Source organism: Psychrosphaera sp. F3M07 (assembly GCF_018860345.1).
Classification (GTDB): domain Bacteria; phylum Pseudomonadota; class Gammaproteobacteria; order Enterobacterales; family Alteromonadaceae; genus Psychrosphaera; species Psychrosphaera aquimarina.
This window is the reverse complement of sequence record NZ_JAHKPJ010000025.1, coordinates 57,672-464,686: the sequence shown is the minus strand read 5'-3', so window position 1 is coordinate 464,686 and position 407,015 is coordinate 57,672. Positions and strand designations below refer to the sequence as shown.

At 37.8% G+C, this 407,015-nt stretch carries 370 protein-coding genes and 2 pseudogenes (1 of these 372 only partly in view); 236 read left to right on the top strand and 136 right to left on the bottom strand.

Going from position 1 to position 407,015, the window contains the following annotated elements:
• Positions 1–290 precede the first annotated feature (290 nt).
• The 5 genes from KO505_RS16130 to KO505_RS16110 all read left to right on the top strand — a co-directional run bounded on the left by KO505_RS16130 (position 291) and on the right by KO505_RS16110 (position 3,149).
• Complete coding sequence (locus KO505_RS16130) at positions 291–1,085, top strand: haloacid dehalogenase type II (protein ID WP_216056481.1); 795 nt, start codon at positions 291–293, stop codon at positions 1,083–1,085.
• Positions 1,086–1,139: 54 nt separating this feature from the next.
• The gene (locus KO505_RS16125) at positions 1,140–1,385 is read left to right on the top strand and encodes a Rho-binding antiterminator (protein WP_216056480.1); all 246 of its coding nucleotides are present in this window, start codon (positions 1,140–1,142) and stop codon (positions 1,383–1,385) included.
• Between the two features lie 73 nt (positions 1,386–1,458).
• Positions 1,459–1,707 carry a DUF6868 family protein gene (locus KO505_RS16120; RefSeq protein WP_216056479.1) on the top strand — a complete coding sequence of 83 codons (249 nt, stop codon included), beginning with the start codon at positions 1,459–1,461 and terminating at the stop codon, positions 1,705–1,707.
• Positions 1,708–1,745: 38 nt separating this feature from the next.
• Positions 1,746–2,777 (top strand): alpha/beta fold hydrolase, encoded by a 1,032-nt coding sequence (locus KO505_RS16115; protein WP_216056478.1) that lies wholly within the window; start codon positions 1,746–1,748, stop codon positions 2,775–2,777.
• Positions 2,778–2,786: 9 nt separating this feature from the next.
• Complete coding sequence (locus KO505_RS16110) at positions 2,787–3,149, top strand: DUF2200 domain-containing protein (protein ID WP_216056477.1); 363 nt, start codon at positions 2,787–2,789, stop codon at positions 3,147–3,149.
• Positions 3,150–3,189: 40 nt separating this feature from the next.
• Here KO505_RS16110 and speB read toward each other — a convergent pair whose 3' ends face one another.
• Positions 3,190–4,131, bottom strand: coding sequence for an agmatinase (gene speB, locus KO505_RS16105; RefSeq protein WP_216056476.1), 942 nt, complete (start codon positions 4,129–4,131; stop codon positions 3,190–3,192).
• A gap of 2 nt (positions 4,132–4,133) precedes the next feature.
• Complete coding sequence (gene speA, locus KO505_RS16100) at positions 4,134–6,044, bottom strand: biosynthetic arginine decarboxylase (RefSeq protein WP_216056475.1); 1,911 nt, start codon at positions 6,042–6,044, stop codon at positions 4,134–4,136.
• 266 nt (positions 6,045–6,310) lie between these two features.
• On the opposite strand from speA, the gene KO505_RS16095 reads away from it, so the two are divergent.
• Entirely contained in the window at positions 6,311–7,432 is a 1,122-nt protein-coding gene (locus KO505_RS16095) for a hypothetical protein (RefSeq protein ID WP_216056474.1), read from the top strand.
• A gap of 141 nt (positions 7,433–7,573) precedes the next feature.
• Here KO505_RS16095 and KO505_RS16090 read toward each other — a convergent pair whose 3' ends face one another.
• From KO505_RS16090 to KO505_RS16080, 3 genes are read right to left on the bottom strand one after another with little or no spacing between them, the layout of a single operon-like run.
• Positions 7,574–8,893, bottom strand: a complete 1,320-nt coding sequence (locus KO505_RS16090) for an alkaline phosphatase (RefSeq protein ID WP_216056473.1) — start codon at positions 8,891–8,893, stop codon at positions 7,574–7,576.
• Positions 8,894–8,924: 31 nt separating this feature from the next.
• Entirely contained in the window at positions 8,925–10,127 is a 1,203-nt protein-coding gene (locus KO505_RS16085) for an endonuclease/exonuclease/phosphatase family protein (RefSeq protein ID WP_216056472.1), read from the bottom strand.
• A 2-nt stretch (positions 10,128–10,129) separates the two neighbouring features.
• On the bottom strand, positions 10,130–10,762 hold the full coding sequence (locus KO505_RS16080; RefSeq protein ID WP_216056471.1) for a TetR/AcrR family transcriptional regulator: 633 nt from the start codon (positions 10,760–10,762) through the stop codon (positions 10,130–10,132).
• 663 nt (positions 10,763–11,425) lie between these two features.
• Between KO505_RS16080 and KO505_RS16075 the strand changes: the two genes are divergently transcribed.
• The 3 genes from KO505_RS16075 (at position 11,426) to deoA (ending at position 16,416) form a co-directional block, all read left to right on the top strand.
• On the top strand, positions 11,426–14,533 hold the full coding sequence (locus tag KO505_RS16075; RefSeq protein ID WP_216056470.1) for a TonB-dependent receptor: 3,108 nt from the start codon (positions 11,426–11,428) through the stop codon (positions 14,531–14,533).
• A gap of 149 nt (positions 14,534–14,682) precedes the next feature.
• Positions 14,683–15,102 (top strand): cytidine deaminase, encoded by a 420-nt coding sequence (locus tag KO505_RS16070; protein ID WP_216056469.1) that lies wholly within the window; start codon positions 14,683–14,685, stop codon positions 15,100–15,102.
• Between the two features lie 9 nt (positions 15,103–15,111).
• Positions 15,112–16,416: a thymidine phosphorylase gene (deoA, locus tag KO505_RS16065; protein ID WP_216056468.1), complete on the top strand. Its 1,305-nt coding sequence runs from the start codon at positions 15,112–15,114 to the stop codon at positions 16,414–16,416.
• A gap of 100 nt (positions 16,417–16,516) precedes the next feature.
• On the opposite strand, the gene upp is transcribed toward deoA, so the two are convergent.
• The 5 genes from upp to udk all read right to left on the bottom strand — a co-directional run bounded on the left by upp (position 16,517) and on the right by udk (position 20,540).
• Positions 16,517–17,143: a uracil phosphoribosyltransferase gene (gene upp, locus KO505_RS16060; RefSeq protein WP_216056467.1), complete on the bottom strand. Its 627-nt coding sequence runs from the start codon at positions 17,141–17,143 to the stop codon at positions 16,517–16,519.
• Positions 17,144–17,192: 49 nt separating this feature from the next.
• Positions 17,193–17,768, bottom strand: a complete 576-nt coding sequence (locus tag KO505_RS16055) for a thymidine kinase (protein ID WP_216056466.1) — start codon at positions 17,766–17,768, stop codon at positions 17,193–17,195.
• Between the two features lie 76 nt (positions 17,769–17,844).
• Entirely contained in the window at positions 17,845–18,630 is a 786-nt protein-coding gene (deoC, locus tag KO505_RS16050; RefSeq protein WP_216056465.1) for a deoxyribose-phosphate aldolase, read from the bottom strand.
• A 9-nt stretch (positions 18,631–18,639) separates the two neighbouring features.
• Entirely contained in the window at positions 18,640–19,884 is a 1,245-nt protein-coding gene (locus KO505_RS16045; RefSeq protein ID WP_216056464.1) for a NupC/NupG family nucleoside CNT transporter, read from the bottom strand.
• 14 nt (positions 19,885–19,898) lie between these two features.
• Complete coding sequence (udk, locus tag KO505_RS16040; RefSeq protein ID WP_216056463.1) at positions 19,899–20,540, bottom strand: uridine kinase; 642 nt, start codon at positions 20,538–20,540, stop codon at positions 19,899–19,901.
• Positions 20,541–20,885: 345 nt separating this feature from the next.
• Between udk and KO505_RS16035 the strand changes: the two genes are divergently transcribed.
• The 5 genes from KO505_RS16035 (at position 20,886) to KO505_RS16015 (ending at position 28,286) form a co-directional block, all read left to right on the top strand.
• Positions 20,886–23,423 (top strand): CotH kinase family protein, encoded by a 2,538-nt coding sequence (locus KO505_RS16035; RefSeq protein WP_216056462.1) that lies wholly within the window; start codon positions 20,886–20,888, stop codon positions 23,421–23,423.
• Between the two features lie 81 nt (positions 23,424–23,504).
• Positions 23,505–24,443: a polyphosphate polymerase domain-containing protein gene (locus tag KO505_RS16030; RefSeq protein ID WP_252731831.1), complete on the top strand. Its 939-nt coding sequence runs from the start codon at positions 23,505–23,507 to the stop codon at positions 24,441–24,443.
• A 1-nt stretch (position 24,444) separates the two neighbouring features.
• Positions 24,445–25,017 (top strand): DUF4956 domain-containing protein, encoded by a 573-nt coding sequence (locus KO505_RS16025; RefSeq protein ID WP_216056461.1) that lies wholly within the window; start codon positions 24,445–24,447, stop codon positions 25,015–25,017.
• 38 nt (positions 25,018–25,055) lie between these two features.
• A complete protein-coding gene (locus KO505_RS16020) occupies positions 25,056–26,147 on the top strand; it encodes an OprO/OprP family phosphate-selective porin (protein ID WP_216056460.1) in 1,092 nt (363 codons plus the stop codon).
• A gap of 243 nt (positions 26,148–26,390) precedes the next feature.
• Entirely contained in the window at positions 26,391–28,286 is a 1,896-nt protein-coding gene (locus KO505_RS16015) for an EAL domain-containing protein (protein ID WP_216056459.1), read from the top strand.
• Here the strand turns inward: KO505_RS16015 and KO505_RS16010 are convergent.
• Positions 28,213–29,160, bottom strand: a complete 948-nt coding sequence (locus tag KO505_RS16010) for a 1-aminocyclopropane-1-carboxylate deaminase/D-cysteine desulfhydrase (protein ID WP_216056458.1) — start codon at positions 29,158–29,160, stop codon at positions 28,213–28,215. The two genes, KO505_RS16015 and KO505_RS16010, sit on opposite strands and share 74 nt — an antisense overlap.
• Before the next feature lie 95 nt (positions 29,161–29,255).
• Between KO505_RS16010 and KO505_RS16005 the strand changes: the two genes are divergently transcribed.
• From KO505_RS16005 to KO505_RS15830, 36 genes are all read left to right on the top strand, one after another.
• Positions 29,256–30,191 (top strand): hypothetical protein, encoded by a 936-nt coding sequence (locus tag KO505_RS16005; protein ID WP_216056457.1) that lies wholly within the window; start codon positions 29,256–29,258, stop codon positions 30,189–30,191.
• Complete coding sequence (locus tag KO505_RS16000; protein WP_216056456.1) at positions 30,191–30,802, top strand: PilN domain-containing protein; 612 nt, start codon at positions 30,191–30,193, stop codon at positions 30,800–30,802. Before KO505_RS16005 ends, KO505_RS16000 begins: the two co-directional genes overlap by 1 nt.
• Complete coding sequence (locus KO505_RS15995; RefSeq protein WP_216056455.1) at positions 30,799–31,455, top strand: hypothetical protein; 657 nt, start codon at positions 30,799–30,801, stop codon at positions 31,453–31,455. The genes KO505_RS16000 and KO505_RS15995 overlap by 4 nt, the downstream gene beginning before the upstream one ends.
• Positions 31,439–31,786: a hypothetical protein gene (locus KO505_RS15990; RefSeq protein ID WP_216056454.1), complete on the top strand. Its 348-nt coding sequence runs from the start codon at positions 31,439–31,441 to the stop codon at positions 31,784–31,786. The genes KO505_RS15995 and KO505_RS15990 overlap by 17 nt, the downstream gene beginning before the upstream one ends.
• Positions 31,779–33,482 (top strand): pilus (MSHA type) biogenesis protein MshL, encoded by a 1,704-nt coding sequence (gene mshL / locus KO505_RS15985; RefSeq protein WP_216056453.1) that lies wholly within the window; start codon positions 31,779–31,781, stop codon positions 33,480–33,482. Before KO505_RS15990 ends, mshL begins: the two co-directional genes overlap by 8 nt.
• Positions 33,483–33,487: 5 nt before the next feature.
• A complete protein-coding gene (locus KO505_RS15980) occupies positions 33,488–34,408 on the top strand; it encodes an ExeA family protein (protein ID WP_216056452.1) in 921 nt (306 codons plus the stop codon).
• Positions 34,405–35,520 (top strand): tetratricopeptide repeat protein, encoded by a 1,116-nt coding sequence (locus KO505_RS15975; RefSeq protein WP_216056451.1) that lies wholly within the window; start codon positions 34,405–34,407, stop codon positions 35,518–35,520. Before KO505_RS15980 ends, KO505_RS15975 begins: the two co-directional genes overlap by 4 nt.
• Complete coding sequence (locus KO505_RS15970) at positions 35,520–37,247, top strand: GspE/PulE family protein (protein WP_216056450.1); 1,728 nt, start codon at positions 35,520–35,522, stop codon at positions 37,245–37,247. Before KO505_RS15975 ends, KO505_RS15970 begins: the two co-directional genes overlap by 1 nt.
• A gap of 9 nt (positions 37,248–37,256) precedes the next feature.
• Complete coding sequence (locus KO505_RS15965) at positions 37,257–38,468, top strand: type II secretion system F family protein (RefSeq protein WP_216056449.1); 1,212 nt, start codon at positions 37,257–37,259, stop codon at positions 38,466–38,468.
• 12 nt (positions 38,469–38,480) lie between these two features.
• Positions 38,481–39,029: a hypothetical protein gene (locus KO505_RS15960; RefSeq protein WP_216056448.1), complete on the top strand. Its 549-nt coding sequence runs from the start codon at positions 38,481–38,483 to the stop codon at positions 39,027–39,029.
• Between the two features lie 147 nt (positions 39,030–39,176).
• Positions 39,177–39,737: a type II secretion system protein gene (locus KO505_RS15955; RefSeq protein WP_216056447.1), complete on the top strand. Its 561-nt coding sequence runs from the start codon at positions 39,177–39,179 to the stop codon at positions 39,735–39,737.
• Between the two features lie 25 nt (positions 39,738–39,762).
• Positions 39,763–40,206, top strand: coding sequence for a type II secretion system protein (locus KO505_RS17530; protein ID WP_216056446.1), 444 nt, complete (start codon positions 39,763–39,765; stop codon positions 40,204–40,206).
• 48 nt (positions 40,207–40,254) lie between these two features.
• Positions 40,255–40,749, top strand: coding sequence for a prepilin-type N-terminal cleavage/methylation domain-containing protein (locus tag KO505_RS15945; protein WP_216056445.1), 495 nt, complete (start codon positions 40,255–40,257; stop codon positions 40,747–40,749).
• On the top strand, positions 40,736–41,350 hold the full coding sequence (locus KO505_RS15940) for a prepilin-type N-terminal cleavage/methylation domain-containing protein (RefSeq protein WP_216056444.1): 615 nt from the start codon (positions 40,736–40,738) through the stop codon (positions 41,348–41,350). The genes KO505_RS15945 and KO505_RS15940 overlap by 14 nt, the downstream gene beginning before the upstream one ends.
• Positions 41,350–42,222, top strand: a complete 873-nt coding sequence (locus KO505_RS15935; RefSeq protein ID WP_216056443.1) for a PilW family protein — start codon at positions 41,350–41,352, stop codon at positions 42,220–42,222. Before KO505_RS15940 ends, KO505_RS15935 begins: the two co-directional genes overlap by 1 nt.
• A gap of 47 nt (positions 42,223–42,269) precedes the next feature.
• The gene (locus KO505_RS15930) at positions 42,270–42,725 is read left to right on the top strand and encodes a type II secretory pathway component (protein WP_216056442.1); all 456 of its coding nucleotides are present in this window, start codon (positions 42,270–42,272) and stop codon (positions 42,723–42,725) included.
• The gene (locus KO505_RS17605; RefSeq protein WP_216056441.1) at positions 42,722–48,466 is read left to right on the top strand and encodes a LamG domain-containing protein; all 5,745 of its coding nucleotides are present in this window, start codon (positions 42,722–42,724) and stop codon (positions 48,464–48,466) included. The genes KO505_RS15930 and KO505_RS17605 overlap by 4 nt, the downstream gene beginning before the upstream one ends.
• A 117-nt stretch (positions 48,467–48,583) precedes the next feature.
• Positions 48,584–50,449: a formylglycine-generating enzyme family protein gene (locus tag KO505_RS15920; RefSeq protein WP_216056440.1), complete on the top strand. Its 1,866-nt coding sequence runs from the start codon at positions 48,584–48,586 to the stop codon at positions 50,447–50,449.
• Positions 50,450–50,608: 159 nt separating this feature from the next.
• Positions 50,609–51,652: a rod shape-determining protein gene (locus KO505_RS15915; RefSeq protein ID WP_216056439.1), complete on the top strand. Its 1,044-nt coding sequence runs from the start codon at positions 50,609–50,611 to the stop codon at positions 51,650–51,652.
• Positions 51,653–51,740: 88 nt separating this feature from the next.
• Entirely contained in the window at positions 51,741–52,619 is an 879-nt protein-coding gene (gene mreC, locus KO505_RS15910; RefSeq protein ID WP_216056438.1) for a rod shape-determining protein MreC, read from the top strand.
• On the top strand, positions 52,606–53,094 hold the full coding sequence (mreD, locus tag KO505_RS15905) for a rod shape-determining protein MreD (protein ID WP_216056437.1): 489 nt from the start codon (positions 52,606–52,608) through the stop codon (positions 53,092–53,094). The genes mreC and mreD overlap by 14 nt, the downstream gene beginning before the upstream one ends.
• Entirely contained in the window at positions 53,091–53,657 is a 567-nt protein-coding gene (locus tag KO505_RS15900; RefSeq protein WP_216056436.1) for a nucleoside triphosphate pyrophosphatase, read from the top strand. Before mreD ends, KO505_RS15900 begins: the two co-directional genes overlap by 4 nt.
• On the top strand, positions 53,657–55,129 hold the full coding sequence (gene rng / locus KO505_RS15895; protein ID WP_216056435.1) for a ribonuclease G: 1,473 nt from the start codon (positions 53,657–53,659) through the stop codon (positions 55,127–55,129). The genes KO505_RS15900 and rng overlap by 1 nt, the downstream gene beginning before the upstream one ends.
• 20 nt (positions 55,130–55,149) lie before the next feature.
• Entirely contained in the window at positions 55,150–55,614 is a 465-nt protein-coding gene (tsaE, locus tag KO505_RS15890; RefSeq protein WP_216056434.1) for a tRNA (adenosine(37)-N6)-threonylcarbamoyltransferase complex ATPase subunit type 1 TsaE, read from the top strand.
• 41 nt (positions 55,615–55,655) lie between these two features.
• Complete coding sequence (locus KO505_RS15885; RefSeq protein WP_216056433.1) at positions 55,656–56,978, top strand: N-acetylmuramoyl-L-alanine amidase; 1,323 nt, start codon at positions 55,656–55,658, stop codon at positions 56,976–56,978.
• A 9-nt stretch (positions 56,979–56,987) separates the two neighbouring features.
• Complete coding sequence (gene mutL, locus KO505_RS15880; protein ID WP_216056432.1) at positions 56,988–58,880, top strand: DNA mismatch repair endonuclease MutL; 1,893 nt, start codon at positions 56,988–56,990, stop codon at positions 58,878–58,880.
• Positions 58,881–58,915: 35 nt separating this feature from the next.
• Complete coding sequence (gene miaA / locus KO505_RS15875) at positions 58,916–59,851, top strand: tRNA (adenosine(37)-N6)-dimethylallyltransferase MiaA (RefSeq protein ID WP_216056431.1); 936 nt, start codon at positions 58,916–58,918, stop codon at positions 59,849–59,851.
• A 70-nt stretch (positions 59,852–59,921) separates the two neighbouring features.
• The gene (gene hfq, locus KO505_RS15870; RefSeq protein ID WP_216056430.1) at positions 59,922–60,170 is read left to right on the top strand and encodes an RNA chaperone Hfq; all 249 of its coding nucleotides are present in this window, start codon (positions 59,922–59,924) and stop codon (positions 60,168–60,170) included.
• 100 nt (positions 60,171–60,270) lie between these two features.
• Entirely contained in the window at positions 60,271–61,560 is a 1,290-nt protein-coding gene (hflX, locus tag KO505_RS15865) for a ribosome rescue GTPase HflX (protein ID WP_216056429.1), read from the top strand.
• Between the two features lie 100 nt (positions 61,561–61,660).
• The gene (gene hflK / locus KO505_RS15860) at positions 61,661–62,818 is read left to right on the top strand and encodes an FtsH protease activity modulator HflK (RefSeq protein ID WP_216056428.1); all 1,158 of its coding nucleotides are present in this window, start codon (positions 61,661–61,663) and stop codon (positions 62,816–62,818) included.
• A 2-nt stretch (positions 62,819–62,820) separates the two neighbouring features.
• On the top strand, positions 62,821–63,696 hold the full coding sequence (hflC, locus tag KO505_RS15855; RefSeq protein ID WP_216056427.1) for a protease modulator HflC: 876 nt from the start codon (positions 62,821–62,823) through the stop codon (positions 63,694–63,696).
• 141 nt (positions 63,697–63,837) lie between these two features.
• Positions 63,838–64,974: an aminotransferase class V-fold PLP-dependent enzyme gene (locus tag KO505_RS15850; RefSeq protein WP_371820013.1), complete on the top strand. Its 1,137-nt coding sequence runs from the start codon at positions 63,838–63,840 to the stop codon at positions 64,972–64,974.
• The gene (locus tag KO505_RS15845; RefSeq protein ID WP_252731830.1) at positions 64,974–65,153 is read left to right on the top strand and encodes a DUF2065 domain-containing protein; all 180 of its coding nucleotides are present in this window, start codon (positions 64,974–64,976) and stop codon (positions 65,151–65,153) included. The genes KO505_RS15850 and KO505_RS15845 overlap by 1 nt, the downstream gene beginning before the upstream one ends.
• A 204-nt stretch (positions 65,154–65,357) precedes the next feature.
• Positions 65,358–66,656 carry an adenylosuccinate synthase gene (locus KO505_RS15840; protein WP_216056425.1) on the top strand — a complete coding sequence of 433 codons (1,299 nt, stop codon included), beginning with the start codon at positions 65,358–65,360 and terminating at the stop codon, positions 66,654–66,656.
• A gap of 128 nt (positions 66,657–66,784) precedes the next feature.
• Complete coding sequence (locus tag KO505_RS15835; RefSeq protein WP_216056424.1) at positions 66,785–68,110, top strand: S41 family peptidase; 1,326 nt, start codon at positions 66,785–66,787, stop codon at positions 68,108–68,110.
• Positions 68,111–68,205: 95 nt separating this feature from the next.
• Complete coding sequence (locus KO505_RS15830) at positions 68,206–68,871, top strand: tetratricopeptide repeat protein (RefSeq protein ID WP_216056423.1); 666 nt, start codon at positions 68,206–68,208, stop codon at positions 68,869–68,871.
• A gap of 36 nt (positions 68,872–68,907) precedes the next feature.
• On the opposite strand, the gene KO505_RS15825 is transcribed toward KO505_RS15830, so the two are convergent.
• On the bottom strand, positions 68,908–69,222 hold the full coding sequence (locus KO505_RS15825; RefSeq protein ID WP_216056422.1) for a prephenate dehydrogenase: 315 nt from the start codon (positions 69,220–69,222) through the stop codon (positions 68,908–68,910).
• A gap of 135 nt (positions 69,223–69,357) precedes the next feature.
• On the opposite strand from KO505_RS15825, the gene KO505_RS15820 reads away from it, so the two are divergent.
• Entirely contained in the window at positions 69,358–69,564 is a 207-nt protein-coding gene (locus tag KO505_RS15820; protein ID WP_216056421.1) for a hypothetical protein, read from the top strand.
• A 301-nt stretch (positions 69,565–69,865) separates the two neighbouring features.
• On the opposite strand, the gene epmB is transcribed toward KO505_RS15820, so the two are convergent.
• Positions 69,866–70,870, bottom strand: coding sequence for an EF-P beta-lysylation protein EpmB (gene epmB / locus KO505_RS15815; RefSeq protein WP_216056420.1), 1,005 nt, complete (start codon positions 70,868–70,870; stop codon positions 69,866–69,868).
• Positions 70,871–70,910: 40 nt separating this feature from the next.
• Between epmB and efp the strand changes: the two genes are divergently transcribed.
• Together efp and epmA are read left to right on the top strand one after the other, a co-directional pair.
• On the top strand, positions 70,911–71,480 hold the full coding sequence (efp, locus tag KO505_RS15810; protein WP_216056419.1) for an elongation factor P: 570 nt from the start codon (positions 70,911–70,913) through the stop codon (positions 71,478–71,480).
• A gap of 89 nt (positions 71,481–71,569) precedes the next feature.
• Complete coding sequence (gene epmA / locus KO505_RS15805) at positions 71,570–72,565, top strand: elongation factor P--(R)-beta-lysine ligase (RefSeq protein ID WP_216056418.1); 996 nt, start codon at positions 71,570–71,572, stop codon at positions 72,563–72,565.
• A gap of 16 nt (positions 72,566–72,581) precedes the next feature.
• On the opposite strand, the gene KO505_RS15800 is transcribed toward epmA, so the two are convergent.
• The 4 genes from KO505_RS15800 to rsgA all read right to left on the bottom strand — a co-directional run bounded on the left by KO505_RS15800 (position 72,582) and on the right by rsgA (position 76,298).
• Positions 72,582–73,292, bottom strand: a complete 711-nt coding sequence (locus KO505_RS15800) for a glycerophosphodiester phosphodiesterase family protein (protein ID WP_216056417.1) — start codon at positions 73,290–73,292, stop codon at positions 72,582–72,584.
• 8 nt (positions 73,293–73,300) lie between these two features.
• On the bottom strand, positions 73,301–74,179 hold the full coding sequence (locus KO505_RS15795) for a DMT family transporter (protein WP_216056416.1): 879 nt from the start codon (positions 74,177–74,179) through the stop codon (positions 73,301–73,303).
• Between the two features lie 94 nt (positions 74,180–74,273).
• Positions 74,274–75,137, bottom strand: a complete 864-nt coding sequence (asd, locus tag KO505_RS15790; RefSeq protein WP_216056415.1) for an archaetidylserine decarboxylase — start codon at positions 75,135–75,137, stop codon at positions 74,274–74,276.
• Between the two features lie 105 nt (positions 75,138–75,242).
• A complete protein-coding gene (gene rsgA, locus KO505_RS15785) occupies positions 75,243–76,298 on the bottom strand; it encodes a small ribosomal subunit biogenesis GTPase RsgA (protein WP_216056414.1) in 1,056 nt (351 codons plus the stop codon).
• Positions 76,299–76,409: 111 nt separating this feature from the next.
• Between rsgA and orn the strand changes: the two genes are divergently transcribed.
• Both orn and KO505_RS15775 read left to right on the top strand, forming a co-directional pair.
• Positions 76,410–76,955 carry an oligoribonuclease gene (gene orn / locus KO505_RS15780; protein WP_216056413.1) on the top strand — a complete coding sequence of 182 codons (546 nt, stop codon included), beginning with the start codon at positions 76,410–76,412 and terminating at the stop codon, positions 76,953–76,955.
• A gap of 159 nt (positions 76,956–77,114) precedes the next feature.
• Entirely contained in the window at positions 77,115–77,987 is an 873-nt protein-coding gene (locus tag KO505_RS15775; protein ID WP_216056412.1) for a sulfite exporter TauE/SafE family protein, read from the top strand.
• Between the two features lie 84 nt (positions 77,988–78,071).
• Here KO505_RS15775 and KO505_RS15770 read toward each other — a convergent pair whose 3' ends face one another.
• A complete protein-coding gene (locus KO505_RS15770; protein WP_216056411.1) occupies positions 78,072–78,461 on the bottom strand; it encodes a DUF2721 domain-containing protein in 390 nt (129 codons plus the stop codon).
• Between the two features lie 124 nt (positions 78,462–78,585).
• Here KO505_RS15770 and KO505_RS15765 point away from each other — a divergent pair, with 124 nt between their 5' ends.
• Positions 78,586–79,215, top strand: a complete 630-nt coding sequence (locus tag KO505_RS15765; protein ID WP_216056410.1) for a YjaG family protein — start codon at positions 78,586–78,588, stop codon at positions 79,213–79,215.
• 58 nt (positions 79,216–79,273) lie between these two features.
• Here the strand turns inward: KO505_RS15765 and KO505_RS15760 are convergent, their stop codons facing one another.
• The 7 genes from KO505_RS15760 to prmA form a co-directional block, all read right to left on the bottom strand.
• A complete protein-coding gene (locus KO505_RS15760) occupies positions 79,274–80,338 on the bottom strand; it encodes a formimidoylglutamase (RefSeq protein WP_216056409.1) in 1,065 nt (354 codons plus the stop codon).
• 13 nt (positions 80,339–80,351) lie between these two features.
• The gene (rraA, locus tag KO505_RS15755; RefSeq protein WP_216056408.1) at positions 80,352–80,837 is read right to left on the bottom strand and encodes a ribonuclease E activity regulator RraA; all 486 of its coding nucleotides are present in this window, start codon (positions 80,835–80,837) and stop codon (positions 80,352–80,354) included.
• A 57-nt stretch (positions 80,838–80,894) separates the two neighbouring features.
• Positions 80,895–81,698 (bottom strand): transporter substrate-binding domain-containing protein, encoded by an 804-nt coding sequence (locus KO505_RS15750; protein WP_216056407.1) that lies wholly within the window; start codon positions 81,696–81,698, stop codon positions 80,895–80,897.
• 112 nt (positions 81,699–81,810) lie between these two features.
• Positions 81,811–83,403 (bottom strand): bifunctional phosphoribosylaminoimidazolecarboxamide formyltransferase/IMP cyclohydrolase, encoded by a 1,593-nt coding sequence (gene purH / locus KO505_RS15745; RefSeq protein ID WP_216056406.1) that lies wholly within the window; start codon positions 83,401–83,403, stop codon positions 81,811–81,813.
• Between the two features lie 111 nt (positions 83,404–83,514).
• Positions 83,515–83,805, bottom strand: coding sequence for a DNA-binding transcriptional regulator Fis (gene fis / locus KO505_RS15740; RefSeq protein WP_105051584.1), 291 nt, complete (start codon positions 83,803–83,805; stop codon positions 83,515–83,517).
• Positions 83,806–83,876: 71 nt separating this feature from the next.
• A complete protein-coding gene (dusB, locus tag KO505_RS15735; protein WP_216056405.1) occupies positions 83,877–84,839 on the bottom strand; it encodes a tRNA dihydrouridine synthase DusB in 963 nt (320 codons plus the stop codon).
• A 440-nt stretch (positions 84,840–85,279) separates the two neighbouring features.
• On the bottom strand, positions 85,280–86,161 hold the full coding sequence (prmA, locus tag KO505_RS15730; RefSeq protein WP_216056404.1) for a 50S ribosomal protein L11 methyltransferase: 882 nt from the start codon (positions 86,159–86,161) through the stop codon (positions 85,280–85,282).
• Positions 86,162–86,335: 174 nt separating this feature from the next.
• Between prmA and KO505_RS15725 the strand changes: the two genes are divergently transcribed.
• Positions 86,336–87,190 (top strand): 23S rRNA (adenine(2030)-N(6))-methyltransferase RlmJ, encoded by an 855-nt coding sequence (locus KO505_RS15725; RefSeq protein ID WP_216056403.1) that lies wholly within the window; start codon positions 86,336–86,338, stop codon positions 87,188–87,190.
• Between the two features lies 1 nt (position 87,191).
• Here the strand turns inward: KO505_RS15725 and KO505_RS15720 are convergent, their stop codons facing one another.
• A complete protein-coding gene (locus tag KO505_RS15720; RefSeq protein ID WP_216056402.1) occupies positions 87,192–87,884 on the bottom strand; it encodes an ABC transporter substrate-binding protein in 693 nt (230 codons plus the stop codon).
• 168 nt (positions 87,885–88,052) lie between these two features.
• Between KO505_RS15720 and KO505_RS15715 the strand changes: the two genes are divergently transcribed.
• The 4 genes from KO505_RS15715 to KO505_RS15700 all read left to right on the top strand — a co-directional run bounded on the left by KO505_RS15715 (position 88,053) and on the right by KO505_RS15700 (position 93,501).
• Positions 88,053–88,898 (top strand): class I SAM-dependent methyltransferase, encoded by an 846-nt coding sequence (locus KO505_RS15715; RefSeq protein WP_216056401.1) that lies wholly within the window; start codon positions 88,053–88,055, stop codon positions 88,896–88,898.
• A gap of 461 nt (positions 88,899–89,359) precedes the next feature.
• The gene (gene uxuA / locus KO505_RS15710; RefSeq protein WP_216056400.1) at positions 89,360–90,547 is read left to right on the top strand and encodes a mannonate dehydratase; all 1,188 of its coding nucleotides are present in this window, start codon (positions 89,360–89,362) and stop codon (positions 90,545–90,547) included.
• A gap of 54 nt (positions 90,548–90,601) precedes the next feature.
• Positions 90,602–92,014 carry a glucuronate isomerase gene (uxaC, locus tag KO505_RS15705; RefSeq protein WP_216056399.1) on the top strand — a complete coding sequence of 471 codons (1,413 nt, stop codon included), beginning with the start codon at positions 90,602–90,604 and terminating at the stop codon, positions 92,012–92,014.
• On the top strand, positions 92,014–93,501 hold the full coding sequence (locus KO505_RS15700; RefSeq protein WP_216056398.1) for a mannitol dehydrogenase family protein: 1,488 nt from the start codon (positions 92,014–92,016) through the stop codon (positions 93,499–93,501). Before uxaC ends, KO505_RS15700 begins: the two co-directional genes overlap by 1 nt.
• 60 nt (positions 93,502–93,561) lie before the next feature.
• On the opposite strand, the gene KO505_RS15695 is transcribed toward KO505_RS15700, so the two are convergent.
• Positions 93,562–94,275 (bottom strand): FadR/GntR family transcriptional regulator, encoded by a 714-nt coding sequence (locus KO505_RS15695; RefSeq protein WP_216056397.1) that lies wholly within the window; start codon positions 94,273–94,275, stop codon positions 93,562–93,564.
• A 218-nt stretch (positions 94,276–94,493) separates the two neighbouring features.
• Between KO505_RS15695 and KO505_RS15690 the strand changes: the two genes are divergently transcribed.
• The 14 genes from KO505_RS15690 to KO505_RS15625 all read left to right on the top strand — a co-directional run bounded on the left by KO505_RS15690 (position 94,494) and on the right by KO505_RS15625 (position 112,004).
• Positions 94,494–95,408, top strand: coding sequence for a sugar kinase (locus tag KO505_RS15690; RefSeq protein ID WP_216056396.1), 915 nt, complete (start codon positions 94,494–94,496; stop codon positions 95,406–95,408).
• Positions 95,401–96,408 carry a TRAP transporter substrate-binding protein gene (locus KO505_RS15685; protein ID WP_252731827.1) on the top strand — a complete coding sequence of 336 codons (1,008 nt, stop codon included), beginning with the start codon at positions 95,401–95,403 and terminating at the stop codon, positions 96,406–96,408. The genes KO505_RS15690 and KO505_RS15685 overlap by 8 nt, the downstream gene beginning before the upstream one ends.
• Positions 96,405–96,911, top strand: a complete 507-nt coding sequence (locus KO505_RS15680) for a TRAP transporter small permease (RefSeq protein ID WP_216056395.1) — start codon at positions 96,405–96,407, stop codon at positions 96,909–96,911. Before KO505_RS15685 ends, KO505_RS15680 begins: the two co-directional genes overlap by 4 nt.
• Complete coding sequence (locus KO505_RS15675; protein ID WP_216056394.1) at positions 96,904–98,196, top strand: TRAP transporter large permease; 1,293 nt, start codon at positions 96,904–96,906, stop codon at positions 98,194–98,196. Before KO505_RS15680 ends, KO505_RS15675 begins: the two co-directional genes overlap by 8 nt.
• Positions 98,197–98,215: 19 nt before the next feature.
• Positions 98,216–99,466 carry a glycoside hydrolase family 105 protein gene (locus tag KO505_RS15670; protein WP_216056393.1) on the top strand — a complete coding sequence of 417 codons (1,251 nt, stop codon included), beginning with the start codon at positions 98,216–98,218 and terminating at the stop codon, positions 99,464–99,466.
• On the top strand, positions 99,466–100,239 hold the full coding sequence (locus KO505_RS15665; RefSeq protein WP_216056392.1) for a glucose 1-dehydrogenase: 774 nt from the start codon (positions 99,466–99,468) through the stop codon (positions 100,237–100,239). The genes KO505_RS15670 and KO505_RS15665 overlap by 1 nt, the downstream gene beginning before the upstream one ends.
• 67 nt (positions 100,240–100,306) lie before the next feature.
• Positions 100,307–102,745, top strand: a complete 2,439-nt coding sequence (locus KO505_RS15660) for a glycoside hydrolase family 2 TIM barrel-domain containing protein (RefSeq protein WP_216056391.1) — start codon at positions 100,307–100,309, stop codon at positions 102,743–102,745.
• 133 nt (positions 102,746–102,878) lie between these two features.
• The gene (locus KO505_RS15655; RefSeq protein ID WP_216056390.1) at positions 102,879–104,132 is read left to right on the top strand and encodes a DUF4861 family protein; all 1,254 of its coding nucleotides are present in this window, start codon (positions 102,879–102,881) and stop codon (positions 104,130–104,132) included.
• Positions 104,133–104,167: 35 nt separating this feature from the next.
• Positions 104,168–104,998, top strand: a complete 831-nt coding sequence (kduI, locus tag KO505_RS15650; protein ID WP_216056389.1) for a 5-dehydro-4-deoxy-D-glucuronate isomerase — start codon at positions 104,168–104,170, stop codon at positions 104,996–104,998.
• 167 nt (positions 104,999–105,165) lie between these two features.
• The gene (locus KO505_RS15645) at positions 105,166–106,317 is read left to right on the top strand and encodes an NAD(P) transhydrogenase subunit alpha (RefSeq protein ID WP_216056388.1); all 1,152 of its coding nucleotides are present in this window, start codon (positions 105,166–105,168) and stop codon (positions 106,315–106,317) included.
• Entirely contained in the window at positions 106,317–106,592 is a 276-nt protein-coding gene (locus tag KO505_RS15640; protein WP_216056387.1) for an NAD(P) transhydrogenase subunit alpha, read from the top strand. Before KO505_RS15645 ends, KO505_RS15640 begins: the two co-directional genes overlap by 1 nt.
• An 8-nt stretch (positions 106,593–106,600) precedes the next feature.
• The gene (locus tag KO505_RS15635; RefSeq protein ID WP_216056386.1) at positions 106,601–107,971 is read left to right on the top strand and encodes an NAD(P)(+) transhydrogenase (Re/Si-specific) subunit beta; all 1,371 of its coding nucleotides are present in this window, start codon (positions 106,601–106,603) and stop codon (positions 107,969–107,971) included.
• Between the two features lie 91 nt (positions 107,972–108,062).
• Positions 108,063–108,680 (top strand): bifunctional 4-hydroxy-2-oxoglutarate aldolase/2-dehydro-3-deoxy-phosphogluconate aldolase, encoded by a 618-nt coding sequence (gene eda, locus KO505_RS15630; protein WP_216056385.1) that lies wholly within the window; start codon positions 108,063–108,065, stop codon positions 108,678–108,680.
• A 339-nt stretch (positions 108,681–109,019) separates the two neighbouring features.
• A complete protein-coding gene (locus KO505_RS15625; protein ID WP_216056384.1) occupies positions 109,020–112,004 on the top strand; it encodes a TonB-dependent receptor in 2,985 nt (994 codons plus the stop codon).
• A 115-nt stretch (positions 112,005–112,119) separates the two neighbouring features.
• On the opposite strand, the pseudogene KO505_RS15620 reads toward KO505_RS15625, so the two are convergent.
• Positions 112,120–112,266 (bottom strand): annotated as a pseudogene (locus KO505_RS15620) (alanine--glyoxylate aminotransferase family protein); the annotation flags it as partial.
• A gap of 65 nt (positions 112,267–112,331) precedes the next feature.
• On the opposite strand from KO505_RS15620, the gene KO505_RS15615 reads away from it, so the two are divergent.
• The 3 genes from KO505_RS15615 to KO505_RS15605 all read left to right on the top strand — a co-directional run bounded on the left by KO505_RS15615 (position 112,332) and on the right by KO505_RS15605 (position 115,489).
• Positions 112,332–112,559: a hypothetical protein gene (locus KO505_RS15615; protein WP_216056383.1), complete on the top strand. Its 228-nt coding sequence runs from the start codon at positions 112,332–112,334 to the stop codon at positions 112,557–112,559.
• 13 nt (positions 112,560–112,572) lie between these two features.
• Positions 112,573–112,956: a class I SAM-dependent methyltransferase gene (locus tag KO505_RS15610; RefSeq protein WP_216056382.1), complete on the top strand. Its 384-nt coding sequence runs from the start codon at positions 112,573–112,575 to the stop codon at positions 112,954–112,956.
• Between the two features lie 286 nt (positions 112,957–113,242).
• Entirely contained in the window at positions 113,243–115,489 is a 2,247-nt protein-coding gene (locus tag KO505_RS15605; protein ID WP_216056381.1) for a response regulator, read from the top strand.
• 92 nt (positions 115,490–115,581) lie between these two features.
• Here KO505_RS15605 and KO505_RS15600 read toward each other — a convergent pair whose 3' ends face one another.
• The 5 genes from KO505_RS15600 to KO505_RS15580 form a co-directional block, all read right to left on the bottom strand.
• Positions 115,582–116,709, bottom strand: coding sequence for an alanine--glyoxylate aminotransferase family protein (locus KO505_RS15600; RefSeq protein WP_216056380.1), 1,128 nt, complete (start codon positions 116,707–116,709; stop codon positions 115,582–115,584).
• A 264-nt stretch (positions 116,710–116,973) separates the two neighbouring features.
• Positions 116,974–119,064 (bottom strand): VCBS domain-containing protein, encoded by a 2,091-nt coding sequence (locus KO505_RS15595; protein ID WP_216056379.1) that lies wholly within the window; start codon positions 119,062–119,064, stop codon positions 116,974–116,976.
• A gap of 193 nt (positions 119,065–119,257) precedes the next feature.
• A complete protein-coding gene (locus tag KO505_RS15590; protein ID WP_216056378.1) occupies positions 119,258–119,788 on the bottom strand; it encodes a hypothetical protein in 531 nt (176 codons plus the stop codon).
• Between the two features lie 26 nt (positions 119,789–119,814).
• Positions 119,815–121,266 (bottom strand): polysaccharide lyase family 7 protein, encoded by a 1,452-nt coding sequence (locus KO505_RS15585; RefSeq protein WP_252731826.1) that lies wholly within the window; start codon positions 121,264–121,266, stop codon positions 119,815–119,817.
• 139 nt (positions 121,267–121,405) lie between these two features.
• Positions 121,406–122,146 (bottom strand): FadR/GntR family transcriptional regulator, encoded by a 741-nt coding sequence (locus tag KO505_RS15580; protein ID WP_216056377.1) that lies wholly within the window; start codon positions 122,144–122,146, stop codon positions 121,406–121,408.
• 224 nt (positions 122,147–122,370) lie between these two features.
• On the opposite strand from KO505_RS15580, the gene KO505_RS15575 reads away from it, so the two are divergent.
• From KO505_RS15575 to KO505_RS15530, 10 genes are all read left to right on the top strand, one after another.
• A complete protein-coding gene (locus KO505_RS15575) occupies positions 122,371–125,529 on the top strand; it encodes a TonB-dependent receptor (RefSeq protein ID WP_216056376.1) in 3,159 nt (1,052 codons plus the stop codon).
• Positions 125,530–125,808: 279 nt separating this feature from the next.
• Positions 125,809–126,690, top strand: a complete 882-nt coding sequence (locus KO505_RS15570) for an NAD(P)-dependent oxidoreductase (protein WP_216056375.1) — start codon at positions 125,809–125,811, stop codon at positions 126,688–126,690.
• A gap of 196 nt (positions 126,691–126,886) precedes the next feature.
• Positions 126,887–129,139 (top strand): polysaccharide lyase 6 family protein, encoded by a 2,253-nt coding sequence (locus KO505_RS15565; RefSeq protein WP_216056374.1) that lies wholly within the window; start codon positions 126,887–126,889, stop codon positions 129,137–129,139.
• A gap of 4 nt (positions 129,140–129,143) precedes the next feature.
• The gene (locus KO505_RS15560) at positions 129,144–131,366 is read left to right on the top strand and encodes a heparinase II/III family protein (RefSeq protein ID WP_216056373.1); all 2,223 of its coding nucleotides are present in this window, start codon (positions 129,144–129,146) and stop codon (positions 131,364–131,366) included.
• Between the two features lie 17 nt (positions 131,367–131,383).
• Positions 131,384–131,731 (top strand): cupin domain-containing protein, encoded by a 348-nt coding sequence (locus KO505_RS15555; protein ID WP_216056500.1) that lies wholly within the window; start codon positions 131,384–131,386, stop codon positions 131,729–131,731.
• Between the two features lies 1 nt (position 131,732).
• The gene (locus tag KO505_RS15550; protein ID WP_216056372.1) at positions 131,733–133,034 is read left to right on the top strand and encodes an MFS transporter; all 1,302 of its coding nucleotides are present in this window, start codon (positions 131,733–131,735) and stop codon (positions 133,032–133,034) included.
• 91 nt (positions 133,035–133,125) lie between these two features.
• A complete protein-coding gene (locus KO505_RS15545) occupies positions 133,126–134,046 on the top strand; it encodes a sugar kinase (protein WP_216056371.1) in 921 nt (306 codons plus the stop codon).
• Between the two features lie 114 nt (positions 134,047–134,160).
• The gene (eda, locus tag KO505_RS15540; protein ID WP_216056370.1) at positions 134,161–134,778 is read left to right on the top strand and encodes a bifunctional 4-hydroxy-2-oxoglutarate aldolase/2-dehydro-3-deoxy-phosphogluconate aldolase; all 618 of its coding nucleotides are present in this window, start codon (positions 134,161–134,163) and stop codon (positions 134,776–134,778) included.
• Between the two features lie 13 nt (positions 134,779–134,791).
• A complete protein-coding gene (gene fbaA, locus KO505_RS15535) occupies positions 134,792–135,868 on the top strand; it encodes a class II fructose-bisphosphate aldolase (RefSeq protein ID WP_216056369.1) in 1,077 nt (358 codons plus the stop codon).
• 60 nt (positions 135,869–135,928) lie between these two features.
• Positions 135,929–136,888, top strand: coding sequence for a class 1 fructose-bisphosphatase (locus KO505_RS15530; protein WP_216056368.1), 960 nt, complete (start codon positions 135,929–135,931; stop codon positions 136,886–136,888).
• Between the two features lie 102 nt (positions 136,889–136,990).
• Here the strand turns inward: KO505_RS15530 and KO505_RS15525 are convergent, their stop codons facing one another.
• On the bottom strand, positions 136,991–138,040 hold the full coding sequence (locus KO505_RS15525) for a polysaccharide lyase family 7 protein (protein WP_216056367.1): 1,050 nt from the start codon (positions 138,038–138,040) through the stop codon (positions 136,991–136,993).
• A gap of 367 nt (positions 138,041–138,407) precedes the next feature.
• Entirely contained in the window at positions 138,408–139,409 is a 1,002-nt protein-coding gene (locus KO505_RS15520; protein ID WP_216056366.1) for a phosphotransferase, read from the bottom strand.
• 189 nt (positions 139,410–139,598) lie between these two features.
• Between KO505_RS15520 and KO505_RS15515 the strand changes: the two genes are divergently transcribed.
• Both KO505_RS15515 and KO505_RS15510 read left to right on the top strand, forming a co-directional pair.
• Positions 139,599–140,942, top strand: coding sequence for a DEAD/DEAH box helicase (locus KO505_RS15515; protein WP_216056365.1), 1,344 nt, complete (start codon positions 139,599–139,601; stop codon positions 140,940–140,942).
• Between the two features lie 368 nt (positions 140,943–141,310).
• Positions 141,311–141,649, top strand: a complete 339-nt coding sequence (locus KO505_RS15510) for a hypothetical protein (protein WP_216056364.1) — start codon at positions 141,311–141,313, stop codon at positions 141,647–141,649.
• A gap of 105 nt (positions 141,650–141,754) precedes the next feature.
• Here the strand turns inward: KO505_RS15510 and KO505_RS15505 are convergent, their stop codons facing one another.
• Entirely contained in the window at positions 141,755–142,162 is a 408-nt protein-coding gene (locus tag KO505_RS15505; RefSeq protein WP_216056363.1) for an MAPEG family protein, read from the bottom strand.
• A gap of 185 nt (positions 142,163–142,347) precedes the next feature.
• On the opposite strand from KO505_RS15505, the gene KO505_RS15500 reads away from it, so the two are divergent.
• The 3 genes from KO505_RS15500 (at position 142,348) to KO505_RS15490 (ending at position 144,894) form a co-directional block, all read left to right on the top strand.
• Positions 142,348–142,989, top strand: a complete 642-nt coding sequence (locus tag KO505_RS15500) for an START domain-containing protein (RefSeq protein ID WP_216056362.1) — start codon at positions 142,348–142,350, stop codon at positions 142,987–142,989.
• A 110-nt stretch (positions 142,990–143,099) separates the two neighbouring features.
• A complete protein-coding gene (locus tag KO505_RS15495) occupies positions 143,100–143,750 on the top strand; it encodes a bifunctional 2-polyprenyl-6-hydroxyphenol methylase/3-demethylubiquinol 3-O-methyltransferase UbiG (protein WP_216056361.1) in 651 nt (216 codons plus the stop codon).
• Position 143,751: 1 nt separating this feature from the next.
• Entirely contained in the window at positions 143,752–144,894 is a 1,143-nt protein-coding gene (locus KO505_RS15490) for an HNH endonuclease (RefSeq protein ID WP_216056360.1), read from the top strand.
• 67 nt (positions 144,895–144,961) lie between these two features.
• Here KO505_RS15490 and KO505_RS15485 read toward each other — a convergent pair whose 3' ends face one another.
• The 7 genes from KO505_RS15485 to KO505_RS15455 form a co-directional block, all read right to left on the bottom strand.
• Positions 144,962–145,831, bottom strand: coding sequence for a nuclease-related domain-containing protein (locus tag KO505_RS15485; protein ID WP_216056359.1), 870 nt, complete (start codon positions 145,829–145,831; stop codon positions 144,962–144,964).
• Between the two features lie 159 nt (positions 145,832–145,990).
• Positions 145,991–147,982, bottom strand: coding sequence for a right-handed parallel beta-helix repeat-containing protein (locus KO505_RS15480; RefSeq protein ID WP_216056358.1), 1,992 nt, complete (start codon positions 147,980–147,982; stop codon positions 145,991–145,993).
• Between the two features lie 328 nt (positions 147,983–148,310).
• Positions 148,311–149,339 (bottom strand): hypothetical protein, encoded by a 1,029-nt coding sequence (locus KO505_RS15475; protein WP_216056357.1) that lies wholly within the window; start codon positions 149,337–149,339, stop codon positions 148,311–148,313.
• A gap of 4 nt (positions 149,340–149,343) precedes the next feature.
• Complete coding sequence (locus tag KO505_RS15470; RefSeq protein ID WP_216056356.1) at positions 149,344–151,659, bottom strand: pre-peptidase C-terminal domain-containing protein; 2,316 nt, start codon at positions 151,657–151,659, stop codon at positions 149,344–149,346.
• 391 nt (positions 151,660–152,050) lie between these two features.
• Positions 152,051–153,394, bottom strand: coding sequence for a HipA domain-containing protein (locus tag KO505_RS15465; protein WP_216056355.1), 1,344 nt, complete (start codon positions 153,392–153,394; stop codon positions 152,051–152,053).
• Positions 153,395–153,397: 3 nt separating this feature from the next.
• Entirely contained in the window at positions 153,398–153,688 is a 291-nt protein-coding gene (locus tag KO505_RS15460; protein ID WP_216056354.1) for a helix-turn-helix domain-containing protein, read from the bottom strand.
• Between the two features lie 888 nt (positions 153,689–154,576).
• Positions 154,577–155,440, bottom strand: a complete 864-nt coding sequence (locus KO505_RS15455; protein ID WP_216056353.1) for a YicC/YloC family endoribonuclease — start codon at positions 155,438–155,440, stop codon at positions 154,577–154,579.
• Between the two features lie 316 nt (positions 155,441–155,756).
• Here KO505_RS15455 and KO505_RS15450 point away from each other — a divergent pair, with 316 nt between their 5' ends.
• The 7 genes from KO505_RS15450 to KO505_RS15420 all read left to right on the top strand — a co-directional run bounded on the left by KO505_RS15450 (position 155,757) and on the right by KO505_RS15420 (position 162,343).
• Positions 155,757–157,631, top strand: coding sequence for a DEAD/DEAH box helicase (locus tag KO505_RS15450; protein ID WP_216056499.1), 1,875 nt, complete (start codon positions 155,757–155,759; stop codon positions 157,629–157,631).
• A gap of 251 nt (positions 157,632–157,882) precedes the next feature.
• Positions 157,883–158,596: a ribonuclease PH gene (gene rph / locus KO505_RS15445; protein ID WP_216056352.1), complete on the top strand. Its 714-nt coding sequence runs from the start codon at positions 157,883–157,885 to the stop codon at positions 158,594–158,596.
• A gap of 93 nt (positions 158,597–158,689) precedes the next feature.
• On the top strand, positions 158,690–159,331 hold the full coding sequence (gene pyrE, locus KO505_RS15440; protein WP_216056351.1) for an orotate phosphoribosyltransferase: 642 nt from the start codon (positions 158,690–158,692) through the stop codon (positions 159,329–159,331).
• Between the two features lie 111 nt (positions 159,332–159,442).
• Complete coding sequence (locus tag KO505_RS15435; RefSeq protein WP_216056350.1) at positions 159,443–160,414, top strand: M28 family peptidase; 972 nt, start codon at positions 159,443–159,445, stop codon at positions 160,412–160,414.
• Positions 160,415–160,480: 66 nt separating this feature from the next.
• The gene (gene pip, locus KO505_RS15430) at positions 160,481–161,473 is read left to right on the top strand and encodes a prolyl aminopeptidase (RefSeq protein WP_252731825.1); all 993 of its coding nucleotides are present in this window, start codon (positions 160,481–160,483) and stop codon (positions 161,471–161,473) included.
• Positions 161,474–161,911 carry a D-aminoacyl-tRNA deacylase gene (dtd, locus tag KO505_RS15425; RefSeq protein WP_216056349.1) on the top strand — a complete coding sequence of 146 codons (438 nt, stop codon included), beginning with the start codon at positions 161,474–161,476 and terminating at the stop codon, positions 161,909–161,911.
• A gap of 66 nt (positions 161,912–161,977) precedes the next feature.
• The gene (locus KO505_RS15420; RefSeq protein WP_216056348.1) at positions 161,978–162,343 is read left to right on the top strand and encodes a hypothetical protein; all 366 of its coding nucleotides are present in this window, start codon (positions 161,978–161,980) and stop codon (positions 162,341–162,343) included.
• A gap of 72 nt (positions 162,344–162,415) precedes the next feature.
• Here the strand turns inward: KO505_RS15420 and KO505_RS15415 are convergent, their stop codons facing one another.
• The 8 genes from KO505_RS15415 to KO505_RS15380 all read right to left on the bottom strand — a co-directional run bounded on the left by KO505_RS15415 (position 162,416) and on the right by KO505_RS15380 (position 170,649).
• The gene (locus tag KO505_RS15415) at positions 162,416–163,663 is read right to left on the bottom strand and encodes a diguanylate cyclase (RefSeq protein WP_216056347.1); all 1,248 of its coding nucleotides are present in this window, start codon (positions 163,661–163,663) and stop codon (positions 162,416–162,418) included.
• Between the two features lie 82 nt (positions 163,664–163,745).
• Entirely contained in the window at positions 163,746–165,839 is a 2,094-nt protein-coding gene (gene recG, locus KO505_RS15410) for an ATP-dependent DNA helicase RecG (RefSeq protein WP_216056346.1), read from the bottom strand.
• An 18-nt stretch (positions 165,840–165,857) separates the two neighbouring features.
• On the bottom strand, positions 165,858–166,631 hold the full coding sequence (trmH, locus tag KO505_RS15405; protein ID WP_216056345.1) for a tRNA (guanosine(18)-2'-O)-methyltransferase TrmH: 774 nt from the start codon (positions 166,629–166,631) through the stop codon (positions 165,858–165,860).
• Positions 166,632–166,638: 7 nt separating this feature from the next.
• Positions 166,639–167,028 (bottom strand): RidA family protein, encoded by a 390-nt coding sequence (locus KO505_RS15400; RefSeq protein WP_216056344.1) that lies wholly within the window; start codon positions 167,026–167,028, stop codon positions 166,639–166,641.
• A 15-nt stretch (positions 167,029–167,043) separates the two neighbouring features.
• Complete coding sequence (gene spoT, locus KO505_RS15395) at positions 167,044–169,134, bottom strand: bifunctional GTP diphosphokinase/guanosine-3',5'-bis pyrophosphate 3'-pyrophosphohydrolase (RefSeq protein WP_216056343.1); 2,091 nt, start codon at positions 169,132–169,134, stop codon at positions 167,044–167,046.
• 107 nt (positions 169,135–169,241) lie between these two features.
• Complete coding sequence (rpoZ, locus tag KO505_RS15390; protein WP_216056342.1) at positions 169,242–169,514, bottom strand: DNA-directed RNA polymerase subunit omega; 273 nt, start codon at positions 169,512–169,514, stop codon at positions 169,242–169,244.
• A gap of 116 nt (positions 169,515–169,630) precedes the next feature.
• Positions 169,631–170,245: a guanylate kinase gene (gene gmk, locus KO505_RS15385; protein ID WP_216056341.1), complete on the bottom strand. Its 615-nt coding sequence runs from the start codon at positions 170,243–170,245 to the stop codon at positions 169,631–169,633.
• 62 nt (positions 170,246–170,307) lie between these two features.
• Positions 170,308–170,649, bottom strand: a complete 342-nt coding sequence (locus KO505_RS15380) for a hypothetical protein (RefSeq protein ID WP_216056340.1) — start codon at positions 170,647–170,649, stop codon at positions 170,308–170,310.
• Between the two features lie 140 nt (positions 170,650–170,789).
• On the opposite strand from KO505_RS15380, the gene KO505_RS15375 reads away from it, so the two are divergent.
• Positions 170,790–172,316 carry a hypothetical protein gene (locus KO505_RS15375; protein WP_216056339.1) on the top strand — a complete coding sequence of 509 codons (1,527 nt, stop codon included), beginning with the start codon at positions 170,790–170,792 and terminating at the stop codon, positions 172,314–172,316.
• Between the two features lie 127 nt (positions 172,317–172,443).
• The gene (gene purD, locus KO505_RS15370; protein WP_216056338.1) at positions 172,444–173,730 is read left to right on the top strand and encodes a phosphoribosylamine--glycine ligase; all 1,287 of its coding nucleotides are present in this window, start codon (positions 172,444–172,446) and stop codon (positions 173,728–173,730) included.
• An 84-nt stretch (positions 173,731–173,814) separates the two neighbouring features.
• Here purD and KO505_RS15365 read toward each other — a convergent pair whose 3' ends face one another.
• Genes KO505_RS15365 through KO505_RS15355 form a run of 3 tightly spaced genes read right to left on the bottom strand, consistent with a single transcriptional unit; the run spans position 173,815 to position 175,880 of the window.
• Positions 173,815–174,702: a DMT family transporter gene (locus KO505_RS15365; protein WP_216056337.1), complete on the bottom strand. Its 888-nt coding sequence runs from the start codon at positions 174,700–174,702 to the stop codon at positions 173,815–173,817.
• A gap of 1 nt (position 174,703) precedes the next feature.
• Positions 174,704–175,450 (bottom strand): DUF481 domain-containing protein, encoded by a 747-nt coding sequence (locus KO505_RS15360; RefSeq protein ID WP_216056336.1) that lies wholly within the window; start codon positions 175,448–175,450, stop codon positions 174,704–174,706.
• Positions 175,451–175,469: 19 nt separating this feature from the next.
• Entirely contained in the window at positions 175,470–175,880 is a 411-nt protein-coding gene (locus KO505_RS15355; protein WP_216056335.1) for an MAPEG family protein, read from the bottom strand.
• Between the two features lie 248 nt (positions 175,881–176,128).
• Here KO505_RS15355 and KO505_RS15350 point away from each other — a divergent pair, with 248 nt between their 5' ends.
• From KO505_RS15350 to glnG, 4 genes are all read left to right on the top strand, one after another.
• Entirely contained in the window at positions 176,129–177,031 is a 903-nt protein-coding gene (locus KO505_RS15350; protein WP_216056334.1) for a phosphoribulokinase, read from the top strand.
• 249 nt (positions 177,032–177,280) lie between these two features.
• Complete coding sequence (glnA, locus tag KO505_RS15345) at positions 177,281–178,687, top strand: glutamate--ammonia ligase (protein WP_216056333.1); 1,407 nt, start codon at positions 177,281–177,283, stop codon at positions 178,685–178,687.
• 222 nt (positions 178,688–178,909) lie between these two features.
• A complete protein-coding gene (gene glnL, locus KO505_RS15340) occupies positions 178,910–180,019 on the top strand; it encodes a nitrogen regulation protein NR(II) (RefSeq protein WP_216056332.1) in 1,110 nt (369 codons plus the stop codon).
• Positions 180,016–181,425, top strand: coding sequence for a nitrogen regulation protein NR(I) (glnG, locus tag KO505_RS15335; RefSeq protein WP_216056331.1), 1,410 nt, complete (start codon positions 180,016–180,018; stop codon positions 181,423–181,425). The genes glnL and glnG overlap by 4 nt, the downstream gene beginning before the upstream one ends.
• Before the next feature lie 136 nt (positions 181,426–181,561).
• Here the strand turns inward: glnG and KO505_RS15330 are convergent, their stop codons facing one another.
• The 9 genes from KO505_RS15330 to KO505_RS15290 form a co-directional block, all read right to left on the bottom strand.
• Positions 181,562–183,793, bottom strand: coding sequence for a carbohydrate binding family 9 domain-containing protein (locus KO505_RS15330; protein ID WP_216056330.1), 2,232 nt, complete (start codon positions 183,791–183,793; stop codon positions 181,562–181,564).
• Between the two features lie 157 nt (positions 183,794–183,950).
• Positions 183,951–184,883, bottom strand: a complete 933-nt coding sequence (locus KO505_RS15325) for a DMT family transporter (RefSeq protein WP_216056329.1) — start codon at positions 184,881–184,883, stop codon at positions 183,951–183,953.
• Between the two features lie 63 nt (positions 184,884–184,946).
• The gene (locus tag KO505_RS15320) at positions 184,947–185,660 is read right to left on the bottom strand and encodes a hypothetical protein (protein ID WP_216056328.1); all 714 of its coding nucleotides are present in this window, start codon (positions 185,658–185,660) and stop codon (positions 184,947–184,949) included.
• 29 nt (positions 185,661–185,689) lie between these two features.
• Positions 185,690–186,886, bottom strand: a complete 1,197-nt coding sequence (locus tag KO505_RS15315) for a glutathionylspermidine synthase family protein (RefSeq protein WP_216056327.1) — start codon at positions 186,884–186,886, stop codon at positions 185,690–185,692.
• A 3-nt stretch (positions 186,887–186,889) separates the two neighbouring features.
• Positions 186,890–187,507 (bottom strand): DUF1190 domain-containing protein, encoded by a 618-nt coding sequence (locus tag KO505_RS15310; protein WP_216056326.1) that lies wholly within the window; start codon positions 187,505–187,507, stop codon positions 186,890–186,892.
• Between the two features lie 10 nt (positions 187,508–187,517).
• Positions 187,518–187,931 carry a DUF350 domain-containing protein gene (locus KO505_RS15305; RefSeq protein ID WP_216056325.1) on the bottom strand — a complete coding sequence of 138 codons (414 nt, stop codon included), beginning with the start codon at positions 187,929–187,931 and terminating at the stop codon, positions 187,518–187,520.
• Between the two features lie 59 nt (positions 187,932–187,990).
• Entirely contained in the window at positions 187,991–188,641 is a 651-nt protein-coding gene (locus tag KO505_RS15300; RefSeq protein ID WP_216056324.1) for a YjfK family protein, read from the bottom strand.
• A 77-nt stretch (positions 188,642–188,718) separates the two neighbouring features.
• Entirely contained in the window at positions 188,719–189,411 is a 693-nt protein-coding gene (locus KO505_RS15295) for a PspA/IM30 family protein (protein WP_216056323.1), read from the bottom strand.
• Between the two features lies 1 nt (position 189,412).
• Positions 189,413–189,811, bottom strand: coding sequence for a DUF2170 family protein (locus KO505_RS15290; protein WP_216056322.1), 399 nt, complete (start codon positions 189,809–189,811; stop codon positions 189,413–189,415).
• A 234-nt stretch (positions 189,812–190,045) separates the two neighbouring features.
• Here KO505_RS15290 and KO505_RS15285 point away from each other — a divergent pair, with 234 nt between their 5' ends.
• Together KO505_RS15285 and KO505_RS15280 are read left to right on the top strand one after the other, a co-directional pair.
• Positions 190,046–190,324, top strand: coding sequence for a DUF6471 domain-containing protein (locus tag KO505_RS15285; protein ID WP_216056321.1), 279 nt, complete (start codon positions 190,046–190,048; stop codon positions 190,322–190,324).
• Between the two features lie 10 nt (positions 190,325–190,334).
• On the top strand, positions 190,335–190,910 hold the full coding sequence (locus KO505_RS15280) for a rhomboid family intramembrane serine protease (protein WP_216056320.1): 576 nt from the start codon (positions 190,335–190,337) through the stop codon (positions 190,908–190,910).
• A 30-nt stretch (positions 190,911–190,940) separates the two neighbouring features.
• Here KO505_RS15280 and KO505_RS15275 read toward each other — a convergent pair whose 3' ends face one another.
• Positions 190,941–191,324, bottom strand: coding sequence for an iron chaperone (locus KO505_RS15275; protein ID WP_216056319.1), 384 nt, complete (start codon positions 191,322–191,324; stop codon positions 190,941–190,943).
• A 176-nt stretch (positions 191,325–191,500) separates the two neighbouring features.
• Between KO505_RS15275 and KO505_RS15270 the strand changes: the two genes are divergently transcribed.
• Entirely contained in the window at positions 191,501–192,004 is a 504-nt protein-coding gene (locus KO505_RS15270) for a hypothetical protein (protein WP_216056318.1), read from the top strand.
• 6 nt (positions 192,005–192,010) lie between these two features.
• Here KO505_RS15270 and KO505_RS15265 read toward each other — a convergent pair whose 3' ends face one another.
• The 4 genes from KO505_RS15265 to hutC form a co-directional block, all read right to left on the bottom strand.
• A complete protein-coding gene (locus KO505_RS15265; RefSeq protein WP_216056317.1) occupies positions 192,011–193,354 on the bottom strand; it encodes an MATE family efflux transporter in 1,344 nt (447 codons plus the stop codon).
• Between the two features lie 233 nt (positions 193,355–193,587).
• Positions 193,588–195,105: a histidine ammonia-lyase gene (hutH, locus tag KO505_RS15260; RefSeq protein WP_216056316.1), complete on the bottom strand. Its 1,518-nt coding sequence runs from the start codon at positions 195,103–195,105 to the stop codon at positions 193,588–193,590.
• Positions 195,106–195,173: 68 nt separating this feature from the next.
• A complete protein-coding gene (gene hutU / locus KO505_RS15255; RefSeq protein WP_216056315.1) occupies positions 195,174–196,847 on the bottom strand; it encodes a urocanate hydratase in 1,674 nt (557 codons plus the stop codon).
• 73 nt (positions 196,848–196,920) lie between these two features.
• Positions 196,921–197,628, bottom strand: coding sequence for a histidine utilization repressor (gene hutC, locus KO505_RS15250; protein WP_216056314.1), 708 nt, complete (start codon positions 197,626–197,628; stop codon positions 196,921–196,923).
• A 171-nt stretch (positions 197,629–197,799) separates the two neighbouring features.
• Between hutC and hutI the strand changes: the two genes are divergently transcribed.
• The 5 genes from hutI to pckA all read left to right on the top strand — a co-directional run bounded on the left by hutI (position 197,800) and on the right by pckA (position 203,110).
• Positions 197,800–199,038, top strand: coding sequence for an imidazolonepropionase (hutI, locus tag KO505_RS15245; RefSeq protein WP_252731824.1), 1,239 nt, complete (start codon positions 197,800–197,802; stop codon positions 199,036–199,038).
• Between the two features lie 70 nt (positions 199,039–199,108).
• Positions 199,109–199,870 carry a YHYH protein gene (locus KO505_RS15240; protein WP_216056313.1) on the top strand — a complete coding sequence of 254 codons (762 nt, stop codon included), beginning with the start codon at positions 199,109–199,111 and terminating at the stop codon, positions 199,868–199,870.
• Positions 199,857–200,423: a toxin-antitoxin system YwqK family antitoxin gene (locus KO505_RS15235; protein WP_371820012.1), complete on the top strand. Its 567-nt coding sequence runs from the start codon at positions 199,857–199,859 to the stop codon at positions 200,421–200,423. The genes KO505_RS15240 and KO505_RS15235 overlap by 14 nt, the downstream gene beginning before the upstream one ends.
• Positions 200,398–201,066 carry an SCO family protein gene (locus KO505_RS15230; protein ID WP_216056312.1) on the top strand — a complete coding sequence of 223 codons (669 nt, stop codon included), beginning with the start codon at positions 200,398–200,400 and terminating at the stop codon, positions 201,064–201,066. The genes KO505_RS15235 and KO505_RS15230 overlap by 26 nt, the downstream gene beginning before the upstream one ends.
• A 436-nt stretch (positions 201,067–201,502) precedes the next feature.
• Positions 201,503–203,110: a phosphoenolpyruvate carboxykinase (ATP) gene (gene pckA / locus KO505_RS15225; protein WP_216056311.1), complete on the top strand. Its 1,608-nt coding sequence runs from the start codon at positions 201,503–201,505 to the stop codon at positions 203,108–203,110.
• A gap of 105 nt (positions 203,111–203,215) precedes the next feature.
• Here pckA and KO505_RS15220 read toward each other — a convergent pair whose 3' ends face one another.
• Positions 203,216–204,517: an inosine/guanosine kinase gene (locus tag KO505_RS15220; protein WP_216056310.1), complete on the bottom strand. Its 1,302-nt coding sequence runs from the start codon at positions 204,515–204,517 to the stop codon at positions 203,216–203,218.
• A gap of 181 nt (positions 204,518–204,698) precedes the next feature.
• The gene (locus KO505_RS15215) at positions 204,699–204,959 is read right to left on the bottom strand and encodes a GrxA family glutaredoxin (protein ID WP_216056309.1); all 261 of its coding nucleotides are present in this window, start codon (positions 204,957–204,959) and stop codon (positions 204,699–204,701) included.
• Between the two features lie 99 nt (positions 204,960–205,058).
• Between KO505_RS15215 and KO505_RS15210 the strand changes: the two genes are divergently transcribed.
• From KO505_RS15210 to KO505_RS15170, 9 genes are all read left to right on the top strand, one after another.
• Complete coding sequence (locus KO505_RS15210) at positions 205,059–205,241, top strand: DUF1289 domain-containing protein (protein WP_216056308.1); 183 nt, start codon at positions 205,059–205,061, stop codon at positions 205,239–205,241.
• A gap of 28 nt (positions 205,242–205,269) precedes the next feature.
• Complete coding sequence (locus tag KO505_RS15205; protein ID WP_216056307.1) at positions 205,270–207,120, top strand: ATP-binding protein; 1,851 nt, start codon at positions 205,270–205,272, stop codon at positions 207,118–207,120.
• 259 nt (positions 207,121–207,379) lie between these two features.
• Positions 207,380–207,589 (top strand): cold-shock protein, encoded by a 210-nt coding sequence (locus KO505_RS15200; RefSeq protein WP_216056306.1) that lies wholly within the window; start codon positions 207,380–207,382, stop codon positions 207,587–207,589.
• 246 nt (positions 207,590–207,835) lie between these two features.
• Positions 207,836–208,426: an RNA polymerase sigma factor gene (locus KO505_RS15195; RefSeq protein ID WP_216056495.1), complete on the top strand. Its 591-nt coding sequence runs from the start codon at positions 207,836–207,838 to the stop codon at positions 208,424–208,426.
• Between the two features lie 4 nt (positions 208,427–208,430).
• Entirely contained in the window at positions 208,431–208,940 is a 510-nt protein-coding gene (locus KO505_RS15190) for a hypothetical protein (RefSeq protein WP_216056305.1), read from the top strand.
• Positions 208,941–208,962: 22 nt separating this feature from the next.
• The gene (locus KO505_RS15185; protein ID WP_216056304.1) at positions 208,963–209,931 is read left to right on the top strand and encodes a DUF4097 family beta strand repeat-containing protein; all 969 of its coding nucleotides are present in this window, start codon (positions 208,963–208,965) and stop codon (positions 209,929–209,931) included.
• Positions 209,932–210,100: 169 nt separating this feature from the next.
• Positions 210,101–211,501 (top strand): replicative DNA helicase, encoded by a 1,401-nt coding sequence (gene dnaB / locus KO505_RS15180; RefSeq protein WP_216056303.1) that lies wholly within the window; start codon positions 210,101–210,103, stop codon positions 211,499–211,501.
• A gap of 3 nt (positions 211,502–211,504) precedes the next feature.
• Positions 211,505–212,581 carry an alanine racemase gene (gene alr / locus KO505_RS15175; RefSeq protein ID WP_216056302.1) on the top strand — a complete coding sequence of 359 codons (1,077 nt, stop codon included), beginning with the start codon at positions 211,505–211,507 and terminating at the stop codon, positions 212,579–212,581.
• A 193-nt stretch (positions 212,582–212,774) separates the two neighbouring features.
• Positions 212,775–213,638: a hypothetical protein gene (locus KO505_RS15170; protein WP_216056301.1), complete on the top strand. Its 864-nt coding sequence runs from the start codon at positions 212,775–212,777 to the stop codon at positions 213,636–213,638.
• 55 nt (positions 213,639–213,693) lie between these two features.
• Here the strand turns inward: KO505_RS15170 and KO505_RS15165 are convergent, their stop codons facing one another.
• A complete protein-coding gene (locus tag KO505_RS15165) occupies positions 213,694–214,143 on the bottom strand; it encodes an Lrp/AsnC family transcriptional regulator (RefSeq protein ID WP_216056300.1) in 450 nt (149 codons plus the stop codon).
• 103 nt (positions 214,144–214,246) lie between these two features.
• Between KO505_RS15165 and KO505_RS15160 the strand changes: the two genes are divergently transcribed.
• The gene (locus KO505_RS15160; protein ID WP_216056299.1) at positions 214,247–214,843 is read left to right on the top strand and encodes a LysE family translocator; all 597 of its coding nucleotides are present in this window, start codon (positions 214,247–214,249) and stop codon (positions 214,841–214,843) included.
• 68 nt (positions 214,844–214,911) lie between these two features.
• Here the strand turns inward: KO505_RS15160 and KO505_RS15155 are convergent, their stop codons facing one another.
• On the bottom strand, positions 214,912–215,928 hold the full coding sequence (locus KO505_RS15155) for a LacI family DNA-binding transcriptional regulator (RefSeq protein ID WP_216056298.1): 1,017 nt from the start codon (positions 215,926–215,928) through the stop codon (positions 214,912–214,914).
• Positions 215,929–216,213: 285 nt separating this feature from the next.
• Between KO505_RS15155 and KO505_RS15150 the strand changes: the two genes are divergently transcribed.
• Positions 216,214–218,946, top strand: coding sequence for a TonB-dependent receptor (locus KO505_RS15150; RefSeq protein WP_252731823.1), 2,733 nt, complete (start codon positions 216,214–216,216; stop codon positions 218,944–218,946).
• Between the two features lie 145 nt (positions 218,947–219,091).
• On the top strand, positions 219,092–220,618 hold the full coding sequence (locus tag KO505_RS15145) for a tryptophan halogenase family protein (RefSeq protein WP_216056296.1): 1,527 nt from the start codon (positions 219,092–219,094) through the stop codon (positions 220,616–220,618).
• 52 nt (positions 220,619–220,670) lie between these two features.
• Here KO505_RS15145 and KO505_RS15140 read toward each other — a convergent pair whose 3' ends face one another.
• Together KO505_RS15140 and KO505_RS15135 are read right to left on the bottom strand one after the other, a co-directional pair.
• Positions 220,671–222,332, bottom strand: a complete 1,662-nt coding sequence (locus KO505_RS15140) for a CRTAC1 family protein (RefSeq protein WP_216056295.1) — start codon at positions 222,330–222,332, stop codon at positions 220,671–220,673.
• An 18-nt stretch (positions 222,333–222,350) separates the two neighbouring features.
• A complete protein-coding gene (locus tag KO505_RS15135; RefSeq protein ID WP_252731822.1) occupies positions 222,351–224,327 on the bottom strand; it encodes a vanadium-dependent haloperoxidase in 1,977 nt (658 codons plus the stop codon).
• A 258-nt stretch (positions 224,328–224,585) separates the two neighbouring features.
• Between KO505_RS15135 and KO505_RS15130 the strand changes: the two genes are divergently transcribed.
• The 6 genes from KO505_RS15130 to acs all read left to right on the top strand — a co-directional run bounded on the left by KO505_RS15130 (position 224,586) and on the right by acs (position 234,216).
• Positions 224,586–227,225, top strand: coding sequence for a family 20 glycosylhydrolase (locus tag KO505_RS15130; protein ID WP_216056294.1), 2,640 nt, complete (start codon positions 224,586–224,588; stop codon positions 227,223–227,225).
• Positions 227,226–227,503: 278 nt separating this feature from the next.
• On the top strand, positions 227,504–228,412 hold the full coding sequence (locus KO505_RS15125) for a BadF/BadG/BcrA/BcrD ATPase family protein (protein WP_216056293.1): 909 nt from the start codon (positions 227,504–227,506) through the stop codon (positions 228,410–228,412).
• Positions 228,413–228,450: 38 nt separating this feature from the next.
• A complete protein-coding gene (gene nagB-II, locus KO505_RS15120) occupies positions 228,451–229,452 on the top strand; it encodes a glucosamine-6-phosphate deaminase NagB-II (RefSeq protein ID WP_216056292.1) in 1,002 nt (333 codons plus the stop codon).
• A 120-nt stretch (positions 229,453–229,572) separates the two neighbouring features.
• Positions 229,573–230,700 carry an N-acetylglucosamine-6-phosphate deacetylase gene (nagA, locus tag KO505_RS15115; protein ID WP_216056291.1) on the top strand — a complete coding sequence of 376 codons (1,128 nt, stop codon included), beginning with the start codon at positions 229,573–229,575 and terminating at the stop codon, positions 230,698–230,700.
• Between the two features lie 94 nt (positions 230,701–230,794).
• Positions 230,795–232,114, top strand: coding sequence for a sugar MFS transporter (locus tag KO505_RS15110; protein WP_252731821.1), 1,320 nt, complete (start codon positions 230,795–230,797; stop codon positions 232,112–232,114).
• 140 nt (positions 232,115–232,254) lie between these two features.
• Positions 232,255–234,216, top strand: a complete 1,962-nt coding sequence (acs, locus tag KO505_RS15105; RefSeq protein ID WP_216056290.1) for an acetate--CoA ligase — start codon at positions 232,255–232,257, stop codon at positions 234,214–234,216.
• 351 nt (positions 234,217–234,567) lie between these two features.
• Here acs and KO505_RS15100 read toward each other — a convergent pair whose 3' ends face one another.
• Both KO505_RS15100 and queG read right to left on the bottom strand, forming a co-directional pair.
• A complete protein-coding gene (locus tag KO505_RS15100; RefSeq protein WP_216056289.1) occupies positions 234,568–234,954 on the bottom strand; it encodes a hypothetical protein in 387 nt (128 codons plus the stop codon).
• A gap of 96 nt (positions 234,955–235,050) precedes the next feature.
• On the bottom strand, positions 235,051–236,208 hold the full coding sequence (queG, locus tag KO505_RS15095; RefSeq protein ID WP_216056288.1) for a tRNA epoxyqueuosine(34) reductase QueG: 1,158 nt from the start codon (positions 236,206–236,208) through the stop codon (positions 235,051–235,053).
• Positions 236,209–236,581: 373 nt separating this feature from the next.
• On the opposite strand from queG, the gene KO505_RS15090 reads away from it, so the two are divergent.
• Genes KO505_RS15090 through tldD form a run of 3 tightly spaced genes read left to right on the top strand, consistent with a single transcriptional unit; the run spans position 236,582 to position 242,880 of the window.
• Positions 236,582–240,538: a YhdP family protein gene (locus tag KO505_RS15090; protein ID WP_216056287.1), complete on the top strand. Its 3,957-nt coding sequence runs from the start codon at positions 236,582–236,584 to the stop codon at positions 240,536–240,538.
• Positions 240,539–241,402 (top strand): carbon-nitrogen hydrolase family protein, encoded by an 864-nt coding sequence (locus tag KO505_RS15085; RefSeq protein WP_216056286.1) that lies wholly within the window; start codon positions 240,539–240,541, stop codon positions 241,400–241,402.
• Positions 241,403–241,440: 38 nt separating this feature from the next.
• Positions 241,441–242,880: a metalloprotease TldD gene (tldD, locus tag KO505_RS15080; RefSeq protein ID WP_216056285.1), complete on the top strand. Its 1,440-nt coding sequence runs from the start codon at positions 241,441–241,443 to the stop codon at positions 242,878–242,880.
• A gap of 68 nt (positions 242,881–242,948) precedes the next feature.
• Here tldD and KO505_RS15075 read toward each other — a convergent pair whose 3' ends face one another.
• Both KO505_RS15075 and yjgA read right to left on the bottom strand, forming a co-directional pair.
• On the bottom strand, positions 242,949–245,174 hold the full coding sequence (locus KO505_RS15075; RefSeq protein ID WP_216056284.1) for an Ig-like domain-containing protein: 2,226 nt from the start codon (positions 245,172–245,174) through the stop codon (positions 242,949–242,951).
• Between the two features lie 12 nt (positions 245,175–245,186).
• On the bottom strand, positions 245,187–245,702 hold the full coding sequence (gene yjgA / locus KO505_RS15070) for a ribosome biogenesis factor YjgA (RefSeq protein WP_216056283.1): 516 nt from the start codon (positions 245,700–245,702) through the stop codon (positions 245,187–245,189).
• A gap of 89 nt (positions 245,703–245,791) precedes the next feature.
• On the opposite strand from yjgA, the gene pmbA reads away from it, so the two are divergent.
• Positions 245,792–247,135, top strand: a complete 1,344-nt coding sequence (pmbA, locus tag KO505_RS15065; RefSeq protein WP_216056282.1) for a metalloprotease PmbA — start codon at positions 245,792–245,794, stop codon at positions 247,133–247,135.
• 92 nt (positions 247,136–247,227) lie between these two features.
• Here the strand turns inward: pmbA and KO505_RS15060 are convergent, their stop codons facing one another.
• Positions 247,228–249,795, bottom strand: a complete 2,568-nt coding sequence (locus KO505_RS15060; protein WP_216056281.1) for a penicillin-binding protein 1A — start codon at positions 249,793–249,795, stop codon at positions 247,228–247,230.
• A gap of 143 nt (positions 249,796–249,938) precedes the next feature.
• On the opposite strand from KO505_RS15060, the gene pilM reads away from it, so the two are divergent.
• The 9 genes from pilM (at position 249,939) to KO505_RS15015 (ending at position 258,354) form a co-directional block, all read left to right on the top strand.
• The gene (gene pilM / locus KO505_RS15055) at positions 249,939–250,946 is read left to right on the top strand and encodes a type IV pilus biogenesis protein PilM (RefSeq protein ID WP_216056280.1); all 1,008 of its coding nucleotides are present in this window, start codon (positions 249,939–249,941) and stop codon (positions 250,944–250,946) included.
• A gap of 65 nt (positions 250,947–251,011) precedes the next feature.
• Positions 251,012–251,521 carry a PilN domain-containing protein gene (locus KO505_RS15050; RefSeq protein WP_216056279.1) on the top strand — a complete coding sequence of 170 codons (510 nt, stop codon included), beginning with the start codon at positions 251,012–251,014 and terminating at the stop codon, positions 251,519–251,521.
• 74 nt (positions 251,522–251,595) lie between these two features.
• Positions 251,596–252,147, top strand: a complete 552-nt coding sequence (gene pilO, locus KO505_RS15045) for a type 4a pilus biogenesis protein PilO (RefSeq protein ID WP_216056278.1) — start codon at positions 251,596–251,598, stop codon at positions 252,145–252,147.
• Positions 252,140–252,619 carry a hypothetical protein gene (locus tag KO505_RS15040; RefSeq protein ID WP_216056277.1) on the top strand — a complete coding sequence of 160 codons (480 nt, stop codon included), beginning with the start codon at positions 252,140–252,142 and terminating at the stop codon, positions 252,617–252,619. Before pilO ends, KO505_RS15040 begins: the two co-directional genes overlap by 8 nt.
• 45 nt (positions 252,620–252,664) lie before the next feature.
• Entirely contained in the window at positions 252,665–254,023 is a 1,359-nt protein-coding gene (locus tag KO505_RS15035) for a type IV pilus secretin PilQ (protein WP_216056276.1), read from the top strand.
• Positions 254,024–254,160: 137 nt separating this feature from the next.
• Positions 254,161–254,679 (top strand): shikimate kinase AroK, encoded by a 519-nt coding sequence (gene aroK / locus KO505_RS15030; RefSeq protein ID WP_105051876.1) that lies wholly within the window; start codon positions 254,161–254,163, stop codon positions 254,677–254,679.
• Between the two features lie 20 nt (positions 254,680–254,699).
• Complete coding sequence (gene aroB, locus KO505_RS15025; protein WP_216056275.1) at positions 254,700–255,764, top strand: 3-dehydroquinate synthase; 1,065 nt, start codon at positions 254,700–254,702, stop codon at positions 255,762–255,764.
• Positions 255,764–257,527, top strand: a complete 1,764-nt coding sequence (locus KO505_RS15020) for an AAA family ATPase (protein WP_216056274.1) — start codon at positions 255,764–255,766, stop codon at positions 257,525–257,527. Before aroB ends, KO505_RS15020 begins: the two co-directional genes overlap by 1 nt.
• Positions 257,528–257,535: 8 nt before the next feature.
• Complete coding sequence (locus tag KO505_RS15015) at positions 257,536–258,354, top strand: Dam family site-specific DNA-(adenine-N6)-methyltransferase (protein WP_216056273.1); 819 nt, start codon at positions 257,536–257,538, stop codon at positions 258,352–258,354.
• A 13-nt stretch (positions 258,355–258,367) separates the two neighbouring features.
• On the opposite strand, the gene KO505_RS15010 is transcribed toward KO505_RS15015, so the two are convergent.
• Both KO505_RS15010 and KO505_RS15005 read right to left on the bottom strand, forming a co-directional pair.
• A complete protein-coding gene (locus tag KO505_RS15010; protein ID WP_216056272.1) occupies positions 258,368–258,559 on the bottom strand; it encodes a DUF2970 domain-containing protein in 192 nt (63 codons plus the stop codon).
• Entirely contained in the window at positions 258,559–258,843 is a 285-nt protein-coding gene (locus tag KO505_RS15005; RefSeq protein ID WP_216056271.1) for a hypothetical protein, read from the bottom strand. The genes KO505_RS15010 and KO505_RS15005 overlap by 1 nt, the downstream gene beginning before the upstream one ends.
• Before the next feature lie 192 nt (positions 258,844–259,035).
• Here KO505_RS15005 and KO505_RS15000 point away from each other — a divergent pair, with 192 nt between their 5' ends.
• Positions 259,036–259,908, top strand: coding sequence for a hydrogen peroxide-inducible genes activator (locus KO505_RS15000; protein WP_216056270.1), 873 nt, complete (start codon positions 259,036–259,038; stop codon positions 259,906–259,908).
• Between the two features lie 73 nt (positions 259,909–259,981).
• Positions 259,982–260,293, top strand: coding sequence for a helix-hairpin-helix domain-containing protein (locus KO505_RS14995; protein WP_252731820.1), 312 nt, complete (start codon positions 259,982–259,984; stop codon positions 260,291–260,293).
• Positions 260,294–260,355: 62 nt separating this feature from the next.
• Here KO505_RS14995 and KO505_RS14990 read toward each other — a convergent pair whose 3' ends face one another.
• Positions 260,356–261,576 carry an EAL and HDOD domain-containing protein gene (locus tag KO505_RS14990; RefSeq protein ID WP_216056269.1) on the bottom strand — a complete coding sequence of 407 codons (1,221 nt, stop codon included), beginning with the start codon at positions 261,574–261,576 and terminating at the stop codon, positions 260,356–260,358.
• Between the two features lie 352 nt (positions 261,577–261,928).
• Between KO505_RS14990 and KO505_RS14985 the strand changes: the two genes are divergently transcribed.
• The 7 genes from KO505_RS14985 to KO505_RS17600 all read left to right on the top strand — a co-directional run bounded on the left by KO505_RS14985 (position 261,929) and on the right by KO505_RS17600 (position 268,818).
• Complete coding sequence (locus tag KO505_RS14985) at positions 261,929–262,108, top strand: hypothetical protein (RefSeq protein ID WP_216056268.1); 180 nt, start codon at positions 261,929–261,931, stop codon at positions 262,106–262,108.
• 143 nt (positions 262,109–262,251) lie between these two features.
• Positions 262,252–263,196 carry a homoserine O-succinyltransferase gene (gene metA / locus KO505_RS14980; RefSeq protein WP_216056267.1) on the top strand — a complete coding sequence of 315 codons (945 nt, stop codon included), beginning with the start codon at positions 262,252–262,254 and terminating at the stop codon, positions 263,194–263,196.
• Positions 263,197–263,220: 24 nt separating this feature from the next.
• A complete protein-coding gene (locus tag KO505_RS14975; protein ID WP_216056266.1) occupies positions 263,221–264,288 on the top strand; it encodes a homocysteine S-methyltransferase family protein in 1,068 nt (355 codons plus the stop codon).
• Between the two features lie 53 nt (positions 264,289–264,341).
• Positions 264,342–266,969, top strand: a complete 2,628-nt coding sequence (gene metH, locus KO505_RS14970; RefSeq protein WP_216056265.1) for a methionine synthase — start codon at positions 264,342–264,344, stop codon at positions 266,967–266,969.
• Positions 266,970–267,076: 107 nt separating this feature from the next.
• Positions 267,077–267,688, top strand: a complete 612-nt coding sequence (locus tag KO505_RS14965; RefSeq protein WP_216056264.1) for a DUF938 domain-containing protein — start codon at positions 267,077–267,079, stop codon at positions 267,686–267,688.
• Between the two features lie 62 nt (positions 267,689–267,750).
• Positions 267,751–268,338 carry an LURP-one-related/scramblase family protein gene (locus KO505_RS14960; protein ID WP_216056263.1) on the top strand — a complete coding sequence of 196 codons (588 nt, stop codon included), beginning with the start codon at positions 267,751–267,753 and terminating at the stop codon, positions 268,336–268,338.
• A gap of 42 nt (positions 268,339–268,380) precedes the next feature.
• Positions 268,381–268,818 carry a protein YgfX gene (locus KO505_RS17600; RefSeq protein ID WP_371820011.1) on the top strand — a complete coding sequence of 146 codons (438 nt, stop codon included), beginning with the start codon at positions 268,381–268,383 and terminating at the stop codon, positions 268,816–268,818.
• A 30-nt stretch (positions 268,819–268,848) separates the two neighbouring features.
• Here KO505_RS17600 and nadB read toward each other — a convergent pair whose 3' ends face one another.
• Positions 268,849–270,447 (bottom strand): L-aspartate oxidase, encoded by a 1,599-nt coding sequence (nadB, locus tag KO505_RS14955; protein WP_216056262.1) that lies wholly within the window; start codon positions 270,445–270,447, stop codon positions 268,849–268,851.
• A 325-nt stretch (positions 270,448–270,772) separates the two neighbouring features.
• On the opposite strand from nadB, the gene rpoE reads away from it, so the two are divergent.
• The 11 genes from rpoE to acpS all read left to right on the top strand — a co-directional run bounded on the left by rpoE (position 270,773) and on the right by acpS (position 280,307).
• On the top strand, positions 270,773–271,354 hold the full coding sequence (gene rpoE / locus KO505_RS14950) for an RNA polymerase sigma factor RpoE (protein WP_216056261.1): 582 nt from the start codon (positions 270,773–270,775) through the stop codon (positions 271,352–271,354).
• Between the two features lie 97 nt (positions 271,355–271,451).
• The gene (locus KO505_RS14945; protein ID WP_216056260.1) at positions 271,452–272,081 is read left to right on the top strand and encodes a sigma-E factor negative regulatory protein; all 630 of its coding nucleotides are present in this window, start codon (positions 271,452–271,454) and stop codon (positions 272,079–272,081) included.
• A 195-nt stretch (positions 272,082–272,276) separates the two neighbouring features.
• A complete protein-coding gene (locus KO505_RS14940) occupies positions 272,277–273,236 on the top strand; it encodes a MucB/RseB C-terminal domain-containing protein (RefSeq protein ID WP_216056259.1) in 960 nt (319 codons plus the stop codon).
• A gap of 2 nt (positions 273,237–273,238) precedes the next feature.
• Positions 273,239–273,715 (top strand): SoxR reducing system RseC family protein, encoded by a 477-nt coding sequence (locus tag KO505_RS14935; RefSeq protein ID WP_216056258.1) that lies wholly within the window; start codon positions 273,239–273,241, stop codon positions 273,713–273,715.
• 209 nt (positions 273,716–273,924) lie between these two features.
• Positions 273,925–275,715: a translation elongation factor 4 gene (gene lepA, locus KO505_RS14930; protein ID WP_216056257.1), complete on the top strand. Its 1,791-nt coding sequence runs from the start codon at positions 273,925–273,927 to the stop codon at positions 275,713–275,715.
• A 17-nt stretch (positions 275,716–275,732) separates the two neighbouring features.
• Positions 275,733–276,647, top strand: coding sequence for a signal peptidase I (gene lepB / locus KO505_RS14925; protein WP_216056256.1), 915 nt, complete (start codon positions 275,733–275,735; stop codon positions 276,645–276,647).
• Positions 276,648–276,691: 44 nt separating this feature from the next.
• Positions 276,692–277,366, top strand: a complete 675-nt coding sequence (gene rnc, locus KO505_RS14920; RefSeq protein WP_371820014.1) for a ribonuclease III — start codon at positions 276,692–276,694, stop codon at positions 277,364–277,366.
• A gap of 31 nt (positions 277,367–277,397) precedes the next feature.
• Positions 277,398–278,324, top strand: a complete 927-nt coding sequence (gene era, locus KO505_RS14915) for a GTPase Era (protein ID WP_252731850.1) — start codon at positions 277,398–277,400, stop codon at positions 278,322–278,324.
• Between the two features lie 106 nt (positions 278,325–278,430).
• Positions 278,431–279,183 carry a DNA repair protein RecO gene (gene recO / locus KO505_RS14910; protein WP_216056254.1) on the top strand — a complete coding sequence of 251 codons (753 nt, stop codon included), beginning with the start codon at positions 278,431–278,433 and terminating at the stop codon, positions 279,181–279,183.
• Positions 279,184–279,195: 12 nt separating this feature from the next.
• A complete protein-coding gene (gene pdxJ, locus KO505_RS14905) occupies positions 279,196–279,933 on the top strand; it encodes a pyridoxine 5'-phosphate synthase (RefSeq protein WP_216056253.1) in 738 nt (245 codons plus the stop codon).
• A complete protein-coding gene (gene acpS / locus KO505_RS14900; protein WP_216056252.1) occupies positions 279,933–280,307 on the top strand; it encodes a holo-ACP synthase in 375 nt (124 codons plus the stop codon). The genes pdxJ and acpS overlap by 1 nt, the downstream gene beginning before the upstream one ends.
• Here the strand turns inward: acpS and KO505_RS14895 are convergent.
• From KO505_RS14895 to KO505_RS14880, 4 genes are all read right to left on the bottom strand, one after another.
• Positions 280,304–280,561, bottom strand: coding sequence for a hypothetical protein (locus KO505_RS14895; RefSeq protein WP_216056251.1), 258 nt, complete (start codon positions 280,559–280,561; stop codon positions 280,304–280,306). The two genes, acpS and KO505_RS14895, sit on opposite strands and share 4 nt — an antisense overlap.
• A gap of 8 nt (positions 280,562–280,569) precedes the next feature.
• A complete protein-coding gene (locus KO505_RS14890; protein WP_216056250.1) occupies positions 280,570–280,968 on the bottom strand; it encodes a hypothetical protein in 399 nt (132 codons plus the stop codon).
• A gap of 262 nt (positions 280,969–281,230) precedes the next feature.
• The gene (locus tag KO505_RS14885; protein WP_216056249.1) at positions 281,231–283,006 is read right to left on the bottom strand and encodes a diguanylate cyclase; all 1,776 of its coding nucleotides are present in this window, start codon (positions 283,004–283,006) and stop codon (positions 281,231–281,233) included.
• 106 nt (positions 283,007–283,112) lie between these two features.
• Entirely contained in the window at positions 283,113–284,633 is a 1,521-nt protein-coding gene (locus tag KO505_RS14880) for a DUF3612 domain-containing protein (protein WP_216056248.1), read from the bottom strand.
• A gap of 118 nt (positions 284,634–284,751) precedes the next feature.
• Between KO505_RS14880 and KO505_RS14875 the strand changes: the two genes are divergently transcribed.
• The 3 genes from KO505_RS14875 (at position 284,752) to KO505_RS14865 (ending at position 287,597) form a co-directional block, all read left to right on the top strand.
• Positions 284,752–285,363: a malate synthase gene (locus KO505_RS14875; RefSeq protein ID WP_252731818.1), complete on the top strand. Its 612-nt coding sequence runs from the start codon at positions 284,752–284,754 to the stop codon at positions 285,361–285,363.
• A gap of 236 nt (positions 285,364–285,599) precedes the next feature.
• Positions 285,600–286,370 carry a class II aldolase/adducin family protein gene (locus KO505_RS14870; protein WP_216056247.1) on the top strand — a complete coding sequence of 257 codons (771 nt, stop codon included), beginning with the start codon at positions 285,600–285,602 and terminating at the stop codon, positions 286,368–286,370.
• Between the two features lie 51 nt (positions 286,371–286,421).
• Positions 286,422–287,597: a mandelate racemase/muconate lactonizing enzyme family protein gene (locus KO505_RS14865; RefSeq protein ID WP_216056246.1), complete on the top strand. Its 1,176-nt coding sequence runs from the start codon at positions 286,422–286,424 to the stop codon at positions 287,595–287,597.
• 34 nt (positions 287,598–287,631) lie between these two features.
• Here the strand turns inward: KO505_RS14865 and KO505_RS14860 are convergent, their stop codons facing one another.
• Positions 287,632–288,534, bottom strand: a complete 903-nt coding sequence (locus KO505_RS14860) for an amidohydrolase (RefSeq protein ID WP_216056245.1) — start codon at positions 288,532–288,534, stop codon at positions 287,632–287,634.
• 246 nt (positions 288,535–288,780) lie between these two features.
• Here KO505_RS14860 and KO505_RS14855 point away from each other — a divergent pair, with 246 nt between their 5' ends.
• Complete coding sequence (locus KO505_RS14855; RefSeq protein ID WP_216056244.1) at positions 288,781–290,955, top strand: S46 family peptidase; 2,175 nt, start codon at positions 288,781–288,783, stop codon at positions 290,953–290,955.
• 99 nt (positions 290,956–291,054) lie between these two features.
• Here KO505_RS14855 and KO505_RS14850 read toward each other — a convergent pair whose 3' ends face one another.
• The 3 genes from KO505_RS14850 to KO505_RS14840 all read right to left on the bottom strand — a co-directional run bounded on the left by KO505_RS14850 (position 291,055) and on the right by KO505_RS14840 (position 293,310).
• Positions 291,055–291,780: an SDR family NAD(P)-dependent oxidoreductase gene (locus KO505_RS14850; RefSeq protein WP_216056243.1), complete on the bottom strand. Its 726-nt coding sequence runs from the start codon at positions 291,778–291,780 to the stop codon at positions 291,055–291,057.
• Between the two features lie 63 nt (positions 291,781–291,843).
• Positions 291,844–292,227 (bottom strand): YkgJ family cysteine cluster protein, encoded by a 384-nt coding sequence (locus tag KO505_RS14845; RefSeq protein WP_216056242.1) that lies wholly within the window; start codon positions 292,225–292,227, stop codon positions 291,844–291,846.
• Positions 292,228–292,260: 33 nt separating this feature from the next.
• The gene (locus tag KO505_RS14840) at positions 292,261–293,310 is read right to left on the bottom strand and encodes a patatin-like phospholipase family protein (RefSeq protein WP_216056241.1); all 1,050 of its coding nucleotides are present in this window, start codon (positions 293,308–293,310) and stop codon (positions 292,261–292,263) included.
• Positions 293,311–293,494: 184 nt separating this feature from the next.
• Here KO505_RS14840 and KO505_RS14835 point away from each other — a divergent pair, with 184 nt between their 5' ends.
• The 3 genes from KO505_RS14835 to KO505_RS17445 are packed head-to-tail and all read left to right on the top strand — an operon-like array spanning position 293,495 to position 296,591.
• Positions 293,495–294,220: an ABC transporter ATP-binding protein gene (locus KO505_RS14835; protein WP_216056240.1), complete on the top strand. Its 726-nt coding sequence runs from the start codon at positions 293,495–293,497 to the stop codon at positions 294,218–294,220.
• A complete protein-coding gene (locus KO505_RS14830; RefSeq protein WP_216056239.1) occupies positions 294,210–295,466 on the top strand; it encodes an FtsX-like permease family protein in 1,257 nt (418 codons plus the stop codon). Before KO505_RS14835 ends, KO505_RS14830 begins: the two co-directional genes overlap by 11 nt.
• A 54-nt stretch (positions 295,467–295,520) precedes the next feature.
• A complete protein-coding gene (locus KO505_RS17445) occupies positions 295,521–296,591 on the top strand; it encodes a site-2 protease family protein (protein WP_216056238.1) in 1,071 nt (356 codons plus the stop codon).
• 39 nt (positions 296,592–296,630) lie between these two features.
• Here the strand turns inward: KO505_RS17445 and recJ are convergent, their stop codons facing one another.
• The 3 genes from recJ to xerD all read right to left on the bottom strand — a co-directional run bounded on the left by recJ (position 296,631) and on the right by xerD (position 300,284).
• Complete coding sequence (gene recJ, locus KO505_RS14820) at positions 296,631–298,367, bottom strand: single-stranded-DNA-specific exonuclease RecJ (protein ID WP_216056237.1); 1,737 nt, start codon at positions 298,365–298,367, stop codon at positions 296,631–296,633.
• Between the two features lie 151 nt (positions 298,368–298,518).
• Positions 298,519–299,229, bottom strand: coding sequence for a bifunctional protein-disulfide isomerase/oxidoreductase DsbC (gene dsbC / locus KO505_RS14815; protein WP_216056236.1), 711 nt, complete (start codon positions 299,227–299,229; stop codon positions 298,519–298,521).
• 152 nt (positions 299,230–299,381) lie between these two features.
• A complete protein-coding gene (gene xerD / locus KO505_RS14810; protein WP_216056235.1) occupies positions 299,382–300,284 on the bottom strand; it encodes a site-specific tyrosine recombinase XerD in 903 nt (300 codons plus the stop codon).
• 118 nt (positions 300,285–300,402) lie between these two features.
• Here xerD and fldB point away from each other — a divergent pair, with 118 nt between their 5' ends.
• From fldB to KO505_RS14775, 7 genes are all read left to right on the top strand, one after another.
• Positions 300,403–300,939, top strand: coding sequence for a flavodoxin FldB (gene fldB, locus KO505_RS14805; protein ID WP_216056234.1), 537 nt, complete (start codon positions 300,403–300,405; stop codon positions 300,937–300,939).
• A gap of 52 nt (positions 300,940–300,991) precedes the next feature.
• Positions 300,992–301,378: a tautomerase family protein gene (locus KO505_RS14800; RefSeq protein WP_216056233.1), complete on the top strand. Its 387-nt coding sequence runs from the start codon at positions 300,992–300,994 to the stop codon at positions 301,376–301,378.
• 162 nt (positions 301,379–301,540) lie between these two features.
• Positions 301,541–302,053 carry a TIGR03546 family protein gene (locus tag KO505_RS14795; protein ID WP_216056232.1) on the top strand — a complete coding sequence of 171 codons (513 nt, stop codon included), beginning with the start codon at positions 301,541–301,543 and terminating at the stop codon, positions 302,051–302,053.
• Positions 302,050–304,071, top strand: a complete 2,022-nt coding sequence (locus KO505_RS14790; protein ID WP_216056231.1) for a TIGR03545 family protein — start codon at positions 302,050–302,052, stop codon at positions 304,069–304,071. Before KO505_RS14795 ends, KO505_RS14790 begins: the two co-directional genes overlap by 4 nt.
• Positions 304,072–304,387: 316 nt before the next feature.
• Positions 304,388–305,092 (top strand): hypothetical protein, encoded by a 705-nt coding sequence (locus KO505_RS14785; protein ID WP_216056230.1) that lies wholly within the window; start codon positions 304,388–304,390, stop codon positions 305,090–305,092.
• Between the two features lie 239 nt (positions 305,093–305,331).
• Positions 305,332–306,624, top strand: a complete 1,293-nt coding sequence (locus KO505_RS14780) for an NAD(P)/FAD-dependent oxidoreductase (protein WP_216056229.1) — start codon at positions 305,332–305,334, stop codon at positions 306,622–306,624.
• A gap of 233 nt (positions 306,625–306,857) precedes the next feature.
• Positions 306,858–308,735, top strand: a complete 1,878-nt coding sequence (locus KO505_RS14775; RefSeq protein WP_216056228.1) for a DUF885 domain-containing protein — start codon at positions 306,858–306,860, stop codon at positions 308,733–308,735.
• A gap of 284 nt (positions 308,736–309,019) precedes the next feature.
• Here the strand turns inward: KO505_RS14775 and KO505_RS14770 are convergent, their stop codons facing one another.
• Both KO505_RS14770 and KO505_RS14765 read right to left on the bottom strand, forming a co-directional pair.
• On the bottom strand, positions 309,020–309,286 hold the full coding sequence (locus tag KO505_RS14770) for a hypothetical protein (protein WP_216056227.1): 267 nt from the start codon (positions 309,284–309,286) through the stop codon (positions 309,020–309,022).
• A gap of 125 nt (positions 309,287–309,411) precedes the next feature.
• A complete protein-coding gene (locus tag KO505_RS14765) occupies positions 309,412–311,496 on the bottom strand; it encodes a transcriptional regulator (RefSeq protein WP_216056226.1) in 2,085 nt (694 codons plus the stop codon).
• Between the two features lie 230 nt (positions 311,497–311,726).
• Here KO505_RS14765 and KO505_RS14760 point away from each other — a divergent pair, with 230 nt between their 5' ends.
• Positions 311,727–312,011 (top strand): peptidylprolyl isomerase, encoded by a 285-nt coding sequence (locus KO505_RS14760; RefSeq protein WP_216056225.1) that lies wholly within the window; start codon positions 311,727–311,729, stop codon positions 312,009–312,011.
• A 93-nt stretch (positions 312,012–312,104) separates the two neighbouring features.
• On the opposite strand, the gene KO505_RS14755 is transcribed toward KO505_RS14760, so the two are convergent.
• The gene (locus KO505_RS14755) at positions 312,105–312,962 is read right to left on the bottom strand and encodes a LytTR family DNA-binding domain-containing protein (RefSeq protein WP_216056224.1); all 858 of its coding nucleotides are present in this window, start codon (positions 312,960–312,962) and stop codon (positions 312,105–312,107) included.
• Between the two features lie 181 nt (positions 312,963–313,143).
• On the opposite strand from KO505_RS14755, the gene KO505_RS14750 reads away from it, so the two are divergent.
• Positions 313,144–314,403: an acyltransferase family protein gene (locus tag KO505_RS14750; protein ID WP_216056223.1), complete on the top strand. Its 1,260-nt coding sequence runs from the start codon at positions 313,144–313,146 to the stop codon at positions 314,401–314,403.
• 53 nt (positions 314,404–314,456) lie between these two features.
• On the opposite strand, the gene KO505_RS14745 is transcribed toward KO505_RS14750, so the two are convergent.
• The 13 genes from KO505_RS14745 to KO505_RS14685 form a co-directional block, all read right to left on the bottom strand.
• Positions 314,457–315,302 carry a S1 RNA-binding domain-containing protein gene (locus KO505_RS14745; protein ID WP_216056222.1) on the bottom strand — a complete coding sequence of 282 codons (846 nt, stop codon included), beginning with the start codon at positions 315,300–315,302 and terminating at the stop codon, positions 314,457–314,459.
• A gap of 142 nt (positions 315,303–315,444) precedes the next feature.
• Positions 315,445–316,800: a magnesium transporter gene (mgtE, locus tag KO505_RS14740; RefSeq protein WP_216056221.1), complete on the bottom strand. Its 1,356-nt coding sequence runs from the start codon at positions 316,798–316,800 to the stop codon at positions 315,445–315,447.
• Positions 316,801–316,941: 141 nt separating this feature from the next.
• Positions 316,942–317,214, bottom strand: coding sequence for an HPr family phosphocarrier protein (locus tag KO505_RS14735; protein WP_216056220.1), 273 nt, complete (start codon positions 317,212–317,214; stop codon positions 316,942–316,944).
• Positions 317,204–318,073, bottom strand: a complete 870-nt coding sequence (rapZ, locus tag KO505_RS14730) for an RNase adapter RapZ (RefSeq protein ID WP_216056219.1) — start codon at positions 318,071–318,073, stop codon at positions 317,204–317,206. The genes KO505_RS14735 and rapZ overlap by 11 nt, the downstream gene beginning before the upstream one ends.
• The gene (gene ptsN, locus KO505_RS14725; RefSeq protein WP_216056218.1) at positions 318,074–318,523 is read right to left on the bottom strand and encodes a PTS IIA-like nitrogen regulatory protein PtsN; all 450 of its coding nucleotides are present in this window, start codon (positions 318,521–318,523) and stop codon (positions 318,074–318,076) included.
• Between the two features lie 91 nt (positions 318,524–318,614).
• Positions 318,615–318,902 carry a ribosome hibernation promoting factor gene (gene hpf, locus KO505_RS14720; RefSeq protein WP_216056217.1) on the bottom strand — a complete coding sequence of 96 codons (288 nt, stop codon included), beginning with the start codon at positions 318,900–318,902 and terminating at the stop codon, positions 318,615–318,617.
• A gap of 33 nt (positions 318,903–318,935) precedes the next feature.
• Complete coding sequence (locus KO505_RS14715) at positions 318,936–320,429, bottom strand: RNA polymerase factor sigma-54 (protein WP_216056216.1); 1,494 nt, start codon at positions 320,427–320,429, stop codon at positions 318,936–318,938.
• A 51-nt stretch (positions 320,430–320,480) separates the two neighbouring features.
• Positions 320,481–321,206 (bottom strand): LPS export ABC transporter ATP-binding protein, encoded by a 726-nt coding sequence (lptB, locus tag KO505_RS14710; protein ID WP_216056215.1) that lies wholly within the window; start codon positions 321,204–321,206, stop codon positions 320,481–320,483.
• A 30-nt stretch (positions 321,207–321,236) separates the two neighbouring features.
• Entirely contained in the window at positions 321,237–321,719 is a 483-nt protein-coding gene (gene lptA, locus KO505_RS14705) for a lipopolysaccharide transport periplasmic protein LptA (RefSeq protein WP_216056214.1), read from the bottom strand.
• A gap of 2 nt (positions 321,720–321,721) precedes the next feature.
• Positions 321,722–322,270: an LPS export ABC transporter periplasmic protein LptC gene (gene lptC, locus KO505_RS14700; RefSeq protein WP_216056213.1), complete on the bottom strand. Its 549-nt coding sequence runs from the start codon at positions 322,268–322,270 to the stop codon at positions 321,722–321,724.
• Positions 322,270–322,836 carry a 3-deoxy-manno-octulosonate-8-phosphatase KdsC gene (gene kdsC, locus KO505_RS14695; protein WP_216056212.1) on the bottom strand — a complete coding sequence of 189 codons (567 nt, stop codon included), beginning with the start codon at positions 322,834–322,836 and terminating at the stop codon, positions 322,270–322,272. Before kdsC ends, lptC begins: the two co-directional genes overlap by 1 nt.
• Positions 322,836–323,807: a KpsF/GutQ family sugar-phosphate isomerase gene (locus KO505_RS14690; RefSeq protein WP_216056211.1), complete on the bottom strand. Its 972-nt coding sequence runs from the start codon at positions 323,805–323,807 to the stop codon at positions 322,836–322,838. The genes kdsC and KO505_RS14690 overlap by 1 nt, the downstream gene beginning before the upstream one ends.
• 25 nt (positions 323,808–323,832) lie before the next feature.
• The gene (locus KO505_RS14685; protein WP_216056210.1) at positions 323,833–324,792 is read right to left on the bottom strand and encodes a calcium/sodium antiporter; all 960 of its coding nucleotides are present in this window, start codon (positions 324,790–324,792) and stop codon (positions 323,833–323,835) included.
• Between the two features lie 248 nt (positions 324,793–325,040).
• On the opposite strand from KO505_RS14685, the gene mlaF reads away from it, so the two are divergent.
• The 7 genes from mlaF to murA are packed head-to-tail and all read left to right on the top strand — an operon-like array spanning position 325,041 to position 329,602.
• Complete coding sequence (mlaF, locus tag KO505_RS14680; protein WP_216056209.1) at positions 325,041–325,859, top strand: phospholipid ABC transporter ATP-binding protein MlaF; 819 nt, start codon at positions 325,041–325,043, stop codon at positions 325,857–325,859.
• A gap of 1 nt (position 325,860) precedes the next feature.
• The gene (gene mlaE, locus KO505_RS14675; protein WP_216056208.1) at positions 325,861–326,637 is read left to right on the top strand and encodes a lipid asymmetry maintenance ABC transporter permease subunit MlaE; all 777 of its coding nucleotides are present in this window, start codon (positions 325,861–325,863) and stop codon (positions 326,635–326,637) included.
• Between the two features lie 13 nt (positions 326,638–326,650).
• On the top strand, positions 326,651–327,118 hold the full coding sequence (gene mlaD / locus KO505_RS14670; RefSeq protein WP_216056207.1) for an outer membrane lipid asymmetry maintenance protein MlaD: 468 nt from the start codon (positions 326,651–326,653) through the stop codon (positions 327,116–327,118).
• Complete coding sequence (locus tag KO505_RS14665; protein WP_216056206.1) at positions 327,115–327,753, top strand: phospholipid-binding protein MlaC; 639 nt, start codon at positions 327,115–327,117, stop codon at positions 327,751–327,753. Before mlaD ends, KO505_RS14665 begins: the two co-directional genes overlap by 4 nt.
• A gap of 6 nt (positions 327,754–327,759) precedes the next feature.
• Positions 327,760–328,044, top strand: a complete 285-nt coding sequence (locus KO505_RS14660) for a lipid asymmetry maintenance protein MlaB (protein ID WP_216056205.1) — start codon at positions 327,760–327,762, stop codon at positions 328,042–328,044.
• A gap of 24 nt (positions 328,045–328,068) precedes the next feature.
• Positions 328,069–328,326 carry a BolA family protein gene (locus KO505_RS14655; protein WP_216056204.1) on the top strand — a complete coding sequence of 86 codons (258 nt, stop codon included), beginning with the start codon at positions 328,069–328,071 and terminating at the stop codon, positions 328,324–328,326.
• A 16-nt stretch (positions 328,327–328,342) separates the two neighbouring features.
• On the top strand, positions 328,343–329,602 hold the full coding sequence (gene murA, locus KO505_RS14650; RefSeq protein ID WP_216056203.1) for a UDP-N-acetylglucosamine 1-carboxyvinyltransferase: 1,260 nt from the start codon (positions 328,343–328,345) through the stop codon (positions 329,600–329,602).
• Positions 329,603–329,645: 43 nt separating this feature from the next.
• Here murA and KO505_RS14645 read toward each other — a convergent pair whose 3' ends face one another.
• The 3 genes from KO505_RS14645 to KO505_RS14635 all read right to left on the bottom strand — a co-directional run bounded on the left by KO505_RS14645 (position 329,646) and on the right by KO505_RS14635 (position 332,778).
• The gene (locus KO505_RS14645; protein ID WP_315947559.1) at positions 329,646–330,716 is read right to left on the bottom strand and encodes a trypsin-like peptidase domain-containing protein; all 1,071 of its coding nucleotides are present in this window, start codon (positions 330,714–330,716) and stop codon (positions 329,646–329,648) included.
• Between the two features lie 112 nt (positions 330,717–330,828).
• Entirely contained in the window at positions 330,829–332,211 is a 1,383-nt protein-coding gene (locus KO505_RS14640; RefSeq protein ID WP_216056202.1) for a DegQ family serine endoprotease, read from the bottom strand.
• 129 nt (positions 332,212–332,340) lie between these two features.
• The gene (locus KO505_RS14635) at positions 332,341–332,778 is read right to left on the bottom strand and encodes a ZapG family protein (protein ID WP_216056201.1); all 438 of its coding nucleotides are present in this window, start codon (positions 332,776–332,778) and stop codon (positions 332,341–332,343) included.
• A 218-nt stretch (positions 332,779–332,996) separates the two neighbouring features.
• Here KO505_RS14635 and zapE point away from each other — a divergent pair, with 218 nt between their 5' ends.
• The 9 genes from zapE (at position 332,997) to KO505_RS14590 (ending at position 340,148) form a co-directional block, all read left to right on the top strand.
• The gene (gene zapE, locus KO505_RS14630; RefSeq protein ID WP_216056200.1) at positions 332,997–334,112 is read left to right on the top strand and encodes a cell division protein ZapE; all 1,116 of its coding nucleotides are present in this window, start codon (positions 332,997–332,999) and stop codon (positions 334,110–334,112) included.
• Between the two features lie 298 nt (positions 334,113–334,410).
• Positions 334,411–334,839: a 50S ribosomal protein L13 gene (gene rplM, locus KO505_RS14625; protein ID WP_216056199.1), complete on the top strand. Its 429-nt coding sequence runs from the start codon at positions 334,411–334,413 to the stop codon at positions 334,837–334,839.
• A gap of 11 nt (positions 334,840–334,850) precedes the next feature.
• Positions 334,851–335,243 carry a 30S ribosomal protein S9 gene (gene rpsI / locus KO505_RS14620; protein ID WP_216056198.1) on the top strand — a complete coding sequence of 131 codons (393 nt, stop codon included), beginning with the start codon at positions 334,851–334,853 and terminating at the stop codon, positions 335,241–335,243.
• A 263-nt stretch (positions 335,244–335,506) separates the two neighbouring features.
• The gene (gene petA / locus KO505_RS14615) at positions 335,507–336,103 is read left to right on the top strand and encodes a ubiquinol-cytochrome c reductase iron-sulfur subunit (protein WP_216056197.1); all 597 of its coding nucleotides are present in this window, start codon (positions 335,507–335,509) and stop codon (positions 336,101–336,103) included.
• A complete protein-coding gene (locus tag KO505_RS14610; RefSeq protein WP_216056196.1) occupies positions 336,103–337,371 on the top strand; it encodes a cytochrome bc complex cytochrome b subunit in 1,269 nt (422 codons plus the stop codon). The genes petA and KO505_RS14610 overlap by 1 nt, the downstream gene beginning before the upstream one ends.
• The gene (locus tag KO505_RS14605) at positions 337,371–338,129 is read left to right on the top strand and encodes a cytochrome c1 (protein WP_216056195.1); all 759 of its coding nucleotides are present in this window, start codon (positions 337,371–337,373) and stop codon (positions 338,127–338,129) included. The genes KO505_RS14610 and KO505_RS14605 overlap by 1 nt, the downstream gene beginning before the upstream one ends.
• 122 nt (positions 338,130–338,251) lie before the next feature.
• The gene (sspA, locus tag KO505_RS14600) at positions 338,252–338,875 is read left to right on the top strand and encodes a stringent starvation protein SspA (RefSeq protein WP_216056194.1); all 624 of its coding nucleotides are present in this window, start codon (positions 338,252–338,254) and stop codon (positions 338,873–338,875) included.
• Between the two features lie 25 nt (positions 338,876–338,900).
• Positions 338,901–339,353, top strand: a complete 453-nt coding sequence (locus KO505_RS14595) for a ClpXP protease specificity-enhancing factor (RefSeq protein WP_216056193.1) — start codon at positions 338,901–338,903, stop codon at positions 339,351–339,353.
• Between the two features lie 558 nt (positions 339,354–339,911).
• Positions 339,912–340,148, top strand: a complete 237-nt coding sequence (locus KO505_RS14590) for a helix-turn-helix domain-containing protein (protein ID WP_216056192.1) — start codon at positions 339,912–339,914, stop codon at positions 340,146–340,148.
• A 32-nt stretch (positions 340,149–340,180) separates the two neighbouring features.
• On the opposite strand, the gene KO505_RS14585 is transcribed toward KO505_RS14590, so the two are convergent.
• From KO505_RS14585 to KO505_RS14565, 5 genes are all read right to left on the bottom strand, one after another.
• Positions 340,181–341,512, bottom strand: coding sequence for an MFS transporter (locus KO505_RS14585; protein WP_252731817.1), 1,332 nt, complete (start codon positions 341,510–341,512; stop codon positions 340,181–340,183).
• Positions 341,513–341,575: 63 nt separating this feature from the next.
• Positions 341,576–341,899 (bottom strand): hypothetical protein, encoded by a 324-nt coding sequence (locus KO505_RS14580; protein WP_216056191.1) that lies wholly within the window; start codon positions 341,897–341,899, stop codon positions 341,576–341,578.
• Positions 341,900–341,995: 96 nt separating this feature from the next.
• Positions 341,996–342,592 (bottom strand): peptidylprolyl isomerase, encoded by a 597-nt coding sequence (locus KO505_RS14575; protein ID WP_216056190.1) that lies wholly within the window; start codon positions 342,590–342,592, stop codon positions 341,996–341,998.
• A gap of 48 nt (positions 342,593–342,640) precedes the next feature.
• A complete protein-coding gene (locus tag KO505_RS14570; protein WP_216056189.1) occupies positions 342,641–343,168 on the bottom strand; it encodes a YajG family lipoprotein in 528 nt (175 codons plus the stop codon).
• Between the two features lie 2 nt (positions 343,169–343,170).
• A complete protein-coding gene (locus tag KO505_RS14565) occupies positions 343,171–344,334 on the bottom strand; it encodes a methyltransferase (RefSeq protein WP_216056188.1) in 1,164 nt (387 codons plus the stop codon).
• 73 nt (positions 344,335–344,407) lie between these two features.
• Here KO505_RS14565 and KO505_RS14560 point away from each other — a divergent pair, with 73 nt between their 5' ends.
• The gene (locus KO505_RS14560; RefSeq protein WP_216056187.1) at positions 344,408–345,022 is read left to right on the top strand and encodes an alpha-ketoglutarate-dependent dioxygenase AlkB; all 615 of its coding nucleotides are present in this window, start codon (positions 344,408–344,410) and stop codon (positions 345,020–345,022) included.
• Between the two features lie 79 nt (positions 345,023–345,101).
• The gene (locus tag KO505_RS14555) at positions 345,102–345,419 is read left to right on the top strand and encodes a BolA family transcriptional regulator (RefSeq protein ID WP_216056186.1); all 318 of its coding nucleotides are present in this window, start codon (positions 345,102–345,104) and stop codon (positions 345,417–345,419) included.
• An 86-nt stretch (positions 345,420–345,505) separates the two neighbouring features.
• Here the strand turns inward: KO505_RS14555 and KO505_RS14550 are convergent, their stop codons facing one another.
• Entirely contained in the window at positions 345,506–345,958 is a 453-nt protein-coding gene (locus KO505_RS14550; RefSeq protein ID WP_216056185.1) for a hypothetical protein, read from the bottom strand.
• 262 nt (positions 345,959–346,220) lie between these two features.
• On the opposite strand from KO505_RS14550, the gene KO505_RS14545 reads away from it, so the two are divergent.
• The 14 genes from KO505_RS14545 (at position 346,221) to KO505_RS14480 (ending at position 361,338) form a co-directional block, all read left to right on the top strand.
• Positions 346,221–346,751: a TRAP transporter small permease subunit gene (locus KO505_RS14545; protein ID WP_371820008.1), complete on the top strand. Its 531-nt coding sequence runs from the start codon at positions 346,221–346,223 to the stop codon at positions 346,749–346,751.
• Complete coding sequence (locus KO505_RS14540; RefSeq protein WP_216056184.1) at positions 346,751–348,115, top strand: TRAP transporter large permease subunit; 1,365 nt, start codon at positions 346,751–346,753, stop codon at positions 348,113–348,115. The genes KO505_RS14545 and KO505_RS14540 overlap by 1 nt, the downstream gene beginning before the upstream one ends.
• 10 nt (positions 348,116–348,125) lie before the next feature.
• A complete protein-coding gene (locus KO505_RS14535) occupies positions 348,126–349,217 on the top strand; it encodes a TRAP transporter substrate-binding protein (RefSeq protein ID WP_216056183.1) in 1,092 nt (363 codons plus the stop codon).
• A 120-nt stretch (positions 349,218–349,337) separates the two neighbouring features.
• Positions 349,338–350,528, top strand: a complete 1,191-nt coding sequence (fabV, locus tag KO505_RS14530) for an enoyl-ACP reductase FabV (protein WP_216056182.1) — start codon at positions 349,338–349,340, stop codon at positions 350,526–350,528.
• A 291-nt stretch (positions 350,529–350,819) separates the two neighbouring features.
• Positions 350,820–352,160, top strand: coding sequence for a Na(+)-translocating NADH-quinone reductase subunit A (locus KO505_RS14525; protein ID WP_216056181.1), 1,341 nt, complete (start codon positions 350,820–350,822; stop codon positions 352,158–352,160).
• A 2-nt stretch (positions 352,161–352,162) separates the two neighbouring features.
• Entirely contained in the window at positions 352,163–353,365 is a 1,203-nt protein-coding gene (locus tag KO505_RS14520; RefSeq protein ID WP_216056180.1) for an NADH:ubiquinone reductase (Na(+)-transporting) subunit B, read from the top strand.
• Positions 353,358–354,149, top strand: coding sequence for a Na(+)-translocating NADH-quinone reductase subunit C (locus tag KO505_RS14515; RefSeq protein WP_216056179.1), 792 nt, complete (start codon positions 353,358–353,360; stop codon positions 354,147–354,149). Before KO505_RS14520 ends, KO505_RS14515 begins: the two co-directional genes overlap by 8 nt.
• Positions 354,149–354,772 carry an NADH:ubiquinone reductase (Na(+)-transporting) subunit D gene (locus KO505_RS14510; protein ID WP_216056178.1) on the top strand — a complete coding sequence of 208 codons (624 nt, stop codon included), beginning with the start codon at positions 354,149–354,151 and terminating at the stop codon, positions 354,770–354,772. Before KO505_RS14515 ends, KO505_RS14510 begins: the two co-directional genes overlap by 1 nt.
• 5 nt (positions 354,773–354,777) lie before the next feature.
• Positions 354,778–355,401 (top strand): NADH:ubiquinone reductase (Na(+)-transporting) subunit E, encoded by a 624-nt coding sequence (nqrE, locus tag KO505_RS14505; protein WP_216056177.1) that lies wholly within the window; start codon positions 354,778–354,780, stop codon positions 355,399–355,401.
• Between the two features lie 69 nt (positions 355,402–355,470).
• Entirely contained in the window at positions 355,471–356,694 is a 1,224-nt protein-coding gene (gene nqrF, locus KO505_RS14500) for an NADH:ubiquinone reductase (Na(+)-transporting) subunit F (RefSeq protein WP_216056176.1), read from the top strand.
• Between the two features lie 8 nt (positions 356,695–356,702).
• Positions 356,703–357,728: an FAD:protein FMN transferase gene (locus tag KO505_RS14495; RefSeq protein WP_216056175.1), complete on the top strand. Its 1,026-nt coding sequence runs from the start codon at positions 356,703–356,705 to the stop codon at positions 357,726–357,728.
• Positions 357,729–357,751: 23 nt separating this feature from the next.
• Positions 357,752–357,979, top strand: coding sequence for a (Na+)-NQR maturation NqrM (gene nqrM, locus KO505_RS14490; protein ID WP_216056174.1), 228 nt, complete (start codon positions 357,752–357,754; stop codon positions 357,977–357,979).
• A gap of 172 nt (positions 357,980–358,151) precedes the next feature.
• Entirely contained in the window at positions 358,152–359,396 is a 1,245-nt protein-coding gene (nhaD, locus tag KO505_RS14485) for a sodium:proton antiporter NhaD (RefSeq protein WP_216056173.1), read from the top strand.
• 247 nt (positions 359,397–359,643) lie between these two features.
• Positions 359,644–361,338 carry an amidohydrolase gene (locus KO505_RS14480; RefSeq protein ID WP_371820007.1) on the top strand — a complete coding sequence of 565 codons (1,695 nt, stop codon included), beginning with the start codon at positions 359,644–359,646 and terminating at the stop codon, positions 361,336–361,338.
• 61 nt (positions 361,339–361,399) lie between these two features.
• On the opposite strand, the gene KO505_RS14475 is transcribed toward KO505_RS14480, so the two are convergent.
• The gene (locus KO505_RS14475; RefSeq protein WP_216056172.1) at positions 361,400–362,062 is read right to left on the bottom strand and encodes a hypothetical protein; all 663 of its coding nucleotides are present in this window, start codon (positions 362,060–362,062) and stop codon (positions 361,400–361,402) included.
• A gap of 129 nt (positions 362,063–362,191) precedes the next feature.
• Complete coding sequence (locus KO505_RS14470) at positions 362,192–364,159, bottom strand: hypothetical protein (RefSeq protein WP_216056171.1); 1,968 nt, start codon at positions 364,157–364,159, stop codon at positions 362,192–362,194.
• A gap of 251 nt (positions 364,160–364,410) precedes the next feature.
• On the opposite strand from KO505_RS14470, the gene KO505_RS14465 reads away from it, so the two are divergent.
• From KO505_RS14465 to KO505_RS14450, 4 genes are read left to right on the top strand one after another with little or no spacing between them, the layout of a single operon-like run.
• On the top strand, positions 364,411–365,637 hold the full coding sequence (locus KO505_RS14465) for a site-specific integrase (RefSeq protein ID WP_216056170.1): 1,227 nt from the start codon (positions 364,411–364,413) through the stop codon (positions 365,635–365,637).
• Complete coding sequence (locus tag KO505_RS14460; RefSeq protein ID WP_216056169.1) at positions 365,624–367,921, top strand: hypothetical protein; 2,298 nt, start codon at positions 365,624–365,626, stop codon at positions 367,919–367,921. The genes KO505_RS14465 and KO505_RS14460 overlap by 14 nt, the downstream gene beginning before the upstream one ends.
• Before the next feature lie 21 nt (positions 367,922–367,942).
• Complete coding sequence (locus KO505_RS14455) at positions 367,943–370,711, top strand: hypothetical protein (RefSeq protein ID WP_216056168.1); 2,769 nt, start codon at positions 367,943–367,945, stop codon at positions 370,709–370,711.
• Positions 370,704–371,264: a hypothetical protein gene (locus KO505_RS14450; RefSeq protein WP_216056167.1), complete on the top strand. Its 561-nt coding sequence runs from the start codon at positions 370,704–370,706 to the stop codon at positions 371,262–371,264. Before KO505_RS14455 ends, KO505_RS14450 begins: the two co-directional genes overlap by 8 nt.
• Positions 371,265–371,407: 143 nt before the next feature.
• Here the strand turns inward: KO505_RS14450 and dinB (KO505_RS14445) are convergent, their stop codons facing one another.
• From dinB (KO505_RS14445) to KO505_RS14435, 3 genes are all read right to left on the bottom strand, one after another.
• The gene (gene dinB, locus KO505_RS14445) at positions 371,408–372,466 is read right to left on the bottom strand and encodes a DNA polymerase IV (protein WP_216056166.1); all 1,059 of its coding nucleotides are present in this window, start codon (positions 372,464–372,466) and stop codon (positions 371,408–371,410) included.
• A 173-nt stretch (positions 372,467–372,639) separates the two neighbouring features.
• Entirely contained in the window at positions 372,640–373,368 is a 729-nt protein-coding gene (locus tag KO505_RS14440) for a hypothetical protein (RefSeq protein WP_216056165.1), read from the bottom strand.
• A gap of 30 nt (positions 373,369–373,398) precedes the next feature.
• Positions 373,399–374,490 carry a hypothetical protein gene (locus KO505_RS14435; protein WP_216056164.1) on the bottom strand — a complete coding sequence of 364 codons (1,092 nt, stop codon included), beginning with the start codon at positions 374,488–374,490 and terminating at the stop codon, positions 373,399–373,401.
• 568 nt (positions 374,491–375,058) lie between these two features.
• On the opposite strand from KO505_RS14435, the gene KO505_RS14430 reads away from it, so the two are divergent.
• Together KO505_RS14430 and KO505_RS14425 are read left to right on the top strand one after the other, a co-directional pair.
• Positions 375,059–375,355, top strand: coding sequence for a hypothetical protein (locus KO505_RS14430; protein ID WP_200910106.1), 297 nt, complete (start codon positions 375,059–375,061; stop codon positions 375,353–375,355).
• Positions 375,356–375,427: 72 nt separating this feature from the next.
• Positions 375,428–376,608 (top strand): annotated as a pseudogene (locus KO505_RS14425) (IS3 family transposase).
• Here the strand turns inward: KO505_RS14425 and KO505_RS14420 are convergent.
• The 5 genes from KO505_RS14420 to KO505_RS14400 form a co-directional block, all read right to left on the bottom strand.
• Positions 376,601–377,257 carry a DsbA family oxidoreductase gene (locus KO505_RS14420; protein ID WP_055016940.1) on the bottom strand — a complete coding sequence of 219 codons (657 nt, stop codon included), beginning with the start codon at positions 377,255–377,257 and terminating at the stop codon, positions 376,601–376,603. The pseudogene KO505_RS14425 and the gene KO505_RS14420 sit on opposite strands and share 8 nt — an antisense overlap.
• 73 nt (positions 377,258–377,330) lie before the next feature.
• Complete coding sequence (locus tag KO505_RS14415; RefSeq protein ID WP_055016936.1) at positions 377,331–377,690, bottom strand: EthD family reductase; 360 nt, start codon at positions 377,688–377,690, stop codon at positions 377,331–377,333.
• Positions 377,691–377,732: 42 nt separating this feature from the next.
• Positions 377,733–378,533 carry an SDR family oxidoreductase gene (locus tag KO505_RS14410; RefSeq protein WP_055016937.1) on the bottom strand — a complete coding sequence of 267 codons (801 nt, stop codon included), beginning with the start codon at positions 378,531–378,533 and terminating at the stop codon, positions 377,733–377,735.
• A 144-nt stretch (positions 378,534–378,677) separates the two neighbouring features.
• Positions 378,678–379,499: an AraC family transcriptional regulator gene (locus tag KO505_RS14405; protein ID WP_235576507.1), complete on the bottom strand. Its 822-nt coding sequence runs from the start codon at positions 379,497–379,499 to the stop codon at positions 378,678–378,680.
• A gap of 114 nt (positions 379,500–379,613) precedes the next feature.
• Positions 379,614–380,123: a hypothetical protein gene (locus KO505_RS14400; protein WP_055016939.1), complete on the bottom strand. Its 510-nt coding sequence runs from the start codon at positions 380,121–380,123 to the stop codon at positions 379,614–379,616.
• An 835-nt stretch (positions 380,124–380,958) separates the two neighbouring features.
• Here KO505_RS14400 and KO505_RS14395 point away from each other — a divergent pair.
• The 4 genes from KO505_RS14395 (at position 380,959) to KO505_RS14380 (ending at position 384,017) form a co-directional block, all read left to right on the top strand.
• Entirely contained in the window at positions 380,959–381,243 is a 285-nt protein-coding gene (locus tag KO505_RS14395; RefSeq protein ID WP_216056163.1) for a hypothetical protein, read from the top strand.
• A gap of 10 nt (positions 381,244–381,253) precedes the next feature.
• Positions 381,254–381,727 (top strand): hypothetical protein, encoded by a 474-nt coding sequence (locus KO505_RS14390; RefSeq protein ID WP_055255585.1) that lies wholly within the window; start codon positions 381,254–381,256, stop codon positions 381,725–381,727.
• A gap of 69 nt (positions 381,728–381,796) precedes the next feature.
• Positions 381,797–382,393 carry a tyrosine-type recombinase/integrase gene (locus KO505_RS14385; RefSeq protein ID WP_055255584.1) on the top strand — a complete coding sequence of 199 codons (597 nt, stop codon included), beginning with the start codon at positions 381,797–381,799 and terminating at the stop codon, positions 382,391–382,393.
• A gap of 238 nt (positions 382,394–382,631) precedes the next feature.
• Positions 382,632–384,017 (top strand): HEPN domain-containing protein, encoded by a 1,386-nt coding sequence (locus KO505_RS14380; protein WP_216056162.1) that lies wholly within the window; start codon positions 382,632–382,634, stop codon positions 384,015–384,017.
• A 418-nt stretch (positions 384,018–384,435) separates the two neighbouring features.
• Here KO505_RS14380 and KO505_RS14375 read toward each other — a convergent pair whose 3' ends face one another.
• Positions 384,436–385,692 (bottom strand): Y-family DNA polymerase, encoded by a 1,257-nt coding sequence (locus KO505_RS14375; protein WP_216056161.1) that lies wholly within the window; start codon positions 385,690–385,692, stop codon positions 384,436–384,438.
• The gene (locus KO505_RS14370; RefSeq protein ID WP_216056160.1) at positions 385,680–386,093 is read right to left on the bottom strand and encodes a LexA family transcriptional regulator; all 414 of its coding nucleotides are present in this window, start codon (positions 386,091–386,093) and stop codon (positions 385,680–385,682) included. The genes KO505_RS14375 and KO505_RS14370 overlap by 13 nt, the downstream gene beginning before the upstream one ends.
• 142 nt (positions 386,094–386,235) lie before the next feature.
• Between KO505_RS14370 and KO505_RS14365 the strand changes: the two genes are divergently transcribed.
• Entirely contained in the window at positions 386,236–386,481 is a 246-nt protein-coding gene (locus KO505_RS14365; protein ID WP_216056159.1) for a helix-turn-helix domain-containing protein, read from the top strand.
• Positions 386,482–386,532: 51 nt separating this feature from the next.
• Here the strand turns inward: KO505_RS14365 and KO505_RS14360 are convergent, their stop codons facing one another.
• The 4 genes from KO505_RS14360 to KO505_RS14345 all read right to left on the bottom strand — a co-directional run bounded on the left by KO505_RS14360 (position 386,533) and on the right by KO505_RS14345 (position 389,363).
• Positions 386,533–386,949, bottom strand: a complete 417-nt coding sequence (locus tag KO505_RS14360; RefSeq protein ID WP_216056158.1) for a hypothetical protein — start codon at positions 386,947–386,949, stop codon at positions 386,533–386,535.
• 108 nt (positions 386,950–387,057) lie between these two features.
• A complete protein-coding gene (locus KO505_RS14355) occupies positions 387,058–388,497 on the bottom strand; it encodes a DEAD/DEAH box helicase (protein WP_216056157.1) in 1,440 nt (479 codons plus the stop codon).
• Between the two features lie 86 nt (positions 388,498–388,583).
• Positions 388,584–388,781, bottom strand: coding sequence for a hypothetical protein (locus KO505_RS14350; RefSeq protein WP_216056156.1), 198 nt, complete (start codon positions 388,779–388,781; stop codon positions 388,584–388,586).
• Positions 388,782–388,853: 72 nt separating this feature from the next.
• Positions 388,854–389,363 (bottom strand): hypothetical protein, encoded by a 510-nt coding sequence (locus tag KO505_RS14345; RefSeq protein WP_216056155.1) that lies wholly within the window; start codon positions 389,361–389,363, stop codon positions 388,854–388,856.
• Between the two features lie 103 nt (positions 389,364–389,466).
• Between KO505_RS14345 and KO505_RS14340 the strand changes: the two genes are divergently transcribed.
• From KO505_RS14340 to lpdA, 12 genes are all read left to right on the top strand, one after another.
• The gene (locus KO505_RS14340) at positions 389,467–389,703 is read left to right on the top strand and encodes a helix-turn-helix transcriptional regulator (RefSeq protein WP_216056154.1); all 237 of its coding nucleotides are present in this window, start codon (positions 389,467–389,469) and stop codon (positions 389,701–389,703) included.
• A 409-nt stretch (positions 389,704–390,112) separates the two neighbouring features.
• Positions 390,113–390,355: a hypothetical protein gene (locus KO505_RS17440; RefSeq protein ID WP_252731816.1), complete on the top strand. Its 243-nt coding sequence runs from the start codon at positions 390,113–390,115 to the stop codon at positions 390,353–390,355.
• Positions 390,356–390,549: 194 nt separating this feature from the next.
• Positions 390,550–391,620 carry a DNA polymerase IV gene (gene dinB, locus KO505_RS14330; RefSeq protein ID WP_371820006.1) on the top strand — a complete coding sequence of 357 codons (1,071 nt, stop codon included), beginning with the start codon at positions 390,550–390,552 and terminating at the stop codon, positions 391,618–391,620.
• A gap of 128 nt (positions 391,621–391,748) precedes the next feature.
• Positions 391,749–393,290: a leucyl aminopeptidase family protein gene (locus KO505_RS14325; protein ID WP_216056153.1), complete on the top strand. Its 1,542-nt coding sequence runs from the start codon at positions 391,749–391,751 to the stop codon at positions 393,288–393,290.
• Positions 393,291–393,465: 175 nt separating this feature from the next.
• Positions 393,466–394,317 (top strand): MBL fold metallo-hydrolase, encoded by an 852-nt coding sequence (locus KO505_RS14320; protein ID WP_216056152.1) that lies wholly within the window; start codon positions 393,466–393,468, stop codon positions 394,315–394,317.
• Between the two features lie 103 nt (positions 394,318–394,420).
• The gene (locus KO505_RS14315; RefSeq protein ID WP_216056151.1) at positions 394,421–397,117 is read left to right on the top strand and encodes an ATP-binding protein; all 2,697 of its coding nucleotides are present in this window, start codon (positions 394,421–394,423) and stop codon (positions 397,115–397,117) included.
• Entirely contained in the window at positions 397,101–397,688 is a 588-nt protein-coding gene (ampD, locus tag KO505_RS14310) for a 1,6-anhydro-N-acetylmuramyl-L-alanine amidase AmpD (RefSeq protein WP_216056150.1), read from the top strand. The genes KO505_RS14315 and ampD overlap by 17 nt, the downstream gene beginning before the upstream one ends.
• A gap of 58 nt (positions 397,689–397,746) precedes the next feature.
• Entirely contained in the window at positions 397,747–398,661 is a 915-nt protein-coding gene (gene ampE / locus KO505_RS14305) for a regulatory signaling modulator protein AmpE (protein WP_216056149.1), read from the top strand.
• 188 nt (positions 398,662–398,849) lie between these two features.
• On the top strand, positions 398,850–399,608 hold the full coding sequence (locus KO505_RS14300; RefSeq protein ID WP_341205711.1) for a GntR family transcriptional regulator: 759 nt from the start codon (positions 398,850–398,852) through the stop codon (positions 399,606–399,608).
• Between the two features lie 89 nt (positions 399,609–399,697).
• The gene (aceE, locus tag KO505_RS14295; RefSeq protein WP_216056147.1) at positions 399,698–402,376 is read left to right on the top strand and encodes a pyruvate dehydrogenase (acetyl-transferring), homodimeric type; all 2,679 of its coding nucleotides are present in this window, start codon (positions 399,698–399,700) and stop codon (positions 402,374–402,376) included.
• Between the two features lie 24 nt (positions 402,377–402,400).
• Positions 402,401–404,347: a pyruvate dehydrogenase complex dihydrolipoyllysine-residue acetyltransferase gene (gene aceF / locus KO505_RS14290; protein ID WP_216056146.1), complete on the top strand. Its 1,947-nt coding sequence runs from the start codon at positions 402,401–402,403 to the stop codon at positions 404,345–404,347.
• Between the two features lie 164 nt (positions 404,348–404,511).
• Positions 404,512–405,936, top strand: coding sequence for a dihydrolipoyl dehydrogenase (gene lpdA, locus KO505_RS14285; protein ID WP_216056145.1), 1,425 nt, complete (start codon positions 404,512–404,514; stop codon positions 405,934–405,936).
• Positions 405,937–406,112: 176 nt separating this feature from the next.
• Here lpdA and KO505_RS14280 read toward each other — a convergent pair whose 3' ends face one another.
• Positions 406,113–407,015, bottom strand: the 3' portion of a protein-coding gene (locus KO505_RS14280) for an NCS2 family permease (protein WP_216056144.1). 390 nt of this gene lie beyond the right edge of the window; 903 of the gene's 1,293 nt are visible here — the last part of the coding sequence; its start codon lies beyond the right edge, outside the window; the stop codon is at positions 406,113–406,115.

Below are 407,015 nucleotides of genomic sequence, written 5' to 3'. Positions count from 1 at the left end.
CTTTTTTGGGGGCAGATCAAACTCGAAACTCGAAACTCGAAACTCGAAACTCGAAACTCGAAACTCGAAACTCGAAACTCGAAAGGTAACCGCTTTTATAACGATCAGTTCTTAACACCTATGAAATTAATGTTATAAATAACATTCATCTTGAAATTTATTGCTGTCTTTAATGGTCTGTACTGTTCGGGCTGATCTCTTTACGAATATAAGAGATTGGTCGTTTTGGTTTATTTCAGGCTATAGCCCATTTATATGCCTCAATACTTAATGTCATAGGAATTTTTATAATGCCCCGTCGTAACTCCTTAATACCTCGTTGTAACACTTTTATCGTAGGTTTATTGATATCAATAAGTTTAATGTCAGGCCTAGCGTTTTCTCAAGATTCAGATTTAAACAAGAAAATAAAACCTAAGGTGATCTTCTTTGATGTGAATGAAACTTTGCTTGATTTAGGTAATGTTGGGAAGTCGGTGTCTAAAGCTTTGGGTGGGCGTGATGAGCTTGTGCCTTATTGGTTTACGACTATGTTGCATTACTCTTTGGTCGGCAATGTGATGGGTGAATATAATAGTTTTGGTGAAATTGGTATTGCCTCGTTAGAGATGATTGCCAATCAACAAAATATTAAATTAACACCAGAACAAGCACGTATTGCTGTGTTAACGCCGTTTAGAGATTTGGAACCGCATAAAGATGTGGTTGAAGGGTTAAAGAAAATTCGTGCTATGGGTTATACCATGATCACTTTAACCAACTCGTCTGATGCGGGTATTGCGGCGCAACTTAAAAATGCTAATTTAGCGCAATACTTTGATGGTTCATTAACGGTACAAAATTTACAAATTTTCAAACCTGATTTAAAGGTGTATCAGTGGGCACAGAAAGAGATGAATGTTGCTCCTGAAGATGCAATGCTTATCGCTGCACACGCATGGGATATTGCTGGTGCGGATAAAGCAGGTTGGAAAACGGCTTTTATTTTACGTCCTGGAAAAGCGTTGTATCCGTTATCTGACAAACCAGATTTAACGGGTAAAGATCTTATTGAAATTGCTAACCAGTTAGAAAGCCAACATTAATATAATATTAATAAAGAGTTAAACATCAGCAGGGTATATGACAGGTGAACATTGATGATAAGTTGTAACGAATACGACTATGTTGAAATAGTTTGTATGTATAGATATCCGGTTAACATAACATTGAAGACGGGACTGATTATTGAAGGCATTGCCCTTGATACTCAATATAATGCTGAGCGTAAAGAATGTATCAAGGTGGATATTGATGATAAGGAAACTTTAATAACTTTGGCCAGTATTGCCATGTTAGAAGTTGGAATTGAGAACCCGCATTTTAAACAGATATTTTTTACTTAACGACTGGTTTAAATAGACTAGTATCAATGGGCAGTGACATGAATTTAAATATGACTCAAAAGGATACTTTACTATGATGACGATGGCACAATTAACTGAGTTTTTAGGCTGGGCTTCTGTGATTAATATAGCCTATTTATCGATAGCCACATTAGCGCTGGTGTTTATGCGAGGTTATATTTTTTCCATTCACAGCAAGTTGTTCGGTTTAGATGAAACTGACTTAAGTATGAAGTATTTTAACTTCTTAAGTAATTATAAGATCGTAACTTTAGTCTTTATGGTCGCGCCGTATTTAGCGTTAAAAGTAATGGGTAATTAATCGCTTTAAAATCTTCCAATTCAAAAGATGAGATGTAGATGAAAAACCTGTTATTGAAGCTAGCGTGTACGTTTATTTCTGTTGTTTTACTTAATACGCCAAGTTATGCCAGTGTTGATTTAAAAGGAACAGCTCTTAAAGAAAAAGCTGTTAAATACAATAAAGAGTTAGACGGGTTTGAATATCCGTTTGACGTTAAGACGTTTAATTTTAATTCGCAAAACCAAGATCTTAAAATGCGTTATATGGATATTGGCAATAAAGATGCGGCTAAAGTTATCGTGTTATTACACGGTAAAAACTTTTCTGGTTATTACTGGGAGCATGTCGCGCAAGACCTGTTAAGTAAAAAATACCGCGTTATCGTGCCGGATCAAATTGGTTTTGGTAAATCATCTAAACCGGATCTGTATCAGTATAACTTTGCGCAGTTAGCGTTAAATACTAAGTCTTTATTGGATAGTTTAGGTATTCAAAAATTTGACCTTGTTGGGCACTCAATGGGGGGTATGTTAGCCATTACCTTTGCGGTTAATTATAACCAAGCAGTTAATAAACTGATTTTGATAAATCCGATTGGTTTAGAAGATTACAGCCAATATGTAGAATATAAAGACATTAACTTTTTCTACCAGTCTCAGCTTAATACTACATTAGATAAAGCGGTGAATTATCAAAAGAAAAACTATTATGACGGCCAGTGGTCAAGTGAATACGAGCAACTTTTAATACCGTTAAAAGGTTGGTTAGCGGGAGATGATTGGAAAACGGTGGCTTGGAATAATGCGTTAACCTACGGACCAATCTTTTCTGAAAACATGGTGGCTAAGTTTTCTCAAATCACTAATGAGACTTTTTTGATTATAGGCACAAGAGACAAAACTGGGCCTGGTCGAGGTTGGTTAAAACCTGGGGTAACCAGAACCTTGGGCGACTATAAAATGTTAGGTAAACACGCTCAAAGCTTGATCAAAAACTCAACGCTTATAGAGTTGGACGGGTTAGGTCACATGCCAATGTACGAAGATTATAATGCGTTTCATAAAGCATTTAATCAGGCACTTAATTAGAGGCTGAATATGACTACTAAAACCCATGATGAAAAAATAGCTAAGTTGACCTTTACGTCGGTTTATCCACATTATGTGACTAAGGTGGAGAAAAAAGGAAGAACCAAAGCTGAATTACACCAAATAATAAGTTGGTTAACGGGTTATACAAACAAACAGTTACAACAATTTATTGAACATGAAATTACCTTTGAGCAGTTTTTTTTAAACGCTCAATTAAATGTGAATGCCCATTTAATCAAAGGCGTTATTTGTGGTTATCGTGTTGAAGAACTTGAAAATCCGTTAACTCAGCAAGTGAGATATTTGGATAAGCTGGTGGATGAGTTAGCTAAAGGAAAAAAGATGGAAAAGATTTTACGCCATGAGTAATCGATTTAATATATAAGAGTCAAAATAACAAAACCCACTTTTAAAGTGGGTTTTTATGTTTAACGGTCCATAAATGTAATAACTCTACACCTATGGTTGCAGCTGCAAGTGAGGTTATTTCTGCGCTGTCGTAAGCCGGGGCTACTTCCACCACATCCATTCCCACTAAGTTTATTCCAGCTAATGCTCGTAGTATCTTGAATACTTTATCGCTTGATAAACCACCACAAACTGGCGTGCCCGTACCCGGAGCAAAAGCCGGATCCAAACAGTCAATGTCGAAGGTTAGGTACACGGGTAAATTTCCAATCGTTTGTTTGATGGTTTGTACTATTTGTTCAACACTGTCGTCATTGGCTTGCATCGCATCAATCACTTTAAAGCCATGGTTTTGGCTTTTGTAATTGGTTCTTATGCCGATTTGAATAGAGTGTTCTTTATCTATTAAACCTTCGTTTGGTGCATGGAAAAACATAGTGCCGTGATCATATCGACTGCCATTATTGTATGTGTCGGTATGAGCGTCAAAATGAATTAATGCCATTTTGCCAAACTTTTTAGCGTATGAACGTAACAAAGGCAAAGTCACAAAGTGATCGCCCCCTAAGGCCAAAATTGTTTTATTGGCATTAAGCAGTTGGGTCGTGGCAACTTCTACTTTTTGGGTAAATTCGTCAGCATCACCGGTTGAGTAAACCAGATCCCCAGCATCAACCACATTCAATTTTTCAAATAGAGAAAACTGCCATGGATATTTTCTTCCCTCCCATGCCAGATTGACCGATGCTTGTCGAATGGCCGTTGGGCCCATACGAGCACCAGAACGACCAGACGTGGCCATGTCAAAAGGCAAACCTAATACCACTATATCCGCATCCGTATTTAGCGGATCAAAACATAAAGGCTGACGCATAAATGTCATGGCATTTGAGTAGATAGAATTATCTACCTGATTAAATAGGTTGTTTTGAACTGAGTTCATTATTAAAAATCTTCCAAATAAGTATAACCACGTAACCCTGCCACTAACTCTTCTAAAATTGGCTCACGTTGATCTTCTGGTAACTTAGTATTCACTAACTCTTCATAAGCGTCGGTAAATACATCAACGTCTAAGTGCACATAACTCAACATGTCAGCCACGCTGTCACCTTCGTTAATTTCTTTAATTTCAACTTCACCGTCGTCATCTAATAAAATGACGGCGCTGTGTGTATCACCAAATAAGTTATGCATATCCCCTAAAATCTCTTGGTATGCACCCACTAAGAAGAAACCTAATAAGTATTCTTCACCTTCTTTCCAAGCTGGAACGGGTAAGGTTGTTTCAATACCTTGCCCATCAACGTAACTGCCAATCGTGCCGTCAGAGTCACAAGTAATGTCTAACAATACTGCCCGTTTTTCATGAGAGCGTTCCAAGTTAGTCAGTGGTAATACTGGGAATACTTGGTCAATGCCCCATGAGTCTGGCAAAGATTGAAATAATGAAAAGTTTACAAAAAACTTATCCGCTAATTTTTCAGTTAAACCATCAATAATTGGACGGTGAAAACGATTTTTAGTATCCATTAATTGATGTAATTCATAACAAACACGTAAGTTAACTTGTTCAGCCCAAGCTCGTTGAGTTAGGTTTAACAGACCCATACCAAACTGTGTGTGTACTTCAGCAATGTCACTTTGAGTATCGTGATAAATTTCGATTAATGCTCTGTCATCATTGCGTTGGCTTAACTGTAACCAAGAGTTCCACATGTTTTTTAACAACAAAGGTGCATCCGTTTCGGCTTCTGGTATCACTTCTGGCTGATATGACTCAGCACCAATTACGTTAGAAATTAATACCGCATGATGTGCGGTTAATGCACGGCCTGATTCTGAAATAATCATAGGCATAGGCTCGTCATACATTTTACAAGTATCGCCAATGGTATAGACGATGTTGTTTGCGTATTCAGCCAAGCTGTAGTTCATTGAGTTATGAGACTGGCTACGTGTGCCGTCATAATCAATAGCTAAACCACCACCTACGTCCATACAGATAATACCTGCACCTAACTTACGTAATTCACAATAAAAACGCGCAGCCTCACTAACACCTAACCTAACATCACGGATGTTGGCCATTTGTGATCCCAAATGGAAATGCACCAGTTTTAATGCATCCAACATGTTGGCATTGGTTAATACTTTGATAACTTGTAAAACTTGTGAGGCAGATAAACCAAATTTAGATTTTTCACCACCACTTGCTTGCCATTTACCTTTACCTTGAGATGCTAAACGCACACGTAAACCTAAACGCGGTTTAACCCCTAACTTTTTGGCTTCGGTTAAAATCATGTCTAATTCAGACATCTTTTCTAAAACGATATGCACTTGGTGGCCTAATTTCTCGCCGATAAGTGCCAAACGTACGTATTCTTTGTCTTTATAACCATTACACACAATCACCGATGACGCTTTGTGCGCCATGGCTAATACCGCAAGCAATTCTGCTTTGCTGCCCGCTTCTAAACCTAGTTGTTTAGTTTCTTGGTTATGTTGGCTAGCAAGAATTTCATCCACAACTTCACGTTGTTGATTTACTTTAATTGGATAAACCAATAAGTATTTTTCTTGATAGTTATATTCTTTAATCGCGTTATTAAACGCGTCGCATAAACTATGCACACGGTGATGAATAATCTGCGGAAAACGAACCAACGCAGGCAAGGTTAAGCCTTTATCTTGGATCATTTTAGCTATAGTACTTAAGTCAACGGTATGTTCTTGGTTATCCACTTTAGGGGCTACATACACGTTACCAGAGTCGTTAATACCAAAGTATCCTTGGCTCCAGTGACGTACGTTATAACAAGCGCGTACATTCTCAAGTGTGTTTTTATTCAATGCTTTTCCTTGATAATTTAGATGTATCAATAGGTTTTAAAAATAGGTCGCGATTAGAATGGACTGGGCATTTAAAGTACAACAAAAAAAAATAGGCTTATTGACTAAAATTTTTTATTGCCCATTAAGTTAGATGCCTGAATTTAATGCGGGACGTGAAAAGAGCGTCTGATATAACATTTCGCGCTGGCTATATAGGTAATAAAACGACAATATAGTCGTGGTTAAATGTATGGATAAACTTCAAAGTCTGGAAAGTAAATATTATGAAATTGAAAATGTTGCTGTTAGTGATACTTGTGGTGTTAGTGAGTATGTATGGCATCTATCAAAACCCCGATACGGTAACTGATACTAAAGTGACACTAAAAGGGCAGTGGATCACCGAAACAAATGGTCAAGTGATGTTAGACCCACAAACATCAGGGCTGAAACATTGGCGCGGTAAGTTATTATCTATTTCAGATGGCAGCGCACATCAATCTCAAAGTAGTCAGTTGCATGTTATCGACCCTAAGTCTGCGGTTTTAGACGAACAAGTCATGTCCATGACAATGTCTGAAAATGTGACTAGCAGCTGCTTTGCACAATACCTTGCATATAAACCAGACTTTGAGGCGTTAGCAGTTGATCCAAATGACGATAACGTTGTGATTATTGTTACCGAAGACGCTCGCAGTATTGAAGGTTTATCTGCTGAATGTGCCAAACGTTATCAAAACTCAGGCTCAACCGATTTCCCGAGTTTATTAGTACGCTTATATATTCACGATAATAAATCAGTGGAAATGACACATGTACGTCCTTTGCAATTTGCTGCTGAATTTGAAGTCGGTAACTTCCCAAACGACGGTATTGAAGGATTAGCATTTGGTCAAGACAATCAATTATATTTAGCCCTTGAAAAAGACATACATACCCAGCCTAGAATCTTCTCCGTTCAGATCACAAAAGACTTTTGGAATACCGATGAATTTGCCAAGGTGCTAGATCCAGAATTACGATTACCTCAATTTACTGCGGGTAACCATCCTCTTAATGGTATGGACTATTTGGCAATAGATGATCATCCAGGTTATTTAATTGCCGCGGCAAGAAATGATAATCAGTTGTGGTTTATTGACCTATCTAAACAAAATCCAACCAAGATCATCACGTTGGATTTTATGGCTGAAACCAATGACAACAGTTGTGAGCCATGGGAGTTAATGGATAATTCTTCTTTGGAAGGTCTTGGTGTTATTGGTAGTACGATTTGGGTGGTTAATGACCCTTGGAAACGTAATTATCTGAAAAATATAAATTGTCCATCGAACCAAGCTAACTATGAAAAAATGGCCCCTTTGTTATTTTCACTGCCTGTTGCAGAAGAATGGATAAACCATTAACAAATTGAGTAACTATCGATTAAGTATGAAACCCTAGGAATAAAAAAAGGACGTTGATATTAGTATCAGCGTCCTTTTATGTTTTGTCACTGCCAGTATTTAAAAGCTTATGAAACTGGGGTGAGCGATTTAACTTTGTGGTTATCGACCAAGTAAAGTGAATATATTTTTGGCTATATCGGTATTATCAATGATGCCTTTAAACATGTCTGTATTTGCACCCATTGCAAAAACCTGAACATCTACACCTGTGTGTCCACTAGTTGTCCAGCCAGTATTGGTACGTTTATCAATAATGGCTTTAACGGCGTTATAAACCGGTGGGTTATATTCAAATGTCGACGTTTGTTGTTCTATTTTAGCTTGTTGTAATCTGTTCACCTCTTCATCCGAAACGCTAAAATGAAGCAATTCTTCAACGAATGACTTGGTGATATCAGTGGCTATTAATTTATTGGCAATAGACGTTGCTGACTCTGTCATGGTACGGAGAAATTCTGGATTCCATTCATATTTACCATCTGCCGCAATCGTTAAGCCACCAGTGCTGTGATCTGCCGTTAATATCACTAAAGTATCAGGATGTAATTTAACGTATTCTTCTAAGTATTCCATTGTGATAGCAAGATCGTTTATTTCTGTCATCGCAGAGGCAATATCGTTACCGTGTCCAGCCCAGTCTACTTGGCTCGCTTCAATTAACATGAAGTAACCATTGTCATTTTCTAGTTGTTTAATGGCGGCTTTCGTCATTATAGATAAACGATTAGGGTGTTTATCATCTAAAGCCCAAGGTAATCCAACTTTATCAAATAAACCAAGCACTGGCGTATTCGCTTTAAGGCTACCTAATTGGTCATAATTATCTACGTATTGGAATCCTGCAGTTTTAAACTCTTCTACAAGGTTACGGTCATCTCGGATAAAGTATTCCCAGCCGCCACCCAAATAGACATCTGCCTTTATACCATCATCGATATAGCTATTAGCGATCGCGTCATAGTTTTTACGACTTTCGTTATGGGCTAAATAAGACGCGGGTGTTGCGTGGTTAATTTGTGACGTCACCACGACCCCTGTTTTTTTACCCGTTAGTTTTGCGTATTCCAAAACGGTTTGAATTGGCTGTTTATTAACATCAACACCAATAGCGCCGTTATAACTTTTTATGCCAGTTGATAAGGCTGTTGCCGCCGCTGCTGAATCGGTAACATAACCTGATACACGAGCAGGGTAAGTACTTGCCATGCCCACTAAATGACGGTCAAAAACAGTTTCTTCAATCGTTTCTGTGGTTGGATCGTCATTATAATAACGGTAAGCCGTGGTATAAGCCGGGCCGGTTCCGTCAGAGACAACCATAATAATGTTTTTAACCGGTTGTGTTTTACTGACTTGGTTTTCATTACCACAAGCTGCAAGCAATAACGTCATACATGTGATCAGGAGCGTTTTTTTCATCTTAGATTCCAATATTTATGCACTGAATAATTTATGGCTTATTTAGGTCTAGGTCTAACCAAACTAATCGATGATCTGACGATGCACTTCGATCTTTAATTAACCTAAATAAACTATCGTCTTTTGTTGGCCAAAATACACCACTGTCTTTTACCGAGATCCCCGTAGTTGAAGGCAGCACGTAATCTACTCTCATGCCCCAAAAAGCAGTGTGATATTTGGCAAATTCATTATTAGGTTTGTGTTTTAATGCGCCGTTACTTTGCGGCATTACATCTTGAATACGAGAGTGAGCCAATAAATCGGCAATGCCTGTTTTAATGGCATTACCTTCATGGATAGTTGCATTTTGGTCGCCCATTAATACAAAGGACTTATTTACAGCAAGACCCCCTTTGTTACCTTGGTCATCGTAGATGTAAGAGGCATTGTTTGGCGTTATATAATCTGTCCAAAAACGAATTTCATCATGGTTGCGTTTGCCATTACGATCTTCTTTACCATCAAACACTGGTGGGGTGGGGTGACTGGCTAAAATATGCAGTTCTGAACCATTAACATTTACCGGGATATCCCAATGTGATTTTGATGATAAGCGGAAATTACTCCATGTTGTTTCGTTATGCCAAGGTTGTTTGGTGTCTGGGTGAAAAGGACGAAGTGCCCCCGGCATGTCTTTCCATTTAAAATGCTGGAAAGTTCTAATTTTACTTTCATCAATTGGGTATTTGGATAATAACGCCATCGCAAAATGACCAGGGAAGTGTCCATATCCGTAACCGTCAGCCGGTAATTGTCCAGCAATGCCATTGTTGTCTAGGTCATCACCAGAATTAACACCTGTGTTGACGGGGCCTTGATAATAATAGGGGTAATCAACAGCGCTTTGACCATTTTGACTTTGATTTAAATAGTTTTTAATAAAACTTAATAATGCCGCGTGGTCATTTGTATTAGTGTTTACGCCATTATCAAACTCATTAAGTAAGATAATATCGGGATTAACTCTTTGTATAATCTCAGCAATGTTTTTAATTTGTTGGTGATCAGACGCAAGGGCATCGACAAGGGTTTGGCCTGAGACCTCTGGGGTTTTACCTTTTTGATATGGCACATAATTTAGTGCTTCCATACTGACATTAAAGGTAGCGACTCTTATTTGGTTTGTTGTTTTTGCATTAACATTAAACATAAATAATATTGCCAGTAAGGTTAAAATATAAGTTTTGTTCATGACTATTTTAATCCGCAGCCGCGTAAAATGAGATCGGTTAAAAAGTTAATGACGGTTTCCACATCATCTTCTTCATAATCGGCCCGATTCATAATGGTTAATATTTGAGTTTCAAAGTCGGCATAATGCTGGGTTGACGACCAAATAAGGAAAATTAAGTGAACAGGATCAACATTCGCCATTTCACCATTGTCAATCCATTGCTGGAATAACTTGGCTTTTTCTCTTACCCACTTTCGTTGATAGGTTCTGGCAAATTCTTTTAAATGTTGAGCGCCTTGAATGATCTCCATCGCGTAAATCTTTGACGCTTCTGGATAATTAAAGGACATGCGGACTTTGGCATCAATAAACTTTTCAATTGCGGCTTTAGGGCCCTCTGAAGGATCAATATCACCTATGCCTTCATCCCACATTTCCAATGTGTGCTCTAACACGGCTTGGTATATGTTTTCTTTATTTTTAAAATAATAAAGGATATTAGCCTTAGGTAATTCAGCTCTATCAGCAATAGATTGAACGGTAGCGCCTTTATATCCTTGTAAAACAAATTCGGTACTAGCAGCAATTAAAATTTTATGCTGACTTTGTGCGCGAATATTACCGGTTTTTTTAGTCTGTGCTAATGTTGTCATGTGATTACTCAAACGCTAAATATTTCTAATTCAATGATACATATACTGAAAATAGAAATTGAATTTATGTTTTATAAATGTTGACCAAATAGTAAGTTTTTAGCGTTAAGGGGATCCTCCACCTTGGAACGCGGTTAACTGACATTTGAAATTAGGCGGCTACTATAAATGTTAATAGTATTATTTTAAAGCAGGTGGGGTTAACAAAATCAGGTTTTTACTCATGTTAACCATATTTTCCTCCCAAAAGTTGCCAGTCTATTTTATAACTTATTGTTTATATTGCTAAATATTTATTGTCCAAATGGTCAGAAGAATTGAAAACATTAATGAATACAAATATCTAAGTTAATTGACCTATAAATAATGTGCGATTGTGCTTTTAAGGAAAAAATAATTCACCTATAACCTTGATAAAGTGTAATTGTGTTAAGTTGTTGTATTTAAATAATAAATTTAAATTTATTTACAGTGTTAACTGGTCGTGCTTTATATTTAATTGAACTTTTCTAAAAAGAGTCGTTTTTTGTAATGAAACTTACATAAAAATCTGGTCTAATTTCGAACGAAATGAAAAACAGAGCAAGTGGTTAAGTTTTTTTAGCCATTTGACTCGATAATAATAATCATTACCAAATTAATAACTTAAACCAAGGAAATCAGATGAAAACTCATCGTCTTTCACTCATAACTGGCGCGGTAGTCTTAGCTCTAGGACTATCTACCTCTGTAATGGCAAATACAACTACCTCTGCAATAAAAGGTGTTGTAAACGGCCCACAAGGTAACGCTGCGATTGGAACAAAAGTAACCATCACTCACGTACCTTCAGGTACGACTAAAAATGCAATCGTAAATGCTTCTGGTATTTTCACTGCAAAAGGCTTACGTGTTGGTGGTCCATATAAAGTGACCTTAGACTCTGATACATTTTTAGATAAAGAAATTTCAGACGTATTCTTAACGCTTGGCGAAACAATGCCATTGTACGTTGATTTAGACGCTGCATCTGACTTGGAAACTATCGTAGTTACTGGCCGTCCGGTTAGTTCTTTTTCGAGTAACTCAAGCCCTTCTTCTCATTTTACATCTGACGATTTAGCATCAGCTCCAGCTATTAATCGTGATTTAAAAGACATCGTTCGTGTTGACCCACGTGTTTATGTTGATGATAGCCGTGACGGCGCTATTCAATGTGGCGGTGGTAGCCCAAGATTCAACAGCTTAACGCTAGATGGCGTAAGAATGAATGATGGTTTTGGTCTTAATGACAATGGTTACCCGACAACTCGTGTACCTTTCTCTTATGACTCAATTGACCAAGTATCAGTTGAACTTGCACCGTTTGACGTTACATACGGTAGCTTTACTGCTTGTAACATCAATGCAGTAACTAAGTCTGGTACTAACGAAATTCATGGTGGCGTATTCATGGATTACTCTAATGATTCACTTAAAGGTGATTCAATAGAGGGCGAAGACTTTATTCAAGGTGATTTCACTGAAAAACGTTATGGTTTCCATATTGGTCTTCCATTAATTAATGATGAATTATTCTTATTTACGTCTTATGAAAAATTAGACGGTAATGAAATCTTTGTTTATAACGGCGACGTATCTGATGCAGATATCGCACGTGTTCAAAAAGCAAGCCAAGACTTATACGGATATGATGCTGGTGGCATGCCGGCTAATATGCCTGTTGAAGATGAAAAGTTATTAGTTAAATTAGACTGGAATATCAGCGACGATCACCGTGCTAGTTTCATCTATAACTACAATGATGGTTTCAAATTAGATCAGTCTGACTCTTGGGGCAGAACGTTCGACAGCCACTTTTATGAAAAAGGTGCAGAATTAACCTCTATCGTTGCTTCACTTCACTCAGATTGGTCTGATGAATTAACAACTGAAGTACGCATTGGTTCAATGGAATTAGATAATCGTCAGAAGTCTTTAGACGCAGCAAGCGGCATGGGTGAAGTACAGATTTATCATGGTTCTACTACTATTTTCCTAGGTCCAGATGATTCTCGTCAATCAAATGAACTTTACTGGGACAACTTTACTGCTAAGTTCTTAGCTAACTACTACTTAGAATCTCACACTATTACTGCAGGTTATGAGTTTGAGTCATTAACAGCTTACAACTTATTCATGCAACACACTCAAGGTGAATTCCGTTTTAATAACATTGAAGACTTTGAAAATGGATTAGTAAATCGTATTTACTATAACAACTCTGCTGGTACGAGTAATCCTGAAGATGCGAGCCAAGAGTTCACATACAATGTACATACAATGTATTTACAAGATGAATATACATTTGATGACATCGATGCAACTGTGACATTTGGTTTCCGTCACGACTATTACACAAGTGATGACAAACCTCGTTACAACGCTGGTTTTGAAGCAGATTACGGTTTTGCTAATAACACGAACTTAGACGGTATTAGCTTATTCCAACCACGTATTGGCTTTAAATGGTCAGTGGACGATAACTTAGATGTTCGTGCTGGTATGGGTCTATATTCTGGTGGTAATCCTAACGTTTGGGTTTCAAACTCGTATTCAAACGATGGTCTAGTACAAGTAGCTTCTCGTGAATACAATGTAAACTTAAATACGGTTGACGGTAAAGTTGATTTATTTAACAACCCAATGGTTAATAACGGCAAACCTTTATTCGAAGTGCCACAAGCTATGTATGACTACATTGATGATTTACCTGTTGAAGGCGGTAGTGGTCCAGTTAATGCCATCGACCCTGATTTAGAACTACCTGCTGAGTGGAAATACTCGTTAGGTGCTACTTATATCACTGATGACAACTATATCTTCACTGCAGACTTATTAATTAACAAAAAAGTTAATTCTGCAATCATCACTGACGCTGGTATAGCTAAAACGACTGAAACTGCACCTGATGGTCGTCCAATGTATGAAGAAGTACTTGGTGGAAGCGGTACTTATGTATTGGCTAACAGTAATAAAGACGGTCAATCAACAGTATTGTCTTTAGGTATGCAAAAAGAGTTCGATTTCGGTCTTAAAGCAACATTTGGTTACTCTTACACAGATTCAGAAGATGCTAATCCTATGACTAGTTCAACTGCTGGTTCTAACTACGGTAACTTAGCAGTGTCTGATGCAACTGACCCACTAATGACTACGTCAAACTATGAGATTCCTAACCGTTTCACTATGTCTTTGTCGTATAAACTTGAAGAAACCGGTACGCGCTTCAGCCTATTCGGTTCAGCAAGTGAAGGTCAACCATACTCTTACACATACAGCAATTCTGATGACATGTATGGCGACGATAGCTGGAATGGTAGCCGTCAGCTAATTTATGTACCAGAAGTTGATGATTCAAAAGTTGTTTACACTTCAAACTTTGATAAAGCTGCATTTGATGCCTTTATTGCTGATAGAGGTTTAGAGCGCGGCGCAATCTCTGGTCGTAACTCTCAAAATGCTGAATGGCAATACAAGTTAGACTTGAAAATCAGCCAAAGCTTTAGCGGTTTCTCTGAAGGTCATACATTTGATGCTTTCGTAATTGTAAAAAACTTAGGTAACTTAATAAACGACGAATGGGGTATTACACGCCAAGGCGCGTTTGTTGGTAACCGTATGATCGAAGCTTCTATCAATGAAAGTGGTCAATATGTTTATGACAAATTCTATGAAGATAACGCTGAAGAAGACATCTATGTAGATGGTTCTTTATGGGAAGTTGTTATGGGTGTTAACTACAGATTCTAATATCGACTAGTTAATAACTCGATGAAAACCGCACTCTTTAGTGCGGTTTTTTTATGACCTAAAAATGTAACAAATATACAACAGTTATTACTTGACCATATGGTCAACAATGCTATTGTGTGGATGTAGAAATTAACCATTTAAGTATTATGACTGACTCAAAAATCACACTTCCCCAAGAGCTTGTTGATGCCGCTAAAGACGCATATAACAAGGCTTATGCGCCATATAGTCACTTTCATGTTGGCGCGGCAGCTCTGACTACAAAGGGAACGATTGTAAAAGGCTGTAATGTAGAGAATGCATCATATGGTCTAACCGTTTGTGCAGAAAGAAACTGCATTAGTAATGCGGTAATTATTGGTGAAACCCAATTTTCACTTATCGTTATTTATACCGAACAGGAGCAACTTACTCCACCTTGTGGAGCATGTAGACAAGTGATCTCGGAATTTTTTAAAGGTGACGCGCCTGTTGTTGCTTTGAATCATAAAAATCAACAAAAAGTATGGACGGTATCTGAGTTATTGCCAGATGCGTTTACACCACAACAGCTATTGGATGCTTAAGGATTAAACATGTTATTACCTCAAGAAATTATAAGAATAAAACGTGATGGTGGTGTATTAAAACAGCAAGAAATACAGCGTTTTGTAGATGGCTTGGTTGATGGTTCATTTTCAGATGCTCAAGTTGGCGCTATGGCTATGGCTATTTTTCAGCAAGGACTAAATACTGAAGAAAAAGTCATCTTAACCACTTCAATGATGCATTCAGGTGATGTACTGAGCTGGGAAGGGTTTGACCGTCCAATCGTAGACAAACATTCTACCGGTGGTGTGGGCGACAAAGTAAGCTTTATGCTTGCGGCTATTGTTGCAGCATGTGGCGGTTATGTTCCTATGATCTCGGGTCGCGGATTGGGTCATACCGGGGGTACCTCAGATAAATTAGAGAGTATTGCTGGATTTAATATACAACCGACAATACCTGAGTTTAAAAAAGTAGTGAAAGAGTTAGGGGTCGCTATTATCTCGCAAACCGATAACTTGGCCCCAGCGGATAAACGTTTATATTCAATCAGAGATGTAACAGCAACGGTGGAATCGATTCCATTAATCACGGCCTCTATCTTATCTAAGAAACTAGCAGCTGGCCTAGACACGTTAGTGATGGATGTGAAAGTAGGTAACGGTGCCATGATGACATCGTTAGCCGATGCACAAGCCTTAGCTGACAGCATTAGCAGTGTAGCTAATAATGCGGGGGTTAAAACCCAAGCTATTATCACAGATATGAATCAAGTATTAGGGGTGACTGCTGGTAATGCACTTGAGATGTATGAGACGGTTCAGTATTTAACTGGGGAATATTTAGATCCGCGTTTGCACGCTGTAGTGAAATCACTGGCAACAGCTATGTTAGTTAACTCTGGTTTAGCATTAGATACGGCGTCCGCTGAAAAACAAATAATTAGAGCTTTGGACTCTGGTAGCGCAGCAGAGATATTTGAAAAAATGGTTGCTGCACTTGGTGGGCCAACGGATTATTTAGCTAACCCTTGGTCATCGATGCAAAAGGCTAATGTGGTTGTTGATATTAAAGCGACTCAAGCGGGTTATTTATCACAAATGAACACACGTGATATTGGCATGTCGGTTGTTGGATTAGGCGGTGGGCGTACTGCGCCTGGACAATTGGTTGATCATACCGTTGGTTTTGATGCCATTTTACCTTTAGGTGAGCAGGTGTCGGTAGGTGATGTGATTGCACGTGTTCATGCTAAAGATGCTGATGCTGCAAAAGTCGCGGCTGAACAATATCTCGGAGCACTAAGCTTCTCAGACATTAAACCAGGGCTAACGCCAGTGATTTATAGTTAAATATTAGTCTCGAGCTGCGAGAGCCGAGATACGAGTTAAGATTCGTAACTCGGCTCTCTCCACTGATAATTAAAACTTAAAACCTTCCAGCCTTATAGCCCTAAAGCGTCCCGAAGATCTTATCCCCAGCGTCACCCAAGCCAGGCAATATATACCCATTTTCATTAAGTTGTTGATCAATAACCCCGACAAATAAATCTACATCAGGGTGGGACTTCTGTAAAACCTCAATACCTTCCGGTGCAGCTACTAAAAACAAAGCAATAATGTGTTTACAGCTTGATTGTTTAAGTAGGTCTATGGTTGCTACTGCTGTGCCGCCGGTAGCTAACATAGGATCAATAATGATGGCGGTTCTGTCCTCAATATCATTAATGATATTTTCATAATAAGTTTCTGGGTCTAATGTTTTTTCATCTCGTCGTAAGCCAACAACACTGATTTTAGCGCAAGGCAATATGGTCAACGCGCCGTCTAACATTCCTAAACCGGCTCTTAGAATCGGTACTAAAGTAGGTTGTTGTTTTGACAACATAGGCGCTTGAATATCACCTGACCAACAAGTCATGTCAACATTGGCCACGTCAAATTGTTGTGTGGCTTCTACCGTCAGTAATACCGCCACTTCTTTGGTCAGTTCTCGAAATGATTTTACGGAAATATTAACATCTCTTAACAGGCTAACTTTATGTTTTACTAAGGGGTGTTTGCTTTCGAAAACGGCCATGGGGAGTCCTTTTTAAGATAAATTAAAGAGTAAAGTGTTGGTTTATCGATCACCAAACCAATTGTTTAAAGTGGGCTCTGCATAGTGGCTCATATCGTTCATTGCCACCTACTTCGACTTGTTCGCCATCTTTGACTGCAACACCATTGGCATCTTGGCGAATAACAAAGTTTGCTTTACGGCCACAATGGCAAATGGTTTTTAGCTCAACTAATTTATCAGCCCAGGCCAGCAACGCAGCACTTCCAGAGAAGGTTTGCCCTAAGAAATCAGTACGTATACCGTAGGCCAAAACAGGAATATTTAATAGGTCGACCACGTCGGTTAATTGTTTAACCTGTTCTGTAGATAAAAACTGAGCTTCATCAATCAGGACACAATCTAGTTTTTGCTCTGTATGCATTTGTCCAATTTCAACAAACAAGTCTTTACTGTCATCAAATAAGAAAGCATCGGCATCAATTCCTAATCTGGAAGCAACTTTACCTTTAGCAAAACGATCATCGATTTGAGCAGTATAAATTGCGGTACGTAATCCACGCTCATGATAATTGTACGATGATTGCAATAAATGGGTGGATTTACCGGCATTCATCGACGAATAGTAAAAGTATAGTTGTGCCATGATTAGTATCTTTTTTTAGTTATTTTAAGCAGAAACATAAAGGTAGTATGAGTACCTGAGTGCACAGCGTCACATCTTAATAAGATTGAGTGGACTGCGTTTCGTTATTCACTTCACTTTTATGACCTAAGGTTTCTAATAGACTGGATAACAAACTACTTGCTCCAAATCTAAAATGTTCCGCTTGCGCCCATTCTTCACCAAGGATCTGATCAGCTAAAGTTAAATATACGTCTGCGTCTTGTGCATTTCTAACACCACCTGCTGGTTTAAAGCCGACATCAATGTTTTTATTTTTAATCACTTCTAACATGATCTTTGCCGCTTCTGGAGTGGCATTTACTGCAACTTTACCCGTTGATGTTTTTATAAAGTCAGCGCCTGCGTTTATGGCTATTTCACTGGCCCTTTTTATCAATTCTGGTGTTTTTAGTTCACCCGTTTCGATAATGACCTTAAGTTTTGCCTGGTCAACACAAGCTTGTTTACATACTTTAACCATATCAAAACCAATGTTTTCATTGCCATTGATCAACGCTTTATATGGAAAGACTAAATCTACTTCGTCGGCACCGTAGGCAACCGCAGCGTTTGTTTCTGCTAATGCGATATCGATATCGTCATTACCATGTGGGAAATTGGTCACTGTTGCAATTTTCACATGGGGAGTTTGTTGTGCTTTTAATATTTTTTTAGCCAAAGGGATAAACCGAGGGAAAATACAAATAGCGGCCGTTTCACCTGCCGGTGATTTAGCTTGCTGACATAATTTTATAATGTCAGCATCGGTCTCAACATTGGTTAAACTGGTTAAATCCATCAAAGATAATGCACGTTGTGCAACTGCTTTTAAATCAGACATTGTTATTTCCTACAGTGCGACAAAGAAGCCCGCAATAGCGGCGCTCATCAAATTAGCTAATGTTGCGGCTAACATAGCACGCATACCTAATCTTGCGATGTCAGGACGACGGCTAGGAGCCATAGAACCAATACCACCAAGTAAAATGGCGATTGAAGACAAGTTTGCAAAACCACATAAAGCAAACGTGATGATCACTTGAGTAACAGGTGACAAGGCGTCTTTAACTTCTACAAAGTTTACATAAGCAAAAAACTCATTAACCACGACTTTTTGACCAATGAAGCTGCCGGCCTGTAACATTTCATCTAAAGGTACACCAACAATAAAAGCAAAAGGTGCGAACAAGTAACCTAGAATAAATTCAATGGTAATACCGTCATAACCAAACATGCCTGAAATGCCACCAACGATGCTGTTTAACAGTGCGATTAATGCAATAAAGGCCAGTAACATAGCACCAACGTTTACCGCTAATTTTAAACCAGATGCGGCACCAGATGCAGCAGCATCAATGACGTTGGCTGGTTTATTATCATCTTCATCAAACGCTATGGTGGTTTGAACTATTTTTTCAGGTTCTTTTTCAGGGCAAATTATTTTTGCCATTAATAAACCACCAGGCGCCGCCATAAAAGACGCCGCAATAAGGTATTTTAATTCAATGCCAAGACCTGCATATCCAGCCATGATAGAACCAGCAACAGACGCTAAACCACCTACCATAACGGCAAATAATTCAGATTGAGTCATTTTGGCGATATAAGGGCGGACAACTAATGGTGCTTCTGTTTGTCCTACAAATATATTAGCAGTAGCAGAAAGGGATTCAGGTTTACTGGTCTTTAATAATTTTTGTAATGAACCGCCAATGATTTTTATCACCCACTGCATGACGCCTAGGTAATAAAGTACGGCTATTAAAGATGAGAAAAAGATAATGTTTGGTAAGACGCGAATTGCGAAGACAAAGCCAACACCGTTTGCAAACATGGCGTCGGTGCCTAATCCTCCAAATAAGAAGTCGATCCCTTCTTTGCCGCTGTCAATCACGCTTTGTACGCCAAAGGTCATAGACGATAAAACATCTTTACCAAAGGGTACATACAAGACAAACGCGCCAAGTAATATTTGAAGTGCAAAAGCGAGGCCTACGGTTCGGTAGTTGATTTGCTTTTTGCCGCTTGATAACGCATAGGCTATCGCTAATAACACGATTATGCCCAGTATTCCCCTAAGTGCTGCTAATTCCATGATTACCCTTTATTTTATTTTTGTGGTGGGAGTTGTGAAATTTGACGGATTTTGGCTTTTATAACTTCAATCGCCATTCTGTTTTTTCCGCCTCTTGTGACTACAATATCAGCCCAAGCTTTGGAAGGTTCTATGTATTGATAATACATAGGTCTTACGGTTTCTAAATATTGATTAGTGACCGATTCAACACTGCGTTGACGTTCAACTATGTCGCGTTTAATACGACGTATTAAACAGATATCTAACGGTGTATCCATATACACTTTAATATCAAACTGTTCTCTTAACTTTTTATTAGAAAGTAACAAAATACCTTCTACTAGTATTATTTTTGTTGGCGCGAACGTTCTGGTGATATTTGTTCTCGTATGAGTTTTGTAACAATACTCAGGACTTTCAATGGGTTCGTTATTGGTTAATTTTTCTAAATGTTTAGTTAATAAATCATGTTCAAAGGCATCAGGATGATCGTAATTAGTTTGGATGCGCTCTTCCATTGTAAGGTGCGATTGGTCACGATAATAAGCATCTTCGTATATGATCGATATCCCACCTTCGCCTAACTCTTCAATTAACTCATCATGAATAGTTTGAGCAAACAGTGTTTTACCAGATGCAGATGGACCTGCAATTGTAATAATAGTTGGTTTCAATTTCTTGCCTGTTGGTTACGCAGGTTCATAAAAATTCGATATTTAGGTTAGCAAATTAACCCAAAAACCGAAAAGAAATAAGTGCAATTTAGGGAATGATTTATCACTTAACGACGATTGTTATTAGTGCAATGACAATATCGACGCTGAGCCTAATTCAAATGATGATAAATTAACACAAGTTGACCATGTGGTCATGTTTTTTATAGGTAAATTATTTCGATTTATACAAACAATTAATACTCGATATTGTCGTTAATTTTCAAGTTACATTTTTCTTACACATTGTTTGCACCTTATGTTTTTAGTGTTAAAGCAACTTCAATTAAATTGCATTAATTTCCTATGACAAATAAACGTTTTGTATTTTACTCACTTACATTAATTACAAGTTTACTAAGTGGTTGCTCAGGCTTAACGGAAGACTCAGATACTTCGACTGAGGTCACTAACAGTGGCGCACTGGTTATAAATGAAATCGTGGCCAGTGCAAGTGACGGTGGTAGCGACTGGATAGAGCTATATGCCACAGAAGATATAAATGATTTATCCATCTACTCTATAGTTGATGACAGTAGCGCTCATGAACCACAGACATTACCCGCAGTATCTTTACTTGAAGGACAATTTATAGTTCTGCAAGCCATTGATGAAACTGATACGCCACCTGAAAATGGCTATTACGTTACCTTCAAATTAGGCAGCGATGATGCTGTCACCTTATATAAAAATGATGTTCAAGTTTCTCAATTAGATTGGGAGGAAGGTGAAGCACAGCAAGGCTTTAGTTTTGGTTTATATGAAGACGGTACGGGTGAAGCTCAAACATTGTCGCCTACTCAAGGCATGACCAATCAACCTGCCGATGCCACAACCGTGGTCACAAAATTAATAGACGAAGACGTAGCACTGCGTATTAACGAAGTCGTGGCTAAAAGCAGTGATGGCGGCGAGGATTGGATTGAGCTTTATGTAACGAGCAGCAGTTCAGTCTATTTAGGTGATTATCAAATTAGCGATGACAGTAATGAACCAATGTCATTACCTGATGTTACGTTAGCCTCTGGCGAATTTTATCGAATTTATGCCAGCACAGATGATTTAGGTGATGCACCAACAGTTGGATTTAAGTTAGGTTCTAGCGATACCGTTAGTTTGTATTCAAACAATGTCATCGTAGAGCAGTTTGCTTGGAAAAAAGGACAAGCTTTAATTGGCCACAGTTATGGCCGTTTTCCTGATGGCAGTGACGCTACTCATATATTAACCCCGACCGAGACGGCACAAAATGTTATTGCGACCCATGGTCCATTGGTGATCAATGAAGTGGTGGCAAGTGCTGAAAATGACGGTTATGACTGGTTTGAGTTATACAATAATGGTTCTACCAATATTCATTTATCTGATTATCAAGTGATTGATGAAAGTGACGATATTGCCCCTGTTACGTTGCCAGACGTTGAATTAATGCCAGGTGAATTCATAACTATTTATGCGGTTGATGAAGACCCAAATGATTATTACGTGCCATTTAAGTTGGGTAAAACTGACGAGTTAAACTTAATTCTAAATGATGACGTTGTGGATTACATTGATTGGGATGAAAGTGATGTGGTAACCGGTTTTAGTTATGGTTTAACGAACGACTCAGACTTTACCCAAGCATTTTTAACGCCAACCAAAGGCCGAGCAAACCAAGTTGCCAGTGCCTTTTCTCCCGATGTGGTTAATACACTTTCAATCACCATTAACGATGATAATTGGCAAGACATTTTAGACAATCCCCTTGATGAGGAGTATCACGAAACGAGCATAACCTTTAATGGTGTAACGTTAGACAGTGTGGCTATTCGTACTAAAGGTGGTTCAAGTTTAACCAGTGTGGCTCGTTCTTCTAGTGACCGTTATAGCTTTAAAGTTGATGTGAATGAATATGTATCAGGACAACGATTATTCGGTCTTAAAAAATTCACTTTGCAAAACTCGTTTAACGACCCGTCCTACATGCGTGAAGTTCTTGCTTATGACTTGATGGAGGAAGTGGGGGTGCCGTCACCGGAACATGCTTATGTAAACTTTTATGTTAACGGTGAGTTGTTTGGTTTGTACTTGATGGTTGAAGCGATAGACAGTGAATTTTTAGAAAGACACTTTGCCAACAGTAATGGCGACCTATACAAACCAGACGGCGTTGGCAGTGATTTGTTATGGATAGATTCAGATATTTCAAGTTACACCGACATTAATTTACAAACCAATGAAGACATAACAGATAACGGTGCATTCCTTAACTTTGTTGAACAACTTGATGAAGGCGCTACCGATGTTGTCAATGTTGATATGTTATTAAGGTATATGTCTGTAAGCACTGCGTTATCGAACTTAGACAGTTACCACGGAACATTAGCACATAACTATTACCTTTATGATCAAGATGGCGTGTTTACACTTTTACCTTGGGATTTTAATGAATCGTTTGGCACATTTACTCGTGATTGTAACGGGGTTGATATCAGAGAACTTTATATTGATGAGCCAGTAAGTGGGGCGTTGAGTGATCGTCCTTTGCTTGCAAATGTCTTTGCCGATCAAGATAACTTAGAGGTTTATCATCAATATTTAACCCAGCTCATTGAGGGATCATTAGCCAGTGACACATTTACAACCCGTGTGAACGAGATAGCGGATTTGATTCGTGAACATGTCGAAAACGACCCAACTAGCTTTTATGGCTCTGCCGCTTTTGAACAAAACTTAACGTCTAGTGTTAGCCAATTCTTCGGACTAACCGAATTTATGAATTACCGTATTAACAATATGACTGCGCAATTAAATGGAACCTTACCTTCAGCTGGAAATGGCAGTGGTTTTTGTTCTAGGTAATGTGGAATTTATATTTTCCTTCAGCAGCATCTCTTGGATAGGTGCTGCATATCTTTTCCATTACGATTAAGAGCAAATAACATGATAACAAGTCAATTACGTTTTAAGGATGATGATTATAGTGTGGAGACGGACGGTTCACTTTTAACCTTTGCGACTGAGCTGCAAGGACTCAAATTAAAACCGCAAGCGGTAGACATCTCAGAAGGGGAGCAAAAGCTACCTGAGCAAATTAGTGAGTTATTAACCAGCTTTGATGGTTATAAATTAAATGATCTGAACAATGCAAACTTGATGAATCGTGTAGATAGTAAGTTCATGTTGCCGTTGTCTTTTTTACCTCAATTGCTACAACAATTGAATGGCCACTATCGGGTGTTGGATATTAATGGGAAACGTTATTTTTCATATTCAAATCAATATCTAGATACTCCGGAATTAGATTTATATCAGGCACATCACAATGGTAAGTTGAATCGGTACAAAGTTCGCCGTCGCCGTTACGTAGACACAGCAACAGAGTACTTAGAGGTTAAACTTAAAAATAACCAAAAAAGAACCATCAAAACGCGTATTAAATTAACCAAGGACAACAATACTAATTTGGAAGGTAAATTAGACAGCACAGCGTTTATTGAACAACAAACCAAAGGTCAATTTTCCGATTTAAGAGTTACTCAACACAGTGGTTATCAGCGTATAGCGTTAGCTAATGAGGTAAAAGCAGAACGTTTAACCCTAGACTTTAATCTTTGGTACAACACGCCAGAAGGCGGTAATAAAGTGACGTTACCTGGCTTTTTCATAGCGGAGTTAAAACAGAGTAAGAAGTCAAAAAACTCTCCTTTTTATCAATTAATGAGTAAACACCACGTATTCCCCACTTCATTTAGTAAATATTGTATTGGCTGTGCTTTGCTTTACTCAAAAAGCGTCAAAGCCAACCAATTTAAACCCGTATTATCCCGTTTAACACAACTCAATCACCTAGATTCGCTATTGCCTGTAGAGAGTAAATAACATGACAAAATTAGACCTTATTTTCATTACCCGTTTTTTGGTTAACTTATTTTCGCTAGCCATTCTGTGTTACGGCTGTTATTTCCGCGTAAGTAAAAACGCGGTAGTGGCAGGTTCGTTTATTCTGTTTGGTGTGGGTGTGTTTATCATCACATTTTTGTTGCATGGCGCGGACATGTCAATGGAATTTGCCTTTGGTTTATTTGCTGTTTTTACCATGCTTCGCTACCGCACTGAGTCTATTTCAATTAAAGAAATGACCTATTTATTCCTTGTCACAGCCATTGCGTTGCTCACTTCGGTGGGGCAAATGAGCTTGGTTGATTTGGCTATTTTAAACGGCGTAATTTGTTTAATAGCTTTTATCATCGACTCCAGTCTATTTGTAAAACGTTATGAAATTCAAAGTGTTTGTTATGAACGTATTGAAAATATCACACCAGAAAATAAAGACACATTAATTGCCGATTTAAAATTAAGAACGGGTTTGAACGTTGTTGCGGTGGATATTGAACACATAGATTTTTTAAGAGACGTTGCTCAGCTCAAAGTCAGCTATTTAGCTGAAAGATAATAACGATACATAGACATAATTGAATGAGGTACTTAGATATGAAACTAAATCGGCCAATAACAATTTTACTATCGGTATTATGTGGCTTAGTCAGCGGGGCGAGTGTCGCTAAAAAAAACGATGATACAGACATTAGTGGTTATGTAATGTTCGGTTTTGACAAATTTGATGCTTCGTTTTTGGAAGGTTCTGAAGATGACGCTGTGTCTCAAACCTTATCTGGTATACGACGGGCGCGGTTAAGTTTTAAGACGGATATTGATGACAATTGGAAAAGTAAGTTCCAGCTTGGTTTTGCTGATGGCGAAACAGAAATAAAAGACGCGTATTTAGAATACGGAGGCTGGTCATTTGCTGACTTAACCATAGGTGTACAAAAAGAAGGGTTTGGTTTAGAAAAAGTCACGAGTTCACGTAACTTGTTAATGATTGAACGGAGTATGATCAGTGAAGCTTTTGCTCCTGGACGTAGTCTTGGCGTTAGTCTGGCTGGCGAGTTACCCTCATTATTCTGGCAGCTTGGTTATTATCAACCTGATGTTGAAGAGGCAACATCTGCACTAACCGGACGTGTTGCTTGGATACCATGGCAACAAGATGAGAACTTATTACACCTAGGCTTTGCATTTAGTGAACGTGAATATGAAGGTAATGAATTTAGAATAAATGAAACCTTAGAAGTGTACACCGCAGATTCTTTAATTGAAGGTGAAAGAATAAACGCAGACAACGTTTCGTTAAAAGGGGTAGAGCTGTTATGGATACAAGATAAATTTACCTTTATGGCAGAGTGGCAAAAGGCGGCTGTGACCAGCATTAGCCAAGTAAATAATGATTATGAAGGTAAGTACCTGCAATTTAGTTATCAATTAACAGATGGGTATCGTAAATATAAAAATGGAACGTTATCGAGTCCTTCTGAGTCTGGTTGGGAGTTAACTGGTCGTTATAGTGAGTTACTTCTAAATCAAGAAAACAAAGAAGCACAGACCTATGGGATTGGGATCAACTACAGCGTAAATAAAAATATCAAATGGATGGCTGATTATATTCAGGCAGATTATTTAGATATTGGAAATGATCTGGTATCAGGTGACGCCATCTCTTTACGTTTACAATATTCGTTTTAATAAATACAACAAAATTGACTGTTTTGAAATCAACAAAAGTAAACAGTATACGCTTGGTAATTACATTTGTGATTACCAATTTGTCTACCAAAATTACAATACGTAGCATTTCAGGTTATTGGCTTATCTTAGGATTAAGCTAAATAATCAAGGTATTTACTAAGATTAAAGTGCCAATGCACTTGCATGGTGTATGAGCAGGGAGTAAATTAGCGACATAATAATTATAAAAAGTATACGGACATGCAGTTTTCTCGCATTTTATTTAATTTAGTTACAAGACATGTCGCTGTGTTGATTTGTTTTGTCTTTATTTTAATAAATGTGATGTTTTACACTGCCGCGAAAGATGATCATTTAAGACAAATTAATGCTCAATTTCAATATACTAATCAAATGATTAACCTTTCTTTACCACTCGAAATTGTCAAGCCACTATCCCCCGTTATTTTAGAATGGCAATTTATTACACCAACTGGATACACCCAAATACGAAAAATTTTCGGTAAAAGTTGGAACGTCTCTTCCACCAAATTTGAAGTTGAGGATGGGTATGTTCTTTTAGTGCATCAGTCACTGGTTTCCGCGTATTTCTTTCAATTTTTCATCACAAACACTGTGTTATTTTTTATCGTACTCATCTTGTTAACTACGGCTCATTTTAATTTGCAAAAACATTGGAAGGTACTTATTCAGCTTGAATCGTGGGCTGCAAGGTACGACAAAAATGATAAGTTTAGGTTTTATTTACCAAGTAGATCATACAGTTTGGTAAATACTATTCGTAATTTAAATCAGGCAAGAATCGAAGCTCAAAAAAGTGGACATAAAGCGGATCACTTTATTAGAAGTCAAACTTTTTTGGATAACCATACAGGGTTAGGTAATCGCTTGTATTTTGAACACAGATTGGATTCCGTGTTGCAAGAAGAAGATAAAGTGTATGGTGCTGTACTGATCATTCAATTTGGTATGTTAGATATGATCCGTGATCGACAGGGCAAATCCTCCGTAGCGCAAATCTTGCAACAATACTCAGAAATATTAAAAGAATATGTGGATGACACAGCACAATCTGTCGTTTCTAGGATCAGTGCCAATGATTTTGCTATTTTATTACCTTATGTTGATGGTAATGAAGTAGAACGCATAGCACTCAGTATTCTTAGAATGAGCCAAAAGGTAAAATTACCTGATTATGTAGACACCAATATGGTTTGTCATATTGGTGCTGACATGTACGACAGGGAAGATACCAGCTTTAAAATATTAGCAGAAGCCGACATGGCATTAAGGGCTGCTCAGCTACATGGGCCGTCTGGTTGGTTTATGTATGATTCAGGCCAATTACCCGCCTCTGAAATTAAAGGCTCAGTTCGTTGGCGTACGGCAATACAAAATGCCATAGACACAGGCAGTTTTGTACTGTTCTATCAACCCGTTATCGATTTGGACATGCGAGTACACCATTATGAAGTCTTAGCTCGTATGGAAGGGACTAATGATGAATTAATTAATGCCAAAGTCTTTTTACCTATGGCTAAAAAGTGCGGATTGATCCCGGCCATAGATAAACAAATTTTACTTAGTATTATCGATGTAATGGAGCAAGGATGTTTAGTGCCCATCTCGGTGAATGTACATATTGATAGTTGGTTAAATAGAGATTTTTGTAATTGGTTAATACAGTTTCTGAAGGCAAATGCCGAATTGACTAAATATCTGATATTTGAAGTATCTGAGTTTGATTTAGCCCAGAATGCGAAAAAACTGTCATCCATGTTTGCTGCGGTACGTCGGTTTCAAGTTCAGCTAATGATCGACCAAGTCGGTTTATATGTTTTAGATACTGGTTATTTGGATTATTTAGATGTTAATTATTTAAAATTGCATCAAAGCCTAGTTAATCAGATTCAAGTTCGCGCTGAAAATCAGATGTTTATAAGAAGTTTACAAACTGTAGTAGCAAACCGAAATATTCTTTTGTTTGCCACTGGCGTGGAGTCAGAGCAAGAAATAAACGCCCTAGAAAGACTTGGCCTACATGGTGTTCAAGGGCACTTTATTAAACGTCCGTCAGAGACAATAGATCATTCCATAGAGGTGATTGATATTGATGGCGATAATTTAAGCCTTTAAGACCTTGCAGACCGCCGGTATGAATAACCACTAACGATTTACCCTTGTTTACTAGGTCGTCATAATTATGCATTAGGGTATGTAATAATTTACCAGTATAAATTGGTTCTATAGGGATCTGAGTTTGGTGATAAAAATCCAAGCAAAACTGATTAAGTTCCGTAGTCGTTTTACCATAACCACCAAATAAATTGTCACTGACAATGGTTAACCTATCTCCATATGTAACGGTTAACTTCTCTAAAAGCGGAGTGTCCTTCACTGCTGCAACCCCGATGAATTTCATGTTGGGAAATGCATCCAACATGCCAGAAATAGTGCCGCCAGAGCCGATAGCACATGCGATAACATGATGTTTGGAATGAATGGACTGCTGCTTTAATTCTTCCACTAACTCAGCTAAACCTAAAGCCGCTAGGTCATTACTTCCACCTTCAGGGACAAATAGATAATCAGGGTATGCTTGTTTAAGAGAATTTATGAATTCAGAGTTATGCCTATTTCTATACGCTTCACGTGATAAGGCTATCAGTTGCATCCCATTGGTTTTAGCTAAGGATAAGGTAGGGTTATTTAAATCAATTTCATGGGTTCTAATAAAACCAATAGTGGGTATATCTGCCCGCTTACCTGCTGCAGATAAAGCGGCTATGTGATTGGAGAATGCACCTCCAAAACTGGCAATGCCTTTAAATTTTTTTTGGTCAAATTGTTTAAAATTATATTTGAGCTTTCGCCACTTATTGCCTGAGATCAACTTATCTATTAAATCATCGCGTTTAATTTGAAAATGAATTCTTTTACAAGGGGTTAACTGAAAACAAGTTTTGACTAATGGGGTGGGTTGATCAAAATCAAAAAAATGAGAGTTCATAGTTTTAGAGTAACTAATTTAGTGGTTATTTGTTGTATAATAGTGCCTTTACAGGATACATTAGTAAGTAATTAATTAATAATTAAAAATTAAGCATGAAATTAGCATTACTTGCAAAAATAAAAAGTTATTTCAACAAACAAGTGCACGATGAATTTGCGGGTATTTCCATACATCAAGATTGCGTTCGAATTGTCAAAATAAAACAACTTGAAACTGGCTTTGAATGTATAAAAAACGAAGAATATCCTATCGAGGCACCCAATAAACTGAGCAGCTTATTATCCCTAATTATTGATGACTTTGAATTAGCCAATGTCCGAACTGGCATCGTAATCAACAACAATAAAACTGAAAGTGCACAAATTGAACTCAGTGAATTACCGGTTGCTGACATTTCCGCGTCATTGCCTTGGCAAATAAAAGAACTCGTTTCCATTCCTCCGCAAGATATGATCTGTGATTATATCGAAATGAATATTCAGCCTTTAGGTCAAACGGCCAAAGCTCAAGTAATGGCGACCTCTCGAGCTTATTTAGACACAATAATAGAACCCTTTCATAAAAATAATGCTGAGATACTGGCAATCACTACAGAGCAATTTGTATTAGCTAGGATGCAAACAACCGAAGATGCTGCTCAATTATTATTTGTTCAGCATAAAGGTTCTGATGCCATATTATTGATTTTGAAAAATCAGCAAATATGTTTTGCGCGTAAAATACGAGGCACGGATACCGTCATCAATATGTCTCCAGAATTGGTGTTGGCTGGTGGTTCGGACAATATTGCCATTGAAATACAACGTTCAATTGATTATTACGAAAGTCAGTTGAAACAACCCCCGATTAAAAATGTATTGGTGGCCATAGCTGGAAATAATGAAGCCGTAATTGTTGAAGCATTAAACAGCGCATTACCGGTTAAAACGTTGCAACTTCCTTTAGCTCAATTAGATGGTGAGTCAGCATTAGAATATTTAGCGGCGTTAGGCGTTGCTAATTATGCAATGCAGGAAGGAAACAAATAATGAAAATCAGTCTTAATTTCTATCTTGATGAACTCAAGCCTAAAAAATATTATTTAACGCTTACCAATTTACTTGCAGCTTCTGTTGTTGCTGCCATTGTCTTTGTTATATGGGTCAGTGTTATTTCGATGGATATAGAGCAAGCTAAAAATGATTTAGCTGAAATGGAAGCCAAAAATACCCAGGCGCAATTGTTATTAACTAAATTGCAGGGGGATTTAGTCAAACATAATGATAAGGCCACATTTAATGATCAAAAACTAAATTTAGATAAAAAGTTGAAAGCAAAGTTAATGCTTTGGGAAGGTGTTGGTAAGCGACTACAAACAACAACAACTGACTACTATTTAGTATTAAAAGAATTAACTGAACATCATGATCATGAACTTTGGTTATCTAAATTCTCTTTTAATGACAAAGTTGCCATATTTGAAGGTTTTGCTTTGGACTCTAGTGCCGTTACTCGTTGGATGACCTATTTAAAAGCAAGTAATTCTTTTAAGGGGCGTGAGTTCAGTCATTTAAACGTAAAATCCATAGATGAAGAGTTAATGGAGTTTGAAATAGCAACATCGATTGCGTTAGTTAAAACAGAAGAGCCTGAAGAATGAACAAATTAGTCACGCAATGGCAACAATGGAATGAAAAGTTCATCTCATTAAGCATTCGAGAGAAAGGATTGATCTCAGGCGCACTTATTTTCGTATTATGTATAGGTTTATATAAATTAGCCGTTGAGCCAAGCTCGATGCAATTAAATACAATTAAAAATAATACCAATCTTGTTTTAACCAGTTACACGGCGACAACAGGACAAATTAATTCGGTTCAAGGTGCGTTAAACACAGATCCGAATGAAAAAATAAAAAATGAAATAACCGTATTAAAAAAACAATTAGCTCAAGTAGAGTCTGAATTAGATAAGGTGATGACTGATTACGTCGCACCTGGAAAAATGACCGCTGAACTAACAAGGTTATTAGAAACATCTAAAGAAGTTCGCATTATTGCGATGTCCGTTTTACCGACACAAGAAATAGAAACTGACACAGAATTAGATTTGCCTGTATATTACCGCCATCAGTTTGAAGTCTCTGTCACAGGCGATTACTTTTCTTTGATGGAATTTGTTAATAATATAACAACTAAAAATAAACAATTTGGCATTCAACATTTAAGTTATGAAGTTACTGAACATCCAAAAGCGACGATGACACTTTCCCTGGTTACTATTAGTGATAATGCAAATGTTATTAAAATATAAGAAGTTTTGTTTATTAATTGTTACTTTACTATTATCTTGGCAGGTAAATGCAGATAAGATCCATGATCCAACAAAACCTCAATTAAAATCGTTAACTTCTCAGACAATGAGCAAGACAAATACAATAACGGGACAAGTTGAAAAAGTATCTATGCCTGCCATGACTTTGCAAGGGATCATGGACAGAAGAGACACAAAGATTGCCATTATATCCGATCAAATATACGCCAAAGGCGATAAGATCAATGGTTACATTATCAGTCAAATTAACCATGATAATGTTGTATTAGTTAACTCAGAAACCCAGAGACGCCTTTATATATATGAGTAAAAATATTTTGAATTCGGCAAAAGCAGTAATAACTGCATTGATATCTTTATTAATAACGAGTTGTAGCTTAACGCCTTCGTTAGAAAAATCTGAAGAGGTTCATCAGGTCTTTGAAACAGGTCAAGATAAAGCAGACGCTCGCTCAAAACTGGTTATCCCAGACTCAGTAACGGCTGATTTATTATCTGTGGGCAATACGTCATTAGATACGTCTAGTTTAGAAGAACGATTTAATGTGGCAGCGAATGGCGTGCCATTAAAACCTTTTTTACAAGGTATGACTGAAGATACGCCTTATAGTGTAGCGTTTCATCCAGGTGTGGATGCAAGCATTAGTTTAGATTTAAAAGATGTCACTATCTCCGAAGTCATGGAATTATTAAATAGCCTTTATCCTGTCGATATCCAATTTAGAGGAAAAGTTATTCAAGTTTTTCCGGCGGATATAAAAACCGAAACAATTGATATCAACTATTTGATGTTGAAACGTTATGGTATGACATCAACCAGCATAAGCTCGGGTGGTTTAGTGCAAAATGGCTCTTCTTCTGGTAACAATTCTAGTGGAAATTCGTCAAATAACAGCTCAAATAATTCATCGAATAACAGCTCAAATAATTCAAACAATCAGTCAGGTAATCAAAACCAATCAGGTAGCCAGATGGGCAACCAAGGTGGCAGTGGTTCTAATATCCAAACAACGTCGCAAACTGATTATTGGCAAGAGCTAGAAGATACGTTGAAAATGATCATGAAGTCTGGTGCAGATGAAAACTCTAAAGTGGTTGTCAGCCCACAATCAGGTTTGGTCACCGTAAGAGGTTTACCTTCTGATATCCAAGTCGTTAAAGACTTTGTTAAACGTTCAGAAGAAAACTTAACCAGACAAGTTATTTTAGAAGCTAAAATTGTAGAAGTCGCGTTGGATGATGATTATCAACAAGGTATCAATTGGCAAAATGTGATGTCCAATGACGGGGCGACTAACTTTGAGTTTAGTACCGGCAGTGGTACGTTTGGTAATGCTATTACTGCGTCATTAGGTGGCGCAACCAGTTTAAGTTTTAGTAATGTTGATTTTTCTGGCGTAGTTAATTTATTAAAAACGCAAGGGAACGTTCAAGTTCTTTCCTCACCAAGAGTAACGGCGACAAATAATCAAAAAGCTGTGATAAAAGTAGGTGAAGATGAGTATTTTGTAACAGATGTGTCCACTACAACAGTGACGGGCACAGCAACAACAAGTTCTCCAGACATTGAATTGGAACCATTCTTTTCTGGTATCGCATTGGATGTTACCCCGCAAATTAGTGATAAAGGCGATGTGATACTACATGTACACCCGTCGGTTACAGAAACAGCAGAACAACAAAAAGTGGTTACCTTAAATGAAGAACAATACGTATTGCCTTTAGCTCAAAGCAATATACGTGAGTCTGATACCGTCATTCGTGCTAAAAGTGGTGAGATCGTTGTGATTGGTGGCCTTATGCAATCCATTTCATCGGATGGTGAGTCTAGAGTACCATTTTTAGGTGCTATACCATTTATTGGGCATTTGTTTAAATCTAAACAAGAGTCGCGTAAGAAAAAAGAATTAGTGATTTTAATCAGACCTACAGTGGTAGGAACTGGCACATGGCAAGAGCAAATGAACCGTAGTTCAGAATTGCTTAAACGCTGGTACGGTGACTAATTTAGATGTATTTGTATCATTACGGTTTAAGGGAACTCCCTTTTACTATAACCCCTAATACCAGCTTTTATTTTGGCTTACCCAGTCATGATGAAGCTATGCAAGTATTAACAACGGCACTAAAAACCGGTGAAGGTTTCATCAAAGTTACTGGTGAAGTTGGCACAGGTAAAACCTTGTTGTGTCGTAAACTTTTAAATGAAACACAAGATTCATTCGAAGTTGCATATCTACCAAATCCTGCTTTATCGCCAGACGAAATACGTTTTGCTCTGGCAAGCGAGCTAAAAATTCGCGGCATTAGTAATATAAATCAACAGCAACTCAGTCAAAAAATTCAATTAAAGTTATTAGAATTAAACGGCAAAGGTAAAAGTGTTTTATTGGTTATCGATGAAGCACAGACGATCCCATGGGAAAGTTTTGAAGCATTAAGATTATTTACCAATCTAGAAACTGAATCTCGTAAATTGATTCATGTTGTTTTATTTGGGCAGCCTGAATTAGACCAAATGTTAAAGTCTGACCGTTTAAGACAAATACGCCAACGGATAACTTTCTCTTATAAGTTACGGGCATTAACGCTGGATGAAGTCAGAGCATATGTGCAACATAGAGTTAGGGTTGCGGGATATAAAGGAAAACAATTGTTTACACCAAGTGCCGTTAAAATGTTGTACAAATACAGTGGCGGTATTCCTCGTTTAGTAAATATTTTGAGTCATAAATCGTTAATGTTGACTTATGGATTAGGTCAACAAGAAGTGGGTAAAAAACAAGTTGTGTATGCAGCGAAAGATACTGACTCTGCAAAAGCAGAATCGTTAGGTATCTGGGCGATAGCGCTTGTACTTTCAAGTATATCGTTGGCTGGATTATTTGGTTGGTATTGGTTATGGCCTATTGTTAAGGGACAATTACAATGAGCGTAATTAATAAAATGCTAAAAGATTTAGAACAACGTCATGATGATCCTGAAGCGGATGTTATCAATGCAGTTTATCAGCCACCAGTGAAAAATACGACTAAGTATATTGTTATTGCACTGTCACTTGTTGTTGTGGGCTTAGTCATCGCGATAGGTTGGTTATTATTAAAAGATGAACCCATTACTCCCATTCAGGAACCTTTAGTCCCTGTTGCTCAAGGGAATAAGGTTGACTCAAAACCAAAAAAAATACAGATAAAACCTTTAATGCCGGTTCAACCATCGGACAAAACAGCTGAAGACAAGGTAGCTATTGTTGATGATGTCATCCCAGAGCAAACAAAAAAATCAAAACCGGAAGAACAGAAAGTTTCTGAAACAGCGGCAGCTGTTGAAGTCGTCAAAAAAGTTGAGCCATTAGTGCCGGTTACCGTGCAAACTAAAACGCCAGAGCCTAAAACAAAACCAATGGCGCCTGCGCCTGTGGCTAAATCAAATCCAAACCCTGAATTAACTATTGTTAAGTCATCTGAAAAATATTCTCCAGAGCAGAGATTAGAACAGTTAATGACTAAAGCTCAATCTTCGTTTGATAAAGGGTATGTGACCGAAGCGGTGGAAAAATTAAATAAAGTATTATCCATATCCGATGGTCATGTTGAAGCAAGAAATCTATTAGCCGTAGCTTGGTATGGTAGAGGCGAATTACAGCAAGCAGTATCGATTTTAAATGATGGTTTATCTAAATATCCAAACGTAGAATTATGGCGTATGACCGCAGCAAAAATTTACTTTAAAGAAAATAATATTAAAGGCGCCTTTTCATATTTAGATATTGAATTATCTAACGCTACGTTAGAGTTTTATTCGATGAAAGCCTCCATTGCTCGTAAGTTAGAGCGATATGAAAGTGCGGAATCAGCTTATTTAATGTTGACCAGATTACAACCTGATCTTGGTAATTGGTGGCTAGGCCATGCTATCTCCTTAGATAGCCAAGGTAAGTTTGATGCTGCCATATTGAGTTATCAAACCGCAGCAGCTAAAGGCGGCATGTTAAGGTCCACCATGGATTTTGTAGAGAACCGAATTCAGGAGCTTAAACAATAATGGCGACGCATAAACTTAAAAAGCGACTCGGTGATCTGTTAGTCGATGACGAGATAATTACACAAGATCAGTTAATGGTTGCTTTAGCAGCACAGAAAGAAAGCGGCCGTAAGCTTGGTACGGTTTTAATTGAAACGGGTATTATCTCGGAAGAGCAGTTATTACGCTTTTTGGCACAACAATTAAATGTGCCTTTTTTAGATATATCTGACTTCAAAATAGAAGAACGATTAGCCTCTGAATTATCAGAAGTTCACGCCAGACGTTTGCGCGCAATAATATTAGAGAGTGGTGATGATCGCGTAATGTTGGGTATGTCAGACCCTGCAGATCTTGCGGCAATTGAACAATTGTCCAGCTTATTGTCGCCAAAAAATCTTGAAATTGTAGCGGTCCGTGAAAGCCAAATTTTAATTGCTTTTGACGTTTTATACCGTAGAACTAAAGAGATTGAACAATTTGCATCTGAACTACAAGCGGAATATGAAGAAAGTGCTGACTTTGATTTTGCTTCGTTAGATGGTGACGGAGAAGCGGATTCAGTTGTAGCAAAACTACTAAGATCGTTATTTGAAGATGCTATCCAAGTAAGAGCATCAGATATTCATATTGAACCCGATCGCGGCAGCTTACGTATTCGTACCCGTGTTGACGGTATATTACAAGAAAGTATATTACGTGAAGTAAATATCGCCCCTGCATTAGTACTCAGACTCAAGTTAATGGCAAGCTTAGATATTTCCGAAAAACGTGTACCTCAGGATGGTCGTTTTCATATTAAAGTGAAAGGGCATGAAGTTGATGTTCGTATCTCAACGATGCCAATTCAAGACGGTGAATCGGTTGTAATGCGTTTGTTGGATCAATCCGCCGGTTTATTAAGCTTAAATGCGACTGGGATGCCGCCACACATCTTAGCCAAAGTGCGTAAATTAGTTAAAAGCCCTAACGGTATGTTTTTGGCAACCGGACCGACAGGTTCTGGTAAAACAACCACGTTATACGGCTGTTTAAGCGAACTTAACGACGCTGAGACAAAAATAATTACGGTTGAAGATCCAGTAGAATACCGTTTACCAAGAATCAACCAAGTACAGATTAATAATAAAATCGGTTTAACGTTTTCATCGGTGTTAAGAACGGCCTTACGTCAAGATCCTGACGTAATCATGGTTGGTGAAATACGTGACCAAGAAACCGCCGAGATTGGCTTAAGAGCGGCGTTAACCGGTCACATGGTATTATCAACGCTGCATACCAATGATGCTATATCGACGGCGTTGCGCTTAATCGATATGGGCGCAGCGCCTTATCTAGTGGCGAGTTCATTACGTGCGGTATTAGCACAACGATTGGTTCGTCGAGTTTGTTCATCGTGTAAAACCAGATATGAACCCTCAGCTCAAGAAATAACATGGGTATCAAATATTGCCCATAAAGATCATTCAATGTCTCAGTTCTTCAAAGGAACGGGCTGTCAAACTTGTAATAACACAGGTTTTAAAGGTCGAATTGGTGTTTATGAATTATTAGAAATGAACGACGACAGTTTATTAACTGCTTTACGAAATGGTGATACTGAAGCATTTTCTGTTGCGGCTAAAGCATTACCAGATTATAAAAGTTTAGGCGAAACCGCATTAGAGCTTGCACTTGAAGGTGTGACAACAATTTCTGAAGTATTAAGAATTTCTGAGGTGGTTAGTGACACAGCCACTTATAAATAGGCCATATTAATGCCATTTTTTCTGTATCAAGCACGTGATAAAAAAGGGAACTTGATAAAGGGGCAGATCGAAGCACCAAATACAAACTCGGCTGCAGACATACTAATGGCTCGCCAAGAAATTCCAATTAAGATCACCTTAACCGACGAAGATCAAAACAAAGATATTTTTAAAGGGTATTTTGACCGCGTAAAAATTGAAGACTTAGTGGTGTTTTCAAGGCAGATGTACTCGTTAACTAAGTCTGGAATTCCAATGATCCGGGCAATCGTAGGTTTGGCGGATACCACGACCAATAAGACCTTAAAAAGAATTTTAAATGACGTAGCTGTCCAATTAGAACGAGGGCGATCCCTATCGGCCGCATTTAGTAGCCATGGTAAAGTATTTCCAAGAATCGCAATCAGTATTGTGCATGTAGGCGAAAATACAGGGCGATTGGAAAGTTCGTTTTTGCAATTGGCGGAATACTTTGAACGTGATGAAGAAACCAAAAAGCGGATAAACTCAGCTATTCGATATCCACAAATGGTTTTGTTTTTTATCACAGCAGCTATGTTTTTACTTAATTTAAAAGTTATCCCAACTTTTACTGGGATGTTTGCAAAATTAGGTGCCGATTTACCACTGGCGACCAAAATATTAATCGCGACTTCTACTTTTTTTGTGACGTATTGGGAAGTATTAGTATTGGCTATTGTCGGTGGGATATTTTTTTTAAGATCATATGTCGCGACCAAAGCCGGACGTTATCAGTGGGATCATTATAAAATCAAGATGCCATTTGTTGGCTCGATTATTGAACGTAGTTTATTAGCTCGATTTTCACGTAGCTTTTCTATGATTTTGGATGCAGGTGTTCCGATGAATTCAGGCTTATCCTTAGTGGCTGAAGCCGTAGACAATAGTTATATGGAAACCAAAATTAAGGAAATGCGAACTAGTATTGAAAAAGGTGAATCTTTATTACGTTCAGCAGTAGCTAGTAAATTGTTTTCCCCGTTAGTATTACAAATGATAGCGGTGGGAGAAGAAACCGGGCGTGTAGATGAACTGCTTACTGATGCGGCAGATTATTATGAACGTGAAGTGGATTTTGATTTAAAAAGTTTAACGGCTAAAATAGAACCAGTATTGATCAGTGTTGTCGCAGGGATGGTTTTAGTACTTGCACTAGGTATTTTCACACCAATGTGGGACATGATGTCCGCGCATAAATAAAGTTGAACAGCCATGGCGAACCAAGAACAAGGTAAAGTGACTACAGATTCCTTGATGGATCGTTCTTTTGTGAGGATCTTGGTTGGAGTTGGTGTTATAGCCTGTATTTTTTATGTATCAGTAAAGTCTTTTCAAGATATTATTGGTGAAGTAACAGAATACAAATATGGAATGTTGGCGGAGCGTTTTTCTTTATCGATGGATTTCGCACGAAGAGAATGGATTATAAGGGGTAAACCAACCTCTTTAACCTTGGAGTATTTTATTGACCAACAGGCAATTAAAGATAATGTTAAGAAAAGTCTGTTATTACAAATAAATGAGTCTGGTTGGCCAATAAACGTAGCAAGTGACGAACGAAAATTAGATTGTTTCAATTTATGGATGTATTTTGCTCATGAAGAACAAAATAATAAAACAATTGCAAATTTAACAGAAGAGTTGGATGTAAAAGCAATCAATGGTAATTGCCACTTTTTGCACAAAAAAAAGTTTCCAAATCAGTTAATGTTTAGTTACAACTCGAATAATGGACACGTGGTAACGAGTAATACTTACTAATAGAAAGTGTTTATTTACACTAATTCAGTGTAAATTAGATAAAAATAACAATTATCAATGATTTATTGTGTGATTGAAGATAAAATAACCACATAATACTCAATGATATTGAATAGAATTAAATTAAAATGTTCAAGAGGTTTTAAAATGAAGAGACAAAAAGGTTTTACATTAATTGAATTAGTGATCGTGGTAATTATTTTAGGACTTCTTGGTGCTGCTGCAGTACCTCGTTTTATGGATGCGACCGACGATGCAAAAGACTCAGCTGTTGAAGGTGTTGCAGGTGGCATTGCAAGCGCAGTTGGTATGGTACGTGCTGAATGGGAACTAGCTGGGCGTCCAGCTGGTAATACCAATATTACATACGGCAATGTTAGTTTAGATGTAACAGACACAGGTTACCCGTCAAGCCTAGCGGGTAACGAAGCTGATATGTCAGTGATGACAACGGCAGATTGCCAACAAGTATTCGCTAACATTCTACAATCTTCACCAACGTCTTTAATTGTTGGCGGAACCTATAACGGAGAACGTTATGTAGTGGATATTACAGCTGCTGGCGTATGTCAATTTGTATTGGCTCAGAATATTGCCGTTGGCACAACTATAGCAACTAGCATTATTAATGATGGCGCGACGACGGCTGGTACGCAAGGTTTTACCTATAATGCGGATACAGGCCAAGTTTCAGTATTCAAGAATTAATTTTATTTATAAAAGGCAGTAAATTATGAAAAATACAAATCAACAAGGTTTTACACTGGTAGAACTAATTATCGTTATCGTTATTTTAGGTGTATTAGCAGTAACCGCAGCGCCTAAGTTTTTAGACGTTAAAAGTGATGCAATTGGTGGGACTCTAGACGGAGTCAGAACGGCTATGGTTGGCGTGGTTAATATTGAAAAATCACGCTCAATTATAACTTCGGGTTCTGAATCAACGCCGAGTGCTTTGGATGTAGGTTCTGGTTTAGATTTAGATTCTAGCTGGGCTGTTAGATACAATAATTCAACACAAGCTAGTGCTACAATAGTACGCGTATATCCTAGTGCTCAAGCCCCTGCAGCAGATGGAGCTTTCGCGTCTCTAGTGAGTGGTGATTTAGGATTCGATTGCTATGCTGCTTATGATGGTTCAACGGGTACAATTACAACAGATAAGAACTGCGGATAAGTTTAAATAAAAGGTTACTAACGCTTAGTAACCTTTTTTGAACGCATTATGGATAACAAAGGCTTTACCCTGATAGAATTAATAGTGGTACTGGTATTGTTATCCGTACTTGTTGTCACTATACAACCCAAAATTAACACCACTTCTGATTTCACTTACATCTCCCAGCGTGATCAAACCATATCTCTGTTACGTAACGTTCAACAACGAGCGATGCAAAATACCCAAAACTCTGAAACCTGTCATCGTGTAAGTTTTACTACAGGCACTTTAGGTTTAACGGCACAAAATAATGATGGTACCTGTGCAACAGGTTTAAAAGCGGTCGCTGGTAATACCGATGATTATTTATTAGTTGAACTGGAAGATAGTTATAGCGCAAAAAATACCGCAGGCGTTGCATTATCAAATATACAGTTTAATTATCTAGGTCAGCCTATTCCTAACATAGGTAGTTGTGCCACATCCGGTTGTGTTATTACAATTTCCACAGACCACAGTGTGTGTATCGAATCTGAAGGGTATATCTATGTTTGCCCTTAAGTCTCTACTTACAACTCAATTAGCTGTAAATCGGCTTAATAAGAAAAAGCCTAACGGTTTTACCTTAATTGAATTAGTGATAGGCATCTTTGTATTATCGGTTGCATTAATGGTTATGACTGGTGCGTTATTTCCCCAAGCTGAGCGCAGTGCAAATCCATGGTTTCAGGTACGATCTGCTGAATTAGCGCAGTCCATGATGAATGAAATAATCGCTCGTAGGTTCGATGAAAATTCGGCACAAACCGGGGCATTACGTTGCGGCGAAAGTGGAGCGAGCGCTTGCACAGTGATCAGCGCCTGCGGTTTTGTTGATGGAACCGGTCAAGAAAACCCTTGGATTGAAGAAGGTAGTGCGAGTCGTCAATTGTTTGATGATGTTGATGACTTTGATTGTTTTTCGGCTACAGGCAGTGATATTAGTAACATCGATAACCAATCGTTAAACGATGTTTATGCAAAGTTTACCATCAATGTATCAGTTCGATACGCAGGAACTGATTTAGGCTTAGCGAATACAGATGCTAAGCTAATCACAGTGACGGTAACACCACCGCTAGGTGATGATGTAGTTTACGCAAGTTATAAGGCCAACTACTAATGGCTAAAGCACGCTTTTTCACTCAGACAAAACAGCAGGGATTCAGCTTAATTGAATTGGTTGCGGTTATTGTTATTTTAGGCGTGTTAGCAACCGCATCTGTTCGATTTATTGTGTTTGGTACTCAAATATATGTAGAAGCTAATGATCGGCAGATTGTATTATCAAAAAGTCGATTTGCAATAGAGCGAATGACCCGAGAAATCCGAGGCGCTATCCCTAATAGCGTCAGAGTATCTTCTTCTGAAAGTTGTATTGAATTTACTCCAATTAAAGCCTCGGGTGCATACAGAGATGATACTACTACACCGTCATTATTAGCTCCAAGTACTGGGACTCAATTAGATGTCGTAAGTTGGAATGGTGTGTACAACGACGACGATAGGTTATATATCTACCCAACACAAAGCACAGATGTTTATTCAAATACATTAGTTAGATATATGATTTTGGATCTATCTAGCTCAATTATAATTGTAGATGGTGACGATCCTGTTATTTCGTTAACGGTAGACGCGGGATCGAGTTTTGAAGAACACTCCCCTAAAAGGCGTTATTATACAGCGGATAAATCAATAAATTATTGCCTGATAGCAAACGGTTCGGTTTATGATTTATATCGCTTTATCAGAACAAGTTTTTCAGCAACACAAGCGGTACCAAGTGATAAGTCTTCGGTGCTGTTGTTGGGCGGTGTACTAATGGCAGAAGGATTAACCAATGATCTTAGTAATGACACAACACATCCATTTGATATTTCTAGTTCAACTTTAAATAGAAACTCTGTTGTTAACCTATACTTAGAGTTTACCGCCAATGTAAATGAAAACATGTTTTTTAACCATGAAGTACATATTCCAAATGTACCTTAGCTAGCGATAAGTGATGGGCGTTATAGTCCAATTGAGTAGTGAAAATTATGACGATAAATAGAATAAACCGAACCAAAGCAAAACAAAAAGGCAGTGCCTTGGCGATAGCTGTGTTTATTATTGTGATTATGGCCGCGTTAGCTGCTGGGATAAGCAAATCTATTTCGTCTAGCTCAGATCAATTGGTATTTGAAGTGTTAGGAACTCGAGCACTATTTGCAGCAGAGTCCGCAAATGAAATGGCCCTTGCAAAATTATTTCCAATTTCTGGCTCTGGCACATGCACTGCAGAGCAAACCTTGTATTTTAATGTTGATGGCGCGCGTAACTGTGCGACAAAAACATATTGTTCAAACAACGCTGCAGGGACGAGTCAATATTATCAAGTTGTTTCAACCGCCGTTTGCAAGGCTCAAATGGTTAATAATAGTTCTGATTTTATATGTAGTAATGAAAAAGTCTGTGTCAGTCGAACCATAGAAGTAGAGGCGAAAGCACTGTGAACGTAAAGCATTTTATTCTAGTCGTATTATTACTCGTATCGTTCGAGTCTATTGCTGGTCGAGTAATTGAATCGGTTACATTAACTCCAAACCCTGTGGCTGTTAATGCAAGCGTGAGTGCAACTATAACTGCATCAGGGAACTCCATAGGAGACAGTAGTCGGTGGCGTTCAACTGGCTATCGTGTAGACGGTGGTACAGAAACTTGCGTTAATCATGATAACTATGACAATTTTACGTCACAAAGTATTAGTTTTAGTTTAAGCAATATTACAAATTCACCGGGGACTTACCAGATAGATTTTGTTGCTTATCGAAATAATTCTTGTGGAAATGGTGACTCGGATCCATTTTCTGTTGAGTTAACCGTCGCTAATACGCATGACCTGTTTCTATCCGAAGATACTATCTATGACTATGATGCTGAACAAGGAGCCATAATAGGAGATATAACGCCTTTTGGGGCTTATACTAACTCAAACGTTAGCATTACTTATAATAACGCGATAAGTGGTTCTTGTGATTTAGGTACGTCAGATAATTCAAAATTTAGCATTAATTCAAATGTACTTTCAATTTCAAATCCGGGTGGCATTACACTACCAGCAAGAGATTACATTATTTGTGTAAAGACTGATGATAATCTTTACAGTAAAAATTTCGTGATTTCGGTTGTAGAGAACCCAGATGGGGTCCCTACCAAAATTACCCTTAACCCTGACACAACATATGACTATGAAGCTTTTGTTGGTATTGAAATAGGTGATTTGTTAGTTACCGATGAAAAAGATTCGACCAATGTGGTAATGCATACATGGGACGGAGGAACTAACGCAGGTTCTTGTGCAAACCCTAACACTAATTCAATTTTTGAAATTAATAACAATAAGGTGTCTATTAAAAGTGCTAATGGCCCAAGACTGGATGTGGGTGAATACACTATTTGTGTAAAAACAGATGATGATTTTTACCGTCAAAATTTAACGATTAAAGTTATCGAACCGGCACAAGAACCCACTTTTTTTACGATATCTAATGACACAATTAGTACGTCACACCCAACAACAAATAACGCGATTGGAGAGTTTTTGCCTACGGCTGAAGGTGCTAGTTATACCTTTAGTGAATTTGTCGTTAATTATAATGAAAGCGTGAATGTAGGTGAGTGTACTGGTGCGTTTAACCAGTACAACTCACGCTTTACAACCGTTGGTAATGAATTGTTCCTAAAAAGCTGGGTTACTTCTCTCGATGAAGGGGAACATGAGATTTGTGTTAAAGCAACAAGAGATGATGGAATAACTTACATCCGTGATTTTACTATTACGGTTACCAGTGATATTGATGATATAGAAGCCACATTTTTAGATAAGTTTAATAATCAAAGTTATAGTAATAATGATGGTGAATTAGATTGGGCTGCTAACTGGCTCGAATACAATGATGATAGTTCTGCTAATAGCGGTGACATAAAGATAACAAGTGGTAGTTCGGATACTAAGCTGCAATTATCAGGTCCTACAAATTACATTCTTAGACGTGTCGATTTATCGCAATTCACACAAGCGACTCTATCGTTGGATTATGAAATTAGTTCAAACTCAACCAATGATGAAGTTTACGTTGTAATTAGAACAAACAACAATAATTACGCCCCCATAATATATACCTTTCCTACAGGAGGAAATTATCAAGGTAGTATTGAGGAGCTCGATATCAGTGATTACTTAAGTGATGATACGGATGTCGGAATTTATACCTCATCAGAATTCGATTCAGATGATGACATTTATATTAATAACTTTGCAATAAACGCCACCGGAGCCCCTGAACCAGAAGACCATATATTCTTTGACCGATTTAACAGTGTTACTTATTCAAACAATGATGGTGAGTTAGATTGGTCGGGTAGTTGGAATGAAAGCAATGATGACGGCAGTCCTTCATCAGGTAAGATCACCATTAGTAATTCAGAATTAACCATTACCTCTTCTAGTGTTTCAATTTCACGAGAGGCTGATCTGTCTTCATTATCTACTGCTAGCTTATCATTCAGCTACAGCAGTGTGACGAGTTACAGTGATGATATTGTTTATTTACAGATACGCACAGCCAACGGCAATTGGACCACGCTTGAGAGTTTTATTGGCTCAGACTCTAGCAATGCCTCAGGTGATGTGACTTATGACATTACTAATTATATTGGCAGTGATGTTGATGTTCGTTTTGTAACGGCTTCTGGTTTTGATTCCAACGATTCATTTAAAGTTAATGACTTTGCGATAGATGGCACAATCTCGGCTTTTTGCCCTGATTTATCAGCCTATAAAGTAATATTCAACGATGACTTTAGTGAAGATACTCATGCTTTAGCGGACACTTGGGCTCCGGTAGATTTTGATCGTTCTTCGACCAATGTTTGGCCAGGAGATACTATTTATCAATCGCCAAATGAAAGCCAAACCATCACTTATGCAATAAATAACGACACATTAAAAATTGCAGGTGACACGGTAAATTCAGGTAATAATGAATACGGTGTTTTATTACATAATGTTGATGATGAAGGGTATTCGTCCTCCACCATTCAAACGTATGCCATTGAGACAACCGTTATTACACACGCAGATCAGATAGGTAACAATGACATAGGTGTTGTTTTTGGTTATGTGGATGAGGACGATTTTTACTTGTTACGCTGGACCAAAATAGGAAGTGGTTATTCTAATGATACGAACTTCCCTGGTGATTATAGAAATTTAGATTTAGTCCATGTGCAAAATGGAGTCCCTACACTATTATCTTCAAAACCTAACTTTTACACAGATGATCCTATGAATATCCGTATCACGGTGGATGAAAACGGTATTTCAGTTTGTATCAATGATAGTGCGGTGCTGAGTTATGCAAGCGCACAACCTGAAATGAATTCAGTTGGCTTTTATAGTTATGACAACGATTATGACGGTGGATTTCAAGTTGAAGAGTTCTTAGTTTTTTGTCGAGATTGTGAAATCGATGGAATAATCGGTTGGTGGGCAATGGAAGACTCATTTGACGATATCATAGGCGATAACCATCTAACTGAATATGGAAACGTTGGTTTTGGTTCCTCTAACGTTGCAAAGACAGTAGGGACAAATAGCACCTGTAAATACGGAGAATTTGATGGTGCAAGTTATGGTCGTGTAAACGATAGTGGTTATTTGAATAGTGATGAACTTGCAGTGTCAGCATGGGTATACCCAACGTCTTATCCAAATGATGAAAATGATACTAATGGGGCTGACAACCTTATGTCAATTTCGTCAAAAGACGTAAATTATGAATTTCATATAAATCAGGATGGTAAGCTTTATTGGTGGTGGCAAAATGAGAGTAATGCGACTCGCTCATTAACGTCAGCTAACTCAGTACCCTTAAATACTTGGTCTCATGTTGCGATATCGTATCAAGCGGGTGAGCAAAAAATGTATATAAATGGTGTTTTAGAGGATTCAGGTACTTGGAATGAAACACCAAAACACAGTACATGTGATTATTTTGTCGGCGCGGATGTTGCGACAGGTACTTGTGATGTAATACCAGAAAGAACCTTTATCGGCCTACTTGATGAAGTGCGAATTTACGAACGATATTTAACACAAAATGAAGTTATAGATGATAGTAACTTCCTGAGAGAATGTGGGTTAGTTAACTCTGTTGACCACTATAGAATTGATCATCCACAAAATAATTTAAGTTGTAGTGCAACATCTGTCACAGTGAAAGCTTGTGGAGATGAGTTCTGTTCACAAGTCATAGGGGCTGATGTCACCGGTAACTTACACTATACCTTAGGTGGGAATACCACCACAGTGTCGGGCTTGAATTTAACCAATGCCCCTCAACAAGTTGAATTTAATCAAACAACCGTTGATACCATTACACTTGGTTTAAATAGCATGTCACCCGATGCCAATATTCAGTGTTTTTATAATAGCGGAACACAAAGCAGCTGTGATATTACGTACACAAGATTTGGTTATAAAGTAACAGCATCAGATATTACCTCTAGTGAATCTGTATCAGATGCCAACAATCGAATTTCGGTGCAAGCGTTGGAAGCGATCGAGAATAATCCTGCAGTATGTGAACCTTCATTAGTCGGGAACAAACAAGTAAATATAGACTTTTCATATTTAAATCCACCGACCAATTATGATCAAGAAGCGTTAAATGTGTCTTTAAACGATAGTTCATATACCTCTGTGACAAGTGGCAGTGGTACTACTCAAACGTTAAACTTTAACGCCACCGATGCTACGGCATACTTTTATGTTAGATATGCCGACGCTGGCGCGTTGCAAGTTTCCGTGGCCGATGTGAATTTGAATTTATCTACTAATATTGCAACAGGTTACGATAACTTTAATGTCATACCAGCGAGTATTAATCTTCAAGTTAAAGATGAAAATGACAATATACTGGGTTCATCGGGAAATTTAACCCATTACGCCGGTCAGAACTTTAACTTGTCCATTCAGGCTTTAAACGCAGATGGTAATAAAACCAATAATTACCGCCCAGGTGATCTGGAAATTCAGTCTGTAATGAACTCTCCTTTAATATCGAGCGGGGCCAACCCAGTACAGTTTTATTATGGTGGAACGAGTCCAGCCAATGTAACTAATGATACTGGTGTGGCAAGTTGGATTGATGCCACCTCTCTAACCTTTGATAATAATGGGTTTAGTAACGCTGCTGCACAGTTTGATAATGTAGGTAGTTTTACCTTAGACGTAAAAGACAGTAATTACCTTGGTTATCAAATTAATAGTGATAGTGTAACCAGTGCGGGGCGATTTATCCCGGCGTATTTTACATTTGCTACACCGCTTCCGGACACAGAGATCACAGATACTCATACCACATTTAGTTACTTTGGCGAGTCGCTAGATTTTCCTACAAATCCTGTATTTAGCTATGTTGCGAAAACGTATACTAATCAGACCGCGACTAATTATGTATTTGTGCCGTCCAATTTTGGTTTTGTTTCTTCTAATTACTCTGAAAACACAAGTTATACACCTGCGCCATATCCGAGCAGTGCGATTGAAAACATAAACCTAAGTGTACAAGGGCAAATGAATTTTTCTTTATCTGCCCCATTTATCTATGAGAAACCTGCGATACCAAGAGAACCGCTTACCAGTACGATAAGTTTGTTATTCAGCGCTAACGAATTACTGGATGCCGATAATATTGGTTATGACGTTGACGGCATAAGTAACGATTTACCGAGTTATGAAGGTATAACTTTATTAGAAAACACTTTTAATTTACGTTATGGCCGTTTATTTTTAGAAAACGCATACGGCAATGAAACTAGTGATTTAAAAGTAGAAATGATCCTGCAGTATTTCTCAGGTGGTAAATTTGTGACTAATACGGATGATAGTGAAACGACGTTTTCTGGTTTTAACATCTCAATTACTGAAGATGGAAATCCAACGATATACACTAGTAACCTTGTAGGCTCCAGTTTTGTAGCGGGTAAAACCCCTGCGACAGATGGCTTATTCATCAATGCACCAAACGTAGTGACAGAGTTGGATGTTAAAATTACCAATCTGCCAGATTGGTTGAATGTGGATTGGGATAATGATGCTGATATTGACGATGACGATAATGTATCTTCAACGGTAATTTTTGGCTCATATCGTGGAAATGACAGAATAATTTATAAAAGAGAGCGATAGTTTTAAAAATGCACTTGCGCTTTGAGTATTAACTCAATAGCATAGCAAGTTGTTAATTTTTTAATTTCTCAGGTTTGTCTGAAAATAATAATAAGTAATTTTGGGAACGGAAGTACTATGTTGAGAGCTCCACTGGCGCTATTGTGTGTCTTGTTAATGGGAAGTGTAAATGCACAAACTGGTGCGCTTACAGTTGAAGCTACCCAGGCTGACATTGCAAATAAACAAACTGAATACGACAATTATAACTTGGCTTTGCAAACGCAAATGAACCAAGCGAAGCAAATGAAAGAACAATTGTCGAAGCTTAGAGAGCAATCTAAAAAACTTGAGCGTGAGAAGGCTATCGCTTTGGAAGAGATGAATAGTCAATTCCAAAAAATGATTGACGACCCGTCCTTAGATATTGCTTCCGCACGTTTGACCTATACCGAATCAGTTAATGCCCACAAACAAAATAAATTAGATATTCAAAACCAATTAGCCGCTGTTCAAGAAAAAGAACGTGAAGTTGCTAGTATCAGAGTATCTAAACATTCGTTGTTAAATACGTTAGAAAGTTTAAAAGAGCAGTTAAACAATTCTCGTGTAGAGCGTTTATATTCTCAATTTAATAAGTCGGGTACTTTATCGGTTCAGCACGCGGTCGATTGTGATTTAGAAGAAGTGATCTCTGAATGTATTCGTCGTACTGAGCAATTAGCAAAACAAAAAGCATCCAAACGTTACTTAGATAAAATCTTTACTGAACTATCTGAATCTGCAACTGCATCAGCACAACGAAATGCCGCCGATACTAGTGTTAAAGTTGAAAGCGTTAAAGTAACCAATAAAGGCTTTACCGGCGTAGCTAAATACTCTGTAGCTATGGATGTAGGTTTAAAAGGTAACTTAACACGTAAACAAGCTTGTCAGTTGTTGGAACTAAATGAACGTTATTGCGTTGAATTCCCTGGTGGTGGAGAAGTTGCAAAAAAGACTGAGAGTCAAAAAGTTAAATACGACGCTAATTTAATGTACGAATTAACCATACGCTCAAATGTATTTGATGATGAAGTGTATATTGATGGCGTAAGTTACGGTTCAACTAAATTAAGCGTTATGTTACCAGCCGGTGAGCATTCAGTTGAAGTGATCAAATTGGGTTATCAATCTTATGTTGAAAAGATTGAATTAACGGAAAACCGTTTAATTCGAGTTAATCTAAATAAGGACGCGCAAAGTTTTGCCAAAGGCGAGAAAATTCAAGACATTCTTAGCAATGATAAACAAGGTCCTAGATTAGTAGCAATCCCTGCTGGTGGTTTCCAAATGGGTGATATTACCGGTCGTGGATTAGACAACGAACGTCCTGTTGTAAGTTATAAAATTGAAGCGTCATTTGGCATTGGTGAGAAAGAAATCACTGTAGGTGATTTTGGTCAATTTATCGCTGCTACAAATTACGTAACGGTTGCTGAACAAGGTAAAGGTTGTGCATATTACAGCAACTCTGAGCCAAAATATGATATGCAAATGAACTGGCGTAACCCAGGTTATGAGCAAGATAACGATTACCCGGTTGTTTGTGTAACGTTAGATGACGCGAAAGCATATGTTGATTGGTTATCTACAAGCACTGGCAAAACGTATCGTTTACCTACTGAAGGTGAGTGGGAATATGCCGCTCGCGCAGGTTCGGATTTAGATTACTGGTGGGGCGATGCCATCGGTAGTAATAATGCAAACTGTGGTTGGTGTGGCAGCAAATGGTCAAACAATAGTGCATCTCCAACAGGTACATTTAAGCGTAACGGTTACGGACTTTACGATGTGATTGGTAATGTTTGGGAATGGAGTGATACTGGCTCTGATATCGTTTCTGTTGTACGAGGTGGCGCTTGGAACTTTGCCCCTAGTTTAGCTCGTGTTTCTACACGTTTAGAAATCGCATCTGACTTCCGTTCAAACTACATAGGTTTTCGAGTAGCAAGAGACAGATAGGCTAATTTTTCATCATTATGTAATTGAAGGGGCTTTAGCCCCTTTTTTATTTTCTAATAATATACTTTTGTAGTCAGTTCCTGCTTGCCGTAATAGCAGGTGTTAGGTAAAGTTAGCTATTAGTTTTTTAGCAGTATTTCTCAAAGGATAAAATGCGCCATGTTTAAGAGTCTGCGCGGTATGTTTTCTAATGATTTGTCGATAGATTTAGGTACGGCAAACACATTAATATATGTAAGAGAGCAAGGGATCGTTCTTAATGAACCGTCCGTAGTTGCTATTCGCCAAGAACGTGCAGGAGGACCTAAAAGTGTTGCTGCAGTCGGTGGTGAAGCAAAACGCATGTTAGGTAGAACCCCTGGTAATATCAAAGCGATTCGTCCAATGAAAGATGGTGTTATTGCTGACTTTTATGTTACTGAAAAAATGTTGCAGTACTTTATTAAACAAGTTCATAACAATAACTTTTTCCGTCCAAGCCCTCGTGTTTTGGTATGTGTGCCTTGTGGTGCTACTCAAGTAGAACAAAGAGCTATTCGTGAATCAGCAATAGGTGCAGGAGCCCGTGAGGTCTTTTTAATTGAAGAACCAATGGCGGCAGCAATTGGTGCTGGTTTACCGGTTTCAGAAGCAACAGGTTCGATGGTTGTTGATATCGGTGGTGGTACAACAGAAGTAGCTATTATCTCATTAAACGGTGTTGTGTACTCTTCTTCAGTACGTATTGGTGGTGACCGTTTTGATGAATCTATTATTAATTACGTGCGTCGTAATTTTGGTAGCTTGATCGGTGAAGCGACAGCAGAACGAATCAAACAAGAAATTGGTTTTGCTTACCCTTCAAATGACGTGAAAGAAATGGAAGTTCGTGGACGTAACCTTGCAGAAGGTGTGCCTCGTTCATTTACTTTAAACTCAAATGAAATTTTAGAAGCATTACAAGAACCATTGTCTGGCATTGTAAGTGCTGTATTAGTTGCACTTGAAAAGTCACCACCAGAGTTAGCTTCAGACATTGCTGAACGTGGAATGGTATTAACTGGCGGTGGTGCATTATTACGTGATTTAGATCGTTTATTAATGGAAGAAACCGGTATACCAGTTATTATTGCAGATGACCCATTAACGTGTGTAGCACGTGGTGGCGGTAAAGCTCTAGAGATGATTGATGTACATGGCGGAGACGTATTTAGTTACGAATAAACTAACATTCGCTTAGTTAAACAGTAGTATTTTAAACGGCAGTAACCACTGCCGTTTTACTTTAATAAAAATAACAAGAAAAGTAATTATGAATCCCATTTTTGGCTCAGGACCATCATTACCATTAAGGTTTTCGTTAGCCTTTGTTATTAGTTTTATCACAATAACTTATGACGTGTATACCGATAGCTCTCAGCAGATCCGCAGTTATCTTAATACGTTAGTTTCACCCGTTATTTATCTCGCCAACTTACCGCAACAAGCTCTTGATACAACCGCAAAATACGCTGCTTCAAAACAATCTTTATTAGATGAAAATAAAACCCTTAGAGAATTGCAACTGATGCAAAACGAAAAGTTGCAACGATATAATATGTTGATGTCGGAAAATGCAAAATTAAGAGCATTGTTACAAACGAACCTTAGAATCGAAGTGAAAAAGTCGGTTGCGGAAATTATGGCTGTGGCCAGTAACCCGTTTTCTCAAAATGTAATGATAGACAAAGGTTCATCCCATAATGTTTATGAAAGTCAGCCTGTATTAGATGATTTGGGCGTTGTTGGCCAAGTAGTTAATGTGGCCAATACGACTTCAAGAGTGATTTTAATAACTGACCAAACACACTCAATTCCAATTAGAATAGCCCGTAATGATGTTCGTGCAATTTTATCAGGTACAGGCGATATTAATAAAATGGCGTTGATAAATTTACCACAAGGCACCGATGTGAAGGTTGGAGATACGCTGATTACATCGGGGTTAGGCGAAATATTTCCAGATGGGCACCCAGTTGCCAAAGTGACAAATATCTACCCTGATGAATCACAGCCATTTATGAACATTCTTGCTCAACCCATTGCAAGGTTAGACAGATTAAAACATGTCTTGTTGTTATGGCCGAATGAGCAAGACGATTCTCCACAAGTTAAGGTTGAAACTAAAGGGGACAGTAATGGCGAAAAATAGCACGTCACCTTGGTGGTATATCAACGCAAGTATTTTAGTTGCCTTGATATTAAGCATAATGCCATTGCCTCTTCAGTTAAAAGCAATATGGCCAGATTGGGCTGCTATGGTTGTTATTTACTGGGCAATTGCTTTACCCCATAGAGTCAGTATTGGCACCGCTTGGATAGTGGGCTTTTTATTAGATATATTATTAGGTACGGTTTTAGGTGTTAACGCTTTAGCACTGTCTTTAGTTGTGTTTGGGGTGTCTTCAAATTTCCAGAAATTGCGTAATTTCACCGTTTGGCAACAAGCCGCTTTGGTTGGGATATTTCTAATTTTATTCCACCTTGTTGTTTTTTGGCTGAATCGATTTTTATTAAACGTTAATTTCTCGGTTGAGTATATTACCCCTTCATTTACCAGTGCTTTGTTTTGGTTGTGGTTATTTCCGGTATTACGTTCTTATCGTAGACGGTTCAAAATTCGATGAATAAACATGCTGTAATTTTAGCGAGTCAATCGCCTAGACGTAAAATGTTATTAGCACATCTTATTGATGATTTTACCGTGCAAGCGGCTGACATTGATGAAAGTGTATTAGACAATGAAACGCCGAGGGAATATGTATCTCGTTTGTCATTAGAAAAAGCACAACATATTTTCAAAAATAACCCAGATGCTATTGTTGTTGGATCTGATACATCAGTTGTAATCAACGATTGTATTTTGGGCAAGCCTGCAGATTTACAGGACTGTATTAATATATTGTCATTATTGTCAGGCAAACAACATCAAGTAGTTACCGCGTTTACTGTTATGAACAAAGTTAAAGTGATAACAAAAGTGGTCGTTACCCATGTGTTGTTTAAAACGTTAACGCAAGATGAAATAATAAAGTATTGGCATACAGGGGAACCACAAGATAAAGCGGGTTCTTATGCGATTCAGGGGATTGGTGGGAAGTTCGTTAAAACTATCAATGGAAGTGTTAGTTCCGTAGTTGGCCTACCTCTTGTAGAGATAGAACAAGCCTTAAAAGAAGTGATGGAATAATGACAGTTGAGTTATTGATAAATATTACCCCAAGTGAAACACGTGTTGCTCAAATAGAGAATGGCATGTTGCAAGAGTTACATTTGGAAAGACAAAGTACAGTCGGCATTGTAGGCAATATTTATCTGGGTAAAGTCAGCCGTGTATTGCCAGGGATGCAAGCTGCTTTTGTTGATATTGGAATGGAGAAAGCCGCGTTTTTACATGCTTCCGACATTATTACCTATGATCACGATAAAGATATCATCACACCAAAATCCAATGCAGTAAGAGATATCGTTGAATTGGTTAGAGAAGGTCAAAAAATTATAGTTCAAGTGGTGAAAGATCCATTAGGAACAAAAGGTGCCCGTCTAACAACAGATATTACCTTACCCTCACGTTATTTAGTTTTCATGCCTGACTCTAAACATGTTGGTGTGTCACAAAGAATAGAAAATGACGGAGAAAGGCAGCGTTTAAAAAGTATTGTTGAAAGGCATTACGAAGAAGGTCATGGTGGTTTTATTGTCAGAACCGCGGCTGAAGGGGCTGGTGAAAAAGAATTAGCACAAGATGCAGTCTTCCTTAAAAAGCTGTGGAACAAGATAATAAAAAAGAAAAAGAAAACCCGAAATCAAGCGGTCTTGTATGAAGACTTGAGTTTGGCGTTTCGTATTATCAGAGACTTTGTAGCTGAAGAGCTAGAAAGAGTTAGAATAGATTCCAAGTTAACGTTTGGAGAATTAACCGCATTTACCGAAGAGTTTTCACCGGAATTAACCAGCAAACTGGAATATTATCCAGGTGAGCGACCAATATTCGACATGTTTGATGTTGAGTCTGAAATTAAACGGGCATTAGAAAAAAGGGTCGATCTTAAATCTGGTGGTTATTTAGTTATAGATCAAACCGAAGCGATGACCACGATTGATGTCAACACCGGTGGTTTTGTTGGCCATCGTAGTTTAGAAGATACTATATTTAATACGAATAGTGAGGCTACACAGGCTATTGCTCGCCAATTACGATTACGTAATTTAGGCGGTATAATCATCATCGACTTTATAGATATGATCAGTACCGACCACCAAAGGCGCGTATTGCATAGTTTAGAAATAGCATTATCAAAAGACCGAGCAAAAAATAATGTTCACGGATTTTCAGCTTTAGGTTTAGTTGAAATGACGCGTAAACGTACCCGAGAAAGTTTAGAACACGTATTATGCAGTGAATGTGAAGTATGTAATGGCCGAGGTTATGTAAAATCGGTGGAAACCATATGTGCAGAACTGCTGCGTGAAATCGTTAGGGTAAACCGTGCCTATGACGCCGATAAATTTATTGTTTATGCATCAACGGCCGTGGCGGAGTTTTTAGAGAGTGATGAATTCCATAATTTAGCAGAGTTAGAAGTTTTTATTGGCAAACAGATTAAGGTCAAAACAGAATCACTGTATAATCAAGACCAATTTGATGTTGTTATGATGTAATGAGTTGTTAAATATAAAGTATGAAAGAGCTAAGTGTTGAATTAAAAGATGAACTCGCCACTGTCCAAATGGGCAATCACCTGGCTGACGTCATTAAAGACGGAGCTATTATATATTTACATGGTGATTTAGGGGCTGGTAAAACAACTTTTACTCGTGGTGTGGTTCAAGGTTTAGGACATAAAGGCAATGTTAAAAGCCCCACTTACACCTTAGTAGAGCCTTATGAGTTGGCTGGCATAAACGCTTATCACTTTGATTTATATCGATTAGGTGATCCGGAAGAGTTAGAGTTTATGGGGATCCGAGATTACTTTGAACTTAATTCATTATGTTTAATCGAATGGCCTGAAAAAGGAGCGGGTGTATTGCCGCAAGCCGATTTGGATATTACATTAGAATATGTAGATACAGGCCGTAAAATTACCTTTATTGCTAATAACGATAAAGGCGCAAGTATATTAACTTTGCTGAAACAAAAATAATAAGTCTCAAAGCAGTTATAACAAGAAGATAGAGAAATAAAATGTGGCTTAACAGCATAATCCGAATAATTCTAATTAACAGTTTGTTAGCGATAACGATTGGCTTTTCAATGCCAGCGTTTGCTGCAAAAAATGTTAAAAACGTAAGGGTCTGGCCATCACCAGATTCCACACGTGTGGTATTGGATTTAACCCAATCCATAGAATATTCTTATTTTATGTTGTCCAACCCTGAACGTTTAGTTTTAGATTTAAAAAACACTTCTATTAATGCCGAATTATCGAACCTAGCTCAATCGAGCGATATCTTAAAAAATATTCGTAGCAGCACTAAAAACAAGTCAGACAGTCGTTTGGTATTTGATTTAACGTCAAAAATAGAACCTATTATTTTTGCTTTAAAACCTACCGCGCCTTACGGCAATCGTCTGGTAATTGACTTGGTAGACACTGAAGCCAAAGTTGCAGAAAATCAAAAGAAAATGGAATCGGATCGAGACATAATAATTGCCATCGATGCCGGACATGGTGGTGAAGATCCGGGTTCTATTGGTGGTAAAGGTAATTATGAAAAGCGTATTACCCTTGCTATCTCAAAAAAATTAGAAGCACTCATTAACAAACAGCCTGGCTTAACTGCAGTAATGACACGTACTGGAGACTATTATATTAGTGTCCATGGGCGTACCGAAAAAGCGAGAAACGCTAACGCTGATTTATTAATATCCATACACGCAGATGCATACCATACACCTCATCCATCAGGAGCTGGTGTCTGGACACTAAGCCCACGCAGAGCCAATTCTGAAATTGGTAAATGGTTAGAGAAAAAAGAAAAACACTCCGAGTTGTTAGGCGGGGCGGGTGATGCCATTAAGAATACTACGACAGAAAAATATTTAGTACGTACCTTATTGGACATGTCGATGGATCATTCTATGTCGCAAGGTTACTTGGTAGCAAAAGAGATCTTGGGCGAGTTAAAAGACATCACTAAGTTGCACAAACGTTCTCCGCAGTCCGCCAGTTTTGGCGTGTTGAAGTCACCAGATATACCGTCAATATTGGTGGAAACCGGATTCATTTCAAATCCGAAAGAAGAGAAGTTACTGATAAATAACTGGTTCCAAAATAAGATGGCTAATTCTATATTCACGGCAGTAAATAGCTATTTTAAAAGAAACCCACCTGATGGTTCTTACTTTGCTAAATTTAAAGATGTGAAACACAAAGTAAAACGTGGAGAGTCGTTGTCTCTGGTCGCGCAAAATTACAATGTAACCGTCAGCAAGATCAAAGAAGCGAATAACTTACGTTCCAACAATATTAAAATTGGGCAGGTATTGTCCATTCCTCAATCTTAGTTTTCGTTTATGACAATTAAGATATTGCCACCTCAGCTGGCAAACCAAATCGCTGCGGGTGAAGTTGTTGAACGCCCCGCCTCTGTGGTTAAAGAATTAGTCGAAAATGCCTTAGATGCTGGCGCTAGCAAAGTTGAAGTTGATATTGATCGTGGTGGTCATAAACGAATTTTAATTCGTGATAATGGCAAAGGGATCGACAAAGAACAGCTTACCTTAGCCTTATCACGTCATGCCACCAGTAAAATTGCCAATATTGATGATTTAGAAGCCATCAGTAGTCTTGGTTTTAGGGGCGAAGCACTAGCGAGTATTAGTTCGGTGTCTCGTTTGACCATGACATCAAAACCAGCGGAGCAAAATGAAGCTTGGAGTGCCATGGCAGAAGGGTTGGCCATGAACGTGGATATTAAACCTGCGGCCCATCCAAATGGCACTAGTGTCGATGTGGTTGATTTGTTTTTTAATACACCCGCTAGACGAAAATTCTTAAGAGCTGAAAAAACCGAATTTAACCATATTGAAACCTTGATTAAACGCATAGCGCTTAGTCGCCCGGATGTTAGTTTTATATTAAAACATAATCAAAAAGTGATTAAGAAATATAGAGCTCATTCAGAAACCTTAGGTGTTGTTGAGCAAAAAAGTAAACGAATAGCGGAGGTGATTAACACAAGTTTTATTGACTCAGCTAGTGTCTTTACCAGTAAATATGAACAGGTCAGCATAGCCGTTTGGATTAAAGCCCCAGAGTTATGTGTGTCAGTGAACCCTGCACAATATTCCTTTGTTAATGGTCGAATGATGCGTGATAAATTGATCCAACATGCAATTCGACAAGCTTATGGGCAGTTGTTACATCCAGAACAATTACCAGAATATGTCATATTCATAGAGTTGCCGGCTAATGAAGTGGATGTAAATGTGCACCCTGCTAAACATGAGGTACGGTTTCATCATGCGCGTTTATTGCATGATCTTATTGTAAAAACGATTAAAGATGCGTTAGACAGCTTTCAAATGCATGAACAAGAATTAGCTTTAGACGAAGAGCTTGAAACTGAAACTGAAACTGAAACGCAAAATGCAGGCAAAGAAGTTTCACCATCTTGGTTATCCGAACCAAATAAGGATTATCAACATGCGGTTGCGCAAACTGAAATCGAAAAGTCTGATTTAGTAACGGCTACAGATAAAGCCCGACTTAATATACCAAAAGGTAATACACCAAACCTTTATACGGCATTGAATCGACCTGAAAAATTAACCGAATACCAACTTACTCAAGCCGTCAGTCCTGCAAATAAAGAAACTTTTGTTAACAATAGACCGGACAATGATAAAGAAAAACAGACAGATCCTAAGATATTAGCGGAATCTGTAAACGACTTTTCGGTCTTGTTTATACAACAAAATAGATATGGATATTGCCTAATAGAGCAAGAGATATGGCTTGTTGATGCAAATTTATATGTCAAACCACAGTCTTCAAACGTTCAATTGGTTGAAACTCAAAGATTAATGAAAACGCCACTGTTAGTGCCAGTGAGATTGAAATTATCGGTTGACGAAAAAAGATGGTGTGAAGAGTATTTATCTACGTTAGCCGATCATGGTTTTGATTTAATGTTACATCAGCACTTTTTGATTGTTAAACAAGTACCTGCAATATTACGCAGTAATGAAAATAGTCGAACATTACCAACCTTTTTTAATCAAATAATGACCGCGCCATTGACGGCCGAGCTCCTGATTGAAAAAATTCTAGAGCAGAAAACCGCAGTAATGTCAGATCAACAAATCATCGACTTTTTACAACATAATGCTAAACAAAATGGTTTTATAGCTAAACTGAAACAGTCAGGTTTAAAATTAAACCCTAGCGCTCTATTAAATCAATAAAGTCTTCAATCTGTATTAGGAAAGAACGTATAAATATGGGACATCAACAAGTTAAACATCCAGTTATCACGATCATGGGGCCAACAGCATCAGGTAAAACTGATCTGGCTATGACCCTTTGTGATCAAGTAAATGGCGAGATTATTAGTGTTGATTCTGCACTTATTTATAAAGGCATGGACATTGGAACTGCAAAACCGACCTCCCAAGAGTTAGAGCGTTATCCGCATAAATTAATCGACTTTTTGGATCCTAAACAAATATATTCCGCCGCTGACTTCAGGCGAGATGCGTTGATAGAAATAGAAAAGGCCTACCAAAAAGGTAAAACACCCATTTTAGTTGGTGGCACTATGATGTACTTTAAATCATTAGTTGAAGGAATTTCTGAGTTACCTGAAGCACAAGAAAAAGTACGTGCCGAGATTGAAGAAACAGCCAATCAACATGGTTGGGCTCACGTCCACGATAAACTGGCTGAAGTCGATCCAGTTTCAGCACAACGTATACACCCTAACGATCCACAGCGAATTAATCGAGCCTATGAAATTTTTCTGTTCAGTGGACAGACCATGACTGACTTAATGAAAAAAGAAAAGCAGCCGATACCGTATCCAGTGAAACAATTTGCTTTTCAATGTGAAGATAAGACCCAGTTACACCAGCGAATTGAGCAAAGATTCCATAAAATGTTAGATTTGGGCTTTGAAAATGAAGTTAAGGCCTTATATCTACGTGGTGACTTACATTTAGATCTACCTTCCATGCGTTCTGTCGGTTATCGACAAATGTGGGAGTATTTAGACGGTAAGTTAGATAAAGAAGAGATGATATTTAGAGGTATTGTTGCGACACGTCAATTGGCAAAAAGACAATTGACCTGGTTGAGGAGTTGGCAAAACATGACTCAATTAGTTATAGGTAATGAAAAAGAAAACTTGCAACGAATATTAAACTCGCTAAGCTGTTAACTTATTAGATAACTAATCTATAGTTATCTAATATTAAAATAACAATAAATAATAAGAAGAAGGAAGAAACATGGCCAAGGGGCAGTCTTTACAGGACCCATTTTTGAACGCGTTACGCCGTGAACGTATTCCAGTTTCGATCTATTTAGTGAACGGTATTAAATTGCAAGGTCAAGTTGAGTCATTCGACCAATTTGTGATCTTGTTAAAGAATACACTTAGCCAAATGGTTTATAAACATGCCATTTCTACGATAGTTCCAGCTAGACCATTCCAAACGAATCCGCATTACCAAGCTGGTGCTGAAGAAACAGAATAATCGTTATAATTGGTAACAATTCTGATGATTGATGATAAAAAGGAAATATGCCAATGTGTATTTCCTTTTTTGCGTTGTAATAAATAACTAGGACACACTATTGTTTGATAGATATGAAGGCGGCGAACTAGCTATATTAGTTCACGTTAATTTCTCTGATGAAAGTGACAGAGAAGATTTAGAAGAATTAGGTTTATTAGTATCTTCCGCAGGTGTTACTGCATCGTCAGTGATCACCACATCAAGACAAAATCCAGATGCCAAATATTATGTTGGCACAGGTAAAGCGCAAGAGATAGCCGATGCGGTAAAAGTATCGGGAGCAGAAATTGTCATTTTTAATCATGCATTGTCTCCTTCTCAGGAGCGTAACTTAGAAGCATTATTCCAGTGTCGTGTATTGGATAGAACCGGATTGATACTTGATATCTTTGCACAACGAGCCAGAACACATGAAGGTAAGTTGCAAGTAGAACTTGCTCAGTTAAAGCATATTTCTACGCGCTTAATTCGAGGTTGGACCCACTTAGAACGCCAAAAAGGTGGGATAGGGTTACGCGGTCCCGGTGAAACACAGCTAGAAACGGACAGACGATTATTACGCGCTAGGATCACGCACATATTGGCACGTTTGGAAAAAGTATCAAAACAACGTGAGCAAGGTCGACGGTCCAGAAAAAAAGCAGAAGTGCCAACCGTTTCATTAGTTGGTTATACCAATGCGGGTAAATCAACATTGTTTAACGCTATCACTAATGCTGATGTTTATGCGGCCGATCAGTTATTTGCTACATTAGACCCAACATTAAGAAAAATAGACATTGCCGATGTTGGTGAAACCATATTGGCAGATACGGTTGGTTTTATTCGCCACTTACCGCATGATCTTGTTGCTGCATTTAAAGCAACATTGACCGAAACTAGAGAAGCAGATTTACAATTACATGTCGTTGATGCTGCAGATATTCGACGCGCGGATAACATGGAACAAGTGGCTGAAGTATTAAAAGAAATTGAAGCTGATGAAGTCACACAGTTAATTATCTTTAATAAAATTGATTTATTGCAAGATATCGAACCTCACATTGAACGAGATGATGAAGGTTTACCAAAAGCAGTGTGGTGTTCAGCCAGAGATAAACAAGGTCTAGAATTAGTTGAACAAGCTATTTCTGAAATACTTGGTCTATCTATGGTTGAGATGGAACTTGTGTTACCGGCAACAGAAGGTAAATTACGAGCCAGTTTATATCAGCTAAATGCGGTGTTGGATGAAAGTATAAATGATGAAGGACAGTGGTTAACGCATGTCCGAATATCTTTAATTGACGAGCAAAAAATTAACAAACAGCTGGGTTATGCTATTGAAAAGTGGCGTGTGCAGCATTAAATACAATAAACATGTTAATTTTTCATAGATTACATAGAGTTATTTTAGTGCTTTTGCTAAATTAGCGGACAGAAACTTTAGATAAAGATTGGAGCAATATATGGCCTGGAATGAACCGGGAAATAATGACAACGATCCGTGGAAAAATCGCGGTAAAGATCAAGGTCCACCGGATCTCGATGAGTTGTTTAAAGATTTAGGCAAACGATTTAATGGCATGTTTGGTGGTAAACCATCTGGAACTGGCGAAGCTAAAAAGCCGAGTGGTTCAATGGGGTTTATATTAGTATTGGTCGTTGGCTTTTTAATATGGGTTCTATCTGGAATTTATACGTTAAAAGAAGCAGAGCGCGGGGTTGTTTTAACCTTTGGTGAATACTCTTCGTTGGAAGATCCAGGTATTCAGTTTAAATGGACATTTATTCAAGAAGTTTATCCGGTCAACATTCAAACGGTTAGAACTCTACCAGCTGCAGGTTTCATGTTAACTAAAGATGAAAATGTGGTACGTGTTGAAATGGAAGTGCAATATAAAGTGGTTAACCCACGTGACTTCTTATTCTCTACGCCAAATCCAGAAAATAGTTTACGTCAAGCTACAGACAGTGCATTACGTATGGTTATTGGTCACTCAAGAATGGATGACATCTTAACATCTGGTCGTGAAGTGGTTCGTCAAAATACATGGCGTGAACTTGAGAAAGTGATAGAGCCTTATAACTTAGGTTTGATCATCGTTGATGTTAACTTTAAAGACGCTCGTCCTCCTGAAGAAGTGAAAGATGCATTTGATGATGCGATTGCGGCACAGGAAGATGAAGTTCGTTATGTTAATGAAGCAAAAGCATACGAAAGTGAAGTTGAACCTAGAGCTCGTGGTCAAGTAAATAGAATGATCCAAGAAGCGACGGCTTATAAACAAGGTAAGATTTTGGCTTCAGAAGGTCAAGTTGCTAAGTTTGAGCAATTGTTACCTGAATATAAAGCGGCGCCTAAAGTAACCAAAGATCGTTTGTATTTAGAGACGATGGAGCAAGTTTACTCTAATACATCAAAAATCCTGGTTAATACTACAGGGGGCGGCAACATGATGTATCTTCCGTTGGATAAAATAATGCAACAGCAAAACAATGTTAAGTCTGACAGTAATCGTGAAAATGTGAATTACAATACTGGTTCAGGTAATACAACCCAACCTACACAAAGTACAACGGGTCGTAATGGCCGTACTGATCGCTCAAATGATGGGAGAAACTAAGCATGAAAAATTTTAGTATAGTTGCCCTGATTTTAGTTATTTTATTATCGTTTTCTTCATTATTCGTGGTTAGTGAAGGTCAACGTGGAATCGTGATTCAATTTGGTAAAGTTAAGCGTGATAGCGCTGACGTGACGGTTGTTTATGGTCCAGGTTTACACTTTAAACTGCCATTTGTTGAGAAAGTTAAAAAACTTGATGCTCGTATTCAAACTTTGGATGATATCCCTGACCGTTTTGTAACGGCAGAGAAAAAAGACTTAATCGTTGACTCATTCATTAAATGGCGCGTATCTGACTTTGCCACTTATTATCTTTCAACTGGTGGTTTAAAAACCCAAGCTGAACAGTTATTAAAACAAAAAGTAAACAACGCACTAAGAACAGAGTTTGGTACTCGTACGATTAAAGAAATTGTATCTGGTGAACGTGAAGAGTTAATGCAACAAGCTATTGTTGCAGCTAAGAGCTCTAGCGATTTAGGTATTGAAGTTCTTGATGTTCGTGTGAAACAAATTAACTTACCACTAGAAGTAAGTAAGTTTATATTTGAACGTATGCGTACTGAACGTTTGAAAGTAGCAAAAGCTCACCGCTCAGAAGGTCAAGAGCGTGCTGAAATTATCCGTGCGGATATTGATGCTCGTATTACCGTCTTATTGGCTGAAGCTGAACGTGAAGCGCAAATGTTACGTGGTCAAGGTGAAGCTATCGCTGCACAGATATACGCAAAAGCGTTTGGTAAAAATCCAGAGTTTTTTGCTTTTGTTCGTAGCTTAGATGCTTACAAAAACAGTTTTAATAGCAAAAATGATATTTTAGTTATTGAACCTGATAGTGACTTCTTTAAATACATGAAATCCACATCAGGTAATTAATGTTTACAAAACATTAAATGAAAGGCTCTATCGATAGAGCCTTTTTTATTGCCTGAAGGTTATTAACTCGGTACTTTAGCTGCAATTAACTTAAACATTTACATATCAACTAATGGTTCTAAATCTTCTATGTATCAACACTTGTATAAACAGTTTTTAGCCGCTCGTCCAAACATCCAACATTTTGCCTGTCATAGCCACCATTATTGGCCTGACGTAACACGTCAAGCGATGTTGGATTATTGGGACGATACTGCCTCCATGGTTGATGAGAAGTGGGATCATATATTTGCTGACAAGTTGCCTGCTACGCAAAAGTTAATCGCAAAGTCTTTAAATCTAACGACACCTGAACGTATCGTTTTTGCACCTAATACACATGAGTTGTTGTATCGAATTTATTCTAGTTTTGATCCGGCTAAAAAAATCAAGATCCTGACCACTGATAGTGAATTTTATTCGTTTCAGCGCCAATCAGAGCGTTTAGAACAAGCTGGATTAGTCGAAATAACACGTATAACAACGGAACCATTTTCTAGCTTTGAACAAAGGTTTACAGAAGTTGCACAAAAGGATGAATTTGATTGGGTTTTTGTAAGTCAGGTATTTTTTAATTCAGGTTATGCCATTAATGACTTAGCTGATTTTGTTCAACAATTGCCAACGCAACCTCTGATCACTATCGATGGTTATCATGGCTTTTTTGCTATCCCTACTGATTTGTCAGAGATTGAACAAAAAGTCTTTTATTTAGCCGGTAGTTACAAATATGCCCAAGGTGGAGAAGGCGCTTGTTTTGCCGTTGTGCCTGATGGCAATTATCAACCAATATACACAGGCTGGTTTGCTGAATTTGGCGATTTACACCAAAGACAAGAAGGTCATGTAGGCTATGCTAAAAATGGGCAGCAATTTGCAGGGGCGACGATAGATTTTTCGGCGATGTATCGACTGTATGCAAGCCTAACCTTATTTGAGCAAGAAGGATTAAGTATTGAAGTTATCCACAAATATGTAGAACAATGTCAGCAGGCTTTTTTACAACAAATAGATGAGCTTAAACATCCATTACTTAATCGCGATAATCTATTAAGCCCTAACCACAACCATGGTCACTTTTTAACATTTAATTTAGACGAGGATGACGTAGTTAGTCTTGCTAAGTTGTTAGATTCGAACGGAATTAAAACGGATTTTAGAGGTAATAGATTGCGTTTTGGTTTTGCGATTTACCATGACCCTACAAAATATGATTTAACCTGTTTAAGACAAGGGTAATGATGGACTGGCTCACTATTATTGGATTTGTCCTCATCATTGAAGGCATGATCCCGCTATTATTTCCTAAACAGTGGCTGAATTATGTTCAAAAATTGGCTTTAGAGCCTATTGGAACAATTCGAATCGTCGGCGGTATATTGTTTATTTTAGGCGCTTTATTGTTAGTTTTCAGATAAATGTTTAAGCAAAGTGATTGAATAATAACCGCAAAGTCGATGTAAAACTGAAATGCGTAATGTTTTTAATATATAACAACAATTAAATTATTCTTTTATAACAAATAGATAGTGTTATTTTGATACGAATTAAAAAAAATCGGGTGATCTTCGTCCCGTATTTTTGGTAGAATCCCCGCCTAATTTTTTCTGAGTGGAAATATAATGGGCAAGAACGTAGTTGTTTTAGGCACCCAATGGGGTGACGAAGGTAAAGGTAAGGTTGTTGATCTATTAACTGATAAAGCATCATATGTTGTGCGTTATCAAGGTGGTCACAATGCTGGCCATACTTTAGTTATCGACGGTGAAAAAACAGTATTACACCTAATCCCATCAGGTATTTTACGAGCTGGTGTTAAATGTATTATTGGTAACGGTGTTGTTTTATCACCTGAAGCATTAATGACTGAAATTAGCATGTTAGAAGAAAGAGGCGTTCCTGCAAAAGAACGTTTGTTGATCTCTGAAGCTTGTCCTTTGATTTTGCCTTACCACATTGCTTTAGACAAAGCGCGTGAGTTGGCTCGTGGCAAAAAAGCCATAGGTACAACAGGTCGTGGTATTGGTCCAGCATACGAAGATAAAGTAGCCCGCCGTGGTTTACGTGTTGGTGACTTATTTAACCCTGTATTGTTCAAAGAAAAATTAAAAGAAGTATTAGAATATCACAACTTCACTTTAGTCAATTATTACAAAGTTGAAGCCGTTGATTTCGAAAAAACATATCAAGATGCAATGGCTGTAGCTGAGATATTAAAAGCTATGGTAGTTGATGTTACTGACATGTTAGATAAAGCGCGTATTGCTGGCGAATCTATCTTGTTTGAAGGTGCTCAAGGTACTTTATTAGATATCGATCACGGTACTTACCCTTATGTAACTTCTTCAAACACTACCGTTGGTGGCGTAGCGACTGGTGCTGGTTTTGGTCCTTGTCATTTAGATTACGTGTTAGGTATTGTTAAAGCTTATACAACGCGTGTTGGCTCTGGTCCATTCCCGACAGAATTATCTTGTGAAGTTGGTAACCACTTAGGTACTAAAGGTCATGAGTTTGGTGCAACAACAGGGCGTGAGCGTCGTTGTGGTTGGTTTGACGCTGTTGCAATGAAACGTGCAGTTCAACTTAACTCAATCACTGGTTTCTGCTTAACTAAACTCGATGTATTAGATGGTTTAGAAGAACTTAAGATTTGTACTGGCTATAAATTAGCAGACGGAACCGTTGTTGATGTTCCTCCTATGGCAGCTGAAGGTTACGAAAGTGCAACACCTTTATATGAAACTATGCCTGGTTGGTCTGAAAACTCGTTTGGCGTGACATCGTTTGAAGAGTTACCAGTAGCCGCTCAAAACTATGTTAATCGCTTAGCAGAAATCACAGGCGTTCCAATGGATATTATATCTACTGGCCCTGACAGAAACGAAACTATGATCATACGTAACCCGTTTGGTGCATAATTTGTTAGTGTTAAGTCATTGTGAAAAAACCGTCGATTGACGGTTTTTTTATGGGTAAAATTTAGCGACTGGAAAGCTGTCTTTGGATAGATTAAGGTAGTCACTATAGTAATAAGATGAGAATTATTTTGAAAATATCACACGGTTTATTGTTCGCATTATCTACCATGCTTTTAGTTTCATGTTCTGACGGTGATGATCAACCCACCTATGAAAGCTGTAGTATTCCGGACACCAATAATAAATTATTTTCTCTACTCCAAGATAAGTATTTTTGGAATGAAGAATTACCTGCGAAAATTAACCCGGAAGCATACGAATCGATAGGGCATGCGTTATATAACTTACGAAATGAAAAAGACCGTTTCAGTTTTACCATGACCAGGGAAGAATACGATGATTATGCGAATTCGGTATTTTTTGGTTATGGATTTGGTCATCAAGTAAATTCAGCTGGCGATGGTTTGACGATACGCTATGTGTTTGAAGATGGATCTGCAGCTAAAAATGGCTTACGTCGTGGCGATGTAATCACCAAAGTCGGTGATGTATTAGTCTCAGACTTTATTCAACAAAATACAGGGACTAGCGTGGATTGGACTGTGTTATTTGGTCCTAATGTTGAAGGTCATTACGTTGACGTGACATTTAAAAAACCGACAGGTGAGGTGAGCGTTGCTACCTTTACCAAAGGCAGCATTGTTGCTAACACCGTGATGGCGGCAGAAACTAAATCATTAACTATTAATGGCCAAGACAAGACTGTGGCGTATATGGTGTTTGACTCGTTTAAAGAAAGTTCCCAAACCGAGTTTAATACGGCTTTTGAACAATTTGATAACGTTGATGAGATGATCTTAGATTTACGATACAACAGTGGAGGGGTTATCTCGACGGCAAATCAGCTCAGTACTCAAATTGCGGGTAGAAATGTTGATGATGAGATTTTTGTCAGTTACAAATACAACCAGAAACAAAGTGATAATAACGAAGATATTTTGTTCACTCTGGGAAAAGGTATAAAACAATTAGATCTCGACAGACTGGTCGTGTTAACTACCGAAACTAGTTGTTCGGCCAGTGAGTTAGTCATCAATGCCCTGTCTCCTTTTATTGATGTGACTGTAGTTGGTGATACCACGTGCGGTAAACCGATTGGCATGAGACCAGAAGAAGTGTGTGAACACGTGGTATTTGCTATTAATTTCCAAACACACAATGCGGCAGGTTTTGGTGATTATTTTGATGGTTTGCCCGCGGATTGCGCTGTGGCTGAAAACGTAACGGGTGATTGGGGAGATGAAAATGATCCCTTATTGGCTGAAGGGTTAAGTTACTTAGCCAATAACCAATGTAGTAGTCAAAGTGTTGCGTACTCAAAGTCATTAACAAAAAACAAGAAACGTAAAGATGTCTCGGTAAAGGAAATGATGTTACGTAAGGATATGCTGTGATTTTTAATGGCTTATAACTTGCTTACAATTATTGCTGTATCGTTACCTTAGTAACAATAAAGTTAGTGGCCATCTAATTTAAACGTGGAAACCCAATGAAATTATTTTTAACCATTCTATTCGGACTTTATTTCAGTGCCTTCTCTTTTTGCACCTTAGCAAATGGAGTGGCAAATGAAACCGTCGAAGAACCTCTTGATGATGAATTATTAAAAGCAGTTCAAATTTACACACAAGATGAGCTACTTGATTTAATAAAACAAAACAAACATTTAGAACGAGTTAAAGAAGACCGTTGTCAGCTAAACCGTGATATAGAAGACAGAGCCGTTAAACTTAAAATACCGGCTTATCAATTTCTTTATGGTGATATGTTGGCTTGGGGTGTGTGTGTAGAACGTGATGCGCAACTTGGACTGTTTTATATTCGTTTGTCCGCAGAGCAAGGGTTAGTTGCAGCTATTGAACAATTGGGACGTTATTATGATATCGGACGTTTTGTTCAAAAAGATCAAGAGCGTGCTTATCAACTAACCAATAGAGCGGCAGAGTTGGGGAATTTAAATGCACAATTTAGATTAGTGCAAATGAACTTAGATGGCGTCGGGAGTCCATATGATTTCGAAAATTCATATCGTTGGTTACACCATGCTGTTATTGCAGATCAAAAACAACATGCTGAGGCCGCTGACTTACTAATGCAATTGTCAAAATTGATGAATCCAAAGTCGGTAAAAAATGCAAAAAAGTCAGCATATTAAGCTGACTTTTTGATTTATCTAACAATAAAATACTGGTTATTTCAGGGCGTTTTTTAATTCAGCGATAGTTTTATGCAATAAATGTAATTTTTTCACTATCACTTCAATATCATCTTTTGCGTTGGTTAAATCTTTATCTGAATTTTTCAGCGTTAATATTTGCTCTGCCGTTTCTTCTAAATAAGGCATGAACTTATCAGACTTAACCGTAAACAAATCTGACTCTTTAAATATCGAACCAAACTTACCATGACCACTCTTTTTAAGGTCATTCAAATGTTTATCCGCATCAATTGCTTTACGGTATAAGTCTTTAAGGTTCTCTTCTAAACTATTTACTATATTTTCCACTTAAGATCTCTGAATTGTATCCGATAACTAATGGAGGGTATTTTACCTTAATTTGACTAAATTAACCTATTCATTGTTTAATTCATGTTGAGTTAAGTGAAATACAAAGTCCAATCAACAACTGGAGTGATCAAAATGCAAATTGCTTCTTCTGGACTGCCAACCTCTGGTGCAATGCAAGGTGGCGAAGCGTTGGCTGCCAATTTGGCAAAAGGCGTTCAAGAGATACAAGGACAAGTGGCACTGGCGTTATTAGCCTCTACTGCTCAACTCCCTGTAAGCTCTAACCCTGTGGGTAGTACTGGTAGTGTTATAGGTCAACACATTAATATTAGTGTGTAACCAAGTAATAAAATGGGCAGCAGTTTAGCCTAGGGTCTGTTTATCTTTCATTTTCTGCAATGCTGGCGGCTTTTGTTATAGCCAACAAGGCAGAAGATACGCGAATAGTGGTTCTATTTAAGTGTCTGATAATGATGTTGGGGTGACAAAGAACTCCAGCCCTTCGGGTTGAGGTTAAATCAACTCCACTTTTCGTTATTCATAAACTTATTTACCCGACTAAACCTCGCTATTTATGTCTTAATTGAAAATGATTTTTAACTCAACGTTGCGTAAAATGAAAGGTAAACAGACCCTCGTATTAGGGGAGGATTGGAGTTTTACTCTTTTCCCCTCCTATTTCCCTCACCAATTTAGGCATTAAAAAACCCGGTAATTGTTCTAACATCTTTTGATACAAGCTTTTTGCTTCTTTTTCGCAGATATCAAAATGCATCGCCCCAGTCACTTTATCTAAAAGATGAAGGTAATAAGGCAAGATATCCGCCGCAAATAATCCTTCACTTAAATTAACTTGTGCTTCAAGGGTGTCATTCACATCTTTTAATAAAACCGCCTGATTTAACAAAGTCACATTGGCTTGTTTTAACTTATGACAAACGGTTCTTAATTCAGGGCTGATTTCATTTACATGATTGATATGCAACACCATGATCACTTTAAATCGACTTTGGCTTAACACATCCAATAATGTCTCTGTAATACGACTAGGGATCACCACAGGAAGCCTTGTGTGAATGCGTACACGTGTTATATGTGCAATGTCAGCTAATGCCTTTATAAACCAATAGAGAGCGTTGTCGTCTGCCATGAGTGGATCGCCACCACTTAATATCACTTCATTAATTTGAGTATGTTGTTTAATGTATTCTAAATGGTCTAACAGTTGTTGTTTATTCACTGAATTATCGGCATAGGGAAAGTGTCGTCGAAAACAATAGCGGCAATTCACCGCACAACCGCCTTTAAAGATGATTAATACTCGGCTTTTGTATTTATGTAATAATCCAGGCGTAGAATTATTTTGCTCTAATAATGGATCGGCAACATACTCAGTTGAAGTCAAAAACTCCAAATGGCTTGGAAATACCTGTTTAAATAACGGATCGTTAACATTATTCTTTTCCATTAAGTTGGCAAAATGATGTGGAATGCGCATATTAAATAATGAACGTGCGCTAATATCTTGGCTGAATTTTTCAGGATTAAATCCAAGGTATTCGAGTAACAATTCTGGCTTAGTAAAACTTTGTTTTAATTCTTTTTGCCATTGGGACTCAACACGGACGTTAGCTTGATGTATCATTCGGGTCACTTGTATATTTTAATTATTTTTAGAGGATGAAATGGCTTCATTCAGCACCAACCAATTTAAAGCTGGCCTTAAGTTAATGATTGACGGCGAGCCTTGCAACATTCTTGAGAATGAGATTGTAAAACCGGGTAAAGGCCAAGCGTTTAACCGTGTAAAAATTCGTAAACTTGTTAGTGGTAAAGTACTAGAGAAAACCTTTAAATCTGGTGAATCAGTTGAAGGTGCCGACGTAATGGATATCGAACTTGCGTATCTATATAGCGATGGCGAATTCTGGCATTTCATGAACAACGAAACCTTTGAGCAAGTGGCTGCCGACGAAAAAGCCGTAGCTGATGCAGTTAAATGGTTAGTTGAAAACGACGTGTGTACTTTAACGCTGTGGAATAATAACCCAATTGCGGTATCTCCACCAAACTTTGTCGAGCTTGAGATCACAGAAACGGATCCTGGCCTAAAAGGTGATACAGCGGGTACAGGCGGGAAACCGGCAACATTAACAACCGGTGCGGTTGTGCGTGTACCTTTGTTTGTACAAATTGGCGAAGTCATTAAAGTTGACACTCGTACAGGCGATTATGTAGGTCGTGTACAAAAATAAATTGTTAACTCCAGTTAACATTAAAGAGAAGCCTGACGATGTCGGGCTTTTTTATAGATAAATGTTAGCTTTGAATTGGAAAATACACCATGTGGCAACCTACGGCATCAATAGAAACATTAAAGAATCGAGCTTTATTTATCGCTTCTATACGCCAGTTTTTTACTGCAAGAGGGGTTTGGGAAGTTGAAACTCCAATATTAAGTAATAACACCATTACAGATTTGCACTTGGACGCTTTTAAAACTCAATTTGATTTTGATACTAATGGTCAAGCTAAGTCACTGTTTCTACAAACATCACCCGAGTTTGCCATGAAACGACTATTAGCTGCAGGCAGTGGTGCTATTTTCCAAATCAACAAAGCATTTCGTCATGAAACGGCAGGGCGTTTTCATAATCCTGAATTTACCATGCTGGAATGGTATCGTCCGGGGTTTGATGATCAACAATTGATGGCCGAATTAGATGAGTTAATGCAGTTAACTGTTGATGCAAAACCGGCTCTGTATTTAAGTTATCAACAAGCTTTTATTAATTACTTATCCTTTGATCCCCTAACGATTAACTTAGAACAGTTAAAGCTTATTATTGCCGAACATTCTAACGATGAATGGTTACAACAAGAGTCCAATCCCGATACCTTGTTGCAATGGTTGTTTAGTATGAAGATAGAGCCCGTCTTAGGCTATAAAGAGCAGGCTTATGAAGAAAAAGACAAACAATGGACACCATGTTTTATCTATAACTTTCCCGCAAGCCAAGCCTCGTTAGCTAAAATAAATCAGCAAGATAAGCGCGTTGCTCATCGATTTGAGTTGTATTATCAAGGTGTTGAATTAGCCAATGGCTTTTATGAATTGCAAGATAAAGCAGAGCAACAAAAGCGCTTTGAAAATGATAATCAACTAAGAGCACAAGCCGGATTAACACAAAAGCCCGTTGATGAAAATTTGTTATCCGCGTTAGAAAGTGGGTTGCCAGATTGTGCTGGCGTTGCTGTCGGTATTGATCGTTTGTTTATGCTCAAATATAACTTAACCCACATAAATCAAGCTATCGCGTTTGATGTTAACCGAGCTTAAATCAATTTAACCAATATTAGTTTAATTGCTGCAGTTTTTTGATCAGGTTAAATGCATGTTTTGGGTCATTAGCAAATATGCCATCGACTTGATTTTGATAACACCATTGTATTTCCTGAGCGTGATCTATAGTGAAAATATAAACCTCAGTTCCCAGTGCTTTTACTTCGTGCAAAAACGCCTTGTTTACACAGTCCATATCTAAATGAATGCTAAATACTTTAAAATGGGTGAGATACTTTTTCATATCGATGGGACGATTGGTAAGTAACAATCCAAGTTTTAACCTTTGGTCTAAAGCATATAATTTCTTTAAATACACATGGTTAAATGACGAAATAATCAGGTTTTCCATCGGAAAATTAACCTCGTCACAAACCAAGATTAATTTTTTAAAAAACAAACTAATGTTTCTAATCTTCTTTAATTCAATATTGAGAATTAATGACTTGTCGGTTAACTCTGTAATCAACCATTCAAGGGTCGGGATAGGGTGACCATCATTACCCACAATGCTGGCAATATCATCCTCGCTTAAATCTATGGTTTTTTTATCAATATCAAACAAACGAGTTAACCATCGGTCGTGAATAACGATAAATTCATTCCCTGATTGAAACAGATCTATTTCCACGCCCGCCATAAAGCTAGGGTCACATTGTTTAATAGCGGTTTGACTATTTTCAGGATAGTGCGCTGAGATCCCACGATGGGCAAATATTTTCATGCAATATTTTACTCTTGTGTTACTTCATTATTTTTTGCGTGTTTATTGGATAAATACGTTTCGTATATTGCCGCTGACAAAATGATCACACCGCCCAACAAGGTCATTAATGTAGGGACTTCAGCAAGTAATAAAAAGCCAAGACTAATGCCATATAGTGGCTGTAAATAAGCTATTAAACCTGCGGTTTTAGCCGATAACTTATGGATGGCAGACGCAAACAACACATGCGGCGCGGCAGAAAAGAAGGCGGTGAATAAAATTAATAATTGCCAGTCATCCACAGAAATCATAATTGGACTTGTGCCAACAAAAGGCATCAAAATTAAAGCTGTAACCAAAAATTGATAGAACATACTTTGAGTGCCGGAATAGGCTTTAAAATAATGTTGTATACCAATATTGCGTAATGCCATGGTAATGGCCGACACTAAACCCAACACTATCCCAATCAGGTAATCGTCAGAAAGGGTGATGCCAGAGCTCCATAACGTTGGGAATAACATACTAATACCAAATGACACGACAACACTGACTAAAATATCGCGTAACGAAGGACGTTGTTTACGAAACAGTGGTTCTAATAACACAGTAAACACCGGGTAGGTAAATAACGTGATCATACCCACAGCGACCGATGACATTTGAATACTGGTGAAATAAGTAACCCAATGTGTTGCAGCCAATAACCCCAACACCAAAGCAATTTTATAATCTTTGAAACTGTTAAGACGAATCTTACTTTTACTCAGTCGTAAAACGATAAATAATACAAACACAGTTAATAGACTGCGATAAGCGATGATGTCAGTAGCGGATAGTTGTATTAATTTAGCAAAAAGGCCTGATACACCTAGGAGCATAACCCCTAAGTGTAATTTGAGCATTGGGTGTAAATCACCAAGCTTACTGATGTTGTGTTTTATATAATTAAACAACGGCTTAATGCTCACCCATCATGTCTAAAAACGTAACTTAGAATTAACGTTTGTCAGCGAAATGTTCACCTAAACGAGTTACTGAACCGGCTTCTAATTCTTCAATAAATTTAACTTTATCTTTAGCGAATAAACAAACAACGGTTGAACCTAACTTAAAGCGCCCCATTTCTTCGCCTTTATCCAATACTATCGCGTCATCACCTTCTGCTGGATATTGTGAATGTGTCACAGTTTTCCCACGAGGTGGGGTAATTTCGCCAGCCCAAACTGTTTCGATACTACGTACTATGGTTGCACCAACTAAAATCATTGCCATTGGCCCTAATTCAGTGTCGAACACACAAACAACACGTTCGTTACGCGCAAATAGATTTGGAACATTAGCCGCGGTTAACGGGTTCACAGAAAAAGCATCACCAGGAACATAAATCATATCCGTTAACGTGCCTTTAACTGGCATATGTAATCTGTGGTAATCACTCGGTGCTAAGTAAATTGTGGCAAAGTCACCATCTTCAAATTTGTCAGCAATGGCTTGATCGCCGCCAACTAATTCTAACATTGAGTAATAATGGTTTTTAGCTTGTAATAAGGTACCGTCTTTTATAGGTCCAAGTTGACTAACAGCGCCGTCGACCGGGTGTGCTAACTTATCTTCATCTTCAATAATCGTTCTGGCATTTTCATCTAACTCACGAGTAAAAAACTCATTAAACGTTTTAAAGTGCTTAGGGTCTGAATGTTTGGCTTCTTCCATATTAATGTCATAGGCTTTGATAAAACTTTTAATTAATGCCGTAGTAACAAAACCAAGTTTGGCTTTCGCTAAAAATCCAACTAATTTAGATACACCATGTTTTGGTAATGCGTATTGGAACGCTATTTTTAAGTTATCAAAATTCACTTATATACCCTTTTAGAAAACGTTTAATTTATATTTATATAGGTTCATTGTACCTGAGCGAACAAGTTCAATGAACAATTGTTTGTAACAGCTAGTGTCAGAAGACTAACTTGGTTCTTTTGATTGATGTCGTAAGGTGATCTCGTCTATGGTTTGCAGAATACGTTTATAGCTGCTGTACCTTTGTTGTGAGATCTTTTTGTCGGCAATGGCTTGCTGTAATGCACAACCTGGATCTTTTTGATGTTTACAATCTCTAAACTTACACAAGGTAAGGAAAGGCCTAAACTCAATAAAACCATATAAAATCTGTTCCGTTTCTAGATGCCACATAGCAAACTCACGTACTCCAGGAGAGTCAATGATGGAACCGCCATTGTCTAATCGATAAAGTCTAGATGCCGTTGTTGTATGTACACCTAAACGGCTATTGTCAGACACTTGTTTGGTTAAGATATTCACCTCAGGCAATATTGAATTTACTAAGGATGATTTCCCTACGCCCGACTGACCAACAAAAACGCTGGTTTTATCTACTAATAATTCACGTACCGATTCAATACCTTGTTCTTCGATGGCTGACATGGTTAACACTTGATAGCCAATACTTCGATATAACTCAACGGTACTTTCTACTGATTCTCTGTTTTGGTCATCAAGTAAGTCCATTTTATTGATCAAAATGACCGGAGTAATATCTAATTGTTCAACCGCCACTAAATATCGGTCTATGATACTTGGGGCTAAATCCGGCAATAAAGCTGAAACGATAAATATTTGATCAATGTTGGCGGCAACGGGTTTAAGGCCGTCGTAAAAGTCGGGACGCACAAATACGCTGTCTCTAGGTTCAACCGCTTCAATAACACCATTAAAATCAGAGTCGGATACTTTATAAGGACGCCATATCACTTTATCCCCACACACTAATGAAGAGACCGCACGACGTATATTACAGCGAATAAGTTCGCCTTCACTGCTTTCTACATCGGCATGTTGACCATAACGGGTAACGACTTGACCAAAACACTGAGGCCCTAACATAGAGTCATCTAAATCATCTTTAGATGGCTTTTTTTGTTTTGCTTTTGCAATCCGCTTATTTTGGTTATCTTTAATACGTCTTGACTGAGAGTTTGATAATTTCTTTTGTTTTGCCACTTTTGGCCTATGATTTATTTATAAAAACTTGTGAAAGTTGTTAAAAAGATTAACAATGGTTTTATATTATACTTAACCATGCGCGATAAAAAGGATTCCGTAAGGTCTTATATGTCATTTAGCGAAAATAATCTAATTTGGGTTGATCTGGAAATGACCGGATTAGAACCTAGTACCGATAAAGTGCTCGAAGTTGCCACTATAGTGACGGATAGCGATCTTAACATTTTGGCGGAAGGGCCTGAAATCGCAATTTATCAACCGGACGACATATTAGATAATATGGATGAATGGTGTGTTACTCAGCATGGTAAGTCTGGTTTAACGGATCGTTGTAAAAACAGCAAAGTTTCAGAACAACAAGCTTGTGAAATGACAATAGAGTTTTTGAAAGATTACGTTCCTGCTGGTACTTCGCCTATGTGTGGTAACAGCATCTGCCAAGATCGCCGTTTTATGCATGAACATATGCTGACCTTAGAAGAGTTTTTCCATTATCGTAATTTAGACGTTAGCACGATAAAAGAATTAGCCAAAAGATGGCGTCCAAATTTAGTGGCAGACTACAAGAAAAAAGGTGTTCATCTGGCATTAGAAGATATCAGAGAAAGCATTGAAGAACTTAAACGTTACCGAGAGTTTTTCTTTAAAGTTTAGTTCCCGCTTAATCTACAATGAAGCCGCTCTTGAGCGGTTTTTTTATGAGCGTTAATTTACTTTCAAGTTGAGTTATATTGAAAGTCGTTGCATTTATATTTAGAGTCCTTGTTATTAATACAAGTTATTAGCCGATTCGAGTTTTTAAGGTAAGCGTTTGTGTTTTCTCTTATTCGTCAAAAGTATTTCGCTTTAGTTTTAAGTTTTATAGTGGTCATAACCTTTTGGGTTTTGTATCAAATATCAACCTATTCCGCCTATGGCTTATTGGGCATTTTAGGGGCGTTGTTTGCCAATGCGACCGGAGCGGGCGGCGGCATTATTTTCATACCTGCATTTCAGCAATTGGGCATTACCGCAGAGCAATCCGTGGCCACAAGTTTTGCTATTCAATGTTTTGGGATGACAACCGGCTCAGTCATGTGGTTAACACACGCAAAAAAATGCCGTATTGAGAATTGGAGTTTATTACCAACACTAAGTTTTATCTGTATTCCTTTTTCAATTTTAGGCATTTGGTCTGTTTATGGTTTGGGACTATCAACCCCGGGTTCATTGTCTTATTTATTTGCCTATTTTTCTATTTTTATTGGCTTAGGCCTGTTGTACACCGGCATTAAAAAAATCCAATCAGATAAAAGTAACCTAATGCCAAAAGAAATCACCGTGATTAGCGTTAAAGATAAAGTCGCGTTGGTTTTATTAAGTTATGTCGGTGGCATTATCACGGCGTGGTTGTCTGTTGGTGTGGGTGAAATTATTGCGTTCTATCTAATTTATCGAGGTTATAGAGTGACGCTAGCGATAGCTGTTGCCGTCGTGTTGTCGGCATTTTCCGTATGGGCGGGAATTGGTTATCACATATATTTGGATAATGTTTATTGGAATGTATTGTTATTTGGTGGTCCCGGTGCCGTCATTGGTGGCATCTTGGCAAAAAAATTAGCCACGAGCATTCCCGTTTTTCAGTTAAAAATGTTTTTTGCCAGTTGGGTATTTATAGCGGGCACCATTGAGCTATTAATCAATTAACATCAGCCAGAATCAATACCCATAAGGTCATAAAGGCGTTGATTAACTGATTCTAGGTAAGTTCAATAATGCCGTATTGTATACCTATGGCTGCGCCGCCATAGACTCAAGTTCTATTTCAATTGCTCTTGTGCTGATGTGCACCTCAAACAAAGATAAAACAAGTGAAATGGTTAATGAGGCTAAGCTGCATCCAAAAAAGATGGATCCCAGTAATGGCATCTCAACAAAGATTAAAAACATAGCCAAAGTACATAATAAAAAACTCATTACACCTGCGGATTGCATCGCTCGGATCAAATGCAGTCTTTTACGTAATGTGGTGATCTGACGTTTTACCACAAGTTCTAGGCCAGAATTATCTCGTTGGTTTAACTCCCGAATAAGTTGGGCTAACACTAAAAATCGATTGGTATACGCAAGTAATAATAACGAAATTGCAGGGAATAATAGAGCCGGCGTTGTTAAAGTCATATGATTTTCAGCGGTTAAGAATTTGATTTTAAAATCATACAGCTATCGAATATCTAGGTCTATTGTTATAATGCAGATTATTCAAGTCTGAAAACTTGGTCCACCCTTTATACGAGAATACATTTTGGCTAATTCATCTAACGAAAAATCAGTACATTTAAAAACCAATAATTTCCAGCGTGTTCGCGAGTTGTCGAGAAAACAACAAGGCGTTTTATCTTTAGCTTTATTAGAAAGAATGAAGCCTAACTATCAACTGTTCGCCCAAGTTACTGAATTTCCACAAGACTATAATTTAGATAATATTGTAAATAGTTTATGGGAGAAGTTGTTAGTTAAAGGTGCGAAAGTAAACTTTTCTATTTTAGAAGAAAAGATTGAGTCATTAACGCCAGACGAGCTAGATTTTGATATGTATGGTGTTTATCCTGCGATTTATTTCTGTACCGGTCTATTAACTTACATAAACGGTGAATTAAGTGAAGACGAATATGACTCCGTTGCCATAGCCAAAATATCGCAAGGGTGCATCGTACACTTAATAGAATACCAAGCGGGTGAAACTGAGTTAGATAATGAAAGTATTCGTGAACATGAGTTAATGGCGGCGGAAATGTCGGTATTAACAGAATTATTAGACTGGTTATCGACAACCAGATTAAAAGATTTAGATTTAAAAGCTATCCGTACCAAAGCCTTAGATATTGTATTTGCAGATGGTGTGACAAATATAGGCATTGAACTGGAAGGTTAGTGTCGACTTTACAAAGGGTTCAAATATTGAGTATGAACCCTTTTTTATTGCTGGTTATTTAATACCCATTATATTCGATGTTACTACGTGCTTTTAAATAGCTATAAACCAGTTGATTAAGGATCTGCCCCACATCATGTGATTGATATTCTGAATGTTCATGAATCGCAGGTGCCCCTTCACATAAATGTACGTAACGAACCGAGTCTAATGTTGCCATAGAGTAAACATAATGTATGGCTTGCTCTAAACTAAACCCACTGACGCTGTATGCACTCGCTGCCGCTTGTTTTATACAATCTAGGTCAAGCTCTATACCAATAGGTCCAGGAGCAGTGGAGATATAATCACGAGCCAAATTTAACGACTCTGCAAAGGGTTGTTGTCTATCCATAAACATTGATTGAAATGTGTAATATGGGAAATGTGCGTCAATCAATCCTTCAATCGTCTCTTGATTGTTTTTTTGTTCGTGTAAACCTAAAACACAGTAGTGGCTTAATAACTCAGCATGGTGCGCATACCTAAATGGATTGCCAGAGTGACGGCCTTCCATTGCTCTAAAGTCAGCGTGAGGGTCTAAATTGACACAAGCAACTTTATTTTCCGTTGCTTTGTTCAGTGCTGTAATAATAGGGTAGGCATTGTTATGCCCACCTCCAATAATGATAACCTCTAAACCAGAAGCAAATATTGGGGTTAATACTTTGTTAACTCTTGCATCTACTTTTGCACAAAGCTGACGCAAAGTATCGAGCTGATGATTGGTTGAAAACGCTTGATAACTTTGCTTTTGCAAACTTTCAACATCAACATTGCCAATTAAAAAACAGGCATTCCAATCAAAAAAGCAGTTGGCTTGTTGGTTTAAGAACACAGGCAAAAAATTGGCCCAGCCTTTATCTGCTCCACCATTGCCGCAATTAGCTCTTGGTCCTATGTCCTCTGGAATACCAATTATGGCAAACCTTGCGCCATTGTTTTTAGCGATAATAAGGTTTTCAGACAAGGTTAAATCAGCGGTGGCAACTTGTATCATGTCAACAACATGATGTTCATTGGCACGTCTGTTTTTATAAGACTGAATTAACTTGGGATCAATATAACTAAGGTGTTCGGACATAAGGATCTGGCTGTTATTCTATATCAAGAGGCTCTGCTGAAAGGATAGTTCCGGTACTATCAGCATAAATATGGTCATCGGGTAAAAAGGTAACACCTGCAAAGTTTATCGCGATGTCATCTTCGCCAGATCCGGTATCGGTGGCCGCAACAGGTATAGAGTTTAACGCCAATATGCCAATGTTGATCTCTTCAAGGGCATCCACTTCACGTACACTGCCGTTACAAATGATCCCTTCCCATTTATTCTCAGCGGCAAGTTCGACTAACTCAGCATCTAATAATCCAGAGCGAATTGAACCGCCACCGTCAATCACTAATACCTTGCCTAAACCGGATTGATTTAACACAGTAGCAATTAAGCCATTATCTTCAAAACATTTTACAGTTTGTACTTGACCACCAAACGATGTAATACCGCCATAATGTTCAAAAATAGGTGCAAGAACATCTATTTGCTCAGCAAACATATCGCATAATTCAGAAGTGTTATATTGCATAGTGGTTTCCAGTTTTATTGTATTGAGGCTGATTTAGTATATAGGTTTTACACAAAATTACAGAGGTAAATCTAATAACTCAACTAAATCAAACTCTATTAAATCAACTAGTTTGTCTATGTTGTACTTTTTGCCTAACGCTTTCCAATCATCAGAGCGTTGCATCGCATTAATACTTTCATTAATCGTCGGTAATAATGTGTTGAACTCAGGTGTTAATACGATAGAAAATAAATAGGCATCGTTTGCTTTTGTTGCCATATGCAGTTTGTTGTTATCGCCATGAGACGCGTTGTAATAATTAACGGTAGAGCGGTTGATGATACCAAAATCTGCTTTATTGTTTTTTATCAGGGAAAGCATCTCGTCGAAGGTGTTTACGTCAATTCGCTTGAGTTGTTTATTATGGATAAGGGTATTTAAACCATTATAAAAATAACCATTCTGTCCCACCATTGTTAACCCTTTAAAATCATCGGCTTGAGTTAATTTAGTTGCGACCAAAGGATTGGTGGTGAAAAATACATCGGCGTCCCAAACCAAACTGACACTATTGATCAGGTCTGGACGAATTTTTCTAAACCACAAAGGGTTAGTTAATAAAATGGCTTTAGGTTGGTTATTTCTTAATTGTTCATTAAGGACTGAGCGTTTGATTGACTCAAGTTCAAAAGATATGGTGTCAGGACTATACTTATTTAATAAAGCCACGATGTCATAACCTAATCCACCACCTTCTGAATTAATAAATGGCGGACTATTATGGTATTCACTTATTTTAATGAGTTGTGCCTGACTTGTAGGACTGAACGTTGTAAAAGTCAGTAATATAGCTAAACATATTATTCTAAATGAGTTCATTATATTTCTACTTAGTGGACTTATGTTAATTGTAGAACTTATTTCAAATAAAAAAAGAGCAGGTAACGTAATTACCTGCTCTTGTTTATATTAATTAGATATTAACGAGTGTTTAGTGACGGAAGTGACGCATTCCAGTAAACACCATCGCAATACCGTGTTCGTCAGCTGCGGCAATAACTTCGTCATCGCGCATAGAACCACCCGGTTGAATGATTGCTTTGATACCAGCGGCTGCGGCAGCATCAATGCCATCACGGAATGGGAAGAAGGCATCTGATGCCATAACCGACCCTTCAACCACTAAGTTTTCATCAGCGGCTTTAATACCTGCGATTTTAGCAGAGTAAACTCGGCTCATTTGGCCTGCGCCTACACCGATAGTCATGCTGTCATTGGCATAAACAATCGCATTTGATTTTACAAACTTAGCGACTTTCCAGCAGAACATTAAGTCTTTTAACTGGGCTTCAGTCGGTTGTACTTTAGAAACGACTTTTAAGTCAGCTTCAGTAACCATACCTTGGTCACGGTCTTGAACTAACAAACCACCATTCACACGTTTGATTTCTGGTTGAGTTGTTTTTGCTTCCCATTGACCAGTTTCTAATAAACGTACGTTTTTCTTAGCCGCAACAATTTGAGCTGCTTCAGCAGAAACTTTAGGTGCAATAATAACCTCAACAAATTGACGAGAAACAATGGCTTCAGCCGTGTCAGCGTCTAATTCGCGGTTAAAGGCGATAATGCCACCAAAGGCCGATGTAGGGTCTGTTTTAAAGGCTCTGTCATAAGCTTCTAAAATAGTATCGTTTACCGCAACACCACAAGGGTTAGCGTGTTTAACAATAACACAAGCTGGGCGGTCAAATTCTTTAACACACTCAAGCGCCGCATCTGTATCTGCGATATTGTTGTAAGAAAGAGCCTTACCTTGCAACTGAGTTGCCGTTGCAATAGACGCTTCTTCAACATCGTTTTCAACGTAAAATGCAGCTTGCTGGTGGCTGTTTTCACCGTAACGCATTTCCAGCTTTTTGCTAAATTGCATGTTATAAGTACGTGGGAATTTAGACTCTTCGACTTCATCAGCATTGTCTGAATAATCAGGAACCATTTTACCAAAGTAGTTTGCAATCATGCCGTCGTATTGAGCAGTATGTTCATATGCTGCAATTGCTAAATCAAAACGCGTTTCAAATTTAGTCGCACCATCGTTTTCTTCTAATTCATTTATTATTCGGCCGTAATCTTTAGCGTTCACCACAATAACAACGTCTTTGTGATTTTTAGCTGCCGCACGAACCATAGTAGGTCCACCGATATCAATATTTTCAACCGCATCTTCCATGGTGCAATCTGGGTTAGCTACTGTGTTAGCAAATGGATATAAATTAACAACAACCATGTCGATTGCGTCAATATCATTTGCAGCCATAACGTCGTCATCAGTACCGCGACGGGCTAAAATGCCACCATGGATTTTAGGGTGAAGTGTTTTAACACGACCATCCATCATCTCTGGAAACCCAGTATGATCTGAAACTTCAATTGCGTTTACGCCATTTTCAGTAAGTAGTTTGAAAGTGCCACCAGTTGATAAGATTTCAACGCCATGAGACGTTAATGTGCGTGCAAATTCTACTATACCAGTTTTGTCTGACACGCTTATCAGTGCGCGGCGAACAGGTCGTAATGTATCCATTGAGTGTATTTACCTTAATTGTTAAAAAGTGATAATTAATAAATAAATAAAATTGGTATAAAAACAAAAAAGCACCCAAAGGTGCTTTTCTGCGGTCATCCCGCTAGGGGATTAGTTCATTCCGTAACGCTTTAATTTTTTACGTAAAGTACCACGGTTAATTCCTAACATATTCGCTGCACGGGTTTGGTTGCCGCGAGTGTATGTCATGATTTCTTCTAAAAGAGGTTTTTCTAATTCAGACAATACTAGGTCATATACGTCTGTAGAATCTTGACCGTTTAACGTTTGTAAGTAGTTACGAACTGCTTTTTTAACTTCGTTGCGTAAAGGCTGAGGTTTGTCAGCTGTTTGGATGTGCGCATTAGTAATGAACGGAGTTGGAACGTTTTGATCAAACATGTTTATTTCTTCTCTATCAAATAAAGTTAAGACTCAAGTTGGCGACGAAACATCGCTGCCAAGTGTATTTTTTATATATTTTCGAAAAATGCGTTTAATTCTTCAAATTGCTGTTGGCAATCTTCAATTGCATTAAACCTTTTTCTAAATGACCTGTCCGTGTCTTGATCTGCTAAGTACCAACCAACATGCTTACGTGCAATACGGGGACCTAACACATCGCCATATAATTGGTGCAAGTTATCAACGTGCTCCATCAATATGCTACGAACCTCTTCCTTCTCTGGTGGCGCCAGAATGTGACCGGTTCGTAAATAGTGGTCAATCTCTCGGAATATCCAAGGTCGACCTTGCGCTGCACGACCAATCATAAGACCATCGGCATTAGTAAACGCTAATACCTGTCTTGCTTGTTCTGGTGAAGTAATATCACCATTAGCAATCACAGGGATTTGTACATTTTCCTTTATTTCTTTAATCGTGTTGTATTCCGCTTGGCCTTTGTACATACAAGCTTTGGTACGCCCATGTATAGCCAAACATTGAATGCCATTGCGCTCTGCAATTCTGGCTATTTCAACACCATTACGATTCTCGGTATCCCATCCGGTTCTCGTTTTTAAGGTAACAGGAACCTTTACCGCTTTTACCACAGCCTTAACGATGTCTTCCACCAGTTTAGGATGTTGCATTAGCGCAGAACCCGCTAACTTCTTATTTACCTTCTTTGCTGGGCAGCCCATATTAATATCTATGATCTGCGCCCCATTTTTTTCATTAAACGCAGCCGCTTCAGCCATTAAATCTGGATCAGCACCTGCGATTTGAACCGAGCGAATTCCAGTTTCACCCATGTGATTCATTCTGTTCATGGACTTGTCGGTTTTCCACACTTGTGGGTTAGACGACAACATTTCAGAGACGGCTAATCCAGCACCTAAACGACGACATAATTGTCGAAAAGGTCGATCCGTAACTCCCGCCATAGGCGCAACAATTAAATTATTGTCGAGGGTATAAGGACCAATTTGCATTAACTATTCACCATTGCTTGTTATTTCTAAATCACATTAAATGCTCGTTAAGATAATTTAGAGCCACCAAGCCATAATTTTGAACTATTGATGATTTCAATTTTAATTGAAAGCGCTCAATAATCTCTCTGTCCAAAAAAAGGGCGGCAAGTTTACTGTTTTTTTTACAAAAATCAAAGGTTGTTTTTTAAACAATATTTGTTTTTTTTATGTGCTTTAGTATTGACATTTTAAATTCAGTATAAAATTCGTTATTTATTAAGGAATAACCTATAAATATGGCTTTGCGAACGATTTTGGCTTGAAATTAGTATTGAAATGGGGTTGGCTTTTACTAAAAATAAATTAATAAAAAACCTCAATTAAAAAAATAATTGAGGTTTTTTGTATGTATTTTAGGAATTAAATGGATTTGATTCTATTTTTAACACCATTTACGTTTATTTTATAACGCCATCTAACCGAACCCATTCATCTTGTTGGGTTGCAGGATTCATGTTTGCTAAGTCTTTATAAGCATTTAAAACATCATCACCTTGTTCAGCTAAAATACCGGATAAGGCTAACTCGGTTCCCGTATGACCATAACCACAAATAACCTGTTTAAGTTCTTTTAATGGCCCAGCTAATATATTGGCTAAGATCACGTCGGTTTCAAAGTCAGGCGCATCTTCAGGTAAATACCATTCAATTTTATCCGCGACTTCATTACGTTCTGCGTTTTCTTGGCTGGCAATTATGGCTTTAGGATCAATGTCGATACCAATAGCGCGTTTGGCTCCAAGCTTTAATGCTGCAATTGCTAAAATACCACTGCCGCAACCAAAATCTAAAACGGTCTTACCGGACAGATCCATTTGTTCCAACCATTCCATACAAAGTGCTGTGGTTGCATGAGTGCCAGTGCCAAACGCCAAGCCCGGATCTAAAATTACATTACAGGCATCAGGTTCAGGAATTTCACGCCAGCTTGGGCAAACCCACAAACGTTCACCAAACTTAATTGGGTGGAAGTTATCCATCCACTCACGTTCCCAGTCTTTATCTTCCACTTGTTCAATCTTGCAGTTAAATTGACCTTGGAACATGTCTTGGTCTTTGAGGATATCAACAATATGTTGCATCTCCGTGGCAGCATCAAACAAACCCACCACAGTTGAGGTTTGCCAATACTTTATATCACCAGGAAATAATTCAAATATCGCTTCATCTTTATCATTGGCGGTAAAGGTAACGGACTGACTACCAATTTCGACTAATAAGTCACTAATGTCTTCAACATATTCCGAATTAACCGCGAAACGAATTTGAACCCAAGCCACACAACACTCCCATAAGACTGTTTAAATCTTAATAAATTTCAATAATGGCAAATTCTAACTCATCCAATAACAATCTTCTAACAATAAGCAGATAAAGCGCTGTTTATAATGTTGAGTATTCGCTAAACTTTCAGTAATTACACTTTTCATTATTATCAATTACAGGCAGCACTCATGCTCAGTTATCGTCACGGCTTTCATGCCGGCAATCACGCCGATGTTCTTAAACATTTAATTTATCAATACGTGTTGTCGTATATGTCTCAAAAAGACAAACCTTTTAGTATTGTCGATACACATGCCGGTGCGGGGGCTTATAAATTAGCGGATGAGTTTGCAGCAAAAAATAAAGAATATGAAACGGGCATAAATAAGTTGTGGCATGCTGAAACTGACGGTATGCCAGAGTCTGTTAAAAACTACGTAGATGCGGTAAGACGTTTTAATATTGAAAGTGAATGTACCGAACTTGATGTATACCCTGGTTCACCTTGGTTTGCTTTGGATCAGATCCCCCTTGAAGGTAAAACCTTTTTTCATGAATTACACCCAGCTGATTTTGAATTATTAAGACAGTTTGTAAGAACCAACCGTTATCGTAAAGCAATTAAAGGCGATGGTTTCAGTGAAAGCATTGGATTGTTCCCACCACCGAGCAAACGTGGCGTGGTAATTGTTGATCCTCCCTACGAAATGAAAGACGATTATCAGCGTGTGGTGGAATATATTGAAACTATGTATAAACGTTTTTCAGGCGGCGTCTACATGATCTGGTATCCAGTCGTAGACCGTTACCGAATTAATAAAATGGAACAGCAGTTAATTAAAAGTGGCATTAAAAATATTCAATTGTTTGAGCTTAACGTAAGTGATGACACCGAGGAGCGTGGCATGACAGGTTCAGGTATGATTTTGATCAATCCCCCTTGGACATTAAAAGCTGAGATGGAAACCGTATTGCCTTACTTGGTATCCACCTTAACTAATAATGAAGGTGATTTTAGAATAGAGCAGTTAGTAGACGAATAACTCACGGAGTTAGGGGAATAATTGCTTTATTTAATCTCTCCATAAAGTTGGGGTGCTGCTGTAAAAATAACTTGGATATATAAACGCCAAACGGCTTAGACACTTCTAAGTGGGTTTTAATGTCGTTTGGCTTCCATTTTGAACTTTTAAGCGCTTGTTTGAACACCTCTTCGGCTAAAAATATCGTATCAACGCGGTTATGCATCAACTGACGTAACATGGCATTAACGTCTGTGGTTGGGTAAATTAATTTATATTCATGTTTACTCAACCATGTATGTGTATTGGCATTTTTATAGGTTGATATACGTATGTGCAATTTGGCATGTTCAGAAGCAAAATCAATTTTATAATGTTTTCGTGTTATCCATATCCAATTATTACTGGTGATAGGTTGACTAAAAACCGCAATTTCATCCCTTTCATCATTACGACTTGCTAATGCTAAACCATCAATTTTGTTTTCACGCAAGAATCTGACAGCAATACCATAACTGTCGATCGGCTCAAAAGTGACATCAAGGTTTAACTGTTTACCAACGTCCTTTAACCTTTCTATGCCAACACCTAGCGCGACACCATCTTTTGTATAAGTAAAAGGTTGAAATTCTGGATACCCCAAAGTAATCGATGCAGCCTTCGCGGCAACTTTGTTGATGATCAGAAGTATAAATAAAGCGACGATAATGCGCATAAAGACTTAATAAAATGAATCACTTATAAAAAATATAATCGGGATTGGTAATTAAGCAAGGTGAAGTGGAAAGTGAAACAAGATAAATCACAGCTTATACACGATTAATTAGTTTGCTTGATGTAAGTAAATGTCTAGACTGGATACATAAACAAATAGGGAATAATAATGAAAACAAAAATTTTGATCAAAAAGCTTAAGTCAACGGGCTTTCGTTCGTTTGTATCTTTAGCTGTATTCACATCAGTATTAACGGCAACGATTCCAGCGTATGCCTCAAGTATTGCCAAGGCGGTTCAAAGTGATGTTCGTGCAGAACAAAGCGCTCGGGATCAGTATCGTCATCCACAACAAACGTTGGAGTTTTTTGGATTAAAACCCAACATGACTGTTGTTGAAATCTGGCCCGGTGGTGGCTGGTACACGTCAATCATAAATCCAATTGTTCAAGAACATGGTAAATACTTTGCTGCAAACTTCCATCCTTACGAAGGTGCTCCGGCGTATTACCAACGTAGTTTAGATGGCTTTAAACAAAAAGTAGCGACCAACCCAGTCTATAAAGGAATTGAAGTTACTGAATTCCATCAAACTAAAGCGTTAAACATAGCCCCAGAAAGTAGTGTGGATATGGTGTTAACCTTTAGGAATGTGCATAACTGGTATTTAGGCGATGGCGATATCGGTGTAGAGAATGCGTTTAAAGCATTTTATAAAGCATTAAAAAAAGGCGGTGTACTTGGGGTTGTAGAACATCGTATGCCAGAAAGTTTAGATCAAGTTGAAAATAAAAACTCAGGTTACATGAAACAATCCTATGTTGTTGCCGCAGCTAAAAAAGCAGGCTTTAAATTAGTCGCAACAAGTGAAATTAATGCCAATCCTAAAGACACGGCTCAGCACCCTCGAGGTGTTTGGACATTACCGCCAAGTTTACGCTTGGGCGAAGAAGATAAAGCTAAATACTTAGCTATTGGTGAAAGTGATCGCATGACGTTGAAATTTGTAAAATAGAACCTATTAGTTAATCTCCAAATTGAAAGCCCTAATCAATGATTAGGGCTTTTTTTTATAAGTAAATCTACTTTCTCTATAATAGCAGCATTGGCCTTACCAATTTATATTTCTGACAAATATTCCAATGGTAATTATCGCTTGGTTAACCATGGTTGATTTTTAAGGCCATTATTGTAAGGCCAGATTGTATAAGCTTGACGATAGAATTAAGTAATAAATAGTATATATTTAATACTGGTTAATCATATATTTAAATTTAAATGTTGGTTAATTATCTGATTTATATGAATTAAATTGTTTTTTTAAATTTATTTTCTTTCGTTAATTTATATGTGATTTAGGAGTTGTTATGGGTACTTTTAAAATTCAAAAAAATAAATTCTTGATGTTAGTTTACACTTTTGGTTAAATGGATAGGTGGCCTTACCAATATTAATTAACTTAGTGAGTAATGTTAAATGTTAGAAACTTGGCGATGGTTTGATGAGAATGACCCTATTACATTAAAAAAAGTAGCTCAAGCGGGCGCTAAAGGGGTCGTAAGTTCGCTTAATGAAATTGCAACCGGAGATGTTTGGCCGCTTGAAAACTTACTAGCAAGAAAAAATAAAATTGAGAATGCTGGATTAGAATGGACCGTGATTGAAAGTATACCAGTGCATAATGACATAAAAACACGCACCGGCAATTTCGAACAATTCATAGAAAATTATAAAACGTCTTTAATTAATGCGGGTAAAGCCGGAATTAAAGTAGTTTGTTATAACTTCATGCCTGTGGTCGACTGGACCAGAACTAACCTAGATTATTTATTAGAAAATACAGGTTCAGCGTTACGTTTTGATATGGTTGATTTTGTTGCCTACGATATGTTTATCTTAGAGCGAGATAATGCTCATCTAAGCTACGACGCTAAAGTTATTGCCCAAGCTAAAATCTATTTTGAAAATATGTCGTCTGAGCAAATTGATATATTAGAACGTAATATAATTGCAGGTTTACCCGGTGGTGAAGGTTCTTATACCCGAGACTCTATCAAAGCTGCAATTGCTGAGTTTATTGAACTTGGCGAAGACGGTATGCGCGCTAACCTATTTGAATTTTTAAAAGAAGTGATCCCTGCCGCTGAGTCCGCAGGTGTGAATATGTGTGTGCATCCAGATGATCCTCCGTTTTCACTATTTGGTTTGCCAAGAGTCGTTTCCACTCAAGATGATGTACGTAAAATATTAGCCGCGATAGAAAGTCCTGCAAATGGCTTAACTATGTGTGCCGGTTCATTTGGCGCAAGAGGGGATAATGATCTTGTGGCTATGGTGAAAGAATTCGGTCCAAAAATTTACTTTGTGCATCTAAGAAATGTAGTACGCGAAGAAGATGGGTCATTTTATGAAGCAGAGCACCTAGATGGCGATAATGACATGGTGGGGTTGGTCGATGCATTGTTAAGTGAAGAAGACCGTCGTAAGTCTGAAAATGCAAATTATATTCCTATTCCAATGCGCCCAGATCATGGCCATTTATTGGAAGATGAATCCAAAGAAGAAGGGGTTAAACCTGGATACTCTTATTTGGGGAGGTTGAAAGGATTAGCGGAGTTACGGGGTGTTATTCATGCGATTACCCACTTCAAACAGTTAAGATAAATAGTCGAATAAAACAGACAGATGAATCAATTAGATAAGTAGTTAGGATTGAATGTGAGCGAAGAATTATTGTTGCACCCAGATCGATTATTTAGTGCCGACCCAACACAACGAAGCATTGCTCGACGTTTATACCAAACCATCAAAGATCTGCCGATAGTGAGTCCACATGGACACACAGATCCTAAATGGTTTGCTCAAAATGAATGTTTTTCAAATGCGACAGAATTGTTGGTTAAGCCAGATCATTACCTACTAAGAATGTTATTTAGCCAAGGGATAACGCTTGAGTCACTAGGCATAGGTAAAAATCGTGAAGGTGTAGAATCTGACCCTAAAAAAAGTTGGAAGATATTTGCTGAGCATTATTATCTGTTTCAAGGCACTCCAACGAGCCTTTGGTTAGATTATGTATTTGTAAATGTGTTTAATTTGACTGAAAGATTATGTGCTGAAAATGCGGACAGCCATTACGACACTATTACGGCTTGTTTGCAGCAAGACGACTTTAAACCTAGAGCTTTGTTTGAACGTTTTAATATTGAAGTCATCGCAACAACTGAGTCAGCAATAGATGATCTCAGATACCATCAACAAATTTTAGACAGTGGATGGTCCGGTAAGATCATTACAGCTTTCCGACCTGATAATGTTATAGATCCCGAGTTTGAAGGTTTCGAAGAGAACTTATCAATACTTGCTGACATCACAGGCATCAATTTAGACACGTATTCTGGGTATTTAGAAAGTCTTAAAGTACGCCGCCAGTATTTTAAAAAAATGGGGGCAACCTCTACTGATCATGGCCATCCAACAGCTCGTACATTAGATTTAACTGAACAAGAATGTGATGCGCTTTATAGCAAAATTCGTTCGCAGCAATACAGCGGCGAAGAAGCCGACCAATTCCGCGCTCAATTATTAACAGAAATGGCAAAAATGAGTGTTGAAGATGGGTTGGTTATGCAGATACACCCTGGTGTTTACCGCAACCATAATCAAGTTTTATTTGACAATTTTGGCCGTGATAAAGGCGCTGATATTCCAGTTGCCACTGAGTATGTTGAGAATTTAAGACCGTTACTAAATAAGTTTGGTAACAATTCTAAATTCAGCGTCATTGTATTTACCTTAGATGAAACGACTTACGCTCGTGAATTGGCACCGTTAGCAGGACATTACCCTGCATTAAAAGTAGGGCCAGCTTGGTGGTTTAACGACAGTCCAGAAGGCATGAGACGTTATCGTCAACAAATTACTGAAACGGCAGGCTTTTATAATACTGTAGGTTTTAACGATGATACTCGTGCATTTTTATCTATACCTGCACGTCATGATGTTGCTCGTAGAATGGACTGTGTATTCTTGGCTGAGTTGGTTTCTGACCATCGTATTTCAGAGCAACAAGCGGAAAAAATTGCTTATGACCTGACTTATGGCTTAGTTAAAAAGGCGTATAAATTATAATGGAACAATTATTATCTTTATCCACATTAGACAAACTTAATCCTAATGTTAAAGGCCTAGCGTATGATAAAAACGCGGGCTCAGTGGGCATAGTGCATATAGGCATAGGTGCTTTTCATCGTGCTCATCAGGCGGTATTTACCAATGATTTAATTGCCTTGGGTGATAACCAATGGAAAATAACCGCGGTGAGTTTGCGTTCTGCTAATGTTAGAAATTTAATGCAGCCACAAGATAGTGTTTATTCGGTGGTCGAACGTTCTGATGAACAAGTTAGTGTAAGTTTAGTGGGTGCAATACAGGATGTATTGGTTGCTCCAGAGTCGCCGCAACAAGTGGTAGATGTAATTGCCAGTTCACAAACTAAAGTGGTGACGTTAACCGTAACTGAAAAAGGTTACTGCAGAGATAAAAGCGGATTGCATTTAGATTTAAACAATCCAGATATTCAAGCTGATTTAACTAGCTTAACTTCAGCCAAATCGTCACCAAAAACAATGCCTGGGTTTATTGTTGCAGCTTGTCAGAAAAGGCAATCTACAGGTGATAAATTAACGGTAGTGAGTTGTGATAATTTACCGTCTAATGGCTCAGTTACTAAAGCGGTGGTGCTAGAGTTTGCCGCAGCGCTCGACGGACAATTGGCGTCTTGGATAGAAAATAACGTTAGCTTTTGTAACTCAATGGTTGACCGTATTGTACCTGCGGTGTCAGGACAAGATGTATCCGATGTTGCAAACGTACTCGGATTAACAGATAAGAGTGTCGTGATCACAGAGCCATTTAAACAATGGGTGATTGAAGATAACTTTGCTTCTGACAAACCTCAATGGGATAAAGTAGGCGCGTTGTTTGTTAAAGACGTCACTGTTTATGAAGACATGAAATTAAGATTGTTAAACGGTGCGCATTCAACATTAGCTTATATTGGTTTTTTGATGGGGTATGAATATATTCACCAAGCGGTGACGGACAAAACCTGTTTGGCCTTTGTTAAAGCACTACATGCGGATGTATTAAAAACCGTAGAAGACGTACCTGGGATAGATTTAGAGGAATATGCGAGTACGATAATAGCGCGTTTTTCAAACTCCAAAGTTCCATATAAAACCACACAAGTCGCCACAGATGGCTCGCAAAAGTTAGCACAACGATTAATAAGTCCTGCAGAGATATTAAGTAAACAAGGGATTATTTCTAGACCTATTGCTTTAGTCGTTGCAAGCTGGTGTCGCTTTTTAGAAAGCGTAGACGAACAAGGTAATGCTTATACTGTGTCCGACCCATTGGCGGATGAGCTTGTTGGTATTGCTCAGCATAATAAAGCCGACGAAATAACCCAAGTTAAATTGATATTAGAAGAGTCAGGCATATGCAGTGATGCAATGTTGCAAGACAGCAACTTTATTGATCAAGTTAGGGTTTTCCTGAAAAGTATTCATGATAAGGGAATAGGGAATACGGTTAAGCAGTTTTTAGCACAGTAAAGTTAGATAAAATAACGTATCTAATGCGGTTATGTTTACCGAACTAGATACGTTTTTTGTTTATAACTTTATTTTACTAAACGGGTCATTATCAAAATAAGTTGATGCTGCTGCGGTCGCATTTTCAATATGTTTCTGCATGGCCGCTTTGGCTTTTTTCTCATCGCGTTTTTCTAATGCTGCCACAATAGTTTTATGATCTTGGATTGAAGGGTGAACGCCTTCAGCACGCAATCGCGAAGCAAATGCAGAACTTAAGTCAGATTTACTTCTTAATTCCCAAAGCCAGTTTACGACCGAGGAAATAGCACTGTTTTGGGTGGCTGATGCAATAATGTTATGGAATTTCCAATCAGATTTTTCAGATGCATCAGGGCGCTTTTCTTCTTCTTCCATCTCAGCAATAGCTTGTTTTAATTCAGCAATTTGATCATCAGTAATATGCCTAGCTGCTAATGCACAAGCTTCTGATTCAATAATTGCCCTAATTTCTAAAATCTCAAACGGGCCTATGCCTTTATCTTCTATTGCAAGGAAAGGCTTTTTAGCTGTTACATAAATACCAGAGCCAGTTCTAATTTCCACAATGCCTGATAACTCTAATGCGATCATTGCTTCTCTAATCGTCGGTCTACTAACGCTTAGTTTTTCAGCTAACTCTCTTTCAGAAGGTAGACGACTACCAGGTAAAATTAGGCCATCATTGACCAGTTGCGATAATTGAGCTGCAACTTTTACATAAAGTCTATCGGTTTTAATTGCTTGTAATTCCATATCCCTCTCACTGAAAACGGTTAACGCTGAGACAGTCTATAAGCCTTAGCTCAGTCAAACAAACATTTTATCAATCAACACACCAATATAGTTATTAAATTACTTGAAATTTATGGTTGCGTTATAAATGTTTTAGTTGGTAGTATGGAATGATGGTAAGGTGGCATGACCAATTATGCAAGTGTTAATTATGCAGTATAAAAATAAGTAGGTGAATAGTGAAAGTTGCGATAATAGGTGAATGTATGTTGGAGCTAAGTGCAGACTCTGAGAAAAGATACACGATGAGTTATGGCGGTGATACCTTAAATACCGCGATATATTATTCTCGGCTTGGTGGTAAAGCAGAGTACTTTACCGCATTAGGCGATGATATCTATAGCAATACTATGCTTGAACAGTGGCAAGCTGAAGGTGTGGGGATCTCTTATGTCCGAACCATAGCTAATCAAATGCCAGGTTTATACATTATTAACAATGATCAAAACGGCGAACGTTATTTCCATTATTGGCGTCAACATGCTCCAGCTCGGCAACTGATCAGTCAATTCCCAGATGTATTACATCAACTGCATACGTTTGACCTTATCTTCTTAAGCGGCATTACTTTATCGTTATATAACCAATCAGATTTACAACAACTATTTTCGTGTTTACAGCACTTCAGAGCTAAAGGTGGCATTGTGGTATTTGACAATAACTATCGTTTAAGAAACTGGAAAAGTGTAGATGATGCACAAGCTGTGTTTAAAACTATGATGGCACATACAGACATTGCCTTAATAAGTTTTGATGACGAAGTGTCTATGTATGGTGAGCATACGCCCGATGAATGTTTAGTTAAATGGATAAACGCTGGAGTCCGAGAAGTCGTGATAAAAAATGGAGAGTCAGGTTGTTTATTATATGTAAATGAACTCACCTCAACCATATCTTTACCGTCAGTTGTCAAACCTGTAGATACCACGGCAGCAGGTGATTCATTTAATGGTGCATATTTAGCGGCTAAGTTAAAGGGTAAGACGCCGCATCAATGTGTCAATGATGCGCAAATTTGTGCCAGTATCGTGATCATGCATAAAGGCGCCATTATAGATAAATCTATCGATTTAACAGGGGCTAATAATGTTTAAGGGAATGATTAAAAACGTAATACTTAAATCGATAACATTGCTAATGTTATCCAGTTTTTTATTTGGTTGTGAAAGTGAACAGCACCACAAAAAAACAATTCGTTTAGCTCATGGTTTAGATATTCAACATCCAGTTCATTTAGCATTAGTGTTTATGAATGAAGAATTACAACGTTTATCCGATGGTAAAATGGACTTAGTCATATTCCCATCGGGACAATTAGGCTCAGAACGTGAAATCTTAGAACTAATCCAAATTGGTAGCATGGGCATGACCAAAGTATCAGCTAGCTCTTTAGAAGCTTTTGTGCCAGAAATGAAAGTGTTTAGTTTGCCTTATTTGTTTGACGATAAAGATCACTTCTGGCACATATTATCAGGTGAAATCGGCCAACAACTGCTTGATGCAGGCACCCCATACCGAGTTAAAGGATTAGGTTATTTCGATGCTGGTAGTCGCAGTTTTTATACCACAGGTAATAAAGTCACTAAGCCAGATGATTTAGCCGGATTAAAAATTCGAGTGATGAATAGTCAAAGTGCAGTAGACATGGTTAATACCATGGGCGGTGCGGCCACGCCTGTTAGTTGGGGTGAGTTATATACTGCTCTACAGCAAGGTATCGTTGAAGGCGCAGAAAACAACCCACCGAGTTTTTTCTATTCTAAACATTACGAAGTCAGCAAATATTACCTGTTAGACGAACACACCTCTATTCCAGACGTTATTATTATAGGTACTCACATGTGGAATAACTTATCTGAACAGCAGCAGCAATGGTTATCCCAAGCTATGTCGGCAGCGACAGAATATCAAAAAGAGTTATGGGCACAGTCCACCGATATGGCATTACAAAAAGTACAAGAAGCGGGCGTGCAAGTTTTAACGGCCGACAAATCATTATTTCAAAAAAGTGTCGCGCCGATTTATAAAAAGTTTGAACAGACAAAATTTCAACCTTTGATCTCGGCGATTATCTCGAATAAGGGTAAACCATGAAGTTTATTAATGATTTAGTGAATAGATTAGATTCCGTGTTACGGGTTGTATTAGCCGTCATGATGGCTGCTTTAGTCGTGGACGTTACTTGGCAGGTATTAACCAGATTCATTTTGCCGCAACCTAGCTCTTTTACTGAGGAAGTTGCTCGTTTTTTATTGATATGGGTAAGTTTGTTAGGTGGGGCTTATGCGTACCGTGAACAGAGTCATTTAGGTTTTAATCTTCTAGTTAGAAACATGTCATTAAAAAATCAAGTGCGTATTCATAAGTTCTCTTGTGTGCTGGTGGCTATTTTTGCCATTCTGGTCTTGATAATAGGTGGCAGTAATTTAGTTTATTTAACTTGGTTGTTAGGTCAACACTCACCAGTACTAGATGTGCCAATGGCCTTTGTTTACACAGTGATCCCAGCAAGTGGTTTGTTGTTCTTGTTATATAGTTTGCACTTTTTTCTGCAAAATCCGCTAACCAATACTTCACCGGAGAGTAACGATGAGTAGTGCATTATTATTTGGTATTTTTACCATATTATTATTGATCAATTTACCAATAGCGTTAGCCATTATATTCGCTACGTTAGTGACTATGTTAGCTACCATAGACTCTTTGCCTGCGTTAACCACAATAGCGCAACGATTAGCGGCAGGTATTGATAGTTTTGCGTTATTAGCTATTCCATTTTTTATCGTCTCTGGATATTTAATGGGACAAGGTGGCATTGCGGCACGATTAATTGCTTTTGCTAAAGTATTAGTTGGTCGTTTGCCTGGTGGACTGGCGTTTGTAAATGTTATTTCTTGTGCTCTGTTTGGTTCAATCTCTGGTTCTGCCGTAGCGGCTACTTCAGCCATTGGTGGATTTATGATCCCAGCGATGAAAAAAGAAGGTTACGACAAACCGTTTAGTACGGCTGTCACTGTGACGGCTGCAACAACTGGGATGTTAATACCACCGAGCAACATCTTAATCATTTACTCTTTAGCCAGTGGTGGGGTATCCATTGCTGCTTTGTTCATTGCTGGTTATTTACCTGGGCTATTAGTGACCTTATTACTGATTGCGGCTAGTGCAATGTACGTGAGAAAGCAGGGTATTAAACCATTGGCAAGTGACCAAATTGAAGACTTTTGGCCCGCATTATTTGGTGCTATTCCAAGCTTGATGTTAATTGTACTTATTATTGGCGGTATTATTGGAGGTGTATTTACCCCGACCGAAGCGGGTGCCATTGCGGTTCTTTATTCTTTAATATTGTCGCTAGTTTTTTACAAACAATTAAAAGTTGAAGACTTATATCCACTGTTATTAAAAGCGGTTAATACCACAGCTATAGTAATGTTACTGATTGGCGCATCATCGGCCATGTCTTGGATGATGTCCTATGAGTCTATCCCTCAAACTCTAAGCGAAACATTATTGGATTTATCTGACAATCCGCTAGTTATTTTACTCATTATTAATTTGACCTTGTTGTTAATTGGCACCTTTATGGACATGACACCAGCAGTGTTAATCTTCACGCCTATATTTTTACCGGTAGCTGAGTCATTGGGGATTTCGCCACTGCATTTTGGCATCATGATGATCCTTAATTTATCCATAGGTTTGTGTACGCCTCCTGTGGGTAGTGTCTTATTTGTAGGCTGCAGTATAGGTAAAGTTAATATCAGTGAAATTATTAAACCTATTTTACCGCTATATGCGGCCATGATTGCAGCTTTGGTCCTGGTGACTATGTTCCCTGCCATTAGCGAATTTTTACCTCAACTTTTAGATTTAATTTAATCCTATTAAGGAAAAACTTATGAACTTAAAACGTTTTAAATGGCTATGTATTGTTCCTGCATTGGTTTCAACCACAGGCTTTGCTCAAAACAACTCAACTATTGATGTGGTCCCTTATCAAGCGCCTGTGGTGAGCGATATGTCTTTCTCATCATCATTAAAATCAGCTGATATTAAAAAAGTTGCAGATCAAGTAGCAGATTGGCAGTTAAGTCAGTTTGATATTCGCTCAAATATGATGAGACGTGAAGGTCGTGCTAGTGGTATTCCACAAGGATGGATGTACGCGACTTTTGATATTGGTTTATTAGCATGGGCTGATGTCACTAAGCAAAATGAATACAAACAAGCCACGATCAACATGGCTAAATTAAACGACTGGACCTTAGGACCTCGTGTTTATCATGCAGATGATCACGCGATTGGTAGTGTTTACATTGATTTATATGAACAAGATGGCGATAAATCAAAAATCGCTCATTTAACCTCTATGTTTGATCAAGTATTAGCGGCCCCTAAAAATACTTCTTTATTATTTGATGACGACAAAAAATTCAAAGAAGTCGCCAATGGGCGTGTATTCCACGATCCAATTTGTACCGTTCGTTGGTGTTGGGCTGACGCTATATTTATGGCCCCACCAGTTTGGACTAAATTAGCGGTACTAACGGGCAACAATGAGTACTTAGATTTCATGAATCAAGAGTTTTGGGCTACCACGGAATATTTGTTTAATACTGATGAACAATTGTATTTACGCGATAGTCGTTACTTTGATCGTAAAGATTCAAAAGGTCGTCTAATTTATTGGGGACGTGGTAATGGTTGGGTGTTAGCAGGTATCGCTCGCGTATTAGAAGCTATGCCACTGGATTACCAACATAGACAAAAATACGTTGATCTTTATACCTCAATGTCTGACCGTTTAATCAAATTACAACAAAAAGATGGTAGCTGGCCTTCATCATTGTTAGAAACTGAAACGAATTCAACGCCTGAATCTAGTGGTACAGGTTTATTGATTTATGCAATGGCTTGGGGCGTAAATAATGGTATTTTGCCAAAAACACAAACTAACTTAAAAGCGATTGATTTAGGTTGGCAGTCATTAGTGGATAGTGTGCAGCCAAACGGTAAATTAGGTTGGGTTCAACAGGTGGCCTTTGCACCGGGCTCAGCCACCAAAGATGATACCCAGTTATATGGCACCGGCGCATTATTATTAGCCGCAGCAGAAGTCTATAAATTAGTTAATACGGAACAAAAGTAATGAATGCTTATTTAGAAAATATGTTTGGCTTGGATAACAAAGTTGCCATAGTTACTGGGGCAACTCGTGGTTTAGGCCAAGCAATGGCATTAGCGCTTGGCGAATCTGGCGCAACAGTGGTCGTGGTTGGTTCTAAAGTGGATAACCTAAAGGATACAGTTGAGTTGTTGGCAGCAAAAAATATTAAACACTTGGCGTTAGGTTGTGATCAAGCGGATGGTGAGCAAATCAAACAAGTCGTTGCTGACACCATAGCCAAATTAGGCAAAGTTGATGTTTTGGTTAATAACGCTGGAACCATTAAACGCGCTCCTGCCCATGAATTTTCTGATGAAGATTGGATGGAAGTGATCAATGTAAACTTAAATGGTGTGTTCCGTTTTTGCCGTGAAGTGGGCAAACACATGTTGGAACAGAATTCAGGCAAGATCATTAATATAGCGTCTTTGTTAAGTTTTTCTGGTGGCATCACTGTGCCTGCATATGCAGCAAGTAAAGGCGGTGTAGCCCAGTTAACTAAAGCACTCGCGAATGAATGGGCAAATTCAAACATCCAGGTTAACGCAATTGCGCCTGGTTATTTTGAAACCGACAATACCTTTAACATACGACAAGACGAAGAAAGACAAAAAAGCATTTCGGCGCGGATCCCTGCTGGTAAATGGGGGCAGCCTGAAGATTTGGCTGGAGCCGTGGTATTTTTATCTAGTAATGCGTCGCAGTATGTAAATGGCCATGTGTTATTAGTTGATGGTGGATGGATGGCTCGTTAAGGGTTTTCTAAATGTTGCCAACTACCAAGGTTGGTAACAATTAATTATTTATAAGATAGGTTCAGGTATGTTTTTTAATTCTGACAATAAAATAGTAAAAAAGCTGTGTGTTCTTACTTTCTTAATTGGCTCTTTGTTTAATAATACACTGTTGGCACAAGAAAGTGACAGTTCACAACTGATTAACCAAGATTGGTCTTATTTAGAGAGTAATGTTGAAGATTTAACCAGTGCTAAAAAAGCGACAGCTTGGGTAAAAACGTCATTGCCACATACGTGGAATGCAACGGATACCGTAGATTCAACTCCAGGTTATCGCCGTGACGCAAGTTGGTATAAAAAACAGCTGATAATCAAAGATATGTCACCTAACAATAGATATAAACTCTATTTTGAAGGCGTTAATATGCAAGCCGAAGTATTTGTTAATGGCCAAAAAGCTATTACTCATATTGGTGGTTATTTAGGTTTTGAAGTTGAAGTAACAGAGCTATTAAATAAAAGTGGAAACAATGAGATTTATGTTCGTGCCAGTAACGAATATAACCCTAACTTAATCCCTTCTCAAAAATCAGACTTCTTTATTCATGGTGGTATCACTCGTGATGTTTGGTTAAAAACTTTACCGCTTAACTACATTGATTATATCCAAGTGGATACGCCAACGGTTAATGATGACATAGCGAAAACTAGTGTTAAAACTGAGTTGAATGCATTATCAGCCCAAAGCGCTACATTAGTTTATAAATTATTCGACCCTGCTGGTAATAAAGTTAGTTCACAGCATCAAACGATAAAGCTTCAGGAAGGCTCCCAAACTGTTGAGCTTGCGTTAACGGATGTAAAACAACCGCTATTATGGTCGCCTGATGCCCCTAACTTGTATCAATTGATAGTCTCTTTATTAAACAATAATAACCAAGTTATGCAAACCATTAATACACCAGTTGGTTTCCGTTGGTTTGAAATGCGTGCCAATAAAGGCTTTTTTGTAAACGGAAAAAAAATGTTAATTCGTGGTACCCATCGCCATGAAGAACATGCCGGTATTGGTGCTGCTATGCCAAACGAATTACATCGCCAAGATATGCAACAAATTAAAGACATGGGTGCTAACTTTGTTCGCCTAGGTCATTATCCTCAAGATCCAGAAGTATACAAAGCGGCTAATGAATTAGGGCTCGTTATTTGGGATGAACTGCCTTGGTGTCGTGGTGGTATGGGTGGCGAAGAATGGCAAGCCAATACTCAGTCGTTGTTAGAGCGTCAAATCAAACAAAACCGTAATCATCCAAGCATCGCATTTTGGTCTTTAGGTAATGAAATGTACTGGGAAGAAGACTTTCCAGGTGGTGGTGACGCTGAAAAGATCACGCCGTATTTAGTTAAATTAAATAAGATAGCAAAACAAGCAGATCCTAGCCGTATTACCACTATCAGAAAATACTACCCGGGTGCTGAAGTCGTAGATGCATTCTCTCCATCAATATGGGCCGGTTGGTATGGCGGTGCATATGGTCAATATGCAAAAGCTATTGAATCTTCCATGGAAAAATATCCAACATTCTTACATATGGAATACGGCGCATCTAGTCATGTGGGCCGACATACTGAAACACCGATTACTAAAGAAGGTATGCAAGGTGCGCAAGTGTCTGTTGCGGAAGCAATGAATCAAGCTGTCGTACAAAGTGTGGCGAAAGACAGTGACTGGAATGAAAACTACGCAGTAGATTTATTTGATTGGCATACCATAGTTGCTGAAACGACTGCCAATTTTGCCGGAAACGCACAATGGGCATTTAAAGACTTTGGCACGCCATTACGTCCAGAAAATCCTATTCCGTATATGAATCAAAAAGGGCTAGTGGACAGGAATGGTAAACCAAAAGATGCGTATTATGTGTTTGCCAGTCATTGGTCCAAAACCCCCTTTTGTTATATAGAGTCAGAGACTTGGACACACAGGAATGGGCCAAAAGAAGGCAGAGATGTAAGTGTTTATTGTAATACTGAATCGGCAGAGTTGTTTTTAAATGGCAATAGTTTGGGGGAGAAGCAACGTAATGCAACTACGTTCCCTGCTGGTGGTTTAGTGTGGAAAGTGCCATTTGTGCAAGGTGATAATACCCTTTCTGTTGTTGGTCGAACTCCTAATGTTGAAGATGCTAAACATCAAATATCAGTTAATTATTTAATTGGTGAACATGGCAAGGTTGATAAAATTGCTTTATCCGTTAAAAAACTGGCAAACGGTAACCAACTAATTGAAGCGCAAGCCATCGATGAAAATGGTAATCGAGTATTAGATTACAACAAACGCAGTTACTTTTTTAATATGACCAGTCATGGGAAGTTAATAGAGAATCAAGGCACTCCTACCGGCAGTAGTATTATAGAAATGGCTAGTGGTTATGCCGCTATTGAGTTTGTTTCCGGTGCCAAACCAACCACTATTGAATATAGGAATCAAAATGTGAAAGGTGTCTATATAGACGTAAAATAATTAATTGCGTTATGCAAAAAATGGCCAACTAAGTTTGGCCATTTTTTTGTGAAAAATTACACTGGTAAAGTGGCATTACCAATTTGCATGATGTATATTATTGATCAACTTATGTAACAGTACGAGCAATCTCATGTTTAAAAGAGTTAGAAAAAAAATATTGTGTATTAGTAGTGCCTTCGTTCTTTTTTCAGCGGTCTCACACAGTGATGCGGTTAATGTCGATTGGCCGTATTATTCGTTTAACGTGACAAATACGTTAAACCAAGATCGTGATGATTTGATTTGCATTGAGCAAAGCCAAGCAAACTTTTTAATCACAAAAAAACATGCCTATCTAGTTACTATTGAGGGTAAACAAGTACCTAGCCAGGTGGCTCCTTGTTCAATAGCCAATGAATCACTAGGTTTGTTAGTCAAACAAGCTTTAACCGCTAAACAAAGCTCAAAATTGAACGTTTATGTAAATACGCAAGCTACTTTATCTAGCCAGCATCAAGTTCCTTATACCTATGCAGAACTTCAGGTAAGAGTCGGAGGGCAGTGGCAACAAGACAAATTAGCTGGTGGTCAATATGTACCGGTAGAATCATACCAGTTACCAGATGATCATACGGTGGGCAATCGTTTGTTTAAATATGAAGGGCTAGGTTGGGAATCTGAATCTATGGCCTATCGCTATTATTTTGATCACCGCGGTTCTATCGATATTTTTGCCAAACAAAAAAATGGTTTGGTACTAGAGAACGTTGGTATTGATGGCGATGATTATCATGTATTAGATGATTGGGGTTTAGATGTCTTAAAAGTAGGCCCTTCTTTAGGATTAGGTGGTATTGCCGCTTGGCAAAATAACACTGTATTTGGTGCTAATAAGTTTGACCAGTTATCCACCACAATCAATAGTGGAAACTTAACTTCTGACGTTAGGTTAACGTATCAAAATTGGCAGGTGGCTGATAATAACGGTGATTTAGATTTAACCTTAAGCATTAACGCCAATACGTCGCTAACTCGAGTTAAAGCTCAAACGTTAGCACCAATACCTCAGTTTGCTACTGGCATTGTAAAACATGACGTTGATGTGATTAAAAAAGTAAACAATGAAAGCACTTGGTCAGTATTAGCTACTTGGGGCAAACAAAGCTTAAACAAAGATAATTTAGGCATGGCTATTTTCTTTAAGACCAGCCAACTAGAAAAACTGACACAAGATAAATACAACGAGTTAGTTGTATTTAAACCAACAAATGCGCCACTGTATTATTACTTCTCAGCCAATTGGCAAGCTGCGCCAAAAGGTGCAAACACCAAACAACAATATATCGAAGACTTAGATAAAACATTGGCGTTATTAAATAACCCAATTCATGTCTCGCAGAAATAACAAATTTATATACTGAATTAATTTAAGGAAACATCATGAAATTTATGTTCTCAGCCGATATTAGAAGCTACAAAAACATGCGTAATGATGAATTACGTGAAGCCTTTGTAACCGAACCTCTGTTCCAAGCGGGTGAAATTGTATTGGTTTATACCGATGTTGACCGTGGTTTAGTGGGTGGCATAGTGCCACAAGATAAACCTATTTTATTACCAACTCATAAAGAGTTGGCTGCTGATTATTTTTGTCAACGCCGTGAAGCCGGTGTAATAAACATTGGTGGTGAAGGCAGTATTAATGTTGATGGCACCGATTACGCTATGGCTAATCGTGATAGTTTATATATAGCTAAAGAAAGCCAAAAAATTGAGTTTTCATCAAATGATGCAAACAATCCTGCTAAGTTTTATTTAGTTTCTTATCCAGCGCATCGTGTTACTAAAACAGTGCATGTACCAAAAAGTGCAGCGAAATACATCGCACTTGGCTCACAAGAAACATCAAATGAACGTGTGATTTTCCAGTCAATTCGCCCAGGAATTGTGGATAGTTGCCAGTTAGTGATGGGTATTACTGAATTGAAAACGGGCAGTGTTTGGAATACCAAACCACCTCATACTCACTTTAGACGTACAGAAATATATATGTACTTTGACTTACCACAAGATGAAAAAGTATTTCATCTAATGGGTGAACCATCTGAGGTACGTACACTTCCAATTGATTCAGAAACCGCCATTGCTTCACCAAGTTGGTCAATTCACAGTGGTGTTGGTACTTCAAACTATAGCTTTATATGGGCTATGGGCGGAGAGAACCAAGAGTTTGACGACATGGATCATTTAAAGGTTACGGACTTACGTTAATCCTCAAGCTAATAAAGCCAAATGGTTTTGTTAGCTATGTGTTAACGGCAGACAACACCTATTAAATATCAATTAATTCAATTGGTATAAACCTGTTCAAATAAACCTAACTAGCATTTTAGCCAAAATGCTAGGAGGTTTTTTGCGACCAAAATTTGAGAGAGAATATGAAAATAATAGCCTTTCCAAAAGAGCAGCACGTCGGTGAAAACCGTACAGCGTTGTTACCGGCCAATGTAAAAGCGTATACCTTAATGGGCGCTCAAGTCTTAATCGAGAGTGGTTTAGGAGATAATATATTTATCACAGACCAAGATTATGTAGACGCTGGTGCAAAGGTAGCTGAGTCACGTGAAACCTTACTCAAACAAGCTGACATAATTTTATCTATCCATAAATTACCGCAGCAAGAGCTAAGTAATTGCCAAAATAATAAAGCCATTTTGGTTAGTTTCTTAGACCCGTTTAATGGGGCTGATTACGTAAAAACATTATGTGAACACAAACTCACTAGCATCAGTATGGAAATGATCCCGCGTATTAGTCGTTGTCAAAAAATGGATGCACTTAGCTCCCAAGCTAGCTTGGCTGGGTATGTCATGGTAGCCAAAGGGGTTAATGCGTTAGCGTCGGTTCTACCAATGATGATGACACCTGCAGGCACCATCAAACCTGCCAAAGTATTTGTCATAGGCGCTGGTGTTGCAGGATTGCAAGCCATAGCAACGGCTAAACGTTTGGGCGCTGCAGTGACTGCATTTGATACTCGTACTGTGGTTGCAGAACAAGTTCAGTCGTTAGGGGCAAAGTTTTTAGAGATTGATTTGGGTGAGACAGGCCAAACTGGTCAAGGATATGCCCAAGTATTAACCGCAGAACAAATGCAAATACAGCAAAGAGAGCAAGCAAAGTGTATTGCTGATTCAGACATAGTGATCACAACAGCTCAATTATTTGGACGTAAACCACCGCAATTAATTAACAAAGACACCATTAAGCTGATGAAACCCGGCAGCGTAATTGTTGATATGGCAGCGGAAAGTGGTGGCAATGTTGAAGGTTCAGTTGCAGGCCAAACAGTGAGTATACATAACGTGAAAGTTGTTGGTACAGGTAACTGGTCAAATGAAGTCGCCAAAGATGCATCTCAAATGTATGGCAACAACTTATTTAATTTAATCAGCGAATGTTGGGACAAAGAGCAGGCTGAATTCAACCTTGATTTAACCGATGAAATTTTACAAAACGCAGTGATCACATATCAAGGCGATGTGGTTAATGACGTTATTAAACAACATTTAAATAAGGAAACCGCGTAATGATTGCTATCTACTTATTATTCATTTTAATGCTGTCGGTGTTTGTTGGATTTGAATTGATCCGCAAAGTACCCGCTACCTTGCATACACCTTTAATGTCAGGGGCTAATGCTATTTCTGGTATTACCTTAATCGGCGCATTAAGTATGGCCGGTGGTGAATCGGGACAGTGGGCGACTTGGTTGGGGGCTGCGGCTGCTTTTTTTGCCACCGTGAATGTTGTGGGTGGTTATATGGTTACAGATCGTATGTTAGCCATGTTTAAGAAACGATAGGAGTTGTCATGTTTGATTTTACCTTATTGATCAATGCTGTTTATGTGATATCAGCAACATTATTTATACTGGGTCTTAAATTACTAAGTCACCCAAGTACTGCCAGAAAGGGCAACTTAGTTTCATCAATCGCTATGTTTGTTGCCATTATTGTTACTTTATTAGATAAAAACATAGTTTCATTTGAGTGGATTGTCATCAGCATTATTACGGGTTCTGTGGTTGGTGGTTTTGCTGCTAAACGCATAGAAATGACGTCAATGCCTGAACTTGTATCACTATTTAACGGGATTGGCGGTTTAGCCAGTGTTGCTGTGGGCTGGTCAACGGTATTAGGCAATTCAGATCTTTCCATATTTGTGTTGTTTGTTACCTTTTTGGCGTTATTAATTGGTGGTGTAACGTTTTCAGGCAGTGTGGTGGCGTGGGCTAAATTAAGCGAAAAAATAGCCGGCAGACCATTAGTCTTTAAAGGACAAGCGTTTGCCAATGTATTGTTACTCGTTTTGGTGTGTTTATCTGCGTATTTATTTATAACTGAACCAACATTATTAACTTGGCATTATTTAGTGATTGGCTTGGCATTAGTGCTTGGCGTCATGGTGGTATTGCCAATTGGTGGTGCAGACATGCCGGTAGTCATTTCACTGCTAAATAGTTATTCCGGTTTAGCGGCCTGTGCTGCAGGTTTTGCATTGGAAAATAATTTGTTAATAGTGGCAGGTGCATTGGTTGGTGCCAGTGGCATCATCTTAACCAACATTATGTGTAAAGCGATGAACCGTTCTTTGGTTAATGTCTTAACTTCTGGTTTCCAAGCTGTAGTAAAAAATGAAATGAAAATCGAAGGTGAGATAAAGCCATTAACTGCAGAAGATGCTTTTTTTGTTCTTGAAGCAGCTCAATCTGTTGTGGTTATTCCTGGTTATGGCATGGCTGTAGCACAAGCACAACATGCGTTAAAAGAATTACAAACTCTGCTTGAAAGCAATGGTGCGGAAGTCGCTTATGCTATCCATCCTGTTGCTGGGCGTATGCCTGGGCACATGAATGTATTATTAGCAGAAGCGGATGTTTCATATGAACAATTATTTGAAATGGATGAGATCAACGCTCGAATAGACAGTTTTGATGTGGCCATTGTTATTGGGGCAAATGACGTTGTAAATCCTGCCGCTCGCGAAATGAAAGGTAGTCCTATTTACGGTATGCCAGTCATAAATGCAGATTTGGCTAAAAACGTATTTGTATTAAAACGCGGCATGGCAACGGGTTTTGCCGGTGTCGACAATCCACTGTTCTTCAAGGACAACAGTCGCATGATATTTGGTGATGCTAAAGAAACTATCAACACCATTATCCGTCAATTTGCAGATTAAGCTTTAAAGCCTTAATCAAGGTTAAGGCTATTTAAATTATATTAACGAGTTATTGGGTAAAAATAACTCGAATTAGAGTCAAGGCATTCATATGAAATCTATATCAAGTTTAATGGCACAACAGCCGTTATTACCTATTATCCAAGCAAACAATGTTGAGCAAGGTGTAAACATAGCAAAAGCTATGTTTGCAGCCGGATTAACTGTCGTTGAGGTGGTGTTGCGTACACCTGAGTCATTACAGGCATTAACGGCAATTAAACGAGCTTTGCCAGAACTTATAGTCGGTGCTGGCACAGTAACCGACGAAGATATATTAAAACAAGCGATAGAAGCGGGGGCTGACTTTATTGTTACTCCAGCCATCTCCACTAAGTTATTAGGCTATTTAGTGGACTGTGGCGTGCCTGTATTACCTGGGGTATCAAATACTGCTGATATTTTGTTAGCAAGGGAGTTTGGCTTTACTGAAATGAAACTATTTCCAGCTTCTTTGTCTGGAGGTGCGCCATTTTTAAAAGCCGTTTCATCCATATTTCAGGATGTGATCTTTTGTCCAACCGGCGGAATTACACAAGCCAATAAACAAGACTATTTATCATTACCTAATGTGTTTGCAGTCGGTGGTACTTGGGTTTGCCAACCAGAATGGATAAATATAGAAAATTGGCAAGCGATAACAAACTCCTGTTTGAGTGCGATAAAATAACCCTACTATTTTTAAACACTCGTTTACATTCTCCAAATTAACAAGGATGATAGGGCTGTTTTAACTTTATCATCGCTTGTTCATATCATGTTATTTCCACGTTGGAATATACAAAATCCTCTTAGTTTTTCTAGATTTCAATCTTTCATATTGTTCGTTTTTTGATTGATATTTAAAAACTTCAAAAAAAGTAAAATTAAATTCCCTTATAAAATAGTGCCTTATGAATTAATCATCTTTGGTAAGGCCACTTTACCTCCAGATTACTTTACCTTTTTATTTTGTGGTGATAGATTAATCAAAGTTACAAAAAAAATATAATAATAAACGGGGAAATTCATGAGCAAACAACATTTCAGTAAAGTGGGCTTTAAAAGAACACTACTCAGCACTCTAATTTCAATTCAATGTTTTGGTGCGTATGCAGCAGTTGAAGCTGAAAAAGAAAAAGCACCTAGTGTCGATGATGTTGAAGTAATAGAAATCAAAGGTATCAAAGGTAACCTTGAATCAGCATTAAACGCTAAAAAGTCATCACCTACCATAGTCGATGGAATTTCATCAGATGATATTGGTAGCCTACCGGCATTAGATATGGGTGAAGCATTACAAGCGGTTGCTGGTGTTCAGCTTAACCGTGAGGGCGAGCGCAGAGAATCAAGCATTAACTTACGCGGACTGCCGTCTGGTTTTGTATTAACAACTGCGAATGGCCAGGCAATTGCTACTCCAACTAGAAATTCATCAGCATCTGCATATGGAGCTGGTAATCCTTTTGGAGCCTTTAATCCAGCAGTATTTTCTGGCATTAAAGTCGTAAAATCTTTATCAGCTGAAATGCCAGAAGGCGGGATTTCAGGTATCGTAGACCAAGGAATACGTGGTGCATTAAGCCGCAAAGATTCATTAACCGCGCAAGTGGGTTTCAGACATGAAGAGTTAGCCGACTCTATGGATCCAGAGTTTGTATTGTCTGGTTCAACGCACTTGATTAAAGATGTATTAGCGGTAAATGGTACCCTTGCATTTTCAGAACAGACCTTCCGTCAAGACGCCATAAGAATTAATGCGTATGACACTATTTCAAACAAACAATATGACCAAGGTAATGGGGCTGGCACCTTTAGTGAGTGGAAAGCGGCTCAAGGTTTACCGTCAAATGCCATAGTGCAAATGCCAGGCGAGTATCGCCAACAAAGTGAAGTTAATACAGGTGACCGTCTTTCTTTTGCAGGGGGTATTGAATTTCAAGCGACTGAGCAATTAAAACTTGGTGCCAATGTAATTTTAACTAGCCGCGATCTAGACGGTAGCCGTTTAGAACAGTTGGAAATGCGTTTAGATCAAAGCACCGTAGGCATTACACCACGTGCTGATTCTGCACCACGAGATACTGGATCAGTGGGTACAAACGGAGAGCCAATCTATACACTTTCAGCGGTTGATTTTAATAACCCTCGTTATTATTTTGATAATCGTCAAGATGCTCAACAACAAGATTCTAATGCATATTTGTTTGACGCAGAATGGCGTTCTGATGACTGGATCGTAGATGCTGCAGTAACTCTTTCTGATGCAGTTAACCAACGCGCTGAAGTATTGTTATCTTCACGTGTAGATAACTCAGGTATTACCGGGACGGTATATACAGGTGAGGGTGATATAGGCGATTTCTATTTTGATATGGAAGGCGCTGAAGGTTCGATGGATTGGGATAATGCGATATGGAGCGTAAAAGATAAAGTTGCTAATACGGCATTAGTTGGCTCAAAAGTAGACGGCGTATCTAATGTTTATATGATCATTACGGGTAACTATGAACAGGTAGAACACGAAGCAAATTCAGTAGAGTTTAATGCTGAACATATGTTAGATAACCCGTTTATTCAAAGTGTTAAATTTGGTTATCGTTTTGCAGAGTCGTCACAAGACTCTACTTACGCGAAAGGCTCTTCGGTCGGTGTAGACCCTACAGGCGTTCTTACTAAAGCTTCTATTACAGACCCATCTTATGTAAATGAAGAAGCTTTTTTTGGAGGCCTAGCCCCTGGTTTTGTAACCGCAGCAGAAGGTTGGCGTTCATTTGACTTTGCATCAATGAATCAAGGTCTAAAAGACACCATCGATATTAATAATGTGGGCGATTCTAGTGACGGAGAAAAGGCTGTATTGACGCCTATGGGGTACATCCAACGTGGTGGTCGTCAAGCGGATGGTTATATATATTCTTCTTCACTGGAAACTCATGCGCTGTATTTAATGGCTAATCTAGAAGTTGAGTTGGGTGATTCTTACCTTACTGGTAATGTGGGTGGACGTTACATTGACTCTTCAACTGAATCTCGTGCGCCATTAGCGGGGCAAGGTGATATTAATAATTTAGACGATGGCGTCTATCCAGAAGATTACAGCCACTTTTTACCTAGCATTAACTTAGCGATGAATTTAGATCAAGATGAAGAGTTTATGGTACGTATGGCTTATAACGAATCAATAGTTCGTCCAGACTTAAGAGCGGCTAATCCTTCTGCTAAATTCAAATATATTCCAGGTTTGGCTGAAGTTGGTCTGCCGGGTGTTGGTATTAAACCATTTGAAGCGGATTCTTTGGATTTCTCTTTTGAATGGTATAACCGTGAAGGTAGTGCGATTACATTAGCGGTATTTAATAAGGAAATTTCAAACTTATTTGATAGCGAAGGTTTATGTAATAGCGATGCTTTGGTTGGTACGGGTGTTAATTTAGGTAACTTAAGTCAATTAGCAGACGGAACTTGTATTACAGATGGTAATGATAATCTATCAGATAGTACCTTATTAGAAGCGGGTGATGAAGTTCGAATGGCGGGGCTTGTGAACATTGAAGATACTATTTCTGTAAGCGGTTATGAATTGTCGATTCAACAAAACTTAGATTTCCTACCTTATCCATTTAATGGCTTAGGTGGTGTATTGAACTATTCAAATACAAGTCAAGATGAAGACGACGATGCGCGTGTTCCTGGTATTTCAGATGAGACATATAACGCTATTGCGTATTACGAAGAAGATGATTTTGGTATTCGTATAGCTTATAACTATCGTACAGCTTATGACTTAAGAACCACAGGTACAGCTAATGGTAGCGGTGACAGAAGTGTAAAAGCGGCTGGCCGATTAGACCTTTCAGCTTACTATAATGTGAATGAAAAAATGAGTGTCAGTTTTAAAGCATATAACTTAACGGATACCTTATACGAAGAGTATCAAAACAATGAGTGGATGCCGCGCTCTACTAAGTTTGGTGGACGAGTTTATGCTGTTAACGCTAAATATAAGTTCTAAGCCAAGCAGAAATATTATGTGATTTGTATTTCTGGTGAACACCAAGCTATTTATAGCTTGGTGTTTTTTTATGGAGGAAAATTAATCATAAACCAGCAATGCGCGAAAGAGTTATTTAGCTATTATTTAACGCTTGTTTTAATGCAGCAACACATAACAGTACATTTTCACTTTTTGCACTGTATCCCATTAATCCTATACGCCATGCTTTGCCTGTGAATGCCCCAAGGCCCGCACCAATCTCTAAATTAAACTCATTCAAAAACAGCTTCTAACGTCATCCAAAACAAACACTAGAGTTTTTTTGGTTTAACACCAGAAACGTCAGTGGTTGAGATTTGGCCTGGCGACGGTTGGTACACAATAGTTATTAACCCTGTGGTAAAAGAAAAAGGCAAATACATTGCAGCTCACTCCCCTACCTTTGAAGGTGATTCAGCATTTTATGAACGTAGCTTCAACAGTTTTAAAGAAAAAGTAGCAACCGATCCTTTATTTCTAGGAGCTGAAATCTCTCAATTCCACGCAACTAAATTATTAGACTTTGCACACTGAAAACAGTGTTGATATGGTACTGACGTTCCGTAACGTTCATAACTGGTACATAGGTAGTGGTGATGAAGGTGTTGAAACTGCATTTACCGGTTTTTATAAAGCCCTTAAAAAAGGTGGCGTGTTAGGTGTGGTTGAACATCGTATGCCAGAAAACTTAGATCAAGTAGAGAACAAACGTTCAGGTTACATGAAACAGTCTTATGTGATTGCAGCCGCAGAAAAATCAGGTTTTAAATTGGTAGCGACAAGTGAAATTAATGCCAATGCAAAAGACACAGCTCAACATCCAAAAGGCGTTTGGACATTACCACCAAGCCTGCGTTTAGGTGATGAAGATAAAGCTAAGTATTTAGCGATTGGTGAAAGCGACCGCATGACGCTGAAGTACGTAAAATAGAAACCAAATATACTGTTAACTAACAGCGAAGAGATAACTAAAACGGTAAGCCATTGTAAAATTGCTTACCGTTTTTTTGTCAGAAAGACGGTCTTACAAGGATACAAAATGTTTTTACTTGTTTGTTTAATCACAGCCAAATGTTAATTTAGGTAACTTGTCTCATCTAATAATTTTCTAATTGTATATGTACGCATCGCTCAAAACGTACTAACTTTTAACTAGTGATATAATTAAGTAATGCAGTACATATCAATTAAGGTGCCCGGTATATATGAGTTTGGTGATGAATAATAAGCTAAGGAAGCAAATAAAGCTTCGTTATAGTCTGGCACTTTCATTCATTGCTATCTTGATCTCCACGTCTTTTTTTATCATATCATCAGTATTAAAAAGCCAACGTGACGATGCTGCAATTATTAATATTGCGGGTATGCAGAGAATGCTATCGCAGAAAATAAGTTTGCACGCTAATCAAATAATTCGTACTGACCACTTAAATGCTCCAAATCCGTCATCACCTTCCCAACTAAATAAGTTAAAAGTTGCAGTAAATAAATTTGAAACTAACCAAGAAGTCTTGGAGGGGTTATTAAAAGAACAGAGTTCAAATGGCCTTTTACCTGCAGAGGTTAGTCATATTTTATACGCAGAGCCTAGTTTGCTTAAATCCAGAATTATTAATTATGTGGATGCTGCAAAAAAGTTAATTATTCAAGCCGAGAGTCAATCGGTTCAAACGTTAGCTTGGAATTATAACGATGATGAAACGGATTCGTTATTAAAGGATTTGAACCAGGTTGTAGTGGCATTAGAGCTTAGTGCCCAATTGAAGGTTGATAGTATGTCGAATATAGAAACGGCTATTTTCCTTAGTACATTGCTAATTTTACTGCTAGAACTGTTTTTTATATTCAAGCCTCTTGAGCGCCAAATCATGCGTAATGTTGAAGATTTAGAGGAAGCTAAAGACGCTGCTGAGCAAGCTAACGTCGCTAAGTCTGAGTTTTTAGCCAATATGAGTCATGAACTGAGAACGCCTTTAAATGGCATTATGGGAATGCAGGAACTTGCGAGAAGTGAGAGTGATCCTGTTAAACGTGAAAGCTTTTTGGTACAAGCCGTTGCGTCTTCAAAACATCTATTAAAACTAATCAATGAAGTACTCGATCTTGCTAAAATTGAAGCTAAGAAAATGTATTTGGAACAAACGGACTTTTCACTTAATCAATTATTAGATCAATGTTTTGCCCCTTTTATTGTGCTTTGTCAGCGTAAATCTATCGAACTCAACATTACTAATCCGAAAGAGTTTCCTGCGTATTTAAAAGGCGATTCAACTCGATTAACCCAAGTTATCAATAATCTATTATCTAATGCGCTTAAATTTACCGAGCAAGGCAAAATTGACATTAATATCCAATTAGAAGAGCTCGATAATGCAAAAGTTAAATTACAAATGTCGATTAACGATTCAGGTATTGGAATAGACTCAACTCAGTTGGCGAGTATTTTCGATAAATTCACTCAAGCTGATGGCTCAACGACTAGAAAGTTTGGTGGAACAGGACTTGGGCTAAACATTACTCGTGATTTAGTTGAAATGATGCAAGGTGAAATCCAAGTAGAAAGTGAAGTTAACAAAGGTTCAACGTTTCAATTTTTTGTCATGTTAGATAAGTCTGATAAAAAATTAGAAGCCTTAACCCCTTTAACGAATTCGTTAAATAAAGACAGTTTAATTGTCGTAGTTGACGACTTAGAAAATAGCCGGATTTACTTAAAATCACTGATTATAAAAATGGGATTACGTTGTCTAACATTTGACTCAGCGGCTGCATTTCAAAAAGAACAAGCTAATATAGGCTCTATTGCGGTATTAGTGGTGGATTATCAAATGCCGGATGTTGACGGTATAACCTTAATTGAGCTACACAAAGCCCATGATGCCAACTGCAAATATATGGTTGTTACCGCAGCACCTGAGGCTATTTCTTTAGCAGACAGACAAGAGCTTGGGCATGTGCCAATTTTAGAGAAACCAGTTAAACCTGAGATATTTAATAAAAAACTGAGTTCATTACTTTGCGAAAATACAAATAACAAACAGTTTGATACTAGAGTATTGAATATATTATTAGCCGAAGATAATTCAATAAATGCACAAATCGCCATTAACATGTTGGAGCGTATTGGACATAAAGTGGAATGGGTTGTTAATGGCAACGAAGCGGTTGAAAAGGTGTGCTCTCAACAAGAGGGGAGTCAACTAAACGATTGTCAGTTCGACTTAGTGTTAATGGACGTTAACATGCCAGAGATGAACGGATTAGAAGCCACCCGCATCATTAGAGAAAGTTATAAAGGCAATTTACCTATCGTAGCGTTAACCGCAAATGCGTTTGCCTCAGACATTAACGAGTCGCTAAACGCAGGTATGAATGCGCATCTTACCAAACCAATGAAAATGGACGAGCTGTTAAAACTGATTTCACAAATTCAGCAGGGCGATAAGTTTCATACTGTAGATTAAATTCGTTGGGCTTGCTCAATAGTGAAAAAGGCACAGAAGATTCGTATCTTCTGTGCCTTTTTTGTATCTCTATTTTAGGGTATTTAAAGTTCTTATTTATTCAACGCCTGCTTTAAAGCGGCTAAACACAGCAACACGTTTTCACTTTTTGCACTGTATCCCATCAAACCAATACGCCATGCTTTGCCTGCGAATGCCCCAAGGCCCGCACCAATCTCTAAATTAAATTCATTTAATAAATATGATCTTACCGCAGTGTCGTCTACGCCTTCAGGAATATACACTGCATTTAATTGCGGTAAACGTTCAGCTTCAGGAACTATAAACTCAATACCTAAATCAGCTAAGCCTTGTGCTAATGCTTGGTGTTGATCTGCGTGACGTTCCCATGCAGTTTCTAATCCTTCACGGTAAAGGTGTAACAAAGACTCGTGTAATGCATATAACGAATTAACCGGAGCTGTATGGTGATAAGAACGTTTGCCGCCAGAATTATTAGCCCAGTAATCCATTACCAAGGTTTGATCTAAAAACCAGCTTTGTACTTTAGTGGTTCTCGATTTTATTTTATCGACTGCCGCTGGACTAAAACTAACAGGGGATAAACCCGGCACGCATGATAGACATTTTTGGCTGCCAGAATAAATCGCATCTATTTGCCAGTCATCCACTCTTAATTCAACACCACCTAATGAGGTCACCGCATCCACTATGGTTAAACAGCCGTACTGCTTAGCGATAGCACATAAGGTTTGAGCGTCGGATAACGCACCTGTTGAGGTTTCTGCATGAACAAAGGCAACAAACTTAACATCGGTGTGCTGTTTTAATGTGTCTTCTAGCTGAGACGGAGAAACGGCGTGTCCCCACTCTCCATCAACGGTAATAGCGACCCCACCAACTCGTTCAACGTTTTCTTTCATTCGAGCGCCAAACACACCATTGATGCATACAATGACTTTGTCGCCAGGCTCTACCAAGTTAACAAAGCAGGTTTCCATGCCTGCCGAACCTGGTGCCGAAACCGCCATAGTGATCTCATTTTTGGTTTGAAATGCGTATTGCAGTAATGACTTCACTTCATCCATCATGTTGACAAATAAAGGGTCTAAATGGCCAATCGTAGGTTTGGATAGAGCTTGTAATACTTGCGGTGAAATATCAGAAGGGCCGGGTCCCATTAACGTACGACGAGGGGGATTAAAAGACGAAATCGACATTGTAGCTCCTTAAGCTCAAATAATTGTTATTAGCATAACAGGGGGAGACGCATAATTTTGATAAATATATTGTATGTTTGTTATCACTTAAATCTATTGTTAGCGTAAAGTCGTGATCAACCTTATTGTTTTAGCGGTGACCTTAGTCATGCATTTATTTGCTTTAGTTGGTGATAAGTAAAGGTGTCATGAGGGAAAAAAGTAAGATAAAAAAATAGCGCTCAATGAGCGCTATTTGACTATTTAATATAACATTGGGAAATATTATTCTTCTGTAGCAACAACAACATCTGCTGAGTTACTGTGATAAGGACTGTTGTCATTATCAGTGTCTAGAGATACACCGTCATCATAACTTTCAAAGTTATCTGCATAAACAGATGTTTCTGCACCGGCATCATCAATAGAGAATATCTTAACGTTATCAACCTGGAACTTACAATCTGCCATGTTGGCACTTGTATCACCTAATTTGAATACAAATGTTGAAGCACCAGACGCTAAATCAGCAACAGATTCACTATAAGAATTCCATGCGTCTCCAACAGAAGTTCCGTCAATAGATAATGAAACTAGTGGGCCTACGTCAGCCGTTGCATTTGTCGCATCCCAAGTGATTTCTACGTTAGTCCAAGTGTCAGCCGTAAAGCTAGGGCTAGTTAAATCAACCGTTTTATTGCCATCTTCATTTTTGTTACGAATAGCATAATCAGTGTCGTAATCGCTACCATCAATACGTAAGTCTACTAACGCATTGTATGAACTAGTAGAAGCGCCATATATAGCGATATAAGCATCTTTCACGTTTGAATCAATAGTACAAGTTGAAGCGGCTGTTTTAGAAAATGACGCTGTTAACTTACCTTTAGAAATACTGCTTACACCATCAGCACTTGAAGATAGTTTGTAACGTAATTCACCCGCATCGTCATCTAATGTATCCATGATCAATGCAACTTTATTACCCGATGTTCCAGGAGCAACGTCACCTTCACTTAGGTTACCGCCATTGCCTTCACCAGAACCTTCACCTTCGCCTGAGCTGTCTTCCATACCATATACAACAACTTCAGCTTCAAATGTTCTGCTACCAAATGGAGAATCATCATTAGAGTCGTCTAATGAATCACCCACCATAAAGTCTTCAAAATCTTCTTCTAAAAGAACTTCAGTTCCAGCAACATCAGAGTAGATATTTAAGTCATTTACATATACAGCATCTGCAGATAGTGAACCATTTGATGACAATCTAACGGTCATCGATTCAACTTCAACACCAGGAGTTGGGTGTTGAGAAGTAAACGGACCATAACTTGTGCCGTCGATCATAACAGTATAAGTGCCCACTTCAGTAGTACTTGAAGTGTCCCAAGTCATTACAATGTCAATCCATTCACCAGCTATAAAGTTTGGAGCATCGATTGCATCTTCATCAATTACACTGCTTGCACTTGTATTTTTACTTGGTACAGCGCCTTCATCAAACGTATTAACACGAAGACCATAAGCACCTTCATTTAATGATAATTCACCAATAAGGCTCTTAGTTGAACCTTCAGTGTCATACAAAGAAATATAAGCTGTTTCTGTTTCAAGTTCACCGTAAAGAATTGAAAGAGATAATTTACCAGTGGTTGTGCCCGATTCAAATTTGTAATACAACTCACCAGTATCGCCATCATCTGAGTCACTAATTTTTGCTACTTTATCCGCGGCAACACCTGTAATGGTAATCGCAATACTCGCTGAAGTACCATCGGCTGAAGTGATAGAGATATTTTCTACTACCGTATCTTCCACACCTGATAAGGCTGCTACAGTAGTATTTTCTGTGTCTAAGGCATAAGTCCACGCACCGTCAGCTGAAATTGAGAAAGTACCGTAGGTGAGTTCCACGTCAGATTGAGCGACAACGGTATCTGCACCATCTGCGTCAGTAACTGTAATTGTACCCGTTGAAGCTGCGCTTGCGTTTTTAGTTATTGTTGCCGTTGTATCACCAGCGAACGTAGCCGCAGAGTTTGCGACAGAAACAGTACTAGAATTTACGGTTTCTGCAAAATCATCGTTATCGGTATAAGACGCAGATACTGAAATGTCTTGACCTACTAAAGCTTCAGTAATGGTTAATGTTGATGTGGTTGCACCTGAAATAGCTGAACCATCTGCCATCCACGTATATGTAATAGCAGAACTATCAACACCGTTTTCATCAGTTACGGTTGCAGTAAGGGTTTCACCTGAAGCGGCAGTGCCAGATATTGTTATCTGACCAACCGTGTTTTCTACGTCATCTGAATCTTCACAGCCCGCTAATGCTAAGGCAATGGCTGAAATAGCAAACAATTTTCTCATTATAATTCTTCCTGTTGATTATTTTTATTTTGACAAGGTTTAGATTATTGGTAATTGCAAAAAGTCTAACTCATGTGGTTCTTAGTATTAAATTGGAATACCACATTGTCAACCAAAATGTAGACTGATTTATAATCAATTTGGTTTTTATTAAATAATCAAAAGGAATAATAAAGATTTAACCAGTTATAAGTTATTGTTTTTTAATAGATATTGTGTTCATTGATTCTCGTATTTGGGTTAACCACTTGGTTTTATATTTTTTTTCTGTGGTCAAAAAGGTCAACATGGTAAGTTGATTTTTAATGGGTAATGCGTAGGTTAAGTAATAATGGTATTGACCAATTGTCTCTATTTCATATTCAAAAATTGCGACTTTAGTACCAAACTCATTAATCACTTTGTCTTTTTTCCATTTGGCATTTTCATGTGCTTTACGCAGCATCCCAGATAAGGCGTTTTGAATTTTTCGCATTGATTTTTTATCGGCTTGCATCGGATATTGTGTCAACGTGAAGGTGACTGAATTGTCATTATTAGCAAAAGCAGATGAAGGAGGGAGCTTCTGCCCACTGTAATACTTTGTTAACTCTTGCTCAGTCATTAGGTTTAAATCACTCGGTAATGACAGGGTTAACGCATTATCAAAAAATGCATAGGTGTTTGATTCTGCTTTAATAGATAAAGTGGTAAACAGTAAGATTAGTGGTAGTAATAATTTCATTTTATGCCCTCAATTTGTCTGAATAATTAATGTAGGTTTTCAATTTTATAAAAGGTCGCTTGAACATAATCATGCAGATCGCCAGAGTTGTTTTGGTTATAAACACCGGCTTTGAAGTACATGTACTGGCCGCCCTTGTCATAACCACTTTTGCTCATATCCACCGTTTTACTAAATACATCACCGTTGTCTTTAGTGATAGTGACCGTTAGTTCATTGCCAACGACTTTAATTTGATACGAAAATTTTTCGTTTAATTCTATTCCGTTAGTTGGGTTACTTGCGCTGTTGTCCCTTGACCCTATTAATGAATAATAACTGTCGTCGCCGTCTAATATTTCGTGAGCAATATAAATACTGCCTTTATCATTATTTGGTAACTTACGGTAATAAAGCCGTACGGGTTCGTCGTCGTTAGCGTGGATTTGACCTATGATCACTCGGCCAATCTGATAATCTTCCCCTGTCGACGTAACGTGATTGACCGCAACATCGACATTCAAAATACCATCGACACCACCGGCATTGTTCTGATCTAATTGAGGTGCAGAGGAAAATACCCAGTTGTTTTTATTTACGCCTTGCGTTTTATGTGAACTATTACCCTTACGCAACATTTCACGTAATTCACTACGTACATAACTTGTATTTTCTGATGTTTTGTAACCTTTAATGGTACTAGAAAATACCAGACCTTCATCTTCACTAACGTAAAAGAATCTTGGATCTTCATAACCTTCGCTCAGGGTACTTTCTTTAATACTGTCGGATTTACCATTACCGTCTTCATCCGTTTGCACACTTAAATACCAATCAATAAGTTCAATATCGTGTTGCGTGTCTTGATGACAGCCAAATGCCTCAAATTCGATCACTCCACTTTGATTATTCAAGCTATTGCCATTTAACGTTAACTTGAGAAAGTATGCGGTTTGTTGATTAGTATTTAGCGATAACTTATCAGCGATAATGTAGTTTTTCTTACTTTGGCCATTAGTAATAAGCGGTTGCCAATTCTCTTTATCTAGTGAACTGGCTATTTCAAAGTAGTTGTTTACATCTTGTTTCTGCCAGCTAATAACAAAGTCTTTTAATAACGCTTTATTATTTAGTTGCATGACAATTTCTTGTGGTGTGTTTTCAGATTGCCAATAAGAGTCATTGGTTTTATCGCTATCGTATAAATGAGTTAGATTTGCATCAGTGGTACCTGTAGTAATGTTTTCTGCAGATACTATTGTTATTGGATACGAACCATTACAAGATAATGGGGTGGTGTCACTGATATCAATTTCAGTCACCTTGTCAGTATTACTCGTGTCTTCGGTATTAGTTGTGTCTTGACTTTCACTCTCTACGGGGACATTGGTTTTTGTACCAGAGTCGCCTGTCGACTTTTGTTCATTGTGAAATGACAGCTCTTTGCAACTCACAAGTAGAATGGAAAATGTTAATAGTATGTACAACGCTCTAGACATGAGTAACCTCAAAGATTAATGGTAAGTTCGCTCTATTGAGTGATTATTTTTGATACGTTTTACACTAGTGATGAATGAAGGGTCAACCAAAATATAAACTTTGGTTGACAATTTGGCGGTTAATTCTAAGGCTAGTTGATTACGTTTTGTGTTCAACTAAGTGATTTATAGAATATAACCCACGGGTTTCATTATTCTTTCTTTTTATTTCTTCTAGAGCTTGGGCTTCGCTTGCGTCAAATAATGAGTTTATTAAACGATTAAAATGTTCATGCATTGCCATACGTGCTGCTTGAGGGTTTCTATTTTTTAACGCGTTATAAATATTTCTATGTTCATCTAAACGTTTATCGACACTACCGTGACAAACATTTGAATAGGCTTCTTTAATATTTTGTTTATGTTCCCTTAAATGCCAAAAATTTTGCACTGCATATAATATGGCGTTATTGCGAGTTGCTGCAGAAATAATGTGATGAAATTCTCTATCTGCGTTTTCTGCATCTATCCCTTTTTCCATTGCAATCAATACCTGGTGCAACCGATCAAGCTCTTCTTCTGTGATACTAGAAACAGCAAGCGCTGCGGCTTCCCCTTCTACTAATGCACGGGCCTGAGTCAGTTCAAATGCACTGACTGGAAGTTGATTCGTGACATCTTGTGCTTTCTCAATGACGTAAACCCCAGAGCTGGTTTTTACTTCAACACGGCCTCTAACTTCCAAGGCAATAATGGCTTCACGTATGGTTGGTCGACTTACATTAAACAGGTCTGCTAATACACGTTCCGGCGGTAATCTTCCGCCACAAGGATACTGCCCAGAGTCAATTGACTCCTCAATTTTTTCTACTATTTCCCAAAACAAACGACGGTTCTGCATTGTGATTCTTCTTTATTTATACCGCTAGATGATAGTGAATAATTAAATTTTATTGATGTAACTTTATAACAGGAAATAAACAATATGCAAATTGGTATGTCAAAAATTAACCTTTGGTAATGTCAAAAGTTGAAGTTATGGTTAACCAAAGTGGTTGACAATGGGCTAATATGTTGTTTGAATGCACACTTGCTGAATAATAAAAAAATATGAGATCACTCAAAATGGCAACAAACAACAGGTTAAACAAAATCAGTGAGGTGCTTCGTCAGAGCACAAACTTACGTGACAATATAATTCTCGCTTCTACTTTATTAGGTTTCTTAGCGTTTCCTGCTATATCAGCAGAAGACGACGATAAGAAAAAAGAAAAAGCAGATAAAGAAATAGAAGTTATACAAGTGCAGGGCCTTCGCGGGACAATGACACGCTCTCTTAACGAAAAGAAAAATAGCGTGGCAATTGTTGATGCGGTTGCAGCATCTGATTTTGGTGAATTACCTGGTTTGTCATTGGCTGACATTATCGAAAATATTTCTGGGGCTTCAGGTCACAGATTAAAAGGTAGCCAAAACGAAATCTCTATTCGTGGTTTAGGTTCATATTGGGGTTACTCAACTTACAATAACAGAACCATTACTAATGCCGGCCAAGGTCGCGCAGTTAACTTTAAAAAGTTCCCTTCTGAGTTAGTTGATAAAGTTGTCATTTATAAATCTCAACAAGCTGATCTTGTTGAAGGTGGTACGTCAGGTACGATTGATGTTAACTCTCTTAGAGCCGTAGATTACGGTAAATCACAAACAACGGTACAAGCTGCAGGGATTTACAACTCTTATTACAGCGATGTTGAAGGTGAATCTACTCCGTTTGGCGGAAGTATTGTTGCTTCAACAGTTCAACAGTGGGAATTAGATGGTCTTGGAGAAATGGGTTTTACGTTAGGTTTAACGCATAAAAAGACATCTAACCCAGAAGAAAATTTTGGTGGTAGTTCTCAAATGGGCGTTTGTGCCCTAAGAAATGCCGCTGGTGATGACTTAATCGCAGGCAGTGAATGTGGTACGGGTCAGCAAGGTGTAAGTGCAGGTCGAGTAGGTCGTGAACCTCAACTAGGTATTGATACTAACCTTGAAGATTACGATCCAGATTCACTTTATTATGTTCCAAAAGACGCATATTGGCGTTCGGTTGATGACACAGATGTGCGTACTGGTGCCGTTGTTACCTTCCAATGGAAACCAAATGCAGACCTAGACATCAATGTTGATTACCAACACTCAGACCTTGAATACACTGAAAAGCGTTATGAATTAGGTTTAAATAACCGTTGGGAATTCCTTGAAGATCAGGTTGTTACCGATGATCACAACTTAGTATATTCAACCGGTATGACACGTCCTCAGTTATTAGCTGAAGACAGAAACCAGGTAGATAATTACCGTGGTGGTGGTATTGAAATTGAATATTCACCTCTGGACGACTTAACGCTGACATTAGATATGTCTTATTCAGAATCGACTCGATACTTGGTACGTCATCGTACTAAATTAAGAGCGCCAAACGTAAAAAGTCATGGTAATGGTTATTACAATTACGCGTTAGATTTCACTAATAGTGATGTACCAGTACTAACTTGGTTGGACTCAGAACGCAGAGGCCCAGGTGATGCTGGTTTTGTATCATCAGAGGTATTTGATGCTTCAGATCTGAATAACTTTGTGCACGATGGCAAAGCTTATGTTGAATATCGTCGCGCCCACGATTACAGAAATGACGATATCTATGCGATTAATTTTGATACGGAATACCAACTAGGTAGTGAGTACTTCTCAAGTATTAAAGCCGGTGTAAGATTCTCTAAAGAACATTTAATTGATCAGTCTAATGGCTCAAGTGCAAACGATGTTTCTATTGGTTTCAATGGTGAAAAAATCGCTGGCGCAACTGATAATGAAGATAAATATGATGGTGGCACTAACTGGTATGTTGAAAACCCAGAAGCCAATTCAGCTTTAATCAATGGCATCATTGATAGCTGTGCAAGTGATCATGTTAATAACAATCATTTTGAAGAAGAATCAGGCGCCGCTGGTGATGTTCCAGGTTACGCTAAATACGATCCAAAATGTTTTATCGGTCAAATCTTAGGTCAACTTCCTGGCGCAACGGGTACTGACTTCTACGATATCGGTGAAAAAGAAGATGGCCGTGATGGTTCTGACAGAGATGTAACAGAAACAATCACTGCCGGTTACGTGATGGCTAATATCGACGCTGAAATATTTAATACACCGGTTTACGGTAATGTAGGTGTTCGTGTTGTTCGTACTGAAACTAACTCCGTTGGCTGGGGTGATAAAGTTTACATTACTTCTTCAGTATACGAAGACGATGAAGACTTATCGGTTTATTCAGCTGAGATCAATGCAACAGGTGAAATCGAACGTTTAACCTTAGACTCAGATTACACTGAAGTTCTTCCTAGCTTGAACTTAACGTGGCAAGTAACCGACGAATTTTATGTTCGTACGGCAGCTTATCGTGCCATGTCTCGTTTCCAAATGAACGCGATGTCGGCAGGCGTAAGTTATGAGACATGTGAAAACGAAAATGACGAGATCTGTAACCCAGAAACCAACACTGACTTATCTGAAGTGATCCGTAGTGGTGACGCAAATGGTAACCATTTAGCGCCTTATACCTCTATGAACTATGACTTATCTTTAGAGTATTACCCAAGTGAAGACGCGACAGTTTCTGCTGCGTTTTATCACAAAGAGTTTAATGGTGGTTATGAAACCGCGATTGAATATCGTGATATCACAGTGAGCTTAGATGGCCAAGATGTGACATATCCAAATGTTGCCCACGTGGTTAAACAAACTTCAGATGATACTTCTACTATTAAAGGGGTTGAACTTGCAGGTCAAGTTCACTTTGTTGACTTACCAGAACCATTTGATGGACTAGGCGCTAAATTCGCTTGGAACCGTGCAGATTCTGATTTTGTAACTGAAGAGATTGCAAGCCCTGGTGCAGTAGCTGATGCCAACCTATTTGGTTTCTCAAAAGATGTGGCTTCGGCGTCTATCTACTGGGAAGGCGACAAAACAACTATCCGTCTTCTTTGGAAATACCGTTCTAAATACTTCCAACCAAATGGATTGCCATTCCCAGACCGTTCTCATCGTTATGTTCAGCCAGCTGAATACATCGATATGTCGGCTAAATACAAAATCAATTCATCAGTTAGCCTGTTCTTAAAAGGGTCAAACTTAACCAATACGGCTCAAGTTTATACTCGTGGTAATGATTCAACTATTTCTGATTACTCACGTTCAGGTCCTAAATGGGAGCTAGGTATAAAAGCAAAATTCTAGGTTATTCCTAGTGGTTAGCTTCGGCTGACTGCACTGAGTTTGTGTTGATTATTGATACACAAACTTAATGTAACCCTTTGCCGTCATTTGATTGCAAAGGGGGACAAGTCTTCAAGGAACGAAGATAGAGCACATTGCTCAACTATATTTTTAAGCGTGCGGTTTCTATCCATTTATTAAATAGAAGCGGCAAATAACAAAGCAAAATCTCGAATGCACACTGCTAATCGGTGAGCCAACAATATGCGAAATAAGCATTTATATATTTAGGAGTTAATTATGTCTAAACCAACTATCGGCTTTATCGGTCTTGGCCTTATGGGCGGCAACATGGTCGAAAACTTACAAAAACGTGGCTATACGCTTAACGTGATGGATTTGAATAAAGAAGCTGTTGCTAAAGTACTAGAGCGCGGAAATGCGACTGAAGTATCTTCTGGTAAAGAATTAGCAGAAAAAAGTGACATCGTAATGCTTGCTTTAACAACGTCTAAAGTTGTTGAAATGGTTGTTTATGGTGATAACGGTATTTTAGCTGGTATCTCAGAAGGCAAAACGTTAATTGACTTCGGTACTTCAATTCCTGCTTCTACTCGTAAAATTGGTGCTGATTTAGCGGCTAAAGGCGCTGGCATGATTGACGCACCTCTAGGTCGTACACCTGCTCACGCTAAAGATGGTTTATTAAACATCATGGCAGCTGGTGATATCGACACGTTTAACAAAGTTAAACCAGTTCTAGACGATCAAGGTGAAAACGTATTCCATTTAGGCGCACTTGGTGCCGGTCATACAACTAAATTGATCAATAACTTCATGGGCATGACGACAGTAGCAACTATGTCTCAAGCATTTGCAGTTGCTAAAAAAGCAGGTGTTGATGGGCAGCAATTATTCGACATTATGTCTGCTGGTCCTTCTAACTCTCCATTCATGCAGTTCTGTAAGTTTTATGCAGTAGACGGCGAAGAAAAACTTGGTTTCTCAATCGCTAATGCAAACAAAGACTTAGGTTACTTCTTAGAAATGGTTAAAGACTTAGGTACTGAATCTTTGATCGCAGAAGGCACATCTAAAGGTCTACAAGCAGCAGTTGATGCTGGTCTTGGCCAAAATGATGTTCCAGTTATATTTGATTACTTCTCTGGTTTAGAAAAGTAATTAGCTAGTCTTGAAAGGAGCTTTAAGGGAAGGTTTAGTTTTAACATGCAATTAAACAAAGAACTTATGGCTCCCTCTTAATATACAAGATATCAGTCTTATCAATTATTGAGCTATTGCCACTTATGATGTGGCTATTAATTACAGAAGTCGTATTTTTATACCGCTTCTTTTTTACAAATATAAAGAGTTAATTATGCGATTCATAAGCGGGCACTTAATAAATATATGTTTAGTTCTGGTATCTTTTATAGCTACAGACTTGTGTGCCAAAGAGTACTTAGTCGACAACAAAAAAGCCTACAACAAATTGGCTTCAACCTTGGTTGCTGGGGACACAGTCGTTCTTAAGAACGGTGTTTGGAATGACTTTGAGATTGTATTGCAAGGTCAAGGCAGCAAAAACGCACCAATTTCACTAACAGCTGAAACTAAAGGCAAAGTTATTCTTTCAGGCCAATCAAATTTAAAATTGGCTGGTGAATATTTACACGTTTCAGGCTTAGTATTCAAAAATGGTTTTACGCCAAGTAGCGCCGTTATTGAATATCGTGTAAACAAAGACAACTTTGCTTATCACTCACGCGTTACAGAAGTGGTGATTGATAATTACAGCAATCCAGATAAAACAGAATCGGATTATTGGGTTGCGTTATATGGTCAACATAATCGTTTTGACCATAACCACTTAGTGGGTAAAAGAAACAAAGGGGTGACGGTTGCGGTTCGTCTTAACAGCGAACAAAGCCAACAAAATCATCACGTCATTGACCATAACTATTTTGGCCCTCGCCCTATATTTGGTTCAAATGGTGGAGAAACCTTAAGAATTGGTACTAGTCATCATTCATTAACAGATTCATATACTTTGGTTGAAAATAACTACTTTGATCAAACCAACGGTGAAGTAGAAATTATTTCAATCAAGTCAGGCAAAAATACGGTACGTGGAAATGTATTTTTTGAAGCTCGTGGTACGTTAACTATGCGTCACGGTAACGATAACTTAATTGAAGAAAACGTATTTTTTGGTAATGGCGTAGATCATACCGGTGGCATACGTGTTATCAATAAAGGCCACACCATCCGTAATAACTATATGGAAGGCTTAACGGGTTTCCGTTTTGGTAGTGGTTTTACCGTAATGAACGGTGTTCCTAATTCACCAATCAATCGTTATCACCAAGTTGATGGCGTGACGATTGAAAATAACACTTTAGTGAATGTTGAGCATGTACAATTAGGTGCAGGTAGCGATGCAGAACGAAGTGCAGTACCAATAAATAGCACATTAAAAAATAACTTAATCATCAACCAAGACAATCAACAACCGTTCACAACGTTTGATGATATGAGTGGTCTTAAATTCTCAGATAATATTGCCAATACCGATGTGCTTAAAGAATTAGCCTACGGGATCAAGAAAGAGGGTGTTGAGTTAAAACGCGGGATAAATGGTCTGCTTTTACCTAAATCAAACGCCATTAAGGCTGGGGTAAAACGCGACTTATCTGTATTAGATAAAAACGCGACAGGGGTAACTTGGTACGCTAAAAAACCAGCCGTTGTTGCCTTTGATTCAGGTGCTACACATACAGTGAAAGCCAATTCAAATGCCTTATTAGCCGCAATTGAAAAAGCAAACTCGGGCGATGTATTAGTCTTAGAGTCAGGTCAATATAACATACCTAAAATCGTCATTGTGGATAAGACATTAACGATAAAAGCCAAAGAACAATCAAAAGCAACAATCACTTATGAACGCTCTACCTTATTTGAAATCCACGACGGCGGCAGTTTAAAACTAGATGGCTTAACCATTACCGGTGAAAGAAGTCCTGATTATGCGGGTAACAGCGTTGTGCGTACCAAAAAATGGGGCATGGTAGAAAACTATCGTTTTGTTTTAATCAACTCTACGGTAAGCAACCTAGACATCAACCACTCTTATAGTTTCTTTATGACCGGAAAAGTCGCGTTTGCTGATGATGTTTCTATTATCAACAATACGTTCACTAACGTAACCGGTGACATATTACGTTTAAATACAGAATACGAAGATTTAGGTATTTATAACGCTGAGTATGTAAATATCAAAAATAACCAGTTCACAGACGTTCAAGGTAGCATCGTTAAGTTATACCGTGGTGGCTCGGACGAAAGTACCTTCGGCCCTCATTTGTTTATGAGTGATAACCAACTTAATAATGTTGGACTTGGAAAACGTAATAAAGATGGCTCAAGTTTGTACGCTCATGGTGTTCAGGTAACAGATATTTCTAGCAATACCATAGTGAACTCAGCACCTATCATCATTGAACATACTGTAGGTGAACCACAAACAGCGATTACCAGTAACGTATTTGACGGTACGCAAGCTCCTAGTGTGACTGAGTTACGTGTAAAAGGCCCACATACCGCTAAGCTAATAAACAACAAGGTTAAATAAAATTATGTTGAATTTAACTAAAAAAGTAGCAGCCATTGCTTTAATAGCGAGTGTGTTTGCGATGAGTTCATTGGGTGTAAATGCCAAACACCCTAATTTAGTAACTACCTCTGAAGACGTGCAGTTAATGCGTGACGCGATTAACGTTGAAGGCCGTTTTGCAACGACTTACAAAAAGTTAAAAGCGCAAGTTGATGCACAAATGCAACAACCAATGGAAGTGCCGGTGCCTAAAGACGGCGGTGGTGGTTATACTCATGAACGCCATAAAAAGAACTATCAGTTAATGTACAACGCGGGCATGATTTATCAATTAAGCCAAGACGAAAAGTACGCTGACTTTGTTACCGATATGTTGTTGCAGTACGCAAATTTATATCCAAACTTGCCACTACATCCTGCTAGAAAAATGAAGTCGCAAAACCCGGGTAAGTTTTTCTGGCAAAGCCTGAACGAAGCCGTGTGGTTAGTGTATACCATTCAGGCTTATGACTTAGTTTATAACGCGTTAAATGCATCTGAGATCAAAAAAATAGAACAAGAGTTATTAAAACCGGTTGCGCTGTTTTTATCTGAAGGGCAACCATCTACGTTTAATAAAGTTCATAATCATGGCACTTGGGCAACAGCCGGAGTAGGTATGGCTGGCTTTGTTATGAATGAACCTGAGTGGGTAGAAAAAGCATTATATGATTTACAAAAATCGGGTAAGGGCGGTTTCTTAAAACAGATAGAGCAGTTATTTTCACCGCAAGGTTATTATAACGAAGGCCCGTATTATCAAAGATACGCATTATTCCCTTTTGTTACCTTTGCTAAAGCAATAGAAAATAACCAACCTGAACGTAAAATTTTTGAACAGCGCAATGGGTTATTATTAAAAGCCATAGATACAACTATTCAACTTAGCTACAACGGCTTATTCTTCCCAATAAATGATGCGATTAAAAGTAAAGGCATTGACACCATTGAGCTAGTTCATGGGGTAACCATTGCTTATGGATTAACAGGCAATACTGGTTATTTAGATATCGCGCAGCAACAAGACCAAATCATTTTATCTGGCGATGGATTAAAAGTAGCTAAAGCGTTAGATAACAACTTAGCAACACCTTATCAGTTTAAGTCAGTGGCATTTGGTGATGGCAATGACGGTAAACAAGGCGCATTAGTTATTATGCGAAGTGTTACTGAAGATTCAGACTTTAATAGTACTCAAACAGTATTGTATAAACCTGCAGCTCAAGGTTTAGGTCACGGTCATTTTGATAAATTAACTTGGCAGTTTTATGACGCCGGAAATGAAATCGTATCGGATTATGGTGCTGCTCGTTTCTTGAATGTTGAAGCTAAATTTGGTGGTCGTTATTTACCAGAAAATGAAACCTATGCTAAACAAACCGTGGCACATAATACCGTTGTCGTCGACGAGACAACGCACTTTAATGAAAATGTGGAAGTAGGTAATGCTAACTACCCGACACTTAACTACTTTGAAACCAACAATTTTGGTACGGTTTCAAGTGGCAAAATAAGCACGGCGTATGAAGGTGTTGAATTAGAGCGTACGTTAGCACTTGTTAACCTTCCTGGTTTGGACAACGCAGTTGCGTTAGATTTATTTAATGTAACTTCAGATGATAAACATCAGTTAGATTTACCATTGCATTATCATGGTCAGCTTATTGAAACTAACTTCCCATTAGTGGGTAATACCAATAGTTTAAAACCAGTAGGTACTAAAAACGGTTACCAGCATATGTGGTTAAAAGCACAAGCGACCCCTGAGCAAGGGTTAGCTAAAGTAACGTGGTTAAATGAAAACGGTCGTTTTTATACTCAAACCAGTTTAGTTAAAGGTAATGAATCATTTTTATTCACCCAACTAGGTGCCAATGATCCTAACTTTAACTTACGTAATGAACATGGGTTTATCAGACGTGTTGAAAATACCAAACAGCATAAATTCATTTCATTGTTAGAACCGCATGGGTTATATAATCCAAGTAAAGAGTTCACTTTAGAAGCGGCAAGTCGTGTTTCTGGACTAGAGTTTACCGAGCAAGATCAACTGGCACTTATCAAAATCGATATTGCAGAACGTTCATATTTGGTTGTTATCAACCAAGCTGAAACGGATCAGAAATTGACAACTGAATTCAAATATAACAATAAAACATTATCACTAAATGGCCGTTTGGCTGTTTATGAGCTGAATAATCAATAGGAGTTAATAATATGAAGATGCAAAATGAAAGTGCACATTTTACTGACGGCGCTACGGCTGAGATTGAAGACATAGGTGGCGGTTTACGTCGTCAAATGTTGGGTTTTAACGACGAGTTAATGGCGGTTAAAATATATTTTGACGAAGGGGCTATTGGTTATAATCATGCCCACAGACACTCTCAAATTACTTATGTAGTAGAAGGGGAGTTCCACTTCAATATAGACGGTGTGACCACGGTAATGAAGCCAGGAGACAGCTGTTACATTCCTCCTTTTGCAGATCACGGAGCTACTTGTCCTACCGGTGGCATCTTAATTGATACTTTTAGTCCAGCTCGTGAAGACTTCTTAGAGGAAAAATAACATGAAAATTCAAGGATTACGTTGGTGGGTAATCGCATTAATTGCGCTTGCTACCATAATAAATTATATCGACCGTTCAGCATTAAGTGTTTTATGGCCTGATATCGTAGAAGACTTATTTCCGGACGAGTCTGCGTTAGAGCGTAAACAAATTTACGCTACCATTTCAGTGGTATTCGTATTTGCTTATGCATTTGGTCAAGCCATCTTCGGTAAGATCTTCGACTGGATTGGAACCAGAATTGGTTTTGTACTTTCAATCGGTGTTTGGTCATTAGCGACCGCGGCACATGCCTTTGCTCAAGGTGTATTAAGTTTCAGTATTTTCCGCGCCATTCTTGGTGTTGCAGAAGCCGGTAACTGGCCGGGTGCAGCTAAAGGTAATGCAGAATGGTTCCCAACCAAAGAACGTGCATTAGCACAAGGTATCTTTAACTCTGGTGCTGCCATTGGTGGCATTATTGCAATTCCACTTATTGCATTCTTAACCATATATTTCAGCTGGAAAATGGTGTTTGTGATCATTGGTTTAGTGGGTCTTTTATGGTTAGTGCCTTGGATGGTTTTAGTGAAAGCGCCTCCTGGTAAACATCCATGGATCACAGAAGAAGAACGCGCATATATCTTAACTGGTCAAAAACGTGAAATTTCTGCTGAAACCGGTGTTGAAATTGATGAATATAACCCGTCAACGACTGAACTATTATCTCGTAAACAAAGCTGGGGTGTGATCATCGCATCTGCGGCGATAGACCCAATTTGGTGGTTATTCGTATTTTGGATCCCTATTTATCTAAACGAAGTTTACGGCATGGACGTAAAAGCGATTGGTATCTACGGTTGGGTTCCTTATGTTGGTGCTATGTTCGGTGCTTGGTTTGGTGGCTTACTTGCTCAAAACCGCATTAAAGCCGGTTGGGATACAAACAAAACACGTAAGTTTGTTATTACTTTAGGCTGTTTAATTATGCTGCCTTCATTACTAGCGATGTCTAATCCAGGCGCTCCCGTTAATGCGGTATTAATCATGGCCGTTATCTTATTTGGTTTCCAAACGGCAATTGGTAACGTGCAAACACTACCAAGTGACCTTCTTGGTAAAAAGTCGGTGGCAACATTAGCGGGCTTCTCTGGCATGGCCGCTAAATTAGGCGCGGTTGGCTTAACGTCTTTAGTTCCAATTTTAACTGCAGATGGTAACTACTACCCTGCATTTATCATAGGTGCATCGTTAGCAATCATTGCTATGGCGGCGGTTTGGATCTTAATTCCAAGAGTTGAACCTTTAAAGCCAAAACAGTAAGCAGCTAAAAAACAGCAATACCCAAATGACACTGTGAGGTCGTTTGGGTATTTGCTTCACACATTTAATTTAAAGTTAATAAGTTTTGAAAATGAAAAATATTTATTTTTTTGGCGAGTGTATGATTGAGTTACGCTCAATCGAAGAAAGTTTGATGCGTCAATCGTTTGCCGGTGATGTTTACAATGCTGCTGTGTATTTAAAACGATGCTTTCCAGCGATTAATTCTTCAATTGTGACTTCTGTTGGTCAAGATAATTTAAGCGACAAAATGATCAGTGTGTTTGCTGAAGAAGAAATAGATACAGAATTTGTTTTCAAACATGACACTAAAATCCCTGGTATGTATTTGGTTGAAACCGATGATGTTGGGGAAAGAAGTTTTACCTATTGGCGTAGTGACGCCGCTGCGCGTTATACAATGGAGCTGTTCAACGACGAGGCAATCGCAAAATTAAAATGTGCAGACATGTTTTTCTTTTCTGGCATTTCATTAGCGATTATCAAACCTGAGCATAGAGACTCATTTTGGCAAATGGTTTGGCAATTAAAAGACGCGGGTGTTCAAATTGTATTTGATCCTAATTATCGTGCTCGTTTATGGGCATCGGTAGACGAAACCAAATTATTATATGACCTAGCACTGCAAGTTAGCGACATTGTTTTACCGGGTATTGAAGACTTTAATTCAATTTACGGCCACACCAGTTTTGACCATGTAAAAACATTCTGTAAGCCATACAACATCAAAGAGTTGGTGATCAAAGATGGACCAAATGGTGTTTTGGTTATATATGACGGTGAAGAAACCTTCATTGATATTTTACCGGTTGAAAACGTTGTGGATACCAACTCAGCTGGTGATTCGTTCAACGGTGCGTATTTGGGTTCTCGCCTTACAGGTCGCTCAATAACAGATGCTGTTCAATTAGCGGCAAAAGCAGCGGGCACGGTTATCCAGTATCCAGGTGCAATCATTCCTAAAGAAGCATTTGATTCAATTAGGCAGTAACCGATCTTAACGCTATTTTTCGTTTAATAGCGTCAAAATTTAATGGCACAGACCATAACTTGTCTGTGCCACCTTCAACATTTTAATTATTATTGTAAGAGTAAAGGTATTTAGATGACTTCTTTTTCTAGTTTAATGGGTTCACAAACATTATTGCCTATCATTCAGGCCGACACACCTGAACAAGGTGTCAATATTGCTAAAGCAATGGCCGCCGCTGGGTTAAAACTTGTTGAAGTGGTATTACGTACAGATCAATCTTTAGCAGCCCTTAAAGCAATAAAAGAACAAGTTCCTGAATTGTTAGTAGGTGCAGGTACGATTACCAATGAAGCAATATTGCAGCAGGCAATTGATGCAGGTTCTGACTTTATTGTTACTCCAGCAGTGTCTGACAAACTACTAAGCCATTTAACCAAGTGTGGCGTACCTGTATTACCGGGTGTTTCAAACACAGGTGATATATTAATGGCTATCGAACACGGGTTTACTGAATTGAAATTATTCCCAGCATCTTTGTCTGGTGGCGCACCGTTTTTATCGGCGGTTGGCTCAGTATTCCAAGGCATTAAATTTTGCCCAACCGGTGGTGTGTCAGAGCAAAACAAAGGCGATTACTTATCTCTAAACAATGTTATTGCCGTTGGTGGTACTTGGGTTTGTCCAAAAAACTGGGTAGAAGCAGAAGATTGGCAAGCCATTACCGATGCTTGTAAAAAAGCGATTCAATAATAGGTTATCCAAGATGACTCAATTATCAGATGTATTACCTTCAGGCGTTATCTTAGGTGATGACGTTCAAACCTTGTTTAATCACGCCAGAGCCAACCAATATGCATTACCAGCGGTTAATACCGTTGGTACTAACTCAATTAATGCCACTTTAGAAGCGGCAGCTAAAGTTAATTCCCCCGTTATTATTCAGTTATCAAATGGTGGTGCCTCTTTCTTTTTAGGAAAGGGCGCAAAACTACAAGGCCAAGATGCAGCCGTTAAAGGTGCTGTAGCCGCGGCTAAGTATGTGCATGCCGTTGCTGACTCATACGGTGTGCCAGTGTTATTGCATACCGACCATGCCGCTAAAAAGCTTTTGCCTTGGATTGATGGGTTGTTAGACGAAAGCGAAGCGCATTTTAAACAAACCGGAAAACCTTTATTTAGTTCACACATGATTGATCTTTCAGAACAACCATTGGAAGAGAATATCGCTATTTGTGCTCAGTACCTTGAGCGCATGAGCAAAATGGGCATGACCTTAGAGATAGAGTTAGGTTGCACTGGTGGCGAAGAAGATGGTGTTGATAATAGCCATATGGATGCGTCGGATTTATATACCCAACCGGAAGACGTTGCCTATGCCTATGAAGAGTTATCAAAAATTTCTGATAAATTTATTATCGCGGCGTCATTTGGCAATGTGCATGGTGTATACAAACCTGGCAATGTCGTGTTAACGCCTGAGATTTTGAAAAACTCACAAAAGTTTGTTTCAGATAAATTTGGGCTACCACATAACAGCTTAAACTTTGTTTTCCATGGTGGTTCAGGCTCTGAACCTGAAAAAATTGCCGAGTCATTAACCTATGGCGTTGTAAAAATGAACATAGATACTGACACGCAGTGGGCGAGTTGGTCTGGTGTTCTTAATTACTACAATGACAAACAAGCTTACTTGCAAGGTCAAATCGGTAACCCTGATGGTGACGACAAACCAAATAAAAAACATTACGATCCTAGAGTTTGGTTGCGTAAAGCAGAAGAGTCTATGGTGATACGTTTAGAGCAATGTTTTGCTGAGTTGAACTGCATTAACCGATATTAGTCGCAACCGACGGATGGTGAGTGTTGTGGTTATAGTTGATTCTATTTTTAGAGAAAAATGATGAAAAGATTGGTACCTGTTTTAAAACAAGATGGCGTTGATTTAGATTTAATCATGTTAATTCGTACTATCTTAGCGGCTTCTAAAGAAATTGCATTTAGAGTTAGCCAAGGTGCCTTAGCAGGTGTTTTAGGTTCAACGCTTGATGAGAATATCCAAGGTGAAGTGCAAAAGAAACTCGACGTATTATCCAATCAATTGCTAAAAGATATGTTATTGGATGATGACACCGTCAGAGCGATAGCATCGGAAGAAGAAGACAATGTGGTTGGCGGTCATGAAAATGGCAAATATATAGTTGCTTTTGATCCACTTGATGGTTCTTCTAACATAGATATTAATGGCCAAATAGGCACAATATTTACCATATACAACGCCAGAAACGATGTGCCTTTTGATAGTGATGAACAATTTCTACAATCGGGTTCTGAGCAAGTTTGTGCCGGTTATGTATTGTATGGCGCATCTACTATGTTGGTGATGACCACAGGCGGCCCGACGCGTTGTTATACATTAGATTTAACCCATGGTGGTTACCTGTTAACTCAAGATGAAATGTCGATTCCAGCAGATAGCAAAGAGTTTGCGGTGAACATGGCTAATTATCGTTTTTGGAATAATGACGTTCAGAAATTTTTTGATGATGTGTTATACGCCAGTGATGAATATAACAAAGCGTCTATGCGCTGGAATGCGGCTATGGTGGGAGATGTTCACCGAGTTATTAGTCGTGGTGGAATATTTGTATATCCAAGCGATAGCCGTAAAGGTATTGAAAATGGCAAGATTAGACTGTTATACGAAGCCAACCCGTTAGCTATGTTAGTTGAAAAAGCAGGCGGTTTAGCGGTATCTAACAACCAAGCGCGTATTTTAGATATCAAACCAAACACATTACATCAAAGAGTACCTGTGATTATGGGATCTACTAATTTAACCAAGAAGTTAAATTTTAGTTAGTCCTTATTTAATACGACTCAATTAATAAAAAATCCCTTTATTAACCAAAATAAAGGGATTAATTTGTACCGCTTACCGCTTACCGCTTACCGCTTACCGCTTCTAGCTCTTAGGCTTTGTTGCTGGGCTTAAATCAATCTTAGAAAAAGTTACGCTAGTATAGTCGCCGTTGGCTTTATCTTCAGCCCAATTACCTGTGCCAGCACAAGCCGCATACCAAACACCTTTTGCATCTTTAGTTGAACATTGGTTGTAAGCACCAGCTTTAAAGTATAACCAATCACCAGTGTAACCAGCTGGGTGATCAAGCGTGTCTACCTTGCCATAAGGGTCTACATTGTTTGATAAATCAACTTGATACTCTACCGTTGGTTTGTTGGCTTGGGTAAAAGTTAAATACATAATGTTTTGGTGAACATTGATGGTATAGCTAAACTCTTCTCCTAACGCGATTCCTGCGTCACCAGGATCAGCTGGATTTTCCCATGTATAACCCCAAACTGGATGTGCAATGTCGGTACGGTTTGGATCTGCTTTTGCTAAATTACGTTCGTAGTTCCAAAACACCGAACCGGTTTTGTGCCCAGGCCATTTTTTATAATATATTTTAATTGGTTCGTTACCCCAACCAAAACCATCACCGTCAGAAACTAAGTCTTTATCTTTACCTGCATGTATTTGTCCTACAACCACAGAGTAAGCTGGTTTTTTAGGGTGTTTTGCATTTAATGCAACGTGATTCACTTTTAAAGTAGCGTCTAATCTTCCACCAACTTGACCAAAATAAGCCGAATCTGGATGTGCCGCTATAGCAAAGTTGTTGGCGTACGCTTTAGTGCTGATAGAGGTATCCATACCGCGGATCATTTGTCGTAATTCACTACGAGTATTAGATGAGTTTGCCGAGGTGAATGCTTTGTTTGGCGTTGCAAAAACTAAATCACCATTGTCGTCGGTATAAAAAAAGTCAGGGTGTTGGTAACTGGCTAATTCTTTGGTATCAATTTCGTCAACTTTGCCATTGCCGTCTATGTCAGTTGGAACGGTAATTTTCCAGTTAGATAAATCAATCTTGCTCTCTGGTGCATCTGACGTGCTAGCACAACCGGCAAACAACATGGTTAAAGGTAATAAGGGCAGAAGTTTAAACATCGTATTCTCCTAATAAATACAGTAATTCTATGAATAAAAAGTACGTTGTTAGTATCTTCACTCAGTAACCATTAAACATGTGTAAGTTGAATTAAAACTTAACCCGTGCACTGCCTTATAAAATAACAAGTCGCACGTTGTAATGTGATTAATTTATAACTTGAGCTAACCAATCTTGTATTTTAAAACTAAAGGCAAGTTATATTACATTGTGACCAATTTATCAACATTGTATTACCAAATATTTAATTGGTTAACCAATATAAATGTAAGGTGTTAAGTGGCAGTAATAATGAGGATTTTAGTGTAAAAAAATCATAAAGAGGGATGTGTTCTGTCAACAAAATCCAGTTTAAACACAAGTTGACTATGATAATGCGAGGGTAGTCATTTTTTTAATATAAGGGTTTATCTTCCAACTATTCGGATTCCAGCCCAGTAAAAACCGATAAAAGTCAGCCCAAGCAACAGGGTATAATCGCGAGTATTCTGCACTGAGTTGGTCAAAATCTAAAGTAGGTTGAGTTAAGGCCTGTTTTAAAGCCTTTAAATATAGCGGAAGTATCTGGTCGCCATATTTCTCAAGACTCGTTTGTTCCAGCGCACTACCGGCTAAATAGGCTAAATCAACAACCCCTACACCACGACCAATATATTGAAAGTCCACCGCTGCAACTTGGTTGTTTTGATTATGAAAACATAAGTTTTCAAACTTAGCGTCACCATGAATTAAAGTTTGGAATTTTGCATTTTTCAATCGCATATCTAAGTTGCAAGCTTGTTGTTTTAACTCAGACTCTGGCATAGCGGCCAATTCATCTTGGCGGGTAGCTAAATGCCAATAACCGCCTTGAGACCACAAATCATCGGCGTTATTAAACATAAACTTACTATGAAAGTTGGCCAACCAAGTAATAGCCAATTTAAGTTTGTGCCAATCGTTTTTATCCGCACGGACGTCATAACCACTGGCGTGTAAGTCTTCCATCAATAACAAACAGCCATCATCTAATTCAACGATTTTGTGTAATGTAGGGACTTTGCAATCTAGTGTGCAACATTGAGCATATTGACGGTAAAACTCAGTTTCTACTTGGTACGATTTAACTTTACGCTGGTGGCTCTTTTCTCCGCTCCATCCTCTTGGGTGGTCGGTAGCTGGGATAGAAGTTTGTACGTATTTCACAATATAATATTGGTCTTTATCTTTACTGTAACAACGGATAATACTGCCATAACCACTCCATAACGCTTGCAGTTGCTCAACGTACTGTACGGAATGATCTTGTAACGCGTGCTGCAATTTAGGCAAGATTTTCTGCGTGAGTATGATTTGAAATGATGGATCAGTAGCTGCAATAGAAGTCATAAAGTCGCATTAGATAAATAGTAAATCTGAATTATAAAGCCGAATTATAAAAGCAGTGTAAACGAGCAAATTATGATTGGCTAGGCCAGAGGTGGATAGTGAAAATAAGTGTCATTGGATTTTACTAACTTAGTGGACACAAATAGGCTAAAATATCGGGTTATTGTTTAGCTTTGAGCCCCTTATAAAATGACCTCTACTCCAACTGCAACCAATTTCAAAGAACTTGGCTTAATCAAACCACTGTTAAACCGCCTTACTGAATTGGATTATCAACAGCCAACACCAATACAAGCACAGGCGATCCCAACGGTATTAGCAGGACGAGATTTAATTGCAGGGGCAAATACTGGGTCGGGCAAAACCGCGACATTTGCATTACCTTTGCTTCAAAAGATATATGAACAAAGCATTCATTCAAAAAAGCTTGGCACTACAAAAACTAACGTTAAAAGCGGCAACTATGTTGCTGGACTTATCTTGGTACCCACTCGTGAGTTAGCCAAACAAATAGCAGACAGCATTAAATCTTATGCTCAACACTTTAATGGCGAAATAAAAACCGTTGCCGTATTTGGAGGTGTGTCGGTTAATACGCAAATGTTGGCACTGCGTGGCGGAACCGACATTTTGGTGGCAACACCCGGTCGACTGTTGGATTTAATATCAAGCAATGCCATAAAATTGGATTTAGTAAGTACCTTAATTCTGGATGAAGCCGACCGCATGTTAAGTCTGGGCTTTACGGAAGAATTAACAAAACTGCTAAAATTAACGCCAAATAAAAAACAAACATTATTGTTCTCAGCCACCTTTCCAGAGCAAGTACAAGACTTAACTAAAACCTTGTTAACCAATCCGGTTGAAATCCAACTGCAAAGTGAAGACGCCAGTACCTTAGTACAACGTGTATTTACCGTTAACAAAGGTGAGAAAACCACCGTATTAGCGCACTTAATTAATCAGCATCAATGGCAACAAGCCTTAATATTTGTTAACGCCAAAAGAAGTTGTAAACACTTAGCTGACAAATTACTAAAACGTGGGATCACGGCAGAAGTATTCCACGGCGACAAAGGCCAAGGCGCACGTAATCGTGTATTAGAATCATTTAAAGCCGGTGAAATCCAAGTATTAATAGCCACTGACATAGCAGCACGTGGATTAGATATAGAAAAACTGCCGGTAGTAATAAACTTTGATTTACCAAGAAGCCCATTAGATTATATGCATCGCATTGGCCGCAGTGGCCGCGCAGGAGAAGTAGGCTTAGCATTGTCCTTGCTCGATCACGAAGACTTCCATCACTTTAAAATCATAGAAAAGAAAAATAAATTCCGCCTAGAGCGTGAATTAGTAGAAGGTTTTCCAGTTACCGATATTCCTGACCAAGCCGTGTTAGACGCAGAAAAAGCACAAGGCGTAGGCATGGCAAAACCAGAAGGGACAGGGAAAAGGAAACACAAAAAGAAAAACAAAGACTCAATAACGGCCGCCGACGTTTGGGCTGGAATTCCAAAATCCGACAGCTAGCCTGAGTACTAGTTTTCAATTTAGTTGGTAAATTATTTATTCGGTAGACTATTACCGATTAAAAGTTCTTTGTGTATCAAGAACGGTAGTTTAACTCCCCTTTTTATCTTGTTTCATAAAAATATCGGACAAAACATTACGAGATATTGAAAAAGGTAATACTGACCCACGCTTATCTGTTATCAGCAAAGTACTTGCCCCTGGCGGCTTTCAAATTAGTGCGAAATTTGTACCTAGAGTGGTGGAATAAATATATAGCCTGATGCCTAAGCTTTTATAATAACTATGTTTGTAATAGTTAGCTAAGTGGCAGTTAAACTTATTATCAAGCTTAGTATTGGCACTAGATAATTAAAGGTGAATTGTGCATGAAAAGGTTAATAAACCTTAAAAGGAAGTATTCTTTTAAACAGAAAATGTTGAGCTTTAAGCAAGCACTAGCACAGGAAAAACAAGAAACCATTGAGATGCTCAGCATCTATAAAAAATTTACTAAACGTAAAGCGAACAAAGAAGAAATGAAAATTGCCCATACGCAGTATTTCGATCTGCTAAAAGGCTGTGGATTAGGTGTTTTTGCGTTATTACCTTTCGCGCCAATCACCATTCCTATCCTTTTGAAAGTTGGCAGAATGGTAGGTGTTGAATTAATGCCAACCTCTTTTAATGATAAAAAACCAGTTCAAAATCCAGATCAAGGTAAATAGCGGCAAAGCTAATTTTTAAAAGCTAAGCCGCAAAGCCAATCCAGAAAGCCAGTTATAAAAGATAAGTTATAAAAGATAAGTTATAAAAAGCCTAGACAGCCATTCTTAAGCCGAAAAGATCAAGCCTAATAAAACCATTTGAGTTATCAAACCAATTAAATAAAAGTAGCTGCGCGGGCTCGGATTTTCATTGGTGGCAATTTTATAAAACAACGCCATATGTACAATACGCGCCGCCGCAAACACAGATGTCACAACATAAAGTGTATTTGCATCAACCCCTGCAAACATAGCCAATAAAGCGGTAACCACAAATAACGGCACATTTTCCAAAGAGTTCATAAAGGTACGATTACTACGGAAGACAAAAGAGTGGTGATCCAACTCAGGTGCAACCACACCCGGAATATAATGGTCTTGTTTTCTATGGGCTCTAGCCGCAACTAAAGCTTGAATAACAACGGTGGCGATAATAATAGCGATTACAAAAATACTGTCAGCATATTGTGGCATTGGACTTTTCCTGTTTGTTTATAGTTTGCGTGCAAAGTAATTTAACAGAGGTGTTTATATGTGTCAAATGGTTTGTGTGCAAAGTAAAATAACTGCTGCTTTAAAAGTAGTTGTTCATAAACCAAACCACTTTCGCTACCATGGGTAAATAACACAATTTAAAATTGATAAGAGCAGGCTTTCAAATGATCAAGAACGTATTCACCACCGCCGCCGTAATCATTGTGCAATTAGCTGTAATTAAAAGCGCCATTGCAGAACCAAGCCAGTGGCAAGTGAAGGTGGAAGAGCCTGATTTAGTAATATCAACCAGAACCGTACCGCATTCACAACACCTAGAAGTACAAGCAACAGTAAACTTTCAAGCGCCCATAAATACAATAAAAGCATTTTTTACTGCAGAAGGAGAGTGTTGGAAGTGGCAACTACGTTGTAGTCAAACGCACATTGTTCATACAACCTCTGAGTCAGAAAAAACGATTTATGTTGTTGTTGATATGCCTTGGCCAATTGATGACAGAGATTTTGTTTTGAATTCAACCTACAGCGAAGATCAAACTAATAACCGTTTGACGTTAACGTTAGTTCCGTCGGAAACCCAAGTACCGAGCGATTTAGTCCGCGCGTACTCAACAATCACTTACGAATTAACAGGACAAGCAGAAGACAACCACACCACACTGAACGTCACCATGCACACCGAATTTGGCGGTTCAACACCATCTAGTTTAACCAATAGCCTGTTACACAAAGAACTAAAAAAAGACTTAACCAAGTTAATGCAACTTGTGAAAAGTGCTAAAGAAAAGGCAAAACCAAAAGCTTAAAGATGAAGTGGGAGGCTAAGGGGAGGTTAATGGTTGTAGGTTTATTTGTTATTGACATAGGGAGGCACTTTAGGCAATTTATCTATATGAAATAAAAGATAAAATATTCAATGGATTTGACGTTTTTGAAGACTCCGCAGTTTTATAACGACAACGCTACTAAGTTAGCCGAACAGTACCTTTCAAAAACGTTTGAAGAGGTTCATCAAAGCTGGTCGCCGTTTTTACCCTCAATAATTGAAAACCCAAATGCTCGCATTCTAGACTTAGGCGCAGGTTCTGGCCGAGACGTTAAATACCTAGCCGAATTAGCCGCTAATACACACCCAACAGAAAATAACGTTCAAATCTTCGCAGTAGAGCCAGCACAAGAATTAGCAGTAATTGGACAGAAGACCACAGAAGATTTAAACGTGAAATGGCTTGATGATTCATTACCTGCATTAACCAAAGTCACCAAACAAGAAGTCAGTTTTGACTTAATCCTACTCAGTGCGGTGTGGATGCATATGAATGCAGAAGATCAAATTGAGGCGCTGAATACTCTAAGTAAGCTAGTTTCAACTAATGGACTAATTGTTATCACGCTTAGAATTGGTGAATTTTCAGATGGCCGTATTGCTCACGTAATTGATGAGTCTAAACTTATGCAGCAAGCAAATAAGCTGAATTTTGACGTTATTCTAAATGAAAGCTCGGTTGATGCACTAGATCGCTCAGATGTGACTTGGAAAACATTAGTCTTTAAATGGAAGTCCTAATATGACAGTTCAGTTTTATATCAATAAGTTTCAAGCCCTAAAACCGGATAAGTCGAGTGGGCATGCGAAGCCACATAAAGTATGTTTATTGTTAGCTGTCATCGAACAGATTGAACAAGGTTTGATCACAACGAATAAAGTAAATTATAACGATACTTTAAAAAGTAGATTCACTCATTACTTTAAACAATTACAGCAAGGTAATGATAAAGACACGCCATATCTGCCGTTTTATCATTTACAAACGAGTGGATTTTGGCACTTAGATGTTAAACCTGAATATCAACAGGAATTCAGTGTTTTAAAGACGGCAAGTAACTCAAATATCAGCCTTTGCGTGAATTTTGCGTATTTTGATGAGGAGCTGTTTGATTATTTAAAAAGTCCAATAATGCGACCTGCGTTAAAAGATGCATTAATTCACAATTTAGACAGCTTAGAAGTTCAATATCAGCGCTGGGCACTATCTATTGGTAAGTCTGAAAAGACGGTGAAAAACTACGTTGGTGCGCTTAAAGGTTCAATTTCGAACTGGTTGTACGATGCCGGAATATCCAAAGAGAACGTTTTGTCGATTGGCTCGTATGCACAGTATAGTGTGTTAGCGAGTAAAGCTTTACAAGTTGAAGAGTTTAGAGCAAAAAATAGTAAAGGCAATGGAATGTACAGCGCGGCGCTTAAATCTTACCAGTCATTTTTAGCTGATGTTACTCAAGTAAATGTTAAAGATGACATAGATAAGATTCTAAAAGACGAAAATACAACAACCACTGAAAAATCAAACTTGGTTAATACCAGAATAGGGCAGGGAGCATTCAGAGATAAACTGATCCAATATTGGCAGGGCTGTGCGCTAACTCGTTATAACAAAATGCAGTTTTTAATTGCCTCACATATCAAGCCTTGGGCAAGCGCTGATGACAAAGAACGGCTAGACCCAAATAACGGTTTGTTATTGTTGGCTAATATAGATAAAGCATTCGATCTTGGTTACATAACATTTACAGAAAAAGGCAAGATAGTAATTTCACCTTACTTAGACGACTACCAAGTTTTAGGAATAAGTAAAAATATGGGAGTAAATCTAAATCATCAACATCAAGATTATTTGGCATACCATCGAGAGATTACGTATAAAAAATAACCTTTTATTCACTTGTATATTAACTTTTTTTTAATACCCGATTGGTTCATGGAAGTCCTTTTACACTTTATGACTTAGCTTTTTGCAATTCACTATCAACGCGTTGCAGTAGTTTCAATTGGTGACAAATACGGTCAATTTGCTCAGGCGTTAACTGATTAGTAGATGAATAAGTTTTGGAATTTGATAACAATTTGTGATTTAAAACTAAAACCGATGAGTTATCTTTTCTTTCTACAAAGTAACCGGGCAGGGCAACAATTGGGCTTACGGCTACATACTCGCCAGTTGATGATGTTAACTCTTGAGATAACCATTTTGTTTGGCGTTTTGCCTGTTCAATTGTTTGAGTATCAGTCCATGTAGAAAATTGTAATCTGTCATTTTTTACCATCACTTTATGATGAGTCCCTGTTATTCCTTTTCTTCGGCTTTTGGTTTCAATCGCAAATACACCGCTAGGACATACAACCACATGATCAATATTAAACTTTAAACTAGTAGCAGGAATATCATGGAAAACACGAAAACCAGAGTAAAGAAGTTGAGTCAGTGATTGCCCAACAACTTGTTCTGCTTTTAACCCATCTGTTAAGTTAAAAATATGTTTCTGGGTTTTTATAAAACGTCTTATTACAAAAACTAAAACTATAAAAAGTATGATTGCTAGAGTTATTTTGGTTGGAAAGTTTAAAGTTTGATTAGCAATAAGAAGTGAACACATTGCCCCAACGACCACGAGACTGGCCAGTAATGCCCCGGCATCGAACGCCTTGCTTATTACTTCGTTACTTAAACTATAACCTGCTGGCCTTTCAATCTCGAATTCATAAAAAGGGTCTTTCCTTTTGTTTTTATGATTATGCTTTGTCCAATAAATAAATGGGAGCGCAATGTAAATGGGAAGGGCAACTACAAAAATACTGATCAAATCCATTTGTATATCTCAATGTTAATACTCAAACTCAGTTTGCTTTAACGGAATGCAGTTATCAACTAAAAATTAGTTCTATCAAACCCAATCCCCCATTGTTGGCAACTGTTCTATCTCTTGCTTCAAATACAATGCTACTTTCGCAACTCCCAAATAACTTAATTATGGAGATATTAGCGTTTCAGGTTGAATTTCAAACAGTTTGTCGTCGTCCCATAATTCGCATGTTTTTTGTAAGGTCCATAAACGACCATTGCTGGAGCTGCTCATTGCCCAAGTGCCATTAGCCACTGGGTAAATACTGCCAATTAACGTTGCTGAAGTGTCATCAATTGAAAATTTTCCCAAACCTACACCCGAGTCAACCGTCCATAAATGACCGTCTTGCCATGTAATGTCTTGGCCTGTGAAGGTGTTATCCGGTAAGGAAATGGTTTGCTGTAAAGTACCTTCTAAATTTAAGCGGTAAAGTCGAGTTTGGTCTCGTGCACTTAACAGTAGATCGGTGCCATCAAAGGTTAGACCCATAGTGCCACCTTTATCGGCTTCAGGTATCGTTATTTCATCAAGAAGTGTTACCTTTTGAGTGTCGGATTGTTCTCCTGTTGCTTCTTCTCTTAAACAGTCCACAGGGTCGGATGGTACTGAAAATTTAAAGATCTTTTTCTCGCTAAAGTCATTTACATAGAAAGCACCATTGGCAATGGTTAAGCCCCTAGGGTTAACGGCAAAGTGGGTGGCAATGCGGATAAAGGTTTCTGTTTTTGGGTCAAATCGAATTAAGTCAAGACCGGTTTCTTTTTCTGCCACAGGTTTGCATTGGCCATAGCCCAAACTGAAACGCCATAAATAAGTACCATCAAAATGTAATGCCCATCCAAAACTTAGATCAGACCCTTGCCCTAAACTTTGAATGACCGTTCGAGTTGAGTCTTGCTCGTCATATGTATAATGGTATTCATCTTCTAATTCAGCCGGTTTATAACCTAATTCATAATCAGCGGGTATGGAATAACCAAACCCCTCAGTTGGTTCTGTTCCACTCGACAGTCTTTGCGTGACTGAACCTGAATCCGTTACGGTGACATTTTCTAAATCGCCACCTAGGTGCTCTTCAGTTGGATACATGTAAAAGTGATTATCTGTCAGCTCCAAAGTTGATGACATTCCCGCGGTCACGGGGTGACTTGCGTAATCTGAAAAATAATTATTAGTGGCTATTACCGAAGAGTTTTCGGCATGCAAAGCCACAAATCCTTGCTTAAAGATATTATGGTGGATTTGCACGTTAGTATTATCTTGTTCTAAGGCGATTTCGTGGTAAGCATTTTGGTATAACGTATTGTATTCAAAGGTAGGTGAAGAACGCTCAGCATATAATCCTTCTGCATTATTCCAGCGAATAACCGAATAACGTACGGCCGCACTAGAATCAAATTGTGATACACCTATGTGAGCAAATTCGACTACTGCATATTCAATACGAGAATTGGTGCTATCAACAATAGTAATGCCAGCCCAATCTCCATTGAGGGCTTTAGTAGCGCCTTCAATTTTCTGGTAATCGCTAGTAAAGAAAATTTGTTGTTGTGCAGTCCCAATAGCGTTTAAAGTCCCGCCTTGAACTTCTATTCCCCCAGGAGTGCGATTTTTATAATCACGACTAGCACGAAATGCAACTTTGCTACCGGGTTCAATCGTCAACGTAATACCTTGAGGAATGACCACAAAGCCAGCTTGGATATCTCCAGACCAAGTCGTATCCTCGGTTAACTCACCTTCCCAATAAGTAGTGTCTGGGTCGGTATCAGTGTCTGGGTCGGTATCAGTGTCTGGGTCGGTATCAGTATCTGGGTTAGTATCAGTGTCTGGGTCAGTATCAGTGTCTGGGTCTGGGTCAGTATCAGTGTCTGGGTCTGGGTCTGGGTCAGTATCAGTGTCTGGGTCTGGGTCGGTATCAGTATCTGGGTCAGTATCAGTATCTGGGTCAGTATCAGTGTCTGAGTCAGTATCAGTGTCTGAGTCAGTATCAGGGTCGGTAACTTCTACTGGGATATCAGTATTTACTAAGTCATCTGCTTCAGAACCACCAGAGCAACCAGAACACAATAATAAAATCAGTAGCCCACTAAACCCCCAACTCAAAACATTCATAACTACTCTCCCAAACTCAAAAGACAAATGATCCTAGATAAAAACAATTAGTTAAACTTCACACAGCCTGGTTATTCAAAAGCCATTACATACCAAGTGTACAATCAGTGGAGTAAAAAATGCTATTTTTGTCACTCTTAATTTAACCCAGCATACCTCATTGTTATAAATAAAACGTGTATACACTTATGAGGAAATAAAGCTTTGTGTTCAATTTATTGCTTCAATTCAAATGGTAACTTGGTCGATTGCCAGAGATAATGCAGGTAGTCAAACCTAAGTACTTCATCACTATAAGAGTCTTAATTTGTCAAATCCAGCTTTGTGGTTAATTATCATTTTTTGTTAATTGAATAATTACATTTTTAATGTCGTTACTTACAAATACTTTAGAGCTTAATTCTTTTTCAATAGCCCTAGTTGTAGAGGAGCTTCTTCGAAGCGCAATTGTAAATAGTTCTTTGACTTGATTTGATGATGTTATATCTTGTTTCGAACTCCAAGTTATAAGCGCCGATGTAGCTTCATATTGTCCCATGTTAGCTAAAGAACTGAGGGCAGTGTTTTGTACAGCTATAGATGAATTTTCAGATATATATTTGATTATATGTGGGACTAAAGGTTCAGCTTTTATTTTGTTCATAGCGCGAGTGGCTGCGTTACTTTTGGTCACAGATTTGTTATCAATATAGCCAATTAAATAGTCTATTTGTTCTTTCTTTGCATTTTTTGCAATTGCGATTGCGAGTTCATTAATGAATGGATTATCTTCGGAAACTTTGGAAAATGTTGTTTGAACTAACTCTATGTGGTTTGGAGTCCGAGCTAACTTTTCAATGGATTTTCTTACAGTATAGATAGCGTTTGAACCTTGCCATTTACCTGTTGAAATAGAGTCATAAAAAATTTGTGCCGACCTTGTCGAATCGATAGCCGCTAATAAACTTAAACTATATTCAACTAATCTATCGTCACTCTCATTTCCTAAATTAGCATTGTGTATATTGTCTATTATTACCTGATAGATTTCAGCATTATCAGTATCTTTTAAATACTTTAGTAGTGACTTTTCAACTTTTAAATCGACAGTTTTATTATTGTATATATTACTTAATAGTCGAATTGTATTTTTTAACTGTTTGTCATTTGAAGACAACTGTTCAGATTCATTGTTTAATTTATTCGAATCTTGATTGTTACTTATAGGTGCGGTACTGACATTAATGGATTGTGAAGTATTAACTTTCTTATCTACCTTTGTTTCAGAAATTGCGGTACGTTCAGGCGTTACGACCTTAAATAGAATAGTAGAGATAATTAATAATGAAATAAAGTAGATAATAGTCGATTTTTTCACAAGTTTATTTCCACCCTAAACTTTGATATAGCTCTTCAAACAATCCACTGATGTCCGATACTTGTGAAGTTTCTTCCGTATGTAAAATATTAGCTGTTTTATTTATGCCTTCTGCTGTGACTTTGATACTTTCATTCTCTAATAATAAACTAAGTTGTTGGCTATACACCGGAACTATACCGTCACCAGCATACGAGGCTCTTGTTTGGCCATTTTCAATATAAGTTAGTGTATCAGGATGTGGATGGTCGCCAGAAAACCATGATTGATAAGCATATAAATCATAAAAATCAGATAGACCTGCATCTTTACTTAAAATTCCAAACTTTGTGCCACTAAATGATAATTGTCCTATTATCAATTCTTCTAGACTCAGTAAATTTTCATTTAGTGTTGATATTTCAGTTGAATCTGTAGATAGATACCCGACACTTGGGGCCTGAAGGTCCATCTGATATTCCAGTCCAAAATCAAATCCAAAGTATGTTCTTGTACCATTTAACATTTCAATAACTTCCCAAGCGTCTTCACATTTACCGTTATCTTGACGATAAGTACTTTTAGGGATGCACTTCTCATACATATATTGATAAAATCTACCTAGTGGTGAACCTTGGTGTGGCGTGCCTATTGTAGCAAAGCCTTCTACCAACTGTTTATTTGTTGTTTGTGTATTTTGTAAATATGAACGGGCTGCTAACCCCCCACGGCTATGGCCAAATAGAAATATTTTTGTATCTTGTCCTAAATGTTCAATTATACGAGTAATGGCAGCTTCAACTTCAATACCCAGTCCTTTGAACGTGGTGTAGTCACCATCACAACCTGCGACATTATTACATACTTTGTTATCTAATCCGGTTGCTGAATAACCACTGCCTCTGTCAAATGCTCCAAACTCCAAATTAAAACAACTAATACCATCTTTGTTAGGCTCAGTTAGGGATAAAGGAGAATTATCTGTTGTTAATATTTGGCAGTTGCCATTAAAAAAGCTGTCATCATTAATCATAGAGTCCCAAGTTTCAGGGCTCGACGCTAAGCCATGTAATAACAACATGGCTTTTTTGTATACAATAGATTCTGTCAAGGCTAACAAATTAAAAGTTAAATCTTCTCTTGCCAATATACCTATATAATATGACGTATTTTCTATTACACGCTCAATACATATTTCGCTTTTATCGCTTGCCAAATTGGATCGGCATTGGTAATCATATTTAGTTGGGAATTTAGATTGGCTTACATATAAATCGGCATCACCAGTCAAATTAGAAAGGGAAATTTTAAGCATTAAGTCAGTAGGGGATGCAACCGTGAAATATTGCCATTGATCCTTAGCCATATTACCTTCATATGTTTCAAATAAAATAAGAGTGCCGGGATTTAGGAGAGTATTGAATTCGGCTAAAAAAGGGTCGTTGTCTTCCTCATTAATCATCCCATCACCATCGATATCTAAATCGGTGTTATCACCAACACCATCATTGTCAAGGTCTGAAGATTCGGTAGAGTCGAATGGAAATGCATCTTCATCATTTATTATTGAATCACCATCTATGTCAGGATCTTCATTGTCTGCAATGTCATCAAGATCAGAGTCATTAGCCAATTCATTATTACTATCTCTAATTACTCTGACTCTATCTCCATCTTTAATACTCAGTGCTGAATATTGTTGTATATTTTCGAACGTAGTGTGTGGATCGTCTATCCAATTATTAAATGTATCTTTTGAATCAGGCATTAATGAAAGTCGAACCAAGTCTTCCGCGACATTCATAAGAACAGAATCATTGGTATCTATATAATCTACTAAGAGGTTATGAGACTGCAGTTGCAATTCTGATTTAACTTGTGAGACTGCACTAGTTTTACTAATGGATTGTTTCGTTTTTAAGTAAACCAGAGTAGTAAATGGGGTAATGAATTGTTCACCCTTAGGAGATGCTAATAAAAAATCTTTTTGTATGTAATTATTTAAACTTTCATCGAAAGTTTTGCCAGCTTCAGCATACGCAATAAGATTATAATCTTCCGGTGTGATTTCAGAAGATAGAGTAAGTACTCCTTTACCATTTTTTTGGGAAGTAGCAGAAGGTTCATCTGTATCAAGAATACCGTTGTTATTTAAGTCTAACCATACAGTGGCGAATTGTAAGTAACCGTCAATGACTGTAAAAGAATAAGATTGAGTACTGGAGGTTGTCGGTGTTTTGTTTTTTTCTTTTTCATCCGAAGTGCTTCCAGATTCACAACCGATTAAAATAGAAAAAGTAATAGTTATAAATACAAGACGAATAAAGCGTTTAATTGTCATCCTTGACTCCATATTTTAGATTAGTCAAATGTCATAATCCGACATTTAATTTTATTAACTTTATGAATATATTAAACTTAATAAAGAATTACTAGACACATAGAAATAAAAATATCCTAATCCTTAATATATGGGTTTTTAATAGTAAATGGGAGTTGTTACAGAATAAGTTATATTCGAGTATTTAGGTGTGTTAGTTCTGAATGTATTTATTGTTACCAATGTCACTTTGCACAACAATTTTACAAATAAGTATTTAAGCTGCTCATTTATTCTTTGTAGAGACTCTAAACTTTAAGCTTCATACCTCCGATATGCAGAAATAGTGAAATTGCCACTCCGATTGTTTTTTCAATCCGTAATTTCCAGCTAAAAGCAAAATGAACTCTAGCTATACTTCTATTGTCGAGATCATTGCAATTTGAGAGTCTAAATGTTGTGCTCTTGATACAATATTGTCTTTTAATTGACATAGGTATATCTGTTCTTCTACTGAAAAGTCATTGGTCTTGATTAGAGTTTGAATAAAAGATTCAGTTGTTAAAGTGGACAGCACTTTTTTAGTTAAATTAGAAAGTAATCTTGCCAATAATTTTTTATCTATTGCACAAGTTTCCGCAAAATCAGCTAACTGATAAGCATTGATATCATTGGGGTCAAACTCATCTCCCATTGCCATGGCTAATACATGTTTAAATTGAGGAAACATTGCAATATTTACGAGGTCATAAGCAGGAGTGAAACTACTATTATCCTTACCCCAAAACAGTGATACGTTTTTGCCATGACTATCATAATTACTAATGATTAAATTAAATAACTGCCAGTTGATTAGCCATTGTGCGCTTTGAGCAGGAGAAGACATTGTTCTACTGAACTCAAATAATTTAGTGAGGCTTACACCATCTCTAATATGCTGTACATCTCTGTTATCACCCAAATTTCGTTCGTATTTAAAATCCCTAGGCAAGTTTAAAGCTTGGCACCCGTCAATGACGTGCCTCCTATAGACTTGTTTTTTCTCCGAGACATATTTTCTATCAAAACGATGAACAATAAGCGCTGGGTGTTTTCCAAATCGAATAAACTCGACTTCAGCAGTAGGTAAGCCAACTGCTGCGGATAGCTTCATACAAAAGTATTCGTTGAGAACTAGATTTAGACAGTGTTTCTTTTCAAATTTTAAGATATGCGTAGAGCACAGTGTTCCGTCACCAAAACCAATTTCGTCATTTTCATTTATGAAGACGTTGAGTTTATCCTGTACACCCGCCACACTGAGCCTCGGCTTGTCGTCCCAGGTTAATAGACCTATATCTTCTTTAGTATCTAGTCTACTTTCAAGCTCATCTTTAGTGAGTAATCTGAAAGCAGGACCATCAGCTTCATTTACATTCTGTTCAATGCCGTTAGTCGTAAACGTGACTGCCCCTGAAAGATCGCCACCTATTTCACGTATTTGTGAGAAAACATTCTTTTCTGAAACTCCAGCCCTTTCTGCAAGGAGTAATCGAGCTTTGCCTTCTGGTAAGGCATTATCAAGAAAGTTATATGCAACAGTGTTATCGTGATTATTATCAAGAGTTAGGTTTGGAGATATGGCGAAACCATTTTGTTGCCAATCATGATTGTATTCTAGTTTGGGTAAGCCAGTTTCCTTATTCAGTGAAAGTTCACCGATAACGTTTTCCGCAAATTTTACATTTAGGCTGTAGGCATCTAATTTATCAGTCATCAGTTAGACCCACTCGTTATCAGCTATAGAATTAGAGTTGGGAGTTAGTAGCTCTTTTGTTATTAGCTTTATCCCTAACCCTTGTAAAACAGAAAACACTGCGGACAAAGTACAATTTGCATTACCGTTTTCAATACGTGATAGAGTATTTATACCGACTCCACATAGCGCTGCGCAGTCTGCTAGCTTCATATTCAGCTTTGTTCGTTTTGCTTTGACTAGCTTACCTAGTACTTCTGCATCTTCTATGTATGCAGAGTTTGGCATGTCTGAAACTTTAACTCGATTAGCCATATTGATAGTACCTAATTATTCACCACTAATAGTGATTATATTGTCAATAGTAACATTAGCAATAAATATTCACCATTATAGATGAATAAATTAAGTGGTAAGCATAAGTTAGCTTATATTCACTATAATTGGTGAATATAAGCTATCGCAGTAGTAACTTAATAATTGTTCACTAGAAGTGGTGAACTATTGTTCGTAATAACAGGGAAATCACTTAAGAAATCGTGGCTTTCTTATTTAATAGTAGGCCTTTTCGGTTCTGTTAGTTCACCAGCGATTAATTTATTTCATTAAAGCGCACTTTGGCGGGTGATCTAGTTAGTTACTACGCAGTAAATTTAGAACTTGAGAAGTAGTAATAGCTGTATTAGCAATACCTGCGGATTTTATATCAATATATAAACTTGGATAGACATTCTGAAAGGCATGGTTGCCTAAATAAACTAGGGCTTTAATCTGTTTAGATTAATCGGTTTTACTCACAAGTTTTCTCCTCAAATTCCCAACCCAAATGTGGTGAGCAAAATGAGGAGACAAGTTGCTTCAAGTAGTGAATTGACACCGTCATCACCACCTCAAAGCAGGTTTTTATTAATTCCAGTGAGTATTTCGTGAATAAAACTTGAATGGTGCACTAAACTTGACTGATTTTGTGAATGTAATGTAAAAACTAATTACTAATAGTTTATATAAGCTCATAGAGTACTATAAACATACTTTATTAGACCAGTAAGTTAAGCGATAAAAGTGGCTCTGATTTATGAGTTAGTAACCCAATTAGTAACCAGTTTTATAAGGTGTGATTTTATGCTGGAAAATTTAACTGTTTATTCCAACTATTAGGAAAAACCTAATAGTTGGAATGTTGTGAATCTTACTGAATAAACACTACTCTATATTCTGAATTTGTTCCCGCATTTGCTCAATAAGTACTTTTAATTCAACGGCTGCGTTGGTTACTTCTGAATTGATTGATTTTGAGGCTAGGGTGTTTGATTCGCGGTTGAACTCTTGCATCATGAAGTCTAGTCTGCGGCCGCATGCGCCGCCTTTTTTCATTATTTTTTGAGTTTCTGTTACGTGGCTTTGTAGGCGGTCTAGTTCTTCGGCTACGTCGGTTTTTTGTGCCATGTAAATCAGTTCTTGTTCTAGGCGTTGTTCGTCAATCTCTACGCCAGCTTCTTCTAAGCGGGATGTGATGCGTTCTTTTTGCCATTTCATGATTTCAGGTAGGTGAGCAGAAACAATTTTTGATTGTTCTAATACGCCTTCCAATCTTGTGTCTATCATGTCTTTTAGGTTTGCACCTTCGCTGGCTCTGGCGTCGATGAAGTCTTTAATCAGTGGTGTGAACGCGGCCAATATTTCTTGTTGTACGGCATTCATGTCGGTTTCTTCGGCTTGCATTACACCAGGCCATTTTAGAATGTCGACTGGGTTGATTTCCCCTGAGGCTGCTTCGTTGGTGATCCAAGATGCGCTGTCGATTAACTGTTTTGCTAAGGTTTTATTAATCGTTAACTGGGTGACTGCTGACGGATTGGGTGTGTATTTTAAAAAGACTTCTACTTTGCCACGTTGCAGTTGTTTACGTAAACGCTCGCGTAATATGGCTTCTAATGAACGGAACTGTTCTGGTAGTCGAATGTAGGTTTCTAAATAACGTTGGTTAACAGAACGGATTTCCCACACAGCGGTGCCCCAATCACCTTTGGTTTCGGTACGGGCGTAGGCAGTCATACTTTGGATCACAAGCGAGTCCTTTGTTTTAATAAGAAAGTGTTTAATTAGAAAATGAAACTATAATATTTTTGCAAGTATAACCGCGACGCAGCTAGCTGGCTAATTTATAGGGTATTAGGTCGTTATTATCCTAAAGATTTAAGTAAATACTTTAAAATGATGATTTATTAGTCAAAAGTACTCGCTATTTTTATTTAAAAAGCGTAGAATGCGCGCCCTTTTGATTCCCCCATAGACAGGCTAAGCTCGGATAGTTACGTAAGGTAACGCGCATGTGAGTGATAATGGATTGACGCGTGAAGTTGGGGTAGATGTGAGTAAAACAATGACAGAAAAAGTAACACCCCAACTAGAAGCAGCCGCGGTTGCCGAACTAAAATTTGCAGACTTAGGCTTAAGCCCTGCAGTATTAGATGCAGTAACAAGCGTAGGTTATGAAACACCTTCACCAATCCAAGCAGAATGTATTCCTCATATTTTAAACGGCGATGACGTTTTAGGTATTGCACAAACGGGTACAGGTAAAACAGCTGCGTTTGCATTACCTGCTTTATGTAAATTAGATGCAAAAATTAACTCTCCACAAGTGTTGGTTTTAACTCCAACTCGTGAATTAGCTATTCAGGTAGCTGAAGCGTTCACGACTTATGCTGAGAAACTTAAAGGTTTCCACGTATTACCAATTTATGGTGGCCAAGACTTCCGTACACAATTACGTTCTTTAAAACGTGGTGTACATGTTGTTGTTGGTACGCCTGGTCGTGTTATGGATCACATGCGTCGTGAAACATTGGATTTGTCTAACCTGAAAATGGTTATTTTGGACGAAGCTGATGAAATGTTACGTATGGGTTTCATCGACGATGTTGAATGGATCATGGAAAGTGTTGCTAAAAATACACAGATTGCTTTGTTCTCTGCAACCATGCCAGCACAAATATTAAAAGTAACTAAAAACTACTTAAAAAATCCTAAAGAAGTGCGCATTAAGCCTAAAACGGCGAGCCACTCAAATATTACGCAACAATATTGGATTGTTAATAACAACCAAAAATTAGATGTATTAACGCGCATTTTGGAATTAATCCAATTTGAAGGCATGATTATCTTTGTTAAAACTCGTCAAAGTACGGGTGAATTAGCTGATAAGTTATCTGCAAGAGGTTACGCCGCTGCAGCACTTAACGGTGACATGAACCAATCACACCGTGAACAGTGTATTGAGTCTTTAAAATCTGGTCGTTTAGACATTATCATTGCAACAGACGTTGCAGCCCGTGGTATCGACGTTGAACGTGTAACTCACGTTATTAACTACGATTTACCATATGATGTTGAGTCTTATGTTCACCGTGTTGGCCGTACTGGTCGTGCTGGACGTAAAGGTAATGCAATCTTGTTTGCTGCGCCACGTGAGCGTCGTTTATTAAAAACGATTGAACGTGAAACTAAGCAAACTATCTTGCCTTATGAAGCACCTTCAAATGAAGAAGTTACACAATTACGTGTGTCTTCTTTCAAAGAGAAAGTTGCCGATGCGTTGGGTTCTCAAGAATTAGAGTTCTTTAACAAGTTAGCGGCTGAATTTGCTGCAGAACATAACATGGAAATTGCTGAAGTTGCGGGTGCATTAGCATTCTTAGCTCAACAAGAAGCGCCATTACAAGTTAAAGGTCGCAGTATGCCTGGGCATAACAACGCCGATGACAGAAGTGGTGATCGTGGTGGCCGTGAAAGAAACGGACGCGACAGAGACCGCGGTGAGCGTGGCGGACGTGACAGAGATCGCAGCGAACGTGGTCCTCGTACAGACCGTGATCCTGGCGTTAAAATGCAAGCATACCGTATTGAAGTTGGCCGTGAACATGGTGCAACTCCAAGAGATATCGTTGGCGCTATCGCAAACGAAGCAAACTTAAGCTCTAAGTTCATTGGTAACATTAAACTTATGCCTAACTTCTCAGTGGTTGAATTACCGGCTGATATGCCTACAGAAGTACAGCAACAGTTAAAACAGACGCGTATTCGTAACCAACAACTGGATCTTAAAGTAGACCCACGTGGTGGCGAAGGTGTTGGTCGTGATGATCGTCCAGCTCGCCCTCGTCGTGACGGCGGACGTGGTCGTGGTGGCGAAGGTCATCGTGGACAACGTGATGGTGGTCGTTCTCGTCCATCAAATCGCGGAAGTCGTGATTAATAGAGCTATACGTTCTAAACAAAAAAAGGTGCATTTATTTGCACCTTTTTTTTAATTTGTAATGCAGCAAAATGTTTATTGGTTTTAATACTCACGGCTTAACTTAACGTGGTGATCAGGTTTATTAAATTCAAATGAAAATTATCCATGCAGCAAGGGATTGAATTTTCTATAATGCATTAAATTTTAAGAGTTATTGTTAGGCTGAGTCTTAAGTAACAGACTTAGTCGTTTATTAGATAGAGGTCTATATGCGTCCAAGTGGCAGAACCACATCTCAAATTCGTCCAGTTACCATTACACGTAACTTCACAGCACATGCTGAAGGTTCGGTATTAATTGAAATAGGCGATACCAAAGTTCTTTGTACTGCTACCGTAGAAAGTGGTGTACCACGTTTTATGAAAGGGCAAGGCAAAGGTTGGATCAATGCTGAATATGGCATGTTACCGCGCTCTACTCACACTCGTAACCAACGTGAAGCCGCTCGTGGCAAACAAACTGGCCGTACGATGGAAATACAACGTTTAATCGCTCGTTCTTTACGTGCTGCGGTAGACTTAAAAGTATTAGGCGAAAATACAATCACAATTGACTGTGATGTGATTCAAGCTGACGGTGGTACTCGTACTGCGTCAATTACCGGCGCTTGTGTTGCTTTGGTTGATGCCATTAATTACATGTTGAAAAAGAACATGGTTAAAGCTAACCCACTTAAACATCTTATTGCTGCTATTTCTGTTGGTGTTTACAAAGGGACACCAATTGCGGACCTTGAGTATGTTGAAGACTCAGAAGCTGAAACCGACATGAATGTTGTGATGACCGAAGATGGCCGTTTAATCGAAGTACAAGGCACAGCAGAAGAAGAACCATTTAGCTTTGACGAAATGCAAGAAATGATGGGATTAGCTAAACATGCCATCAAAGAATTAATAGATGAACAGAAAAAAGCGTTAGCTTAAGAGCAGCCATGAGTAACGAGAGCCGAGCTGCGAGTATCGAGCAAAAGCTAACACTCGCAACTCGTGCCTCGTAACTCGGAACTTGAGGAACTTATGAAAGATTATCAAAAAGAATTTATTGAATTCGCGTTAGAAAAGCAGGTGTTAAAGTTTGGTGAATTCACCTTAAAATCTGGGCGTACTAGTCCTTATTTTTTTAATGCGGGTTTGTTTAATACGGGTCGTGATTTAGCTCGGTTAGGTCGTTTTTATGCGGCAGCTTTGGTTGACTCTAATATTGAGTTTGATGTGTTGTTTGGCCCTGCATATAAAGGCATTCCAATTGCCACTACCACGGCGGTTGCTCTTGCGGATCATCATGATGTGGATACGCCTTACTGTTTTAATCGTAAAGAGAAAAAAACACACGGTGAAGGTGGTAGCTTGGTTGGCGCAGAACTTAATGGCAAGATCATGTTAGTGGATGACGTGATCACTGCAGGTACTGCAATACGTGAATCCATGGAGATCATTGCCCAGCAAGGTGCTGATTTATCAGGTGTATTAATTGCGCTGGATCGCCAAGAAAAAGGCAAAGCTGAATTGTCTGCTATTCAAGAAGTTGAGCGCGACTTTAATACTAAAGTTATTTCAATTGTGACCTTGGCAGATTTGGTTTCTTATTTAAAACAAAATCCAGATTACGCTGAGTTTTTACCTAAAGTAGAAGCGTACCGTGCCAGTTATGGTGTTTAAAGAAAGCTAACTTATTTGTTTAGTGAGTAATATATAATGTTAGTTAAAAACCGCTTAATTTAAGCGGTTTTTTTATAGCTAAATTAAGTGTTTATAATCTAAACTGTGGTGATGAAAAATATAAAACTACTACTAACATTTCTTAGCTGTTTGGCGTTTTATGCTAATGCGGCATTTCCACAATTATCATCTAATAATATTAATACCGATCGTCTTCTAACCAATTTTAAATATTTATCGAGTGATGAACTCGCTGGACGAAAGCCACAGACTTCAGGTCATTTATTAGCGCAAAAGTACATAACGCAAGAATTCAAAACGAATAAATTATTAAGTTTCAATGTTAATTATCAGCACAAGTTTAATTATGAGTCTTCACGCCAGAATAAGAGCGGTGTCAATTTGTTAGGGTACGTGACGGGTATAAAATATCCTAATTTGTACTGGCTAGTGACAGCACATTATGATCACTTAGGTGATAATGGCCGAAGTGTATTTAATGGGGCAGACGACAATGCATCTGGTGTGGCCGCTATGTTGGCGTTATCCCGTTATTTTTCTGAGCACCCACCACAATATTCTATTATCTTTCTAGCGACAGATGCTGAGGAAGATGGGCTCAAAGGCGCAAAAGAGTTTATATCAAACCCTCCGGTTCCACTCGATGCAATCGTGCTAAATATTAACTTAGACATGTTATCGCAAGATGCGAAGTGGAAAACCTTGTATGTAGCTGGCACTCGAGGAAATAAAAACTTGAAGACGGTGATCAGTCACACCAACGAGCTGTTACAAACCAATAGTTTTAAACTTAAGCGTGGGCATGACCGAGTTGGCGGCGGTCGACTATCAAACAAACTCAAACCAATTGATTGGAAAAAAGCCAGTGATCACTCTGAGTTTAGGAAAAAGAACATAGCGTATTTGTATTTTGGTGTAGATACTCATAAAGATTATCATACCGTGAATGATACTTTTGAAAACGCCAATATAAGTTTTTACCTACAAGGGGTTAACGCTATTTTAGTGAGTTTACAGCAGCTAGAGCAATTACTTCCCCAGCAGATACAATCCAATAATTAATTACAATAAGTACTTCACACTCGTGGTTTGCAGTCATACTATAATGTTTCCCTAAATGATTAGAGAATGACTGTTTTTATGCGTCCTTTATTTCCCGACATTCAAATAAACCAAAGTTATATGGTTCCTGTCTCTGACGGTCATGTTATTTATGTAGAAGAAAGCGGTAACCCTGATGGCATACCTGTGGTGTATTGTCATGGTGGCCCTGGTGGCGGATCAGACCCTTTGTATCGACGTTTCTATAACCCAGAACACTATCGCATTATATTATTTGATCAGCGTGGTTGTGGAAAGTCTACTCCGCATTGTGCCAACGACATCAATGCTACTTGGAATAATACACTGTCGGATTTAACCAAAGATATGGAAGTTATCCGCCAGCATTTAAATATAAAACGTTGGGTTGTTGCTGGTGGAAGTTGGGGAACGACTGTAGCGTTAATTTATGCCATTGAGTATCCAAGCTTAGTATTGGGATTGATTTTAAGAGGTGTGTTTTTAGGGCGTCAACAAGATCTCGATTGGTTATACGGCACTAAAGTTGGGGCTAGTCAAATTTACCCTGAACGACATGCTAATTTTATCAGAGGCAAAAATGCAGATTCAGTGGCTGAGTTAATAGCGGATTATTACGAACAGCTCACTGGTGATAATGACTTAGTGCAACTTTCAGCGGCCAAACAATTTGCCCATTGGGAGTCCAGCATATCTAAACTGAAACCAAGTTCAGGGTCATTGCAAATGACTAATAAAGAAGTGATAGCGGGATCCTTGTTAGCGTGTCATTACTTTACTAACAATTGTTTTATGTACGAACACGAGATCATCAGTGAGATTGGTCGTATTAGTCATATTCCAGGTTATATAATCCATGGTCGTTACGATATTGTATGTAAACCAGAAGGGGCTTATGAATTGAGTCGATTCTGGGAAAATGGCTTGTTAGAAATAATTCCTGAAGCAGGCCACAGCTGCACTGAAATTGGCATTATTGATGGATTAGTTAGAGCCAGTGATGAAATGGCAAATTATATTAAACAGGAGAAGTTAAGTTAAATGATCGCCTTGATTCAAAGAGTAAAATCCGCCCAAGTCGATGTGGATAATCAAACCATAGGAAAGATTGGCCAAGGTTTGTTAGTGTTATTGGGAGTCGCCAAAGATGATGACAAGGCCAAAGCCGACAGATTAGTGCAACGGATCACCAATTACCGTATATTCTCTGATGCCGATGGCAGAATGAATTTAAGTTTGAAACAAGTAGAGGGTGAGCTGCTAGTTGTATCTCAGTTTACTTTAGTGGCGGACACAAAAAAGGGCACTCGCCCAGGTTTCTCCAGAGGGGCTAGCCCAGAATTGGGGGAACAGTTATACGATTATTTTGTTGAACAATGTAAACAAGCAGGCATAACGACTCAAACCGGGAAGTTTGGTGCAGACATGCAAGTGGGCTTAGTCAATGATGGACCAGTGACCTTTAATCTTGAGGTGTAAACGTTCTAGGCCTAATAAAATGAATACTTATAAAATAAAAACACTAAAAATGAAAAGGGAAGGGAAATGGGCATTTTAAAATTAATTACGTATTTAGCCGGCGCGGCAGCATTAGGTTTGTCAGGTTATTTAGTTAAATTATTAAATGAAACTAATTTAATGGAACAAGTTGCAGCGATACCAAGTGAAAACATTACGTATTTCCATATTGGCGCTGTGGTTGTGATAGCTTGGCTGATAGTGAGTTTTGTAATGAAACTGATCTCCAGAGCAATCATTATTGCCTTGTTAGTTCTTGCTGTTGGTGCAGAAGGGACTTTTGTTGGCATGAACCTAAACGGTTTGATAGTTGAACAAACTGCCACGTTAGAAGATGTGAAAGAGAAAGCAGAAGATATGTTAGAAGAATTAAAAGATGCCATTGACGATTAAGGTTTAACTTAGTTGATTAGGCAAAAAAATAGGGAAGTCATGCTTCCCTTTTTTTATATGTGTAATTTGGGCTTAGTCAGTAATGACTACGTTACGACCGGCTTCTTTCGCTTCGTATAACAACTCGTCGGCTTTGATCATAATGCCGTCAAAAGAGTCTTCGCAACAATGGGCAACACCAATACTGATGGTGCATTTAATTGTATTGCCACCCACTTCAACGGACATGTTTTCCATTTCTTGACGGAAATTATCCAGTAACAATGTAGCTTCGTCTCTGGCTAAGGTATCTAAGAATATACAAAATTCTTCACCGCCAATTCTGGCCGCTAAATAGTCTGCTGAAAAATGCTGTTGGATTAACTGGGCTGTGGCTTTTAATATTTCATCACCGGCGTCATGGCCGTAAGTGTCATTCACCGATTTAAAGTGATCGATGTCCATCATAGCAAGTGTTGAGTTGGTAGAGCCATCAAATCGTTTGGTAATTTCAGGCGACACCTTTTCGAAAAAGTAACGTCGGTTGTATAAACCAGTAAGGTAATCGGTGTTGGCTTGCCGGCGAATGGTTTCTACACTCTCAATAAACTCGATGTTTTGTAAAACCCGGCAATAAAACTCTTCTAAACAGAATGGTTTAGTTAAAAAGTCATTTGCACCGTTCTTGATGAATTTAGCGGTGAGGGCAGGATTATCTGCACCAGACAAACCAATAATACTGATTTCATCTTTAGAGTATTTAGAACGGATTTGATTACATAATTCAATCCCATCCATATTAGGTAATTCTTTGTCGGTGATCACTAACTTGATAGTAGGATGTTTTTCTAGTTGAGCGATGGCTTCTGCGCCGGTACTTGCCAAGATAACGTCATAGTTATGACGATTTAATAATCGTTTTAAATACTCTCTGGAGTCATCGGATTCATCTACAACCAAGATTTTAATTAAATGATTAACTCTGAGCTTAACTAACAAGTGCTGTAAGTAGGTGTAGGCTTGTTTGCTTTCTTTAGTGATGTAGTCAATTACGGGTAAATTTAAAATGGTATCTCGGGTTTCATCGTCGATCATGCCGGTCATGACAACGCCAGGAACGTTATGATCTAACAGATAAGGGATGGCTTCACCATTTGGAGCATCGGGTAAGCTGTAATCAATAATTGCACAAAAGAAGTCAGGAAACATGTGCTCTAACGCTTTCACTTCAGCGAATGTTTCTGCAGTGACCGGATTAAAACCAGCATTGGTTACTAAATGTTTGTGGATTTGAAGAATAGGTTTACTATCTTCGACAATTAAAACGTTGAGCTTATTCATGCGCACTTTTTTATATTACTGTGTTGTAGAGTTAAGCACTATATGCGTAAACCCGCAATAAGAATCTAATTTTTATAGTGATTTAGGCGTTAGTATAGACTTGTTTTTCACCCAACCAGCGTTGAATGATTTTATTTATCAATTCTGGTTGATGGTTGAGTATATTGGTCGCTAAATTCATAGCAATAGGAATTAATGCTTCATCTCTATTTAAGTCGGCTACTTTGAAATCGGCGATGCCGGTTTGTTTGGTACCGATAATTTCCCCTGCGCCACGTATTTCTAAATCTTTTTGCGCAATAACAAAACCGTCGCTAGAGTCACGTAACACTGCCAATCTCTTTTGAGCAGTATCTGATAGAGGAGCATGATATAACAGAACACAGTGCGACTTAGAGGCGCCACGACCCACTCGGCCACGGAGTTGGTGTAACTGTGCTAATCCTAGTCGTTCAGGATTTTCTATGATCATTAAACTGGCATTAGGTACGTCTACGCCCACTTCAATCACAGTGGTAGCCACTAATAAATTAATGTCGCCAGATTTAAACTGTTCCATGACACTTTGTTTGTCGTCGCTTTTCATACGCCCGTGTACTAAGCCAATTTTTAATTCAGGTAATAATGTTTGTAATTCAATCGCAGAATCTTCAGCGGCCTGGCATTGTAATACTTCTGATTCTTCCACCAAAGTACACACCCAATAGGCTTGTTGCCCTGTGGTGATACATACGTCTTTCACCCGTTCTATTATGGATTGTCGGCGAGTATCTGGAATTGCGACAGTCGTGACAGGCGTTCTTCCCGGTGGCAGTTCATCAATGATTGAACAGTCTAAGTCGGCATACGCGGTCATGGCCAATGTTCTAGGTATTGGCGTGGCGGTCATGACTAATTGGTGAGGGTACAAACTACCATTTTCTGAATGTATAGCACCTTTGTTACGTAGCTCTAAGCGTTGATGAACACCAAATCGGTGTTGTTCATCGATGATGATCATAGCTAAGTTATGAAATTGTACAGATTCTTGAAATAAGGCATGGGTACCAATCACCATTTGGGCAGAACCAGACTCAATTTTTTCTAGGATAATTCTGCGCTCGGCGGCTTTCGTTTTACCCGCTAACCAAACTACCTCTATGCCTAACGGTTCAAGCCATTGCTTAAAACTATTGGCGTGTTGTTCCGCCAGTATCTCGGTAGGTGCCATTAACGCAACTTGATAATTTGCGCCAATAGCGGTTAATGCTGCCATCGCGGCGACGAGTGTTTTACCTGACCCAACGTCACCTTGCACCAATCTGAGCATAGGTCTCGGTTGTTTAATATCTTTATAAATATCAGCTATGACTCTTTGTTGAGCATTGGTTGGGGTAAACGGTAATTGTTGTAAAAAGCGATGGTTTAACTCTGCATTAGGTTCAAGTGACAGGGCATTAACTTGTTGAAAACTGTGTTTGGTTTTTAACATGCTGACTTGATGAGAGACCAGCTCTTCTAAAGCCAAACGTTGCTGAGCTGGATGTATGCCTAACTCCAACAAATGATAGGGTGTGTCGACCGGTGGACGGTGGCAAAGGCTTAAAGCTTGTTTAATCGTATAATTATTAGGTAAAGACTCGGCAGGTAAGATTTCATCCACATTGTATTTTTGCAGTCGACTTAGCGCTTGTTCGGTAATATTTCGTAAGGTGGCTTGTTTAATGCCTTCTGTGGTTGGGTAAACCGGTGTTAAGGTTTCTTCTACCGATACCGGTTGTTCAGGGTCCACTTGTTTGTATTCTGGATGGATCATTTCTGGTCCGTTTCGACCGCCTCTTATCTCACCAAAACAACGTAACCACACACCACTTTCTAATTGGTTTTTCTGTGACGCACTAAAGTTAAAAAAGCGAAGGGTCATTAATCCTGTAGGGTCACTAATTCTTACTAACATAGAACGACGTTTACCAAATTGAATTTGGCAAGACTGAACCTGACCGACAACGGTAACATGAGTGCCAACAACAGAATCAGCTATGGTGTATATGCGGCTGCGGTCTTCGTACCTAAGTGGAAGGTGAAATAAGGCATCTTCTACGTTATGAATATCAATTTTTGCTAACTTTTCAGCAACCTTAACCCCTATGCCTTTTAAGGTAGTGATAGGGACAGAAGCAAGGGATGATAAGGCCATGTTAGTTTCTTAATTTGGCTAATCGGCAAAAGAATTAGGGTTTAATTCAAATTGTTGATTGGTATGAGTGAAATCAACTCTGCGTGATTTTGAATCAGCAGGTAATTTATTGTATTTGTCTTTTATTGCTTGATACCAACTGCGATCTGCTGCGATTTGGCCAAACTCATCCAAAGGAGGATAAGGCGTTTTTGTTCTTACGCATAATTCGGCGTATATGGGATGGCCCCCTTCAAATAACATTTGATGTCTAATTTCTTCGCTTATTTTTGGGCTATCGTATAATCCAGCTGCTAAACGTTGACGTTGCGCTTCATACATAATTAATGCACCAGCAACACTTACGTTTAGGGATTCAACCATGCCATACATAGGCACAACCACATGATGATCTGCCATCTCTAATGCGGTTTCAGAAATACCATCTCGCTCTTGCCCTAATATTAAGGCGGTGGGTTTGGTGTAATCTATCTCACGAAAATCAACGGCACGGTCAGATAAGTTTGTGGCTAGTACCTGCATACCTTGTTGTTTAAACTCGGTAATGGCGGTTTGTGTATCTGGTTGCTCGACTACTTTTACCCACTTTTGACTACCGGATGCACGTCCACCAGATAACCAACGGCTTTCGGTTGTATAAATTGCGTGGATATTATGAATGCCGATAGCATCAGCCGTGCGAATAATGGCTGATAAATTATGAGTTTTGTGCACCTGCTCCATACACACCGTTAAATCAGGTTGGCGTTTATTGAGCAGGTCGGTGATACGTTGGAAGCGTTCTGGTGTCATAAGAGTATTAAACGTCTGATAATTCTAATACGCCATCAATTTCAATTTGTACACCTTTTGGTAACGCAGAAACTTGTACAGCTGCTCTTGCTGGGTACGGTTCAGACACATATTTGGCCATGATCTCATTTACTTTTGCAAAGTTACCTAAGTCAGTTAAGAAGATGTTTAGTTTTACTGCATTGGCTAATGAACCACCGGCCGCATCACATACCGCTGCTAAATTTTTGAATACTTGTTCCGCTTGTTCCGTGAAATCTTCAGAGATGATCTCCATGGTTTCTGGAATTAACGGGATCTGGCCTGATAAATAAACCGTAGTGCCGGTTTTTATCGCTTGGTTATAAGTACCAATGGCAGCTGGTGCGTTTTCAGTCGAAATTACAATTCTAGTCATGTTGTTTAATCCTATTTATTTTCTACTAATACGTTGAACATCAGGTAAGGTTCTTAATTTTTTGATTACCCTTGCTAAATGTATGCGGTCTTTTACCGTCACATCGGCTGAAATAACGTATAAGTTTGATTCTTTTTCTTCAGTGTTTAAATGCTCAACATTGGAGTGAGCTTTGGCAATTAAGTTGGTTACTTTTGCAAGTGCACCTTGGTGATTTATTAGTTCAATTTTAAGTGATGCAATATACTCTCTGTCAGAGTTTTCATCCCATTTTACTTTAAAATATTTGGCGGTTTCTTTTTCCCAATGACGGCAGTTAGGGCAGTCTTCACGGTGAATTGTTAATCCTTTACCTTGTGAGATATGCGCAACAATTTCATCCCCTAACACTGGGAAGCAACATTTACTGTAAGTAACTAACATACCTTCAGCACCCGCAATAGGGGTATGGTCGCCAGTATCATTCTCAAGACCACTATTTAATAAACGGTTACGCACCGTTAATCCCATCAAGTGACCTAAACCAATTTCACGATATAAGTCATCTAAAGTTTTGGTATTAAATTCAGTCAGTACTTTGTCTAAAGTATCTAAAGAAATATCATCAATGCTGGTTTCGCCAAGCGCCGAAGTTAACAAACGACGACCTAAAGATACGGCTTCATTGGTGCGCTGATGTTTAAGATAATTTCTAATGCCTAAACGAGCTTTGGCGGTAACCACAAAGTTTAACCAGTTTGCATTTGGTTTCACGTTTGGTGATGTAATGATCTCTACGGTTTGACCTGAGTCTAATGCTTTACTTAACGGATGTGGTTTGCGGTCTACTTTAGCGCCAACACAGGTATTACCGACATCGGTATGTACGGTATAAGCAAAATCGACAGGTGTTGCGCCCATAGGTAATTCATGGATTTTACCGTCTGGGGTAAACACGTAAATTTCCTCTGGGAACATGTCGGTTTTTACATTTTCAATAAACTCAAACGATGAACCGGCGCTTTGCTGTAATTCCAACAAGGTTTGCATCCACTGTCTAGCACGTTGTCTTGCTGTATTTCCTGCTTTTGTGTCGGTGCCTTTATAGGCCCAATGCGCAGCAACGCCTCGGTCAGCAAGCTGATCCATGTCGTTGGTTCTAATTTGGATTTCAATTGGAATACCGTGTGGACCAATTAGGGACGTATGCAATGATTGATAACCATTGGACTTCGGAATGGCAATATAGTCTTTAAAACGGGTTTCAATCGGCTTATATAAGTTATGCATGATGCCGATCATTCGATAACAAGTATCTATGTCGTCAACGATGATCCTAAATGCATAAATGTCCATAACTTCGTTGAACATTAGCTCTTTATTAAGCATTTTACGGTAAATGCTAAATAAGTGTTTTTCTCTACCTTCAACATCGGCAGGAATGCAAACTTCTTCTAAGCGAGTTAATATTTCCGATTTAATGTTTTGGATGATCTCTTTACGATTGCCTCTGGCTTGTTTAACCGCATTACCTAATGCACGTGAACGCATAGGATATAAGGCTTGGAAACCAAGGTTTTCCAATTCATTTTTAAATTCGTGAATACCAAGTCGATTAGCAATAGGCGCGTAAATCTCTAATGTTTCTTTTGCTATTCTGCGTTTTTTATCAGGACGCAATGCGCCAAGTGTGCGCATATTATGTGTACGGTCGGCAAGTTTAATCAATATGACTCGAATGTCTTGAGTCATTGCCATAACCATTTTACGGAAATTTTCGGCTTTAAATTCTTTTTGGTCTTTAAATTTAAGTTTGTCTAGTTTTGATACACCTTCAACTAAGTCTGCGATGGTTTCGCCAAACTCTTCTGCCAATTCTTCTTTGGTTACGGGGGTATCTTCAATAACATCATGCATTAATGCCGCAGCCAATGTTTCATGATCAAGGCGCATATTTGCAAGTAATACAGTCACCGCAACAGGGTGAGTAATATAGGGATCGCCACTAGAACGCATTTGGCCTTCATGGGCGTCACGGGCTACGACGTAGGCGCGTTGAACTATGGCTACTTGTTGCTCTGGCAAGTAACTACAAATTTGTTGTTTTAAACCTTCAAATAAATACACAGAAACTCAAACTAGACGGAGAACTAAAAGGGATTGGTTAGACTATACGATTTTTAGAAAAGAAAGCCAACGCAAGAGATGCGTTGGCTAGAAGATTTTTTACTGAATTATTCGTTTGTTACGATTGCAGCAACCGCTGCCATTTCTTCAGACTGACGAACTGTCTCAGCTTCGTTATCTTGCAAGTCCATTACATCGTTTGTAATTAAACCAGCTTCAATTTCACGTAATGCGGTTACTGTTGGCTTGTCTAAACCAGCATCAACTAGAGGCTCTTTGCCTTGTGTTGCTAATTGACGCGCACGACGGGCAGCAACTAAAATTAAATCGAAACGATTTCCTACTTTCTCAACAGCGTCTTCTACAGTTACGCGAGCCATTTACAATCTCCAGTTACATAAACCACTTTCGGTGGTGAAATTTTGTTATTTGCAAAATACAAAAACAAAATTGAATAAATTAAAAATTTAAGGGGCGTAATATTACACTAAGGTAATCAATTCGCCAACAGTTCGTTTATTAAGTCAGCAAATTTACTTTGTTGATTTGCCGTTTTTAAACGATGAGCCAGTACAATTTGTTCAAAATGAGACAAGGTTTGCTCAAAATCGTCATTGATCATGACAAAATCGTACTCTTTGTAATGCGACATTTCGCTCTGGGCTTGTGCCATTCTACCGGCAATGACCTCTTGAGAATCTTGACCACGTTTATTTAAACGGCTTTCTAGTTCTTGTCTGGACGGCGGTAAAATAAATAAGGTAATTAAATTGGGCACCAATTTACGCATTTGTTGTGCGCCTTGCCAGTCTATATCTAAAAAAACATCGATACCTTGTTCTAGCTGGTCATTAATAGCCGATTTAGACGTACCATAATAATTGCCAAACACTTCTGCCCATTCATAAAATTCATTCTTTTGAATGCGTTCCTTAAATGAATCTACGTTTGTGAAATGATAGTGCTGGCCATCAATCTCACCCGGTCTAGGCGCTCGGGTAGTATGAGATACAGATACTTTCATATCGGTATGTTTGGCTAATAAGGCACTGATCAAACTAGATTTTCCCGCTCCACTTGGAGAGGAAACAACAAATAAATTACCTTTCATAACTCACTAATAAGTTCTGGTTTAAGAATTGGAGCGCAGTTTACCATAAAATGCGGGCGATATTATTGACCTTTTAACATGTCTAGTTTTTCTTGAAGTTGCGCTTTCATTTGCTCTATTTTTTCTTGAGCATCTTCTGCACTGATATTTTTATCTGCTAACATTTCTTGTAGGTCGTCCTGATTTAACATGCCTTGTAACTGTTCTAAGTCGGCACCTTCTAATAGTGAAGACATGTCACCATCCAATAAATTTTGACTTAGGTCTTCTAAACTCAAATCATTATTATCTATTAATTCTGTAACCGGACCTAAATAAGGTGCCACCATTTTATTGATATCAATTTTGAAAACATACTGTAGTAATGCGTAAACTATGAAGAGTTGGATGAGATATTTGAGCATATTAAAGTCCTGCGCTGTTATGTTAAACGTACTAACTGAAGTAACGTAATTTGCTATTAGGCATTATATAAAGGTCTAATCTAGTATATAAAGGCAACAGAGTCGAAGTACTTTTAATAAAAATATCTGATGGAAGTGTAATGAAGACTGGTTTATTCATAGTTAGCGTTTTAAGTTTTGGTCTATTGTCTATCTCGCATTCCTTTGCTAATAACCTCAATATCACTGAATTTGAAAAGTGGAAAAAAAAGCATAAGAAGGATGTTTCTCATTTCATAGAGCAATACGATAAAGATTTTGCCTCGTTTTTAAAATCGCGATGGGTAGAAACCGATGTTATGGCGGGCAAACAACGAGACATAAAACCTAAACCTCAGCAAACTCCCAGCAAACAACCAAAACCCATTGAAGATAAAACACCTGTTGAAATAGTCTTGCCTGACATTCAACCACCAGAGATTAAGCCTGAACAAAATAGGCCTGATGTCGCAGAGCTTCCTTTACCAAAAGGTAAGGTACCAGATGTTAAAGTGAAATCTCCTTTTTATTATGTTGAGGACGATAAAGGATCTAAAAACCAAATCAGTGAGGTGTCGTTATTAGGGCAAACCTTGATTATGCCTAAAATCACTTTACCTAATTTGAATATAACGAAACTTAGTAGTGGCGTGATCTCTGAATTATGGCTAACCATGGCAAGTTCGGATTTTAAACCTGCTATATCTGCAATCGAACAAGCAAGCCATGATTTAAAACTTGATGATTGGGGTAATGCCTTATTAACCCATCAATATTTAACTGCACAAGCCCGGTTAACTCAAAACCAACGTCAGTTACTCACTTGGTTCTACTTGGTTAAACAAGGATTTGATGCCAGAGTGGCATTTGATAAAAATGAAATATATTTATTGCTGAACGCTGCACAACCGCTTTTTGCTCAAAAGTTTTTTACCTTTGACGATCAGAAGTATTACTTCGTGGATTTTGCGAAAACACGTCCAATAAATATTGGCAGTGTTTATACCTACGAACAACAATATTCGTCGGCTAAAAAGCCGGTGAAAATTGACATGCGAGTTGCACCTATTCAAGGTAAAAGCGACAAAACTAGAGTATTGACCACTAAGATAGGTAAACAATCAGTTGCGGTGACGGCACCATATAATTCGAGTTACATTGATTTTTTAAACTTTTATCCACAAGTTTCGATGCAATATTATTTTCAAGCCGAACTCCCAGAACAAACCAAAGTTAGTTTGTTAAGCCAGCTCAAACAACAGATTGCCGGTCTATCAGAATTAGAAGCGGCAAATTTCTTATTACACTTTGTTCAAACTAGCCTGCAATACCAGACAGACCAACAACAATTTAATTATGAAAACTACTTATTTGCTGGGGAGACCTTGCATTATCCTTACGCCGATTGCGAAGACAGGTCGGTACTTTTTGCTTATTTGGTTACCCATTTAATGGGCAATAAAGTCGTTGGTCTTCAATACGACGGGCATGTCGCAACGGCGGTTGCATTAAAATCAAAAACGACCGGTAGTTCATTTTTAATTAATGATGTTAGATATACAATTGCTGACCCAACGTTTATAAACGCGAATGTGGGAGAGGTGATGACTGGTTTCGAAGGTGTTGAGCCTGAGCTTGTGATCTATTAATTAACTAAAAATTCAGCAAATTCGGTTGGTTGTTTAATCATAGTTGTTTAACCATAGGTGTTTGCTGTGTTAATATCGCCGCCAATTTTTATCCATCCTTTATTAAATTAATACGCGAGATCAAACAATGAAAGTACTTGTTATTGGTGGTGGCGGTCGTGAACATGCTTTGGCATGGAAGGCAGCACAAAGCGCTAATGTTGAAACTGTTTTTGTAGCCCCTGGAAATGCGGGTACAGCCCACGAAGCAAAATTACAAAATGTTGATATTGCAGCTGAAGATATTGATGGCTTAGCTAAATTTGCTCAAACTAATAACATAGGTTTAACCATCGTTGGTCCTGAAGTACCTTTGGTTGAAGGTGTGGTTGATACGTTTGAAGCGTTAGGTCTAACTATTTTTGGCCCTAGTAAAGGTGCAGCACAACTGGAAGGGTCTAAATCATTCACTAAAGACTTTTTAGCTCGACATAAAATCCCAACAGGTGCTTATCAAACGTTTACCGAAATTGATAAAGCCGTTGCTTATGTTGAAGAAATTGGCGCGCCAATTGTGATTAAAGCCGATGGTTTAGCCGCTGGTAAAGGCGTTATTGTTGCAATGACCAATAAAGAAGCCACAGACGCGATTGAAGATATGTTGGCAGGTAATGCATTTGGTGAAGCGGGTTCTCGTGTTGTTATTGAAGAGTTTTTAACCGGTGAAGAAGCCAGTTTCATTGTAATGGTTGATGGAAAAAATGTGTTAGCCATGGCAACCAGTCAAGATCATAAACGTGCCTATAATAACGATGAAGGCCCAAACACAGGTGGTATGGGAGCGTATTCTCCAGCACCAGTGGTTACTCCTGAAATTCATCAACGTATTATGGATGAAGTGATTTACCCAACCGTTAATGGTATGGCGGCAGAAGGCAACTCTTATAAAGGCTTTTTGTATGCAGGTTTAATGATTGATGCAGACGGTACGCCTAAAGTCATTGAATATAACTGTCGTTTTGGTGACCCAGAAACCCAACCTATTATGTTACGTTTGCAGTCGGACTTAGTTGAGTTATGTTTAGATGCTTGTGCTGGTAAATTAGACACATCTACTATTAGTTTTGATCCAAGACCTTCTGTTGGTGTGGTATTAGCGGCGGGTGGTTATCCTGGAAGTTATACTAAAGGTGATGAAATTACAGGAATTCCTGCTACTACTGAGTCTTCTAAAACATTCCATGCTGGAACCAAATTGGTAGACGGTAAAGTGGTGACTTCTGGTGGCCGTGTATTATGTGCCACGGCAATGGGAGCAACGGTAACTGAAGCACAACAAGCCGCTTATGCAGCCGTTAATCAGATTAAATGGAATAATGTTGAATTCCGTACTGATATTGCTTACCGCGCAATCGTGAGAGAACAAAACAGCTAATAACTAAACCAAGTTATTAAACAAAAAAAGGATGAAGCTAACTTCATCCTTTTTTGCATCTAGAGCTTAATTTTTTATTTGTGGCTATAGCACTGTACGTTTAGTTCGGCTGAAAAATAATGCTAAAACAATAACGCCACCACCTAGCATTAATCGCATGATATCAGCATCTTTATTCCAAATAAGTAGATTAACAATGATGCCCGCAGGTATTAATAAGTTATTCATTACGGCCAAAGTACCAACGTCGACTAACGTTGCACCTTTGTTCCAGATAAAATAACCAATGCCTGAAGCCACAATACCAAGGTAAATTAATACACTCCATTGAACGGACGTGGTTGGCAGTTTATTGCTATCACCAAACAGTAAATAACATAAACTAGCGACAATGGATGCCCCAATAAAAAACCAACCAAATACTTGATGTTGTTTGAAGTGTGATGGTTGCTCTTTATTTTCGGTTGCGCTCTGACTATCCAAGTTGGTAATCAAACGTTTATAAGTCACCTGTCCGGTGGCAAAACATAAGTTAGCCGCTTGAACGAGCAGTAAACCAATAACAAAATCCGAACTGATATTTTCAAACCGGATTGCAAACGCTCCAGCTACAGCTAACAGCGCTGAAATAAAGAACTTAGAATTAAAACGATGGTCGAGTAAGTCGTTTAACAGGGTAATGTATATAGGCGTTAATATGGTGAATAGCAGCACTTCTGGAACCGTTAAATAGATAAATGAATGGTAATAAAACACATACATCAATCCTAGTTGAACAGCACCAATAGCCATTAACTTAAGCTTTAAAGCGGTTTCAATACCTTTAAATTTAGTGAAAGGTAGAAATACCAACGTCGCCAATATGATACGTAATAATACCGAAAACCAAGGGTCGACTTGTCCTGCTAAATACACACCAATTAAGCTAAATGAAAACGCCCATAATAAAGTAATCGCTAATAAATAAGCCATATTAGAACTCTATTTCAAATCCAGCTTGGTAACTCACGTCGGTTGCTTCTACGTTTAAAACCGGTTTACTGTCATGTTCTACTTGTAGGCCAAATTTCATTGAAATATTGTCCGTTAATTTAGAACTGATTGATAACTTGTTATAAGCACGCCAATCATTCAGACTTTCTATATTAGGCTGATAATAGATGGTATTAGACAAGGTAACTAACTCGTTTAATTTTTTGCTAACAACCCAGTACGCATTCATTCTATTTTGGATAAATGAAAGTGTTTCGTTATTAACTAAATACTCTTCATGTTCGTTAAATATGCCCACACCAAAAGAAGATGTACTGTTTACTTCCTGTCGGTAAGCCAGACCAATTAACTTTCGTGATTCCAGAGATTTAAAATCATCTACATTGGTTTGAGCAAACACTTCCACGGCTTCGTTGTCAGAAATGTAGTAGTTGTAACGTATATGAATAAATGAATTATCCGCATTTTTTTGGCCATTACTTTTTGAATACTCTCTGGTGGCCATGATGTAACCAAAGTGTTGTTCAAAACGTTCTGAGTGATAAATACCCAATTCGACATTTTCAGTTTCTGAGTTACCTTTTTTACCAGACAGGTCAATGGATAAGTTGGTAAAGTTGGGTTTGTTTTGTGAACGTTGTCTGATGGATTCCGTTTCATCTATCGAGTGAACGGTAAATGTAATGGTAAGTAAAAGTAAGACAAAAAATGTAGATAATCTGATCATATGAATAACGTTTTTCCTATTACTGCAAACAATGAAACATCATTGTTAAATTTGAAATGATACCTATCGCCCAAACCGTACTGCGTAATTTATCCCAGTTAATCCAGTAACAGATTAAATAGGCAATACGACAAGCGATAAACAGCACAGATAATATCACGGTAAAGCGATTAATGTGATTAGTCGCGATGACTAATAACACAGATGCTGAGAATAATATAAGTGCTTCAAAGGAATTTTCGTGAGCGGCCAGGCAACGAGCACCAAAGCCTGTGAGTTTCTTTTGTTGTTCTCTTGGCAGTTCATTATCATAACCTGATAACTTGCCTCCCCCTTGTTTTCTCATGGCTTGAGCCAGAGGTGCTTTGGCAACATAAGGTAATACTGCTGCAATGATTAAGCAGTAAATTAGCCAGTTAAGTTCATTCATTTTGTTGATACCTTGTAAGTGAAGTGGCGATTTGAGTGAGGATAAACTAAGTGATAATTATTAACTTGTATATAAATAAGCAGATAAATGATGGGGATCAAAATAAATTGCTACTATAACGATCTTTGATATTGAGTATATCGTTCACGTCAGTTACTTGGACCGGTCTAAACTTGACCTGTTTGGTTATTCGCTTTATAACATTACTCGATTTATAACATTAGCTCCTAACAATAAGAAAATACGTTATGTCTGTTAAACACCCTATTATTGCAGTAACTGGTTCTTCAGGTGCCGGAACAACCACAACAACTAATGCCATTACTCATATATTTCGTAATTTGAATGTGGATTCTGCAATCTTAGAAGGGGATAGTTTTCACCGTTATGCTCGAGCAGAAATGGATATGGAAATTCGTAAAGCCCAAGAACAAGGAAAACATATTTCTTATTTTGGCTCTGAAGCAAATGACTTTGGCGCGTTAGAGTCGCTATTTAAAAGTTACTCAGAAACAGGCTCTGGTAATGTTCGTAAATACCTACACTCATTTGATGAAGCCGTACCTTTTAATCAAATGCCCGGCACATTCACACCTTGGCAAGAACTAAGAGCTAATACCGACTGCTTATTCTACGAAGGTTTACATGGCGGTGCGGTTACGGATGAACATAACGTTGCTCAATATGTTGATTTATTGATTGGCATGGTTCCCATTGTAAACTTGGAATGGATTCAGAAGATCATTCGCGATACCAATCAACGTGGACATAGCAGAGAAGCGGTGATGAGCAGTATCGTACGCAGCATGGATGATTATATAACGCATATAACTCCTCAGTTTTCTCGTACCCATATTAACTTTCAGCGAGTACCAACGGTTGATACTTCTAACCCTTTTAGTGCAAAAGATATCCCTTCATTAGACGAAAGCTTTGTTGTTATTCGTTTCCGTGACATTCCTAATGTGGATTTTCCATATTTGTTACAGATGATTGATGGTTCTTTTATGTCCCGTATAAATACCTTTGTTGTCCCAGGCGGCAAGATGGGATTGGCGTTAGAGCTGATCCTTACCCCTTTAATTGAAAACTTAATTGTGAAACGTAGAAAATTAATAGGGCAGCTAGATTGGATAGATAATAAAGAATAGCCGGTCGTTTTTAACGGTTTTACGCTTTTATTTGGGCTTAAAATAGTCCAGTGTTGAACTATGGATCATACTGGTGCGCACCACGCCTTACTTTGGTGCAAAATAAAGAGTAAATATACTAATTAAAATGTTAACCTTATGTTTTTATTAACGATTTAAAGTTGGCATGTATTTGGCTATTTATTACGTAATATAAAACAAACCATTTTATAATGGTAAAAAACTACATATCAACTTCTGGAGAAAACAATGTCTCAAACGGTTTTAGACCTAATCAAAGAAAGCGAAGTTAAATTTATCGACTTACGTTTCACTGATACTAAAGGTAAAGAGCAGCACGTTACTATTCCATCACATCAAGTAGACGAAGATTTCTTCGAAGATGGAAAAATGTTTGATGGTTCATCAATTGCTGGTTGGAAAGGAATTAACGAATCTGACATGGTTTTAATGCCTGATGCAGATTCTGTTGTATTAGACCCGTTCTCAGAAGAAACAACTTTAAATGTACGTTGTGACGTATTAGAACCTGGCACAATGCAAGGTTATGAACGTGACCCACGTTCTGTTGCAAAACGTGCTGAAGCATATATGCGTGCTGAAGGTTTTGCTGATGAAGTATTAATTGGTCCAGAGCCAGAGTTCTTCTTGTTTGATGATGTTAAATACAAATCAGACATGAGTGGTTCTATGTACTCTATAGATTCTGTTGAAGCTGCATGGAACTCTGATAAAGATTATGAAGGTGGAAACATGGGTCACCGTCCTGGTGTTAAAGGCGGTTACTTCCCAGTTTCTCCAGTAGATTCATCTAACGATTGGCGTTCAGCTACTTGTTTAGTAATGGAAGAAATGGGCTTAGTTGTTGAAGCACATCACCATGAAGTTGCTACTGCAGGTCAAAACGAAATCGCATGTCGTTTTAACACGCTTGTATTAAAAGCTGACGAAACTCAAATTTATAAATATGTTGTTCACAACATGGCTCACTTATACGGTAAAACAGCTACGTTTATGCCTAAGCCATTAGTTGGTGATAACGGTTCTGGTATGCACGTGCATCAGTCTCTAGTTAAAAATGGTGAAAACCTATTTGCTGGTGATAAGTATGGCGGTCTTTCTGAAACTGCACTTTATTACATTGGTGGTATCATCAAGCACGCTAAAGCAATTAACGCGTTTGCAAATGCTTCTACTAACTCGTACAAACGTTTAGTACCAGGATTTGAAGCACCAGTAATGCTTGCTTACTCTGCACGTAACCGTTCAGCGTCTATCCGTATTCCAGTAGTACCGTCGCCTAAAGCACGTCGTATTGAAGTACGTTTCCCTGACCCAAGTGGTAATCCTTACCTAGCATACACTGCTATGTTAATGGCTGGCCTAGACGGAATCAAAAACAAGATCCACCCTGGTGATGCGATGGATAAAGATTTGTACGACCTTCCTGCGGAAGAAGCGGCACAAATTCCACAAGTTGCATCTTCATTAGAAGAAGCTTTAGCTGCATTAAGCGAAGACCGTGAATTCTTAAAAGCTGGTGGTGTATTTAACGATGATACTATCGATGCATACATTGCTCTTAAAGCGCAAGATGTAGAGAAATTAAACATGACTACTCACCCTGTTGAGTTCGAAATGTACTACAGCGTATAATTTGTAAAGTCTTTGAAAAACCTGCAAAAATTGCAGGTTTTTTTTTGCCTTAGTTTCAATGTTTGGGCAAGTAAATTGCAATAATACAGATAATGAATAAACACGAAAAATAGACGTGTATTTGCCCCAATTTAGAGCGTAATACTTTTGTTGTTTTGGCCAATAGGGTTTAAACTAAATGTAAGTGCACTATTTTGGTGCTTAAAGCGATACGGATAACCGATGACAAAAACACCGCAAGTTTCAAAAAGCTTTCAGATATTAGAGCAATTGAGTTTGGCTGTAATTGTGATCGATCAAGATGGACGGATCCGTTTCTGCAACCAACAAGCGTCTATGATGTTTGGTCAAAGTAAAAAGAAACTAACCACAAGTAAGCTGTGGGAGTTGTTGATCAGACATACTTTTCCACAGCGTCTATTAAGCGAGTTATGGGAATGTAATCGCAGCTTTTTTGATAATGATGTCGAGTTTATATTCGCAGATGGTCGGCATATCACAACGGAAGTAACCGCAGACTCTATGTCGTTAGATGGTGAAATATCGTGTCTATTACAGATTAGACAAAATGATAATTTACGTAAAATAAATCAAGAGAATGCTCAAAAGCACCATATTAGTGCATCTCGTCATTTGATCCGTGGATTAGCTCATGAAATTAAAAATCCGCTTGGCGGGATACGCGGGGCTGCACAGTTATTGAGCAGAAGCCTAGATTCAAATGAATTAAAAGAATACACCCAACTTATTATGGAGCAATCCGACCGGTTGAGAGATTTAGTTGATAGGTTGTTGGGTCCAAACACGTTACCAAAACGTTCTGCCACAAATATCCATGTTGTTCTGGAACGAATATTTAATTTGGTGATGTTAGATAAACCTGAAAACGTATCATTTGAACGAGATTACGATCCAAGTTTACCAATGACTGTGTTGGATCCGAATCAGATAGAACAGGCTGTGTTGAACATAGTCCGTAATGGCATGCAAGCGTTAGCGGAACATTTTGATAAGTCGGTAGGCAATGAAAGAGCACGATTAATTATGCAAACCCGTTTTGCGGGCAACATAGTGTTGCATGATAAACGATTTAGGCAGGTGATTAAGATATCCATTATCGATAACGGTGGTGGCATTTCAGAAGACTTAATTGATACGATTTTTTATCCATTGGTTTCAACCAAATCCGATGGCAATGGTTTGGGTCTTTCAATTACCCAAACGCTAATAGACCAACATCGCGGAAAAATAGAAGTAGACAGTGTACCTGGTAAAACAGCATTTAATATTTATTTACCCGTTATCCAAGATAATGAAGGAAGTGACTTATGAATCGAGTGTGGATAGTCGATGACGACAATTCAATTCGTTGGGTTTTAGAAAAAGCATTATCGCAAGCAGGGTTTGAAGTAGAGTCATTTGCATCAGCCAATATGATGTTGCAACGATTAGATTATGACGAACCGGATACTATTATTTCAGACATTAGAATGCCTGAGATGGATGGTATGGAACTGTTAGATAAACTTCAGGTTAGTCATCCCAACTTACCTATTATCATAATGACAGCGCATTCAGACTTAGATAGTGCCGTTAACGCTTACCAACAAGGCGCGTTTGAGTATTTACCTAAACCTTTTGATATTGATGAAGCTATTGCGCTTGCAAAACGTGCCGTTGAGCATTCAAAAAAACGCAGCTCTAAAAAGAAAACCTCTGTTGCAGGGCCAGTCTCTGAGATCATAGGTGAAGCACCTGCTATGCAAGAAGTGTTCAGAGCGATAGGGCGTTTATCACGTTCTAGTGTCAGTGTTTTAATTAATGGTCAATCGGGTACCGGTAAAGAATTAGTTGCCCATGCGTTACATAAACACAGCCCACGTAAAGATAATACGTTTGTTGCACTTAACATGGCTGCAATACCAAAAGAGTTGATTGAGTCTGAATTGTTTGGTCATGAGAAAGGGGCATTTACTGGTGCCGCTTCAACCCGAAAAGGTCGATTTGAACAAGCCAATAACGGTACGTTATTTTTAGATGAAATTGGTGATATGCCACTGGATATACAAACGCGTTTGTTAAGAGTGTTAGCAGATGGTCAGTTTTATCGTGTAGGCGGGCATGAACCGGTTTCGGTTGATGTTCGTATTGTGGCTGCAACCCACCAAAATCTAGAGAACTTAGTTGAACAAGGGCAGTTTAGGGAAGATCTATTTCATCGTTTAAATGTGATTAGAATTCATATCCCTGCACTTAAAGACCGTAAAGAAGATATCCCACAATTGTGTGAACACTTTTTAATTCAAGCGGCAAAAGAATTAAGTGTGGAGTCGAAACAGTTATCTAAACCTGCGGCTGAGTTTTTATCTCATTACGCTTGGCCTGGCAATGTAAGACAATTAGAGAATACCTGTCGCTGGTTAACCGTAATGGCCAGTGGTAAAGATATTATTATTGATGACTTACCGCCTGAAATTTTAGATAAACCTATGTATCAGCAGTCTAGTCAAATGCAAGAAACGTCAGGTAATTGGGTGAGTTCGTTTGAAATGTGGTTGGACGAAGAGTTATCCGAAGGTAAGTCTGATGTTATTAAAGAAGCGCAAGCTAACTTTGAGCGGGCATTAATCGAAATATCGTTACGTCACACCAAAGGACATAAACAAGAAGCGGCTAAACGCATAGGTTGGGGGCGCAATACCATTACGCGTAAGATGCAAGAGTTGGACATGAACTAATACTTACCAAGTCTTGTAAACAAAACAGAAAGGCCAATTAAAGATTAATTGGCCTTTCTGTTTTTTAACGTGTTTTATCCTGAAGCAAACTAGGGACAATAAATTTCAGAAGAAACACTTCCGCTAACCGTTAAGGTTATAACTGCCATGCGTAACTCATTTTCATAAATACGGTACGGCTGTCTTTTTCAATTCGACTTAAATTATCATCTTGAAACCCACCATCAGCGTAGCCTAAATAGAATAGCGTTTGTGGGTTGATCTTGTATGCATATAACAACTGAGTATTGACATATTTGTTATTATGTTCGACCTCTTCGTCTTCATCTAAATTGGTATACAAGTCTACATCACGGTCAATGTCGGTATATTGAATAACTAAACGTAGATAGCTTTTTAAGTTGAATTGGTAATTGACTCTAATGTCATATTGATTGGCCGTAAACAAAGTACCATTAGGCACATCTAAAGACTGATGGGCAAAGTTAATTTCGCTGGATAAATGTTTGCCAAGTTTAACGTCGGCAAATGCCTCTAAGATTAATATGTCACCCAGTTGGCTATTGGCAAAATCAATGGCATCACCAAATCGGTAAAAGCCACCAATCGTTGTATTGGACGTTGGGTTAAATCGTGCAAATTGCATGAAATGCGTTTCTTTGTAATATTCGCCATCCCAATATTTATTGCGATGTACCACACCAAAATTGGAATAAAATTGCTTGGGGCCCTGCAAGTTACCGTGAATTTCAAATTCTTCTTCTAACATGATGCCGTCTTGTGAATAGGTTTTATCCCAATCACCAAAAACACCATAACGAGTCCAAGGGCTACCTTCTTTTCCATACCAAGTATATTCACCAAAAATAACCGCTTGTTCGTAATCAACTCTGCTGGTGAAGCCGAGATCAGATCTAAAATCTTTACCGTAATTTGAATAACCGGCACCGTAATTAAAATTACGCGTATTGTGGTTATATCGAACGTTGAGAGCGCCGTCTGTTTGTGCCCGTTTAACATCAAAGTCTTGTTGAACTGCTTCTGGGTTTTTACTGTCGGAATGCGCTATTTGGTATGAAAGGCTGTCTTTTTTATTAAACTGATAACGACCATCGATAGATGCAACGGTATTGCGGTACTGATCGCCAGAACGATTAGTCAGTAATACACCAACGTTATTTCGGTCGCCAACATCCATTCGATAACGAGCAATGACCACTTCAGATTTCATATCTAATTCAGCAATATCCGATCCTGAATGTTCCGGCATTAGAAAGGCCGTTGAGGCGTCGTTGGTGGTTAATAAACCATAAGTATTATCGCCACTTTTACCGGTTAATTTCATACCATATTCTGGTGAAGCTATATTGCGGGTATGTACTAAGTTCATTCGTTGAGTATCAAAATAATCTTTACCGTCTAAGAAAAACGGGCGTTTTTCGTTAAAAAATAATGAATAAGTATTGTTTACATCTAGTTGTGCAGCGTCGGCTTCTACCTGAGAAAAGTCTGGGTTTATAGTGGCATTTAAGTATAAATCTTGGTTAATACCCCAGCGTAAATCAACCCCAGCATCGGTTTTTTGTTTGCCATTTTGCCAAGGCCCAGGAACCTCGTCTTTTGAATCTGAACGAGAAGAAGTAAGGGTTGGGGTTAATTGGAAGTTGTTACCTTGTTTGATATTTTTAAGACCGCTAATTTTGGTTATTTGGCATAAGTGGCAATCAATAGCTCGGTCTGATTTATTGCTTGCTAATACCATTCTGCTATCACGAGGGTAAATCCTTAATGCATCAATGCCCCATGTCATTTCTCCAGAATCACTTGGAAAACGTAATGCGTTAAACGGGATCTCCATTTCTACGATATAACCTGTGTCGGTAATGACCCCAGCGCTGTTCCATATCGCATCCCAATTGCTGTCTTCATTGCCACCTTGGGTATCGTCTTTGATCAAGTCACCCTGTACACCGTAAGCGTTGACAAAAAATTCATAAGCGCGTCGCTCGTCATTGAAGGTATCGATTACAATGCCAACAAAGTCATCTTGGAACATAGTGTCACGGTCTCTAAAATAAGCTCTAATTTTTGAAGGGTCTGGATCGTGAGCGATAAAGGCGACAAATAAACTTTTGCCGTTTTCGTATAACATGATCTCCGTTTGCACTGGAGCGGGGCTATTGTCACCAGGATTGATATTGTAATCTAAGCTAAATTTGGTGGCGTTGCGCCAAACCGCTTCTGAAAGCTTTCCGTCAATTTTGGCTTTGGCTTGATCATGATGGAAGGTGTATTTGGCTTTTTCTAAAGCGAATGCGCCAAATGATAAAAGTGAAAGTGTTATTATTATTAAAGTATTTTTTATCATAATTCATTATCTTTGATTTTGTTTCGGACTATAGTCGCAACAAAGTTTCAAAAAGTTTGAACTTGAATGTAAATAAATATGTTATTAACTTAATTTTTAACAGAACCCGCTAATTTTAAAGGGGCAGGTGAAAACGCTAAAAATGTAAATTTTTGTGTTAACCGCGTATACGTGTTTTAGCAATACGTAAAGTTAAGCCTATTTGTTGCCATTTATTCATGGCGATTAGATTACCGAACACTATAAGTGCCAAACCTAAAAAGCTTTGCCAAGTCCATAAATAATCTTCATACATAGATGACAATATTAGCGCGATAGCAGGGTAAACAAGCACCGCATATCCCGCTTTGTCGGCACCAATATTTCCAACTAAACTGAGATAGGCCCAGAAGGCGATTACCGAACCAAATACGGCTAAATAAATTAAGGATGTTATGTATTCAAAAGTAAATTCAAAACTAAATTGTAAATCGGTTGATAGTATCATTAACGCTAAAAAGACAGTGGCGTAGCTCATACTAAGGGCGTTTGCGTGTGTTACGGATATACCTGACTTTTGGGTGTAAGCAGAAGTAATATTACCGAGTGAAGCTAACACGCTGCCGCCCAACACTAAGCCTAATCCCCAATAAACCAACTCGTTCATTTCGCTTTTGGATAACTCAGGTAAGAATAAAAGTATGATGCCTAGCACTCCGATGACCGCGCCGCCTAATACTTCTTTAGCTACCGGTTTACCTAATAACAACCAGCCAAATAAAATATTTAGGTAGATGATGGATGTACTGACAACGGCAGCCAATGCGCTGGTAATGTAGTGTTCACCTTGATAAACCGCCCAATAATTTAAACCAAATAAACAGATGCCTTGAACGGCTAATAATAAATGATATTTACGTGGCAGCGGGGTAAACAGATTTTTCCATTTCGCATAAATCAATAAAATCGATGATGCGATGGCAAAACGGTAAAACACTGAAACCAATGGGTGCACTTGACCTAACTGGAATGTGATCACTAACCAAGTTGAGCCCCAAATTAGGACGGCGATCATGAATAAGATAATGTTTTGCAATGTATTAATCGTCATTAATTATTTGAGTAGATAGTTTAATCGATTAATTAAGTTTTCCCTATCACTAATGAAACCGTATTAATCATCTTGATTTGGGACATAAGTTTGAGGTGTTATGCAATTAACAAAAGATCGAAAAAAAGTAGAAACAAATAAAATAAATCCGATGATAAAACTAAACGAGTTATTTACTTTGGCATGCCATACATAGCGTTTTAAATACTGGTAAGGTAATACAACGTCGTTTTGTCGGGCTAATTGATAAATTAAATCACCGTCATACCAAATGGTAACTTTCTCACCTTTGTTAATTCTATTTGCTGTATTTTTGCAAGTCGATGCTTTCATATCGATAACATAGAAAGTGAACCCATAAGAAACCACTTTTAAATCATATTCTGTGTAGTTTTTGCCGTCTTGTTTGAAGGTATATTGTTTACATTCTATATTATCTACTGTGGTTTCATACGCGGGTAAATTAGCCAGTTTAGTATGGAAAAACGCAGGTAAGATTTGAGTTAAAAGTGCAACGGAAACAAGGGCGTAAAATAGGCCAAAAGCAATACGGTAGTAGCGATTTTTAAAGTTATAAACAACTAAAGAATCCCATAACACTGACGAATCATCGTCATCCATTTCGCTGTTTTCGATTGTGGAAGTTTCACCATTTTTGATGCGTAACTCGATTTCATTTAATAGACGTTGATAGCGCTCTGGGTATTTCTGTTTATCAATAACGCCTTTCACTTCCAATAATTCTTGGTAGCTGTATTTGGTGTAATTTACTTCCATGTTATTTATTTTTATCCGATCTAAAATACTTATAAAATGATGTGAGGAATAAATCGACTCATATCTTGGGTGATAGGGCCTGAGTCTTCGCGCATTGAAATACCAGCAGCTTGATCATCAACTAACCAACTGCCAATAAGCGTATGGTTTTGTCCAAACTGCGGCAACATATGGGCAGCTTGATAAATATAACCTTCTTCGCCATATGGACCGTCAGAGCTGCTACTTTGTTGCGAATTTTCTTCGGCTACAAAAGTACCATTTTTATTGGTTAAAAATGAAATGTTAGCACCTTCACGAGAAAATATTGGTTTCTTGACCAGACGATCAATTCCCTGAGCTTGGTCTAATTCATCTTCAAAAAAGGCCGGCAATAAATTGGGATGATCTGGGAATAGTTTCCATAACATGGGTAACAAAGCTTTGTTAGATAAAATACTTTTCCATGGTGGTTCAATCCATCTGATGTTATTAGTGCCCAGAAACTCACCAAACTCTTCTTGCATCATAAATTCCCAAGGATATAACTTAAACATCCATGAGATCACCTGATTGTCTAAGTCGGTGAAGTTACCGTCAGCATCGCGTCCAATATCTTCTATATAAACAAACTTGGTGGTTATACCCGCAGCGTTTGCACAATCTTCAAGGTACTGAACTGTGCCTCTGTCTTCATCTGTGCCTTTACAACAAGCAAAGTGTAACTGTCTATCCGGGGTCAGAAACTGTATGTCGGCGAAGCGGTTGACTAGCTTTTCTTGTAGGCTATTGAACTGATCAGAACGTTTATTTAATGTGTTGTTATCCACATTGTCTTGTAACCATAACCATTGCCAAAAGCCGGTTTCATATACGCTTGTGGGTGTATCGGCGTTGTTTTCATATAACTTTGCTGGACCAGTGCCTGAGTATGCAAAGTCTAAACGTGAATACAAACTAGGATCGCCATTTAACCAAGATTGACGAATGAAATCCCAGTGTGACTCTGGTATGCAAAATTTCGTCATTAAGGCATCGTCGTTAATGACTTTATCAACCACGGCTAAACACATTTTATGTATTTCTTCGGTAGGAGCCTCTAAGTCTTGTTCAATTTGTTTTAAGCTAAATTGATAATATGCGCTTTCATCCCAGTATTGGTCACCATACATGGTATGAAACTTAAAGCCGAATTCTTCGGCTTTAGTTTGCCAACCATCACGTTCATTAATAGGCAAGCGCAGCATATATTATCCGCCCCAGCCTTTAGATTTACTGCCGCCACCCCAATTCGATTTGGCAGATGCTACTGAACCAAAACCACCACGAGATACAGTTCTGCTCACCATAGGTTTTTGCTTAGTGGCAGACTTACTGACGTTATATGACTTTTTACCGTACTTACCTAATGATGTGCCATCGGCCATCATCATCGTATTGTGATAAGGAGAATACGGTCGATAGTAACGATATACTGGATTGTAATAACCACCGTAAGAGCGGCGGTCTCGATTAAACAGTAATTCGTTGATCATAAAGCCGGCCATCAACGGCATAAAAATACTTTGATTTTGACTTTGTACACACTGGCCTGCGCCAAACTCAGATTCACAAGCATTGATAGTTTGGTATTTAGGACCTGTTTTTTCTGCTTCTGCAAGTGCGTTTTTATAAGCTATCTCGCATTGCTCTAAATCTAATGAAGTTGAACTTACACAGTCATCAACTGAGCTGACGATTTTCACTTCTTGATCATTGCCACAGGCTGACAATAATGCGGCTGTAACACCTAATGCAATAGGGCGTAAAAGAAACTTGGGTTTAATCTTACGCATTAAATCCAAATTAATAAATTGAGTACGTTTCACGGTGTTCTCCTTAGTAGCTCATGCAAGCTGCGTTTAAGATACCTATAGAAACGTTAATAACACCTAACATAACACCCGCGCTTATTTCGTTATCTTCAATACGCTGTACTATTTTAGGCATAAAACCAAAACGAACTATCGCAAAGGCAACACACTGAGCAACCAAAGCAATCAATCCCCAAGTAGCAAAATCTACCATAGACACTGAGTTAGTTGCCGCGCTGGCTAGGGCTAGAGAGAAACCAATAATCGCACCGCCAAACCCGATGGCAGCAGATGTGCTTTTTTCTTCTTTGATTAACTTCCATTCGTCATGTGGCGTGACAAAAGCATAAGCAAATTTAAAGATGACTAAAAAGACGATTGAGAGACCAAAATAAAGGCCAAAATTCATAACTGCAGTTAATAAATCGTGTTGTTCCATGGATATATCCTTGTTGTAAACAAATTATAAAAAACGAATATGGTATATGTGAAATCTGGTTAGCCGTGAATGGTTATTTGTGCAGAGGAAATGGATATACCTGTGCTGATAACTAAACAACGGCTTAAATATCCTGCTTCTTCTAGCTTTTCTTCAGCGGATATAAATAGCGACTCGGTATTATTACCTGAGATTGGTCTTTCAAACAACATAGTAAACTGATCCGTCTCAGAACTTTCACCGGTTTCATCAAACGTTTTTTCTGCCATATGCACTGGGTTGTGGTAATCGCTGGCCGATGTCCATACTCGTTCAAATGTCTGAGACTCAAGTTGGTATGTAGGTGAACCTATTTTTGTATTAAGGATTTCGTCCCATAAAGGTTTGCTTTCGATGTCTTGAGTATCGTAAAAGTGAAATAATTTAACATCAACAACATGTTCATCATTTTGACCACCTTCAGTAATTACTTGTAAAAAAGCTTCATCATCGGTGTAAAAGCGATATACCCAAGTACCGTCTAAGTCGACAATGCCAGCAGCTTGTATAATTTGGGTTGGTGCACAACCTGAAATGGTCAGTTCACCTTCAGTTAAACGCAGTAATAAAGGGTCAATATCAAAACTACCGCCAATTCTTAAACCCATAATGCTGGGGGCATTATCTAATGGATTTACTTTCTCTTTTTTACCAAATATTTTACTGAACATAATGACAACTCAAATGTTTATAATCAGAAACGAAAAAAAACAGTGCGGTTGGGAGCACTGTTTTTCTATTTTTAAAATTAGCCTTTTTTCTTAGCTAATAATTGGGCAAGTTTGTCACTGCCTTTTACTTCACCACCAGGTTGAATGCCGGCTTGTTTTAATTTAGCGTCTAAGCTACTACCAGACTCTTCATTAGCAAGCTCTTCTGCCGCTTCAAGCTCAGCACTACGTTGTTGCTGCTTTTGTTTGATGCGCTCTAAGCTGTCTAATGCGGTTTTTACTTTTGTGTTCGCGCCCATGTGACGTGATGAAACCGCAACTTGTGCTTTCTGTACTGACTCCGTTGCTTTAACTTGGTCAATTTGTTGTTCCATTCTACGTACATTGGTTTTAGCTTTTGCAATATTCGATTTCAACGTTGTTTCCGATGTTGAGAATCCGGCTAAAATACTTTGTTCTGTTTCTAAGTTAGCTTCTAATTCAGAAACACGTTCAGCACATTCAATTGCTAATGCTTCATCACCTTTTTCGCTCGCTGCAATCGCGTGGTTTGTGTAAGTTTCAACTTCACTTGTTAATGACTTAACTTTTGCTTCTGTTAATTTACGTTTCGCCATTATTTTCGTTAAGTTTTCGTCACAAGATTGCAGTTCTTTTTTAGCATCTCGTAACTCTTGGTCTAAAATGCGAATCGATTGGCTATCGGCAATGGCCTCAATACCTTCGTTAGTCGCGCCGCGTAGTGCGTTCCATAATTTTTTTAAGCTCATGTTATTTCTCCTGAGTTAGAAACTGGTTATATAAATCTAAAAATTCGCTGGTGTTAACAAATAAGGTTTCAATTTCTTCAACCACGACTGAATCTTTACTATCAACAGATAAAGCACCAAACGCGACGTAATAATCTTGGTCGCCAATTTTATTGATGCAAATTGCGGTTAATGGCAATAAGTGGTGTGAATGTAAAATTAAATCATTTAACGCTGCTTTATCAGTAACATCAGATGCTGGAAATAAGGCAGTTTCAACAATAATTTGTTGCGAGCCAACATAAACAAACGCATCGATACCTTCATCGTTTGAAATAGAAAGACAATCGCCTTCCGCTTCAACTACCCAATCTGGTTGTGATTCGGCTAGCGTTTTTAAAGAAGTGTTACTCCAAGTCATGGGTGGTTCCTTTTTTATATTTGTGTAACATAGGTCACGAATATAGCACTATGTTTTGTTATGTCAACACCAAGACACAAAAATTACTTATTAATTAATATGTATGTTATAAATACCTAACAGCCAGTTAACTAATTTTGTTTTTTATGTCTGAGATCGTCACCAAAGTTGTAAGTTATTTATAACTTTAACTTGGTATCAGTTAATCAATCAGGCAAAGCAGGAGATAATGTAATGGATCAAAATCAAAGCGTCAAAAATCGTAAAGCGATGACTCCTTACAAACAGACAATAGCACGTTACATTCGTTCCGCTATGATGTTAAAAGGGTTAAAGTACAATGACCTTGCCGATAAGTTAGAACAACGTGGATTATTAATGACACCTGAAAACTTGCGCAGCAAAGTAAGTAAAGGAATGTTTTCTGCCGATCTCTTTGTCGCCATTATTGAAGTACTAAATGTTGAGCAAGATGCATTGGTCGACATTGTTAAATTGTTAAATGAAAAGTGAAGTAAATAAAATGAGTGAGTCGATAATTAACAAATTTTTACCCAAAGATATCTTAATCTTACTCGCCGTAATGTGGGGGATATTTTTAATTGATTTGATCATCCCTTTTGTCAGCTTAAATGTTTTTGGTATCCGACCACGTTCGCTATCAGGATTAATTGGAATAATTTTTTCTCCATTTTTACATGGGGGATTTGGACATATCTTTTCAAATAGCGTTTCTTTATTAGGCACGGCAATTTTAGTTAGATTAGCGGTTGGTAGTAAACAGCTTAGGTATATTGTTTTACTGGGTATTATCGGATCTGGTATAGGTACTTGGTTGTTTGCCAGTGGCGGTTTAATTGTTGGCGCTTCAGGCCTTGTCTATGCGTTGATAGGCTTTTTATTTACTCAAGCTTATTTTAACCCAAGTTTACGCAGTTGGTTTAGCGCCATTTTATCTTTTGTCTTATTTGGTGGCGCCTTGTTATCGTTATTTAATATGTTGCCTTATATCTCTTGGGCAGCGCATTTTTGGGGTTTTGTTTCTGGTATTGCTATTGCTTATATCTTTAAGGCAAAACCATCAGAAGAAGATAAATAAACCGCTATTTGAGTATTTACAGTGTGGGGTTTAACAGCCTATATCTTGGTTGTTGCGCCACATTGATATCGTTTTAGTAATGAATTCAGTTAACTTTGCACTATCTAATTTAGTTGATTTTTTAAAACGTAAACAACCTTTGCCCACATCCAAATTGGCCGTTAGTTCACCTGTAGGATCTATTTTTGAAATATCCCCAACATATAATCCCACGTGTTGTTTTTGGGCGTTTAAATGAAATACGTTGTCACTGCCATCATTTAAACCATAACCTAACATCTTATATTTAATGTGTTCTTGCAGTTCTGGTGCATGGTCCAAAATTATTGTTCTTATTTGATTTAATACACTTTTACGCCAGTCGTCATCTAAACATTTGATGTATTGATCTGGTGTATTCACTTCGTATTGCATAAATTTCCCCAACAGCATGTTTTTAACATGATAGCAGAGTCACAAATGTAAAATATATAAATACAATGCGCACATTAATTGCATTAGTTTCAATAGATTAGGTCAGGATTAAACTCATATTTTAATATCTGAACTTACACGCCAAATTTAATTTATTGATAATTAAGAGTATTTTCATGTATTTAGTTAAATATACACTAATGAGTCTAGGGCTATTGGCAACGTTGTATTCTGGGGTGGCAAGTAGCAATGAGACAAACCTTGCCGTATTTCATGCTGACTTTGAAAAAATAGACAGTAAGTTACACATCACAATTCCTACCGAAATCGTTCAGCCTGCGTTGCATGAATATTTTCCTCATTTAGCAGGGAAAGAATTAACAGAAACGGACATTAAACAATATCTGGCCTTATACATTAGGAATACGGTTAAGCTGCAATATGGCGCTTATCCTATGGCATTAGGCGAAGAAGGTATGACCATGGATAGTGAGTACATCAATATCGTGATGAAGTTAGGTAAGATACCTAGAGGTGCTAATGAGTTGTTAGTAGAAATAAACAGTTTTGAGTTTTTGCCTCAGCAAAATAATGTTTTTAAACTAAGCAAGTTTGGAAACGCAGAACAAGAGCTTACCTTGTACGCTAAAAATAGATTTAGTGCGTCAGTGTCGTTATAAATTCGTTTAAGTTAGGTTGTTCATCCAACGTTTGTTTTTAACCCTGACGCCAAACATGAATGCTTTTATAAACTCTTCGGAGTAAGAAATAATGACCACATAAACAAACGCTAATTCCCAATAAAAAGCGGCCAAAAAGGTTAAAGGTAACGCAACGACCCACATTGCAATGGCATCCGTCATCAGGCAGAAACGGTTATCCCCACCGGCTCGTAACACCCCTAAAGCTAAAGTCATGTTAATTACTTTCATCCAAGACAGCAGTGCAATAACCACAAATACTTGGCTAGCTAACTCCAACGATTGTAATGAAGCACCTTGGTAAGGCAGTAGAATGATATCTTTGGCCAGCAGTAACAGCGCACCGATAATAATGGCAATAACAGGGGATATTAGTGAGAACGTTTTAGCAACATTCCAAGCCTCAGTTAGCTTTTTAGCACCTAAATGTTGCCCAACTAAAATAGAACAGGCTGAGGCAATGCCAAAAAACACTGAGATTATGATGCCTTCTACGGGCAGTAACATACTGATCACCGCTAATTCATTAATGCCCATGCGGCCATAAATTAACTGGTAACAAAAAGAACCTAAAGACCAAATGCCAAAACCAAACATCATAGGGGCGACAAGTTTTAATAATTTAAGCCAATCGGCTTTATTATTTAACAAACTAAAATCACTACGTTTAACGGATAACTGATGTTTTATGTGTTTTAAAATGAGTAACATCAGCACCATTTGAAATAGTCGAGATGCTGTTGTAGCGATAGCAGCGCCAGTAACGCCCATTGGTTCAATACCAAGTCCACCGTTGATTAGCCAATAATTTAATACCACATTTAATAAGATAGAAAATACACTGAATAGCAGCGGCAATTTAACTTGGTTGATGCTCCTAAGAGCATTTTCTAATACTTGGATAACCGCGACGAAGACCATGCTTGGCATGGTTATCCATAAATAGGTCTGCCCTAAGTGAATAACATTTTGATCTTCAGTGCCTAAACTTAATATGCTGTCGGCATAAAAGAAGTTTAAAATAATGATTGGGAGTAATGCCATCAGCCCATATATGCTGCCGATAATTATATTTAATCTAATTTTATTAGTTTGGCCTGCACCATGATATTGCGCGGCTAGTATGCCTACCCCCCAACTAAGTCCTAACACAATAACCATGACAACAAACATGACTCTATTACCGAGTCCAACCGCGCCAATAGCCGCATCGCCCAAATGACTAACCATAACCACGTCAATCATGCTCAAGAGCGTGACCAATATGTTTTGTAGTGATATTGGCCAACCTAATTTTAAGGTCTGTTTAATTTGTTGTTTGTTTAGCATTTAATTCCAATTGGGACGGTCAAAAAGCACTGAATTTTTTAGGAAAGAGATATAGAGATAGTTTAATGTAAATATCGAAAACATACGAATGACAATTGTAAAACTCTATTGGTTTTCCCATTGTTAAGGTAATGTGAAGTGGAGGGAAGTTGTTAAGAATACATACATTGGAAATGTGAACATTCTTGATATAAAAAACGCAGCCTGAGCTGCGTTTTATAACAAGCTATTTATCAGTGAATGAGTTTTGCTAGAGCCCCATTCTGTAATAGGACTTTAGCTTTTTCTATATCTGGCGCAAAGTAACGGTCTTCATCATAAAATGGCACTTCAGAACGCAGACGTGATTTACCTTGTTCTATTAAGTCAGTGGATTTTAACGGTGCTCTAAAATCTAATCCTTGGCAGGCAGCCAACCACTCTACTGCCAAAATATAAAATGTATTTTCCGACATATCCCATAATCTTCTTGCTGCAAACGTCGCCATAGAAACATGGTCTTCTTGATTGGCACTGGTTGGTAAGCTATCAACTGAAGCCGGGTGTGCAAAGGTTTTGTTCTCAGACGCTAAGGCTGCCGCGGTAACTTGGGCAATCATAAAACCTGAATTTACACCGCCGTTATCAACTAAAAATGGCGGTAATTTACTTAAATTGGAATCAATTAACATGGCCATTCTACGTTCGGATAATGCACCAATTTCACTAATAGCGATGGCTAAGTTGTCTGCAATCATAGCAATGGGTTCTGCGTGGAAATTGCCCCCAGATATTATGTCTGCCCCTTCTTCATTCAAAAACACTAACGGGTTGTCAGTGACTCCATTGGCTTCAATTCTTAGAATATCACCAGCATGACGTACTTGATCTAAACATGCCCCCAGAACTTGAGGTTGGCAACGTAATGAGTAAGGATCTTGCACTTTGTCGCAGTTGATATGAGACTTTCCAACTTCAGAGTCATCTTCAAGTATCACTCTGAACATGGTTGCAACATCTATTTGTCCAAGCTGACCACGAGCTAAATGTATGCGCTCATCAAACGGTGAACGTGAACCAAGCGCGGCTTCCAACGAGGTAGCACCAATTAAAATAGAGGACGCTAATAAATCTTGAGCAAAGAAATAACCTTGTAAGGCCAGAGCTGTCGATGTTTGTGTGCCGTTTAATAATGCCAAACCTTCTTTTGGTGCTAAGTTTATTGGCGATAGTCCAGCGTGTTGCATGCCTTCGCGGCCTGATTTTATTTCGCCATTAATACGTACTTCACCTTCACCTAACAAAGGTAACACTAAATGCGCTAATGGCGCTAAATCGCCAGACGCTCCAACTGAACCTTTTTCTGGTACACATGGATAAACTTCATGGTTTACCAAATCAATCAAGGCTTGAATCACCGATAAGCGGATGCCTGAAAAACCACGAGAAAGTGAATTGATTTTTAATACCAACATTAAACGCACAACGTTATCAGATAAGTATTTGCCAATGCCTGCCGCATGAGACAGAACAATTTTACGCTGTAATATCTCTAATTCTTGTTTGGAAATACGAGTATTGGCTAATAAACCAAAGCCTGTATTGATGCCGTAAACAACACGGTCTTCATCTATGACTTGTTGCACCGCTGCTTGGCTGCGAGTAATGGCATCAAAGGCACTTTCGTCCAGAATTAATTTAACGGGATGTTCGTAAACTTCTCTTAGCGTATCTAAGTCAAGTTGACCGGGTATTAATTTGATCGTTTTCATTTTTATATTCCTAATTTACCAAGGATTATCTTTATTATTTTGCTTGGCTTTCAAAGTGGAAATTATTATTAATTTTCTAAAGAAGGGAGATTTAACCCTTGGTCTTTAGCGCATTGTTTAGCAATGTCATAACCTGCATCGGCATGGCGCATAACGCCAGTGGCTGGGTCATTCCACAATACATTGGCAATACGTTTATCAGCAGCATCAGTGCCATCCGCAACTATGACAACACCTGAGTGTTGACTGAACCCCATGCCTACGCCGCCGCCATGATGAATGGATACCCAAGTGGCACCACCGGCTGTATTTAATAAGGCGTTTAATAAAGGCCAATCTGAAACCGCGTCAGATCCATCCAACATGGCTTCTGTTTCACGGTTTGGACTTGCCACTGAACCTGAATCAAGGTGATCTCGACCAATAACAACAGGGGCAGATAATTCGCCATTTTTCACCATTTCATTAAAAGCTCGAGCAATACGCGCACGGTCTTTTAAACCAATCCAACATATACGAGCTGGTAGGCCTTGGAATTGAATGCGTTCTCGGGCCATGTCTAACCAATTATGTAAGTGCGGATTATCAGGAATAAGTTCTTTCACTTTGGCGTCGGTTTTATAAATATCTTCAGGATCACCTGATAAGGCAACCCAGCGGAAAGGTCCAATGCCTTCACAAAATAAAGGACGGACATAAGCAGGTACAAAACCTGGGAAATCAAATGCGTTTTTAATACCTTCTTCAAATGCCATTTGTCGAATATTATTGCCGTAGTCTGTGGTTGCTGCGCCAGCGTCTTGTAAATCCAACATTGCTTGCACTTGCACTGCCATGGATTGTTTGGCGGCTTTCACTACCGCAGCTTCATCTTTTTTACGCATATCGGCAGCATGTTCCATGCTCCAACCTAATGGTAAATATCCATTTAATGGGTCGTGTGCTGATGTTTGATCGGTCACCACATCCGGTGTAATGCCACGTTTAACTAACTCTGGAAATACATCTGCCGCGTTACCTAATAAGCCAACTGAAATAGCTTCGCCTTTTGCTGTGGCTTCATTGATCATGGATAAAGCCTGATCTAATGATGTGGCTTTTTTATCGACATAACGTGTTTTAATCCGAAAGTCGATACGAGACTCATCACATTCAACCACTAAGGCACAAAAACCAGCCATGGTGGCCGCAAGTGGTTGTGCACCACCCATGCCGCCTAAACCGCCAGTTAATACCCACTTTCCAGCAGCATTACCGTCAAAGTGCTGTTTGGCCATGGCAACAAAAGTTTCGTATGTACCTTGGACTATGCCTTGTGAGCCAATGTATATCCAAGAGCCTGCGGTCATTTGGCCGTACATCATCAGACCTTGTTTATCTAACTCGTTAAAGTGTTCCCAATTAGCCCAGTGCGGCACTAGGTTTGAGTTGGCAATTAATACGCGGGGCGCATTTTCATGAGTGGTGAAAACGCCAACGGGTTTACCTGATTGGATTAATAGCGTTTGGTCATCTTCCAATTGGTCTAAGACTTCAACGATTTTGTCATAAGCTTGCCAGTCACGAGCCGCACGTCCAATACCTCCATACACCACAAGACTTTGAGGATGTTCGGCAACGTCATTATCTAAGTTATTCATCAACATGCGTTTTGCTGCTTCGGTTAACCAAGACTTCGCTGTTATTGTTGTGCCTGTAGCGGCTTTGATATTTCTGCTTAGGTCTAATCGTTTATCAGTCATAATTTAATTCTCTTAATAAAGATAGTGGATATAACGTAGTCCACTTTTGATTAATTATTGGTGTTATTAAAGGTTAAGTATTTTTGAACGTTAAATGGCCGCTCAATCGGTAACTGGACCCTGGGTAGATAATTTGAGCAAAACAAACCACGCCATTTTTACTTGAAGTCTTACGCGTTAACTGCAAACAAGGTTCTTGGTTGGTTAATTGTAACCACTCACATACTTGAGCGTTCGGGGCGATAGCTTCGATCGTATGCTGCGCTTCAGTCAACGGAGCGACTTGAGTTAAATACTCATGTGGTGAGGTTTGTTTAAAATCTTGTGACAAATATTCTGGGGCAAGTTTGGGATTAACAAAACGTTCTTCTAGTTGCACTGGTTTGCCATTTTCTTGATGCACAATAATGGAGTGTGCAATTGGACTGTCAATAGCAACATCTAGAGCGATAGCAATCGATGTAGAAGCAATTACTTGTTCTAATTGAATTTGGATTGCTTGGTGTGTATGACCCCGTTCTTTAATTTCATCCGCGATATCACGAATTTCAAACATAGAACCTTGGTTTTTTAAAGACGCAACAAAAGTACCTGAACCTTTGGTGCGAATTAATAAACCTTGTTGGTTTAATTCCTCTAACGCTCGTCGAGCTGTCATTCGGCTGACTGAAAAGTCTTCAGCCAGTTTGTTTTCAGAAGGGACAGGATCATTTTCTTGCCATTCGCCAGATTCAATTTTTGTCAAAATATGTTTTTTTATTTGTTGAAACTTTGCAGCCATGTTTGATAACCAGAGTTCTTGTCTAGGTGTCTGATGCATAAAAGTTCAGACACAAATTGTATATACATCTTTGAGCGTGTGTAAGAAAATGCCATATTAAAGATGTATATACAACTTAATTGTATTATAGTTTTGACATTAAGATTTAATTTGCCAAGTTTAGGTGTTGTGATGAGTTTAAAAGAAGCCATGCAAGTTGTTGATTTAGTGATTAATAATGTTCATGTGATGACGATGTCATCTACGGTAAATAATGCTTATGGATTAATACAAAACGGTTTAGTTGCTATTCATAACCAAAACATCGTTTGGGTTGGTGAGCAGAAACAAGCTCCAAACTTTCAAGCGGTTGAAACGGTAAATGGACAAGGTAAGTATTTATCACCCGGGCTTATTGATTGTCATACCCATTTGGTTTTTGCCGGTAATCGTGCCAATGAATTTGAGCAACGATTGACGGGTGTTAGTTATGAAGAAATTGCAAAACAAGGTGGCGGTATCATATCAACGGTTAAAGCCACGAGAGCGGCAACAGAACAAGAGCTGTTAGATTTAGCTATAAAACGAGCAACACAACTTATGTCTGAGGGTGTGACTAGTTTAGAAATTAAATCGGGTTATGGGTTAGATACTGATACTGAAATTAAAATGCTAAAAGTTGCCCGTAAAGTAGGGGGGCAGCTTCCAATTAATGTAAAAACAAGCTTCTTGGGGGCTCATGCTATACCGCCTGAATTTAAAGATAATGCCGATGGTTATATTGATTTATTAGTAAATGAAACATTACCTTTAGTGGCCGATTTAGGGCTAGCGGATGCGGTTGATGGATTTTGCGAAAATATCGGCTTTTCACCTAAACAAATGAGCAAGTTGTTCGATAAGGCTAAAGCATTAAATTTACCAGTTAAGTTACATGCTGAGCAGTTAAGTGATTTGTCTGGTGCCGAGTTAGTTGCAAATTATCATGGTTTGTCTGCCGATCATTTAGAGTATTTATCTGACAACAGCATTAAGGCGATGCAACAAAACAATACCGTTGCTGTTTTATTACCGGGGGCATTTTATACCTTGTCGGAAACTAAGTTACCGCCAATTACTCAACTTAGACAAGCCAATGTACCTATAGCAATTGGCAGTGACTTCAATCCAGGCTCTTCGCCTTTGTGTTCATTAAAGTTGATGTTACACATGGCGTGTACGCAGTTTAAATTGACCCCTGAAGAAACAGTACTGGGAGTGACCAAAAATGCGGCTTTGGCATTAGGTCTTGATAATAAAGGGACGATAGAACAGGGGCAAAGTGCAGATCTGTGTTTGTGGGATATTCAGCACCCGGCAGAACTTGCTTATACGTTTGGGATTAATCCGCTATTAACTTCTTGGGTGGAAGGCAAAAAAGTAAGTTTGTAACTTTATACTCAATTCTCATTTTTTGCACATTTAGCTCTTATTATTCATATTCAAAATAATAGGAGCAACTATGAATTCTTTAAGATTATTAAATTTAACGGTTTTACTGGTAAGTGTTGCGTTAGTAGGTTGTGACTCTGTTGATTCGGAAGATAACACCACGACAACAAGTGACGGTGTTTTACATTCTGCATTCGCAGAATTTGATAGCAACAATGTAAGTGTTGTTTTAAGCGGCTCAGAGGTCATTATTGAAACGAATGGCCTCCCAAATCATACCTCCCCTTATTGGTCTTCTGAGCATGAACTATTTGTCGAACCGACAGTAACTACTTATCAAAAAATGGCACCCGGTGACATTGATGATTTTGTCGGGACGTATACGTTAACTGTCTCATCCTCGCCAGAAAAAGCAACAAACTCATCTTCAACAGGCCTCGGCGCTATTGGTATAGCGGTGAGTGGTTCTGTTATTTACAATGATGAAGAAGGTCCAGGTATTCCTTTAGATGGAGCAATTGGTAGTTTGGATTTTAATGGTGCTCATACTGGCCCGCAAAGTTTTCATTACCATTTAGAGCCTATTTCATTTTCTGATGACGATAGTAATTTAATTGGGGTTATCAGCGACGGATTTTTTCTTTATGGTCGTAAATGTAATTCCACAGGTACTTATCCTACAGACTTAGATGAATCAGGCGGACATACCGCACAAACACAACATAGTGAGAGTGAAGAATACCACTACCATATAGAAAACGAAGTGTACTTAGGTTCATACTATATTTTATTCCCTGGTAACTACCAAGGTACAGCTAGTGCGATACGCTAGTTTAATTCTATTACTATTGCCTGTGTTGTTTGTTTTAAACTTTGAAACAACACCAACACAAGTTAATAGTAACGAGATAACGTTATCTGCTAACAATGGCTTACGTATTTATCAAGGTAAACCTTTCACCGGTGATGTTATTTCGTTTTACCCCAATGGTACTACTGCCAAGTTAGCTAGTTTTCAAAATGGTTTGCGCCATGGTTATTTAAAGCAATGGTTCCCTAATGGAAAATTGAGCTTTCACTCATTATATGAAAATGGCCGTTTACACGGAAAAACGAAAAGCTGGTGGAGCAATGGGAATTTAAGATCGGTAAGTAACTATGAGCTGGGTAAAGTTCATGGCGATTCTTTGCAATGGTATGCCACTGGCGAGAAGTTTAAGAAGTTACATTACGACCAAGGTCAAGAGTCCGGCTTACAACAAGCCTGGCGTCGAAACGGAAAGTTATTTAGTAATTATGAGTATATTAATGGGCGAATTTACGGACTTAAACGCTCAAACATGTGTGTGGAGTTAGAAGATGAAAAAGTTATTGTTAGTAATTAGTGTCCTGACCACAATCTTGTATACCAATATTAGTTTGGCAGAGAGTTCACTTAAAGATAATAATTTACCTTATTATAATGGGCCAGAATTTACACCTAATTGGTTAAAGCCTGATAGTAAAGAGTTAACTGATTTTCATAAAATTTCAGATTTTAAGTTTATGAATCAACTGGGAGAATTTGTCACTCAAGAAGACATGAAAGGGAAAATATATTTGGCTAGCTTTTTCTTTACGTCTTGTCCCGGTATATGTCCCAAAATGCAATCTCAGTTAGCTAACGTGCAAACAGAGTTTAGAGATAATAATGATGTATATATTATCTCGCATTCTATCCAACCGGAAAATGACACTGTAGAAGTTCTACAAGACTACGCAGATGAAAATGATATACAGGCAGGTAAATGGCATTTAGTCACAGGTAAAAGAGAAGATATCTATACGATTGCCCGAGAAGACTATTTTGCAAATGAGGATTTAGGAGAGTATGTCAGTAACAATGATTTCCTCCATACAGAGAATATCGTCCTTGTTGATCACAATCGCCATATTCGCGGTATCTACAATGGTTTGAATAAAACATCTATTAACCACTTAATTACAGATATTAACACTCTACAAAAAGAGATCTCCCAATCTAAATAATGTTCTTCTCTCAAAAGGTAATAACAGGGTTGTTACCTTTTGCTCACAATCTATATCTGAATAGATAACATATCCACTCTATTTCCTACAGTCACATTCCTTTAAACGACAAAGTGACGATCAAATAATTCCATATTTAGCCATAACTTATAACTAAAAGTTTATGTTTTGTAATTCAATGTTTTGACATTTAACGTTCTAACTATCTGTTTTTAAATGTAAAAATTTAATTTTCGTAATTAGTTTGTAAAACTTTCATATCACACTACAAAAAACAGAGTAATTACGTTAGAATGCCATGCAAGGTCGTTTGTTAAGTTACAAATTAGCATGTTTAAGTAGAGCATTAGTCTTTATAGATAAGTGGGTGTTAGCAAAGAATCCATTTATCTATACAGATTTCTTTTTAAATTTAACTATGATTCGGTGAACTTAAATGGCTAAAAATATAGATTTATCGCAGTACGGCATAACAGATGTTAATGAAGTTATATATAACCCTTCATACGATGTGCTGTATGAAGAAGAGACTAATCCAGCCTTAACAGGTTACGAAAAAGGAACAGTCACTGAACTTGGTGCCATTAACGTTAGCACTGGTATATTTACCGGTCGTTCACCAAAAGATAAATTTATAGTAGAAGATGAGATCACAAAAGACACAATGTGGTGGAACTCTAAAACTGCTCCAAATGATAACAAACCTATCTCTAAAGAAATTTGGCAAGATCTTAAAGGTTTAGTCAGTAAACAACTTTCAGGTAAAAAATTATTTGTTGTTGATACATTTTGTGGTGCTAATGAAAAAGTACGACTTAAGGTACGGTTCATTACGGAAGTTGCGTGGCAAGCCCACTTTGTTAAAAACATGTTTATCCGTCCTACAGAAGCAGAGTTGGAAAACTACGGTGAGCCTGACTTTGTTGTGATGAATGGTTCTAAAACATCTAATCCTAATTGGCAAGAACAAGGCTTAAATTCAGACGTATTTACCGTATTCAATTTAACTGAAAAAATGCAGATCATTGGTGGTACTTGGTACGGCGGCGAAATGAAAAAAGGTATGTTCGCTATGATGAACTATTACCTTCCGTTACAAGGTATGGCATCAATGCATTGCTCAGCTAATGTGGGTAAAGAAGGTGATGTTGCTATATTTTTTGGTTTATCAGGTACAGGTAAAACAACTTTATCAACAGACCCTAAACGTGAATTGATCGGCGATGATGAACATGGCTGGGATGAGGATGGCGTATTTAACTTTGAAGGAGGTTGTTACGCTAAAACTATCGACCTAGATAAAGAAAGTGAGCCTGATATTTATAATGCAATTCGCCGTGATGCTTTATTAGAGAATGTTACGGTTGATGAAAATGGTAAAATTGATTTTACTGACGGTTCTGTGACTCAAAATACTCGAGTATCATACCCAATCAATCACATTGATAACATTGTGAAGCCAGTATCTAAAGCAGGGCATGCCAAAAAAGTTATTTTCTTAACGGCTGATGCCTTTGGTGTTTTACCTCCTGTATCTAAGCTAACCGATGAACAAACTAAGTATCATTTCTTATCTGGCTTTACTGCTAAATTAGCCGGTACTGAACGAGGCATTACTGAGCCATTACCAACGTTCTCATCTTGTTTTGGTAAGGCATTTTTAACCTTACACCCGACTAAATACGCAGAAGTGTTAGTTGAGCGTATGAACGCATCTGGATCAGAAGCTTACTTAGTTAATACAGGTTGGAATGGCAGCGGTAAGCGAATCTCGATTAAAGATACTCGTGCGATTATCGACTCTATCTTGGATGGTTCAATCGAAAATGTACCTACCAAAATCATCCCAATTTTTAACTTGGAAGTACCAACTGAATTAGCTAATTGTGATACTGGCATTTTAGATCCAAGAGATACCTATGTTGATGAGGCGCAATGGCAAGAGAAAGCGGAAAGTTTAGCTGGTTTGTTTATTGATAACTTCGTTCAGTTTACTGATAATGAAGAAGGTCAGTCGTTAGTTGCAGCAGGTCCTCAGCTATAAGTTTTAGCTAAAGAGTAGGTTATAAAAGCTAATAAAAAGCCTTTGTTATTTTGAAGAAACAAAGGCTTTTTTATGCTTATGAGTTTAGCTTTTAATATTCAGAGGTTAATGCCAATAAGCTTGTTCTAAGCTGTCTTCTCTTTCAGGTAAACCTTTTGATAAACGTGGTGAGCTTTGTGATAACACCTCAAAACTGACTCGATTGGCGTATTTACATATTTGAGCCAAAGAAGAGTAGGTGATCGCAGGCACAGTATGTTTACTTGATTCCGGTACGTTCATTGAGTGATAAGCATTAGACGCAATATCATGTAATACCGCCGCCAAAGCGCCATCACCTGCACCATTAGTATTTTTGATTTTATCTGGGCCTCCCATATAAGGCGCAATATGAGAATATATCTTTATTGGTGCAGAGCATTGAGTTTGTGGTAACGGTCTTGAATATTCATAGCGATTAAATTCGGGAATGCTGCCAGGTAATAATGGGTATTGCGTACTACGTTTAAAGTTTTCGTCTGTAAAGCCAGCCATATAGAGTCCTTGTGGCCCAGCGGTGCAAAGGACTAAATCAGCTAAATCTAATGCAGCTTCGGCTGCTAACAATGGATCGCTGGTACCGACTAAAGCTTCTGCTTCTTCTTCATTCATGGCTAATACTTGCACATGTTGTTTAATGAAATCACGCCACCATTGTGGTTTTTCATCAATCATAAAACGAGTGCCTAAGGTGAGTACAACCGGCACATTATGTTTGTTGGCATATTCAATAGCTTTAAGCGCGGCTTTATCTAACGTATCCTCGCCACTGCAACGGGTAAAATAAGCGCTCACGACAAATGCACAAGAATTCTTAATTAAATCTTCATCGATAAATTCAGGTGTAAGTCTATTCATCTTGCCTGAGTCAATGGCAAAAGTGCGTTCACCATCTTCAGTGATCAGGGTGAAGGCTCTTCCAATGGCACCGTCTACAGGTTGTAAGTGTTGTAAATCAACCTTTGACGATGTATTACATAAGTACTGATATGCGTAATTACCTACTTTTATATTTTGACTCATCACACCATAAAGTACCGAACGATCATCCGCTAAAACAGAATAGTTGTGCATAGTGTTACCAATAGTGCCACCGGCATGTTGGTCAATAATAAGATTGTTATTTTCAATATATTGATACAAAGCTTCTGCAATCTCACTCGGTACTAATTGAGATAAGCCTTTTGTCAGTTTAAATTGTTGTAACAGCGTTTCAGGTACATGTGCTTCAATATCAACAATAGTTTGATCCATACCTACAATATAGGGATGTTCAAGTTCAACTTTTGTAGTTAACTTATTGGTTAATGGATCTTTTTTGTCAACAGGGAAGTAATGTTTGTGTTTTCGACGGCCTGGAAATCGCATGAATTTATTGCACTGTGCTAAAAATAATGGCGGGTATTATAAATTGTCTACAGATGAATAAACATAAACTTATCAACAATTGTTGAAAAATTTAAAGGGTTTTGTGTTGATAATAGAGCTAACTCAGTGGATAAAGAAATATCAGCCCACAAATTATATTATAGGCTGATGATAACTTAGCTTAATATAAATCTAAGTTGGCTTTTGCATATGCTTCAAATTCGTCACAACCGCCAATGTGTTTTTGGTCGATAAAAATCTGAGGAACGGTCTGCACAGGCTTGCCAACTGTTTTTTCGAGATCGGCTTGGCTAATGCCTTCTGCATGAATATCAACATAACGGAAGTTAAAATCGTCACGTTTTTCAGTAAGTTGTTCCGCAATTTCTTTTGCTCTAACGCAATATGGGCAAGCTGGACGACCAAAAATGACTGTAAACATAAAATTCTCCTCTAAACTGATTGATGTAATAATATGTAAAAATTTTATTAGATTAAATGGATTAAAACCGATGATGATAATAGTAAAAGTAGATGAATAATGATTGAGTCTCCATGCATAAGACAGTGTTGTTTGGATGATAACGATATTTGCTGTGGTTGTTACCGTCATATTACTGAGATTACAGGTTGGCAGAAGTTAACCATAGAAGAAAAAGAAAATGTGTTAAGTCGTTGTGATATGAGAAAAAAGAACCATACTTTTACCGAGCCTCGAAAATAAGTTCTGATTACAACGGAGGGTAAGCTTAATGGTTCGAACTCCTAAACATTTATTGATAGTTGATAACACCACCACCTGTGCAATGCGCATTAAAACGTTAGCACAGATCCATGGAGCTAAAGCGAAGTTAGTCCACTGGAGTGAGTGGGACCGATTTTCCATAAATGAAATGGAGAATTTACCTTGTATGCTGATTATTGAGCAAACCGTTCCCTTACATGTCGTTCACTCTCTTTTAGATACATTGCCAAATATCCCATTATTTATCCTTTTTAATCCGAATAAACCATTAATCCCTTGGCCTATAAAGCGTCAAATAAATCCATTGTCGAGTGCATTGTCAAATTTTGAAATTGTTTCAATCATCGAACCTTATTGGTTAGAAGACAAAACCATCAACTTACCCAATGTCGTAGTTATCGATAGTACACCTGAAAGTGCATTTCAAATAAATTCTGTTTTATCTCAAGCTCATATACCTTGCACCTTAACGCATGAGGTTAATTTAACGTTATTACAGGGCGTTGACCTTGTTCTAGTTAATATCACTGAAAATAAGGACAGGTTAGGGCAATTGGAAAAAATTAAACAAACTTATCCTTTAATTGGCGCGATTGTATATGGAGAGCAAACATCATTATCTAGTTTTAAGTTTATTGAGTTTGCGATAAAAGTGGGCGTGAACGATATTTTAGATATCCAAAAATTAGAATCTAATTGGCTAGCCAAGTTTAACCGTGTTTGGCAAAAAACAGCTGAAATGAAAGAAGAGTTATTGGTGTCGAGCAATATCCAAAAGTCATTTGACGTATTGTTAGAAAAAAGTTTGATATCAGAAGTGTTGATGGCGAATTCAATGGATGGCATTTTGGCCTTTTCTGAGGATGGTTCAATATTAAAAAATAATGACGGTTTTTGTGAGTTATTGGGGTTGATTGATGAACAAGTAAAAAATGCCAATGTATTTAATTTAATATCCAGCCAATCTAAAAAACAATTACAAAAGCTGTTGTACAGTGATTATTTATTCCAACAACAATTTTTAGATCTTCATTTATTACATGAGCATGGCGTTGCGATACCAGTTTCAGTATCAATTAATAGAATTAATCTTCATGGTCAATATGTATATATTGCGGTTATGCGAAATAACGTTAACCAGCAATTACAGAAGAAAATCCTTGTTCAACAAAACGCAAGACTTGAACATAAGGTGAAAGAAGTTGAACGGCAAAAAGAGCTGTTAGTTGAATTCACTAGAAAAAATAATCGTAAACAAAACATGTTTATGTCTCACTTCACCCGCTATCTCATTGCGCAAAATGAATCAGAAAACCAAATAACTAACGAAGTTATACATAAATTATATAACTTGGATTTAATATGTACATTACAAGCAGAGCAAGAGCCTATTCGTTTTCAAACTATCAATTTAAAAACCATGATAGATAAAACCTTAGTTGTGCTTGAAGATGCTATAAGTGCAAAGAAAATAAGTGTCATTAATGATGTAAACACAGAAGTCGTTGTGAGATTTACCGAAGACCACCTGCAAAAGATCATTTACGAACTATTACATAACTCGGTTTTATATAACTTACAAGAGGCTTCGATACAGATTACATCTCAGTATCAGGCAGAACAACGAATTGAATTAATAATCGCAGATACCGGTTTAGGTATTTTAGAGCATAAACAATTAAGCATATTTGATTTACAAGAAATAAATGATGGAACCTCTATTGAAACTTGTTGTACAGGATTGCCACTTTGTAAATTACTAGCTCAACACAATCAGGCTGATATTCAGGTGGATAATAATTATCAAAAAACAAAAGTGATAGGTTCAATATTTAGCCTATATATGGAAAAAGAATAAAAAAATACGATTTTTTTTGCATATCAATGGACATTTAATGAGCTTTATTAAAATTATGTGCTATTATCTGTTTCGTCTTTACAGAGACATATTTAATATTGTTATTTGCTTCATGTGTTTATAAACCTCTAGACTCAATTTTTTGGTCGATATTGAGACGTTATCCTTCCATAAGTTACATCGCAATTTAATATTTCCCTTTGAAGATAATGTCGGCACATGTTGTGTCCTAAAAAAGTAAATTTAAATCGAGGTTTATATGTCTAAATCGACTGGTACAGTTAAATGGTTCAACGAAGAGAAAGGTTACGGATTTCTTACTCAAGATAATGGCGGCAAGGACGTATTCGTTCATTTCCGTGCTATCGCTGGTGACGGATTCAAAACTTTAAAAGAAGGCCAAGCGGTTTCTTTCGAAGTTGAAGACGGTCAAAAAGGTTTGCAAGCAGCAAACGTTGAATTAGCTTAATTTTCTAATTCTAAAAAAAAAGTGGCTTTTAAGCCGCTTTTTTTATGCCTGTAATTTACCCACTTGTTCTCACTTCCAATTTTCATTTCCCATATAACTCAATTCTATTATTTCTCAATCCCTTTATAATTTTCCTTAGTTAACAAATAAATTTATATTCTTTTAAACCTTTTTTGTTTCATATGATACTAATCAACCACACAACAGAAACTAATAAAGAGAAACTTACTTGTGTCATCAAATGTGATTGCCCCAGAACAATTTCAAGGGCGAACTAATAAAGCAGAAAATGACGACGTAATCGTTGCCCAATTAAAACGGGGTGAACAATCGGCATTAAGAAAACTCTACGATTTATATGGCAATCGAGTTTATGCGTTGTGTTTACGTTTATCTGGCGACCGTGAAATTGCAGAAGACATCACTCAAGAGGTTTTTGTACAAATATGGCAAAAAGTACATAACTTTAGAGGGGACAGTAAGTTCTCAACATGGTTGTATTCGGTGGCAAGTAATGTGGCTATCAGTCACATGCGAAAACAAAAAAAATGGTGGCGTTCATGGTTTGGTTCGGATCAACAAAACGAAACCGCATTATCAAATTTAGAAGTAAACGATGAGCAATCTAATCATGATTTAAGTCGCAGTGGTTTAGATAAACACATAGCTAAATTGCCAGAACAAGCCAGAATCGTTTTTGTTTTATTTGCAGTTGAAGGTTGGCGACATGAAGAGATTAGTCAAGAATTGCAAATCGCTGTTGGCTCAAGTAAGTCGCAATATCATAGGGCTAAACAGTTATTACAATTGGCCATTAATTCAGAGTTAAATGGGTGATGTTATGAGTACAGACAATATCAAACAAAAAGATGTGTTAGCTCAAGCGCAAGAGTTGCCTAAAGAGTTAACACCAGATCGAGATTTGTGGGTAGGCATTGAACAAGCGATTGCAAAGACGCCTCAACAAAATATATATCAAAATGAAGTTAATTGGTTTCAGATTGGCAAGATCGCGGCAGCGTTTACTCCAATAGCCTTGGTTTTAGGGATTTGGTTAAGTTCTGGAAGTAGTCAATCGATGCATAACAACTGGCTCAATCCGCTTGTAGCAAGTTATGAGATTCAGAAAAAACAGTTATTACAAAACGTAAATTTAGAACGTCCAATTATTAATAATTGGCAAAGTTCGATGGCGGAATTAGAACGGGCGGAGAAGTCTCTAATTAAAGCATTAGAAAGTCAGCCGGAAGATCCGGCATTAATGAAAATGTTAAATCAGGTTTATCAAAAACAAATAAGCTTAATTAAGCAAGCTTATAAACCTCAATTAAAACGTTATCACCAAATTTAAAGAAAGCAGAAAGGAAATGAAGATGAAAAACATGATTAACCAAAGTTGGAAAGTGAGCATGTTAGGTGCGCTATGCATGTTGTCAATGAATGTGTTCGCAGGCGAAAAAGTTAACGAGTTGGTAGAAACACAAGTTAAAGGTAAAGTCACTGTAGATGTTATGTCGGGTAATGTAGTGATCAAAGCATGGGATAAAAATCAGGTGAAAATTACCGGCGAATTATCCGATGATGCAGACGGATACACAATCCAAGTTGATGAAGATGGAGAGGTTTATTTTAAAGTAAATATGCCTCAAAATCGTTGGGGTAATTGGAATGATGATGATGGTTCCCAATTAGAAATTATGATGCCTGATAATAATAGTTTGCGCTTTGAAGGTGTAAACGTTGACGTTAACGCCCAAGGGATAAAAGGCGGAACTAAATTAAATACAGTAAATGGTGATATCAAAGCGGCAAATTTGAATAACAGAATTGCACTTGGAACGGTTAATGGAAGCATTAATGCGGAAGGTTTAACCGGAAAAATAAACCTAAATACGGTTAATGGCGAGATTGACGATCAAGGTAGCCAAGGTGAGTTGGAAATTGAAACGGTTAATGGTGAGATTGAAACAGATACGTCTGCTACCGAAATTGGTATTAGCAGTGTAAATGGTGAAATTAAAATTAAAGCTAAGTTAGTAGATGAGCTAGAAGTGAGTACCGTAAACGGATACATTAATGCAACGTTAAGCTTAAACAAAAATGCCCGCTTTAATGCTTCTAGCGTTGGTGGAGGTCTGGGTATTTACTTTGACGGTGATGTGTCGGCAAACTTTAATGTCGAAACCCATGCTGGTGGAGATATCACTAACCGTCTGACAAAAGATAAATCGAGAGAAGCCAAATACGGACCTGGAGAATCATTGAGATTTCGTATGGGAACCGGTAGTGCAGAAGTACAAATAGACACAGTCAGTGGTGATGTGACTCTTAACAAAAAATAGCGATAGATAAAATACAAATGTCCAGTTACCAGCCCCAATATTGATATTCATGTTGGGGCTTTTATTTATGAGTAAATAGAACAATAGACTGAGTTGAGTTATTGATAACTTCAGTTATTCCGATAGAATGTTCAGTCTTATATCACTCCTAGTTGTATGAAACGAACCCATGGCAAAGTCATCATTTAAATCTGCAAAAGAACAAGATGCTCAAATAGCATCGCTCAAAGTCCCACCTCATTCCGTTGAAGCTGAACAATCAGTACTTGGTGGACTTATGTTAGATAATAATGCGTGGGATCGTGTTGCTGAGAAAGTCGTAAAAGGTGATTTTTACTTACGCCAACATAAGCAAATTTTTGCTGCTATGGCGTCTTTGATGATCAAAAACCATCCGATTGATTTGATCACTGTTTCAGAGGCATTAGAAAAAGATAAAATTTTAGAAGACGTGGGTGGATTCGCTTATCTCGGTGAAATTGCTAAAAACACTCCGAGTGCTGCTAATATTGTTGCCTATGCTGAAATTGTTCGAGAAAGAGCGGTCGTTAGAGAATTAATTGGTACCGCAAATGAAGTTGCCGATGCCTGTTATAACCCTGAAGGTAAAAGCAGTGAAGAGTTATTAGATTTTGCTGAGTCACGTGTTTTCAAGATAGCTGAACAACGTGAAAATAAAAATGAAGGGCCAAAAGACTTAAACTCAATCTTATCGTCGACTGTCGACAAGATTGAAGAGCTAATGCGTACCGACAATGATGGTGTAACCGGATTAACGAGTGGCTTTAATGATCTAGATAAAATGACCAGTGGATTTCAGCCATCAGATCTTATTATTGTGGCTGCACGACCATCTATGGGTAAAACCACATTTGCCATGAACTTAGTAGAAACGGCGGCGTTAACTTCAGATAAGCCGGCATTAGTATTTAGTTTAGAAATGCCGGCGGACTCTATCATGATGAGGATGTTGGCCTCGTTAGGTCGCATTGACCAAACCAAAGTTCGTACTGGTAATTTAGATGATGATGATTGGGCTCGTCTTGCCAGTACAATGGGCTTAATGCAGGAGAAAGGTAAGCTTTATATTGATGATTCGTCTGGATTAACCCCGACAGAGTTACGTTCAAGAGCCAGAAGAATCGCTCGTGAACACGGTGGTTTATCTATGATAATGATAGATTACTTACAGTTAATGCGCTCACCAGAATTTAAAGATAATCGTACTTTAGAAATCGCAGATATTTCCGCTTCACTTAAAGCGTTAGCAAAAGAATTAGAAATCCCGGTTATTGCCCTTGCTCAGTTAAACCGTGGTTTGGAACAACGAGCTGATAAACGTCCGGTAAACTCAGATTTAAGGGAGTCAGGGTCAATTGAGCAAGATGCTGATTTGATCATGTTTATTTATCGAGATGAGGTTTACCACGAAGACTCAGCGGATAAAGGTACGGCTGAAATCATCATAGGTAAACACCGTAATGGTCCAATTGGACGAATTAGGTTAACCACTCAACTTCATTATTCCCGATTTGATAATTATTCGGGTAATGCTTTTTTTGACGATTAATTTATGAAAATCGCGGTAGCTGAAATTAATATCGGCGCATTATTATACAATGTTGAGGTAGTTCGTAAGTTAGCGCCTACTTCCAAAATACTAGCTATGATAAAAGCAAATGCTTACGGGCATGGTTATTTAGAAGTGGCAGAGTCATTAACGAATGTTGATGCATTTGGTGTTGCCCGATTAGATGAAGCTATTAAGTTAAGAGATGCGGGGATAAAAAAATCAATTGTCTTATTGGAAGGTTTTTTTGATAAAGATGAATTGATGGTCATTGCTGAGAAACAATTGGAAACCGTACTTCATAACAAGCAACAAGTTATTGATTTTATAAATGCGGATTTACCGCAGCCAATAAAAGTATGGTTAAAGCTCGATACGGGTATGCACCGAATCGGTTTAGCTCCAGAAGAGATGGCGTCTTGTTATAACCAATTAACACAACATAAAAATATATTAGCAACCCCTACCATATTGACCCATTTAGCGTGCGCCGATGAACTGGAGCATCCCTTAAATAACCAGCAAATTAATTTGTTTAATCAGCTTTGTTTAGATATTGAGGGTGAACGTTCTATCGCCAATTCAGCAGCAATCATGTCCTTACCTGAAACACATCTTGACTGGGTTAGACCTGGAATAATGATGTATGGCGCTTCTGCAATGGCCGACTCAGATGCCGCTGAACACGATTTAAAACCTGTGATGACACTTAAAAGTAGTGTCATTGCCGTTCGTGATGTTCCCAAAGGCGGCTCAGTTGGTTATGGCGCAACTTGGGTTGCTGCACAAAACACAAAAATAGCGGTGGTCGCTATAGGTTATGGTGATGGTTATCCACGTAATGCAGGAAATGGTACGCCAGTGTTAATAAACTCAATTGAATATCCTTTAGTCGGGCGTGTGTCTATGGATATGATCACCGTGGATTTAGGTCAAAGTACGGAGATCAAGGTGGGTGACGAAGTGATATTATGGGGAGAAGGATTGCCAATTGAACGTGTTGCTCGCCACGCGAATAGTATCGCGTATGAATTATTATGCGGTGTGACAGGTAGAGTTACTAAACAGTATAAAAACTAGTAATTATCACGCTTCTTACCAGAAAACAATTTCTCCATTATCTTATTTGCCATTGCTCACTTCGTTGACTTAAAAATAAAAAGTGCACTAAACTATATTAAATGTTGCCTAACTTGATATGTAATGTTCATAAAAGTAGCGGAGTGTTTTCGATATTTATGACTGTAATATATTCAACATTGGAGATAAAAAAATGAAAACAAAGTTAATGTATTTATTTATATGTCTCATCAGCCTTTCACTGATTCAAGGTTGTGAAGATAGTGACGATGAGAATGGTTTATCTGGGATGACCACACTTGAGGTTGGCGAGCCTGTGACAGGTTCGTTGTCTGGTGATGAAGCACAATTTTCTTTTTCAGTGGATGACGGAACAAAATACCAACTCTTATTAACACCAGAAAGCAGTAATGATGATCCTGATTTATTAGTGTTTAGTTCTGAGCAGCAATTAGGGGATTATTGGGATATTGCTGATTCATCTGGTGGCGAAGACTCCTCTCAAGCCATGGAAGCTCGTGTTGCCAAGTCTTCCTTGAGTCCAGGGGTGGTGGATAAAGCGAGTTTTGAGGCTACCAAAACAGGGATGTATTTTGCAGCTGTAACTGGACCAGAAAATACTCGTTTTACTATTCTATTAAATTCTTCGGATTCTTATTGCGCGGATGAATGTGTAGACAATACAAACATTAACCAAGATGTTGAAAGTACGTTTCCCTCTCACGATGTTTTAGTCGCGACCATCCCAGAAAGTCTCGAAATGACATTCGCATCGGGATTTACCCTCCCTTCGTCAATCAATATAGAAATATTCGAGTTACCTTCTGGCTCAGATGAATGCCAAATCATCTGGTCTGGATTTCGTTGTGGCATGTTAGATGCGAGTGAAAGTGGTGAATTAGTGACAAACGTTATTAATGCGAGCAGCCAAGTAAATGGGCAACGTGTTACGTTCACTCCGGAATCTCAATTATTAGCCGGACACACATACGTTGTACATATTTTTGCGGATTCAAGCTCAGGTGATTTTAAAACTTGGTGGCGTTTTGACACGTAAACGATAACCATTCACTCAACTGTTTGATAATAGCGAATAACTCAAACTGATTCAGTTATTCGTTATTATCTTTTGTAGACTCCATGACCACATGGGTACTTATGGTTGCTACTTGCGGCAAATCCCCTAATACATCGGTGTGAAATCTTTTATAAGACACTAAGTCGGTTGTTTCTACTCTTAATAAATACTCGTATGAACCTGTTACATTATGGCATTCTAATACTTCGTCTGATTTCGCAATGGCTTGTTCAAATGCCTGTTGTGAATCTTTGGTATGAACGGATAAACCAACCGTAACAAAAGCACTAAAACCTTTACCTAATTTCCTATTATCGATAATGGCTTTGTAACCTTTGATTATACCTTGTCTTTCTAGTTCTTGGACTCTACGCAAGCAGGCAGAAGGGGATAATCCAACTCTATCAGCCAGATCAATATTGCTAACCCGACCGTCCTTTTTTAATTCTTGCAATATTTGTTGGTTAAAATTGTCAATTTTCATAAGTTATTGCTTATTTCGTTAAAATGACACAATAAAGGCAATTTAATTTCGTTGGAAGTGAATTATAGTAGTGCTCCTGTATTTATAAAAAAACGGAACGACGGTGAACATAGAAATCATTTTAGCCTTAGTGCTTTTTGCTTTTGCATCTTCAATTTCCCCAGGACCTAATAACTTAATGTTAATGAGTTCTGGCGCTAATTTTGGCTTTCGCAAGACGTTACCTCATATGATGGGAGTAGGACTTGGATTTACTTTGATGGTGGCGCTAGTTGGTATGGGCGTAATGCAGGTATTTGATTTGTATCCAGCCAGTTATATGATTTTAAAATGGTGCAGTATTGTTTATTTGGTTTACTTATCTTATAAAGTTGCGACTTCCGCTCCACCGGAAAATAAAAGAGCGAATAAAGCAAAACCTTTCTCATTTATTCAAGCGGTTTTGTTTCAATGGGTAAACCCAAAAGCATGGACCATGGCCTTAACATCCATTGGTATTTATGCACCTGATAGAGATGTAAAGTCTGTAATTATAGTGGCGTTAGTTTTTGGCGCTGTAAACTTACCATCAATTAGCGTGTGGGTAGTGTTAGGACAGAAGTTGCAGAAAATATTATCGAGCGTAAAACGTTTACGGATCTTTAATGGAATTATGGCTTTTTTATTACTTGCTTCATTGTACCCAGTACTAATCGCTTAAATGAACAACAGGCGTTAATACTCAGCATAAATTGCTGAGTATTATGATGTTTTTGAAGTTTTATCGCTTCAACCGTTAAAGTTGGTGGTTGACTCTCTGACTAATAATTCTGGATTAAACTCAATTACTGTATTGGTAGGAATGTTTTTAATCTGGTTTATCAATAACTGTGTGGCTGCAATCGCGACACTTTCAGTAGGCTGATCTGCTGTCGTTAGTTTTGGTAATGTTTGACGTGAGAATGGGCTGTTTTCAAAACCAACAATGGATATCTCAGTTGGAATATCTATACCATCTAATCTACAGGCAAATAAAGCACCCGCTGCAATTTCATCATTACTGCCAAATATAGCCGTTGGGCGTTTTTTCAAAGACAATAACTGTTTTGCACCATTAACACCGGATTCAAATGAATATTCACCATCAATTAAAAAGTTAGGTTCAATTTTAATATTGTTTTGTCTTAGGGCTTGTTGGTAACCTTCAAATCGTTCGGGACTGGACTTATGCTCAGGATCACCACAAATAAACGCAATGTCTTTATGGCCAAGATCAATTAAATATTGGGTCACTGAAAAAGCAGCGGCTCGGTCGTTTAGATATACGCAATGAGCTGCATCTTCAACCATACCTTTACCAGATATAACTCTTACAAATTTCACGTTACGTTTCTGCAATTCAAATATGAGTTGTTGGTTTTCAGATAACGGCGGAGTTAATACCAGCCCATCTAAATTTGAACGTTTAATTAAAAACAAAACTTCGTCAATAATATTGGCAGATTTAGCATCACAAGGATGGATTAATAGTTCGTAGTTTTGTTTACGGCACACATTCAAAATACCATTTTGCATATCTATTATGTAATAAGCATTAGGGTTGTCATAAATAAACCCAACTTGAAATGATTGCGTGCTGGCTAAGCTTCTCGCTGCTTGGCTCGGACGATAATTTAATTCATCCATTGCAGCTTGTACTTTATCTTTTGTCGCCGAACGAACACCTATCTCATTGTTAATGACACGAGATACTGTTTTTATAGAAACACCTGCTTTTACAGCTACTTCACTGATTGTGATCTTCATATTTATTATTCTAATTTTATTATGGATTAACCATACACTCATTTATTTGACAACGGTAGACAGTTTTTGCATTTTTACGAAAATATTTGTCTAAATAACACCCACTGTACAAAAAAGTTCAAAAATATTTTTTCTTTAAAAACAGTGTGATGTATTTATTTTAGGTCAAAAGTTAAACTATTAATTGAAAAGTTGATTGCCTTTTAAGCAATCCTAGTTTAGTTTAATGACAACGCTGTCATTTACATAATAAACTAAAAACAACAACAACGTCGGGAGCAAGTGATGAAAAACACTCGTCTAAAATATTCAACAGTAGCGCTAGCAATTGCTGCGTCTATGTCAACTTCAACAGCTTTTGCAGCTGATGATAAAGAAAAAGCACAAGATATCGAAACTATCGAGATAACAGGTATTCGTGCAAGTAATAAAAAGAACTTAAATCAAAAACGTTTTGCTAATGCGATCGTTGACACGGTCACTCCGGAAGATATTGGTAAGTTCCCTGACAAAAATGTTGCAGATACACTTTCACGTATCCCGGGTGTAACAATCAGTCGTGACTTTGGTGAAGGCGAAGGTGTTACAATTCGTGGTTTCACGCCAAACCAAAACGTTACCTTGCTTAACGGCCAAGCCGTTGGTACTGCACAGTGGTTTGTATTAAACAATACAGGTCGTAACTTTAACTTCGAAATGCTTGCATCAGAAATGGTTGGCGGTCTAGAAGTTTATAAAACCCCTCAAGCTGATATTGAAGAAGGTGCACTAGGCGGCACGGTTATCGTTAATACACGTAAGCCTCTTGATATGGACTCTGGCACAATTGCTGGTTCTGTAGATATGCAATATTCTGCATTACCAGAGCAGTGGGATCCAAGTGGTTCTATTGTTTCTAGCTGGAAAAATGAAGAAGAAACATTTGGTGTTGTGGTTTCTGCTGCAATGCAAAATCGTACAGTTGAACGTCATTCACAAGAGTCTGACTTTGGTTGGTTCGGGCCTGGTATTGCTAGAATTAGCGTAACACCACCTGCCGGCGCAACTGAACAAGGTTCTACACCTTGGGGGGTTGGTTCTGCGGTATTTAAACAAGATCGTGAACGTGTAAACTTTGACGTTACTGCACAGTGGATGGCAACAGATAAATTAGAAGTAACAGGTCATTACCTTTTCTCTGAAATGGAAGCATCTAACGTTAACTCAAACATGATAGGTATTCCTTTCCGTGGTATTGCAGTGGGTGATGAATTTGCTCGTGAAGGTACAACAGAAAATGGTTACCTGACTTCTATGACTTATTACGGTGATCCAAATCAAACCGGTTGGGTTCCACAGTTCTTAGCTTATGACAACATCTACCGTGATGGTTCTAAAATGGGCACGTCTGTATTTGATTTAAACATCAATTACGAAGCTGACTTTGGTTTAGTACATTTCCAAGTTGGTACAACAGAAGGTAAAGGCGACATTTATGACTTCTTTACTGAGTTCTGGGCCGATCCACTAGACGATCGTGCTGGTATTATTTTCTCAAATCCAAACCCTTCAGCTCACGGTCCAGCAATCGACTTTGATGGCGCAAACTCTTGGATGTCTAATCCGACTGACCAAATGTGGTTAGGTGGTATATTCAACCAATATAATGAAGTAACTGATGCAGAAACTTATGCACAAGCTGATGTCACTATTGAAGTGGAATATGGTCCAATTACCTCGGTTAAGTTTGGTGGTAAAGTAAAAGATCGTAACTTTGAGCAAACTCGTCACCAAGATAATTTATCTAACTTAGGTGCATGGGGCGCTGGTTCTTTAGGTCCTGCAGAAGATTTCTGGTCTGGCGAATTACTTGATATTGCACATGACGGTAACTCATTAGATAGCCAAACTTATTTTGCCCCTGATAAAGACAAAATGATGGCTGCTATGTACGCTCAACCTGAATGTACTGCTGCATTAGTTGATGCTGGTACTATGTGTTTAAATAAAGACAGCTTCCAAGCATTAGCATCGTTTAACATTGAAGAAACTATTATTGCAGCATATGCAATGGCAAACTTTGAAGGTGAAAACTACCGCGGTAACTTTGGTTTACGTTATACATCTACAGATTCAACGTCTAACGGTTACGATGCAGCAGCAAATGCCGTTGTTGTTGAAAATGATTACAGCTACATATTACCTAGCTTTAACTTAACGTATGACCTTGCTGATGATGTATTAGCGAGAGCGTCATTCTCACAAGGTATTGCACGTCCTTCACCATTCTCTATGGCTCCTGCGTATAACTTAACGCCGGAAACTGGTCGTGGTGACATGGGTAACCCTAAACTAAAACCAACAGAAGTTACTTCGTTTGACTTAGGTTTAGAATGGTACTTCTCTGATTCATCTTTAGTTAGTGGTACTTTCTTCCGTAAAGACATCACCAACTTCTTCTTTAACAACACGGTACGTGACGTTATTGATGGTGTGCAATATAACCAACTTAACCGTCCTGAAAATGGTGATGAAGCGGATTACACTGGTATTGAATTACAAGTTCAACATATCTTTGATAACGGTTTTGGTGCCTTTGCTAACTACACTATGGTAGACGCATCAGAAGGTAGTTTTGTATCGGTACAAGAAATTGATGGAGAATTCGTAGATGTAGCTGGAACAGTTCCATTCCCTGATGTTTCAGAAAATGCTTATAACTTAGGTGTATTTTATGAAACTGATGATTATAGTGCGCGTTTGAACTACAACTATCGTTCAGAATACTTCACGTCTAACACTGAGTTTGGTCCAACTTTCCGTGATGAAACGGGTCAGTGGGATGCACAAGTAAGCTATGATGTTTCTGAAAACATCACAGTGAAATTTGAGATTGTTAACTTAACTGACGAAAGCTTCAACAATTACCTAATCAACGATGGTGATGTTGAAAACTATGCTTACACAGGCACTAAAGTTGTGTCGACTGAAAGCCAAAATGGCCGTCGTTTCTATGTAGGTGCAAACTTCAAGTTCTAATACTTAGGTTTACTTGATAGATTAATAGGCCAGTCATTGACTGGCCTTTTTTATAATTAAACCTTTTTGTAAATTAATAAACGGTATCTCAAATTGTTTCCGGTTAATTTACCAAAATGTTTAACTGGGGTTGTTAGGAAATGATATGAATACAAGACCAAATGATATCTTAATTTGTGGTGGCGGTACCGCTGGTTGGATGGCTGCTAATTTATTTATGCATAATTGGCCTGACGCTAGCGTTACATTAATTGAGTCAGATAATATCGGAATTATTGGGGTGGGTGAAGGATCTACACCTTCATTAAAACAATTTTTTAAAACCCTCGGAGTTTCAGATCAAGAATGGATGCCACAATGTAATGCCACCTATAAAGTTGGAATCCGATTTCCTAACTGGAGTGATAAACAAGGCTATGAAAGTTATTTTCACCCTTTTTTCTCTGAGTTAGACATAAAACCTGGAGAGCCTTTTTTTCATAACAGCAAATTACAAAGAAAAGGCGTTCAAGCAAATGCACATCCGGATCATTATTTTGTTACAGCACAAATGGCAAGGCAAAAAACGTCTCCCATTTCTAATAAATACCCTAATTTAGATATCGATTATGGTTATCACTTTGATTCCGGCTTGCTGGGCGAGTTTTTAAAAAATCGGGCGATTAAAAACGGACTTAACCATATCATTGATGATATTTCGCATGTAGAAGTGGATCAGCAAGGCTTAGATGCCTTTATTAAATATGTAGAAGCAAATAATAGCGGCAAACATAAAGCAGACTTATTTGTGGATTGCACAGGCTTTAAAAGCCTATTAATGCAAAATGCGTTAAAGGTTGAATTCAAACATTATAAAGAAAACTTGTTTAATGATTCTGCAGTCGCTATAGCCACAGATATTGATTTATCTGAAGGTATCACCCCAGAGACACGCTCCACAGCATTAAAATATGGGTGGGCTTGGCAAATACCGTTAGCGAATCGTTATGGTAACGGCTATGTATACAGTTCAGATTATGTGAGTTCAGAAGAGGCGGAAAAAGAGCTCAAAGAGCACCTTGGGATAACGGACGACAATGTCAAAGTACGACACTTGAAAATGAAAGTAGGGCGTTTACAACAACATAGTGTTAGCAATTGTCTGGCAGTTGGGTTATCTCAAGGGTTTATAGAGCCGCTTGAAGCCACAGCTCTAATGTTAGTGCAGTATACGATTGAACAATATATATCGACCGTTGATCAGCCAAATGAAAATGACAAATACACTGTATTTAATAACAAGGTAAATAACATGATGGAAGGCATACGAGATTATATTGTTGCTCATTATGTATTAAATTCCCGAAATGACACAGACTACTGGCGTGATTGTCGTAATGCTAAAAAATCAGAGACTTTAACTGAGTTGTTAGCGGCTTGGAATGGTGACGGTAACTTTGAAGATATGTTGAATAGACTAGATAATTATTTAGTCTACTTACGACCATCTTGGTACGTAATATTAATGGGAATGGGGCATTTTCCAACGCCAAATATCATACAACCGACAGAGTTAAATAAGGTGTTTGATTACACTAAATCACGAAATTATTGTGGGCAATTAGTCGATGACGTGTTCCCAGATCATGTCTCTACGTTAAAGGGCATGTATAAAGATAAATGGCCTAGCTAAAAGAAAGGTAATCATAAATGCCTCAACCCAAAGAAGATTGAGGCAATTTTTATTATTGAGAGATCTTAACGGTTTGGCCTGAGCTTACATTAGATTGCTCTGTAATCGTTTGATCTGGCCAAGTGATAATTATTTTTTCTACGCTATTATTATTGGCTAATCCAAAATGCAGTTCATTGGCATTTTGTGAAACAAAGTTATTATCGATACGAACTTCTTTGGTTAACGTTAACGATTCGTTGACAATAACTTCTACCAAAGCTCCAATAGCCTGAGTATTTGGTGAGTTTCCTGAGAGTTTAATTTTTAAGAATTGATTCTGCCCCGTGAGGTTGTTTTGGTATAATTTGGCTGGACCTTGGTTGTTTGATACGGCTATATCAATATCCCCATCATTATCAAAATCATTACAGCTTAACCCTCGTCCTTGATGTTCGTCATCGATACCGAGTTTAACGGCTTGTTCTATAAAAGTACCATCTTTTTGAGCGATAAATAATCTTGATTTGTCATCTTGGAACATCACAAATAACTGACCATTTTGACCCCAACCATTAACATGAAAAATGTCGGGTAAACTGTCGTTATTGAAGTCTGCAATACAGGCTCCCCATCCCCAACCACCGTCACTCACTCCTGCAGAAATTGAAACATTACTGAAGTTACCTAAGCCATCATTTTTGTATAACGTATTACCCCTATACCCTTCTGTCGGATTTTTATCTTCACCGCTATATTCTTTTTCGGCAATACTAGTGACAAACCAATCCATATCACCATCATTGTCGATATCTGCAACCGCCGACCCCATACCAAATTGATCTATGATGCTATCAGATTCGACTAACTCAAAATTATGTCCATTGTTACGAAGTAATTTAGTGAGACCATAATCAGACACAAGAAGCAGGTCCATATCGCCATCTGAGTCGATGTCGCTCAAGCTTGGAACAAAAGATGAGTCTGCTTCAGCGTCAGGATTGTCAGCGGTATCAAATTGATTTTGGTAAATAGTAGATAATCCCATTTCAGTGCTGATATCCGTAAAAAACACTAGGTCGCCTTGGCTGTCATTTCGCCAAATCATTTCTAAACTATCACCTTCAGCTAAATCATGTCCCCAGTGACTGGCAAACATGTCTAAATCACCGTCGTTGTCTAAATCTGAAAATGTGATTGAAACTGTATTTGGGGCGGTAAATTGTATCCCCGACGTAGCGGTAATATCGGTAAATGTTCCGTCTTGGTTATTTAAAAATAGATGAAATTTTTGGTTATCTACTGCTCCAAGCGCTAAATCTAAATAACCGTCTCCATTAATGTCTGCAAAGGTTGGCCCACTTGTTCGTTTGCCATTAATAGCCACGCCAGCTTGTTGTGCAACATCGACAAAGGTTCCGTCTCCTTGATTTTGGTATAAGTGATTTTGACTAGACTCTCCACTAACAAAATATAAGTCTATATCACCATCGTTATCATAGTCTTCTGCTGCAACACCGCCTGAGAACATGGATGGCATAGTGGCATTTGTTCCAAGCCGATTAGAATGGAACAGGGTTATGCCTGCAGCTGAACTAATATCAGTGAAAGACAAAACGACCTCGACAGGCTCTTCCAACTGTTCATTATCTATTGGTGATTCGGTTTTTTTATCACTACATGCCGTGATAAAAAAAACAGAAAATAAAAACAAAATTGCAGACTTATTTAACATTTTGTAAACCTTTAGATATTAATTGCCGTTAAACATGGCATTGGCTTTTTCGAATGATTCTGGGCCAATAATCAATCCCATTTTTCTACCTGGTATATCATCTGCGGGAGGATGAATACCGCCCCAAATTCGAGATAAACTACATTGATCTGACGCGTCTCTATATGTCGCCCATTGTAAAGTCATATCAACACTAGGGCCTCGTTCAAACACTAAAAACTCATTTGCTTTGATATCAAATCCACTCATCCCGCCCGGAAAGTATGCATCGCCTGTCATAAGTGTCATTAATTCAGCCGCCGCTCTTGAAAAAGTAGAATGTCCAGATACATAACCTGCAAAAGGAGGTGTGACAAATGATGGACGCTGATACGTCCACCAACGTTCCGCTAAAATCCAACCAACACCAGCAACATCTTCAGATGGCACTTCAATGTAACTAGGGCCTTTCCAGGCATAAAGTTTAATCTTATTTAAGTGTTCATTGTTTTCACCAACCAATGGATCGCCTTCTGTTACCAACTCAATATAGTTGTCAACTAATGGAATACCGTCTACATGGTAAGAAGGTAAGTTTTCATCTGTGCTTTGGCCTAAATCAGCCATTGCTCTGATGGCGGCTACAGGACGTACATAGTCGTACCAACCTTTAACTCCCCAAGCTGCAATTGCCGCATCGTGCATAGTTCCGCCTAAGGCAAAGTATGTTTTAACATCCCATTCTAGGTTTCCAAGAGTTTCACCTTGACCAGACCATCGTTTAACTAATTGTGGGTGATCACTCACTGTATTTAAAATTGTAAACCAGTGGCCTGGAGGGGTTTCAGATGATGGTCCGTCAGCCCAAAATTCAGCAAGTACTCTTGCGTAATCGGCTCTAGGTACCATTTGAGGTTCATAAGGCTGGTTTGTTGATGGATTTAACGCATAACCTTGGCTTGAGTCTCCTCCGTCTATAAAGTTATAAAATTGATCATAACTTTCAACACTAGAGGGGAATGATTGGATGTTGCCTAAACTTGCAGGTGATATATCAACCATAGTGTCATCAGATTCATCAAGATGGCTAGACCAAATTGACACCATTGAAAATCCCCATTTATATTGGTCTGATAATACACCTCCAATATATGGTGGTTGTCCAGGATTGTGATAAACCTGATAGTCAAAACCGTCTCGATTAAACGTAACTTTGTCATTTTCTGACAGTGCAAATGGTACTACTTGTCCCCATTCAGCCCCTAAAAATTCAGGAATACCGGTGACTAAGTTGCCTGCTTGATCAATAAAGTTGTCTAATTCAATACGCTGCCAGCGATTCATATCTATAACATCTGGATTACCTGGAGCAGCATCACCTAGTTTTATGTTGGGATTAATTGGTTTATAACTTGTATTTGCGTAGTCATTTTGTTCGTTTGACCCATCGGTTAATCCAAACTCAATATAACAATTGGCGATATAGTTACCCAATGCAGCCGCTTTATTTTCACCATTTATATAATCTAGGGAGACATAGTCCGTATCTAAACCTAAATCATTCATTAATACGTCAGCTTCATTTTGAATAAACCCAGCACCTGGTGAGTTAGCAAAGCGATGTGAGATCAAACGGTAAGTTGCGTAACTAATAGCCGTTTCTTGTGATGGCAATACATCTTCCGGTATTTCAACTTCAACGGATTTACATTCATAACTATTTAACACTTGGCCAAATAAAAATGGGGTCGCTTTGTTGTTATAGGTAGACCACGAGTCATACATAGCAGAAGATATGTGGAATAAATTTCGTGCATGAACGGTAGGGCGTGCATAGTCATTTCTAATGGCATCCAATACGACCTCATTCCACATTCGAGCTACAGAATGACCTGTTCTTTCTGGTGTTATTTCTACAACAGTATCTTTTTTGTCACTATTACAGCCAGCTAACATTGCAGTTAGAACAAATAATGCGAGTTTTAATTTTGTTCCAAGGGTATTTGTTTTCATCATAATTATACTCTTATACGGATTGTAGATATTTTAATTTCCATCCTATTTATTCATAACGAATTACATGCTGCCTAAAAGTAAAGGCGAATTTAAAATAGAATGAATTTTAAACATAACAAAGAATGACAGCGTTGTCATTCTTTGTTATGTTTAAATTATTAATAGAAATAATAAATTTAAATTTAGTGACTTTGTCTATCTAGTCTTAAAATTGCCTGTTAGATATTGAGCTTGAATAACTTAGTGCGGGAGTCTCAAATGAAACGAAGATATACACTTATATTACCTTTGCTTAGCTTAGTATTAACTGGTTGTCAGCCAGATAGTATTCAGCAAAATGAAACTGAAAATAGCATTAATGCTGAAAGCTCAATTGCAGATTTTGCTAAAAATATTGAAGTGAAATATGAAATTATTACGAATCGTAGCGATGATAATTGTGATCCTAATGTAGTCGACGGATTGTGTTTTCAGGCGCAAATTAGATTAACTTCTCCCGTTTCATTTAATGACAAAGACTGGAAAATATATTTCAGTAACATGGGGCCAATTCAACAAGAAAGCAGCGAAGATTTTGATATAACCCATGTAAATGGTGATATGCACACTATTACTCCAAGTCAGTCTTACACAGGATTTATAGCAGGGCAGACGTATACTATTCCATTTCGAGGTGCATTTTGGCATTTGGCTCAGACGGACATGATGCCTAATTATTATATAGTTGGTAGCGATCAAACTCCTCACGTTTTATTAAGTACCAAACCGCAGCAAGATGCAGAAACAGGACTTGAGATTTTACCTTATTCAATTCCGTTAACTGAACAAGATCATCACTTTAAACGTACCGAAGCAGATAACACTCAACCTGCTACTGCTAATTGGTTATATAAAGAGAACCAAGCTAATTATGTTACACGTGATGTAACAACCTCCATTTTACCAACGCCAAAATCTGTGATTGTTGATAGTACTGACAAAAGCTTAGATCTTAAATCGGGTTTAAAGATAAATTTAGTAGGTATCAGCCAAGAAGGAATAGCAGCGGCGTTAAGTCGATTAAAATTGTTGGGCATTTCTCAAAGTACTACAGGCATAAACGTAACGATAAAAAATCAGCCTGGTTTAGAAGGGGAAGCATATGAACTCATTATTAATGAAAGCGAAATAAACATTGAAGCCGGTAGTGATACGGGGGCTTTTTATGCGTTGCAAAGTTTGTCGAGTTTAATAACCCCTGAATCAACAGTTGTACCTTTATTAACAGTAAAAGATGAACCTAGGTTTGATTTTAGAGGTATGCATGTGGATGTTTCTCGCAACTTCAAATCTAAAGAATTTATCTTAAAAGTATTAGAGCAGATGGCAGCATATAAGCTGAATAAGTTCCATTTCCATTTAGCTGATGATGAAGGTTGGCGTGTTGAGATACCCGGTCTACCAGAATTAACCGACATTGGTGGTTACCGTTGCCATGATTTAACAGAGCAAAACTGCTTATTACCCCAACTTGGCTCAGGCCCAAACAGAGACAGTCATGTTAATGGCTATTATACCGTAGAAGACTATAAAGAGATTTTGGCGTTTGCAACGGCTCGTCATATACAAGTTATTCCATCTATGGATATGCCGGGTCATTCAAGAGCCGCCATTAAAGCGATGACAGCTCGCCATAATAAACTGATGTCTCAAGGTAAAACTCAATTAGCAAATCAATATGTATTACATGATGTTGAAGACAGTACAGTTTACAGTTCAGTGCAGTTTTACAATGATAATACAATCAATGCTTGTATGGATTCATCGTATGATTTTATCGGTAAAGTGGTAGATGAACTGACGAATATGCACGAGCAAGCCAAAAATAAATTAACTCGTTACCATATAGGTGCAGACGAAACTGCTGGGGCTTGGTTAGAATCCACCGCTTGCAAAAAACTACTTAAAGATAACGTTACTGGTATTGAAAGTGCGGAAGATATTGCTGCTTATTTTGTTGAGCGAGTTTCTCGATTGTTGGCCAAACGAGGCATAGAAGCTGCGGGTTGGAATGATGGTATGGGCCATACTAAAAAAGAACGTATGCCTGAAGTTGTTCAATCTAATGCTTGGACCCCATTAATGTGGGGTGGTCATAAAGCTGCACACGAGCAAGTTAATAGAGGCTGGGAGGTCGTTATCTCAACACCAGAAACCCTATACTTTGATTTTCCGTATGAAGCAGACTCTAAAGAACGTGGCTATTACTGGGCATCCCGCCATATAAATAGCCATAAAGTATTTAACTTTATGCCAGAGAATTTACCGGCTAACGCTGAGTTTATGAAAGATAGAGAAGAAAATGCATTTGTATCTGACGATACGGTCCAAACAAATGATAAGGGCGAGATAACTCATAAACCTATGGAAAAAGGCAAAGGTTTTGTTGGTATGCAAGGGCAGTTTTGGAGCGAAAGTGTTCGCACTGATGATCAAGCCTCATACATGATATTTCCACGATTATATGCATTAGCAGAACGAGCATGGCACAAAGCTGATTGGGAACTTGATTATGATTATGATGGTAAAAAGTACAGTCAAGATACAATTTATATCACTGATGAAATGTATAAAAATAGAGATCTTGATTGGCAACGTTTTTCCAACCATATTGCGACAAAAACGTTATACAAAGCGGAATTGTCGGACCTATATTACCGATTACCAACGGTTGGTGCCGTAATTGAGAATGGTGTGTTAAGAGCCAATACTACCTTTGTGGGGGTATTAATTGAATACAAAGATGCCGATACTGGTTGGACAAAATATACAGGTGAAGTAGAAGTTAATACACCAGTTTTTGTCCGAACTATTAGCATTAATGGCCGACGTAAAGGAAGAGCATTAGCCGTTAATTAAAGAGATATTAAATGAAACTGGTCTTATGACAGCGCTTGTTAAAAGACCAATTTCATTATCTTGAAACATAAAAAGCCATTCAATTAGTAAAAATTAATGTCTTTAATAACAATGCATTATCTGAAAAATATAAAATTATAGCGATTCTTTCTTGACCAAATTTATTCTTGTGTTAACTTAAATGACAGCGCTGTCATTTTTGGTGGCAGTACTAATTCATGTTGTGGTGAAGTTAGCTCACGGATGAGCATTTTTTTATTTAATAGTTTGGATCAGTAATGAGTAAAGAAAAATACAATAATAAACAACTTTATTTAGGTATCGACGGTGGGGGCAGTAAATGTCGTGCGATTCTTTATTCTAACGAAGACGGAGTAATCGCCGACGCCGTATCAGGTCCAGCCAATGTATTACGTGGGATTGAAAAAGCACAACAACACATTATTGAAGCAACGGATACTGCATTGGCTCAGGTTGGACTTACTCCTGATTTTAAGGCTAATTTAATTGCAGGCATCGGTTTGGCCGGTTTAAACCTTGAAGCTTGTATGACAGAAATGAAACGTTGGAATTCGCCGTTTAAACAAAGTTTTTATACCACTGACTTACACATTGCTTGTGTGGGGGCTCATGGTGGTAAAGATGGCGCAGTGATGATCATCGGTACAGGGTCAAGTGCATTGGTTTGTCAAAATAACAAATTAATAGAAATGGGCGGTCATGGATTTCCTGTCGGTGATGCTGGTAGTGGTGCTTGGGTTGGCTACAAGTCAATAGAATTGGCATTGTTAGTATTAGATGGTTTAAAACCAGAAACTGATTTTATTAAAGCGATTTGTAAACATTATCAAATCACTTCAGCTATTGAATTGGCCCAAACAGTATCTGGTTTCACACCAACAGAATTTGGACGATTAGCTCCCTTAGTTGTGCAACATGCACAATTAAATGATCAACATGCAATTAACATATTGAAATCTGGTGCTGAATACTTGTCTGCCTTAGCAACGAAATTACTTCAAGATAAAACACTAAAATTATCGCTTATCGGCGGGTTATCGCCCTTAATGCAACCATATTTATCCCCTGAAGTTGTGGGTCAGCTGAAAGAGGCTGAGCAGCCACCAGAAGTAGGAGCGGTTTTATACGCTCAACAACAGTCTTCTGCTTGTGCAGTTGCTATTTAACGAATTGATTTAACATAGAATTTAATTAGGAATTAATTATGCTAACTAACACTATTATGGAACGCGAAGCGCGTGAAGCACCAACTCGCATTCAACAACAAATTGAAATGAACAACGAGACAGTTATTAAATTAGGTGAAACATTACGTCAATTAGCACCAAAGTTTGTATTTATGGTTGGTCGTGGTTCTTCAGATCATGCGGGTGTTTTTGGTAAATATTTAATTGAAGTTGAAACAGGGACGCCTGTAGTAGCAGCAGCACCATCAGTAAAAAGTGTATTTGGAACAGAAGTAAACCTAGCCGGTAGTGCTGTTATCGTTATTTCTCAATCCGGTCGTAGCCCAGATATCTTATCTCAAGCAGAAATTGCCAAAAAACAAGGTGCATTGTGTATTGCACTGGTCAATGACCAAAGTTCACCTTTAGCTGAAATTGCAGATGTTGTTATTCCACTTAATGTTGGTGAAGAAAAAGCCGTTGCTGCTACCAAAAGCTATTTAGCGACGTTATCTGCTTTATTACACGTAGTGGCGCATTGGAAAAATGATCAATCACTCATTTCTGCAGTAAATCAATTACCGGAAGTGTTAGCTAAAACCGTTGATGAGCCTGTTCAATTAAAAGCCGAAGCGGTTGCTGGAGTTGACCATCTTGTGGTTATGGGTCGTGGTTTTGGTTATGCCTTATCACGTGAAGTTGCATTAAAACTTAAAGAAGTGTGTGGTATTCAAGCTGAGTCATTTTCGAGTGCGGAGTTTTTACACGGTCCTGTTACTTTAGTAGAAGGCGGATTAGACATTATTAGCCTTGACTTAGCTGATGAGTCAAAAACGAGTCACGATGAACAAATTAACGAAGTTAAGTCTCGTGGTGCAACAGTAACGCATATTGCGCTGACGAATAACACAATTGCTAATAGAATTGCTCCATTAACATTATTACAACGTTTTTATATCGATGTAGCGCATGTTGCTGTAAGCCGTGGTGTAGATCCAGATGCACCAGCTGGACTAAATAAAGTAACTAAAACGTTATAATTTAGTCATTGCCTCAACACTAATTATCTGGCATCAGTCAGTCGCTTAGTTGCAATTAAGTAACTGATTGTTGTCATAAAATGGGTTAAGGTTTAACTAATTAATATCTTAGAGAACAATATGTTATTAACTGCCGATAAAGTATTTGATGGTTCTACATTCTTAACCAATGTAACTGTTGAAGTTGACCAAGATAAAATTATAGCCATCCATCAAGGTGTATTACCTAACGCGGAATATATCGCTGGCACATTAACAGCTGGCTTTATTGACGTACATGTTAATGGCGGTGGCGGTAAGTTATTTAACTTTGAACCGAGTGTTGAGACGGTAGAAACTATGATCTCGGCACATGCCAAATTTGGAACAACGGCGTTATTGCCCACCTTAATAACAGATGAAGCGTCTATCATGGAACGTGCCGCTGATGCAATTAGTGATGCTGTTAAACAAAATAGCCCTGGTATTTTAGGGATTCATTTTGAAGGACCTCATTTATCTATTCCTAAAAAAGGCGTGCATGAAGAAACCTTAGTTCGTCCTATTGGTAATAGAGAAAAAGCTATATTTAATCGTACCGATTTGGGCATAAAAATAGTGACATTAGCCCCTGAAAATGTATCGGATGAAGATGTCGTTGAACTGATAAATAATCAAGTGAAAGTATCTCTAGGTCACAGTAATGCCACTTATGAACGTGCAAAAGAGGTAGTTGCATTAGGTGCTGATAGCTTTACACATTTGTTTAATGCCATGTCTCCATTTACCAGTCGTGCACCCGGCGTATTGGGTGCTGCTCTGGAAACTGACTCTGCTTGGTGTGGCATTATTTTAGACGGACATCATATGCATTATGGTTCCGCAAAAATTGCACATGCAATTAAACCAAAAGGTAAGTTGTTATTGGTTACTGACTCAATGTCCACCATAGGAAGTGATCAGCAAGGTTTTGAATTTTTTGGTGTAGAAGTCATTCGTGATGGCGATAAGTTATCTACCCCAGAAGGGACATTAGCTGGTTCAGCTTTAGATATGATCACTGCCGTAAAAAACGCAGTAGAACACTTAGGTTTATCCTTAGAAGAAGCATTAAATATGGTTTCTTTGTATCCGGCGCAATACTTAGCGGTGGATAATAAAATGGGGTCAATACAGGTTGGAAAACAAGCTGACTTAACCGCATTTACTAACGACTTTAACGTTTCTAAAACATGGATAGCTGGCAAGTTAATTCATACCAATGATTAAAATCGTTTATTTTTAACAATAAACACAAAAATTAAAAATAATAATAAATCGGATCGCATTTAAGCACTGATAAATAAGCATAGGGGAGAGTCTAATGACTTCAATCGCAAACGAGCAACCCAATAAGGTTGTAAAAAGTAACATGATGCCAATGGTGATCATTGGTGTTTTGTTTTTCATATTCGGATTTGTTACTTGGTTGAATGGGTCATTAATTCCATTTCTTAAAATCATTTGTGAATTAAATGAGTTTCAAGCTCTGTTAGTAACATTTGCATTTTATATTGCTTACACCGTCATGGCGTTACCTATGTCTTTATTATTAGACAAAACCGGTTATAAAAACGGAATGGCGATAGGTTTAGCCGTCATGGTTGTAGGCAGTTTATTGTTTATCCCCGCGGCACAAACGGGTAATTATATTGTATTCTTAGCCGCATTATTTGTTTTAGGTTCTGGCTTAACTATCCTACAAACCGCCTCTAATCCATATGTTGTAAAAATTGGACCAGAAAGCAGTGCGGCCATGCGTATTAGTATTATGGGCTTAATAAACAAAGCAGCAGGTGTGTTAGCGCCAGCGATGTTTACCGCATTAGTATTGTCAGGTATGGGGGATTATTCAGAATCTTACATAGCAGGCTTAGATGATGTAGCGCGCCAAGCTAAAATCGATGAATTATCAAATGCGTTGATCATGCCTTATATCGCAATGGCATTAGTTTTATCGGCATTGGTTGTTTTTATCAAGTTTTCAAATCTACCAGAATTAGAGCTGGAAGATGAAGAGTCTACTGATGACGGCCGCAGCATCATGTCATTTCCTCAAGTTGTGTTAGGTGCGATTGCTATATTCTTTTATGTTGGTATTGAAGTTATTGCTGGTGACACAATTGGTTTATATGGTCAAAGCCTTGAAGTTGCCAATTTTGCGGGCTTAACGTCTTACACTATGGTGTTTATGGTTATTGGTTACGTGATAGGTGTCACTTGTATTCCTAAATACATTAGCCAACAACAAGCTTTACTTGGCTCAGCCATTGCTGGGATCCTGTGTGTGATAGGTGTTTTAACAAGCTCAACTGAAAGTACCGCTATTGCTGATGTATTATGGGGTTGGACAGGGATTGCAGTTATTCCTAATACGGTTACTTTTGTTGCATTACTTGGCCTAGCCCACGCATTAGTGTGGCCTGCAGTTTGGCCACTTGCGTTGATGGGATTAGGTAAACATACGGCTCAAGGTTCTGCATTATTAATTATGGGTATTGCGGGTGGTGCGATTTTACCTTTGGTATTTGGTCAAATAGCTCATGTTACGAATGACACAAGTCTAGGTTATATCGTCGGTTTCTTATGTTATGGCTATATTTTGTATTATGGTTTAGTTGGTCATAAAAAACGTACCTGGTAACCCTATTAAAATGAAAACACGCCTAGTTTTATCTAGGCGTTTTTGTAACTGAAATTAGTGGTAGCTTATTAGCCATCATCATTGAGTGATACTAATTTAGCCGTTGATAAGAATAATATTAATAAAAACACGAGTAACGCATGTCAGAAATTTTTCCAGTACCTGAATCCTATAAAGAGATATCTCTATTAAATAATGCTGAATATACAGCTATGTATAAACAATCTATCGAAAATCCAGACGAGTTTTGGCAAGAACAAGCACAACGTATCGATTGGATAAAGCCTTTCACCAAAGTAAAAAATACCAGTTTTAATAAAGGCAATGTTGATATCCGTTGGTTTGAAGATGGTGTACTAAATGCTAGTTATAACTGTATCGATCGACATTTAGCAGCCCATGCCAATGACACCGCCATTATTTGGGAAAATGATGATGGCAGTAAATCTACTCATATTAGTTTTCAAACCTTGCATGATGAAGTTGCCAAGTTAGCCAACGGACTTAAAAAGTTAGGTGTGGGAAAAGGCGACCGAGTCGCTATTTACATGCCTATGGTAGTTGAAGCCGCTTATGCGATGTTGGCTTGTGCTCGTATTGGTGCAGTTCACTCTGTTATTTTTGCTGGCTTTTCGCCAAATGCGATAGCGGATAGGATCAAAGATTGCCAGTCAAAAGTGATTATAACATCGGATGAAGGCTTACGTGGTGGTCAAACTATACCGTTAAAAGCCAATGTTGATGAAGCCTTAAATCGAGCCGATACAAGTTGCTTAGAAGCGGTTTTATGTTTGAAGTACACTGGGGCAAAAGTCGATTGGCATGATGCAGACTCTGCAAGAAATGGCATAGATATCTGGTGGGACGAACATTTAGCGGATTGTGAAAGTGTTTGTGAGCCAGAGCCAATGAATGCTGAAGATCCTTTATTTATTCTTTATACCTCTGGATCTACTGGCCAACCTAAAGGCGTATTACATACAACGGGTGGTTATCTCGTTTATGCATCTTTGACTCATGAATATGTATTTGATTGCAAACCAGGTGATGTTTATTGGTGTGGTGCCGATGTTGGTTGGATTACAGGTCATAGTTATTTAATTTATGGCCCATTGGCCAATGGTGTTACTACGGTAATGTTTGAAGGTATTCCCGTTTATCCAACAGTATCACGCTTAAGTGAAGTGGTAGATAAACATAATGTAAACGTACTTTATACCGCGCCTACTGCCATTAGAGCCTTAATGGCAAAAGGTGACTCTGTAATTGCAGGGACCAATAGAAGCTCATTACGTTTATTAGGCTCAGTGGGTGAACCTATTAATCCAGAAGCATGGAATTGGTATCATAAAACAATTGGTAACAGTAGCTGTCCGATCGTAGATACATGGTGGCAAACAGAAACCGGTGGCATATTGATTACGCCATTACCAGGCGCTACAGAGCTTAAACCTGGTTCTGCCACTCGTCCATTTTTTGGTGTAAAACCAGCCTTGGTCACTAACGAAGGTGACATCCTTGAAGGCGCTGCGGAAGGTAATTTAATTATCACTGACAGTTGGCCAGCTCAAGCCCGTACTTTGTATGGTGATCATGAACGTTTTGAGCAAACGTATTTCTCAACGTATGAAGGCCAGTACTTTTCTGGAGATGGCGCACGTCGTGATGAAGATGGTTATTATTGGATCACTGGCCGTGTTGACGATGTATTAAATGTATCGGGGCACCGTTTAGGAACCGCTGAAATTGAAAGTGCATTAGTAGCACATTCTGCTACTGCAGAAGCCGCGGTGGTTGGTTATCCACATGATATTAAAGGTCAGGGTATTTATGTGTATTTGATAGCAAAAGATGGAGTGGAAGTAACCGATGCCTTGACTAAGGAAGTGCGTGATTGGGTTGCTAAGGATTTAAGTCCAATAGCCAAACCTGACATGATCCAGTGGACTGATGGTTTACCAAAAACACGTTCAGGTAAAATCATGCGTCGTATATTGCGTAAGATAGCCGCAAATGAATACGAAACTTTAGGTGATACCAGCACATTAGCTGATCCTAGTGTGGTTGATAAACTGATTAAAAATAGACTAAATAAAGGTTAACTTCTTTGAAAATATCAGTAGTTTCTAACTAATTTATTAACAAATGGCTATTCAAGTAAATAGAATAGCCATTTTGTAATCAAGTACGGTTTTTAATTATATTTAATCGGAGTTGTATACTGCGATAGTGTAATTTACATCATTATCAGACAGTGTATTAAACTCAGCAAGTTTATAGGAAAAAGCGGATACGCTGAGCTCTATTACTATGTCAGGCTACAACGAGTCACTGTTGCAAATTATTACACTAAGAAAAGTAGACTAACTTAAAAATAACATTTTAATATTAGCCTTACTTGTCTAGAAATCTGACGATGTTTCATTGGCTTCTACATCAATGGGGGAAACTACTTATTTTTCTGACGGTTCAAGCGCAACAATATAATAACCTTGTATTAACATGTCTGTTAATTCCGTATAAACTTTAAATCTTTTTTGACCATTATGTTTAGTCATTAAATTAACCTTCAACAAAACAAAACCATCATCTCGACTAAGTGCGGTTTCAACTTCCAATTCCCATTGTCTTTCAACTACCTTTTGATATTGCACATCGGGATATATCTTTTGCCACCAATGTTCTTTATCGGGGATATCTTCTAATGTCCATCCAATTAATTTTGAAAAGCTGTTATTTAAAAACACAATTGGATGGTTTAAGGTGTTCGCTTTGTACTCAACTAATACGATAGGCAACGGCATCATATTTAGTAAAGTAGAAGGGATAGATTTTCGCATGATGTACAGCCCTATTAAAATGTTCCAATTAAGAGTATCAATGTTTCATAATTAATCAATTTGGGACGTGAGTACCTTACTTCACTTATTTTAAAGTCACGCGTCTCTAGGCAAGCCGATTCGTATTGCTTTTATCAAACGCTTTAGTTGCCTCGAACCAACACCTTCATCTTCTGCTTTTTGTTTTTGCTGCTCTAATGCCCAATGAATATGTTCATCAACCATGTCCGAAATAAGTGTTAATTTATTAGTTAATTGTTCTACCACTTCTAAGCTAAATGGAGCATTGCCTAATGCAACAGCAATATTACGCATCCAGCACTCAAACCCAATTCTTCTTATTGGACTGCCTTCTGTCACTTTTAAAAAATGAGGCTCTTGCCATTGCCACAATTCTAATAAACTCACAGGGTGTAATTGTGAGCGTGGTAAAAAATCGGGTTCCGTTGATAGCTCAGCATAACGATTCCAAGGGCAAATAAGTTGGCAGTCATCACAGCCATAAATGCGATTACCCATAGCTTTGCGATATTGTTCAGGAATGCTGTCTTTTAATTCAATGGTTAAATATGAAATGCATTTACGGCCATCAACAACATATGGTTCAACAATCGCTTGAGTAGGGCAAGTGGTGATACACGCAACACAAGTTCCGCATTCATTTTCTGCGGGAGTATTCGTTTCCAAAGCAATGGGTAAAAATAGTTCGCCTAAAAAGAACCAACTGCCAGCTTCTTTGTTGATGGTAAGTGTATGCTTACCTATCCAACCTAAGCCAGCTTTCTCAGCAATAGGTCTTTCTAAAACGGGGGCTGAGTCAACAAAAGGGCGAAAGGCGAGGTCATCAAAATTCAACTCTTTTTCTATCATCTGACCCAGTTTTTTTAGCTTGTTGCGGATGACTTTATGATAATCACGTCCAAGAGCATAACGACTGATAAATGCTTGGTTTGGTTGTTCTAGAGTCGCCGCAAAGGCAGCGTCAGGTGGCAGATAATCAAGACGAACAGAAACTAAAGAAATCGTGCCAGGCAATAATTCAGCAGGTCTGCTACGTTTGATGCCATGGCTAGCCATATATGACATTTCACCGTGAAACCCTTTTTTTAACCAATCTAACATTTTAGGTTCATATTCAGACAAGTCGATGTCAGATATACCTACTTGCTGGAAGCCAAGTTCGCTCCCCCACTGTTTTATTTTTTCAGAGAGTGCTGCAGTGTTAATTTGGGTGTTTAGTTTGGTTTTGCTCATTAATAAACAGTAGATTCAGGCTGCAAATAATAGGGGTACTTTACCATGTATTAACTAGGAGGCGCATAGAAGATCCACATGTATTTAAATGACAAAAAGAAAGATTAAACTTTTATCACTTTGACGAGTCGGAGTAAGCAATTAAGCCGTAAAATATAAAAATGGCAAAATTTAAAATATTAGATTACAAATAAGCATAAAAAATACGATTTGTACCTATTAATAGCAGTAGATTTTGCTGCAAAAAATGACGGAATAGGTATTATGAGCACAACTGCAATTGATCAACAATGAAGAACTATAATAAGTTGAACGATTTGAAAAATATCAAAGTTAATAAATCGAGTATTTATTACTTTCAGAGAGACATATCTTGTTAAAAAAAATAACGCTGCGTATTGTAAAAACAATTTGGGCCTTGTTCGCCTCGATTGTTATTTTATTTGCAGTAGCAGTTAGCCTCCTCAAGTTTGCACTTCCATATGCTGACGAGTATAAAGCAAATATTGAAGAATATTTGTTAACCAACTTCAGTGCTCAAATTTCCATTGGTGAAATTGGGGCCAGTTGGCAATCTTCCGGTCCCGTTTTTATCTTATATGATTTAGTCATCACTCCCACAGTCAGTACGCCATTAGATCTTGCCATCCATGAAACACAAATAGAAATAAACTTCTGGCAATCATTGGTAGAACAACGATTTGTAAGTGGTGCATTTTTATTGGATGGTGTGGATGCCAAAATTAATAGTGATGTATTTTATAAAGTAAGACCTAAGTCGAACGGTGGGCAGTTATTTGAAAACTTAAGTCACTTGTTCCTGTCACAATTACAGTCCTTTAAAGTTATCAATAGTTTAATCAAAGTAAAGCACCAGCAAGGACGTACTCAAGATTATCAAATAGAATCTTTACGTTGGATAAATCAAGGTAATCGACACCAAGCCAGTGGTGAATTATTTGTTGATGGTTTTTCTAATAACTCTATTTCCTTAATTGTTGATCTATACGGACAGCGAAGACAAAATATTTTTGGCCAAGTGTATTTAGAAGCGTCAAAAATGGATGTATCCCCTTGGTTAACTCAATTAATCAGTGATCATATTAGTTTGGAATCAACCGAAGCCAGTTTTAAAGTCTGGGGTAATGTGAAAGATGGCCTTGTCGGAGACATAGTTGTTGATGTAACTGATTCGGGCATTCGATGGCAAAAATCAGAGCAAGAACAATACTTAGGGGTGAAGTCAGCCAAGTTGCAATGGGCTAAGTCAACATCTGGTTGGTCAATGTTTGGCAATGACATAGCGCTCAATAATGGTGCTGAGGAATACGATGGTTTTAACCTCGTAGTTAAATCTAGTGATAATAATACTCTGGTAAATGTGACCGAGGGGGATATACAACCTATATCTAGGCTGTTTTCTTTGTTTTCAGCAACCAAAGGGTTAGGGCTTTTAGCCGAATCAGAAATCAACGGTCAGTTAGATTACTTTAAATTAAACGTTGATCCCCAAAATAAACTTAACGCAATAACGCGTTTATCAAACTTAAGTTTAGCGCCAATACAAAGTGAAAATACCGCCTATTTAGGTGTCGACGGTTTAGATTTATCTGGGTATTGGTCAGGTAATCAAGGCTGGTTCGAATTAACGGGTAAAGATGGAACATTTAATACACAAGATACGTTTAGTGAACACTTTACTTATTCCGATTTTATGGTGATGACTCATGTAAAGAGTAGTGACTATGGGATTACGATAAACGTACCTAAAATTTTCATTTCCAATCAAGACTTAGAGGTAAACCTAGCGGCGCAATACACAAATTTCAGTCAATCAGACCTTTCACTTTATGGTGAAATAAAAGGGCCGACTTTAGGTAATATAAAACCCTATTTACCGAGATACCTTATATCACCTGAAACCTATCAATATTTAAATTCAGCCATTGAGCAAGGCCGAGGTGAGTTAACTCAGGTTGCCATTAGTGGTGACCCTTCTCATATGCCTTATAGTGATTTAAGCAAAAGCGCTGAACATGGTACGTTTGTCCTTAAAGCTCTGCTAAAACAAGGTCAGTTTAAATTCGACCAAGACTGGCCAGCCATTAATAATATGGATGCTCAATTAATCGTAAAAGACAGTTTAATGACGATAAAAGTCGACTCAGGCGAGTTTGCTGGCTTAAATATAAAAAATGATGCAGAAGCCAATATCGCTCTGGACGCTGAACAACAAACATTACAGTTATTATTAACCCCTGAACGATTAGTCTTAGAAGATTTTCATACTTTAGTTGAGACAACTCCCTTAAAAAGCGTATTAGGTGATGTATTTGAGTTTGTAAAACTTGGTGGTGAGTCTACTGCAGCGGTAAATATATCAATACCATTTTCAGATGAGCCAGATGAACAGGGGAATATTCCTCAAGTATTGGCTCGGGGAAATGTTATCACTGACAATGCTAAAATGAGCTTACCAAGTTTAAACTTAGATTTCGAAAGTGTTAACTCGGTCGTCACTTTTGAAAACTCAACATTCAAAGTGTATAGCTCAGATGCCGAATTATTTAAGCTGCCAATTTCGTTTGAAGTTAATGGGTTTAATAGTGATGATAATTATTTAATAAGTGCAGAGTTAATTGCTGATTGGGAACGCAATTCCATTGCCGAGTTATACCCATTAAAGTTAATGGAGTATTTTGACGGTGAACAATCGTCAGTGGTTAAAGTCAATGTAAATATAGAACCAGATGGTTTTCAATACTTTGTTGATGGTAATTCGGATTTAACCTACACATCCTATGACATCACTAAACCAATAGTAAAAAAGATTGGTGAACCTTCTGTATTGAACTTTTCAATGTTGGGTGATCAAACGGGTGGTTTGTTACAAGTTAATTTAGACGATAAGTTATTCTTTGATGGCAATATAGTTGCTGAATCAGGCCGAATGGAACAAGCTCATCTAAGTGTTGGTGAAAGCTTAGTGCAATTACCGCAATCTGGTTTTGATATTTCAATTGAAGAAGAATATTTAGAGTTTGAACCTACTTTAACTTTTGTTTTGGATTTAATTTCAGACTTGCCAGAAAGTGACTCAGACCAACCAGGGTTTGTTGATCAGCCGCATCATATATTTGGTAATATTCAGCATTTTTCCATATTGGGTCAAGATTGGCAAAATGTGAGTTTAGATGCTAAACCACAAGATGATTCTTGGTTATTTTCTCTTGGAGCAAAACAAACATTAACTGACATAACAGTGTACAACGACGTCGAAAATGAAGGGATAAATATATCGTCATCATTTTTACGTTTAGGTACCGAATTAGAAACCGTCCCAGTTAATCCAGAAATGGCCAAGCCAACTAGAGCGACCGAAATACCTAAACCAAGTATGAATAACTCTGCAGATTTAATTCGAGGTTTGCCCCCTATTAAATTTGCTTGTGAAAGCTGTTTTTATAATGGTAAACCGCTTGGCAAAATAGAATTGTCGGCACAATCAGTTGGACCCGAATTAGTCATAGATAAAGCGACGTTAAATTATAAAAGTAACAGCGCAAATTTAACGGGTACTTGGCTTGGTGACTCAGGCTCAGGTCGAACTTTTGTTAAAGGTGATGTTAAATCGAAATTATTTGGTAAATGGTTGGATGAATATGGTCTATCAACTGGAATTGAGCAAAGTGATGCGTCCATTAAAGTGGAAGTTGACTGGAAAAGTGCTCCGCAGTGGTTGGATTTTGAAACCTTAAATGGCAAAGCTAACTTTCGTTTAGGAGAAGGGTATTTTAGTGAGATCAGTGACCAAGGGGTTCGTTTGTTTTCATTGTTTAGCTTTGATTCATTGTATCGAAAATTAAAATTAGATTTCAAAGATGTATTTTCAAAAGGTCTATTCTTTAATGATATTAAAGGAAGTATTGTTTTAAAAGATGGTATTGGTTATTCGGATAATATTCGTATGGATGGTGTGGCGGGTGATATGTCGATGGCTGGGTTCACTGATTTAAATACAGACACAGTAGATTACGATGTTAGCTTTAAACCCAAAATAACATCCAGTTTGCCTGTTCTTGCTTGGTTGTCTGCTGTTAACCCTGTTACTTTTTTAGGTGTGATGGCATTGGATAAAGTAATTGAAAATGCAGACATCGTTTCAGAGCTTAGACTTAAAGTAACGGGTGATTTAAAAGAACCCACAGTTAAAGAAGTTAAACGCTTTACCAAACGAGTCAAAATACCAGTGGATGAAATAGAAAAACAAAAAGAAACTCCGGTGGATGAAAAGCCAAAAGAAATACCAGAACAAGTAGGTCATGAATAAATGAAAGTTTATGTATTGCAAATGTGTTCCAGTCCAAATGTAAAAGACAACCTGTTGTTTGTACAAAAACAACTACTTGATACACCTACTGATTTAACCAATGCAATTGTTGTATTACCTGAATGTTTTGCTGCATTTGGTGCTGGAGACAGTAAAAACCTAGATATTGCAGAGCCATTAGATGATGGTCGTATTCAAACGCAGCTGGCAAGTTTAGCTCGTCAATATTCTATTTACTTAGTCGCGGGGACTTTTCCAATATTAAAGGATATAGACCAAGGTTATCCAAATAATGATGAGGGCGGCAGAAGCAAAGTTAGACCTATGACTTTAGTTTACTCACCTAAAGGTGAGCTAATAGCCCATTATCAAAAGATACATTTGTTTGACGTTGATGTAGAAGATGGCATTGGTAGTTACCGTGAGTCAGACAATTGGCAAGCGGGTGATAGCGTGGTTTGCTTTGATACTCCATTTGGTAAAGTGGGTTTAGCGATTTGTTATGACTTACGTTTCCCAGGTTTGTTTCAAACGTTAAGAGATGAAGGTGTCGATGTGGTTCTATTACCAAGTGCGTTTACCGAAAAAACCGGCGCAGCACATTGGCAAGTTTTATTACAAGCAAGAGCAATAGAGAATCAATTTTTCATGGTGGGCTGCAATCAAGCTGGTGTGCATGAAAATGGTAGGGAAACCTTTGGGCATAGTATGATCATCGACCCTTGGGGAACAATATTGTTGGATGCGCAAAAAGAACTCGGGGTATTTGGTGTTAATTTAAAACTTGATAGTTTAATTAATATCCGCCAGTCAATGCCCGTACAAAAGCACAATAAATTTGTTAGTCGTTATAACGATAAATAAAACAAACAATTCAATCCATATTACAAATAGGAATCACTTTGAACTCAGTAGAGCAGCGATTATTAACCGCAAATAACTTGACTCAGCAAGATGTGTTAGATGGATTAGCCATCATGTTAGAACACAAACTTGATTATGCCGATTTATACTTTCAGGCGAGTGCTCATGAGTCTTGGGTAATGGAAGATGGCATCATCAAAGACGGCTCGTACAATATAGAACAAGGGGTTGGGGTTAGAGCGGTTAGTGGAGAAAAAACAGGCTTGTCCTATTCTGACCAATTAAACGCACCAGCAATAATGGAAGCGGCGGGGACTGCAAGAAGTATTGCTGCTGCTGGGGCAAATGCAAAACAAAAACTGATCACTAAAACCATTGCCAAAGAAATATATACACCTTGTCAGCCTCTAGAAGCTATGACTAATGATGACAAAGTGGCGTTACTTAAAAGCGTAGACAGTTATATACGTAAACAATCGCCAGAAGCTCATAATATTGTAGTTAGTTTAACCGGTGTATTTGAACAAATTCTAGTTGCCGCAACCGACGGGACTTGGGGAACGGATACTCGGCCTTTAATACGTTTAAATTGTTCAATCGTACTAGAAAAAGATGGTCGAAAAGAACGTGGTGGTGCCGGTATTGGTGGCAGAACCGACTATGGTTATTTCTTAGAAATAAATGACGGACGATTACGTTATGAACAAGTAGCAGATGACGCTATTCATATGGCCAAAGTGAACTTAGAAGCAATTGAAGCGCCAGCGGGGACTATGCCCGTTGTATTAGGTTCAGGTTGGCCTGGTGTATTACTTCATGAAGCGGTAGGTCATGGTTTAGAAGGTGACTTTAATCGTAAAGGGTCTAGTAATTACAGCGGTAAGATTGGAGAGAAAGTTGCGTCAGATCTTTGTACTATCGTAGACGATGGCACAATGTTGAATCGACGCGGTTCTTTGAATATAGATGATGAAGGTGTGCCGGCTCAATACAATGTATTAATTGAAAATGGTATTTTGAAATCCTATATGCAAGACAAACTTAATGCCCGTTTAATGGGCGTTGAACCTACCGGAAATGGACGCCGTGAATCTTACGCTCATCTTCCTATGCCACGTATGACCAACACATATATGTTAGCAGGACAGAGTACACCTGAAGATATTATAGAAAGTGTTGATAACGGCATTTACGCCACTAACTTTGCTGGCGGACAAGTTGATATTACCTCAGGTAAATTTGTATTCTCAGCGTCAGAAGCTTACCTAATTGAAAATGGAAAAATAACTAAACCAGTGAAAGGAGCCACCTTAATCGGTAATGGCCCAGATGCCATGTCTATGGTGTCTATGGTTGGTAACGACTTAGCACTTGATAAAGGTGTTGGCGTGTGTGGAAAAGACGGACAGAGCTTGCCTGTTGGCGTTGGTCAGCCTACATTGAAGTTAGATGAAATGACCGTAGGTGGTACGCAGTAAAATTGTTGTATTAAACCGAAGTAAATAAAAAAAACGCACATCCTTGGATGTGCGTTTTTTTAGGTAAACTAATTTAAATTAATATTAAATGTTCCATTTGTTTCGCTCCCTGAGGGGGTTATCACTTTTAGAGATATCACTCCAAATTGTGGATCAGCAGTAGCTTCAAGGTTATTTAAAATATTAAATGTAAAGATAGCGCCACCATATTCGTTGGGTGAATTAGTGCCAATAGTGCTAGGTACGGTATAACTTGTAGTTCCGCTTAATTCGCCAGCCGTGGTTGTAATTGATATTATCGAACCTATTGGCATTGTTTGTCCTGCAGTATCAGATACTCTAACAACGACGACTTCAGGAGCCCCATTACGAGGAATATTTAATGTATTCCCAGTTTCGTAAGTCGGATAATTTTGAACCAATGTATTACCATCATTCGTAATTCTATAAAGTGCATTAGAGCTTGATGTTATTAAGACTTTTGCTTTTCTTATTAAGGTTATTTTTTTAGCATCCAATGGACATAATGTTGTATTAGTACAATGTGGACCATTAAAGTAGCCATCAGCTGGATCATGTTTGCCATTATCATCTTGAGGGCGTAATCCATCTCCAGCATCAAATACCCTATTTTCGTTATTGTCAATCCATGGCTCTGGCATATCTATAAAGCCACTTGTAATGTCATTATCAGGACAAGCTGTATTAATCTGTCCATCAACGCCTGTAGGATCATATATATACTGAGGGCAATCAAAGCCAGAATAGATATATTCAAAATTACCAGTATTAACTCCACCATCTATATCGTCAAAAACGTTATTTCCGTTCACATCAGAAAAAGTTTCATGACCTAATGCGGTAGCTAATATCGTTACCCTATGGTCTTCAGGGTAAGGATTTTGGCTAGTCCAAATCACTGAACATTGACCGTTAACCGTGTTGCAACTAGATTCAATTTTACCGGCTTCCGTTTCAAAGAGAACACTAGTTCCGTCTGTAACAGGATTATTAAAACTGTCTGCTAAAAATGCGGTTACTGTTATTTGTTTGTTTTTAACATTTCTTGCTTCAGGGTTAACTTCTGAAAAAGCTAAAGTAAATGAGTCTTGGTCAGGTAAGCCTGTATTTACAGTTAATAAAGAAGATCCAACCGAAGTAATAGGTAAGTCATTTTCATCTAAAATGTTTGCCGTGACTGACACTGTAGTTGGAACGGTACCAGATAGAACTTTAGCGGTTACAACGCCATCAGAATTAGTAATACCAGTATTACTAACTAATGATAATCCCCCTGCTGTCGTATTTAACTCAAATGTAACTTCTTGTTGAGCTAATGGGTTATCTAATTCACTTTTTACTAAAAAAGTTAAAGTGGAAGATTCTTGTTTTCCTTGTCCTCCAGTGCCTTTTAATACGATAGATATAGGAACTGCATCAACAAATTCAATTGAACTTACTTTTTCAGGCAAAATAGAAATAGTCGTGTTAGCAGTATATTCTTTTGAATTAATGACCATTGTCGCCACAATAACATCATCTTTACCTTCAGCGGTCGCGCAGCTTATATCTTGATAAGTTGAGTTGATCACTCCATTGTTGCTAAATATTTCTGCATCAATGCTAGCTTTGCCCGCTTGTACACAAGTTGAATCTAATGAAACAAGTACAGAATCAGTTATGGGGGTTAAGTCCTGATCAAATATATATAGTGAAAGTCTCAATGTACTCCCAGCTTCAATTTGGGTATTTCCATTAGAATCTTGGGGGTTAGTCAAAATAGTGTTTTCCACTAAATTATTTTGATCGTCTAAGTAACCAATTGAAACCGTTGTTTCGGGGATATCGTTAATATCAAATTCTGCATTGTTTGATGCATATTCATTGCCGTTAATTGTACTTTTGGCACTAACTGTAACTACACCTAGATCAGCATTAGTTGAATTAAAAGTAACTTCGGCAAACCCATCTGAGTCGCTAAGTACAGTTGTCTTTGATAACTCTCCTGAGTCAGTACTAAGTTCTATTTTTGCACCTTGAATTGCCGCGCTATTCTCATCATTAGATATGTAGATTCTGATCGTTGCACTGTCACCTTGAGTTAATGTAGTGACTGCATTGTCATCGTCATCTAAAACCGTTAACAACAAGCTGGCACTTACGATCGTTTCATCTGTATTGGTTACCGTTGAGTCGGTACCCCCACTACAAGCCGAAATGAATAATACGAATAAAAAACTAATCGCAATTTTAAATAAACGAACATCCATGATGTTTAATTTAACTCGTGCCATTAACGAATGCTCCTAACTACCGGTTTCAGTTTTAATGTATTGGAAAAGCTCTTTGTAATTTTTACCAGGCTGTTCTTTTTCCACTTCTTTTTTAGCCTGACGCACCAATTGTCTAAGTTTCTGACGTTCTAAACTAGGGTGTAAATCAATCAACTCGTTGATGGCGCTGTCACCATTTTTTAGTAATTTTTCTCTTGTTTTCTCAAGCTTTTTCATCACTTTATCAGAAGCTAAGTTCGGTGACATGATGCGTTCATATTCAGCACGTAACTTGTCTAAATCTTCGTCTTTAAGTTGTTTGGTTATAAACTGCATATGACGGCGTAATGCGTCTGGTTTATTGGATATTTTATCCGCTAAAATAAATGCTGCTTGTAACTCATCACTTGCGGATAAGCGTTTTTTTTGCGATTTGCCTAAATTAACAAGTTGTTCTGCAAAAGCTTGTAGCTCTTTAACTTCTTTTTTTAATTCGGCTTTACTGACGTAATTTTCATCGTCTGGTAATAAATAATAAGACTTTGTCATAGTAAAATAATCAATAGAATTTAATAACTTGGAATATATGATTTATGGTATGCTGCCAAGCGCAAATTAACCAGTATTTTTGAGTATTTATGACAACTAAAACCGATATTTTTAACGATATAGATCAAGTGAAGACCGCAATCGGCGATTTATTATCATTAAGTAAAAAATATGGCGCCGATTCTGCGGAAGCGGTCATTAGTAAATCTAAGGGCATTACTGTATCAAGTCGATGCCAAGAACTGGAAAATATAGAGTTTAATCAAGAAGGCGCTTTAGGTATTTCTATTTATGTTGGAAAACATAAAGGCTCAGCTTCAACAGCCGACTTGAGTCATGCTGCGTTAGAGCAAACGGTAAAAGCGGCAGTGGATATTGCTAAATATACTTCAGCCGATGAGTTTTCAGGATTAGTACAGAAAGATGAGTTGGCGACTGATATTCCAGATTTAGATTTATTTCATCCTCATCAAATATCACCAGAACAAGCGATTGAATTTTGTATTGAATCAGAGAAAGCAGCATTCGATTTTGACAATCGAATTACCAATTCTGACGGCGCATCGTTATCGAGTTATCAAGGTTTTAAAGTTTATGGCAATAGTTTAGGTTTTATTGAAGGCTACCCAAGTACTCGTCATAGTTTAAGCTGTTCAGTGATTTCACAAGACGGTGAAGAAATGCAGCGCGACTATGCCTATACGGTAGATCGTGAATTCAACAAATTAGACAGTGCAATATTGGTTGGTAAAAAAGCAGCGGAAGCCGCCGTTTCAATGTTAAACGCAAGAAAGTTAGATACCTGTCAATTGCCGGTTATTTTTCATGCTGAAATTGCATCTTCACTTTTTGGCCATTTAGTTTCAGGCATTAGCGGTGGCAGCTTATACCGTAAATCATCTTTTTTGATGGATAGTTTAGGTAAATCTATATTTCCAGAACTTGTTAACATCGTTGAAAAACCGCATTTAATGAAAGGGTTGGCAAGTAGTCCTTTTGACTCAGAAGGTGTGGCGACGATAGACAGAAATATCATTGAAAGCGGGGTATTAACCACGTATTTACAAACCGGTTATTCAGCCAGAAAAATGGGCATGAAAACCACAGGTCATGCTGGAGGTATTCATAATTGGTTAGTTCAAGCGACTGATCCTGATTTAGCGGCATTGCTGAAAAAGATGGATAAAGGTCTGCTGGTAACTGAATTGATGGGGCAAGGTGTGAACACAGTTACTGGAGATTACAGTCGAGGAGCTGCAGGCTTTTGGGTAGAAAATGGAGAAATCCAATATCCAGTATCTGAAATTACCATTGCCGGTAACTTAACGGATATGTTTAAACAGATTGTTGGTATAGGTGGCGATGTTGAAAAACGAGGCGCGGTTCAAACTGGCTCGGTATTAATTGAAAATATGCAAATCGCTGGTAACTAATTTAACATCAAATAACAGTCTAAAATGCGGCATACACAAACTGCTCATTTGTTATAAATGAGCAGTTTGTAATTCTATTCCAAACAAACTTGTTAAAACAATTCGTCATCTTCTTTGATTTGATCTTTGTTATCATCTAACCGGATCGGGAGATTACTATCTGTGTATTTAGTTGGCTCAGTACCCTTTATAAAGTATTCCCAACGTGTTGTGTGGTCTGTTTTACGTGATAATAAGCCGGTATCAATATCAATTCTAACTGAAATAATACCTTCAGGTATCTCGCGATAGGTAACTGGGATACTTGGTAAAATTTCATGCATAAAACTTACCCATGCAGGTAAGGCAGATTTTGCCCCAGATTCACCACCAAATGTTTGTTTATTATCTAAGTTTGTATTGTAATTTACACTTCCAAGTGGACGACCTGGAGCATCAAATCCTAACCAGCTTGTTGCGATTATTTTGCTGTTAAATCCGGTGAACCAAGTATCAACGGCATCGTTGGTTGTGCCCGTCTTACCTGAAATATCACGACGTTTAAGACTTTGAGCTCGCCATGCCGTCCCACTCCAACCAGTGCCTTTACTCCAATTACCACCGCCCCAAATCGTTGCATTCATGGCATCGGTAATTAAAAATGAATTGGCGGCTGAAATAACTCTAGGTGCAGGCATTAATTCATTGGATTCTTGATTATCAGACTCAACAGTATCGTCATAAGCATTTACTTCAGGTGTTTGGTAACCAGCGACCAACTTAGGATTCTTGAAAATAACTTTACCACCAATATTCTCAACTCGATCGATCAATTGGTTGCGCACTAGATAACCACCATTAGCAAAAACGCTCATTCCCGTTACCACAGAAATTGGCGTCAGCGCCGCAGAGCCTAAGGATAATGATTCATTTTTAGGCAAGTCTGACTTAGCAAAACCAAATCTTGTCATGTGTTCTATCGTTTTATTAATACCAACGGAACGAAGTAACCTTACCGACATTACGTTTTTAGATTCTGCTAACCCGCGTCGAACTCTGGTTGGTCCGCCATAAGTTGGCGGTGAGTTCTTAGGGCGCCAGGCTGTACCTAGTTTATTGTCCCACTTATTAATTGGTGCGTCGTTAATTAGGCTTGCTAAGGTATACCCATTTTCTAACGCTGCAGAATAGACAAAAGGTTTTATATTGGAACCGATTTGACGTTTCGCCTGGGTGATCCGATCAAACTGATTGTTGGCAAAGTAGTAGCCACCAACTGATGCTTTTATATCGCCATTTGTTGGGTCTAATGCGACAAAAGCACCACTAACATCTGGTATCTGACTTAATCTGTAACTATTGTCATTGTTTGGGCGTAACCAAATTAAAGCACCAGGTTGGATAATATCAGCTACTTTAGTCGGAGCAGGCCCCTGTGCTGTATCGGAAATATATGGTCTTGCCCATTTCATATTTTCCCAATCAATTACATCTATAATGCCAGACCTAAGTTGTACATACGCCGTTTTCTCAGTCAAATTGGTGACAACAGCAGGCACGAGATCATCATAATCTTTAATATTTTCTAGATGTTCATTAATTTGTTCAAACGTCCAAGACTCAAATTGAGCATGATCATTTGTTATATCCTCTTGTCCCTCTACGGACTCCAATGTATCTGATGCATCAGTTAAATCAGACTCATGCCATAAATAACTCGTTGGCCCTCTATAACCATGTCTTTCATCGTAAGCATGAATATTATCTTTAACGGCTTGTTGTGCCGCTTTTTGTGCCTTTGAATCAATTGTTGTATAAACATTAAATCCTTCTGTATAGGCTTGCTCTAATCCGTACTTTTCTACCATTTTTTTACGAACATCTTCCGCCACATATGGGGCATAAGCGGTTATTTTAGCGCCATGATGTTTAGCGGTAATTGGTTGTGCGATGGCGTCTTCGTAGGTTGCTCTGTCAATAGCACCCACTGTTAACATTCTACTTAATACTATGTTCCGTCGTTGTTTTGCTCGTTCTGGATATCGCAGAGGATTATAGTTTGATGGTGCTTTTGGTAATCCGGCAATGGTGGCTATTTGCGCTAATGTCAACTGGTCCAAATCTTTACCATAATAGACTTGTGCTGCAGCTCCAGCACCATAAGCTCTATTGCCAAAGAATGTCTTATTAAAATATAAAGATAAAATTTCTTCTTTACTTAAAAGTTGTTCAATATGAATGGCAATGTAGATTTCTTTTACTTTACGGATCACTGTTCGGTCTAAGGTTAAAAAGGCGTTTCTTGCAAATTGCATGGTGATGGTACTGGCACCACGTGTTCTTTTGCCTAAGATAATAGTGTCAAATGCGGCTCGTAACACGCCAATAGGATCAATCCCATAATGATGGTAAAAACGAGAGTCTTCGGTCGCTAATAAAGCATCAATTAAGGTTTGAGGAAGTTCTTTATAGTGTAAAGGGATCCTGCGCTTCTCGCCAAATTGAGAAATCAACTCACCATCGGCGGTGTACACTTTCATTGGGATTTGAAAACGTACGTCTCTTATTACCTCTTCGGTTGGTAATTCATCTTTTATATAAAAATAGAAACCAACAATTAAAATCAGGCCTGAAATCATGCCAAATAGAAAAAGTTTAAATAGTCGTTTAAGCCAAATCATTAAATACATCAAATGAATAAAAAAGAGACAGGAATTTTAGTCTAAGTAGGGGCAAATGATAAGGAAAAAATAAATTATCATTCTTGTATTGATTTTGGGTAATTGTATTCTAGTATTTAATAACTGCTAAAGGGAGGTTCGGCATGTTATTTAATTCTGTCTACAGTTTATTTATTAGAAATAATCAATGTTTAGGCATAGATATAGGCACATATTCAATCAAGGTCATTGCGTTATCTCGCAGCGACGACAAGGTTAGAATTGACGTGTTGGCATTGGTGAAATTACCGCAAGGTACACTGGTAAATAAAGAGGTTCACAAGGCAGAGCCATTTGAGCATGCACTTAAATTATTACGATCTTCAATCCCCCCAAATATTCAAAACGCTGCAATTGCAATTACAGGGTCACAAGTCATAAGCAAAACGATTCAAGTTGACAAGACATTAACCGACGCTGAAATTGAGCACTACCTTTATGGCAATTTAAAACTAGTTACAACAAAAGTGGTTGGCGAAGTAAATATTGATTTTGTTGTCATTGGTCAAAATAGGTTAGATGACACTTTAAAAGATGTATTTGTTGTCGTAGCGAAACAAAGTTTAATTAATACACGTATATCCGCGTTAAAAAGAGCTGGTTTTAATTGCGCTATCGTTGACATTGAAAGCCATGCTATCACCAGGAGTTTACAGTTTGGTTTGAACCGACAAAATAAAGCGACCGATGTGATTGCCAATGTTCATATTGGCGAGACGACTTCTTTATTTATTGTTATCTCTGGTGATGAATTGGTGTTCAGTCGTGAGTCGAATATTGGAATCGCCCATTTATTCCCTAAAAAAGATAAAACATTAGAGATAAAAGTGGTGGACAAGCTAGTCGCTCAATTGAGCCATTGCCAACAAAACTACTTATCCATTTTTGACGGTAATGCCATCGATACTTGGCATGGTTCTGGGGGAGGCGCTCATTTTGTGGAGTTACTTGGTTATTTATCTAACCAACTAAAAGTTGATATTCACAAATCTAAGCCATTGCAATTTCTTTCAGTTTTGGATGAACAGTTAGAACATAAGAAAAACGAAGTTATGTCTATCCAAGGTTGTTTTCAGGTTGCTTTAGGGCTAGCAGTACGAGGGTTATCTTAATGGTAAACGTAAACTTAATCCGATGGCGCTCGATAAAAAGACATCACAATTATTCCAAATTAATCATGAATGTTCTAATTGGTGGTTTGGTCGCGAGTTTATTGGTTGGCTGGTTCTATCATTGGATACAAGTCGAACTGGATAAACAAATAATCAGCTTAAATGAACAAAATTTAGATTTAGAAAGAATTGAATTACCGCCAAGTAACCTAAGAATAAAAATTTCGGATTTATCTATATATAAACAACAGTATAGCAAAATCAAAGCTGTATTATTCAGCCACTACCAACTTCGTCAATTATTCGAAGTATTGGACAGATTAATACCTAAACAAGTGGTCTTAACGGAATTACAATTTCATGATGATAAACTACGCCTTACCGGGGTGAGTCTTTCTGATCATTCATTGTCTGACTTTTTAGATAAACTGAGTCGGTCACCTACTTTTGTTAAACCTCAACTTACATTTTCGTTACAAGACACTAAAGTAAATCCTCAACAATTAGTTGCTAAAACGCTTAATATTAAAAGATTTAACCTCCATGTTCTGTACAACAGTGAAGATGAGGTCTAAAGGTGTTTACCCTGCGGTTATTTGAACAATCATTGTTCATTCCGAGTTTTCTGTTCAGTAGCTTGAAATATCGATTGATCACAGGTTTTGTCGTATTTTTCACTGTACTTGTCTCTGGTGCTGTATTGATTATATTTCCCCATTGGCAAACATTATCGCAAGTAACCCAAGAGCTTGGGCTGATTAAAGAACAAGTTAGTCAAAAGAAAGTAAATTTAGTAAAGCACAATCAGTTATTGAAAGTGCAACAAGCACTAAAAAAATCATTAAATCCATACTTTACTAAACAACCTATTTACCTAGTAACCACTAAGTTTGTGACACAAATTGAACAGTGGTGCAAATTAGCTGGTATACCACTGAATAAAGTTAATTGGGGGAGTTTAAACCAGAAGACTCATTTTCAAAGCCAGTCGATTAATTTCCAATTTATTGGTCAGTATCAGCAGATAATTTCATTACTTCACTACATTGGTCAAAACCATACTTTTGTTGAGATTAACGATGTAAAGATAAGCGCTAACTCCAACAAGGATGGTGTTTACAACAAGAAGTCGCAACTGTCCTTTGAGTTAAAGGTAAATATAGTGGTGTTAAAAAATACAAATGGAGTGAGTAATGATTAAGTTCCTAGAGAGGTTACTTGGTAAATATCGATACGTATTGTCGATATTCTGTTTAGTGGTTTTTGTATTTACTAATCCAACTTGGGCGGTGAAACCTAAACAAACTTCGGAAGAAAATAATTACCCTGAATTATCGTACACACCTTTACCTTTTAAACTATCAAGAGATTTATTTAGTGCTGCTCAGCAACAAACGGAGCATGTTAAAGAGAATAATTTAAAACGACTTTCTAATTCACGAGTGAATGCAGAATGTAAGGCTTTAAAGGAGACATTTCAATACTTAGGGACTTTCACTCAAAACAATGAATTAACCGCGGTTATTCGGGGACAACAGTTAATGACGAGAAAGGTTAAAGTTGGAGAGTTACTGCCTAATACAGGATTAACGGTTAAACAAATTGTAGACGCACATTTTACTGTCGAAGGTCTGGATTCATCGATGTGTTTGGTTTCAAAAATAAGTTATTGAACTGATAGGGCTACATGTAAATGAGCCTAGAACAAGGATGTTAACATGAAGATATTTCTAATTAAGTGGGGTCATAATATCGCTAAGTTATTTATGTTATTACTTTTACTTAGCTCGGTACATCCAATAAAAGCGGCGGAGTCAGCTGGTACGCCCTTATTATCATTCAATGTTATTGACCTTCCTATTCGCAGTGCATTACAGACAATTGCGGATTCTCAACATCTTAATATTGTTATTTCAGAAAAAGTAACTGGCACAATTTCATTAAACTTAACTAATGTGCCGTGGTTGCAGGCGTTAGATTTGATTCTAGAACTTAATGGTTTAGAAAAACGGTTTGAAGGCAATGTGTTATTAATTAATACCCTGAAAGAATCGCAACATCAACAAACTACAAAATTAGAGACTCAAACGGCATTAGACAAATTTGAACCATTACTATCTGAGTTTATTCAAATCAAATACGCAAAAGCTAACGATATTGGAAGATTGATAAAAACGGGCACGGATTCAATATTATCTAATCGAGGTCAGGTTACGGTGGATCCACGTACCAATACGTTATTAGTGAAAGATACGAAACAAGGTTTAATTACACTTAAAAAAGCGATTGAGCAATTAGATATACCGGTTAAACAAGTTTCTATTGAAGCTCGTATGGTGACAGTGCGGGATAATGTGGATGAACAGCTAGGCATTCGTTGGGGAATATCTGATACATCTATGAAAACTAATAGGCAGAATGTTGTCTCCGGAACATTAAATGGAATTAATCAAATTAAAAGCGATGCCACGGACTCTGCAATAGAAGATAGGTTAAATGTCAACTTACCTATTGCAAGCCCTGCGGGTAGTTTAGCCTTACATATTGCAAATTTATCAGATGGCTCTTTGTTGGATTTAGAATTATCTGTATTAGAGCGAGAGAATAAAGGTGAAATAGTGGCATCTCCTAGAATTTTAGCGTCCAATCAAAATATGTCTCGCATTGAACAAGGAACCGAAATTCCTTATGTTCAAACAGGCTCACATGGAGCAACGAGTGTCGCATTTAAAAAAGCGGTACTGAGCCTTGAAGTAACACCTCACATTACACCGGATAATAATGTTATTTTGGAATTGAACATAACCCAAGATGCACGTGGCGATGTGGTCTCTACTTCAACAGGCCCTGCGGTTGCCATAGATACACAACAAATTAAAACCAAAGTTTCAGTTAAAAATGGTGAAACGATCGTGTTAGGTGGGATATACCAACAGCAAGTTATTGAGTCGGTGACTAAAGTGCCTTGGTTAGGTGATATTCCTTATTTAGGTAGGTTATTCAGAACGGATTCAAAATTCACTGAGAAAAGGGAGTTATTAATTTTTGTTACCCCCGAAATAATGAATGATATTTAAAAATCTAACCTTAGATGAAAGTGTTGCTTGCTTTTCATAGCGTTTTTTTGCGATAATTCGCGCCTTATTTTTCGTGGGCGTGTGAAAGACGTCGGGATTTTCGTAGTAATTAAATAATAGTATTTGAATTAGGTAATATGGCTGAAAAACGTAACATCTTCTTAGTGGGTCCAATGGGTGCTGGTAAAAGCACAATAGGTCGACACTTAGCCGAGCAATTGCATTTGCAATTTGTTGACTCTGATCAAGAAATAGAACGCCGTACTGGTGCAGATATCGCTTGGGTATTTGATCTCGAAGGTGAAGAAGGCTTCCGTATTCGAGAAGAATCTGTTATCTCTGAGTTAACTGAAAAACAAGGCATTGTATTAGCGACGGGCGGTGGTTCTGTTGTAAGTAAAGAGATCCGTAATCGTTTATCAGCACGCGGAATCGTTGTTTATTTAGAAACGCCTATTGAAAAACAAGTTGCACGTACGCAACGTGATAAACGTCGTCCTTTATTACAAACCGAAGAACCAGCACGTGATGTGTTGATCCGTTTGGCTGAAGAACGCAGTCCACTTTATGAAGAAGTGGCTGATATCGTTGTAAAAACTGACGAGCAAAGTGCACGTGTGGTAGCAAACGATATAATCAAAAAATTAGACTTTTAATATAAGTAGGAGCTGTGAAAATGGAAACAGTAAACGTTTCTTTAGGTGAGCGCAGTTATCCAATCTATATAAAATCAGGAGCTATCAACGATAGCTCCTTTTTTGTGCCTCACATAAAAGGCACTAAAGTAGTTGTGATCACGAATACCACGCTTGAACCATTATTTTCCGATAAAATTCTCAATACCCTAAAAGATTTTGATGTAAATATATTTAGTATTGAAGATGGTGAGTCGTTCAAAACATTAGCCAGTTACGAAAAGATAATGAGTTATCTGTTAGATAATAACTATGGTAGAGATGTGACATTAGTCGCATTAGGTGGCGGTGTTATTGGTGATATAACTGGGTTTGTAGCTGCTACCTATCAACGTGGTGTTAACTTTATCCAAGTTCCTACAACACTTTTATCACAAGTAGACTCATCTGTTGGTGGAAAAACGGCCGTGAACCACCCTTTGGGTAAAAACATGATAGGCGCTTTTTATCAACCCAAAGCGGTAATCATTGATATAGACACATTAACGACATTACCAAAAAAACAGTTTTCAGCTGGCATGGCTGAAGTTATTAAATACGGTATTTTAGGTGATCTTACGTTATTTGAGTATTTAGAAAGTAACGCCCAAGCAATTAATGAAATGAACACAGATATGTTAATTCATATCATTAAACGCTGTTGTCAAAATAAAGCCGACATTGTTGCACAAGATGAAAAAGAGTCTGGTGTGAGAGCATTATTAAATTTAGGTCATACTTTTGGACACGCTATTGAGGCTGAAATGGGCTATGGTGTTTGGTTGCATGGTGAAGCCGTTGCTGTTGGCATGGTTCAAGCAAGTCAATTAGCTAAGCTTCGTGGTTGGCTAACTCCTAATGATGTTTTAAGAGTGACTAACCTGAATCAACAATTCGATTTACCAATTATTGGTCCTGAAAACATGACATTAGATAACTATTTAGTGCACATGAAAAAAGACAAGAAAGTTCAGGCAGATACAATAAGATTTGTATTGCCGAAACAGATAGGTAAAGCGATACTAGTTAACGATGTAACTGAAAGTGAATTAAAACATATTTTATAATGACCTTAGTTAATGCTGGACCAGATCAATTTTACATACCCGCTTCACGCAATGCTTTTATTAAAAAAGTTCAAGCGGGTTTAACGCACGCTAAAATTGTTGCAATAGAAGGTCAGCAAGGTATTGGTAAAACAATATTAATTGAAGAAGTGCTGACACAAACATTGCCAGACGGAAATAAGTGTTATTTAACAGCAGCTCGCTCTATAAATGACATTCAAATCCGAAGCCGGATCATTGAGCAATTATTTGGCAATGTATTATTCGATCCGGAAATGCCAATCCTCACCTCATTTATTGAATTTAATAATTCCAGTGATATGTTGATAGCTATTGATAATGCCCATTTTTTAAGTGGCAAAATCATTGGTGAGTTATTGCAGTTATGCAGCGAATCAAAAAATTTAGGTATCCAGTTAAGCATAGTGATGGCGTTCGATAAAACGATTGCATCGACTTTAATTAATGTTAAATCTGGTTTAGTAGAAATACTGCCGGTACCTCTATTAACCAAACAAGAAAGTTATCAACTACTCGCTGAATACGTTATTGATATCCCAGCTCAAACCAGTCCCAGAATAAAACGTTGGATAGAAAATTCCGCAGGTCTTCCAATTCAGCTATTGGCATACAACGATGTTAATGCAGGTAAAGTTTCAGATAGTGAGCCGTTTAACATTAAATTATGGGCATCTATTTTAGTGACATGTAGTTTGTTATTAGCTCTTGGAATTTATCTTTACAGAATGGGGATAATTTCAGAACAAGAACAAGCGTTAATGACAAAAACGTCTTTAAACAAGACTTCAGATGTCGTTAAACCTTGGCAAAATGTAACGGAATCAAATTCAGCATTAGAGAAACAGAACGCGATAAGTACAAAAGAACGTTCTGAGTTACTTGTTGCAGACAAAAAAATGGCACAAGTCGTAATTAGACCAACGGCGAGTTCAGAACTGATCTTCTCTGAGTTAATGAGCCAAAAATCTAAAGTGAGTTTTGGCAATGAAAAAGTAGCAGAAAACCCGACAACAGATATGATCTTGGCTGAATTAACCAAAAAACCTGAATCGGTTGATAACTTAAGTAATGAAATTACAACGACAACGGCAGAAATCGATACAGATACCAGCGAAACATCACAGAAAGAACAACAACAACAAATTACAGACATGGGCAATGAATCTAACTTGACTGAAACACCTATTAGTATGGACTTTTTTTTAGACCCTGAAGATGCGCAATCAGAGCTTGAAAAACCTGAAAGTAAAAAACAAGTTCAAACCGAGTTAAATGAATCTTCATTGATAGAAACCACAGCACTGGATAGCGATAAAACTCAAGTACCTGATATATCTAGAATCGATCAGGAGCCGACGTTAGAAGAGTTAATTCAAGACGATATAATCTCTGTCGCCAAGGAACAACCATCGGCTGAAGATCCAGGGAAACCTTATACGATCGATAATCAAATATTTATGTCCTTACCGGCTGATCATTTTGTATTACAACTTACCGCGGTTAGTAGTGAAGCTGTATTAGCACAATATTTAGAGTCAGCTCCGTATGAAAAAGATAAATTGCGGATATATATGGTTAAACGTAATTATACTGATTGGTTAGTCGTAACTTACGGACTGTTTGAAACCATCGAGTTGGCAAGACAAACCGCAGCATCTATAGCCCCAAATGCGTGGGCTAAATCAATAAGTGTAATCCAACAACAAATATTGGCGTTTGATGACGCTCAATCAGCACAGTAGAGCGCCAAATGAAAAAGAAAACCAGAGCCTTCTTAAAGTGGGCTGGCGGAAAGTATGGGCTAATTGAACAGATCCACGCAAGGTTGCCAGAAGGGAACAAGTTAATCGAACCATTTGTAGGTGCTGGATCCGTTTTTCTAAATTCTGACTTTGATAAGTACTTATTAAATGATGTAAATCCAGATCTGATCAGTCTTTATAAAATAGTTAAAGCTCGTCCAAAAACATTTGTGAAAGATGCAAAAACGCTGTTTGTTCAGTCAAACAATAAAAAAGATGCCTTTTATGGGTTAAGACATGAGTTTAACCAAAGCACAGACCCTTATTACCGCTCCTTGTTATTCTTATACTTAAATCGCCATGGCTTTAATGGTTTATGCCGTTATAACTTATCTGGTGGCTTTAATGTACCGTTTGGATCATATACAAAACCTTATTTCCCAGAAGATGAGATTTTTATATTTTCTGAAAAATCTAAAAAAGTGAAGTTTGTTTGTGAAGATTACACAAAAGTTTTTGCTCGAGCGCGAAAAGGAAATGTGATTTATTGTGATCCGCCATATGCACCTTTAACGGAAACTGCTAATTTCACATCATATGCGACGGGAGGGTTTGATGTGAATGCACAGGCTAACCTTGCCAAACTTGCCGAACGAGCCGCTTTTAAACGGAATATTCCTGTGTTAATTAGTAATCACGATACAGTGTTAACACGAAAGTTGTATGATGAAGCAGAGCAAAGTTTTGTAAAAGTAGCTCGAAGTATTAGTCAAAATGGAAGTAAAAGGCAGAAGGTTTCAGAGATTTTTGCGTTATATAGTAGTTAATGTAAATAGATTGTTAGGGTAACACTGCACTAACGATAGCTACTAAAATTAATATAAAACCTATCACTAAAATGACACCAGCAAGAATAAATGGGAAGGGAGTTTCTGACTCGAAGTCTTGTTTGTGATTATTAGAGTTTTGTACACCTAACAATGCTGAAAAAGCACTCTTAAATGCATTAATGAAAACGTTTATTTTTGACATTAGCTGTACTGCCGGTTTTCTTTTTTATTATCTGAGGTTACAGACTTACCATCATCATTGTGAATTAACTCTAGTAACTGAAAAAAATGAAACCGAGAAGACTTATTACTTGTGATCCAATCCCACCAACTAGGGCTACTGACTTTTGCAGATGGACATTCTTTAACCGTTATTGTTTTGTTATTTTTGCATGGGCAATCATTAACGACAGGCGCTGAAAGTGCACTAGCTGAAATAAAAAACACTGAAAAACTAATGATTTTTTTATATTTGGAAATGATCATTGATCTTCTCCGTGAAACTAAGGTCCCAAGAGTCTAATTTATAAATAGAAATTTTGTTGGCTAATGCGTTAAGTTGAACATAAAGTGCGATAAGTTAACAATTTGTTAAAAAATAGACAGATAAGTACAAATAAAATACAACGTAAGTTGAAAATAATCATAATATTCTGATTTATATAACTAGGGATAATAATGAAGTTACCTAAATTACAGCAGTTGAAGTACTTAGTTGCTTTATTTGATACTGGCCATTTTGGTCAAGCGGCTAAAAAGTGCTTTGTTTCTCAATCAACTTTAAGCAGTGCAATCCAAGCTCTTGAAGAACAATTAGATTCCCAGTTAATAGAAAGAGATCACAAAACATTTGTATTTACACCTTTGGGTGTGGATGTGGTCAATAAAGCGAGGATGATCTTAGAGCAGAGCGCGGATCTTGTCGCAACTTCAAGCGCTGAAGGGAATGAGTTCTCAGGACCTTTGCAGGTTGGTGTAATACCGACAATAGCCCCATTTGTTTTGTCTCCATTAATTAAAAAGTGTGCACTCGAATATCCTAACTTGGAATTGTTCTTACGAGAAGATACGACGGAGAACTGTTTAAGTTTACTGCGAGAAGGCCGGTTGGATTTAGTTTTAATGGCAACACCTTACGAAACCAATGAATTTGTCGAGTTTGAGTTGTGCCAAGACCCTTTTGTTAAAGTTTTTCACCCTGATCGAGTGAATGAAAATGTGTATTTATTAGAAAAAGAACATTGTTTATCTGATCACACGATTAAAGGTTGCAGGCTTACAGAAACGGACAATATACACCCGTTTCAAGCGAGTAGTTTAAATACATTGCTGGCGATGGTTGAAGGTCATTTTGGTGAAACCTATCTTCCACAATTAGCGATAAAATCAGGTTTATTAGTCAATAGTTCACTATCTAGTGAAGAAATGGAAGATAAAACTGCCAGTCGAACATTAAGTTTGGTTTGGCGAAAAACGAGCCATCGAAGAGTCTTTTTTGCGAAAATTGGAGAAACGGTTAAACAAGTCTTAGAAGCGATTTTAAATAAGTAAAAATATAAATTTGCCAAACTTATAAAGTTGAATTATACCTTTATTGGGTAATTTACAATATAAGGAAAGAGAAATGAATAAGATGGCATTTATAGTTACTATTTTTACTTTGTTGAGCCTATTTCCAAATGCAGCTTTGGCGATAACTCCACTTCAAGTAAACCTTAAGTCCGACGCTGTGGTTGTTGAGACGAAGTTAAACATTAATAACGCCGATGTTGAACAATTAACTCAGATTAAAGGTTTAGGCAAAAAAAAAGCGGAAGCAATCGTTAATTATATTAATGAAAATGGAAAATTAACTTCGTTAGATCAGTTAGTTAATGTGAAGGGTATTGGTAATAAGTTGGTGCAAAAGTTGTCACCTTACCTAATAGTAGAATAAACGTTGAACGTTTGGATATCGAAACTAAAAAAGGACTCAGGTCCTTTTTTTATTGCACGGAATTAACTATTAATTGACGAAATTTGTTCATTAGACCAGTCAATAGCGTTTGCATATATAGCAGGTACTTGTTCGTCAGATAACTTTAAAGATGTCTCTAATGCTGACTCTTGCTCCCATAAACCTCTCTCGTAAGTCATCGCCAATTGTAAATACGTCGCTAATTTCCCTTTTTTGTTTACCAGAGCTTCTTTTATTTCGAGTGAAAGTGGGAGTTGCTCCATAACCGTAGCAATATCTTCATCTAAAATAGCGTCAATTAAAGATAACATGCCGGTTAAAAAGGCCATGCTAGCATCACCGTCTTCATTAATTTCAGCTAAGTTTTCACAAAAACGCGCTCTAACCATAGCAAGTCGTAACAACTCTTGTGGTTTTTCATCACTGACTGACGCCGTAAATAATAAAGATAAAAACTTTTTAAGTTCATATTTTCCTAATGCGACTATAGCTTGTTTTATGGTTGAAATGTCAGCTCGTCGTTTAAATGTTGCAGAATTACTGTAGCGCAATAACTTATAGGAAAGGTTGATATCTCGTTCAAATATTTGGGTGACTTTAGGTAAATCGATATCAGTTGAAGATGTTTCTGCTAATAATTCCGAAAGGGTTAATTGACTCGGGGATAACGTCTTTGTTTTAACCATTTCAGGTTTTGAGAAAAAGTAACCTTGGAAGTATTTAAATCCCATTTTTTTACATTGATTAAACTCGGCTAATGTTTCTACTTTTTCTGCTAAATATTTAATATGCTTGAACTCGGCCAATTCAGTCATTACCTGTTCAACTTCATCAAAAGACATAGCTCTAAGATCAATTTTAATTATATCTACGTAAGGGAAAAAGTGTCGCCACACTGGTTTATGTTCGTAATCATCTAGCGCAATAACATAACCTTGTTTTTTTAACTCGATTACAGAAGCTAATAACTTTTTACCTGGGGTAACCGTTTCAAGTATTTCAACTACGAGTGTCTCTGGCGGTAACATGGCTGGGTAATTTTTAAGGATGGTGTCTAAAGTGAAATTAATAAAAGCTGGTTTGTTTCCCGTTAAATGGGCTAACCCTAAATTGAACTGTGATCCTTCGATTATACGAGTAGTTGCTTCGTCTTCATCTATCCCAGGAAATACATTGTCAACGCCGTCTCTGAATAGCAATTCATAAGCAAATAAATTTTTCTCAGCATCCAAAATAGGTTGGCGAGCGGCATAAAAATACATTCAATATTTCCGTGATCAATGTGTGTAAAAAGTTAAAATTAAAACAAGCGTTTTAAATAAACACTCTTTGCTTAATATAGTACTAATGGATAGTAAACACTACTTTTAAATTTAGTTTCACTTGTTTTTGGGCGTGAAATTTAGCTAGATTATTTTAAGTATCTTATGTGGCACTAATGTATTCACTGTATTTATAAATATAGCGACTTTATTGCAATAAAAAAAAATTTCGAAATAGTATATTTAACAATCCCTGTTTATCCATCTTACTCATAAAGAAAGCAAAAAACCAAATAGTTAAGTACAAAATATGTACTAGACTTAATTGAAATCTATTTTGTTAAGGGAAGATATGGACTCGATAATTATGATGTCTGTCGGTTATATAATTTGGTGTTGCATTGCTTTTTGTGTCGCTAGAATTTTCCGAGTTGGACATACACACGAAAAAACAATCACTTTTTTTTATGTATTGTTAGCTGCGCCTATGGTCATTATTGAGATCTTAACTGGTAAAGGTACGATTAGATAAGGTGAATTTAGATAAATATCGGTGAGAACACTCACCGTTTTTTTTGCTTGTAAATTATGGACGTCTAAACATCTAGATGTTGACATTATTTCAAAATTACGTAATCTGCATATAAATCAATTTTATTCCAACGAGTCATATTCATGCCTATTAGAGTACCGGATAAATTACCTGCTATTGATGCCCTTAAGCAGGAAAATATTTATGTAATGCCAGCGCACAGAGCGGACACACAAGATATTCGTCCAATGCAGGTGGCGGTACTCAACTTGATGCCTGATAAAATAACTACTGAAGTTCAACTGGTGAGATTGTTATCCAATAGTCCGTTGCAAATTGATATTGAGCTCGTTAGGTTAGAGCATCAAACTAAAACCACATCCGAAGCCCATTTAGACAATTTTTATCGATACTTTAGCGATATAAAAGATAAGAACTACGATGGGTTGATCATCACAGGCGCGCCTTTAGGCCTAAAAGATTACGAAGATATAACTTACTGGCCACAATTAAAGGAAGTATTGGACTGGGCAGACCGACATGTCACTTCTACTTTGTTTTTATGTTGGGCTGCTCATGCTGCCATTTATTATCATTACGGAATTAAACATGATATCCGTGATACTAAATTAAGTGGGGTATACAAACATACAAAATGGGAATCTAAAGCGCCAATAATGCGTGGTTTTGATGATATTTTTTATGTACCGCATTCTCGTTATGGTGAAGTACCTATCAATAAATTAAATAAAGAAGCTGACTTAATCACTATTTCAGGTTCGGATGAAGTTGGTGCGTATTTAATGCAGAATAAATCAGGCACTAGGGTGTTTATTACTGGTCATCCTGAATATGACAGGTTAACTTTGCATGATGAGTATACTAGGGATGTCGATGCAGATTTAAACCCTGATATCCCCGTCAATTATTACCCTGGTAATGATCCTAAACTTGCACCACAAAAGTTGTGGCAAGCTCATGGATATTTATTATTTAGCAACTGGTTAAATTATTACGTTTATCAAAAGACACCTTATAACCTTAGCCAAGTAAGTGAAAACATCAGAACAGATAATTTTGCCGAATAGTCGAATACAGCGCAGGAAATTAAAATGAGTAACAAAGGCAATATACGCCCAGATCAAACCCAGCTATTAACAGAATTGTTGAATAAAAAAACCTTGATTTTAGATGGTGCAATGGGAACCATGATCCAACAATGTGGTTTGGAAGAAGAAGACTATCGTGGAACTCGATTCGCGGATTGGCATACCGCAATTAAAGGTAATAATGATCTGTTAGTTCTGACACAACCAGACATCATTAAAAACATTCATCTTCAATACCTAAAGGCTGGCGCTGACATAATAGAAACCAATAGTTTTAATGCGACTAAAACTTCGATGGCCGATTATGAAATGCAATCACTTGCAGAAGAAATTAATTTTGCTGCAGCTAAATTAGCACGAGAAGCGTGTGATGAAGTTGCAACGCCAGATAAACCAAGGTTTGTAGCTGGCGTATTAGGGCCAACATCAAAGACGTTATCTATCTCTCCAGATGTTAATGATCCAGGTTTTAGAAATATCACATTTGACGAATTAGTCGAAGACTACATTACCGCTACACTTGCTTTAATGGCGGGAGGTTCAGATATTATTCTAGTCGAGACCATTTTCGATACTTTAAATTCTAAAGCTGCATTATATGCTATTGAAGAAGCGTTTGAGCAGGCAGGGCAACGTCTGCCAATTATGATTTCAGGTACTATTACCGATGCCTCTGGTCGTACATTATCAGGTCAAACAACAGAAGCTTTTTATAATTCTATCTGTCACGTTAATCCATTATCCGTCGGTTTAAATTGTGCATTAGGGCCAGACCAACTGCGCCAATATGTGGATACCTTATCTTCTATTTGTGAATGTTTTGTATCGGTGCATCCTAATGCTGGTTTACCAAATGAATTTGGTGAATATGATCTAGAGTCTAGTGAAATGGCAGAACATATTGCTGAATGGTCGAGTAGCCAATTAATGAATATTGTCGGAGGGTGCTGCGGGACCACACCGGAGCATATTACGGCTATGTTAAAAGCCGTTGAAGGTAATATTCCACGTGCACCTAAAGAAAAAAGCGCCTTGATGCGCCTTTCTGGACTTGAAGCGTTTAATTTATAAATATCATTAGTAAGTAAAGTTCCTTAACTTACTGAGTGTGGAAACAAGAAATTATGACAACAAAATCAGTTAGCAGATTTATAAACGTAGGCGAGCGAACCAATGTAACCGGTTCAGCTATGTTTAAACGATTGATCCTAAATGGGGATTATGAAGCGGCGTTAGACGTGGCTCGTCAACAGGTTGAAAATGGCGCGCAAGTTATCGATATCAATATGGATGAAGCCATGTTGGACTCTGTCGCTGCTATGGAGAAGTTTTGTAAGTTAATTGCATCAGAACCTGACATCGCTAGAGTGCCAATTATGTTGGATTCCTCTAAGTGGGAAGTGATAGAAGCTGGACTTAAATGCGTACAAGGTAAAGCAATCGTTAATTCTATTTCGATGAAGGAAGGGGAAGAACCTTTTCTAGCACAAGCGAAAAAATTAAAACGTTATGGTGCCGCTGTCGTCGTTATGGCATTTGACCAAGATGGGCAGGCTGAAACCAGAGAAGAAAAGTTTAGGATCTGTAAACGTGCTTATGAATTATTAGTTGATGGCATAGGTTTCCCGCCACAAGATATTATCTTTGATCCTAATATATTTGCCGTCGCAACGGGTATAGAAGAGCATAATAATTACGCGGTTGCTTTTATTGATGCTATTAAGGATATAAAGGAACATTTACCACACGCCAAAATTTCAGGCGGTTTATCCAACGTATCTTTCTCTTTTCGAGGTAATAACCCGGTTCGCGAAGCCATGCATTCCGTCTTTTTGTATTATGCGGTTCGTGCCGGGATGGATATGGCTATTGTTAATGCTGGCCAGTTAGCGGTTTATGATGATATCCCACTTGAACTGCGTGAAGCGGTGGAAGATGTAATATTAAACCGTCGTGATGATGCTACTGAGCGTTTACTCGATTTAGCACCTAAATATCGTGGTGACGGTGTTCAGGTAGAAGCAGAAACACAAGAGTGGCGAGGATGGGAAGTAACTAAACGTTTAGAACATGCTTTAGTGAAAGGTATTACCCAGTTTATTGAAGAGGACACAGAAGAGTGTCGATTGCATTTTGATAAACCTCTGCAAGTGATTGAAGGGCCATTAATGGATGGCATGAATATCGTAGGTGACTTGTTTGGTGAAGGAAAAATGTTTTTACCTCAAGTGGTGAAATCAGCTCGGGTTATGAAACAAGCTGTTGCCTATTTAAACCCCTATATCGAAGAAGAAAAAGAAGAGGGTAGTACTAACGGAAAAGTACTAATGGCAACCGTAAAAGGTGATGTACACGACATTGGTAAAAACATAGTTGGTGTGGTTTTACAATGTAATAACTACGAAGTAATAGACCTAGGCGTTATGGTGCCTTGTCAAAAAATCATAGATACCGCTATTGCGGAAAAAGTAGATATCATAGGCTTGTCTGGGTTAATTACCCCATCACTTGATGAGATGGTGCATGTTGCAAAAGAATTAACACGTCAAGGGTTAGATTTGCCCTTATTGATTGGCGGTGCGACAACGTCAAAAGCGCATACCGCGGTTAAAATTAACGAACATTATGAACACCCAGTGGTTTATGTACCTAATGCGAGTCGCTCTGTATCAGTGGTATCTAACTTGTTGAGTAAAGAACTAAGAGCGCCGTTTTTACAGCAACTTGAAAAAGACTATGAACGTGTGGTGATACAACATCATCGTAAACGAGATAACACCCAATACATTAGTTTTGAACAAGCTCGAGCGAACAAATTCAAAGTGGACTGGGATACTTATCAGCCTCCAAAACCGAAAAAGTTAGGTATTCACGAATGGCATAATGTATCAATCGCCACTTTGCGTGAATATATCGACTGGACGCCATACTTTTTAACTTGGCAATTACATGGTAAATACCCATCAATTCTAAAACATGAAGTTGTTGGTGAGCAGGCACAAAAAGTATTTGATGATGCGAACCAAATGTTAGACCGCTTTGAAAAGTCGGGAGAGCTCACAGCTAAAGCTGTATTTGGTTTATTCCCAGCTAACAGCACCGATGAGTCAATTGAGGTTTACTCGAATGAGAACAATCAACAAACTCAGTTGGTTTTGCATCAATTAAGACAACAGTTAAAAACCAGAAACTCGTCACCTAATTATTGTTTAAGTGATTTTGTTGCAACAAAAGAGTCAGGTGTTGAAGACTATATAGGTGCCTTTGCCGTTACTGCTGGATTTGGTGCTGATGAATTGGCTGAGAAATTTTTAGCTGAGCATGATGATTACAACAATATTATGGTTAAAACCATCGCTGATAGACTAGCAGAAGCGTTAGCTGAATATTTACATCAGCAAGTCCGTAAAGAATATTGGGGATATGCTGCGGATGAAACGTTAGAAAATGACGACTTAATTCGCGAAAAATATCAAGGTATACGTCCTGCACCGGGTTACCCTGCATGCCCTGAACATACTGAAAAGTCTAAATTGTGGCAATTGTTAGATGTCGATAAACGTATTGGTATGACACTAACAGAAAGTTACGCAATGTGGCCAGGCGCTTCTGTATCTGGTTGGTACTTCTCACATCCTGATTCTAAATATTTTGCGGTTAGCAAAATAGATAAAGAACAAGCTCAAACTTATGCCGACCTAAAAGGTTGGGATGAACGAACTGCCGAAATGTGGTTAGGTCCAAACTTGTAACTGTTCCAATTTAACTATTGAGAGATCGATAAAGGCTAGTTGATGCATCAACTGGCCTTTTTGTTGAATTAAAATTAAGATATAGAACCAAAATTATGGACCTTAGTATGATTGATCCTTTTGCCCACTTAGCCAGAAATCCTGCAGCTGATAATAATAAACAATATATCTTGGACGTTTTGAAGAATTTAAACCTTCTAAAAGGCAAAGTCATTGAGATAGGTTCTGGACCGGGACAACATGGTATTCATTTTTGCCAGCATATGCCTGAGCTAGTTTGGCAGCCAACTGAAATAAAAAGTAAGTTACCCCTAACGATGCAATGGTATGAAGTCAGTCAGAAACAAGGACTCACTAATTATTTGAAACCATTCTCATTCCATATTGGCCAAGATACGATTACCGCCTCTGAGTTTGAGCTGATATATTCCGCTAATGTTTTGCATATCATTAGTGAAGAGTTGGCCAAATATTTAATCAAACAATTAGTAGAATCGATGAATCAAGGTCAAAAGTTGGTTTGTTATGGCCCTTTTAAACAAAAAGGTGAATACACATCTGAGTCGAATCGAGACTTTGATCAATGGCTTTTTGGTGAAGGTTACGGCGGTATGCAAGACCTTGAAGACATACCAAATTGGAGCGATGGTCGGTTAAGTTTATTACAAGTTGAAACTATGCCTGCAAACAATTTTCTTGTTGTTTATCAAAGGGGTTAGTTATACATTGCTCAAGACTTTCATAAGAACAAATTTATTTATAGATTCAATTAGGATGAAACATGACAGACGTAATTAATAAAAACCTATACTTGATTAAAGAGCACGTTGGGATATTCAAAGCTGCCAATAATTACGATATTTATGATCCTGAATCTGGCGAAATAATCATGGAGTGCCGTGAGCCTAATTTAGGTTTTTTTACTAAATTATTAAGGTTTACTGATTATAAACGCATGACGCCGTTTGATGTTCAAATTAGAACAACAGATGAGCAACGTCTGATTCGCATTCAAAGAGGCATTTCTATCTTTTTATCTAAAGTAGAAGTGAGAGATCATAATAATGAATTACTGGGTGGTTTTGCACAAAAACTATTTTCGATTGGCGGAAAGTTTGATGTCCTAGATCAAAACGAACAAGTATTATGTTCGTTGGAAGGTAACTGGGTTGGTTGGGATTTTTATTTCAAAGATGGCGAGACGACACTTGCTCATGTCACTAAAAAGTGGGGCGGACTTGGCGCAGAAATGTTTACTAGCGCAGATAACTATGTATTAGAAATTAACCCTGAAGTACCGGCAGAACATCCAATACGTAAACTTATTCTGGCTGCAGTCATGTGTATTGATATGGTATTAAAAGAATAATAATCAATTAATAGCACACTCGATTTGTACTACTATTAGGTAATGGATGACTTAGTTGCTAGTTACAGGATCAAAGTAGACCCTCACTCCCGTTACAGACAATACCAACATGTCGTTTTTGTATGTTGGTATTGTTTGGCGATATATCATTGGCCATATTTTATTCCCAGTATTATAAAATCGACTTACACCGTGTTATTCCTGCTTTTTGTCTTTTGTGTTTACAAACAAAATGTATTAAACCAAACGGATGATGAAGAAGTGTTTCATTTGTCAGAAGCTGGACAAATAGAATGGGTGAAAAGAGCAATATCAGGTCAGTTGTTGCCTATTAGTTATTTTTGGCCCTTTTGTTTTTATCTAAAGATTATTAACCCTGTTAGTCAGAATACATATTGGAAAGTGATATTTGCAGACCAATTAAATGACGAATCTAAAAGACGGTTACGGCGAATAATAAAAACAATTAAGAGCCAGTAACCGAAATATGTATACATTTTTAAGCAATAATTAAGGTGTCAGTACAGTAGGTGTTGAATGAGGCAAGGTATCAGGATAATCCTGATTAAAATGTAACCCTCGGCTTTCTTTACGTTCTAAAGCACTTCTGACAATCAATTCAGCAACTAACGCTAAATTTCTCAGCTCTAATAAATTGTTACTAACCTTAAAGGTGGCATAAAATTCGTTCACCTCACTCTTAATTAAATCTATACGTTTTAATGCTTTATGCAAACGACGATTTGAACGAACAATACCAACGTAATCCCACATTATTAATCTAAGCTCATGCCATGTATGGCTGATAATGACATCTTCTTCTAAGGTGGTTACTTTACTATCATCCCATAATGGAATTTCAGTTAATTCTGGGCTGTTGTTTAAATTAGACAATATAGATTGGGCTGCTCCATGAGCAAACACAATACATTCCAGTAAGCTGTTACTGGCCATTCTATTAGCACCATGAAGGCCGGTGTATGCAACTTCACCTATGGCAAATAAATTGTCTTTATTGGTTTTACCGGTCAAATCAGTGATGACACCTCCACAGGTATAATGCGCAGCAGGCACAACTGGAATTTGTTCTTTGGTTATGTCTAATCCAACTTGCAAACAACGGGCATATATCGTGGGAAAGTGTTCAATTACAAATTGTGGGTCTTTATGAGTAATGTCTAAGTACATACAGTCGGCACCTAAACGTTTCATTTCAAAATCAATTGCTCTAGCGACTATATCTCGAGGGGCTAATTCTTTTCGCTCATCAAAGTCTTGCATAAAGCGACTACCATCAGGACGTCTTAAAAAGGCACCTTCACCTCGCATTGCTTCACTAATAAGAAAATTTTGTGCTTTTTGATGATATAAACTTGTTGGGTGGAACTGATTAAACTCCATATTGGCAACTTGGCAACCTGCACGCCAAGCCATTGCAATACCGTCACCACTTGCTATATCTGGGTTTGAAGTATATTGATAAACTTTACTTGCACCGCCAGTGGCTAAAGCAACAAATTTGGCAGAAATACTTTCTACTCGTTCAAGGTTTCTATTCCAAATATAAGCGCCATGTATTTTATTATCATCTAAGTTTAATTTTGCACCCGTTACTAAATCTAACGCGTTATACCTTTCAAATAGCTGTATATTTGGATGAGACTTAACTTTATCTAATAATGTCGTTTGTACTGCTTTGCCTGTGGCATCAGCTGCATGTAATATTCTTCGATGGCTATGGCCGCCTTCACGAGTAAGGTGATAACGTTTTGAACCATCGCTCCCTTGAATTTGATCAAATGGAACGCCTTGTTCAATTAACCATTTCATTGATGCTTTAGCATTGCTAGCGGTAAAAGTAACTGCAGCTTCATCACACAAATTAGCACCTGCTATTAAGGTATCTTGAACATGTGATTCGATACTGTCGTTTTCGTCAAAAACGGCCGCAATACCGCCTTGAGCATATAAGGTAGATCCTTCTTTTAATGCCGATTTACTTACAATAATAACTTTAACCTGGTCAGCAATACTTAACGCTAATGTTAAACCAGCGGCACCGCTACCTATGATTAGACAATCTGTTTGATGTTGAGTGTTATCTTGCATTAAAAAAAACCTATGAGATCTGAATTAATTATTTTTTCTTAGTAATCAATTCATTGGTATTCGAACTTGTTAATATGTATGAAAAATAGGCTACTTAACTTAATTTCATAAAAAAACAAAATAAATAAGAACTTTTTCACTATTGCTAAGTCATAGTGTCAACAGAAGGGAATAGTACAACAACTTTTTAATTAATTCCTTGTACAAAGCAGTAATTAATAATTATTTGATATGTATTTATTTCCAATTAGAATACCTGCAAAGACGGTATAATTAAGATGGTTAGTACTTTATACCAATATTAAATCTGGGAGTAGTAGCTCGAATGAGCGAGCAGAAAAAAGATTTAGGCTTAGTAAGAAAAGCTCAGGCAGGGGATAAAGCGGCATTTGATTTATTAGTCCGCAAATATCAGAATAAAATCATTAGTCTTGTATCTCGTTATTTAGGAAATAATGGAGATGTTCAGGATGTAGCACAGGATGCATTCATTAAAGCATACACTGCACTGCCTGGATTTAGAGGTGAAGCTGCGTTTTATACTTGGTTATATAGAATTGCAGTAAACAGCGCTAAAAACTATTTGATGGCGAGAGGTCGTAGACCATACACCGTAGATGTAGATGCAGAAGAAACCGAATATTATGAAACAAGTGAAGCGTTACGTGAAAATGCATCACCTGAAAGTTTAGCGTTAACTGAAGAAATTAAACATGTCATTTTTGATACGATTGAGAGTTTACCTGATGAACTTAAAGTCGCAATTCAACTCAGAGAGATAGATGGCATGAGTTATGAGGAAATCTCCATCGCTATGGGATGTCCGATAGGAACGGTTCGCTCTAGAATTTTTAGAGCTAGGGACGCAATAGATCTGAAATTGCAGCCTTTGATAGAGAATAAGTAAAAAAATTGATGAATTAACAATCACTATTATTTGATGTTAACTTATACATAATTATTTTTGTTTTAAACATGGTAATACACTGGGAGTCAGTCATTTTATGACGAACAAACATTTAGAATCTATTTCCGCATTGTTGGACGATGAAGTTAATCAATCAGAATTAGACAGCACATTACAGCAAACCGTTGATACAACTGAGAACGTTGAAGCTTTTAGCCGTTATAGTTTAATTGGTGATGTGCTTAGAAATGAGCAGTTATTAGAAACTGATGGTAGTTTTGCTGCGGGTATTCAAGCCGCGATTGCTAATGTTGAACAAGAAGTCGTTACCGAAGATTCATCGGTTGTTGATATTAGTTCGCACGTTAATTGGCGTTCAAAAGTAGCTTCAAAACTTAAACAGTTTAGTCAGAGTTCAACTGGCCGTAATAGTGCACAGTTTGCTATTGCTGCATCGGTCGCATTAGTAACTATTGTTGGTGTTAGTAATATACCGCAAACAAATAGCCAATATAGTGCTCCAGTTGCACAAACAACGCCTCTTGTTAGTGGTGTAGCTCCTGTTAGTTTAGCTTCTGATGGTGTGAAAAATAGACCATCGGCTAATCAAATGACTCAAACTCGAATAAATGCGCTTATTGCAGATCACCAACAACAATTGAAAGCCGTTGATGATAAAAAAGAAGCGATAGACACAAACGAAGATAAAAAGGTTATCGAACCTTAGTTAATTTCGTTATCATGCCTTTCTCAGTGTATAAACGCCCGTATATAACGGGCGTTCGTTTTTAAAAAGGTAATTATTCCTGCTATGAACTGTTATTTCTCCGATTTTAAACGCCTTATATCTCTAAAAACATTCAATTGTCTAAAGCTAGTATTATTTGTTAGTTTATTAAGTAGCCATGTAAACGCGTCTACTTTGAATGATGTTCCCAATGAGAAAGATAACGTTGAATTAACGGATAAAACGCCTATAACCTCTACTGAAAAAGTGAATGCTGAGTTTTGGCTAGCTAAGTTAAAAACGGCATTAACAGAGTCCAATTTTCAAGCTGGCATTGTTACTATGAAGGCTGATAAAACAACGACATATAATTGGGTACACGGCGTAGTTGACGATGAAGAAAAAGTAGAAGTTGAAAGTATTTCACCATTAATTGGTGGTGGCATTAGTAACCTTAGGCACAATAAAGTAGTGACTTTTATTGAGCCAAATAAAGAACCATACAGTATTCAAAGTGACAGTATAAGAAGGTTCATACCTCCAATTTTCTACCAAGACTCAAGTCAGTTAACCGACAGTTATCAATTTGTTCTAGTGAGTAAAAACCAAATAGGTGGACGTTCAGCACAATTAATCCGCATAGAGTCTATTGATGACACTACTTATAATTATTGGGTTTGGATTGATGTACAAAGTGCATTACCGTTAAGATTGGCGTTTGTTAATGAAAAAAGTGAAGTCATTGAGCAAGTGTTAATGACCCATTTATCTTTATTCACCGGGCCTACTGAAGAAATCATTAAATTAAGTCAGCATAATTTACCCGAGCCACCAAGTGCACTAATCGCGACGCATCAAGAAACTAATAATTGGAATATGAGTTGGATACCTAATGGTTTTTCGTTAATCAAAAGTGATAGACATCATTTATCAATCACACGAGAGGTTTCGGATTATTATCTATTCAGTGATGGGCTTGTCGAGTTCTCAGTGTATGTTCAAAGGCAACTTGAAAGTTTTAATAGCCCTTTGGTTTTACAAGAAGGAGCAATGTCTTTTGTCATGGTGCGCTCTGATGGTTTTGACGTTACCGTCGTCGGCTCTATCCCACCAGAAACGGCACATAAAATTGCCATATCCGTGAAAAGCATCTAATTATGATCAAAGAGATCGGTCAAGTAATTGCTATTGAAGAGGACTTTTTGCTTGTTGAGACAGCAATTAAATCAACATGTAATACTTGTGCCGCTAAAAGTAACTGTGGTACCAGCACAATTGCACAGGCTTTTTCTAATAAGAGTGTCGTCAATAAAGTCAAAAATATATTGAATGCGAAAGTCGGCGAGTCGGTCGAAATTGGTATCCCGGAAGCGAGTTTGTTACAAGGGTCATTTTATTTGTATATGTTACCTTTGTTGTCTGCCATATTTTTAGCTTGCACTGCACAGTTTTGGTTATCTCGATTTATAGAGATACAAGAAATCCACGTTATTTTAGCTACTTTTTTAGGAGGGTATATAGGCTTTTTATTATCTAGATACCTATTAAACAAATCTGATGTAGATAAATATCAACCTGTGCTGATCCGAATTTATAATGGTGAAATCATAAATTCAGTGATTGAGTTAGACTAATCGCAATTCTTTATATTATTTTCTAGTAACTATTTGTGAATAAAGCGCCCTATATAAGATAAAGAGTTGGAGTGAGCGGTGAAATCAGTGTAAAATTTCGCCCTTTGGTTCTATCGCTAATTTTGAGTTATCTCAAAAGTTAATTTTATGTTGTTTGTTATCTGCAAACACACCTTGTATAGCAACGTCACAGGTATATCACACTATTTATGAAGCACATTCGTAACTTTTCAATCATTGCCCACATCGATCACGGTAAATCCACACTGTCAGATAGACTTATTCAATTTTGCGAAGGGTTAACAAACCGCGAAATGAAAGCACAAGTTTTAGACTCAATGGATATTGAACGTGAACGCGGTATTACAATTAAAGCGCAAAGTGTCACTCTGAATTACAAAGCGAAAGACGGTGAAATTTATCAATTAAATTTCATCGATACGCCAGGCCATGTAGATTTTACCTATGAAGTATCTCGCTCACTTGCCGCGTGTGAAGGTGCGTTGTTAGTGGTTGATGCAGGACAAGGTGTTGAAGCGCAAACAGTAGCAAACTGTTATACCGCTATTGAAATGGACTTAGAAGTCCGTGCCATACTAAACAAAATAGATTTACCGCAAGCTGATCCAGATAGAGTTTCAGAAGAAATAGAAGATATTATTGGTATTGATGCTGTTGGTGCTGTGCAATGCTCTGCAAAAACAGGTATTGGTATTCAAGATGTTTTAGAAGACATAGTTTTAAACATTCCACCACCAGTTGGTGAACCTGATCAGCCTTTGCAAGCGCTGATCATTGATTCTTGGTTTGACCCTTACCAAGGTGTTGTATCTTTGGTTCGTGTTAAACATGGTTCAATTCGAAAAGGTGACAAATTAAAAATATTATCAACTGGTGAATCACATCAAGTTGATAAAGTCGGTATTTTCACACCTAAACAAACAGACACTGGTGTGTTAAATACAGGTGAAGTAGGTTTCATTATTGCTGGTATTAAAGAAATATTAGGTGCGCCAGTTGGTGATACCATCACTTTAGCTAATAATGCTGCTATCGAGCCGTTACCTGGTTTTCAAAAAATTAAACCTCAGGTTTATGCCGGTTTATTCCCTGTAAGTTCAGATGATTACGAGTCTTTTCGTGATGCTTTAGGTAAACTAAGTCTGAATGATGCGTCTTTATTTTATGAGCCAGAAAGTTCAAGCGCTTTAGGGCTTGGTTTCCGTTGTGGATTCTTAGGAATGTTACATATGGAAATCGTTCAAGAACGATTGGAACGTGAGTATGATTTAGACTTAATCACGACGGCGCCAACTGTAAATTATGAAATTTTAACCAAAGATGGTGCTATCCACAGCATTGATAGTCCGTCAGAAATGCCTGCGGTTGCCGACATTACAGAAGTACGTGAACCAATTTGTAAAGCTGATATTTTAGTACCACAAGAATACTTAGGTAGCGTTATTACATTATGTATTGAAAAGCGTGGTACACAAACTGCGATGAGCTACCATGGCAAACAAGTTGCAGTAAGTTATGACTTACCAATGGCTGAAGTAGTCATGGACTTCTTTGATCGATTAAAATCAACAAGTCGTGGTTTTGCATCATTAGATTATAACTTTACGCGATTCCAAGCTGCAGACATGGTGAGAGTCGATATCTTATTAAACGGCGAACGTGTAGATGCATTAGCGATGATTTGCCATAGAGACTTTTCACAATCTAGAGGGCGTCAATTAGCTGAGAAATTAAAAGAATTAATTCCTCGTCAAATGTTTGATATTGCTATTCAAGCGGTCATAGGTGTTCATGTTATTGCTCGAACGACCGTAAAACAATTAAGAAAGAATGTAATAGCTAAATGTTACGGTGGTGACATTAGCCGTAAGAAAAAGCTTCTACAGAAACAGAAAGATGGTAAAAAACGTATGAAACAAGTGGGTAATGTTGAGTTACCACAAGATGCGTTTTTAGCTATTCTGAAGATCGGAAAATAAAAAAGGTTAGGATATAAATGGCCGGATATTTCGCAATATTTTTAGTAGTTATTACAGTAGCCTGTGGTTTAATTTGGTTAATTGATGCCAAATTATATGCGCCAGCTCGAAGAGAACGAATTGCTATCGCACAAGCTAGCACTGCAGGTAACATAGCACTAGATGAATTAGAAAAAATAGCGCCACAGCCTGTGATCGCTGAAACGGCACAGTCTATCTTTCCCGTTTTATTTTTAATAACGATATTCCGCTCATTTTTATTTGAACCATTTCAAATACCATCAGGTTCGATGATGCCAACGATGTTAGTTGGCGACTTCATTTTGGTGCAAAAATACACTTATGGTGTTCATGATCCTATTTGGCGAAGTGAACTAATAGAGATGGATACGCCATCTCGTGGTGACATTGCGGTGTTTAAATACCCAGAAGATGAACGTTTAGACTATATTAAACGTGTTGTTGGTTTACCTGGTGATAAAATTGTATATCGTAATAAACAACTTTTTATTCAACCAAGTTGTGGAAGAGAGTCGGAACGTTGCAAAGAGCTTAACGTAATGCCAATGGAGTCAGACTCTGTTTACGAAATTAATGCATATGGTGAAACGGTTGCTTTAGGAACAGAGTTACTTGGTGAAGTTGAGCACAACATTTTATTTAATATCAACAATGAATATGGCTACCCATTTGTTCAAGCTAATGGGAAAACAAATGAATGGTTAGTGCCAGAAGGTCATTATTTTATGATGGGTGATAATCGTGATAATAGCCAAGACAGCCGTTTTTGGGGATTTGTTCGTGAAGACCAATTAGTTGGTAAGGCTGTATTTATTTGGATGAGCTTTGTCTATAACGACGGAGCAATAGATTGGTTACCGAATTGGATACCAATAGATATTCGTTTTTCACGTTTAGGGACGGTTCAATAATGAACCGTTACATAAACAAAACTAAAAGTTAAGAGATCAGATTGATTAAAAAAGATTATAGCCAATTGGCTAAATTATTAGGTTATCAATTCAATGATGAGTCATTGCTTATTCAAGCACTGACTCATCGTAGTTTTAAAGGTTCACATAATGAACGTTTTGAGTTTATTGGTGACTCTTTGTTGGGCATGTTTGTCGCAGAAGCCTTGTATTTTGCTTTTCCAAAAGCGACGGAAGGCGAGCTAACTCGTATGCGCTCTCAATTAGTAAAAGGGCAAACGTTAACGGCAATCGCCAAAGAATACGACATCAGCAGTTGGCTATTATTAGGTCCTGGTGAAATGAAAAGCGGTGGTTTTAGACGGGATTCCATTTTAGAAGATGCAATTGAGTCTATTATTGGTGCAGTGTATTTAGATTCAGATATCGAACAATGTCGTACTTTTGTACTAAAGTTGATTGCCGATAGGTTAAAACAAGTCGACCCGAGTAACGCATTAAAAGATCCAAAAACACAATTACAAGAATGGCTTCAGTCGAGAAAAAGGGCATTGCCAATCTACGAGGTGACTGGCGTAGCTGGTCAGGCTCACAATCAAACATTTAAGATCAGTTGTACCTTAGACAATGGCAAACTATTGTCTGCAACCGGAACCAGTCGTAGAAAAGCAGAACAAGCTGCTGCGCAAAAAGCATTAGAGGTAGTTAAAGGTGAGTAAATCAGAACAGTCACAAGCCGAATTAGACGCATTGTTACAAAATTTAAATAATCGTGCGGATTTATCGGACCCAAAACGTTGTGGTTTAATTGCCATTGTTGGTCGTCCAAATGTTGGTAAATCAACATTAATGAACAATATACTGCAGCAAAAAATAAGTATAACTTCTAAGAAGCCACAAACAACACGTCACCGTATTTTAGGCATTCATACTGAAGAAAACGAACAAGTTATTTATGTTGATACGCCAGGGCTTCATAAAGAAGAAAAACGCGCTATTAACAAGTTGATGAATAAAGCGGCATCTAGTGCTTTAGGTGATGTTGAATTGGTTTTGTTTGTTGTTGAAGCGATGAAGTGGCATGACGACGATGAAATGGTGTTAAATAAAATTATCCGTTCAAAACAACCTGTTGTTTTGTTGATTAATAAAGTCGATGAGATCAAACATAAAGAAGATCTTATGCCATTTTTGCAAAAGGTTTCAGCAAAACATAATTTTGAACAGATCATACCGATATCTGCAGAAAAAGGCACAAATGTTGAGGCCATAAAAGAACTGGTTTCAGATTACTTGCCGGAAAATCCATTTTTCTTTCCAGAAGATGATGTCACTGATAGATCCTCTCGTTTCATGGCTGCAGAGATCGTTCGAGAAAAGCTAATGCGCTTTTTGGGTGAAGAGTTACCCTATTCTGTAACGGTTGAAATTGAGCAATTTAAATGGGATGAAAAGATTTGGCGTATTAATGCTCTTATCTTAGTTGAACGTGAAGGCCAAAAGAAAATGGTTATCGGTTCGAAAGGCGAAAAGCTTAAAATTATAGGTCGTGATGCTCGCCAAGATTTAGAAAGCTTACTTGACGAAAAAGTCTATTTAGAACTTTGGGTTAAAGTGAAAAGTGGTTGGGCTGATGATGAACGTGCACTTCGCTCATTAGGTTACGGAGAAGACTAACCAAGATTAAAGTGGTTTATTTGTTTTTGATAAGCAAATAAACCTTTTTTAGTTAGATACTAATACTTTGAATTGCCAAATTTGAAGAAGAAGAAATTAATCTGTTATGTTAGCCGAACTCGAATCAAAACAAGCGTTTATCCTCCACACTCGGGCTTTTAAAGAGAACCAATTAATCATTGAGTTTTTAGTTGAAGGGGAAGGTCGTGTATCAATTATTGCCAGCAAAGGTGGAAAAAAGAACACCGCACGTACCGCGCTATTACAACCTTTTCGACCTTTAATTATAAAATACAAACAAGGTCGCGGACTACATAGTTTAAAATCAATAGACATTAATTCAACTTCATCCGATATCCGATTAAAATCAAAGTCTCTTTTTTGTGGGTTTTATTTAAATGAAGTGTTGTGCAGATTATGCAAATCAGATGCTCAGTACGACGAATTGTTCCCACTCTATAATTACGCCCTTTCTCATCTGCAACATAGTTCTGAGCGAGGTGTGGATAGCCAAAGTGGAATGTATTTAGAAGCTATTTTACGGCAGTTTGAATACCGTTTATTAGTGATGTTGGGATATGGCATTAGTTTTGATTATGACTTACATAGTGAGGCGGATATCAAAGCTGATAAGTATTATGAATTATTAGCAGGGTCTGGTTTTGTATATAGCAATAACCCACAAAGAGCCATTATTGGTTCAGAGTTGATAGGAATAGATAAATTTTTAAATACAGATTTAGAGATAGATAAACTCTCCGCACAACAATTAAAATTAGCAAAATTAATTTTAAGGGCATGTTTGCATCGCCATCTTGGCGATAAGCCGTTAAAATCCAGAGAATTATTTAGAAAATAGTGAATAAATAAAATGGCAGAATTACATTTAGGCGTCAATATCGATCATATTGCGACATTAAGACAAGCGCGCGGCACTACTTATCCTGATCCAATTCATGCCGCAGCAGTATCTGAACATGCTGGTGCTAGTGGTATCACTATTCATCTGCGTGAAGATCGTCGTCACATCCAAGATCGTGATGTTTACGTATTAGCTAAAACCATCAAAACCAGAATGAATTTGGAAATGGCGGTTACTGATGAAATGATTGATATCGCGGCTGAGGTTAAACCTGAATTTGTTTGTCTAGTCCCTGAAAAAAGAGAAGAACTCACAACCGAAGGTGGGTTAGACGTTAAAGGTCAGATTGATAAAGTTACAGATGCCGTTACTCGTTTGTCTGCAATTGGTGCAAAAGTGTCATTATTCATAGATGCGGATGAAGCACAAATTGATGCCTCAGTTGCTTCTGGAGCACCTTACATAGAAATCCATACAGGGCACTATGCTGACGCAGTCTCGGAAGAGGAACAACAGCAAGAATTAACTAAAATCATTCATGGTGTTCAATATGCGGCAAGCAAAGGCTTGATCGTTAATGCTGGGCATGGTTTGCATTACCATAACGTAAAACCAATCGCTGCTATTAAAGAGATTTATGAGTTAAATATTGGTCATGCCATCATTGCTAGAGCTTCAATCGACGGCTTAGAAAAAGCGGTAAGAGACATGAAGACGCTCATGAATGAAGCTAGGCAAGGTATTTAATGTCTGTTCTTGGTTTAGGAACAGATATTGTTGAAATATCTAGAGTAGCAAGTGTCATAGAAAGTTCAGATCGTTTTGCTAAAAGGGTTCTAGCCGAATCGGAACTTGCTATTTACCATAAACACTCTCAACCAGAACGTTATTTAGCAAAACGCTGGGCAGCGAAGGAAGCAGCGGCAAAAGCGCTTGGTACTGGTATTGGTCGTGGCATATCATTCCATCACTTTATTACTAGTAATAATGACTTAGGCGCCCCACGCTTAGAATTAGTAGGTAAAGCGTTAGACGTTGCTAATTCAATGAACGTCACCTCAGTTTTGTTATCCATTAGTGATGAAAAACAATATGCAATGGCGACGGTGATATTAAGCTAACTTCGTTTTTGGTGTTGGATGCTTGATTGGTTTTGAACCGTTTTACACAAAATACATTGTAATAAAACGCTTTGAATAAATTGTTTCGTATCGGCATTCATGCAATGTAAATCAGCAATGTTGAGGTGTTGTCTTTGCATAAGGCGTGCTAATGTGCCCGATTTTATCGTCAAAGAATAATACTTTTCACTCTCGCCGTTTACATTCTCAGATGTTTGTTGTTTGAAGCCTATATCACAATGAGTGCAATCCATAATGCCTCCTAATGTAAGGTTTTTTTTATATTTAACGCCAACTTTAAACTATTTAATTGATCTGAAAAAAATACAGATGAATTTGGTAATTTATTAAGACGGTTTAAAGTAAGTTGTAATACAGATAGCCGTTGTTCTTGATAACCAAGGATTTCAAGACTAGCCGCTAGAATAAGTGCAGATTTAGTTAGTAAAGATATCGCTTTTTCCTGTTCGACAAAATTTCCAGTAAGAATAATCTCCGCGACTTCAAACGCACACCCTAAATGTGGCAATGCGTCATAGTGTTGCCCTAAACTCGCTAGAGTCACTCCTGTTTCATTAGTATTTGCCCAACTGCATAATGCTCGAGTTGGTTTGTTAATGAGTTCCTGACGATGATTAGGGCACAAAAATTGATGTTTCATATAAATGCTTCTTATGTTTGTATACGGATAAAATAGAGGTTATCCAAATGATAATAGTTATCATTTAGATTTATTGCAAGGTATAAAATAATGAGATTAATAAAACTGTTCTAGAAAGGCATTTGAGAAATTTAAAATTACATATGACAATAAATAAATGCTTAAGAGCATGTAAACGTGGGGCTTTGCGAATTGAAGCTATGAAATGGGTAAGTGTGAGATAGGTAAGTGCGAAATTAAATAAGCGTCAATTGGAGGAAGATTAAGTGACTTTTAATATCCCTTCTGTTTTTAAATCACGGATATTGGCTGTTTCATTATTGTAAATATAGACATTATTTCTGCCATTTTTCTTGGCTTGATAAAGGGCATGATCGGCGTTTGATATTAATTTCTCAAACACAACCGTATCGCTACGAAGTAGATTTTCATCATCAAAACGGGTAATACATACACCAATACTTGCTGTTACTTTTACACTTTCGTCAAAATACCGAGTATCTAATTTTTCGATGGCCGAGCGGATATCTTCAGCAAGTCTTAACGCTTCGATTTCATTTTTCAATGGCAATAATACTATAAATTCTTCCCCCCCCCAGCGGGCAACAATATCTATTTTACGTACTGTATTTGCTATTAAATTAGCAACCTGAATAATGACCAAATCACCAGTAGCATGTCCGAAATCATCATTCACATTTTTAAACTTATCAATGTCCAGTAGCAATAAACCAAAACACTCGTTGTTTTGTCTAAATTTTGTAAATAATTCAGTGGTGGCATATTTAAAACCACGACGATTATATATATCAGTCAGTTCGTCTTTGCGGGCAAAGTCTTCGGCTTGTTCTTTATCTCTTTGTGCATCTCTAAATCGAGAGGCTAATGCCACGGCTAATAAAATCCCTTCGAAGGCCATGCCGACTTCAATTGCCTTAAAAGTTAAACTATTATAAGGAAAAATACCGGCTACCGCAGCGGTGGATAAACTGACACACATAGCCGCGGTTACTGATGAAATCAGATAAATCTTTGCTACTTTCACTTTAGCTTTCACAGCTACAACACCTAAAATGATAGTTAAAATAGCAAAACTGGTATTGAACAAGAAAGCAACAAGCGTGGCAAAATGTAACTGATCTATTAAAAACAAACTTAGAATTATAAATGGAATAGTATTAGATACCGTAGCAATTGTTTTATTGAGTCTCGGCGCATACTTACTTGTTTCTAATAACGCTCTACCAAAGTGCAAACCAATGACACTGTAAGTTATCATTAACGATACATCCATATAGTCTTGAAAGTGTACACCGTGGTGCGTGGTGTAAAAGGTATAAAAATAACCTGTATAAGATAAGCTATTAACTACAAACCCTAATATGTAGAGCGCATACAGCCCAAATATTTGCTTTCGTATAGAAAAGAACAATACGGCATTATACAAAGCGAGAGCGACCAAGATCCCATATAAAAAACCGTACTGGAATTTATCATTGCTGGCATTATGAATTGCATCTTCAACGGTAGATAACTTAATAGGAACTGGCATTACGGATTCTGTTGCAATACGGATATAGATATCCGTTAATCCTTTTTCAAACTGAATATCCACTGCAAAAAAACGATCAAAAATGGGTTGTTTAGAGATTGGTAAGTAGTCACCACCTTTAATATGCTGGAGTGGACCTGAGTCATTTACGAGGTAAACATCAATATAATCTAACCAAGGGGTTTCTATTGTAAGTCTATATTGAGTTGATAAAGAGGCTCTATTATTGATTGTCGTTTTAAACCAAGTTGGTTCTACATAGACACCACGTGAAATGGTTTGTCGGTTTTGTGTAAAAACTTGGCCGGAATTAAATACGTTTTGGGCATCAGTTAATGTTAATGGTGTGTCACCAGATTCCGGAAAATAACTTAGATATTTTCCAATTGGGCTAGTTTCAAAAGTAACAAGATCAATCTCTTTTGCATTTATAGACTGCAAAGATAACAATGAAATAATAAATACTATAGAGATTAATCGATACATTAAAATATTACACACCCATATATTGAACCGTTAAGGTATAACAAAAATCGATTACTCTTGCTATATCTAAGTTATGAAACCAATAATATCGTAGCTAAATTTGTTATTAATTGTTTTGATCATAACAACTTGGGTCTCTTGGGCACACATTACCCCTTGAGCAAATGAGTTTTGCATCGCTTTCAATTCCACGTTCTACCCAATTAATATTTAATATTTTAGCTACGCTCATTAAGTCATTTTTAATGGCTTTTGATGGTGTTGACGAGCCCCCCTTTGAAACACATAACTGTTTTAAATCATGAGCAATAGATAACGCATCTTTTCCCTGTGCTTCAATAGCTGGATTCAAATCAATACCGGCACATAATACGTGATTATTGCCGGCTAAATCTTTTACATTTACAGACTCACAGCAGTATATTCTAGGTTCATTACCTACATTCATAATAGATAGTTGTGCTGAAGAAGCGCCGTTTGTCGGTGCATTAATCATTCTAAATACAGCCCAATGTTGGCAAGGATCCACTACGCTACGCATATTACCCCATGGTAAAGGAATGCCATTTCCACGGTATACTGCTTTTAATTTACCTGGCGCATAAGCATCAAAATAATGCCAGTGGGCGTAAGGTGAGACGGCAGTCATGCGTCGCATGGCAACAGAAGCTGAAACCTCGGCTATTTTGTGGCTGGATATTTCATAACCGTGACGGTCTAATAATTGTCTAAATGGCACTTTAGGACACAATAACGCACCTGCAAAAAAGCTAGATTCGAAGTCACGCCATGCATGCAAAATGTCTTGAGGATCGACGGTGGATGAAGACACATGATTAATTTGCTCTTGTGTATTTAATTGATGGCCTCCCACGGACATGACACTTTTTAGTCCATCTGTATTATGAAGTACAGCATGACCAATGTGGACCGCTAATTCATATTTAAGTCGATTTGGAAACTTTTTTAAAATTCGGTTTAAAAACAGCTTATTTGCCGGCTCAAAATAGGAAGTGATTACATTTTTTGAATGCATGCCTAATTCATCAACCGCTTCTGCCGGTGGTTTATCAAACCATTTAATCATTAACCCTAACTGCTTAGTGATCGCTATCAGTTCATCTATGCTTAATGGCATACGTTTTAGGCCAACTTCTTCCGCTGCACGTTCTAAGTCAGGAAAATGATTTTGATTATTTTCCTGATGAGCACGTATTAACAAATGCGCAAATTGGCGTCCAGAGATACCCGTTTGTGACAACATTTCTGGAATAGCTATTTGTAAAATATCACTAGAGAATAAAAAGCTAGGTTCTAGGGGCATGCCTTTAATACCACCACGACTGCCTTTGTCTGGAGTAATATCTTGATGATCTGGTTCATCATCTAAAAACCACTCAGCACTTTTTTGGAACACACCTGCGACTACCTCTAACATATCAATACTAGGTACACGTTTCCCGCGTTCAATCATAGATAAGTACGACACCGATGGTGCGTACTCTGGATCAATTCTGACACAACGGGCTGACAAATCCTCAATCGTTAAGTTATTACGCTTACGCAAATTCCTGATCTTGGTTCCAAGGAAATGTGATTTTCTTAATAGGCTTTTATTTGGTCGCATTTTGTAAAATTTACACTGTGAAATTTTTATTGTGAAATTTTAGTTTAGTTTGATCTATTCTAACAATCAAGCAGTGAGACAACGTTAATAATAAATAGAAAGACTTGAGGAATTAAATATGAATATGCCAACTAAAGCGTTAACCCAAGAGACAAACCAAACAATGAACTTAACATTAGGGTTTGATAGTTTTATCAATGAAGAAGTATCAATATTAAATGGCTTAAATGAAAAACGAGTAAAAGAACTAATGACTTACTCAAAAAGCTTTTTAGATAAAGTATTTCCTTTAGAGCAAGGCTCTCATCAAGACGTAAGTAGCTACGTTATTTATTACAAACATTTATTAGCATTTTTCCCTGACGGAAGTAAAAGTGGATTAGCCATTCCAAATCAATTTGTTGCGTTAAGTGGTCATAAAAGTGAACCAACGTCTATCGTATTAAAAAATGATGGCTTTCATGTTGAGTTAATTTTTAACAAAAACGGTACGCGTGGCATTAAAGATATTGCTGGAATCGATGATATTCAGGTTGAAACCACAAAGGCAATATTTGGTGCTTCAGTTGCGGCAAATGACGAAACGGTTAAAACAGCTAAACGTTGGTTTAGTATGATCCGTAGTGACGACGAGCTTGTTATGGATGCAGAAGGCAACCAATTATGTCGTTGTGTTGATGTCGCTAAAGCGTTTACAGATAAAGATGGAAAAGATTATAAAATAGCGTAATAAACATTCATTAATTTCTCTGCTGTTCCGGTCAAATGACTCATCATTTGGCCGGATTTATATATAAGCAATTAATACGAATACCTTCATCTATATCTAGTTTGTTGTTTCAACACTGCCTCTCCCAACTATTCCAAAAAAATACTTAAAACGCCATAACATAGTGAAATTCTTTCTTTATAGAATCATGCCTGTCAGTTAAAGTTCTAACATTATTAACTTGTTTAAGGTTTGTTATGTTTGATTTGCCCCTAGTTGATGTCAAAGGCAAAGTATCAGAGCAAGAATGGCAGACGAGAGTTGAGCTTGCAGCTTGTTATCGACTGTTTGTCATTCACGGTTGGGACGACTTAATTCATACCCATGTTTCGGCTCGAATACCAGGAACCGATCATCTGTTAATTAATGCATTTGGTTTATCTTTCGATGAAATCACGGCATCTAATTTAGTTAAAATAGATATTGATGGAAACATTGTTGATCCCGATACACCATTTAAAATAAACCCCGCAGGCTTCACCATTCACAGTGCGGTACATATCGCTCGCCATGCAGATCAATGTGCATTACATGTACATACAAATGAAACTATTGCGGTTGCCAGTGTTGAAGAGGGCTTATTGCCTTTAAGCCAATATTCTATGTTTGCTCTAGCGTCAATGAGTTATCACGACTACGAAGGCTTGGCGGTAAACGATGATGAAAAACGCCGTTTACAAGATGACCTAGGAAGTAGTAATTTCATGTTGTTACGTAATCATGGTGCGTTAACTATGGGGATGACCATAGGTGATGCTTTTATGCATATGTATGATTTAATTCGTGCTTGTCAGATCCAAATACAAGTAATGTCTACCGGCATGTCTCCAATCTTGGTGGATCAATCAATTGTTGATGGCATAAAAGCTCAAGCCAATATTGTCCACTCAGGTTTAACCGGCGGACAAAAAGCATGGCCCGCAATGATGCGTAAAGTTAAGCGCATTTATCCAGACTTTGATCAATGATCAGTAGTTAATGATCACAAGTAAATAATAAACAATTAATAAGAGTGCCTAATGAAAATTACTCATGTAGAAATATTCGATATACATTGCCCAGAACGTCCACCATGGAATCCAGTTTTCATTCGTATTCACACAGATGAAGGTATTACAGGTGTTGGTGAAGCTGGATTAGCATACGACTGGGGACACAGTGCAGCGGCGGCTATGATTAAAGAAATCGCGGAAGCCGTATTAATAGGTTTTAACCCGTTTAATACAGAATTGTTATGGTCCCGTATGTTACGCGAAAGTTTTTGGGGCTTAGGTGGCGGACCGGTATTGTATTCTGCGATGAGTGCAATCGACACCGCGTTGTGGGATATCAAAGGCAAAGCGTTTGGTGTTCCGGTTTATCAATTATTAGGTGGTAAAACCAACGACAAGCTACGTACTTATGCGAGCCAATTACAGTTTGATTGGGACGTTAATATTAAGAAATTAATTGAGCCAGAAGAGTATGCTCAAGCTGCATTAAAAGCTGTAGCGGAAGGTTACGACGCAGTTAAGGTTGATCCAATTGTTTACGACCATAATGGCGATTCGTCTTTTGACCGCACTAAGTTATTTACTAAACCTCAAATGCGTTTATTTGGTAATCGTTTACGTGCAATAAGAGATGCGGTTGGTGAAGATGTAGATATTATCTTTGAATCACACTCTTTAATGGGAGCAGCATCTGCCATACAGATGGGAGCTATTGTTGAAGAAGTAGGTTGTATGATGTACGAAGAGCCAGTGAATTATTTAAATGCTGCAGTGCATAAAAAAGTATCTGATAACGTTAATGTTCCCATTGCTGGTGGAGAACGTTTGTATCACCGCTGGGACGTGAGACCGTACTTTGAAGATCAAAGCATTGACGTACTGCAACCAGATGTAGGTTTGTGTGGTGGTTTTACCGAAGCGAAAAAAGTATGTGATTATGCCGATGTTTACGACATTCGCATACAAGCACACGTTTGTGGTGGGCCAGTTGCAACCGCTGCATCATTACACTTAGAAACGGCGATACCTAACTTCTTAATTCATGAACATCATACTTATGCCACTAAGTCATGGAATCGTGAGTTGTGTATTCAAGATCCTCAACCAGTCGATGGCTTTTTCCAAGCCCCTGATACTCCAGGAATTGGCATTGAATTAAATGATGATGTGGTTAAACGCTCACCGCACGTCACTGTAAAATAAGAGTTTGTTAAATAAAAGCCGTTTAAATAATTGGCTACACTAAGTTTAGGCTATACCAAGAACAGGCATTGTTAAAAACCAATGCCTGTTTTTTTTGCTCTGTTAACGGCAATTCGTTTAACGTTTTGATCACATTGTCCCAATATTCTAAGTAACTAGAATGGAATAAACATAAAGGGAAATTACTCGCTAACATCACGCGCTGTTCGCCAAACATTTGTAAACATAAATTGATTACACTGGATAACCAGCTTGTCTGCTCAGAAGAAAATGCGTCATAGTGTCGGTCTACCATTTCCCAGCCAGAGCATTTAACCGCACATTGCGGAAATGCAGCTAGTTGCTTTAAAGCTTTGTACCATTCACTTTGTACTAAGTGACTTCTTGAGTCTGTGATTGGCGGCCAACCTGCATGATTTATAATAACTTTTAGTTTAGGGCAAGCCTTTATTACCGATAACATTAATGGTAATGAGACCGCATCAATAATCGACATTTGCAGATCAAAATTTAAGTTATGACGTTCTAAATATTTGAAGTTTTCTAGTACGTGCGGTAATGACAAAACGGCTTGAGCGTTATCGTCCAGTATATGACGTACACCAGATACAGAGTGATATGTCATAAGCTGATCCACGGCTGTTTTAAATGCTTTGTTTTCAAGGGTTAAATCAATACAAGCAACCGCTTTAAATGGGCGCTTAACTGTGCTGTTTAACCATTGTATTTCAGCACTTGGCTTTTGATTGTTAAACCCAGCTTCTACATGAACAAACCCCACTATCTCATGTTCCGAATTCACAATAAGCTCTTGTTCTGAAAAGTCTTGTTGGATTTTGTATTTGTCAGGCCAAAACGGAGGTTCTGTTGTTTTTAACCAATTATATTGACCAAGCCTTAAATCAAATAAATGTAAGTGTGGATCAATTATTTTCATGAGTGATTACATTGTTGTTAAAGCGTAGTTGGGTATTTTTGATTTTATGGTAAAGCCGAGTCACTGTCTTCTATTAGTTTTTGTATTCTTTTTAAACGACTAACTAAGTATTTAATAGTGTCTACTTTTAATGACAAATTTACTATCTTGGACAATCTGTGATTTATCGCAATAGCCATTACTTTACAGCCGCTTATGGTAATAATGGCGACTACAAAACGAAAAACTATCCAAGCAAGGAAAAACATGATTACAAGATTATTAACTACGGGGATTATCGCCTCGTCTTTATTATTTGGCTCTGCTATTGCTGATGAAGGCATGTGGCAACCACATCAATTAGCTCAAATTAAAGACAAACTTAAAGCAGCAGGATTAAAACTCGATCCAGAAAAAATGGCGGACTTAAATCAATTTCCAATGAATGCCATTGTTAGTCTTGGAGGTTGCTCAGCTTCGTTTTTATCTGAACAAGGTTTGGTTATTACTAACCACCATTGTGCTTATGGTTCTATTCAGCATAACTCTACTGAAGAAAATAATTTATTGGTAAACGGTTTTGTTGCTAAGACTATGGAACAAGAACCGCAAGCGTCACCAAGTGCACGTGTATATGTAACGGAATCATTAACGGATGTTACCAAAGACATTAAAAGTTCAATCCCTAAAGGCGCAGAAGGCGTTGATTACTTTAATGCAATAGATAAACGTGAAAAAGAATTAGTAGCAGAATGTGAAGCGTCTCAAGATTATCGCTGTAATGTTTATAGCTTCCATGGTGGGGCTGAATACTTTCTAATTAAACAGTTGGCAATTCGTGATGTACGTTTAGTTTACGCCCCGCCTTCTAATATAGGTAAGTTTGGTGGCGATACAGATAACTGGATGTGGCCACGTCACACAGGCGATTGGTCTTTTTATCGTGCTTATGTAAATAAAGATGGTCAGCCGGCTGACTTCTCAACCGACAATGTTCCTTTTAAACCTAAAGCATTTTTAAAAGTTAATGCCAATGGCGTTGAAAAAGACGATTACGTAATGGTGCTTGGCTACCCTGGTAGAACTAATCGTTACCGCACTGACGTAGAAGTTGAGTCAACCTTTACAAATGTGTATCCAACGTCAAAACGTCTTCGTGAAGAGTTTATTGATGTAATTAAAGCCAACTCAGAAGATGGCAGTGAAGCTCGTATTAAATACGAAAGTACGATTGCAGGACTGGCTAATTATGCTAAAAATTACGGCTCTATGATTGAAAGCTTTAATAAAGGTGACATGTTAGATCGTAAAAAACAGTTAACCGCTGATCTGACTAAATGGATTAATTCAGACAAAAAACGTAAAGCTAAATATGGTAACGCGATTGATAATTTAGCCGCGCTGATCATTGAGTCAAATAAAACTCAAGACGGTGATATCGTAATGGGATACTTAACCCGCAGTACTATGATGCGAGTGGCAAAAGGTCTGTATCGTTTAGCACATGAAAAACAAAAACCGAATGTTGAACGTCGTCAAGGTTTTCAAGAACGTGATATGAAACGTTTTGGTCAATATATGGCTGTGGTAAACAAACGTTTCGACGAAACGGTAGAAAAAGCCTTATTTATGCACTTTGTAAAAGAATACGCTCAATTACCAGTGGATCAGCGTAATGCTACATTTGATGCATTTTTCAATTTACAAAATGGGTTAGACTTAGACAAGGTTGCGGCTCAAATTGAGTCAATGTACGCAAATACTGAATTGACCAATACCGACGTTCGTTTAGCTTGGATGGAAAAGTCAGTTGATGAATTTAAAGCAAGCAATGACCCATTCATTCAATATGCGGTATCACAATTTGATAATGACATGATTGAGGAAGAAAAAGAAAAAGCTATCGGCGGAAAATTACAACAAGCTCGTCCTGCATACATGGAAGCGATGATCGCATTCAAGAAAAGCAGAAATGAAGCTGTATATGCGGATGCTAATAGCTCACTTAGAATCACTTACGGTAATGTAAAAGGTTACTCGCCACAAGATGGGATTACCGCCACACCGTTTACCACGCTTGAGGGCATGTTAGCTAAATATGTACCAGGAGATGATGAGTTTGATTTATTTGACAATATTCGCACCGCGATAAAAGATAAAAAATACGGACCATACAAAAAAGAAGCATTAGGTTCAGTTCCAGTGAACTACTTAACTACGTTAGATATCACAGGTGGTAACTCTGGTTCTGCCACATTAAATGCTAATGGCGAGTTTGTTGGACTTATTTTTGATGGCGTTTATGAATCTATCATTGGTGATTGGGATTATGATCCAACGTATAACCGTTCTATCCACGTAAGTGTTCCTTACATGTTATGGGTGATGGAATATATTGATGGTGCCAATAACATTATTGATGAAATGACCATAGTGAAATAAACATAGTCATATTTAAGACTCATGTATATACGAAAAAAGCAGTGTTTATAAACACTGCTTTTTTTATGGTGGTTGATTTCAAATCAACATGTATTAATCTTATTGAGCGGTATAACCACCATCAATGACTTGTAAACTACCCGTAATAAACTTAGCTTTGTCACTGGCTAAAAATAATACCAATTCAGCTACTTCTTCAGGTTGCCCTAAGCGTCCAAGAGGTTGTAATGCGGCTTCCTCGGCATGAATAGTTTGTTTATCAGCACCTGAACGTTCGCAATAACTATCAATCGCTTTATGGTACAAAGGGGTTTCTATTGTGCCCGGGCAAACGGCATTGGCCCTAATATTAAATTGAGCGTAATCTAATGCTGTAGTTTTAGCGATTGAGGCAATGCCAGCTTTACTCAGGTTATAAGCAAAAGAGTTGGTTTTAGCTATGAGTGCTTGATCGGAAGAGATGATAATAATAGAACCTGCTTTGTGCTGCTTCATACTAGGTAACACCGCTTTAACCGCAGAATAAACGCCTTTCACATTGATGGCGATAACGTTATCTAATTCTTGTTCGGTTGTATTTTCTATATTGCCTGAAAAATGAATGCCCGCACTGGTGACTAATACATCGACTTTATGTTGAGCACAAATTCCATTTATAACATTGGTTACCGCTTGATGATCTCGAATATCACAGTGACAAAACTCACCATAGCTTGACTCAGTTAAGTCCAGATTAAAAACCAGATAGTCATTGGCTAAAAAGGTTTGAACGATACTTTGGCCAATTCCTGAACTACCGCCGGTGACTATACATACAGGTTTCATGATAATTACACTCTTTTATTAACTTTGCTTAAATATACAGGGCGAGGTTGAATTAGCGCCATTTTATTGCAAAGCAGGACGGCTGTCTTCCATTAGTTTATCTAACTCTTTTTGAGCTTTTGCCATGTTGGTAATGTCATGAGATTCTATCATTTCACATTCATCTCTGATCATTTCAGGAATAGATGTAGGGTAATACTTGCAATCGTTAGGGCGGTCAAAATAGATCTCACAAATATACTTTTCTTGCCCCTTTAACTTAGTTAACCAAGGGCATATATCTGCTGGTTTGCCAGTCTTAGGATGAAACCAGACTTCACCGTTAACAATATACTCGCTTATTTCTGGGTTAAACAACTCCCACATTTCAATTTCTTCATCCGTAACGGACAAACCATTATGCCCATATTTAACACAACATTTCCCACATTGATTGCACTCTTTCATCTTGTTAACTCCAAGTTTGTGGGTAAATGAACGTTAAAAAGGTAAAGGTTTTAGCACGGATAAATCTTGTTGTTCGACAACGCGTTTAAACTCATCTGCTAACTTTTGAGTTTCATCGAATACGGTATGCCAATACTTGATACGCTTTTTAGCATCCATGGTTTCAAAGTCAGTTCTATCGGGAATTTTTCCGTAAGGCAATTTATAGATGAATTGATCGGACGGTACTAACATCACTGTTCTATCATAATTGTCGGCATTGACCTTACGGGGTAAATTTTTATCAAACCAACCCGCTTTAGGATCTTTATTAAAGTGAGGATATAAAATAAGCCCACCCTTATTAAAGCTAATATCAAAATGGTAATCGATAACACCGCCATCCCGATACATACCTTCCGGGGCACCCGGTATATCTTTTATACCGCCCATAACCAAGGGGATTGAACCAGATGCTAATAAGGATTTTTTAACGTTCTGTTCGGTTAAACTCACATATTGAGTATCAATTTGATAGGGGTCTTTGATCTCTAATATTGAATCTTGATGACGAAAAACGAATCGTTGATATTGAATATTTAAGTGTTTACGGTCTATTTTGTTAAGAACAAAGGACTTTAACAAGCCAAAACCTTGCACTAACTTATTCTCAAATGCGACACACCCATTTGTTTTTGCCACAATAAAATTGGCTTTAAATATGGGGTTATTCACAATATTAGAAATTCCCTGCTCGGTGAATACATGTTGCAACATATCTTCAGCCATATTGGTTAAATCTTGTGGTGTCACATCCGCAGTAAAATCAGTTTCTGAATATTGATAAGCGAGTTTTGAAATGGCTTCAACAGGATCATCTTGTGTAAAGCAGGCAATACGAAATGCACCGGCAGAAGAGCCAACCATTTCTAAAGGTTGATTTCTGTCTTTAAAAAAGTCACCAAATATATACTTGTCTAAGCCAAATAAAGTAAACCATTTAGGGCCACCACTGGCACCTAAAAACATAGAAAAGGCTTGTTGGTTTAAACCTTGCTGTTCAATAATAGTCTTGGCTTTTTTCCCAACATATATATCTAACACTGACCATTCCTTTTGATAAAGAGTCGAATTTCCACTGGGGTTATTTAACCATAAGATAATGCGTTTTGCTTTAAAACATTGTAAATTAGTCACTTGTTTTTATTGTCATTTTGTCTAATTCTTTTATCTCTTATTGTTAGTTTCAATAGAAATTATCAAGGGGAAAAAATCTTTCGAGGTTCCTTTGTCCGAACAAACGTTGTCAGATCCAATAATTCAGTTTTCTAATATTAAATTCAGCTATGATAATGGTCAAAACTTAGTCTTAGATATTCCCCAATGGCAAGTTTCTCGGCGTCAGCATATGTTTATTTCAGGCGCATCAGGCTCAGGAAAATCAACGTTATTAAATCTACTCTCAGGTATTAATAGTCCAGACTCTGGAGAGTTATTAATGCTTGGGCAGAGCTTAACTAACATGTCAGGGCGAGAATTAGATAAATTTAGAGCGCAAAAAGTAGGTGTTATTTTTCAACAATTAAACCTCATACCCTATTTAACGGTGAAGGATAATATTTTACTAGCGGTATATTTCGCTACTAAAAAAGAACAATTAAATATTCAAAATAAAATTGAATCATTAACAGAACAATTAAATTTACCGCTTTCTATTTTATCCAAACAAGCCAGTGAACTTAGCGTAGGTCAACAGCAACGAGTGGCAATTATAAGAGCCATGATTAATGAACCCGAAATACTAATTGCTGATGAACCGACCTCGGCATTGGATGCGCAAAGCAAGTCCGCATTTTTACAATTGTTATTTGAATTAGTGAATAACACCAACTGTACTTTGCTGTTTGTCAGCCATGATACTTCGTTAGTAAGTTACTTTGACTCAGAAGTCACCATGTCAGAGTTAAACCAAGCCGCAGTTCAAGTTCAAAAGGAGCAAGGCGATGTTTATTAAAATTGCGATTAACAGTTTAATAAGCCGACGAGTCACTGCTTGGTTAACTATCTTATCGGTGGCCACAAGTTTGTTTGTATTGTTAGCGGTGAAACAAATAACGAGCCAAGCCAAAACCAGTTTTGGCAGAACCGTTTCAGGAGTGGACTTAATTGTTGGCGCTAGAACCGGCCAGCTGAATTTGTTATTAGCCTCAGTATTCAGAATTGGCTACGTCAGTAATTCGGTCAGTTGGCCGTCTTACCAAGCTATTAAACATCAAAAACATGTCAGCTGGGCGATACCTATATCTTTGGGAGATTCACACAAAGGTTACCCAGTTTTAGGCACCACCACTCAATATTTTGATGTATTTAAATACGGTAATAAGCAGTCTTTAAAAATGGCACAAGGCCAAGCTTTTGTTGCCGACGCGTTTGATAGCGCACAAGTTGTATTGGGTGCAGGCATTGCAGAAAAGCTAGGATATACGTTAGGACAAGAGTTGGTCTTGTCTCATGGTGTTGGTGTCACCAGTTTTAGTCATCATGATCATGTGAAATTTACAGTGTCTGGCATTTTAGAATTTACCGGAACGCCTATAGATCAAACTTTGCACATTAGTTTATCGGGTCTTGAAGTGATGCACGATAAAGAGCATGCCATTGAATCGGGTGATACACATTTAGAACATGAACATCATGCCCATGAAGATGTTGAAAAAGTCAGTGCGGTATTAGTTGGTGTCAAAGCTAAATTCGCAACCCTATTTATGCAGAAGTTTGTTAATGAATACAAACAAGAGCCATTAATGGCGATTATACCTGGCGTTGCTTTAACAGAGTTATGGCAAATGATGGCAAGTATGGAAAAAGTATTATTGCTTATATCGGTCCTTGTTTTGTTGGCTACTTTATTGGGCATGAGCACTATGTTATTGGCCTCCATGCGTGAGCGTAGCCGCGAGATATCTATTTTAAGAGCGTTAGGGGCAAGTCCATGGTTTGTATTCTGTCTAATAGAATTAGAAGTTTTAGTATTAACCTTGATCAGTTTATTACTAGCTTTAGTGATGGTCTGGGGAGTTAGCATAGTTGCAGCCCCAATCTTATCCGCTCATTATGGAATTTTCATTGATGTGAAATTCTGGGGAGACGATGTTTATTCTATTGTCGCAAGTGTACTGGTGGTGAGTTTAATTATGGGGCTTTTACCAGCGATTAACGCTTATAAAAATGCATTGCAAACAGGTTTGCTAGTTAAATAATTGGCTAAGTAAATAATTTGGAAATTGACTGCAAAGGTCATAAAAGGAAAGACAGTGGTTTTATTTGAATTTGAGTATCAGGGTTATCAATTTAAGTTATCGGGGTCGAGCATTACAGGCAAAGAACAATTAACTATCAATGACGAGTTAATTGAAGAGAAACGTAACTTTAAAACATCCAGTGAATATCAAATACATCATGCAGCTTTAGGGGATCTGTTGTTAACGTATCAACTAGGTATTACTAGCGGCAAGGGGGAGTACCAGCTACTTCGTAATGCCGAAGTTCTCTACAGTGGAGAAACAACGACTAAAGAGGTGATGGATAAAGCCTTTAAAAACGTTGACAATAAAATAGATAAAAAGCCTTCTCATTTAATTGGCGCCTTTGCGATTGGGTTTAAATTAATGAAAAGCGCTAAGGCAGTGAAAGTACTGTTGGCCGGTTCAGCTTTGGCGGGCTGGAGCATTATTTTTAGTTGGCAATTTGCATTGGTGTTGATTGCGGTGATCATGTTCCATGAATATGGTCATGTTTGGGCTATGAAAAAAATGGGCATGAAAACCAAAGGTTTTTACCTTATTCCATTTGTTGGAGGTGTGGCCGTAGGTGACAAAGCCAAAACACATTGGCAGCAAGTATTTATTGCCATGATGGGACCCACCTTTGGTTTGGCCATGAGTGTTGTTTTTTATCTTATCTTTTTGGCCACTCAGTCGCATTGGATTGGCTTATTAGCATCAGTCAGTGCGCTTGTTAATATATTTAACTTATTGCCTGTCATGCCATTAGATGGCGGACAAGTAGTTAAGTCAATCGTATTCTCAGGCCGTTCTAAATGGCAGTATATTGGTTTATTGGTAATGTCTGCAGCAGTGTTTGCCTTATCAATGACGTTTGGATTAAGCCTGATCAGCTTCTTTATTGTGTTAGGTGTGATTGATTTGCTGTTTAGTTATAAAGAATTTAAGACTCAAACCATTGAAGGCATGGACAGGTATAGTTCGGTATTTTCTCTAGTATGGTATCTGATAACCGTCGTGGTGTTTGTTGGTATCATTCTCGCCATAGCCAGTTCTGGTTTGCCGGGCTCTGAACTGGCGACCACCATATTGAAGTCTTAAATAACCGCTAATAAATGAAAACATGTTTAGAGCCAGAGATTAAACTGGCTCTATTTCTCGGATCATTAACTGTAAATTGGATTCACCTCTAAACTCATTGATATCGAGCTGATACACCAAATGGGCGTATTTTATATTGGGGTTAGGCCAAACGTTTAGGTCTGAATTAAAATGTATCGCATCAAATACTAACCCATCATTGTTAGTTAATACTAACTTAAGGTGTTTTCCACCAACTAAACGTTGGTTAATAATTTCAAATTTGTCATCAAAAGTAGGTTCGGCAAAAGTCTGTCCCCAAGGGCCTGCTAAGTCTAATTGCTGGCAAAATTCCTTAGTTAAACATTCACTCGGTAATGAGCCATCCGTTAGGGTGACTTGAGTTAACACTTCTTCACTTAGGTGTGATAACACAACAAGGTCAAATGCGTGTTTAAATTTGTTTAAGTTGGACTGTTTTATTGATAAACCTGCCGCCATAGCATGCCCACCAAACTTTAGGATTAAGCCTGGGTTTTGAGTCGATACTTGATCTAATACATCACGGATATGTACACCTTGAATAGAACGGGCTGAGCCTTTTAATTCATACTCACCATTTGCATCAAAGTCACCTTGTGCAAAAGCAATAGTAGGGCGGTAGAACTTATCTTTGACGCGACCAGCGACGATGCCGATAACACCTTGATGCCAGTTTTCTTCATAAACACAGATACCGTGAGGCAAGTTACCGCTAGTAATTGAAATGGTATTAACAGCCGCTTCTGCTTCAATACGCATGCCTTGTTCAATTTCTTTTCTTTCGTTGTTTAATGAGTTCAAGTCTTCAGCCATATTTAAGGCTGCGCCCATGTTTTCCGTTAACAAACAACGAATACCAAACGCCATATCATCTAAACGGCCTGCAGCATTTAATCTAGGGCCAATGACAAAACCAAAATCAGATGCTTTGGCTTTACTGGCATCTTTATTACTGAGTTGCATGATGGCTTTGATGCCGGGACGACAAACCCCCTTTTTAATCCGAGCCAGACCTTGATGAACCAAGATACGATTATTACTGTCTAGCGGAACTACGTCGGCAACGGTTCCCAGTGCTACTAAATCTAACAGCTCAGCTAAGTTCGGTTCTGGCACATTGTTTTGTTGAAACCAATTGATGGTTCTAAGATGAGAACGTAAACCTAACAATAAATAAAATGCCACACCAACCCCAGCCAAGTTTTTGCTGGCAAATTCACACTCAGGTTGGTTAGGGTTAATAATGGCATCGGCATTAGGTAACGCTTTACCTGGTAAATGATGGTCCGTTACTATCACTTTAATGCCCGCGTTTTTAGCTAACGCAACACCTTCCATACAAGATATGCCGTTATCTACTGTAATGATAAGGTCTGTACCTTGGTTAATGATCTCTTGGCTTAATTGAGGACTTAGGCCATAACCATATTCAAAGCGGTTTGGTACTTTAAATGTTACATTTTTGAAACCTAATTTTGTTAACCCCAATACCATTAATGCGGTACTAGTGGCACCGTCCGCATCAAAGTCACCAACAATAATAATGCGCAACTGTTGGTTTAACGCATCGGTTAATAATGCAGCCGCTTGGTCAATACCTTTCATAGTGAATACAGGTAATAACTCAGCTGCGGAACGTTTAATTTGTTCTGAATGTGTAATACCTCGCCCTGCATAGACTTTTTGAATGATAGGGTGGAATCCGGCAAGGCCAGATAAGTCAGTGTCAGTATTGCGGCGTTTAATATTCAGCATAGAAGGACTTATATCACGGATATTGTTGTAGAAAGTTAACTTTAAAAGTTAGTACAAAAGTTAAAATTAGACGCTTTACTAAAAAAGCTAAAAATAATGCCGTAACTTAGGTATTTAGTTACGGCTCAAATCTTATGGAACGAATCGAAATTTACTGCGCTAACAATTGGATTAAATCACTTGGTGGTTTATAACCTGGGATCATAGTGCCATCATCAAGAACAATTGCAGGGGTGCCATTTACTCCGGCTGCTTGGCCTAATTCGTAATGTGCCGAAATTGGAGCACTGCAATTAGCAGGTTTAACGCTTTCACCATTTTTTGATGCCGTCATCGCTTTTTGTTGATCATCAGCACACCAAACAGATTGGATGTCATAAAAGGAACGACTATTTAAACCACCTCGAGGAAACGCTAAATACTGTACTGTAATACCTAAGTCATTGTATTCACTCATTTGACCATGCAACTTACGACAATAACCACATGTCGTATCAGTAAAAACAGTAATTTTATATTTTTCATTTTTTGCAGGGTAAACAATCATAGAATCTTTAAAACTTTCAACGCCATTAATGCGTAATTCATTCATTGCGTTTTCAGTTAAGTTTTTCATGCCGTTATTAATATCGAACAAACGGCCGGCGATAAAAAATTGGCCGTCCGCTGACGTATAAAAAATACCGCGGTTAGTCGTGACTTCTTTTAGGCCTGGCATAGGTGAGTCGATAATCTTACTTGCTTCTAGACCAAGGTTAAGTAGTTTACTTTTGATAGCAGCATTACTATCCGCAGCCGAAAATGCAGAGCTTGAAGCTAATAAAATACTCGCTGCAGACAAAAAGGTAATTAATTTTTTCATAAGATACATAGTTGTTCCTGTTGTTTACTTCACCGCATTAAAGGTAAATAAGTTAACGTTAATCCGTTTAAAAATATGATTCAGTAGAGGTAGACCGTAAATGATCAATTTAAGTTTCATATTGTCCACATTAATCACAATTATGAAAGGACTTACCCTCTGGGATGATGCTCTAAGTGTAAAGATTTTAACCTTTCTTTAGCGACATGAGTATAAATTTGTGTCGTTGAAAGGTCACTATGGCCTAATAACATTTGAACTACTCGCAAATCAGCGCCGTGATTGAGTAAGTGCGTCGCAAAAGCATGACGTAATGTATGTGGGGACAAATGTACTTTAATCCCAGACATTAATGCATAAAATTTTATACGATGCCAAAAAGCTTGTCTGGTCATCATGTTGCCACGCCTTGATGGAAATAATACATCAGAGTCGTTTGTTAATAATTGTGGTCTTTCATAACTAATGTATTTTTGTAACCAATCTGCGGCTATTTCTCCCATGGGTACTAAACGTTCTTTTTGGCCTTTGCCCACAACGCGAACAATATTTTGAGTCAGACTTATATTGTCAAGGCGTAAACTGATTAATTCGGTTACTCGCAAACCTGTAGCGTAGAGTAGTTCCAGCATAGCTTTGTCTCTAAATTCGATTGGTATTTCTAAATTCTGACAGGTTAGCAATGCTGTCACGTCTTGCTCAGACAATACTTTGGGAATGCTTTTACCAAGCTTGGGTGCTTTGGTTAACGCTGTGGGGTTATCCTCTCTGACCTTGAGTACGATTAAATATTTGAATAAACGTTTGATAGCACTTAACGCGCGGGCGTTAGACCTGTGTTTAACCCCTTTGTCGATTCGCTGGGCAACAAAACCTTCAATGGCACTTTCTTCACAATTAGCTAATGATAAGTTTTGTTCAACGAGGTAAAGATTAAATTGGTTTAGATCGTTTTTATAAGCAGCTAACGTATTATCACTCAATCCCTTTTCTAACCAAAGGTGCTCTAAAAAGAGGGTAATGTTAACATCGTTTTGTTGCTGTAAATTTAACACTAAATTTAATGATCCCTAGGCGTGTTTTGTAATTAGCATTTTGCTAAACTTGCCGCCGTTTTCCTAGTAATAACTTTTGTTATTACTTTACCCTAATTTCTTTTCCAATGAGTATGATATGAAAATTGGCTTGTTTTACGGTTCGACCACCTGTTATACCGAAATTGCGTCTGAAAAAATCCAAACTAAATTAAATGAATTATTTGATGTCCCTGTGGTGGAAATTTTTAACATTAAAGATACGCCATTAGAGAACGCAGTGGATGCAAGTCAAGGGTTTGATTATTTAATCTTTGGGATTTCTACTTGGGACTTTGGTGAACTGCAGGAAGATTGGGAAAGCCAGTGGGCCGATGTTGAAAACTTAAACTTAAATGGTAAAACCATAGCTTTGTTTGGGCTTGGTGACCAAGAAGGTTATGCTGAGTGGTTTCAAGATGCATTAGGTATGTTGCATGATGTATGTATCAATCAAGGGGCGAGCCCAATTGGATATTGGCCAAATGGGGATGATTATGAGTTTATTGCATCCAAAGCATTAACTGCAGATAAATCTCATTTTGTTGGACTGGCTTTAGATGATGAAGGCCAATATGACTTAACTGAAAAACGCATCGCGGATTGGTGTGAGCAACTGCTTACCGAAATGTCTTAATCAGATAAGGTTTCTATCAGCTGATTTTGCTGTTTAATTAAAAGGAATTACTATGATTGTTATTTATGGAATTAAAGAAAAATTAAACCCAATAAAAGCACAACTTTCAGACGTTATCCATCAATGTATGTCAAAGGTGTTAGGTATGCCGGAAGATAAAAGAGCACAACGTTTTATACCTATGGAATGTGACGACTTTTATTATCCTAGTGGCCGTAGTGATGCCTATACTGTCATCGAAATTAACATGATGACGGGGCGCAAAGTTGAAACTCAGAAACAATTAATTAACGCTCTTTTTATCGATATTGAGCGAGAGTTATCCATTTCACCTGTTGATATAGAGATCACGATAAAAGAACAAGCGCCGCACCAATGGGGATTTCGAGGCATGACCGGTGATGAAGTGAATGATCTTAAATATAAAGTAAATGTTTGATCTTTTTATTCAAAGTCCGTTTACAATAAACATAATAATTTGAGTAGTTGATCTACATATATCTTTGATATTTAATCAGTTGCAGTAAGTCTTTTCATCACGATTGGAATCAATCAATAATGCTCTACACGCTATTTAACTAATAAAGGTAAGGATGTTTTCATGTTCAATTTACTGGCCAAGTTTCTCAAGCTGCTTAATGGTGATGCATCTCCTGGGCAAATTTCGCTTGGCTTTGCATTTGCACTTTTTGTTGGTTTAACCCCATTTTTTAGTTTACATAATCTCATTATTTTATTTTTAGTATGTGTTATCCGAGTAAACCTTGGCGCATTCTTTTTAGGTAGTGCGGTCTTCACGTTAATTGCATTTATTGTCGACCCTTTAATGATATCAGTTGGTGAGTCACTGCTTAACAATCCAGATCTAACATCTTTATGGACCGGTTTATATCAAAGCGATGTTTGGCGAGCTTTCAAATTTAACCACACATTATTATTAGGCAGCGTAGTTACCGCATCCGTGTTATTTATCCCTATGGTAATCGTAAGCAGAATAATCATAAGTGTTTACCGTGAGCGTTTAATGAAGTGGTTCGAGAAGTTGCAGATCAGTAAAATGATTAAAGCGAGTAAATTTTATAAAGCCTACGAAAAACTGGGAGAGCTATCATGATGAAATGGATTCGATGGTCAGGGTTAGCTGGTTTTGTCGTTGTTGTTGGACTTATTGCTGCGTTATGGTTGTTAGCAATAGGACCGTTAATGAAAATGGCGGTTGAAAAGTATGGCAGTGAAGCGGTTGGTGCTCAGGTTAATGTTGAAGAGATAAGTTTAGGTTTTAGTCCATTGTCGTTGACCATCACAGGAGTGCAAGTTGCTGATAAAGATGCACCAATGGAAAACTTGGTCAGCTTCGACACTGCGGTGGCTACCTTAGAGCCTTTCCCGTTATTATTGGGTCATATCATCATTCCTGATGTTAAGTTGTCTGGTGTTGGGATAGGAACAACAAGGCAATACTCTGGTGCATTAAGCTTTGATTCAAATGAACAGCAAGTGGAAGTTGAAAAAGATAAATTAGACGAGGACAGCGCGACTGAAAATGTGACCGAATCTGACTCAACCGCTGATAGTCAAGTTCTCCCTTCAGCCGACGAGATCCTTAATCGTGAGACGTTATTAACCAGTGTACACGGTGAAGCATTTGAAGGTGCCTACAAGCTACATAAAAAAGCCATTGATGATGCGATATCTAGCTTACCCAACGAACAAGGCCTTAAAAATTATGAAGCAGATTTAAATCGTATATTAAAAGGTAAATTCAAAAGTGTGGACGACTTTAAACAACGGAAAAAAGAATTCGATGCGTTAAAAGCTCAATTTAAAAAGGACAAGCAGGCCATTGCAGACGCCAAAATGGCTGTTAAGAATGGTAAAGCTGATTTAGAACAAAAGTGGTCTCAACTTAAAGATGCGCCAAAACAAGACTTAACTAACTTAAAGGGTAAGTATACCTTAGATGGCGTTGGGGCAAGTAACTTAGCCGCGTTACTGTTTGGAGAAGACGCTGGTGGATATGCAGAAACGGCTTTAAGTTATTATGAAAAGTTAAGACCTTTATTAGTCGATGATGAAGCTAAAGCTGAAAAACAAGCGTTATTGGACCAACGTTTAAACGGTCGTTTGGTGCACTTTAAGTCGGATAACCCATTGCCTGATTTCTGGATAAAAACGTTAAGTTTTAGTTTGACTCTACCTGAATTCCCACAAGATTCAGGGTCATTGGGTCAGGTTATTGTAAAGGTGCAAGATATCACTCAGCAACAAGATGTCATTAATGCTCCGATTAAGTTATGGGTTACAGGACAAAACCTTAAAGATATATCTAGCTTAGCTATTACGGGGGTATTAGATCACCGAACCTCAACAGGCTCAGATTCGTTTAGTTTGGATTTAAAACAGTGGCAATTGAATAATTTAAAACTAGGAGTAGCTGGGTTAACACTGCTTTCGAGTAATACGAATGTTCAAGGAAAGGTTGTTTTTGTTGATGAACAAATGAATTTAGTGGGTAAAGGCCTTTTCAACCAAACCAAGTTTGGTAGTAAAAAAACAAATACGTTTGCTAAAGAAATGGTTGCGGCACTTAAAAGTGTAGAGCAATTCACGGTTTCAATGTCAGCAGAAGGTGCGGTAACTAGTCCAAGTGTTTCATTAAAAAGTGACTTAGATAATCAGTTGAAAGTTGCGTTTGATCAGCGTTTAGATGAAAAACAAGCTGAACTTGAGAACAAACTTAAAGAAAAGTTAAACGATAAACTTTTATCTTATGGCGGAAAATATACTGAGCAACTAAAAGCGCTTAATTTAACGGAAGGCAGCTTAAAAGATAAAGGCAAAGCATTAGAAAAATTAGGTAAAGCTAAGCTTTCAAGTTATGAAGATCAATTAAAAGCTGAAGCGGCGGCGAAAGAAGCAGAATTAAGGGCTAAAGCTGAAGCAGAAGAACAAAGAGCTAAAGAAAAACTTGAAGCTGAAAAAGCGAAATTAAATGCAGAAGAAGAAAGAGCTAAAGCCAAGCTTGAAGCTGAAAAAGCCAAAGCAGAGGCTAAGGCAAAAGCTGAGGCGGAAGAAAAACGAAAAGAGTTAGAACGTAAAGCCAAAGAAAAACTTAAAAAGATATTTGGCTAGTTTAAGCAAAGAATTAAATATTAATACCAAGCCCTTTTTTTCAACAATAAAAGGGCTTTTTTTTGCTTATAGATAAGTGAGTTACTTTAATTTAATGAAGATTAAATTGAAAACTACTATGTTTGAACTTTATGCTTTGTTCATAGCCTTACTTATACTTAGCGGATAATCTTTGCTTAATAGTCAGCTTTTTGGATTTTACCAAAATAACTTATTAATTAACTAAGGAGACGCTAATCAAAATACTAACTCAATAACTAACTCAATAACTAAGCCAATATGAGTATTAGGTTTTATATAACTTAATAGAATGAGAATGGAATCCAGAGCAAGCCGTCGGTATATTAAACCTATATTAATCTCTATTTTGTTCCACTTGGCGCTGTTTTTTTTGGCCTCTCATCACATCATTAAAGTACGTGTGGAATATCCTAATAATCATACTAATACTCCTATCATCAACGCTCGTTTAGTATATAAAACGATGTCTAGTAAACCTGATTTTATGAAGCTGCAAATTCCTGAAGTTCAAAAAGTAAAAAATGAAGAAATAAAAATACAAAGTCTAAAAACGATATCCACAGCAACAGAAAAAGAGTCAATTTCTAAATTGAATTCCACGACTGACCTTGAGAAAAGCAATCATAATCAACAAGTAGAATCTGATGTTAATGAACCGGAACCGGCAACACCTATAAATATTGCAGAGTTAAACTTGGCAAGTAAAAAGTATTTATCCAAATGGCAAGATTCGATATCGATGAATCAACGTTTTCCAAACGGCAGTAGCTCAATTGTTGCGGCCAAACATAAAGCAGTAGCGGTACCGCAATTTGGTAATAGCATAGATAACACAGGAACAATGGGGGCACCTCGAATTTCGAAAGTCATCTGTGATAATGCATTAAATACTGCAGTGGTTGTTATGTCTGGTTTATTTGGTGGAACGGTACGATGCCAACCGACGCCTGATTTAAGGGAATTTCTCAATGATAGAAACAAACAAAACAATAGTAAATAATGGTGGTAACGCCGTTCAATCAATCTGTTTTATATTGTACATATTTCCACACAGAACTAAGATGATAGCTGCTTGGCTCTGGTAGTTAATTTTAATTAAATAAGTCATAATCATTTCATTGCTTAATTTAATTGCGGTCATTGTGTTCTCGATTCAACGTTATTTTTCATACAGCACATCTTCTCTTCTCCTACTCACCGCAGGCGCAACCTCCTTTTATTTAAACTTTAGGAAATATCATGCAGAAAATTGTCATTGTAGGCGGAGGTGCGGGTGGCTTAGAGCTTGTTAGTCGTTTAAGCAAAACCTTAGGTAAAAAAGGAATGGCGGAGATTACGTTAGTAGACCGCCAAACTACGCATGTTTGGAAACCATTGTTACATGAAGTCGCCGCGGGGGTTATCGACAAAAATTCAGACGGTGTTGATTACCAAATCCATGCTGCGCGTTTTAAATATAAATTCCAATTAGGCTCGATGAGTCATATTGATCCAATTAATAAATCTATAAAGTTGGATTCTGTATTTGACAGTGAAGGGGAATTACTTATACCTGAACGTCACATTAAATATGATTATTTAGTATTAGCGATTGGCAGTGTAAGTAATGACTTTAATACGCCAGGGATCAGTGAATACGCGTACTTTTTAGATTCTTTGGCTCAAGCTGAGAGATTTCATAAAGCACTGCTCAATCAACTGCTTAAACTTAATCAAGTTGATGATACACAGAAAACACTCAATGTTGCTATTGTTGGTGGTGGGGCAACGGGAACGGAGTTGGCGGCACAGTTACATCATATTGCTAATTTAGCTCGTTCATACGGGATGCCAAACATGTCAGCCGAACGTTTAAGCATATCGATAATCGAAGCTGGAGAACGCATATTGCCAGCCTTACCTGAACGCATAGCTAACTCTGCTCGTGGTGCTTTACGTAAACTTGGTATTCAAGTATTAGAGTCTACTCGAGTATCAAAAGCTGAAAAATCTGGATTTGTCACTAACGATGACAAATTAATAGAAGCAGATTTAATGGTATGGGCCGCTGGGGTTAAAGCCCCCGATTTTTTACAGCAGTTAAATTTATTTGAAACTAATAGTGCGCAGCAAGTGTTAGTGACGCCGGAGTTAAAAAGTACAGTAGATGGCGATATTTATGTGTTAGGCGATTGCTGTGGGTTTAAACAAGAGGATGGTACTTGGGTTCCACCAAGAGCGCAATCCGCACACCAAATGGCATCACTTGTGGCAACCAACCTTATCAATACATTTAAGGATAAGCCGCTAAAAACTTATACTTACAAGGATTACGGCTCATTAGTCCATTTAAGCAAATACAGCACGGTAGGATCGTTAATGGGCAGTCTGTCTAATAGCAGTATGTTTATTGAAGGCAAGCTAGCTAGATTAGTATATATCACCTTGTACAACATGCATCAGTTTGCGGTTCATGGCTGGTTTAAAGGGATTCTAGTATTACTTAGCAGGAAGGTGAGCAATTTGGTGGGAACTAAATTGAAACTTCACTAAGTGATTAGGTTTTTGTTTCGAGTTTTTAGTTCAGTTATCTTTCTGTGAAATTGCATTTAGCTGAACTAAAGATGAACGGATAGTTTTTATTTAACTAACCAAAATACATAGCCATTATGTTGGAATTAATCAGCACCAAACAGCCTTACCATTAAAGCTATTCATCGTTTTTACTAGTAACCGCTTCTGTTTATTATTAGAGTAGTAAAAAACAATAAATACACGGGAATATCATGGCATCCACTTCTTATTATAAGTCGTTTAATAATTCACTGTTTAAAACTAAAATCAAACAAACATTAACCCTTGTTGGTTCCGTTGCTGCTAGTGTGTTTGTTGCAGGCACCTTAACGGCGTGTCAGCCAGGAACGGCGCCGGACAATTCAATTGAGATTACCCAACCCCAAACTGAAAGCACACAAGATATCGCTTTTTCAAAGTTTGCAGAGTCTTTCATTGACCAGTTTTGGCAGTTAAATCCAGGTTATGCGGTTTATGTTGGGTTTTATAAATATGACACTTTATTACCGATTCCAAATGAACAGACCGCAGAAAAAGAATTAGCGTTTTATCAACAGCAACTTGAGCAATTAAATGCTATTCACCCTAAAGGCTTAAGCCCTAACAACGCCAGTGATTATTATATTTTAAAAAATCAAATAGAGTCAGGGATCTGGTACAGCACGGTATTAAAAAGTGGAGAGTGGGACCCGTCGAATTACAATGTAGCGGGTGTTTTTGGAGTCATACTTAACACAGATTATAAACCACTAAATGAAAGGCTCAGTACGATAATCGAGCGCATGAAAAATGTGCCTGCGTATTATCAGGCTGCACAACAAAATTTAATAAATCCAACGTTAACGCACACCAAGTTAGCTGCTCAACAAAATAAGGGCACGTTAGGATTATTTAATAAAACGATTTCTGAAAAAGTACAAAACTCCTCATTGCCTGAGATTCAAAAACAAGTGTTTAACCAGCGTTTAACCGATGCCGTTGCAGCTATTGAAGGTTATATCAGCTGGTTAGATAACAAAGTGATTGAATTAGAAAACAGCAGTAACGTTAAAGATTTTCGAATTGGCAAGGACTTATATGAGCAAAAGTTTAAGTTTGATATTTTCTCGGCTTATGCCGCTAATGAGCTATATGACAAAGCTTTAAGTGAAAAAGATCGTGTGCATAAAGAGATGATAAAAATTGCGGATAAATTGTGGCCTAAATATTTTGAAGGAACTGTTAAACCCAAGGATCCATTAGTGATGATTAAAGCCGTTATTGATCATATATCGGTTAAACACGTTAAAAGAGACGATTTTGTGGATAGCATTCGTGCACAAATTCCTGAGCTAGAAGCTTTTGTATCAAAACATGATCTTATCACCATGGATAAAGACAAGCCATTAGTGGTTAGAGAAACGCCTGAATATCAACGAGGCTTTGCAGGTGCTTCTATTAATGCTCCAGGGCCTTATGATGCAAAAGCTAATACATATTACAATGTCACACCACTGGATAACTTTAATGATGAAGAAGCTGAGAGTTACTTACGAGAATACAATCATTGGTTATTACAAGTGCTTAACATCCACGAGGCCGTTCCTGGGCATTACACTCAACTAGTACATAGTAATAAATCGAAAAGCTTAGTTAAATCTATCTTTGGAAATGGCGCCATGGTCGAAGGTTGGGCGGTTTATACAGAACGTATGATGCTTGAAGAAGGTTATGGCGATAATGAGCCAGAACTTTGGTTAATGTATTATAAGTGGAACTTACGTGTGATCATGAATGCTATTTTGGACTACAGTATTCAAGTTAATGGCTTAACTGAAAGTGAAGCACTAGACATGATGATCAACCAAGCTTTCCAAGAAAAATCTGAAGCTACAGGTAAATGGCGCAGAGCAACCTTGTCACAAGTTCAGTTAACAAGTTACTTTACAGGTTACTCAGAAATCTATCAGTTAAGAGAAGAATTAAAGAAGGTGACGGGTGATAAATTTAACTTAAAAGATTTCCATAATCAGTTTTTAAGTTTTGGTAGTGCACCGGTGCCAATTATTCGTAAGTTAATGTTTGATGACTACGTCAATACACACAAATAGTATAATTTTTTAATATTAAAAAAGGCGCATAAGCGCCTTTTTTGCTTTTGAATATATAACTTTAAAAATACGATATTTCATTGCATATAAAACGCAGCATAAATAAATACCAAAATAATACACATTGAAGGTATACACATGAGTATGGATTTTAGCTTATCGTTCATTTTCATTTCCTGATGTTTACGTTTGTTAGGAAAACCTCCTCCTAAAATTACCTTGGGAGTAATGCTTGGGAGCAAATAGAAGGAGGTTTTAAAGCTTTAACAAATCAATTCACATAATTAGGAGTGGTCTTTTTTTAAGGTGATTTTCTTTTGTATCACTGTTTTTTTTGACTTTGCTTTTTTATCATCATCTTTTTCGACTATGGCTAACGCCGTTGATGGTGTTAACTCTGGCTCAATAAGATCAAAATATTTTGGTGGAGTAGTGGGTTCATTGGGCGGGTTTACGCACAGCTGGGGCGGTAATAAACAACGCTCAAAATATGCAAGCGATGACCAACTAAATAAAAGTAACAAGAGTGTTAAGACGGTCATTACTTTCATTACAGCTCCTACCAAAAGCAATATTCACCTATTCAATATGAATCAGTTTGTTGTGCAATTTGTAGGAGTGAGTATGGGGCTAATTAAGCAATAAGTACTTTGAAAAAAGTGTTACGTTTATATTTTTATTTAAGCCTTATTACTTCAGTGTTTCCGGGTAAAAAGGCAACAAAAAAACAAGCGTTTTCAACATTTTTGCAATGTAGGTAACCGAAAGGATAGTGGAAGTCATTTGTAAATTTATTCTGACCTGTAGTCATATCAATAATGGTCCAATTATCAGCAGAAGCGAAGATAGAGTTATTGTTTATTACGTGCCATAAGTACCCATCCTGAAACTTTTTAGGGAGGTTAAATATGTTAATAGTGTCGTTAGCATTATTATCTAAGGTGATTATCTGTTGTTTGTCAGCTGTGATGTAATAAAAAAGCTCGTCGGAAAATACGGCTTTAAAAACTTGCTTTATTTTAGTCAGCTTTTGCGTATCTAGTTCAAATTTAACAAGGTAAGTACCTGTTAATGTTTGTTCAATAGCAAAGATAACGTTGTCTTTAATTTGTAAAACACTGTCGAGATTATATTCATTGTTAATTTCAGATTGGATCTCACCCTCCAGATTAAGTAAGGATATGGTTTTTGAATTTAAAACAACTATATTTTCTTCAGTCACTATAAAACTGCTTATGGCTCTTTTGTCAGTGAAGTGAGTGATCTGCTGATGCTGATTTTTATTTTTTAACCAAATTTGAACACTGCCACCTTTATGAGCCGCATAATACATTTGTTCTTTAGACTTAGGGTATGGTAAATATTCGGAATAATCGGAATCAATTTCAGGCGTAAATGTTAATGTGTTAATATCAAAACGATAAATATCCCACTGATTCCAAATTCCTTTTTTACCAAAAACATCTTCGTTCCGTACAACAATATTTTTAAGATTGGCGATTGGAACTGACATAATGGTTTCTTTTTTCGTGCTTGTATTAAACAGTATGACCTGATCATTTTTAATGAAGACTAGTTCTTTATTATTAAACCAGGATAAGTAAAAAGAGAAATCTGACAATGAAGTTAACATTTTTAACTCCGTACTTTTAACATCGTAAATGAACAGCGATTTATTGTTATTGTCTAAACTTCTGATAAATGCAATTTTGTCTAATCTTGCATTATAACTAAAGGCAACGTCTCCATAAGAATTAAGAGGTGGGGAAATTAATACATGCGATTTCTTACTTTCCAAGTCCAATAATTTGATCGTTGCAGGTTGTGAATAGTCTTTGTAATAGATAAATGCAACTTGGTTATTGTTAATAAATTCTATTTTTGTCCAAGCATTTATTTCACTGCAGGGGGCTATTGGGATTGGTGTTTCACTAGCGTATTCACTATTGTTTGCGGTTAGTTGCATTTTATAAATAGTGCATACCCCAGATTCGGTACTTGCAAACACGATTTTACTTAGGTCTGAGGACAAAACGGGGGAATAAATATTGCCTTCATGGCTCATATACAAATCTGATATTTTCTCAGAATCCATATCTTTCACCCGAATGGTATTGAGGCCACTTTTTTGTTCATTCACATAGATTAATAACTGCTGATTAAAGCTGATGTCAAAATCACCTTCCGAGCCTTTATCATGAACTAATACCTTTGTACTTTTCAACATAGTAGGCGTGGTATTCGTAAACTGGTTTGTCACAACAAAAGTAATGGTTAAGATCACAATTAATATGGCAACAAAGGCAAAAATTACTTTTTGGTATTGAAAGCTCGCAGGCGGTTTTTGCGTGCTGTGTTGAGGTGTTTGCAGATAATATGGTGTCGTTTCAGAAATTTGCCTTACGACTTTTGTTGGTTCCACAATTTCCAGTTGTTCAATAACAAATGGCACTATAAATTGATAACCAACTTTAGGGATTGTTTTTATGTAGCTTTCTTTTGCATCAGGAGAGGGGGATAAAAGTCGTCTTAATTTGGATATATAAGGGTTGATAGTACTATCTGATTTTGCTGGATCATTTCCGTATATCTCAAAGTATAATTTGTCACGTGCCACGGGAGCCTGGCCATGTTTCATCAGATAGGACAGAATTTTAGCTTGTTTAGGGTCTAAGGTAACTGTGCGTTCACTTTGGGTGAAAGAAATCGTCAGAGTAGAGAGGTTAAATACCCAGTCGTTCGTCACATAAAGCGTGCTCAATGTTAATTCCTTCTTTTTGAGTTAGTTCTTTCTACCAATGATTTTCGTTAGAAGTGGTGATGATAAATTTTTTAAAATCATACCTTACTATGAGGTTTTTGTACCAATAAGATTAGATAAAAAACAGATAACTTACTTTCAGTATCAATATTAAAAGTATGAAATAAAACGATAGTTTTATTATTAGGGTATAATTGTATTGAGAGTGGTTAAATTAAATAGAGGTTGTTATGGCACGCGCATCGGCGTATCACATTTTGGTTAAAACCAAAGAAGAAGCATTAAAAATTAAACAGAAATTAGACAAAGGTGATAACTTTCAAAAGTTAGCTAAACAGTATTCTACCTGCCCATCAAAAAGAAAAGGTGGTGATCTTGGTGAGTTTAATAAAGGTGATATGGTAAAAGCATTCGATGATGTAGTGTTCAGAAGACCTATTTTAGAAGTGCATGGACCTATAAAAACCCAATTTGGTTACCATTTAATTAAAACGGTTTATCGTAGTAATGGTTAATCAGTTTTAACCATTAACAATCTTCTTCTGGTAATTACTTCAATACTATAAGAGTAAAAGTGGTTAAGATTAGACAATACCAATGGCGGGTATTTATATTTTATCAAGCTGTAGTTTGAAGTCCTCTTTATATCGGCGGGATAAATTTAATAACTTGCCGTTATTTAGCTTTATTTCACTATCGCCACTACTCAAAGGGGTGATAGAAGTAACGGCATCCATGTTAATACCATAACAGCGGTGAATTCTACAAAAGCCTTTATTTTCTATTTGTTGTATTAGGTTGTTCATGGTCGTACGCATAGGATAAACGCGCCCTTGAATATGCAAATTCACATAATTCCCTGAAGACTCAAACCACTCAATATCTTCCACCTTAATAATAAACTCTTTACCTAATTTTTTTACCAGTAAGCGGTCGATATTGTTTGATACAGGTTTGTCTTCACCAAGGTTTATGCTATTAGCCTCACCCTGCAACCGACTGAAAATAAAACGGTAACTTAAAATAGCCATAATAAAAAACATAAATGACCAGAGGTCTTTTCGATATTCATAAATCAATTCAAAAAATAAATCACCAAATTCGTAGGTCAAATTTTGAGTCCAATAAACCAATTTTCGTAGCCAGACCATGATTGTTATGTGGCAAAGTGAAAAGACAACAGAGGCAGATAAATAGATAAAAAAAGTACGTGTAAACTTTTCTGACATCAGTGGGGATTTGTCTAAAAGCCAACTTATAGCAGGTAACATCAAAACCCAGCCTATCGCACTGGAGTATTCAAATAAAAAAGGCTGCCAGATTAAGAAAGGTAAAGTATCAGAATTACGGCTTTCTTCCATGATCATGGAAGTGGCGTTAATTGTATTATTGAGCAAGATATAAACCGAAACAATCGCGGTTTCATACCAAGCTTGATACTTTTGAAAATGTTGGAATTTTGTCATGTTGGCTATTGTTGAACGAAGCTAGGTATTTTGCAATGATTACATCCCACTATCCACTATCCACTATCCCTGGATCCCACCGCTTATCCCTACTCATTGTATATTAAGCACTTTTAGGTTTTAAAACACATAACCTCTGTCACTCTTGCCATCAATACTAAAAGGAAGTGAAGGCGTTACTGTGAAAAAAGCATTACCAATTATGGCGTTATTTATACCTAAGCAAATTAACATTCCAAATCGGCGTTACGATTTAGATTGGTTAAGAGTGATTGTTTTTGGATTATTGATCTTTTATCACACAGGTATGTTGTATGTGGCTAACTGGGGATACCATATTAAAAGTCAGTATTTATCAGAGGGGTTAGCCAATGTCATGTTGTTATTGTCCCCATGGCGAATGGCTGTTTTGTGGCTTATTTCGGGTATTGCAATTCGCTTTGTGTTAGTTAAAGTTCCGCTGTTGCAATTTATTGGCTTGCGCTCAATTAGGCTATTATTGCCTTTGTTATTTGCCATTTTAGTTATCATCCCTCCACAACTGTATTACGAAATGACATTCAACGGTGATCTCAACCTTAGCTATTGGCAGTTCTATAAAGCTTTTTTTGTAAATGACCATGAGTTATTCATTAATTATCAACCTGGAATTTGGCCGCACATTGATGTTAATCATTTATGGTATTTGCGTGAATTGTGGCAATACAGTCTTTTTTTAGTGCCTTTGTTACCGTTATTGAACAGTCGGTTTATCGAAAAATTAACGAACAAACTATTTAGCCTTAATGCCGTTGTCGCCATATTACTGGTAGTTATGCCTATTTTTATTATTCAACTCAGTATGGAGTCGGACCAACATCGTAATGCACTTGGCTTTATTTGTTTGATATATGGTTATTTGATTGGCTGGCATCCAGTTTTTTGGCAACGGGTTACGGAACACTACAAAAAGCTATTAATAATATCTCTGGTGTTATATCTATCCTTGATCACTTTTTATAATTTAGTTTGGCTAGGAGCTGATGAAAATACTAATAAAGTGTTACTCGTAGCGGGTAATTTTCTTTATAGCTTAGATAGAGTGTTATGGGTTTTGGCTGTGATGGGACTTGCAAGTCGTTATTTAAATAAACCTTCAAAGCAGCTTAGTTATTTATCTGATGCAGTTTATCCATATTACATTGTGCATCAAACTATTATAATTGCGGTAGGGTTTGAGCTTTCAAGGTTTTCATTGGGAATAGCTTTGGAAGGGGTATTAGTGTTGTTAATTTCTTTTGCCGCTTGTATTGCCAGTTTTGAAATAATAAGGCGCGTTGAGCTATTACGAGTGTTATTTGGCGTTCAATTAAAACACAGCTACTCACCTAATATTAAAAAGGCAGGCTATTTTATTGCGGCTGTGATTATCATTCCTTTTGGTTTAGAAATTCTATTGTAGCAATAAAACATATGAGCGTTTTTAGATGAAAACGCTCATATTTTTAACTCTGGTTATTTATCTTCGTTTTCAATTAAACGAATACCAGATTTTGAAATAGAGATAGTGCCATCTTTATATAATCCGCCAATTGCACGTTTAAATGCCGCTTTACTCATACCAAATAATTGAGAAATTAATGCGGGATCAGATTTATCGTGAACCGCAGCAAACCCGTTTTCTTTTTCTAAAAATTCAATAATGATTTTGGCAAATTTATCTCTGGTTTTTTGACCACCGTGTAAGGTTAAATCAATTTTTCCGTCATGACGTACACGTTTGATATAACCTTTTTTGTCTTGACCAAAACTCAACCTTTGATGGACTTCATCGGAGAACAATACTCCCCAATGAGTATGATTAATAATGGCTTTAAACCCTAAGTCTGTTGTATTGGCAATGATTAATTCAACCGCTTGGTTAGGTTCAAACTGGTCAGTACCATCTTCAACTAAGAAACGATCAACTTTTGTAGAGCCTGTAATACGTTGATCCATATCGTCAATATAAACACGAACAAGATAAAATAAACCTTCTTCAAGTGGTTTGTGCTGTTCGCCATAAGGTACTAGTAAGTCTTTATCTAATCCCCAGTCCATAAAAGCACCAAAACGGCCCACTTCTTTTACTTTTAAATAAGCAAATTGACCGACTTTAGCTTTCGGTCTTTGTGTAGTGGCAATAGGGCGATCATCTGAATCTAAGTATAAAAATACATTTACATCATCACCTGCTTTTAAATCAGGGCGTGCGTGTTTGCGAGGGAGTAATATCTCACCTAACTCTCCACCATCTAAATAAAAGCCAAAGTCGACGGCTTTGATGACATCTAAGTTGCAAGATTGACCAATTTGAGACATGAAAAGATCCTGATAAATAACAAGGGTAAAAATATTGTTGGCATTATAACCTTTAATCTTTGAATACCAAGAGATTAAGGTAAACGGTGTTGAGTTTGATTATAGAGTTAGGAAATAAGGGCGAAAATATAGCTATGGTGGGTTAGATAAGTAACCAAGTGGCCGTTCCAAGAAATGCGAATATGCCAACTATGTCAGTGACCGTGGTTAAAATCACGCTGCCAGCTAATGCAGGATCTATATTCATTTTTTTCAGCATTAGAGGAATTAAGACACCAGATAATCCTGCGGCAACTAAATTCATCATCATAGCAAAGGCTATAACAGCGCCTAACATTAAGTCTTGTTTCCAGATGGCAACAACACCGGCAATTAATACTGACCAGATAAGGCCGTTGAAAAATCCTATAGCAAGTTCTTTACCTAACAGCCAACGGGAGTTTGCTTGGGTTACATGGCCAACGGCCATGCCACGAATGACCAAAGTTAAGGTTTGGCTACCAGCAACACCACCCATACTTGGTACTATGGTATTTAATATGGCTAATACAGCTAGTTCATCTAAAGTTGATTCAAATAAACTTGAAACAAACGCAGCTAACAAAGCTGTAAATAAATTAACACCTAACCAAACTGAACGTTTGCGCGTACTTTGAATTGCAGGTGCGAAGGTATCTTCTTCGTCATCCAAACCTGCCATGCTCATCATTGAGTGTTCGGCATCTTCACGAATAACGTCAACCACGTCATCGATAGTAATACGGCCTAACAGGATACCATTTTCGTCTATTACTGGAGCTGAGATCCAGTTATAACGTTCAAACAGGGAAGCAACCTCAGAGTCATGCATGGTTGCAGGGATCACCTCAAAATCTGTTTCCATAACTTCAGAAATGAGTTTGCTAGTGGTAGATGTTAATAGTGCAGATAAAGATACTTCGCCAATGAAAGTGTCATCTTTATCAACGACATAAAGATAATCGGTAGTATCTGGAAGAGATTCTTTTAATCGTAAGTAGCGTAATATGACATCAACACTAACGTCAGGCCTTACCGTAATGGTATCGGTATTCATTAGAGCGCCAGCTGTTTCTTCACCATAGGCCATTACTCGTTTGGCACGAGCTTGGTCTTGTTTATCCATGCTTTTTAGTACTTTCTTAAACACAGCATCTGGCATACCGCGTAAAACGTCGGCAAAGTCATCATCGTCCAAATTACCGGCAGCTTCAGCTACTTTTTCTGGACTCATATTTTTTAAGATAGGATTACGAACTTCATCTGATAGTTCTTCTAATACTTCACCTTGAATATTGGCGTCGATAAGTTGCCAAATAACAGTCCTAGCTTTAGGTGGGGAAGAATGAAGTAATAATGCAATATCGGAAGCCGGAAGTGACTCAAGCATATTTCGAACGTGGACAAACATACCACTGTTAAGCGCGGTATTAAGTTCATCAATAGGAATGTTATATTCTTGTTCTAGTAGCTCTGGCATAGCCCCATCGTGAATATGCTTGTTTGAGTCTGATTTATATATTTTCAGACAAAATAGGAATATAGAGAAAGTTTAACGCACAAGCGTTATCTTGAACAGTAACTCTTTGATTTTTGTGTTAATAAAATATAGGAGTGAAGGTTACTCGTCTTCGTCAAATTTATTACTGATTAATTGGCAGATCATATTAACGGCTTCTTCAGCATCATTTCCTGTTGCAGAGATAGTTACCTCTTTGCCTTGATTACTCGCCAACATTAATAGTGCCATAACACTATCAGCATTGGCCGTTTTATCGGCCTGAGTCAGGGTGACAGAAGCATCAAATTGTTGAGCTAATTGAGCTAATTTAGTTGCTGCTCTTGCATGCAAGCCTAATTTATTTTCTATTTTTACGGTGCGACTACTTTCCATCTTTTTCACTTTCGTAACGGGCCATTTCACGGTGGCGGACTCGGATGTTTTTATCTCTGGACTTAAACTGTCTAGCTAATGTTTCTGCAATATAAACGGATCTATGTTTACCACCAGTACAACCAATAGCAATAGTCAGGTAACTACGGTTATTTCGTTCTAAATGTGGTAACCAAGTGGACATAAAATTATTAATTTGAAAAACAAATTTATTCACTAAAGGCTCGCCAGCAAGAAACTCTCTAACCGGTAAATCTAAACCCGTAAGCGGTCTTAATTCTGGCTCCCAATGAGGATTAGGTAAAAAACGAGCGTCAAATACAAAATCGATATCATTAGGCACACCGTATTTAAAACCAAATGATTCAAAGGTTAATACCAGTTCTTTTGATGACTTACCTAATATCTTCTCTCGTACCATCTCAGTTAATTGATGTACATTAAGTTGAGAAGTATCTATGTATAAATCAGCACGGTTAGCTAATTCATCTAATAATTTACGTTCCTGTGAAATCGCTTCTGGTAAAGACGACTCGCCTCTTGAAAGGGGATGCAGACGACGGGTCTCGCTGTATCGTCTGATCAAAACCTCATCACTAGCATCAATATATAAAACGGTGACATTGACGCCCTTTGGTAAGAAATCAAGGTTATCCATTAATTCTTGTTCAGAGGTGGGTAAATTTCTCACGTCTATACTTACGGCAACTTGGTCGTAATTTTTTTCAAGAGAATGAGATAACGCGGGTAATAAATTGACAGGTAGGTTATCAACACAATAATAGCCAAGATCTTCTAAAACCCTTAGAACGACTGTCTTCCCTGAACCTGACCTACCACTGACTATAAATATATGCATCTATGCTGCTTCAACTATGTTGTAAACGTCGAGGTCTGTTTCAGCTCGGCGTAAATTTTTAACTGTTTCTTTGTTATCTAATAACTTAGCAATAGATGCAAGTGTAGACAAGTGGGTATCACATTGATCTGCCGGAACTAATAAGGCGCAAAAAATATCAACGGGACGTTTATCAATGGCGTCGTAATTGATCGCATCTTGATTAACCAGAAAAACAGCTACGGCTTTTTTTATGTTAGTTAGTTTTCCATGAGGGATAGCAATTCCATTGCCTATTCCGGTACTGCCTAACTTCTCTCTATTCATCAGACTTTCTAATATGTCATCAAATGAGTGGTCAGGGAGTTGTTCACTGGCTAATAGTGCGATTTGTTCGAGCACTTTCTTTTTACTCGCACAGTTAGTTAATCGTTTTGTACTTTCTGGTTGGAGAAGAAACTTAAGGTTCATTGACGTTCATTTACTACATTTACTTTTGAAGTGTACTCAAAAGGTAAGGTTACGAAATACCGTCCTTGGTATTTCCAGAATAATGATTAAATTAATGTTTGGTTAATTTTTCTTTGTGTTTAATGACCTGTCGGTCAAGCTTATCGATTAATGAATCGATGGCCGCATACATGTCGGTATGCTCAGAGGTTGCGAACAACTCCCCACCATTTACGTGCATGGTTGCTTCTGCTTTCTGTGCTAGTTTCTCAACGTCTAAAATCACATGGACGTTATTAATATGATCAAAATGTCGCTCTAATTTGGCAAATTTTGTATCGACATATTCTTTTAAAGATTCAGTAGTGTCAATATGACGACATGTTAGGTTTATTTGCATAAGAAATTCCTTCTGTATTAAGTTTTACTTGGCTTACACCAAACGTTTTCTTTGGTTTGAAGGGGGAATGTTTAACGATTCCCGGTATTTTGCAATGGTTCTTCTGGCGACTTGGATACCTTGGTCAGCCAAAATTTCTGCAATCTTACTATCACTTAACGGTTTTGCTTGGTTTTCTGCTGCAACGAGCTTTCTAATGAGGGCTCTAATTGCAGTAGATGAACATTCACCACCATTCTCAGTACTAACATGACTTGAGAAGAAGTATTTAAGTTCAAAAATTCCTCTAGGTGTATGCATATATTTATGGGTGGTAACCCTAGATATAGTTGATTCGTGCATATCGACCATTTCGGCAACATCATTGAGTACCATAGGTTTCATTGCTTCAGGACCATATTCAAAAAACGCCTGTTGCTGCTGAACAATACAATTAGATACTTTTAATAATGTGTCATTTCTGCTTTCTAAACTCTTAATAAACCATTTAGCTTCTTGTAAGTGAGAACGAACAAATTGAGTATCGTTGGCATTTTTTGATGTCTTACTTAACGATGCATATTGTTCATTTATTTTAAGTTTAGGCATAGAATTTGGATTTAGCTCAACTATCCAACGGCCTTTTTTCTTCACCACACTTACATCAGGGATCACGTAGTCAATTTCGTCTTTAATAACGATACTGGCAGGGTTAGGATTTAGTTGTTGGATCAGTTCCAGAATGTCTTTTAATTCTGGTTCTTTTAATTTGGCTTTACGTAACAGAGTGCGGTAATCACGATTGGCTAATAAATCAATGTAGTTGTCGATGACATCTATAGCTTCGTTTTTCCAAGGCGTGTCGTCAGAAAATCGTTTTAATTGAATAGACAAACACTCTTGTAAATTACGGGCTGCAACGCCAACAGGGTCAAAATGCTGAATTCGTTTAAGTACCGCTTCAACTTCTTCTATTTCAACGTCTTCATTGTCAATGCTTTCAACAATATCCTCAGTAGAGATAGTTAAGAACCCTTTTTCATCAACCGCATCAATAATGGCGGTTGCGATGGCTAAGTCTTCGTCGGTAAATGGAGATAAATTTAATTGCCACAATAAATGGTCTTGAATATTTTCAGTTGTCTCACCTTGGTATACGGTGTCTTCACCTTCATAAGCGGGACCTGAACTCGCAGGAGCAGCACTCATGTAGTCATCCCACGTTGAGTCCATTGGGAGTTCTTCAGAAATGGTTTCACTTTGCAAAGCTTCGTTCGAACTCATCTCTTCTTGAGACCACTCATTGTCGTCATCGGAAGTCGTGTCTAATGTACCTTCCTGCAATGATTTAAGGTCACCATCATATTCTGCATCAAGATCTTGTGATTGCTGTTCGTCTTCACCATCTAACAACGGGTTACTATCAAGAGCTTCTTGAATTTCCTGTTGTAATTCCAATGAAGATAATTGCAATAAACGAATAGCTTGTTGCAGTTGAGGGGTCATTGTTAACTGCTGACCCATTCTGAGTTGTAATGTAGGTCTCATTTAATTCCGTTACTTAAACGCGTTTAACTGATTACTCGTAAGTGATAGTTACTATAACTTGAACTGATCGCCTAGGTATACTTGTTTTACAATTTCACTTGCTAAAACTTGTTCAGGAGTTCCTTCCGCAATGAGTTCTCCATGACTTACGATATACGCTTTTTCGCAGACATCAAGTGTTTCTCGCACATTATGGTCGGTAATTAGAACGCCAATACCTTTGGCTGTAAGTTGTTGAATTATCTTTTTAATATCTATAACCGATATAGGATCTACACCAGCAAATGGTTCATCTAATAAAATTATTTTCGGGTCAGCAGCTAATGCTCTGGCGATTTCTACTCGACGGCGTTCTCCACCAGATAGGGCCATACCATCGCTGTCTCTGATATGTTCAATATGAAATTCAGAGATCAGATCGTCTAACTTATCGGCTTTTTCATTGGCATTTAAATCTTTGCGCATTTCAAGCACAGCCATGATGTTTTGAGATACAGATAACTTTCGAAAGATAGATGTTTCTTGTGGTAAATACCCTATGCCTTGGCGAGCTCGTACGTGCATAGGTTCGTGGCTTAGGTCTACATCATTTAATGTGATGCTGCCTTTATCGTTAGGCACTAATCCTACAATCATATAAAAAGTGGTTGTTTTACCAGCGCCATTTGGACCCAATAAACCAACCACCTCTCCAGCATGTACTGTTAAACTCACATCTTTGACAACTTGACGTTTGTTGTATGACTTAGCTAAATGTGTGGCGACTAAAGTGGACATAAAATTTCTCTAAGTTAGTAGATGTTGGTATTAATCTTTTTTGGTTTTTAAACGAGTTGTCACTCGACCATTTTGGCTTTCATCGCCTTCCGCTTTAACGCGCTGTGCTTTGAGATCAAATTCAATTTTAGCACTTTCAACCACAGATCCACCTTGTTGGAATTTAGCGGAGCCAGCCAGTTGCAATACTTGCGCTTCAACTAAGTAGGTTATTTCTAATGCTTGGGCTGATAGCTCTTGGTTATTTTGTTCTTTTTGCGAAAATATTGCTGGCGTGCCTTTCGCGATTAATTTATCGCTGTTGCCTTCTTTTGTGATAACAAATAACTCATCCGCTTTGATGGTAACACTACCTTGTTTAACAACCACATTACCTGAGAAGTAGAGGGTATTGTTTTTGTAATCTAAATCTTGATTATCAGCATCAATAATTAAGTCTTCTGATGCCGACACTATGCTAGAAAATAGAAGTAACATGGAGCAAAAGCCGGTGATTATTTTATTTATATACATAACTATGAGCCTTTAATTATCGTTTTAACGTGGTTAACCAAGCTGAGAGTTCCGAGTTCAAGATCCGCTGTTAATCCTTTGCCTTGAACCGTAACATTTTTACCTTGAATCGTAATGTCATTGTCAGTGGTGACCATATTCGTGTTTAAATTAATTTCTAAAAATTCGGTCGTGATTGAATTTACAAATTCATTATCAGAAACTTGTAACATACTCACGGACTCTTCTAATAGTAATAAACCATCTTGCATATTCCCGATTTTTGCCGATAAACGCCAAAAAGGTTTGTTGTCTTGATAAATGATAAATTCAGGTTTTTTAAAGTGAGTTAGAGACAAGTCGGCGTAATGTTCCATCTTTTGTGAAAACACTTGTTGTTCAATGTTGCCGTCTTTATCAAACAACTCTTGATGTAGGAAGGTTGCAGTATATTCAGGTATTAAGTCACTTAATGTGTCACTATTTACCGTATCTTCGCTATCTAATGTGGGCAACCACCAAAGAAAACTGACGACTAAAAAGCTTAGTAATATTATCAGTCTAATATTCATTAAGCGCTCGTTCCCTCAAAATGCGTCGTGAGATATTCTTCGCCTTTTTGCATCATAATTAAAAAGTCAGTTAATTCACGAACTGCACCACGACCACCATTATTGGTTGTAACCATATCAGAAATACTTTTTACGTATGGATGACCGTCATTAACTGATACCGCTAAATTGACTAATTTCATTACCGGGACATCTGGAATGTCATCACCAATATAGGCAACTTGTTCGTGTGTAAGGTTAAGATTATTAAGTAGCTCTCGGTAACCCAAAACTTTGTCTTCCATACCTTGATAAATATGATTAACACCGAGTCCTTTCATTCTAATTTCGAGTAAAGTCGATTTACGTCCCGTTATGACGGCAACTTCGACACCAGCTGCCATTAAGGCTCTAATACCAAACCCATCTTTAGTATTGAAGGCTTTCATTTCTTCACCGCTATTGCCTAAAATAACTGAACCGTCAGAAAATACGCCATCAATATCACAAATTAACAATTTAATATCTTTTGCTTTTGCTTGAACCGACGGAGCGATAGCTTGATACCACTGAGTATATAATTCCATTAAATGACACCTGCTCTTAATAAGTCATGCATGTTTAATGCGCCAATTGGTTTATTTGTATCATCTAATACAAACAAGCTATTAATTTTCTTAGCTTCCATGATATTTAGAGTTTGCGCAGCTAATGTATTTGCTTGAGCGGTAACAGAGTTTCGCGTCATCATGTCAGTGATCATAATTTCATTTATTGGTTTATCTTGATCTAAGCAACGGCGTAAATCACCGTCAGTAAAAATGCCACTAAGTTGTCCCTGTTCATTAACTATTCCAGTCATGCCCAAACCTTTTTTCGACATTTCTAATATAGCTTGTTTTAACGATGCCGCTTCAGTGACTAATGGTATTCGACTGCCAGTATGCATAATATCTTTAGTGGTTAGTAACAGTTTGCGACCTAAAGAGCCTCCAGGGTGACTTAAAGCAAAGTCTTCGGCGGTGAAACCTCTGGCCTCTAACAAAGTAACGGCTAAAGCATCACCCAAAACTAAAGCAGCTGTTGTTGAAGCTGTTGGAGCTAACCCTAATGGACATGCTTCTTCAGTTACAGCAGCATTTAAATGGAAGTCACTATTAACGGCTAAGGTAGATTTATCATTACCCGTCATGGCAATAAGCGTGCAACCTAATCGTTTTAGAACAGGAAGCAAGGTTATGATCTCTGCGGTTTCTCCGCTATTTGACAATGCCAAGACAATATCACTTTTGGTGAACATGCCTAAATCACCATGGCTAGCTTCACCTGGATGAACAAAAAAAGAAGGAGTACCTGTACTTGCTAATGTTGCGGCAATTTTATTGGCAACATGTCCTGATTTCCCCATACCTGTCACTATGACTCTGCCACTACAATTTAATATGGTTTCACAACTTTGTTCAAATTGATGATCAATTGACTTTGTTAAATTTGCAATCGCTTGTAACTCAATATTAATGACTTGTAATGCAGACTGTGAAAATTGAGAAAGACTCATAGTTAACTAGTAACCTTTATTAAAACTAAATAAACAGAATGATTTGATAAGCAACAAAACCAGCAACTAACAAACCACCTTCAAATCGGTTAATCCGTCTTGTTTTAGTGAAACTCATAGCCATAAATAATAGCGCTAACGTAGCACCAATCATAACCATAGTGTCACGAGTTGCAGCTTGTGGATCAATAGCACTTGGATTAATCAGTGCTCCAACTCCCAATACCGCTAGTATATTAAATATGTTTGAACCAATAACGTTACCTATAGCTAAATCGTCTTCGCCCTTTAGCACCCCAGATACACTGGCTGCTAATTCCGGTAAACTAGTTCCCAATGCAATAATGGTTAACCCAATCACTAACTCACTAATTCCAAAATAGGTTGCTATCGTGACAGCTGACTCTACTAAAAAGTGTGAACTCAATGGCAGTAGTATTAAGCCAAATATTACCCAGCCCAGTGCAACAGGAGTGGGTAAATCACTTGGGATCTCTTCTTGTGATTCTGCTAATAACGCATCGGGCTCGCCATTTGAAGATTTGGCTAAAAATATTAAAAAGCCAATAAAACCAAAGAAACTCGCTGTTAAAAATATACCTTCGTTAAAAGATAAATAGTTATCATGGAGTATCCACCAAGCAATTAATGTGAAACCTAATAAAATTGGCATTTCACGATACAAGGTACTGGAAGAAACAATTAAAGGTCTTACTAAAGTAGTGATACCTAAAACAAGTAGGATGTTAGTAATATTAGAGCCGATTGCATTACCTACTGAAGTATCCGTTGCCCCCGCTAAAGCAGCGTTTGCTGAAACCATAATTTCAGGTGCTGACGATCCCATGGCGACAATTGTTAACCCTATTATCATTGGTGAAATACCAAGATTTTTGGCAAACCCAGACGCGCCGTAGACAAATTTATCAGCACTCCAAACTAAAGCCGCAAAAGAAAGGATTAAAATAATAATTGCACTTAACATGTATCAGGGATCACTTTATCAATAAATTATGGCGTTATTGTGGCGATACTCGTTTGATAAATCAAAACATAAATAAAGAAATAGTTAGATATAATCAATTCTTTACAGATTTTATATATTATTCTGCTTTCGTTTACACTTTTTAACGTTTTAGTCGTAGTAATGCCCGACGTTAATCAATACAATAGTTGAACTATTACGGAAGTCATTAGCCATAGGGTATTTGGTCGAAATATAATAAAACTATTATGAATGTAGATAAAACTGACTTTGAATCACCACATGTAGAATTAAAGAATGTCACATTTTCTCGCGGTGAACGTGTGATTTATGACGACATTTCTATGGTATTTCCAAAAGGCAAAATTACCGCGATTATGGGCCCAAGTGGCATAGGTAAAACGACCTTGTTACGTTTAATCGGCGGCCAGCTTTATCCTGATTCGGGCGATATAATAGTTGCAGGACAAAACATTCCTCAATTAAGCCGCAAAGGTTTGTACTCTGCCCGTGAAAAAATGAGCATGTTATTTCAAAGCGGTGCGCTTTTTACCGAAATGAATGTATTTGATAACGTGGCATTTCCAATTAGAGAGCATACTAAATTACCAGAAGATATAATTAGAACTATGGTTTTGATGAAGTTGGAAGCGGTTGGTTTGCGCGGTGCACATCAACTCATGCCAAATGAATTATCTGGTGGTATGGCAAGAAGAGCCGCATTAGCTCGTTCTATTGCTTTAGATCCTGAGTTAATCATGTATGACGAACCATTTGTAGGACAAGATCCTATTTCAATGGGCGTGTTAGTTCGATTAATAAGAAATTTGAATACGTCATTGAACTTAACCAGCATTGTAGTATCTCACGATGTGAAAGAAGTCATGGGTATCGCTGATTATATGTATATCATTGCAGATAAAAGGGTAATTGGTCATGGAACAAAAGAACAATTACTTGCAAGTGAATCACCCTTAGTACAGCAATTTTTGAAAGGATTAGCAGATGGGCCCGTACCATTTCATTATCCTGCGCCATCAATTTCTCAAGATTTAATGCAGGGTTAATATGGATTGGATTCAAAATTTAGGTAGAAATACCATAGAACGTTTTACAGCAATTGGTAGAGCAACCTTTATGCTGATTGGGGCTATCGTTGCCAAACCAAACCTTGTAAAAGGTTTTCCTCTTTTTGTTCAACAAGTTTATGTTATAGGGGTTCTTTCACTCGTTATTATAGTAGTGTCTGGGTTGTTTATTGGCATGGTGCTGGCATTACAAGGGTACACTGTATTAGTAGATTACGGCGCTGAAGACAGTTTAGGTCAAATGGTGTCGTTATCCTTATTAAGAGAATTAGGACCAGTTGTCACCGCATTATTATTCGCAGGTAGAGCTGGTTCGGCATTAACCGCTGAAATCGGCTTGATGAAAGCAACAGAACAATTGACAAGTTTGGAAATGATGGCGGTGGATCCACTACGAAGAGTGGTAGCACCAAGGTTTTGGGCCGGTGTGTTTAGTATGCCAATCTTAGCTATCTTATTTTCTTCAGTTGGTTTATTAGGTGGTCATTTAGTCGGTGTTGAATGGTTAGGTGTCGACCATGGAAGTTTTTGGTCAATAATGCAGGCTAGCGTTCAATTCGAAGGTGATATCTTAAATGGTATTATTAAAAGCTTTGTTTTTGCAATCGTTGTTACTTGGATTGCAATTTTTAGGGGGTATGACGCGATACCAACTTCAGAAGGTATTAGTCAGGCAACAACACAAACGGTTGTTCAATCATCGTTAGCCGTTTTAGGATTGGATTTTGTACTAACCGCCCTTATGTTTGGCGGATAGGTAGGAGAAAAAAATGATATCAAAAAAAGTTGAGTTATTAGTCGGGTTCTTTGTTGCTTTAGGTATTGCGGCGTTGATGTTCTTAGCACTAAATGTGGCAAGTTCAGGGATGTCAGGCTCTGGTGAAACATATAACTTATATGCAAAATTTCAAAACATTGGTGGATTAAAAGTTCGCTCATCCATAAAGGTTGGTGGCGTTGTAATAGGTCGTGTTGAAGAGATTAAATTGGATACGGAAGATTACGCACCGGTTGCCAAATTAGCCATTGATGCAAAATATAATAATTTTCCAGATACGAGTTCTTTATCTATATTAACTTCAGGGTTACTTGGTGAGCAATATTTAGGTTTAGAACCTGGTTTCATTGATGAAACGGTTGGAATTCTAGGTGAGGGCGATTTCATTGAAGATACTAAGTCCGCTTTAGTATTAGAGGAATTAATTGGTCAATTTTTATTTAGTCAGGGTAATGAATGAATACTAAAATATTAAATATCGGATTATTATTAGCCACATTGATTTTTAGTAGTAACGCAAGTGCTGAAACTATTAAAGAAGACCCATTTAAACTTGTTCAAGTTGTGGCTCAAGAGTTATTTGACCGTATTGCACGTGAGCAAAGTGTCATACAGCAAGATCCCGAGCAACTTAGAGTGGTTGTTGCTGAAGAGTTAGCGCCTTCAATTAATTATAAATTTGCGGCCGCAAAAGTATTAGGCCCTTATTATAAAAATAGTACTAAAGCTCAAAGAGCTGAGTTTTATGAAGCTTTTAGAGAGTATTTAATAGCAACGTATGCGGGTATTTTAACGCTATATAAAGATCAGCAAGTTGTGTTTGAACCTGCAACGGATATTGATGGTAAACGTCGTGCTCAAGTAAAAGTAAGAGTATTAGATGAAGGTAAACCGGACATTAGAATCGAATTTATTTTAAGAAAGAATAAAGAAGGTGAATGGGCCGCTTACGATATGGTTGCTGAAGGTATTAGTGTATTAAGTAGTAAAACTAAAGAGCTACAAGGTTTAATTCGTCAACAAGGTATCGAGTCAGTTACTCAATTGTTGTTAGAAAAATCAGCTAAACCAATTTTAGTAAAGTCACTTGGTTAATCATCAATGAAATTAATATTTGCTAATAATAAAGTCAACATTGTAGGAGCTATTGACAGATTCAGCCTTGTTGATGATGCACTATTTAATTTTCAGTCTATGACTGCTGATGTGACAATTGATCTTAACAAAGTGACGTCAGTGGATACCGCTGGCGTTGCTTTTATACTTAAATTAGTCGCGCATTATCAAAATGCTCAATTAAATGTTGTATTAACTCACCCCCCCGCTCAATTAATTGCTTTGGCAGAGATCAGCAATGTGCTAGGATTATTACCCTTAAAAGAATAGTAATTAGTAAATTTTGGGTAAGCAATGGAATTAAGGGAAATTGAAGAAAAACTAACCGCTGAATTAAATCTTGACGAAGTCATGGTTAAATCAGATGGTTCTCATTTTCAAATAACCGCTGTTGGGGGTTGTTTTGAAGACCTATCTCGCGTAAAACAGCAACAATTAGTTTTAAAACCCCTTTCTGGTTATATAGCTGACGGCAGTATGCATGCTGTAAGTGTAAAAGCATATACACCAAAAGCTTGGGCTCGTGACAAAAAACTACAACTTCTTTCCTAACCAATAATAAGAGATTATGGAAAAATTGCTTATAGAAGGTGGCCAAGCTTTATCTGGCTCGGTCATTATTTCAGGCGCTAAAAATGCGGCGCTACCTATCTTAATTAGTTCAATTCTCACGGCTGAAGAGTGCACTTATACTAATGTCCCTAAATTACGGGATATTGGTATTACTTGTCAGCTTTTAGAGCAATTTGGTACTCAGGTTTCATCTACTGAAAATACAGTAGTGATAAACGCAGGTACTATCAATTCTACAGTTGCACCATATGATTTAGTAAATCGTATGAGAGCGTCAATTCTAGTTTTGGGGCCTTTATTGGCTCGTTTTGGTCATGCCGAAGTTTCACTGCCTGGTGGTTGCGCTATTGGTGCACGCCCTGTTGATTTACATATTGATGGGTTAAAAAAACTAGGTGCTAAAATTACCGTTGAAGCTGGTTATGTAAACGCTAAGGTTGAAGGCCGATTAAAAGGTAATCGTATTTATATGAGTACCATAAGTGTTGGCGCGACAGAAAATTTAATGATGGCTGCAGCATTAGCTGAAGGTACAACCATTATTGAGAACGCAGCACGTGAACCTGAGATTGTAGATTTAGCCAATTGTTTAAATAAAATGGGCGCAAAAGTTTCCGGTGCAGGTAGTAACAACATTGAAATTGAAGGTGTTGAAACATTGCATGGTTGTGAACATGCAATAATGCCTGACCGAATAGAAACGGGCACTTTTTTAGTCGCTGCAGCGGTGACGGGGGGCGAAGTAACGTGTTTAAACACGGACTATCACCTAGTTGAACCAGTAATTGAGAAACTACGTGATGCTAATGCGCTAATTGAGTGGGATGACAACTCAATACACATTGATATGCGTGGAAGAGAGCTTAAAGCTGTCAATATCAAAACCTTACCTCATCCTGGATTCCCTACCGACATGCAAGCTCAGTTCACTATGTTGAATGTTGTGGCTAATGGGGTAGGCACTATTACAGAAACGATTTTTGAAAACCGTTTTATGCATGTTCCAGAGCTTCGCCGAATGGGGGCTAATATACAATTAGAGGGTAACACTGCTATATGCCCAGAGAAGAGTAATTTGATGGGTGCTCAAGTTGTTTCTACTGACCTAAGAGCATCTGCGAGTTTAGTCATTGCTGGACTTGTCGCAAAAGGCGTAACTCAGCTAGATGAAGTATTCCATATCGATCGTGGATACGAGAATATTGAAAAGAAACTTGTAGGTCTCGGAGCGAAGATCACAAGAGTTGATGATTAAAACTCTCGTAGTTTAATCTGTCCCCTATAATAAAATCGGCAATTTAATTGCCGATTTCTAATTTACCCACCTGAACGTCTTTGTTAATAATAACTCGGTTTCTGGAAAAGCTAATTTGCAGGTAATCACCTGGCGTGGTCCTTTCAATTATGTTTAACAGCTCTTGAACGCTAACAAGTTGTTTGCCATTTATAGCCAACATAATATCACCTGAACGTAATCCACCTGTCCATGCGGGTCCAAACGGATCGACATCCGTAATTTTAATACCGGCAATAGATTCCACTGAACTTTTAACTGAAACGCCTGCTTGATTGATTGGTGTACCGCCTAAACCAAGATATCCACGTGTGACTTCGCCATCTGCTAAAAGACGGTCAGTAATATGCTTGGCTAATTTATAAGGGATGGCGAAAAATATACCTTGAATGCCTCGTTGGGCTTTTGCGGTATTAATACCAACCAACATGCCTCTTGAATTGACTAACGCACCTCCAGAGTTGCCTAAATTGATAGCTGCATCCATTTGAATAAAATCACTGTGACTGGACTTGCTGCTCGATAAGCCTTTTTGTCCAGTCGCACTAATAATGCCTTGCGTGATAGTTTGTCCCAAATTTAATGGGTTACCAATAGCTAATACAATGTCACCAACTTGGGCTTCTAAATCTGGATCTTGGGGGATTGCAGGAAGATTGTTGGCATCAATTTTTAGTAATGCGAGGTCAGTGACTTGATCTAAGCCTATTACTTCGGCATTAAATTGTCGTCCATCCTGCAGTAAAACCATGATAAGTTCAGCATTATCGACCACATGGTAATTAGTTAGAATATGACCTTCGCTGGTCATGATTACACCAGAACCAAGGTCATTTAAGTTTTGCTGTTCACCCAATGTATTTTTGCTAAGCGTTACTGAATAAACATTAACCACCGAAGGCGCTGCTTGTTGCACGGCAAAAGCAAAAGACATAGCGTCTGGACGAATAACGTTATCAGTGAACTTGTTCAACCCTAAGTTATTACGCAAAGATGGGGTTAAAATGATGACTAGCATAGCGACGGCTAACCCGTAGGCGATAGCATTAAAAATATGTCTGATTTTGAAACTCACATGAAATCCAGAAGTTAGTTGAAATTACTTTACCGATTAGGGGGCGATAAAATTTAGGTATAAAAAAACCTACAATGAGGTCATTGTAGGTTCTTATTAGTTTAATTTCTATTTATCTTATTAATATATATAGAGAACTGTTTCCTCTTACTACATTTAATGCCAATACACCTTTGGCTTCAGATAACATATCGCGTAGAGCTGCAACACTTGTTAAACGTGTACGATTAACCGCTACAATAACATCGCCTTTTTCTAAGCCTAACATAGCGGCAGGTGAACGTTCATTTAACTCAGTAACTTCAATTCCATCTTCACCACGTTGAGTTTTACCATTAGCTAGTTTTGCTCCTTTCAAAGATGGATGAATATTTTCGGCCGTGATTGCCGGTTTATCAGCTGACCCTAACGTAACAGTAAGATTTACTTCATCACCATCACGAATAGCGGTTAGTTCAACTTTTTTACCAGCCCCTTTAGAAGCAACTTTACTTCGTAACTCATCAAAAGATTTAATTTTATTACCATCGACATGAGTGATGATATCACCCATTTTTAGACCACCTTTATCGGCAGACGAATCGGCAACTACTTCAGCTACAAATGCCCCTTGCGCGACTTCAACTCCAAATGATTTGGCCATCTCAGCATCAAAATTGGAACCTGAAATACCTAGTACACCACGTTTTACTTCACCAAACTCAATGATTTGCTCCATAAGATTGTTCATCATTACAGATGGTATTGCAAAGCCAATACCTACATTACCGCCACTTGGCGCTATTATCGCGGTATTGATACCAACAAGCTCACCTTTTAGGTTTACTAGGGCACCACCTGAATTTCCACTATTTATCGCAGCATCAGTTTGGATAAAATCTTCTAGTCCTTGATTAGGTCCCATTAATCCCGATCGGCCTTTAGCACTTATTATCCCAGATGTAACGGTTTGACCTAAACCAAACGGATTACCGATAGCAACAACAAAGTCACCGACTTTGGCTTTATCCGAATTAGCGATGGTTATTTCAGCCAGATTGTCAGGATCAATTTTTAACACAGCGATATCACTGTCTTTATCACCGCCTAACTTTTTAGCGACAAATTCACGACCGTCCTTCAGTTTAACAATGATTTCATCAGCATCATTTATTACATGGTAATTAGTAACAACATAACCTTTGTCTTTATCAATAATCACGCCTGAACCCATCCCTTTGAAAGGACGCTCTTGTGTTTGTGGCGCACCGCGGCGGTTACCAAAAAAATATTGGAACGGGTCCATGCTCGCTTTTACTTCTTTATTTCCTTCTACGGCGATGGTTACTACTGCAGGTGTTACTTCTTCTAACATAGGTGCTAGTGAAGGAACTTCCTGTTTTAATGTTGAAAATGGAAATGCTGCATTAGCAAGAGGGGATAACGTTAAGCTTGCTAATACGATAGCTGAGATTGAAGTTAATTTTATGATTTGAGATTTAACAGAAACTGTCATTTTTTTCGTACTCCTTAAAATGTTATTGGAACAGACAGATTGAATTAAATTTAGTTCAGCAGGTTTACATTTTGTTACTTCTTTTAAATTACAGGCAATGAAATGTTCGGGATTTCACTGCCTTAAAACTCAAGTACGATCTTCGTTAATTGGTGTGTTAATTGACCCTTTAAATACACCTGAAGCAGAGCCTGAATAATCTAAAGGTTGATTATCAAGGTTTGATTTATCTCTCGGTTTCCTATTAGCGTTAGTTAATATATGGGTCGCTTCTTTTGAGAAAAAAGGGAACGCAGGTGTTTGTTTATCGTCTTTCAGCAATTGTTCAGCATCTTCTATTTGATTATCAATATGCTGTGACATCTCATGCAAATTTGTTGCTACCGATCGAAATGCGGCTAAATTGTCTTGCCAGTTCTGTTTCAGCTGGGCGTTTTCCTGTTGGCAATTATTCAACTCTTGTTTGGTTTGTGGTGAACCGGATGTCATTCTGATTTTAATAATCATAATGCCAATACCTGCAATAAGACCTAAAGCAAAAACGATAATATCAATTGCAATTTGCATAAAAATTCCTCAAAAATATAAAAGACAGAATAAGATGAATAGAGATGTTTATCTCAATACCTCTGCTAAGCATAAATCATCCTTGACCTGTTACCCAATAACAAATTCAATTAATTGAAATTAAAGTTATCTAAAAGATTAATTGGTAATTGGGTGCGTACTATGGTCATGCTATTATCTGTCTATAAGGCCTTTTTTTTCAATTTAAATAGTGAACTATGTCCAGCACGCTAAATAATTTAACACCGTTACAGCAATATCAAAAAGATCTACTGAAGCCTGATTTTCAATATGATGAAGCTCAAGAAAATGCCGTTAAAAATTTACAGCGTTTGTACGATGACTTTATTAATGCCTCAAATTTGAAACCTTCTTTTATAAGTAAGTTGTTCAACAAAAAACAAAATGCTACATCGAATGTGCAAGGTATATATTTTTGGGGAGGTGTTGGTCGTGGTAAAACGTATTTGGTGGATACTTTTTTTGATTGTTTGCCTACCGAAAAAAAACTAAGAATTCATTTTCATCGTTTTATGCATAAAGTGCACGATGAAATGAATAAACTTAATGGTGTGGAAGATCCCCTTAAGCAAGTCGCTAAGATTTTTGCGGCAAATACTTCAATCATCTGCTTTGATGAGTTTTTTGTTTCGGACATTACGGATGCGATGATCTTAGGCACATTATTAGATGAGCTGTTTAAACTAGGTGTCGTGTTTGTGACAACATCAAACATAGTCCCTGATGATTTATATAAAAATGGATTACAACGTGCACGTTTTTTACCTGCAATCGCTCTTCTTAAAAAACATTGTGATGTGGTTAATGTAGACTCTGGTGTTGATTATCGATTAAGAGCTTTAGAAAAAGCAGAAATTTATCATTCACCTTGTGATGAACAAGCAGACCGTAACATACATTCTTATTTTCAACAGTTAGCACCTGAACCTGGTTTACAGAATACGTCGATAGAAATAGAAGGGCGGTCCATTGCAACTAGGGAAGTTGCAGATGGTGTGGTTTGGTTTAACTTTGACGCGATTTGTGAAAGTGCTCGCTCACAGCTGGACTACATGGAGATTAGCCGTATTTATCACTCGGTTTTATTATCCAATGTTAAACAAATGAGCCGTGAAAATGATGATGCTGCGCGTCGTTTTATTGCAATGGTTGATGAGTTTTATGAGCGTAATGTTAAACTTATTATTACCGCTGATGTGCCGTTAGAACAATTATACAGTGATGGGACTTTATCATTTGAATTTAAACGCTGTATTAGCCGTTTACAAGAGATGCAAAGTCATGAGTATCTTGCTGAACCTCATATTCCTTAACCAAAATAACTGTATAGAAAACGATTGAATCCTTCTATTGCCTTGCTCACTTCGACTTTAAAATTGTCGTGGTTGGGCATGGCAATTGGCGGAAATATTCTTTATTAAACTTTTGTACAATTTTTAGATGATCTTTCTAATCAAACCTGTATAATGCCGCGCCTACCCACCGTTACTAACCTATTGCATTAGCCTGCGATTGGTTAAGCACTCGAAGGGGTGCGAATGAATTGGGGTGGTTTGATATCAACTGATACAAACTACTGGCTTAAACTTATTTTATTGTTAGGTTCATATAATGAAAACCTTTACTGCAACACCATCAACAATCACTCGTGATTGGTACGTTGTGGACGCTGAGGGCAAAACTCTTGGTCGTATCGCAACAGAAATTGCACTACGTTTACGTGGTAAGCATAAACCTGAGTATACTCCGCACATGGATACTGGTGACTACATCATCGTTATCAATGCTGAGAAAGTAACTGTTACTGGCAACAAAGGCCAAGGCAAAATTTACTACTCACACTCTGGTTACCCAGGTGGTATCAAGGAAATAAACTTTGATGACTTACAGGCTAAAAAACCTGAAATGATCATCGAAAAAGCAGTTAAAGGCATGTTGCCGCGCGGTCCATTAGGGCGTGCAATGTTCCGTAAACTTAAAGTGTACAAAGGTGCAGAGCATTCACATGCTGCTCAGCAACCTCAAGTATTAGATATTTAAGGAGCATAAACATGGCTGATACTCAATATTATGGAACTGGTCGTCGTAAGAGCTCTACTGCTCGTGTATTTTTACGTCCAGGTACAGGCAACATTGTAATTAACAAACGTACAATTGAAGACTTCTTTAGTCGTGAAACTGGCCGTATGGTTGTTCGTCAACCTTTAGAGTTAGTTGATCTTTTAGAGAAATTTGACCTATACATCACTGTTACTGGTGGTGGTACTACTGGTCAAGCTGGCGCAATCCGTCACGGTATTACGCGTGCATTAATGCAATATGATGAATCACTTCGTCCGGCTCTACGTAAAGCGGGTTATGTTACTCGTGATGCTCGTAAAGTTGAACGTAAGAAAGTTGGTTTACATAAAGCACGTAAACGTCCTCAGTTCTCAAAACGTTAATTCTGTTTTACAACTGTTTCAAAGAAGTCCGCATTGCGGGCTTTTTTTTTGCTCTTAAAAAGAGCGTCAATGCATCAATTATTAAGCAAGTTGATGCAGGGAACTGTTAATTATCACTTTTTTAATTCTTAATGAGTATATTGCCTTGTTTTGTATAGGGCTTTTTCGGTAGAATCCTCTACAATAACAAAAATGTAAGAGTTCGTTACGAAGTCTTAGTGATTCTTACACGCTTATTAATCCTTAATCGCGGAGAATATTGGATGAGCAATGCGCCTGTAGACAATAGTCGTCGTCGTTTCCTCACTGCAGCTACCACAGTCGTTGGTGGTGCAGGAGCAGTAGCGGTGGCAGTACCTTTCATTGCATCATGGAACCCAAGTGCCAGAGCTAAATCGGCAGGGGCTCCAGTTGAAGTAGATATTACCAAGCTTGAACCTGGTCAACTAATTCGAGTTGAATGGCGCGGCAAACCTGTTTGGGTTGTATATCGTACTCCTGAAATGCTTGAGCAACTTGGTCAAATAGAAGATAAGTTATTAGACCCAAAATCTTCAGAAGAAAAACAACAACCAAGCTATGCAAAAAATAACTTTCGTTCTTCACGAGATGAAATTCTAGTAGCCGTTGGTATCTGTACTCATCTAGGTTGTTCTCCTACATACTTCTCTGAAGGGTATGAAGAAATAGTTGAAGGTGTAAATTCTGGATTCTTTTGTCCTTGTCACGGTTCTAAATTCGATCTTGCTGGTCGTGTATTTAGTGGTGTTCCTGCAGGTCTAAACTTACAAATACCTCCTTATTATTATATTGACGATACCACCATATTAATTGGTGAAGATGAAAAAGGAGCTGCGTAATGTTTAAAAATATTATCGATTGGATTGATGCTCGCATCCCAATGACCCGTGTGTATAACATGCACATGGCACAATATCCTGCTCCAAAGAATATGAACTTTTGGTATGTATTTGGTTTTTTGGCCACTATTGTATTAGTAAATCAAATCTTAACAGGTGTTTGGTTAACGATGAGCTACGTACCATCAGCTGATGGAGCTTTCGCCTCTGTTGAATACATAATGCGTGATGTTGAATACGGTTGGGTTATTCGCTACATGCACTCAACGGGTGCTTCAGCATTCTTTGTTGTCGTTTATCTACATATGTTCCGCGGTATGATGTACGGCTCTTACCAAAAGCCTCGTGAGTTATTATGGTTATTTGGTATGTTTATCTATCTAGCTTTAATGGCTGAAGCCTTCATGGGGTATTTATTACCTTGGGGACAAATGTCTTATTGGGGCGCTCAGGTAATTATCTCTTTGTTTGGTGCAATACCATTTGTTGGTGAAGATTTAGCGTTATGGATTCGTGGTGACTATGTAGTATCTGGAGCAACGTTGAACCGCTTCTTTGCTCTACACGTTATAGCATTACCGTTAGTTATCGTAATCTTAGTTTTCTTACATATTGTGGCTTTACATGAAGTTGGGTCAAATAACCCTGATGGCGTTGACGTTAAACGTAAAAAAGGTACGGTTGCGGAAGAAGATAAAACTAAGTTTGAATTCCATGAGTACTATACATCCAAGAAAGATATTCTAGATGATGTTGTGCCTTTCTTCCCACATATGGTGTTGAAAGACTTAATGGCATTTGGTGTGTTTATTTTCTTATTCTGTTACGTGATGTTCTTTAATCCAGATTTTTATGGCAAATTCATAGAACACCCTAACTTTGAAACGGCTAACCCGTTAAAAACACCTGAGCATGTATTCCCTGTATGGTACTTCACTCCATTCTACGCAATATTAAAAGCGGTACCACATAAGTTGATGGGTGTTATTGCTATGTTTGGTGCAATCATCTTATTAGCGTTATTGCCTTGGATTGACCGTGGTAAAGTTCGTTCGGTTCGTTACCGTTGTGGCTTACATAAATTAAACTTGTGGATATTTGCAATTTCATTTGTTGTTTTAGGTTACTTTGGTGGTACTCCAGCAACACCAACATCTGAAATATTAGCGCCATTATTTACTATTTTATATTTTGCTTTCTTCGCTGCATTGTGGATTTACAGCAAAAATGAAAATACTAAACCATTGCCAGATAGGATCACTAAATAATGAAAAAGTTACTTTATACATTTGGATTATTTGTTGGTTTAGTTTCATCGACAGCATTTGCTGCAGGTGGAGGTGCTTTACCGTATCAAGCAGACATTGACCAAACAGATAAAGCGTCTTTACAACGCGGCGCTAAGTTGTTTATGAACTACTGTTTAGGTTGTCATCAGATGCAATATCAACGTTATGAGCGTACGTTTAATGATTTAGGTATTCCGCTTAATGTTGGTTTAGATAACCTTATATTTACAAAGGACACTAAAGTAGGTTCACATATTAAAAATGCGATGCCTGCGAAAGATGCAGCTAAGTGGTTTGGTGCTGCGCCTCCTGATTTAACTCTAGAAGCACGTCTAAGAGGCCCTGATTGGATTTATAGTTACTTAAAATCTTTTTATGTTGACCCTTCTCGTCCATTTGGCGTGAACAATACCGTGTTTAAAGACGTTGGTATGCCTCACGTATTACAAGAGTTACAAGGTATTCCACATAAAGAAGAACATTTCGAAGAGCAGCTAATTGATGGCCAACTTCAACGTGTTTCTTTAGGTGAAAAAATAGTAGTTGATGGCTCTGGTGAGTTGAGCGTAGATGAATATGACCGTGCGGCGTTAGATATTACTAATTTCATGGTTTATGTTGGTGAGCCAATGATCCTTGAGCGTGAAAGCTTAGGTTGGAAGGCATTATTATATTGTTTAATATTTTTTGTTTTAGCAGTACTACTTAAGAAAGAGTTCTGGAAAGACGTAAAATAGTTTAAACAATATGTCAGTTAACGGAGGTAATCCTAGCTAGATGTTTCCGTTGACTGTATACTGCACTCATTAAATAAAGGGGTATTCAACCCCTTTTTTGATTCAAGATTTCGGAGAAGTAAATGGCGGTTTCGGCAAACAAAAGAGCGGTAATGACCTTATTTTCAGGTGCTAACGATATGTACAGTCATCAAGTACGTATTGTATTGGCGGAAAAAGGAGTAAATGTTGATATTAATTATGTTACGCCTGATAACCTGCCAGAAGATCTATACGAAGTTAATCCTTATGGTAACGTACCAACATTAATTGATCGTGAATTAGGGTTGTATAGAGCAAACATTATTAATGAATATTTAGATGAGCGTTTTCCTCACCCACCACTGATGCCTGTTTATCCAGTCGCTCGTGGTCGTTGTCGTCTAATGATGGACCGCATTGAAAATGATTGGTATTCATTAACTCGTAAAATTGAAGCTGGTGATGAAGAAGCAAGACAAGAGCTAAAAGAAAGCATACTTTCTATTGCTCCAGTATTTGCAGAGCAGCCATACTTCATGAGTGATGAGTTTAGCTTAGTAGATTGTTATTTAGCTCCACTGTTATGGCGTTTACCTGCTTGGGGTATCGAGCTAGATGGTGCAGCTTCTAAAGAAATAAAAACATACATGTTACGTGTATTTGAACGTGAATCATTCCAAGCGTCATTAACTGACCTTGAGAAAGATATCCACGCAACATACTAAGTATATTATGTCAGAGACGATTAACATGAGTTCTAATCGCCCTTATTTATTAAAGGCGTTTTACGATTGGATCTTAGATAACGAATGTACACCATACATAGTTGTAGAAGCTGACATGCCTCATGTTGCAGTGCCACAACAAACAGTAAAAGATGGGCAAGTTGTATTAAACATCAGTCCATCGGCAGTGCAAATGTTTCAAATGGATAAACAACAAATTACATTCTCTGCACGATTTGGTGGTGTACCATTTGAAGTGTATATCCCGATTTATGCAATTAGTGCGATATATGCTCGTGAAAATGGTGCTGGTACTATGTTCCCACCAGAAGAGTTTGAGTTGGAAGATGTTGATTTAGACGATGATAATACACCTCACATTTCAGCGGTAGAATCTGATATAGAGGAACCAAAGGTGGATGTCTCAAAAGATGACAAAAAACCAAAAAAAGGCTCACACCTATCTATCGTGAAATAACGTAATTTCTGTAGAGTATTAAAAAAATCCGACATCATTAGATGGCGGATTTTTTTGTTTTAGCTCATTATCAAGAGTGGGTTGCTAACAACGAATTTGTCCCGAACTAAAAATAATATCTGATAAAATAATTCCTATTTTATGTACAAACTCTTACTAAAAAAAGTTAATGTCAACTATGATTAAGTAGGTACATTAAGCTATAAAATATTATAACCACCAAAGATAACCCAATGATGTAAATAAACCCTTTTTTACCTTCTTCAATGGTCCAATTATTTTGGTGTAAATATAAAAACCAACCAATACATAACAAGGTAGGGATAAGGAAGAAAAACTTAATCATATGAACTCAACAAATTTACAAGATAGTTTTATCATATCGGAGACTGACTATGTTCGCTATGAGAAATGTAAATTCGTTTTATACGCAAGATAGGAGGTGAAAATCGAAACTTCTAACATTCCTGCCTATAACTTTTAAACAGGTTATGTTAAAAAAGTCGTACTAGTTCAAAAAACTAGCATATTGGGAGTTGTAACTTGGGAGTAACTACTATGATGGGCAAATCTGTCTCGTCTGAAGAAAATAAAGTATTAACGGCTTGGCTAAAAGAAAAGCGAAAAGAAAAAGGTCATACAATGAGAACACTTTCTCTGATCATTGGCACTCCTCATTCGTTTATTGGAAAAGTTGAAAATCAAGAGCGCCGTTTAGATATCGTAGAATATTTGCGTTATTGCAAAGCTTTAGAAGTTGATCCATTTGAAGGTTTAAACCTTATATCAAATTAATCGATGGCATTTTGCAATTTTATAATGGCACGCTAGGCGTGCCATTTTTGTTTCATCAAATATAAAATTGCAAGGGCGGTTGGTATCCCTAATAACGCTGTCATAGTGAAGAAGTAAGTATAACCAAGAGACTCTAACCACACGCCTGAAAAGCCTCCAAGAAACTTAGGGAACAATAACATCGCAGAACTTAAAAAAGCATACTGCGTTGCCGTGAACTCTTTTGATGCCAAAGATGAAAGAAACGCAATAAAGGCCGTCGTGGCTAGTCCAGCACTTAAATTGTCAATGGAGATAACAGTATACAATAAAGTTAGGTTATGGTCGGATTGAGATAAGGCTATAAAGAGTATGTTCGTCAGTGCTGATAAAATTGAGCCAATGAACAGTATTTTTAAAACACCATATTTGTTCACTAAACCACCCGCTAATAAAGCTCCTGTAAGCGTCAGTATGAGCCCGTAAGTTTTGGATGCTATGGCAATGTCGGATTTTGTATATCCCATATCAACGTAGAATACATTTGCCATTACGCCCATCACAATATCGGAGACCCGGTATGTGGCTATTAAAATAATTAAAACTAATGCATGCCATTTATATCGAGAAACTATTTCTAATAATGGTGTGATGTACGCATTGTGAAGTGATCCTATAAAGGAGGTTTTTTTATCCTTATTAAACTTAACGTCGTCGTTAACTACCGAACTTTCTGGTTCAGGTGAAAATAGAGTTGTAAGTAAACCCACCAACATAAGTATTGCCATGGTTAAATATGCTTTTTGCCATGCTAAATAATCATAACCGTCTGTACTTTCGAAAGCTGAAGCAAGCAAGAGGACACCGGCTGAGGCAACAATCATGGCTAGGCGGTATCCAATTTGGTAGGTGGCTGCCATAGCGGCCTGTTGTTTATTGTTGCCAGATTCAATCCTAAAGGCGTCAATGACAATATCTTGCGTAGCTGAAAAAAATGCTACAGCTAATGCAGCAATTGGTACTAAATATAAGTCCACTTGTGGATCGATCAGAGCCATGGCACAGATACTAATAATTAGACATAACTGTGTGAGAAACAGCCAGCTTCGACGGCGGCCTAAAATGGCACTAAGTATCGGTACTGGGATTTTGTCGATTGCCGGTGACCATATCCACTTAAAACCATAGGCTAATGCTACCCAGCTCATATAGCCTATGGTAGAACGGTCCACGCCAGCTTCCCTGAGCCAAAAGGATAAACTTGAGAAAACTAATAAAATGGGTAAACCTGCAGAAAAACCTAACAAGAATAAACGTATGACATTTCGCTCAGCGTAAACAGAAAAGCTAGCAATAAATGAAGATTTAAGAGAAATTATAGACAAAAAAATCGGCCTGTTAAGAAACTAAAGGCCGATTGTTTATAACATTTCACTAGAGGTCAAGTGTTAAGGTCTAACTCCAGAACAAAAGTCTGGATACATGCCATCACCTCGTAGAAAGTCGATACAAGAATCAACCTCTGATTTGAGTATTGGACACGTTCTGATCTCTTTTGGGTTCCAGAAGGTGATTTGGTGTAACAAATACCAAAATGCACTTTCTGTGGGTGATACTTTAAAAGTTGGCGACTTAAACTGAGACCATTCTTCTATCGTATCCCAACAATACAAATCAACTTCGATTGGCGGAATAATTCCGGCTACTAAAGCGTCTGCATAATTGGTGAGTTGAAATGCTTTTGTATCAATAAAACGTTGCGCTTCTACCACACTCCCTCCCTCGAGTTATTATAATTAAAGGGAAAAACATTTCTGCATGTCGACTGGAGTCCTACATACGTTAATTTCTATTATAGTAGCGGATAATTATTCGGCCAATATTTCTACTTTAATAATAATGATTTTTTTATTGGGAAAGCTAGGCCAGCCTAGTTCAGGGGAGATATCTGTTTCAATCCCTTCAAGTTTTGCAAATACATCTTCGCCTTCTGTGATGTAACCAAAAACAGTGTAACCCCAATTTCTACCTGGATTTAAACTGTCATTGTCGGCAAGATTGAAAAAAAACTGGCTAGTACCTGAATGCGGACTATATTGACGGGCCATAGCAATGGTGTATTGGTCATTTTTAAGACCATTGCCAGATTCATTTACTATGGCTGGAAACTCTTCAACGCTTTCCATTTCGGTAGTAAAACCACCACCTTGTAATACAAAGTCATGTTCTAATCTGTGAAAAAGTGTGTTTTCGTAACGTTTTGCGTCAACATAACTAAGGAAGTTGTCTACCGTAATAGGCGCTTTCATTCTATCTAATTCAACAGTGAAATTGCCTAATGAGGTGGTAAATAAAACCTTAGGGAATAAGTTGTTAGGTTGTATGTACTGGCCTTTAGGTTGAACTGCTGCAACGCCATTTAACGAAAGCAAAGATAAAACTATAATAATTAAATAACGTGTCATATTAATAAACCAGTGGTCAATATTTACCAAAAAGTGAAGCTTGCCAAGCTATTTGAAAATAGCTTGGTTGAACTCAGGGTCGTTTAAGCTTTGCTCTAATAATACGGTTGTTAGTTGATTCAGGTGACGTTCAACGATGGTATTATCAGCCGACAGTGGCCCTTCTTCTGTCATTGTAGTTTGATAAGATTTTGTCCAGCTGCCTTTTTTAGATTCAAGCTTTAACTGCCACTCAAGTACAGATTCCATACTAAAAGACATGGTTTCTTGTTTAATGAAGCTACCGAATGAAAGTAAGTTAACGGTCAATACCTTTGTGCCGTATTGGTTAACTTCAATTGAGTTGGTTAACCATTCTTTCATTGTCGCAGGTAGGTCTTTAGTTAAAGGTAAACTTTTCCCATTAATGACTGCGAGCGCTTTGTTTTTCCGTTGATCATTAAATTCAACGGCCTTAACACTCATATATTGCTTATTAATGGTCTGTTCTGGGGCTATCACAACAGGTTTCGCTTTGTTATTAGCACAAGCATAAAGGCCTGTAATAACTGCAAGTATAAGTATTTTCTTCAACATAATTATTTCGCTTCTGGTTTTGCTTGTAAATGATTTGTGCACTTATATATGGTGAACTTATTATTTTTTCTATGCACTTTAAATCCACCAAAGATATTTTTCAAATGATATGAATGATGTAAGTGGTTATTTGCTACAACGAATATTTTACCGCCATCTTTAAGTACTTCTTTGGCTTGAGTGAACATTTGTAATGCAATGTGTTCAGTAATAGTGTTTTGTTGATGAAACGGAGGATTACATAAAATTAAATCTATAGATTGTTCTTCTTCACCCGTTAAACAATCGGTAGCAATAAATTCACACTGTTCTAATTGAGCTTCAAACTGTTCAGCGACATTAAGCCTGGCAGAATCAATCGCCATAAATGATTCATCAAGGAACTTAACTTTAATAGACTTGTTGCGTTCTTGCATTTGATGCAAACATGACAAGCCAATAAGACCGTTGCCACACCCTAAATCTACAACAGTTTGCTCTGCAGTTAACTCTGGTAAGTTTTCAGCTAAGAATCGACCACCAATATCAATTTGATCTTTGCTGTACACATTAGCGTGTGAAACTACGTTTAGTGATTTTTCTGGCCATGTAACTGAGACTGGGTACTTACTAGCAGGAACCTGTTTTTTGTTATCGTGTTTGGCGAATATCAAACGGCTTTTTTTCTTTGCAAGGCTCGTCGTTACATCCGACAAATACTTTTCAAATAACGCTAATACATTTTTTGTGACTAACGTTGTTTTACCCGTAGCGATTATTTGGCATTCATTGTTTAGTTGGTTTATCTGCCCAAGTTGATGCTCTAAAAAACCCATGTTTTTAGTTAGCTTTATCACTATGGTATTCGATTCTGGTAAAGGTGTCAGACTGTCTAACAGTTTTGGAGCATTAAGCTCATTTGCTTCACAGTTTTGTAAAATGGCTTGTTGACTAATATAAGAGTCCGTCGCTATGGTAGGCGATAAACTATTTAGGCCTATAGCTAAAGCGCCAAAGTTATCATTTAAAATAAGCAAAGAGTCTTTGTTTATTTCATTATTGGTGAGTAAATGTTCTACCACTAACTCATCAGCGCTATCCCAAGCTTGTAAAGATTTGTCATGTTGCCCTTTAGGGTAACGAAACAAGTCATATTGCTTGTCGATTATTTGCCATTGTACGTTCATATATTACTCGCCGTTTAGTGAAGAACTAATTATCATTACCCTATTGTCCCACTCCCGCGCGGTGAAGTAAATTTTGCAATTCGATTTATTTGAAATAGATAGCCAAAATAGCAATAAATCTATCCAATTACCCAGTGGATTCGTATATGTACCTAATTTTATGGATCCGTTATACGCAAATGATGCATTTAATTATTTACTTTCGAATTTGTCTTGGCAGCAACCTACAGTGGAAGTATATGGGAAAAAGCACTTGGTACCCCGTTTACAAAGTTGGATGGGGGAGGTTGGAACACATTATCAATACAGTGGAAAGTTATTTGAGTCGACAGGTTGGGATCAAGTCGTTTTTGACATTAAAACACGAGCAGAAAAAATAACTAAAAAACAATTTAATTCAGCGCTGATTAACCTTTACCGTGATGGTCAAGACAAAATGGGCTGGCACGCTGATGATGAAAAAGAGTTAGGGCTATCTCCTGCGGTAGTCACTGTAAGTTTAGGTATTCAGCGCACCTTTCAGTTTAAGCATAATATTGAAGGAGAAACGGTTAACTTAGAATTGGCACATGGAAGTTTATTATTGATGAAACCAGGGGTGCAGGCCAGTTATAAACATGCAATACCGGCAAGGAAAAAAGTAGAGCGAAGCCGAATTAGTTTAACTTTTAGAAATATCATGAGCTAGAGGCTATTGAAATTAACCTAGAACACTTTGTTCGATATTAGATACCATAGATAAAGACTTAACAATTTAAGAGTAAAAAATGAAAATTCAAAAACTAATTACAGATAAATTAACTAACGACTTTTCGCCAACACATTTATCAGTTGAAAATGAAAGTTATAAACATAATGTACCAGAAGGTAGTGAGTCACATTTTAAAGTGGTTGTAGTTTCAAACGAGTTTGAAAATAAAAGACTCATTCAAAGACATAGAGCGGTGAATTCATGTTTGGCTGATGAATTAGCAAACCATATTCATGCTTTGGCTATACATACTTATACTCTAGATGAGTGGGCGGAGTTAACACAAGAGTTAGGTGGAGCGCCCGATTCCCCCAAATGTTTAGGGGGAAGCTAAGGCGATAAATCATTTAAGTGCTACTAACTTTTGTATATTAGTTACACTAGCTGCTGGTATAAATCGGCAGCTTTGTTGCTGGTATATTAAGAGTTTCTGAATTTACGTGCGAAAGTTTCGATACGTAAACCATTACACGTTATAAATTTAGCGTCACGTCCACCGATGTTGATCGCTTCTCTTAAACCTTCTTTAGCGGCAACGGCGCAAAGTTGACTCGCTTCATCATTATCAACTGGTTTGAATTCATAAGAAACTGTGTTTATTACTTCTTCAGTTGTGTTTGCTACTTCTGTGTATTTTTTTGCGAATTGACGAATAGAAAGACCATTACATTTTGTAGTAATAAATTCTACTTCGTTAAATAAAGGTGAGCTTTTCGCTATTTTTTTAGCTTTATAATAACCAACAGTTGCTGCTGTTAAACAGATGTCAGTTGCTTCTGAATTGTCTAATGCTACAAATTTATATTCAGAATTTTGTGCAAAAGTTTGAGTGCTAACCAGTGTAAAAAGTGCTGCTGTGAATAATGTTTTCATAATAAATCGCCTTATTTATTGTGTGTTTGTAGAGTAAATATTCTAATGTAGAGTAATTATACTAATTAAATTGAGTTTGTAAACTAAATTACGTAATTAATTTACATAAAGTGTCTTTTTTATGAGTGTTACACGTTTATGTCGTAATAAAATTACATAAATGTGGGTGAAAATCAGCCACTTATTGGGTATTTGCTTTAATGGATGCCATTCGGTATAAAAACGCTCCACAAATAAAAATAATAATAAATTAGGTGTTGTCGTGTCAGAAACGTTATCAAGACTAGGGTTAAATCGGCTTGAAAATTTCACAACTCATATAGGTAAGGTCATATCTTGGTTAACAATAGTTATGGTTATCACCATGACTACCGTCGTGATTTTGCGTTATGGATTCAACATAGGTTGGATTTGGCTGCAAGAAAGTGTGCTTTATTTACATTCATTCATTTTAATGTTGGCCATGTCTTTCACTTTACAACAGGATGAACATGTCAGGGTTGATATTTTTTATCGTAAAATGACAGCGACAAAGAAAGATTCAGTTAATTTGTTTGGTCATATATTTTTTCTAATACCTACCTGCACTTATATTCTAGTAATGAGCTGGAATTATGTAATTCAATCTTGGCAAATTACCGAAAGCTCTCAAGAGGCTGGCGGATTACCTTTAGTTTTCATATTAAAAACGTTACTCATATTAATGCCTTTATTGTTAATAATTCAGGGGATAAGTGAGGTGATCAAAATTGTGATTAAAAAAGTGTCATCATTAAATGAGGAGTTAAGATAATGGAATGGATCTCATTGTTGATGTTTTTAGTGGTTTGTTTGGTGCTGATGTTGGGATATCCAGTTGCTTTTACTTTAGCTGGGACGGCATTGATATTTTCGGTATTTGGATTACTTACCAACACCTTTGACCATGCTTTGTTAAATGCGTTACCAAGTCGATTGTATGGAATAATGACCAATCAAACGTTATTGGCTGTTCCTTTGTTTGTTTTTATGGGGGTCATGTTAGAGCGATCTAAAGTTGCAGAAGAATTATTGTCCAGTATGACCAATGCGTTAGGTCGATTACCCGCTGGGATGGGAATTGCCGTTACCTTAGTTGGTGCGTTAATGGCCGCTAGTACTGGTATCGTGGGTGCAACAGTCGTGACGATGGGATTAATGTCACTGCCTAGTATGATGAAAGCTGGCTACAACCAAAGTTATGCCACAGGTGTTATTGCTGCAACAGGGACATTAGGGCAAATCATACCTCCTTCTATAGCATTAGTATTATTGGGAGATGTACTTTCTAGTTCATATCAACAGGCTCAATTATCTCAAGGGATATTCTCACCAGAAACCATTTCAGTAGGTGATCTATTCGCAGGTGCTTTAATTCCAGGTTTAATCTTGGTGGCTATGTATTTGTTATATTCAATTTATGTCGGCGTATTTAAAGCACAATGGGCGCCCAAACCTACACAAATTGAACAAGTGTCATTAGGTGACTTATTGTCTAGCTTAATACCACCGCTAGTATTAATTTTAGTCGTTTTAGGGTCAATTTTGTTAGGTGTAGCAACGCCAACGGAAGCTGCTGGATTAGGTGCGTTTGGAGCCATGATTATTGCATTGTTTAAAAACAAGCTAGATTTACCTACGTTAAAATCGGTCATGTTATCTACTACCACAGTCACCTCTATGGTGTTCATGATTTTAATAGGGGCATCGATATTTTCTTTAGTATTTAGAGGGTTTGGTGGGGAAGAGTTAATACATTCATTATTTGAAAATATGCCAGGTGGTAAAATAGGGGTGTTAATAACGGTAATGGTTGTAATCTTTCTATTAGGTTTTATTCTTGATTTTATTGAGATAACGTTTGTAGTGGTGCCATTGGTTGCCCCTGTTTTATTTGTAATGGGAGTCGACCCAATATGGTTAGGTATAATGATAGCGATAAATCTGCAAACCTCATTCTTAACTCCCCCTTTTGGTTTCGCATTGTTTTATTTAAGAGGGGTCACACCGAGCTCTATTCCAACGTCGGCTATATATAAAGGTGTAATTCCTTTTATAGTCATGCAACTATTGTTATTGGTTGGTTTAGCTATTTGGCCAGAAATTGCAACAACATTACCGAATATGATTTACGGTTAAGGACATAAAAATGAATAAATGGTTTAATTTTATCGTGGTTAGTTTGAGTATTAGCTTACTTTATGGCTGTGGTGAGGAAAATAAAAACAATGTTGTTGCAGCGGAACAAGAAACCTTTAAATGGAAATTAGTGACCAGTTGGCCGAAAAACTTCCCTGGGTTAGGAACCGCGCCTGAAAATTTTGCCACAATTGTGAATGAAATGAGTAATGGACGATTGCAAATTAAAGTATATGGAGCAGGTGAAATAGTTCCTGGATTCCAAGTGTTTGATGCTGTTTCGCAAGGTACAGCTCAGATGGGGCATGCTGCATCTTACTATTGGAAAGGTAAAATGACGGCAGCTCCTATTTTTACTGCACTTCCTTTTGGCTTAAATGCACAAGAAACCAATGGGTGGTTGCATTATGGTGGTGGTTTGGAATTATGGCGTGAATTATATAAGCCATTTGGTGTAATTCCATTTGCTGGGGGCAGCACAGGGGTTCAATCGGCAGGATGGTTTAAAAAAGAAATAAACTCGGTAGCTGATTTACAAGGACTTAAAATTCGTATTCCTGGGTTGGGCGGTGAAGTAATGAAGAAACTTGGTGCGGTGCCAGTTGCTTTGACCGGCGGTGAATTATTCACTTCATTACAATCGGGCGCTATTGATGCAACCGAATGGGTTGGTCCTTATAATGATTTAGCATTTGGCTTCTATAAAGTTGCAGAACATTATTACGCATCTGGCTGGCATGAGCCTGGGGCCATGTTGGAATTCACAGTCAATGAACAAGCCTATTTGTCTTTGCCTAAAGACTTACAGAAAATAGTAGAAGTAGCTGCACGTGCAATCAATCAAGACATGTTAGATGAATACACCGCACGTAATAATACCGCTATGGAAACCCTTAAAAATAAATATGGGGTGGAAATTAAAACACTGCCTATTTCAGTAATGAAAGCACTAAAAAAAGCCAGTGCAGAAGTAATACAAGAACAAATTGATAACGATCCTATGATGGCTAAAGTAATGAAGTCATATAGTAAATTTCAAACTCAAGTATCTGCTTATCATAAAGTGTCAGAAGAAGAATATTATAAAAATAGAAGTAACTAATAAGACAAACTTTAGAAATAATTAAAGATATTTATCGGCAAGTCAGATCTGTTTTTAACAAGATAGAGAGTAGACTTGCCGCAATTTTTCATTCAACGTTTTTTTTAACAGGATTTAAAGATGGTTATTAAACCAAAAGTTCGTGGATTTATTTGTACCAATGCTCACCCAGTAGGTTGTGCTGAGAGTGTTAATCGTCAAATTTCATATGTAAAACAAAATGAATTTGCACAAAACGGTCCAAAAAATGTGTTAGTTATCGGTGCATCAACTGGTTACGGTCTAGCTTCAAGAATCGTTTCTACATTTGGTCATGGTGCCAATACGTTAGGTATTTTCTTTGAAAAACCTGGGACAGAAAAAAAGACTGGATCTGCTGGTTGGTATAATACTGTTGCATTTGAAAAAGCAGCAGAAGAAGCCGGTATTTACTCTAAACACATTAATGGCGATGCGTTTTCTAATGAAATTAAACAAAAGACAATTGAAACCATAAAAGCAGATATGGGTAAAATTGATTTAGTAATATACTCATTAGCATCACCAAGAAGAACCGATCCGGTAACGGGCGAAGTATATTCTTCAACGTTAAAGCCAATTGGCAATTCAGTAACTACTAAAAACTTAAATACGTCAAAACGTGTTATTGATGAAGTTTCAGTAGAAGCCGCTAATCAAGACGAAATCGACAATACAGTTAAAGTCATGGGTGGAGAAGATTGGGAGCTGTGGATTAATGCACTTAAAGACGCTGATGTATTAGCTAACGATTTTAAAACAACGGCTTATACCTATATAGGTAAGAAATTAACTTGGCCTATCTATGGTCATGCAACGATAGGTAAAGCAAAAGAAGATTTAGACCGAGCAGTAACCGCTATTAAACAAGCGACAACCAGCTTAAATGGCTCAGCTTATGTCTCTTCTTTGAACGCTGTAGTTACTCAAGCCAGTTCAGCTATTCCAATTATGCCTTTGTATATATCAGCGCTATTCAAAGTAATGAAACAAGACGGAACTTACGAAGGTGTTATTGAGCAAATTACAGCTTTATTTAAAGAAAACTTGTTTGGTGATACACCAAGATTTGATGACGGTGGTCACTTATTCCAAAATTACAAAGAGCTTGAAGACGATGTACAATCACGCGTTCAGGCTGTTTGGGATACGGTAGATACTGACACGATTGACGAATTAACGGATTATAAAGGTTACCATCAAGAGTTCTTACGCTTGTTTGGCTTTGATTACGACAACGTTGATTATGATGCTGATGTAAACCTGGATTTAGAGCTAAAAAATCTAGTTTAAAATTGAGTGTAACGAAAAGAAACCGAATGGACTGAATGCTCCATTCGGTTTTTTGTTTTTCAGCTTAGTAATACAATCGACTAGTTGGATAAAAAATGTCCAATAATTAGTGTCTTGGCCATATTTTTTTAAATTTAAGTTGGTCAGAAAGGGGCGATAAGTGCTACACTTTCGGGCTAGCAGGGAAGTAACAAATTTTTACGATTTAATGTTTTATGAATATTGGCGAAATCGCGATTTCGCGAGTGTTTTAAAAATCCATATCTTTCAACTTAAACAGTGCATATGCGTATGATCAACATAAAAAAAGGGTTGGATCTTCCTATTGAAGGAGTTCCACAACAAGCCATCCATGATGGCCCAACAGTTAAAACTGTTGCTACGCTTGGTGAAGAATACCACGGCATGCGTCCGACGATGTATGTTAAGGTAGGAGACAGTGTTAAAAAAGGTCAGATTCTTTTTGAAGATAAAAAGAACCTTGGCGTTAAATACACTGCTCCGGCAGCCGGCGTAGTAAAAGAAATAAACCGAGGTGAAAAACGTATTCTTCAATCTATCGTGATTGAAGTAGCGGGTGATGAGCAAATAACATTTGCTAAACACGACGCGAGTGCGATTTCTTCACTTTCTCGCGAAGCAGTTGTTGAACAACTAATTGAATCAGGACAATGGGTTGCGTTACGTACTCGTCCTTTCGATAAAGTACCAGCGGTTGACTCTACCCCAGCATCAATATTTGTTAACGCGATGGATACTAATCCATTAGCGGCTGATCCTGCAGTTATTATTGCAGAGCAACAAGACGCATTTAATGCAGGTCTTGCTGTATTAGCTCAATTAACGGATGGAAAAGTAAATGTTTCTAAAGCGGCTGGTTCTTCGGTTCAAGCTTCTGGTGAAAAAGTATCGGTACATGAGTTCTCTGGTAAACATCCAGCCGGCTTAGTAGGTACTCACATTCACTTTATTGATCCAGTGTCTGCAACCAAAAAAGTTTGGCATATCAACTACCAAGAAGTAATTGCTTATGGGCAATTATTCTTAACTGGCGAAATAAATAATCAACGTGTTATTTCTTTAGCTGGTCCAGTTGTTAAAAATCCACGTTTGGTTCGCACACTTCTTGGTGCATCAACAGCTGATTTAACTTCAGGTGAATTAGAAGACGGCGAAAACCGTATTGTTTCTGGTTCAGTTTTAGCAGGTACAGCAGCAATGGGTGTTCACGGTTATCTTCACCGTTACCATTTGCAAGTTTCTGTATTGGCAGAAGGCCGTGAAAAAGAATTCTTAGGTTGGGCTATGCCTGGTTCTGATAAGTATTCAATTACACGTACTTTCTTAGGCCACTTATCTCCTAAAAAATTATTCAACATGACGACGACAACCAATGGTTCTGACCGTTCAATGGTGCCAATCGGTAACTATGAACGCATTATGCCATTAGATGTTTTGCCAACTTTATTACTACGTGATTTGATCTCTGGTGATACAGACTCTGCGCAAACATTAGGTTGTTTGGAATTAGGTGAAGAAGATTTAGCACTTTGTTCATTTGTTTGCCCAGGTAAATATGAATACGGTTCGATTCTTCGTGATTGCCTAACGACGATTGAAAAAGAGGGTTAGTCATGGGTCTTAAGAGTTATTTAGAAAAAATAGAACCTAATTTTGAACCAGGTGGTAAATACGAAAAATGGTATGCACTGTATGAAGCAGCCGCAACTATTTTTTATACGCCAGGTTTAGTTAATAAAGGCCAAACACACGTCCGTGATAGCATCGATTTAAAACGAATCATGATCATGGTTTGGTTAGCGTTATTTCCTGCCATGTTTTTTGGTATGTTTAACATTGGCCATCAAGCTGCTGATGCTTTAGCTGCTGGTTATGCAGTTGCTGACTCATGGCAGGTTGGATTATTTGAGTTATTCGGAAGTGAATTAACCGCTGATGCAGGTTGGGCAACCAAAATGTGGTATGGCGCGTGTTTCTTCTTACCTATTTACTTAACCGTATTTTTGGTTGGTGGATTCTGGGAAGTAATTTTTGCTTCTGTACGTAAACATGAAGTAAACGAAGGTTTCTTTGTTACTTCAATCTTGTTTGCGTTAATTCTTCCTTCGACAATCCCTTTATGGCAAGCGGCATTAGGTATTACTTTTGGTGTGGTTATCGCTAAAGAAATATTTGGTGGAACGGGTCGAAACTTCTTAAATCCAGCTCTTGCTGGTCGTGCATTCCTATTCTTTGCTTATCCTGCTGAAATTTCGGGTGATGCTGTATGGGTTGCAGCTGACGCGTTCTCTGGTGCAACTATGTTAAGCCAAGGTATTGCTGGTTCTATTGATTATAGCAATATGGCGTTATGGGCAGATGCTTTCTACGGTTTCATCGCAGGTTCTGTTGGTGAAGTATCAACATTAGCAATATTAATCGGTGGCTTATTCATTATCTACATTCGTGTAGCATCTTGGAGAATTGTTGCTGGTACATTAGCTGGAACAATTGTTACTGCCACTTTATTTAATATGATTGGTAGTGAAACAAATGCAATGTTCGCTATGCCTTGGTTCTGGCATGTAGTATTAGGTGGTTGGGCATTAGGTGCCTTCTTTATGGCAACAGACCCAGTATCAGCCGCATTTACTAATAAAGGTAAGTTTTGGTATGGCGTATTAATCGGCTTAATGGTTGTATTAGTTCGTGTTGTTAACCCAGCTTTCCCTGAAGGTATGATGTTAGCTATCTTATTTGCTAACTTATTTGCACCTTTGTTCGACTACTTTGTTGTACAAGGCAATATTAAACGGAGGCTTGCTCGTAATGTCTAATAATAAAGAAACGTTTGGCAAAACGGTTGGTTTCGTATTTATCGTTTGTGTTGTTTGTGCAATATTAGTTTCGTTTTCTGCAGTTCAGTTAAAACCACTGCAAGTTGCGAATAAACTACTAGACCAACAAACTAAAATATTAGAAGCATCTAAATTGTTAGAAGCTTCAGGTAAAGATCCTAAAAGCATCGTAGCGACATTTAACAAATACGTTGAAGCTAAGATGATTGATTTAGATTCTGGTGAATTCATCGAAGGTAATCCTGTTTTATTTGATGAGCGTCGTAATGCTCGTGATGCAGATAAATCAGAAAAACTTGAAAATGATCCAGCTGGTATTAATCGTCGTTCACATGATGCTGTTGTTTACTTAGTTCGTAATGATGCGGGTGTAGTTGAAACCGTTGTATTACCTATTGTTGGTTCTGGTTTATGGGACTTAATGTATGGTTATGTTGGCCTTGAAGCTGACTTAAATACAATTCGCAGTGTTGTTTACTCTGATCATAAAGAAACTCCGGGACTGGGCGCAGAAGTTATGAACCCTAAATGGAAAGCATTATGGCCAGGTAAAAAAATATATAATGCTGCAGGCGAGCCAGTTGTAAATCTTGTTAAAGGCGGCGCTAAATCTGATGACGTTCACGGTGTTGATGCGTTATCTGGTGCAACGTTAACAAGTAACGGCGTAACTCGTACACTTCAGTTTTGGTTTGGTAAAGAAGGGTACGCACCTTTCATCGCTAAATATCGTGCGGCAAACTCTAATGGAGGGATGAACTAATGTCTTCAGAAGCTAAAAAAGTATTAACGAGTCCTATCGTTGACAATAACCCAATTGCATTACAAGTATTAGGTATTTGTTCTGCTCTTGCGGTTACAAGTTCAATGGCTAACGCTATTGTTATGAGTCTGGCTGTTATTTTAGTAACGGCTTTCTCAAACTTGTTCATCTCTATGATCCGCAACTTTATACCTTCAAGTGTACGTATCATCGTACAAATGGCGATTATCGCGTCATTGGTTATTGTTGTTGACCAAGTGTTAAAAGCTTTCTCTTATCAGTTATCTAAAGAACTATCGGTATTTGTTGGTTTGATTATCACTAACTGTATCGTAATGGGACGTGCCGAAGCTTTTGCTATGAAAGAAAAGCCAGTTGTAAGTTTCCTAGACGGTATTGGTAACGGTTTGGGTTACGGCGCTATCTTGGTAACGGTTGCATTTTTCCGTGAACTATTTGGTTTTGGTAGCTTGTTTGGTGTTGAAATTTTACCGTTGATTCAAAACGACGGTTGGTATCAAGCAAACGGTTTATTGGTATTGCCATTTAGCTCTTTCTTCATCATTGGTTTGATCATCTGGGCTATCCGTCAGTGGAAACCAGAGCAAGTAGAGAAGGACTAAATTAGATGGAACATTATTTAAATTTATTAATTAAAACGATTTTCATTGAGAATATCGCCTTATCGTTTTTCCTAGGTATGTGTACTTTCTTAGCTGTGTCTAAGAAAGTAAGTACCGCTATTGGTCTTGGTGTTGCCGTTATTGCGGTACTTGGTTTAGCAGTCCCTGCTAACCAAATCATCTACCAAAGCATTCTAGCGCCTGGTGCGTTAGATAGCGTAATGGGAATTACAGATCCAGCAAAGTCAATTGACTTAAGTTTCTTATCATTCATTACATTTATCGGTGTTATTGCGGCATTGGTTCAAATTCTTGAAATGATTTTAGATAAGTACTTTCCACCTTTATACAATGCGTTAGGGATTTTCCTACCATTAATAACAGTTAACTGTGCAATATTTGGTGCGGTTTCTTTTATGGTTGCGAAAAACTTAACACTTGGTGAAAGTGTGGTTTACGGTATCGGTTCTGGTATCGGCTGGGCGCTTGCTATTGTTTTATTAGCAGGTATTCGTGAGAAGATGAAATATTCGGACGTGCCTGATGGCTTAAAAGGTTTGGGTATTACGTTTATTACTGCAGGATTGATGGCATTTGGCTTTCTTTCTTTCGGTGGTATCTCTCTGTAAGGTTAATGTCGGTTTTGAGCACCGGATATTGGTACTCAAAACCCTTAGATAGAATTAAAGGAAAAGTCGATGGAAATCGTTCTCGGCGTATCGATGTTTACCGCTATAGTACTTGCTTTGGTTATGGTGATTTTATTCGCTAAATCTAAGTTAGTATCTTCAGGTGATGTCACAATTTCAATCAACGGTGAAGATGACAAGTCTGTTGTTGCTTCAGCCGGTGGTAAATTATTAAACGTGTTGGCTGATAAAGGTATCTTCATTCCTTCAGCTTGTGGCGGCGGTGGCACTTGTGGCCAATGTCGTGTACATGTTCATTCAGGTGGTGGTGATATTTTACCAACTGAAGAAGGCCACATCACGAAAAGGGAAGCGAAAGAAGGTTGTCGTTTATCTTGTCAGGTTGCTGTTAAGCAAGACATGGATATCGAATTAGAGCCTGAAATCTTTGGTGTTAAACAATGGGAATGTGAAGTTATCTCTAACGATAACAAAGCAACCTTCATCAAAGAGCTTAAACTTAAAATACCAAATGGTGAATCTGTACCGTTCCGTGCCGGTGGTTATATTCAAATTGAAGCGCCTGCTTATGAACTTAAGTATTCTGATTTTGATATTGATGAGCAATACCGTGGCGACTGGAATCACTTTGGTTTCTTTGATGTTGAAGCTAAAGTTGATGAACCAACTATTCGTGCATACTCAATGGCTAACTATCCAGAAGAAGAAGGCATAATCATGCTGAACGTGCGTATCGCTACGCCGCCTCCTGGAAAACTACATTTACCAGCTGGTAAAATGTCTTCGTATATCTTTAACCTTAAAAAAGGTGACAAGGTGACGATTTCTGGTCCATTTGGTGAGTTCTTTGCTAAAGACACTGATGCTGAAATGGTATTTATCGGTGGTGGTGCTGGTATGGCGCCAATGCGTTCACACATCTTTGATCAATTAAAACGTTTGAAAACAAATCGTAAAATGAGCTTCTGGTACGGCGCTCGTTCATTACGTGAAATGTTCTATGAAGATGATTACAACATGTTGGCAGCTGAAAATGACAATTTTGAATGGCATGTAGCTCTTTCTGACCCTCAACCTGAGGATAATTGGGAAGGTTATACTGGCTTTATTCATAACGTATTGTACGAGAATTACTTACGAGATCATGAAGCACCAGAAGATTGTGAGTTCTACATGTGTGGTCCTCCAATGATGAATGCTGCCGTTGTAAACATGCTAAAAGATTTAGGTGTTGAAGACGAAAATATCTTGTTAGATGACTTTGGCGGTTAATCAAAGTTATGCCTAAGAAGATATTAGGACAAATCTGGCTAGCCCTTGTGGGGCTAGCCTTTTTGGTTTCTTGCACCCAACAAAACAATGCCGAACCTGTTCATCTGCAAGGGCGAACTATGGGCACGACTTACAATATAAAAATTGTAACAACTGAGTCTTTTGATGAAGTTAAGTTACAAGAAAAAATTGATAAGTTGTTAGTCCAAGTTAACCAACAGATGTCGACTTATATACCTGATTCTGAACTTTCTCTTTTTAATTCATCCAAGTCACTGGATGGCATTGAAATATCTGATGGGCTTAAACGTGTAGTTGAAGAAGCTATTCGATTGGGGCAACTCAGTAATGGCAAACTAGATGTCACTGTTGGACCTTTAGTGAACCTATGGGGTTTTGGACCAGAACATCGTCCAGATGTAATCCCGACGGATGGTATCCTAAATGCGACAAAACAGCGTATTGGCTTAGACAAACTGTCTCTTAACGGGAACCTGTTATCTAAATCAATCCCTGATCTGTATGTTGATTTATCCACTATAGCAAAGGGATACGGTGTTGATGTAGTTGCTGACTTTATTGAAAGCCAAGGCTTTGTTAATTACTTAGTTGAGATTGGCGGCGAGATGAGGCTAAAAGGAACTAAGCACTCAGGTCAACCTTGGCATGTCGCCATTGAAAAGCCAGTATCAAATGAGCGAGTCATACAACAGATAATCGCGCCTCAAGATAATGCAGTGGCAACCTCTGGTGATTATCGGATTTATTTTGAAGATAATGGTGTACGCTATTCTCATATTATTGATCCGCACACAGGTAAGCCGATTGATCATAAATTAGTGTCAGTTACCGTTATTCATCCTTCATCTATGACCGCAGACGGATTATCAACTGCGATGATGGTGATGGGAACAGAGAAAGCTTATGAGTTTGCTCAGCAACATAATTTAGCTGTTTATTTAATTTCAAAAACGGATGATGGCTTTAAAGAGCAAGCAACGGTACAATTCAAACTGTTTTTAGAGAAAAAATAGTAGACCAAAAGTAGAGGTTGTTAATGCAAGTATTTTTATTAACCTTAGTCATGTTGTTAGTGGTTTTTGCTGCAATGTCGATTGGTTACTTAGTAAAGAAAAAATCAATTGCTGGTAGTTGTGGTGGATTAGGTGCGTTAGGGATAGACAAAGCGTGTAATTGCGACTCTCCATGTGACAAACGATTAGAAAGAGAAAGACAAGCTCGTGTGGCTAAAGAGCAAGCTTGGAAGCAAAATCAAATTATTTGATACGCCAATAAACTCTGCGTAATCGATTTATCAAATCAATCAAAGCACCTGTACTACTAAGTCTGGTGCTTTTTTATTACCAACTTGTTACTTTTCATACAACTCGAATTCATATATAGTTCGCTCCACCTTTTTGGTGCAATTACTCTATTATTAGAATTTGAGATAGTTTATGTTGGAATATTCCCTTATATTTATCGCGTTATTGGCATTATTATCAATCGTATTTGAAGAGATAACTCATGTAAACAAAGCAAAAACCACTTTGTTTTTTGGTTGTATATCTTGGATATTATTATTTATTGCAGCCGAGCCTAGCCAACATGAACTTATAAACCACAGCCTTGAAGAAAATTTATTAGAAATTGCGGTTTTGTGGTTGTTTTTAATGTCGACCATGACGTTTGTTGCCTACTTAAATAGTAAAGGCATAATCCAGATGGCTGTACAAAGGCTCTTCCCTGCTAAATCTTCTGTTACCATTATTATGTTTTTAGTGGCTCTATTCTCATTATTACTTTCTGCAATCTGTGACAATATTACCGCAACCTTAGTCTCTTTAACGTTATTACAATCGTTTAATATCGATATTAAAACCAAACTAAGAATGGCAATTTTGGTGGTTTTCTCAGTGAACTCAGGCGGCGTGGCGCTGATTACGGGTGATGTAACCACACTAATGATTTATCTAGATGGGCATTTACAAATTTCCCAACTATTTTTATTACTATTACCTGCACTAATAAGTGTTCTTTTCTTAGCCGCTATATTTTCAATTGGCCTTAAAGGTGAAGTAACAACGACTCCAGCGAACAGAGACTACGAATCGGTTGATGTGATGATAGCGGTTATTTTCTTCAGCACCATTTTATGTACCATGTTATTTAATGTTATTTTTGCCATACCGCCTGTACTAACTTTCTTAACTGGCTTGTCCATTATGTTCTTGGTAGGGCAAATGTACCGCAGCGATAAACAAGAAAGCCAAATGTTAGAATATATTCGTCAAATAGAGTTTGATACATTATTATTTTTCTTAGGTATTTTATTGTTAGTTGGGATGTTAAAAGAAGTTGGCATCCTACAAGTCGTGACCCAAATCTACAGTCAGTTTGATCCTATGTATTCGAATTATGTAGCGGGGATTGGTTCTGCATTATTAGACAATGTTCCACTTACCGCGGCCTTACTGAAAGCTGAGCCTGTGCTGAGCTCAGCCCAATGGTTAGGGTTAACTTATGCGGTAGGTGTAGGTGGTTCTTTGTTAGTGATAGGCTCGGCGGCAGGGATTATTGCAATGAGCAAAATTAAAGAAATGACCTTCATGTCCTATTGTCGTTATATTCCAGCTTTATTAGTTGCTTATACGATAGGTTATGGTCTAACTATATTGTTATCTAATTATTTCTACCATTAGTAACCGCTATGTAAACGAAAGAGTCTTATTAACTAGACTCTTTCACTTAGTATTTGTTTTTTAATAAGTAAAAAATAAAATTTAGTGCATCACTCATTACCAATCTTCTTTCTAAACGTTAAATGTGATTTTTTGTTTACATTTAACCGCTAATTCATTCTGATCACCGCAATAGTTAATGTTTGTTTTATTAATGCCATTTGTTTAACGTAAGATGGTATTAAAACAACAAACATAGAGTACGCTCATGAAGCTATTTACCGTTAAAACGCTTGTTAAGCCCTTCTTAATAGCGTTAAGCATTATTTCAATTAATGTTTTCTGTCAAACACCGTCGCCAGATTCAACGTCGATGAAGCAAAGTACCGTTATCAACAATGTGAAAGGTTACACTTATTTAAACAGTGGTGAGTTAATCGAATTTTCATCAATTGTTTTTGAGAATGGAAAAGTCGTTGCGACAGGTGCCAATTTACTAAAATCTTACCCCGACGCACAAGTAATTGACGGTCAAGGGAAAACCATGTTGCCAGGCTTAGTAGACGGTCATGGTCACTTTTTAGGTTTAGGATTTAATTTATTGCAGGTGGACGTTAGAGATATACCATCAAAACAGAAAACCGCTTTTAAAGTAGCCCAATACGCAAAACAAAACCCAGAATTAAATTGGATTAAAGGCCGAGGTTGGAATCAAGTTCTTTGGCCAAGTAAAAAATTCCCTACTGCGAAAGACTTAGACGAGTACGTAGTAGATAGACCTGTGGTATTAAGTCGAGTTGATGGACATGCCGTCTGGTTAAACTCTAAAGCAATGGCGTTGGCTGGTATTACCCGAAATACTATATCGCCAGATGGTGGTGAGATAGTAAAAGATAGTACGGGTGAACCAACGGGCATCTTGATCGACAACGCAGAAAATTTAGTATGGGAGAAAGTACCAAAACAAACTGATGATGAGCGACTTGCCGCGTTTAATAAAGTGAATCAACACCTATTATCATTAGGTATAACCAGCGTACATGACGCTGGAATTGACCACGACAGCTATCATTTTTTACAGGACCAAGTCAAAGCCGATAACTTTAAAGTCCGTGTATACGGCATGTTGGCAGCGACAGATCCTAAGTTAGTCGATATGTTAAAACATGGTTACATAAATGATGTTAATGACATGCTTTCCATCCGTAGTGTCAAAATATATGGTGACGGCGCACTAGGTAGTAGAGGCGCGGCGATGTTATCGCCTTATCATGATGATCCTAAAAATATGGGTTTATTACTGACAAAACCCGAACGTTTAAGAACATTATTTAAAACCATTTTTGATTATGATTTCCAAATTAACATTCATGCTATTGGTGATAGAGCAAACAGAATTGCATTAGATGAATTTGAATTTGCCTTTAACAGCCGACCAAAAGCTCAAACACTGCGTAATCGAATTGAACATGCTCAGGTAATTAACTTAGACGATATTCCAAGGTTCAAAACTCTGAATGTATTGCCATCGATGCAACCGACACATGCCACATCAGATAAAAACATGGCACAAGATAGAATCGGCAAAGAAAGGCTAAAAGGGGCTTATGCATGGCAGACTTTCTTAAAACAAGGCAGTAAAGTTATCGCAGGCTCTGACTTTCCTGTTGAATTAGCCAATCCATTTTTTGGTTTACATGCTGCAGTAACAAGGCAAGGCCGCGATAACCAACCTGAAAGCGGTTGGATAAAAGAAGAGTCTTTGACCATAGAGCAAGCCTTTAAAGCCTTTACTTTAGATGCCGCTTATGGTGGCCATCAAGATAAAATACTAGGCGGGTTAGAGCAAGGGAAATGGGCGGACTTCATTTTAATAGACCAAGATATCTTTAACATAGATGTTCAAGATATCTGGAAAACTAAAGTTGTTGAGACTTGGGTAGCGGGTAAAAAGCAACACTAAAATTGGCGGATTGAAACAAAAGGACGTTAACACGTCCTTTATTTTATAAACAGTTTTAGAGTTAATTGAATTTATGTGCAGCTAAAGACGTACTTAAAGATTGAGTAAGGTTAGGAATCAAATGGCGAAAACGTTTGTGGATCATATGAAATCCTTTACGTTTTGCTAAGGTAAAAGTATTCAACCCTAAAGAGGTAATATTCTGAGTGTTTAGATCAAAAACCATGATCATGGCGTCTAATTTATTTTGCTCAAACATTTGCTCCATTCTTTTGTAATCACCAATCTCATATACGTTGATGGCTTTATTTGTAAGTAGTTCTTGGTAATAAGCTTCTTGAGCCACTAAACCTAGTATTTTGTTAGGATCGTCAAACAACTTTTTATTACATGCGATTGATTGCTGGCAGATTAACGTAACTTCGACCATACCCAAAGATGGTGGTACGCTGATATAATTATCTTGTTCATTCAGTATGTTTTCGGTTCGGACTACCAGTCCATCTAACCGATTTTGGCTTAACATTTTAAATGAACGTTTATCACTAACAGGGATAAAGTCTGGGTATATTCCTAATCTTGCATAGGATTCTTTTACAATTTGTAAGTAATGTTGTTCAATTGCAGGATGAGGGGCATAACCTATTACGTTTATTGAATTATTTTCTGTCGCGACTGACGAATGACAAGCCCAAAAAAGTGTCAGCAATAATTTCAACTTCATTTTTACCCCAATAAACATATGCCTATATATCAGTGTAACCTATTGTAAATCATAGAGGAAATTCTGTGTGAATTTTAAGCACAAAAAAAGGTCTTATTTAAAGACCTTTTATATTAGATAAATTGAGCACTATTTTACTGGAAGTGTAATCGTCCCTGTGTGGATTTCACCTTTTAATGTTTCGTAGCTATATTCAAAAGAAATAGTATTAACGTCTGAATCTGTATTGTCATTCATATTATATTCAATGTAACCATATCTCCAATATTCACCATCAGTTAAGGTAGTGCCAAAGTTAATTGAGTTAGTATAACCAATGATATTTTCATTTAGAGCTAATGAAATTGTATTCACTTTTGAAAGTTGTAATGAGCCATTTCTTACTAAAGTATACAGCTGATTAGTTGCAGTTTGTACACCATCCTTAATAATGATGCTTTTCTTCATTGTAAACTCTTTAAGTAAATTCACTTCTTTCGGTAAATACAAATACGTGTTTTGTGAAGTATAAGAGTCAGGGGTTGTCACATTTGCTGTATTATTTGTAACTATATATTGATCATTTACACGGTAATTATTGTTATCTAATACCATTGAGTTGATATCAAACAAATCGGTTTCAGCAAACTTTTCTTGACTGTAGAAGTTTAAACTTTGGTTAATATTTAGCTTTATATCACTCGCTTTTTCTTTGATTTCTCCAATGTTAAGCCTAAATTGCTCTTTACTCGTAATAGGATCTTTTGGTCTTATGGTTAACATTGTATTGTTTAAGCTAAGCTCAGTGGTAGTTTCAATTTTTTTATCTTGTTTTTCAATTAAAGTTGAACCCGATAATGTCAAATCATCAGCAGAGTCATTCCCTTTAACAACATTTAACTTATCAATCTGTAAGATCTCAATTTCGCCGTCGATTAACTCAATAGGAACAGAGAAAAATAACTTATAAGAATAATCATCTGGATCAACTTGCTGTGAGTAAGCAAGTAAAGATAAATTGGTATCTGCATTAGGGTTTAATTCTTGCGTATACATCACAATATCAATACCACTTTCATTTATGTCTACTTTATATTCACGGTCATTAGTATAATGAGCTGAACTACTGTTATAGACCTTTAAAGTATCTTCACTATCAAGAGTTAATTCTGCGAAATTACTCATATATAACTTATCGTCGAATTCGAAAGACGGTAGGTTTATACGTAATTTATTTAAAATGTTCACATCCATTGTGTATTGGCCTAACTCATTATTATAAATAGCATTAACATTATTTAGTTTATCTAATAATGATAATGATGCGCCTTCAATTCGGTTTAGGTTTTGATCAAGTACAGTTATACGTAGTTTTAATTCTTGAGGTTCTAAAGCGACAGTAACGGCAGGTATATACTTCTTAAGGTAAAGCGTTTCAGCATTTTTTAAATTTGCTTCTGAAATCGTCAATCGATCTAGGCTGTTATTATAATTATCATAAAGTTGATAGTTATAGCCACCGTCGCCATCTGTATCTAAGTCGGCATGAAATATCGGTGTACTAAAATATTCAGGTATCGTAACAGAGTAAGTATTCGTCGTTTGGTTATATGACGATTCATAATCATCTTGAAAGTAATAAGCAGTATTGTTTACTGAGTGAGCTGTAAATTCAAGATCAGTGATTGCGGCTTTAGTTTCAACATCCAGAACTGAAAACGAGTAGGTTATGGCTGGGCTAACGTTAATAGGTTGTAGATTCTGATAATTAATCCCCTCATCAGTGTAATACGTTCTTGTACTGATTGTACGAGGCATAAATTCGTCAGATGTACTTTCTATTAAAATAGTAATATCTGAGTTGCCAGCTAAGCCTTCTAGAGAGTATTCACCACTGTTAGCTTCAACAGAGTCACTCCATTGCGATCCTATTTTATAAGACACTAACGCACTTGCTGGAGCTTGGTTAGTTGATAAATCGATAATAGACCCTGTTAAGGTTACTGTTGGTGTTATGGCTGGTTCTATCGTTGTATTATCGTCACTGTCATCTTTGACTTCGATACAAGCAGTTAAAAATAATGAGGCAAGCAAAGGCAGTAAAAAGTTACGTTCCATGTTGAATTTTCCAATTTAATTAATGTAATTGTTATAAATGAGCGCGCTAAGATACGCAGTTTAAGTCAGTATGTAAAATAAAAAAACTTGCCCAATTAACTGTTTGTTTATACAGTTAACTTTATGAGAAAAATAATTCACATCGACATGGATTGTTATTAAACTCAAGAGTATGATTTTATTTTAATATTTGTATGCTCTTTTGCGTGTTATGTTCTAAATTAAGGGGGTAATAGGTATAGGATAAAAGTATGCAAAGATTCTTTGAAAATAAAGTCAATGGCCATTATCTCTATCTTAATGATAATAATGTTCCTATTCTATTACCTTGTTTATTTGCGCGATACACACGGCATAGCCTACTCTCGGTATACCGCACCGTAGAGCAAAATACTAAAACAGGTGTGAGTAAGCATCTGCTGATAGAAAAAGAGATAGGGGAACAAACAGCATATAAAATATGTAATCGACTGGGGATTTTTCTTGAATATATCGATGACTATAAAGATAAAGATTTTATTTCGCTCAACACTCACACAGCATTACCTAGTGAAGTTATTAATGATTATATTAATGACTACTTAATTAACGAACGAGGCAAAAGCGAGCAAGCTACCAATAAATATGTGGAAGCAATTAATTCATACTATAACTGGCTTTCATATTACTTCAACAACAAACCAAAATATATTGGCATCAAGTCTAATTACCGGAAAATTGCTCGAAACAATACTTCAATACCTCTGCTCGTTAATTATTTTTTACCTGCGACCCGTGAGCTCTTGTACGCTAACTGCAGTTCTTTACTTCAACAAATAGTCCTGAGAAATGCAGGAGAACTGGGGTGCAGAACTGCTGAGAATCTGGGGTTTTTACTTGATGATTTTAAAGCTAATAAACGAGAGTACACAGGCTTACGTTCGCTGTTTAAACAACTTAAGAAAAACCCTGAACAAGAAGAATTCAAATACCACTTAAATTCAATTTGGACTAAGTACAGCAGATCTAGAACGCTTTACATCCCGCGGCACTTACTCAAGTTGATGTGCCGTTATTATGAGCAAGAACGTCCTAAATCCGATTCTCCCCATTTGTTTGTTTCGAACTCGAACCAAAATAGGGGGGATAAAATAAGTACGCAGTTCTCCAGTGATACCTTTTTAGAGATAAAAAATAAGGTTCAACAAAAAATTAGTAAAAATCCTAAGCGTTATGATGATATTCAAGAAATTCACTCTGACTATTCTTACCATGTTATGCGTCATAGCTTTGCAACAGATATTTTTTATAATTTGTGTCAAGGACAAAATAAATCATACGAATCAATAACCACAACATCAGCTGTGTATATCGAAACTGCACGTCGGATGGGGCACAAGGTCGATGCAAGAGGAGGAGGTGATGTAACTAAACGTTATATTCACTCGTGCGGCTATCGAGACGCTTTACAAAAAGGGGTTGTATGTGGGTTGGCATAATAATAAAAAATTAGATACCGTCAAAGCTATGTGTTCTGATGAGCACGAAGCTCAAATAAGAAAAGCGCATACAAAAAAGCAACCTGTTGTCCAGATGCGGAGCAACCTTAATGCCAAGTCTTTGCATATTCCTAAAGTCGAAAGATATCCAGCTCGACAATTAGAATTTACGGATACACAGAATTCAGTTAAAGCCCTGCTCTACCGAACGATAGTAGCTGCATACAATTACGTATTCTTCAATGAGTTTGCCGCAGTATCCGGAAAAGAGAGTTTCACTAGAGTAGCTCAAAAGTTTGTGGTTTGGCTCAACAAACTAAAGATAGAGAATAAATACAAAATATTAAAAGAATATGAGACACATTGTTTTGATGTGCGTGATAACCATGGGGGAGCCAGTCCCCTGACTAACTTAAAAACGGTATTATTCAACTACTCATACCTTGAGGTAGAGTTTTTTGAACAGCTGTCTCAGGAAGATGCTGCATTCTTAAAGGTGCTTCAAGAAACGAAAATCAGCGCCCAAACTAACAAAAGACAAGACTCTTTAGCTAGTTATTTTGGGGCTCTGCCTTGGTTAAGGGACCAGCAGTTAGGAATTGGACCGGATTTATATCGAGTATTTGCCTCACCCAAGTTGACAGTAAGCTCTCTAAAAATTCTAGCTTCAACACTTATTTTAGAATTTTATGATGCCAAAGTTGCGTTGCAAGAATTTTTATTTGCGCATGACCATTTAGTAGAAGGCATCAAAAATACTTTAGACGGAATCAATAATAAATGTACTAACCGGCATCAGCAAAGTGCTTTGTACGGCAAAGCTATTTTTGAGATTATCTCTGATTATCATGACCTTGAATCTCGTTCATTATCGCTTCAAAAAGGAATATCCTTGCTGTTAATTTCAAATCTTTCAACAAAAGGACTAGAATCATATCAATTGTTTCTTGAGAGCAAAAGCTCTCTGTATTCTATATTTGAAGGGAAACGTAAGCGGAGTGGTCGTTTGCGATCCCTTTCTGTCAATAGGTTAAGCACATTCTTTTCCAGTTCAATTACAGCCGACGGTCCGATGGTGTCGATGCTTGTATTGGATCAATTAACTATGAAAGATACTCCTTTACCTATCACCAAAGTGGAGCGACTAATGTTCTCTTGGCTGATGGCAAGTTTGGCAGTTCAACCTTATGATATTGTTAAGCTAAAGAAAAATGATTTTCGATTGTTGAAAGTAGGTCATAGAGTTACGAATATTGAATGCGAATATTTCAAAAGTCGCGCAAACTACATCCATACAACTCGATCACTATCTGTAAAAAAGATAGAAGGACAAGCACTACTAACATTCTTAAATCAAAACCCAGATAGCAAAATTGCTGCTTTTAATAATAGTACACCTAGTATCAGCCCAGGAAATAATTCGGTATTAGGTAATTTAGTTGCTGCGATTAAACTGCCAATGATGGACGCTGCATTACGTGACGCACACAGGAGTAATGGTGATATTCCTATGGTCGTGCCTATGGCGATTCAATCTATTATTAAATATGGTATAAGCCTAACTCACAAAAAAGGGCTAACGAATGATGAAATTAAGAAAGTATCAACTTTTTGTTCACACCATATTTTTGGTCTTCAAGCTATAAAGAATTCATCTGTGCATGCCAACAGCGATCCTTACACTTTGCATTATTTAATTAATCGCAATTCTCATAGCAATAAGACAGAAAAAAGTCAATACCTTAACGAGTACAATGAAGAATGGATTAACGCTTCAGGGCGTATTACTCGAACTGTTATGCTGGATCTTATAAACAATGTGTTTGATATAGATTTCTCCCCTTTAAATGGGAAAGATTCAAAGGAAGAGGTTGCTAGATTCAATAATGAATTTGAAAGCGTCACTCAATCAATATCTTATAAAAGTGAAGAAATGCTTTCACGACTACATGTTGTGACAGGTCAGAACAAAGGACGTATTAACGAGGTGGGAGTGTTGTCTAAATCGACAAATAAAGAGGAAGTGTTTAGTCCAATTTATATACTGGATAGCCCGGTTACAGTATGTAAAATGCGTAATTACCTGTACGAATTCAACCGTAATTACTTACGTTTACTTAATCAAAATTCACTCTACTTATATCAAACCGTCCTTCCTACTGTAGAGTGGATGCAGCAGGTCTTAAGTACCGAATTAAGTTCTGAGTCAATTAGTGAAGGTGAAAAGCTTTTTATGATGATGCAAAACTCCGGAGTATCGATGACAGTGTTTCATTCCATTTAAAAATTCAGGATATAAAGCTATATGATGAAAAAGACAGAGGTACAAATAGTAACGCCACTAGAACGATTCTGGCACGAACAGAATCAAAAGCTTATCGCCAACCCTGGGTTTTTAAATAGCTTTGGGAATTTGTATGATGATACGCTTTATTTTCTGAAAGGTGACAGCTATAAAACAGCCCTTGATTTTTCGGTGTTTGATTTGGAGCATATCCGTATCGAGGGTATCGCCAAACTGAAGCTTGATGGTGCAACATATGATTTGACCCTAAAAGAATACGCTAAACTTGTCGTGATAAATAACATAACTCTCCAAAATGTCAGAAGTGCAATAAATACCTATTCTATGATGATAAACATATGCGCATTCTTAAATAATGATAATAGCGAAGCACTTTGTGCAGAGAATATCGAAGCATTTCATGTAAGTTTTTTAACCCAATCAGTCACCCCAAAGGGCTGGTTTACACGTTTATCTCCTGCTTCATTCAACTCTACTTATAATAGTTTTAATTTTGTTGATGTAAGAAATACACTCCACGCACTTGGTGTATATGGCGGAATAGCTCAGCAATTAACAAATCGGCAGGTGTTGGCTACACTTGATACAGCCTGTCGCAGTATCATGGGGGTATCAAGGTCAGAATATGCAAAAGGGGGGAGTTTTAACGCCTTAACCCTCGAGATGGGGCAATATTATGCGGATCATCTTAAGCGTGTATATGAAAAGAATTATCTTTTCAGTTTCGTGTCCCAATGTGCAATTCATAGACTCGATGAGCACATAGGATTTAAGGATGGAAGTAAACCTTGTAAAGTCATAGCTGAGACTATTTTGGGTACGTTTACTCCTAGTGTATCTAAAAATCATAAGCCGAATAAAGATGACAATATCCACAAATACTTTAAATCAGCACTGCTTAGTGAATATAAAAAATCTTTTGACAAAGTTGAGTCACTTAAAGAAGAACATATCAGTGAGGTAGTTCGAGAATTGGGGTTACAATTACGGTTTGATTCTGTTGAAGTCGTTAGGGTTTTAATGTTACAGCGATATTATGACTTTGGTGCCTTAAAAAGTCCTGATGCAGTTTGGCTTGGTTACCTCCAGTCTATCGATAAAACAGAAGTTGAGAGTGAGAATCTACAAAATAGCACTGCTGATGATGTGTACGAAAAAATGTCAATTGTGATTAAGAAACATAAACTGACTAATGCGGCATTCTTTTCCTCTCTTAACAAGTGGGCACAAGGTTTAGTGGTGGAAAATAAATGCGTTACTTATATAAATATCAAAAGCGCATTAAACCGTGTGAATGATGCTATGACGACCCTAATGGTGGCCTATCTTGGATATCGAAAAAGTGAATTTGGATTCCCTTTAAGTGCAATCAATGTTGAGCACAATGTCGATATACTTGACAGTGCCCACGTTCCATTTAGGTTTAAATTAAAATGGTTTGTTCCAAAAACGAATGGAACAACAAAAATTAATCGTGAAATTACGTCACAATGTTATCAATTGGCCGCTCAGCTCAACGAGGTACATCAAGCGCCAGATGGAGCACCATGTTTGTATGCTGATGTAAGAAGCACAGTATCAACTTCTGATAAATCAGGTTTATATATTGATTTAAAGGTAAAAAGTAACTGGGCGAACTTTGTGGCTTATTATCAACCCTTTGTTGATGCTAATGAACTTCAACGTATATCTGGGCTTCCTCACGCTACATTGTCCTGTTCGGAAAAAGACAAATTGGTTCAATTGAGTGAGCAATACGATCTAAACAGTGCTCGTGTGCAACATTTGTTAGCGGCAAGCAAAGAAGTACGGGCAGCCTTTAAAAGGCTTCAATGTACTACTTTTTGTGGTGATAAAGGACAAAAAAGGTTCAAAGCTTCATTGATTGAATACCAAAACATTGGAATTATTACAAATAAAAATCATCTTGACGTGGTGAATAGATACCTGTCTGATGAAACCAGGCAGTGGTTACGATCAGGGCAGGCTAATCTTGATAAAAAATCGATGTTGGATATTACTAGTGAATTGACTAGTGACGTTCGTTATCCGACTCCTCACGCTTTTCGGCATATTTGGGCTGAATCAGTCCTGGTCCGCTATCAAGGAGATGTCGGGGCGGTGATAAGTCACCAGTTCTGTCACCTAGATAATTCATTTTTCATGGCATATCTACGTGATAAAGAAGTTAAACACCTAATGCAATCCGCTCGAATGAGAATCCTTAATAATATAGTGGACATCTTGCTTAGGGAACCACAAAAAATTGGTGATGAATTTGTAGGGGGCTTCTCTAGGTTTGTTAAAAAAGTGGTGAGGCATACTCAAGTAGTTACAGATGATGACATGCAATCTCTTCGTAACAGGATCGTTGGGCGTGTCATCTCCATACAGCCTTCTCGTTTTGCGACATGCTTGCCTCGTGAAGGTGGAGAGGCACGAGCCAAGTGCGCTGAACTGGGAGATATTAATCCGCAGAATGCCAAGCCAGAATTTTGTCTTGGCTGCACGAATGCAATTATCACTACAGGTAACATTCGAGGTATTTGGGCAACCGTTCAGCCTTTTGTAAAAGAATGTCTAAATGAAGATATTATGGGTTTTATGATAGAGTCGCATTTACCTATGTTGCGTTCAGCGCATAAACGTATCCAAGAGCTTACACACATCGGACACCAAGATAGTGTCGATAAGGTGTTGTCATTCATTGAAAAAGCAATAACTAGTATAGAGAATAAAGTGATAACGGAGAAAGGCTTGTATGAATGATAAAGAATTAGATGACTTGTTATCAGATGACTTTCTTGCCTCGTTGGAACCAGAAGATAGTTCGGTTAAAGATCCGTTAGATGTCCCTGATTATCTTCCTAACGATGAAAATCACACAGGTTATAAAGCGTGGAAGGCGATAAAATATATCAAAAGTATCAAAGAGGAGATGATTAAAGACTATAGAGAAGTCGCAGACAGTCAGACGCCCAAATCGCTTTATCAGATTTATAAATCCGAAGTGGGACGAGAAATTGAGAGGGCACCACAAAACGTATTCTCTGGAAAAGCTTCTTTTTGTGAGCCGTTATCAGATTTTTTAGATAAAAAAAATAAAGAGTTACTTACCCTGTTTGACGAAGAACAAGCATTGCTAAAAGTAGAACGGAAACAGACGGGGAGCAGGGGTAAAAGAAAAGATCAGGTAGTTTATGAATATCAGCAGATGCGAGAAGAACTTAATGCTCTGAAACACCAGAAAGCAAAGGATATGCTCGATCTAGCAATATCACGCTTACCTCTTGATTTGCAACAAAAGCTAAAAGTTAAGTGATAATAAATCGGAAATTACAACTAGATCCCAATACAGCAAATTTTTATTACTGAGTGAGTCAGCTGTACAGCTAGCTGAAATTTAAAATTGAAAAAAGTCTGATTAGAGATGAGCTACTCAATATTAGTTTTGAAGAGTAAGAGCTACCACTCAAATGAAATTTGCTCTACCTCATCGTTACGGGATAATAGACCTATATGAATACCAAGCAAACGGACTTTTTTACCGCCACCTCTCCCGATCGCTTCTTTTAATAATTCACATAAGGCCGCTTCGTCAATTCTATTTATTGATAACTCTTTCGTTGTTTGGTGAAAGTCAGAGAACTTGACCTTTACACCAATTTTACCGATACCATTTTCAATTAGGTGTGTTATAGCTCTTTTTTGAAGTTCGGGCAGTAATTTTTCTATAAGAATACTATTAAGGATAGATAAGTCAGAAATATCCTCAGGGAATGTTCTTTCTACCCCGATGGACTTTCTTTCTCTACTTATAATAATTGGTCTATCGTCATTACCACTACACCTATCCCATAATAATTTCCCTAGTTTGCCATATTTAGAGATTAATTTTTCCAAATTTAATACTTTGACATCTCGGCCATATCTCAGGTTATCACGAAGTAGTTTTTCATTAGTTACCTTGCCGACTCCCGGTATTTTCCGTAATTCCATATCGTCAATGAAGGAATCTACATGATTAGGTGGGATGACAAATATACCGTTTGGTTTATTTAGGTCTGAAGCAACCTTCGCCAAGAACTTTATAGGAGCTATACCAGCTGAAGCTGTTAAATTGAGTTCTTTGTATATTGAAGAACAAATATCTTGGGCTATTAAAGTCGCAGAACCATCAAAAAGTTTACATTCGGTGACATCCAAATATGCCTCATCTAAGCTTAAGGGCTCAATAATGTTTGTATATCGTTCGAAAATCTCTCGAATTTGAGAGCTTACCAATTTGTATACATCCATTCTACCAGGAACCAAAATTAAGTTAGGGCACTTTTGTAATGCAATACTAGTCGGCATCGCACTTTTAACACCATATTGTCTCGCTATATAATTACTAGTAGAAAGTACACCACGAGACTGCTTACTACCTCCTACAGCAACTGGTTTATTTACTAAGTCTGGGTTATCTCTAATTTCGACGGATACAAAGAATGCATCCATATCAACGTGAATTATTTTTCTCATAATTAAAGACCTATAGATTTTAACTGTTTAAATATACAGTTAACTTCGTAAGGTATCAATAAAGATTAATCGTATGAAGGACTGTTCAACAAACTCGAATTGGACAGAAACGAGTTACTTCCATGGTCTCTTTCGTGCTATTTTTGGCCGTTTAGCAACTTGTTAACTGACGCCTACAAATTACTTAGCTCATCAATAAACTGTATATTCTGTTTCATAAACTGAACATATGATTTACCTAAAACTGTAATTGTATAATTACCTTCTTTATATTCGATTAGACCACGACTCACAGGGTAAGTTATATATTTGATGTAATCCCAACCATCTAAAATACCTGGGTTGTTTTTAAGCAAGTTATCAAAATATGCTTTTAAATTATCTTCACTAATTTCACCTTCAATTAGCCAACTATTTAGCAGGTCAAACTGTGAACGAAATAACGTCTTGTTAATATCAAAATACGCTAGCCCAGCCTGCAAAAGAGATAGCTCTTTTGAAAGTAATTCAATTGCGCTGTTACCTTCTAATTTTAATGAGTCAACATGACTTTTAATATGTTCATATAACTGTAAACTATGTTCACTGCTGTGACTTTCTTGTCTTTTTATTAACTCTGCGTAACTGACTCCTTCAGGAATAGCCGCTGGTTCACTGGCATTTTCCTTGGATTTTGCTGTTTGCTGGGCCTCTTTGAACTTAGCAGTAAGGCCAGTTGTAGTTGCACTAACTTCAGTAACATTATTTTTGGAAAAGAATTTACCTACACCATCAACAATTCCGCTTTTAAACCGCCACCCCAAGATAATTAGTACTAAAGGCCAAGCGATTTCCCCAACCAAACTAACAATTACTTCAGGAGTCCATGAACCGGATATTACTTGTTCTACTTTAGTTGCCATATCAAATATCCTATAAAGGCAGTTAACAATTTAATCAGAGGCGCCGCTTTTCCGCGTCCTTGCAGCTGAAGACTGCGAACTGGATTGACTTGTTATGTTGTTTAGCTGCACAGATATACCATGCAATATTTTTTCTTGATCTTGGCTCTGTACAACAAACCTCTCTAAGACCGGAGGGATTGATGATATTGCTTTAATTAATTCTATTTGATTTTCTTCTTGCATTTCTAGGAGCGTGTTTTGCTCAACTAGTAAACTTTCCACATGACTCGATGAATCATTTGATGAGGCATAACTAAGGTATGAAAATATCGCAGTCACAACTAGGGTGATCAAGCCTAAACCAAACATTATGTTATTCCAGAGCTTTGTTCTCGCAGTTGCTGCAGCCGACTCCATAGCCATTTGAACACCTAGATCGTTCATATTTTTAATAAGCGCAGCTACTGCATTTAGATCCTTACCAAAAGAAGCTAATTGACGGTTGGTTTCAAAAACAGGATTTTCTGGTAATTCAGGAAGTATGATAGGCTTGTGATGAATAAGAGAGCTTCCCAAGCTATTGGATATTCGCTTATTTTCCTCTAAAAGACCTAGTGTGGAGCTTGAAAAAATACCCTTCCTTGCACTATCAAGTAGTTCCTTGGTTCTTTTGTTAGATTGGGCGATATATAAATCAACCACCCGAAGAAGGTGTTCTGTTTCCGATTCGCCGCTCTTTTTAAGAAGCTCGTCCGCGGTATGTTTCCTTAACGAAGCGACGTCTTTACCTTCATCGTCTTTATTCTGTATTGTTTCCTGCTTATCTTTGTCATCTAACAAATAGGAATTTTTTTCAATAAATTGCTTTGCGAAATGTTCAAGATCACTCTGAGTGAGCAATTCTGCTTGTTCTTCATTAATCCGGCAGTCCTTATCTTTTTCTATATCAACTGGCTGGCATAGGAGCGTTGTAAAATATCTAGCAAACTCAACGGAGTCTTTATTTTCATTGCCAGATATCCAGTTACTGGCTTCACTCATTACTGGCCTGGAAAAGTTATTACAAAGTAACTCCCCTAAGGCTTCCGTCTCAAACCTAAATTGGTGTGCTTTTATTAGTTTATCTAGGTCAAATGCCATTGTTCCTCTTCGACATAACGCTTCAATAATATGTGCAGCTAGTTTGGCAGTTTTGTTGCGGTGTTTGCAACTAAAAATGACACACTAGCGGAGTCGTATTCATTTACTTGTTCTGTGGCAGCCAGACCTTAGTCGTTTTGGCTTTGCAACCAATGGGGCCATTGTTTTTATTTTCTAATTATATGAAAACTCATTTTGAGCAGATAAATTATAGCTTTTCAATTAAATCGAATCTGAATTTATCGTAATTCGCTTTTCGTACTTTTCTTTTCCTTACAGCTAGTGGCGCAGCCATCTTCCAGCTTATAACTTATAATGGGGCAGAAATGAGTTTGGCAACATCGCCTCTGTTAGATTCCAATCAGCACAGAAAGTACTACCTCTATAAGAACTATGCTTTAGTTCAGTTCACCCTTACAACCGCAGATATTAACCATTAAAGGAGATGTTACACTTTTAAGTATGCATAACAATAAAGTTTGATCAGTTACAATAATGTCTGATCATATACAATAAATATTGAACATTTTTAACCTCCTGCTAAGTTTAGCTTAGTCGGAGGTTTTTTATGTCAGATGCAGATAAGCCACTCAATAAGAAAGACCAAAAGCGTTTAGATGAAAAACGAGGCGAAGGGACGGGAAAGGACTATGTTTCTTTCATTAAAGTCGGAGAGTTCAGCAGTTCTGTCGAAAGCGTTCGTGTTAAAAGTGCTACTGTTGGCCGAGTTCATCACTTTTTCTCTGGAAATGAGCTTGCCGCATTTTTGGTGTTCGATTGGTGTAAAGAGGTCATCGACATTCGAGAGCAGTTTCCAATTCCTCTCGCTGACTCTTTAATTATTTGCCGCCAGCTAGGTATGTAGTGGCATAGTTAATTTGGCCACCCATTAAGAAAGAAATGTTATGCTAATAAGCATACAAATTTGGGTGAAAAAATGACGAAATTAAAACGCGCAACGTATTCTGCGGCAATCAAATTAGAAACAGCACAGCTTGTGGTTGATCAAGGCTACACGCAAGAAGATGCAGCCAAGGCTATGGGTGTTGGTAAATCAACTGTAAGTAAATGGGTCACACAATTAAAGCAAGAACGAAATGGCCAGTCACCATTGGCTTCACCAATGACACCCGAACAAATTGAAATCCGCGAACTTAAAAAGCAAATACAACGCATTGAATTAGAAAAGGATATATTAAAAAAGGCTACCGCTCTCTTGATGTCCGACTCCCTGAACAATTCTCGTTAATTGAGAAATTAAATCAACGAGAGCGTTACCCAATTAACGTGTTGTGTAGCGTATTTAATGTACATCGCAGCAGCTATAAATATTGGGCCATACGGGATACGACGCCAACACCTGAGCAAGTAAGGTTAGAAGCGGAAGTAAAGGCAATACATGCAATGAGTGGCGGTTCAGCTGGGGCGCGGACAATCGCGGCAATAGCAACGAACAATGATTTTGAATTGAGTCGTTATCGTGCAGCTAAGCTAATGGTTAAATTAAAGCTTGAAAGCTGCCAAGTACCTCAACATTCATATAAACGCGGTGGTAATGAACACCTTGAAATTCCAAACCTGCTTGATAGACAATTTGATGTTGTTGAGCCAGATACCGTGTGGTGCGGTGATGTGACGTATATTTGGGTAGGCAATCGCTGGGCTTATTTAGTCGTTATTATTGATTTATTTGCACGTAAAGTAGTTGGCTGGGCCATATCGTTGTCGCCAGATACTAATTTAACGCTAAAAGCGCTTGAACTCGCGTATGAAAGCAGAGGAAAACCGACAGGACTGATGTTTCATTCAGACCAGGGTAGTCACTATACCAGTTTAAAATATCGCCAACGTTTATGGCGCTATAAAATCAAACAAAGTATGAGCAGGCGCGGAAATTGTTGGGATAATGCGCCAATGGAACGATTTTTTAGAAGCTTTAAAACGGAATGGATGCCAAAAGTTGGATATGAAAACTTTAGAGACGCTAAATATAGTGTGAGTGATTATATCAACGGATATTACAATAATGTTAGACCACATCATTAAAATGCTGGTTTAGCGCCGAATGAATCTGAGATTAGATATCAATATTCTAAAACTGTGGCCAAAATTAGTTGACCACTACAGCCTTAGCTAATTCAGTTAATACTTGCTTATACGTATCCACTGATTGGGCTCCAGATATAGCACTCTCACGATTGAATACAATCGTTGGAACTCCTGATATACCCGTTTGTTTCCATTGTTGTTCCTGCGCTCGGACATGATTTCGCAGAATATCGTCATCAAGACATGCCATTGCGTCGTCAACATTGAGACCCACACTTTGCAGCTCTTGTTCGAGGATACTTTTGTTGGATATATCTTTTTGCTCGCTGTAAAACGAAGCAAATAATCTATTTTTAAGCTCGGTTTGCTTACCTACACTTTTTGCGTATTCTAGAAGAATATGAGCATCAAGCGTATTTACCGCTTTTAGTCCGTCAAAGTAGTCGAATTTAAATCCAACTTCTTCTCCAAGCTCTGCCATCTCTTTTCTGAAACGAATACTATCTTCCAGTGTGGTGCCGTACTTTCTTTTGAGGTGGGCACGTAAGTCTTCACCTTCAGGTGGCATATCTGGATTTAGCTGAAACGGTTGCCACTCAATCTTAATGTTATCTTCCATACCAAGCTCTTTTATGGCGGCATCTAAACGCTTATAACCGATAATGCACCAAGGACAAACCACATCTGAGACAATATCTAATTTGATCTTCTTGCTCATATTTATTCCCAATACTCCCATGACTTTCGCCTTTGATTTGTTTTACCAAAATAACTTTAAGCAGAACCCAAATTTATTGGCTATTCGTATCCTGCTTATTTTCACATTTGAAAACTGACGGTTTATATTTTTGCTCGCAAAGCTGGATTGTCGGAGCGGTATTAGTAAAGTTTGGAACATCGGTTTTTATCTTTTCTGCATTTGGGCCAAAAGCAGTTTGAAATGACTCTAAAGATTCAAATGAAATGGTACTGATTGCCACATATGGCGCAGCTTCGCCGGGAACTACACTGGCAACCCCTGCATCGACAGTTGCCCCTTTTACGGCCTCTCCCAACAGCTCTCCGATCATAGGAACATGTTTGTTGCAGTAGTAATCAAAATCAAAAATAACATCATCTTTATTTGGGTACAGTACGTATGCTTTAATCATTGTTTTACCTTTTCTTTAAGTTAAGTTTTAAGTAGTTGAGTTTTACATTTTGTTCTTAGGCATTGCTTTGCCAATCATTGACTCACCCATCGTGGCCTGCTTTTGGTGGGGAATTATTCCAGAAAGAATAGCAGTCATTCGATTTCGTTTACCGGGAACCACAACCGCTTTTTTACCTAGACCTTTGATAGCAATTTCTGCTACTTCCGCAGGGTCTTTTGCAACCATCGGTAATTTGGCCCAATCAACACCATTGTCCGCAGTCATCGGAGTGCTAGTTAGCCCCGGAGAAAGAACGGTTACATCAATACCCTTGGGCTTAAGCTCGCCATGAAGAGATGCCCCCAGCTGAAGAACATAGGCTTTGGTACCTGCATAATTTGAAAAATATGGAGAAACCATATGACCTGAAAGGCTTGAAACCATTAGAATGCCACCGCGTTTTCTTTCCACCATAGCGGGTGTAAAGTGGTGAGTCAGTTGCAATACCGAGGTAACATTAAGCTGCACCATCTGTAATTCTTTAGCTAACGATGTCTTAGCAAATGAACCATTTATTTCAACACCTGCTGCGAGTACCAACAAACCTATTTCTTGCTTCACCTGCTTAACTTTTTCAACCCCTTCAGTAGTAGCTAAATCTGCTGAAACAATCATTGTTTTAATTCCATAACGATCCGCAAGCAATGCTGCGTGCTCTTCAAGTTCTTTTTCTCGACGAGCAACCAAAACAATATTTAATCCCTTTGCTGCAATCTGGCTGGCCATTTCAGCACCGATGCCAGACGTTGCACCTGTGATAAGAGCCCAATCGCCATATTTTTCTTTAAAGCTGATACCCATAATTCGTTACCTTTATCTGTGTTTAATTGATGGGGTAATTATATGGAAATCAGAGAAGGTAGGCTCTTCAGAAAAGTTCAAATATTGCTCAGATTAGCTCAAACGAGCCAATCATAATCTGAATAGAAGGGATAAGTGTGGTTGTCAAGCTAAACGAAATTCAGAAGGAGATAGACCGGTTTGTCCTTTGAAGGTACGGTTAAAGGTGGAAATCGATTCGAAACCCGTTTCAAAAACGATGTCAGAGATACGTAAGTTATTATCTTTCAGTAACACCTTAGCTTTGTTGATTTTTAATTTGGTAATGTATTTCATTGGTGGTTCTGAATACACCTCTTTAAACTTACGTTTAAAGGTAGAAACACTCATATGACACAATGCCGCCAACTCATTCACACTCAGATCCGCATACAGATTACTTTGGATAATATCTTCAAATTTAGCAAAATTAGGTTTAAACATGGAAGCAAGAAAATCGAGTTCAGACGGGGCATTGGTTCTTTTCGCCATAAGAATGACAAATTCACGTAGCTTACTCTCGATAAGCAAATCATCCGCCAACTCTGGAGAGTCTAGCAATATGCTAATGCTGTCGCGATAGTGCTCAAGCAATCTATCCACTTCAACCTGCATAATATTATAATCAACCCTGTAGTTTGACTGGCTAATATCAAAGTTAAACAGTGACTGAAATATTTCAGGGTAAAGCAAGATGCCAATTGCTTCACCTACACCTTCATCATTATGGTAGCTGGTATTTTCATAAAAGTAGTTGGTGCATTTTGCTAGTACTCCGCAGTTTTTGTTCAATGAAACAGATTCTGTCTGCTCCCTGACGTTAAAATTACCATTCGTAACAAACGCAAAACAGGCTTCACTGTCTACAAACACACGCGGCATACGCTTGAAACTGGGGATATCTTGTTTTTGAAAAACAACACGTCCATTATATTTGATTGTTTTCATTTTTAAGGCACCGTTCATAACACTACGATTAGGATAAAGCAGATTAAAGATATCTACTCACTCGGCTTACTGACTAATAGATTCATCTTGTAACTAAAGTAATGATGGGTATTTTTAATGTTGTAATTTTCCCTGCTGAGCAAGAACTTCTGAAGCAATCGCAACTACGCAAAAGATACCACTAAACACACCAACCAAGGTCTCAAGTGTCCACATTTTTGAAAAACCATTAGAGAAGTCTTCGGGGTACTGCACTGCAATATGATCAAGTGTTGGGTACAGTGCGGCACTCATAATCATCAGACATATAAAACTCCACGCAAACAGAAATCCTCTTGCTTTATTATTACCAAAAATGAGCACGGTAAGTAGCGCTCCGGTTAAAAAGAACTTCGCCATACCAATCCATTTGCCAACAATTATTGGTAAACGTTGTAGTGAACCGTCTCCCATCATAGCTGCATCATAACCGGAAAATTTTCCTAATGCAGGGTGAGCTAAAAACATTGTAGAAGTCTGTGTCATCCACATGAGGCTGTCTACAATTTCATAAACGGTAAATATCGCGAGCCATACGAAGGTTGCACGGGCTAAATTTTTTGAATTGATTGATATTGTTTTCATTACGATTCCCATCATTGATTAGATGGACGAGATAATAGTAATAAGTTGTGCATTGGCACTTGTCAAATAAGGTCAAAAACTGGGCAGATTAGTCCAATGTTTCTTGAGTTTGTCATTGATTGTAGGTTATTGAAAATAACGTATTGAGTTTATCTTGATTGACAATACTTTGCATAAAGTGAATCTGACACCGAGGATCAGAGATGGAAGCTATTGTCCAATCTATTGTCCGGTTTCGTTTACGAGCGGCATCACCTGAAGTGGTGCCTTTCTGCTGTTTGGGAGATGAAAAACTTTATGATGGGTAGATTTCGCCCCACAAGCCAAACTTACTTTTGTCCAATAGTTTTCCAGAAATTGATCAAACTTTATTGTAATTCCTAGGGGCTAGCTGATAGCGATGTGCTTCAAAATGATCAATCTTTAGCTTTATTGCAGGCTATAAACTGCTTGAAAAGACACATTTCTGATCAAAATTTATTGTTATGCATACTTAAAAGTGTAACATCTCCTTTAATGGTTAATATCTGCGGTTGTAAGGGTGAACTGAACTAAAGCATAGTTCTTATAGAGGTAGTACTTTCTGTGCTGATTGGAATCTAACAGAGGCGATGTTGCCAAACTCATTTCTGCCCCTTTTCGAGTTAGCAAATTGCATATTTTGCAAATTGGTTTTGCCCCAAAACGAGTTGAAGCGTACACTCTGTAGGTAGCTTTTCAGCGATAAACAGTGTTGGAAATTTTTAAAGGCTTTTCAAACCTTCCCTTTATTAAACTGCCTTGTTACATTATAAGTAATTCGTTTAGTAACAATGTTATGCATACAAGGAATATGATGCAGTATCAATTACCAATTCGAAAAATCAATAGGTCAGATCTAAGTGTAGTTAGACCGTCCATGCTAGAAGATAAAAATTATGATACGTATTTTTCAGCATTTGTTGAAGATGTAAAAGACTTAGATTGCGTTACTAAAGTAACACATAACGGCTGTGACCTAATTATTACCATTGAAAAAGAGTCCAGCTCTGAGCAGTTGTTTGAAGCTGTTAAAGTATTATTAAATAGTGCGTACATTGATAAATTGATAGCTAATTCTGGTTTTACCAAGCTGGCATAGGGAGCTAATAATGAAAAAAATGTTGATAGCTATATCATCGTTGGCTAATTTGAGTACATATGCTGCAACAGTGCCCTCTAATCCAGAAAGCTTTGAGTTAGTTTGTGATAAAATAGACGTGATTGGTAGTTCATTTGATAATTCACGTATATCTAGTTCTTATATTAAATGGGATAAAACAAAGAAGTCTTTATCTATAAAAAGTGAAGAACTAAACGAATTTCATGATGAGCTAAACGGCAATCACAATGATATTTTTATTCGGCAGGAGAACATGGAATCTTACCCTCGAATTTACATCACTTTTAAATCTAATCCATATTTTGAAAAATGGAAGAATGAATACAACACAAGATTTGTTACTACACAAATTGATATGTCACCTAAATCTAAGCGTGCTCTATTTAAGTTAACGTCATTTTGGCAAACAGGTGGAGTCATATCAAAAGTCACTACAAAACAAGCTTGGTGTGAAATAAGGTAGTTATTGCCCAAAATCATAATCAGCAATACATTCGCTATCCTCATAGTGACTTTTAAATAGGAGGTCACTATGAAACCAGAACTAAATCACAATGCTAGTGGTGTGAAACGCCCTTTTAAGCTTGAAGAGATTTGGCGTATTCGCACTCGCATCGAAATTCAAAACAACTTGATGCAATTAGCGTTACTCAATTTGGCTATAGATAGTAAATTAAGGTCATGTGATTTACTGTCATTAAAAGTTCGAGATGTCGCTACCCAAGATCAAGTTTTTGAGAGGGTTCAATGGACACAAAAGAAAACAGGAATCGAAGTTCAATTTGAGATAACTCCGAGAACACAACAAAGTATTAGCCGTTGGGTTCAAGAAGTTAAATTGCAATCTAGTGACTATTTGTTTCGGAGTTTACGTCGCTCTAATCAGCCAATAAGCTATTCATATTACAGGTCTATCATCAGGAGTTGGGCTGAGCAGTTAGGGCTTGATTCTGACCTATATGGAACTCACTCAATGCGAAGAACCAAAGCAACTTTGGTTTATGCTCGAACCAAAAATATAAGGGCCGTTCAGTTACTGCTTGGCCATACAAAAATTGATAACACCATCAGATATCTCGGAATTGAAATTGAAGATGCAATTAAGATATCCAGAGAAACGGATTGTTAATTTAATATAGGCAGCAACCCCAAGCTGCCTTTGCCCCATTGTGAGTTAATGTAAACGCTCTAATGAAGGCTTTGGGCGATGCGGATGGTCGCTCAGGTTCGTTTATGTATAATATGAGTAAGTATTCTTAATACAGAAGCAGCTGTTCTGGCTACCGTTTATTAATATCTGTGTGGTGTGTCCACATCAACGAGGTTAATATTATAGTTAAGAAACTAGTCAATGCAGGATGTAGCTGATGAAATTATCAAAAGATGTACGTGAAACATTTACAAAGCTGCTAACTGAACTGGCGCGTACATTTAAAGTCTGGAAAGATGATCCTACTGTTTTTCTCCAAAATGAGACAAAGGGCAGTTTAATTTTCCCGTGTATTAATGCACCTTACGACTTAATGAAAGAAATAAGTGAAAAAAGAGATGGTAACAAGCCTTGCATTTATCAGTTGCACCACACACTTTACTCCCAATCTTTAGTTAAAGAATTAGCTGAGTTTCTTCATAAGATGGGAAACTTAAACTGTTTGCGATATGAACTAAAACCTATCATAGAAGCGATAGCATACGAATATGTTAATTCTGATTTGGATGGTTTTGCTCGAACTGCTATATATGACGAAAAATCATTCAATGTTCAGTTTGAAACATTAGTAAAAATTGTAAAACGTCGATTATCTGATTTTAAAAAGGAGTTTGACCATTTCGTTTACCAGTTCCCTGTAACCATATTTAACTTAAGTGATGAGATACAAGTAAGCAAAAGTATACGTATAAAAGCTATATACGAGAACGATCTTACAGAAAAGCAGCTTGAGCTATACAAAGACACAAGATCATTTGACTATAACTATTATCTTGAAATAGCGGTACCAATAAAATGCAGTGAAAAGCTTTCACTTCAATTAGCTGAAAAAACTCGTGATGCTACATTTAATTTATTAAAACTTTTAGCGACTCGATTATCCCCCATAGCAATCCCATTAGTAGCATCAAATGAGAGAAGTAGTCATAGATTTGACTTTCACAAATCCGGAAAAGGCAAAGCAAACATGAGTATTTCAACTAATCACAGATTTGCTTCATTCCAGTTTGATTCTAAACAATTCTGGAAAGCTTTTATTAAGGGCAGAGCTTCCGAAAACAACCTTATAGACACCTCTTTTATGATCCCTGAATTGCTCTTGAGGCCAAACTTTTCGAACCAAAGGGTCGTCGAACGTATGGAACTAGCCTTAATATGGTATGGAGACGCTTCTACAGAACCTAATTACTATCAGCAAATACAAAAGCTTGTCAGTTCAATGGAAAGCATTGTCAATTATAGAGATGATAATCTTACAGTGACATTTAAAAGAAGAGTTACTCATTTACACATCACTCACAATGGTCTTAATAAATCAGTTCAAGATAGAGCAGGAAAACTATACAAAGCACGTTCGAACATCGTTCATGGCTCTTCAATTGACGAGAAATTGGATTATTGTGTTATAGATTTTTGTTCAGAAACATTGATAAGAGCTATTTATTATATATCTCAATTTGGCTTCGAAAAAACGGGCTTTAACAAAAAGCTACCTACATTTCTGGATGAGTTGCCTCTCTGTGCAAAATTACAGTGTGATTAAAATGAGAATTAGGTTTACAGATTAGTTAAACCTCTTACTTCGTAATATAAAACACAGCGTTTGCTTCAAGTCCTGAGTCGAATGACAACACGATAAGTCTGGTTGTTTCAAAGTAAATTCATCATTTTTGTCTGATTGTAACGCTTCGCGCCTTATGCCGACCCACATCAACAGGTAGAATGATTAAGCTGAAGCCGCCACCCAACACAATTTTAGATTCACGCCGTGAAGGTCCGCTTCACACAACCACTCGTTGACTCTAACTCATTTTTGTCCAACAACGTGTTAGAAAAAAAATCAGTTTTTCGTTCAAAGTTATTGCTTGTCAGATGAAGTCTAAACATATTCACCGAAATAATATGAGCAGACATGAGCTACTGCATTTGATTTTAATCGTTTTTATGTTCGATTATCCACCTTAACAGTGAATTTTAGGAATATCACTCCAGCGTGTTGTGTATCTTGGGCTTAAAAAGTCGCGTTTCATTTCCCATGACTTGGTTTGTTGTTCGCTTGCCAATCTGATAGTGCCTTTGCCAAATACCTTGTTGATTGAATCTAGGCTGTTCATTAATTTGGTGTTGTCTACTGTTGGGGTAAATAAATCTGCTTGCATGAACTGCTCAGACACCAGTTCAATCGCTCCAATTCCTGCTTTATAAAAACGTACACCTTTTGAAAACAGTTGAGGTAATACTTCATTTACTGCATTGGCTAATACTCTTGAATCACTTGTTGGAACAGGGAAGTCATATAAGAAACTTCGTTTATAGAAGTTATCTTCATGCGGAGAGCTGTGAGCGAATATCATTAATCTCTTTGTCATTGAGCCTTGATGTCTGAGCTTTTTACCAACAATTGAACAATGTGTAGAAAGGGATGATTTTAAGTCGTGTACGTCCGTTACACGCTCACCAAAGCTTCTTGTGCTGAATATCTCTTGCTTAGGTTGTTTTACATCATCCCATGACATACAAACCTGACCGTTTAACTCTTCTATAGTGCGCTCTACAACCACAGAGAATTGTTTACGCATGTACTTAGGGTTTTGTTTCTTTAAATCTAAGGCTGAGTAAATACGCATCATGTTTAGCTTCTTACCTAATCGCCCCCCAATTCCCCATACATCGGTTACTTCCATTTTTGCCAGTATTTCATTGGCCGAATAATCATCATCAATAACCGCAACACCGTTATAACCCTCTAGCTTTTTTGCCGCATGATTAGCGGCTTTTGATAAAGTTGGTGTTGTGCCAAAACCTACGCCTACAGGAAGTTTAGTCTCACGCCAAACCGCTAGTCTTATGTCTTGCCCGTAAGTGTGCCAATCATCAACAATGGATTTAAACCCTGTAAACTGTAGGAAGCTTTCATCAATAGAGTAAATGTATTGGTTATCACAGAAACGACTAATTACATTCATCATGCGAGTGCTTAAGTCTGCGTATAACTCGTAGTTGGAAGAGCGAACAACAACGTTATGTTGCTCTAGGAATTTCCTCAACTTAAAGTAAGGTTCAAACTTAGGGACGTTAAGCTTTCTCGCTTCTGGGCTGACAGCGCAAACGCAACCATCGTTGTTTGTTAACACAACAACGGGTCTCTTTCTAATACTTGGATCAAACACCTTTTCAGCACTTGCGTAAAAGGCTACCGCATCCACTAAGGCAAACAAGATAATAGCTCTCTACTTTTACGGTGCAATCTCACAGAGCGTATTACAACGCCTTCAATTTGAAACTCGTCAGCATCAGAGATAGAAACAGGAGGGTGGTTTATAGAGGCCGACAGAAGTTGCTTACGCTGCTTGTCCAAGATTTTACAAACCAAGTTACCATTGTAATTGGCAACAATAATATCACCTTGAACGGTAACCTCTGCTCTATCAACAATAAGCAAATCACCTTCATATATCCCAACATCTTGCATAGAGTCACCATTGGCTTGTCCAATAAACGTGGCATTTGGGTGTTTAACAAGGAGTTTGTCGAGGGATAAACCAAGCTCGGTGTATTCAGCCGCAGGAGATTCAAATCCTGATATCCCTGCGTCAATATTGATAGGTATAACTTTCATAATCGCAAACTCATAAACTGTATATAAACACAGTATAGTTTTAATCTGTATTTACTAAAAGTTATATTGTTGAATTACCGATATTGGAAATTTTATTAGAAGCGTACTACGCTATAGATTCAATCAATAAAAGGAGTTAACTATGAATTTTGAACAACCTAACCAACTAGATTTAGCAATTGCTCAAACATTAAAAAATAAGCGTATAGAAAATGGCTGGGTTATGAAACAGCTGGCAAAGAAGTTAGATGTTCCTCATTCTTATATTAGTAAAATTGAATTAGGCGAAAAGACTTTAAGTGCTGGGAAGTTGAATTGTTATTGCTCAGCCTTGAATGTAAGAATTGAGCAAGTTATTTCAGAATCAAACATTCCAGTAAACGAATAAGCTTTTTATATTCATGCGGTAAATCCATATTCCAAACCAAGTAAAACTAATTTAATAAAAGCACGGCCAGCTATTAAGTCCATTACTGAGAATGGAGTCTGATTGTTGAATTGTATGTTTTTTAGTTTGCAACCAAAGATTCCATGCATCTACATTACCAAAATAATTGACTCCGATATCAGATAACTTCGCTACTTCTAATATATTTTGAGTATGAATGGGGCTAAGTAATATATTCTGTTTTTTATACCGAGTAAGAGTACCTTTGGATATACCAATAGCTATGGACATCTGTGCTTTACTCCAACCAAGTGAGTTTGAAAGTTCAAAAATACGATTGGGAGAGATGCCTTTTCTAACCAAAAGTACTTCTGATATCGGGTTAAACTTATTAATAAAAAGGTCACCAGTGACAATTTCTAAAAATTTAAGTCCTGTCGGTGGAGATGCACGTCTTAGTTTTTCCATATAACCTGCTGTTTAGATACAAAAAAACAATGTTAGGAGTCTAAGCTAGATAATATAAATTAAACTTTAATTCTCTAATCAATATAAATATTTATCAGTATGGGCAAATCACCTCAGCCCACTCAAGCCCAAAGCAATAGACTCTTGCTGAAATCGACCAAAAACATTAACGACTTTGTCATACGAACTTGTCAAAAAATGCTCTTCAATAATGTTACTATTTTCTTCAAAGGCTTGGTGATCAATAACAGGTTCAGGTTCAAATTCACTAAGCTTCAGTTGTGACTTAGGATTTAGTTTTATAATATTGTCTAATATTACCTCTTCAGAAATATCACCGTCTAAATCATCTTCATCATTGCCCTTCATCTTCTCAAAGGTAACAATATCTGCTTCAAATGGTACATCTTGTTTGACACGGTAGGCATACTCCAACAACTTAGGCTCTGCAGGCATATACAAAACCGCTTCTTGATTTTTTGAACTGGTTTTTCTCAATATCCGACCTAAAATTTGTCTAAAGTGCATCTCGGTTTTAATGTTAGTTAAGTGACAACACACTTGTAACCTAGGGATGTTAGTACCTTCGCTGATCATTCCTACAGAAATTATCCACTTAGATTTAGCATATCTAAATTGTTGAATAAGATTTGTAGGTTCACTTTCACGATAAGTTACAACAACAGAATCTTCGTTAAGTATTTCTTTCATCATCTTGGATATTAATTTTGCATGTTCAATTGATGATGCAACAATTAACCCTGCGGCGTCTGGGCTAACTTTTTTTATTTCGTTAAGTTTTTTATCCGCTGAGGAAATTACATATTCTATTACTTTTTCATTCTCAATGATTTCCTGATAAGGAACACTTGAATCTGATAATAAAGATTTAAAGCTACTAAATGTTTTAACTTCGTCGTCATCTACAACAGTAATGTTATTATTATCTACAGCAATAATCTGCGGTACGCGGCAAACATCATCAGTGATGGCCTCAGAAAGCCCATAAACGTAATCACAGGCAATTTTATTACTAGGATGTATATATTTAGAAAGAACGATAGGAGCAGTATCTGAGCGCCAAGGTGTTCCGGTTAGCGCTAAGGTGAATTCAGCTTTATCTTGAATGTTTAATATTATTTGTTCGCCCCATGCATTCGCATTGTTAATATTCGACCCTGCACAGTGATGTATTTCATCAAAAATCACAAACACTCGATATTTATGAAATAATTTCCAAAAGTTTTCATCGAGGTACTGTAAGCTTTGGTAAGTAAGAGAATGACCTTTAGCTCCAAGCAACCCATCAAACCTCTCGTTAATTGTTAACTGTAAGCTTTCACTAAAATCTTGGGTAACTATCGAGGATGGGGAGAAGCAGACAATTAAATCAATTAAATTATTTTTTAGTAATTGGTTAGCCAGTTCTGAAGCCATTAACGTTTTACCAGCGCCTGGTGTAGCTAATACCAAAAAATGATTTTTACTTGTTTGATATTCTTCTAAAGCTGAATTAATACACTCGGCTTGCCAATGTCGTAATTTCATTAAAATCTACTATTTCAAGTTAAAGGGGCAGTTTAGTCAAGAATCTAAGATGTAATTTAGCTCATCAAAACAAATTTATTAGTTACTTATAAGTCATTTATATCAAACTCAATTTCAGACTGAGAGCTTCTTTCGCTGAAGATTATTGAATCCTCGTAATCGCTTACTAAGGTAATGAGAGAATCCAATTCATAAGCATTTACGCTATCTTTTTCATTATCCCAAAGCTCATTGATTCTAAACAATGCTTTTTCCAAATCGTCTTTATTATTAATTACTTTCACAAAATTGATCCGAACAGTTAAATGGAGCATTTAAATAAATAGGTACTGCTGCCTATATTCAAAATGACTTTATTAAGATCCATCCTGTTTCATTAAACTTTCAATCGCTCTTATTTTCCCTAATATTTTTGTATTATTATCCCGCGCAATATTATATTGAGGCTGTATTTCATCAACCAATTCAGGTAACTCAGTATATAGCTCTTTATAAGCGTCAGTTTCACCAATGTTTAGTAATAGCTCTGTTTTGTAATACTTTAATTTATCAATAAGGGTCTGTTGTATATCTTGAATAACGGACTTGATAGTGGTTTTTTCAGAAGAAAACTCATTTAAAGCCCTAGTATCAAATAATTTGGTTTTACTAAAGCGAGTAAAACCTTTTCCGTTTGAGGATTTTTTATTAAGCCAACCTTTTTTCACAAGCTTTAATAACTCACCATAGAGCTTTCTTCTAACATCAACAGGGTCAAGTAGCGGATCATTTTTCAACGTCATATAAGATGCTCGGACATCACTCGTGGTGAAGTTATCAAAGTTTGTTGCCACAATAATTTGAATTACCAACGGATCTAATTTCAAAACCAAACCTAAAGCATTAAAAAAACCATAATGGGTATTATAGGGCGTGGTTCTCTAACCATCAACATGAAAGTCTAATCATTTTACCTAAAGGACAAATAGGGTGAGTGATTTAGTTAAAGAGTTTGGCGATAAGTTACGATTAAAACGTAAGGCAGCAGGCTTTTCTCAAGAGAGCTTTGCAGCTTATGTAGGTATAGAAAGAGGTAACTACGGAAAGATGGAACGCGGGCTAGTAAATATAAAGCTAGAGACCTTATACAAAATAACTAATGCTTTAGATTGTGAGTTTACAGAAATATTACCTTCAAGGTTAAAGTACAAGGTAGAGTTAGGGTGATTGAACCTAATTTTAGCTATAGTTAGTAACTAATTAATTAATATATATTAACTATTATAATTAATTACGTTACAAAATAAGCTATTGAGTCGTCTCTGATATGAAAACCCTTCACCCAATAGTTAACAAGGACTTTTACTAACATGTTTGAACAAGTATTTAAAAACGTTGATGACATTTTCCACAAAGACGCAGTTGCACCTCTGAGTTAGATTACACTGAATAATCATCATGGATGTTGTTCCTAAAGTACCTCGACGACCTTGAATACATCAAGTCGCAAGAAGCTGAAATGATGTCTGAAACCTACGAGTATATCATCGACGAGCAATACCGTTGAAGCCAATGGGCTGCGCCCAAAGATGCTGAGGGTAAGTTTGATCATAACAACGCCTTGACAGGTGATGATTTGATGGGCTTTGTCGATGGCCAATTATTCCCTTACCTAAAAGGCTTTAAGCAACGTGCTGATAACGCCAATACCATTGAATATAAAATTGGTGAGATTTTTAGCGAGATAAAAAACAAAATTCAAAGGGGTTATTCACTGCGTGACGCGCTTGAAAAGGTTGACTCATTACGTTTTCGCTCACAGCAAGAAAAACACGAACTAAGCCATTTATACGAAGCTAAAATTAAAAAAAATGGGTAACGCAGGTCGTAACGGTGGTGAATACTATACGCCTCGCCCACTTAATCCGAGCAATGATCGATGTAAAACTATTACCAGTTTATCAAAATTTAGACCGAAGTAATGAGATGTATCCTTTTAGTGACTGATAATTACTCGGGTATACAAAATAAAAGTGTATGTAATAATTTAGAGTAAGGTAATGTTGGAATATTGTGATTATTAAAGGGTTTTGGTTTAGTCACTCATTAAATATACATATTCCAACTCTTGAGTTTATAGTCGCCGCGGTAGAAATGCGTGAAAACCCTGCATTGAAAGATGTTCCAATAGCGGTCGGTGGTGACACCGAGCGTGGTGTATTATGCACGAGCAATTATATAGCGCGGCAATATGGCGTTCGTGCAGCCATGTCATCTAGAAAAGCCAAACTGTTATGTCCTGAACTGCAAATTATTCCTATGCAAATGGCTTTGTATAAATCCATTTCAAATCAAATCCGCGATATATTTAGTCAATACACTGATTTAATTGAACCTTTATCTTTGGATGAAGCATATCTAGATGTAACCAATTGTACTTTATTTGGTGGTAGTGCCACCCTAATTGCGCAGGATATTCTTAATAAAATATATTTGGAGACGGGATTAACTGCTTCAGCAGGTGTATCGGTTAATAAGTTCATCGCTAAAGTAGCATCTGATTTTAATAAACCTAATGGTATGTGTGTAGTGCCGCCAAATAAAATCATTGAATTTGTTCAGCAATTACCAGTTAAAGCGATTCCAGGTGTAGGGAAAGTTATGCAGAAAAAACTGAATCAGTATGGTATTCAATTTTGTGCAGACTTAGAGCGCTTTTCAATTAAAGAACTAGAACAAAAGTTTGGAAAAATGGGCATTAGTTTATTTAACCGGATTAGGGGAGTGGATGATCGTCCTGTGTGTAATCACAGAGAATCAAAAACAACCTCAGTAGAAACCACATTTGACCAAGACATTAAAGTTGAACAAATCAATACTGAATTGTTGAATAAGTTAACGCAGCGACTTTATCAGCGCTTGGAAAAAGAAAATAAACCCATTGCAAAATTACAAGTGAAGTTAAAGTTTGATGATTTCATAAGTAAAACTAAAGAAACACAGCACACCAGTGTCAACATAGATTTATGCCATGAAATGTTGATTGAAATAGCAAAACAAAGACCGGTAAACAAAATAAGATTAATTGGAATTGGGGTGGGATATGGCAAAGAACCCATACAACAATTGCAATTATTTGCTTAACCGAATGGGCTGTAAACTTGCAAATTATTTTCAAATCCCAATACTTCATATAAATCCTGTTTAGGTGTACCAAAACGATATAATGCGTTTAATACCTGATAAAAAATAAACATTTAAAGAGAGAATTCATGTCTTATCCAACTCCTATGGTCATTGCTAATTTGGCAACCGCATTGTCAGACAAGTCTTGGGATGCACTCGTTATTGTGGCTGAAAAGTTCCTTGACGTATTACCAGAGCCATTAAATGAAGTGATCAAAAACCAAGCTGAATTTGATTTACGAATTAATAAAGAGTTAATGAGTTTTATATCAGAAGATGTAAACCAAAGACGTGTGGTATTAGCACCTGTTGGACAAACATCTCGATATTTTGATGACGTCCGTAGTTATTACGATGCAGCAAAAAAAGCCGCGTCTGTAGTACTAAATATGGGGGCTAAAAAGCCACTGCTAGTGGTATTAGGTAATGATAAAGCCGCTTATCAACATGCTGAATTAGTCTCATATTTAGGTTTCGCTCAAGCCTTATGGCAACCACTTGAAGCGCGTGAAGCTTTAGGTGATTTAATCGAGCCTATTTCCTTAGTTGGGATTGTTGGTCAACACTTAGATGGCGCCAATGCAGCTGCATTGGAAAGTGGTCGTTACGTTGCTCGTGATTTGTGTGGAACAGAGCCAGAAAGAATGGCCCCTCCACAGTTTGCTGAATATTGTATAGAAACGTTTGAAAGAACCGATGTTGAGGTAACTATTACTGATGATATGCCAACAATACAAGCCGAATATCCACTTTTATGGGCGGTGGCTAGAGCATCTGTTGAAGTTAAACGTCATCAACCTAGAGTTATTCGTTTGGAGTACACGCCACCTGGAGCTGTTGATAAAACCTTAATGTTAGTGGGCAAAGGTATTGTTTATGATACTGGTGGAGCCGACTTAAAAACCGGTGGGCATATGGCAGGCATGAGTCGTGACAAAGGTGGTGCAGCCGCAGTCGCTGGATTTATGAAAACCGTTGCGGAATTAGCACCGCTTGGTATAAAAGTCGTTGCTGAAATAGCTGCCGTAAGAAACAGCATTGGTGCTGAAGCTTTTGTTTCTGATGAGATCATTACAGGTCACTCAGGTGTCAGAGTAAGAATTGGAAATACAGATGCTGAAGGCAGGTTAGTGATGGCCGACTTGTTATCAAAATTACGTGAGGAAGCTTTGGATGAAATTAACCCACTGTTGTTTACTGTTGCTACTTTAACCGGTCATGCAGCAAGGTCAGTTGGACCTTATACGGCGTTGGTTGAAAATGGCGTCTCCAGAGCTAAAGGATTTGGTGAATTATTAGTTCAGCAAGGAGATTTATTAGCGGATCCATGTGAAATATCGCGTTCTCGTCGTGAAGATTACACATTTGTACAACCGCGAACAAAAGCAGATGATTTATTGTCATCAAATAATGGCCCATCAGCGGTAACAGCGAGGGGACACCAATTCCCAATGGCATTTTTATCAATCGTATCAGGCTTAGATAAACATGATGTAAATGATGATCAACCTTTGCCTTATATCCATATAGATATCGCAGGAAGTGGTGTTGAAGGTGGAGATTGGCAACACGGTAAACCATCAGCCGCACCAATAAATGCTTTGTTTGGGGCCTTTATTAATGCGTAAATAAACGCCTTAATTAAAACAAAACCACCTGAATTTAGGTGGTTTTTTTGTTTATGCTGTTTGAGGATGAAAAATCCAAATATTTACTTAAGTCATTATTTTTATTAATGATTGGTAGTTAGTTATAAAACATCTATAGTATTAAAACTATTTGATTAATTTGAAGCTGCCAGCTATGAAACCCTCTTCTTTACTTTTTTTAATAATTTCACTTTTTAGCGTACAAACCCTTGCCGATGACCGATTTAAAGATGTGCAAATTAAAGTGCAACACATTAACGAAAATGTTTATGTGTTATATGGTGCTGGGGGAAATATCGGGGTATTAGTTGGTACAGAAGGTACGTTATTAATCGATGATCAGTTTGAGCCATTAGCGCCTAAAATAGAAAAAGCATTAATAAATGTGACTAAACAAAAACAGAAAATAAAGTATGTTGTGAACACTCACTATCACGGAGATCATACTGGCTCTAATAATTATTTTGCAAAGTCAGCAAGCATTTTGGCACATGAAAATGTCAGAAAACGCATGTCAGTAAAGAGTAAAGATAGTGGGCTTCCTGTTATTACTTACGAAGACGGTATTAAACTGCATTTAAACCAAGAACGAATCCATGTGAAACATTTGGCGGCAGGTCATACTGATGGTGATTCAGTTGTTTACTTTGAGAAAGCCAATGTGTGGCATTTTGGTGATTTGTTTTTTGAGTCTCGTTTTCCTTACATAGACGTTAAAAGTGGCGGTAGCATCGAAGGTTATATAACAAACTTAGATGCGTTATTAGAGAAAGTTAATGACGATGCGAAAATCATCCCAGGTCATGGTAAATTAACCGATAAAAATGGATTTAAACGTTTTATTGAAATGATAAAATCAACTAAAAATATCATTGTTGAGAAAAAACGTTCGGGTATGTCGAAGCAGCAAGTTATTGAATCTGGCTTAGGCGAACAATGGAAGGTTTGGGATTGGAGTTTTATTACGGAACAACGTTGGATAGAAACCCTATATGATAATATTTAGTGGGTGATCAAAGATAACGGCCGATATAACGCCTGACATTCAACATATCCACCAATAAACAATGTTTGTTTATTGGTGGATAATAAGGAAATTGCATTTAACAATGCGCTTAAAACAAAAAATACTTTCTATAATTCTGCCACTTATCTTGATACCCATCGCGGTTTTGGGAATTTTTGCATATCGATATTCGCTTAACGCGCAAAGCACATTAGAAGAGGTAAAATTAAAAGCAGATATTAAATATCGAGTTAACCAAGTTAACTTATATACCAATCATATAACTTCTGCTGTTACTTACCTGGCTACCAATAAACAATTTTTAGATGCTTTGTTAAAAGGTAAATCAGGAAGTTTTGCCCAGGACGTAGAGGTTGAACTTGATAAATTTGCTCAAATTTATACCGATACCCAACAATTATCTTTAACTGCACCAGATGGCCGCATTTTAACAACTTATCAATCCAGTGAAACTAATCGTAATTTGATGAATAAGTTACCACTTACTCCACATATTGAATGGCAATTGATTACACCTAATAGTGTAAGTGCTCCTTTGATTGGGATGCAGCACCCAATCTTTATCGACTCGCTGAATAACAAAAAAACAATACTCGGCTATATAAATATTATTTTAGCGCCAGACTGGGAAGCGAAATTAAAACTAAAAAAAAGTCGTGGTGATAAATTTATGATCAGTGATCTGACTGGCAATTTATTGTTTAGTTTCCCAGAAGGTGAAATGGGAACAACCATTCCAAGAAATGCATTTAGAAAACTGTATGACGCCACACAACACGATCAATCTTCTACCTTTAAACTTGGTTCAAACCATGTATTTTTTTCTGGCCAATTAATATCTGGCCAATATTTATTTTTATACGGACAAGATAAAAGTTTTGTTGGTGAAATCAACAATGAGCTTACTTGGATTGCATTAATAATCGTATTGTTGACCATGCTGGTCGCCGGGCTGTTGGTTTATCACAATATTCAAAAATTGGTCATTACCCCGATTAAACAATTGGCACAAGCGAAGCAGAAAGTTGCTCAAGGTAAGTTCGATATTAAACTAAGTACAGAAAATAAAGATGAGTTTGGTGAGTTGTTTTCTGCGTTTAACATCATGGTTAAACAACTAATTGTTTACCGGGAAAAAGAGCGAGATGGGCGTTTACGCTTGGAGTATAAAGTTAAAGAAAGAACAGAAGAACTAGTCGCCACTAATGTTGCATTGGAAAGTTCTAATATTGCGCTAGAAAAAGCAAAACAAGAATCTGAACAGGCAAGTGAACTCAAGAGTGCTTTTGTTGCTAATATAAGCCATGAAATTAGAACCCCATTAACCGGTATCATGGGCTTTACCGAACAAATTATTGCAGATTCTCCTAATGATCGACATCAATTAGATTTACTTGGACGTGTATTAATAAGCGGCCGACATTTATTATCTCTTATCAATAACGTATTAGATGTATCAAAGATAGAAGCGGATAAACTGGATATTGAAGTAACTGAGTTTAATATTTTTGAGTTGTTTAACGATGTGGTTAGTTTGTTGTCGACCCAAGCCGCAGATAAAAATTTAGAACTGGTTTTTAATTATATTTATCCCATTCCACAATATGTTAGAACCGACAGCACTCGATTAAAACAAGTCTTGCTGAACTTGGCGAGTAATGCGATCAAATTTACCGAATCAGGTTCTGTTCAAATAGATGTTAAGTATTTAGCAGCCAATTCAAGTATTGAGGTGGTCGTTGCTGATACCGGAATTGGTATGAGTGAAGACGTGGCCCAATCGTTATTTCAGCCTTTCATGCAAGCCGATGTCAGTATTTCTCGGCGATTTGGCGGCACAGGCTTAGGCCTAGTGATCTCTAAAAATTTAGCCCATTTATTAGGTGGAGATATAAGTGTCACGAGTGAAATAGGGAAAGGCAGTCAGTTTATTTTTGACTTCAAAATCAATGCGGATAATGGTGAACTTAACATTATCCAAATAAATTCGTTATTAGATTTGGCCAAAGAGCAGGGACAAGTATTTGGTTTTATAGACGCACAAAAAAATCAAGATGTGGTTGAAACTGACGTTGAAAGCCAAATACCACCTGAGACAAATGGTAAAGTTTTAGTAGCAGAAGATGTCGTTGATAATCAATATTTATTTAAGTTGTTATTAGATTCATTATCTTTGACTTACGAGATAGTTAGTAACGGCGAACAAGCCATTGAGAAGGCGTTAACCGACGAATTTGATTTAATTTTAATGGATATGCAAATGCCAGTAATGGGCGGATTAGAAGCCACGAGTTTGTTACGACAAGCGGGTATTGATACGCCTATATATGCATTAACAGCAAATGTGATGAAAGAAGATCTACAGCGCCATTTAGCTGCAGGCTGCAACGGTACAATTGCAAAACCAATAGACAGAGATGCATTTATTATATTGGTTCGTTCGGTTTTAAATAATATAGAAGAAGTCGATTATCCAGCTCTGCCAAAAGAAAAACTATACGAACTGAAACGTGATTACTTATTACAATTAACAGAACAAAGCACACTAATATCGAGGTATTTGACCAATATGGATTTACTTGGTTTGATGAGTGAATTCCACAAAATCAAAGGAAGCGCAGGCAGTTATGACTTAGTTGTGCTTAGTAGTCTAGCGGGGCAAATTGAACATTTTTGCGTAGAAAATAAAGATGCAGATTCGTTTTGGCCTGAACTGAAAAATCATGTTCACACACTATTGCAAACAATAAGAAATTTAATCCATGCCGAATCAAAATAATTGTTCTAGACAAGAAACTGAAAACCCCATTTGGCTAGAAGATGTGGATATATGTGAAAGCAGCCATTTCGATGATCGCGAAGGGCCAAACAGTCATACTGTGGACTTATTGGTGATCCATAATATCAGTTTGCCGCCAGCTACATCAGAAACCGATTTTGATAATGACAATGTGGAGAAATTTTTTACCGGTAAGTTAGAGGCTGATCAGCATCCGTATTTTTTATCCATCGCGGAATTAAGAGTATCGGCGCACCTCTATATAAAAAGAACCGGGCAGGTGGTGCAATTTGTCCCTTTGAATAAACGAGCTTGGCATGCAGGAGTCAGTGAATTTAATGGACGAAATCGTTGCAATGATTTTTCAATAGGCATTGAATTACAAGGAACCGATGAATTGCCTTATACTGATCATCAATATGAAGCATTACGCCGAGTATCAAAACAGATTCAAACTGTATATCCTGAGATTACTTTAGCTAATATTGTTGGGCATTGTGATATTGCTCCGGGTCGAAAAACCGATCCAGGTGTTAGTTTTGATTGGCAACGGTATAAAAATCAGCTCTAATAAATACCAGCTGTATAAATATAAACCGTTTTAAAGAGTTAACTTTTTTGGAAATATTATGACATTAATTGTTTTGTTGTTAGTTCTAATTACTGAACGTGTTGGTTTGCAAGCGTCTCATTGGCAAGTGCAAACGTATCTAAATTATTATATCTCCATCGCTTTACCTAAATTCTCACAGGTCAAGGCCAGTAAGATTTCATTGTTATTATTTATCTCAGCCCCTGCGGTTGTATTGTATTTAGTATTACATTTGTTAAACAATGGTTTGATTAGTTTTGTTGTTAGTTTGTTTATCTTAGCAATTTGTATCGGTAATCCAGAATCGAGAGCGTTATACCGCCAATACTTAAATGCAGTTAGTCGTGACGACAAAGAAGCGCAAGTTATCTTACACAGTAAACTAGCACAAACGCCTTTAACTGATGATGCGGTTGATGCCGAAATTGATGACATCGAAGAAAAGACCACTTCAGATAATGAAGATTCTTCAGCAGTACAAGAAACGTTGGGGGAAACCTTAATTTGGATTAACTTTAGATATTATGCAGTGCCTATCTTTTACTTTGTATTATTAGGTACTCCTGGAGTGGTATTGTACTCAACATTGCTGTATCTCGTTGAGTTTAAGGGGATTAAACAAAGCGAAGAGCTGGAAAACTGCGAAGCTCATAATGAAAAAGAATTGAGGTTATGGTTGGAGTGGTCATATTGGTTACCGTCAAGACTCGTGAGCTTAGGTTTCATGGTGGTTGGGAACTTTACCAACGGTCTTGAGACTTGGTTAAAATACGCCGTTAATTTCTCTAAGTCTTCTAAAGAAATGTTATGTCAGGTTGCGTTAGAATCTGAAAAGTACACTGCATTTGCCAATGACAATAATGCAGAGCATATGGTGAAGTTAACCAAAAGAAACATGGGTCTGTTTATTGTAGTGGTTGCGTTATTAACCTTATATGGTCAAATAATTTAAACACAAATTTTATTCAAATTGCTGTTCAGTAAATAAAATAGTGTTAATGATATATGTCACAGGCGACCACTCTTTGTAGTGGTCTAGCCAGTTGGCTTAATATTTACAAATCACTTTCCAATTGTTATTCTCGCCTATCGTTAATGGTAAGACCAATTTACCATTGTGCAAGGAACTGTAAATTTACCGTGAAAGTCACAACTCAAAAAGTATCCGATCAAGTTGCAGAAAGACTTGAAAAGTTGATCTTAGATGGCACTTTACCCGCAGGGGCTAAGTTGGCCTCTGAGCGTGATTTAGCATCAGATTATGGGGTTTCTCGTCCATCAGTGCGTGACGCAATTAAAAAGTTAGAAGCGCAAGGATTGGTAACACGTAAACAAGGTGATGGCACATTTGTCACTAAAAACTTAAATGACCCTTTTGCTGAACCATTATTTGAATTATTAGCAAAAAGTCCAGATTCTCATTATGACTTACTGGAGTTTAGGTTTGCATTGGAAGGCGTAACGTCTTACTACGCAGCATTAAGAGGAACGTCGTCTGAACTTGATGATATTCGGCACGCATTTTATGCCATAGAACAGTTATCAGACTCAGATGACTTAGATCGAGTAGCAGAGGCTGTGGTTAAGTTTTATTTAGCAGTAGCCGATGCGTCTCACAATGTCATGTTGTTACATTTATTAAGAGGTTTAAAAGACTTACTAATACATAATGTAAAAGAAAACTTAGTGGTTTTCCAAAGTCATAGTGAGATTAGAGCACAATTAAAAGTGCACAGAACGGAATTGATGGAAGCCATTGTAAATGGTGAACCAGAACAAGCGAGACAGGCTAATAGAAGACATTTAGCTTATATTGAAAAATCGTTATTGGCCTTAGATGAAGGCAATAATAAATTACAAGGGTCAGTAAGACGTTTATTAAGTGGCGGTAAAGGCTAGCTTTTTAATTACTGACTATAATGATGTTCGCTGAAATGGTTTCAGTCGAACATACACTCTTTTAATAACAAACTGTAGGAACCTGAAACATGTCAGAGAACCTAAATCTAAATCAGGACATCGATCCACAAGAAACTCAAGAATGGCTTGAGTCCTTGGAAGCTGTACTTGAAACAGATGGTGTTGAGCGTGCTCATAGTATTCTAGAAGCACTTATTGATAAGGCTCGCCGTAATGGTGCGCACTTACCGTATTCCGCAACCACGGCATACTTAAACACTATCCCTGCAGGCCAAGAGCCACAAATGCCGGGCGACCGTACAATGGAAGCTAAAATACGTTCAGCAATTCGCTGGAATGCATTGGCAATGGTTGTACGTGGCTCTAAAAAAGATTTAGAACTTGGTGGACACATTTCATCGTTCGCTTCATCAGCTATGTTATACGATGTTGGTTTTAACCACTTCTTTAAAGCAGACAAAGACAACAAAGGCGGCGACTTCTTGTATATTCAAGGTCACGTTTCTCCGGGTATTTATTCTCGTGCATTTGTTGAAGGTCGTTTAACGGAAGACCAGTTAGATAACTTTAGACAAGAAGTGGATGGAGAAGGTCTTTCTTCTTACCCACATCCAAAGTTAATGCCTGACTTTTGGCAGTTCCCTACTGTTTCAATGGGCTTGGGACCAATTGCTGCAATCTATCAAGCACGTTTCTTAAAGTACTTAACTGACCGTGGCATTAAAGATTGTTCAGCTCAGCGTGTATATTGTTTCTTAGGTGACGGTGAGTGTGATGAACCAGAAGCATTGGGTGCCATTGGTTTAGCAAGTCGTGAAGGGTTAGATAATTTAACCTTTATCATCAACTGTAACTTACAACGCTTAGATGGTCCGGTTCGTGGTAATGGCAAAATCATTCAAGAATTAGAAGGGACTTTCCGTGGCGCGGGCTGGGAAGTAATTAAAGTTATTTGGGGTTCTTATTGGGATCCACTACTTTCTCGCGATAAAGACGGTAAGTTATTAGAGATCATGGAAAGCTCTGTAGATGGTGAATACCAAAATTACAAAGCAAAAGGTGGCAAGTTCACTCGTGATAACTTCTTTGGTAAAACACCTGAAACAGCCGCTATGGTTGCCAATATGTCTGACGCCGATATCTGGCGTTTAAACCGTGGTGGTCATGATCCAGTTAAAGTTTATGCCGCTTATGATAGAGCAGTAAATACTAAAGGTCGTCCACAAGTTATCTTAGCTAAAACCGTTAAAGGTTATGGTATGGGTGACGCGGGTGAAGGCAAAAACATCGCTCACGGTGTTAAAAAGATGGACTTGGATGCATTAAAAGCATACCGCGATCGTCATCATTTACAAATATCTGATGAAGATTTACCAAGCGTACCTTATGTTACTTTCCCTGAAGGCAGCGAAGAATATAAATACTTACACGGCCGCCGTGAAGCGTTAGGTGGTTACTTACCTGCACGTCGTCGTAATTCAGATGTAGAAGTTGATACACCTGATCTGAAAGCGTTTGAAGCTATCACTAAAGGTTCAAATGGTCGTGAGATTTCAACCACTATGGCATTTGGTCGTATTTTATCGGTTGTTATTAAAGACAAACAAATTGGTAAACGCGTTGTTCCGATCATTCCTGATGAAGCACGTACCTTTGGTCTTGAAGGTTTATTCCGTCAAGTTGGTATTTATGCCCACGAAGGCCAAAAATATACGCCTCAAGATGCTGACCAAGTTGCTTATTATCGTGAAGATAAAAAAGGCCAAGTGTTACAAGAAGGAATTAACGAATTAGGCGCTATGTCTGATTGGTTAGCCGCAGCAACATCCTACTCAAATAATAATGAGCCGATGATACCTTTCTACATCTATTACTCTATGTTTGGTTTCCAACGCGTAGGTGACATGGTGTGGGCTGCTGGTGATTCACAAGCTCGAGGTTTCTTAGTTGGTGGTACTGCCGGTCGTACAACGCTTAACGGTGAAGGTCTACAACACCAAGATGGTCATACACATTCTCATTTTGGTACAGTTCCTAATTGTATTACTTATGATCCAACCTATGGTTATGAGCTTGCTGTTATCGTACAAGACGGCATGCGTCGTATGTATGGTGAACAAGAAAACGTTTTCTATTACTTAACTGTAATGAACGAAAACTACGTGCAACCTGCAATGCCAGAGGGCGTTGAAGAAGGCATCATTAAAGGTATTTACAAATTAGATACCGTTACGCCAAAAGGTAAAGCGAAAGCTAATGTACGTTTATTAGGTTCAGGAACTATTTTATTGCAGGTTCGTAAAGCGGCTGAAATTTTAGCTGAGCAATTTGGTATTAGTTCAGACGTATACAGTGTGACATCATTTAATGAATTGGCTCGTGAAGGTCAAGACTGTGACCGTTTCAACATGTTGAACCCTGAAGCGCCAGTGCAAAAAGCACACGTAACTAAAGTATTAGAAGATGGAACTGGTCCGGTTATCGCAGCGACTGACTACATTAAATCTTATACAGATCAAATCAGAGCATACGTTCCAGCATCTTATAAAGTGTTAGGTACTGACGGATTTGGTCGTTCAGATAGTCGTCCTAACTTACGTCGTCACTTTGAAGTTGACCATAATTACGTAGTATTAGGCGCACTTAGTGAACTAGCTCGTAGTGGCGATATTAAAGCATCAGTGGTAACTAAAGCCATTGCTGACTTAGGTATCGATGCTGATAAAATTAACCCACTTTACGCATAATCAGCGGTTTAGGAGAATAACAAGATGGCTGAATTAAAAGACATCCTAGTCCCAGACGTTGGTGGCGACGAAGTAGAAGTAATTGAAGTTTGTGTTGCCGTTGGCGACACAATCGCGGAAGAAGATTCAATTATCACGGTAGAAAGTGATAAAGCATCGATGGATATCCCAGCACCATTTTCAGGTGTTGTAAAAGAGATTTCAATATCTGTTGGTGACAAAGTGTCTGAAGGCGGTTTATTAATTAAAGTTGAAGCTGCAGGAGCAGCTCCGGCTGAAACTGCAGTAACACAAGAAACTCAAGCTGCGCCTGTAGTTGCTGAACCGGCACCAAGCGCAGCGCCTGCAGCATCAAAAGCGGTAATTGAAGTAACAGTTCCTGATATTGGCACTGATGATCAAGTTGAAATTATTGATGTGTTAGTTGCCGTTGGTGATTCAGTTTCTAAAGAAGATGGTTTAATTACATTAGAAACAGATAAAGCAACAATGGACGTTCCTTGTCCTGAAGATGGCGTAGTTAAAGAAATTAAAGTCGCTGTTGGCGGACAAGTAGGACAAGGTTCACTGGTATTGTTACTTGAAACTGGCGCGTCAGCTCCTGTTGAAACGCCAACGACGGCTCCAGATCCAGTAGCGGAAGCTGCTCCAGCGCCTGTTGCGGCCACGTCAGTATCAGAAGTGAAAGACGTTGAAGTACCAGACATAGGCACTGACGGTGAAGTTGATGTTATCGATGTATTAGTTGCTGTTGGTGATACCGTTGAAGCTGAACAGGGGTTAATTACATTAGAAACTGACAAAGCGACAATGGATGTTCCAGCGCCTTTTGCTGGTGTTATCAAAGAGTTAAAAGTAGTCAATGGTGGCAAAGTTGCTACTGGAACTATCATAGCCACCATTGAAACGGTTACGACGACAGCGGCAAGTCCTGCGCCTGTTGCGGCAGCACCTAGTGCTCCAGCTCCAGCGGCTCCAGCGAAAAAAGCGCCACCAGTACAACAAGTTCATCCATCACAATCGGGTGCTTCAGCATCTGGTAAGAAAATTCACGCTACACCGTCTGTAAGACGTTTAGCCAGTGAGTTTGGTGTGGATTTAACCAAAGTAACGGGGTCTGGTCGTAAAGGTCGTATTCTTGCTGATGATGTTAAATCATTTGTTAAATATGAATTGTCGCGTCCTAAAGCAACAGCAAATTCAAGTGTAGCGGCTGGTGAAGGTGGTTTACAAGTTCTTGCGCAACCTAAAGTCGATTTCTCTAAGTTTGGTGAAATTGAAGAAGTGCCATTAACGCGTATTCAGAAAATTTCTGGTCCTAACCTTCATCGTAACTGGGTAACGATCCCACATGTTACGCAATTTGATGAAGCGGATATCACTTCTTTAGAAGCGTTCCGTAAAGAACAAAACGCAATGTTAGCGAAACAAAAGTCAGATCTTAAGATCACGCCATTAGTTTTCATTATGAAAGCGGCCGCGTCTGCTTTGTTAGCATACCCGCAATTTTGTTCATCGTTGAGCTTAGACGGTGAGAGCCTGATCAAGAAAAAATACGTGCATATTGGTATTGCTGTTGATACTCCAAATGGTCTAGTGGTGCCAGTTGTTCGTGACGTTGATAAAAAAGGCGTGAACGAAATATCTCGTGAGCTTATGGAAATATCCACTAAAGCTCGTGATGGCAAGTTAACAGCCAAAGACATGCAAGGTGGTTGTTTTACTATCTCTAGTCTTGGTGGTATCGGCGGGACCGCATTTACACCAATAGTGAATGCGCCTGAAGTTGGTATCTTAGGTGTATCTAAATCAGAGATGAAACCTAAGTGGAATGGTTCTGATTTTGAACCTAAACTGATGTTGCCTTTATCGTTGTCCTATGATCACAGAGTAATCGATGGCGCATTAGCGGCTCGCTTTACTGTTCATTTGGCAAGTGTATTGTCAGACATACGCAAACTGGTTTTATAAAACTGTTATAAAATCATAAGAAAGTCTTGCAGTTGCAGGACTTTCTATTTTTTGAGTGATAAACTCAACAAAATTTCGAACAGACGAATATTCGTTTGTTCACCTTATAGAAATGGAATGGATGACCTTCATTCCGTCACCATACAAGTGAATAGAGGTTAATAATGAGCAACGATATTAAAACCCAGGTTGTGGTTCTTGGTGCTGGTCCAGGTGGATACTCTGCAGCGTACCGTGCAGCGGATTTAGGATTAGACGTAGTATTAGTTGAAAAACGCGCCACACTAGGTGGTGTTTGTTTGAATGTTGGTTGTATTCCGTCTAAAGCATTGTTACACGTAGCGAAAGTTATTGATGATGCAAAAGATATGGCTTCACACGGCGTAACGTTTGGCGCTCCTGAAATTGATCTAGATAAGATCCGTTCTTGGAAAGACAGTGTTGTAGCACAATTAACAAACGGTTTGGACGGCATGTCTAAAATGCGTAAAGTTAAAGTGGTTAACGGTTTCGGTAAATTTACCGGTAGCAACACTATGGTTGTTACTGGTGAAAAAGGCGATACAACAATCACTTTTGATAATGCAATTATCGCAGCCGGTTCTGAGCCTGTTAATTTGCCATTTATTCCTGAAGACGATCGTGTAATCGATTCAACTGGTGCACTAGAGCTTAAAGACGTACCTGGTGAAATGTTAGTATTAGGTGGGGGTATCATCGGTCTTGAAATGGGTACTGTTTATGCCGCATTAGGTTCTAAAGTATCTGTTGTTGAATTCTTAGACCAACTAGTACCAGCTGCTGATAAAGACGTTGTTCAAGTTTATTCTAAATACAATAAAGATCGTTTCAACATTATGTTATCAACTAAAGTGGTTGCTGTTGAAGCGAAAAAAGATGGTCTATATGTAACGTTTGAAGGTAAAAAAGCGCCTGCTGAGCCAGTACGTTATGACAAGATTTTAGTTGCAGTTGGTCGTAAACCAAACGGTAACTTAATGGATGCAACTAAAGCGGGTGTTAATGTTGATGAACGTGGTTTCATTAATGTTGATAACCAATTGCGTACTAACGTAAATCATATCTTTGCAATTGGTGATGTTGTTGGTCAGCCTATGTTAGCGCATAAAGCGGTTCATGAAGCACATGTTGCTGCTGAAGTTATCTCTGGTCAGAAACATTTCTTTGAACCACAAGCTATTCCTTCAATCGCTTATACTGATCCAGAAATGGCTTGGGTTGGTATTACAGAAAAAGAAGCGAAAGAAAAAGGTTTAAATGTTGAATCAGCTAAGTTCCCTTGGGCTGCTTCTGGTCGAGCTATTGCTTCTGCAAGAACTGAAGGTTTCACTAAATTAATATTTGATAAAGACACGCACCGTATTTTAGGTGGTGCTATTGTTGGTATTAACGCTGGTGAAATGCTTGGTGAAATTGGCTTGGCAATTGAAATGGGTGCTGATGCGGAAGATATCGCATTAACGGTTCATGCTCATCCAACATTAAATGAATCAATTGGTCTTGCGGCAGAAATGTACGAAGGTTCAATTACTGATTTGCCAAACCCAAAAGCAAAGAAGAAAAAATAAATTCATAGTAGAATTGAATCAAAGGGATTACATCCTTGTACCTTTGACATTAATTCTTCCCTGAATTAAAAAATGCCGACGTAAGTCGGCATTTTTGTATCTACTATTTAAACGTTACAATCTAATTTCACATTAGGGAGTTGTCCTACAAAGGAGAGCTATCCTACAAAGGTGAGTTATCCCACAAAAGCAATTTTGGCGACAAACAAGGCAGTTAAAAACCAAACACTTTTACTTACTTCATTTGCTTTACCACAAAGGGCTTTGGTAAAGGTGTATGTAATAAAAGCTAATGTAATACCATGTGCAATTGAAAAGGTAAGTGGTGTGAATAATAAGATAACGGTAACAGGCGCGGCTTCGGTAATATCTCCCCAATCAATGTCTTTTAAGTTGAATAACATTAATATCGCTACATAAAAAATAGCACCGGTTGTGGCATAAACAGGGATCATGCCTGCTAATGGGGCAAAGAAAATACTTAATACAAACAAAACACCTACAACTACGGCTGTGAGTCCTGTTCGTCCACCTTCTGCAACACCTGCAGCGCTTTCAATATAACTTGTTGTGGTAGAGGTGCCTAAGGCTGCACCAGATAAGGTTGCGATTGAATCACTTGATAATGCTTTTCCCAAACGCTCAATGTTGCCTTTATCATCAGTCAGCCCTGCACGTTGTGTTACCGCAATCAAAGTACCTGATGTATCAAACAAATCGACAAACAAAAAAGCAAATACAACGCTTAACATTCCAATTTCAGCGGCTGATGCGATGTCCATTTGCATAAAGGTTGGCGCAAGAGAAGGAGGAGCCGAAACGATACCTGCATAAGTAACATCGCCGAAAATCACGCCTACTACGGTCATCGCTAAAATAGCAATCATAACAGCGCCTGGGATTTTACGAGCCGTGAATGCAGCTATTAGAAAAAATCCAATTATACTCATCAGCGGCACAAAAGAAGTGATATCACCTAAAGCTACAAATGTTGCAGGGTGAGCAACTATAATCCCTGCATTCTTAAGTGCGATAAGCGCTAAAAATGAACCTATACCAGTAGCTATACCTAGTTTTAA

Excerpts from the sequence above, each read along its gene's own strand:
- recJ (WP_216056237.1), bottom strand. The coding sequence starts at position 298,367 with ATGCTGAATATTAAACGCCGCAATACTGACACTGACTTATCTGGCCTT.
- KO505_RS15590 (WP_216056378.1), bottom strand. The coding sequence starts at position 119,788 with ATGAAATTATTACTACCACTAATCTTACTGTTTACCACTTTATCTATT.
- tsaE (WP_216056434.1), top strand. The coding sequence starts at position 55,150 with ATGAAAGAGCTAAGTGTTGAATTAAAAGATGAACTCGCCACTGTCCAA.
- glnG (WP_216056331.1), top strand. The coding sequence starts at position 180,016 with ATGAATCGAGTGTGGATAGTCGATGACGACAATTCAATTCGTTGGGTT.
- KO505_RS14890 (WP_216056250.1), bottom strand. The coding sequence starts at position 280,968 with ATGAAACATCAATTTTTGTGCCCTAATCATCGTCAGGAACTCATTAAC.
- aceF (WP_216056146.1), top strand. The coding sequence starts at position 402,401 with ATGGCTGAATTAAAAGACATCCTAGTCCCAGACGTTGGTGGCGACGAA.
- sspA (WP_216056194.1), top strand. The coding sequence starts at position 338,252 with ATGGCGGTTTCGGCAAACAAAAGAGCGGTAATGACCTTATTTTCAGGT.
- KO505_RS15240 (WP_216056313.1), top strand. The coding sequence starts at position 199,109 with ATGAATTCTTTAAGATTATTAAATTTAACGGTTTTACTGGTAAGTGTT.
- KO505_RS15980 (WP_216056452.1), top strand. The coding sequence starts at position 33,488 with ATGTATTTGTATCATTACGGTTTAAGGGAACTCCCTTTTACTATAACC.
- orn (WP_216056413.1), top strand. The coding sequence starts at position 76,410 with ATGTCATTTAGCGAAAATAATCTAATTTGGGTTGATCTGGAAATGACC.
- KO505_RS15505 (WP_216056363.1), bottom strand. The coding sequence starts at position 142,162 with ATGCCACAATATGCTGACAGTATTTTTGTAATCGCTATTATTATCGCC.
- nhaD (WP_216056173.1), top strand. The coding sequence starts at position 358,152 with ATGTTGGAATATTCCCTTATATTTATCGCGTTATTGGCATTATTATCA.
- KO505_RS14510 (WP_216056178.1), top strand. The coding sequence starts at position 354,149 with ATGTCTTCAGAAGCTAAAAAAGTATTAACGAGTCCTATCGTTGACAAT.
- KO505_RS14995 (WP_252731820.1), top strand. The coding sequence starts at position 259,982 with ATGAATAAGATGGCATTTATAGTTACTATTTTTACTTTGTTGAGCCTA.
- KO505_RS15140 (WP_216056295.1), bottom strand. The coding sequence starts at position 222,332 with ATGTTAAATAAGTCTGCAATTTTGTTTTTATTTTCTGTTTTTTTTATC.
- rapZ (WP_216056219.1), bottom strand. The coding sequence starts at position 318,073 with ATGCATATATTTATAGTCAGTGGTAGGTCAGGTTCAGGGAAGACAGTC.
- KO505_RS16045 (WP_216056464.1), bottom strand. The coding sequence starts at position 19,884 with ATGGAATTAGCAGCACTTAGGGGAATACTGGGCATAATCGTGTTATTA.
- KO505_RS15215 (WP_216056309.1), bottom strand. The coding sequence starts at position 204,959 with ATGTTTACAGTCATTTTTGGTCGTCCAGCTTGCCCATATTGCGTTAGA.
- rph (WP_216056352.1), top strand. The coding sequence starts at position 157,883 with ATGCGTCCAAGTGGCAGAACCACATCTCAAATTCGTCCAGTTACCATT.
- KO505_RS15145 (WP_216056296.1), top strand. The coding sequence starts at position 219,092 with ATGAATACAAGACCAAATGATATCTTAATTTGTGGTGGCGGTACCGCT.
- KO505_RS14355 (WP_216056157.1), bottom strand. The coding sequence starts at position 388,497 with ATGAAATTACGACATTGGCAAGCCGAGTGTATTAATTCAGCTTTAGAA.
- KO505_RS14965 (WP_216056264.1), top strand. The coding sequence starts at position 267,077 with ATGATTGATCCTTTTGCCCACTTAGCCAGAAATCCTGCAGCTGATAAT.
- KO505_RS14465 (WP_216056170.1), top strand. The coding sequence starts at position 364,411 with ATGCAAAGATTCTTTGAAAATAAAGTCAATGGCCATTATCTCTATCTT.
- KO505_RS14665 (WP_216056206.1), top strand. The coding sequence starts at position 327,115 with ATGAATACTAAAATATTAAATATCGGATTATTATTAGCCACATTGATT.
- KO505_RS14595 (WP_216056193.1), top strand. The coding sequence starts at position 338,901 with ATGAGTTCTAATCGCCCTTATTTATTAAAGGCGTTTTACGATTGGATC.
- KO505_RS15670 (WP_216056393.1), top strand. The coding sequence starts at position 98,216 with ATGAACTTAAAACGTTTTAAATGGCTATGTATTGTTCCTGCATTGGTT.
- mgtE (WP_216056221.1), bottom strand. The coding sequence starts at position 316,800 with ATGCCAGAGCTACTAGAACAAGAATATAACATTCCTATTGATGAACTT.
- KO505_RS14880 (WP_216056248.1), bottom strand. The coding sequence starts at position 284,633 with ATGCGACCAAATAAAAGCCTATTAAGAAAATCACATTTCCTTGGAACC.
- KO505_RS15130 (WP_216056294.1), top strand. The coding sequence starts at position 224,586 with ATGAAACGAAGATATACACTTATATTACCTTTGCTTAGCTTAGTATTA.
- KO505_RS14660 (WP_216056205.1), top strand. The coding sequence starts at position 327,760 with ATGAAATTAATATTTGCTAATAATAAAGTCAACATTGTAGGAGCTATT.
- KO505_RS15450 (WP_216056499.1), top strand. The coding sequence starts at position 155,757 with ATGACAGAAAAAGTAACACCCCAACTAGAAGCAGCCGCGGTTGCCGAA.
- acpS (WP_216056252.1), top strand. The coding sequence starts at position 279,933 with ATGTCTGTTCTTGGTTTAGGAACAGATATTGTTGAAATATCTAGAGTA.
- KO505_RS15005 (WP_216056271.1), bottom strand. The coding sequence starts at position 258,843 with ATGATCATTTCCAAATATAAAAAAATCATTAGTTTTTCAGTGTTTTTT.
- KO505_RS15290 (WP_216056322.1), bottom strand. The coding sequence starts at position 189,811 with ATGACTTGGAGTAACACTTCTTTAAAAACGCTAGCCGAATCACAACCA.
- KO505_RS15500 (WP_216056362.1), top strand. The coding sequence starts at position 142,348 with ATGATCAAGAACGTATTCACCACCGCCGCCGTAATCATTGTGCAATTA.
- rpoE (WP_216056261.1), top strand. The coding sequence starts at position 270,773 with ATGAGCGAGCAGAAAAAAGATTTAGGCTTAGTAAGAAAAGCTCAGGCA.
- KO505_RS14635 (WP_216056201.1), bottom strand. The coding sequence starts at position 332,778 with ATGCAAATTGCAATTGATATTATCGTTTTTGCTTTAGGTCTTATTGCA.
- KO505_RS15800 (WP_216056417.1), bottom strand. The coding sequence starts at position 73,292 with ATGAAAATATTTGCCCATCGTGGGATCTCAGCGCACTATCCTGAAAAT.
- hflC (WP_216056427.1), top strand. The coding sequence starts at position 62,821 with ATGAAAAATTTTAGTATAGTTGCCCTGATTTTAGTTATTTTATTATCG.
- KO505_RS14960 (WP_216056263.1), top strand. The coding sequence starts at position 267,751 with ATGACAGACGTAATTAATAAAAACCTATACTTGATTAAAGAGCACGTT.
- KO505_RS14975 (WP_216056266.1), top strand. The coding sequence starts at position 263,221 with ATGAGTAACAAAGGCAATATACGCCCAGATCAAACCCAGCTATTAACA.
- KO505_RS15300 (WP_216056324.1), bottom strand. The coding sequence starts at position 188,641 with ATGTTCAGTAAAATATTTGGTAAAAAAGAGAAAGTAAATCCATTAGAT.
- deoA (WP_216056468.1), top strand. The coding sequence starts at position 15,112 with ATGTTATTACCTCAAGAAATTATAAGAATAAAACGTGATGGTGGTGTA.
- lpdA (WP_216056145.1), top strand. The coding sequence starts at position 404,512 with ATGAGCAACGATATTAAAACCCAGGTTGTGGTTCTTGGTGCTGGTCCA.
- KO505_RS14860 (WP_216056245.1), bottom strand. The coding sequence starts at position 288,534 with ATGAAAATAATTGATCCACACTTACATTTATTTGATTTAAGGCTTGGT.
- KO505_RS15170 (WP_216056301.1), top strand. The coding sequence starts at position 212,775 with ATGAAAACAAAGTTAATGTATTTATTTATATGTCTCATCAGCCTTTCA.
- KO505_RS15210 (WP_216056308.1), top strand. The coding sequence starts at position 205,059 with ATGATTGAGTCTCCATGCATAAGACAGTGTTGTTTGGATGATAACGAT.
- KO505_RS14400 (WP_055016939.1), bottom strand. The coding sequence starts at position 380,123 with ATGAAAACAATATCAATCAATTCAAAAAATTTAGCCCGTGCAACCTTC.
- hpf (WP_216056217.1), bottom strand. The coding sequence starts at position 318,902 with ATGCAAATAAACCTAACATGTCGTCATATTGACACTACTGAATCTTTA.
- KO505_RS15725 (WP_216056403.1), top strand. The coding sequence starts at position 86,336 with ATGCTCAGTTATCGTCACGGCTTTCATGCCGGCAATCACGCCGATGTT.
- pilM (WP_216056280.1), top strand. The coding sequence starts at position 249,939 with ATGTTATTTAATTCTGTCTACAGTTTATTTATTAGAAATAATCAATGT.
- KO505_RS15680 (WP_216056395.1), top strand. The coding sequence starts at position 96,405 with ATGAAGTTTATTAATGATTTAGTGAATAGATTAGATTCCGTGTTACGG.
- KO505_RS15545 (WP_216056371.1), top strand. The coding sequence starts at position 133,126 with ATGAAAAATATTTATTTTTTTGGCGAGTGTATGATTGAGTTACGCTCA.
- KO505_RS15350 (WP_216056334.1), top strand. The coding sequence starts at position 176,129 with ATGTCTGTTAAACACCCTATTATTGCAGTAACTGGTTCTTCAGGTGCC.
- hfq (WP_216056430.1), top strand. The coding sequence starts at position 59,922 with ATGGCCAAGGGGCAGTCTTTACAGGACCCATTTTTGAACGCGTTACGC.
- lptC (WP_216056213.1), bottom strand. The coding sequence starts at position 322,270 with ATGAATATTAGACTGATAATATTACTAAGCTTTTTAGTCGTCAGTTTT.
- KO505_RS15085 (WP_216056286.1), top strand. The coding sequence starts at position 240,539 with ATGAAAGTTTATGTATTGCAAATGTGTTCCAGTCCAAATGTAAAAGAC.
- KO505_RS15010 (WP_216056272.1), bottom strand. The coding sequence starts at position 258,559 with ATGTCAAAAATAAACGTTTTCATTAATGCATTTAAGAGTGCTTTTTCA.
- KO505_RS15265 (WP_216056317.1), bottom strand. The coding sequence starts at position 193,354 with ATGCTAAACAAACAACAAATTAAACAGACCTTAAAATTAGGTTGGCCA.
- KO505_RS16085 (WP_216056472.1), bottom strand. The coding sequence starts at position 10,127 with ATGAACAAAACTTATATTTTAACCTTACTGGCAATATTATTTATGTTT.
- zapE (WP_216056200.1), top strand. The coding sequence starts at position 332,997 with ATGTCCAGCACGCTAAATAATTTAACACCGTTACAGCAATATCAAAAA.
- KO505_RS15970 (WP_216056450.1), top strand. The coding sequence starts at position 35,520 with ATGGCGACGCATAAACTTAAAAAGCGACTCGGTGATCTGTTAGTCGAT.
- KO505_RS14790 (WP_216056231.1), top strand. The coding sequence starts at position 302,050 with ATGATGAAATGGATTCGATGGTCAGGGTTAGCTGGTTTTGTCGTTGTT.
- aceE (WP_216056147.1), top strand. The coding sequence starts at position 399,698 with ATGTCAGAGAACCTAAATCTAAATCAGGACATCGATCCACAAGAAACT.
- KO505_RS15015 (WP_216056273.1), top strand. The coding sequence starts at position 257,536 with ATGAAAAAGAAAACCAGAGCCTTCTTAAAGTGGGCTGGCGGAAAGTAT.
- KO505_RS15795 (WP_216056416.1), bottom strand. The coding sequence starts at position 74,179 with ATGCTCAAATTACACTTAGGGGTTATGCTCCTAGGTGTATCAGGCCTT.
- KO505_RS14435 (WP_216056164.1), bottom strand. The coding sequence starts at position 374,490 with ATGGCATTTGACCTAGATAAACTAATAAAAGCACACCAATTTAGGTTT.
- KO505_RS14590 (WP_216056192.1), top strand. The coding sequence starts at position 339,912 with ATGATGGGCAAATCTGTCTCGTCTGAAGAAAATAAAGTATTAACGGCT.
- KO505_RS14555 (WP_216056186.1), top strand. The coding sequence starts at position 345,102 with ATGAAAATTCAAAAACTAATTACAGATAAATTAACTAACGACTTTTCG.
- dsbC (WP_216056236.1), bottom strand. The coding sequence starts at position 299,229 with ATGAAAAAATTAATTACCTTTTTGTCTGCAGCGAGTATTTTATTAGCT.
- kdsC (WP_216056212.1), bottom strand. The coding sequence starts at position 322,836 with ATGGAATTATATACTCAGTGGTATCAAGCTATCGCTCCGTCGGTTCAA.
- KO505_RS15075 (WP_216056284.1), bottom strand. The coding sequence starts at position 245,174 with ATGGCACGAGTTAAATTAAACATCATGGATGTTCGTTTATTTAAAATT.
- KO505_RS16125 (WP_216056480.1), top strand. The coding sequence starts at position 1,140 with ATGATAAGTTGTAACGAATACGACTATGTTGAAATAGTTTGTATGTAT.
- fbaA (WP_216056369.1), top strand. The coding sequence starts at position 134,792 with ATGACTCAATTATCAGATGTATTACCTTCAGGCGTTATCTTAGGTGAT.
- uxuA (WP_216056400.1), top strand. The coding sequence starts at position 89,360 with ATGTTAGAAACTTGGCGATGGTTTGATGAGAATGACCCTATTACATTA.
- dinB (WP_216056166.1), bottom strand. The coding sequence starts at position 372,466 with ATGAGAAAAATAATTCACGTTGATATGGATGCATTCTTTGTATCCGTC.
- KO505_RS14475 (WP_216056172.1), bottom strand. The coding sequence starts at position 362,062 with ATGAAGTTGAAATTATTGCTGACACTTTTTTGGGCTTGTCATTCGTCA.
- deoC (WP_216056465.1), bottom strand. The coding sequence starts at position 18,630 with ATGTCTGATTTAAAAGCAGTTGCACAACGTGCATTATCTTTGATGGAT.
- hutH (WP_216056316.1), bottom strand. The coding sequence starts at position 195,105 with ATGAAAACGATCAAATTAATACCCGGTCAACTTGACTTAGATACGCTA.
- KO505_RS15885 (WP_216056433.1), top strand. The coding sequence starts at position 55,656 with ATGTGGCTTAACAGCATAATCCGAATAATTCTAATTAACAGTTTGTTA.
- KO505_RS15575 (WP_216056376.1), top strand. The coding sequence starts at position 122,371 with ATGGCAACAAACAACAGGTTAAACAAAATCAGTGAGGTGCTTCGTCAG.
- acs (WP_216056290.1), top strand. The coding sequence starts at position 232,255 with ATGTCAGAAATTTTTCCAGTACCTGAATCCTATAAAGAGATATCTCTA.
- KO505_RS15185 (WP_216056304.1), top strand. The coding sequence starts at position 208,963 with ATGAAAAACATGATTAACCAAAGTTGGAAAGTGAGCATGTTAGGTGCG.
- epmB (WP_216056420.1), bottom strand. The coding sequence starts at position 70,870 with ATGATACATCAAGCTAACGTCCGTGTTGAGTCCCAATGGCAAAAAGAA.
- KO505_RS15150 (WP_252731823.1), top strand. The coding sequence starts at position 216,214 with ATGAAAAACACTCGTCTAAAATATTCAACAGTAGCGCTAGCAATTGCT.
- KO505_RS14870 (WP_216056247.1), top strand. The coding sequence starts at position 285,600 with ATGTTTGATTTGCCCCTAGTTGATGTCAAAGGCAAAGTATCAGAGCAA.
- KO505_RS14315 (WP_216056151.1), top strand. The coding sequence starts at position 394,421 with ATGCGCTTAAAACAAAAAATACTTTCTATAATTCTGCCACTTATCTTG.
- KO505_RS14550 (WP_216056185.1), bottom strand. The coding sequence starts at position 345,958 with ATGAAAACATTATTCACAGCAGCACTTTTTACACTGGTTAGCACTCAA.
- KO505_RS14575 (WP_216056190.1), bottom strand. The coding sequence starts at position 342,592 with ATGACACGTTATTTAATTATTATAGTTTTATCTTTGCTTTCGTTAAAT.
- KO505_RS15330 (WP_216056330.1), bottom strand. The coding sequence starts at position 183,793 with ATGATAAAAAATACTTTAATAATAATAACACTTTCACTTTTATCATTT.
- KO505_RS15660 (WP_216056391.1), top strand. The coding sequence starts at position 100,307 with ATGTTTTTTAATTCTGACAATAAAATAGTAAAAAAGCTGTGTGTTCTT.
- KO505_RS16120 (WP_216056479.1), top strand. The coding sequence starts at position 1,459 with ATGATGACGATGGCACAATTAACTGAGTTTTTAGGCTGGGCTTCTGTG.
- KO505_RS15830 (WP_216056423.1), top strand. The coding sequence starts at position 68,206 with ATGAAATTATTTTTAACCATTCTATTCGGACTTTATTTCAGTGCCTTC.
- KO505_RS15685 (WP_252731827.1), top strand. The coding sequence starts at position 95,401 with ATGTTTAAGGGAATGATTAAAAACGTAATACTTAAATCGATAACATTG.
- KO505_RS15125 (WP_216056293.1), top strand. The coding sequence starts at position 227,504 with ATGAGTAAAGAAAAATACAATAATAAACAACTTTATTTAGGTATCGAC.
- KO505_RS14865 (WP_216056246.1), top strand. The coding sequence starts at position 286,422 with ATGAAAATTACTCATGTAGAAATATTCGATATACATTGCCCAGAACGT.
- KO505_RS14785 (WP_216056230.1), top strand. The coding sequence starts at position 304,388 with ATGGAATCCAGAGCAAGCCGTCGGTATATTAAACCTATATTAATCTCT.
- aroB (WP_216056275.1), top strand. The coding sequence starts at position 254,700 with ATGGAAACAGTAAACGTTTCTTTAGGTGAGCGCAGTTATCCAATCTAT.
- fabV (WP_216056182.1), top strand. The coding sequence starts at position 349,338 with ATGGTTATTAAACCAAAAGTTCGTGGATTTATTTGTACCAATGCTCAC.
- KO505_RS15585 (WP_252731826.1), bottom strand. The coding sequence starts at position 121,266 with ATGTCTAGAGCGTTGTACATACTATTAACATTTTCCATTCTACTTGTG.
- KO505_RS15595 (WP_216056379.1), bottom strand. The coding sequence starts at position 119,064 with ATGAGAAAATTGTTTGCTATTTCAGCCATTGCCTTAGCATTAGCGGGC.
- KO505_RS15315 (WP_216056327.1), bottom strand. The coding sequence starts at position 186,886 with ATGCTGCGCTTGCCTATTAATGAACGTGATGGTTGGCAAACTAAAGCC.
- KO505_RS15845 (WP_252731830.1), top strand. The coding sequence starts at position 64,974 with ATGATGGACTGGCTCACTATTATTGGATTTGTCCTCATCATTGAAGGC.
- KO505_RS14565 (WP_216056188.1), bottom strand. The coding sequence starts at position 344,334 with ATGAACGTACAATGGCAAATAATCGACAAGCAATATGACTTGTTTCGT.
- mutL (WP_216056432.1), top strand. The coding sequence starts at position 56,988 with ATGACAATTAAGATATTGCCACCTCAGCTGGCAAACCAAATCGCTGCG.
- efp (WP_216056419.1), top strand. The coding sequence starts at position 70,911 with ATGGCTTCATTCAGCACCAACCAATTTAAAGCTGGCCTTAAGTTAATG.
- KO505_RS15715 (WP_216056401.1), top strand. The coding sequence starts at position 88,053 with ATGAAAACAAAAATTTTGATCAAAAAGCTTAAGTCAACGGGCTTTCGT.
- KO505_RS15930 (WP_216056442.1), top strand. The coding sequence starts at position 42,270 with ATGACGATAAATAGAATAAACCGAACCAAAGCAAAACAAAAAGGCAGT.
- KO505_RS15580 (WP_216056377.1), bottom strand. The coding sequence starts at position 122,146 with ATGCAGAACCGTCGTTTGTTTTGGGAAATAGTAGAAAAAATTGAGGAG.
- trmH (WP_216056345.1), bottom strand. The coding sequence starts at position 166,631 with ATGACACCAGAACGCTTCCAACGTATCACCGACCTGCTCAATAAACGC.
- KO505_RS15415 (WP_216056347.1), bottom strand. The coding sequence starts at position 163,663 with ATGAATAAGCTCAACGTTTTAATTGTCGAAGATAGTAAACCTATTCTT.
- KO505_RS15635 (WP_216056386.1), top strand. The coding sequence starts at position 106,601 with ATGTTTGATTTTACCTTATTGATCAATGCTGTTTATGTGATATCAGCA.
- KO505_RS14775 (WP_216056228.1), top strand. The coding sequence starts at position 306,858 with ATGGCATCCACTTCTTATTATAAGTCGTTTAATAATTCACTGTTTAAA.
- KO505_RS15205 (WP_216056307.1), top strand. The coding sequence starts at position 205,270 with ATGGTTCGAACTCCTAAACATTTATTGATAGTTGATAACACCACCACC.
- KO505_RS15320 (WP_216056328.1), bottom strand. The coding sequence starts at position 185,660 with ATGGAAGTAAATTACACCAAATACAGCTACCAAGAATTATTGGAAGTG.
- KO505_RS14875 (WP_252731818.1), top strand. The coding sequence starts at position 284,752 with ATGAATATGCCAACTAAAGCGTTAACCCAAGAGACAAACCAAACAATG.
- KO505_RS15920 (WP_216056440.1), top strand. The coding sequence starts at position 48,584 with ATGTTGAGAGCTCCACTGGCGCTATTGTGTGTCTTGTTAATGGGAAGT.
- glnL (WP_216056332.1), top strand. The coding sequence starts at position 178,910 with ATGACAAAAACACCGCAAGTTTCAAAAAGCTTTCAGATATTAGAGCAA.
- recO (WP_216056254.1), top strand. The coding sequence starts at position 278,431 with ATGTTAGCCGAACTCGAATCAAAACAAGCGTTTATCCTCCACACTCGG.
- upp (WP_216056467.1), bottom strand. The coding sequence starts at position 17,143 with ATGGCCGTTTTCGAAAGCAAACACCCCTTAGTAAAACATAAAGTTAGC.
- dnaB (WP_216056303.1), top strand. The coding sequence starts at position 210,101 with ATGGCAAAGTCATCATTTAAATCTGCAAAAGAACAAGATGCTCAAATA.
- KO505_RS14535 (WP_216056183.1), top strand. The coding sequence starts at position 348,126 with ATGAATAAATGGTTTAATTTTATCGTGGTTAGTTTGAGTATTAGCTTA.
- alr (WP_216056302.1), top strand. The coding sequence starts at position 211,505 with ATGAAAATCGCGGTAGCTGAAATTAATATCGGCGCATTATTATACAAT.
- KO505_RS15645 (WP_216056388.1), top strand. The coding sequence starts at position 105,166 with ATGAAAATAATAGCCTTTCCAAAAGAGCAGCACGTCGGTGAAAACCGT.
- KO505_RS16110 (WP_216056477.1), top strand. The coding sequence starts at position 2,787 with ATGACTACTAAAACCCATGATGAAAAAATAGCTAAGTTGACCTTTACG.
- KO505_RS15485 (WP_216056359.1), bottom strand. The coding sequence starts at position 145,831 with ATGGATTTGATCAGTATTTTTGTAGTTGCCCTTCCCATTTACATTGCG.
- KO505_RS16020 (WP_216056460.1), top strand. The coding sequence starts at position 25,056 with ATGAAACTAAATCGGCCAATAACAATTTTACTATCGGTATTATGTGGC.
- KO505_RS16000 (WP_216056456.1), top strand. The coding sequence starts at position 30,191 with ATGAAAATCAGTCTTAATTTCTATCTTGATGAACTCAAGCCTAAAAAA.
- KO505_RS15675 (WP_216056394.1), top strand. The coding sequence starts at position 96,904 with ATGAGTAGTGCATTATTATTTGGTATTTTTACCATATTATTATTGATC.
- mshL (WP_216056453.1), top strand. The coding sequence starts at position 31,779 with ATGAGTAAAAATATTTTGAATTCGGCAAAAGCAGTAATAACTGCATTG.
- KO505_RS15060 (WP_216056281.1), bottom strand. The coding sequence starts at position 249,795 with ATGATTTGGCTTAAACGACTATTTAAACTTTTTCTATTTGGCATGATT.
- aroK (WP_105051876.1), top strand. The coding sequence starts at position 254,161 with ATGGCTGAAAAACGTAACATCTTCTTAGTGGGTCCAATGGGTGCTGGT.
- KO505_RS14470 (WP_216056171.1), bottom strand. The coding sequence starts at position 364,159 with ATGGAACGTAACTTTTTACTGCCTTTGCTTGCCTCATTATTTTTAACT.
- KO505_RS15655 (WP_216056390.1), top strand. The coding sequence starts at position 102,879 with ATGTTTAAAAGAGTTAGAAAAAAAATATTGTGTATTAGTAGTGCCTTC.
- KO505_RS14570 (WP_216056189.1), bottom strand. The coding sequence starts at position 343,168 with ATGTTGAAGAAAATACTTATACTTGCAGTTATTACAGGCCTTTATGCT.
- KO505_RS15280 (WP_216056320.1), top strand. The coding sequence starts at position 190,335 with ATGAGTGAGTCGATAATTAACAAATTTTTACCCAAAGATATCTTAATC.
- KO505_RS15155 (WP_216056298.1), bottom strand. The coding sequence starts at position 215,928 with ATGAAGATCACAATCAGTGAAGTAGCTGTAAAAGCAGGTGTTTCTATA.
- KO505_RS14455 (WP_216056168.1), top strand. The coding sequence starts at position 367,943 with ATGATGAAAAAGACAGAGGTACAAATAGTAACGCCACTAGAACGATTC.
- KO505_RS15495 (WP_216056361.1), top strand. The coding sequence starts at position 143,100 with ATGGATTTGACGTTTTTGAAGACTCCGCAGTTTTATAACGACAACGCT.
- dusB (WP_216056405.1), bottom strand. The coding sequence starts at position 84,839 with ATGCAAATTGGTCCTTATACCCTCGACAATAATTTAATTGTTGCGCCT.
- KO505_RS15520 (WP_216056366.1), bottom strand. The coding sequence starts at position 139,409 with ATGACTTCTATTGCAGCTACTGATCCATCATTTCAAATCATACTCACG.
- queG (WP_216056288.1), bottom strand. The coding sequence starts at position 236,208 with ATGAGCAAAACCAAACTAAACACCCAAATTAACACTGCAGCACTCTCT.
- KO505_RS14395 (WP_216056163.1), top strand. The coding sequence starts at position 380,959 with ATGCAGTATCAATTACCAATTCGAAAAATCAATAGGTCAGATCTAAGT.
- KO505_RS15435 (WP_216056350.1), top strand. The coding sequence starts at position 159,443 with ATGAAAAATATAAAACTACTACTAACATTTCTTAGCTGTTTGGCGTTT.
- KO505_RS15220 (WP_216056310.1), bottom strand. The coding sequence starts at position 204,517 with ATGCGATTTCCAGGCCGTCGAAAACACAAACATTACTTCCCTGTTGAC.
- KO505_RS14935 (WP_216056258.1), top strand. The coding sequence starts at position 273,239 with ATGATCAAAGAGATCGGTCAAGTAATTGCTATTGAAGAGGACTTTTTG.
- KO505_RS15270 (WP_216056318.1), top strand. The coding sequence starts at position 191,501 with ATGTATTTAGTTAAATATACACTAATGAGTCTAGGGCTATTGGCAACG.
- rpoZ (WP_216056342.1), bottom strand. The coding sequence starts at position 169,514 with ATGGCTCGCGTAACTGTAGAAGACGCTGTTGAGAAAGTAGGAAATCGT.
- KO505_RS16070 (WP_216056469.1), top strand. The coding sequence starts at position 14,683 with ATGACTGACTCAAAAATCACACTTCCCCAAGAGCTTGTTGATGCCGCT.
- KO505_RS15770 (WP_216056411.1), bottom strand. The coding sequence starts at position 78,461 with ATGACTTTAACAACGCCGGCTCTATTATTCCCTGCAATTTCGTTATTA.
- KO505_RS14360 (WP_216056158.1), bottom strand. The coding sequence starts at position 386,949 with ATGGAAAAACTAAGACGTGCATCTCCACCGACAGGACTTAAATTTTTA.
- KO505_RS14515 (WP_216056179.1), top strand. The coding sequence starts at position 353,358 with ATGTCTAATAATAAAGAAACGTTTGGCAAAACGGTTGGTTTCGTATTT.
- KO505_RS14990 (WP_216056269.1), bottom strand. The coding sequence starts at position 261,576 with ATGTATTTTTATGCCGCTCGCCAACCTATTTTGGATGCTGAGAAAAAT.
- KO505_RS16025 (WP_216056461.1), top strand. The coding sequence starts at position 24,445 with ATGACAAAATTAGACCTTATTTTCATTACCCGTTTTTTGGTTAACTTA.
- KO505_RS14370 (WP_216056160.1), bottom strand. The coding sequence starts at position 386,093 with ATGAAAGTTATACCTATCAATATTGACGCAGGGATATCAGGATTTGAA.
- KO505_RS15570 (WP_216056375.1), top strand. The coding sequence starts at position 125,809 with ATGTCTAAACCAACTATCGGCTTTATCGGTCTTGGCCTTATGGGCGGC.
- KO505_RS15560 (WP_216056373.1), top strand. The coding sequence starts at position 129,144 with ATGTTGAATTTAACTAAAAAAGTAGCAGCCATTGCTTTAATAGCGAGT.
- lepA (WP_216056257.1), top strand. The coding sequence starts at position 273,925 with ATGAAGCACATTCGTAACTTTTCAATCATTGCCCACATCGATCACGGT.
- KO505_RS17530 (WP_216056446.1), top strand. The coding sequence starts at position 39,763 with ATGAAAAATACAAATCAACAAGGTTTTACACTGGTAGAACTAATTATC.
- epmA (WP_216056418.1), top strand. The coding sequence starts at position 71,570 with ATGTGGCAACCTACGGCATCAATAGAAACATTAAAGAATCGAGCTTTA.
- hutC (WP_216056314.1), bottom strand. The coding sequence starts at position 197,628 with ATGGCTGCAAAGTTTCAACAAATAAAAAAACATATTTTGACAAAAATT.
- KO505_RS15135 (WP_252731822.1), bottom strand. The coding sequence starts at position 224,327 with ATGATGAAAACAAATACCCTTGGAACAAAATTAAAACTCGCATTATTT.
- KO505_RS15515 (WP_216056365.1), top strand. The coding sequence starts at position 139,599 with ATGACCTCTACTCCAACTGCAACCAATTTCAAAGAACTTGGCTTAATC.
- KO505_RS15305 (WP_216056325.1), bottom strand. The coding sequence starts at position 187,931 with ATGGAACAACACGATTTATTAACTGCAGTTATGAATTTTGGCCTTTAT.
- KO505_RS15000 (WP_216056270.1), top strand. The coding sequence starts at position 259,036 with ATGAAGTTACCTAAATTACAGCAGTTGAAGTACTTAGTTGCTTTATTT.
- KO505_RS16075 (WP_216056470.1), top strand. The coding sequence starts at position 11,426 with ATGAAAACTCATCGTCTTTCACTCATAACTGGCGCGGTAGTCTTAGCT.
- nqrE (WP_216056177.1), top strand. The coding sequence starts at position 354,778 with ATGGAACATTATTTAAATTTATTAATTAAAACGATTTTCATTGAGAAT.
- mlaE (WP_216056208.1), top strand. The coding sequence starts at position 325,861 with ATGGATTGGATTCAAAATTTAGGTAGAAATACCATAGAACGTTTTACA.
- nagA (WP_216056291.1), top strand. The coding sequence starts at position 229,573 with ATGTTATTAACTGCCGATAAAGTATTTGATGGTTCTACATTCTTAACC.
- purD (WP_216056338.1), top strand. The coding sequence starts at position 172,444 with ATGAAAGTACTTGTTATTGGTGGTGGCGGTCGTGAACATGCTTTGGCA.
- KO505_RS14945 (WP_216056260.1), top strand. The coding sequence starts at position 271,452 with ATGACGAACAAACATTTAGAATCTATTTCCGCATTGTTGGACGATGAA.
- mreC (WP_216056438.1), top strand. The coding sequence starts at position 51,741 with ATGAATCCCATTTTTGGCTCAGGACCATCATTACCATTAAGGTTTTCG.
- KO505_RS15695 (WP_216056397.1), bottom strand. The coding sequence starts at position 94,275 with ATGGAATTACAAGCAATTAAAACCGATAGACTTTATGTAAAAGTTGCA.
- murA (WP_216056203.1), top strand. The coding sequence starts at position 328,343 with ATGGAAAAATTGCTTATAGAAGGTGGCCAAGCTTTATCTGGCTCGGTC.
- KO505_RS14770 (WP_216056227.1), bottom strand. The coding sequence starts at position 309,286 with ATGAAAGTAATGACCGTCTTAACACTCTTGTTACTTTTATTTAGTTGG.
- pip (WP_252731825.1), top strand. The coding sequence starts at position 160,481 with ATGACTGTTTTTATGCGTCCTTTATTTCCCGACATTCAAATAAACCAA.
- KO505_RS14655 (WP_216056204.1), top strand. The coding sequence starts at position 328,069 with ATGGAATTAAGGGAAATTGAAGAAAAACTAACCGCTGAATTAAATCTT.
- KO505_RS15035 (WP_216056276.1), top strand. The coding sequence starts at position 252,665 with ATGAAGATATTTCTAATTAAGTGGGGTCATAATATCGCTAAGTTATTT.
- KO505_RS15720 (WP_216056402.1), bottom strand. The coding sequence starts at position 87,884 with ATGCGCATTATCGTCGCTTTATTTATACTTCTGATCATCAACAAAGTT.
- KO505_RS14690 (WP_216056211.1), bottom strand. The coding sequence starts at position 323,807 with ATGAGTCTTTCTCAATTTTCACAGTCTGCATTACAAGTCATTAATATT.
- eda (WP_216056370.1), top strand. The coding sequence starts at position 134,161 with ATGACTTCTTTTTCTAGTTTAATGGGTTCACAAACATTATTGCCTATC.
- KO505_RS14385 (WP_055255584.1), top strand. The coding sequence starts at position 381,797 with ATGAAACCAGAACTAAATCACAATGCTAGTGGTGTGAAACGCCCTTTT.
- KO505_RS14525 (WP_216056181.1), top strand. The coding sequence starts at position 350,820 with ATGATCAACATAAAAAAAGGGTTGGATCTTCCTATTGAAGGAGTTCCA.
- KO505_RS16015 (WP_216056459.1), top strand. The coding sequence starts at position 26,391 with ATGCAGTTTTCTCGCATTTTATTTAATTTAGTTACAAGACATGTCGCT.
- rplM (WP_216056199.1), top strand. The coding sequence starts at position 334,411 with ATGAAAACCTTTACTGCAACACCATCAACAATCACTCGTGATTGGTAC.
- KO505_RS14610 (WP_216056196.1), top strand. The coding sequence starts at position 336,103 with ATGTTTAAAAATATTATCGATTGGATTGATGCTCGCATCCCAATGACC.
- KO505_RS16080 (WP_216056471.1), bottom strand. The coding sequence starts at position 10,762 with ATGACAACATTAGCACAGACTAAAAAAACCGGTAATATTCGCGCACAA.
- petA (WP_216056197.1), top strand. The coding sequence starts at position 335,507 with ATGAGCAATGCGCCTGTAGACAATAGTCGTCGTCGTTTCCTCACTGCA.
- KO505_RS15100 (WP_216056289.1), bottom strand. The coding sequence starts at position 234,954 with ATGCGAAAATCTATCCCTTCTACTTTACTAAATATGATGCCGTTGCCT.
- KO505_RS15040 (WP_216056277.1), top strand. The coding sequence starts at position 252,140 with ATGATTAAGTTCCTAGAGAGGTTACTTGGTAAATATCGATACGTATTG.
- KO505_RS17600 (WP_371820011.1), top strand. The coding sequence starts at position 268,381 with ATGGATGACTTAGTTGCTAGTTACAGGATCAAAGTAGACCCTCACTCC.
- KO505_RS14715 (WP_216056216.1), bottom strand. The coding sequence starts at position 320,429 with ATGAGACCTACATTACAACTCAGAATGGGTCAGCAGTTAACAATGACC.
- kduI (WP_216056389.1), top strand. The coding sequence starts at position 104,168 with ATGAAATTTATGTTCTCAGCCGATATTAGAAGCTACAAAAACATGCGT.
- KO505_RS14985 (WP_216056268.1), top strand. The coding sequence starts at position 261,929 with ATGGACTCGATAATTATGATGTCTGTCGGTTATATAATTTGGTGTTGC.
- KO505_RS15325 (WP_216056329.1), bottom strand. The coding sequence starts at position 184,883 with ATGACGATTAATACATTGCAAAACATTATCTTATTCATGATCGCCGTC.
- yjgA (WP_216056283.1), bottom strand. The coding sequence starts at position 245,702 with ATGACAAAGTCTTATTATTTATTACCAGACGATGAAAATTACGTCAGT.
- KO505_RS15295 (WP_216056323.1), bottom strand. The coding sequence starts at position 189,411 with ATGAGCTTAAAAAAATTATGGAACGCACTACGCGGCGCGACTAACGAA.
- metA (WP_216056267.1), top strand. The coding sequence starts at position 262,252 with ATGCCTATTAGAGTACCGGATAAATTACCTGCTATTGATGCCCTTAAG.
- mreD (WP_216056437.1), top strand. The coding sequence starts at position 52,606 with ATGGCGAAAAATAGCACGTCACCTTGGTGGTATATCAACGCAAGTATT.
- KO505_RS16095 (WP_216056474.1), top strand. The coding sequence starts at position 6,311 with ATGAAATTGAAAATGTTGCTGTTAGTGATACTTGTGGTGTTAGTGAGT.
- pdxJ (WP_216056253.1), top strand. The coding sequence starts at position 279,196 with ATGGCAGAATTACATTTAGGCGTCAATATCGATCATATTGCGACATTA.
- nqrM (WP_216056174.1), top strand. The coding sequence starts at position 357,752 with ATGCAAGTATTTTTATTAACCTTAGTCATGTTGTTAGTGGTTTTTGCT.
- KO505_RS15380 (WP_216056340.1), bottom strand. The coding sequence starts at position 170,649 with ATGCTCAAATATCTCATCCAACTCTTCATAGTTTACGCATTACTACAG.
- KO505_RS14845 (WP_216056242.1), bottom strand. The coding sequence starts at position 292,227 with ATGAAAGAGTGCAATCAATGTGGGAAATGTTGTGTTAAATATGGGCAT.
- KO505_RS15490 (WP_216056360.1), top strand. The coding sequence starts at position 143,752 with ATGACAGTTCAGTTTTATATCAATAAGTTTCAAGCCCTAAAACCGGAT.
- hutU (WP_216056315.1), bottom strand. The coding sequence starts at position 196,847 with ATGACTGATAAACGATTAGACCTAAGCAGAAATATCAAAGCCGCTACA.
- KO505_RS15565 (WP_216056374.1), top strand. The coding sequence starts at position 126,887 with ATGCGATTCATAAGCGGGCACTTAATAAATATATGTTTAGTTCTGGTA.
- KO505_RS15365 (WP_216056337.1), bottom strand. The coding sequence starts at position 174,702 with ATGGCTTATTTATTAGCGATTACTTTATTATGGGCGTTTTCATTTAGC.
- KO505_RS15760 (WP_216056409.1), bottom strand. The coding sequence starts at position 80,338 with ATGTCCGAACACCTTAGTTATATTGATCCCAAGTTAATTCAGTCTTAT.
- KO505_RS15525 (WP_216056367.1), bottom strand. The coding sequence starts at position 138,040 with ATGTTTAAACTTCTGCCCTTATTACCTTTAACCATGTTGTTTGCCGGT.
- ptsN (WP_216056218.1), bottom strand. The coding sequence starts at position 318,523 with ATGAACCTTAAGTTTCTTCTCCAACCAGAAAGTACAAAACGATTAACT.
- KO505_RS15550 (WP_216056372.1), top strand. The coding sequence starts at position 131,733 with ATGAAAATTCAAGGATTACGTTGGTGGGTAATCGCATTAATTGCGCTT.
- KO505_RS15605 (WP_216056381.1), top strand. The coding sequence starts at position 113,243 with ATGAATAATAAGCTAAGGAAGCAAATAAAGCTTCGTTATAGTCTGGCA.
- KO505_RS15700 (WP_216056398.1), top strand. The coding sequence starts at position 92,014 with ATGGAACAATTATTATCTTTATCCACATTAGACAAACTTAATCCTAAT.
- KO505_RS15915 (WP_216056439.1), top strand. The coding sequence starts at position 50,609 with ATGTTTAAGAGTCTGCGCGGTATGTTTTCTAATGATTTGTCGATAGAT.
- KO505_RS15480 (WP_216056358.1), bottom strand. The coding sequence starts at position 147,982 with ATGAATGTTTTGAGTTGGGGGTTTAGTGGGCTACTGATTTTATTATTG.
- KO505_RS15110 (WP_252731821.1), top strand. The coding sequence starts at position 230,795 with ATGACTTCAATCGCAAACGAGCAACCCAATAAGGTTGTAAAAAGTAAC.
- KO505_RS15960 (WP_216056448.1), top strand. The coding sequence starts at position 38,481 with ATGGCGAACCAAGAACAAGGTAAAGTGACTACAGATTCCTTGATGGAT.
- KO505_RS15995 (WP_216056455.1), top strand. The coding sequence starts at position 30,799 with ATGAACAAATTAGTCACGCAATGGCAACAATGGAATGAAAAGTTCATC.
- KO505_RS15200 (WP_216056306.1), top strand. The coding sequence starts at position 207,380 with ATGTCTAAATCGACTGGTACAGTTAAATGGTTCAACGAAGAGAAAGGT.
- KO505_RS14605 (WP_216056195.1), top strand. The coding sequence starts at position 337,371 with ATGAAAAAGTTACTTTATACATTTGGATTATTTGTTGGTTTAGTTTCA.
- KO505_RS15375 (WP_216056339.1), top strand. The coding sequence starts at position 170,790 with ATGAAGACTGGTTTATTCATAGTTAGCGTTTTAAGTTTTGGTCTATTG.
- KO505_RS15355 (WP_216056335.1), bottom strand. The coding sequence starts at position 175,880 with ATGAATGAACTTAACTGGCTAATTTACTGCTTAATCATTGCAGCAGTA.
- KO505_RS16030 (WP_252731831.1), top strand. The coding sequence starts at position 23,505 with ATGATAACAAGTCAATTACGTTTTAAGGATGATGATTATAGTGTGGAG.
- KO505_RS14855 (WP_216056244.1), top strand. The coding sequence starts at position 288,781 with ATGATTACAAGATTATTAACTACGGGGATTATCGCCTCGTCTTTATTA.
- KO505_RS15050 (WP_216056279.1), top strand. The coding sequence starts at position 251,012 with ATGAATGTTCTAATTGGTGGTTTGGTCGCGAGTTTATTGGTTGGCTGG.
- KO505_RS15945 (WP_216056445.1), top strand. The coding sequence starts at position 40,255 with ATGGATAACAAAGGCTTTACCCTGATAGAATTAATAGTGGTACTGGTA.
- rpsI (WP_216056198.1), top strand. The coding sequence starts at position 334,851 with ATGGCTGATACTCAATATTATGGAACTGGTCGTCGTAAGAGCTCTACT.
- KO505_RS14325 (WP_216056153.1), top strand. The coding sequence starts at position 391,749 with ATGTCTTATCCAACTCCTATGGTCATTGCTAATTTGGCAACCGCATTG.
- dtd (WP_216056349.1), top strand. The coding sequence starts at position 161,474 with ATGATCGCCTTGATTCAAAGAGTAAAATCCGCCCAAGTCGATGTGGAT.
- KO505_RS15990 (WP_216056454.1), top strand. The coding sequence starts at position 31,439 with ATGTTATTAAAATATAAGAAGTTTTGTTTATTAATTGTTACTTTACTA.
- KO505_RS14850 (WP_216056243.1), bottom strand. The coding sequence starts at position 291,780 with ATGAAACCTGTATGTATAGTCACCGGCGGTAGTTCAGGAATTGGCCAA.
- purH (WP_216056406.1), bottom strand. The coding sequence starts at position 83,403 with ATGGATACATTACGACCTGTTCGCCGCGCACTGATAAGCGTGTCAGAC.
- KO505_RS15165 (WP_216056300.1), bottom strand. The coding sequence starts at position 214,143 with ATGAAAATTGACAATTTTAACCAACAAATATTGCAAGAATTAAAAAAG.
- KO505_RS15900 (WP_216056436.1), top strand. The coding sequence starts at position 53,091 with ATGAATAAACATGCTGTAATTTTAGCGAGTCAATCGCCTAGACGTAAA.
- KO505_RS14685 (WP_216056210.1), bottom strand. The coding sequence starts at position 324,792 with ATGTTAAGTGCAATTATTATTTTAATCCTTTCTTTTGCGGCTTTAGTT.
- ampE (WP_216056149.1), top strand. The coding sequence starts at position 397,747 with ATGACATTAATTGTTTTGTTGTTAGTTCTAATTACTGAACGTGTTGGT.
- KO505_RS14430 (WP_200910106.1), top strand. The coding sequence starts at position 375,059 with ATGTCAGATGCAGATAAGCCACTCAATAAGAAAGACCAAAAGCGTTTA.
- KO505_RS14420 (WP_055016940.1), bottom strand. The coding sequence starts at position 377,257 with ATGAGCAAGAAGATCAAATTAGATATTGTCTCAGATGTGGTTTGTCCT.
- mlaD (WP_216056207.1), top strand. The coding sequence starts at position 326,651 with ATGATATCAAAAAAAGTTGAGTTATTAGTCGGGTTCTTTGTTGCTTTA.
- KO505_RS15975 (WP_216056451.1), top strand. The coding sequence starts at position 34,405 with ATGAGCGTAATTAATAAAATGCTAAAAGATTTAGAACAACGTCATGAT.
- miaA (WP_216056431.1), top strand. The coding sequence starts at position 58,916 with ATGGGACATCAACAAGTTAAACATCCAGTTATCACGATCATGGGGCCA.
- recG (WP_216056346.1), bottom strand. The coding sequence starts at position 165,839 with ATGGCCTTATCATCCCTTGCTTCTGTCCCTATCACTACCTTAAAAGGC.
- KO505_RS15460 (WP_216056354.1), bottom strand. The coding sequence starts at position 153,688 with ATGGCTAATCGAGTTAAAGTTTCAGACATGCCAAACTCTGCATACATA.
- fldB (WP_216056234.1), top strand. The coding sequence starts at position 300,403 with ATGAAAATTGGCTTGTTTTACGGTTCGACCACCTGTTATACCGAAATT.
- KO505_RS14520 (WP_216056180.1), top strand. The coding sequence starts at position 352,163 with ATGGGTCTTAAGAGTTATTTAGAAAAAATAGAACCTAATTTTGAACCA.
- KO505_RS15020 (WP_216056274.1), top strand. The coding sequence starts at position 255,764 with ATGACCTTAGTTAATGCTGGACCAGATCAATTTTACATACCCGCTTCA.
- glnA (WP_216056333.1), top strand. The coding sequence starts at position 177,281 with ATGTCTCAAACGGTTTTAGACCTAATCAAAGAAAGCGAAGTTAAATTT.
- lptA (WP_216056214.1), bottom strand. The coding sequence starts at position 321,719 with ATGTATATAAATAAAATAATCACCGGCTTTTGCTCCATGTTACTTCTA.
- KO505_RS14755 (WP_216056224.1), bottom strand. The coding sequence starts at position 312,962 with ATGACAAAATTCCAACATTTTCAAAAGTATCAAGCTTGGTATGAAACC.
- KO505_RS15530 (WP_216056368.1), top strand. The coding sequence starts at position 135,929 with ATGAAAAGATTGGTACCTGTTTTAAAACAAGATGGCGTTGATTTAGAT.
- KO505_RS15820 (WP_216056421.1), top strand. The coding sequence starts at position 69,358 with ATGCAAATTGCTTCTTCTGGACTGCCAACCTCTGGTGCAATGCAAGGT.
- KO505_RS14745 (WP_216056222.1), bottom strand. The coding sequence starts at position 315,302 with ATGTCTCAAATTGGTCAATCTTGCAACTTAGATGTCATCAAAGCCGTC.
- KO505_RS14365 (WP_216056159.1), top strand. The coding sequence starts at position 386,236 with ATGAATTTTGAACAACCTAACCAACTAGATTTAGCAATTGCTCAAACA.
- lepB (WP_216056256.1), top strand. The coding sequence starts at position 275,733 with ATGGCCGGATATTTCGCAATATTTTTAGTAGTTATTACAGTAGCCTGT.
- nqrF (WP_216056176.1), top strand. The coding sequence starts at position 355,471 with ATGGAAATCGTTCTCGGCGTATCGATGTTTACCGCTATAGTACTTGCT.
- hflK (WP_216056428.1), top strand. The coding sequence starts at position 61,661 with ATGGCCTGGAATGAACCGGGAAATAATGACAACGATCCGTGGAAAAAT.
- KO505_RS15600 (WP_216056380.1), bottom strand. The coding sequence starts at position 116,709 with ATGTCGATTTCGTCTTTTAATCCCCCTCGTCGTACGTTAATGGGACCC.
- KO505_RS14895 (WP_216056251.1), bottom strand. The coding sequence starts at position 280,561 with ATGGATTGCACTCATTGTGATATAGGCTTCAAACAACAAACATCTGAG.
- KO505_RS15750 (WP_216056407.1), bottom strand. The coding sequence starts at position 81,698 with ATGAACTCATTTAGAATAATATGTTTAGCTATATTACTGACTTTTACA.
- KO505_RS15610 (WP_216056382.1), top strand. The coding sequence starts at position 112,573 with ATGGTACTGACGTTCCGTAACGTTCATAACTGGTACATAGGTAGTGGT.
- KO505_RS15640 (WP_216056387.1), top strand. The coding sequence starts at position 106,317 with ATGATTGCTATCTACTTATTATTCATTTTAATGCTGTCGGTGTTTGTT.
- KO505_RS14800 (WP_216056233.1), top strand. The coding sequence starts at position 300,992 with ATGATTGTTATTTATGGAATTAAAGAAAAATTAAACCCAATAAAAGCA.
- KO505_RS14640 (WP_216056202.1), bottom strand. The coding sequence starts at position 332,211 with ATGACAGTTTCTGTTAAATCTCAAATCATAAAATTAACTTCAATCTCA.
- KO505_RS15420 (WP_216056348.1), top strand. The coding sequence starts at position 161,978 with ATGGGCATTTTAAAATTAATTACGTATTTAGCCGGCGCGGCAGCATTA.
- lptB (WP_216056215.1), bottom strand. The coding sequence starts at position 321,206 with ATGTCCACTTTAGTCGCCACACATTTAGCTAAGTCATACAACAAACGT.
- KO505_RS15465 (WP_216056355.1), bottom strand. The coding sequence starts at position 153,394 with ATGACTGATAAATTAGATGCCTACAGCCTAAATGTAAAATTTGCGGAA.
- KO505_RS16115 (WP_216056478.1), top strand. The coding sequence starts at position 1,746 with ATGAAAAACCTGTTATTGAAGCTAGCGTGTACGTTTATTTCTGTTGTT.
- KO505_RS14540 (WP_216056184.1), top strand. The coding sequence starts at position 346,751 with ATGGAATGGATCTCATTGTTGATGTTTTTAGTGGTTTGTTTGGTGCTG.
- gmk (WP_216056341.1), bottom strand. The coding sequence starts at position 170,245 with ATGAAAGGTAATTTATTTGTTGTTTCCTCTCCAAGTGGAGCGGGAAAA.
- KO505_RS14495 (WP_216056175.1), top strand. The coding sequence starts at position 356,703 with ATGCCTAAGAAGATATTAGGACAAATCTGGCTAGCCCTTGTGGGGCTA.
- rraA (WP_216056408.1), bottom strand. The coding sequence starts at position 80,837 with ATGCAATATAACACTTCTGAATTATGCGATATGTTTGCTGAGCAAATA.
- KO505_RS15275 (WP_216056319.1), bottom strand. The coding sequence starts at position 191,324 with ATGCAATACGAAGTGAATACACCAGATCAATACATCAAATGTTTAGAT.
- KO505_RS14380 (WP_216056162.1), top strand. The coding sequence starts at position 382,632 with ATGAAATTATCAAAAGATGTACGTGAAACATTTACAAAGCTGCTAACT.
- KO505_RS16005 (WP_216056457.1), top strand. The coding sequence starts at position 29,256 with ATGAAATTAGCATTACTTGCAAAAATAAAAAGTTATTTCAACAAACAA.
- nagB-II (WP_216056292.1), top strand. The coding sequence starts at position 228,451 with ATGCTAACTAACACTATTATGGAACGCGAAGCGCGTGAAGCACCAACT.
- pmbA (WP_216056282.1), top strand. The coding sequence starts at position 245,792 with ATGACAACTAAAACCGATATTTTTAACGATATAGATCAAGTGAAGACC.
- KO505_RS15555 (WP_216056500.1), top strand. The coding sequence starts at position 131,384 with ATGCAAAATGAAAGTGCACATTTTACTGACGGCGCTACGGCTGAGATT.
- KO505_RS14830 (WP_216056239.1), top strand. The coding sequence starts at position 294,210 with ATGTTTATTAAAATTGCGATTAACAGTTTAATAAGCCGACGAGTCACT.
- mlaF (WP_216056209.1), top strand. The coding sequence starts at position 325,041 with ATGAATGTAGATAAAACTGACTTTGAATCACCACATGTAGAATTAAAG.
- KO505_RS14390 (WP_055255585.1), top strand. The coding sequence starts at position 381,254 with ATGAAAAAAATGTTGATAGCTATATCATCGTTGGCTAATTTGAGTACA.
- KO505_RS14885 (WP_216056249.1), bottom strand. The coding sequence starts at position 283,006 with ATGTATCGATTAATCTCTATAGTATTTATTATTTCATTGTTATCTTTG.
- speB (WP_216056476.1), bottom strand. The coding sequence starts at position 4,131 with ATGAACTCAGTTCAAAACAACCTATTTAATCAGGTAGATAATTCTATC.
- KO505_RS14760 (WP_216056225.1), top strand. The coding sequence starts at position 311,727 with ATGGCACGCGCATCGGCGTATCACATTTTGGTTAAAACCAAAGAAGAA.
- KO505_RS15285 (WP_216056321.1), top strand. The coding sequence starts at position 190,046 with ATGGATCAAAATCAAAGCGTCAAAAATCGTAAAGCGATGACTCCTTAC.
- KO505_RS15470 (WP_216056356.1), bottom strand. The coding sequence starts at position 151,659 with ATGACAATTAAACGCTTTATTCGTCTTGTATTTATAACTATTACTTTT.
- KO505_RS14480 (WP_371820007.1), top strand. The coding sequence starts at position 359,644 with ATGAAGCTATTTACCGTTAAAACGCTTGTTAAGCCCTTCTTAATAGCG.
- KO505_RS15360 (WP_216056336.1), bottom strand. The coding sequence starts at position 175,450 with ATGATCAGATTATCTACATTTTTTGTCTTACTTTTACTTACCATTACA.
- KO505_RS16130 (WP_216056481.1), top strand. The coding sequence starts at position 291 with ATGCCCCGTCGTAACTCCTTAATACCTCGTTGTAACACTTTTATCGTA.
- fis (WP_105051584.1), bottom strand. The coding sequence starts at position 83,805 with ATGTTTGATCAAAACGTTCCAACTCCGTTCATTACTAATGCGCACATC.
- KO505_RS15510 (WP_216056364.1), top strand. The coding sequence starts at position 141,311 with ATGAAAAGGTTAATAAACCTTAAAAGGAAGTATTCTTTTAAACAGAAA.
- KO505_RS15840 (WP_216056425.1), top strand. The coding sequence starts at position 65,358 with ATGGGCAAGAACGTAGTTGTTTTAGGCACCCAATGGGGTGACGAAGGT.
- KO505_RS16055 (WP_216056466.1), bottom strand. The coding sequence starts at position 17,768 with ATGGCACAACTATACTTTTACTATTCGTCGATGAATGCCGGTAAATCC.
- KO505_RS15230 (WP_216056312.1), top strand. The coding sequence starts at position 200,398 with ATGAAAAAGTTATTGTTAGTAATTAGTGTCCTGACCACAATCTTGTAT.
- KO505_RS14735 (WP_216056220.1), bottom strand. The coding sequence starts at position 317,214 with ATGGAAAGTAGTCGCACCGTAAAAATAGAAAATAAATTAGGCTTGCAT.
- nadB (WP_216056262.1), bottom strand. The coding sequence starts at position 270,447 with ATGCAAGATAACACTCAACATCAAACAGATTGTCTAATCATAGGTAGC.
- KO505_RS15965 (WP_216056449.1), top strand. The coding sequence starts at position 37,257 with ATGCCATTTTTTCTGTATCAAGCACGTGATAAAAAAGGGAACTTGATA.
- KO505_RS14440 (WP_216056165.1), bottom strand. The coding sequence starts at position 373,368 with ATGGCAACTAAAGTAGAACAAGTAATATCCGGTTCATGGACTCCTGAA.
- KO505_RS14405 (WP_235576507.1), bottom strand. The coding sequence starts at position 379,499 with ATGAAAACAATCAAATATAATGGACGTGTTGTTTTTCAAAAACAAGAT.
- KO505_RS15190 (WP_216056305.1), top strand. The coding sequence starts at position 208,431 with ATGAGTACAGACAATATCAAACAAAAAGATGTGTTAGCTCAAGCGCAA.
- KO505_RS14415 (WP_055016936.1), bottom strand. The coding sequence starts at position 377,690 with ATGATTAAAGCATACGTACTGTACCCAAATAAAGATGATGTTATTTTT.
- KO505_RS14780 (WP_216056229.1), top strand. The coding sequence starts at position 305,332 with ATGCAGAAAATTGTCATTGTAGGCGGAGGTGCGGGTGGCTTAGAGCTT.
- eda (WP_216056385.1), top strand. The coding sequence starts at position 108,063 with ATGAAATCTATATCAAGTTTAATGGCACAACAGCCGTTATTACCTATT.
- KO505_RS15955 (WP_216056447.1), top strand. The coding sequence starts at position 39,177 with ATGAAGAGACAAAAAGGTTTTACATTAATTGAATTAGTGATCGTGGTA.
- hutI (WP_252731824.1), top strand. The coding sequence starts at position 197,800 with ATGAGTTTAAAAGAAGCCATGCAAGTTGTTGATTTAGTGATTAATAAT.
- ampD (WP_216056150.1), top strand. The coding sequence starts at position 397,101 with ATGCCGAATCAAAATAATTGTTCTAGACAAGAAACTGAAAACCCCATT.
- pyrE (WP_216056351.1), top strand. The coding sequence starts at position 158,690 with ATGAAAGATTATCAAAAAGAATTTATTGAATTCGCGTTAGAAAAGCAG.
- KO505_RS14320 (WP_216056152.1), top strand. The coding sequence starts at position 393,466 with ATGAAACCCTCTTCTTTACTTTTTTTAATAATTTCACTTTTTAGCGTA.
- KO505_RS15665 (WP_216056392.1), top strand. The coding sequence starts at position 99,466 with ATGAATGCTTATTTAGAAAATATGTTTGGCTTGGATAACAAAGTTGCC.
- KO505_RS14410 (WP_055016937.1), bottom strand. The coding sequence starts at position 378,533 with ATGGGTATCAGCTTTAAAGAAAAATATGGCGATTGGGCTCTTATCACA.
- KO505_RS15940 (WP_216056444.1), top strand. The coding sequence starts at position 40,736 with ATGTTTGCCCTTAAGTCTCTACTTACAACTCAATTAGCTGTAAATCGG.
- KO505_RS15625 (WP_216056384.1), top strand. The coding sequence starts at position 109,020 with ATGAGCAAACAACATTTCAGTAAAGTGGGCTTTAAAAGAACACTACTC.
- rng (WP_216056435.1), top strand. The coding sequence starts at position 53,657 with ATGACAGTTGAGTTATTGATAAATATTACCCCAAGTGAAACACGTGTT.
- KO505_RS14795 (WP_216056232.1), top strand. The coding sequence starts at position 301,541 with ATGTTCAATTTACTGGCCAAGTTTCTCAAGCTGCTTAATGGTGATGCA.
- KO505_RS15400 (WP_216056344.1), bottom strand. The coding sequence starts at position 167,028 with ATGACTAGAATTGTAATTTCGACTGAAAACGCACCAGCTGCCATTGGT.
- KO505_RS14450 (WP_216056167.1), top strand. The coding sequence starts at position 370,704 with ATGAATGATAAAGAATTAGATGACTTGTTATCAGATGACTTTCTTGCC.
- metH (WP_216056265.1), top strand. The coding sequence starts at position 264,342 with ATGACAACAAAATCAGTTAGCAGATTTATAAACGTAGGCGAGCGAACC.
- pckA (WP_216056311.1), top strand. The coding sequence starts at position 201,503 with ATGGCTAAAAATATAGATTTATCGCAGTACGGCATAACAGATGTTAAT.
- KO505_RS16090 (WP_216056473.1), bottom strand. The coding sequence starts at position 8,893 with ATGAAAAAAACGCTCCTGATCACATGTATGACGTTATTGCTTGCAGCT.
- KO505_RS16035 (WP_216056462.1), top strand. The coding sequence starts at position 20,886 with ATGACAAATAAACGTTTTGTATTTTACTCACTTACATTAATTACAAGT.
- KO505_RS15935 (WP_216056443.1), top strand. The coding sequence starts at position 41,350 with ATGGCTAAAGCACGCTTTTTCACTCAGACAAAACAGCAGGGATTCAGC.
- KO505_RS16010 (WP_216056458.1), bottom strand. The coding sequence starts at position 29,160 with ATGAACTCTCATTTTTTTGATTTTGATCAACCCACCCCATTAGTCAAA.